A 461,373-nucleotide genomic window follows, 5' to 3' on the forward strand; every position below is an offset into this window, starting at 1 on the left:
CAAGCGATTGCCAGCGCACAAGCGAGCTTGCAAGCGACGCTTAGTCAGTCAGGGGCGGTACTCAAACATAGTTTTACTCACATGCCTTTGGTTGTGTATGACATAGATACCAAAGCCCTGAGCGCTTTAGAGAAATCATCTCAAGTTAAGAGTATTCAAATAGATCAAATTCGTCAGCCTTCGTTGGCACAAAGCACCGCTATAATCGGCACTGAAAACGCTTATGAAATAGGGGCAACTGGAGCGGGGAAGACAGTGGCTGTGCTAGATTCAGGTGTTGAATCTGATCACCCTTTTTTAAGCGCTAAAGTCGTGTCAGAAGCGTGCTTTTCTACTCATCGCAGTTCGGGCTTTTCTGATTCAATTTGCCCAAGCGGTAATAATGACGAAATTGCCCAAGGCGCAGCACAGGCTTGTGATTTCAGTGGTTGTTATCACGGGACTCACGTGGCTGGTATTGTTGCAGGCAGCAGCGAAAACCTGCATGGGGTGGCAAAAGACGCTGACATTATTGCTATTCAGGTGTTCTCGAAAATCTTAGACAACGATTATTGTAGCGGTAGCCCGCCTTGTTTAGGCGCTTATGACTCCGACGTTATTCAAGGACTAGAGCGCGTTTACGCCCTGCGCAATACTTATTCGATCCCTGCCGTGAACGTTAGCCTTGGCGCTGGTGGATATGTATCGCAAAGTGCATGTGACTCAGCCAATCGCAGTTATGCTAGCGCGGTCAGTAAGTTGAATGATGCGGGGATCGCTGTTGTTATCGCCTCAGGTAATAACGGTTACAGCAATAAAATCAGTGCGCCAGGTTGTGTGAGTAATGCTGTTAGCGTCGGTGCCACCACTGACAGTGATGGTATGGCTTGGTTTACCAATAAAGCTGACTTTCTTACTCTACTTGCACCAGGCACCAGTATTCAATCATCTGTTCCAGGGGGCAAATATTCTTCTGCTCAAGGGACCTCGATGGCAGCTCCCCATGTCGCGGGTGCCTTTGCAGCGCTGGCCTCTTTAGAAAATACACCAGATAAAACGCAAATTTTAAGTGCTTTATTGAACACAGCAAAAGCAGTCGACTCCGGTTCACTGACGTTTGGGCGTATCGCTATTGGGGCGGCGGCCGAAAACTTAATGCCAAAGCCTGAAATAGACCAGCAGCTCAGCATTCGAATCAGTGTGGATAACTCAGAAGAGCTATATTTTAATGGTGTGTTGTTAGGTGGGTCCAGCGATTGGAAAACCAGTAAGTTATATAACGTCAATGTGACTCAGGTGGATAACGTTTTAGCGGTCAAAGCAATGGACGTTGATGGCTTGGCCGCATTAATAGCCCAGTTAGATCTTGATGGACAACCATTTTACAGCGATGAAAATTGGAAAGTGTCTACCGAATTTGTTGAAGGATGGCAGCAAACTGATTTCGATGACAGTCAGTGGCAAGCGGCCAGTACCTATGGCTATTACGGTGTATGGCCATGGTATAAAAAAGTAAAGTGGTGGCCAAGCAGCAGCCAAGCACAGTGGCTCTGGTCAGATGCGCGTTATGACGACAACACTGTGTACTTTCGCTATCACATCGCGGCAAGCGAAGAACCCGCGCCTGAGCCAGTCGTTATCAACACCCAAGCGTTAGTTGAAGGTCAGGTGGGGGAAACCTATTCCGTGACATTAAGCGCCAGCGGTGGCAGCGAATCATTCTTATGGTCTGTGGTTAGTGGGGACTTACCCAGCGGGTTGTCGCTAGACGCGCAAAGTGGTGAGTTAGCAGGTACACCTGATGCGCCAGGCGAGTTTGTATTCACGGTTGAGGTAACTGATACCACCGGAGAACAAGCTCAGCTAGAACTGAGTTTGTCTATTGCTGGAGCGCCTATAACCTCTGAAATGGCGACGATTACTATTTCGGTCGATAATTTCGAGGATACCTATTTTAACGGAGTGTTCTTAGGCTCATCTACCAACTGGATGTACGCTAAAAGTTATACCGTAGAACTTGTTTCTGGTCGCAATGTACTGGCTGTTAAAGCACAAGATGTTGACGGCATTGCAGCGCTTATTGCCAAAATAGAGACTGAGCAAGGGGTTATTGTTAGTGACAGTGATTGGAAAATCTCTACTCAAACGTTTGATGATTGGAATACTCAGGCTTTTGATGACAGCAGTTGGGGCAATGCCAGAGCGTATGGCTCGTATGGGGTGAACCCTTGGCGCTCACGAGTAAGCCGCTTGAATGGCTCCGCTGGTGCCAAGTGGATTTGGTCAGCAGATAATGACCTAGATAATTTGGTGTATTTCAGACTGGTCATTGAGCGCCCGTAAATTAGCGCGCTTATGGGACTGCATTAACGGACTATATTAACAAGCTATTTTAAACAAGCTACATTAGTAAAGCGTATAAAGCCGAACTGAGTGAAAACGAGTTCGGCTTTTTCTTTGTTCAGGTGTAACAGCTCAGGTGTAACAGCTCAGGTTTGACTTGTTCACGCGTTCGAATCTTCACACCTTGCATCGTCGCACTTTCATAGATTTACACATTGCCTTCTTGTCATCGTTCCCATCTTCATTACTTCATCCCTTCAGACTTTTTGGCTTACTCACTGCCTCAGTCAGAAAAATGACACATGCAATTAAACGAGACTATTTTCCCGTCAATGAGAATTTAACTGTATGAATATAAAGGAAATTATAGCGTTGGCATAATCTCTGCTGAGTTGCGGTATCTGGTTCATTGTTAACTGCGCCGCTAGGCTAGCACTAGGTTTTTTTATGATAGGTTCTACCCATATACAACTTGCCCAAAATAGCCAACAACGCGTTGCGCACACCCCTAAGCCAAAAATCGGCTCAGCTCCTATATTGCAGCAATTGCTACCTCAATTATGCATAACAGATGTTCCCGTGCGATACCAAGCCATCACGGGTCTTGATTACTATATGCGTGAAGAGACTGAGCGCCTACTAGAGCGAATCGAAACTCACTGTGAGATGTTGCAAGATACAGGAATGACGCACGCTCCAGTGATAACGAATAAAGGTTCAGTGATAACGAAGAAAGATTCAGTGATAACAAATACCAATACCGAGCATCAGCTTCAGTTCACTCTTAAGTTTGTGGGTAATAAATGTCAACTTGACGGGCAATACCCAAACGATTTGCAGAACAAGCTTAACCAAGATGCATGGCTACTTGATGCATTTAGCTGGCTAATGCCAAACTATTTGGCATTAGTGCACTCATTAGAGTTGGTTAAATTTTCGTATCTTTATCAACGCAATCGTTCAAAAGCGGCGAACGCGTACGCGCACTTTAATGACGAAAACAACGGCTTGCACATAGAAGTGAAAGTCGATGCTGGCAAAGCTCAGTGGCACGTTTTATCTTCGCTGCATACGTTTCATCTGTAAGCGGCTGCAGCTCATAAATGTCTGAGGCTGCTGCTTATATAAGAAATACTAAAATTCAAATTCTAGTGAAGCGCGCAAGGTGTGGTCTTTGCTATCGCCATTCAAACCTGCGATAAAACCTAATTCCCATTTAATCTGCTTTTGCGCTTCGAAACGATGGATCCCCATAAATGAGGGGCCAAGTCCAACAAAATCCTCGGCAGTGTATAACTCAATCGCAGGCTGAATTTCAGGGATAAATCGATAGCGATACTGCAGCCTAAACTCTGAATGAAACGAGTTGTCTACTATATTGCCAAACTTATACACCATCAGGTAGTTACTGGTAACGCTTGAGCGGCCGAACTCCTTTTCTACCAATATACCTGTAGTAAATTCCCAGCTGTCTTCTTGATGTGCTTTTTCTATCTCGAATAAAGCCCCCCAGTCAGCGAAGTACTTACCTTGTTCGGTCAGCATCCATCTGGCTTCTAATTCGTATGCGACCAATCCGAAATCGTCTGTTTCGTCACGATCACCTACAAGGTAGGCTTGCAGCGTAAGGCGGTTGTCAATCGAATGACCGAATGACACACGCTGCACCAACGCGTTGCCCTCATCGTTTTGCCGAGACATGATTCGCCACTCAAATTCTTGCTCTAAGGGCAGCACATAAGGGTGATAAATCTTATCTACTACGTTGTTTGATTGGCGCTCTTGAGCTGCGGCTGTGCTTGAAATCAGCGTAGTGACAACGAAAATGAGTAAAGACAGACGGGAGATCATGTTTGGTTCTCCAAATTTGAAACCTTATGGCGCTTAAAAGTGAGTCGAATCGCCCGGATCGCAAAGGGAAGCAATAACGCAAAACACAAGGTGGATAAGTAGTAGCTGCTCGGCGCCGCCTCGTAACCGATTAGCACTTTCAATAAATGCCCATATTCGCTTTCATCAGAAATAAATGCGCTCATATTCCATAATGGGCCTGGGTCAGTTAACCAATCAATTTGCTGTAATAGCAACACCACGTTGGCCACTTGTCCGGCAATAAATAACGAAAATGTGAATTGCACTAAGTACCGTCTTTTTACACTGCCTAAGATGACGTCTAATAAGATAGCCACACTGATGCAAATACCTAGGCCTAGTGTTGTGCCAAGTACGATAGGTACTAATGCGTCTTTTTGAAGCCAAAACCCCACCACATAAATAGAAAACTCAGCACTTCTTGGCACAACAAATACCGCTACTACGGCACCTGCGAGCCAAAATACGCTGTTGCGATTATTAATGATTAACCAGGCTGACATTAAATAGGCACAGATAAGCGTCAAACTCTTTAGCAATTCATAGCCCGCTCCAAAAGACCATTGACTGATGAGGTGTTGATTCAACACCACTACAGCAGCCAATAAAATACCTGTTGCGAAACCGAGAGATAATTGTTTCCAAGGTGTTCCCACATAAACCCGCAACAAGCTTAATAAAACAAAAATGGGCAAGGCATCTCGTAGAAAAAGGATGACAGTATTAATGAGCATTTGCATACGCCTCTGGCGATATCACTATGACCTTGCCTACCGCGCTTGCAGGATGGAATTCCCCGAAAAATTGGTATTCCCCTTCTTCTAAAGGACCTATGTAAACATTGGCCTTGGCATTACCAAAAACGACTTTTTCACGGTTCAGCTCGAAGCTGTCTATTTCTTCTGGAGTGGGATCTTGATTAATAAACACTAACTTTACCTTTTGACCGGAGGGGACAATCACTTCGGATGGATAAAATAAATGATCCCGAATGGTGATGGTCATCTCAGGCAGGGCAAAAACAAAAGCTGAATGGATGGACAGTATGAGGGTTAAGCAATATCTATACTTTTGCACTGCTTACCTCTTCTCTTCGCGTTTTAGGCAGATGAACTTGCACCGACAAGCCACCTAACTCTGAACGCTGCAAATGCACAAAGCCATGATGCAAATCAACGATCTGTTTTACTATCGCTAAGCCTAACCCAATACCTGGCGCTTTTTGCGTCATATGTTTGCTAGAACGATAAAAGCGCTCCAGCACTTTTGTATATTCATCATCGTTAAGCCCACTGCCGGAATCGTCAACTTGTATCAAAACATCATGTTCATCTTGTTGCACGATGACCTGAATTACCCCTTCAACGGGGGCATACTTATGGGCATTACCAATCAGATTTTGCATCAGTGTCAGCAGGGCAAACTCGCTACTTAATATAATTTGGGTACTACCAATCAACTCAATGGTTTGATGTTTGTTGTCAATGCTGGTGTACATTTCTGAAATAACACTTTGTGCAATGTGATAAGCATCTACCTGTGTGCTGTTCGCTTCAAAATACTCAGGGTTGGTTCGACTTAGTAAGAGTATTTGGTTGATCGCATGGATCATGCGATCCGTATCTTGGTGGAGTTTGTCTATACGTTGAACATAGCTGTCGCTGGTGGCTTCTTTGCGCAAATTATGTAAATTAATTTTCAGCACACTCAAAGGTGTACGCAGCTCGTGAGCAGCATTAGACGCAAACTGCTGCTCTCGCTCAAAGGCTGCTTGCAGTCGGCTTAACAATGAATTGAGTGTATTGACCATGGGTACCAATTCAATTGCTGGCTCTTGCAAAACCAAAGGTGAAAAATTTCGAGGAGAGCGGCGCTGTAGAGCATCAGATAGGCTGCGCAATGGCCTAAGCCCTCTATTTACAGCGAAATAGATAATGATCGCCAGCAACGGGATCGTCATGATAATAGGCGCCATCGCGGAAATGATCATTTTGTCAGCCAGTTCAAAGCGGTTCTGCAACGGCTGAGCTACCATGACCCAGGTGTGCTTATCATCGAATATGTGTGAATAGACACGCCAGCGCTTGCCTGAAAAATTCTTATCGCTAAAGCCTGACTTAAACCTGCCAATGTTATGTTGTGGGGTATTTGTTGACCGTTTAATCAGGTGCTTTTCTTGCCACAATTGCACGGCAATTTGCTCACCTGCATCAAATGTTTCATTGCGCTGTATTGCGAATACACGCGTAAAGCTCTTGGCTAACGCCATTAACTCGGCATCAAATAGCTCAGAGGATTTATGCATGCTCGAACGATATCCTTGCAATGCGGCGCTGAAGCTAATTAATATCAATAAGGCGATGAGTAAGAGCGTGAGTTGGCGGCGAATGGAGCGCATGAAGATTAGGCGCTCACGCGGTTTGTCACGCTGTAACCTACGCCGCGAATGGTTTTAATGAAATCCTTAGGTAGCTTTTTACGCAAATTGTGAATGTGAACTTCTATTGCATTGCTCGATAGCTCATCACCCCACTCATACAGTTTTGTTTCAAGCTGGCTCTTAGATTGAATACGTCCGGCGTTTTCCATTAAAGCCTTAAGTAGCATGAATTCTCGGCGTGAGAGCTCTTTCTCATTGTTGTCTGCGGTGACTTGATGCGTCGCCAAATCAAGCACGACATTGCCTATGCTAATGAGTGAACTTGTAGCGGTACCTAATCGTCGTTCCATGACTCGCAAACGTGCCAGTAGCTCCTGCATATCAAACGGTTTAGCAAGGTAATCATCGGCACCAGAGTCTAGGCCAGTGATTTTATCTGTCATGCTGTCTCTGGCTGTGAGAATGAGCGTAGGTACGCTGTGTTTGTTGCGATGGGCTTGGCGTAGCACTTCAAGGCCATCCATGTCTGGTAAGCCTAAGTCTAGGATCATTAAGGTGAACTCCCCTGTAGCCAACGCTGATAACGCTTGAGCTGCTGTGCAGGCACCATTGACAGCGTAGCCTTCGCTGCGAAGAGATTGACTTAGGGCATCGCTCAAAGAGCGATCATCTTCCACCAGTAAAATTCGCATTGTCATCACCCTATAATCAAAGTCTCAGCATAACGCCGTTAGCTTAAGCCAACATTAAGCGTCAAAGCGCTGTTTTGAGTTAAGCGCTATTAAATCACAAAAAAGGACAATTTTAATACTGCTATCACAACGAGCATCCTTTAGAATATAGGCCACAAATCAAGATGTTAAGCCCACGTTTTCTAGGTAAATAATTTTATGCCTGATTCTCAAGAAGCAAAAAAACTTAGCAATCAAATCGAAGAGATTAACGAGGCCTTAAACGATGGCATGATAGTGCAAGTGCGCGAAGTACTGAGCACTATGCCGCCCTGTGATGTGGCGCTGCTGCTCGAGTCTAGCCGTAGTCGCACACGCTCAGAAATCTGGCAGTTAATCGAACCCGATCAATACAGTGACGTACTAGAGGATCTCTCCGAGGACGTACGAAACGGTATTATTCGCCAAATGGTGCCTGAAATTCTGGCTGATGCGCTAGAAGAGATGGACACAGATGATTTGGTGGAAACCCTATCTGGCCTGCCTGAAGCAGTGTCGCAAGATGCACTTAGCTCCATGGACGAGCAAGACAGACAACGGGCCGAACAGGCACTTTCCTACGGTGAAGACACAGCCGGTTTCATTATGAACACCGACACGATCACGTTGCGCCCTGAAGTCACCGTTGATGTGATTTTGCGATATTTACGTCTCAAAGGAAATATCCCCAAAGGCACAGATACCTTCTATGTGGTTGACCGCAACGACCAGCTTATTGGCAGTGTGCCAGTGACCGAACTACTGACTGCACGTCCTGCGGTCAAAGTTGAAAAGTTAATGACCCAAGACTCGGTGGCTGTGCCTGTGGATATGCACGAAAATGAGGTGGCCAGCCTGTTCGAGCGTTACGATTGGCTGTCAGCACCGGTTATCGATAAAGAAAACCGCCTAGTGGGGCGTATTACGATAGATGACGTAGTAGACATCATTCGTGAAGGCGCTGAACACTCCATGATGAGCATGGCAGGTCTTGATGATGAAGAAGATACCTTTGCACCCGTCATAAAAAGTACCAAGAAACGGTCTGTATGGTTGGGTGTGAATTTAGTCACGGCATTGATGGCGGCCGCAGTGAGCGATTTATTTGAAGCCACGCTAAGCCAATTGGCGGTATTAGCCATTTTAAATACCATAGTGCCCAGTATGGGCGGGGCAGCGGGTAACCAAACATTAACCTTGGTTATACGGGGCATGGCTTTGGGTCACGTGAGTGACAGTAACGCCCGCTGGTTGATTGGCAAAGAGCTGGCAATTGGATTTTTCAATGGCGTGATTTGGGCGATGCTTATTGCTTCCGTTATTGCGTTATGGAAGCAAGATGTGATGCTAGGTGGAGTCATCGCATTCGCTATGATGGTGAATATGATCGCGGCGGGGTTAGCGGGTGCCATGTTGCCGGTAATGATGAAGAAAATGAATATCGACCCTGCGCTTGCAGGTAGTGTGATCTTAACGACCATTACCGATGTGGTAGGAATTTTTGCCTTTTTAGGCACAGCGACTTGGTTACTTTTATAATTTATGTCTGTGTTATCCCTTGTTTCCTTAACGTTTATCACGCTTATCGCCTTCGCGGCCAATTCTGTGTTCTGCCGACTTGCGTTAGACGAGCAAAACATGGATCCCATGAGTTTCACAGGGTTGCGCATTGCATCTGCGGCCTTAGTACTTGGCTTGATCATGTTGGTAAAATCACCTAGTAGTTTCCGCAGCTTAACGGCGTTAAATGCCTATGGTAGTTGGCGACAAGCAGGGTATCTTTTCGCTTACGCTGCTGGTTTTTCTTATGCTTACGTGACGCTACCAACCGCGACTGGCGCCTTGATATTATTTGCTGCGGTGCAATTTACCATGTTGTTTGTGTCCAGATTATCGGGCAACCGCATGAATGCTATCGCCAGCGCAGGCGTAGTCATTTCATTGCTAGGGTTTGTGTATTTCGTTATGCCAGCGTTATCGTCACCGAGCTTGGTAGGGGCACTTGTCATGGCATTGGCTGGTATAGCATGGGGTCTGTATAGCTTAGCGGGGGCGAAATCGACCCATGCATTAAAGTCTACCGGGGCAAACTTTATGCGCTGTTTGCCATTTGGACTGATATTAATGGCGATCTTTATGCCAACAGCACGTTTAACGTTTGAAGGGGTGAGTTATGCGTTGGCATCGGGAGCACTTGCCTCAGGCATTGGTTATGCGATTTGGTATCAAGTATTGCCCAAATTAGATAGCAGTGTGGCGGCGGTGTGTCAGCTGTCAGTACCCATTATTGCGGCTTTTGGTGGAGTGTTGTTAGTCGCAGAGCCCATTACCTCACATTTATTGTTGTCATCGATGGCTATTTTAGGCGGCATGTTACTGGTGATACTGGGTAAAAAGAAACGCGTATAGTGCCCATCCATTTATCATATATGTTGGCTGTGTGGTAACCGAGGCACAGAGCTCAGACATTAACGAAAGGCACAAAAAAAGGTAGCGAGTGATACAAGATAACCGCTACCTTTTTCGTTTTAAGTGTAAGTGCGTTAAAAGCGTACTTCACCGGCACCGTCACTGGCGCAGCATACGTAAAACGTTTCTTTATAACCCGTTTCAGCTTCATAACGCTCACCAATTAACTGCTGGGCACCAGCGACCATTTCTCTTGGCATAAGAGCGACGATACAGCCACCGAAACCGCCACCGGTCATACGTACACCACCATGTTCGCCTAGATACTCTGCGAGAGTTGCTACGATAAAATCAATGGGCTTAACCGTGATTTCAAAATCATCACGCATAGATGCGTGTGATTCAGCCATCAAACGAGACAAGGTTTTTGCATCACCAGCACGCAAAGCATCTGCTGCTTGTAGTGTACGTTCGCTGTCAGATACCACATGGTGAGCCCGGCGATATACTACCTCTGGTAGCTTGTCTTTTTGCGCTTGCAAGTCCACTAGGCTGATGTCACGAAGTGCTTTGATACCCAAAATCCTGGCGGCTTCTTCGCACTGTTCGCGGCGGGTATTGTATTCGCTGTCAACTAAGCCGCGTTTTACATTCGAGTTGATAATAACCACATCAAGCTCTTTCGGCATGGAGATAAGTTGTGTTTCCAGTGAGCGGCAATCTAGCAATAGCGCGTTGTTTTGGGCACCGCATGCACTGACCATTTGATCCATAATGCCGCAATTACAACCGACAAATTGGTTTTCAGCTTCTTGACCATTAAGGGCAACATCAGCCGAGGTCAGGGGTAAATCAAATAACTGGCGAAATGTTTCACCGATGGCCACTTCAAGGGACGCAGAAGAGCTAAGACCCGCACCTTGTGGCACATTGCCCGTCACTACCATATCAACGCCTTTACATTGTAAGCCGCGCATCTGCAGGTGTTTGATCACGCCACGGATGTAATTGCTCCATAGCTGAGTAGGGTGGGGCTCTATGTTAGAGCTGAGTGAAAATTCATCGCGTTCGTTGTCATAATCTGCAGCGACAACACGCACTAGGTCATCTTCTCTAGGCGTTACAGCCACTAGCGTTTGGTAGTTGATAGCACAAGGTAATACAAAACCGTCGTTGTAGTCCGTGTGCTCACCAATCAAATTCACACGCCCTGGGGCTTGAAAGTGACGAGCGGGCGGTGTTTGAAACACCTCAAGATATATGGCGTTGAGGTCGTCGATGGCTTGTTGAGAAATAATTTTCATCCCATTAGGCTCCGTTTGATTCGTTGTAATGAACATCACTCAAGGCTTGTAGCTTTTGTGCCGCTTGCTCTGGGGTAAGGTCGCGTTGTGGCTCTGCCATCATTTCATAGCCCACCATAAATTTACGCACTGTTGCTGAGCGTAATAGCGGCGGGTAAAAATGTGCATGCAACTGCCAATGCTCAGTGACATCAGTGTTATGTGGTGCGCCGTGCCAACCCATCGAGTAAGGGAAAGAGCACTGAAATAAATTGTCGTAGCGGCTAGTGAGTTTTTTAAGGGCTACGGCTAAGTCTGCCTGTTGTGCGTCGTTCATTTCGTCGAAACGGGCACAACTGAATTTAGGCATTAGAAGTGTTTCGAAAGGCCAAGCAGCCCAATAAGGTACTACAGCAATCCAATGATCGGTTTCAACTACTGTACGCTCGCCACTGGCTGATTCTTTTTGCGCATAGTCGAGCAATAGCGAGCTGTTGTGCTTGTCGAAATAGGCACGTTGGTTAACATCAGCTTTACGTACCTCATTCGGTATAAAGTCATTCGCCCATACTTGACCATGGGGATGAGGGTTAGAACAACCCATGGCCGCGCCTTTGTTTTCAAACACTTGAACCCATGCGTAATCCTTGGATAACTCAGCCACCTGGTCACGCCACGTCTGTACGACTTTCTCAAGGGCAGGTAACGGAAGTTCGGGTAGCGACTTATTGTGCGCCGGTGAAAAACAAATAACACGACTGGTGCCGCGAGCGGCTTCTACCGTAAATAAATCGTCATTTTCTTGCTCTGACGCGGGCGTGTCTTTCATCAATGCCGCAAAGTCATTAGTGAAAACGAAGGTGTCTTTATATTCAGGATTCACTTCGCCATTGATGCGAGTATTACCGGCGCATAGATAACAACTGGGATCGTGTGCCGCGCTATCATTTTGTTGCGGTTTTTCCACTTGACCTTGCCAGGGGCGTTTAGCCCTATGAGGGGACACAAGTACCCAGTCATTAGTCAATGGATTACGACGGCGATGAGAGTGATCTACAGGATCGAATTTAGACATTTAGACACACCATGTTAATATTTGGTTAATTAGTACTATTATATTATTAATTGATTTTAAGGTCTAATCCGTGTCCTGTCATCCCCTAAATCCAAAATTTGTACTCAAGAGATACAAAAAAGCCTGCATAGCAGGCTTAATAAAATCATTATGTGGGGTAATCATCCCGCAGCATTGTCAAATGTAGTGTTGCTTGACTAAAAGTTCAGACCAGGATTTAGGCTACCGGGTAGGGTGACTTTTTCTAATTCAACAGATGCAACAGGGTATGCACAGTAGTCAGCGGCGTAATAGGCGCTGGCTCTATGGTTACCACTTTCACCGACTCCGCCAAATGGTGCTGCACCGCTAGCACCAGTAATAGGACGGTTCCAATTGACGATACCCGCGCGAATACGTTGGTAGAAGTGCTGATACAAATCTTCGCTGTCAGACAACAAACCAGCAGATAAGCCAAATTTGGTATTGTTACCCAGTGAAATGGCTCGGTCAAAATCATCGAAGCGAACCACTTTTAACAACGGGCCAAAGTGTTCGTCATCAGGCATCTGTTCAACCATAGCCGTCACGTCAATAATACCTGGGCTTACAAAGCCAGATTCAGGATCTAAATGAGTCAGTTCTACCAGCGAAGTTGCGCCTAAATCAAGTAACTGTTGTTGCGCCATCACCATAGCGTGGGCGGCATTTTTAGAAATCATTGCGCCCATAAAAGGTTGTTCGTCAGCGTCGTAATCACCGACTTTGATGTTTTTAGTCACCTCGATTAGGCGAGCAAGAATGGCATCACCTTGAGCATTGTTTTCTAAAAACAGTTTACGAGCACAGGTGCAGCGTTGCCCAGAGGTGACAAACGCAGACTGAATAATGTCGTGCACGGTGGCGTCAATATCGCTTACATCTTTGACGATTAGGGGGTTATTACCGCCCATTTCTAACGCTAAAATTTTGCCAGGGTGTCCAGCGTATTGCTCATGCAATATTTTACCAGTACGAGAGCTGCCGGTGAAAAATAGGCCGTCAAGGTCAGGGTGCGCCGCAAGGGCTTTACCTGTTTCTACTTCACCCTGCACTAAGTTAAGCACGCCTTTAGGTAAACCTGCTTCTTCCCATAACTGAACGGTTCTTTCAGCCACTAATGGGGTTAAGTCGCTAGGTTTGAATACGATACAGTTTCCCGCTAACAAAGCAGGCACAATATGACCGTTAGGTAAGTGACCAGGGAAGTTGTAAGGGCCAAAGACAGCTACGACGCCGTGGGGCTTGTGGCGAATGAACGCTTTACCTACAGGCATTGGATTTTCAACTAGACCAGTACGTTCTTGGTAGGCGCGTTCTGAAATGCCAATTTTACCCATCATGGCGCCGACTTCCGTGGCGGTTTCCCACAGTGGCTTGCCAGTTTCTTGGGCGATTGTTAAGGCCAGCATATCTTTGTTTTCAGCCAATAGTTCACCAAACCGTTTCACATAAGCGAGTCGCTGTTCAAACGTGCATGCAGCCCAAGCTACGGTTGCTTCTCGAGCGCTGCTGACCGCTTGATACACTTGCTCTGATGAGGCCGATTTAGCCTGCCAAATTTGACGCTTTTTAGCCGGATCGATCGATTCGATATCATGGCCTTGTCCTGCATGCCATTGGCCTGCAATAAAATGGGTTTGTTGTGTCATACATTACACCTTAAATGTTGTCGGAGCGAAGCGGATAAACTCGCCATCTTGAATACCAAGATGATCTGCTGCGGCCTGAGAGATTATGGCCTGCTCGTTTGCTTCATCAATATTGAGAGACGTGGCAATGGCGCGAAATTCTGTGATTTTCGTGTTGATCACAAAATACTCGGTCTCTGTTACTGTCGCTGTCTCATCAATTCTAACCGCCATTTTGCGACTTGCCTGGGCAGTACGAATATGGGTTAGGTTTGCTTCTACTGTGGGGCCTGCGTCAAAAATATCAACGTAACCTCGACAGCTAAAGCCTTCGCTTTCTAGTAGCCTAAGTGCGGGTTTTGTTTTGTCATGTACTTTGCCGATAACCGCTTGAGCTTCTTTACTGAGCAAGCTCACGTAAATAGGATACTTGGGCATTAATTCTGCAATAAACTGTTTCTGACCTATGCCAGTAAGGTAATCCGCGGTAGGGAAATCCATTGAGAAAAAGTGTTCTTCTAACCACTGCCAAAACGGTGACTTGCCATCTTCATCACTGATCCCGCGCATTTCCGCGATAACGGTTTCGGCGAAGCGCTCTTTATGTTCCATCATAAACAAAAAGCGCACTTTAGACAGGAATCGGCCGCAGTTACCTTTGCGCGCAGATTCACGTAAAAACAAGGTGCATATTTCCGACACACCAGTGTAATCGTTGCACAGGGTCAATATTTCAGCTGTGTTGTAGATGTCTAGCTCACGGGATGCATGTACCACTTTACTTAGGTGGTAGTGATAAAACGCATCGTCAAGTCCGACACTAGAGGCGATCCCGCTTGTACCGACTACCTGAGATGTGCTGGTGTCTTCCATTACAAACAAGTAACTCTCATTACCTGGCTGGCTGATGTGCGCTTGAAAAGCCGCTTCAGAATCCGTGATTTTGCTTTTTAACAAAGTTTCATTCACAGGCAAAGAGGTAAAGCCTATGCCTGATTCAACAGCAATGTCGTGTAGCACAGCGTAATCGCTGTGCTGTATCGGGCGAATGATGATCATGTTCGCATTCTCTGTGGTGGTTTAGGCGTTTACGACAGCGGCAACTGCACGCTCGAAACGGGCTAAACCTTCCTGAATATCAGCATCGGTCAGGATCAATGACGGCGCGAAACGCACCACGTTAGCGCCGGCGACTAAACACATAAGCTTCTCTTTTGCACTGGAAACAAGGAAGTCTCGTGCGCGACCTTGGTATTTCTCGTTTAGGGCACAGCCTAGCAATAGGCCTTGTCCACGCACTTCATCGAAAACATGATACTTGTCGTTAATAGCCTTTAGGCCTTCGCGGAACTGTTGTTCTTTTTGCTTCACACCGTTTAATACTTCAGGGGTATTGACAATATCCAGTACTTTTTCAGCTACGGCGCAGGCAAGAGGGTTACCGCCATACGTGCTACCGTGAGTACCCACTTTTAAATGGGCGGCAATAGCGGTAGTGGTAAGCATGGCCCCGATCGGAAAACCACCGCCAAGTGCTTTTGCTGAGGTGAGTATGTCTGGCGTGACGCCTAAGCCCATGTAAGCGTATAGCTCGCCGGTACGACCGACACCTGATTGCACTTCATCAAAGATAAGAAGTGCGTTGTGCTTGTCACATAAATCACGAACCCCTTGCACGAAAGACTGTGTTGGGCTGATGATACCGCCTTCGCCTTGTAAGGGCTCCATCATTACGGCGCAGGTGCGCTCAGACATAACGGCTTCAAGAGCGCTTAAATCGTTATAGTCAACGTGATCAATTGCACCAGGCTTAGGCCCGAAACCATCAGAATAGGCCGCTTGGCCGCCGACAGTCACTGTGAAGAATGTACGACCATGAAAACCTTGTTTGAAAGAGATGATTTGGTCTTTTTCAGGACCAAAGTTATCCAGCGCAAAGCGGCGTGCAAGTTTCAGAGCCGCTTCATTGGCTTCGGCGCCTGAATTGGCGAAATAGACTTTTTCAGCGAACGTTGCGTCAGTTAGCTTTTTCGCTAGGCGTAAAACAGGCTCATTGGTCAACACGTTGCTTAAGTGCCAAAGCTTTTCACCTTGCTCTTTTAGTACGTTGACCAATTCTGGATGACAATGGCCTAAAACGTTTACTGCGATGCCACCAGCGAAATCGATATATTCGTTACCTTCTTGATCCCATACGCGCGCGCCCAAACCGCGCACCGGAATAATGTCGGCAGGGTTATAGTTAGGTACCATTACTTCGTTAAATAATTCGCGGGTCACTTGCATGTAGGTTGTCTCCAAATTTAATAGCCTAGGGCATAAAATAGACAACCATTATTTCAGATTAAACACAGCTTGTCTGCATCGGCAACCTAGCTAAACCCTTATTTTTAAAGGGATTGAGTGAACTTGCAGGAATAGTGAATAAGTATTTAATCTAGGGATTAGGTAAAAAACCAAGAAGTGTCTTCACTTCGCGCCAGTTAGCTCGCGATGTTAGTTGTTGGAGTGGATAAAACGGCTTGAATGAATATTTACACTTTTTTTCAACGATTTATTCAGCAACTTCCGCTTCTAAGCCAATTGAACGCATATCAGTGGTTTTTAATACCTCTAATGAGCCCACTGGGAACTTGTATTGTCGTAGGTAATCTTTTGCTTCTTCGATAGTCACTAATTCGTGAAACTTTAATATTCGATACTTCGCGTACGCATTGCCTTGCAATAACACAGTGGTTAAAGGCAACGGCTCTTCATCGTTTTGTGTACTGGCAAGTTGTTCAAAAGCACCATGCAAAAATAAACGCTGAAAGTGTAGGCCTTGCATAATGCTCGCCGTGGTCTGGGGGACATATTTGTCCAGCATAGATAACAGTATATCCGCAGAAGGCTCAACTTTCGTAAGTGCACCATGGCGTTGGTGTTTAAGTGTGTTCTGTGTTTCTTTTAATGCTTCAAGCTGTACTTGGTCAAAAATGCGAAAATACAGCTTAACGACCGCGATCGTTCCTAGACTTTGTAGCATTCCTGCGGTGAATGCTTGGTTTTCACTGACTTTATGAAAACGAGCAAGGCGCTTACTAGACATTGCGGTAGCGATGCATTGCTCCCAAATTCTGCGTTTGATCTGAGGGTAGGGGTCAGTAATTTGCGGAAGGCAACGGCGTAAGGTTAAGAGCGGCACGATCATTTTTAAGTTTTCCAGACCGAAGAAGCTTAATGCGACCCGAAGTGTGTCCGCTGTGAGAATTTTCCCCTTGCTATCAGTACGTCGATATTTAGGTGAGCTAATCATCTTGAGTAAATCTTTATACAACCAAGGTATTTGCGCGGCTAATACTTCAAGGCGCGACACCGTGCATGCCTTCACGGACAATAAGTCTAAAATTTGCGGAATCACTGCATCGATGTTCAATACTTTGGCAATAAGGGTCTCTTGATCAGCCAAAGCTTCTGATAAACGAAGTTCAATATCTTTATGTAATTTTGCCGATACTCGCCCTAAATAATCCTCAGCAATTTCCTCATTAGCTTTTTTGTCTTCTCTTGCCTGCTTTTCAACCGCGAGCAATTCCCGGGTAGGAACTATCTTTTTTGACGAGGGCTTCGCGTTCTCATCGGCGCGTTGCTGCTTTGCGACTTTAAGATCGATAAACAGTTGCTTGAAACGAGTCTCAACGATGGGGGCTGATGTAGATGATGCAGTCATTTACTGTTCAACGGACCTTAGTTTAAGTGTATGGATATTGTGTTAAGTGTGGATTGTGCCTCACTTTTACGCCAGTTTTCTAGGCTTTAGTTAGTTTATCTGCGGATTCGGTTAGAAAGTTAGCCAAAATTTGCAAACCACTGGTGCTTAACAATGACTCTGGGTGAAATTGCACACCATAAATAGCCAGCGTGCGATGTTCGATAGCCATGATTTCGTACTGACCTGTAGATTCTTCTAGATCTTTTCCGCGGCGCCTTTTTCCGCCGTGTTCTTTTTCGTCGTGCCCTTTTTCGCCGAGCCCTTTTTCTTCATGCGCTGTTTCCTCGCACCATGCAGTCACTATAATCTCTTCTGGTAAAGACTCGTTGTCGACAAGCAATGAGTGGTAACGCGTGGCAATAAATGGAGTGTCAACGTCGTTAAACAAGGCGCTACCGTTATGAGTAATATAAGAGGTTTTGCCGTGCTTTATATTGTTCGCGCGCACAATTTTTGCGCCAAATACCTGAGCGATAGCTTGATGACCCAAGCACACACCCAACATAGGGATCACGCCAGAAAATTGCTTGATGGCATCAAGCGTGACACCTGATTCATTTGGGGTACAAGGGCCAGGTGATAACACGAGGTAGTCAGGTGCTAGTGCGGTTATGTCTTCACAGGTGAGCTCGTTGTTACGCACGACTTTAACGTCTTGTCCTAGCGTAACAAAGTACCGCGCAAGGTTGTGGGTAAAAGAGTCATAGTTATCAATGATCAACAACAAAAGAATTCAACGCTCATGTGGTGCAAGCCCTGTGATGACGGGTACACGTTTAAAATTTCGCGGATTGTAAAACATTTTATCGCGTTTTGCTGGCGCTTAATCATTTCTTACCCACTACGCGCCTGTAGTTTATTTTGTACGCTACCCTCTTTAATTAAAGACCTTTAAAGTTAATGTTGTTATTCGAGCATCTTTGCCACCTGCATAAAATTATTAGCTACAACTATTGAATAACATGATAATTGTCAGTTGGGATTAACGGATGAGCCAAGCTAGTAAGTCTATTTATTTGTCCCTTTATGCTAATTGTTAGACTTTTTTAGATCTTGTGAAATCCGCCTGTTCATACCAAAATTGAACCATAAGAAAACGCAAGATTATTCTAAATAGTGCTGGGATTACCTCGGCGGACATTTCCGAACTAGTCACAAACAAAGTGGGACGAATATGAAAATATTAGTAGCGGTAAAGCGAGTCATTGATTACAACGTCAAGGTGCGTGTTAAATCAGATAACACAGATGTAGATTTAACCAACGTCAAAATGGCCATGAACCCGTTTTGCGAAATTGCGGTTGAAGAGGCTGTTCGTCTTAAAGAAGCCGGTGTTGCCAGCGAAGTCGTTGTGGTGTCGATAGGAGCCAAAGCCTGCCAGGAGCAAATTCGTACTGCCCTTGCTCTAGGCGCTGATCGCGGTATTCAGATTGAACTAGATACATCAGCCGATGCGCTAAGCATCGCCAAATTATTAAAAGCAGTGGTTGATGAAGAGCAGCCGGGCCTAGTGATCCTAGGTAAGCAGTCTATTGATTCTGATAACAATCAAACCGGGCAAATGTTAGCTGCGTTAATTGACCAACCACAAGCGACTTTCGCCTCAGAAGTTAAAGTTGACGGTGATAAAGTTCAAGTCACACGTGAGATTGACGGCGGTTTACAAACTTTAGAGCTAGATATGCCTGCTATTATCACCACAGATCTACGTCTAAATGAACCTCGTTACGCTTCATTGCCAAATATAATGAAAGCCAAACGTAAGCCTTTGGAGGTGAAAACCCCAAGCGACTTAGGTGTTGAAGTGAGAAATAACATCACCCTAGAAAGCGTCAGCGCGCCAGCTCAGCGTCAAGCTGGGATCAAGGTTGAATCGGTGGCTGAATTGGTCGAAAAATTGAAAAACGAAGCTAAGGTACTTTAAGTAGTACGTAATAGGAGAAATAAATATGACAACTTTGGTCATTGCAGAACATGATAACCAAGAACTTAAGCCTGTTACCTTAAATACCTTAGCTGCCGCGCAGCAAATTGGTGGTGACATAGTACTGCTGGTTGCTGGTCATAACTGCCAAAGCGTAGTGGATGCAGCAACGGCAGTTTCAGGTATTGGTAAAGTGCTTCACGCTGATGATGCTGCCTATGAGCATCAGTTGGCTGAAAATATCGCGAAATTAGTAACAAGCCTTGCTAGCGGCTACAGCCACGTACTTGCTCCTGCCACTACCAGCGGTAAAAACTACTTGCCACGTGTCGCAGCCTTGCTTGATGTGAATCAGATTTCTGATGTAACAGGCGTAGTCTCTGCGCAGACATTTTTGCGTCCTATCTATGCAGGTAACGCTATTGCAACGGTCACCTCAAATGACAGTATCAAGCTACTTACCATACGTGGCACTGGCTTTGACGCTGTAAGTGCACAGGGTGGTTCTGCCACTGTTGATATTATCAGCGAGCAATTTGACCCCGGTCAGTCACGCTTTGTAAGTGAAGAGCTAGCGAAGTCTGACCGCCCAGAGCTAACCGCTGCCTCCATTGTTGTATCAGGTGGTCGTGGTATGGGTAACGGCGACAATTTCGAGATCCTATACAGCCTGGCCGACAAACTCGGTGCGGCGGTTGGAGCATCTCGTGCTGCGGTTGATGCTGGATTTGTACCGAATGACATGCAAGTTGGCCAAACGGGTAAAGTGGTCGCGCCTGACTTGTATATTGCTGTGGGGATTTCAGGTGCCATACAGCACTTAGCCGGTATGAAAGACTCTAAAGTGATTGTGGCCATCAACAAAGATGAAGATGCGCCTATTTTCCAAGTAGCAGATTATGGCTTGGTAGCCGATTTGTTCGATGTTATTCCTGAATTAACCAACCACGTATAAAAACGGAAGCGAGTTAAATTATGAGTGAATACACACACCCTTTAGCAGATGCTGAGTTTGTACTGAATGAACTGGTTGACTTCGATGGGCTTTGCGCTGATATGGGTCAAGAGGACATCAATGGCGAGTTGGCAAGCGTTATATTGGCTGAAGCCGGCAAACTAGGTAGCGGCGTATTAGCACCATTGAACAAGGTCGGTGATTTACAACATCCGAGTATGATCGATAAGGACGGCGGACTAGGTGTGCAAGAAACAGCTGGATTTGCACAAGCCTATCAAGAATACGTAGAGGGTGGTTGGGCATCGTTAACCGGTGCTGAGGAATTCGGCGGTCAGAACCTCCCGAATGTACTTGGTAGTGCTGTTAATGAGGTATGGCATACGTCTAATATGGCGTTCGCTCTATGTCCATTGTTAAGCCAAGGCGCGATTGAGTCGATTTCTCATCACGGCAGTGAGCATTTACAGCAGTCATATCTGCCTAAAATGTTAAGCGGTGAATGGCCAGGTACCATGAACCTTACTGAGCCTGATGCTGGTACTGACTTAGCTGCGGTGAAAACCAAGGCGGTGCCAAATGATGATCATTACTTGATCACTGGCCAAAAAATTTATATCACTTGGGGCGATCATCAAATGACCGATAATATCGTGCATTTAGTGTTAGCAAGACTGCCTGATGCACCAGCCGGTGTAAAAGGTATTTCACTGTTCATCGTGCCCAAATTTAATTTGGATGAAAATGGTGCCCCAGCTGAGCGCAACGATGCATATTGTGTTTCGTTAGAGCACAAAATGGGTATTCATGGCAGCCCAACGTGTGTCATGAGCTTTGGTGACAATGGTGGCGCGAAGGGCTACTTAGTGGGCGAAGCTCATAAAGGTCTGTCTTATATGTTCACCATGATGAATCACGCCCGTCAGGGGGTTGGTTTACAAGGTTTAGCCATATCAGAAGCGTCATATCAGCATGCTTTGGGGTACGCCAAAGAGCGTTTACAAGGCACGAATAAAGACGGCAGCCGCTTCACCATTATGAAGTTTCCTGATGTGCGTCGTATGTTGATGCAAATGAAGTCATCTACAGAGGCGATGCGCGCATTGTGCTTGGTGGCCGCAGCAGAAATTGATCGTGGCAATGGGGCTCGCAGTGAGTTGTTTACGCCAATAGTCAAAGGCTGGTGTACTGAGTTGTCTCAAGAATTGACCTACCTAGGTACGCAAATTCATGGTGGTATGGGCTTTATCGAAGAAACAGGCTCAGCGCAGTTCTATCGAGATGCCAGAATTTTAACTATCTATGAAGGCACTACAGGCGTACAAGCACTGGATTTAGTCGGGCGTAAAACCTTGGTTAATAAAGGTGAGGCTTTAGGCGCGCTTTTAGATGAAATAGCCACAGATTTAGCTCAGTTTGATGCCATGGGCGGGCAATTCACATTGGCAGCTCAGCAATGTAAAACGGCGCTTGAGTGCGGTGTAGCAGCTCGCCAGTGGTTGCTTGATATTGCAGCACAAGACAAAAATGCACCAGGCAGCGCCAGTGTCAACTTTATGATGTTGTTTGGTTATTTGTGTGGCGGCTGGTTAATGGCGAAAAGTGCGATGCAAGCCAAAGCGAAATTAGATGCAGGCGAGGGGAACAGCGAGTTCTTAAACGCTAAGTTGATTTCTGCACAGTTCTTCTGTGAGCACATGGTGGTGCGCACCCAAGCGTGTTTCGCATCGATTCAAGCGGGCAGCGAAAGCATCATGGCGTTGCCCGAGGATGCATTTTAAGCTTTTAATTCCTTGATTGTGTTTTCATCAGCCCCCATAGAGAACTTAGGGGGCTTTTTTATGCTCGAACGGAAATAATTGAGCCTATTCAACATATAAATATCCGCTTAGTATGAGAAACGATATACTTTAAAATCTAAATGCCCTGCCATATATCGAGAGCCCGTTACCTTCATGCGTCACAAACATCATTCTATTTCAGTTCATTTCGCTCAAGCTATTGTCAAAAGAGCCATTGATGTGGGCCTGAATGAAGCGCAGTTATTATCCGAGTCAGGCTTGAGTAAAGCCTTGTTGAGCAATAATGAGGTGCGTATCACCCCAGAGCAATTGAGCCGTTTGATGCAATCTGTTTGGCGAAGTGCAGATGACGAATATTTGTGTTTTGGTAGCCCGCCTTCTCGCCATGGGGTGTTCAATTTAATGGCAAAGCAAGTGAGCCATAGTGCAAGTTTGCGGCAGGTGTATCGACGGGGCACTCGTTTTTATAATTTAGTCGCGGGCGCAACTAAACTAAAATTTGAAGAGCGTGAAAAGTACGCTCGTTTTTATCTCGCCTTAGACAAACCTGAACTCGACCCTGAGCATGTGCTTACCGATTTTCTCTTGTTGTTGTGGCATCGATTTCCGAGCTGGCTGATTGGCCAGCGCATCCCCCTGCGTAAAATTGGCTTTATGCATGCAAAGCCAGCACATCACGAAGAATATCGCTTGATGTTCCCTTGTGAGGTGGTTTACCTGCAAGAGAGTAATTACTTTGAGTTTGAGCATGACATCCTTAGCGCGCCAGTGGTGCAAAGTCAGCAAAGCTTGAATGATTACCTTCAGCGCTGCCCGCTGGATTGGTTTAAACGTCAGTCTTACTTTCCGGTTTATACCCGCAAAGTATTAAATTATCTAGAAGCGGCTGAGGATATGTCAATTATCAGCATGGCAGATATCGCTGAGCAATTGCACACAACCATTCGCACCTTACGCCGTAAGCTATTAGAAGAAGGCACAAGTTTTCAAGAACTCAAAGACAGTGTGCGACGAGACGAAGCGATCCATTATCTTAGCCAGCCTGATATGCCTATATCGCAAGTCGGGCGCTTACTTGGCTTTACCGAGGCGGCAACCTTTGCGCGTGCGTTCAAAAGCTGGACGGGTGTCGCCCCCAGTGCTTATCGAAAATCAAAAGTACATTGAAACTCCCCTCTTACTGAAACTAACGAATGTCCTCTTTCGCCTAATATATGACTTAAACTGCCCTACGTTTTCGTTCAGGCTTGTAACATACTGGCTTGGTTCAAGTTAGTTTATTGGATTTCATGGAATTTCATTGGATCCCAGTAAATTTGAATGACAGATAGTGTGCAGGGCTGTTATCCCAACCTCTCAGTTCGGCGCGCTTGGCGTGCTAACCGATGCTTGATATACCTTGGGTACATTAAGCGTCGGTTATTTAAAACTAAAAAAGCAGCTCTGTGCTGCTTTTTTTGATGGATTGGAAATACACAGTAAGTTACAAATAGCGTAACTGTTAACTTGCTATCAGTCCTTTACTAGCGTTTAAGTGGGCTTGCTACGAATCCGATTGCTTCATAAACCTTGTCTATGGTTTGCTGGGCTCGTACTTGCGCTTTTTCAGCGCCTGCCGCCATGATACGGTTCAGCTCGGTTTGATCCTGACGTAACTCAGTAAATTTAGCTTGGATTGGCTCTAGCATGGCAACAATGGAATCGGCTACATCTGTTTTTAAATGGCCGTACATCTTATCTTCATATTCAGGCACTAAATCAGCAATCGGTTTGCCGGTTGCACAAGATAGCAAGCTGAGTAAATTCGACACACCAGGTTTTTCGCTAGTATTAAAGTAAATGCGCGCTTGCTCATCCGAGTCAGTAACTGCGCGTTTAATCTTTTTACTTATCTTTTTCGGATCTTCCAATAAGCCAACGAAGTTATTTTGATTATCATCGGATTTAGACATCTTTTTCAGCGGATCTTGTAGGCTCATGATACGCGCGCCTACTTCAGGGATATACGGATCAGGAATAGTAAATACATCACCATAGGCATTGTTAAAGCGTGTGGCAACGTCACGGGTTAGTTCTAAATGCTGCTTCTGATCTTCCCCTACTGGGACTTGTTTTGCTTGATATAGCAAGATATCCGCCGCCATTAAGGCTGGGTAAGTGTAAAGACCTGAATTAATGTTAGTAATATTCTTAGCGGATTTATCTTTAAACTGCGTCATGCGGTTTAATTCACCCATTTGGGTGTAGCAGTTCATTATCCAAGCTAGTTGCGCATGCTGCGGTACATGTGATTGCATGAATATGGTGCTCTTGCACGGGTCGATGCCACAAGCCACATACAAGGCCAGCCCATCAAGACAGGCATTGTGCAGTGCAGCGGGATCTTGTCGCACTGTGATAGCATGCATGTCGACTAACATATACAGACATTCGTTATCGTCTTGCATATCAACCCATTGACGAAGAGCGCCAACATAATTTCCTAGGGTAAGTTGTCCTGAAGGCTGGCAGCCGCTTAATACAATTGGTTTGCTCATAAAATATTTTCTACTGTTAGTGACTAATGGGAATTATGTTGGAGAAACGTTGGCTAATTCAGCGCGCATAGCATCGATAACTTGACGATAGTCTGGCTGATTAAAGATAGCAGAGCCCGCAACAAACATATCTGCACCTGCTTCGGCGATGGCGCGAATATTATCGACTTTTACGCCACCGTCAATTTCTATTCGGATATCACGGCCACAGGCCTGCACCATTTTCTTCACGATTTGCAGCTTATCAAGGGTTTCGGGGATAAATGCTTGCCCGCCAAACCCTGGATTTACCGACATCAACAAAATGTGATGCAGTTTGTGTAGCGTGTAGTCTAAGCAGTCTAATGACGTCGCAGGATTTAATACCAAGCCCGGCTTACAGCCTGAATCGGTTATCAGTTGAATACTGCGGTCTACGTGTCTTGATGCTTCGGGGTGGAAACTGATCATGCTTGCGCCAGCTTTGGCAAAACTGACAATCATCTCATCTACCGGCTCAACCATTAAATGCACATCAATATCGGCGGTGACACCATAGTCGCGCAATGCTTTACATATCATCGGGCCGATCGTTAGGTTCGGTACGTAATGATTATCCATTACGTCAAAATGGATGACATCAGCCCCCGCGGCTAAAACAGCGTCTACTTCTGCGCCCAAGCGGGCAAAATCAGCTGAAAGAATAGAAGGAGCAATTAAGAAAGGACGCATATAAGCCTCAATTTGCGCAAAAATGTAACTGTACCGAAAAACACGCTTTGACAAAAGTATCAACTTCGCCCCAAAAAGGGGCTTTCGCTTTTATGTGGTGCATCTCTGCACAGTCTTATCTCATGCCCACTTTTTCCTTAATTTTATATTTTCATTGAATTTCCTTAAAAATCAGATCCTTAGTTTTTTTTCGGGTGATTTTTTCCGTGTTTAATATTTAGGCATTGCTCTTGCGTAGTTGTAACAAGAATTAACGAAAAATCGAAGTTATCTCAACAAAAATTGAATTAACTAAAATTATATGGAGCACACACACACATGAAAGTATTAAAACTTACCGCATTAGCCGCAGCTGTTCTGGCCAGTTCTGCCGTTAGCCAAACCGCTTTAGCAGAAGTGACTGCTAATGCGAGTGTCACAAGTAACTACATTTGGCGTGGTTTGACCCAAACCACCAACGATGCTGCAGTACAAGGTGGTATTGACTACGCAAATGAAAATGGTTTTTATGTAGGTACTTGGGTGTCTAACGTCAACTATGGTGCAGATGATGTTTACTCTTATGAGCACGATATGTACTTCGGCTTCTCAGGTGAGTCAGGCGATATCACTTATGATGTGGGTTACCTATATTACAATTATGACAGCGAAGCAGAATTCGATTTTGCTGAAGTATATGGTTCAGTAGGCTATGGCGGCCTTAGTGCAACGCTTTCATTGTTGGCCCACACAGAAGCTGACGAAGGTGAAGGTCGCGATTACGGCTTTGCTGAAGCGTCATATATATCTGTAGACTACGGCATGCCAGTACTAAACGGCGCTGAGCTAGGATTTCACGTAGGTTACCATCAAGGTGACTTCGCAGAAGATTTCAACGGTGTACCAGATGGTTATGCAGACTGGGGGATTTCATTAGCAAAAGATGGTTTCAGTTTCGCCGTTACGGGTACCGATTTAGACGAAGTTGAAGTGCCAGGCGAAGACCCGTTTGATAACGATTCCATTAAATTCACCGTTGCTTACGGAATGGATTTCGAGCTTTAATTTCTAAATTGATTCTTCCAATTACTTCTGGTTAATAGGAAGAGAATATCTAAAAAAATCCGCTGGCTATATGACCAGCGGATTTTTTGTGTTTACAAGTTTTATCAACTTACCGTAACACTCTGGATAAAATTGTATCTTTTTAGCGATGAATAGCCTGACATTTGAGGTGAACTTTAATCTTGAGACGAAAGTATAATGTATAATGCAACAAAATATTTCGACAAGGAGAGATTATGAGTACTCATTTTAAACGACTAATCGGCTTCGGAGCTTTCGCTTTAGTAGCGATGTTGGCTGTTGGCAGAACGTCGATAAATAACGAGACATTGTTCTGCAGTTGTCCGCAATCAGTGGCATTTGATCATGGGCTCCCTATGAGTCACCCGATTAATCGATGCGCTAAGGAGCAGGCTGATGTGATCAGCTGGTCTAGCTGGGTAAGTGGTAACTCTACTTCGTATCAAATGCATTTTATTGATTTACTTGAGCTACTTTCGCGCTATGCTGAAGAAACGGATGAGATAAAGCCAAGAGCGTAATTAATATGGACAATGCAAATAACGGTTTGTGGGATGTGTTTAAAAGTGTTGCTGCCAGCGTGTTTGGTGTGCAAAGCAGCGCAAACCGAGAACGAGATTTTCAGCAAAAATCGTTTGTGCCTTACGTAGTCGTTGGGGTGATTTTTGTTGTTGCCTTAGTCATATCGTTGGTACTGGTCGTTTCAGTTGTTGTACCCAGCTAACACCAATTCTACTGCTAGCTCTTCTGTGCAAATTAACATCTAAGCCTTAACGTGAGGTTGGCTTAATATATAACGCCAATAACTCACTGACTTTTTTTCTGCCATTTCCTTTTTGACTAATAAACCGACTCACCTGCAGCTCTGAAAGCTGTGCAAGCGCGTAAAGGCGACGTGTATCGTCAGTATCGTGATTACTGATAAGCACCGGAATATCACGCTCAAAAGCGGTTTTAGCAGAAATTAACGCCAAATTACTCTGTTCAGCCATAGAAAAGCCACCTTTGGCATAACTGGCAAAGTTAGCTGTTTTGCTGATGGGGGCATAAGGCGGATCGCAGTAAACCACACTTCCTGCACGAGCTCGGCTAAATGTCTTCTCATAAGATTCGCATACAAACTGTGCCTTCTTGGATTTTTCGGCAAAGAAATACAGCTCCTCTTTAGGGAAGTATGGCGCCTTGTACTTACCAAAGGGGACATTAAATTTGCCAGATAAGTTATAGCGGCACAGGCCGTTGTATCCAAAGCGATTCAGGTACAAAAACAGTACCGCGCGTTCGTAAATATCTTCGCTGGCATTGAACAAAGCGCGCATAGCATAGTAAGCGTCGGAATCGTTGTTTTGCGCCGTGAATAGCCCTTGTGCATCTTCTATGTAACGTTCTGGCTGTTGTTGCAATATTTTGTAAAGGTTTATCAAATCGGGGTTGATATCGCTCAACAGGTAGCTGGAAAAGTCAGTGTTTAAAAACACCGAACCTGCACCGACAAATGGCTCGACTAATTTTTTTGCTTCTGGAAGGTGATGGTTTATCTGTTCGACTAGCCTGTATTTCCCGCCTGCCCATTTCAAGAAGGCTCTGTTTTTCTTATTCGTCATTAATGTGTCTTGTCAGGCCTTGATTTTGATGAAGATAATGCAAAGTAGAGATTGTAACGAGCCAATGGCAAAACAACAATTGGCATGTGGCTTTAATTGGCAGATTCAATTTCTTGATGCACTTTTTGTAACGCTTTAGGGAATGGCGTTGCCTCATGCAATCCTTTGGGCAGCGACGAAACACCAACTAATGCTGCGGCCAAAGACGGGTAATGTTTATTATACAAAAGTACATACCAATCATTGTTGTAGCGTTTGGTTTGGTACACCCATACGTATTGTTCAATTTTATTGTTGGTCAAATAAGTCTCAATGGCGCTGTGTACGCTAAAGCCGATCACCTGCAGCACGTACCCGTCTTTCGGCAGAGCCAATATAGTGGCTTCATCAAATGCATAGTCAGCTGTCGTTGATAATTCGCTTGGGGGTTGGGCTTTAGCGCTACCAGCTTGAGGCGTAATATCCGCAGCAAAGGGTTTTTGCAATGTGCCAGTTTGTACCATGCCATTCGTTGATTCTGACTCGGCTGCACGTTTGGTCTCTTTACGTGAGCTGCTAGCATCGTCTGCTGGCATTTCAGTCGATTTATTCTTGTTGGCATCAATGCGTTTACTTTCACTTTGCCAGTTTGATATGAGCGCGTCTGTTTTAACTTTCGGCGTAACCTCAGGTTTGGCGACCGCTCTTTCTTCAGGCGTAGCGCTTTGCACAGAAGTATTCAGATGAGCTGTTTGTGCTTCTCTTGCGGCAGATGAGTCCGATTCTTTATTTTTTTGACCCGTCGACGTGTCTTGAGGCGGTATCTCAATTACAGAGGTTGATGCGGTTTTATTTTGCTCTACGCCAGGCTTTATTGTGCTCAGTGAAGATATTGTATCTCCATCCTGATTATCAGCGTCACTTAACAGCTCTGGATACTGAGATAGCAAAATACTGGCAAATATCGCAACAAAGAGCAGTGCAATAACAGGAATAAACCACGGGCGCTGCATGATACTAGGGGATTCTACAGGGCTTGCTTGGTTTCGCTGCTCTATGCGCTGAGCAAACGTTTGTCGTTTATTCGCGATTAACTGCTCTAATTCACTACTCGATATGTTCGCCTCGTGATCCGCCGTTGCGCCGGTACTGGCACCCGCATCCACGACTATGACATTATTTTTATCGCCCAAGGCTTGGTAAGTTTGATTTATCCATTGGCGCTGGGCAAATACCAGCACATTGACTTGCCTGTCACTGCCTGCGTGTAGGGTTATAACAAGCTGCTGCAACTCTTCTAGCATACTGGCAGAGAGGTTTTCACCTTTGGATATGCATATCAGTAGTCCTTGTGTCGGGGCCGACTGAGCATGACCAATGTCAATACCAGGCGTGAGTATCTTGGCGAGGGGAGTGATGCCAGAATTGGGTGCTAATTTACTGGAAAGTTGTTGTGTCAGTTGTTGGCGAAAATCATTCAGCATCATACTTGGCTTAGCCGCAATGACAGCCACTTCGTCACTGTCATCTTGTTCAGCCAGTAGCGCATCAACACAGGTAGATACACTAAAATCGGGCTCAGATTTCACAAAAATGAGCCCCGAAGAATACTGAATTAAATGGCTAAGGCGTTTGTGCAATTCGCTTTGCAAAAGTGTTTACTCAAATGGTTTATTAAAATGTTAGTTCAATAAATTGTTTGTTCGAAGGTACGGGTCTAAAAAGTCATTCGTTTAATCGGTCGAGCGCTTAAATGAGACTCGTTTAGTACCTTGCTAATCTAACAATGAGCGCAACAGTGTTTCATCTAGCTCAGAGGTAACCACCGCATCGCCAATTGCTTTAGGTACGATGAAGTTGAGTTTGCCCGCTTGCACTTTTTTATCGTGTGCCATGTGCTGCATGAAGGTCTGATAACCCATCTTTGCTGGTGGCGCGATAGGTAGTGAAAATGCCTCTATTAAAGCAATAACACGCTGCACTTCTTCTTTGCTCATCCAGCCTTTCATTTGGCCTGCTTTCGCTGCGAGTACCATGCCTGCTGCGACGGCTTCGCCGTGTAACCAATTGCCGTAACCTTGCTCTGCTTCAATGGCGTGACCGAAAGTATGACCTAAATTGAGTAAGGCGCGAAGTCCTGACTCTCGCTCATCGATAGCGACAATTTCAGCTTTGATTTCACAACAGCGCGCAATAGCATATTGCAGGGCGTCAACGTCTTGCGCGATAAGTTGAGCAATGTTTTGCTCAAGCCATGCAAAAAATGCTTTGTCGTAGATGATACCGTACTTAATCACTTCCGCCATGCCGGCAGAGAACTCTTTTGCTGGTAAGGTTTGCAGGGTTTTGGTATCGATAAAAACGGCTTTGGGTTGATAAAATGCGCCAATCATATTTTTACCTAATGGATGATTAACCGCAGTTTTACCACCTACCGATGAATCAACTTGTGATAACAAGGTGGTAGGTATTTGAATAAAGGGCATACCACGCTGAAAACTCGCTGCGACAAATCCAGTTAAATCACCAATAACGCCGCCACCAAGAGCGATTAGCGTGGTGTCACGCGCTGCAGACATGCTAAGCAGCTGAGTGATCACATGCTCAAAGCTGGCCAGATTCTTGTGTTGTTCACCATCGGCAATGACAATTTTTTCAATCTTGATACTGGGTAAGCTGTCTATAACGGTTTGACTGTATAGCGGGTCAACTAGGTCGTTGGTTACCAATACCGCTTTATCTGTCTTGATGTAATCTGCCAGTTGGTTGCCTTGGGTGAGCAAACTCGGCTGGATAAAAATGGGGTAGCTACGCTCACCCAACTTCACTGTTAATGTTGTCATAAGCGCAGCCCTTTGGAGGTAATGTCTAGCTATTACTGATTGATTTTCTCAATGATCTGATTGGCTACCGCGCGGGCGCTTTGCTCATCAGTATCAACAATGTAATCAGCAGCATCTTCATACATTGGGTTGCGTTCTTCGGCGAGTCTACGCAATACGGTTTCTGGATCGTCCTTTTGCAGTAATGGACGACGTTTATCACGTTGCGTACGAGCGACTTGCTTGTCAATTGTGGTTTGTAAGTAAACCACAATGCCTCTCGCTGATAGGCGATTACGCACAGCTTTACTGACGACAGAGCCACCGCCAGTTGCCAAAACAATACCTTGTTTGTCGGTTAAATCATTGATGACGGTTTCTTCACGAGCGCGAAAGCCTTCTTCACCCTCTAAATCAAAGATCCAAGCGATATCAGCACCAGTGCGCTTTTCTATCTCTTGATCTGAATCATAAAATTCTAAATGAAGTTCGTCTGCGAGGTGTCTTCCAATCGTGCTTTTACCAGCACCCATCGGACCTATTAAAAAAATATTACGTTTTTCAGCCATTTTTGCTTAGTTCACAATTCTGTTATTTCGGGGGTAGAAATCTATATCGCGGCTACCCTTAAATGGATTAACCTGACCTCGTTGAAATTTCGAGGGCGGGATTATCTCAGCTTTACCCTGAAATTTGCAAGCTTTGTTAAGTCTAGGTGAAATTTAAATCGCTAGTAAGTGTGTTTTACGTGTACATGTGCGCTGGCTTTGTTGGCTTGCAAGTCATGTAACTCGCAGAATAGCTCATTCTAGAGCTAGGTCATCAAGCAATATTTTAGGCGTGACAAAAATCAGCAATTCACGCTTTTCATTGACGGTTTGGGTGTTTTTAAACAGATGTCCAAGGATTGGGATGTCCCCAAGTAGCGGAACTTGGCTTACATCATCAGTTGTCGTCTGCTGAAAAATGCCCCCAAGTACGATAGTTTCCCCGTTATTGACCAGTACTTGGGTGCTGATTTCTTGGGTATCAATCGCGACGGCTAAACCCGTTGAGGTATTGACTGTGTCTCCTCGAGTATCTTGGGTAACGACAAGATCCAAAATAATTCTATGATCCGGGGTGATATGTGGAGTGACTTTTAAACTCAGTACCGCTTTTTTGAACTCGACGGACGTAGCACCGCTAGACGTGGATTGTACGTAAGGTATTTCGGTCCCTTGCTCAATGTAGGCTTCACGTTGATTAGCCACCGTAATACGCGGACTGGCAATAACTTCACCCTTGTTTTCAGATTCAAGGGCGGATAATTCTAAATCCAATATGGTGCCATCCACTAAGCGGGCGACTTGAATGCCAATACTACCCGCTGGATTGGTAACGGGAAGATTAACATTTAGCCGATTATCAATAGACGGCACTACGCTGCTGCTAAGTGTGTCGGCGCCTTCGATAGAGCCAGATGTAGCCGTGTCACCAGAGTTATTACTAAAACCCCAGCGCACGCCAAGTTGTTCACCAGCGTTATCGCGCACTGTAACCATGCGTGATTCGATTAAAACTTGTTTAACGGGAATGTCTAGTGCGCGAATGAGCTTTCTCGCTTCATCAATTGAAGTTTGCGTGTCTCTGAGTAATACGGTGTTAGTACGTTCATCAACGGCAACACTGCCCCTTGGGCTTAAAATGCTGCTATCGGTATTCTTTAAAATACCGGCTACTTCTTTGGCTTTTGCATAGTTAATTTGTAAATTAGCCGAAATAAGGGGAGCGAGCTGAGCCACCTGTTGGCGGTTTTGCAATTGCTGGGTTTCTCTGGATGCGAGCTCTTCTGATGGGGCGATAAGTAATATGTTGCCTTCTAAGCGCTTATCTAAGCCGCGAATTTTCAGAATCATATCGAGTGCTTGATCCCAAGGTACGCCATTTAGACTGACAGTTACATTGCCGCGTACCGTATCCGTAGTAACCAGATTAAAGCCATTAACTTGAGCGATGATTTGCAACACATTACGCACTGGTACATCTTGGAAATCCAGTGAAATGGGCTCGCCGTTATACACAGAAGCACTTTGTTGTTGCTCAGTTGCTTGGGGCTTAATGATCAGCACTAATTGATTTTGATTCTTGCTGTGGGTGAACACCACATCTTCGAGTAAGTTGAATTCTAAAACGCTGGCCCCTTTTCTTGCGAGGGTGTCTATTTCTATAATCGGTGTGGAAAATTCCGCCACATTTAAGGTAAAGAACTGATCAGGCGCTAGTGTTGTGTCAGGTAGGGTGAGGGTCAATTTTCGCTTCGATGCGATTAATTGAGGAGCAATTCGCTGATTGTTAAAGCTCAAGGTCACCACGCCGTACCCTTCAGTTGAGCGGGTAAATTGTATGTCATTTAGCTGATTAGTGGTCAGTTCGTTAAGTGCAGCAACAGGGTCAACGAGCACCGCATCAGATTGTGCAAGACTAGGCAAATGCCATAAAGCGCAAAGTGCAATGGCGAATACGCACAGCAATTTTTTGGAATGTAAAAAGTGGCGACTAGCCATTGTTCTCTCCTGCATTGTCTTTCATCGACAAGGTTGCTTGTTTTTGCTGCCAGCAACCTGTTCCATCAGGCAACATTTCAGTGTAGGTGATTTTTCCGTCTTTAATTGCTGAGACCTTGCCATAAAAAAGTCCAAGATAATCACCTTTGGTCACACGGTATAATCGGCCTTCGTTGGTTTGAATTAAGGCCCAGACCTTATTGTTTTTATTGATGGTGCCAATAAAGGCCATAGCATCTATCCCGTAATGCTCTAGGGGTTGTTTAACGTGTGCCGTACTCGGTTGAGGGCAACTGGTTGTTGCTGCTGCCGTTTCAGCTTGCGGTACATTTTTCAATCGCTGGAATGGACTACGCATTTCATTTGCCGAATAGGCAAAGGCTGGTGATGTGGTAAATTCAGGGTAGGGCTCAATATTCACCGGTGTGTTGCTTTTAACATCCGCGATATAGGCGTTTAAATCTTGTTTTTGTTCTGAACAGGCTGCCAGTAAGAAGAGCATTGTAATCGCTATCAACGCTCTCATTTGTGTGCATCCGCTCGTGATTCAGTCAATTCAGCCCGATAGGTTTTGGCCGCTAACGTTAGCTTTAAATTGGATACCTCCTGACTCACTTCAAAATCATGCACGGTCACGATCCGTGGAAGAGCTGCAATATCAGAAACAAACTTGCCAAATGCATGATAGTTACCTGTCACTTCGATCTGGATGGGCAGTTCGGTGTAAAACTCCTTCGGGACTTCTTTTTGCCAATTGAGCAGTTTGAAAGTAAGGCCAGCAGAAGTGCCCACAAAGGTGATGTCGTCAAGTAATCCTGGCGTTTCGTTACTGGTGGGTAATGACTTAAGCATTGAAGAAAAGTCTTTTTCTAGGCGCTTAAGCTGCTCCTGATAAGCGGGTAAGTTTACTGCTATGTTGTATTTGCCTTGATAACTTGCTTTTAAATCGACCTCTTGTAATTGGACTTTTTCAAGCAGAGGAAGTTTGTCTTTTACCAAGGTGTAGTAACCCCCGATCAACGCAATGATAGCAACAAATAACGCAACAACGGTTTTCACCTCGAATGGCCAAGCGGCTATCTGATCAAAATCTAATTCGTTGAGTTCTTTGAGCTTCTTAACATCAAATTGCATTTATTTTGCTTCCCCTTGTGGTTGACTAAAATCAGGGGCGATATTGGGGCTAATGTTAAACTTGAGTTTAAATTCGCTTACGGCATCAGCTGCTGTGGTATCAGCCACAATGGAAGACAACTCACCGTCATTGAACACTGTTGAGTCAGACACATTACGCATGAAATTCGCCAGACGATTGTTTGAATCACTGACGCCGTCGATTTCTACGCGGTTGATAGTGCGAGAAAAGCGCGCAAAAGATACCCCCGAGGGCACCACACGTGCCAACTCATCGAGCACAATAGGCGCTGCATTGCGACTTACTTCTAGTTGTTCGATAAGTGTCATACGCTGCTCGATAGCGTCTTTACTTTGTCTTATGCGTTTAATTTCACCAATTTGCGCGTCGATTTTGACTAGCTCTGCGGTTAAAAACTGATTCCGATTTTCTTGAGTGGCAATAAGGTTATCGATGGTTTTACTGACTGCAAACATCAACAACACCATAGACACGCCGATAGCCACTAACATGGTTAGGTAGTTTTTCTTGTGTTGTTGACGCTGGGCTTCGCGCCAAGGCAGCAAGTTTATATGTGGCAAGGTGAAAAACTCCTGAATGCCAATCCGGTGGCAATGGCAAAGTTAGCTCCGTGAGCGGCGATAAGCTTGGCACTCTTTTCATCGCTTTGCATATCAGCTAAGGGATTAAAAACATTCACACTAATACCTAAGTCTTGGGCAAGCTCATCAGCTAAAGCGGGAAATGGGCCAATTGCCCCACAAATGAAAAGGTGCTTAGGAGAAGGCTGGTGGGATGCGCTCACATACATTTGAATTGCCCGGGTGATATGCTGCTGTAAGTTGGCATGGAAAAGTACGTAACATTCTTGCTGCCAATTTACCGGTAAAGAATGAGACACCAGCTTTTGATCGTACTCAACCCGAGTTAAATTAAAGTTCGAGCAGCTGTCTTGGGTAAGCGCATCAAAACCAAAGTTGTGCTCCTTGGTGTACAGAATGTTGTCATCTGTAACGGCGCAAAACTGCATTTGCGATGCTCCAATGTTAATACAGCATCGAACTTCATTTTTTACTTTGCTTTGCTCATCACTAGATATGATATCGCTATCGTTAGGGGGCGGTGTTTTAACGGGCGATGGTTGATGGGAAAAGTGCATCAATGCGTTGGCGAGAGCGTATACTTCAACATCTGAAATTTTGGGTTCAAAGCCCACTTCGTTTAATAGTGTAAGCCGAGAATCAAGCATGTCTTTATGAACGGCGCTGAGTAGCACTTCCACTTTCCCCGAGTAATTAACGCTGGGAGCGAGCCTTTCAAAATCTAAGTAAATCTCTTCAAGAGGGTACGGGATCAAGCTGTCGGCTTCTAGCTCAATTTGGCTTTCAAGTTCAACATCCGTTAAATCGTCGTCCATGTAAGCAAGTTTATTAATAACGGCTGGTCCAGATACGGCTATGACCACCTGTTTTACTTTCGTTTTTAGGCTGAGTTTTACTTTTTTCAATGCTTGGCTTAGTGCTTCGTAATCTTTAACTTCCCTTTCTGCAAAAGCATTGCCATTGATTGGCTCGCAAGCGATGGCTAGCACAGTGGTGCTTTGCTTGGTTTGCTCAAGCAGTACGGCCTTAACATAGCGGGTGCCGATGTCGAGTCCAATAAGGTGCTGCGCTTTTTTAGCCAATAATTTGTTAAACACGTAAGGTTCCGATGCAAATATACAAAGCGGGATGTTAGTATTATTGCTTAATTTTTAATTATTTATGGTTCTTATAACGGTACTTAGGTATAAAATATGAGTCATTTATTGCAACTTGTCTTGGTAATATTGTTTTCGTGAAGTTTTTAAAATCCGCATTTTTGATCCTTATCCTTGCTTTTGTCGTCGGTGTCGTCACGACTTTTGCCCTGTATTTTTACATGAAGCCAGACCTACCCAGTGTGGATATGCTCAAAGATGTGCGCTTGCAAACGCCGATGCGCGTTTACACCCAAGATGGGAAGTTGATTTCACAGTTCGGGGTGAAACGCCGTATTCCGCTTACCATTGAAGATGTGCCACAGGATTTAATTAATGCTGTTTTGGCCACAGAGGACAGCCGTTTTTATCAACATCCCGGGGTTGACCCTATCGGTATGGCGCGAGCTGTGGTCAACCTTATTTTGACTGGAGAGAAGGGACAGGGCGGTAGTACGTTAACCATGCAGTTGGCGCGAGGTTTCTTTTTAACGAGAGATAAAACATATATACGCAAAATTAAAGAAATCTTTATTGCTTGGCACATGGAGCAATTGCTCACCAAACAAGAAATTTTAGAACTGTATCTAAACAAAGTTGAACTAGGTCATCGTGCTTTTGGTTTTGGTGCAGCCGCCCAAGTTTACTACGGCAAAACGGTAAACCAGCTAACGCTTGCACAAATGGCAACCATTGCTGGGTTACCGCAAGCACCATCTGTCCTTAACCCTATCAGTCGTCCTGATCGCTCCAAAATTCGCCGTCGTGTGGTTCTGCTGCGTATGTTGGATGAGAAATACATTACTCAGGCTCAGTTCGATGAAGCGGTAAATGCACCGATTACGGCGAAAAAACATGGTGCCGAAATCGAATTCTCAGCACCTTATTTGGCTGATTTAATTTGGAATGAAATGGTCGAGCTGTATGGCAAAGAAGAAGCGGAAACCGGCGGTTATCAGGTTTACGCCACCGTACCTTCTGCCACTCAGTTAGCGGCGCAAAAAGCCGTTCAGCGAAACTTACATGACTATGATGAGCGCCATGGTTATCGCGGAGTTGAACAACAACTTTGGGTTCCCGCTGAGTTACCCGTCAAGCCTGAGGACACTGCTGGGTCACAGACCGCCCCCGCTATTTCTAGTGAACCATGGGATGAAGAGAAAATGCTGAGCTTCCTTGAGGAGTATCAAACATTTGAGTCTATGCAGCCAGCAATCGTAGCCAAAGTGAATGACAAAGACATAACCATTTTCACTCGCGCAGGTCGCTACAGTGTTATTGATTGGGATGGACTAGATTGGGCGCGCAAATACATAACAGACACTAGGCAGGGCAATGAGCCTGAAAAAGCCAGTGATATAGTCTCACAAGGTTCGCTGATTCTTATTCGCCAGCGAGAAGACGATAAACATTGGCAACTTACCCAGTATCCAGATGCCAGTAGCGCCTTTATTGCATTAAACCCTCACAACGGCGCTGCGCAGGCGGTGATTGGCGGCTACAGTTTTTACCAAAGTCAGTTTAATCGAGCGACACAAGCTAAGCGGCAAGTGGGCTCGAACATCAAGCCTTTCATTTATTCTTCGGCATTAGCCAATGGCTTTACCTTAGCTAGCATTATTAATGATGCCCCGATTAACCAATGGGAGCGCGGAACGGGCAATGCTTGGCGTCCAGAGAACTCGCCACCAGAATATGATGGGCCAATTCGATTGCGGGTTGCCTTAGGAAAATCAAAGAACGTGGTGTCAGTGCGCTTAGTGCGTGCTGTGGGGCTTGAAAAAGTACGCCAGCACTTGTCGCGGTTTGGTTTCGATTTATCAGAAATACCCAAAGATGAAACCGTGTCTTTAGGTTCGGGCTCACATACGCCGTTGGAAGTGGCGACAGCACTGTCCGTGATTGCCAATGGTGGCTTTTTAATTCAGCCGCATTTTGTTGAGCGCATTGAAGATGATTACGGAAAAGTGCTTTGGAAATCCAATCCAGTGCAAGCTTGTGACCCCTGTGGTGATGCTGATGAAGATGCAGCCGAACCTGAGCCTGAACAGATGATGGACATTGAAGCCATGCTTGCAGCTGAATTAGGCTCAGGGCAATTTGGGCAAAGCGAGGCGATGCCAGCACAAAGTAGTGACTCCGCTGATGCCCCTGCACCGAGCCGCTCGGCCCCAAGGGTGCTGGACGAAGACAACGCATTCTTAGTGGCAGAAATGATGCGTACAGCCGTAAAAACCAATGGTAATTGGAATAAGAAGACCTATTGGCAAGGTACGGGCTGGCGGGCAAGTAATTTGCTTCAAAGAGCGGATATAGCAGGAAAAACCGGTACCACTAATGATTCAAAAGATACTTGGTTTAGTGGCTTTACCAACGATTTAGTAGCGACAGTTTGGGTTGGTTTTGATGATATGAGTCGCAGTTTAGGACGCGCCTCACGCAACCAAAACTTAGTTAACAAAAACCCACAGAAATTTAATTTCATTGGCAACGCCATGATAGGTGGTGAAGATGGGGCTAAAGCGGCTGAGCCCGCTTGGATCCGCTTTATGCAACAAGCGTTAGATGGGGTGCCTGAAAAGAAACGTCCTATGCCGACGGATTTGGTGACCACACGAATTGACCTTGCTAGTGGTAAATTAACTCAGCGCACTGATCATACGTCAATGTTTGAGTATTTTATGCAAGGTACGGCCCCTACGAGCTATGTGAGTGACAGCGAATTTGTCGACCCAGCTGAAGAAAGCAGTGAACAAAGCAAACCACTTGAAGACATTTTTTAAGGCATCATAGTCTCCATCAGAAAACGCAGGTAGCTACGCAAAGTGGTTGCTAAGTGTTTTCGAAAGAAATGCTGCTAAGTGAGTCGGTGTGTATTGATATTACCGCTTGCACTTATCAGCATTTTTTTAATATTTCGCGTTTAAATTTTCTGCGAAGGCTTTGTCTTCGCGCCAAACAGGACACTTTTTATGAGTAGCTCAGCGCCTAAAAGTGCGTTATACATTCCTCATTCAGGCCCTTCTTTGCTTGAAACCCCCTTGCTCAATAAAGGCAGTGCGTTTACTGCCCAAGAACGCGTAGCGTTTAACCTTACAGGCTTGATCCCCCCACGTTATGAAAGTATCGAAGAGCAAGTCGAACGTGCGTATATGCAGTATTCAAGTTTCAACGAACCCATCAATAAGCATATTTATCTGCGTGCAATCCAAGATAATAACGAGACCCTGTATTATCGTCTTATCCAGCAGCATATTGATGAAATGATGCCGATCATTTACACCCCGACGGTAGGGGACGCGTGCGAGCAGTTTTCAGATATCTATCGTAGCTCTCGAGGATTGTTTATTTCCTATTCAGAGCGTCATCAAATGGATGACATTATTCGCAACGCCACCAAGCGTAAGGTAAAAGTCATAGTCGTGACGGACGGTGAGCGTATTCTTGGTCTGGGCGATCAAGGTATCGGCGGTATGGGCATTCCTATTGGAAAACTGTCTTTGTATACCGCCTGTGGTGGTATCAGTCCCGCTTATACGCTTCCTGTTATGCTGGATGTGGGAACTAATAACGAAAAATTATTAAACGACCCTATGTATATGGGCGCGCGTCATAAGCGTATTGGCCAAGCGGAGTACGATGAATTTGTTGATATGTTTATCAAGGCGGTCTTAAAGCGCTGGCCTGAAGTGATGCTTCAGTTCGAAGATTTCGCCCAGCCTAATGCGATGCCATTACTTGAGCGCTACCGCGATAAAGTCTGTTGTTTCAATGACGATATTCAGGGCACCGCAGCTGTCACGGTGGGGACTATTTTAGCGGCATGTAAAACCAAAAATGAAAAGCTTAGCGACCAACGCGTGGTGTTCGTTGGTGCAGGATCTGCGGGTTGCGGTATCGCTGAGCAAATCATCAAGCAAATGACGAGTGAGGGGATCACTGATGCGCAGGCCCGTAGTCAAGTCTTCATGATTGACCGGTTTGGTTTGGTCACAGACGATATGGAAGGCTTACGGGACTTCCAATTCCGACTTGCGCAGCCGTTGGCTAGTCAAGCAACATGGCAAAAAGTGGCGCAATATCCGTCATTGTTTGAAACCGTGAGCCAAGTCCAACCCAGTATTTTAATAGGGGTATCGGGGCAAGCGGGTTTATTCACCGAGCAAGTCATTCGGGAAATGAAACGCAACTGCGATTTGCCGATCATCTTTCCGTTAAGTAACCCTTCTCGTCAGGTAGAAGCCCGTCCTGAAAACGTTATTGAGTGGACTGACGGCGAAGTGATTATCGCTACCGGTAGCCCATTTAAGCCTGTGGAATATAAGGGGAAAACCTACCCTATCGCACAATGTAACAACAGTTATATATTCCCAGGAATCGGATTAGGCGTACTGGCAGCCAAGGCTAGTTTAATCAGTGACGAGATGCTGATGGCCACCAGTGCTGCGCTCGCCAATGCGTCACCTCTGGCGAATGGTACAGGGCAAGAATTGTTGCCACCACTGACAGGCATTGCGCAGCTAAGCAAGAAGATAGCCTTTGATGTAGGCAAAGTCGCTCAGAAACAAGGGTTAGCCCTAGAAGTGAGTGATGAAATACTCAGTGAGCGCATTGAAGGGAATTTTTGGCAGGCAGAATACCGCCCGTATAAACGCGTCAGTATCTAACGCGATTTATGGGTTGGGTGAAACGCCGCACATATTGCGCCGCATTGGTCGTATAAGGTGCGGCGTTTTTGTTTGTGCTCAATCGAGCCATGAACGCCATTGAATAATCCGTAGCAAACTAGATTGTAAGTCAGGCGTAACCTGCGTAGAATCCGCCTCCGGAGTTGGTCAGGCAATCGCCGCTTGTTAGATATTTCATTAGGGCTAGTCCCTAGAGTAATGTGCTAATAAGGGGAGGAAAGTCCGGGCTCCACAGGGCAGGGTGCCAGGTAACGCCTGGGCGGCGCAAGCCGACGACAAGTGCAGCAGAGAGGAAACCGCCTAAGCGCGCAAGCGCCGGTAAGGGTGAAAGGGTGCGGTAAGAGCGCACCGCACCACTGGTAACAGTGTGTGGCAAGGTAAACTCCACCCGGAGCAAGACCAAATAGGATCTCTTATGGCGTGGCCCACGTTGAGATCGGGTGTGTTGCTTGAGCCAGCGAGTGATTGCTGGCCTAGATGAATGGTTGCCCACGACAGAACCCGGCTTATCGACCAACTCCACCTAATTTCAATATTACTCCGCCTGATCATCAGGCGGTGTCTACTTTCATTTTTTAATAGCCTGCGTTGAATAATATAACTTTTTATTTCGCTATTTCTGTCTCTTATATTCAAAGTGCTGTCAGGTTGTAGACTTTAGTCTAGGTTTTCCGCATCGTAGCGCATTGCGCTAGCTAATCGCGATACAAAAGTTTACTTTTCTTATTAAGAGCCCACTGCATAGACGTCATTTATTGTAGGTTTTTATGGTAAAAAAAATAATCGATATGTTCAAAGGAAGAAGATTGGCCGCTCCATTAGTTAATTTGGAGCATAAGGATATGTTTCGTCTTGCAATGGAGCATTCAGCCATAGGTATGGCGTTAATATCACCAGACGGTACCTGGCTAAAAGTCAACAAAGCCATATGCGATATCCTTGGTTACAGCGAGAAAGAACTGCTTAAAATAGATTTCCAATCTATTACTCATCCTGAGGATCTACAAACTGACCTTACTTTTCTTAAGCAAATACTTGCCGGTGACATACAAACGTACAACATGGAAAAACGTTACTTCCATAAAAGTGGTCGATTGATTTGGGCTAAGTTGACGGTTTCTTTAGTAAGAGACAAAGCACAACACCCTCTGTACTTCATTTCACAAATTCAAGACATTACGTTGCAGAAAAAAGCCTCTGTAGATTTGTTGCAAGACAAGCAAGAAATGGAGGAGTTTGCCTATCGACTTACTCATGATTTACGGTCGCCATTGAGCTCTATGGGCTATCTTATGAAGATGATCACACAACAGATTAGTAACGGTGATTTACAGAGTGCCTTGAAGACAGTTCAAACCTCTCACGACGGGCTCTCTAAATTAAGTGATTTGGTCAGCGGTGTTTTGGATGTGAGCAAAGTTAAGCTGCAAGAGGAGAGCTCCCAACCTATTGATGTGTCAGTGATCGTGTGTGAAACACTGGCCGCTCTGAGTAATATGGAAAACTTCGAACGCTTAGACATTGAGACACGTTTTGAGTACATAGGAACAATCAACACTCAGCCTTATAAATTTACCCAAATAATTGACAACTTCATTTCCAATGCGATTAAGTACCAAGACACGGGTAAGGCCAATTCTTTTATTCGCGTCTTAACCTACAAGCTGAACCAAGAGTTCGTATTGGAGGTACAAGATAACGGTTTGGGTATTGATGAGGTGTATCGAAAAAAACTATTTCAAATGTTTGAACGCTTCCATCCTGCGGCTTCAGTGGGTACAGGGCTTGGTCTATACATGGTTAAAAAAAGTGCAGATTTAATTGGCGCTAAACTGGTTTATGCGGTTCCTGATAATGGTGAGGGGTCCATTTTTCGTGTGACGCTACCACTGGATAACATACCGGCTCTTACTTTACCTGATAGCGAGATAAAAACGTCGCAACAGTTTGTTCAATAATCTTTTTTAGCGGCAGGGAATTAGGTGTTTCAAAGCCAAACAAAACCGGATAAAACACAAATGACTTTAGCTGATAAACGAATTGTTTAGCCGCAAATTCTATATCTTCTATTTGCAGTTTATTGTTAGCTACCCCTTGGCGCAAGAAAGACTCAAGGTAACGCATACAACCAAATTGATTACTGGCGATATACTCGGCTAACGTCGGCTGTTGTAACATTTGCATAAAGGCTATTTTGGCTATACGTAAAAAGTGTTCGGAGTTAAGCAGTGACACTTCTTGTTGTGCGATTTTGGTCAGTTGAATATCAATCGCTACTTTGTTGCTAAAGCTCAACTCCTCATCTTGATTAAGGTGCTCAACCATTCGGCTAATAATCGCCTCAAATAGCGCATCTTTGGTCACAAAGTGGTTGTATACGGTACGCTTAGAAGCCTGAGCGGCTTTGGCGATTTGGTCCATAGTGGTGTGTTCTACACCATTTTCAAAGAACAATTGTTCAGCTGCATCTAAAATGTTTAAACGTTTCTTGTCTGATAATTTCACCCGAACTCCTCTTTTTATGTTTCTTTGCTAAAGGTTTAAAATCCGTTTCAAGGGCATGGTATCGCAACTAAAGTAGACTTGATAGTTTACTTTTTTGCTTCTTATGATAAATTACACTTCGCAGTTTACTTTTTGGAAGGTGAATGAAAACCTTTATTTTCAGCACAATCTCGATACTGATATGTAGCTTCATAGGAGCATGCGCGTTGAACAAAGAATTAGTTGCCACGATTGGTGATGAAGAGCCAAGTAGCCCTCATTACGATGGTGGAAAATTTAAAAATGCTGTGCACAGTGAGCCGCCAAGCTTGGGTAAAACACTAGGGATCTTTGCTCGCTACTTTACCGAGAAAAAGGTCGATGCAGTGCCCAATGAACATGTGCCGGTACAAGCTGTTACGCGTCAGCAATTAGATGCACTAAGTGATGATAAAGTTTACTTAGTTAAGTTGGGTCACTCGTCTATTTTGTTGAAAGTGTTTGGACAGTATTGGCTTATTGACCCAGTATTTTCTGAACGAGCATCGCCTTTTTCATTTATCGGGCCAAAGCGCTTTGAGCCGACGCCCATCAGTATCGAGGAATTACCACCAATCGATAAAGTATTCATATCACACAATCATTATGATCATTTAGACAAGGCTGCGATCAAATTACTCAATACCAAAACGACCTTGTTTTTGGTGCCGTTAGGCGTTCAAGGAGACTTGCAAAAGTGGGGCGTAAGCAATGACAAAATAAAACAGTTTGATTGGTGGCAAGAGTGGCAGACAGAGCATGCCTTAATCGCATTTACCCCTACACAACATTTTTCCGGTCGCGGGATTGGTGATGGAAATAAAACACTGTGGGGTTCTTGGGTGGTTAAATGCGATGGAAGAAGCTTTTACTTCAGTGGGGACTCAGGCTATTTTTCGGGCTTTAAAGACATAAGTGATAAATACGGACCGTTCGATGTAACCATGATTGAAACCGGCGCATATGACAAGGATTGGGCGGATATTCATATGACACCGGAAGAGTCTGTACAGGCACATATGGACTTAGCTGGTAAGGTAATGGTGCCTATCCATAACGGCACTTTTGATTTGGCGTTTCATCCTTGGTATGAGCCGCTAAACAGGGTTAAGCAAGCTGCTGCGTTGAATAAAGTCGCGTTGAGTACCCCTGAATTTGGCCAAGTCTTTACGCTTGACCAAGCGCCTATTCAAACCCTGTGGTGGAAGGAAGCACCTTAAATTGGTGATGGTAGCCTTAAGTCGACGAAATCGCACTGGGCCTTGGAATCAACCTTTAGGGGAATAACAAGCCTATCCGCGGGACATAAAAAAAGCCCGCCAGAACAAGTTTAAGTATTCTGGCGGGCTGATGCTATCTAGCGCTAATTACTCTCTTTCAATCACCGGCACTCGGCCCATTTCATCCAATTTCTGACCTTTCACTAGCATTGATAGTTTACGCATTAAAACGTAAAACACGGGTGTGAATATCAAGCCAAAGAATGTCACACCTAACATGCCACTGAATACCGCCACGCCTAATGCTTGACGCATCTCTGCTCCTGCTCCAGTGGCTGCTGCTAGGGGTAAAACGCCAAGAATAAAAGCGAACGAGGTCATTAAAATAGGACGTAATCGTAGTTTGGCGGCATCGCTAGCGGCCTCATATAAGCCAGCTCCTTCATGCTCACGGTGACGGGCAAATTCTACGATAAGAATGGCATTCTTACTGGCAAGACCAACGAGCACGATTAAGCCAACTTGCGTCAAGATATTGTTATCTAGCCCCATAAGGTGCACACCGATGATGGCGCTAAGTAAACACATGGGTACGATGAGAATAACAGATAAAGGTAGCGTCCAGCTCTCATAAAGCGCAACCAGTAGCAAGAACACGAAGACCACCGCGAAGCCAAAAGCCAATATACCGGTACTGCCTGACTGTTGTTCTTGATAGGCCAATTCAGTCCATTCGTAGGTTATTCCGTCGGGCAAAATCTCTGCCGCGAGTCGCTCCATAGTGGCGATCGCTTCCCCTGAACTAAAGCCTGGCGCAGTACTGCCGATTAAATCTGCCGCTGGGTATAAATTATATCTTGGCACTCGTGAAGGGCCTGAGCGATATTCAAACGTTGCCACTGAGCTCAGGGGAACCATTTCACCTGATGAATTACGTACACGAATTCGCCCTATGTCATCGGCTTCCATTCTGTAAGGCGCGTCAGCTTGAGCCGTTACCCGGAACGTTCTGCCTAGGTAGCTAAAATCATTGACGAAGGCACTGCCTAAGTAGATTTCTAGGGCGCTAAATACGTCTGATACGGATACACCCAATCGTTCAACTCGTTCACGATCAATATCTGCGTACAGTTGCGGTGTGCTGGTTTCAAAGAAGCTGAACACCGCAGTGGTAGCAGGTTCTTGATTTGCTGCACCAGCGAGCTGCCACATCGCTTGTTCGAGTGCTGGCAGGCCTCGGCCACTTCTGTCCTCAAGCATCATTTTAAAGCCACCGCCATTACCAATACCGCGCACTGGTGGTGGCGGAATAACGACCACATTGGCTGAGTCGATAGAGCTCATTTGTGCCCTTGCGTTGCCAAGGACGCTGTCAAATGTAGCGCCAATTTCAGCGCGCTCATCAAAGGATTTCATGATGGCAAAAATTGCCGCTGAGTTGGTGGCATTGGTAAACGTCGCACCGGAGAACCCAGCAAAAGCAACGGCATTCTCAACGCCTTCAATGCTAAGTAATTTGTCTACCGCTTCTTGCACAACGGCATCCGTGCGAGAAAGCGAAGCACCAGAGGGTAACTGGACGCCAACAATCAAATAACCTTGGTCTTGAGCAGGAATAAAGCCTTTGGGCACGATGCTAAACATGTAAACCGTAAAGCCCATAAGCAACACATATACAAACGACATAATTGAACCATGGCGGACAAGCTTGGCGACCATGCGTGCGTATTTATCTGAGGTTCTGTCCATACCACGGTTAAATTTGCCCGACAGGTAATGAAATACACCGCTTTTTTCTGATTCGTCTTTATGAGGCTTAAACAGCACTGCAGAGATAGCAGGACTGAGGATCAATGACACAGACACCGAGATGATAGTGGCTACGGCGATGGTGATACCAAACTGACTATAAAATTGTCCTGAAATACCGTCCACAAAGGCTGTGGGCAAGAATACCGCGACCAGTACTAGGCCAATCGCCAGTACCGCTCCGCCGACTTCTGTCATGGTCTGACGAGCAGCTTTTAAAGGACGCATACCATCGGCCATTAAACGTTCCATGTTCTCAACCACTACGATGGCATCATCAACAACAATTCCGATGGCTAACACCAGACCAAATAAGGTCAAGTTATTTAAAGAGAAGCCAAATGCACTTAGCACTGCGAACGTACCGACTAACGATATAGGAATAGCGATGATTGGAATGAGCGCTGCACGCCAATTCTGTAGGAACACCATAATGACTAAAACAACCAGGGCTATTGCTTCGTATATGGTGTGTTCAACGGCGGTAATTGACTCGCTGATAAAGTTAGTCGGGTTATAGGCTATTTCATAGGTTAAATCTGGTGGGAAATTTTTCCCGACCTCAACCATGGCAGCCTTAATAGCGTCCGCCGTCTCAATGGCATTCGAGCCTGGACGTTGGAATACCGGCATCGCGACGGCTTTTTTGTCTCCTAAATAACCGCGGGTGGTATAACTTTCTGCACCAAGCTCCACACGGCCCACATCGCGCAAGCGCACGATTTTTCCGTCTTGGTTTTTAATAATGACATTTTCAAATTCTTCAGGCTCAATCAGTTGCCCTTGGGTTTGAACGTTTAGCTCAAATGCAGTTTGTCCTGCATCCACAGGGGACTGATTTAAGGTGCCGCTTGCAACCTGAATATTTTGTCCTCGCAATGCGGTTACCACTTCTGCGGCCGTCATATCAAGAGACGCAATGATGTCTGGGTCAAGCCAAACGCGCATAGAGTATTGGCTGGCGCCAAAGGTTAAGATATCGCCGACTCCATCGATACGAGATAGCTGGTCACGAATTTGTAGCGCAGCATAGTTAGCAATGTAGGTTTGATCGTATGTACCATTGGGCGAGTACATGTTGACCACTAACATTAAATCCGGTGAGTTCTTTTTGGTGGTAATACCTAAACGGCTAACTGTTTCAGGTAATCTAGGTTCAGCGATGGCCACGCGGTTTTGAACCTGCACTTGTGCGTTATCTAAATCCGTTCCCAGTTTGAAAGTAACCGTGATGGTGACTCGCCCATCAGCCGTTGACTGAGACGACATATACAGCATATTTTCCACGCCGTTTATTTCTTGCTCCAATGGCGTTGCGACGGTTTTAGCCGCTATTTCAGCGCTTGCGCCGGGGTAGGACGCCACCACCTGAACAGTTGGCGGGGCTATTTGTGGGTACTGCTCAACAGGCAAACTGAAGTACGCAAGACTGCCTATGATTAAAACAATAATTGCCAAGACCGAAGCAAACTTCGGTCGGTCGATGAAGAAATGAGATATGTTCATTTTATGCGTCCTTTACAGCGAGTATTGGCTAGAAAGGTCAACATTTTCTGCCTGAACTGGCGTACCGGGACGGGCGCGCATCAAGTTATTCAAAATAATATGGTCATCTTGGGTTAAACCAGATTCAATGACGCGTAATTCCTTAGTGTGTAATTTACCCAAAGTAACGAATTTACGATCGACTTTACCTTCATCGTTCACCACAAAAACGAATTTACGGGATTGGTCTGTACCGATAACAGCATCAGGGATAAGGATTTTTTCAACATTCAATTCAGACAATAAACGAATACGACCAAACAAGCCCGGCACGATAAATCCACCCGGGTTATCTAATATAGCGCGGCCAACGATAGTGCCGGTGTTTTGGTCGATTTGGTTATCGACAAAGTCCATAACACCAGAGTGAACAAAATCTTCTTCATCTTGTAAGCGGACTTTGACAGGATTGGACGCACTACGTGAGCTTTCACGTTTGTTGGATTGGCTAAGGCGAATGTATTTTAGTAGGTCACGCTCGCCCGCATCGAAATAAAAATGGATAGGGTCAATAGATACAACATTTGTCAGTAAAGATGCACTCGTTGCGCTGCCATTAACGAGGTTGCCTTCGTTAATTAAATCACGTGAGACCACACCATCAATCGGTGATTTAACTTCTGTGAACTCCAAATCGAGCTTAGCCGTTTCAACATTGGCTAGCGCGATATCGTATTCGTTTTGACGACGGTCTACTTCTTCTTGAGACAACGAGTTCTTCTTACGCAAATCTTTGCCTCTAGCCAATTCTTTTTTTGCTAACGCAAACTGCGATTCTGCACTTTGTAAGGCGATTTTAAATGGGCGTTGGTCGATAACGAAAAGCACGTCCCCTTTCTTGACCATTTGACCATCTTTAAAGTTTACTTTGTCCAAATAGCCGCTAACCCGTGCGCGAATATCCACTTGCTGAGTCGCTTCGAAGCGACCCGTGTATTCATCCCACTGTGTGATGACTGCTTTTATCGGTGCACTGGTTTCAACCGGCAGAGCTTGCGCTGCGGATGGTTTTTGCTCAGATTGCTTTGAGCACGCGGTCACTATAGTCAAAAGAATAGTGGTCAGTAGAAAGGGCTTGAGTAAGCGCATTAAGTTAAATCCTCGTTTAGCGTGAGCAACACACGCCTGATGTATAGTGGTTTCGGTTTTCATAGTATGGTTGAATTGAGATAGGTTATTGTTAGATTCCACGCAAAATACGTATTTCGATGCAATTTATCGGTGAAACGCCTAAATCCAATGTTTTCACTTAGCTTGTACGAATAAGGACAGGATAAAGACTAATAAAATCTCAATACTTTTGCCTAAAGGCTAATTGACTTAGCATCCTGTAAAGCAGGTGCCGAAATGGGGACATTCAGTAAGCAATCAAGAGCAACAGGGTAGAATTGAGTGCTATAAACTCATCTTTTTAGTTATATCAATAAAGTAAACACTATTTCTTATGTTGTAGCCAAAAGTTCTGCTGCTTTTTAAAGTGAAAATAAGCGTACGCAGACCAATGATTAGGAAGTGTGTCTTTACATTTAGGTTGATCGAGTTTTTCAGCAATATTTTGAGCAAGGCCATTCAGGTGTTCTTCCGGTAACGCGTTGAATTGGTTATAAGCGTCCTCAAAATACAAATTTTGCTGCTGGGGAATAACAGTTTGTTTGCCAGCTGGGTACTCAGCGTTTAATGAATTAATTATACGGCAATGAGGGTTATTCGCTCTTGGCGGGTTAAGCATATTGACCAAAGCGTAAGCATAGTGTTTCTCAGCCGTATCATCTATCTTCTCGTGACAAAAAACGACGCCAAACCCCATGGGGAAATGACCCACAACCTGTTGCAAGCTTTGCGCACCCGTTAAGGTCAATGCGCCTTTTTGAGCGGAATGTAAAACGACCTTAGTGGCTTTAGGTAAGTCAGCAAAATTAAAGTTGGGCTTGGTGGAGAGTACAATGGACGTATAAATCTGCGCGGCTTTGAGCGCGCTGCCGAGGGCTTCTTTAGGTTTAATCGCTCCATTTAGCATGCTTAGTAGTAATCGAGCTCGATTAGCTTCACTTTTCTCAAACCGCTCTTGACGTTCTTTGAACTCTACAGAGTCATCATTTTCTTCGCTAAATTGTCCCTCGCCCAATCCATTATTTGCATAATCAATGGTTTGTTCATGGTTCATGATTAAAAGAGGCACACGTACTTCTTTTTCTAATACGCGATACGGGTCTTGCGAACCGTCTGAGCCTTTCAATAAACGCTGAATTTCAGGATGCTGCATACCAATGTCTTGCAATATGGACGCGCTAATTAACGGAATGGCGACATCTTTTTGGAACAAATTTAAATTTTGAGGTGCTTTTGCTGGTGTGGAGAATCGCGATGATTCATTGAAGCGACTGACAACATACGCGTTTTCAACCTGTTCATTCTTAAGCATTTGATCCAATAAGCGTAAGCTCAGCACGGCCTTATAAAAAGGTTTGCAACGCTGATGCGTTTGCGCCACAGCGTTACCTTCTGGCGGGCATATCAGGAGTAAGGTAGCTAGGACTTTGGCGCTTTTTTGCTGAGTTTCTTGCCAACTCGTGCCTTCACATAGTTGAATTATTTCAGTACATATTTGATTGAGAGTCTGAAGACGTGCATATCTTAAACGGGACTGTTTGCTTCTTTCGTCCTTGAGTGCTTTTTGGGCTTGAATATGAAGCTCACGAAATTGATTCTTCTGTATTTCGTTTTGAGCTGAGTCAATTGTTCTTTGCTTCTCTTCGATATCTTGAGTGAGCTGCATGATCGTTCGCGCTTGACTCGGGGCCGATTGGAAATAGATTTCAGCCTGTTCGAACAAAGATTCTTTTGCTTGGGTTGCATCATTAATTTTTGCCACCAACGCATTTACCGATTGAGTAAGAGCGCTATCGCTTGGTGTCGCCATAATCCTTGTCCTATGTATTAAATGTGCCGCATAGCTGTTATCAGTTTAGTCGAAAAAAAGGGTAGCAAGTTACTGTTTTTATTTTGATTTAACTACTCAAGACGCTTCGGTAGTAATATTACACCAAATCATAATCTCAGTAATGTGTTAACTTGAAATTTGATGACATGTGATATTGAATACCAGTGAGTTAACCGAAGGAGCCAGCCAGTTTGAATCGTATTAAAAAAGTGACTTTATTTATATTATTGGGTTTTGTGTTAACCGGCTGTAGTCATTCAGTGGGCAGTGAGCCTGACTTAGTGGGGGAAATCAGCGCAGAGCAATTGTTGGCCCAATACCCGGCCTTTCAAACCGAATATAAAGCGTATCAACCAAGCAAAGAGGAACTGGCTGCGGTAGCAGAACTGCAAAAAGATACCCTTGTGGTTTTATTTGGTACCTGGTGTCACGACAGTCAACGTGAAGTGCCGCGTTTGTTAAAGACCTTTGACCTAAGCGGGTTGGAGGTGCCTAAGCTTACGTTGGTCGCCGTTGACCGGAGAAAGTCAGACCCTGAAGGCTTGGCAGAGCAGTACGGGCTTAAATACACACCCACGTTTGTTCTACTGAACAATGGAAAAGAGTTAGGGCGGGTCATCGAAAGACCCAAAACCGGCTTAACTCAAGATCTTAAAGCGCTGGCAGCTGCGACGCAGTAGGAAGACATGATTAATTGGTCAATCAAAGAGGGCATGAAGCGTTTTCAATTGTGCTGCGATGCCGTGTAAAAATGGCGATGCGAAGTTGCTGATTTTCAACTCAGATCTTAGCTCTTCTGATTACCCAGTTTCGTTAAACCCATTCTTAATCAAATACGGTTAATCGAATAGGGTCAATCAAGTAGGGATAATCGAATAGGGTGGGAGAAACGAAAGCCGCAGGGTAGTTATCCCCCGAGGCCTTACACTTGATGAGCCATCGGTATTAGGGGCTCATGCCGTTAAGGCTTTATTTACCACTGGCGTTATATAAAACGGCTAGGTGGATAGATCGATTGCTAAGGTTATCTTGGTATCTAGCAGTTTTGATACGGGGCAGTTGGCTTTTGCTTCTTGTGCTATTTCTGAGAACTCGTCTTCGGATATCCCTGCTACTGTTGCGCTTAAGCTCAATGCTGACTGGCTAATTTTGTAGCCATTATCTGTCTTATCTAAACTGATTTTCGCTGTGGTTTTTAATTCACCGTCTTCGTAACCTGCATCTGCTAGGGCCAACGAAAGAGCCATAGTGAAGCAGCTTGCATGCGCAGCACCGATGAGTTCTTCCGGGCTACTGCCTTTGCCGTCTTCAAAACGTGTATTGAAGCCATATGGGTGATTTGATAATGCGCCAGTTTCTGTAGAAATACTGCCTTTGCCTTTCTTACCTAATGGCTTATAGGTTGCGCTGCCAGATTTAACAATACTCATATAATGTCTCCTGCACTGATTTTATTACTAAGATGTGGTGGTAACTTAACGGTCTCAAGTAGCCTAAATGCGATCTTCAAGCCGCTAACGGATTTGCTATCAACGATGCAAATGCTCTGCCGAGTTCTCAGAAAACATTAACTGCACGCGCAGCGCGGGTTATAGAGCAATGTATTGAGTGAAAAACAAATCTATGGGGGCGCTACGGGGTGAGGTTTACAAGGGGGTATGCAAGATTTACTGAATCGAGCTTGCATGAATTGGCTTTCGAAACTGCGTATTAACCGCAGCGTTATAGTCGTGCAAAAAGCACGCAATATTAACGATGGCTTATCTGGGCGGTTATTAGAACGACTTTCAACGCCTGAAATCGCCTTAGCGTTTGACGCACTCTTTAGCGACGAGCATAACCACCGAGGAACATATCAACTGCTGCGGTTACAAATTTTTCTTGCTCCTCAAGGGGTAAGTTGACCACTTCCCCCAACATGCATCGAATGTGATAGTTGCCTTTTAATGCGCCCATAAAGTGACTGGCAGCAATAAAGCAATCTGGAATATCCAATGTTTGTTTATCAACTTGGGTTTGCAGGTAATCCGCTAAGTTACGTATTGCGCGCTCAGTAGCAAGCGTTAAGAATATTTCACGCAGTTTGGGATTGCGTACCGCTTCGCCTATCAGCAGGCGGTGTATCGCGCCCACCTCCGGCGAAATCACCATACTGAAAAAACGCATGCCTATCACCTGCAATGCATCTTTTGGGGTTTTGTGTTGTAAATCACCATAGTCAATTTCGCCCAGTAGCTGGTCACTCTTACGCTCGATAACGGCATAAAATAACCCCTCTTTGTTGCCAAATAATCGGTAAAGGGTGGCTAGTGAGCCGCCAGCTAAAGCAACGATATCTTGCAGATTCGCTGATTCAAAACCAGATTGAACGAAAACACGCGTCGCGGCTTGAATAATTTTATCACGGCGAATAAGGCCACGTTCTCGTGGTGCATACTCAGTGGTGTTGCTAGCTAGTGGTGTCTTTGGGGGCATGGCTTAACTGCATTAATGAGACGAAATAACCATAACAAAAATTTATGTTATTTGCCTGTTATCAATTGAACGATTAGAAGTGTAGTGTAATATACATTACACTTAATGTAACGCACACAAATTTGGACTCCCAATGTGGTTAAGAAAAGGTTTTTTCCTCGTCGTTTTAGTGTTGGTCGTGGGGTGGATAGCAACTAAAGGCTACGAGTGGTACGAACATGGGCGATTTATTGAAGAAACCGATAACGCGTATATCAAATCAGACAATATCTCCATTCGAGCTGAAATATCCGGGCGTATCGAAACCTTAGCCGTGCAAGAAAATCAACATGTGCGCCAAGGGCAACTTCTGGTCAAAATTAACGCCAGTGATTACCAAGCAAAATTAGCACAGGCTAACGCTGAGCTTAGCGTTGCCGAAGCAGCCCTTGTTAATGCTCAGCAGCAAATTAGTCTGCAAGATAAAAAAATAGATGAAGCAAAAGCCAATATTGATGCGGCCAAAGCAGAAGTAAAGCGCGGCGAGCTTAATTTAGCTCGCTTCCAAGTTTTAGATAAACAGTCTTTCGACTCCAAGCAGCAACTGCAAAATACCGAAGCTGACGTGGCGGTTGCCAAAGCTAAGCAAGCCCAAGCTGAAGCGGCTTACGCTGCTGCACAACAGATGTTTGCTGTGCTCGATGCACAGAAGCAAAGTGCTGCAGCCAACATCAGTTCCGCTGAATCACAGATTGCTTATGCGCAAAGCCAGCTGGCTAAAACAGATATTCTGGCACCAAGCGATGGCATAGTCGGTAATTTAGGAGCTCGCACTGGGGGCTTGGTTCAACCGACCATGACACTCTTGTATTTGGTACCGCTTCCTCAAGTGTATGTTGTGGCAAATTACAAAGAAACGCAGATAGGCCACATGACAATCGGCCAGCCTGTAAAGCTCACAGTAGATGCTCAAGATGATGTGGAGTTTACCGGGGTGGTAGCGTCTATTTCACCAGCCACCGGCTCTGAATTTAGTTTACTGCCTAAAGATAATGCCACCGGAAATTTCAATAAAATCGTACAACGTGTGCCTGTTCGAATTCACGTCACAGGTCCAAGCGAGTATTTGCATTTATTGCGTCCTGGTTTATCTGTGGTACCGCATGTTGATACACAAGGTTTCAATCAACAAAGTGCCTATTTGCCCAACGAAGAAGTGCTGACCACGCAACGCGATAGGCATTAACTAAACTGGCAAGCACATGAATCATCTTTTACCGGTACTGCCAAAAATACTCGCTTGCCGCGTACATCAAATCGGTACGAAATATGACAAGTCGAGTGGCGTAAATGAGTGATGAAAAAGTAACCGAAATGCCATCGCTGCGTCAGAAGATTGGCTTTGTTGCTGTGATGCTCGGTATGTTTATGGCGATTTTAGATATTCAGATTGTCGCCAGCTCTTTGAATGAAATTCAAGCAGGGGTGTCTGCCACACCTGATGAAATTTCTTGGGTGCAAACGGCCTATCTCATCGCCGAAATAATTATGATCCCGCTGTCAGGCATGTTAACCCGTTGGTTATCAACGCATCTTACCTTCGTGATTTCCTGTGTGGCATTTACTATCGCCAGTGTCGGCTGCGCCCTTGCGCAAACTATTGACCAATTAATTATTATGCGCGCCATTCAAGGCTTTGTGGGCGGGGCGATGATCCCCATAGCCTATGCCATTAGCTTCAAGTTATTCCCGCTTAGGGTCATGGGAGCAGTGCAAGCGGTGATCGGCATGATAGCGACAACCGCTCCTTCAATTGGCCCTACTTTAGGCGGTTACATCACTCAGCACGCAAGCTGGCATTGGTTATTTTTAATGAATGTGGTGCCGGGAATATTGGCCAGCGCGGGTGTGTGGTTTTACTTACGTATCGATAAACCAGATTTTTCATTGTTCAAAAAAATCGATTTTTTAGGCCTTCTTTATTTGGCGTTATTCTTAGGCCCGCTTGAATACATACTCGAAGAAGGCCCTGGGGATGAGTGGTTCGATAGCACGCTGATCTTAATGCTCAGTGCGGTATGCGCAATGGGCGCGATAGGTTTTTTCTGGCGGGCTTTTCGCGTGACGCTGCCCATCGTTGACTTGCGCGTGTTTGGCGACCGTAACTTCGCATTAGGTGCTTCATTAGGCTTTATTATCGGAATTGCTCTGTACGGCATGGTGTATCTAATGCCGTTGTTTTTAGGCACGGTGCGGGGGTTTAACAGTTTTCAAATTGGCCAGCTGATGTTTGTGACAGGGGCGTCAATGTTCTTTAGTGCCCCCATAATTGGTCGGCTATCTGACAAAGTTGATGCGCGTTATATGTTAGCGGTTGGCTTAGTAATGGTGGGCACGGGCTCTGTGATGAATGCCAACCTTACGGATCAAGCAGATTTTAACCAGTTTATGTGGCCGCAAATGGTGCGCGGGGTGGGCCTATTGATGTGTTTATTAACGGCCTCGCGTATTGCCATGGGCACCTTGCCAAACAGTGAGATCAGTAACGCAGCGGGTCTATTCAACGTGTTGCGTAATTTAGGCGGTGCAGTGGGCCTAGCCTTTATGGATACTATACGTGATATTCGCGTGGACTATCATTGGGCGCAGCTTATTCCGGCTATCGATACCAACCGCGCTGTGGTACTCGAAGAGCTTACTAAAGCTCAGTTAGCTGTCGCTGGCGCGTCGAGCGATCCTGCCGCTGCAGCGATTAAGCAAATTGCGGATAGAGTCATGGTGCAAGCGCAAGTACTGGCCTTTAATGATCTATTTCTATGGATTGGCGCTATGTATGCCTGTGCCTTGCCGTTGATGTTTTTTATTCGTAAGGCCAAGAACGAAGATACTGGCTCAGCGCATTGATTAATTGATGAATGCGGCCTACGCAAGGCGGCCTACGCAAGGCGGCCTTCGCAAGGCGCCCTTCGTAGGGCGGTTTCGATAAAGCCACAACAGTGAAAGTTGTAGGCTGTTTATCGGTTCTACTTATCAAGAGCGTCACATTCCCGTGAGCGTGTTGTTGTAGCATTAAAGGGTGGTTATGAAATCTATTTTATCTGCGTTGATCCTCAGCGTATCGTTTATCTCTTTTCATGTAACAGCGGATGAAACCATACTGGCTGGTGGCTGTTTTTGGTGTATGGAATCCGATTTCGAAAAATTACAGGGGGTGAGCGATGTGGTTTCTGGTTTTACTGGCGGAACTGTGCGTAACCCAACGTATAACGGAAATCACAAAGGCCATTATGAAGCGGTGAAAATTACCTACGACGCTGAGGTTGTGAGTTATCAACAAATTTTAGACCATTATTGGGTGAACATTGACCCCTTTGATGCTCGCGGACAATTTTGTGATAAAGGCCATAGTTATTTAAGTGCTATTTTCGTGGCCAATGAGCAGGAACGCGCCATTGCCCAGAGTACCAAGCAAGCAGTTGAGGCTCAATTTCCTGAGCAAACAGTGGTAACCCCCATTCTCGACGCGAAGCGTTTTTACCCGATTAAAGGTAATGAAATCGGCCATCAAGACTTCTACAAAAAGAGTCCAGTACGCTACAAACTATATCGCTGGAATTGCGGCCGTGACCAACGCCTAGAGGAAATCTGGGGCGATAAAGCGAGCCATTAATTGCAATGAGGTGGCAATCAAAAAAGGCGTAACCCGAGTAGTCGGATTACGCCTTGTTTAATCATAGTGGCGCGACTTTGACGGTCATCGTGTTAAGACAATTTATTCTTAAAGTCTTCGTACTCAAATTTACGTACCAGCTCAAATTCGCCGTTTTTACGTAAAATACCAATAGATGGGTGTTCTACTCCATTGAAAAACGTCGTTTTGACCATGGTGTAGTGGATCATGTCTTCAAAAATAATCCGTTCGCCAATTTGTAGCTCGTGATCAAAACTATATAAATCAATCGCATCACCGGTTAAACATGAGTTACCGCCAAAACGATAGGTAAAGGCTTTTTCATTTGCCTTACCTGCACCGCGTACATCTGGGCGATAGGGCATTTCAAGTACGTCTGGCATGTGCGCTGTGGCTGACATATCGACGATCGCGATCTTGTCGCGGTTTTCAACGATATCAATGACTTCACACACCAAGGGACCCGTTTGCCACGCTACCGCTGAGCCAGGCTCAAGTATTACGTTCAGATGAGGGTGACGCGCTTTGAAGGCTTTTAGCGTGGCAATAAGGTGCTCCACGTCATAACCGTCTTTGGTCATCAAATGACCGCCACCAAAATTAATCCATTTAATTTGCTCAAAGTATTGGCCAAATTTTTCTTCCACCGCGAGTATAGTGCGCTCGGTGGCGAACGAGTCACACTCGCAAAGGTTATGGATGTGAAATCCTTCAAGACCGCTTAAATCAGCGCCTTTCAAGTCTTTAGCCAGAAGACCGAAACGGGAGCCAGGCGCACTTGGATCATACAATTCTGTATCGGCTTCTCTGTGCTCCGCGTTCAAGCGAATACCGGGAGACACGTTCGACTGTAAAATCTGTGCTTTATAGCGGTTCCACTGGCCAAAACTGTTAAATGAAATATGGTCGACCAAATCCACTAACTGATCGATATCAGCAGGTTTAAAAGCGGGTGAAAAAGCATGCACTTGCTTGCCTATTTCTTCTTTACCTAAACGAGCTTCCCATACTGCACTGGCGGTTGAGCCTTGCAGATACTGCTTTACCAAATCAAAAGTGGACCACATCGAAAAGCCTTTTAACGCCAAAATAATCTCGACGCCACTTTCTTGTTGTACTCGTTGCATTAACTGCAAATTGGCTTCGAGTTTGGCTTCTTCACACACATAGCAAGGTGAAGGGATATCAGGGTTTAACATTGGATCAGTCACGGGGGTCTCCGCTAAATAAGTAAAGGGCCAAATAAATGGCCCTAAAATGCTGATGATTGGTGCTATGACTTCTTTGCTGAATACGACTTACTTGCCAAATGGGCTTTCGTCACATTCCATTACGTGCCAAGGCAGGCCGTGCTGGTTTAGCATGTCCATGAACGGGTCTGGGTCAAACTGCTCCATGTTCCACACGCCGGGCTTCTTCCATTTACCGCTTAGCATCAAGGATGCACCGATCATGGCGGGTACGCCTGTGGTGTATGACACAGCTTGTGCCCCCACTTCTGCGAAACACGCTGCGTGATCACAGTTATTGTAAATAAAGATAGTTTTCTCTTTGCCATCCTTCATACCGGTAATGTAAGTACCGATACACGTCATGCCTGTGTAACCGTCAGCGAGTGAGCCCGGGTTCGGTAACACTGCTTTTAAGAACTCAAGGGGCACAATTTGCTGCCCTTGGAAGTCAATTGGCTCGATACTGGTCATGCCGATGCCTTCAAGCACTTTAAGGTGTGTAAGGTACGCGTCACCAAAGGTCATCCAGAAGCGAGCACGTTTTAGCGTAGGAAAGTGCTTAACGATAGACTCAAGTTCTTCATGAAACATTAGGTAAGACGCGCGCACACCAATGTTTTGATAGTCTAAATCTTCACGTACGCTCAGAGGATCCGTTTCTTTCCATTCACCATTTTCGAAGAAACGACCGCGCTGAGTGATTTCACGAATATTGATTTCTGGATTGAAGTTCGTTGCAAACGCTTGACCGTGATCGCCACCGTTACAATCAACGATATCTAAGTAGTGAATTTCATCAAAATAATGCTTAGCGGCATACGCCGTATAAACGTTAGTTACGCCCGGATCGAAGCCACTACCGAGTAACGCGGTTAAGCCTGCTTTTTCGAATTTTTCTTGATACGCCCACTGCCAAGAGTATTCAAATTTAGCCACATCTTTTGGCTCATAGTTTGCGGTATCTAGGTAATGAACGCCGGTTTCTAAACACGCGTCCATGATGGCTAAATCTTGATATGGCAACGCAAGGTTGATAACCAAGTCAGGCTTAACCTGATTAATCACTTTTACTACTTCGCTTGCGTGATCCGCGTCAACGGCAAATACACCTTTCACGCGGTCAATACCCACTTCTTGCTGTAAGGCTTCGCATTTAGAAACCGTACGACTAGCAAGATAAATTTCATCAAATAGCTCAGGTAAACGAGCACATTTTTTAATAGTGACAGCAGCCACGCCGCCAGCGCCGATAATCAGAACACGAGACATAGGGAGACCCTTATAAATAACAACATGCAATAAAACGCGAATGCTAACACCTAATCATGGGATGTAAACAAAGTGCCGTTAAAAAAAATGACTTGTCTTTATCTAAGCATATTAAGTCTGTTACAGTAAAATGTAAATGAGAATTAATCGTATTAACAGATTGTAGCGATTGATTTGTTTCATTGGCCTAAATTTTAGGCGGGGAATAATATTTGTTTATCAACTTTTTATGTTTACACCGACTAACTGAACGAATTACTGACGGGAACTTTTATGAAAACAATCACCTTTGCTATTACTCACTTTACCGTTGCGTTCAGCGTAGCGTATCTTCTTACGGGTAGTTTTATCGTAGGTGGGCTTATTGCGTTAGTAGAGCCTGCGGTAAACACGGTGGCATATATGATCCACGAGCGTATTTGGGAGAATAAACGGCTTCGCAGTCAGCGCAGTGGGAAGGTGGCAAAGAAGTCTTCTACACCAGTGACTATTTCACACTTCGGGCACACACACCAATTAGGCTAGTATTTGCTGGGCAATTAGACAGCTTAGCGCGATGGGAAGATCAAAAAAGCGCCTTACCCGGACAAGAATAAGACGCTTTCGTTTGAAGAGCTTTACATCGCTCGGTACTGCTATTTTTATTATAGTTATTATTGTTCCCTGTATTAGATGATCTGGACATCTAATACACTTAAGCCTTTGCAACACATAGGCCAACTTTTAAAGTTCTTATAATTCATGCAGTTACAGATTTTTCAATGGAAAGCCGCGATAAAAAGGTGCCATAACAGTGGTATACTTTAGTGCAATAAGCACCAAATTAGTGAGCAATTTCAAACGTTTACAATATATTAACAGGTCGCGGGTGTACTGAAGCTTTGCTTAATTTGACCGGTAAGCTCATTAAGTGCGATACGCACTTGGGCAACGCGAGATTCAATATCACCACTGACTTTCACGAATGGAATTGCGTGGTTGATTAAATATTGATTCAGAAACTGTTGGAACTCACTTCGGTTGGCGTCTCCAGAGCGCTCCCACGTATCATCATAGGGAATATCGTTATCACAAAGTACTACCAAGTCGTAACGTTGCCAGCTGTCTTCGGCGAGTTTGGTCAGTTCAGGCAGAGCAGTTGTGTGGTAGTGGCAGGCAAAGTGCCAGGTCGTAAACGCATTGGTGTCACAGAATAAATAGCCTTTGGCTTTTTGTTCGGCGTCATCTTCCCATTGGTTTTGCACTTGGGCGATATGCAATAATTGCTCAGGCGTAAGACGCCTATCGACCTGATGTTCGATCCAATACTCTCGGCCATATTCCGCTACAGAAATTGAATTGAATTGTTCAGCGAGAGTTTCACTGAGCGTTGATTTACCTGTAGAAGGCGCCCCTAAAAAAACAATTTTTTTGATCATGGAGATACTGTACTCGTCATATCACTTTGCTGTTTTCAGGGAAGCCCAAATTAACTCAGTGCTTTGTCTAAATGTGTGGAATGCTTTTCACTATTATGGCGACGGAATTCTTTTATCCAAGTGTATTGGCCAATACAGGCCATTATCAAGAAGCTGAAATACAAGGCGGACGTAGGATACAAGCCTTTTTGCCAATATAGTGAGATGGAAACAATATCGACAATGATCCACACCACCCAGTTAAACAGTTTGCGGTGAGTCAGCAACCACTGAGCAATTAAGCTCGCGCAGGTGGTAAAAGCGTCAACATAAGGGAAGCTGGCATCGGTATAACTAGACATAGCTAAGCCTAATATTGCAGCGCTTGCTAAGGCTAATCCACCAAACCCAGCATATTCTTTCGCACTGCCTTTGACCGGGGATATATGCCCTTGCTGATCTTGATGGTTGCTCCACATATACCAGCCATAAATCTGGAAGCCGATGTAAATAATGTGCAAACCCATATCGGAATACAGTTTTACATCGAAAAATATCCAGCTATAAATACTGACTTGAACAAAACCAAAAACAAAGCTCCAGCGACTGCGCTTTATCAACAGAAATACGCAAAGAAAACCGGCCAAGGTGGCTACCCATTCAATGATGGACGCTCCAGCAAAACCCTGTATCCATTCTAACCAGCTCATGGTGCTAATACCTGTATGTCACCCATAAATGAATTTCCCTTGCCGCCATTACCGCCAATAATATACAAGCTATTACCCATCGAGGTGATGCTAGTATATAGGGCGCTTTGATAATTGAATGGTGCTACTTGCCAGCGTGAGGTGTCACGTTTTAAAAAGTAGCTGTTGTTGGTTTCATCTTCATTGCTAAATACCCATAGTGCGTTGTTTAGCCACGTTGCACTGTGGGCGCTGACTGGATGTGGCAGGGCAGTTATGTTTTGCCATGTATTGCTCGCCACTGTGTATCGCTCGACATTGGCTAGGCTATCTGTGTTTTGTTCGCCCCCTACAACATAAATATCTTGGTTATCGGTTACCACGGCTGTAGATTTTGCGCTTGGCATATTGGCCATCTTTTGCCATTCTTGCTGCTGGATGTGATAGCGCCAAACAGACGCGCTTGGAGTGAGTTGATAACCGTTTTCTGCTTGGTAAGAAGAACCACCGAGTACGTACAGGTAACCGTCAAGATAAACGGCTTTATTGTCTCTCAAAGGTTCAGGGATATCCCCTAAGGTACGTGTTTCAAGGGTACGGGTGTCGAACACTTCAATGCGTTGCTCTACGCGTACCTTGTCTTCTTGATGACTCACGCCACCAAGCAAATATATCGAATGCCGCCCATCGAAAACTGCCGAAAAGTAGCCCCTTGGTAGCACGCGATTTTCAAGTACAGCGACTTCGCCGGTGGTAGGGTTGATAATTTCAACATCACTTAAATAGCCTTGCTTACCATACCCTGCAAACACATAAATATATCTGCCGTCTGTTGCAGAAGCATGGGCAAAACGCGGTGACTTCAAGTGTAACGTTGGGGCGGAGCTCTCTTTGTCGGGTGTATCAGAGTGTTCAATCATTAGCTCAGATTGCGAAGAGGTTCTAAGTACGGTCTGCATAGAGGGGTTAAGGTGACCACTGGCCTCAGCTCGTTCTACTTCTGTCTCTAGTTTGGTCTGTGCACTGGGTGATGCATCGGGGGAATGCTGAAAGACGCACCCGGTTATAAGAACAGGCAAACTTAATAACAATAAAAATCGAATGTTAAACAACATACTCGCCATATAGTGTGGTTGGACTGATTATGGGCGGGAATATACCATCTGAAAGTGAGAATGTATCCATTCGCCAGCAGATGATGTACGCAAGTATTAGCCTCTAGCGCCTTGTAGTCCACCTGTATGCAATAGCAAAATTTTGCTGCCGGGTGTAAACGCCTTTTTAGCCATAAGTTCTTTTACCGCCCAAAAAAGCTTGCCGCTATACACAGGCTCAATAGGAATGCTCAGTGTCTCATTGAACGACTGGCAAAATTGATGCAGTTCAGGTGTAGCCTTCGCGTAGCCATTAAAATGAAACTGGTGGTTAATGTGCCAATCAGCGATAGGTTCAGGTGTGTTAGCTTGCGATGGCAACATAGCCCTGGATGACAGTAACTCACTCACCAACTCTTCGAGATACCCCTCACCTTTGAGCACAGCGATTCCGATGATTTTGGTGTGTAATGGCATAGGTTGACTCATCACACCATGAATAAGTCCGGCTAATGTCCCCCCGCTGCCAACAGGCGTTAACAAGTAGTCATAACGTTGAGTGAGCTCACGAATAATGTCCGCCACGCCAGCGAGAGCGAACTCAGAAGAGCCGCCTTCTGGGATAAACATAGCATTAGGATATTGCTGAGCTAATGAGGCCAAGTAAGTTTCGTTATTGCGCAGTTGATATGTCTTACGATCAGCAAATTGCACGTCAGCTTGCCATGCCACTAAATCTTGTAGCATAGGTGTCGGATTATTATGAAAGTGACCACGTACTATCGCTGTTAGCTTTATATCTAGGCTATTGCAAGCATAACCCAGTGCATGTAGATGATTCGAATGCGCACCGCCGAAGCTGACGATGTGCCGAACCCCAGTGCCAACAGCTCGCTCAAGTGTGTAACGTAATTTACGCCATTTATTCCCTGATACTATGGGGTGAATTAGATCGTCGCGTTTTACCCATAATTGTACTTCATCAGCATGCTCCCAATCCGGGAATATCTGTTGCGCAGGGGAGGGGAGAGAAATATCCTGAAGAATAGGCGTTACGTTTAAGGTGTCGTTCACGAGGGGCCCACAGCTAATATAAATGCCACAGTGTAACCCTAATCGTCAGGACTGAATAATACAGCTCTGTTTCTACCTGTCGCTTTAGCGCGATATAACGCAGAGTCAGCCTGTTCAATTAATTCATTCGACTTTTGATGGGGGCTAGGAACAAGCGTCGCGATGCCAATACTCACCGTGATAGGTATTTCGCTATCTTGATAGACAAATTTATGCTGTTGAATCGACTGCATAATGGCATCAGCCATTTTTTTGCTCTGCTGTGGATTGCAACCAGACAGCAAAATAGCGAACTCTTCCCCCCCGTAGCGCACCGCAATATCAGTTGCACGGTTAATCGGTTTATTGATTGCATGAGCGAGGTGGACCAAGCAGGCGTCTCCGCCTAAATGGCCGTAGGTATCGTTGACTGATTTAAAATGATCTGCATCGATGATCAGCAAAGCGATTTCTATTTTATGCCGTGTTGCGTGGTGCCAGAGATTTTCGAAATACTGATTGAAATACCCGCGATTATAAATACTGGTTAAGGCATCTGTTTGACTAAGGGTCTCAAGCTCTCTTCGTTGGGCTTGAAGCTCAATTTCAATCTCAAAAGAGCGTTTGTATTCCTTGTTCGACCTTATGCCAATCCCAGAAATGTAGAGCAAAAACACCAGCATCATACCCGCTAAAGGAAGAAACCCGTCGGTTAAAAATCCGGTTATCATCACTGGCATCATCAACAACGACAAATTCACAAACGCAAACCTGAGTCTTGGACTAAGGGCAAAAAGCGCGCTGACGCTAATACCTGCGGTGGCTAGCATAGAGATGTGAATAATAGGAGTGAAGCGCTCATCAAAAATTGCCAACGTAAACACATAACCAAGTATGGCGGCTTGCAGTAGCGATAAAACGGCAAAAATCGCAAACCAAAGACGGGAAGAAAATTCGTATAAGGGTTGTGAGAAGAAGTAGTGAATGAGTCTTAGGGCACTGATAAAAAACATGCAACCTGATAGCACATAAGCCAGCTTGGTTTGAGCTTCTAAAAAATGTAACGGCCAAAAAATGACCGGTAGTATAAATGCGTAAACAATGACGCCCATCAGGGAGCGTCTCAGTAGATCGAAGTCAATACGTTTTTGAATACTTGAAGTGCGAATAACTACTCACCCTAGAATGTTGCCAATATTTAACGTGTTTTACGTTAGCATAAAACCAATCAGCCCGAGCGCGAACCCGAACACACCCCCCATAGGAGGAAACCAATGTTTATCGAGTTTCGCTTGTGGGGCAATATCCTGGAAAATCGAATATAAAATACCGCCTGATGCAAAAAGCATAATCGCAGACACATAATCAGGGTAGTCAGCCAGCCAAAAATAACCACTTAAACCCGCCGCGGGACCAAATAAAGCTAGCGCGCTAAAAATGACTAAAAGCCGATTGGCGCTGAATTTATCCCCTTCGCGCATTTCTCTAAACGCATTGAAACCCTCTGGCAAATTTTGTAGGGCGATAAGCACAGCAAGAAGAACCGCATTGCTTTTACCCGTGGCGAAGGCTGCTCCTAAGGCAATTGACTCAGGTATGAAATCGGCCAACATAGCCGCAAGCTGACTGGCAGGGGTATCAATCTTGACCAGTAAAATATCGATAGCCATAAAGCTCAAGCTGCCAGCAATAAAAAACACCAAGCTGGTGGTAAGGCTTAAGTTAGCAATCCCTTCTGGTACGAGCACCAAAGCCACAGCAGAAAGCAGCGCGCCACCGCCAAAGGCAATCACTAAATGACGAAATTCTTCTTCAAACCACTGGGATTGAAAATGTTCGATACGCGCTATCACAGCGCCAACAGGCATTGCTAAACCTGCGATTAACGTAAAAATAATGACTAACCAAACATTATCCATAGATTACCTTTAGTTGCGCATAAAATGATGAAACGTTATATCACGAAAATGCGCTTTCAGAATATGCGTTATTCTATAAAAATCAAAGTATTAAGATTACTACAAACGAGTGATTTTGGGTCACTAACGGACACACCAAACAGCGAAATCCACTTTTTCTGGGAATGTTTCCAGATCTAAACATGGCTAGGGAAATCGGTAAATTGCGTGATAAGGTCGTTTGGTCTGATATTTATTAATAAGCAATACATTATGACCATTATACTTCTGTGTTTACTCATAGCGGTTTTGATGCCAATTCTTGCCAAAGCTCCTTTGGCGATAGCGATGAATAAAGAGCAAGACGGCTACGACAACCGCTATCCACGTGATCAGCAAAAGCAACTCGCGGGGTTTGGAGCGAGGGCGGCAGCAGCGCACGCAAATTGCTTTGAAGCGCTGATTCTATTTGTACCGGGTGCGCTGGCTGTGGTTGCAACGCAATCTGCTGGTCATTTGGCCCAATACAGTGCGATTGTGTTCATTGCAGCTCGTTTCGGCTACTTATGTGCCTATTGGTTCAATGTGCATGTTTTGCGTAGCATTTTATGGGCAATTGGCTATATTGCGTCATTGTTTCTTATTTGGTTAGCCATTCCATAACTGGTTAGAGAATTAACGTGGATACGACAGATACCAACACCTTCATCATTGCTACTTCGCCCGTTACAGAGGCTACTTTACCCGTCGCCGACGCTGTAGCAACTAAAAACACTGTAGTACTAGAAACGACGGGTCAGTCATTAGTGCAGACGGCGCAACATTACCTAGAGGTAGCCCATCAGCATCTCTTTATGGCCGATACCTACATACAACTTGGCTTAATTGCTGGTATCTATTTATTAGCATATTGGTTTGGTAGTAAATTACGAAAGGCGTCTAAATTCGTCGATAACCAGCCTGATTCAAAAGACCACCCCATACGAAAAATTACCTATCGTATCGACAAAATGCTCTTTCCGCTGATTGCGATTATTCTTTTAAAGGTGGTCAGCGAGTTTAGTGCCAGCATTATAGGGGCTAACTGGATCTTAGATTTAGCCTTAACCATCGCCGTGCTGTTGTTTGTTAATTCAGTCATTAACGTGTGTGTGTCACACCCGATACTTGCCAACTTATTAAAGTGGATGATGCTGCCCTTATTGTTTCTGCATATGGTGGGATGGCTAGCGGGGATTATTGAGGTGCTGCAGGGCTTGAGCATTAACCTCGGAAATATTGAAATCTCAGCCTACGGACTGGCGCGAGTGTTAATTTTTGGCACGCTGTTGTTTTGGGTAGGCCGCGCTTCGAATAACGTGGGCCAAGACATTATACGTAAGCAAGAGTCCTTGGATATCCGCACCCGAGAAGTATTCGCTAAGCTGTTTGAAGTCGCTTTGGTGTGTGTTATTGCCTTGCTACTTCTGAATGTGATGGGCATCAACTTAACCGCACTAGCCGTGTTTGGTGGCGCAGTGGGCGTCGGTTTAGGCTTTGGTTTACAGTCTATCGCATCAAACTTCATCTCTGGCATTATCATACTCCTTGACCGCTCAGTGACCATTGGCGATTACATTGAAATGGAAGACGGACAAAAGGGCTTCGTAAGGCATTTCAAAATGCGCTATACCACCCTTGAAACCTATGATGGCAAAGACATCATGGTGCCTAATGAAAAGTTTATCTCTAGCACATTTGTTAACTGGTCTCACAAGAACCCCAAGCAGCGATACCGCGTGGACTTCTCGGTGGCTTATCAAACCGACATTCGAGCCATGGTCGAAATAATAAAAGAGGTAGTTGCTGAGCACCCGCAAGTGTTGAGCGGTGATGAATACCCCATTGAAGAGCGACCAGATTGCGAAATTGATAGCTTCGGGGATTCAGGTGTAAACGTGTTTGTAGAATTTTGGATGGAAGGCATTGATGACGGTAAAAATCGCGTCGGCGGTGATTTAATGCTGTCTATCTTTGAAACGCTACGTGAACACAACATCTCCATACCTTTCCCGCAGCGTGAAGTACGTGTTCTTAATACTGATTATACGGTAACTAATACCACCGAGAAGAATAACTAGAAGGTGCCCTACCGTTAATAAATAATGGCGGTAGAGCATGTTGTTAGGTGTAACCTGTTTAGTTCACGAAACGTTTCGCTTGGTTATAGGGGATAAAATCCGGTACATCCCCTTTTAACGATTGGGCCTGCATATGTTGCCAATATTCGGCTGTCATTATTTCTCCGTGCAAAGCCTTAAGTTCTTGCTTCAAGTGCTTCTTACCCACTATAAAGTGCTCAAACTGCTCCGGAAAAACATCTGTCGGGCCCACTGAAAGCGTGTCAATTGCGTAGGGGTCGTCAGATTTGGGTAAGGTTCTAAATTCACGCTCAGTCAAGTAGCAAATTTCGTCATAATCGTAAAATATGACGCGTCCGCCTCGGGTAATTCCAAAGTTTTTATGTAACATGTCGCCAGCAAATATATGCGCTGCGGCGATTTGTTTAATGCATAATCCCAAATCATTCAAGGCGCTGGTTATCAATGCAGGGTCGGGTTGTTGCTCTAAAAAGATGTTTAGTGGTGTCATTTTACGTTCTATGTACAAGTGCTTAATGATCACTTCTTCATCGGTAAGCTCAATGCTACTGGCGCAACAATCGAGTAATTCATCAACTAACGCTTGTTCGACTCTGTGGCGGGGTAGACGAAAATTCACGTATTCATGAGTGTCTGCCATGCGTCCCACTCGGTCAGTCATTTTGACAAGTTTATAGCAGTCTTTCACATGTTGACGGGTAATTTTTTTACTTTCAGGAAACTCATCTTTAATGATTTTAAACACCACGCCGTAGGACGGTAAGTGAAATACCGCCATAACCAACCCGCGTATCCCTGGGGCAATGGAAAATTGGTCATTCGACTCCTCTAGATGCGCTAAAAAGTTACGATAAAATACGGTTTTTCCGTGTTTATATAACCCAAGCGCTATGTATAGCTCGAACTTCTTTTTGTGAGGGAGTAGCTCATGGAGAAAGGCCACCACTTCTGCGGGGTGCTGGGTGTCAGCCATAAAATAGGCGCGGGCGAAACTAAACACCACACTGAGATCCTGACGCTCAGTGAGCAAGGCTTCCACCACAATTTTGTGTTTCTCAACTGAGGTTTCCGCTTCAGCAATAGACAGCGGGATCACGAAGGGCAGGGTTTCATCGGGCATGCAAATTCGCCCAATTAAGTAAGCGGATTTACTACGATAAAATACCGGTTTTAACATCTCCACCGTATGCACGCTGGCCAATTGTTCTCTATTTAAACGCGCACGCAACGCTCCATCTAGATGCTGTAAATCACGTTGCATGTCCTGAAAAGCAATATCGAAATGGTATTGACTAAAAATGTCTTCTAACATTCTGCGCACCGTGCCTGAAGTATCAAAACTGTGCACCACTAAATGGCGCTGCAACCCCGCTAAATAGCAACGTGTGGGCATAATAAACATCATCTCATCATTGATTTTTTGATGTTTGAAAATTCTGCCTAGCACCGAGTTGTAAAAGGTCTCGGCTAATTCATATTGAGGATGGTCGCTGAGTATTTTTTGATACCGTGTTTTTAGGTCAAACCAAAATTGGTTGTTTTCTTGATGGGGAAACACCTGCTGATATATTTCGCCCACTGCGTCAGCCAAAGTGCGCTCATAAATAGCAATGCGTTCTTTTACTGCCTTTTGCGTTTCTTGCCATAGGGCTTGTTCAAAACGTTGTTGGGCATCGCGTGTAATTCGTGAATGCCAGCGATAGCTTTTGTCAAAGCCGTGCAATATTAAATACGCTACTTTATTCAACACGGAAGAATGTGTGTTGTTCACCCAAAACCTACTTATGCTTTAACAATCAATGCGCTACCAATAGCAAAAAAGCCGCTAGGTTGCCATGCAAAATAGATAAAACGGCTACGACTTCACGTTTTGATGCTATTTGATTGGTGGATTTATTACCCGTTATTTAATCATTGGTTTACGCATCTTATTGTGAGAGGCTAAAGTATTACTGTGTAAAATAAAACCAAATACAGTGGGGCTAAGCTAAGCCGTGTAAAGCAAGTCTGTGTAGTAAAATCCAAGTTATTGGAAAGTCTGAAAAACGTCGCAACATCATTTGCAAGGGGGCACTTCCCATGTTGAAAAAGATCACCAGCGCATTACCACACCATTTATCGTTTCTTAAACGTATTATTCGTCTCACTCAAAACAATGAACAGTTCTGTGGTTTATCGATTTCAGGCTCTGCATCTACTAATAACTTGGACAAATACAGCGATCTGGATCTGGTATTGGCGGTGAAACCTCAACACTACGAAGCGCTAGTCAAACAGCGCGAAGCGTTAGCGGCGTCATATGGTGAATTGCTAGGGTGTTTTACCGGTGAGCATGTAGGTGAGCCTAAAGTACTGATTTGTTTGTATCAAGAGGGCGATGAACTACTGCATGTGGATTTGAAGTTCGTTCCATTGCCTGAAGTCGTGCAACGGGTGGACAATCCGATTGTACTGTGGGAAGAAGACAGTCAGTTAAGCGATATTTATCAAGGCTCACACGGGCACTACCCAATGCAAAGTCTGCAATGGTATGAAGATAGATTCTGGGTTTGGGTGCACTACGGTGCCGCCAGAATAGGGAGAGGGGAACTATTTGAAGCATTTGAGTTTGTCTCGTTTCTGCGCCAAACCGTGATAGCGCCTCTAGCGAAAAAAGCCCATGGGCTTGAACCTACCGGCGTTCGTCGTATTGAACAAAAATTGCCAGAATTGGCAAATGAGCTTAAAGGAATATTACCAAGCATGGATAAAGCGGAGCTCAAGTCCTGTTTATACGCCCTGGCTGATCTCTATGTTCATTATAGAGAGATGCTGAGCACAGATTTAGCATCTAAAGGTGTTGACTGCGAACAGGTGAACGTTAATCAAAAAGCACAGACTGCTTCGTTGGCTTATTTAGCGAATATATAACCCTCAATAGCAAGCAGTGCGCGCATTCCTTGAATATTGATGGGCGTACTGTTTTACACATCCATGCGTATTATTATCTACTCATCATATAAGCAAACGCCAATCAGGCATCTGTCCTTCTCATCCATTTTTCTGCGATTCTTAGGGTCTTCAAAAGAGCTATTCGTGCGGGCACACTGACATTTGAAATTTAGGTAGTTTCTTTCAAAAATTGAGTATATCTACTCTAGATTTTAGCGTTAATCCCCCTCTATATTTAGCAAACGGATTACGTTTTTTTTATGTTAAACGGGTTTGCAGCTAAAGCGCATTGACTCATCAAGAAACGTAATGCTAAGCCAAGCCAATCACGGAATGTGGCTAATATTAAGAGGACATCAAAATGAATAAAACCATGTTAATCGGCATTTTACTGTGCACTTTGGGTACGGTTACTTCGAATCAAAGTAACGCGAGTTTACTGGTTTCTGGGGATACTATAAATTTGTCCGGCACCACGGCTTTGCTGCAACCTGAATTGGCTGGTTCAGTTATTTATGATGAAATTTTGTATGACAGTGTTTCCCCTAGTGGAAGCGAATTTTTTGTTGTTGGTATTCAAGTGCAAAATCGTGTGGTGCGCTCAAGCCTTGATGGCAGCTTAATATTTGCCCCAAGGATTATCTCAAGTCTTAATAATACCTCTGGAAATTTTCTAATCGACAGGACGGTAATCAACGGCTTTTCTGACTATACACTGGATGTAGATTATCGAACCGATGGTGAAGGAGACCGAGGACCTAATACCGCTTCTCGTTCGCTTGACGCAGACCAGCTTACTTTTGATTTTTTGTTTCCGCTGGTGGTGTCTAATCTCAACCCAAACCCCCAACAAGACAGTTACTTCTTTTCAATAAACTCGAACGGTTCGGCGTATACCAACACAGGTACTATGAGTATTTTTGGGCGACATGTCGATTATCCAGATGAGGTTTTTGAATTAAACTACACAGGTATTGCAGTGCCTACTGAGGGCAGCGTGCAAGTGCCTGAACCCGCAATGGCCTCACTTCTATTATCGTGCTTCGCTTTCTTAGCCTTTAGAAATCAATCGAAAAAGTCTTAAGTGTGTTTAGCCTTGGTGCTATCAATTGTCGATGCTAGATAACCAAGGCTCATTTTGCACGCGAAGTATGGCTTCCATTCTATTGGCTACATTCAATTTGCTGAGAATAGATGAGACGTGATTCTCTACCGTTCGCTGGGAGCGAGACAACAAATCTGCAATTTCTTGATTACTTGACCCCGCGCTTAGATAACCTAACACTTGTTGTTCTTTCGCCGTCAACCCAGCGGGGTGTTGACGGGTCTGCTTATACGGACCGCGGCGAGCGGATGGTAAATCCTCGAGTACACCAAGTTGTTTTACTTTATCTCTTACTTTAAGCAACGTCGCTTTTGCTCCGATAGCTTCAAGCATTCGAAATGCTCGAGGCAGGGCATCTTTTGCCGAGTGTTGTTCGCAGTGCAACAAGCTGAGGGCTGCGTGATACGGCATTTCCATGTTCATCCATACTTCAGCCGCGTCTGCATATTTTTGCTGTAATTCAAGTTGATAAGGCAAGGGTAAGGGGAAGGCGGTGTTGGTTTGTATGCTAAAACCGAACCTGCTTATCCATAGCGCTAATTCAGCACTACGCCAGTGATCTAAGCAACTTGCATCGAGCTCTGTGAGCCATTGTAAATGCGTGAAAGCCACCTCTTTATTGTCATGTAGCCAAGCCGCCTCAATAGCACCGAATCTTGCGGGGATAATATATTGCAATTCGTCTGTGGCCATTGCGTTTTCTAGCGCTTGGGAGATTCGCTGATCGCAACCCGTAGCACCTAAACGCAGTTGTGAGCGTGCTAGCGCAATAAGTGCAGGTAGCTTCATGAGTAAGGTCAATTTATCTCGTCCGAGTACGCCTTGTGAAATCGTCTGGGCATCTTCTAACCGGCCTTGTTCTAAGCGTAATTGTGCTTGAATACCAATTAGGTAATAGGTCCAGGAATCGAGATCGTACGTGGTATCAAACGCGATGCCCGACGCAATGAGTTCTTCTGCCATAGCAAGTTTTTTATAACGAACGCAATAATCTGAAAAATTGGTGTACACCCGAGCTGCGTGTTCATGAAAGCCATGCTTTATCGCCAGTGCTAAGCTTTCATGTAACATCGCTTCACCGTCTTCATCTCCCCTAAATACCCTGGCAGATCCCACATTGTTTAGGGCATGAATACGAAGCTCTGGATCAGTAAATGTTTTTTCTAACTCGAGGGCGCGATTTCCCCAGACGATTGCCTCGTCCATACGATCGTTGAGCATATCCAGTTGGGCTCTAAAGGAGTAAGCCATAACGCGTTCGCTGCAAATGGGTACACTTTCTAACGTTTTAATCGATTCATTGGCGAAGTGCTCTGCTTCTGCTGCCTCACCTCTATACCAATGTAACCGAGATAAAAAACGTAAGTTTTCACCGACTTTTTGTTGTCGATTTAGTGCTCGCCATAATGTGATTGCGTGACGACGTGCTTCAATTACGCTGTCATCAATCTGCAAAGTGAGACCAGTTTCGTATGCCCAATCTTGGTAAAGCTGAGCGGCGAGTTCTGTGGGGGCGTCGTCCACGAAGCGCAGTGCAACGCGTAAATAGGCTGCAGCCTCACGGTGTGCACCATTTTTCGCTGCATTTTTACCGGCTATGGGGGCGTACTTGAGCACACGTTTAGCGTCCAAGGCGCTAGCTGAGTGATGTATCAATAAGGCTAACGTGTCATGAGTCTGAGATGCTTCTAACGCCAGTACTATTTTATTATGTAGCTGTTTTTGTTTGCTAATAGCAATAGAAGCGACGGTGCTTAGGCGAGCGAGCTCGTGGCGAAAACGGAAATTACCCACATCATCCACTGTTAGCAATTTTCGAGCGACACAAGCGATAGCGTGAGTTTCCCCCTCGATACCGCATAGTGCCAAGATGAGTGACAGCGGCACACTGTTGGGGATAAGACTAATGGTTTCGAGAAAGTGACGTATTGCTTGGGGCAATTGATTTAAACGAAAAACAATCGCTTCTTTCACTGACACAGGAATGTGATTCTTATCAGCACTATCAACCGCTAATAGCTCTGTAATGTAGAAGGGGTTGCCTGCGGTAATGTTAAGCAAGGTTGTGCTATCGTGATGACTGTCTTTCGCCAGTTGTGCAATGCCTGTTTGTGTTAAGGGCAGAATAGGAATGCGCGATGTGTGCGAAGAGGGAAGAACATCTAATACGGTTCTAAACGGATGTGTTTCGCCGACCTCATCATCTCGATAGCTAATAACCAATAAGCATTTTACAAAAGCGATTCGCCGAACCAGAAACTTAAATAAATCAAGTGTAGCGTGATCTGCCCAGTGAACATCTTCAAAAATCAGAATGACCGGCTCACTTGACGATTCAAGTGCCTGATAGAAAGCAGAATAAATACTGGTAGTAGAAGCCCCGTTTTCTAACAGTTCTAACAAGGATGTAGACAGTTCAGCGACTATGTCATGTACAGGACCGAACGGCCTTGGGGTGAGTAGGGGATCACATCCACTCCAATAAAATCTCGCTCTGGTTTGATAGCTACGGCGCATTTGTTCAAGAAATGTGGTTTTTCCTATTCCTGCTTCACCACTGATCAGTGCCACATGACCGGTACCGCTCGCGAGTTTTTTAACACACAAGCCAAATTGTGAAATAGCACTTTCTCGTTCAACCAGCATTGGCTATCAACTTAAACCTATTTCTCGAAGTGACGGTTACTTCTACCTTAATAGAGCACGGTTAGAAAATCTATTTTGCTTGAAGATGATTGCTTAGACCGTCGGGAGGTATAAGGCACGAATAGGGATGTAGTTGACAAAGTCATCCAACTGTATGAGAGTAGACTTTATCAACTAAATGCATTTTTCGATCAGCGGGTGATGATATGGCGATAATCCGCGTGATTATCAAAACGCAGACTAAAACAGGTTCGACTATTTAATGTCAGATTGGAAACAAAATTTACACAAAACCCGTTACGTAATGGACGTGTTGCTGCTGGTAAGCTTTATGATTGTTTCAGCTCCGCAGGCGACGGGTGTACCAGGACATGAGTGGTTGAGTGTGTTGTTTGTGGTGCCCTTTGCCGTGCATGTGTTGTTGCACTGGTACTGGATAAAACAAAGTGCAAAACGCTTTACTGAGCATATATCCGCCAAAGAACGCTTTAGTTTGGCGTGAAATTACCTACTGTACCTAATGATGTTGCTTGCTACTGTCAGTGGTTTTTTGGTCTCCGTGGCGCTGTTACCAACGCTTAATATTGAATTACACATTCAAGATTTTTGGTCGAAGATCCACCACGATTCAGCAACGTTGATCATGCCGATTATAGGTGTGCATCTGGCTCTACATTGGCGCTGGATAATGAATTTGACTAAGCGTATGTGCCTGAAGCGGGCGAAAGCATGAAGTACCTGCAATACCATTGGAGGTCGCGTACTTTTGTCGTTTTATTGATCTCTGTTGTGATCAGTGTGCTACTGATCTCTTTGGAGTTGACTGATTGGGCCGCACAGATAAACCAACAAGGGTATTCACATGGCGGAGAAGGTAATAAAATGCCGAACTTTTTGAGATACATTTTACCTTTTGTCAAAGAGTTGGTGTTGATTGGTGTGCCCATGTTGCTGACGTTATTGGTGCTCAAATTATCAAATATCACAAAGCGAAAGATGCAAAAATAGTGTTTGCTTAGCGAGCCAGGGTACATTTTACCCTTCCTGGTTCATCCTGAACAAGATGCTTGGCAAGCGCTGCTTTAGATATCAGTTTGTGCGCCAGCCATTTCTGTCAAAAACGTAAATGCTTGCTCTGGAGTCATATTATCGGGCGAAAACTCTGTTTGACCTAGTGCTTTTAACAATGCTGAAAACTTTGCTGAGCTGGCTGCATAGCCCATTTGCCATTGCGGGAATACGTGTTCGTTCACTTCGTTATAGCTGATAATGACGACATCGTCGTGCCGAGGATCATCAGCGATATCTAAATAAAGCTCATTGACTGTTTCTCTATCTCCCTCAAGGGCCTGAAGGAAATACTGCTGGTCGTAACAGAGCATGCCGCAAACGTCGATACTATTATTATTGTCTCTTGCCGTGCCCAAAATATCCTTTAAATCAGACAACGACATTTCTCTTGATGCACGACTGTAGTAGAGCAATCTGACTAATTTCATAAAGATTTCCTTCTTTTTCTTTAATAACAAAAATAGTGCAAAGTTGACGGCTTGCTGAATACGTTATTCAACTCTATGATTTTTATACTAGCAGATTTTTAATGGAAAGCTCCACGATGCAAATCCCGAGTATTTCACTGCCAATTTTCACCATTGGTAGTGCTGAGATTCAATTAACTGAATTGAGTGGATGGCGAGAACTTGTACATATAAATAATTTACGAGGAATGAAAAAACAGTTTCGGCATGACAAGCCTGCACTCATAGTGGCCTGTATCGCTAGCGCCGAAGATGAGCAATTGAGCGAACAAGTAACACAGTTTGTAAGACAAGGGTTAATGAATAATGATACCCGCATAATATTGCTTCATCAGCCAGAATACGATTTAGATCAGGTCAGCTGGTTGGGTACCATGCAAGTCAATGGTTGCTTACTGGCAGAGCAAAGTAAGCGAGCATTTAACCTTTCTATTCTTAATCGAGAAATTGATACCTTCATACATATTGAAAACAATCGTCGACAACACGATGCTGAAACAAACATGCTTATGTGCATAAGTCAGTTTTCACGAAGTTCGGAATCCGTAGCCGAATTGTTAAAAGTTTTCTCGTCGACGCTTTCCGCTTTATGTTACTCGTCATGTTGTTTACACATAAAAATACTTGAGCATGATAGGGGCAGCATCGAATACTGTGATATTGAAAACCCCGTTGTAATAGATGCTTTTAATCGTGCGCTACATTTACCCGTACTACCGGGTTTTTTGAATAAAACACTCGATGAAAAACAACCCCAGATCAATTTGATACCCGAAGAGATCGAACTAGCCGAAGTAGAAGAAAAACTCAGTGTCTCAATAGGCAGCTACCTAACATTTCCGATTGTTGCTTACAGTAAGGCACTTTATTTATTAATGTTTTTTGTTTCGGATGAGCAGATGGATAAAGTGTCCATGAAGCAAATTAACGTGATCAACAAAGCATCTGAACAATTGACCTTATTGTTAGAAAGACGGCAAGCAGAGCATAGTTTAAAGCGTCAGTATAAGCGTCTCAAGGAGACACTTGTTGATCTAAAAACGGCTAAACAAGCATTACAGCATAAGGAAAAGATGGCCAGTATTGGCCAAATGGCAGCGGGTATTGCGCATGAAATTAATAACCCTTTGGCCTATGTGATGACGAATTTTTCATGCATGGATGATTACCTAAAAAGTATTATGCAGCTGCAATCTCTGCAGTCAGAGTTTTTAGCATCGATCGACATAGGGCGAGATCATAAAATTACCGAGTTGAGAAATAATATCGCTAAATTCGAACAAGACGAAGGTATGGAATTTATCCTAGAGGATATCCGTAGTGTGATATCAGAATCCCATAGTGGACTTAAACGGGTGAAAGACATTATCACAGACCTAAAATCTTTCACTTATAGTCAGTCTAGTGAATTAGAAGTATGCGATTTAACCCAAGTTCTCGATGATACATTGAAAGTCTTGTCTTACGACTTAAACGGAAAAATCACAGTTGAAAAAGACCTAGTAGACCTTCCCAGTTTCATGGCTCACAATGGGTTGATGCAACAAGTCTTTACTAATTTGATTAAAAACGCAGCCCAAGCGCTGACGCAAGCACGGGTTCAAAACCCGAAGATCTGTATCAAAACGAAGCGCTGTGAAGACGTTATACAGATAAGCGTTAAAGATAATGGCCCCGGAATTCCTATCGAGGCGCAGGAGAAAATTTTTGAGCCGTTCTACACCACAAAATCGGTCGGAGAAGGCACAGGCTTGGGCTTATCTGTGACGTTTAATATCATCAAAAAATTAGCTGGCACTATCTCGATTAATAGCGAGCTGAATCAATTCACCGAATTTACGATGCTATTTCCCGTCGCCAAAGAATAAGTGTGTTTGAGCGCGTTATTTTATTATGCTAGCAAACTGTTGCTACCAGCAAATGCGCTGGATGGTGCGTCTTGCTGCTGTTGATTTTACCCTATCAACCTGATGCCACCACTGCTATGTTTACGCCTTATTTATCCGCTATCTTGTCTTCTACTAAGGTCCTTGATTCACCATCCTGAAGTTAATCACATCGGCGCAATATGAGGAGGCTTCAAGTGTAGAAAATTTACATTCTTTAGTGTAATTGTTTTTTCATTATTCCAACGAAGTGACGAGCGTGTGATGGGTAAATGCCCCACGCCCCATGTCTTTCCTGAACTTAATTTATACATGATGTAAATGGCCTTTCTTTTGCAGTTGCTCTTCGGCGGGCGTCTCATAACGCTCTGGGCGTGCTGACGCAACTTTCCCCAATTATGAAGGACTAGCGATGACTGAATCATTTAAATATGCAGGCAATAAAGGCAAAGGCGGTGAATTACACCAACCGGCCTCAGATACTCATCCCACTATGACTACAGCTCAAGGTTGCCCGGTGAGTGATGACCAAAATTCCCTTAAGGTCGGCACGCGTGGGCCGGGCTTGCTAGAGGATCAAGTATTACGAGAAAAGCTCTTTCACTTCGATCATGAGCGCATCCCTGAGCGAGTTGTACACGCCAGAGGTTATGGTGCCCATGGCTTTTTCGAAACATATGACGCACTCAATGACTTAACTTGCGCTGACATTTTTCAGCGCAAGGGCGAGAAGACACCCGTATTTGCGCGTTTTTCAACGGTAGCGGGCAACAAAGGATCGCCTGACTTGGCCCGTGACGTTCGCGGCTTTGCAGTCAAATTCTATACCCAAGAAGGCAATTGGGATTTAGTAGGTAATAATATTCCGGTGTTCTTTATTCAAGACGCTATGAAGTTTCCAGACCTTATTCATTCAGCCAAAGCCGAGCCAGACCGGGGTTTTCCTCAAGCGCAAACTGCTCATGACAACTTCTGGGATTTCATCAGCTTAACACCTGAATCTATGCACATGGCTATGTGGGCGATGTCGGACAGAGCCATACCTCGATCTTTACGCTTCATGGAAGGTTTCGGCGTGCATACGTTCAAATTCATTAACGCCAAAGGGGATGAGAAGTTTGTTAAGTTCCACTGGAAACCAAAAGGTGGTATGCAGTCGGTGGTATGGAACGAAGCGCTCAAATTAAATGGGGCTGATCCCGATTTTCATCGCCGAGACATGTGGCAAGCAATTGGACAAGGGGATTACCCAGAGTGGGAATTGGGCGTACAGGTTTTCGACCAAAAATTTGCGGACGAGTTCGAGTTTGATGTCCTTGATGCTACTAAGCTCATCCCCGAAGAACAGGTGCCGGTTAAAATGATTGGACGTATGGTGCTAGACCGCGTAGTAGATAATTTTTTTGCCGAAACTGAACAAGTCGCTTTCTGTACCCAAAATATCGTACCTGGTATGGATTTCACAGCAGATCCTCTGCTTCAAGGTCGTAACTTTTCCTACCTCGATACCCAAGTTAAACGTCTCGGCGGTCCTAACTTCACGCACATTCCTGTGAACGCGCCTAAGTGCCCTATGCGTCATTTCCAACAAGATGGCCACATGGCAATGACGAATCCTAAAGGTCGGGTCAATTATGAGCCAAATTCGTGGGATGGAGGAGAACACAACCCCAGAGCTTGCCCAGCCCACGGTTTCAAAAGTTCGTCTGAGCCAACAAGTGGTGACAAATTGCGTTATCGTTCAGAGACGTTTTCTGACCATTACAGCCAAGCTAGGCAATTCTATATGAGTCAAACCGAGGTTGAGAAAGAGCATATTCAAAGTGCCTTGATATTCGAATTGTCTAAAGTTGAGCACCTGCCCATTCGCGAACGAATGGTGTCACATTTACTCAACATCGACGAGACTCTGGCTCAAAAGGCCGCGGATGGCCTAGGTATTAAAACAATGCCTAAGCCTGCTGAGGCAGCGATGAAAACACGTCAAGACCTTCCTGTGTCTGATGCACTGAGTATATTGAAAAATTCACCCAAAACATTCAAAGGGCGCAAGCTAGGTATATTAATGAGCGATGGCGCTGATGCCGACATTTTTGCATCCATCACAACGGCGCTTGAGAAAGAAGGTGCCAATTATGAAGTGATTGCTCCGCAAGTCGGTGGGGTTACTTGTAGCAAGGGAAAACACATCGCAGCTCAACAAGTCATCGATGGCGGCCCTTCTGTGTTGTACGACGCCGTTTTGATTTTAGTGTCAAAAGAAGGAGCTGAACAACTAGCCACAATCCCAGAAGCGAAAGACTTCATTACAGACGCCTATGCCCATATGAAGTTCATAGGACATACCGCTGATGCTTCAGCATTGATTAAGGCGACAGGGTTAAATGACAAGCAAGATGATGGGTGGATAGACCTTCACAGCGTGTCAGCTTCCGAGTTTATTCAATCATTGCGAGACTTACGTTTTTGGCAGCGTTAAAAGAGCAACGTCTAGTCAAATCTTATAGATGACCTTTACTGGCGCGCCAGCAAAGGCATGAAAAAATCAAAAAAAAGGCCGGATAGTCCGGCCTTTTCTTTGCTTGTTATATGCGCCGATAATCCCACCGCATTGACACTGGCAAGCGACTTTTTAATTAAGTTTTCTACTCATCGAGGGCTGATTTTCGCTCTAAAAATGTACTGTTTAGACTATATATTAAGTAGTGGTGAAATAATTCGTTTACGAAGTAAATAGCTGATATTGCATCAGTTAGCAATCAATCCTGTTGTTTTGACTGTTTTAAATCACTAATCATAAAGGGATTGTACAAATATCTGCCGACGCAGACTCGAATTCTTCCCTCATTATATTGGTTCGTGTTGAACTTATTTTTGCGCTTTGCTGTAATTTCTTTAAAATCATACTGTAGAATAAAAATTAAACAGCTTTAAACGTAAAAAAATACCCGACTAGCAACACCTAAACTAGACCACACAAGGCCAATGAGAATGAAAATATCCAAGTTAAGCTGCGCGGTCGTTGCCGCACTTGCTACTACGCCCGTCTATGCTCAGCAAGAAGCCACAAAAACAGGCAAAGCGAGTATTGAGACTATTGAAGTAACTGCAACAAAACGCTCAGAGTCGATTCAAGACATTCCCGTGTCAGTGACCGCACTAAACGGTGAAGCATTAGAGAACCTTGGGGTTGATAATTTTCAAGAATACGTCGAGTTCTTGCCTAATGTGACCTTTCAGGGTACAGGCCCTGGACAAAACGAAATTTACATTCGTGGCGCAGCAACGACCCAAAGTAATATCTCTGTTTCATCTGTGCAGGCACTTCAGCCTTCTGTCGCGTTTTATCTGGACGAACAACCGGTTTCAATGCAGGGCCGTAATCTAGATATTTACGCTACCGATATGCAGCGCATTGAGGTACTACCTGGGCCACAAGGGACCTTGTTTGGTGCCAGCTCACAATCAGGCACCGTAAGATTGATCACCAAAAAACCTGATCACACTGGATTTGCTGCAGGGGTTGATACCAGCACCAGTTTCACTAAAGGTGGTGAAATGAGTAATTCTGTAGAAGGGTTTATAAACTTCGCAGTATCAGACGACCTTGCCTTTCGCGTAGCGGCCTACACTGATAACCAAGGCGGTTGGATTGATAACATCCGCAACGATCCAGCGAATGGCGGATACATCGGTAGCGCAGTGGTTATCGACAGAATCTCTGGCGGTGTGCTTAGCGACCCTGAAAATACTCCGGTTATTTCACCTGAAAACGATGCGTTAGTGGAAGATGACTTTAACGATGCGGTTTATTCAGGTGCGCGTTTTGGTCTGTCTTACATTATTAATGAAGATTGGGACTTATTGGTTCAACACACTCAGCAAACATTGAGCACTGAAGGCGTGTTTGCATACGATCCTAATTTAGAAGGGGAAACCTCAACTAACCGCTTTGTACCTGAAGACAATGATGACGAGTTTGGTTTGACTACTTGGACCTTAGAAGGGCGTTTAGACAAACTAGACATCGTTTACACTGGGGGATACTTAGACCGCTCAATCGACTCAACCATTGATTACACGGGTTATACCAACGGCGGTTTATTCTCTGCTTATTATGTGTGTAATTATGGTGGAGATGTTGCGCCAGAAGATGAGATTTGCTTAGACCCAACTAAGTATTACAAGGAAAAAACCGACAGCACGCGTATGACCCACGAGTTGCGCTTTAATACGCCAACAGACAATGTATGGCGTCTAACTGCTGGTGTATTCTACGATGAGCAAGACCTCAATTCAGTGGGTAAGTTTAATATCGCTAATACGGACAAGTTCGACGATTTAGCCCGAACTTTGGTAGGCTCTGAGGGGGTTAACTCAACGAGTCAACCCTTTGAGCCGAGCATCAGTTTCGTAAACGATATTCAGCATGCAATTGACCAAATTGCAGTGTTTGGCCAAATAGAATACGACCTGACTGACGACATTACCGCAACGTTTGGTGCTCGCTGGTATGAAATTCAAGATACGTATAAAGGCTCCACTACCACTGTTGATGTGAGTCGCCGTTTGCGTGCGTTCGGTACGCAGGATCCGGCTGAATTGGCGGCATCTGGTTTAGATGATGGTGTGATAGCCGCGATAGAAAGCGGTCAACTTGAAGTTGATTTACTCGATGGTGATGGCACATTGACCGTAGACGATGTGATTTTGAAAGCATCAGTTGACTGGAAGGTAAACGAAGATATCCTGGTATTCGCCACCTATTCTGAAGGCTTCCGTCCGCCTGTAACCAACCGCGTAGGTGGTGGTTTGGCGACTAATCAAACAGGGGCGTTTGAAGATTTCCGTATTCCAGTATATTCAACAACGGATGAGTTAGATAACTATGAGTTCGGTATCAAAGGTGACTTCCTAGACGGTATTTTACGTGTTAATGCTACGGCGTACTATTCTGAAATCAGTGACTTACAAACCTCACGTTATGACCCAACCAACATCAGCTTCTTGGTATTCACTGACAATGTTGGTGACGCTGAAATTCGCGGTATTGATGCTGACTTAACCTGGTTGGCCACTGACAACCTTGTTATCAACGCGGCGTTTAGTGTGTTAGACACTGAGTTGACGAGCATTAACGCTGCACTAGATGGAATAGCGCCACCTGTGGGCAGTAAACTACCGTATTCTGCTGATTTTTCCGGCAATATCCGTGCACAATACTTTTATGAGTTAGACAATGGCTTTACTGGATATATCAACGGCTCAATTAGCTACACAGGTGATCGCTTAGCGAGCATGTCGATGGACGCCTATGCTCTTGAAGATGCTGCACAGCTCGTTTATGGCGCAGGGACAGGCCTAAGCATTGAGCGTGAAGCCGCTGTGTACGAAGGAGTAACGTTTGCTGATTCAAACGGTGAGACCATTCAAGGTGGGCGTTACATCCAAGACAGCTACATACTTGCTAACCTTGCATTTGGTATTACTAACGATGAATGGAAAGCTGAGATCTTTATTGATAACCTAACGGATGAGAGTGCTATCTTGTATATTGATGCCCAGCAATACACGCCTAAAATAGTGTCTAACAGACCACGTACCGTAGGGTTAAGATTGTCTTACGACTTCTTCTGATCTTACTAATGTGCTTAAGCTTTTAAGCGCAATACGTATACGAAGGCAAGCCTACCTAGGCTTGCCTTTTTTATGTACGGGCAGGACATATTACCATTCAGTTTTTTGGAGTCGCTACATTGAGTACCAAGCATACATCCCAAGCCAAACCATCGTTTAACGAAGCGTGTAACGGGATAAAACAACTTATTCAACAGGCGAAATTTAGTCAGGCCATTGCGTTGTGTGATCAGCAATTAGCGAGTGATTTATCAAATGATAATAGAGTTGAAATACTGTATTTATTGGTCGTAGCTCAGCGGTTAAATGGTGATTTAAGTGAGGCACTCGAGTCAAATAAAATCTTGCTGGAGGCAAATGCTAAGCACGCACGAGCTTGGCAAGAAAACGGTTATTTGTATCTCGCATTGCGTGAGCCACAACAGGCCGCTCAGTCTTTCTACCAAGCTACGCAGTTAAACCCCGCACTACTGGCCAGCTGGCGCGCATTACTGCCGCTTTATCAACAGCAAGAAAATGCCAAAGCGGTGACAATCAGCCAAGCACAAATAGACTATTTATCCGGGCTGCCTAATGCGGTGCTAGGTGCTAAAGATTTAATGTACGAAGGGAATTTATACGCAGCTGACAAAGTTTGTCGTCAGTTCTTACAAGCTAACAAACACAACAGCGAGGCGATGTTATTGCTCGCAGAAATCGGTATTCAGCTTAAAGTATATGGCGAGGCTGAATTTATTTTAAGCAGTTGTTTAGCGCTTTACCCTGAACACAAAGCGGCCGGCATCGCGTACCTTCAGCTGTTAGCCAAAATGGCTAAATTTGCCGAAGCAAAAGCCTTGGCTGATAAGCTGCTGGCAGCCTCTGGCGATAACGTCGTCCTGTTAAGTGCTAAGGCCAGTGCTATGGTCGGTCTGGGGGAAGTGCAAGCAGCCATATCAATTTATCAAGAGTTGTTGCTAAGAAACCAAAACCAGCCGGGCATACAACTATTGTTGGGGCATGCGTTAAAAGCGTTAGGGGATTTGCCGGGGGCAATCAACGCTTACCAACAGGCATATCGATACAAAGCTGAATTTGGTGACGCTTATTGGAGTTTAGCCAACACCAAAACCTATCGCTTTAGTGATACTGAGCTTGCTGCAATGGAGCAACTAGTTGTTCAACAGAATATTGCGGTAGATGACAAAGTACATCTGCATTTCGCCTTAGGTAAGTCATTGGAAGACAGGGGCTCTTTCGATGCTGCATTTTCACATTATGCCAAGGGTAATCAGCTTAAACAGCAACAGATTAACTACAATCCTGATGTGTTCGAGCGCCAAGTAGCCAAGCAAATCGACACCTGCCAACCAGAACTATTTGCACGCTTAAAAGAAGCTGGCGAGCAAAGTCCTGATCCTATTTTCATTGTTGGTTTACCCAGAGCGGGCTCGACGTTACTCGAACAGATACTCGCATCGCACTCTCAAGTTGATGGCACTATGGAGCTGCACGATGTTCTTGGGCTGGCATCAAAATTACAGGGTCAAAAAAATCAATATCCTCAGATGTTGGCCGATTTGGATGACAGCTATTTTGCTCGTTTTGGGCAGAAGTATTTGCAAGACACACAAGTCTACAGAGCCGGCGCGCCGTTTTTTATCGATAAAATGCCGAACAACTTTTTGCACATAGGCCTAATCAAATTAATCTTGCCTAACGCCAAAATAATCGACGCAAGACGCGATCCTATGGCGTGCTGTTTTAGCGGTTTCAAGCAGTTATTTGGTGACGGGCAGGAGTTCTCGTACGGGCTAGAAGAGATAGGTCGTTATTACCGCGCTTATGAACAACTTATGACCCATTGGGACACAGTGTTGCCAGGCTTCGTATTAACAGTGCAGCACGAAACATTGATTGATGACTTGCATGGACAAGTGGAGCGGATTTTGGATTTTTGCGGATTACCGTTCGAGCAACGGTGTATCGATTTTCATAAGACTGAGCGGGCGATAAAAACCCCCAGTTCAGAACAAGTCAGGCAGCCTATATACCGCTCAGGCATGGAACAATGGAAGCACTTCGATGCTCATTTAGGGCCGTTGAAAAAGGTTTTAAACCATGACATGTAGCACGGAACAACAAAGTGTGAAACCAGCGTTGAAGATCCCAAGGGGTACGTACAAAGGCAAATTTGAAGAGTTGATTGAAAAAAGCATCTGACAGCATCTCTTTCGCTGTAATGACACCGCAGTGGCGAGGAAATTTGCTCTGCGTTCTCACTATTTTAAAGGGAACAACCATTACTACATAGCGATGCCTTAATCAAAAACCGCTGGACGCATTCTGAGGCGGGCACTTAATTAATGCGGATTGGTATTGATTTGTGACAAGGGAACATAAGGTAGTACGTAGGGTCGTGCCAATGTAACTTGTTAAGCACTGAGCGAATGCTGGAACCACCTGTTTTCGCAATGTGGATGTATAAGAATCTGTAGCGCTGGTTTAGCAGCACGTTTTCACTCATTTCAAGGTCGCTCTAGCAAAACAGCCAGAAAGAAAATCACTGAATTGGCACTAACAAACGGCTAAGCGAAATCGAATAGCGTGACATGATAAGGCTGAACATCTCCACGTTTGTGTAAAGAAATCTCAGCGTTTACTTTGAATGAGCCGAGATAGTGCTGACAAAGAAAAGTCAGTGTCGATGAAAGGCTAAGCATTGTTGACTAACAAGCGATAGCCTGTAGGAGGGCATTTTATATTTACGTCGCTTGAGCCTAGACGATACCGCCATTTGCTCTGAGTACTTGGCCATTTATCCATGCGCCGTCTGGGCTAACTAGAAATGCCACCGCACGGGCAATATCCTCCGGTGTGCCTAATCTTTCTAACGGGCTCATTTTAGCCAAGCGGTCGATCAGTTCTTGCGATTTTCCATCCAAAAATAAGTCTGTCGCTGTGGGGCCTGGTGCTATCGCATTCACCGTGATGTCCTTGCCGCGCAGCTCTTTGCTCAAAATTGCACTCATGGTTTCTACTGCTGATTTTGTCGCTGCGTAGATACCGTACTGTTCCAATTTTAAACCGACAACACTGGTAGATAGGTTCACAATTCTGCCCCCATTTGGCATTCGGTTAGCCGCCTGCTTTAGGGTATTAAATGTGCCTTTTAAATTGACTGCGATTTGCTGATCAAAATCCGTCTCTTCACTTTGTGCCACGGGCGCATTTTTCATGATCCCTGCGTTATTGATTAGTACATTCACAGAGCCCAGCTCGCTTTCTATTTTGTCGAACATTTGGCTAACACCATCGCTATTCGCTACATCACAACAAACCGCTAACGCCGCGTATCCCGCATCTTTTAGTTCCTTCACCAAGTCGTCTGCGGGCGCCGGGTTTTTGGAGTAATTGACTGCGACAGCAAAGCCATCGGTCGATAGTCTACGTACTATTGCGGCCCCGATCCCTTTAGAACCACCTGTGACTAACGCGACTTGAGGTACAGACATCATTATCTCCTGAGTTTGAAAACGAGCGATTGAATCAGCTTACAAGGTTTGGTTTCGAATAGGGGCGATAGAAAATTAATCTTACAATTGCGCTAGCCCAATAAGCACTAACACCTGCTCTGGTGAGCTGACATTCTGCGCCGCTTGGGTTAATTAGGTTAATTGGGTTAATTGGGTAAAGGGGCTTTATTACCTCAGCGAACTAGCGCTGCATTGATGCTCCGTTTGCACTGTGTTTTGTCGTTATGATCACCACTCTGCGTATTTCAATTTCCTCAGCAACGGCCATAAAAACTGTATTTGGGAGCGGCTAGTCTGAAATACTCGGCAAGCATACGTGCCTAACTATTTTTGCAACCTGCTAACATTTGCCTTATTATTGTTAACAATTAACCAATTGGGTTGTTTGACAGTCGATGCGTAGCTTTCTATTTTTTGTTTTAGGGGTTTTTACATCCGTTGATGTATTTGCCTCACCGCAAACGCTATTTTGGGGGCACGTCTACGAGGTTAGCGAGCCTTTGCACAAACAGGCTGTGTGGGCCGCTGAGCAAATTAAACTGCGCACTAAAGGGCGCTACGACATTCAGGTCTTCCCGGTGTCTATGCTGGGTAAGGAAGCGGCGCTTAATGAAAGCCTACGTTTAGGCAGTGTCGACATTATTTATACTGGAACCAGTTTTGTCGCTCAACTATTTCCCCCTTTTGCCCTAACCGATTTACCTTATATCTATGCTAGCTATGAACATTGGCAACGCTTTAACGAAAGTGATTTGTTTGATGAGCTGGCCAAGGGCTATGCAGACATCACGCAGGGCAATCAAATTCTGGCCAATAACTATTACGGCGCAAGGCACGTGACGTCTCACTCGGCCGTTCTTGGCCTAACTGACAGCAAAAACTTGAAAATACGCGTGCCCAACGCGGCTATTTTTAAAATGTTCCCTACGGCCATAGGCGCCAACCCAACACCAATTGCATTTTCTGAGGTGTATATGGCATTGCAACAGGGTGTGGTTGATGCACAGGAGAACCCCCTACCAACGATAAAGGCCAAAAAGCTGTACGAAGTGCAGCCACATATTAGTCTCACTGGGCATATGTTGGGCTCAAATTTAAGCATTATTAGTCAACGTAGATGGGCAATGCTAAGCGCAGAAGATAAAGATATTTTTAGTACGGTATTAAGACAAGCCGCTGCCCGTGTATCTGATGAAACCCGCACCATCGAACTTGAGTTGGTGGCATGGTTTGAGACCCAAGGGATACAGGTTCATCAAATTGATACGCATGCCTTTCGCCAAGCTACCTTGGCCCTTCATGAGCCCTATTTGCCTATCGTAGGGCGAGAAAATTATCAACGTTTGTTGCAGCTAAATAGTGAAGGTAAATGAGTATGTCCTTATCAGAAGTCGATATAAACCAGAGTGAACAGCCAGTTGTTGATTTGCCGATCCGTTTAGAGGAGGTAATTAGCTTAGTCATATTTTGGGGACTCGCCATTTTATTGTTTGCACAATTTTTCAGTCGTTACGCTCTCGATGCTTCCCTAGGATGGTCGGAAGAATTGGCCCGTTACTTACTTATTTTGCTGGCGTTTTCAGGGGCGAGTATTGCCACCAAAAACGATGCGCATATTGGCGTCACTCTGTTGCATAGATACTTGCCCGTCAAAATGCTTAGTGTGCTGCAACTGTGCATCGCTTCGCTCAATTTAGCTGTGGTGCTGCTGTTAATGGTATATGCCAGCCAAATTGGCTTTGCCTTGTCGCTTTACACACTGGCTTCGCTGCCAATATCAATGAGTTGGTTTTATGCCCTCATCACGCTGTTTTTACTCTTAATGGCTGGTAGAAGTGTTTTAGTGATAAAGCACCGTTGGTGCTCAATGCGTCAGGCACATATGACTGAGGTGGCGTAAGTATGGTGATCGCGGTGTTATTGATTTCTTTGCTGCTGTTAATTGCTAGCGGCACACCTGTGGCGTTTGCTTTATTGCTCGCATCAATGTTGGCGATTGTGGTGGATGGCAGCGTACCAAGTCTTGTTGTGCTGCACAGTATGCTAGGAGGCATGAATAGCTTCCCGCTGCTGTCGATCCCTTTTTTCGTCTTCGCTGGTGCTTTGATGAATAGTGCAGGAATAACCCAACGTATTTTCGATTTTACCAATGCGCTGGTGGGCTGGTTACGCGGTGGTTTAGGCCATGTGAACGTGGGGGCATCTATATTCTTTGCCGGTATGTCTGGTGCTGCGGTCGCTGACGCGGGGGGGTTAGGTGCCATTGAAGTCAAAGCGATGCGAGACCAAGGTTATGACGCTGGGTTCGCTGTGGGGTTAACGGCGGCATCTTCTACAATAGGACCGATTATTCCCCCTAGTTTGCCTTTGATTATTTATGCGGTCATGTCTTCGTCTTCAATCGGAAAGCTATTTGCCGCAGGGGTAATTCCTGGGTTGGTGATGGCATTAAGTTTAATGTTGATGGTGGCTTGGTATGCCAAAAAACGTCAATACCCAAAAGACCATGGCTTTTCAGTGGTGCGCTGCGCAAGCACCTTTAAACGGGCGTTTCTTTCCCTGATGACCCCAGTATTGATTATTGGTGGCATTTTATTTGGACTCTTTACTGCGACTGAAGCGGCTATTGCCGCCAGCGCATATGCTCTGTGTTTGGGGGGGCTGGTGTATAGAACTCTGAACCTCAAAACCTTATTGAGAGTCAGCATAGAAACCATAGAAACGACCAGTATTATCATGCTGATCATTGGGGCTGCGGCTGCTTTTTCATGGGTGTTAACCACACAGCATATCACCACTGATTTCACCCAGTGGATGTTGGCGTTTACCGATAATAAAGTCACGATATTATTATTGATGACGCTCATTTTGTTCATCGTCGGATGCTTTATGGAGACAATTGCTGCCATCACCATTTTGACGCCAGTGCTGCTGCCCATTGCTGTCAGTTTAGGGGTTGATCCCTTGCATTTCGGGGTGATGATGGTGCTCAATCTAATGATCGGGTTACTGACGCCTCCTGTAGGCATGGTGTTGTATGTGCTATCTCGGGTCACCGACGTTCCTTTTGAAACATGCGCCCGAGCAACCTTGCCCTTTTTGGTACCCTTACTCATCGTATTGATGCTGGTCACCTTTATACCGGGACTGACAACGTGGCTTCCTTCGGTGTTATACCCATAGCGGCAACCTTACCAAAATGGCACGCTTTCAAACTCTAAGAAACTAACGTTATACTGTTTTTCCGTTTTTACGATGCATTGCCGTTATGAACAACAGCCTGAGTATCCGTGCTTACACCAAGCAACTTCAAAGCCATGTACACCACAACCACCATCAGCTGGTGCTGCCCGTGCAAGGCAGCATAGTGATTGATATGCTTAGCTACACAGGCAAAGTGACCGTGGGGGAATGTGTGGTTGTGCCTAGTGGCACAGAACATGGTTTCAAAGCGGATGAAGCTGCACGTTTTATGGTGGCCGACTTAGCCACATTACCCGCCCACTTACTTGAAAGTGGACTGGCTGTATTTTCTATTTCCCCGCCTTTGATAAGTTTTTTATTGTTTGTTGAAAAGCAATTACAGCATCAGATCGATAGCGGTATTGAGCATTCTATTCTCGATGTTTTTAGTATGTTGCTGAGTCAGCAACGGGCAATGCATACCCTTGATAAACAAATGCGTATAGTACAAGGCTGGATCAATGAACATCTTGAACAGCCTATGAGCATTGATACGCTATCCGCGCTGGCTTGCTTAAGCCCAACGCAATTCAAAAAGCGCTTTAAAGCCAGCTTTTCCATGAGTGCTCAGCAGTACATTACTGGGCTTCGAATGGAAAAGGCCAAAGCCTTGTTAGCGCATACTGACTTGCCAGTGCAGCTTGTGGCTGAAAAAGTGGGCTATGGCGACCTTTCGGCCTTTAGTCGGCGTTTCTCTGTGTACACTGGGTTATCGCCTCGGGCATTTGCACAAACCTAATAATCACGTCTTTTTAAACAAGCCTTGCGTCTTTTTGGCAAAGTAATCAGTTTGCCAATTGTTTATGCTTCTCTCACGATTTGCTCAAAACGGAATAGGAAAATGTTGGCGATGCGCGGAGGCTTTACTCAATATCAATACGGAGTAATGGCTATTTTATTTGCTTCTGTGCTCTGGGGCACAACAGGCGTGGCAGCAAGCTTCGCACCCAGTATCAGCCCATTAGGGATAGGGGCTTTTGCGATGGGTGTGGGGGGAATGATGCTAGCTGTATTAGCCCGTCGTAAACTAAAAGCTAATTTAGCCAACCTGTTGCAACAAAAAACACTACTGCTCTTGAGTGCATTGGCTTTGGCGATTTATCCATTGGCATTTTATAGTTCCATGCGCATGGCGGGTGTGGCGGTAGGTACGGTTGTTTCCATTGCTAGTGCGCCTTTATTTGCTGCCTTGTTGGAGTGTCTTTTTAGCAAAGCGTTTCATCTAACGAAGCGCTGGTTGATCAGTGTTCTGATTGGCTTGATTGGGATCGCGTTACTTGCTTATGGCGAACCGCACGCGACTGAAATAGCGTTTAATGGGGTGTCAGAAGAGCAAGTAGCCCAGCAGCGACAAGTATGGGGGATTGCATTAGGATTATTAGCCGGCCTAACGTATGCGTTTTACTCTTGGGCCGCGCGCACCATGATCGACAAGGGCGTGCATTCACAAGCTGCCATGGGAAGCATTTTTGGGTTAGGCGCTATGGTGTTGTTACCGTCGTTATTCTTCACTGGGGATAACTTGTTTAGCTCTCCAGGTAATACCCTTGTATCACTGTATATGGCGTTGATCCCCATGACGTTAGGCTATATCGCCTTTGGGTATGGCTTGCGCCATATCAAAGCGAGTAGCGCCTCGTTGCTCACCTTAATGGAGCCAGTGGTAGCAGCAATACTGGCCGTACTGATTGTCGGTGAAGTGATTTCACCGCTGGGCTGGTTTGGTATGTTGTTGATCATGCTGTGCTTATTCATTCAAGCCACCGAGAAACAACCAGTCGCTACTGTCGCTATGAAGAGCAGTGCTACAGCTTGAGTCTGACGCGCTTACATCTAGTTCTGAATGGACTTTCTAGAATTAAATTTGAAATTTCATATATATGAAATTTCAAATGTGATGCGATGCTGTTCACTGAAAATCACAGTGTCTTAACTGCAGTGAAAATATAACCAAAACGCCCATCATCCTATGTAACCAATTTTCAGAAGCAGGAAAACCATCCCTATGGTGGTTATATGTCACAGCATCACATAAGGCTCGTCACGCCATATCAGGTAATCTTTTGAAGAGCATTTAATATGCACTTACCAGCAAGAGAATATCGAATACCTAGACGAAGGCTGGACACGCCTACCGTTATTGGGCGTGTTCGCCGCGGTAAATTTGACCGCCCGAAGCCAATTGCGCACCAGTGAATAGTCCGCCAAGGCGCCCCGGTTGTTAGATGAGAGTGTCGCAGACGAAGCCATTTTACAAGCTATGCTAGTTCCCTCCGTATTGTTTAATCGCCACATAGGCTGCAGCGAAAAGCGCGTTAAGTCGCGCAGACCTAGGGAAGCCGTCCCCGATTTACTAGAGAAGTGGTGCCAGAGGGCTTATCAAAAAGAAGGCGCTGAACTGGCCATTAATGACGTGAGTGAGCGGGTAAAATGATAACGGCATGAACGGTTGCTTTGCGTGAAAGTATAAAGCACGCCTAGTGCGTGCTTCGTACGACCGTTATTGCCTATTATCTGCTAACGCACAGACTTATTCATTGGGTGTCTGAGCAGTGCGGTTTGTCGCTGTTTTTTCACTGGTTGTCGCGACACCTAAATGTGCCTTCAAGAAGGTGTCCATCTCGGCAAATAACCGATGGCGATTGCGCTGGATAGATAGATAATGATCGCCATTTTTCAGCTCAACGTAGTTAACATCTTTGTTCAAATCTTCGAGCTCTTCAAACATCTCTCGGCTTTGGTATACATCAACGACTCGGTCATCCTCACCGTGTAGTAATAGCATAGGAATTTTGATGTGCTGGGCGTTATGATAAGGCGAACGAGCTTCTAGGTCGTCTTCATCTTCGCCGATTTGTTTCTTCACGAACTTCTTGTTCAAAAAATAACGGCTCTTGCTGACTAAGCGTTCTAAGTCCATCACACCAGCAAAGCTAATCGCACACTGAAATAGATCTGGGCTTTTTACCGCAGCCATTGCAGCCGCGTAGCCTCCATAACTGGCACCAACGATACAAATACGGGCTGGATCAGCAATTTTTTCTTCTATCAGCCATTTCGTGGCGTCAGTGATGTCATCTTGCATCGTCAGGCCCCAGCCTCGCATTTGGCTATCAGCAAATTGTTTGCCATAGCCAGAAGAACCGCGAAAGTTCGGGCGAAATACGGCGTAACCACGATTGGTGAAAAAAGAAGTCCAATAATCAAAGCCGTCATACTGACGGACACCAGGGCCACCATGAGGGTGAAGTATTGTTGCAAATGGTCCGCTGGCTTCATTGGGCAAGGTCAGATAGCCTTCAATTTCGGTGTTATCCCGTGCGGTATAAGTGACTAACTTATGGTTAGACGGAGTGACATCTTGTAAACCGGGATATTGTTCGAAGAGCATGACTAGCGACTTTTGAAGCCGATTTCCTAAAAAATAGGCACCGGGAATGAAGTCACTTTCTGTGTAAAGTAGGTAAGTTTCTTCGTTGGCACTAAAATCAATTAGATAATTACTGGTATCGGGTAGGGCGTAATCTAATGCCGATTGAAAGCGCTGATAGCTCTCATCCCAGTAAATTCTGCCGGTCGGGCTATTCGCATGGCGGATGCCAATGACATCGTTGAGCTTCGTAGAGTAGATAAGAGAGCCGTCCACATCATAGTCAGGATCCTCGAACACCAACGTTGATACTTGCGTAAAAAGGTTTATTTTATACAAGGCCTTTTTGTCACCTTTATAAGCGCTATAGAACAATATATTAGGATCATTAGCGAAGCCTAGCGGATTAATGCTCACTTCTTCGAGGGCGTTGTGTTCGAACATCATTTCCCAGTTATCCTCGCCAGGCAAGCGGTAACGAATTGACGCATCACCAGATTTATAGCTAAGCGATTCACCTAAGCGCACGTTACCTTGACGGTCTGCCATCCAGCTACGCACTTGCATTTTGCCCTTTTCAATCCGCACCCTTTTGCGCGTGTTAATATTTAATTTGTAGACCGATGGCACGTTGGCCACATCAAGATCAAGGGCGATCAATATATGCTCAGGGTCATCTGGTAAAAAGGACACTACCGTGTCTTGAAACTGCGATCTACGCTCTCTTGAACGGCCAGATTTCGGTCTAAATAAGTTACGCTGTACTACTTCTTCACCGTCCACATCGATAGCGAGCAAACGGGTTTCGGTAAATTTGACCGATCTTTCTCTACTGGCGAAACGCAAGCTCACTATTAAGGTTTTTTCATTGGCCCAGGTAAACCAATTTACTTTGACGTCTTCATTGTCTGATTTGACCAACATTTTTACTTTATTGGTTTTCAAGTCTAAAACCGACAGGACCGATAATTCAGGGTTGATATAATTTTTGATAAAAGCGACACGCTCGCCATTGGGGGATATATCGGGCTTTACGACTAACGGTAGCCGACTGTACTGGGTTGAGGGTAACTCAATACCGTGAGCCGGTAAGATGAGCAACACGCTCAATAATGCCAAAACGGCAATTTGAATAGACATAACACTCCTTATCATTTTACTGCTCCTTCAATAAGTACTCCATTGCCGATACTAACACTGTCTTTAAGATATTGTAGTCAAATGGATACTGCGACTATGGGGTATTTAATTTGGCTGTACTTACAGCGCCTGAGTCAGCCTGATATTTGTGTTCTATTTGAGGCATCCAAGAAACGATAGTTTGGAATTTAATATTCCTAATTTTAGATTGGTCATAGTAAATAGCTTCATATGATAAATACCTATAATAATCATTTATTTAACTTGTCGGACTTCTTTACACTGCAAAATTGAATGTCATTTAAGTTGTTGATTAGTGATAACTTATTTTATTGGCTGGTTTATTGCTTAAGGCCGACGCGTCAAATTATCCCGATGCACTTAAAAAGTACTTATAATTCATATGGAAGCAGTAATGAAATTGATATCTTTAAATAAAATATTCCTAGTTCTTGGTCTCACTTTATCTAGCGTTCATGCTAATGCCTCACTGATCGATGATGTGGATAACCTGAACGGTATTTATTTTACCGAAACGTTTGAGCCGAGTTCTGAGGTAAATTCTGAGGCAAGCACCGCGCTAAACTCTGAGCGAAGTAATACTGTGCAACGTCTTGACTCGCCAACTTTAGGGATAATTTGTGATGATACTATTCTTTCCCCAATACCTTGCGGTGGCGGTGATGATGGTGACATCGAACCTGATTATGCAGGTAAAGGGGTTGGAACATACACAGTGACCAATAATCTAGAGAACAGTACATTAGTGGGTTTTGGTATAACCAATGTGGACACCGTCGCATGGATTGATGAAGAACTTGATGCTTGGGTTGGAAATCAATACGTGAGCTACAATGCGATGACGATCGATGCCTCTAATTGGCAAACACAAAAATTATACGGTTATGAAGATGAAGTGAATACCGCTCAAGATTTGTACGGTGATATTGATGACTTCTTTGAGGACGGAGAAAATACGTTGAATTGGTATAGCTACTTTGATGGTGCATTAGAATATGGTCAAAGCTGGGGAGGATTCAAATTCTACGGCGATGGACCTCGCTCATCTTTGTATGGGATATTAGACGTTGAAGGCTCAGCTACCGTTTTTGCCAATGGCATTACACCAACTAACGTAACCACAACTCCTGACGCAACCAACGTACCTGCTCCAGGCTCGTTAGCTTTGCTAGCGCTAGGTTTATTCGGCATCGCGTTACGTCGTCGTAAATAGTCATAATTCTGTGATTAACATTTGCGGATTGCTATTTTGCGGCATCTGCAAAACATAAGAAACCGCTAGCGTCACCATGCGCTAGCGGTTTCTATATATGCGCTAGCGGCTTTTATAGAGAAGCATACTAACTGGCCTTTTTCTTCTTACGCCACTTCTTTTTGTACGCAGGTTTGGTTGAGGCAAGGCCTGCAAACTGACTGGTATCGATGCGCTGACTGGCGTTAATTAACTCACCAATGGTGTGCGTAAGAGGTTGCATAAAATCTTGATAACGCATTTTACATTGGGAAATTTTATCCAAATTGGCCTCCCATATAGCGGTCATATCGGGTTGGGTTGATTCGCTGGGCAGGGCATATATCAGCGCCTTGCCCGTGGGTGTGGCGTGTATTTCCTTGCCACTTTTTTGCATAAACTGTCGTTTAAACAATAAATCAATAATCGAGGCTCTGGTTGCCTCTGTGCCTAAACCGTCTGTGTCTTTAAGAATTTTCTTGATGCTAGCGTCTTGCACATAGCGGGCGATGCCTGTCATGGCGGCAAGTAAGGTCGCTTCGGTGAAGTGTTTAGGGGGCGAGGTTTGCTTTTCCACTAGCTGAGAGTCAGCACAATCGAGCGCTTGGCCTTTCACCAAGGTTGGTAATGCAGGTTCGTTTTTTGTTTGGCCGTTCTCTGATGTCGCTACGCCGTTTTGCTTGGTTAATACCAACCAGCCCATATCTGTGGTGGCTTTTGCTTTGGCTACAAAGGTCCCCCCAGCGATCGTCACCACGGCTACTTGTTCTTGATACTTATGGGGGCCATAAAACTGCATGATGTACTGGGTAGCAATCAATTGATAAATTTTCGCCTCATCGCCACTTAAGTTTGATATGGCCTTGTTGCGAGAGGTGGGAATAATCGCATGGTGAGCATCTACTTTGCTATCGTTCCATGCTTTTGATTTCAATTTACTATTCGCATTATCCACGGCACTTTGCTGCTCTGGGACATTGGCTTTAATGGCGCTTAATACTTTTGGCGCTTCGCTGAAATGCTCCATGGGTAAATAACGCGAATCAGAGCGAGGGTAGGTAATTAACTGGTGACGCTCGTACAACGACTGGCACACATTCAATACTGCCTTAGGTGACAAGTTAAAGCGTTTCGACGCATCAATTTGCAGTGCTGACAGGTTGTAGGGCAGGGGAGGCGGACTTTGTTTATCCTTCACCGTATAAGATTCAACGACGCCAGGTTGGCCCCGCGTTTTATTGACCACGGTTTCTGCGAGTTTCTTAACAATCACGCGGCCTTCTTGATCCTGATAAGGCTCGCAAGCTGCACTTGGCTGCCATTTAGCGGTGAACGTTTGGGATGGTTGCTCGGTTTGAGTGGCGAGTGTCGCCATGACTTCATAGAAGGGTTTCGACTCAAACTGGGCTATTTCTGCATCCCGCCTGACCACTAAACCCAGTACTGGGGTTTGTACTCTGCCGACCGACAGCACACCTGAGTAGCCGCCGCGCTGGCCGAGCAGAGTGTAAGCACGGGTTAAGTTAAGCCCATATAACCAATCCGCTCTTGAGCGTGCAAGGGCAGAAATAGACAAGCCAGTAAATTCACGATTGGGGCGAATATTAGTTAAGGATTTTTTAACTGCGTTTAGGTTTAAATCATTGATCAGTAAACGCCCAGCGTTATCGATAATATCGCGCTTAACTTTGCAGTAGGTGATGACTTCGTCCACTAAAAGCTGACCTTCACGGTCTGGATCCCCCGCGTTGACCACCTGAGATGCTGTTTTCAATAAACGTTTTATGACCGATAACTGTTTGCTGGTGCCTTTTTTGGGTACCAATATCCAATCTTGCGGCACGATAGGCAGGTGCTGCAAAGCCCATTTTGCATAAGCAGGGTCGTATTTATCAGGCTCAGCTTGTTCCAGCAAATGACCTATACACCAAGTGACGCAATCGCCATTTCCTAGCGTGATATAGCCATCATGCTTTTGTTGCTGACCGCTGAAGCCTTGCGCAATTGCACGGCCTAAACTGGGCTTTTCCGCTATATATAGGATCATAGAGATGGCGCTTAAGGTAATGTGACTGTATGTAAAGACAGTAGTGTAGCAATTAATTTTACTTGGGTGTAGCCAGAGCGATTTGTTTCTGAATGTTACCTTGCTTTTGCAATGTTGGAATATCCCCTTTGGGGACAGAGTACGAGAGAGGGAAACCGTATTCATAAATATCAAAAAAGTAGTGGTTTTTTGTTTTCTACTTTGTATAATTAATGTTAACAATAAACAATTTTCAAAGTGATCCCAGATGAAAAGTAGCAATGATAACTGTACGCAACCAGAAATTATGTCGCGCCGGGCGGCACTTAAATTCGTAGGAGCAGGGGTGGGAGCCGGAGTGCTTGCAGCAAGTGCAGGCTGCGCTCGCTCGTTGCAGAATCAAAAAGCGGATACCACACTAGCAAAATCAGCGGTAAATGCTGACGCTGAGCGCGTTACTCAAATGCAGGATAACTGGCAGCAAACCCATGATCGTGTTTGGCTTGGGGGCGAGTTTTGGGCTAACCCGATGGAAGATTGGCAAGTAAAAGAAGGTCATGCTCATTGCATTAATCCTGGTGGCAATCGCAGTGTTCATTCGCTAACGCATCAGTTAAAAAATCAACAAGGTGACTTTGAAATACGAGTACGGTTACAAAATCTAGCGCCAAATGAAAACGACGGTGGTGGCGGTGTGCGTCTAGGCGCGCGCAGTGAGCTGAATGAATACCGCAGTAATTGTTTTGTGCGCGAAGGATATGATGTTGGGGTGATTAAAAACACCTTAATTGTTGGCAGCGAGCGAATACCTCTGAAAATTGATATTGCTGATAAACCAGTGGATTTAATCATTTCGGGTAAGCCGCAAGTCGGCGCGATGTTACTCGATGTGGAGGTACATCTAGCAGAAGATCAACGTTTGCTTGTGGCGCATTCATTGCTGGCATCAGCAGATGAAGTGCTCGGCAACGTAGCCCTTGTGAGTAATTTTGCGTTGCCAGCAACTGATTTTCAAACTGATGCCAAAGAGCATAATGGTAGCCGCTACCGTTTTAGTGACTGGCGTATGGCGGGAAGCGCATTCGAATACTTACCAGAGCAGCGCTTCGGCCCCATTTTGTGGACTATGTATACCTTGAGCGATTCACAAAGCGAAAAGGGATTTGTGCTCAAACTCAGTGCATTACTTGGGCCCCTAGGGGCAAAAGACAATCAGAGCGTAGAGCTTCAAGTTAAGCGCCGTGGTCAGTGGAATTCATTAGGGCATAGCCAGATTGATCCAGCTGCATCATTAGCGACCTTCACCCATGAAAACTGGGACGAGAGCCAAAGCACAGAGTTTCGGGTGATATACAATCAATTACGCAAAGATGGCTCACACACACCAGACATATACTCAGGGACCATTCAAGCAAATCCCAAAGACAGGCCTTTGCGTATGGCATCTTTGACCTGCCAGAACGACTACGCATTTCCGTATGCTCCTGTGGCTGAAAACCTACAAAAGCTTAACCCAGACTTAGTGTTTTTCTCCGGTGATCAGCTATACGAACATCACGGTGGTTTTGGTTATGTTAGGGCGCCAGCGCAGCGCGCAACACTGAATTATTTACGCATGTACTATCAATTTGGTTGGTCATTTAAAGAGGTGATGCGCGACCGTCCGACGGTATGTTTACCGGATGATCACGATGTACTACAAGGTAACTTATGGGGAGAGGGCGGTGCACCCATGCAACACATTGAACGTGACCCGTCTGCGAGCATTCTAGGGGGGTACATTCAACCTATTTCTATGATTAACGTTGTGCACAAAACCAATACGTCACACCATCCTCAAGGATTTGATACAACGCCCAATCCAAGTGGTATTAGTAGCTACTATGGCAGCTTGATCTACGGTGATGTGGGATTTGCTATATTAGCTGACCGCCAATGGAAGAGTGCGCCTGAGGGAATTGGCGTTGTAGTGGGGGCAACGGGTCAAGATGAGGCGCCAGGTTATGTAAACCCCGATTTTGATGGTCCGGACTTAGCCTTGTTAGGTCAACGTCAAGAGGCATATTTAAAGCAATGGGGACAAGATTGGCGCGGTCATAAACTTAAAGCGGTGCTTAGCCAAACGGTATTTGCAGGCATTGCAACCCATCAACCACGGCCTGACCGATATTTGAAGTACGATTTTGATAGCAGTGGTTGGCCAGCAACGGCAAGAAACAATGCCATCGATATTATGCGCGAGTCTGCAGCGCTGCATATATGTGGCGATACGCATTTAGGTACGCTGTCGCAATATGGTGTGCATAAACAGCGCGACAGTAATTGGGCATTTTGTAGCCCAGCGATTGCTGCAGGTTGGCCGCGCTGGTGGAAGCCCGATGCGGTAGGTTTCGATGTTATAAATCGCCCTGAGCATGGTTTAGCTAATACCGGCGAATATCTGGATGCCTTTGGCAATAAGATGTACGTTTACGCCGTCGCGAACCCGTTAGTGGGGAAATCGGTTAACCGGTATGTGCAAGCGCACGAAAAAGGCAGTGGCTTTGGTATGATCACGTTTGATATCGAAAAACAAACATATACCTTAGAAGCCTATAAATTCTTGATTGATGTAGCTGACAATAAAGTGTCAAACCAATATGACGGTTGGCCGGTAACGATTCACAAAGATGAAAACCGTGGAATGAATCAGCTGCGCTAAGCAAAATTGTCGTCGTGTCTTTTGAAAAGGCACGACTCTTTTGCGTCTTCAATCGTTAACTTTTATTCACCTTTGCTATTTTTTGTTAGAACTTTTTGTACATAAATACATCATTTACCAACTTTATTTATTTACAAAATGTTTACTTTATTGCTCATCCTGGTGCTATTCAACTCTGAATTACCACAGCCATCTTCATGAAAAATATAGTTATTTTCTTTGCTTGCGATCGATCTTTCGTGGCATTGGGATGTGCGTCGTTTAATAATTATCCGATATTTAACTGTACTCACGTCATTAACAAAGAGTTGACAAGTGTTACTCGTTTTTGGGAATATGCCCTCCATTGGGGCATATGCCCAAATAAGATATCTTGTACTTGTTATTGCCTGAGTGCGTTCGAGGCTTTTATTCGAATTTTATGACGCCTAGGCCTGAGTACTTATTAACGCTCTACTCGCTATTTGAGTTTCGCGTGGCATAAATTGACAGCAGGTTGGATAAACAATATGACGTCTCAAACGCATAACAGCAGTATCGGGAATATTAGCGAAGAACAGCTACCTATTCCCAAGCATAAATTAAAGGGTTGGACCCATTTTTTAGGTCTGTACGCTGGTGAGCATGTTGCCGCGACGGAATTCGTCTTCGGCGCAACGTTTGTGGCACTTGGCGCCACCATGACCGACATCTTACTAGGCTTGTTAATTGGTAATATTCTAGCGGTACTAAGCTGGACCTTCATTACTACGCCCATCGCGGTTGAAACTCGATTAAGCCTATACACTTACCTGCAAAAAATTGCCGGTGACTCAATGACTAAGCTCTACAATTGGGCGAATGTTATTATTTTTACTGTTATATCCGCTGCCATGATTACGGTCTCGGCGACGGCAGTGCGCTTCGCCTTTGATATTCCAGCTCAGCTCAATTGGTATCCCACCAATGCTTGGTTTGTGGCTATCGTCTTAGCGGTGGGGATTATCGTGGTGCTGGTGGCTATGTATGGCTTTACCGCAGTATCCAATTTCTCTGGCATTTGTGCGCCATGGTTGCTTGTCATGTTTGTGAGTGGCCCATTGATTTTGATGCCCGCTTTGGCAGACTCTGTTATTGGCCAAACCGGACTCAGTAGTTGGTCTGATTTCATGCACATAGGCAGTATCTCCGTTTGGACGGGCCTAGACGCCAACGGTGAGCCTGGTATTGGTTTGTTAGAAGTCATTGGCTTTTCTTGGGCCGCCAACACAATCACCCACTTCGGCTTGATTGATATGGCTATTTTACGCTACGCCCGTAAGCGCTCGTACGGTGTGTGCACCTCGGCCGGCATGTTATTTGGTCACTATATCGCGTGGATTTCTGCCGGTATCATGGGTGCAGGCACAGCGGTTATCGTGCAAAAATCGATTGTGGAATTAGACCCAGGTGACGTGGCATACCAAGCACTAGGTTTATCCGGTTTGGTGATTGTTATTGTTGCGGGGTGGACCACAGCGAACGCGAACCTGTATCGTGCTGGCTTAGCTGCTCAAGCCATTTTCAAAAACCATTCACGTACTAAAACGACCTTAACCGTAGGTCTGGTCACTGTATGTGTGGCATGTTTCCCTTTCGTGTTTACCAAGCTCTTGCCTTTATTAACCTATGCCGGTTTATTGGTGGTGCCAGTAGGTGCCATCGTATTTGCTGAGCACTTTATCTTCCCGCGTATCGGTTATACGCGTTACTGGGTGGCATATCGTCAGCTTACCCATAGCAGACCAGCTGTTGTGGCTTGGGGCTTAGGTTTAGCGTTTGGTTTTGGCTTAAATGCGTTGGATGTTTTGTCTTTTTACTACCTGTTTATACCAACGTGGTTCTTCACCATCTTTGTATATACCGTGATGGCAAAACGTCATGGTGCGGCTGAAGCGTACCCAGAAGAGCAAGCACAAATGGAAGCATTTAACCAACGTGTTGAGCTTCATCAAGAAGAGCAGGCTCGAAACGAACCTGACCCTGTAATACATATATCAAAATTAACCCAGTCGCTACGTGTGATATCGATTGCCAGCTTAATTGTTACGTTTGCGTTGGCGTGTAACACCATGTTTTTCAGTGCCGACATTTCTGGCTACGAAGTGAACAGAGACATGTTTTTCAATGTCGGTTTTGCTTGCACACTTATTTACTTTTTCACCGCTTATTGGGCCATGCAGCGTAAAAAAATAGCTGTCGGCGCCAACGTTTAGGACATCATTATGACTATCGAAAACAGTATTGTATTAAATCAAGCAAATTTACCGTCATTGCCTAAGAGTGTTACCGTTCCAAATTACGACCGTAGCAAAGTGACATCAGGCATCGTGCATATTGGTGTTGGGGGCTTTCATCGTTCCCATGAAGCGTTCTATACAGATGAATATATGCAGCAAAGCGGTGATTTATCTTGGGGAATTTGCGGCGTTGGGTTGCGCGAAGGCGACCGTAAAATGCAGGCAATTCTTAAAGATCAAGATTATCTATACACCTTGATAGTAAGGCACCCAAATGGCCAAGTTGAAAATCGTGTGATTGGTTGTTTGACGGACTTTTTACTTAGCTGCGATGCACCGCAAAAAGTGGTGGATAAGATGGCCAGCGACGAAACCAAAATCGTGTCTTTGACCATCACCGAAGGGGGATACAACTTCAATCCCGTGACAGACGAGTTTGATTTCACCCACCCTGATGTGGTGCATGACTTAGCGAATCCTGGCTCGCCTCGATTAGTCTTTGGTTATCTAGCGGCGGCGCTAAAAGCACGCAAAGACGCAGGTAAAAAACCATTTACAGTGCAATCTTGTGACAACATTCAGCACAACGGTAATATGACTCGCAAGATGCTTTTGGCTTACGTAGGGCAGTTTGACCAAGACTTGGCTGAATGGATTTCACAAAATGTGCATTTTCCAAATGCAATGGTTGACCGCATTACACCGGCTACCACCCCTGCTGATATGGCTTACTTGGCCGACGAAGTTGGCGTGAAAGACAACTGGCCTGTAGTGTGTGAACCTTTTATTCAGTGGATTATTGAAGATAAATTCAGCGATGCCCGCCCATTGTGGGAACAAGTCGGTGCGCAGTTTGTAACGGATGTAACCCCATATGAGAAAATGAAGATACGTCTTTTAAATGCGGGCCATTCAGTGCTAGGTATTCTTGGCTCGATTGAAGAGCAGGAAACGATTGATGGTGCAGTGCAAGAGCCTCTTTTTGCGCGCTATTTACGGTTATTTATGGACTCTGAAGTCACGCCTATTCTTGACCCAGTGGATGGCATTGATTTAACCGAATACAAGGATGTGTTGTTTGAACGTTTTGCTAACCCGAACATCAAGGATAACTTGTCGCGTATTTGCTTAGAAAGCTCGTCAAAAGTGTCTACCTTTTTGTTACCGACATTACTGCAAAATCTTGCGAGCGGCGGCGAAATTAAGTGCGCAACACTGGTGATTGCCGCTTGGTGTTACTACAGCGATAAACAGGTGAACAAAAACGGTAAAGCGCTGGATATTAACGACGTAATGTCAGCTGATTTGCATAAAGCAGCACAGCAAACCGCCAATGATCCCTTAGCGTTTTTGCAGCTTGATAGTATTTTCGCTGAAGTGAAACAACAGCCTAGATTTGTAACTGAATACCAGAAGCAAATTGAAGCACTTTACGCACATGGCGACATAAAGAGCCAGATGCAAGACGTTGTGGCCCAAGCCCAGTAAAGCGTAAGTATATCTCTCGATTTTCGTTGCTTCACGAAGAAGCCCGTAAGGCTTTAAAAGCGCAAATCAGCATTGACGCGCGGATGAGAGCACAGTGAACCACTGAGCTCTCATCCGTATTTTTTATGGGCCTACTATATATTACCCGGTGAAGATGCGCTGTGCATGGGTTGTCAGCCCTGAGGTAACACTGCCAAAATGATCACCAATCACAATGTCTAACTCAGGAAAGACCGAGTTTATCCATTGCTGCACCACAGGAGACATCGCCGTACCACCGGTGACGTAAAGCACGTCTGGCGTAGCCCCCGCTTGGGTAATGGCCTCTTTCATTAAGCGCTCAAACTTACTTAGCTCATCGGAAATAGCATCACTTAGCTGTGCGCGGCTAACAGGTATGTCCAAGCCAGCTTCAATATAATGCAGGGGCAACTGAATCTCTTGCTGATCAGATAGCAGGATTTTTGCTTTTTCTGCACTGCGACTAACACGTAAACCATATTTACCATCACGCAGGGCTTTCAAACGATTCAATTTTGGGTTGGGGCTGATGCGGCAATACTCTTCAATGTCTTTGCCTGTTAGGCGCCCGTTAAACTCTTGCTGAGCCGCTACATCGTTAACGCTCACCGCCTGTTTAAACAAATGGTTGGGCACGGGTAAGCCATTATTCAGTACCGTATTTTTACCAAATTCCGGCATCAGGGCCATCAGCGCCAGTTTATTGTCTAAATCGATACCCCCGATGCGTTTACCTGTGTGACTCAAAATACAATCTTGTCTGTCGATTAAGTGCACGTAACTTGGGCCGACCTTGATCATAGAGCAGTCCGTGGTACCCCCACCTAAATCTAGGATCAGCACCAGCTTGTCTTCGTTTAATTGGCGCTCATAATCATATGCGGCGGCCACAGGCTCCATCAAAAATTGCACGTCTTTAAAGCCAACTTTTGCCGCTGCGCTATCAATAATGCTCAGGGCTTGTTTGTTGCCGTCCTTACCGAGTAGCCCGTGAAAGTTGACCGGGCGACCAATCATGATTTGGCTGAACTCTTGCTGCTTAATGCATTCTGCTTCTTGCTTAATGAAGGCCAACATTTTTTCGACTATGGTGGTGAACACGGCTCTTTGCGTAGCGTTGATGTCTGCCCCTAAAAATGACTTGGGGGATTTAATATAAAAGCCACTTTCAGGATGAGAGACATGGGTTAGCTCAGCCTCCTCCCCGAAAATAACGTCACCATTGGCTGCAAGTGCTTGCACTATGCTTTGTGCTCGCTGATCGTTAGCTGTGTTTAAGCGATGTGCTTTACGCAGCTGTTTGCGTGCAATATTCACCATTTGCTCATGATTGAGTGAAGTAGATATTTGTGGATCTTCTTTCAAAGCAGAGATCTGCTTAGCAATCATATCCGTAGTCAAATCGGCAGGTGTGCTATTGCTGTGTTCAATAAACAGCGATGAAGGTAAACGAGATTTTCCATCTTCAAGGGGAATAAGTACTGGAGTATTGTTTTCGATAACGGCGATAGAACAGTTTGACGTGCCAAAGTCGAGGCCTGCGGACATTCAGGAGATCCTTTAGGAACTGAGATAATGTCCGACATTTTAATATAAAGCGTCGCCATAAATTGTTATTTAAATGTTGTTAGTAACGTGAGTGAGCAACGAATGAACAGTGAAGCGATATAAAGTCTCGGTAAATTTCATTGCAATAAGTGTATCGGATTGTTATCAATAGCCCAATTAATAAACCCAAAATGAACAGTAGAGTGTAAATATGGATATGAAAAAAATAGTGTTAGTCGGGGCCGTTTTTTTAGCGGTTGTTTATTTTGGTGGCTCAATGTTGGCGACGCAAAAAGCGGAAGAGGCCATGCAAGCGGTAGTCAATGAAACTCGCGGATTTGGGGCTCAGATGAGTTACGATGACTTATCAGCCTCTGTATTTGGCAGCGTCACAATCGACGACCTGGTGATTGATACGCGTATCGGTAAGGTGTTTATCGATGAATTGTATATTGAAGAGTTTGAGCAAGAACAGAATATGCTGTCTGAAATAGCAATGGAGGCAGACGATATTCGAGTGACTGGGTTTCCCATTAACAACTCCCCTAGGGATTTATTTGAAGCATTCATCTATTTGCTCCAGCAAGAGGGCAATGAAATGGATCTCGCGCTGGCGCTAGAAATTGATATTGATGATGATGAAGCTGAGCTCGAGGCACTCAGTATTGATGGCGACAATATTGGGGAGTTGTATGCCTCTATGAAGCTGCGTGGCCTTAAAAAGCTGCAAGATCTACAAAACCAAAGCCCGTTGTTGATGGGCACGGTACTGTTACAGGAATTGGTGGTGCATGAAGCGTCTTTGTCTTTAGAAGATGATGGTATTTTAGACGCGTTACTCAATAGCGAAGCTAAGCAAAAAGGCGTCAGTGCTGAGTCTTTGCGCGAGTCTGCTATCGAGCGCGGCAAAAAAGCCAAAGACAGAGCAACGGATAAAACTGAGAAGCAACTAGCCGAAGCCGGTATTGCGTTATTAAAGGGGGATGGCATTACCCTCACGCTGAATGAGGATACCCCTGTTAAGCTGGAGCAATTGTTTCTAACGGGCAAGCAGGGCATGCAGCGAGAGTTGCACAAGGCGAAGTTTGATTTAGATATCGATTAACGCCCAGTTTAGCCAACAAGCACACCTAATGGTGGGCATGTTGGCTTTTAATCTGCTCAGCGTTCGATTCGTCAGGCTGTGAGGTAGATTTTATGGGCTGTGAGGTAAAATAGTGCAAGACTATGTTTTGCTTAGATAAATCGAGAAAAACCGAACTGACGATATTGTGATCCCCAGACATCCAGTTCTCATGCTTATGACTATTCAAAGATACCGCAACTTGGTTAACGCCCTCTTTTAGCCAAGATTGCGGTATGTGCACATCTTTACCGTACAGCCTTTGGCGTTTAATCCCGTTTACGAAAACATGGGCATGGCCTTGTAGCACGCCGTCGACTTTATCCTCAGCAGTTATCGTTGCTAAATCAGGGGCGTTCAGTAGGTAATTGTCCACTTCCAGATGAATATTCACCCCGTCAATGGGATCGCGAAATGCGCTCAGCTGGATTTTCGGAACGGGCGTGGTTCTGCCAATATCCCGCGCTTTATGCTCATGTATTTCGGTTGATGCTAAGGCCATATTGCCAGTCACGTTAAAAAGCGTCACGGCCACAATGAAGAGCGTGATTATCACAAAATCTTTGTGACGAACAATATCAAGAAGCTTGCGAGGTAAAAGATGCTGACGTATTGGCATATTAAGCTCCTGGGGGCGGGCCCATCGTCGCCCCTGTGCTGCATGATGCAACTGCGTTGTCTTGTAATTGGCCAGCAAAGCGGGTGCCAATAATGTACGGGAACGCCGGTACGTAGGAGCCGTTTTCCTGAATAATGGTGATGTGATAATGGTAACCGCGAACGCTATCGGTATGACCGTTGTATTGATCCAAGTAGACGCCACCTTGCTCGGTTAACGCGCTGTTCCAATAGTAATCTTCGTAATAGTAGCCGTTATCTGCGACCAATTCGTTACCCGATAATGTCGTTACCACATCGTCAAATTCTGGGCCTTGAGTCGCGACTTCGGTACCTAAGGAGGCATCGTACTGATCGATCAAAGTACAGCTACGAGCGTTGTCAGAGCAACCCGTTGCTGAGCTTGACGTATAATCCCGTACTTCCCATGCGCTCACGGCTAACTGACCATCTTCTTGCCAAGGGCCATATATGGGATAACCGTCGGCTGCGTAACCATAAATAGGTGAATGTTGGTCGCCGGTATCACCGACCAAGTCGGCTAAACAGCGGGTATAAAAGTGGTGATGATAGTCGCCATTTGCCGAGTGCCCACCACAAATATCCACGTCATATTGTTCAGCAACAGGGGCAAGGTTTAGCCATGAGCCATCGCTGTTGTAACTCATTCCATCTCCCCAGTTATACACAGATGAGCCATTAACGAATAAGCCGACTTTGCCTAAACCGTTTTCACATTCTTGTGTCGTGGCTTGGGGATTTTTTGGAAAATACACTTCTCGCTCATCTTCAATAGGGCAAGCAGGGCCTGGGGGCCAATAACCGTAACCGGCATTGCTATCGCAATTTTGTCCTGTGCTGACGTAACCTACGTCTTCACCGAACTCAACCACATCACCCACAGATGCGGTCGTTTGCCCAGTGACTAAATCTGAACTGGCTTTTGGGCGGTTATTGATGCTGTCTATAATCTCTTGGGTCATGGTGACATCGTATTTTGGGATCCCTTGGCTTGTAACAAGGGTATAATCCGTGTCATCAATGGTTTCATCACTTACCGATTGCACATTTACGAGCACGCCAATACCTGTGACTGAGTCCAAAATTCGGCTGGAAACCTCGTTAGTGGTATTGATGATCCACACATTGTCATTTTCATCGCCAGAGTCGTCTTCACTATCATCATTAACAGCACTGACAGTAACAGACACTGTATCGGTGACCGCATCATTGACACCATCATCTACAGATACTTGAAATTGCAGTGTTTCTTCATTGGCTACAGCTGGTGCGGAAAAACGGGTGCTAGGCGAGTTAGCATCGCTAAGGGTGACGTCGGTTCCAGATAGTTGAGCCCAATTAATGTCATAATTTGTGTCATCGTCTGAAATGTTGGCATTCAGGGTAACTGAGTCGCCCGCTACCACAGTTTGAGCCTCTCCCGCCTCTACTACAGGCGACGTATTCACTGTTTCATCCGTTGCGCTATCTTCGCTATTTGATGACTCAGCGCCACAGCCGTTGAGTAACGCGCATAGAAACAATGCGCTAGACCATGTGTTGATTGAGGTGAATCGTTTTTTAGCCATTGCTAGACCTTTGAGGGCAGAAATTCAGGCGATTAATATATCGACATAGTGTGGAGTTAGCGTGCAGAAACTGTGCAGTTCGCGGGGATTTATTGGAGGGGCAAGTGTTAAGACAATGCAGGAAGTAACGTTGACTCCCTGCATGCCCATATGGAGGTAGGCTTATTACTCAGCTAAATCGTGATGAGTTTTGTATAAACCGGTATTTTTAAATGTGCGCTGGGGGGGTAACTCCTTAGCGACGCTTAACGTTTTATTTCCTTGATTGTCTTTACGTAAAGTGAATTCATCGTAAATCTGCCCATTAGAGGTGAAAGACTGGTAAATGAGATTATCCTGGGTTTTCTTGATGATTTGGTAGGTTGGGGTGTTCTCGCCAATGCGCTCTAGTGTGACATCGTAGTCATCGTATTCATCCCAGCGCGTCGATTTAATCGGGTAGGTCTTAGGTCCTGCTACAGAGGTGACAAATACGGTTTTAACTTGCTTCGTTGAGGAAGGTGTGGCCATTTTATGAATGTCGCTTTGAATGCCGATGCTGCCCCGCGCGTAGGCGTGATCGTGGCCTTGCAGCACCAAATCAACCTTGTGCTTTAACATAATGGGCAAAAATGCTGCGCGTATTTCGGGTTCATCTTGCCCTGGGGTATTCAACGGTATACCGCATGACGAGAAGATAGGGTGGTGCATCGTCACGATGCGCCATTTCGCTGTGCTAGTTTGTAGCGCTTGGTCTAACCAATGCGCTTGAGCTTGCAATAAATTGATGTCACCACGGGCTTCGGAGTCAAGTACAAAAACATCCATCTCTGGGTAATGGGTAACGTAGGCTGTTTCTTGCAGTGCGCTAGGTAAAGAAGGGGTCAAGGGCAGGGTAAACTGGCTTTGCCACAATGTGGATAGTGCCCAGCTTTTTTGCGCGTTTTCTTGTACTTGCCAATCATATTCATGGTTACCGGCCACGAGCACCGCTGGTAATGAACGATGAATGAATTGCCCTGCGTTCAGCCAGTTTGACCATTGTTGATCGCTTGCTCCTTCATTGACTAAATCCCCCGCATAAATAGCAAATTTAGCATTCGGTGCATGTTGCCAAGCACGGCGCAGTACTAATGGCCAATGTGAATAAATACCATTTTGGGCGTCACCGAAGTACAAGAAGGAAAAGTCTTGATGGGTATCAACAGGGGCGGTTTTAATTTGTTGCCACGGGGACCACATACCCGTTGCGCCCGCAACACGGTAGTTGTAATACGTATCGGCGTGTAAATCTTTGAAGGTTAGTGAATGGTAATGAACATTGGGCTGACCATCATTGGCTGGATAGTGAAAGTGACCAGAGTCGCCGATTCCATTGGCCAGTGCAGCGCTGTGCGTTTTCGCTACAAACTGAGCCGCGTTTGTATCATAGCGTGCATCAGGTTGTGCTTGAACAATTTCTCCGTAGGCTCTGTTGACTGAATTATCGGTACGCCATGTCACCGAAAAGCTGTCTTCTGGGGAGACCGTTGGAGTAGCAATGATACGATCCGGCCATTGGGTGGCAACTGGGTGTGGGGTTAACGCTTTAACTGAAACCGCTTCGCCATTGGCGACACTCACGTACAGCAAAAGCGGTAGGAGCAGAGCCAGGCTTAAAGGCTGCGAGAAAAGACGGACTGTCATAAGTAAACCTTTTTCCAAACAAATTAACGGTAAAAACACGCCACTGAAAAACGGTGGCGTGTTTGAAGGGATATACTCATGGCGAGCGTTCGTACTCGCCATGATAGTGAGATAAACAATGTGAATGAATAATGTGAGGCTAAAAGGCGTAGCTAACACCACCGCCGTATGTGGCCGGTGCGCCGACTAAACGCGCCCCACCGTTTAACTCAAGAAAATACACTTCATCTGTGATGTTGCGACCGTAAGCGTAAACATTTAACCCGTTTGCAAACGTTACATCTAGGCGTACACCGAGCAAATCATACGAGGGAGCTGTATTGCCATCGCCAGCGTTTAAGCGGTTCGACTCTTCACCGTGGTAACTGTAATTCAAACGGGCGTTGAGTTGGGTATTGTTAGCCAGTGATGTTTGGTAATTTAGTACCGCCGTTTGACTCCATTCAGGAGAGCCAGGCAGTGGGTCGCCGATGGTACTGACCACATCGTTCACCCGATTAGAGCTAAACTCAGTGATTTCCGTATCCAGATAAGTACCGGCAGTATTGAAGGTGATTTTGTGATCATTGGCTTCATATAACGTGACTGCTATTGAGGCTTCTGCACCGCGCACGGTGGCTTCGCCCACGTTAGTTCTACCATTGGTGTCGTTTGATAGCCGCGCCGTTGCTTGCAGCTCTTCAAAATCATACGAGAACAGGTCAAAGGTGAAGTTGATATTGTCTGTTACATACCGTGCCCCTGCTTCATACGCGAGTACTTCTTCTGATTCGAAGGGCTGGGTCTCTTCTTCAGAGAATATCGATGTGCCGTCGAAACCGCCACCACGATAGGCTGTGCTCACGGAGGCGAAAACGTTGAGATTATCGTTGATAAAATATTGAATAGCCAGTTTGCCTGAGACATTGCTGTCGTCAAACTCGCGATCCCATGAGAAGTTGGCGTCTGTTTTAAAGGTTTCTTCGAAAACTGATAATCCCCATGGATCGGCATCAATATTTTCACCGCGGAATTTCGCATTGTCTTTGGTGTAGCGCAGGCCACCGCTTATCACTAAGTCGTTTGAAATGTTCCAGTCGATGTTTCCGAAGGTCGCAAAGCTGTTACGGCGCTGATTGTAGGGCGAGCTGTATTGAGATAGCACCGCGTAGCTGGTCCAGTTACTGGTGAAATCAACAGAGTCATTCATAAAGAAGGCCCCTGCTATCCAGTCAAATTCGCCGCCGGTTGCGTCACTCAAGCGAATTTCTAATGATGTTTGGTCAAGATCATCGTCGAAGTTGTATTGGTAGCGAGGAAATGACGTGCCGTCTCCGTTACCACTGACATTGCGCTCACTGCTTTGCAATGCAAATAATATGTCGAGGTTTAAGCCTGATTGTAATTGGCGGCTAACGTCTCCTGAAAATCCGCTCACATCGATTTCATGAGAATAATATTCGCTGGTGTAAAAATCGTAAGGGTCGTTACCTTCCCCTGCGTTAAGTGAAGGGTTGTCATCTTCAAATGCAACACGGTCATACTGGCGGGTGTCACCTCGGTCTTGGCTGGTAAAGTAATGCAGCGTAAGAGACGTCACATCATCAAAGTCGTAAACGGCTGTGCCACGAAAGGCGAATAAATCTGCATCGCCAAATCCGTCGCGCTCACCTGGGTCAGCCACTGGGGGCACAATACCTTGGGTGCCTTGGGGTACAAAGCCTGCGAAGTTGCCTGCACCTTTACCGTCCATAAAGCCTCCACCTTGCTCCATAAGAACCGCAACGCGAACGCCTAACTTGTCAGAGACCTTGCCGCCAACCGCTGCTGTGCCTGACACAAAGTCGTACGAGCCGTATTCGATATCGGCGTAGCCGTTTAACTCCTCACCTGGGGCACGAGTGATAGCATTAATTGCCCCGGCCGTAGTATTGCGCCCGTAGAGGGTGCCTTGGGGTCCTTTGAGTACTTCGATGCGCTCTAAATCAAAAAGAGGCATGCTCAAATAAGCGTTGGAGGTTTGATAAATTCCATCAACGTGTAAGGCTACGGACGGGTTACCGTTAGGCTTATAGTCATCAGCGCCGCCTATACCACGTATGGTGATAAAGCTGTTTTCAGGGCCACCAAAAGCAGAGTTAATGGAAATGCCTGAGAGGCTATCAATTAAGTCTGTGAAGTCAGTTACGCCTTGGGCTTTTAACTCGTCTGCGCCCAACACTGAAATGGCCACAGGAGTATCTTGTAAGCTGCTATCGCGCTTTAACGCAGTCACAACAACTTCGTCCATCGGGGCTTGATAGCTTGCGGCACGTTTATTTTGAGATTTATTTTTTAGTGACGCTTTTTTGATAACAATCGCGCCGCTGGGCTGTTCGTATGCTTGTAAGCCGCTGCCATCTAACAATTTTTCTACCGCATTGAGAACGCTAAGTTCACCTGAGGTGGCAATAGCCTGTTTGCCGCTGACAAGGCGACTTGGAGCAATAATAACCGTGCCGGTTTGTTGCGATAACAAGTTCAATGCTTGCCCAAGTGGTTGCACTGAAATATTAACTTGGGTTTGCTGAGCTAACACGTAGGCGGGTGTCAAAGCTGCGAGGGCAGTACCAAACAAAGCGAATTTAATTGAACGTGTAAGTGTATTCATGATGTTACTTCCAGTTAGTTAATATAGGTTTCGCTAGAAGAGTCATCAGCGCGATATTTTTTTCAGCATAAGTGCTTGTTTCATAAAAACTTCACACAGCGGGTCGTTATTTATCCGACAGGAGAGGTAAAGGTGTACCAGCAAGGTTTGGCTCTTGCTGGCGTTGCACATTATTCTTCGGTTAATACGCTCCGAGTGGCTTCATGGGTGAGTGTTATGGGGTAGGCCGAGGCTAATCCCTCTAACATGGGCTCGATTTGCTCGAAGGTAAATGATGCCGTGATAGGCAGTTCGTTAATGCTGTTATCTAAAATAACCACTGGTTTTTTCACGTAGCGATTAATATCCATGATGACATTTTTGAGGGGAACGTTATCGTAAATCAGCCGCTGCTCTAACCAAGCAAATTCAGTCTCAGGCTGAAAAACAGTAATAGGTGAGATAAACCTCCCTTGGATATCAGTATGCAGTTGTTCGTTTGGTCTTAGCTGTAATACTTGCTCCCTTTGCCCTGCTGTTTCTGGTAGGTCAGCGACATCAACTAAACCCCGTTGAACTGAAATTTTCAAACTATTGTTTGGGCTGTATTTTACCTCAAACGCGGTACCACGCACCCGTACTTGAGTTTGCTGAGCCGTAACGGAAAATACGCGACTAGGGTCATGAGTCACATCAAAGTAGGCGCTTCCTTTACGTAAGGTTATACGCCTTTCAGTCTCATTGAACGCGACTAAAATACTTGAATTGCCAGCAAGCGTCACATCGCTGCCATCACTTAAGGTGATTTGGCGATTTTGCCCCACAGGCGAGGTGAACGCGGTTTGCGGTTGAGGAATTTCAAGATGAGCGGTTGTGTTAAATACACCATTGAACGCAAGTAAAGCCACACTGGCGGCCATTGCGCATAACGCCAAAAAGGATTTTGCGAATACACGTTTGGGCTTTACTAGATGCGCTGTGTTCGTTTGTTGATCTGCATGTTGCTGTATCCATTCTACCGCAGAATCTGTCATGCCTATGGTTTGCCATATTTTTTGACTGTGGTTAAAAGCTTGTTTGTTATCGTCACTGCTATTGAGCCACACAACAAACTCTTCGCGTTTGTCTGCGCTGGTATGTCCGCAATATAAGTACGTTAACCATTCTCTGGCTCTGGCTTGAGGCGAGGATGAGCCGGAAGCCTGCTCGTATTCACTGCTTTCATTCACTTCATGATTCGCGCTGCGCTCATTGCTTTTTTTAACACTTGGTCGATTGCTATTGTTTAGCCCGGTGTCGCTAGAATTGTTCTTTGTATGTGTCATGACCTTGGCTCTGTTGAGATATTGCGGGGCGACATATGTGATGAGAAAGCTTGGTCGTTGGCGTTATTCTCCTGCTCATCAATGCGCTCTAAAATTGCCATTACCGCGTTTAGTTGGCGGCAGATATCTGCAACACTCCAGCCGGTATCTAAGGATATTTCAGAATACGTTTGGCCTTTGATCCGGGCGCGCATCAAAATGTCGCGTTGCTTCTCAGTTAGCTGTTCTGTGCCTTTTTGTATTGCAGCAACACGTTGCTCACCCTGCAAAATAGTTTCGGGGCAAACGTCATCACACTGATCTTCTGGGAGTTGAGTATGCTGTGCAATGAGCTCACGAGTTTTACACAAACGTCCTATCGATTTGAGGGTAATATTCATCGCTATTTTAATGATATAGGCTTTGGGGTCTTCTATTTGTTCAAAATCACGTAGTTGGGCAATACGGCTAAACGCTTCTTGGGCCACGTCTTCTGGCTCTGGTGGACCTGAGCCGTAACATTTGTGCAGTATGCGGCACACATCGCGCCAATGATCTCTGAACAGCTTATCGATTGCGTTAGGCGCTTGTATCTTCTTTGGTTTAGACGCAGGGGACGTTATTTCTAAAGCTTGGGGTTTTACATGGGAGTTTAGAAAAAACAGTGAAGCCTTTTGTAGCGTTTTGCTCATTGTGTTTACTCTTACACGCTAAAAACGGATGGATAGTAATCGCGGAGTAAAACAGAAACATGACAGCTGGTGGCTTTGGGCTAATATTCATAAAAACTTCATATTTTTCATGACGGACTTCACAGGCTGTGCATTTGCTTTTCTGCATAGGCTCGTTGCACAAAGTGTTCAAGGGTGAAAGAAAAATAAACAAATGGATATAAAAAAAGCCGGCAAGCCGGCTTTGATGTAAAGTGTATTCATTATTTCTTGAGGCGCTTTCCAACACCAAGACCTAATAGCCCTAAACTGAAGATAGCAAGGCTGGTTGGCGCGGGCACGTCTCGCTTGTCTAATCCAACAACGATGTTGTCAAACTCACCTGCAACACCAGAAGAGATAACTCGAAGTCTGTTAAAAGCTTCGTTTGCATCAAAGGCTATGTTGACATAGACATTTGATGAATCCGCGACTTGGTTACCAGCGGTGCCGTTTAGTTCGGCCAAAAGCTCAGCGCCAGTTATTTTGCCCACGAGTGCATCGTCAGAGTAAAACTCAAAAGAGTTATAGGTGTCTACCGAGCCCCAATAAAAGCCTAAATAATTAACGCGAGAATCAGCAAGTGACGACACGGTTGTTCCTATACTGTCTAGAAAGCTTGTGTAATCGATATCTACAAAACTATCCACACCCACGGTGGAAGGCGTTGTGTAAGCATAACAAGTGTTATCGCCAGCAGGTGCCGCGGCAACATTCCTAGTTGACCCCTTACGAACGTTAAGCACGGACGAACCACTGGCTGTAACGGCTAATGGTGAGTTGATGGCACATCCGTTTGATGAGCCAGCAACGTTGTAGCTTTCATCTTGGGTCAAGGGCAGCGCATCGATAGCGGTGACTTTGTCAAACGTTTCTACAAAGTAGCCGTCGGACAAAGAATTGATCGTGTTGTCAGCGTTGATTTTTAGACTCGTCTTGCCCGAGCCGTCAGTGGCGGCTTGGCCCCCGAAGGAAATAACCGCCGCATGCGCAGACTGGCTAACTGCCAAAGCGATTAAGGTCGTTTTAAATAATTTTATACTGTTTTTAGTCATTGAATTTTTCATGTGTAACTCCGTTATGCAGCTACAGTTACTGCTACTAAAGTATTAGCATAAGCCGTGCCAGAACAAATTATTGAGCATTATCATGGTATTGCATTCTGACCGGTAAATATCTATACCGAAAGCGTAAAAATAGGTGACTAATGTGTACGAAATTTACACGCTTAGTGTAAAGTTTTCTAAGGGGGAAATCGCAACTAAGAACACGTTAAATAAGGGATTGAAGCTTTGCGTAAAGCAAAAACTTGTCAGCCCATTATTAACAACTTAATAGGACTGAATAGAGGACTTTTTAACTGTTGGCGTTTGTCTTTAATGCGGCTTATTTTCAGGCATAAAAAAAGTCGGCGAACCGACTTTTTTTATGAATTGTTAATATTACTTCTGCAGTTTTTTACGCAATACGAAGCCGATTAGACCTAGACCTAAGAAAGCCAAACCAGCAGGTGCAGGTACATTACGATTAGATAAACCAACCACGATGTTGTCGAACTCACCGGCTACGCCAGATGAAACAACACGTAAGCGGGTGAAAGCTTCAGCAACGCTGAAGTTTATGTTCACGTAAACATTGGACTTATCAGATAATCTGTCACCTTCAACACCACCAACAAGATCTAATATTTCTTGACCAGCAATGCTTTTCACTAATTGGTCAGTATCAGAGTAAAACTCAAAGGTGTTATAGGTATCGATTGATCCCCAATAAAAGCCTAGGTAGTCAATGCTTGAACCAGCTAAAGACGCATCTATTGTACCGATGTTGGCTAAGAAATTGGTGTAATCGATGTCTACGTAACTATCAGTTCCAACCGTTTCAGGTGTGGTATAAGCATAACAAGTCGTGTCACCAGCAGGTGCAGCTGCTACATTTCTCACTGAACCTGTACGTACATTTAACACGTTAGTGGAGCTAGGTTGAACAAGTAATGGTGAGTTGATTGCACAACCAGTAGAACTGCCTGCCACATTATAAGTTGTGTCATTTGCAGTCGGTAGCCCTGGAATTGCGGTGGCGCTATCGAACGTTTCTACAAAGAAACCGTCGCTGATGGCATTGATAGTATTGTTCGAGTTAACATTGGCGCTTGTCTTACCAGAACCGTCTGTGGCCGCTTGACCACCTAAGGTAATAGTAGCGGCGCTAATGTTTTGCGATGCAGTTAGCGCTAGTAAAGCGGCTGCTGATATGAATTTAGCTTTCTTAAATAAACGTGTCATAGGTTACTCCTGTACGACGACCTAACTGCAACTGTGATATGTATTGTCGATAAAGCACAAACTGAGCCACTTCTTATTAATCCTTTTAATCCAACATCTTAGACTTTTGGCTAATTGACGCTCAACAGTCAGTGTAAAAAAAGTAGACAGGCTTTAATTTGTAGCGTTTCTAACTAGGTACGCTTCGAAACTCGGCATATTATAACGGTGGTTGATTTTTAATCAATGCTGTTGTGTGCAAATATTTTCTTTGTCAGGCGTCAGGGCTAACGAGGTTTTTATTGCTCAAATGCAAAGGGTAAAATTTCATTCATGGAAAGCGTTTTAATTTCACCTTCGCTGGTGGCCATATGAACTAAAGTGTCTTTGCTGGCGAACTCAAAAATACGCTGGCGACACCCGCCACACGGTGAGCAAAAGTGTTCATTTGGGCTGGCAATTAAAATTTCACGGACTTGCCTCGCACCACCTGCCACCATCGCTGCTAAGGCGTTTCCTTCGGCACACTGACCTAGCGGAAATGACACGTTTTCTACGTTGCAGCCAGTATACGTTTGACCGTCTTCTGCCACTAGGGCAGAGCCCACTCTGTAATCAGAATAAGGAGCGTGTGCTTTGGCTTGTACATCCAAAGCGGCATTAAAGAGGCTTTGTAAATCAGTTTGTTGCTTATTCAAAATGGTATCGCTTTTTTTCTCAATAGCCGGCTAGTGTGCATTATTTTTACAACTTGATACAGTAGATTGCAATTTTCGCCTTCTCGTTGTCTTTACATTTATGGGTAAATACGCCACCCTGCCTGTTTACTAAGCTTCATTTCCTGGCCGATTCCGCATTTTTATCGCCATCACATTTTAGACCGAGCGTTGCCTACTCTTATGCTAATTACAATGCAAAATAAATTTTTCTCACTGGTATTCTTAGGATTGATATTAAGTGGTTGTGCTAGTAGCAATCAAGCTCAGCAAAGCCAAGCACAGATGAGTAACTTATTACTCGCTGAACCTGCGCCCATGAGCGTGCGTTCGCAAATGGCGATTGCTAGATATAACCAAATTCTTGAGAAAGCACCGTTAGAAGATCAAGAAAGGGCAGAGTTACTCCATCAACGCGGCATGTTGTATGACAGCGTTGGACTTGCTGGTTTAGCCCAATACGATTTTGATCATGCAATACGTCTTAAACCAGATATGGCGGAGGCGTATAATTCTTTGGGGGTACATTACACCCAGCAAATGAATTTTATACAAGCCTATGAAGCGTTTGATGCCACATTAGACATTAATCCTGATTATGAATTTGCATTTTTGAATCGTGGGATTGCGCTTTATTACGGTGGCCGTGCCGATTTAGCCGTGAATGATTTTAGTGAATTCTACCGAAATGATGAATCCGATCCTTATCGTGCACTTTGGTCCTTTATTGCCCATAGCGAACTTGACCAAGCAGATGCATTAATTACGTTAAGCAATAATCGTGAAAACTTAGACGAAGACAACTGGGCGACACATTTAGTCGACCTATATCTAGGACGTATAGATGAACAGGCATTATTAAACGCCCTAATTCAAGGGGTAAAAAGTCAGCAAGAGTTGACGGATCGCCTTTGTGAAGCGTATTTCTATCTGGGAAAATATAACTCAGCTTTGGGTAACCGCGGTGTGGCGTCGAATTACTTCAAGTTAGCTCTGAGCACCAACGTATTTGAATATGTTGAACACAGATATGCGCGACTTGAGCTTGATATGCTGCGCGATAAAGCCGTTGCTGAAAGTGAAGGGCCACAATAGCAGCTTGCGCTTAAGAGACGACAAGTGCTAAAGGTAGGCCTGTCGCTTTGTTGTGTGGTTTGGCTGTTTGCCGGGCGCAGTGATTCAACTTACTACTTAGCCTTTCTAAATGCGCAAGCGGCCGTACAATCGAATCCATTCCATTTTTTGTATAAAGCTCATCAATATGGCGACCCGACAGCGTTATCTAGAATAAGCCAAGTAGCCATCGAATCTGACAATGGATATTGGTTACACTTCTCAAAATTAGCTGGCTCACCCCAAATTCAGGAGTATTTTTCTCACTTACAAGCAAGTAGAAAACGCAGTCGCGCTTCTGAAAAGGCATTTATCTACGTCGCATCACAAGGTGATGTAGATGCTCAGGTAGCGCTTTATCATCATTTTATCGTCAAGAATCAACGGCAAAAAGCGCAATACTGGTTGGCAAAAGCTGCGCAGCAAGATGCGGGCAGTGCGGTGTACTATGCTGAATGGTTATCCCTGCTTGGCGAAGAAGAAAACGCTGTTGCTGCGTTGAGACAAGCTAAGAAAATTGGTAGTCGTCGTGCAACCGCGTTACTTAATATGATACGTTTTGAGAACAATTTCGCCTCCTCTGGGCGTAATTCGTCGCAAGAATGTGCCCAGCAGCTGCAAATGGTGGCTGGCACACTTCATTCCGTTTTACAGGGAGAGCGTTTTAAAACTCGTTTTGAAAAAGACACTCGATTAAAAGAGCTGCCTATCTGTATTAATCAACCTATTTGGCTTACATCACACGAACTCACTTGCTCAGCTAACTGGCGGGGTGCTCAGCGCTTAGGATGCGATATTACCGCATTAAGTGTTCCTCTTATTAAGCAGAGTTTTACCCATATAGTGGTGCTTGCGGATAAGGGCAAAGCGAATGTACACAATGGGATTATGTTTTTAGATAGCAAAGATGATTACAACGTTTTTGTACATGAACTCGCGCATTTTGCTGGTTTTGTAGATGAATATCCCTTGTCATCAGGATTAGCGAACAGCATTTGTAATTCGAATGATGCACCAAATCTAATCGTGAGCAAGGCGGCGAAAAAACCGAATATAAAGCAATGGCAAACTTTAGGGATGACTGCTCCCACGACAATGAGTGAATCTCGCACTTGTGATAATCACCCAGCGCAAGGCTACAAACCAAGTAGAAAAATGACGTTTATGGAATTTTACGACATCGCTTATATCCCACCTTATTATCTAAAAGTGTGGGCCGAACGTTTATTGGAAAAGCCCTTATTAACGCCTGCTTACATTAATTTATATCAAGGCTATGAGGCTAAAGGTGAGTCTGCGCGTGGCAAGTATTGGCGCGATCGTTACCAGCAGTACTTGCAAGCAGATTAAGACGGTGCGATTGAATATAACGGGAAGTGTGATTTTTGCTCACACTATCGGTATACTACGCGGATTAATTATGATGTTTGTGGTAACCAAATAAGCACTATGAATCAGGCACTTTCTATCGGTACGGTGGATTATCCGTTCCCGGCAAAACCAGCGCGATTAACTTCTGCTCAGCAACAAGATTACATCGACAAAATTAAACAATTGCTCATCGAGAAGAATGCCACGTTAGTTGCGCATTACTATACTGATCATGAAATCCAAGCGCTAGCTGAAGAAACGGGAGGGTGCATTTCTGACTCCTTAGAAATGGCGCGCTTTGGCCGTGATTGCGATGCGCAAACACTTGTTGTTGCAGGTGTTCGTTTTATGGGTGAAACAGCAAAGATACTCAGCCCAGACAAAACCGTAATTATGCCAACCCTTGATGCCACTTGTTCACTGGATATCGGCTGCCCAGAAGCCGAGTTTTCGGCGTTTTGTGATGCACATCCTGAGCATACCGTTGTGGTGTATGCCAATACATCTGCTGCGGTAAAAGCGCGTGCAGATTGGGTGGTAACATCAAGCATAGCCCTTGAAATCGTTGAGCATTTGGACGCCCAAGGTAAAAAGATTATTTGGGCGCCTGATCGTCACTTAGGGTCATACATAGCTAAAGAAACCGGTGCTGACATGTTAATGTGGCAGGGCGAATGTATCGTGCACGACGAGTTCTCAGCCAAAGCCCTGCGCGACATGAAGCACCTATACCCGGACGCTGCTGTGCTTGTACATCCAGAGTCACCCGCCAGTGTAGTGGAGTTAGCCGACGCTGTAGGGTCTACGACCCAGCTTATTAATGCTTCTCGCACGTTGCCCAATGACACCTTTATCGTCGCCACTGACCGAGGCATCTTTTATAAGATGCAACAGTTAGAGCCGAACAAAACCTTTTTAGAAGCACCCACTGCAGGCAATGGTGCAACGTGCAAAAGCTGTGCGCACTGCCCGTGGATGGCAATGAATGGATTAGAAGCGATATACAAAGCGCTGACCGAGACGACAGGTCACGAAATATTTGTAGACGATGAACTACGTAAAAAGGCCTTAGTACCGCTTGATCGAATGCTTGATTTTTCCGCTGAGCTGAAAATGAAGGTCACAGGCAACGCCTAGTTCGTTTCTCGTTAGTAATCCTGATTGAAAGCCAGCGAATGCTGGCTTTTTCATTTTTCGTCCACATAAACAGTATAGTGTTATGTTTTAATTCGACTATTTAGGAGCAATCATGCCAGATTTAAGCCGTTACAAAGGGATCGTTTTTGATATGGACGGTACGTTAATCGACTCAATGGGCTCCCACGCGGTTGCATGGCAACAAACCTGTGAACATTTTGGTTATCCATACGATGCTCAATATATTCATGACTTAGGGGGGGTCCCCACGCGTCAAATAGCGCAGTTACTGAATAAAAAGCACGGCATGGATCACAACTTAGATGAAGTTGCCGAGGTTAAGCGCCAAGCTTGGCTAGCGCTAGATGAAAACCTAACCGTGATCCAAGATACGTTTGACGTAATGCAGCGTTACAAAGGCATCCTGAAAATGGGCGTTGGCACTGGCTCAGAGCGGGAAAACGCCATTCGAATGTTGACCGAAACCGGCCTGCTTGAAAGGGTTGAAACGGTCGTCACGGCGTCAGATGTCACTCATGGTAAACCCCATGGTGAAACATTCTTAACCGTCGCTAAAAACATGGGCCTGAATGCTGACGAGTGTGTCGTGTTTGAAGACACTGAAATTGGCCGCCAAGCCGCACAACATGCAGGAATGGATTGCATCATGGTCATCAATGGCAAGATAGAGCTGCCTGTTGCTTAAACACTAGTTAACCCGGTTTATGACGCTTATTTAGTATTAATCGTTTAGATAATGAGCGTCTTAACCGCCTAATCAAACTAAACACTTGCGCAGGCCAAAGGTTTTCCCTAACATACGCGCCTGCTGAAAAGCTTGTTAGACTTTACTAGTAAGAGGCAATGCGCTGTTATTGCAGGTTGGCAAGCACAGTCTGAAAAGTTTTGGAGAGGTGGGTGAAGCCGGCCTCTTTAGGTGCATAGCACCGCCCGACTGAACGGACTGGGTGCTGATCATCATGGACGTGTTAACTTCGATAATTTTTCGAAGAGTAAATTAAAGTTTTGGAGAGGTGGCTGAGTGGCTGAAGGCGCACGCCTGGAAAGTGTGTTTAGGGTTAAACCTAACGAGGGTTCGAATCCCTCTCTCTCCGCCATATACCATCAAGGCCTTGCATAACGCAGGGCCTTGTTGTTTCTAGGGTTTAGCGGATTGACCTTGCGTGCCAACTGGTACAAAAGGTTGGTACAAATGAGTATAATGAGTTCTCCTTTCAAACATCCAAAATCCGGCATTTATTAGCTCAGAAAAGGCGTACCAAAACGTCTAGTCCCTATCATTGGGAAAGCTGTATTTAAGCAATCACTTAATACTAAAGATTTAACTGAAGCCAAAAGTCTAATCATCCCCTTACTTGCAGATGCTGATAGCCAAATACGACTAGCAGACCTGCAACTCAAAGGTGATAACTGCAACGAGCTAAGTCTAAGAGACTGTCAGATCATAGCTAACCGTTGGTATGTTCATACAAGAGACAAGATTGAAGCTTTAGATAACTATGAAGACTTCCTTGTGTACCACAATAAGGAAAATGAAAACCTTCATTGGAACCCTAATGGTAGAGACTTTAGAGATGGGGATATCTATCCCAACTGTTTCGTTTGATCTGAAATGCTAATGTTCAAAAGTCTTGAAATCCAATAAGCCCCTATTTTAAAGGCGCCTTGTAATGGCAGGCATTGCCATGTCTGTTCTAACGCTAATAATTGCTTCAGGGGTCATTCGCAATACTATTAAGTGACTCAATACAAATAACTCTAATAGGCCTTTAAGCGTATTAACGATGAAAGGTGGTTTTTATATTGAACCAACAGTAGTTAAGGAAACCTAGGAAAATCCACAAATAAAACTTTTTATTTACAAGCTGTAGGGACATCGTTATCCTTTTTTTTAGGTCGCTAGCAACTTTCCGAATGAAAGTTAATTAAAAGTCCAATTTAAACGCGTTTCAATAGCTTTTATTGATCCGATGAGGGAAGACATGTTACTCCGACATTTTTACTTTGACGACTACCTAGTTTTTACTTGCTAAGTGAGTGGCTATTGGTTGAAAGCGAATGAAGAACGCTTTCTGAACCGTCGGTAGTTGAGGATCCAAAGAGTGTAAATTAAGGATAGAGTATGATTTCAGACAATAGAAAGCTTCCATGTATTGCCGTTTTGTATATTGCCAGTTCAATTTTATCATTTTGTTATGCCGATCAAGTTGTTGAAGCGCAAGATGTAAAAAAACCAAACATTGTTATGTTGTTCGTTGATGATATGGGGTGGATGGCAACCGAAAGTAGAACGCCAAAATACGAAACACCTAATATCACTCAACTAGCGGCTAAAGGTATGGAGTTCGATAGCATGCATATTGCAACGCCGACTTGCAGCCCTAGTCGTGCGACGCTCCTCACTGGATTGCATCCAGCTAGGCTAAAGATGGTGAGGCATATTCCGCAAAAGCCTCAATATGGTTTTGATAAATATGGACGTACTAAGCAAAAAACACATTTGTGGGAAAAAGATCCGGCTAAAATGCCAAGTACCAACTGGCTTGACACAAAATATATCACCTATGCAGAGGCATTAAAGCAGGCTGGTTATTATAGCGCATTTGTTGGTAAGTGGCATTTAGGCCACGAAGGATATCACCCTATTGATCAAGGTTTTGATCAGCAAATTGGTACTTCCAACTTCGGTCACCCATCAAGTTATTATCCTCCTTATTTCAAATTTTCTAGTACGCTAGCAGACGGAAAAGATGAGTATTTGACTGATAGACTTACTCGCGAAGCAGTCGATTTCATTGGTGATTATGATAAAGAACAACCATTCATGTTGTCGCTCTGGTATTACGGAATACATTCCCCTGTTGTTGGTCGTAAAGATTTAGTCGCTCATTTCAAGTTAAAAGGCATGTCTGAAGAGGATGCTCAATATGCTTCAATGATCAGTGCTATCGATGAATCAGTTGGCAAGGTACGTCAAGCACTTAGTGCTAAGGGATTAGAAAAAGAAACCATCATCATGTTGCTGTCGGATCAAGGTGGCTTATTTGATAACTCCCCACTTCGTGGGACAAAACGTATTGATACCCTTTATGAAGGGGGAGCGAGAGTCCCCTTTATCGTTAGTTGGCCGGGTGTCATTAAAGAAGGAGTTGTGAATAACAGTATTGTTCAATCGACGGATCTTTTCCCCACCATCGTTGAATTCGCAGGCTTAGAGCCTGGCAACTTTGAAGATTTGGACGGTGTATCACTTGTGAGTACCATTAAAAATAACACTGAATTAACGCGTGGGGATGCCATCTATGGATATCGTGCGTATCAGGATTTATATGCGTCAGTGCGTGAAAAAGAGTGGAAATTGATCGTCTATCGTAGTGGGACGCTCAAACTTTATAACATTCCCGATGATGTTAGTGAGGCTACGGATTTAGCTGACAAGCACCCTGAAAAAGTTGCTCGTTTAAAACAGAAACTTCAACTGTGGGAACAAGAGATGGGAGTAGAGCAGTATTCTGGCGTCAAGTAATCTGTTCTAGTACAACTGATAATATGCTCTGAGTTGAAGATTGCCAGGACATGGCAGCGAGCATTAATGTGTTTTGCTGCTTTTGCATGGAAGCATAATCACTACTGTAAGCCACAGTATCAGCACATCGTCTATTCTCATTTCAAGCTAGGAAAATATAAAAAACTAGCTCCTCTACGATTACACACTCTATGTTTCTACCTTCCATTTAGCGACTGGGCGAGCCTACATTAGGCTATGTTCGCTAAAATGTTATTTGTCGCGGGTTGATATCAGAGGACGTATTCCTCTCGTTCTTGTTAATCGGTATAGATGTAAAGCAAGTGTGAGTCTGAGGTGTTTATTTTGTTGTTTTAGTGCTTATTTAAAATATTTTAGTTAGTATTAGGGATAACGTAGTCCCTGTTTTGAAATTAATGGCACCATGTGCGCTATCAATTTACTAAACAACGAATGTAAATTTAATCACTTTTACGGTAGGCAGGTAATATGAAGAAGACGATGGCATTGATTGTAGGTTGTCTGGTAATAGCGTTCACGGCGAATGCTCAAGCAACCACTGAGATACGATTATCCCCCTCTGCGAGCGATATGACCCCTGTTCTATTAAAAGCGCTTAACGCCACAGACGATAAAAATATTAAGATTGTGTTCGAGAAAGGCGAGTATCGATTTCTGCCGGACTTTGCCACTGAGCGTTTTAGTACAATTACCAATCATGGTAATGGCTTAAAGAAAGTCGTATTTCCCTTAGATGACTTTAAATCTGTAGAAATTGACGGCAACGGTTCCGACTTCATATTTCATGGTCGGGTAGCGCCTTTTCAGATTTATCATAGCCAGAATGTCACGATAAAAAACGTGTCTATTGACTGGGATATTCCTTTTACATTTTTAGCTAAAATTGTAGCTGTAAATGAAAAAGAGGCTTGGCGTGATGTGAAGCCAATCAACGGCAGTCATCAGTGGGCGATTAAAAATGGACAAATAACCTTTCCTAACGTAGATGGTTTCTCGTTTTCTGAACTGGGTAGTTCATTGGCTTGGGAGCCAGATACTAAGCGTGTTTATCCTGGTATCAAGGATGCAAAGAGTCGACCTAATAAGGTAGAGAAATTAGATAATGGCTTGCTACGTATACATGAGAAATTAAAAGCCTTTCCACCCGTTGGCAGTCTAGTTAGTTCGAAAGGGGATCGCGACCTACACAGGTATGCACCTGCGTTTCATGTGAAAAACTCAAAAAATGTTGAATTAAACAATGTAGTGGTTCATCACGCATTAGGAATGGGATTTTTATTTGAGCGCACTGAAAATATAACCTTACATAAAGCGGGTGTGTATTTGAGCGATGGCAGTGACCGCGTGATATCGACTATTGCCGATGCTACACATTTTGCCAATTGTAAAGGTCATGTGTTGATAGAAGATAGCCGTTTTGAAAATATGCTTGATGATGGCACCAATCTTCGTGGTACTTACGTCATTGTTGACAAAGTTATTAGCGATAAAACGGTTAGATTTAAGTTTGGACACAGGGAGCAATTAGGTTACGAATTTGCTGATAGGGGAGATGAGGTGTGGTTTATTCAACAACCAAATACCGACCGTCAGCAAGTCAATACTGTTACTAACGTAAATGTTATTAACCAAACTTACTCTGAGCTCACTTTCTCGAATGTGTTACCCAAGGATTTGAAGCCAGGGGATATGATAGAAAACAAAACATGGTATCCGACTTTCACCATGCGAGGCACCAGTATTAAAAATCATCGGGCGAGAAATGTCGTTATAAAAACGCCATTGAAAACGGTGATCGAAGATAACTACTTTTCTTCCATGATGGCATCAATCCTATTTCGTGGTGAAACGTTTGTGTGGTTTGAAGCCGGGGCTGTCGGTGATGTGTTAATTCGTAATAACCATTTTGAATACAATTCTTACTTTGGTGGTGAACAAGCAGTGCTATATGTTACCCCTAAATTGGGTAAAAGCTTTAATCAAAAGCAACTCTATGATCGAAACATACGTTTTGTGGATAACAAAATAGACACTCATGGGGGACGAATTGTTTGGGCTGACAGGGTTGATGGGTTGCTGATCGAAAACAACATTATTGATAAAAATATCGATAAAGAGCAGTTGTATCCAAATGCGCCAGTTTTCGAATTTATGCATAGCCGGAACGTTACGCTCAAGAATAATCGCTATCAGGGCGACTATAAAACAGCTGTTAAAGTAGACTCAATGTCAGCTAAAACATTGCAAAACGACAAATCGATAAAATAAGGTTATTTTGTGAATAGTCAATTTAATACATTTAAGAAATCACTCACTAACACCTTGGCTTTGTTCGCTGGATTCTTGCTTTTAGGTGTTAACATGGCATACAGCAGCCCTAAAACTTCTAATCAAAAACGTCCGAATTTTGTGTGGATTGTCTCTGAGGATAACTCTGCTGAATTCCTAAAACTGTATAACCCTGATAACCCTGATAATCCTGATGGCTTTGGCGTCAGTATGCCCAATGTTGAAAAATTAGCGGCCAAGGGACTTATCTTCAATAGCGCTTTTTCAAATGCCCCCGTGTGTTCTACGGCCAGAACGACTCTAGCGACCGGTGCTTATGGGCCTCGTATTGGCACAGAATTTCATCGACCCTATAAACTTGCTACGCTGCCCGATGACGTAAAATCTATTGGCCAGCTGATGCAAGAGGCGGGTTATTACACCTCTAATAATGCTAAAAACGATTTTAATTTTACCGAAAAAACTAAAACAACCGTGTGGAACGATACCAGTAAAACTTCTTCTTGGAACGGTCGTAAAGCCGATCAGCCGTTTTTTCATATGCAGACCTGGAAAGATACCCATGAGCATACGCTGCATTTTCCTATTGAGGACCTAACAACTCACACGAATGACCACAGCATCAAAAATATGGATAGATTTCCAATTTATCCTGACACGGCTTTATTTAGGTACACCTTAGAGCGATATTTAGATAACCACGTTATCATCGATAATAAACTCGGCCAGCTGGTTAATAAGTTAGCGGACGAGGGCCTATTAGAAGATACGTTTATCTTTTATTTTGGGGACCATGGAGGTGTCATGCCGGCGAGTAAAGGCTATCTATTTGAAAGGGGCTTACATGTGCCTTTAGTGGTTCGTATTCCTGAACATTTCAAATATTTACTCGCTGACGACATGCAAGATGCACAAAACACAAGACTTGACGGTTTTGTAAACTTTATCGACTTTGCGCCTACATTATTAAAATTGGCCGGTATTAAACCATCCCCCCAACATGACGGACGTGCTTTTCTAGGAAATGACGTCAGTAAAAAATCATTGGCAACCCGAGATTATAGCTTTTCATATGCTGATCGTTTTGATGAAAAATACGATCTACTTCGCGCGATTAGAAAAGGAAACTTCAAATACATTCGTAGTTACCAGCCTTATTATCCTGATGGCATGTTCGCCGAGTATCGATATAGGCAAGCCGCTTATCGTGAATGGAAAGAGTTGTATCGCAACGGTAAGCTAGCAAATACTCAATCGGCATTTTTCCGCGCTAAATCGCCAGAACGTCTTTATGATATCGCATCAGACCCAGATGAATTACACAACTTAGCCGATGACCCTCAGTATCACGACGAGCTTGTTAAACTGCGGGCAATGCTAAATAAGCAACTTAAATCCATGCCTGACTTAAGTTTTTATCCTGAAGCTTATTTACTCGAGAATGCGACGAATAACCCAGTTGCTTTTGGACAACAACACAAGGGTGAAATTACAGAATTGATTGATATTGCTAATCTACAGTTGCAGTCGTTTGATGTGGTCGAAAAGCAGCTTGCAGCATTGTTGAAATCGACAAACCCGTGGAAACGCTATTGGGCCTTAATCGTGCTGAGTTCATTTGGTCACGAAGCGGATGTATTTATTCAATCTGCCAGTAAGTTGCTAGAATATGACGATAATCTCTTGGTTAGAGGCAGAGCGGCAGAGTTTCTAGGAATTGTGGGCAAAATTGACCCCGTTGTCACGCTGGGTAAAATGTTTGCAGAGGCGCCAAGTGATATTGCGTTACTAGAGTTGCTAAATATAGCGACTTATTTTCATGAGTCGGGAGGATGGATTTTCCCTGAAACACTCATGCCAGAAAGACGTAAAACATTGTCTGTTAGAGCGCTTGGCTACCGCATGATGGACACTTGGTTAACCGCTAGATGGAAGTACATTAGTACTGAAAATTAGTATTTTTAAGCATTTGATTCGGTTACATTTTTGATTAATGTAAACCGCCTCTTGCTGAAGAAAGTTTCGCATCATGTTACTTCTAAAATACGTTCACAAAAACAATTAAGGTCGTTTCGCCCTGAAATGCCCAAGTGATAGTCAGGTTAATCTGCCTTGATGCTCTCGACCTTGTTTGTTCGATTGAATGTCGTGGCATAGCTAATTTGACCATCGGCAACTGGCTATTTAGATTATAAACATGGAGTGACTTATTAAATCAGATTTTAGCTTTATCTCTCGGTTTATAATCACCTTTCCTTATCCGTTTGTGTAGCGTGTGCTTAAGTCTATATCTGGCGTTGGCGCTAGCAAACTCAGCCTGTCGGATGATGAATTAGCCGTGGATAAAACGTTAATAATTGCATTACACTGGTTGCTTACTTTGCAGACTGTTAATTAAATCCGTGAGCAATCAATCTATTACCAACGTTAGAGCATCAAAAATGTCGACTGCCGAATCTGCAGAGCCTGGCACTGTAAAAAATAAAACATTGCTTGCACTGGGTTTTGGACATGTCTCCATGTTCTATAGCAATCAAGGCTTTTTGCTTTTTGCTATTCCGTTTTATCAGATGACACTGGGCCTTGACCCATTTTTGCTGAGTTTATGTTCGGTGATCCCTATGGTTATTGCGACGACATTAAAACCTTGGATAGGACATTTATCGGACGGATTTAACTCAAGATTTGGTCGACGAAAGCCCTTTTTGTTTTGTGCAGCAATTGCGAGTGGCTGCCTGTATGGTGTGCTCTGGAGTGTGCCGTTAGAGTGGAGTGATAATCACAAATTCTTGTATCTAGGTGGCTTTTCGTTACTCTTTCATATTGCAGGCTCTTTTTATAGTATCCCCCTGAAATGCATGGCCTTCGAGGCGAGTGATAGTAGTTATCAGAGAACGCGTATTTTTGCGGTTACTAATATATTTAGCCGAGTCTGTGGTATGACTTATCAGTGGGCTTTTCCGCTGACGCAACTGGCGATATTTGGTTCAATCTTTGCTGGTGTTAAAATCGTTGGCTGGGCAATTGGATTATTGCTGATTGTGACGATGGGCGTAATACCCGTTTTTTTCCTCAAGGAAAAACCGGTGACCCAAGTCGTAACAGAAGTAAGCCTTGTCACCAAGATTAAAACGGTTTCGCGTAATCCTGATTTCCTCTATTTGATGCTGCTTGTTACGCTTATCGTCTTGGGAATAGGTTGCTCAGTGTCGATGGACTACTACTTGTTGGTGTATTTCGTTAGCGAAGGAGACATAGCCCAAGGAGCGGTTTTGAAGGGCGCGCTATCGAGCGCGTATGCGTTTCTCGGTATCTTATATATACCGGTAGTATTATATATGACGCGTAAAATGGGAAAGCTAAATGCACTGAAACTCATTTTTTTAATAGCTGCCATGAGTGGCTTAGTGAAGTGGTTTTTATTTGTTCCATCGATTGGCTGGTGGATTGTTTTAGACGCAGTGTTTTCGAACTTCGTTTGGACGGGTAATGCGCTAATAATCCCTTCATTAATTGCAGATCTTTGCGCAAAACATGAAAAGCAGTGTCACTACGATATCAAAGGAATTTTTATCTCTATGCACTCTTGGGTGAATTACATCAGCAAAGCGATGGCGCTACTCGCTTTGGGTATCATTTTGAATGCCATCGATTTTGACGCCAATCTAGGCTCTATGCAAAGCGACGATACGCTTTCCATGATGAGGATAACATTAAGTTTTGGTACCGCGTTTATTGCGTTATTGATTCTTTTCTTGTTATTTAACAGCAGGCTACACAAACTTTAATGTTTGAGGTGCTTGTAACAAATATGCATGCAATAAAACGCTAACGTGCAGTATTTTAACAGTTTATTTTTGGTGTGGTGATATACTATATCATTGGTTAACTTAGATAAAAAATACTAGCAAAATAGTCGCAAAGATATGAAATATGAACATTGGGTACACAGATAAAATGGTGACGATTAAAGACGTAGCTAAGGTTGCTGGGGTTTCACCTTCAACCGTTTCTAGGGTTGTACGCGGAGCGGGAAAAGTAGGTAAAAAGTGCCGAGCTCATGTGCAGAGTGTTATTGTTGAAATGGGCTACTATCCTAACATCAACGCCCGTGCGCTTGTTAGCCAGAAGGCCGAAATGGTCGGTATTGTGACACCAAATTTTGCTAGTCCATTTTTTGGAAGTATTGCATCAGGCGTAGCTGCTGCTGCAAAAGCTGCTAATTATAAAGTCATGATGAGCAACTCATTGGGTGACGTTGATACTGAAATTGAAGCAATAAATTCGCTTAGAGAGCACGGTTGCTCAAACATAATTTTGCATAGCAAATTATCCTCTGAAGAAACGTTAGAAAATCTAGCTGCAAATATCGATGGTTTGGTCATCATCAATCGTCAGGTCGACTCTCTCGCGGAGCGATGTGTTTGGTTAGATAATGTTGCAGGTGGCAGAATGTCCGCAGAGCACCTATTGAAAAAAGGTCATACTAAATTTGCTGTCATCGCATGTGATAGAGATAACCAGGATGCTGAGGATAGGTTGTTCGGCATTCAAAAAGCAATGGCTCGCGCAAATATAAATATACCGGCTGAAAATATTATGACGGTGCGCCCCAGTTTAGCGAACGGATATAAAGCCGCTGAAGCGTTAGTGAAAGCAGGAGTCGAATTCACCGCGCTTATTGCCTACAACGATGTAATGGCAATCGGCGCAAGTAATGCATTGCAGGATTTAGGCTACAAAATACCTGAAGATGTATCCATTATTGGGTTTGACGACTCTCTTCTCGCTCAAATATGTCGACCTAACTTAACGACCATGCTCTATCCTGTTCATGATATGGCATTTTATGCTACTGAGCTGTCAGTACAGCTGACCACCCAAAAAGAGGCCGTAGGCAACAGAACACACCTTTTCATGCCAACACTCGTAGAACGAGATTCAGTTTTGGATATGGTCAACGTATAAAATGTATATAGGCAATGCTAGTCAGGGTTAGATGAATCAATCCATCCGTTCTAGGCTAAAAAAATGATTTAGCCTAGGGCCGAGAGTGATCACGTTAAGGTGTTACTGAACTTATTCACCTGTCTTTGGTTTCAGATTGATGTCAATGAATCTAAATAAACCAGCGGCTACCGTGAACCTAGCATTTGACTGTTCTATGGTTATTTTCTCGCCAGTGAGTACGTCTACCACCGAGTCTATCTGTAACTTGTCATTGAAATGAAGCGTAACGGATCTGTCTGATGGATTAATATAGCCGCTATCGATAAGGGTTAATCTCAGTTTTTCCGGGCTCATTTGTGCCGTTACGCTAGCCACTGCCCCTGTTACCCTTATCGGTAATGCGTTTGCGGCCTGCTTAATTGCTTGCTCTATGACGGTGTAATACTGGTCGGCTGCAAAAACGTGTTTGCCATCTTTTGAGTAGTAATTTCGTCCATCGGTATAAAACTCTTGCAAAATATCTGCATACAAAGGATTAAGACTATCTTTCAATGGGGGGCGATTTGCTTCTTTGTCCGCGTAAGGCCCTTCTTGTGGCGGAGTCATTAAGACTAGGCCATCGCTGTATGGCGGTAAAAAGTTCAATCTTCTGTCTTTCACCCCCGCAGCATAACGGGAAAAATCGTAATTGGTAACGGGTGCCCCCGGCCAGGTTCCATTAAGTCGACTAAATACAGATTTGTTTTCTTCCTCTACTTTGGCATCGAACATATTGAGCCATTTAACATTGTTTCCTTCATCTGTGTAATGGCCGTCAGGAGGTAACATACTGAGGTGCACTGGGGAAAAGCTGACAATATCACTTATATTGGGCACATAAATGATGCCCTTAGCAATCATTTCCCATAGTACTTCCATGTACTGTGAGTCATAAGCAAAGTTATTAATATAGGTAGCTCCACTCGCGAGATGGTAAACAAATTGGCGAAGAGCATGGTTGGGCACCATTTGGTGCGAGCGTTGACGCAAACGGTCAAAACTGGTGTTGTCTCGTGAAAAACGCGTACCCCATGCATTAACAGAGCCTGATGCCCATAAGCCCATGCGCGCTGACAAACTCAGTTCCATCGATTTGTCTGTTGTTTCTTCCATTGCGGGAACAAATACATCAGCAAACTCTCCTGACAGTAAGCGGGACCAGCCAGCACGATATACTTGAGACTGCCAAAAAGTATGTTTGTTTCTGAGGAAAATTATTCCATTTTTTTGCTGGGTATACTCTGCGAGAGGATAGAAAAAGTCGTCCAGCATTTCGACGAAATCGCGATTGTAATGTGCAATTTCAGGGAAGATCATCACTGTTTTTGCGCCGTTGGCTAAATCTAAAGTCTTCTTGTGAGTATCTAAACTTCGAAAGTGAGGATCGTTGCCATGCCCCCCCCAAAAAGACACGCCATCCCGGTCTTCATATAGCTTTTTGGCTTTTGCTAAGATCTCTTTCTGAGATAAATTGTACTTTTGTCTTTTGTCCTTTTTGAGTCTATAGGCTGTATTTTTTATGATGCTGCGATCATAGTTTTCGGAACCTAAGTTTCCGTAGTTTAAGAATACGGGGCTCCGATAATGTTCGCGAATATGTTCGATGACATCAGGGGAAGCCTTGCGGTTGTCAGACATAAGGTAAACAGGCTTATTCTGATAATGTGGTAAGTATGCTTTGACCTGTTCTTTTAGTGTTTGTACGTTTTGATTAACCGTTTGCATTTTACCACTAGGTTCAAGCGCTTCAAACGCCTCACTCCAGTGTTTATTGTCTAAATCGATAACATGGATTTCACTACCGCCAGATTGCACGCTGGCCAGAATGATTTTATTGGTATTTTCTATTCGCCACATGTCATTGAATGAGTAGTGGCTGGTAAATATTGTCACGTCATGGATTGTGCTATCCACAGGAAATATCGCAAGCCTGTTGCCATACAAAAGAAAGAAACTTTTTTTACCTTGATAGTCAACAACTTCAGGTTGTGCCACACGATAACCAAACTCTTTAAGCTTTTTACTGATTTTTTCGAGGGTGAAAATGTACTGTTTCTGGTTGCTAGGTTGAAAAATGGTTAAACCATTTTGCTTTATTTTTGTACTGCCCATCAATATGTCGTCGTTCCCGTCACTATCTATGTCGACTACTTTTAAATCACCTATCGGTGTGTTCGTAGCACTAATGTTTTGGCCGTAGCTTGGTTTTTCGGCGAGATAATCGAATAAATATAGACTGCCAGAGGTTTGCATCGAATTGATGGCGGTTTGAACAACAAGCGATTGAGTTCCATCGCTGCTGTTAATAGGCCGTAGGAAGTTGATTGCGTGTCTTTTAGGCTTCGGCTCTCGGGCGCCCTCTTCGTCAAATGAGCTGGTGTGTTTATATTTAGGTTTGCTGATGGAATAATCTGCCGATTTAACTTCAGAAATCAGATGTCCTTTCACATCGATATAATAAAAGCTGTTGTCGTAGCCCCCAGCAACCACCACAGGAGCCTTTCCATCCGTAATGACAGTTACTGCGTTCATAGGCGCTTCAGTAGGGGCGAAACGCCACATTATATGCCCTTGATGATCGAGTGCATAAACTGCACCGTCGGCATTTGCAGCGAAATATTCGCTTGCGCCGTCATTATTAATATCTTGCGCCCAAATATCATGATTCATGAAGCCTGAAAGTGTATTTTTCCATTTGATCTCACCACTTTGCGTTACGACGAGCAGGGTACCTTCATAGGTAGAAGCGAATACTAGTGGCTCTTTTTCATTTACCACAGAGCGTACGTTAGTGATTGTGTAGCCAGTATCAAAGCTCACTATTGCTTGGTCTAACGCTAAGCTCGACATTGTGTACAGGCCCAATAAGAAAATAAAAAATCGGTTAAAAATCAATCTGTAGGTGTTGCTTTTAATCATCATAATGTGCCGTTAAAAATTTAGTAAAACGTTATCCCTTATTTTGTTTTTTTTCAAGTTTTCCGCTGCAATATTAATCGACTTTGCATTTCTTTACGTTTAATTATATGTAAATTTTTTACTTATATTTACTCATTTTAATTTAATTAACTAACTGATTTTTAGTCTTTTAATTATATTTCTTTCTTATTGTGAAGTTCATAATACATATTGTTAAATGAAATTTTCATTGGGGATATCGTAGCCATTTTGATTGATTTTAAATGCACGTAATGTTAAAACGCAACATATTATTTACATGGCAGGTAAGCGAGTCCATGTCTATGCCAAGTTACAGCAATAAAATTATGCGCTTGGATTTATTTAGAAGAGAAAAAACGGTATGAAAAAGAGTCTGAGTTCCATTGCCAATACTGCCTTTATAACGGCATATTTCTGTTGCTTTTTGTCGTCCTGTCTCATCGTATTTGAAGCAAATGCAGAAACCTTGCTACTTGATAACGAGCTAAATGCAGCTACCTTTGGTGTGAAACCTGGGCGCCATGACAATACTGCCAAAGTTGCAGCGCTTCTAACGTATATAAAAGAGCACAATATTACGAAAGTTACTTTCGCCACTGGTGAATATCACTTTTATCCTGGGCTCGCGACTGAAGACTATGCGTTTATTAGTAACAATGATCAGGGACTTAAACGTATTGCAATCTATTTGAAGAATATCAGCAACCTGACTATTGATGGCCAAGGCTCTGCATTTACGATGCACGGTGGTATCAACCCATTCATTCTTCAAGACGCCAATAATATATCAATTAAAAATCTCAGTATTGACTTCAACAGAGCATTTCACAGTGAAGGAATTATACTCGCTGTGGGAAATGGCTTTATGGACATACATATTCCTGACGCCTTCCCATACAGTATTAATAGTGCTGGTATTTTAGAGTTTAAGGGGCTAAGAGAATATCCGTCAGACTATCCCATAAATGAGAAGTTGGAGCGTCGAAAAGATGCCCTTCATGCTTATGATTATCGCTTTAAGCGACTACTAGAGTACGATGTAAATACACGAGCAACCGCCTATATGGCGTCTGATATACAAACCGGATCTTGGTTACGGGCACAGCAGCTTGAGGGCAAAAATAACATACGTATTTACCACTCCGAGCTGCAAGGAACGGTGGGTAACATTATGACCTTTTCAGCAAAATACCGAAAATATCCTGCCATTGTTATCTCTGATAGCGATGATATTTTATTGGATAATGTGACGATATTTCATGCAGGTGGAATGGGTGTTTTAGGCCAGCGGTGTCGCAACGTTACTATTCAAAATAGTAAGGTAACCCCGTCGAAAGGACGAATAATCAGTGCAACAGCGGATGCAACGCATTTTAATAATTGCCAAGGGAATATTAAACTCATTAACAACTTGTTTGAAAATCAGCAAGATGATGCAACGAATATCCACGGCATTTATGCCATGTTTCTTGAACTCAAATCTCCTAATACCGCGCTTATCAAAATACAGCACCCGCAACAATGGGGATTCGATTTCATTGATGCCGGAGATACCATGGAGTTGGTGCAAAGCAAGAGTTTGATCACCTATGGAACCAATACCGTCACTAAGGTCAAAAAACTCAATACAGAAATTTATGAAGTGACCTTTGGTGATCCAATTGACCCTAAAATGATGGTGGGCGACTCAATCGCAGAAGTAAGAGACTACGCCAATGTATTAATCAAAGGCAACATCATAAGACGCAACCGAGCTAGGGGGATGTTGTTAAATAGTCGCGGAAAAACCGTGGTTGAGGACAATTATTTTCATGTACCTGGTGCCGCAATATTGTTTGAGGGCGATGCAATAAATTGGTTCGAACAGGGGGGGGTAAGGGATGTCACTATTCGAGGTAACACATTTGATAATAGTCATTTTAGTGTTTGGGGAAAGGCTATAATCGCAGTTGCCGCAGGAATTGATAAAGAATTCCAGGAGGTGTCACGTTACAACAAAAATATCGTGATAGAGGACAATATATTCCATGTTTACGACAAAGGATTACTGTTAGATTTGTTTTCTGTCAGTCATGTCACGTTTAAGAATAATAAGATAAATAAATCAGACTTCTTCCCTGCTAGGACATTAAAAACGCCTGAGTTTTTTAGAACGCGATTCAGTGAAGATGTCGTTATCGAAGATAATCAGTTTTTTGGCTTTGATTAGGGCTGATGACCCTTGGTGTACGAACATTAAATTGTATGGGAGCACGTTAATCAGATGATGTCGCCCCATATCAACACGTGTTAATCGTCTTCTGATCAGGGCACTTCAAGCCAGTGTGTTTGTACTGATTGCTAACCAATGCAATTAAGCGTTACTAGAACACTTTGAACCGTTAAATTTCCACGATAGTTATATTCCGCTGTAAACAAAATTTAGTTGCTAAATTATTGAGCCGTTCTATTTCCCCCTAAAGAGACATCCAGGGCACTATGTGTGCGCTGGACGTCTCTGCTATAAAAACGAATATTAACCCCTGCGTGCAGATGCCTTGGGCTTAATGTAGTGCAACAGAACAAGGCCAACACGCAAGGGACTACATACTTGCAATGATGTTATACAGCTTAACCGTGTAGCATTAAAGACTCGTTCTATTGCGTTGCATATCAAGTCTATTTTTGTTGGCTGGCTTAGTTGATATCTGTCTATATTGTGAGCAATTACGCAGTGCTACCTGAGCGATTAAATTTGCATGTACGACTAAATGTATCTGCGGTACTCAGGGAATAATTCAATTTCTAGGCGGCAATAAGCTAAGTGCAATCATGTTGTAGAGCCATCATATTCGATTAGTAATGTTGTTGTTAGAGAACGCGTATTTTGTACCTAAAGTGAAAATTTGCTGACATAAAAAAGCGAAGTGAAAGAAGGTTATCCTCTTTCACTTCGCTCAATACCGAACCACACAAAAAGCAGAGTGGTACATTTTAGTAGCACGGTATTACAGGACCTGTTTTATTCAGTTTCAATTGTTATTGTAAAATCATTAAATAAATATTAATGGGGCCGATACGGGCGCCCAGGAAAATTACAGATTGCCTGGGCACGTCTTAATCATTGATGATTTAGAATGTACCGCGAATACCAAACCTGAATTGGCGGCCGGTTTTATATTCAGATAAGAGTCGGCTAGTGGTCACGGTGTCAATCATGGCATTTCCTTCATCTAAGCGTTCACCATTGATTTCAAAAGCAGTACTGGTTAAGAAACTACGATTCGTAACATCAGTAAGGTTTAGGGCTTGAAAGGTAAACTGGATGTTTTCATTGAAAGAGTAACTAGAACTAAAATCTAATCGAGTAGTCGCCTCTAACCAAGAGGCTCCAAAGCCTGACGCGGTATTCCGATTGATTAGTTGTACCGAGGTATAACGCGCAGCGAGGCGCATCATGATGTCATCCTTTTCCCAAAAGATCGTGGCGTTCGCAGAATGTCTCGGGGTGTAGGGTTGAGGAAGCGGACTAACCACAATACCTGTAGTGGAAGATATCTCTTCATCTGATTTTGAGTCTGCAAACGTGTAATTGAGACTCGCACCTAAACCGGACAACATACCAGGTAAGAAGTCATAACTTTGCGTATAGTTAAACTCAAGGCCTTGCGTTACAGCCCCCTTACCATTTCTTTTTACATCTAATATCAGTGTGTGACAATTGAATGTTAGAGCACTAGGTAAGCCAACATGCACCACTCTATCAGGCATACACTGCATACCCCCTTCAGGTGTGTTGCCCACGGTCTGGGTCCACATAGGTAAGCCTGTAAATTCATCTTTGGCCTGCTCACCAGTCGATGGATCAATAACAGGTTCTGGAACAATAAGCACGTCGTCCAGACTTTCCACCCCATCGAGGTCATAATTAGTTCTTAAGTCAGCCCATAGATAAGTCTCAGCAATGCTTTCGGTAAAGTTGGTCATATCTTTACGGAACAGAGCGACAGACAATAAGCCCGTAGGATTAAAGTACCACTCCAAAGATACATCTAAGTTCTTCGACTCGAGAGGCTTCAACCCAACATTATTAATATTCCCTGAACCAAAAGCATTGAATTGACTTTCTACTATACGTCCGCTGGGGCGAGTGTCGTCAAAATTAGGACGAGCCATCGTTTTAGATATAGCGAATCTACCAATAAGGTCATCGTCAAACTTGAAATTTAAATTTAAGCTGGGCAACCATAAACTATTACTTGCTGAATCATGATTTAGGACACTTCGTTGGGCGGCGACAGAGCCTAGTTCTTGTCCATTAACGATATTGTTAATTCCTGTTGAGCGATCAGCCCAAGCCTTTATCGCACTGCTCCCAAAAGGGAAGCGACCGTTTCTACCGTTCGGGTTAGAACCGTTGGCCAAGATGGCCACAACCTGACCTTGCTCATCGTATTGCACTTGTAAAATTTGATTTTCTGGTGTTTGCAGTTCTGGCGGCACTTGGCCATCAACTAAGTCGGATCTGTGATAGTTATAAATCAATAAGGGGTCATGGCACGTGCCGGAAGCGGGCAAGTTGGTGGGGGTTTGATTTTGATCACCATTGGGGTAGGCGGGGGCATTATCAGAATTATTAAAGCCACATTCAGGCAAATCAGTATTGGCTAATTGTCGGTTATAGACTAAATCGTAAACATCATAAAAGTTGCTATTTCCTAGGTATCTAAATTCGCTGTAAGCTTCGGCATCTGTTTTTGTTTTAACGTAACGCATGCCTAGGTTACCTGTGATAAAGCCGTCGAAATATTCAAAATTTACCTTGGTGTAAAATGCATTGACTTCTTGTTCAATTTTTCTTGAACCAGATGGGTCTTGACGAGAGCGAATATCTTTCCCTTCGCTGCCATTGCTGGGGTTGACTATTTCTAGTGCTTTGAACGGATCGATATCACCCCAACCTGAGAGAAATGGTGCTCTGTCACTAATGATACTTTCCATAAAATCATCAACTGGGAAACTTTTCGTGGTCAACACATCTGCTAATGTAACGCTTGATAATCCATTAACGCTAAATGAATCGCCATTCTCATCGAGAATAACTTGACCATCAGTAATGATGTTACGCAGTGAAGAAACATCTTTTACTCGATTGGTGTATTTTCCACCAAACTCTACGCGAGTAACGCCCAAGTAGTCTACTTCCCAGTCAAAATCTAAGAATGCAGATTTGTTGGTATCCGAATTTGACTCTATGTCTTGGTTAATATTTTGAACCGTAAATAGATCTGTGTCTAATGGATTGGAGAGACTCGGTGCTAATATATCATTGGGATCTATTGCTCCTGGCGGGCCGATTGCGAACCCTGTTCCCACAACCAAATGGCAAGAGCCAGAAGAGCAGTCAAGGCCTGAAGGTTCCAAGCTTGGTACGTTTGGAGAATTGGATACTAGTGGTACACTGTTAGTGTTGGCTGCTGGTGTCAGTAGTATCGTCGCATTAGGTTTAGCATCGCTGGTTGTTCTCGAGTAACCCAAGGTAAAGTCAGCGCTAAAGTTGTCGGTAATGATTTGTTTAATATTCAATGAAGCGATGTTGTTTTCGACTTCTTGACCATCGATTTGTCTAAAAAGACGAGCTCTGGAACGACGCATTAAGCGCTTTTCCAATGTGTTTGTTTGTTGATTTACAATCCACCAATCTTCCTGGGGATCAGTATCTAAATTTGGATCGGTTAGACCTAACTGCAGGTTATATCGCTGATTATCGATGTCTATATCTTGTTTTGAATAATTTAAGTCCAGCTGTAATTCCGTGCCGTCGAACGGAATATATTGAATCCCCGCGGTGGCAGTCAACCTATCTCTTTGGTTCGTAGACAGACTATATTCTCCGCTGCCCGGTGTAATAAACTGGACGTCTTCGGTTATTATTTCACCGGTGACTGAGTCTCTCGCACGCCCTGCTGGAGCAGTATAAACTTGAGAATCCCAATCAAGCGAAAGCTCATCGACTCTTGTACTCTGAGTTTCATCAGAGATAGTGAAAATAACACCTAAAGTATCATCAACATACTTGTCAGCGAAGCTCGCAGACAGCTTTCTATTGAAGTCGCCAGAATAGTCGTTGTAGCGACCTTGTACTTCAATTGTTTTTCTCGGTTTCTTTAAATTCAGAGGCCGAACTGTTCGCAAGACGATATTTGCCCCAAGAGAACCTTCGTCTTGGTCTGCTGCAGATGTTTTTTGTACATCAATTGACGACAAAATATCTGATGAAAAAGAGCTTAAATCAACACTTTGATCGGAAGTGGCGTTAGCACCATCACCGCTTAAACCACTTGTCACAGCCACACCGTTTATTGAAATTTGGTTCAATGCGGAGCCTGCGCCACGGACAGAAATTTTGGTGCCTTCCCCATCTGTTTCTTGAACAGTCACCCCGGTAACTCTAGAGAGAGCATCTGCAATGTTTTGATCAGTAGACTTGCCAACATCCTCAGCGTGTATCGAATCAACAACTCCGTTTGAGAAACGTTTGGAATTTATTGATTTCGTTAAGCTGGAGCGAAACCCGCCCACCTCTATTACTTCAATATCTTCGTCAGTTGAATCGCCGTTACTTTTCTGTGCGGGCTGACTGTTTTGCTGTTGATCATCTTGGGCAATGGCTGCTCTTGGGTATGCGACCGCTAAGGATAGCGAGGCAATAACGGCAGCTGAGATGACATTTAATTTCAAATTGTGTGTCATTGGGCTTCTCCGGCTCTTATGCATAACTATGTGGTTAGCACACATAGAGAGTAACTTTTCATGCATGTTAACTAAAATTTGTTTAATTGGGACCGCGTTGTCCTAAATAATGCTAGTTTATTTCTTTAGATAAAGCCAATACTTTTTGTTTACAATCATTTTACATAAGAGGGGTTAAAGGTTTTAAATTTATTTTTTGGTATAAATTATTGATTTTTAACGTTAATTATAATTTTATTTTATTTTTAAGGTGAACTCACAGACAAAATAATCAATATTATTTATAAATTATATCTGTGGCATCGTTTGCCTAATTGTTTTGGTGGGTGTAATCTTAGCAGCAATATTTTCGGGTTGATAACAAAAAGTAAGGCTCGTACTTACAGCTATTCTTTCTTAGGTGATATGAAATGATTCCTGCTTTAAAACTAATAAGTAGTAAAACGAAGACAAGCTTGATTGTCGGCTTGTGTATAGTTTTTTACTCGGTAAATGGACTTGCTCACAGTGGTATAGGAACCAAAAAATTATTTAATGAGGATTGGCACTTTTACAAAGGCGACAAAGTGGGTGCTGAGCAGGTAACAAATAATGATCAGTCGTGGGAGCCTGTCACACTGCCTCACGATTGGGCGATAAGTGGTCCATTTGACAAAAAATACAATGCGCGAAATGGTGGGTTACCCATTTTTGGGACTGCCTGGTATCGAAAGCATTTTGTACTGAACAATGATGCAAAGAATAAGCGTGTTTCAGTCACGTTTGATGGTGCAATGGATAACTCTACTGTGTATGTAAATGGGCATGAAGTGGGTAAAAGACCGTTTGGATACGTCGCGTTTAACTATGACATTACTGAATTTCTTAAGCCGCCAGGTGACGAAAATACTATCGCGGTTAAATTGTCCCCAGAAAATTTTTCCGCAAGATGGTATTCGGGGGCAGGCCTGTATCGAAATACGTGGATAGAAATCAATGATCCTCTGCATATCAAGCCGTGGGGCACTTTTGTCACCACACCTGTTGTCACTCAAGAGTTGGCTAAAGTTGAACTAAAAACAACCTTAGTTAACGTTAGCGACAATGCTAATACTGCCAAAGTGATCCATTACATTAAGGATGCCAAGGGAAATCTAGTTGCTCAATCCTCTGGCGAATATCGTATGGATGCACAATCAACTATTACGCCGAGTAGCCAGTTTGACATTGTTAATCCTATTTTATGGGACATCGACAATCCTCATCTTTATTCCATTAAAAGTGAGGTTTGGAAAAATAACCGGCTTGTCGACGAATACTCTACGCCGCTGGGAGTTCGTTCAATTGAATTTAAAGTGGATGATGGTTTTTGGTTAAATGGCAGGCGTGTACAAATCAAAGGGGTATGTTTACACCATGATAATGGTCCTTTAGGCGCGGTCGCTAATCGCAGAGCAATTCAACGAAAATTGGAGATTATGCAAGAGATGGGCGCCAATGCGGTGCGTACATCACATAATCCACCATCACCTGAATTGGTCGAGCTAGCCAACGAAATGGGGATTTTGCTGCAAGTTGAAGCATTTGACATGTGGAAGATTGAAAAGCCCACGATTATCAACGGCTACAATAAGTACTTCGATCAGTGGCATGAGCAAGATTTACGCGACATGGTGATCCAAAACCGCAATAACCCATCGATCATAATGTGGAGTACCGGTAATGAAATCATGGAGCAAAAAGAGAAAGATGGTTGGAAAGTAACGAAACAGCTTACCGATATCGTAAAAAATGAAGATAAAACGCGCCCAGTAACTGCTGGGCTAAGCATGTACCCCGATGCACTGGATAATGGCCTAGCCGATGAGCTTGATATTGTGGGTTTGAACTACAAAGCCTACAAGTATGGTGAAGTCACCAAAAGAAATAGTGATTGGTTGATTTTAGGGACTGAAACATCTTCAGTTGTTAGTACCCGAGGTATTTACCACTTTCCGTTAGAAAAATACCGCAAACATGAATCAAATTATGTGACTAGCTACGATCTAGTAACGCCACCTTGGGCTTACATACCCGATCTTGAATTCGAGAATTTAAAAAATAATCCAAATGTGATGGGGGAGTTTGTTTGGACTGGATTTGATTATTTGGGCGAACCGACACCTTATGGGGGGCGGGATCATGGAAACAAAGCCTATTGGAATCAAGATTGGCCTGCGAGAAGTTCGTCGTTTGGTGCTGTAGATTTAGTTGGTTTTCCCAAGGATAGATTCTATTTGTATCAAAGTGAGTGGACTGCAACGCCTATGGTGCATGTACTACCTCATTGGAATTGGGAAAATAAGGTTGGTGACGTTGTTCCTATTTTTGTTTATACCAATGCCCAAGAGGTCGAATTGTTTATTAATGGTGAATCTAAAGGCCGTAAGGTGAAAGGTATCGACACCGTTACTTTACCGGTAGATCTTCGAGAAGATAAAGAGACTAAATCGTTCGAATCTAAATACCGCTTGCGCTGGGATGAAGCATATCAACCCGGTGAGCTAAAAGTCGTGGCTTATAATGCCGGAAAAGTGGTGGCGACTAAAATCATTAAAACAGCATTCGCACCTTACAGTATCGAATTGACGCCTGATCGTACTGATATTAAAGCAGACGGTGTCGACTTGTCTTATGTCACTGTCATCGTAAAAGATAAAAATGGTAATCCAGTACCAAATGCAGATAACAAAATACAATTTTTTGTTGATGGGCCGGCAACCATTGCGGGTGTTGGAAATGGTGACTCTTCCACTGTGGAGCCATTCAAGGCTAGCTATAGACGGCTTTTCAGCGGTAAAGCGATGCTAATTATTCAAAGTAAAACCGGTGAACCAGGAAACATCAAAATTAGAGCTTATTCAGATCAGTTGCGTGATGGAACTACCGAAGTGATTAGTCAGTAATGCTGCGGTGAGCATCGCGATGTTCTGAGACGTGCCAAGTAAAGGAATTTTTTTACTTGGCGTTGGCTCCCAACGAAAGACACAGTTCTTTAGCTGTTCAATCGATTAAATCTAAGAAATACGGAAAAACTCATCATGAATCTCTCGACTATTGATATCAGCATTTTTGTTATCTATGCCGTGGCGTTGCTGGCGCTGGCGCTTTACATTTCTCGCAATGAAAATAAGCACGAACGTAATACAGAAGATTATTTTCTTGCAGGTAAATCATTGCCTTGGTGGGCAATTGGTGCATCATTAATTGCCTCAAACATATCGGCAGAACAAATCATTGGTATGTCAGGTTCGGGATATGTCTTGGGTTTAGCTATTGCGTCCTACGAATGGATGGCGGCGATTACTCTTATTATTGTCGGTAAATATTTTCTGCCCATTTTTTTGAAAAACAATATTTACACCATGCCCCAGTACCTAGAGCAACGATTTGATAAGCGCGTTAAAACGATTATGGCGGTCTTCTGGTTAGCAGTTTATGTGTTTGTAAATTTGACCGCAGTGTTGTGGTTAGGCGGATTAGCCATCAATACTATTTCAGGTGTTGATCTAGCAACGGGCATGATTTTTCTGGGGTTATTTTCACTTGCCTACTCGTCATATGGTGGCCTTAAAGCCGTCGCCTACACGGATATTATTCAGGTTGTTTTGTTGATCTTTGGTGGCCTAATGTTGACTTACATAAGCCTAGATTTAGTTTCACAAGGCAATGGCATGTTCGCTGGGTTCGCAGTGCTCACTGAGGATTTGCCTGGTAGGTTTGACATGATTTTCAGCTCTGATAACCCCCATTATGCTGACTTACCCGGTATTTCTGTGCTTGTTGGGGGAATGTGGGTCATGAATATAAGTTACTGGGGATTCAATCAGTATATTATTCAGCGAGCCCTTGCCGCTAAGGATTTAAAAGAAGCCCAAAAAGGTATTGCATTTGCTGCTTATCTTAAGATTTTAGTGCCGTTTTTCGTCGTGTTGCCAGGCATTGCCGCCGTTGTTCTTTTCCCTGACTTAAACCGTGCGGATGAAGCTTATCCTAGCTTGATGACATTGATGCCTGTAGGGCTAAAAGGGCTAATATTCGCCGCACTCATAGCCGCTATCGTTTCGTCTTTGGCTTCTATGTGTAATAGCGTATCGACGATTTTTACGATGGATATTTATTCACATATCAAAAAGAATAGGAGCCAAACTCATTATGTAAAGGTGGGCCGGATCGTAAGTGTATTAGCGCTTATTATCGCTATGATCAGTGCCAAACCTTTACTCGGAAATTTTGACCAAGCATTCCAATATATTCAAGAATTCACCGGCTTTTTCACACCAGGAATAGTGGTTATTTTTCTACTGGGTATGTTTTGGAAGCAAATGAATTCTGTCGGGGCTATTTCGGCTGCCCTTAGCTCTGCCGCACTCTCGTTTTTATTTCGTGCGGCCTTCCCCGAATTGCCATTCATGGACAGAGTGGGGGTCGTATTTTTATGCTGCATGGCAATCGCAGTGGTGTGTTCGCTGGTGACAAAAACACAAAACAGTGAACATGAATCTCAGACCGTCTCGCTAGGCGATGTCAATTTTGAAACGACGGTTTCATATAATATTTTAGCGGCGGGAATCATCGCAATTTTAACGGCATTCTATAGTGCTTGGGGGTAAACAATGAAGGAAATTAGATCGTTCATTAATAAACGCGTCATCTCTAAACTGAGTCTAGTTATCATGATTTCAGGTAGTTTATTAAGTGGCTGTAGTAGTAGTGAACAGGTGGCAATTGATAACAGCCAGAGTGAGGTCAAAAGCCCTCCAAATATTCTGTGGATCTATATGGAAGACCAGAATCCCTGGAATAACGCTTGGGGAGATGACACTGTCGATACCCCGAATATTCAAAAGTTAGCAGATTCAGGTGTGATGTTCACCCAAGTCTATCAGCCAGCGCCAGTGTGCTCAGCAAGTCGCTCTGCCTTAGTCACAGGCCAGTACCAGACAACTTTAAACTTGCAAGATCATCGCTCGTTTCGCTCTGGGTATAATAAGCAGTTTTTACCTGAAGGTTATAAAACGGTACCTGAACTGTTTGTTGAAGCCGGTTATCAGACCTTTAATATTGGCAAGGATGATTATAACTTTAGTTATGACCGTTCGCGCTTATACAATGCTCATGATGGTATTGCTGGCTTTCAAGGTGCACAAGATGGCAGTGATTTTAATTGGGCGAGTAAGTTAAAAAACAAACCTTTCTTTGGCCAGTTGCAATTGAAAGGTGGCAAACATACGCATTTTGAGGGAAAAAATATCCCAGAAGTTGATCCAAATGAAATGACCTTGCCGCCTTATTATGTGGACGCGCCAGCAACGCGAAAAGAGTGGGCTAAACTTTATAAAACCCAGGTTGTGTCGGATATCGAATTAGCTGAGATTATTGACACGCTCAAAGCCAACAACTTGTTAGAAAACACCGCCATTTTCTGGTTCTCTGACCATGGAATGGGCATGTTGAGACATAAGCAAGATTTGTATGACGGGGGCTTGAATGTACCGCTTATCGTCAATTGGCCTGCAGGTGAGCAACGTCTAAACCAACATGGCAAGGTCAGAACAGATCTCGTCAGTGGATTAGACATTCCTGCAACCAGTCTTGCATTGGCAGGTATTGACGTGCCAGATAGTTACGATGGTCAAGATTTGTTTGCAGCTAAACTTACGCCACGTAAATATGTTATTTCAGCCAAAGATCGTATGGATTTTAGTTTCGATAGAGGCCGCACAGTGCGCTCAGAAAACTTTCGTTATATACGTAATTTCCACCCTGAAATTCCTCGTTCGCAGCCTCAATTTAGAGATAAGAAACCTTTCAGCATAGAGTTCAAACAAGCATTTGAAGCGGGCACATTGACGCCGGTGCAAGCTGAGTATTTTTCAGCCACAAAACCGACTGAAGAATTGTACGATATTGCGAACGATCCGCATCAAATTAGCAACTTAGTCGGTAATCCTGACTACTCTAAAGTGCTCAAGGAGCATCGCCAAGTATTGTTAGATTGGATAGCAGAAACAGACGACAAAGGGGCGTACCCTGAGTCAGACCGAGCGATTAAAGAGACTATCGATCTTTGGGGGAAAAAGTGTGTCAGCTGGCAGTGTGAAAGTTTCAGAAAACGCCACCCTGATGCAGAGGGTGTGAAAGGAGATGATTATTACGACAAAATGCCTTGGCCTGACTATATGCCAAAGCCTAACAAACCCTATTACGACAAAATCGAACAGCTTTATCGTAAAAGTTTTCAATAGTATGCGCTGAATTTCACCTTACAGGATCTGTAAGGTGAAAAAGTATCAATGTACGATCCTGCAATGAATCAACGTATCGTAAATTCTTTCTTATGCTCACTCCGTTTCCCCTCGCCAAGGCGTAACTTCGCTACCTCGCAAGATTATTTTATATTATTAAAGGTAGGGCGCATTCACTAATGCCAATCGGTGCTCACTCATCTATTAGGCAACCATGGGTACATGTCATCATTGAGTTGTTATTTTTCTCTGGGTATTAATCGCAGAATGATACGCTGGTCTTGAGTATTGCGCTGTCTATGCAGCAAGCGTTCGAGTTCAATGCGTTAGGGCACTTTCTAAGCCTGGCAAACAATGACATGTTAGAAGCTATTTTTCGGGCAACATATAACAAACCATAGCTATTTATTTGATGTATCTAATTAGGGGTTGGTGAGCGAATCTAATGTCTCGGCAAACGCTATGCCTAGGCGAGTTTGTCCTAGAGTGTTGTAGTGAACGTTATCTGAGTGTTTGGGATAGTCATGCCACGATCTATCCGTCGATGTGCTAATAAGGGCCGTGTTGGGAAGCATATTAGTCACGTCGGCCATCGCCGCCCTGACCATATCTGGCCCGCTGGGGTAGCGTCCATAAGTTGAATTAATTTGTCCAATAACGAAAGGCATCGTACTCACTTCCAGTTCACTTCGGTATCCGTCAATGAGTCTGAGTAAGTTAGCTTTGTAGCTATGTGCAGCCACTTCTGTTGCCGCATCGTTTTCACCTTGCATCCAAAGCATTCCTGTTATGTTGTAAAGCCTTGCGTCTTGCTCTAAACGCGCCAAATTACTTCGCACATTGGTAAGATGAAGGGGGGAAAGCTGCAAGTTTTGCTTAACGCTTCCACGCTCTACGCGCTTAGCCTTTTCGGCTGTCCATTGAGGATTCCATGCACCGTAGAGCGACGTTCCACCTTGTACCGTCTTGATCAACAGATACTCTCGATCCGGATATTTTTCGGCAAGGGTTAATCCTACGAATAACTCGGGGCCAAATTTTCTGCCAATGCCATATTTATCCTGATGAAACTTAGATACTTCAAATGACAAAGGTTGTGGCTTTCTACCATCCAAACTGACGTTAACGCGTGACGATACCTTTTGTATGCGCTCGATGACGGATGACGCAAGCTCTTCATAGTTTCCTGCGCCGCCCATATTAGATTGACCCGCGAGTAACACGACTTGAACGGGATGTCCTGCGGCTTGAGGTGCCCCCGCAGTTTCAAGTGAAAAGGTCACTACTAGCAACAGCCCTAGTATTTTCGTCATTCTGTGAGACATCTTTTTTCCTATTAGTGGTTCCGAGTTGCTTTGAATAATAAAGCCTATTTCTTTTCATAGATGGGAAGGTCTCGGGACTATTGTCTGAATATTTCGTTACACAGCATACTCTGATATATGCTGTGTAACGATGCTGGCGAGGGGGTTATTTACCTAGTTTCGTTAAGAATTTATCCCACCAGATTAGATAATCGTCGGGACTAATATCAGGCGCTAGTCCTCTCTCTAGCATGGTTTTTTTATAATGTCTGGCGAAAAAATCATCCCAATATTGGATTTCTTTAGGGTCTTCATCGACCATGCCCATGTCCCCAGTTTGTGCTTGCCACAAACTAAGTTGATTTCTAAGTCGGATGAGTTGCGTTTTATATGCCGGATCAGTTGCTAAATTATTGACTTCATCTGGATCGTTCACCGTATCGTAAAGCTCTTCTGGAGGGCGAGAATCCGCCATAAATAAGGCCTGTTGCGGGGTCAGTTTGCCTTGGGCATTTAGCTTATTCATCAGAGCCATTACTGGATACTGTAGATTTTTATAAGCATTAAAGTCTGTGTAAGGCTTTTCAGGATAGAAATTCTTTATATATTTGAATTGGTTATCGCGCACAGCTCTTACCCGATCATCTGTCTCATCGCATCTATCTTTATGAGCATATACATAGTCTCTGGTTTCTTTGTGTGGCCCAAACATCACTTTTCCTTCGATATATTGGGGCACCTTTATTCCCGCCAGGTCCATACTGGTAGGCATTATATCGATGATGCTCACTAACGTATCGTTGCTCTGATTTGCTGGTATTCCTTTACCCCACACGATAAGTGGTACGCGTAAACCACCATCATATAACCATTGTTTATCGCGCAGCATAGCTCTTCCATGATCGCCAAAAATGAATACTATGCTGTTATCAAGAACACCGGCTTCTTCTAGTTCATCAAATAACAGACCTACTTTTTTATCGACCGTTTGCACAGTTTCCAAATAAAGTGCCCAATCACGCCGTGTTATCTCGTGATCAGGGTAGTAGCTTGGTAATTTAACGTCTTTTGGATTGATGGGATCATCTGGGTCGGCTATAAATGTACGATGAGTCTCACTATAATTAATTTGGGCAAAAAAAGGTTTATCAGCATATTTCTCTTGGTAGGTTTTCCAGGCTGGTTTATCTAAAATTTTAGTGTCAATGGGAGCGTGAGTATAAGCTCCTCCCGAATATTTTATCTCACCGTCTTGGGCATCAAATGCATTCACTGTAGGTGTGAAATTAAAATCTGTTTTTTGCTTTGGTCCCATTAACAAGCTCACATAACCTGCGTCACGCATATATTCGGATACCATTCTCACATCTTTTGACAAAGTGTAGTCATCGCTTAAGTGACTTCTATGGTGCTGTGCGCCAATACTAGTGGCATGCATACCCGTAAAAATCGCTGAGCGTGCGGTAGAGCAAACAGCGGCGGTGGCGAAGGCGTTGCTATAGCGAACGCCCTCACTGGCTATTGTATCTAGGTTGGGGGTTTTTACTGCAGGGGTGCCGTTGTAGGCTAAATCTAATGAAATATCTTCTAGTACCACCCAGATGATATTCGGTTGCTTAGCCGACGGATGAGTCGACTTCATCTTAGAGGCTCCTTCGGTTGCCGAAGCAGTATTTGAGATCAGTAAAGATAATAGAATAAGAACGTATTTAGTAGATTTCACGTGTTGCTGCTCCTGATTCTAAGCGGGTCTGGCGTGCTTCTATGCTTTGCATTATTAGCTCCATTTCGTTCACCTTTTGCGGCAGTTTCTTGGCAAGGTTCGTGTCTTCATGAATATCAGATACTAAGTTAAATAATTGAGGCGTGTTCATTGTACCGGGATCAATATTCTTCTTTTTTACGACGAAGCTGGCATTTTTATCTGTCGCTCGTATGTATTTATAACTTCCGCTGCGCAGTGAAAGGGTATGAGGGGTTTCTTCTATTAGCGTCTTTCTCGCGGGTAAGTTCGGATTAAAAAGTGCGGGCAAATAGTTTTCGCTATCAATGGCTTCTTTTTCATCAAGCGGTAAACCGAGTAGGTCGGCGATAGAAGCATAAATATCGATTTGGCTTATTAGTGAATCACTTACTCCCGCGTTGACCTTAGAGGGATAATGTACGATGAACGGAACGCGAGTTCCGGCTTCATATGCACTGTATTTACCACCTTTAAAAGGACCATTGGCTTTATGTTCACCGATTAATGTTAAAGCGTCATCGTCGTAGCCATCTGTCAGTACTGCACCGTTATCAGAGGTGAATATAATAAGGGTATTGTTTAATAGGTTATTGGCCTTTAATTGTTCAACAACTTGGCCAGTAATCCAATCCATTTGCACAATGGCATCACCCCGCACGCCCATAGTCGTCGCGCCTTTAAATCTATCATTCGGTAAGCGAGGAACATGAATGTCATGAAATGAAAAGAATAAGAAAAAGGGGGTGTTTTTGTTATCCGAAATAAAAGTATTGGCTTTTTCAGTGGTCACTGTAGAAAAGTCTTCATCTACCCATTCAGCTGACTTTCCGCCGGCCATCCAACCTATTCGACTCACACCATTAATAATACTTTGACTATGCTGACTATCTGCTTGCTGACGTAATAAGTCAGGGCGCTCATAGCCGGTCGGCCTGTTACCGATTTTTTTGTTGTAATCAACATAAAGAGGATCATTCTTATCTAGGTTCACGACGTTATGATTTTCCAGATATATCGAAGGTACGCGGTCACCTGTTGCAGGGATTAAAAAGCTGTAGTCAAAGCCAATTTCTAACGGACCGGGTTTAACGTCCTCGTTCCAATTCACAGGGGCCGTATCGGCGCCTAAACCAAGATGCCACTTACCCACTACGCCCGTTGTATAGCCTGCTTTTTTTAATAACTTGGGCAAAGTCGGCTGTTCGGGCGAAATGACCATAGCGGCGTCGCCTTTTAATATTCGTATGTTTTTTCTAAAGGCATGCTCACCTGTTAACAACGAGTATCTAGAAGGTGTGCAAGTCGCTGCTGAACTATGGGCATCTGTAAACTTGATCCCATTCGCGGCTAACTTGTCGACATGTGCAGTGGTAACACTTTCTGCCCCATAGGCGCTTAAGTCTCCATAGCCTAGATCATCAACATAAAATATGATGATGTTTGGTTTGGTTACTCGCTCACTGGGCTTCGGGGTATCTGCAAGTGCGTTTGAGCAAACGCTTAGCACTGCAATGCAAGATAGGATAAAAAATAATTTTTTCATTTCGATAATTCAATCCAGTTAATTCACCAGTTTTGTTGGTGACCAAGGCGAAATATATTTATTCATTCACATTACCATTACTTTTGTTATTGGTAAATCGTTGTCCTTATTTGTTGTTGCATTTATTTACATCATGTTTTTTAAATAAATAACTTAATATGCTGATTTTATTGTTTTTTTATTTGAGTTTTAGAACGATTAATAATGGTTTGTTAATAATGTTGGTGTTTAAACTAGCGGTATTGTATTTTTTATGTGATATTTAGGGGTATCGTTGTCCTTCACCTGTAAACCAGACTCGTCCGCAATTCGTTAAAGAGGAATTATGAACATAAAACAAATTTTATTGGTTAGTGGCGCATTAATTGCGTCTGTAATGGGGTTATCAAGTTGTTCAAATCCTGATAGAGAAATATCGACTCACACTCAGATGAATGATGTGATGAGTGAAAAGCGCCCAAATGTCGTTATTTTCTATGTAGATGACCTAGGGTATGGCGATATAAGCAGTTATGGTATGACTGCCATAGAAACACCTAATGTGGACGCCTTAGCTGCTGAGGGCATAAAGTTTACGGATGCTCATAGTACTGCTGCCACATGCACGCCCTCAAGATATTCAATGTTGACGGGGCAGTATGCTTTTAGAAACAATGCGGCTATTTTACCCGGTGATGCCCCCCTTATTATTGACCATACTAAGCCGACGCTGCCTAAAATGTTTCAGCGAGCCGGTTATACTACAGGCGTGGTAGGTAAGTGGCACCTAGGACTTGGCGATGGTTTTGTTGATTGGAACAAAGATGTTAAGCCGGGGCCAATTGAATTAGGGTTTGATTACAGCTTTTTGATGCCTGCTACGGGCGACCGGGTACCTACCGTATTTCTAGAAAATCATAACGTCGTTAACTTAGATCCCAACGACCCCATAACAGTCAGCTATGAAAAAAGAATCGGACATAGGCCTGTTGGAACGGAATCACCTGAGACTCTAAAGCAAACCGCTGATCTGCAACATAGTGCAACCGTTGTGAACGGTATCAGCCGTATCGGTTGGATGGCCGGAGGTAAATCGGCCGAGTGGGTTGATGAAGATATTCCGCTGGTTTTTACTGATAAAGCTATTTCGTTTATTCAGGAAAATAAAGATCAGCCCTTTATGTTGTACTTTCCGTTTCATGATATCCATGTTCCTCGAGTGCCAAACAAAATGTTTGCCGGTAAATCCGGTATGGGACCAAGAGGCGACGCGATTTTACAAATGGATTGGATGACAGGGCGTATTGTTGACGAACTTAAAAAACAGGGTTTGTACGATAACACCTTGATAGTATTCTCAAGTGATAATGGCCCAGTAATGGATGACGGCTACAATGACCAAGCCGAAGAGTTGCGGGGCGATCATGATCCTGCTGGCGGATTTAAAGGTGGCAAATACAGTGCTTATGAAGCGGGCACACGTGTACCTATGATTGTGACTTATCCAAACGGTTTAATTCAAAATGGTGAAAGCGATGCGTTGCTCAGTCATATTGATTTATATGCCTCATTTGCTGAGTTAATTGGCGCAAAGTTAGAAAAAGACGGAGCATCTGACAGTGTTAACGTACTACCGGCGCTACTGGACAGCCGTGCAAGTGCGCGAGAGGAAATGCTCGAGGAGTCCTTTACCTTGGCACTTAGAAACGGAGACTGGAAATACATAGAGCCGTTTAATGGCCAAACACCGGATTGGCTGGCGAATAAAACCGCGATAGCGAATGGTCTGCAAACGTCAGCTCAACTGTTTGATTTGTCAAAAGACAAATTTGAACAAAATAATGTAGCTAAGCAGCATCCAGAATTGGTCGCTAAATTTCAAGCTCGTTTGAATGCAATCAAAAAAGAATAGAAGACTTGGGCGTACTCGTCTTTGAAAAATCAGCATTTGGAGCCACTCCAATGACTTCGCCAGAAGTCCTTCGTCCGGTCCAAGTGCTGAAATACGTATTGATTACAAAGTAAAATTTTCTGTTATTGCTGATGTATAGACAGATGGAAGTCTACAATATAAAAGAAGGTTACATGAGCGCTTCTTAAAGCAATATTTCCCTGTAATATCAGCTCTTTAATTTCCCTGAAGTAGAGCCGTTAGGTATAAAGCTATTTGCAGTGATGCTTTAAAGAGCGTTTAGGTTCTAGCGAAACAAGATCAGTAATTTTGACAAGGATATAAGCAGTTGAACGTCGCGAAGCGGTATGTAGTAGATGCGGTATATGTGAAGAAAATTACATTTTACACTTTATTGTTTTCTTTTATATGGGCTGCACTTTTTAGCCTCTGCAGTGCTGAGGGTACAAATAGCGGTTCGGTACCTTACGATACTTCTTACACAGCACCGTCCACAGCACCGTCAAAAACGCCTTCTAAAGCATCTTTTAGTGCGTTTAATAAAGCGACCTCTAAAACCGCTTCGAAAATTGAAGGGCCACATTACGTCGGAGCCAAAGCTTGTCAAAGTTGCCATCAAAGTGAATATGAACAGTGGCAACAGTCCGACCATTTCAAAGCCATGCAAGAGGCGACCAAAGACAGTGTGTTAGGGGACTTCGCGGATACTGATGTCGAGTTTCATAATATAAAAACACGCTTTTTTGTCGAAAACGGCCATTACAAAATCACCACCACCAACAAACAAAATAAAGTTGAAACCTTTGATGTACCGTACACGTTTGGCTTTTATCCTTTGCAGCAATACTTAATCGATGTTGGTGAGGGGAAACTGCAGGCGTTTAACGTTGCTTGGGACAGCCGCAGCGAAGAAGATGGCGGTCAGCGCTGGTTTCATTTACAGCCGATTGAAAAAATCACTCCGCAGCACCCATTTTTTTGGCAGCGCCATTTTCAAAACTGGAATAGCCGCTGCGCCGATTGCCATACCACCGATTTAAAACGTAATTTTGAGCCGAAAACCAATGCGTTTAACACTCAATTTAGTGAAGTGAACGTGGCCTGCGAGAGCTGCCACGGTCCAGCACAGCAGCACATTGAACTGGCAAGAAGCGATGCTTTAACGAAAGATCAATCGGGGTTTACTCAGGTACTGCCAGCGCTAAAGAATTTTGCTTTTGGTGAAGGTAACTCTATCGCTCATGCTGATGGAAAACCAAATAACAGTGAGGTAAACGTTTGTGCTCGTTGCCATTCATTACGCACTCCTTTAAGTCATCCATTTTCTGATGCAGACGCCAAGCAGCCTCAGCAAAGTTTTGTGGATGACAACCGACTCGAGTGGATCCGCGCGCCGTTTTATCATGCTAATGGCAGCATCAATGAAGAGGTTTTTGTGGCAGGCTCGTTTATGCAAAGCAAAATGCAACATGCCGGCGTAACGTGTTCAAATTGCCATAACGCACATACGGGGAAAGTGAAAATACAAGGCAATGGCCTGTGCTTACAATGCCATCAGGCTGACACTTTTAATAGCCCAGAGCATCATCACCATACTCCGCAAACAGACGGTGCGATGTGCGTGAACTGCCACATGCCCGAAAAAACCTATATGGGTGTGGATGATAGAAGGGATCATAGTTTTTTATTGCCTGATCTGAGCTTTAACAACGAATCAAGTGAGCCACAAACCTGTTTAGCCTGTCATGACAAAGACGACAAGCATTGGCGAGAAGCCAGTCAAAAAGTATGGGGCAGCAATACCAAGCACAACGCGTGGCAAACTGCCCGTCAACATGTGCAAAATGTTGCTCCTCAAGGGTTAGACGAAGCCATAGCGTTTATTCAAAACCCTGATAACAGCCGCTTACGCCAAGCGTCTTTATTGGCTGACTTGAGTCAATATCGCTCCCAGCAAGGGGTAGATATTGCCCTCGAAAATCTTGAAAGTGAAAATACCTTAATGCGCCGGGCAGCCGTTGAGTCCCTAGAAATTCTTAGCCCACAGGCACGTTGGCAGGTATTGAGCGCAAAATTGAATGAGCCGAGTAAGTCGGTACGCTTCGAAATGGCCCGGTTATTAGTGGATAGCGTGGGTCAGTTGTCACGTGTTGATAAAGCGAAACTGATGCCACTGCTAAATGGATACCGTGACATGCTTGAGCTGAACGCTGATTCGCCTATTACCCAATTGGCCATCGGTCATTTGCATACCAGTCTGGGGGATTTGGCGTCGGCGGAGCAAGCTTATCAAACCGCTTACAAAATCGAACCCAGTTATATACCGGTGTTAATTCAAATCTCTGAGTTTTACCGCCAGCAGGGCCAAGACGAAAAAGGCGCAGGGTATTTAACCCAGGCACTAAACGTTGAGCCGAACAATGCCCAAGCCAATCACGCGTTAGGCTTGTTTAAAATTCGCCAGAAACAATATGGGCAAGCGCTGGCGAACTTGAAAATATCAGCACACAGCGATGAAGCATTGCCGTCTTTTGCTTATATTTATGCTGTTGCCCTCGACCACCAAAGCCACACTAATGTAGCTATCAGTGAATTGGAAAAGGCTCATCAGCGCTGGCCAACTGATACTGACGTGCTAAGTGCGCTCATCAGCTATTTGAACAAGACAGGCCAAACGGATAAAGCGCAGCAATACGAATCTAAATTGCGTGCGTTGCAGCAATAGTGGTCAATGTTGAGAGCAGTTGAAGAGCGTGATTTATTATCTTTTAGTATATCTGTTAGCAATGTTTCTGACTTCTTTTCGCTTTGCGAGGACAACGTAAAATCCTCGCTCAAGACAATGGATTGGTCATGAAGGAGAAAATGTTAGTCGAACTAATGCTAAAGCAAATTCGTTTTCTTCACATAGCGCTAAGGATGCGCAAAGCAAGAAGATCGTCTCATCTTTGATAGGGGGTATGAATTTATTGGACTACTGCGGGTCGCTCATTGGAAAATATTTAGTGTGTAATTAAAAGCTAACCCGTAAAGATTAATATGAGATTGAAGATTAATTATCAACTTTACTCTGTCACATTTATATTATTCGAACTCAAAAGCACGAGTTCTGTGGCCTCTAGCAGTATGGCGGGGATTCCCTCTCACCGCCATTTACTAACAAGCCCTTGCATGACGCGGACCTTATTGTTTTTTTGGGGGTAGCGGATTGACCTTGATGATATCTGCATCAGTAAGGTCTACCGGAAAATACGCAACGACCATACGATTAGCTACAAGGGCAAATTCTACTTTATTGGCTCTCCGCTTAAACGCCCTGTCGCAAACCAAACAATTGAAATCCGAGCTGGTGAAAATAAGCCATTCGGTACTTACTTCGTCGGACGTAAGCTATCGATAACTGAAGTCAGAGAGCCTGAAAATGCCCATAGAAGATACGAAGATGCAAAAGAAGCATTCCTTCTTAGTTGCGTCTCCCGCGATACCATTTATCGCCATCACAAAATAATTAAACAGGGCGGGATCCATTCGCTAAAACGTAAGGCAACGTCAGATTTAAGGCATGGGAATGGTGTCGATATTGATATTGAAAGAACAGTTATCGGATACTCAATACAGTATCCGCGCATTCATCTAATACCCGCTACGATGCAAATTTCTCATTTGCGGGACAATGTAGGGCGTCCAATATTCGCTTAACATCCACCCAATAGAAAACTCAGTCAGGTATTTCATCCTAAGCACATTAGTGGGCCTCGTTATCCATCGGCCACACAATTGGAAATTGAGACGTAAGAATTTTGACCGCCCCCCCACAAGGTTAGGTGTGCAGCTAGTGAGTATACACACACACGAAACGAGCCCTATGTCAGGGCTGGCGCCCTAACTGGCAAGGCTGACAGTAGCTAGGTTAATTCGCAGAAGCCAGCTCTTGTTTAATCGCGCGCTCAATCATTCTGCGTGCTCGTACTCCACCTGCATCTATATCTAATTTAAGAAGTGTCCTATCGGGGTGACGTAATAGATTTTCTTGTTGTCGCTCTAATACGTTTAAATCCTCGGCAAAGATGGCGCCTTGTCCACTGCGGATTGAATCCGTAAGCTCGCTATCTTGGGGTTTAAAGTCTCTTGCCATCCCCCAAAAATACCAAATGGAATGATCAGATTCGGGGGTGATGAAATCAACCACTATGCTGCTCGCTTTGCATTCTTTAGGCGCTAGGTAACCCCCCTTACCTGCGTGAGCAACCCCCACTTCTATCATAATATGGCTGGGTAAGTTGAAGCGACAGATTTGCCAACGGTCGACAGGAATATCATCGGCTAAATCATTGGCGCGCAAGGCCGATGCCCAAAAAGGCGGTGCCATTACATTTTCCATAAACCGGCTGGTGACAATACTTTCACCATCAACTTTCGTGGTAACGGGCGCTTCATCAATTTCTTTTTGCCCTATGCTGCTGGCGTGTACATAGGTTTCATGGGTTAGGTCCATCAGGTTATCGATCATCAAGCGATAATCACATTTGATATGATATAGCCCACCGCCATAACCCCAGTTTGGATTGTTTGGCCATTCTAGCTTTGGCAGTAAGGATTCATCGGCTAAACTTTTATCGCCCGGCCAAATCCAGATATACCCATAGCGCTCAACGACTGCATAACGTTGTATACAGGGAAAAGCCTGAACACGTTGATTTGGCATTGCCTTGGTAGCACCATCGTCACCCATGCGTAAGCCGTGATAACCACACACTAATTGACCATTTTCGACTTTTCCTAAGGACAAAGGAGCCCCCCTATGAGGGCAAAAATCCTCTAGAGCAACCACCGTTCCATGAGTATTTCGGAAAAACACTAAGGCGATGCCGCATATTTTACGAGCGAAGGGGGCCGTCGTAATTTCATCTGGTGTACAAGCAACGTACCAAGTATTTAATGGATATTTTTGCACAGACATAAATTTAACCTTTTGTTAACGTTGGATCCATTCTATGCAATTTTAGCGGGCTAAACAATTCAAAATAGCAGTTATTGGATCCAATTTAGTTTTATTATGAGGTAATATGTAGAGTGAAAGCGACTTGTGGGGTGCGTATGCGGCTGATTATAATCTCAATCCCCATGACGATAACAAGATGCCTGTTTGAATTGGATCCAATAAAGGATGATTACGTTTATACTGGGAAAGGTTTTTTAGTGACCCAATACAGGAGAGACAAATGACGCGAGAGGGGCAAGGGATAGTCAGCATTTTGCGAGATAAAATTGTATCAGGCGAATTTCCTGTAGGTGAACGTCTGGCCGAAATTCCTACCGCTGAATTGCTGGGTATTTCTAGGACGCCGGTGCGCATCGCATTTCGTGCTTTAGAACAAGAGGGGTTGCTGACCAAATTACCTCGTCGGGGCTATATGGTCAGGAAAATCACGCAGCATGAAATTTTAGGCTCTATTGAAGTTAGGGGCGTGCTAGAAGGGTTAGCGGCTAGGCAAGCAGCGGAAAAGGGCCTAGATGATCCCACCATCGAGCAGATGAAACATTGCTTAGTCGAAGGGGATGACTTGTTTAGTAAGGGCTATATAAGCCAGTTGGATATTGAGACGTATCAGCGTTTAAACAAACGCTTCCATGATTTAATTTTGCAGGCTAGCGGGAATCCTGCCATTCACGCTGCTTTGAAATTAAATGAAAATTTGCCTTTTGCATCCGCCACAGCGCTGGTGTTTAACCCTGCACAACTTGACCGAGAATTTCGTCGTTTCAATTATGCCCATATGCAACACCATGGGGTATTTGACGCCTTAATTAAACGCCAGGGCGCACGCTCTGAAGCTATTATGCGCGAACACGCTAACGTGGCTTTAAGTTATGGTGATCTGTGGGATGAACAGGGTAAATATAAGTTGCTTGATTAGATCCCATAGCAAATTTTAACGCTTCATCGCGATAATAGACGTACTTTATAAGTCGGGGTTACGGCTTATATAAGTGCATTTCAACGACAGGCGCTATTAAGAACGGTCGTTTACAGCGTCAGCGCCATCCTTTATCAAACCAGCTAACCACTGTAACCCCGGATCCAAGTTGCGCACTTTGTGCCATTGCATACCCTCAACAATTTCAGGAAAGGGTTCCCATGTCGGGTGAAGCTTGATTGGATACAGTTTTGCGAAGTGCAGAGCATATCGGCGGTGCATAGTGGCAAGGCGTTTGGTGCCCACTACGGCTTGGCATAATGCGCCGAAATCAGGTAATTGAACTTCTACGCGACGCTTCCAGCCTGCTTGGTTTATATGATTGTCTGCGATTGATGGTCTGCGCTCGAGGCCGAAGCTTGCTACTGCATGCCCACAAGCAAAGAAAGTGTCAGCATCAATGGTATCAAAATTCGCTCCTTGCCAGCTAATGATCACCTCTTCGTCTCGCCAAAGTTCGGTAAATGCGTGTCCGGGCAGGGCAAACCTATCCACGGTTAACAACAAATCGATTTCTGCTCGTTCAAAGCGCTCATTGACTTGCTCATTGGGAGGCACTATTTCAAAGGTAACTGAAGGAGCTAACGATGCTGCTTTGGCAACCACATTAGCCAACAAAATGGTATAGGCGTAATCAGAAACGGATACTACAAAATGACGTGTCGTGGTCAGAGGATTAAAACTACCTGCGCGCGTTATCTCACCTCTTATTTGCAGTAATGCCCGATGCACTGGTTCGGCTAGTGCCTCTGCCTTTGGAGTCAGAAACATACGTCGGCCGCTTTGCACGAGAAGCTCGTCATTGAAGTATTCGCGCAATCTCTTGAGGGCACCGGTAACCGCAGGCTGGCTAAGATGAATGCGACGCGCTGCAGCGGAAACGTGTCGCTCTTCAATTAATGCCTCTAGGGCCACCAGCAGGTTTAGGTCTAATCCATCGAATCTCATTTTTGTAACCTATCAGCGTTACTTATTGCTTGCAAGGTTAATTCTGATTGGACGTTTATAGGTCATAGATAGAGAGTAGCGTGATGAGTCGCCATTTTGATAGAAGGTTAGGTGTATGAGTACTGATTGCTGTACAGAGAAAAATGTAATCACGGTGAATAAAAAAGGCACACATTTGGTTGTAGACATTCATTGTCATTTGAATGTAGCGGCAGCTGATAAAATTGTGCAGGCTAAGTATCCGGGCCCACCGCCAGGGATCCATGAATTTTCAAGTCCCCAATCGAATGAGGTGAACAAAGCGCAGTTTTGTACAATCGGTCCGACGCTTAACAATATAAATTTACGTATTGAGGATATGGACAGACTAGGAGTGGACGTGCAAGTGATATCGCCCAATCCTGGCCAGTATTTCTATTACACCGATGCTGAGACAGGTCTGGCAGCAGCCCAGGCCGTTAACAATGGTATTGCTGATGCCGTAAACAGTCATCCTGAACGGTTTGTCGGTATGGGGACGTTACCTATGCAAGATATCCCCTTGGCAATTGCAGAGATGAAACGTTGTGCATTAGAACTTAACCTTCGTGGTATTGAGATCAGTACCAATGTTAATGGTAAAGATTTACATCACGACGAATTGCAGCCTTTTTTTGCTGCCGCTGAACAACTTGGTATTTTACTTTTCATTCACCCTCTTGGTTTTACCCATGCTCACCGAATGAAGGAATACTATTTTAATAACCTCATCGGCAATCCGTTGGAATCAACACTTGCCGTGGGGCATTTGATCTTCGGTGGCGTGCTGGACCGCTACCCAAGTTTGAAAATTTGTGTCGCCCATGGTGGTGGTTATATTCCAGGTTACTGGGGGCGCATGGATCATGGCTGGCGAGCTCGCGCTGATTGCAGTGAACATTGTCAACATCTCCCTTCAAGTTATTTACGCAGACTATGGTTTGATACTTTGGTGTTCGACAAAGAACAGTTGGACTCCTTAGTGCGCACGCACGGTTCAGATCGTCTCTGTCTGGGCAGCGACTATCCGTTTGATATGGCTGAGCCTGATCCTGTGGGGTTTCACAGTGAGCTATCTGAAACAGATAAAGCCAAAATTCTCGGCATCAACGCAGCAGAACTACTTGGGCTGACGATTAAAAGTAGTTAGCTGACCTATAAGTAAGAAGAATATTTTCACTCAACCTATAAGTATCACGAATAGCTGGGCGTGTATTTTATCATTGGACGGTAATAGGTTCAGTGCCTATATTCACCCAAAGATTGAGTACATCGCTTTTTCTCATATCGAAATGCGTGCTGAGGTTGAAAAGCTCAATAAATAAATTAATAACAAGTGGAGTAACCCCATGAGGCTAAAAAGCCCCCATCATGTCAAATTTCAAGTGCTGGATTTAGACCAGACAGAAACATTTGCCAAAGACTTCGGTTTATTAACCGTAGAGCGCACTGACCAAAAACTAATTATGCGAACCGGCGGTGGTGATGCCTTTTCATATATCGCTGAAAAAGCAGATACAGCCAGTTTTATTGGGCTTGCTTTCGAAGTTGAAGCCCTTAGCGACCTAGAAGCAGCAGTAACAGAACACGGTGCAAGTGCTATTCGCGAACTAACCACGCCAGGCGGTGGTCAAGCGGTAACCCTGACAGATCCGAATGGTTTTAAAATTGATCTGGTGTATGGAATTGAGCGGGTTTCCCCTGAAACGCCTTACGACCAATTAGTGATGAATGCCCCAGGGCAATATGTTCGTAACGAACGTTTTGAGCCTAAACGACCTATGGCGCCGGCGAAATTATTCCGGTTGGGTCATGTAGGGTTATTTGTACCAAGCTTTGCTCAAAGTTTACCTTGGTATAAAGATGTTCTAGGTCTTATCCCAAGCGATGTATACCACATCCCGGGGCAGCCTCAGGTACAAATTGTTGGTTTCTGTCGCTTGGACAGAGGCGAGGAACTGGTTGATCACCATGTCATTGCATTAATGCAAAGTCAAACAGGTGAAACGGCGTGTCACCATATTAGTTTCGAAGCTCAAGATTTCGAAGCTCAATTTATGACCCATCGCTATTTAGAATCGAAAGAATATGAATTGGTGTGGGGCGTAGGACGTCATCCCCATGGTAGCCACATTTTTGATGTGTGGCGTGACCCAGATCGTAATCGATTTGAAACCTTTTCAGACACCGATCGGTTAAAAGCCAGTGATGGTTCACGCGTACACAACATTGCAGAAGTGGAAATGGATGTGTGGAGTTCTGAGCCACCTGATCGTTATTTTGCATGATCTCAGTGTTCTGCCAACAAACAAAATAAGAGGAATAAATTTATGAGTGCAAATGACTTTATGGCGCAGATGGTAAAACCAGCTGTTGAGCCAGAAAATATAAATTCAGTGACTGGTTTAGTTGAAGGTACATTTGGCATAGGCACCTATCAGGTAGCAGGCGAAGCCGCTTTTCCAGGCTTGGTTTTACCTAATGGCGATGTGCTCGATTTATCTGATCGTTATGCAGATACCCACGCCATTTTTAATGATTGGGACAACGCCTTGATTTGGCTAAAAGAAGTTGCAGCAAAGCAGGAGCGTCCCGCAAAATCCTTAGACAGCTTGAATATCCTGCCTGTTTTAGCGCACCCAAATATGATTTGCGCAGCGTCAAACTATCGTCAACATGTCGCTGAGATGATGACTTTTAACAAATTCAATCAAGATAAGCGTTTACCCGGTGAAGATGACGAGGCGTTCTTCAAGCGTAATTACGAAGAAGTGGATCGCCGCGGACGCGAAGGTATGCCCTACTTTTTTACAGGTTTGCATTCCGCGTTGTGCGGACCAAACGATGATGTTCCTTTACCTTTGATTGGTCAGCAGCCGGACTGGGAATTAGAACTAGGTGTCATAGTGGGTAAAAGCGAGCGTTATGTTCGTCCCGAAGATGCAGATGATCTTATTGCCGCTTACGTAATGGTGAATGATATAGGCACGGTGGATGAGTTCAAACGCGCTGATATCAAGTTCAACTTTGATTGGGTTAGTAAGTTTCAGCCTAACTTCAAGCCATTTGGCCCATTTGCTGTACCAAAAGAATTTGTCGATCGTAATAAGATGCAGATTAAACTAAACGTCAATGGCGAGAAACGTCAAGATTGGCCCGCAGAAGATATGATTTTCTCCCCTGAGAAAGTGCTTTCTCATGCATCGGAGCGCCTTAAGTTAATGCCTGGCGATTTAATGATTATGGGCTCCCCTCCTGGTAACGCTGCAACGCTGGGCGGTTTGTGGCTTAAAGAAGGTGACGTTATGGAAAGCTCTATTACTTATCTTGGGCGTCAACGCAACAACATTGTTAAAGAAGAAACCAACGGACGAACCCCTACCTATGGTCCGTTCAAAACCCAGTGGTAAGGTAAATATTAAATAAAGCGGGTCGTACAAGCCCGCCTTATTTGATGCAGTAAACGCAAATCGAAGCTAGCTCTTTAGTGACCTGAGGCTAATCATTCACAAGGGTAAGCGACTTAACGATTACTTGGAAATTCAGCGTAGTGAAACGTGTTTTATTTTTCAGGTATGACACAAAAATCTTTAATAAAGGTGACTCTCATGAACAAAACAAGTAATCGCGGTGTTGTATACAAAGGCCCAGGCCAGGTGGCTATAGAAAGTATTGCTTTTCCTGAGTTGGCGATTGGTAATCGAAAATGTCAGCACGGCGTGATCCTAGAAGTAGTAACAACCAATATTTGTGGTTCTGATCAGCATATGGTTCGCGGGCGAACCACAGCACCGTCAGGGTTAGTGTTAGGCCATGAAATTACCGGTCGAGTCATCGAGGTGGGTCGAGATGTAGAGTTTATTAAGCCAGGTGATTTGGTTTCAGTGCCATTCAATATTGCCTGTGGTCGCTGTCGCAATTGTAAAGAGGGAAGAACGGGCATTTGCTTAAACGTAAATCCTGCTCGACCTGGCGCCGCTTATGGCTACGTTGATATGGGAGGCTGGGTCGGAGGGCAAACTGAATATGTTATGGTGCCCTATGCTGATTTCAATTTGCTCAAGTTTCCCGATCCTGAACAAGCCATAGAAAAAATCCAAGACTTAACCTTGTTATCTGACATTTTCCCAACTGGATTTCATGGATGCGTAACGGCTGGGGTGGGTCCTGGGTCGACAGTTTACATTGCAGGAGCAGGACCTGTTGGCCTTGCTGCTGCCGCATCTGCTCAGTTGTTAGGCGCGGCATGTGTCATAGTGGGCGATATGATTGAGGAGCGCCTCGCACAAGCTCGTAGCTTTGGCTGCGAGACGATCGATCTGACCCAAGAGGGTGATATGGGGGATAGGATTGAAGCTATCATCGGTGAGCGTGAAGTTGACGCGTTCGTGGATTGTGTCGGCTTTGAAGCACACGCTTGTGGCCACAATCACCATCAAGAATCACCAGCAACTGTGCTAAATTCAGCGATGAAAATGACGCGGGCAGGAGGCCAAATTGGTATTCCTGGTCTGTATGTTACAGAAGACCCTGGTGCGGTAGATGATGCTGCGAAGCAGGGAGCGCTAAGTATGCGTTTTGGTTTGGGATGGGCGAAGTCTCATTCGTTTCATACCGGCCAATGCCCAGTGATGAAATATCATCGGGCACTGATGCAATCGATTCTATTCGATAAAGTAAAAATTGCTAAAGCGGTAAATGTGAAAATGATCTCGTTAGATGATGCCCCCAAAGGATATGCCGATTTTGATGGTGGTGCTGCGATGAAGTTCGTCATCGACCCACACGGTAACGCAGCTTAATAAATGTAACCTTAGACATGAACTCGCCTGCCTTGCGCTTGGCAGGCGAGTACTACTTACTATTGTTCGTTATTTGTCTTAATGAAATTACAACGAAGCTAGATTTTTTGCTGTTGTTTTTTGAACTGACTAGGGGACAGACCAAAGCGTTGAATAAATGCTTGCCTAAATGCTCGCTCGGAATGGTATCCAATCATCTCTGTGATTTTACCAATGGAGTGATTCCCTTCTAATAAGTACTGGGCGGCTTTGTGCATTCGACAGTTAATAAAATAATCTATCGGGGATTGGCCAACCAGTGTTTTGAAAATCCGCGCGAAACTTGTGCGAGACATCCCCACCTCTTTCGCCATGGTTGAGACCATAAGTTGTTCTGCGGTTCTGGTATGCATCATTGCTAGTGCTCGGCCAATTCTTGGGTCCGATAATCCACGCATCCAGCTCTCGTGAGGTAAATCCGCCGAGTTTAAATAAGAGCGGACAAACTCACCAAATATCAGGTTAGTAAAATTCATCGCAGTTGCGCTGAATCCCGGCGTATTATGTGACAGCTCTCGTTGACAAAAACCGAATGCGGCTGATAACCAAGTATCCAACTGACTGCCTTTTGAAACAAAAATGTAAGGGGGAAGTAACTTCAACAAAGAGTGATGCGCAGGTTCATCCACCGTGAATGCCAGCGAGAGTAATGAACTGCCATCCTCAGTCTCATCGACACTCAAATATATTGGTTTGTCTCGTGTCTCACCAAATTTGGGTAAGCCATTGGCGGCCCATAATGTCTCAAAACTCTTTTCTTCGCTCGCAAGTGAAGCACCAAAACGATGTGCCCTACCACCTAATATCAAAACGGCGTCACCAACGTGCAATTGCCGTGGCGGACAACAGTCTACTTCGATCCAACATTCGCCTTCGGTACTGGTAAATATAAAAGCAAAATTGGTTGGCATGGCCGTTAAATGTAAATGAGTCGAACCGCCTACTTTGAATATGCCGATAGAGTGTGAGAACACATTTAAGGAACAAAGTACGTCACCAAGTAAATCCATAGTGGGAGTATTTAGCCGATAATTAGGTTTTTAAAGTATATATTCATCCAATGTCGAGGGCTAGACTACAGAGAAGATAATGTATTTTAGGAATATCTAAATTATGTACCCCTTCAAATATAAAACATCAATTGTACGGAATCGTTGGTATATGGCGGCGTTTTCTAACGAGATATCACGTGAGCCGATGGAGCGCACGATACACAGTAAACCTGTTCTAATGTATCGAAAAGAAGATGGATCGCCGGTGGCAATGTATGGGCTGTGTCCACATCGGTATTTTTCGCTCGTTAAGGGGCGAGTTGAGGGCGACAATATTGTCTGCGGGTATCATGGTTTTACCTTTGCCGATAATGGCGATTGTATTGATATTCCTTCCCAGGACACCGTTCCGCGTAATTTCTGCCAACCCGTTTATCCCTTAGAGGAGCGCGGACCTATTTGCTGGATATGGATGGGTGACCTAGATAGGTGTGACACTGATTTAATTCCTCCCTATCATGATTTTGGTTTAGACAACCCAGATACCTATTACAGTTCTGAAAATTATTTTCATGTGAAAGGTCGCTCTCAGCTATTAGTCGATAATTTAATGGATCTTACCCACCTGCCTTATATTCATCAGCAATTGGGCAAAGGCGGAGATACATTGAAAAAAATCCCGATGGAGACCCAGGAGCGTTCCCTAAGTTATAGGGTGCTCAGAAACGGAAAAATGCCATGGAATCCTTTTTTGGAAATAGTCTACGGAAAAGACGCCAAGTTCGCAGGGTTAGCCGACTTTGTGCATTTAAGTGATTTTTATGGCCCAGAATTGGTCAAAACTAGCTTACCCACCATTACCAAGATCCCGGGTAAAGAGGATATACCCAAGGAGTTGGGGCATATGGCTATATTGCACGGACTGACACCTGAGACTGAAACGAGTACGCACTATTTTGGTTTCTCTACGCGAAATTTCCGACAAGGTGATACGGCGCTAGATAAATTTCAGTTTGAGTCTGAAATGCAAGTTAGACAACAAGATGTTGACGCGATTGAAGACATGGAAAAACGCATCGACGCAGCCGCTTTGTTTCAGCGAGAACTGATAGTAGGCGCTGATAAGGCGGCCATTCAGGCGCGAAGAAAAGTTGATGGCATGTTAGCCGCGGAAAATCTTGAGCCATAACAAGAACGAATCTGCGTATGACACGGCTAGGTTGTTAGTTAACGATTTGACTGAATATAAGTGGTCTAACGGGGATAATGCGGCATCTTAGCCAGCACTCAACCCAACTCAAGTTGTTGGGTTGAGTATCCAGCTCTATTCTATTTGTGACGATGGTTTATGTTTATCGGGTTATTCAAACTTGCCGGCACATTCAATAATTTTTTCCCGTAACCATCTGTGCATAGGGTCATTATCCAAAGTAGGGTGCCACATTAAGCTTTCTTTCAAGTTAGGTGGGGAGAAGGGTAACTTGACCGTTTTCACTGCTTCGCGTTGTATGTGCATATCTACAAAGTGTCGAGGTAATATGGCAATTCGATTGGTATTTAATAACGCATAAACCATGGTTGAAAAATCACTGGTGATCACTGCGATCTTGCGGTTTGTTTCCAAGGTATTTATTAACCATTGCTCAATACTTAATAAGCTAACGCGAGCAAAGCCGACCGAAACATGACCCATAGCATTAAATTGCTCGAAGGTGAGTTCGTCACCGACTTCTGTATTGTTTATATCCGCAATACAGACTAATTCATCACTTATCAGCGAAGCACTTGAGTAATTGCTTAAAATGATAGCTTCTGGCGCGACCATCATATCAGCGCCGCCCTTGGATAATATATTCATTTCGTGGGCAAAAGGTGTCAAAAATTCAAAGGTCACCTTAGGGGCTAGCTTAGCGACTTCTGCCACTACATGGCTCAGTAGTACTTGAATAACATAATCAGAAGCGATGATCTTAAAATGACGCTCACTGTGCTCTGGGTTATTGGCTTTCTTGCCAATGATCGAACCACGTACCGTGGCGAGCACCCCTGCTACCGGCCCCTGTAACTCCAGCGCAAAGGGGGTAGGCTGCATTTTTTTACCAATTTGTACTAATAAATCATCTTCAAAAAATGCCCGCAACCTCGACAATATGCCACTGGTAGCAGATTGTGAAAGATGGAGTCGCTCAGCACTGCGTGTAATATTTTGCTCTTCAATCAAAATGTCTAGTGCGACAAGCAAGTTCAGGTCGAGTTGTTCAAATCTCATACTATCTCTCTCTAAAATACCCAGTAATCACGAACGTCTAGGGGGACAGGTTGAATCTCATCAGGTATCTATTTTTCTGATGGTAGTCATCTAAACATTCAACTTTTTGGATTGCAAATAAAATATTAACATTGCTCACTCATTAAATTGATTGTTTTTTAACAAGTTGAACTGGGCATAAGTATGAAATTAGCATCGCTAAGAACAGAGCACCCCGATGGCAAGCTAGTCATTGTGTCGAATGACCAAAAATATTGTGTAGAGGCTGAAAATATTGCACCGACGATGCAGTTTGCACTGGAAAATTGGTCGGCTTGCAGTGAAGCCCTGACGGTTAAATACCAACGTCTCAATGACGGACTCGAAAAGCAACGTTTTGAGTTTTCTACTATGGATACTTGCGCCCCTTTACCTCGTTCTTGGCAATGGCTAGATGGTTCGCTTTTTCTCAACCACGGCCATTTGATGCAACAAGCTTTTCATTTAGACCCTATCGCTGACGCTGATAAATATCCTTTAGTTTATCAGGGTGCAGGTGACAGTTTTCTCGGGTCTGTGGATGACATTGTGGTTGCCGATTTTAAACATGGAATCGATTTCGAGGGGGAGTTTGGGGTGATCGTGGATGCTATCCCTATGGGTAGCTCTGCTGCCTATGCTCTGACTAAAATTCGCTTAGTCGTGTTACTGAATGACATTAGTTACCGGGCCCTCGGTCCAAGAGAAATGAAAACGGGCTTTGGCTTTGTGCAAGCTAAAGGCAGCACTGCATTTGCTCCTCTGGCCCTAACGCCTGAAGAATTGGGTGAGCATTGGCAAAATGGGCGAGTGTGCTTGCCCTTACAAGTTAAAAGAAATGGCCAAATATTCGGTGAACCCCAAGGCCAAGAAATGCACTTTGGTTTTCATGAATTGATTGCTCATGTGGCACAAACCCGTCCGATTAATGCGGGCACAGTTTTTGGCTCAGGTACAGTATCAAATGCTGACCCATCTAAAGGACAAGCCTGCATTTCTGAACTTCGCGCAAAAGAAATGATCCAGCACGGCGCGCCACAAACGCCTTTTATGCAACAAGATGAAGTGGTTGAGTTTAATGTCTTTGATACTAACGGTAACAGTCTATTTGGTGCTATCGAACAGCGCGTTACAGCCAGTAATAAAAGTGAGAACCAATAATGTTTAATCCAAGAAATTTTACCATTGTCGACTTGTCCGTCACCCTAGACAATAACCCTTATACTGATCCTCCGCCTCTATTACCCAAAATTGAATATACCGATCATCAAGAGGGTTGGCCCGAAATGGGCGCCATGTTTCCTGGGTTGACGAAAGAACAGATGCCGGGTGATGAAGCATGGGCGGCAGAGCGTTTGGATATTACAACTCATAGCGGCACGCACATGGATGCGCCTTGGCATTACGCATCAACAACTGATGGCGGCAAACCAGCCTATGGCATTGATGAGCTGCCTCTTGAATGGTGTTTTCAACCCGGTGTAAAGCTCGATTTTCGACATTTACCAGATGGATACCTGATTACCGCTGATGACGTAGAGGCAGAGCTTAAGCGCATTAAACACGAGCTTCAGCCTTTAGATATTGTGGTCGTGAATACTCGAGCAGGCTCAGTATTTGGTCAACCAGACTATCTTGATGCAGGCGTTGGCATGGGGCGTGAAGCGACTATGTATCTACTAGAACGAGGTGTCAAAGTTGTTGGTACCGATGCGTGGAGTTGGGATGCACCTTTCAAATATACCCGAGAGCGATTCATTGAATCAGGGGATCCATCAATCATTTGGGAAGGGCATAAAGCCGGTCGAGATATAGGCTACGGTCAAATGGAAAAGCTGAGTAATTTAGAGGTTTTACCGAGCACCGGTTTCTTAGTCAATTGTTTCCCGTACAAAATTAAAGGTGCTTCAGCAGGCTTTGTTAGAGCTGTTGCACTAATTGAAAAATAATCAACTTTATAAATCTTGGTTTTGTTTTAAGCCGCAGAATCTAATAAGGAAAAAACATGTTTAAGTACTTTCCAACAAACTACGTATGGAATTTATCAGTCAATTTAGCCATAGAAATGGGCGCACGTATCGGTGAGATCGAAGAAATGTGTGGTCCGTTACAAGACGCTGCAAAATCACCAGATAAAGAAGGCGTGCAAGCCTTTAGAGACACCTGGGCCAAGATGGCCGATAAACTTTGCGGCTTAGCAGAAGAAGATTTAGAAAAAGGACGCACCTTATCAGCAGGCTATAAATATAATCGTGCAGCAACCTACCTTATTACCTGTGAGCGTATTCAAGCTCATGGAGCCCCTGGCAGAACAGAGCTTTATAAACGTTCACTTGAGCTTTTCCAAAAGTCCATTGAGCTTGGTAAAGAAAATTGTGTGCGTGTAGAAATCCCTTATGAAGGAAAACACCTGTCAGCACTCTATGTGAAAGCAGAGGGAGTAGAAGGCCCAGCGCCCCTCCTTATTCAAGTTAACGGTCTTGATTCATCTAAAGAAATGAAATATCGCGTGGGGTTACCCGCATGGTTAGCTGAGCGCGGCGTGTCATCATTAATTTTGGATCAGCCCGGCACAGGTGAAGCGTTAAAATTACAAGGTTTTCATGCTCGTTATGATACTGAACATTGGGCCAGCCCAGTGGTCGATTGGCTAGAACAACAAGAAGACGTGGATAGCAAACGAATTGGTATGGAAGGGGTGTCTTTGGGCGGTTATTACTGTCCTCGTGCGGTTGCCAACGAACCTAGACTTGCCCTAGGTTGTATTTGGGGCGCTAACCATGACTGGCGTGATGTGCAAAAGCGTCGTCTAGAGAAAGAAGGTGACTTCCCTGTTCCCCATTATTGGGCACATGTTCAATGGGTGTGGGGCGCCAAAGATATGGATGACTTCATGAATATTGCTGAAAACGTGCATCTTGATGGTCAGATTGAAAAAATCAAAGTGCCTTTTTTAGTTACTCATGGCTTGAAGGATTCGCAAATCCCCCTTAAATGGGCCGAGCGCACCTACGAACAATTAGTTAATAGCCCTAAACGCGAACTTAAAATATTTACCGAACGTGAAGGTGGCGTGCAGCATTCAAGTTTTGATAACAGTTCGAATGCGGGGTCTTACATCGCTGATTGGGTGGCTGAAACCTTTAACGAATTAAAAGAAAAGTAGGAGTCCTATTATGAATATTATCGGACCAGACAAACTTATTTTTGCTGTCGACGATGTCACCGCGTGTAAGCAGTTCGCCCTCGATTATGGACTAACACAGCAAGATGATGTCAACTTTGTCGCCCTTGATGGCACAGGCATTGAAATTCACAGCAAAGATAACGCTTCACTTCCCGAAGCCCTCAGTACGGGCTCTATGCTGCGTAAAACGCTTTATGGTGTTGCCGATCAAGAAACAGTTGATGCAATTAAGGCCGAGTTGTCAAAGGATAGAGAAGTCAAAGTTTTAGATGATGGCAGCATCGAGGCGATGGATGACATGGGATTTGTATTAGGGTTTCAAGTGACCATCCGCCAAGCGCTCGACTTGCCAGCTGAAACCATTAATGCACCGGGTGCACCGCCTCAACGAGGAGTGAATAAAATTGGTGTCAGTAAAGAGTTTGTGGCCAAACCTCGCAGCTTGTCTCATGTGGTTTATTTTGTGCCTGATGCCGTTAAAGCTGAAGCCTTTTTCGCTGAACGCCTTGGCTTTGTGACCACCGACCGATTTAAACATATGGGGCCATTTATGCGTCCTGCAGGTACGCACGATCATCACACATTGTTTTTCCTCAATACTCCGCCCCACATGCAAGGTGTAGAGCATTTTACCTTCCACATGAGTGGCCCAACTGAAGTCGCTCAGGCTGGCAATGCCTTAATTGAAAAAGGTTATCAGAGTTTCTGGGGACCCGGTCGTCATATCTTTGGATCCAATTGGTTCTGGTATTTCAAGAGTCCCTTTGGCTGCAATATTGAATATGACGCCGATATGGACTTACATGACGAGCAATGGGTTGCTCGCGAGGCGATGCCTGGCGCAGATAACTCACAAGTATTTTTATTGCACTATGAAGAGAAATGGGCGCCAGGCGGACCACCTCCGCCTCAAGCGTCTTAATGTGAATGGGTAAAATCTGTATAGGTAAGACAAGTGACATTGCGCAGGGGCAAGCCAAAGGGTTTGACCCAATGCGCCGTGGTAAAGATAGCATGTTTGTTGTGCGCAAAGGTGAACAACTTTTTGCTTATGTCGATATCTGCCCTCACTACGGCACGACCTCATTACCGTGGAAACGTCATAAGTACCTTGATAGTGCAGCCGGTTACCTAGTTTGCGCCGCCCATGGAGCTTTGTTTGATATTGAGACAGGGCTGTGTGTGCAAGGTCCCTGTTTAGGGCAAAAGCTTGATGAAATTCCACTAGAAGTATCTTGTCAAAAAGACATTTTATTAAGCCTAACAACCATTGAGGAGTTCAAGTTATGAACCCAAGCGTAAAAAAAGTCCTTATCATCGGTGGCGGATTTTCAGGTATGTCAGCAGCCATTGAATTAAGAAAATACGGTATAGAAATTGATTTAGTCGAAATAGATCCCAATTGGCGAGCCGATGGTGCGGGTATCAGTATCGGTGGAGCCACCTTACGGGCTTTTAAAACGTTGGGTATTTTAGAGGAATTCTTAAAAGTGGGCAGTGCCCATAGCGGACTAGATATACATGCACCCCATGGTTTGCATTTGGCGCATATCCCAACACCCGTGATGGGTGATCCCGATGTTCCCAACTCAGGTGCTATTATGCGACCTGCTTTGGCCAAAATATTAGCAGAGAAAACCCGGCAGTCGGGCGCCAATGTAAGACTGGGGTGCACCTTCACCGAGATGTCACAAACCGAAAATGGGGTCGATGTTACTTTTACCGATGGCACGTCAAACCGTTACGACTTGGTCATAGGCGCAGATGGTATGTTTTCAAAAGTGCGCAGTACCTATTTTCCGGAAGCTGAAGCACCTAAATATGTAGGACAAGGAATTTGGCGTGCGGTACTTCCCCGCCTTCCTGAAGTGAAAAACACTATGATGTGGGTAGGGCCACATTTAAAAGTAGGGGTAAATCCTATGTCTAAGGATGAAATGTACCTATTTTTGACCGAAGACAAAAAAGAACGGCAACATGTTGAGCCCGCCGATTTTTTAGAGAAGCTAAAAGCCTTAATGGCGACCTTTCCCGCTCCTATTATCCAGCAACTTAAAGATATGATGAACGAAGATTCATTGATTGATTTTCGTGCGATAGGCAAATTATTAGTACCTGCCCCTTGGTATAAAAATCGTATCGTTTTAATTGGCGATACGGTGCATGCGACTACGCCTCATTTAGCTTCAGGGGCATGTATTGGCATAGAAAGCGCTATTGTATTAGCTCAAGAGCTATCCAAAGAGGTGACGGTAGATAAAGCGCTCGCTACCTTTCAAGAGCGACGTTGGGAGCGCTGTCGTATGGTGGTAGAAAACTCTGCTCGTCTCGCACAAATTGAGATCGATGGAGGCGATAAGCAAGAGCATACTGAAATTATGCGCGACTCTATGATGGCCTTGGCGCAGCCGATTTAAGGCGGCTATATTAATGCCAAAAAGGACAGGTGCCTTTTTGGCTAATTTTATGTCATTTACATTATTATTTTCTACAATGGTTCAAAGGCATTAACTTGTTTTAGGTTTTTATTCAGCTTAAGTAATACCTTAATGAGTACCTCTAAATCTTCCTCCGATATACCACTCAAGAGCAATTTCTCTCTCTCTAAAGCCACCCTAAGTATTTTGTCATGAAGGATTTCTCCTAGTCGAGTGAGTCGCACAAATGATGAACGCCCATCTTGTTTATCTTTTATAAAACTAACATGTTTCGATGCTTGCAGTTGTTTGAGGGCGCGGCTAACCGCCGCCTTATCTAAACCAATGACTTGGCATATTCGGTTGGCTGAAATATCAGATTCCACTTTTAACATGGCCAACACACGCCACTCAATTACACCAATATCAAAATATTTTCGGTAGCAGCTTGAGGCACCTGCTGAAAGTTTATTAGATAAAGAGGTGACTAAAGCGGGCACGTATTTTTCTAGATCTAATTGATTTTTGAGTGTCTCGACTTCATTAGACTGCATTTTTTACCCTGTCATTGGTTGAGCCTAAAAGCTTACTTGCATGTACTACAACTGCAAACACTTTCATGCTGTATTGCTAAAACTTAGCATCTTTAAAACCAAGCGAACGTTAGTTTGGCATATAAGGTCAACAAATTATTAACAAGCTAGTTGATGTGTCAACTAGTTTGGCGCAATATACGCCTAAGGCCTTATGCTTAGTTGGAGTAAAAAGTGATGTTTGACGTGCAAATCCGCAGTAAAACCCTAGAAACCCCCAATATTGTTAGTTTTGAGTTAGCCCCTAAAAACGGTGATTGCTTACCTGAGTTTGAAACAGGTAGTCATATTGATATGAAATTTGGTGACAATTTTACTCGCCAATATTCGTTAATCAATCATCCTAAATCTCATGAGTTTTACAAAATTGCGGTTTTAAAAGATCCTAATTCAAGAGGTGGTTCAGTCGCGTTGCACTATAACGTTGGTATAGGAGATACAGTAAGTATTTCTGAGCCACGTAATTTATTTCCATTAGATTTAACCAGTAAACGGGTATTACTGTTTGCGGGTGGGATAGGGATCACGCCTATTATGTCAATGGCGATAGAATTAGATAGGCTCGGAATAGACTTCGAACTTCATTATCACAGCAAGTCACAGGCTAATACTGCGTTTTATCAGCAATTGCTAAGTTGCTCCTTTGCTGCAAAGGTTTTCTTCCATTTCTCCAACAAGAGCAAAAAAGACGCGACACAAATTATCGGTGCTTTTACATCGGGAACAAATCTATATACCTGTGGCCCTTCGGGCTATATGGATTATATCTTTGATTGTGCAAGAGCCAATTCATGGCATGAAAGCAATCTTCATAAAGAGAATTTTAAAGCTGACCCCTTAGCCACAGATGGCACAGATAAGCCATTTAAACTCATTTTAACTCGCTCAGGTTTAGAGATTCAGGTTGAATCTGATCAAACGTCGCTTGAAGCCATTGAAGATGCCGGAGTTGAAATCGATATGTCGTGTGAAATGGGAGTGTGTGGTACCTGTGTTACGGCTGTAACATGCGGTATTCCTGATCACAGAGATACGTTCTTAAACGCCCAAGAAAAGGCGCAAAACAACCAATTTACTCCTTGCTGCTCTAGAGCATTAAGTGACTCACTCACCCTAGACTTATAAATTAAGACACGTTTTAGGAGAACCTTATGACGACTTGCACCGATACACTAGCAGCAACAAAGACTAATTCGCCTTTTCCTTTAGATAGGTGGTATCTCGCGGCATTAAGTAAAGAGTTAACAGACAAACCAATTGCCCGCACTTTGTTAAACCATCCTATTGTTCTATATCGTACTTTGGATGGTCAAGTAAACGCTCTTCAGGATCGTTGTTGTCATCGTCAATTGCCTTTGTCGATGGGGACAATTGAAGAGGGCGGACTTCGCTGCGGATATCATGGACTTTTGTTTGATGGTCAAGGGAAATGTCTTGAAGTGCCAGGTCAACAAAAGGTACCAAGAAAGGCTAAAGTAGAGCCTTATTTGGTAATAGAACAAGATGATCTTGTTTGGATGTGGTTTGGTTCAGAGCAGGGTTCTACCCCAGATAAGGCGCCACCTAGCTACGCTTATCATGCACATCCAGATTATGTGTATGACGGTGGAATGTTTCATTATGAAGCACCTTATCAATTAATCCACGATAACTTACTTGATTTAAGTCATTTAGGGTATGTCCACCTTAAAACCATAGGAGGAGATGCTAAAACACATATGAACGCTGAAATGTTGGTTGAAACCGAAGGTGAAACCGTCACCGTTAAACGTTATATGCCAAATTCAACACCACCTCCTACTTATATTGCTGCTTATCCGTTTAAGGGAAAAATTGACCGCTGGCAAGAAATCGAGTTTTGTCCGTCACATTTAAGAATATGGACCGGTGGTATAGATGCGAATAGCGAACAAGTAACTGCTCCAAACCGTGGAGGTTTTCATATGCGAGGTTTGCATTGTATTACCCCAGAAACAGACGAAACAAGCCACTACTTTTGGACAATAGCAACTAATCCTAAAACTGATATTGAAAACATCAAACAAAAAGTGGTGGAGCAAACGCGATTTACCTTTAATGAAGATAAAGTTGTCATCGAAGCTCAACATAAGTCTATGCAACATTTTAAAGGCCAGCCGATGATTGATATCCATGTTGATACGGGCGCAAATCATGCTAGAAAAATTATAAAAAGCTTATGCGAAACTTCATCTTAAGCAATTGGATACGTAAAAATAACCACGACCTACTTCGCACATTTTAGCGGATAGCCTAGATGTGCGAAGCCACTTTGAGACTTAAGCCAAGACTATCTAAGCTTTCTATATAAAAATGGCTGATAATAAGTTATGTAAGCATGTGCATAAGTGCAGGTTTGCAAACACAAGCATCTAGTCACTTTTTCAATCTTAGGTATTGAAAGTATAAGCTTTAAACTGCTCCCATAAGGTTTGTGCAACGGGGCCTAATAACTGTTTTTTATTTTTGATGATGTAGTAGTCAAATGTCACAGTGTTTTCGACGTCTCTTAATAATAGTTCTAGTAGTGTGCCACTTTCGAGGCTTTTTTGTATTTGGTGATAGGGTAACTTACCCCAACCCATGCCGCTTTCAATCAGCATTTTTTTAGTAGCGAAGTCATTGACGTACCAACATCTTTGCCCATCTTGCACGCCCCAGTTTTTATTAAGTGAACCTTTGCCTGAATCTTGCACCACAATTTGATATTCATTGATTAATTCAGTGCTAGTGCTTAGCTCGGGATGACGGGCGATTAATTGCGGCGATGCCACATTGGCTAATCGTCCTGTGTTTAAAGCATGCATCTCAACTTGACTATTTTGCAGAAACTCTGGATTAATCGGCGATAAACAAAAGGTGGCTTTTTGTTGACGTAAAGCCTCTAAGGCGCCCGTCAAATACTCTTGTTTTAGTACGATTTGGGTATCAGGAAATTGATTTTGGGCCTTGGCGAGTAAGGGAATAATACCTTTTAAGTCGTAGGATGCCTCAGTTGCCAAAGTAATGCTGGTTTCGTTGCCTGAGTTAATATGCCGTGCCATATCACGTAAAGCATTAGCCTCATCTAATACCCGCAAGGCATGCTGATATAACACTTGGCCTTCAGCGGTTAATATCAACCGATAACCCGAACGGTTAAACAAGGTAACGTTCAAGATACTTTCTAATTGTTTTATGCCTTGGCTTATGGCGGGCTGGGTTTTATAAAGGCTCTCACTGGCTTGGCGCAAGGAGCCTAACTCAGCTACAGATTTAAACATAGTCAGTTGATCAAGCTTCATAGTAACCCTAAAGATATAAATTAAAAATTTACTAATTGTTAAAATAGATTCAATATTTTTTATTATGTTACTCCAATAAACTCTATGCAACTTAATAACACCCAGTTGTAAATCTTATTCGGAGTCAATCATGAACAAAACAAAGAAAATAGTATTGTGGATCAGTTTAGGTTTGGCGAGTGCGGCGTTTGCCGCTGCAGGCTTAGCAAAACTAGCGGGCGTAGAGCAAATGCATATGTCCTTTGCGGCCATGGGCTTACCAGCTTGGTTTGGTTATTTTATTGGCGCTGCTGAATTAGCGGGTGCTGTAGGTTTATGGTTACGCCGAACTAGTATATATGCCAGTGCAGGTTTATTTAGCATTATGCTTGGCGCTATGTATTTTCATGTGGTTTATGACACAGCTTCTAATGCCGTTCCAGCCTTGGTATTAGCGCTAATACTTATTAATATTTTTGTTAAACGCAGAGGTCAATCTCATGTCAGTGCGGACTAATTCTATGGGTAAAGACTTAATGCCAGTTATTTACATTCCTCATGGTGGCGGACCTATGCCACTGTTGGGGGATCCTGGACATAAAGAACTAATTTACTTTTTAAAAGAACTGCCCAAGACACTGCCTAAGCCAACAGCCATAGTAATGATAAGTGCGCATTGGGAAAGCGAGATAGCCTCGATATCCTCAGGTTCTCAACCCCATATGATTTATGACTATGGTGGATTTCCTGCAGAAAGTTATGAGTACCAGTATCCTGCTGCCGGTAATCCCGATCTTGCAGAAAAAATAGCGACACTTGTAAGCCAGCAAGGTATTGAATGCCGATTAGATCCTTTGCGTGGATTTGATCATGGGACCTTTGTGCCATTAATGTTGATGTATGCAAAGGCAGATATGCCCGTGGTTCAAGTGTCATTGTTACAGTCATTTGATCCCGCCCAGCATATCGCCTTGGGGCAAGCTCTTGCTCCGTTGCGAGAGCAGGGGGTGTTAATCATAGGTTCTGGTATGTCTTTTCATTACTCCCAAGGAAGTGAGAAGGACAATCAACAATTTGACGACTGGCTTAGTCATACTTTGGTAAACAGCACCTCGCAAGAAGTTACACAGCAACTGATAAATTGGGAGGCCGCACCGGCTGCGCGAAATAACCACCGACGTGAAGAACATTTACTGCCATTACATGTGTGTTGGGGAGCAGTAAGTAGACAACACCGCTTAGCTGAAAAAGTATTTTCAGGATTGTTATTTAACCGAAGAATTTCCGGTTTTTTGTGGCATTAGTTGACTCACCCATCATTTTAATTACGTTATTTTAGGAAATAAGTCATGTGAACTGCAGCAATAATTAAAGTTGCAATTTTAGGTGCGAGTGGGCTTATCACTCAAGAAACTAACAATATTGCAATATTGGGGTCAGAGCCTGAGGAAAAATAAAATTGTAGGTTTAAATAGTTTGACTAAAGCCACTTATAAAACCACAGACTATGCGTCACACCTTTAAATTAGTCCTGTTCTGGTAAAACTACGCTGTGATACTTCAGCAGCTAAACTTGTACTTAATCATGGCTAAATGTCCGTTAGCGTATAGGTAAATAGCGAGAATAAGAGTAGTGCTTCGGTTTGACCCTTTGTTGATTTTTTTCACAGAAAATCCATGTCCACTAACCCCTATAATTACAATTCCTCAGATGAGCTCAAACCAACCTGTTCACGTCGTCACTAGTGTACTAATAGGGTCGGCTTAATGTTTAGGTGTTTACTTAACCTTGATGTAAAAGACAAAAAATCTAGACGTCGTGCGTAATGGGGGGACCACTCTTTCGCAACAAAGTTCTATCTCGTTCAATAACTAGTGGCGTCACACTGCGTTATCTATTACTTATCACACTAAGTTTCCGTTATTTCAAAATAGCTAATTAAACGCTCTAGTAGTTTGCGTATGGCCAGTGACTGGTGTTTTCGGGATCGATAGATGGCGTAAATACCAAGGGTGGCGGGTTCGTAATTGGGTAATATGTGAACCAGTTTTTTATCATTGATCAATGCTTGAACTGCATGTTTGGGCTGCAAGGAGATACCACGACCTTTAAGTACGGATTGCAGCAATAACATGGATTCATTTGCGCTGTAGTTACCACTGACTGCCGCAACCACAGCTTGCTCGTCTTTGGTAAAATGCCACAAGCTCTTACCAAAATTCGAGTAAATTAAGCAGTTATGTTTAACCAAGTCATCGGGGTATACGGGATAACCATGCTGCTTTAAATAACCTTCGGTCGCGCACAGCACTGAACGACAGCGCCCAAGAGGACGGGCAATAATATTGGGGTCTAATTCATTGGTAATACGTAGCGCTAGGTCAATTCTATTTTCAACTAAGTTGGTAAGCTGATTACTAATATGCACATCAATATGCACTTTGGGGTAGTCATCTAAAAAACCGTCGATAAAGCTTGGTAATAAGTCGGCCGCCACAAATTGCGAGCACGCGATACGAATTCTACCTTGTGGCTGTGCCACTTGGTCTTGCTCTAATGGTGTAGATAATTCTTTAGCAACATCCAATATAGAACGACAATTAACATAGGCTTTTTCACCCGCTGCGGTAAGGGTGAGTTTACGTGTTGAGCGGTGTAATAACTGCGCGGCAGCCCAGCTTTCCATTTCACTTAAGTACCTTGTGACCATGGAGCGTGACATATCCAGTGATTGTGCGGCCCCAACCATACTGCCTTGTTCAACAATGCTGACAAACACTTGTGCTGCGGTGATCCTGTCCATTTCATCTTCTATATGTTCGATATATGCAACTAACTATTGCCTGTCACGGGGTTTATTGCAACATATTTGCAATTTAGACTTAACTCATGAACTCACAGTTACCACAGGAAATGACATTGAAAACCTTACATTACATTATGGATCCCCAGTGCGGCTGGTGTTACGCCGCGGCACCGCTGATTGATGCACTCACTGAGTTAACTGCTGTAGACATTAAGCCACATGGCGGCGGATTATTTTCGGGTGCCAATAAACGGCAATTATCAGCGGATTTTCATCAGCAAATAATCACCATGGACAAAAAGATCACTGGCTTAACAGGGCAAGTGTTTAGTCCAACTTATTACTCTCAGGTATTAGAGGACAAACAACGTGTTGTGGATTCTGATACTCCGATTGCGGCGCTATTAGCGGCTCAATCTCTAGGTGTTGATCCTGTGTTGATGTTGCACCAGATGCAAATAACACAATTTGTCGAAGGCCGTTCCCAGTCAGATATTTCGAACCTTACAGCCATCGTCAGCGAGCTGGCTGTCGACTCCGCCGCCTTCTTAAATGCCTTCACGCTATTTAATGGAGCAAAAACGGCCCAGCACATCAACAATTCGCGAAATATGCTGCATTTAGTCGGTGGTAACGGATTTCCAACTCTGGCGTTTGAACATGCTGATGGTGCCTTTACCAAACTGGATCACAGTAGTTTTTACGGCCAGCCTAAGCAGTGGATAGCTTATGTAGCGCGTGTATTGAAGACAATAGATTGAGATTTTTAGCCATTAACAAGCCTATTTAACATCACAAAATGGAGAATTATATGACCAGTAAATTAGACAACAAAACACAAGCTCAACTGTTTACCGAAGCACGCACATTTAACGCTTTTTTAGATAAGCCCGTATCTGATGACTTAATTAAAGAACTTTATGAGTTAATGAAGTGGGGACCAACATCCATGAACTGCCAACCAGGTTATTACGTGGTGGTAAAAAGTGCCGACGCAAAAGCAAAGTTAAACAAAGCCTTAGCACCGGGTAATCAGCAAAAAAGTATGGCGGCGCCTGCCAGCGTGATCATTGCTTCTGACTCGCAGTTTTATAATAACTTGCCGGTGCAATTTCCTGCTAATCCGACAGCCAAAGACATGTTTGCCAGCAATGAAACATTGCGTGATACCACCGCGTTTAGAAACTCAAGTTTGCAAGGCGCTTACTTCATCATGGCAGCTCGCAGCCTTGGTTTAGATTGCGGCCCAATGAGCGGTTTCAACAACAAGGTCGTGGATGAAACCTTCTTCCCTGACGGTCGCTACAAGTCTAACTTCATCATTAATATCGGCTACGGCGATGCGTCGAAAAACTATCCTAGAGGCCCACGTCTAGCATTTGCAGACGTCGTCAATATTCTTTAAATATTAATACTAAACAGCCATTGGCAAGATGCCCAATGGCGTGTTTTGCTCAAGCAAAAACACTAAGCCCCTTATTTAACCACTATTTATTCACTCGCTACATTAGCGACAGTTTAGGAACTACCATGACATTTTTATCCAAATTAGTTCAGGCAGGTACAATGTTCTCCATGCTCGCCTTATCCGCCAGCGCTACCAGTGCAACACTAGAAACCTCTGTGTTTAATCCACAAGAAAAAAGCCTATTTCCAGTAAGCTCGGTATTAATCACTGGGCCAACAGAAGCCATCTTAGTTGACGCACAATTTCAGCGTAATGACGCCCAATCGGTTGTTGAGTTGATTAAAAAATCAGGCAAAAAACTCATTACTATTTACATTAGTCATGGCGATCCTGATTATTATTTTGGGCTAGATGTGATCACTGCAGCGTATCCTCATGCCAATGTAGTCTCATCCGCTAAAACCCAAGAATATATTATTGCGTCAATGGTACCTAAAAAAACCTACTGGGGACCAATTCTAAAAGAAAATGCACCGCAAGAGTTGGTTGTGCCTGAAGTACTTAAAGGCGACACCCTTATGGTTGATGGTGAGAAGGTTAAAATTGTCGGGCTTGATGGCCATGATCCAAAACATACCTTTGTGTGGCTCCCTTCTAGCAAAACGATGCTGGGTGGCGTAGTGGTATTTGGCAATATGCATGTATTTTTAGCTGACACACAAACGCCTGAATCACGTCATCTTTGGTATAAAACCCTCGATGTTATCGAACAGCTGCATCCTACAACTGTGATCCCAGGGCATATAGTGGGCAACAAACCCTTAACGATTCAAGCGGTTAATTTTACCCGTCAGTACATCCAAAACTTTGAAGCGGCGGCCAAAGCCTCAAGCAATTCAAGTGAATTGATTGCCACAATGAAAGCAAGCTACCCAAATATTGGCGGCGACAGCATTTTAGCATTAAGTGCCAAAGTCATCATGGGCGAGATGAAGTGGGGGCAGTAGCCACACTTACGTTTTAGTTGAGACGTTTCAAACGGCAACAGTGCGAAACGTCTCTGCGATATCTCAATTCAGGAGTTAAGCCATGAGACAAGTAATAAGTACTTTAATAGTGCTGATAATGCTTCAAGCATGTACAAGCCAAGCAACGACTTCAAACAGTCAAAAACCTTCATATAGGGAGACTCAAACCATGACTAATCTTGATATTGTAAAAAGTACTTATGAGGGCAAAACCTCAGAAGAAAACGGTAAAAATCTCCAGCGTTACATGACAAGTGAAACACTGTGGACCGAAGCGGCAGGCTTTCCTTATGCCGGAACCTACCAGGGCTTTGAGCAGATTGAAAAACATGTTTTTGCTCGTTTAGGCAGTGAATGGATTGGTTACAATTTTGCTGTTGAAGACTATGTTGCTGCTGGCGACAAGGTTTTTGCCTACGGCACCTACAGCGGCACTTATAAAACCAGTGGCAAACATTTCAAGGCCAGAGTCGCACACCTTTGGCAACTTAAAGATGGCAAGATAGTCAGTTTTGAACAATTTGTTGATAGCAAAGCCGTGAACGATGCCATGTAAAAAGAACTGCGGGGTCAAAGTGAATATCCGTAACAACGCTATATTCGATTTCCTGAGATTGGATTGAATTAAGTGTAGGACGGGGATTCGCACTAAGCTAAATCAGGCTGTGGTTTTTGTGGCAATTTCGGGCAATAAAACGTGATCTGGCCCTTTAATATAAATTTTGTTCAACCAAGTGTTCGCTGCCTATTAGTTCCAACGATTTAAGGTATTCAAATTACAGATTAGTCAGATAAGCCCATTTTACTTATGCTAAGTGCTAGCGTTTTATAATTGTGTATTTACCTGGAATGAGTCGTTAATGAATGAACTGAGAGCCGTTCGATGCGCTGTGATTGAGTATAATGCGTAAGGCGAATTGGTATTTAAACGTGATGAAAGTTGCGAGCCCGAGCATTGGAAAATTGTTATTAAATGCTTGGTTACTGTGACGTTCGGAGTTAGCAAGCCGGAATAACCTAGCTACGTAGTACTAACTTGCCCAAAAAATATACTCTGGTTTGTTATTCAAGCGGCGAATCTCAGCTTTTTGTGGCGGAAATGTTTTAGCTTTGCTTTTGCAATTATTTAAAAATCAAATGAAACTCGTTTTACAAAGACTTAGTGCTGTCATTAAAGGTATTTGTTAGCCATGAATACCGGCATGAGCACATAAGTTAACGTATGATTTGTTAGTCTTCAGTTTACAAACTTAAGGATTTACTTTTTTGTTTAAACTCCCCATCACAACTATTGCACTTATTATTGTTTGCTGTGGATCTTTTATAGGTCCTATGGGCATGGCTGCAGTAAATATCGCTATTCCAGATCTTGCCCAAGATTTACATGCCAGTGCAAAAATGGTGGGTTGGATGCCTACTTTATATCTACTTAGTAGCGTTATGTTTATGTTGCCTTGTGGCAAAATTGCCGACAACTATGGTAGAAAACGTGTTTACGCATTTGGCTTAGGCTTAAATGCTGTAGCGTCGTTTATGTGCGCGGTGGCAAGCTCCATCGAATGGGTGCTGTTTTGGCGATTTGTGCAAGGCGCAGCCGGGGCAATGATATTTGGCGTGGGTGTGGCCATTCTTACCTCGGTTACCTCCAATAGAAAACGGGGTGTCGCCTTAGGGATCTCTGCAGCTTGTGTATACATTGGCATGAGTATAGCGCCAGCGATAGGAGGCTGGTTAACCGAAATTTGGGGATGGCGTGCGGTATTTTATTCGCAAGTACCCTTAGTTCTGTGTTTGTTGCTAGCAATTAAGCTGTTTTTACATGGCGAATGGAAAAGTGAGCAAAAAACACGATTTGACTGGTGGGGCACGGCTCTTTTCTCACTTTTTGCTGTGTGTTTGGTATTTGGCTTGAGTTACCTACCTGATTTAATCGGTATACTCTTGTTAGCACTATCGATTTTTTGTTTAGGCCTATTTATTGTCCATCAGAGTAAGAGTCGTAGGCCATTGATCCGGGTACAAATGTTTCTGGAAAGTCGTGTTTTTAGTATGTCTTTATCCACTTCATTCTTAATGTATGCTAGTAATTTTTCATTAGCCTTTCTGTTAAGTCTGTATTTGCAATATATCAAAGGCTTTAACCCTGCACATGCTGGGCAAATTATACTGTTGCAAGCCGTGTCAATGGCAATCATGGCACCCTTAGCAGGTAAGTTTTCGGACAGAATACAACCTCGTTTAATCGCCACTATGGGATGCGTGATTGTGGCTTTTGGCTTTTTAATCTTGTCGCAATTGTCAGTAGACTCAAGCACGGCCTACATTAGCGGCTCTTTATTAATATTAGGGATTGGTTTTGGTTTGTTTTCGACACCCAACAATAACGCGATTATGGGATCTGTACCTAAAAATGAATTAGGTGTGGCATCTTCTTCAATGAACCTATCTCGCACTATTGGTAATTTATTTGGTATGAGTATGGTGAATTTGATGGTGCATTATTGTCTAGGCGATCAAACTTTTTCGGTGCAAAACAACCAAGCTCTGATGAGCACTATTTCTCTCGCTTTTTACATGTCTTTGGGCTTTGTCATTGCAGCCACTTGTATTTCTGGATTGCGTGGTAGGGCGTGACCATATTGCAACAATATTGTGAATATATTTAGGTGCTGGCTGCTATTTCACTGCACAAGTACTGCCCCTCACAATTAAATCGGTGGGCAAAAAGTAAGGGCGTAATACTGTTTCTGGATCAAATTTACCTTCTATTAAATTACACAATAATTTCATCGAACTAGAGCCAAGTTCTTTGGCGGGCTGACGAATAGTGGTTAAGGGCGGATCGCAATATTTAGCAAACTCTATATCGTCAAAACCCACTACGGAAATATCTTCAGGTACTCTCAATCCTTCGGCTTTTAAGCCTTGGATAATACCAATGGCCATTTTGTCATTCATGCAAAAAATAGCCGTTGGGCGGGGCTGCATATCGGCATATTCTTTGGCGGCATTAAGACCACTTGTCACTGAGAAGTCCCCATTAATTACCAGTTTGTTTGATAGTGGTAAGCCAGCCTTTTGTAAAGCGTTTTGATAACCCAATTTACGGTGATGAGTGGCATGGATAAAATCTAAACCGGTTAAGCAGCCAATATGACGATGACCTAAGGATACTAAGTAGTCAACTAGCTTTTCGGCAGCTTTAACATCGTCAACTGTAACCACTGGTGAGGGATTATTTTCAACATAATCACAAAGGGTCACAATATTATCGATGCGTGTTCCATGTTTTTTGTTTAAACGCTTTCGTACTTTAAAATCTATGATGCCTTCAACAAGCCGTGTTTCTAACATGCTGTAGTATTTATTTTCATCGTCTGGCGCTTCAAGAGGGTCTACTAACAACACGGTATAGCCTTTTATGCGCGCAATTTCTTGAATACCTTGAATAACATCCAGCAAAAAAGGGTTAGCTAGAGGTGCCATTACCAAGATGGAATACGAGCGTGATTGGGTAAAGTTACGAGCTAATAAGTTAGGTTTGTAATTAAGTTGTTCGATGGCTTTGATGACTTTGTCCGTGTTCTTTTTAGATACTTTTTCGGGCGCGCTAAAATACCGCGATACTGTTGCTACCGACACGCCCGCTAGTGACGCCACCTCTTTTATATTGGCCATAATTTACATCATTTCAATAATTCTACCGCAGCATTATACCCATTACCGAGGCTTAATGTAAATTTGTAATCAATTACATATTTACAGCATCAGCTCTCCCAATATGTTGTATCTAAATTTAGCATAGTTGAACATCAGTTACATTTTTAAGTGTTTCTAACTTATATAAGTTTTTGTTAATTAACGGTAATTTGCATTTTAGTGAAGATTTTTATTATTCATTTATTGTTAATTCAGTGTAATCGATGTGATTTTTAAGTGTTAATAAATTTGAAATAAAAAATGTAATCAATTACATTTTTTTCTCTTTGCTGCTTTAGAACAGACGAGAAAATGCAACACTACTCGGATTTGAAGTCACTGTACGATGATGACTTGGGTAATCGATAAAAATGATTGTCAGCTGTTGATTGGTTCGAAGTGAAAACTTCAGGGTTGAGCCAATGGAACAACTGATTATTTTGTGAAAGAATAACTATTGGAAAGGTTTATGAATCACCCTAAAAAAACACTTTTAAGCACCCTTATCGCAAGCGCTTGTGCCTCTTTTATGGCTGCTACTCCATCGGCTTACGCGCAAGAACCACAATCTGAAACACCTAAAAATTTAGAAGTGATTGTCGTTTCATCAACTCGTACAGGTACCGATTTAGCAAGTACGTCTGCAGCGGTTACGGCCTTGTCTGCCAAAGCCTTAGCTGATTCAGGCATTACAGATCCAACCAATTTACAAGACCAAGCGCCGAATATTTCAATAGATCGGGCAGGCTCAAGTGGTTTACAAATTACTATTCGTGGTGTGTCGAGTACGGACAACACTGAAAAAGGTGATCCTTCCGCAGCGTTTTTACAAGACGGCGTTTACATCGCCAGACCTCAAGCACAAGAAGTGTCGTTTTTTGATTTAGACCAAGTCGAAATACTACGAGGTCCACAAGGCACCTTGTATGGTCGAAACGCCACAGCCGGTTTGATTAACGTCATCTCTGCTAAACCTACAATTGATGAAATGTACGGCTCTTTTGATGCCACCCTTGGTGATTATGGCCGCCGCCAAGCGACCGCCATGTTAAATGCGCCTATTTCCGATAAAGCTGCTATTCGCGCAGCAATCAATGTAGACAGACGAGATACCTATTTAAATAAACACCCCGAATCTACCTATGATATTGATCCCGGTAAAGATAATATGTCAGCCCGTCTTAGCGGCTTCTTTGAACTAAGTGATGATGTATCGCTACTCGTTAGAGGTGATTACTCTTCGATTGAGGGCAGTGCGCGCAGTGATGTTAAACTTTCAAACTTTTACGATGTGCTCAATACCTTTCCGCCAGAAAGTGGCAAGGGCGTAAATCCAACTTATATCGCAGACCAAAAAAGTTCTGATGAGTTACGAACTGTGGGTTGGCAGGATACGATGCAACGTACCAACGATAATTCAACATGGGGCGCCATGGCTGAGTTAAATTGGACAATCAATAGCCAGCTTACTATGACCTATCTTGGCTCATACCGTGAGTTTACGCGCAGAGAGGATAACGTAACAGGCTACTTAGGCAGTGTAGTATTGCCTTTTGGTATCATCGATATCAGTAATCCACAATTGTTTCATGGTGACTACGAGCAAAGTTCAAATGAACTTCGTTTTACCTATGTGACTGATTCCATGAACTTGCAAGGTGGTATTTATTCGTTTTCAGAAGAATCAGCGGTTAAGTTTTTAATTTATCAAGGTGAAGAAGGCCAAGACGGGTATATATTTGGTTTTCCTCAAGACCCAACCAAATCGGATTCTGTTGCCATATTTGGCCAAGGCAGCTTTGATTTAAGTGACAAACTTAGTTTAACTGCGGGCGCTCGCTACACCCAAGACGAGAAGTCTCGAGTCGGTGCAGTAGTCAATCACGTGACGCTTGAAGAAGAGTTGAATTTTACCTATGACCCAGTGACCAATCCGATTCCAGATTCGTTAAACAATGCCGAAGTTGATTACAATGAGCTCACCTGGAAATTGGGCCTAGACTACGATATTAATGACGATATTTTATTATACGGCTTGATATCTACTGGCTACAAAGCGGGTGGTTTTAACGATGGTTGTATTGAAGGTATGCAAGATTGTAATAGTCCCTTACCCGAGGAAGCGGTTTATTATGATCCAGAAACCTTAACCGCCTACGAGCTGGGTCTAAAATTAGACTTGGATAATGGCTTACGAACCTTTATTAACGTGTTTCACTATGATTACCAAGACTTACAGTTAAGCAATGTGTCTGAAATCTGTGGTGGGTCTTGTCAAGTCACTAGTAACGCCGGTAAAGCAGAGGTGGACGGCATTGAACTGGAGTCGCGTTATTACATTACCGCCTACGACAAACTTAATGTGGCCTTAACGTGGCTGAATGCCGAATATACCGATTACCAGCTTAACGACACGGTTAATCTAAAGGGCGAAAAATTAAACCGCTCACCGGAATATACCGCCATCGTCAGTTATCAACATATTTTTGAGCTGGGAAATGGCGCGGACATCGAGTTTGATATTTCAAGTCGCTGGAGTGATGAATATTCTATTTTATCTACCAGTTCTGTTTCGCAATTTGTGCAACCCTCATTCCATAAAACCGATGTGGCGTTAACCTACCGTGCGCCAGAGCGTGATTGGTATGTACAAGCCTATGTGAAAAACATTGAAGATGAACTAACCATCTCAAACGCTTCTTTTGGCCCCGCTTTTCCGGGCTTAGTTGACGGTACTCTTACCTTCTCTGACCCGCGCACTGCAGGGGTTCGTTTCGGCTTAGAGTTCTAAGTAAAGTATTTAAAAATTGCTCGCCTATGTCAGGCGAGCTTTTTGCGTTAATGATGAATCAATCGTCGTAACATAAGATAGTGTCTATAAAATTTATTCAGGGTGAGTAACTCAATATGATAAGAAAAATAAAAGCCAATAAACCCAAATCAATTGCTTTTCGAGCAATATGGCTCTCGTTGTTTGTGGCAAGTTCCATGTCCGTGTTACCTGCCTCGGCGACTACCACACCGAAGTTAGGACAGGCCTCATTAGATGAAGTGATTCAAGCCTTGAGTTTGGAAGAAAAAGTCAAACTGGTTCGCGGTACCGGCATGAACATGGGCGACAGCGGCCCAACAGTTGGTCAAACTAAAGATAAGGTGCCAGGAGCAGCAGGTACCACTTACGCTATTCCGCGTTTAGGCATTCCCTCTATTGTATTGGCTGATGGCCCAGCGGGATTGCGTATTGCACCTACTCGTGATGATGACAAAGATAATACCTATTATGCTACCGCGTTTCCTATCGCTAATTTATTAAGTTCAAGCTGGGACCTGTCTCTTGTTGAACAAGTGGGGCAGGCTATTGGTGCAGAATCAAAAGAGTATGGGGTAGATGTCCTGCTAGCCCCTGCGCTGAATATTCATCGCTTTGCTTTAGGCGGTCGAAACTTTGAGTATTATTCAGAAGATCCTTTACTCAGCGGTAAAATGGCGGCTGCCATGGTGCGCGGCGTACAGTCACAAGGGGTGGGCACATCGCTTAAGCATTTTGTAGCCAATAACCATGAGTGGAACCGCAACACTATTGACGTACAACTTGATGAGCGTGCACTGCGTGAAATTTATTTACGGGGTTTTGAAATCGCGGTCAAAGAAAGTCAACCGTGGACAGTCATGTCCTCGTACAACAAAGTAAATGGTGAATACACCTCTGAGAGCGCCTATTTACTGACTAAGGTCTTGCGTGGCCAATGGGGGTTTAATGGCGTGGTCATGACTGACTGGTTTGGCGGCAAAGATGCAGCCGAGCAAATGGCAGCGGGCAACGACTTGCTCATGCCGGGCATGGACTATCAAGAAGGGATGATCATCGGTGCCATTAAAAGCGGTAGATTGGATGAAGCAAAACTTGATCGCAATGTAAAAAACATCCTGCAACTGGTGCAGGCTAGCCCCGCATTTAGCCATTATGCCTACAGTAACAAGCCTGATTTAACCAAACACGGCCAACTGTCTAAAACGGTTGCTGAAGAAGGCATGGTGCTATTAAAAAATAATGCTCAAACCTTGCCATTACGCGATAAACAGTCATTGGCCTTGTTTGGTAACCATTCGTTTGATGTGCTCATCGGTGGTACTGGCAGTGGTGATGTTAATGAAGCTTATGTGGTTACGTTAGAAGACGGCTTAAAAGAAGCGGGAATTGAGTTTGAAACCGGACTCGCTTCGGCCTACAAAGCCCATATAAAAACAGAAGACGCTAAACGTCCTGTGTCGAATAACCCTCTCGCAGCCTTTATGCCAAAACCAGCCTTAGTGGAATTCGGCTTAAAAAAGGAATTGTTGCACGCATCGGCACAAAAATATTCTGCAGCCCTTGTGACCATTGGTCGTAGTTCAGGTGAGTTTGTTGATCGCCAGCAAAGTGATTTTTATTTAACCGAGCAAGAGCGCGCCATGCTCGACATGGTGTCCGGTGCATTTCGTCAACAGGGCAAGCCTGTGGTGGTAATTTTGAATGTAGGTGGCGTAATTGAAATGGCCAGTTGGCAAGACAAAGCCGATGCCATTTTATTGGCCTACCAACCCGGTCAAGAAGCGGGCAATGCCATTGTTGATCTGTTACTGGGCCACACCAATCCATCAGGAAAATTGCCGGATACTTGGCCACTCGATTTACCTGATTATCCCGCCGCGAAAGAGTTTCCCGGTACCGTGCTTGACCCTAAGGCAAAGCCAGAAGGCATGATGCAAACCGTGCCAGCTAAGGTGACTTATGACGATGGCATCATGCTTGGTTATCGCTATTTCAATACCCAAAACGTTGAGGTGGCTTATCCCTTTGGTTTTGGTTTGTCGTATACCGACTTTACGTATTCTGCCATTTCTTTAAGTAGTCAGGTATTTAGCGATAAAATTGTGGCTCAAATCACGGTTAAAAATAGCGGTAAGGTGGCAGGTAAAGAAGTGGTGCAAGTCTACGTTTCAGCGCCACAAACTAACTTAGTCAAACCTGAAAGTGAACTTCGCTCTTTTGCTAAAACCACACTGTTACAACCAGGTGAGTCCGAAGTACTTACCTTTGAACTCAGTGCACGAGATCTGAGCTCATTCGATCAAGAGCATAATATGTGGCTGGCACAAAGCGGTGAATACGAGCTTAAAGCCGGTACGTCTTCACGGGAGATTCTGCAAAGCGCCCGCTTTAGCCTACCAAAAGACCTCGCTATCAAACCGTAATGCGCTTGGTTTTAAGCAGTATTAATAAAACAACATGCAGATTGGTTGCTACACCGATCTGCATTTATCATTCTACAGATAGGCCATTAGTCACTAATGGCGCTTGTCTAGGAGAACCACTATGCAACAAATTCGTTCGACTCGTTTCATCATCTTACTTTGCTTGAGCCTCGGCTTATTAGCCTGTGAGGCTAAAGAAGCCAGCGTTGACCCACTACTTGTGAACACTGAAGCCGGTTTAGTAAAAGGTACATTACTGCAAGGGGCTACTCAGTCAGTAAGAGGCTATTTAGGTATTCCATACGCCCAAGCGCCGGTGGGCGAGCTACGTTGGCAGCCTCCGCAAAAGGTTAAGCCGTGGCAAGGCATCAAAGATACGCGCCATTTCAGTAATGACTGCATGCAAATTCCTTTTCCAGGTGATGCGGCGCCACTGGGTGAACCGGTCAGTGAAGACTGTTTGTATTTAAATGTATGGACGCCAAACACCAGTGACCAAGACAAATTGCCCGTTATGGTATGGCTGCACGGTGGTGGTTTTGTTAATGGCGGGGCATCACCCTCTGTGTATAACGGACAAGCTTTTGCAGAATCTGGTGTGGTCTTTGTCAGTTTGAATTATCGCCTTGGACGATTTGGTTTTTTTGCCCATCCTGCACTTAGTGCAGAAAACCCTGATGGACCCACAGGTAATTATGGTTTTATGGATCAAATTGCCGCTCTTGAATGGGTGAAAAATAATATCGCTAATTTTGGTGGTGACGCCAACAACGTGACTTTGTTTGGTGAATCGGCAGGTGGACGTTCGGTTAATGTGATGATGCTGTCGCCACAGGCGAAAGGATTGTTTCATAAAGCCATTGTGCAGTCTGGCGGCGGTCGCAGTGAGTCGAATGGTTCAGTGGTGTATTTGGACAAAGAGGGTAAAGGGGCTAAACCTTCTGCCGAGCAAATTGGTGTAGCCTTTGCCACGAGTGTCGGAATAGACAGTGAAAGCCAACAAGCCATGGCTGAGCTGCGTGCTTTACCAGTGGAAAAAGTCTTAAGTGGTTTAAATATGGCCTCGATGAATGTGCCCACTTATAGCGGGCCGATGGTCGACGGTAAGGTGGTGCTTGAAGATGACGAAAGTGGTTTTACAGCCGGTCATCAAATGAAAATTCCCTACTTTGTTGGCAGTAACGACTTCGAATGGGGGTTTTTGAAAGACTACAATCCGAATGGCGCACAGATGATTGCTAAAGGCGCGTTGGCGCAAGCCTCTGATCCAAATGAATTTTTAGCGGCGTACCAGCCCTTTGTTCCTGAGCAAAACGGACAAGTTAATATGGCCTTTTTAGGTTCTATGATTTTTGGGGATCGCAGATTTGTGGAGCCTGCGCGCTTTTTAGCACGCCAAACCAGTAAAGTGGGTCAAGCCACGTGGTTTTATCGCTTCACCTACGTACCTACCAGTTTAGAAGGTAAGGTCGACGGCGCGTATCACGCCAGTGAAATACCCTTTGTTTTTGCCACGGGTGAGGCGCGTTACTCTGATTCTTTTAGTCAGTCTGACAAACAGGTTTCCGAAGACATGCACAAGGCTTGGGTGAATTTTGCGAAGGTGGGTAATCCGTCAATAGAAGGACAAGAAGCATGGCTTAAATTTAACCCTAACAATGAAAAAGTGATTGAGTTTAATGCGATGGGCGCTGTTGTAAAAGTCGACCCTCTCGCTATCCGTTTGGAGCAAATAACATCATTAGCCGAGTAAAGAATAATACCTGGCCGTCGTGGCGGTCAGGTGTTTCTTATTAGCCGAACTTTATGACTAACCAAGCTTTAAAAGCGGGAAATAATTTGAATTTTTCCCATCCCATTTAAAATTTTGGACAGCTGCAGTAGATGATCCCAGCAGAGGAGGCTTTGTGCATTGCATAACCCTTGAATCATCTGAAAGCTGTCATTACTTTTGTACGGTTTAGGCTAATCCGACCACAAAAATAGAGGAAACTAAATTAAAGTAGCTGAGTAAACCCGCTTTACTTTCGTTGCAGATAAGGAAGTGATTGAGGCGCAGTTTAAAAATATGCAGTGATTTAATGAGCAGAAAATGATTGATATTCATATGGATACAGGCGCTAATCATGTCAGAAGGATCATTAAAAGGTTATGTGGGGGCTTAAGCAATTTAATTGTTTGTTTAGGTCAGTGTGACTATATAAAGGAACTTGTTCGCCTCAATTTGCTGCATGTGTTTAATAGGCATTTTGAGGCGCAGGTGTATGTGAATATGCCATAGTGCAGCCTAATCAAAATTGCTTGGGTATAAGTGTTTTTAGCTTCACTTTTAGTTCTTTCCAGCTAGTACTTAGTTTTTTAGCATCGTTTATTTCATTCGCGTCTTTAATTGCTTCAAATAAATAAGGGCTAAAGAACTGGGCTGAAAGACCTGCCTTCCATATAAAATTAATTTTTTCACGCATGTACTCGGTCTCTAGTTTAGCAACATCTTTCATAATTAAACTCTCCTTATGTTATATTGTAATTTAATTACAACATATAGTATGAGTTTTTCTAGTGATTTCAACCTGCTATGCTTCTATTGAAATTGTTAAAAGTCTAACAATTATGGGCTTTTGGGCTTGTTCTGTTGCTGGTTTGTTACAGGTTTTTGGTTTCAACTTGTGTCTGTTGTTTTGTAATTTAATTACAGCTTGTCTGTTAAGGTCTCACAGGGACTGACTCTAATGTCATACATTTTAAAAAAAACATCGATTTAATTAACAAAGTTTATTTTAGAATTTCAAAAAATAGTTGTTAGAATTTTAATTTTTTTGATATCAAGCGCAAAATGTCTCCTTTTTGCGCTGATACCGCGGTAATTTTGGTAACCAATAAGCTTTGTGTTGGGACAAAGCTGTGTTGAAAAAGTCGGTCTTAGTCTTTTAGTTAATGACTTATCAAACCTTCTGCGCCCTTCTTTTTTAGCACGGCAATAATAACGCCGAGAAGCGATAGTGCGGCAATTAGCATTAAGACATTACTAAGGTCTCCCATTTGACTTTGTAAAGCAGTGACTACTATTGGAGCCGCAAATTGACCTAAAAAGAAACAGCCTATCCAAAGGCCTGTGCCACAGCCACGTACATTTTCAGGTAACTCTTTAAGTACCCATGTCAACACAGTGGGTAATAACATGCCAAACGCTAAACAAGCGACGATCACTAAAATACTGGATAGGGCCAAGGCACCTGATAGCGCTGATCCACAAAAACCAATGGCAGCCAATAATAGGCCAATGCTAATTAATGTGGGGCCAGAAGCACCTTTAAATCTCCTAAATACTAAAGAGCCTTAGGCAACGCCAATATTGGCACCCGCACCTATGCCACCAATGATCGCGGGGGGCACTGTACTGGTTAAGGCTAAAATCTCACCAAGCTTAACGATTACAGTATAAAAGATAATGCCTACAAATAGGGTAGTGAGTAACAATGGTACAATGCGTAACCAAGGCATGCTCGGCGCTAAGGTATCGACATGGTGTCTATGGCGTTGTGGTTCAAATAGGATAACCCACACAAATAGTGCAATGGGTAAGGCGATCAAATATAGTAAGAAAGGGCCTCGCGAACCTAAAAATTCACCTAGCAGTCCACCAATCGCTATTAATACAATGGCACTTAAACTGACACTAGCAATTTGAATGGCTACCCAGCGTTCACGGGCCTTTCCTTTAAAATAATCTGCGATGAGAGCTGTTGCCACGGTCATAATGGCCGCTTCGGCAATGCCAAGCACTACGCGAGCGGCGATAATGTGCATTAGGTCGGTTAAGAAGTAGGGGAGAAGTCCAATAAAAGCATAGATCAACAGCGCATAGAATAGCACCGATTTTCGTCCCGCTTTATCTGAAATCCAACCCGCTAACGGCGAAAATAACGCAACACAAAGGGCAGGGATAGTCATCGCGATAGGTACAAGAAATTCATAACCCTTCACACTCGCAAATTCTTGCAATAATAGTGGTAATACTGGCACCAGTGAGATGATAGCCATGGCAGGCATGACTGCCGCTAGTATTAGAATGATGCCATGTTTTGTTCGTGCAGTTTGGCCAGCGCTAGGAGCTGTAGTGTCCGGGTGTTGTTATTCAATTATTTATATTTAATAGGTATCAATGCCACTAAATAGCTAAGTCAAACACTATAATTAACTTGTATGTGAGAAATGGATTAAGCTGATCCAATGTATCTAGGAACGCTATTGTTACCGACTTACAAATACGCCTTTGTAAGCACTGCAAAACTAATCCATCAGTCAGTTAATTTTGATTAATTACCTCAAATCGGATAATACGATAATCAACTATTATAGGAAGCAGTAGCGCTCCTGACTTAAATGTATGTCTTAGCTAATAATCACTGTATCTCACAACTGCCATCACTTGCTTGTCCATGCCTAAGATAATGCGCTTTCGAGAGACGACTTGGGCTATTGCCTCTTTTTACTTCTTCAGTTTGCGAACACCATTGATGCCGAAATTTTCTCCAATATCTTCTAAGTCATAGTAGAGCTTACGACAGCCATACACATTGCCTGATTGAGCAAAATGCCACTTCGACTAAGGGATAGTGGTATCGCCTACATAGATAGTTAATATCAAAATATTCGATTTTATCAATTCCTACATTTGCCCTATGTTAATCATATGAAACAAAAGCGTTAAATAAATACCATGTTTGCTATTAAATTTTAACATCAGGCTGTTTTATAGCATCGAACACTACATATACGAGTTTGGCACAGCAATAATTATTGGGGACGTCACATGAAACTAAAAAAACTATCGTTATATTTTCCGCTTCTGGCATTTTCAGCACTATCACTTCAAGCTGCAGCTCAAGAGACTGCAAACCAAGAAGTAGAGGCTGACAAAAGCGCTGCCATTGAAACAATTATGGTCACGGCTCAACGCAAATCTGAGTCGTTACAGGACGCGGCTGTACCAATGTTAGCGGTTAATCAGGATTCACTGACTCGTCAAGGTCTTGATTCTGGACAAGACCTAGGCAGGCTTTCTCCTTCATTAGGGATAAGTCCTGGTGGTGGCCCACTGACAAGTATTTTTGTACGTGGGGTAGGGGCGTTGACAGTCAACCCTTTAACAGATGCCGCCGTTGCGCAGAACGTCGACGGGGTTTATCTAGGGCGTTCTAGTGGTGCTGCGGGACAAGCGCTTTTCGATTTGGAACGGGTTGAGATTCTAAAAGGGCCTCAAGGTACCCTATATGGACGTAACGCGACGGGCGGTGTTGTTAATTACATCCCTGTAAAGCCTCAGTTACGTGAAACCTCAGGTTACGCTCAAGTTGAAGCAGGCAATTATTCAAGATTAGGTTTCCAAGGCGCTTACAATGCACCGATTGGCGATGATGCAGCGCTCAGATTATCAATTAACTCGTTACAACGCGATGGTTACTCTGACGATGGCACTAACGATGCCGATACGTTTGCTGTTCGAGCTCAAGTTTACTATGAACCTTCTGATGATTTTAACATTCGTTTTGCCGCAGATTATTCTGAAAATTCAGGGATAGGCCAAGGCGGTGACCTGATAGGTACGTTTAGCAATGACTCTGGCAGTCTAACTGATTTTACTCCTTCAGGGATTGCTCTTTATTCTGGCCCTACCTCAGATGAAGCTAACGACATTCGAACGGGTGTGCTGCACACACCATCGTTTGCACCATACAAACCGTTAAATATTGACGACTTAGGTCAGGATCTTTCATTTTCAGGCTTAATGGTTGAATTAAATTACACGACTGAATTAGGTACATTAAGTGTGATCCCCGCGTACAGAAAATCGGACCAAGAGTACACATATATTGGTCCTGGCTTTGCACCCGCTAAAACGAGTGAGGAAAACGAGCAAACGAGTATAGAGACCCGCTTTACAACTGATTTCGAAGGTCCCTTTAATGGTATTTTAGGCGCATTCTATTTTGACGAAGAAATTCAAACCAGTGGTGTGTTCGCGCAGAACTATGCCTCGCCCATCCAAAACTATGAAAATGGTGGCGACTCATGGGCTATATTTGGTCAGGGAACATATGACATATCGGAAACGTTTCGTATAAATCTAGGTTTGCGTTACACGGAAGATAAAAAGTACGTTGAGGGTATTAGTGATACGTTTGTTACCTTCTGTGGTGGTGCGCCGTCTAGCGGTAACTTCCTAACACCGCCAGCAAGTTTTGGTAACGGGTGTGCCTCTGGTGCTATGCCAGCTCACCCTATCATTTCTGATCGGGATGAGTTCATAGCGTACTTTGTCAATGAAGGATTAATTGCACCAGACTCAGTTGCGACAATACCCGGCATGGGGCCTCCTCCATCATATAACTTAACAATTCCAGGAGGTATCACTCCTCAAATAGGCACAATGGTAAATGTGGGTGAGGGATTCATAGAGGCAGACTTAGATTACAGCGAAACAACATACCGAATTGGCCTTGAGTACGACGTGGCCGAAGACAATTTATTGTACGCAACTTTTGAAACGGGTTATCGCGCAGGTGGTGTAGATTTATCTGCTGTATCGCCTACCTATGACCCAGAGTATATTGATGCATTTACCGTAGGTTCGAAAAATCGGTTTCTAGACAACACCCTTCAACTTAACTTAGAAGCGTTTCACTGGAAGTATGATGGGCAGCAAGTTACTTATTTCACTACATTAGATAGCGCATCGTCGTTTCCGATTGCTAATGGTGACTCAACCATACAAGGTTTAGATGTAGATATGATTTGGGCTGTTGGCCAAAACACGACGATAAGTGGCAATGCGCAATTCCTAGATTCGACCTACGATTCGCTGACGTTGGTATCGGACCCTGGACAAGGTCGGTTTGGATGTGCATCAACAGGTGTAACAGGTGCAATCGAAAACTACGATTGTTCTGGAGAAAGCTTATTGTATTCTCCTGATTTCGGTGCCGGAATGGCAATAAACCATCATATTGAGTTTGACGAATATAATTTGTCCTTGACTGCACAGGCGTCTCACCGTTCTGAGCAAGAAACTAATTTCTTGTTTGTCGATGCGACAAAAGCAAAGTCTTATACAACGCTAGACCTAGATGCCACGCTTATGTCTACCTCAGGCGATATTAACTGGGCTATATCTGTGTTTGTTCGCAATGTGACCGATGAGATATTTGTGGCTAACTCTAATGTCAACAACCGAGGGCTAACGTACGCTATTCACAATCCACCTCGTACCTTTGGAATTCGTTTAAAAGCTGACTTTTATTAGGACAGAGGCACAAGCGAGTTGAAGTAGATGGCTATGTGCTTATTGTTAAAATGCACGCCCGTTACCGTGGCAAGCGAGAACTTATATTTGACTATGTTCCAGCGGATGTGCCGATAATGACGTCACTATTGGCACACCTCTTACCTAAATGTTTTAACGAAGGTGACTGGACAGTAAATACTTTTGTTCGCAACATATCGGTTGAAGCCATTGCTTCTTCGTACCTATTTGGTTCAGGTAATGCATCGGGTTCAGCCTATGAAGCTCCTCCTACTGTTGGAGTAACTGTTAGTTAGGAATTTTAAGCGCTAGAATTGGTCTTTACATTTTATACTTGTTAGTAATAAGCCCCGATAATCGGGGCTTATTTATATACTAAATATGTGTTTGAAGGGAGGCTGCATTGCCTATTTTCCTGATTCAACCATTCTTACTTTTCTAATAATACTGTTATCAAACTTGGTTAGGGTTTGAGCTCAGTCTTAGGGAGTCCTTGATGTAGATAAGGTGAAGCTTCTATCAGGATAAATATAATTCGGCAAGTCTGTGTTTGACTGGGGTTGCGCCAAAGATGAATGGTGCCTTGCTGAATAATAATATCACCACGGGCTAACAATTTTGTTGCTCCGCAATCCAGTTCTAACTCAATTTGTCCATCCATGATGATGCCATAATCAATGCTGTTAGTACGGTGCATAGGGGACGCTTGGCCAGGCAAGATATCGCAGACTCTGATAACCGAGCCTCCGTTTAATGTAGTGCCCGCATCACGGTGCATACCGTCAATTTTATCATTTAAATCGGCAGGGACATTAGCGGTGGTCCATAAGGTAAGCATAGCCGCGTCGCCAGATGGAATAAGAGTTACATCATGCTGTTCATCATCACAAAAAATAGCATGGCCTTTGTCATCATGACCTGTGACAACTCTACGTGTTTTCTTATCCATATTATTTATCCTCGTTCATTTTGCATAAGCTTAAGTCTACGAAGTGTCACCTTCAAAGTAAGCTCTTTTAAATTGATGTTAAGTATCCATAAATCAGAGCTATTTGGGTCTCTGTTGTTGTTCCAATTTTGTTATATTGCAAAGCAGCAGTGAATATTTCAAAGCGTATAGGCTTAAGGTAATAACTGATGTTTACGGTGATCAAGATAAGATGAAAAGGGCAATGATAACAGGCGCGGGGGGCTTTATTGGTGCTCAGCTAGTAGAGCGTTTATTAGTCTCAACTAATTGGCATTTAACTCTAGTCGATACTCACCTAAGTGAAGATTGGCTTAGCCACAATTCACGAGTGACCAAAATTGTTACTGATCTATCCCAGCTAGAAAATTTACAACAGGCTGTGATCCAACCTTGTGATTATCTGTTTCATTTAGCAGCCTTACCTGGAGGAAGTGCAGAGCAAAATCCGTGTTTATCGCGACAAATCAATATAGACGCCAGCCTGAATTTATTTGAGTTAGTTGCCCGCCAAGGTAACTTCCCGCGCGTTATCTATAGCAGTACCATTGCGGTGCTCGGCGCTCCAATAGAACCTGTAGATGACAATACACCCATTTTACCTGCCATGACTTACGGTGCGCATAAAGCCATGGTTGAGCTGGCGCTTGCGGATTTACATAGGCGAAAACGCCTTGACGCGGTCAGCATCAGGTTACCAGGTATTGTTGCGCGACCCCAGACAACCAATGGCTTAAAATCGGCTTTTATGAGTAACGCTTTTCACTTGCTGTCACAGGGAAAAAACTTTGTATCACCGGTTTCCAAGCAGGGCACTATGTGGTTAATGTCGGTGCAACAAGCTGTGCGAAATTTACTCTGGGCGGCACAGCTTAATAGTGAAAATATGCCTAAAAGTCGAGTGGTGACCTCGCCTGCGTTACGAGTGTCGATGAGTGCACTGTTAGCTGAAATTGTCGCACAATCTCAGCAAAGCCATAAACAGATTAGCTGGCAAGCGGATCGGCAACTTGAAGTCTTGTTTGCGCAACAACCCCCTTTGAAAACGCCTGCTGGTGAAAAAGCCGGGTTTAAGCATGATGGGCAACTTAGTGTTCTGGTCGAAAGAGCCTTACTCAACAGCACTTGATTTTAGAATAAGGCAGGACGAGTGCATTAAATTGTTTTTGCTACATCAATAATCAACTGTCTTAACCAGTTTAATCCTACATCATTTTCACGATTTCGATGATATTGCATACTTTGCGTTAAGGGGGGAATTTCAATCGGGGGCTGTAACACTCTGATGGGTAATGATTGGCTAACTATTTGTGCCAGCCTACTGTGTACGGTTGCGATGCGTTGCGTACCGATAATAAGGGGCGGCGGCGCTAGCAGATTAGACGTCATAATTTCTACTCTTCGACTAATACCATAATGACTCATAAACCAACTATCAAAGGCTGGGGCGTTATTTTTACCGTAGCTGACGACAACATGGCCAGCAGATTGATAATCCTCAAACGTTATTTTTTCTCCAATCGATGTGTTTTCTTGCCAACAAATGCATTTGTAACCTTCTTGATATATCTCATCGAAGGGATGTCCGTCTTGCGTGAACTGTTTTGGAATAATCATTAAGTCAATATCCCCTTTATCAAGCAAATCGGTTTCACCAATGGTCGATAAATTCAAGCGAATATTGGGAGCGTCCTGGGCCAGCCGACTAATCACACTGGGCATTAATACCATAGTCGTTAATTCTGACGCAGCGATTCTATAACACCGTTCATCACTGGCAGGGTCAAATTTAGGTCTACTTATTATGGTATTTTCCATTTCTACTAGAATTCGCCGAACGGGTTTAGCTAGCGTTTCAGTAAGCGATGTGGGGATGAGTTCTCTGCCGACTTGCACAAATAATTCATCATCAAAATATTGTCTTAAGCGTGAAACCGCTGAACTCATTCCCGATTGACTAAGATGTATTCGCTCACCGGCTCGTGTGACATTGCGCTCCGCTATGAGTGCATCTAGCGCAACGAGTAAGTTCAAATCTAGGCCTTTAAATCGCATAAACAGTAACCATCAGTTTCAAAGCTGTAATTTTACTAAGTAATCTATTTTAAAGGTATCAAATGTTCAACGAGTTTACAGCTTTTCATTATCGGTAGTCACATCTAGCCCAGGCTATATCCATACTCCACTGGTGAGACGGTACTCTCTTGATCCGATTAAAAGCGCCATTCTATTAACCATCGATTATATCAATGCCAACTAGCGATGTTAAGCGTTGGTCGCGATGTAACGGCGCTGATATATTGTGTAAACAATTTTTTAACAATTGAGTGCGATAAGCGCGCTAGACAATTTTTGAGGAAGATAAGTTATGTATCCATTTAAATATAAAAGCTCAATCGTGCGCAACCGTTGGTATATGGCGGCATTTTCAACCGAAATAACCCGTGAGCCAATGGAACGCACCATGCTAAACAAGCCTGTGGTTATGTATCGTAAAGAAGATGGTACGCCCGTTGCCATGTATGGTTTATGCCCCCACCGTTATTTACCTCTGGTGCAAGGTCGCGTTGAAGGCGATGCTATTGTGTGTGGTTACCACGGGTTCAAATTTGCCGATACTGGCGAGTGCATTCAAATTCCTTCGCAACCAAAAGTCACAGGTAGAATCTGCCAGCCAGTGTATAAAATTATAGAAAAAGGCCCAATTTGTTGGATTTGGATGGGCGATGAAGATAAATGTGATATCGATCTAATTCCACCCTACGAAGATTTTGGTTTGGACCAGCCAGGCTGGGATTTCCACTCGGCTAATTATTTCCATCTTGAAGGCCGCTCTCAGTTATTGGTCGATAACTTAATGGACCTTACCCACCTTCCTTATGTGCATCACCATATCGCAGGGAAAGATTCGATGGCAGATATACCCATCGTCACTGAAGAGCGTGAAAGAAGTTATCGCATAACACGAAATGGCAAAGCCCCTTGGAATGATTATTTCAAGATGGTCTTTGGCCCAGAAGCTGAATTCGAGGGTGTATGTGACTTTATAATCAAGAGCGATTTTTTCGGTCCTGAATTCATGTCCACAAGTCTACCCATTATCACGGCAGTGCCTGGCAAAAGTGAGGTTCCCAAAGAGTTGGGTTCGTTGATGATACTTCATGGTGCTACCCCTGAAACCGACACAACAACTCACTATTTTGGGTTTTCTACGCGTAATTTCAGGTTAGGTGATGAAAGCTTAAATCAATTCCAACTTGCCGCTGATCAGAAAATCCGCGCCCAAGACCAGGTAGCGATCAATGCTGTAGAAAAGAGGCTCGATTTTGCGGTCACTCAACAACGAGAACTGTTAGTTGGAGCAGACAAGCCTGCGGTACAGGTTAGAAGAAGAATTGAAGCCATGCTGGCGGAAGAAAATGTGCCTTTAGCTGACGCATAAGAAGAAATAGGTGCCCGCTGCACTCACGCTTTGCGTCAGTGCAGCCCATCGCGTTCGCTGTTTTGCAGGTACGCCGATTAATGGGCGCAGCTTAAAACGGTTAGCGCCTATTAAAGAACACGTGGATCAAGCCTCGAGGGGAAGATTGAAGCATGTTTTATCAATATGAGAAATACTGCCTAGCCATTTTACGGGTTGTAACAGCACTGCTTTATATACAACACGGTGCGCAGAAATTGTTTCACTTCCCAGAGGGAGGGCATCATCAAGGGCCCTTGGAGTTATTCAGTTTAGCGGGCTTCGCTGGCATTTTAGAGTTCTTTGGTGGCCTTTGCTTGTTAATGGGGCTGGGTACTCGCAGTGTGGCTTTCTTATTGAGCGGACAGATGGCTGTGGCTTACTTTCTTTTTTACGCATCAAAAGACTTTTTTCCTGTGGTCAATGGTGGAGAGCTAGCCGTGATGTACTGTTTCGTCTTTTTCTATTTCATCTTCTCAGGTCCTGGTGCCTGGTCTGTGGATGCAGTCCTAGAGGCAAGGTTAAACCGCTCGACGGTTAACTGATCCTTATTTAGCTATTTTTAAGCTAAAAATATATCGAGAAATATTATGTTTGACGTTGTTATTAAGAATAAAACACTGGAAACCCCCCATATTTGTAGTTTTGAATTAGCGCGCAAAGACGGCGGAGAATTGCCGGCTTTTTCAGCGGGTAGTCATGTAGATGTGCAGCTACCTAATAGCTTGACTCGGCAATATTCTTTGATAAGCCATGCACAATCTCAAGCGTTCTATAAAATTGCTGTTTTAAAGGATGCTAACTCAAGGGGCGGCTCGCTGGCACTGCATGATACGCTCAACGTTGGGGATGAAATCGCTATATCGGAACCGCGTAATTTATTTCCTATCAATGCGAAAAGTGACAAAGTCCTTCTTTTTGCGGGGGGGATAGGGATCACGCCTATATTGTCAATGGCAATAGAACTTGATGGTATCGGCGTTGATTTTGAGCTGCATTATCGCGCTAAATCGAAAGAGCAGGCTGCGTTTTATCAACTGCTGTTAAATTGCCCATTCGCATCTAAGGTGTCTTACTATTTCTCTGATCAGCCAGAAAATAACAATACTAGGCTTAACCAAGCCTTAAGTCATTTTACTGAAAATACCCATTTATATACCTGTGGACCAGTGGGGTATATGGAGCACATATTTGATGTGGCAAGAGCGAATTCGTGGAAAGAAGAAAATCTGCATAAAGAGAACTTCAAAGCGGAGCCTAAGATTGCCGAATCAGGTGATAAGCCATTTAAACTTATTCTAAAACGTTCAGGGTTGGAAATCGATGTCGCTGTCGAGCAAACGGCCTTAGAGGCTATAGAAGACGCTGGCGTAACGGTTGATATGTCCTGCGAGATGGGAATATGCGGTGCGTGTCTAACACCTGTTATTGACGGAGTACCGGATCACCGAGACGAGTTTTTATCTGCTGATGAAAAATCCAAGAACAATCAATTTACCCCATGTTGCTCAAGGTCGTTAACTGACACGCTAATAATAGATTTGTAATACCAATAATAACTACTTTGAAATAGTTGCCTTACCAGAACATTTTGTATGCTGAATATATGTGGACTTACCGGGAGTAATGAATGAGTTATCAAAGACATTATGGAATAACTATTAATGCAGTATGGTTGAGTACTTTTCTTTTACTAACAGGATGTTCCTCAGAGGCGGTTAACGTAAGTAGTAAGCCAGTTATAGAAAATAAAGTGCTGGAATCGCCATCAGACACACGTCCTAATATCGTCATTATTGTTGCCGATGACTTGGGATTAACCGATTTAGGCGTGTTTGGTAGCGAAATAGCAACCCCGAATATCGACTCATTAGCAAATGCAGGTGTAAGGCTAACTAATTTTCATACCGCTGCAACCTGTTCGCCTACCCGAGCAATGTTACTTTCCGGCACGGATAATCACTTGGCGGGTCTAGGGGCCATGGATGAAGTTATGCAAGCGTTCGCGCCTTATCTTTTAGATAAGCCAGGTTACCAAGGGTATTTAAACGATAGCGTTGCAACCTTACCTGAAGTTTTGGCGGAAGCTGATTACCAACGTTTTATGGTCGGCAAATGGCACTTAGGTAAAAAAGACGGACAAATGCCTGCCGCTCGTGGTTTTCAACGTTCTTTCGCACTAATGGAAGGTGGAGCGGGGCACTTCGATGATATGTCTATTATGCCATTCGCCAAAAAAGCAACTTATGTAGAAGATGATAAGCCAGCGACGTTACCTGACCATTTTTATTCATCGCCGTTTTTCACCAGTAAGATGAAGCAATATCTACATGAGCGGGATAAAACTAAGCCTTTCATGTCCTATATGGCATATACCGCTCCCCACTGGCCTTTGCAAGCCCCAGAGTCTTCAATAGCGAAATACAAAGGTAAGTATGATGAAGGCTATGAAGCGCTTTTAGCGAGTCGCTTAGAAAAACAAAAAGCACTCGGTTTAATTGCAAAGTCTAGCCAAATTCCCCCCTTACCAAGGAATATAAAGCCTTGGGCAAGTTTGACCGTTGAAGAAAAGAAAATTTCAGCTAAGCAAATGGAAATCTATGCGGCTATGGTATCTGACTTAGATACCGCCATTGGTGATTTGGTCACCTACTTAAAAGATGAGGGGGTATACGATAATACTGTCATTTTCTTTATGTCAGATAATGGTACTGAAGCCAATACACCTAACTCACCAGCCTACAAAAGCTTCTTGAGTAAATTTGTTGCCGCATGTTGCGACAATAGTTACGAAAACATGGGCAAGGCTAACTCCTATGTTATGTACGGTCCGCAATGGGCACGTGCCGGTAGCAGTGTTAAACGGCTAAACAAAGGCTCAGTGGCACAAGGTGGCATTCATACCCCAGCATTTGTTCATTTCCCTAAAATGGTTAAACCAAAGCAGTATGACGGCATCGTCAGTGTTATGGATGTCATGCCAACCATATTAGAATTAGCTAACGCAAAACATCCTTATTCCACCGCGAGTGAAACAAACAAATTCACGCCAATGCGCGGGGCATCGATGATGAACATGCTGACCGGAAAAAGCGTCAGTCTACACGGCGATGATTATGTCTTAGGCGCAGAGCTTCATGGGAATAAAGCTGTGCGTAAAGGGGATTGGAAGTTACTTTCTATTTCGCGACCTGCGGGCAATGGGCAGTGGGGATTGTATAATCTAGCTGATGATCCTGCGGAATTAATTGATGTATCAACACAACACCCTGAAAAGGTTGCAGAACTTAAGCTCGCTTGGCAACAGTATGCTGAAGAAGTGGGTGTACAAGAGATGCGACCACGCAAAAAACATTAAGTGGGTTATTGACCGATTTTCAGTTGGCACAGAGGCAACTCTCGCGCATACAGAAATAGAATTGAGATGGGTCGATACATCGTAGCATCTTAGAATTTGCTTTGGACTCTAGCGCAAATGCCAAAAGCAAAGGCAAAGGTGCTCATGAAGAGTTCGAGCCAATTTTAAGGTCTACAAACCACTGTTTAGCATCGAGGATGACAAGGGAGGTTTGACGGCTTCGCCTTAATGGAATGCCCGTAATATGAACGCAGCCAAGCAAGTCTTACGTCAATGCTAAACTGTTGTGGTGCCATCAATGATAATCAGTTCAACTAAAAACAGTAACCCCACATCTATGCCTGGCTAATTTATCGAACAAACTCAGGGCATCTGGGCTAATTTTTTGGACCAATTACACTCTTAAAAGGAATAGTCGTTATTTGACTGTGAGGTAGAACCCTACGCGTTTCTAAAGAGACTACCGACTTGCCAGAGTGATTTGATTCTCAATAAATATTTTCCGGTATTAATTGAAACTCTTCCCAAGTGCGGTTCTTCATGTTGTTCGATGCAACAACCAGCCGCAGCAAGTCTAAGCCATGGATTGATTTGGACTCCAATCTTAGGATTCAGCATCTTCATTTTTAGCAATTTTATGCTCATCTTCACTGACCCCGAGTTTCCAGTAACTGGAGGTATAAAAATGACTTTTAGGTAGTTCAAAAGTGCTTCTCAAATACTTACGAATCGCTTTCATAGTGCTGAATTCACAGGCAACCCATACTGATAAACTACCTTCAAGTTCAGGTAGTGATTTGATGCGATCCAGTAAAGGCAGAACTTCTGTATCGGTACTGGGTTTACTGACAACCCATATTAATTGCACATTGTCAGGATGCGCCAATTCTTGGATATCTGCTTCATCTACTACTTCTAGCACCGCATAGCCTTTCGCATCTTTTGGCAAAATAGCAAGGTTGACGCTGATTGCCGGTAAAGCGGTCATGTCGCCGCTAATGATTATCCAGTCCGCGTCCTGGTTAAGCAGTTTTTTAGGACCCGGCCCGCCAACTATAATCTTATCGCCGGCTTTGGCGTTGATTGCCCATGAAGAGGCTGGGCCTTTCGCCTCATGAAAGGCAAAATCAATGTCAATTGAGTCTTCTGATTGGCTACGCACTGTGTAGGTTCTCATCATAGGACGACCGCCATCGGCCCTTGGAAAAATTAACTTCACGTAAGCGCTGTCCTGATCCGCAGGAAAGTCCCTCATCTCCTCGCCGCCTAAGGTAATACGTAACATATTAGGTGTGATATAACGGCTGTTGATCACAACTAACTTTCTTGGTGCAGGCCTAGTAGCCATCTTATTTCCTTTTAAAAACAGTAAACTAACGAATAATCTTTTTGGGTGTAAACAGCAAACCTTCGTTTTCCAAAATCTTAATCGCTTCATCATCACGGGCAATTGCCCTTTTTACAGAGGGGCGTTGTTCCATTCTTTGCGCATGAGCGCAGTAATGAGCAAACTTTTCAACAGGATAACCAGCCCCTTGAACACGCCAAAAACACCAATAAAGATAGGCATCCATAGCTGAACATTGATCTTGATACCACCATTGCTGATCAGCTAACTGGTTATCAATTAAGTGAAAAAACTCATCCATGGCATTAAAAGCAATGTCTTGCACTGTTTTTGCTTTGTCGTCGCCTGCAAAAAATCCTGGCATTCTTATACGCGTGACTAAAGGGTGCAGTGTTGCAGAACAAAAACACAGATCCGCAATCTGTTTTGCAAAGTCTAGGGCATTGTCAGTTGCAGGTAACAGTTGACCATGTAGTTGATTTAAATAGGTAATAATGGCGACATTTTCAGTGAGTGTTTGGCCGCTGTAGATAAGCGCAGGGACTTTTCCTTTAGGGTTTTTCAGTTTAAATTCAGGAGATTTATGCTCACCTTTCATAAAACGCACAACTCGCGTTTCAAATTCAAGCGCTAGTTCTTCTAATACAATGGCAGTCACGCGAGAGCAACTTCCTGGCGACGTATAAAGAACAATATTACTCACTTTGACGCTCCTAGAGGACTAATGCTTACTAAAGAAAAACGTTTATTTTTACCTGAACACGAGCATAGCGAATTGAGCCGGTTAACACTATTCGGCTATTTTCATAGTACCTATCAGGGATGCCAATACGTCATATCAAAAAAGCACCTTTCACGTGCTCTATGCCTTCAAACGCAGAGCACGCTAAAACCTAGGCGTAGCACCTGATGCTGGTCGTCAAGCCGTTTTACTTATGTTCAAACTTCGGTTCATATGCATTAACGGATTTAACATTGTTATTTAGTTTGAGCAGCACGTTAATCAGCACATCTAATTCTTCCTGAGAAATACCACTTAATAGTAATTTTTCCCTTTCAAGGGCGATTTCTAATACCTTGTCATGCAAGGTTTCACCCTTGTGAGTTAATATTACGAGGGAGGAACGCGCATCTTGAGGAGCTTTGACAAACACGGCTTACATTCGATAAAGACAAAGGGGTCATCGAGGCACAATATCGGACCATGAAATATTTCAAAGGCCAGCCTATGATTGATATCCATGTTGATACAGGGGCAAATCACGCAAGGCGAATAATAAAGCAATTATGTGAAGGGTGAATACGCTTTGTTTGGCCGTTTTTCTACTAAATGTATAACATCTCGGCATGCTGATTTGATGTGACTATAGTTCTATTTCAGACCTACATTTAATATAGTGAGGTAAAGATATGGATAAAACCATCGGTATCTTTACCTTTGATAGTCATTGGAGCATCCATGAACCAAGTTCTTATTAACATAGTATGTGTCTTTCTTGTTCTCATCTTATTTTGTGCAAACGTCTGTGCAGGTTCATCTATGAATTCTAATAACACCATCACTGCAACGACCAAACTAGGAAAGGTAACGGGTAAGCTTGTTAACGATGTGGCTATTTTCTATGGCGTGCCTTATGCAAAAAATCCTTTTAGCCCTGAGCGACGTTTTCAGGCGCCAGAAGCGATAAACCCCTGGGTGAAAAAGTTGGATGCGACTGTCATTACACCTCCTGTTCCGCAGCCAGGGCGGGGGGCGGACGTAGAATTGGTTGGCCGGGCAGGGGATCTTACCGTCAATGTATGGACGCCGGGCGCTGCTGTGCACGCAGATACGAAAATGCCCGTTATGGTTTGGCTACCGGGAGGGGCGTTTATTCGCGAAGATGCAGCAGAGGAGGTTTACGATGGGCGTCGTTTTGCCGAACATGGCGTGGTGGTGGTGACCGTTAATTATCGGGTTGGTGTAGACGGTTTCATGCATTTCGACGATGCACCTGATAACAGAGGGATCCTAGATCAAATTCTAGCGTTGCGCTGGGTGAAAGAACATATTCAGGATTTTGGAGGTGACCCTAAGAACGTTACCTTGTTCGGCCAATCAGCTGGTGCGGGTAGCGTAGCCATTTTGCTGGGCAGTAAAAAAGCCAGTGGCCTATATCAAAAAGCGATTGTGCAAAGCCCACCTATGCAAGCAATCACAAAAACACAAGCCGCGCGAGTAACCAGTGAGTTTGCGAAGCAACAAAATGTACAAGCCACAATGACAGATATTGCTGACATACCTTTTTCGCAGCTTGTCGAAGGTGTTATCGGCATGGGGAATTCGATTACAGATCACAAGCAATGGGGCATGCTATCTTGGGGTGGCACGGCCTTTTTACCGGTTATTGATGGTGATGTTATTGAAATATCGCCAATGGCTGATTTACTAAATAACGGCGATCCTTCTATACCCGTTATTGTGGGAAGTACTGACCAAGAATCAAGGTTGTACTTAGTGCCAGGCGGTGCAATTGATCGAATTGAAGAAACTGAATTATCTTTATTTTTGGAAGACTTAAAGCTCGGAAGCGATGCGTTCGATGTTTACCGTAAAACTGACGAAATTTCGGTTGGTGATGTATACGCTCAGGCACAGTCCGATTATACGTTTCGTATGCCCGCTTTGCATATCGCTGAGCAGTTAGTCGCCATGGGGAATCCCGTATGGAAATATAATTTCGCATGGTCGTCGCCTGCTTATGACGGACGCTTGGGGGCAGCGCATTTTGTCGATGTTCCCTTTACCTTTAACACCCTTGATAGTGAACAAGCTATAAGTTTTGTCGATGCTCAACCGCCTAAATCTTTGGCTAATTACATGCAGGCTCAATGGTTGCGTTTTGCCAAAACGGGCAGTACTGAATGGCCCGCTTACAATCGGGTCGATCGCGCAGTAATGGAATTCAATAACAAGCACCAGGTAATACATGACCCAAACAAGGGCGCAAGGCAGTTATGGCAGAACTATTCGTTCTGATGAGGCAAAGCCCTCATTAACACATTAATGAAAGGACTACAGGTTGCTCGCAAATTTAAAGAGTACTTTTTCATTAAACTTCGCTGCAACCAAATCGAGGCAGCACAATCACTATCTTGTTTGTGGCTTCAGGGTCGCACTATTTGCCGGTAGTGCCAGCACTAAAGCCTAGTGATTAACTAAACTTTTGGCGCCCTTCAGTTTCATAAAGGCAATGAATACCCCAATTAACGATAAAACAGCATAAATCAATAACACGTTTTCTAAGCCGCCAATTTGATTTTGTAATGCTGTTGCTATGATAGGGGCTGTAAATTGGCCAAAAAAGAATGCACCTGTCCAAAGACCTGTTCCACGACCAATGACACTTTTCGGAAGTACACTAAGTATCCAATTAAGCATAGTTGGTAACAGCATACCAAAACCTAAACAAGCAACAATAAGGGCTGCGGTGGTAAATATAAGCGTCGAAGATAGTGCCGCACCGCAATATCCTATGGCTGACAAGGCCAAACCAATACTCATTAATTTAGGACCTGACGCGCCTTTAAATTTACCAAATGCCATTGAGCCCAGCGCAACACCTATATTACCCACTGCACCTATACCACCAATAGCCGCCGGCGATACCTCACTTACTAAGCCTAAAATAACGCCAATTTTGACTATTATGGTGTAGAAGATGACACCCACAAAAAGCGTTGTTAATAGTAAGGGGGTAACCCGTTTCCAAGGTACCTTGGGCCTGCTCTTGTTAGCTTGCTCTTGTGCTTGACCTCTTTGCGGTTCAAATAAGATAACGTAGGCAGCTAAGGCGATAGGGATAGCGACTAAATACAGCAAGAAGGGTCCTCGAGATCCAAAAAATTCACCTAAAAGCCCACCCATAGCAATTAAAACGATGGCACTTAAACTCACACTAGCGATCTGAATAGATATCCATTTTTGTCTGAGTTTACCGGTAAAGTAATCTGCAATTAACGCTGTCGCTACCGTCATGATAGCCGCCTCAGCAACACCTAATAATATCCTTACTAAAATAATGTGACGCAGATCAGTTAAAAAATATGGGACTACGCCAACCACCCCGTAAGCCAAAAGTGCAGATATCAAAACTGGTTTACGACCTAATTTATCAGATATCCAGCCGGCCAAGGGTGAAAAAAGCGCGACGCACAATGCCGGAACGGTCAGTGCGATGGGCACTAAAAATGCCGAGCCTTGCTCATGGGCAAATTCTTTCATTAATAAAGGCAAAACAGGGATCAAAGAAGCAATTGCCATCGGGGGCATTATGGCTGCCAAGATTAAAATAATGGCATGTTTAGTAGAGGCTTGATTGCTTATTTTATCTATCAATACGGTATCAACGAGACTGTTTGGCATATTTTATTTCCACTATATTTTTGCTTGGTAGAGGATGTCGTTAACTAATCGGCGCTACTTCATCTAATACATATTGAGAAAAAGACGGTAACGATAGTGTTCTACCAAACTTCAAAGTTATGAGTCATTGTTAAAATAATGTAAGGGAATGCAGTGGGATGCCAGTGGAATAAACTGATTTTAACTATCTCTAAATCTGATACATCCATAATGATACAGCTATGTATATGTTAGTAGTTGGTGAACGTCGACAATCAACCTAATCTGCCTATGCTTTGTAAACCCTGATCAAAATACAACAAGCTCATCACTAATATCGCTAACAAGTATCAATAAAATCAATTATATGGATACCGAGGCAAGCCGTATAGTAGGTCAAATGTTACAAGGGTGTGACTTATATGTTTCATCCTTGTTCGGTTTGGTTCTGCTGTCAGTAGAGAGTTTACTGTCAGTTTTTTATTGTTTTTAAAATGAAAGTAAAAAGGATACGCAAATGAGTTTGACAAGAATTATTGGCGGCATGTTGCTCACGATAAGTTGTATCAGTTGTGCAATAGCTGATAGCGCCAGTGATGTAAAAGATGAATGGATTACCCTGGGCACAATGGGAGGTCCTATACCCCATGCGACACATTCACAACCGTCGAACGCTTTATTTGTTAACGGCCATACTTATATTGTCGACGCGGGCGATGGCACAGTGGGCCAGCTAACCAAAGCGGGCTTGAAAACAACCGATGTTGACGCAGTCTTTATCAGTCACTTACATTTTGACCATACCGGCGGGTTACCTGCATTATTAAGTCTTCGCTGGCAAGTGAATGCTGGGAATGAATTGACTGTTTATGGCCCCCCTGGGATCAAAGAAACAGTGGACGGGATCTTTGCGTTTATGAAATACGGCGCGGCAGGCCATTATGGTGTACCAGGCCAAATACCAGAACCTGCAAATCGTAAGGTCAACGTGGTTGAGTTGACAGACGGTGATAAGGTCAGCCTGGAGGACTTTACCTTAACAGCAGTGCGAAATACTCACTTTAGCTGGCCAGAAGGCAGCGATGAGTGGAAGAAGTACCAGGCATTATCGTTTAAGTTTGAACTGGAAGATTACACCGTCGTTTACACAGGAGATACAGGACCAAGCAAAGCGGTTGAATTACTTGCTAAAAATGCTGATATGCTTGTCAGCGAAATGATGGATGTTGAACATACAGTTAATCTGGTAAAACGTGCGCATCCCCACATGCCTGCCCAGGCTTCTAAGCATCTTAGTCAGCATTTGTCTACTCACCACCTCACCTCAGGTGAAGTTGGTCAGCTTGCCGCAAACGCGAACGTTAAAAAAGTTGTTATTACCCATATGGCACCTGGGCTGACCGCGCCAGCTGAATATAAAAAATATAGCAATGAATTAGCGGCATTTTATCAAGGCGACATTACTCTTGCTAACGACCTAGACAGATTCTTACTGCAAAGATAGCAACAGGATTAGCATACTTTATGTCTATAAAATGGCATGTTTAGATGTTCACATTTAGGGTTATGCCTGCAATCCTAAATGTGGAAAAAAATCAGCATGTCATTTTTGTATTTTTAGTTCCCGTCCTTCCTAACCCCCACTATTTAGTATTTCAATTTATTCGACAGAGCCGTCGTTATGTAGCGGTCAACTCATTCCGGCCTGTAAAATAGGTTGGCTCTCCGCTTTTGCAGGAGCTAGCCCGTTATTAACTGTATGGCCGTTGCCAGTTGTCCTAACGCGTAAACAACTTTTGAGTTATGAATTTAAAACCAAATGAGAAAATTGCCCCATTGTTTTAAGCTTGTTGATTCAGTTATTTTAGGGAACTTTGTTATTTTGGGGGGGGTATTTGATTGCGAGCGGCAGCCGGTCGTGGAATATTGAACCGCAGCGAGCGCTTGGCTGGCCAAGCGACGTTTGCCCTGAAGGCGTTAAGCTGAAGTATTTATCACCAGAGTCTATGCCTATTTGTACATAGGTTATTTAGGGACGATAAATGGCGTATCTGCAGCCAAACACGCTCACCCACTGCTGGGGTTGTGTTAAATGTGACTGATGGACCAACGCCAACCACTATCAGCCCACGGCGAGCGTGGTGGCCGGTGATTTTGATAATGAGGGCTGGGCGGGTGCAGATGTTATCGATCTCGATAAAGATGGCGACCTTGATCTAGTGACCGCCAATGAACGTGGCACATGGCGGCTCTTTGAAAATCACACATCCGCTCGATCTGATCATCATTTCTTGGGTGTTGTGGTAGGTGGCTCCCCGTCAGGTAAAGAGGCGCTACAAGCCTGCGGTAGACAATGGCAGTAGCAAGTAGGTGCTTCATCTTCTTCCTACGCAGACTCCTACAACAACCAGCTGATATTTGGTTTAGGAAACTGTACACAAGTAGAGAGCGTCAGAGTGATCGCTACGGTCACTGATTAACATCCCGTGCCCTGAGTAACAGCACTTAGCACCCGTGAGTCTCTAATCCTTTCTAGTTAATTAATATCCTCAGCTAGCTCGCCAGTCAGTATTCCTACGCTTTTTACTTGTACTGAAATTACTTTTATAGCGCAAAATAAACATATGATGTTTACAATGATTTAATGTTGTTATACATTTCAGTAACAAAATGTTCCAGTTCGTACATTCACTTTAATGAGGTTCATTTTTACTTAAGCGACGTGAGGCGCATCAAATGACCAATTCAAATATTGGCGCTATATGTATTGAGCTTGTCGCTCATGAATAACACTTATTCACAAAAAAGAGTGAGGAATGGGAATACATGAACACATATTCAGCGTGTAAAAAGCTCGTAAAACCACTGTTTTTGATTGGTGGATTGCTGCTCAGCAGCGGTGCCTCTGCCGGCCTAATTAATGGGGGCTTTACTGACGGGCTAAACGGCTGGTCAGGAGATGTTAACTATTACAGCGTCAATGCCGATGAAGAAGTGGCAGCCTATGACATTAACTTAAACGACTATTCGGATAACTATTTCACTGGCTTAAACAGCGTCACACTCAACACTTTTGCCGATTCAAGCGCAGAATATTGGGGTATTTATTTGTTTCAAACATTTATGGTTGCTGATAACTCGTCATTTATTTCATTGGCATTTGACTCAATAGCGGACAGCGCTTATGTCACTCTTGTTGATGACAATGGCGACCTTCTACATGACTTTATGCTTGACGGTTTAAGTGCCGATATCAGTGCGCTAGCAGGCGCTTCAGTTGCTTTGGAATTTGGTATTGAAGACTTTAACTACGATTACGATGACTACTTAACCGTGTCCAATATTTCTATTAGCCAACGTGCTAACGCGGTATCTGCACCCAGCACCTTTGCTCTTTTCCTGCTGGGATTGCTCGCGATCAGGCAAACGTCTGCTGCTCGTAAGTCTGCATTCTAACGACTCACCTCTACAGATTAATTTATTGGTGATGTCATCACTATGACTTCGCCGACCAGCTTTTGACTTTTTGGAGAACAACAATGTTTGATCCTAATCATAATTGGGTTTCTTTACGCGCGCTAAAAGGTGCCCAGTGGGCAGTGACACGCTTAATTTTCATCACCTTGGTTTGTCAGTTATCTTTCAATGGTTATGCACAAGAAGAAGGCGAGTGGGTGACGGTGGAGTCAGCCAGCGTTGAGCAAAGTGAGCGCTACACCAAACGCCGTGTGGGCTATTACACTTACAACAATATTGTCATTTCAGATGCCACAGCACTTTCTGACAAATTGCGCATAGTGGTGACCGATAGCAGCCACGCTGTACTCGATGCAGATGGTATTACCGATAATGGACTCTCTTATTTTGATATTGTTTCACTGGACGAACAGACGCAAATTTACTTCGGGATAAAGCGAGGAGAGCTTAATTACAACGCGGTGGTTCAAGAGTTCGCATCGGCCGATAGCCCAGAGAAAAACTTATTATCAGTCGCCAATATGGCGCCAAGCGCCCACTGGGATAACGCAGCGCTGGCTAACGTTGTACAAGGTGACAACCATGAGGAAGCCGTGGCGACCCTTGAAGGTGCAGCTAATAGTAACGTGTACATCATCTTTGATATCGAACAAAGCAATAATTTAGTCTTTAACTTCAGCCAAGACGATACAGAACAAAATCGTGTTACAAGCTGGGAAGCAGCCCATAAAACAGACAGTGGTTGGGTTGTGCTGAAAAGCTGGGGCGATGCTAACGTAGGTCTAAATACCTTTACCGCCAACCCTAATGTGTCAGCCAATAAGATTCGCTTTAGATTTAGAGGCCCAGATGGAGCGAATTTAGGCATTAACCAACTTTCGCTGATAAGCAAAAAAGATGACTCGGCACCGATACCCGACCCAGAAGACGAATCGATTCTTGATACAGACTTAAGCGCTTATACCGGCTATACGGACGAAAACGGCGTTACTACGGTGAATGTCGGCTTTTTCGAGAATAAGGTTTTTGACGACGCGCCTACTGAATTGTTCGCTGAAGCCGTGTTTGCTGACACGGTAAATGATACTGCGCGATTAAAAACGGCGCTCAATCAAGCAAAAAGAGAAACCGGTGGCGGTGTCGTTATACTTCGCGCAAATGCGAATGGCCAAAATCGTTTTAGTTTATCTCATATTGCGGTGCCGTCTAATGTACGTATCGAAGTGGAGCCTAGCCTTGTACTTGAAATGCGCGGCATAAAGGAAGACCTTTACCCCACAAGCAAAAATGATCACAAAAATAAGAATAAACCCAATCGTCAGTTTTTGTTCTCGTTCGGCCGGAGTAACGGCCCAGGCAATTTATTAGCCGAGCGGGTCGAAAATGTAGAAGTTCGCTCGACTATACCTGGTCAGAAGTTCACCATAGATGCCACCACCAACATGCCGCATAACTATGGTTACATGAACGGTGGTAATGGTAATGGCGTGGTAAACCTAACCCGCGCCATCCCTGTTGGTTTGTTTTACGTGAAGAACTTCGCGATTTCAGATATCAATATTGAAGATAATCACACGGAATCGGTTGCTGTGCAGATGTTCGCTGACGCTGATTACAAGGACGGTGCATTTGCTTATCGCTTTGGCCCTACACCGCTATTTTTGGAAGAGCGCTATGTAAAAAATCCGGCAGGAAGCCCGAATCTCAATAAGCCGATGAACCCCGTAAATATCCCGTTAGCCACCAACGATAATGGCGACTTCATTGATGAGAGTGGTGATATTGTGCCTGATATGTTTGCCATTCAACGTAACCCCACTTACGGTCGCACACCAGTTAAAGGGTCAATCAAAAATATTAAGGCAAGCCATGCCCATACTGGTTACGGCGTAGTGCAAGTATATGGCGGAGATTGGATAGAAATCGATAACATTGAAGCCTTCAACGGTATCGGCGTTCGCTTAGAAGCGGGTAATGGTACAGACAACGATAACTTCAATCGTTCGGGGCCTTACTTTTCGTCTATGAACAAAATCAATATCACTAATGTGAAGGTCACCAATGGTTTCACTGGTGTGTGGTTAAAACCCCATTCAAAAATCATGAAAGACATCAGTGTAGAAAATATCGAAGCGATAGACAGCGGTACGGCCTTATTAGTCGGTAAAGGGTCGTTCAATTGTAAAACCCGTTGTCGCGACCTAACCCGAGGTCGTATTAATAACTTAGTGATTAAAGGGGATATCACCCTAAGACAAACCGTATTTGATGCCCCTGTTGCAGAGGTGGGCAATAACATTACGTACTTGATAACCGATGCCAACAGACGTTATTTAGCTAACCTCAACGATAAAAACATCGATCAACTGACCCGAAATGATTTACAGCAGAAGAAGATCATCGGCCAGCAAACACCTGAGCAGTTAGCCGCATTGACCCCAGAAAGCTTTGATAATCCGTCAGGTACGCGTTGGTATAAAATATTTCCAACGGCACCTGTTCTCGCCTTATCCATGTTATCTGCAACAGAAGTAGGCAATGAATCCGCTAAATTTGGCTTCTACCCTGTGGATTTCTCTAAAGCGAATATCGTTTCTGATGGTTTACCTGAAGATACCTTGATTTTGTATCGCGGTGATATGCGTAACCCCAACGGCAGTACTGCTACAGATTTCATCAATAAGTAACGTGTTGTTCAGTATTGGCTAGCCTCGTTAAGCGAACTAGTTACTGCTGAACGCTCTAGCTAGAAGCGAAAGAGTAGGTGTTAGCGTCAAGAGAGGAGGGCTTGTAAGTCAGCTTATACCTTCACGTTTAATATTTAGTCTTTCTCATATTTGTTAGCTAAGCCCTAAAAATTATTTCCATTAACACCATAAAAGAAGGTAAATATGATCAAGCAAGTTTATGTCATTAGGGCGCTCGCTTTCAGCGCTTTTTTTGCGCTTCATTCTCAGGCGAGTGCTGAAATGCTTTTGCCATTGTCCGACCCAGATAATAAGGGTAATTGGTCATTAAATACCGCTGTGAGTGACGAGTTTAATAACAGCACACTCGATGAAGACCGCTGGTTTATTGTCGGTAAGTTTAAAGACGGTAAGCCGCAATATGTTCACCCTGACAAACCCGATAAATGGGTATGGAAGGGCAGGGCACCGTCGCAATTTTCCGGGCGAAATCACCGCTTGGAAGACGGAAAGCTAATGCTAGAAGCCCGCTGGGAGCCAGATTTCCCCTTTTCCGATGAAATCAGAAAGCCGGTGTTTGGCGAGCCGATGAAACATGAAAATATTACCGTTCCTTGCCTAATTAACCGCCGTTCATTTACGTACGGCTACATTGAAATCAAAAGTAAATCTGCTGATGCTGAAGTGACTAGCGCTTTTTGGTCAATGGGACCTAAGTTGGAATTTGATTTTTTTGAGTCTTTTGGTGACAGCCGAGAAGATCCCAAAAAAGACCACCTGGACAGTGAATTATGGTGGTCTATCCGAGATTGGGAAAAGCCCGTTGGAGGTAAGCCGAGTTACACCGAACACAAAGATCTTGGCTTTAGAATGGCCGATGACTTTCATGTATACGGCGTGGAATGGAATGAAAATGGGGTTAAGTACTATGTCGACGGCGAGTTGCTGTCAACGGTCAGTGCAGAGCAGGTCACCGCGTGGGCTAAGGAGAACCGCGAAGGACTCCCTGAAGACTACAATGGCTACGTGGCGACAAAGCCGATAAACCTGTGGCTAGACATGGAAACCTTCCCGTGGCACGGCTACCCCAACAGTAAAGAGGATTTGGAAAAGAATAGCCCTGAGCATTTGAAAAATGATGGCGTCGTGGACTTCGAGGTGGAATACATCCGCGTGTGGCAAAAGCCAGAACAACTTGGGCAGTAGCCTATATCAATAAAGGGAATTTATGCTTATAACATTCGAACGTCGCCATCTTCAGCGTTTAAGTTATCTATTATTCATAACGTTGATTGTCTGTGAGGGTGTGCTGAATTCCTGCGCCGCACAAGTTGTAACAAAGCCTAACGTACTGCTGATTTTAGTGGATGACTTAGGCTACTCAGATATAAAAGCGTACAACGAAAATAGTTTTTACGACACGCCCAACATCGATAAGCTTGCTAGTCAGAGTGTTATGTTCACCAACGGATATGCGGCTAACCCAGTGTGTAGCCCCTCAAGATTCGCGCTGCTGACAGGCAAACACCCAACCCGAGGCAAAGCGACTGATTGGTTTCCAGCTAATGATAAACCCGCACGGGCAGGGCGCTTTCTTCCCGCTGAGTTTAATGACGCTTTACCATTGTCTGAAATCACCTTGGCTGAGGCGTTCAAACAAAATGGTTACAACACTGCTTTCTTAGGTAAGTGGCATTTAGGGAAAACCGAAGATCTGTGGCCTGAGAACCAAGGCTTTGATGTCAATATTGCAGGTACTAAAAATGGTCACCCTGCAGCTGGGTACTTTTCACCCTATAAAAATGCACGATTAACGGATGGTCCCAAAGACGAGTATTTGACACAGCGCTTAACCAATGAAGCTATATCCTTGGTGGATAAATACAGCAAACAAACCGCTCCGTTTTTTATGATGCTGTCTTTTTATACGGTACATACGCCTTTAGCTGCGCCGAACAAAGACGTACAAGAGTATCAAGCAAAAATACGCCAATACGCCCATAACGACGAGTTTCAAAGGGAAGAGCAGGCTTGGCCAACTGCGGAGAAACGGGAGGTGAGGGTGAAGCAAAATCACCCCACGTATGCCGCTATGGTCAAACAAATGGATACCCAAGTAGGCAGACTATTAGCCAAATTAAAGCAAGCGGGGATGGATGAAAGCACGCTTGTTGTGTTTACCTCGGACAATGGCGGGCTATCAAGTGCCGAAGGCTCACCGACTTCAAATTTGCCTTTGCGTGGCGGCAAAGGTTGGTTATACGAAGGGGGAATTAGAGTGCCGTTATTGGTTAAATTACCCCAGAAGAAACACAAGCACCTACAGATCAATGAGCCCGTGACCTCAACTGATTTGTACCCTACCTTACTCAGTGCCGGGCAACTCGATTTGCTGCCTGGGCAACACTTGGATGGAGTAGATTTAAATCAGTACTTTTCGCCCAGCGCAGAGCGCGACGCGCTAATGCGAAGGCCTTTGTATTTTCACTACCCTCATTACTCGAATCAGGGGGGATTCCCTGGCGCAGCAATCCGTCAGGGTAACTGGAAGTTAATTGAGCTCTTCGAAGACGGTAAGGTGCATTTGTATAACCTTGCCAATGACATAGGCGAACAAATAGACCTAGCAAACCAAGCGCCCGAACGAGTCGCTTCGTTGCGCAAAAAGCTGCATGAGTGGTATCAACAAACTAATGCGCGCTTCTTAAAAGCGAAGGGTAACAAAACGCCTTGGCAACCAGCTTTTAAGGCTGAGTTATACCGTTAATACTGCTTTTCATGACACTGTTGCTAGCAATAATTAAAACGGTAGCGTTCGCATAGGGAAAAGTTAGTGACTTATCAGTGAATATCACAGCAAGCACAATTCAGATGTTAAGACCTTATATGAAAAACTCACACCTTGAAGGCGCGAAGCGTTAACACCTCAACGACCATGCATTGTGAATTCCAACTAGTACAAGAGTACATATCGGAGCGCAGATTTTCAGATAATCGAGAAATATCTACCACCTCTCTATTATAAAGACACCCAAGTTAAAATTAGTTATTTTCATTCCTAAACTAAGCTTGATAGGTCTTCTATTTGATCAAGTTGATGGTTATGCCTCAGTCGCGAAAAAGCCAAATCAGTTTAATCGATACACCTATTTTATTCACAACATCCATGTCGTTCACTTCTTCGAAGCCAGCTAAAGCTGTTCAAATTTTATTCCCGATAAATTTGTCATTGTATTTCCCGCTGTGTACGGCATACGTTGACCTAAACCCTATACGCGCAAAAATGGCAGAAACACCCGAAACGGCAAGTCACACCAGTATTAAAAAGCGGATCGACGCGGCTAAAAATCAACAGTCGCAGCCTAGCGCCTTGATGCCCTTTGTAGGCAGCTATCGTGAAGAAATGCCCAAAGGTTTCGCGTATTCACTTAATGATTATTGCGAGCTTATAGATACCACAAGCCGCTGCATTCGTGATGATAAGACAGGGTATATGGATCATAAGCAAAGTCTTATTTTAGAAAGACTCGGGTTAGGCACGGCGCAGTGGCTAACCCTATCCACTGAGTTCGAAAAGCATTTTTGCTACGCCGCAGGTGCGGAGCAAATGATGAGCATGTTCAAGCGTCATATCCACCATCAGAGACTGCGAGGGATGGGTAAAGCCAAAGAGTTGTTAAAACAAGCATAAAACTGTTTCCCGCGACAAGCTGAAAAGAGTAGATCAGTTCGCCCTACCCAAGCATGGTTTAAACCTCTGCCCGTAATTTACAAAATTCTGTTTAATCCCTTTGAGTTGCACTCATTTCGACTAAAAACATTTTTCCATAGCATATGAGCGAGCAGTGCCAATCGACCGTGAATCAATTAAAAGTATTTTAAGGGGGCTGTATTTAACATGGCTGTCCATATAAAGTTGCTGTCCATATAAAGTTAAACTAAGTGGTGCGCTTAGAAGTTGAATTTGAGATTATTTATTGGCGTTGGTCTAAGCAAAGTGCAATTGGGGATGGGTGATGAAGCAAGGTTTTGAGTTGGACTTAGATTTAGGTAAGCGACACATTGTAATACAGCGTCGATACGAAGCATTAGGTGCTTTTAATGATTTACTGATCGCTGTCTGGTTTTTGATTGGCAGCTTTTTCTTTCTAAGTGAATCTCTTGTTGAAGATGGCACCTGGTTATTTATAGCAGGCAGTGCTCAACTACTTATTAAACCCTTTATTAAATTGGCAAGTTTAATACATGTTGCCAGGGTCGCTCCTAAATCAACCTAGTGAGAAAAGTGAAAGATAACATTTTCTCTTTTTGAGGAGGCTGCTGGCATAGGGTAGCTGTGGCTTTGTTTGTCTTTCAAGAGCCGGTATTTACTTTATTTAATGCCGAAGACTCGGTCCACACCAGCACTACAATGCTTTAATTTTGATATTCTTAAACTCAATAGGATGCCCTTCACTTTGCAAAGCAATGTATCCAGAGTGTAGTGGCGCGCTCGGTGTCCATATTGCAGGGTCATACCCTTTTACAAACTTACCTCCCATCGTCGGGCGGGTATATTGCAATACGATGTCACCGTTAATGATGTGGGTCACATTGCCATTATTGACTATTAGTTCTGCGCTAACCCATTCATCCACCGGAATCGTTGGTGATGATGACATCAAGCAGTGATCGGTGTAAACAGCGCCTCGGTATTCGATGTCCGTGCCTGGGGAGCACATATTGCCTGTTGGCCGTGCTTTACCATCATCTAGGCCAGCTAAAAACTGCATTTCCACCGAGATGGGCCAGTCTTGTTCTTTCAGTATCGTATCAGGCGCTTGGCTGTAATACATAAGACCACTGTTTCGCTCAGCATAATGAGGGGCATCAGATAGGAAGTCACCGTAGAAGTGATAGTCCAGCTTTAGGTGAAAGTTGCTGAAGGGTTGATTGAAGTATAGATGGCCAAACTGTTTGTCAAAGGTATCGTATTGATCATAACTGACACGTAATAAACCATTTTCAACACGAAAGGTATCGGCCACATTATCACCCACTTCATGATGATGAATTTTTACTGTCCAGCCGTCCAAATTCTCCCCATTGAATAGGGTATGCCAACCACTTTTTACGGGGCGTTGATGAGTGCAGGAAGACAGTATTCCGAGTAAGGTACCGATGAGTATGAGCTTCACGAGTGTCATATATTTACCTCAGTGTTGAACTAATCTGTGGGATAAATCAGTCATTTTTTTCCTGCGCCGTATGGTGGGCAAGTGCACTATACGCCTTATCGCTTTGCATACGTTGCGCGTATTTATCCTTCTCAGTCTAAACGAAACCACCACCTTTGTTAAAGGTAGTGGTTTTGTCACACTGGGGGTTGAAATAGCGGTTATTGAGGGGTGACTTTTAAGAGCAATACGCCTTCTGACTCAAGTTCGAAATGGCTATTTATTGGATTGCTGGTCATCATGTTGGTGAGGATCGCAGGCTTTCCATTTGCCAGTGATAATTCTAGCTTGGCGACATTACGCCCAACATTCAGAATATTCACTAGGTAGCTACCGTCAGACTGTTTGACTGTGCGCCATGTGGTCGTTTTGAACGGCTCGCCGTTATCTTCTTTTAGCAAAATATCAGGCATGCTGTCGGCAACTTCTGCTAGAGCCACTTGCTTGATTTTTGCAATATCAGCTTCTGCCTCAAGTGCGATTAGTTTCCCTTTACTTGCTTTCAGTGACTGTTTGCGGATTTGGCCGTATTCGTTAAATTGCAAGCTTTTAGCATCGAGAATGACGGTACCGCCTTGCTCTAAATAAGACTGTAATGCAGCAAATTCAGCGTCACTCACATTTGGGTTGTTGTAAACAATGACCGTATCCCAAGCGCTATTGTCTTGTTTTTCAATAATATTTTTGGTGACAAAGCCCAACGGTAAGCCTTCAAAAAACAGCTCTTCATAGAGCTTGTACCCTTTGGTCATGTAGTCATCAGTGTTGATGGCTGTTGTTTCAGAGTAAAACAAACGTAGCGGACGAGGTTGTTCCCGCAGTTCGATGATCTCTTCTGAAAAACTATTCAAGTCAAACATCACCTGAGTCACCTCATTGGTGACTTGAGGTTGCATGTTATTAGACCCAGCATAGGCTCCAGCCAAACCTGGATCGAAAAAGTCTAGCTCGCCTTCCAATCGGTCTTCAGGGGAGCCGTCGGGATCCCGTGCCCAAAACCAACCGGTGTTGGCATCCATTCCTAGTAATGTGGCCAACCAATAGACACTGCGAACATAGCTTGGGCGAGTGTCTAAATCTCGCCACTGGCCGGACGATAAGAAATGTGATTCAGAGTTAACATTAATTTTATTTGGTGCCACTGACTCCATAAAGTCGTGGAACATAGCAACGTACCCCCAGTAATAAGCGTACTTTTCCATCCATTTTGAAGATTTACCTGGCCTAATATTCTTGCTGCCAAATGATTTAGCATCATGGCCTACCATGGTGGTTAATTCCGCTAATGCTTCGGTATCTATGCCACCTGAGCGAACATTATCCATAAACATACGCGGCATTATTTTAATATGCGTGTCGGCATCTGGATTAACTGAATGTAACTGATTTTGCATAAATGCAAACCAGTTAGTACTTCTATCCATGTTGTAACGTGACCAGTCAAACCAAATTGGCTGGCCTTGCAAAGCAGGATCTATCGGTATGTCGATAGTCACATCATCGAAACTCGCAAAGTCGGCTCGCCAATTGGCATTAAGCTGAGCTAAGTCGCCTTCGTACTTATCGTTTAGCCAAGTGCGGAAATTGTTGAGTGTGTAGGAGGAAATTGAAGTCATCTCGTTGAAGCGAGCGGTCCAAAAGTCTTTTTCTGCAAACCAATGAGGTTCATTAGCCAGCACAAAGCCCAGCTCTGTTACTTTTTTGCCTTTTGTTAGCTCACCTGTTCTACGGATGATTTTACCCCACAAATCACGTGCTAAAGGGTTGTCTATGTCGAATCCGGTAAAGAGTGAACGACCCTTACGTACTTCAGGTTCTTGCTTTTCAACCCACTCTGGGATCCCCATGATCCAGTAATATAGGAAGCCAATATTCGTATCAGGAATATCGGTGAGTTCCTTCATCAGTTCTTCGTCAAAGGTCCCGTCTTCCTTCAATAAAAAGGAGTTAATGGCGCGGTCATGATCTACTGGATAGAGGTTTTCACCACCGTGGTATAGTGCACCTAAATGGTCGTTATAAACATCTGTATTAGTAAGAGGTTGGCCAACCGATTTAGAAAAGTAATCGTAAGGGAAGATAGGTTTCCCATTACTCACAAACATATTGTCGCCAGCTTGGGTACCCTGCCAATCAACCTTATTTACTGGTCGGCGTTTTATGTCACCGCGTAGTACTTGTGCGAGCACCGATATGCCTTTATCTAAAATTTCGTTTACTTTTTGGCGTTCGAAGTCAGGTAAAGAAGCTGCTAATTCAACTTTATCGGCAGCGTAATAACGTTCGTACCCAAAAGCGGCTTCAATTGCTTTAGGGTTCGCTTCATCCCAATTCGCGAATTTGATAAACTGCTCAGAAAACCACACTAGCGTTTCTTCTCGGGTGACGTCTATTTTCTTGCTTCGTGCTTCGTCCATCATACCTTTGAGCTTGTCCAATTTTGCTTTAGCTTGTTGCTCAAGTGGGCTGACAGATTCAACTTTTTCGGTCGCTATTTCCAATACCTGTTTAGGTTCGGTTGATTGGCTGCAACCTAAACTAAGTATGAGTGCTGAAGCAATACTTGCCCCTAAAAGATGATGTTTCATTTGTTCTCCTACTGTGCGGCCAGATGTATCAGCCGCACATGTTAATTTGTGTTTATTTTTTGCGATGCAGTTTGCTAAATCGAAGGCTTAGGTTGCTTTTTATTGCACTGGCATGACTGCGTATTCGTCAAGTAGGATTTTCTCGCCTTCTGGTAGGCCATACACTTCCCAAAATTGGAACACATCGGTGGAGACATTCCACTGGGGTGGCACGGACCATTCTCTATCGCCAGTTGCTTCATTGATAAACTCGACCAATTGCCATTCGGTGGTTTTTTGTAATGTTGCAGATAAAATACCAGCGGTAGGTCTTCTAAAATCAAAGCCCGGGCCACTTGGGCCGCCGTCATATGTCCATGCTAACAATACATGTTTAAGGGTGATGTCTTGTGTTGGTAGCTCAGGCAGTTTTACCCAGACTGAATATTTGTAGGTCTGGCCGATAGAGCTTCCGCCCAAGCCATAGGTTGCACTATGCCAATTCCGTTGTTTATTGAACACTTGCTGAAGGACTTTTGTTGCGTCATCGGCGCCAGCAGTAATTTCCAACGCTTTGCCCGAAAGACTGACGTCAGAAGCAGTAACAGTGCCGCCTTTCCAAGGAGCGCCTGCACCGTCGAGATTAAAATCAGTGTTGAATCCAGCAGGGTGAACTGATACGCCGGTTTCGCACATCAGGTTTCTGACCACAGTCGCGGTAATACCTTGATTCGCCACATCTGCGAATTCAGTTGCACCAGTATCGCCAGACGCTAAAGAAACGGATGCATCGAACGTATAGCCAACAGTTGAAGCGTCACCCACTGAGTACATACCAACCCCACTTTCGCCATAGTTAACAGATGTTGCAGGGAAGTCTACGTCGTTGCTTGATGCCCACGCGTAGGCATAATCACCGCTTAAGGCGTCTCCAAACGCTGGGGTAGGGGTAACGTTAAATCCTGCGGTTACGCAGGCTGGTACCTCTTTCATTTCACTTGGCAGCCCATTGCTGTCCATGTCTCTGTTGGAAATTGCTAAGGTGAATTCAGAAAAGACTTCTAGGTCTACTGTAATTGACTTATCAGGCGCACTGACGCTGGTCACTGTTACCGTGGTTTGGCCAGCCTCAATGGTAGTGATATTGCCGTTGTCATCTATGCTCGCGATGGACGGGTCGGCTATCGAATAAGTTAGGCCCTGATCGCATGCTTTTTCAGGAAGCACAGTGGCAAAAAGAGTGGCTTCTTGGCCCATCAATACGCGAATTGGCTCAGCCGTCACACTTTCAACAGCGTCGAACACTGCATTCATGGTCAATATTAAAGTGCGTCTGGGCAATACTTCCCCGGGGGCTAAATCAAAGCCGTTATCCACTGCAAAATCGATTGTATAAGTCACTTGGGGCGGGGTATCTAAGAAGCCGTCAGGTGTTGGATTGTCATCCTCATCCCGCGGGCCTCCAATGATATCAGTGGTGTCACAGGTGCTGAGACGGTCAGCAAATTTGTCAGTATCAATGATGAGCTTGCCGTCTTGTTCAGAAAAAGGTGACACGGTCTGATTTGCTAAACCATTACCTCTTATTTGTGGCGTGACAAAGTTTTGATCAACGGTGAAGTTAAAGTCTGAAACATTGATATTGCCGGCCAGTGGCTTGCCATCAGCCATGGCCCCAGCCAGTAAATCAACTTCTTGGGTACCGGTTTCTTCTTCAAAAGACGCGCTAAGCGTCGCCGTATCAAAGGTCACAATCTCAGACGCTGAAAAATCAGGGTCGTACCCTTCGTCAGTACCACCGCCACAGCCGGCTAAAAGCGTGGCAAGAACGGCTGCTGTTACTTTGTTTACTAGTAAGTGTTTTTTCATCTTACTTCTCCGAAATTCTGTTATGTAGGTCGAGCACGTGATGTGAGCGAAGTATGCAAGCACAACGGGCTCAACCTGTTCTTAAAGTGTTATTGAATAAGGCGTATCAGAAAGTGCCGCGTAAACCGATACGGAATTGACGCCCAGTTTTGAATAGAGCAACGGTTCTGTTTGTCGTTATGCCGCTGTCATCAAAAACATTGCCTTCGTCCAACACCACTTCTTGAGAATTCAAATTGGTCGCATCGACCGTACCTGAGGCGGTGTAAAAATTACGCCTGGTTTCGTCGGTCAAGTTCAACGCATTGAAGGTCACAGTAAAATTTTTGTTGATGGCGTAGCTGCCGCTGAAATCAAGACGAGAGCTCGCTTCTTGCCATATTGCCCCACCATTGTTCCTTGAAACCGCTTGCACATCGGTATAGCGATTGGCCAAGCGCAGTTGGATGCCGTCCTTTTCCCAGTAAATGGTCATGTTGGCAGAATGTTTCGGCGTAAACGGCTGTGGTAGTGGGCGCAAGAAACGACCTGTTGAGCCAATTTCTTGTGCTTCTGATTCTGAGTCTTGGTAGGTGTAATTAACGCTTATCCCGAGAGCAGATAATACCCCTGGTAACATGGTGTAGTTTTGAGTGTAACCTAACTCAATGCCTTTAATCGTGGCGCCGTCACCATTCGTTACAGTGGCAACATTGACCACATCGCACTCAATCGTCCACTTATCGAAAAAGCCAGCGGCGTAGCGCAATGGATGACAATTATCTTCGTCACCAGGGGTACGATTGGGATCAAAATCGAGTAGTAGGTCAGCACTTTCTAAATCGATCTGATCGCGTACATCTTTATAATGGAACGGCGTGATAATGGTTTCTTCAAAATCTTGCATATCTTTGTAAAACAGTGCCGCGGATAACAAGCCTGATTCATTAAAATACCACTCGTAAGAGAAGTCGAGGTTAGTCGAGGTTAGGTTTTTTAACTGGGTATTGCCTGCGCGTCCGTTACCGGTTCCAAATTGTTGCTCGCGAATACTGTTACCCGGATTTAACGAATCGAAGCTTGGCCGAGTCATGGTTTTTGTTGCTGCAAAACGTAAGATTGTCTCTTCGTTCAACGCATAGTTAAGGGACAAGCTAGGCAGCCAAGCCTCGTTAGTACCTGAGTCCGACACCGGTGCTTCCCGTTGTTGCACTTCTTGCCCAGTGCCATTAGGCCCAGTAAAGGCGGTGCTTCTGTCTAGGAATGGCCAAATCAAACCGTTTGAATTAAATCTTGCCCATTCAGATGCGCTAGTGGGAACAAGGTTGCCGTTTTGGTCGTAAATTTGTGCTGGCAGTTCATTACTGGTAACGATATTTCCTGAACCATCTACGAATAGTATACGGTTAACATCCGGGCCAACTTGGCCATCTGCGCCAGGGATAAGGAACTGCCCTGTGGCTGTATCGTAAGGAATGGTGGCTTGGTTGTTAAAGTTGTAGCCATGTGTCACTGCAAACGCCCAACAGTTTCTCAACTGGTCGTCATTCTCTGGTGTAAAACGTGTATCGTTGTTGCTGATGACGGCTTCAGGACAAGCGGGATTACTCATATTAGCCAGCCCGCGCGTAACGATTAGATCGTATGGGTCCAGCATTTGCGGGGCGCGAATATAATTGATACTACCAAGACCTGACGCGTCCGATTCGTCACGAACGTAGCGCACGCCAATATTACCTGTAAGCTTACCATCGAAAAACTCGAAGTTAGTTTTAACGTAGGCTGCCATCGTTTCGGTTGCAATTTCTCGGCTACCGGCACGTGAACGGTTAACCCCAAGTTCACCAGCATTTTTACCGCCGACAAGTTCTAAGGCTTTTTCTGCATCCAACAATGGCCATCCACCAAACAACGCGTTGCTGCGATTCGCCTGCAAGTCTTCGCCAAAGTTATCATAAGGGAATGCTTCGCCACTGATGATGTCGGCAACACGAATGGTCGCCAGGCCTCTGACTTCAAATGGTGCGGATGGGTCATCAACATCGATGAGATCTTCGCCATTGGTGATACGGGTGTTCTCAATATTCACATCCCGTGAGCGGTCAGCCCATTTGGCACCAAATTCAACGGATCTCACATGTTCGTAATCCAGCACCCAATCAAAGTTTAAGAATACGGACTTGTTGGTGTCAGTCAGCTTGTTTTTACGAAATAACAACTGACCTAAATGATTGTGTTCTAAATCGAAAGGGTTAAAGCGACTAGTTACCGACGTCACAGAGCCGTCGAAGGCATCAAATTGCGCCAGTGTTGATCCACTAAAATAATCACAGTCTGCTGTCGAGCCCGTTGAGCAGTCGTAACCTACAAGCTCAAGTATGTCGTCCGGCTGGGCTTCTACAGCATTTCTTCCGGCGGTTCCCCATTGAGCTGTTCCGATTGAAAGGAATCTATTTTCTTCATCATCATCAGGCGTTTCATCAACGGTCTGAGAATATCCGGCCACTATGTTCATAGTGAGGTTATCCGTAAGATGACGAGTGAAATCCAATGTGCTGACCTTTGTTTCGATTTCACGCAGACCTGTTGTGCGGTTTGTGGTACCGCCAATCGAGCGACTCGTTGAACGTTCTAGGGTATTGGTGCGAAGATCAACCACATTGAGTGCGGTATTATCATCATCTGGGTGGATCAACACTAACGGAGAAATATTCATATTTACGCTATGGTTATCTTGTAGAATATCTTGTTTGGTGTATGTCACATCCCATTGAATATCTGTTTTTTCGTCAGGGCGGTACTGCACCCCCGTTGACAGTGAAAAACGTTCTCGCTTATCCGTATTAAGACCAAAATTGACTGAGTCTCTTGCCAATACGAAAAGGTCGCCTTCAACCAGCTGTTGCGTTGTTGGGTCATAATCAACCAAGCTCTCAATAGGGTTGACTAACGCTTGTCCATTATCATCTCGTAATACGTTTCCTTGATCGTCGCGTTGATAACCCAATACGCGAATAGGCTGACCTGTAGCTAAATCGGTTGCGGTACGCCCACCGTCATTTAAGTCATTTATTGGAATTGCACCAGTTTCAAAGTCCGTTGAAATTCTGTCCTGCCGCGTGTTTTGAACGTCTCTGGAGGCAGTAATGATAAATCCCAATTTTTCATCGAAGTACTTGTCAGCGAAGCTACCGTTAATTCTGAAATCGTTGTCGTCAGCGAACTCGTTATAGCGCCCTTCAATAGTGAATGAACGTCTAGGCTTTTTCAGGTTTAATGGTCTGACGGTTCGAAGTACGATGTTTGCACCAAGGGAGCCCTCATCTTGATCGGCGGCCGCAGTTTTTACCACGTCAATTGAGGACAAAATATCTGATGAGAAAGAACTTAAATCAACACTGTTGTTATTGGTTGCATTGTTGTTGGAACCGTCATTACTAATGCCGCCAGTTAACGCCACACCGTTGATAGAAATCTGGTTTAGTGATGGGCCAGCACCGCGTACTGAAATACGTGTTCCTTCGCCAGCCTCTTCTTGTACTGTGACACCCGTCACGCGGGATAACGCGTCCGCAATGTTTTGGTCGGTAGATTTACCCACATCTTCTGCGTGAATTGAGTCACTGACAGTGTCAGAGAATCGCTTAGCATTCATTGATTTCATCAAACTGCTACGAAAACCCGTCACATCAATGACTTCTATATCTTCTTCTGAAGCGAGTTTTGACTGGACAGGCTCTGCTGGTGGTTGCTCGGACTCTTGAGCGACAGCATGTGTGCTCAGAAAAGTTGTCATAACCGCCAGTGATAAAGCGTTTAATCTAAAATGTGTTCTCATGATATTTCCCGCGTTCTTTTTAAATATTTACATGCGTGTTTAAAAGGAAAGTGTGTGCGTTGCCTTCTAAATTGAACATTTCATCTGCGCAATCATGTGTCGTGTACTTGCGTCATTAGGTGCAGTGTTCATTCGTTAACGCATGCTACTTTCAGCGCGTTTTGTAACTCAAACATATGGAGTGATGTTTCAATGACTGAGCCTCTGCCATCCACGCCAACTTCAAACTATTTGATACAAGCAGTTACAAATCTCATACAAATATAAACATATGATGTTTGCATCCGCAATATGTTTTTTAACTTTTACGTAACATTAGTTCAAACGTTCGGGGTTTATCAATCCCTAAGTTCTCTATGGTGAGCACTAAAATAAGAACTTATATCAATGGGATAAGGAATGAATAGGTCGAAGTTATTCGTTTTTAGCGAAGGGATGAATCATCTAGTTAGCTAGCAACATTCCATGCTAAAAATTTCTTTGTACTAGCATTAGGAGCTTAAAAAGTGGGAACAATCACGACATAACACGTCCTTGTTGAATAGGAGTGTCCTGCAACTGTAATGCTTGAATCACTGCTCAGGGAAATAAAACCTAGCAGCAAGCGCCAGCATAAGACGTTTAAGCATTCTGCTACAACTTGATTAGAAAATGCTGTGGGGAATTTGGCGAAGCGTTTGGATGAAAATGTAAATAAGAAGTAGCTTGAGTTGAGTCAATTCATTTGCTCTACCACTGTTTCAACAATTTACAAATGCGCAACAAAAGATATTGCAAGTGCAAACATCATATGTTTAGATTACTAAGAAGACTTAGACGCGGTAGATGTTCTTCGGCTAGGTTAATGAGATGAGTCGCAGTCATTAAAGGCTATCTTCTGAGATTTTGCGCGACATTAGATGCATATAAGGCATTTAGATGATCTGCTAGGACGACATATTAAGGCGAAAGATAATGAACCCAGATTCTTACACTAGGTTACCGATTATCGCTCAAGTGCAGCATCACCGCTTGCCAGGCTCAGTGACAAATGACAGAGCCGATTTTTCAGCGACAGCAACACGCTTCTTCCCAGAGTAACGACAGAACACTGACCTTGTTCATCCATTACTTAGCAATCAAGCGCATTAGGTAGAAGGTTAGTTATTAGCAATTTCAGAGTAAGGAAAACATAATGAAGTTAACGTTTTTTATCGCGGGCATGGCAACTGCCTTGTTTTGTCACAGTAGCTTAGCTGCCAATGAATCAGAGCAAGAAACTGTGCAAACCAAGCAACCAAACGTATTGGTTCTTATGTTTGACGACATGCGTTTTGATACATTCTCGTATCGTGGCGGGCCAGTTCCTACCCCTAACATTGATGCTCTTGCCAACGATGGCACCCGCTTTGATAATGCCATGACAACCACTGGCTTGTGTTCACCTTCACGTGCTGCGTTGTTTACAGGGCGTTGGGGACATAAAACCGGCCTAGATGACAACGTAGGTTTATACCATTCTCATGTGGATGAACTAAGTGAAGAAGAAGGAGGCGTGATACGCCGTGCTGCAGACACCGGATACCACGTAGGATATGTGGGCAAGTGGCACCTTGGCCCCCAAGGCCCAGCGCTACGAGGTGCTGATTTTATGTGGGGCAAAGAACATTCTCAGGCCCGTCATTCTCGCCCCTACGTGCCTTATGAAAAACAAGCCAAAATGGCGCAATACAATCGCGGCGAGCGGGACGAAAATGGCGAGAAGCACGAATATTACCAAACCTTGCCTGGTACATACGAAACAAGCCATACCGCTGAAAACGTGCATATGGGGCAAAAAATGCTACGTGAAGCGGCCAAAATGGATGAACCATTCTTTGGCGTCATCAGCTTCGAACAGCCGCATCCTCCTTATCGAGTACCTGAGCCATACGCCAGTATGTTCGATCCGAAAACAGTTAAATTACCCGCTAATCACGCTGTGAAACGTCAGTTTAAGCCGATGGCCCAAGATGAAGATTGGTGGCCTTGGCATGATGTGGGCCATATGACGGATATGGATTGGCGCAAGTCACGCACCTTTTATTACGGTGCCATCGCCATGATCGACCACGCGGTTGGGGATATCATCAAAACGGCCAAAGACGTGGGCATGTACGATGACTTAACGATTATCGTGCTAGGCGATCAGGGAAGCATGTTGGGAGAGCATAATCTGTACGATAAAGGCCCTTATGCTTACGACGAATTGATGCGCATGCCTTTAATCATTCGCGCGCCAAATGTAGAGCCTAGAATTGTTAACAAGCAAGTTTCAATGCTCGACATTGCGCCGACAATTAGCGAAATGATGTCACTGGAGCCTGACGGAGACGTGGACGGCAGAAGTTTGGTTAATCTGATGGAGCAAGGCGACATTGCTGATAAAGGCAGAGTCGATCAAGCGTTATATGCTTACGAATGGTACAACGGTGGCTGGTTTGGCATTCGCGCTTTGCGTACCCCAGAGATGAAATTCGTTTGGAACCCAGGTGATAACCGTGACGAACTGTACGATCTGAAAAATGATCCCATCGAAGTCAACAACCTCATCAAAGACAAAAAATACACTAAGCAGCTACGCCATATGGTGCAACTGATGGAAGACGAGCTCGTGCGTATCAAAGACCCATCAATAGAGAAGTTCCGCTATCAAGTCGCGGGCTATCGAAGCAAAGAGGGCACAAGCCAAGCCTATAACGTTGACTAATTTTGATTGAATGAGCCCAGCCCATTTCAAGAACAGGTTGGGCCGTATAGATAAGTTTTGTGTAAGGACAACAGAATGACCTTTAATAAAAAAGTGAGCTCACTGCTTTGGGGTACTCTCATTGCTATATCAGTTGGCAATGCAAGCGCCGCTGATGCTGGGCAAAGTAAAGCAGATGAATCAAACGAAAAACCCAATATTCTTTTCGTGTTAGCGGATGATTTAGGCTACAACGATGTGGGGTTTAACGGCTCTACCGACATTAAAACCCCGAATCTGGACGGACTGGCCAAAAACGGTATGACCTTTGATGCCGCATATGTTGCTCATCCTTTTTGTGGACCAAGCCGCGCCGCTATTATGACCGGACGTTACCCGCATAAAATAGGTGCCCAATTTAATTTGCCCGAAGACAATTCCAATGTTGGGGTGTCAGCTGATGAACCTTTCATTGCACAAACTATGAAAAGTGCCGGCTATTTCACTGGCGCCATGGGGAAGTGGCATTTGGGTGAAGCCCCTGAATATCACCCTAACAAACACGGGTTTGATGAATTTTATGGCTTTTTAGGCGGCGGGCATAACTACTTTCCTGAGCAATTTGAAGAGGCTTACAATAAACGTGTTGCCCAAGGCATGACCAATATAAACATGTACCTCACGCCCCTTGAGCACAACGGCAAAGAAGTGAGAGAAACCGAGTACATTACTGACGGTTTAAGCCGCGAAGCAGTCAACTTCGTGGATAAAGCAGCAGCTAAGAAAAAGCCGTTCTTCTTGTACCTTGCCTATAACGCCCCTCATGTGCCACTGCAAGCCAAAGAAGAAGACATGGCTATGTTCAGCCAAATCAAAGACAAAAAGCGCCGCACCTATGCAGGTATGGTGTATGCGGTAGACAGAGGCGTGGGCCGAATTGTCGAGCAGCTTAAAAAGAACGGGCAATTCGACAATACGGTTATCGTTTTTACGAGTGATAACGGGGGCAAGTTAGGTCAAGGCGCTAACAATTACCCGCTCAAAGAAGGTAAGGGCAGTGTACAAGAAGGTGGCTTTAGAACACCTATGTTGGTGCACTGGCCAAAACATATGAAAGCGGGCAGCCGTTTTTATCACCCTGTTCTGGCGTTAGACTTATACCCAACATTTGCAGGGCTAGGCGGTGCAGTATTACCAGAGGATAAAAAGCTCGATGGCAAAGACATCTGGGCCGATATTCAAGCGAATACCGCGCCTCACAAAGATGAGTTTATTTACGTTCTTCGTCATCGCAATGGATACAGCGACGCCGCAGCCAGACGTAACCAATTCAAAGCGGTCAAAAATCATAACGATGACTGGAAGTTGTACAACATTGCCCAAGACATATCAGAAGATAATGACATTAGCGCCCAGCACCCTGACATCTTGCGTGACATGGTGTCGTCTATGGAATCTTGGTCATGGAACAACCAACAACCTAAGTGGTTTCATCAGTCCGCTGAAGGTGCCCAGTGGCGTTTAAAAGCCATGCCACGTTTCGACCAAACGTTTCAGGTTGGAGACAACACACGCAACAATAGTAAAAAAGGGCATTAATCCTTAATCAATTAGGCAGTGCTTGAATGCAGCTCAAGCACCGCCTAAATCTCCCTTTGCCCTTTTGGTCATACTGCGGCGATCCTCCGCAGTGCGGCATTCTCAAAGACAAGCTTCTTGCAGGATAAATACGAGGTCTAACATCAAATGAAAACTAATTTTTCAGGCTACGCTATTGCCACTTTAAGCATTTTGGTTAGCGCAATAGTAGGTTGTCAAACTGCCACACAGACACCTTCAGAATTAACGCCGAACAAATCAAATTCAAACATTGCCGTAACAAGCCTAAAGCACGCCGGTCAACAGTCGCATTTTGTGAGCGCTGATAATGCTATTTCCCTTGAGGATATGAATAGGCGCAAATGGGATAACCCGGTTATCGCTGATTTAGACCAAGATGGCTATGACGATTTACTGCTGACCGACCATGGTTACAGCATCAAGTTATATTGGAACAATAAAGGCGTGTTCGGCAAAGGATATGATCTTATCGTGGGCGATATGCATGGAATTGGCGTAGGGGACTTCGATAAAGATGGTGTCATGGATGTGCTTATTTCCCGAGGTGGCGGCTCAGGGGCTAATGCTCGAAACGCTAAGTTATTTCATATAAGCCGAGATCGTACCATCACTGAAGGTGAGCAGTTTTCACCACCATTACGCAACATGCGTGGCCGCACCAGCAAGTTTTTTGATGCAGACAATGATGGCGATCTTGATTTGGCGCTACTAGGGTTTCCCTCTATGTATGCTGGCCCAAAAGGTGAAAACTACCTATATCGCAATGATGGCGACGGTAAAATGATTCAAGTGGGAAATTTACCTCGCACCCACCGGGACGGGCAAAAAATGCTGATCACCGACTTTAATCAAGATCAGCTTAATGACATTTTGCTATACGGCAATGGTGCGATTAAGGCACTGCAAGGAAACGGCAAATTTGGTTTTAAAGATGTGACGCAGAGTGTTCTTGGCAGAGACATTACTGATGTAACCGGCATAGCGCAGATTGATTTTGACAATGACGGAGATTTTGACTTGTACCTCACCCGAGGTAGAGGCCTGAACGCAGGGGATACCTTTTACGACCCACAAACATCGACACTGGCGTTTTATACTAAACGGGGGAAATTTCAATTAGATGATTTACTTATTGGTGAAGTACTTGAAATAGAAAATCTGCAAACATCTTATCCAGATCAAGACGTTTTTATCGGTGAAAGTGGTTACCCTTATCAATTCCCCGGGGAATTTCATGGGGGACAGAACATTCGTCTTGTGAGCAGCTTGGCGCTGGGCTGGCCAGACAAACCGACCAAGAAAGGCATTTATATTGGGTACATAGGCAATGATACATGGCGTATTGCTGGCACAACGAACCCGCCAACTACCGGCGTTATCAAAAACGTTAAACATTACACATCTAAGGATCTTGCTAATGGTCCTAACGATATACTCCTTGAAAACCAAAACGGCCATTTTGTTGATATAACCGATAAAGCAAATCTGCTAGATAACGTCAACAATACCGGGGTGGCCGTTGGTGATTTCGACAACAACGGTTTTGCGGATTTATTCGTGGTAACACGAGGCAATATGGCCAAGACTAATCAACAAAAAGTGCTTCTTAACCAAGGTGACGGCACATTTAAAGCTGACTCGAATCATGGTGTTACTTCACTAGAACTAGGTGCAACAGGCTCTGGCGCCGATGTGATTGATTTTGATTTAGACGGCCACCTTGATTTGGTTTACGCCAACGAAAGAGGGCGCTGGCATATGTTCAAAAACAAGGGCGCTAGCACTGACAGAGCTACACATTATCTAAAAATAAGCCTAGGTGATTCACCGCAAGGCGGTGCTTCGTCACGTGATGCTTTAGTGACTATGAATGCTTGCGGCATTACTCAAACCCAACGTTTTGCCGACAGCGCAGCGCCATACACCCAGTCACTGCCTTCTACATTGCACTTTGGTCTAGGCCAATGCACAAGCGTTGATAAGGTGACTGTGCGTTGGAGTAATGGCGAAGTATTCACTCAGCAGCATGTAACAAGTGACACAGTTCACACCATTGGTAAGCGCTAAACGTTAGAGCCGTGCGTTTATCGCCAGTATTACTAGCGATTGTGGCCTTATAGGTTAAGTGGTTTACCACTGACGAGCATGTGTTTTGGTCAATGTTAATTCCAGCTTGAAACTCAAAATGCTGCAGGCACAGAACCATGCTTGTAACGTAAAAAGGTACCTAATATGCGTAAATATTTAATAATGTTACTGATCTTGGCTGGTTGTTCGCCTGTGCTTGCTGATGTACCAAAGAACACTGCCGTAGCTGCTAGCAAAGCTGCACCAACTAAAAAGCCAAATGTATTATTTATCTCGATTGATGACTTGCGCCCTGAGCTGGGCAGTTACGGTTCTGATATTGCCATAACACCCAATTTAGATGCTTTGGCGAAGCGCGGCGTACAGTTTAATCAAGCTCATGCACAGCAAGCGATATGTGGGCCATCTCGCGCCAGCATATTAACAGGCGTTCGACCTGATTCACTTGATGTACATCATAATTATCAATTGTTCAGACATAAACTTGAGGACGTGGTTACCCTGCCTCAGCATTTTGCTAACAATGGTTATGACGCATTTTACGTGGGTAAAATCTTCCATCACACCGACAAAGACGAAGCACTGTCTTGGAACGTTGACCCTGCTTATCACAAGCTACCTCCTGGGTTAGCAAAACCCAAACGTTATGCATTAAAAGCCAACCAAAAAATTCAGCAAGATAACCGTAAGGCTATGTTCGCCAAGTACGGTGAACAAGCTAAATTTGGCTTAGGTAGTGGGCCAGCATATGAATCTGCAGACGTGCCAGATACGGCCTACCACGACGGTTATAACACCGAGCTTGCCATTGCTACGATGAAAGAGCAGTTGAATAATCGTGATAAGCCTTTGTTTATCGGATTTGGGATGATGAAGCCGCACTTGCCATGGATCGCGCCGCAAAAATATTGGGACCTTTATAACCCAGATGACATTACTCTAGCTGAGAACGACACAGCGCCTATTGATGGCGCAGCAATGGGTTTGCACGCATCTTTTGAACTTCGCACTTTTTCCAATATTCCCAAAAAAGGGCCTATAGCACCGACTCTAGCGCGCACACTTAAGCATGCTTATTTAGCCAACATCAGTTATGTGGACGCGCAGATTGGGAAAATGCTTGCAGCACTTGAAGAGCAAGGGATCTTAGATAATACCATCGTGATCGTGTGGAGTGACCATGGCTGGCACTTAGGCGAAATGGGTATCTGGGGCAAAGCCACGAACTACGATATAGCCACCCGAGTTCCGCTTATTATTGCCACGCCAGATATGAAAAAAGACATTCAAGGGCAAAAAACAGATGCTCTGGTCGAACTGGTCGATATTTATCCGACGTTGTCAGCACTTGCAGGCTTGAATAACTTACCCCAATGGGAAGGGCAAAGCATGGTGCCGCTTTTGACCAATCCAGCTCACTCTTGGAAACCGGCTGTGTTTAGTCAATTTCCTTCGCCAGCATTGAGAGAATGGGGGGCTTATCCGCTGCGTTCTGGTATGCGGGAAACTTACTTCGGGCCGCTTATTAAACGAGTTGAACAGCGCATCAAAGACCAACAAAAAGACAAATGGGATCGAGAACTATTTGAACAACACTTGATGGGCAATGCTATACGTACCGAGCGATATCGGCTAGTGGCTTGGCAAGATACCCGTTTAGCTAAGAATAGCCGTCCTTTGTATTTAGAGTTGTACGATCATCAACATGATCCTAACGAAAGCATCAATGTTGCCAAACAGCACCCAAAACAAGTGGCCAAACTACTCAAACAACTCTATGCGGGTTGGCAAACCAGTAAAGGGTCATTAAGAGAACCCTCAATCGCAGGACAAACACGATGAAAAGACGAGCATTTTTTAAAATGGGCTCGGCCAGCTTAGTGGCCGCTGGATTAGCACCTTTGAGCAGTCAGGCAAAGCCCTTGCCTTTTGGAATAAGCGACCGCCACGCAGACGATTGGTATCAGTTAGGAACCGGTAAGAAGCATCAGCAGCCGCAGCGCCGATCGGAGCTGAACGTCGACGTTGCGGTTATTGGTGGTGGGGCGGCAGGTATTTGCGCCGCAGTTGCCGCAGCTCGAAAGGGAGCAAAAACGGTTTTAGTCCAAGACCGCCCCGTCTTAGGGGGCAATGCATCCAGTGAAATGCGTGTGCACCTTAACGGCGTCAATCGCCTTAAAACTGGATTGGCCGAGCGAGAAACGGGTATTATCGAAGAAATGTTACTGCACAACCGTTTTGAAAATGCACAGGAATCGTTTCCCGTTTGGGACCACGTGCTCTACGACTTTGTCGTACGAGAGCCGAATATCGAGTTGATGCTAAATACGCAGGCCATCGAAGCAATAATGGATGGTGACAAAGTCGCTGCGGCACGCTGCTGGCAGTTAACCACAGAAAAAGAAATTATCATTCAGGCGCCGCTTTTTATCGATTGCTCGGGGGATGGGCTGCTCGCAGCAAGCGCGGGTGCTGAATATCGCACCGGTCGAGAAGGGAAGGCCGAATTTAATGAAACCTTTGCCCCTGATGAGCCTGACGGTTGGCAAATGGGCGCGACCTTATTGATGTCAGCCAAAGATATGGGCCGACCTATGCCTTACAAACCCCCGTCTTACGCACTGAAATACGATGCGGAAAATGCCCATGAAAGACGCAAGTTTAATGCCTATCACGAAGGTATATGGTGGGTAGAAGTCGGAAGTGACGAGGATATTATTGGCGATCAGGAAATCAACCGCCACAAACTCATGGGGTATTTGCATGGTGTCTGGGATTACATAAAAAATTCAGGAAAGTTTCCAGAATCTGAGAACCTCGCCTTAGACTGGGTGGGCTCCTTACCATCAAGACGCGAGTCACGACGTTTTATCGGCGATTATATTCATTCTGAGCGAGACTTAACGGGCTATAAACACTTTGCTGACGCCGTGGCATTTGGGGGCTGGGGGATCGATGAGCACAACCCTGGAGGAATTGAAAACACAGCATTAGCACCGACTACCTTTCATGCCCACTTTGATGAGGTGTATCAAATACCGTTTCGCAGTTTGTATTCAAAGAATATCCCTAACCTGCTATTTGCAGGTCGAAATGTCAGTCAAACTCACATTGCGTTGGCATCATCACGCATCATGGCTACCTGCGCGCTAATGGGCCAAGCCGTGGGGACCGCTGCTTACCTGTGTCTACAAAAGGGAATAACGCCGAGGCAGCTAGCTCAACAGCATATCAACACATTGCAAGAAGCCTTATTGCGCGATGATATGTTCATTCCTAAACGTCCAGCGAGCGACCCGCTGGATTTAGCCAGAAAAGCTAACGCTATATTTGCCTCGTCAACACGCTCCGGTGACGCAAAACTATTGGTCGACGGGATGTCTCGAGATATAGATAGCACAGTACATCACTGGCAATCAGAGTCGCTGCCTGCCTTTGTGCAGTTTGAGTGGGAAGAGCCGGTGAGTATTTCCTCAGTAGAAATTAAATGCGATACCAATGTGAAGCGCAATATCATGATGCGCAAAGATTCAAAGAACGACGAACTGTTCTTCAATGGTGTGCCACCAGAAATGATGAAATCACTTGCAATTGAAGCGCGTATTAAAGGCCAATGGCAAACATTGTCTAGTGTAAATGATAATCGCAGCCGATTGATCCGCAGTCAATTTTCACAGCGTGATGTAACTGCTTTGCGTATCAGTTTGAGTGAAACTTACGGTAAATCGACCGCTAAGTTATTTGAGGTGAGAGCGTACTCCTAATGCTAGGGGCGCTAGGTACAACACGATTAGGTTTTTCTGGGTTGTGTTGCAGGCTGTTGTTGCTTGCGCTGAGTGTTTTGCTTTGGGCGTGCTCTGGGCCAGACAAGGCAGATACCATCTCACATCACATCACGTTTTCGCATAAGGCCAGCAAATCGCCTCTACCTGAAACGGGGGTGTTATATCAACAAGTGGTTGAATCAAAAGGTGATGAATCAGTGCACTGGCAATTCTACCTGGATGTGCGTTCGGTCTTTTGTGGTGATGATGTATGCCGAGTGGATCCTGTGCGTCTCTTTTGGAATGAACAGGGCTTTTTTAGTCACTTCACGCTCAAAGAAGGCGTGACATTAGAAAAAGGCGATGGCCTGGATTTCGCACCACAAGACTACCCTAAATTACAACAGATTTTAGCCAATAGGCACTCTGGACTCAGTGAGTTACACAAGGACGAATTGGTACGCAAGCAATCAGGGGGCAATGGGGCGGATGCAATGACAGGTGCTACTGTGATTATCCGCAAGTCTGATTATATTGAAGGGGCGATATGGACATGCTACACCTTGTGGCACTATGCCAATGGGCCTATTGGTAAACTGATACGGGACATTGTTGGCGATGCAATGGGCACCTCGAAACTAAAAGCGCTATTGCGCAGTAACAATGCTGTAGCTGAGCAGCAAGAGCGCAGGATGAGGCGAAGCGAGGCTATCCGCTCTCGCGAGTTTGCGCTAGAGCAGTTAACGCGATTATCGGTAGCCGATGCTGATACCCGGCACTTAGTGGTTACACTGTTAAAGCGACAGACCCCAGCTTTGATTGGACCAGCCCTTAAATACTTAGAAACCCTCCCCTACAAGGATTATTACAATGCGATGGCTGAGCTTCTAGGCTTAGCCAACATTAATCAATTACAAGCCAAGGATAGATTTGCGCCCAACGACAAGCTCGCGCGAGCAGTACTGGCATCAGTGACCGAATTCTCGGTCAAGCACGAAGGCACGCTCGAACAAAAATGGGCTGACCGTTTAGTGGAAAGTGCATCACAGTGGCAAGTTTACGAGAATGTGAACATGGTATTTGAACTGGTAAAGCGGCAAGGCTTACTCAGTGAAAATGTGAAGCAACATTACAGCGATATGCTAAAACACCCAAACTTTTTAATCGCTAGGGGCGCTTTTTGGCAGCTTTCAAGGCTATCGCTTAGTGACGCACTCAAGCAAAAAGTAGAGTCATTTTATGTTTTGAATGCACCTAAGTTGTGACGGGCTAATTTCGTATTGTAACAGCTTGTCGATTAAGGCTCGTGGCGAAGGGCTCGTGTAAATGTACCTGCCAATATAAACAAAATGTGCAATAGAAATACCACGCTCGGTGTAAATGGGGTGTATTAATTAAATAAAACGAGCAATTCCGATACTGCGGGCTATCAGTTCAAGTGTGACAGATAAGTCTCGCCGCTATTGATGCTTCGACAGCATCAAACAAGTGCAAGGTAGCTTACAGGCTTCGTGAGAGACGTGATTAGGCGAGAAGGGTTACTGCAATCTAGCTTCCAATATTTCACTGGTTTTGTTCAACCGTGATGAACGTCAGCACCTTACTAAACGCTAAATATTATAAATACAGAATTCACTTGAAATATAAACATCATATGTTTATATTTAATTTATGAATGAAATGACTTTTTATGATTTAAAGCAAGCCGGAACGATATCTCATAGCATGTCTGTGCAGGTTGCTCGTGAGCTTGGTAGACGTATTGTTGCTGGTAAATTTGAACCGGGCACTTTGATTGACGATGAAAACGCATTATCAGAGCGCTATCAGGTCAGTAGAGTAGTGGTTCGGGATGCGGTGAAAATACTGGTCAGCAAAGGCTTACTTGAAGTAAGGCGAGGCATAGGTACCAAGGTTAATTCTCGAAACCGCTGGTTAATGCTAGATGATGATGTTTTAGCATGGCACCTATCAGCGCCGCCAGCACCAGGCTTTTTAAAACAACTGATGGAAATTCGATTAGCATTTGAGCCCAAGGCTGCACGATGGGCGGCAGAGCGTGCGACGGATACCGACATAGCCAATATCGAAGCGGCATATCAAGACATGGTTAAATACGAGTATCAACAAGCTGATGAGCTGTCAGTCACTAAGTTCATCAAAGCCGATGCAATGTTTCACCGCGCCATATTGCTCGCGGCGCACAATGAATTTTTGCAAGACATTGAAGGTGTCATTTATTCGGCTTTATTGGTCAGTATTCGCGTCACCAATAAAGATCCCATCGAGAACGGCACATCGCTGCCTTTTCACTTTGAAGTTTTCCAAGCCATTGCTAACCGAGATGGCACTAAGGCTGAACAATTAACCGACCGATTACTGCGTGATGCCAGCGAGCGGTTGCAACACACGGTTGACGAAAGCGTCGACTAAACACTAGCGCGAATGGCGCTTTTAAGATGACTTACCTTATTGGGGTTTACATTATGAAATCAGTTTTTCATCGCGTTGTAGCAGCGCTTTCTATCAGTGTGGCGTGCACTTCGTTAAGTTACGCCAAGCAACCGAATATCGTTTTTCTGTTTTCCGATGATGCAGGGTATGCCGACTTTGGTTTTCAAGGCAGCAAAACAATGAAAACACCCAATTTGGATCAGCTTGCTAGCGAAGGCGTTAGATTTACCCAAGGCTATGTGTCGGACTCTACTTGCGGCCCATCTCGGGCGGGCATCATGACAGGACGCTACCAACAAAAATTCGGTTACGAAGAAATAAACGTGCCGGGTTATATGAGTGAGCACTCTGCTATAAAAGGGGCAGAGATGGGGATCCCGTTAGATGAAGTCACCATGGGGGATTATATGAAATCTCTTGGATATCGCACGGCGTTCTACGGTAAATGGCACTTAGGTGGTACGGATGAATTGCACCCTATGCACCGTGGGTTCGACGAATTTTATGGCTTTCGCGGCGGCGATCGCAGCTACTGGGCCTATGAAGTCAATGCCCCTGAGCGAAAATCTGCCGTATTTACTGACAAAAAACTTGAACACGGTATTGATCAATTTCAAGAGCACGAAGGGTATTTGACCGATGTGTTAGCCGAGAAAGCCAATCAATTTATTGAAAAAGCGCCTGATAAACCGTTCTTTATTTTCTTATCATTTAACGCTGTTCACACACCAATGGAAGCCACGCCAGAAGATTTAGCGAAATTTCCTCAGTTAAAAGGCAAGCGCAAGGAAGTTGCAGCCATGACCCTCGCACTTGATAGAGCCAGCGGAGCGGTGCTAAACAAACTCAAAGAGCTGGGTTTAGAAGATGACACTCTTGTGGTGTTCAGCAATGACAATGGCGGCCCTACGGATAAAAACGCCTCATCTAACTACCCATTAGCAGGGACTAAATCAAACTTTTTGGAAGGGGGAATACGCGTCCCTTTTCTGGTTAAATGGCCTGCTAAGTTAGCTGCTGGAAAGGTATACGATAAACCCGTCAGTACGCTCGACTTATTACCCACATTCTTTAAAGCGGGTGGCGGTGAAGAGGTGATGTCTGAATTGGATGGCGTGGATTTGATGCCTTATATAACAGGCCAAAATAACAAGGCACCTCACGAGAGTATGTACTGGAAAAAAGAAACTCGCGCAGCTATTCGCCAAGGAGATTGGAAGTTATTGCGCTTCCCAGACCGTCCTGCAGAATTGTATAACCTTGCTAATGACATTGGTGAACAACATAACTTAGCCGCCCAAGAGCCTGAGCGTGTTAAGCAAATGTACAAAGATTTCTTCAGTTGGGAAATGACGCTAGAGCGCCCATTATGGTTGCTTAAGCGCCAGTTTGAGGAATACGATTTAAATCGCATGGACAAGTACCGCGTACCAAAACGCTTAGAATAAAAACACAATAATGGCCGGCGCAATGCTGACTTTACAACAGTCAGCATTTTTCTTGTAAGGAGCTTAGGCACCACGCTAATACAATGAAAAGATGCCCAGCGTGTTACTTTTTACTCCGACTATTATTGTTAGGCCCTTAGCTCTTAGTCCTCAAAGCCTGGACCCATCAGCCCACCCGTTCCCGCTGTTTTTCTTTCTTCGCCCCACCCGAGTGCACGCCATCATTTATGTGCATGTTGCCTTTTTATATTTATTATTTGCTAGATACCCACAATTCAGCCATTACACTGCAAATTTAGTTAACAATTTCGTTACGAATACATATTGTTAATTTAAACATCATATGTTTAAATGTGTTCATACTCTTTAATCCATTTCGTTATTCGCATTAAAGGACGGACATGACTCTTTCTAAAAAAATGTACATCAATGGCACCTTGCATAGCGGTCATGCATCGGTCTCTATTATCAACCCCGCTAACGATGAAGTCGTCGGCGAGGTCAGCGTTGCTGATGGTGCTCTTGCGCTAACGGCACTAGAAGCAGCAGATGCCGCTTACGACAGTTGGTCAAGCACGTCTATTAGCGAGCGCGTTGAATGGATGATGAAGTTAAAGGCTGCGCTAAAAGAAAACGAAACTCACCTACGGGAGTGTATTCACCTTGAAATGGGTAAGAGCTGGGTGAGTACCCAAGGCGATTTTGAAATGCTGTTAGACAGCCTGGACTTTTTCGCTAGCGACATTCAAAAGCAGGCGGCTGAAACTTTAGAAGACAAAGAAGGCACTCATTCCCATGTGCTCGTGCGAGAGTCGGTTGGTGTGGTCGCGGCCTTTTTAGCGTGGAATTTCCCCCTGTTGAATTTAGCCTATAAGTTAGGCCCAGCGCTCGCTTCTGGTTGCCCCATCGTGGTTAAACCGTCTCTAAAAACACCCCTTTCCGCCCTCGCGGTTGGGGAAATTTGCCAACAAATAGGCTTGCCTGCAGGTGTGGTGAACATCGTTTGTGGGCCTGATCAAGAAATTGGTGATGCGATTTCAACTTCGCCCATTCCGGCCTTACTCACCCTTATTGGCTCTACCGAAACAGGTAAGCATGTGATGCAGCAAGGGGCAACGTCAATAAAACGTTATTCCATGGAGTTAGGGGGTAACGCACCCGTTCTTATTTTTGACGATGCAGATCTAGATTTAGCCGCTGACATTGTGTGTGGATTGAAGTTTGAAAACGCAGGTCAAATTTGTGTCGCACCGAATCGAGTTTTTGTGCACCGCGATGTAGCTGACACCTTTTATCAAAAGGTATTAGCACGCACCCAAGCGGTTAAGGTTGGCTTCAACCGTAATGACGCTATCGATATGGGCCCGGTGATTGATCAGCAAGCATGGCAACGCATTGATGGCTTAGTCAACGATGCGGTGGCAAAAGGGGCTGAAGTGCTTATCGGCTCGGGCCGCCCTGAGCATTTACCTAAGGGCGCGTTTTATGCCCCTACCGTACTTAAAGATGTGACGCGAGATGCCAAAATCTACCGCGAAGAAGTCTTTGGACCTGTGATCAGTATATTGAGCTTTGATGACGAGGCGCAAGTGGTCAAAGACGCCAACGACACGGACGCAGGTTTATCATCCTTTATATTTACTGCAGACGAAGAGCGCGCACAGCGCATTGCCAAGCGTTTACGCTTTGGTGAGGTGCATGTTAATGGCGTTAAGTATGCCATTCACTTACCTCATTGCGGTGTTAAACAATCCGGCGTGGGCGTTGACTGCTCACATCTTTCACTAGAAGAATATTTCACCGTTAAGCGCATCTCTACTGCGTTAGGCAAAGGACAAGCATAATGAAAATTACTCAAGTTATTAGCCACGTTTTACAGTACGACTTAGACGAAGAGTTGGGGTATTCCCAGCAATATTATTTTAAGCGCACGACGCACCTAGTCGAGATCCGCACGGATATTGGCGTGACAGGTTGGGGGGAGTGTTTTGGCGGCGGCAATATTGCGCTAGCCAATAAAACCATTGTCGAGAAAGTGATTCAGCCGATGATATTGGGCATGAATCCTTTGGATCGCGAAGTGATCTGGCACAAAGCCTATAACTTGATGCGAGACCACGGCCAAAAAGGCATGCCTATTCAGTCCTTGTCAGGCATTGATATCGCGTTGTGGGACATCGCGGGTAAAATTCATAATGTTCCTGTTTATCAATTGCTTGGTGGTGCTTTTAGAGAGAAAATTGGCGTTTACGGTTATGGCATGATGTTACAGCGTGTACCGGATTTAGAGCACAGATTTGAGCTTGAAAGCGCCGCTATTTTAGACAAAGGTTTCAAAGCCATGAAAATGAAGATTGGCCTTGGGGTGGAAAAAGACGTGCGCCTAGTAGAAGCCGTGCGTAAATCCATTGGGCCAGATGTGCCATTAATGGTCGATGCCAATCATGCTTACACAACACGTGAAGCAATACCTCTAGGGCGCGAATTGGAGCGTCTAGGCGTCGCTTGGTTTGAAGAGCCTGTTGCGCCAGAAGATTTGCAAGGCTACCGCGATCTATGCGAGGCCCTTGATGTAAACATTGCCGGTGGTGAAGGGGAGTTCACTGTGTGGGGATTCCGAGATTTAATTAAGAATCGCTGCGTAGACATACTCCAACCAGAAGTGTGTGGCCTAGGCGGGATTACCCATTACCAGAAGGTACTGGCGATGGCTCAAGCCCATTTTGTGCCTGTTGTGAACCATGTTTGGGGGTCAGCTGTTGCGGTTGCCACTAATATGCATCTGTTGGCAGCATTGCCGGACTTCCCAGGAGCGGCACACCCAGTCCAACCTATGCTCGAATATGACACTACCCCTAATCGCTTCCGTGAGGAATTATTGGTCGACTCATTAGAGATAAACGAACAAGTGAAACGCAATGATGGTTTTGTTGCATTGCCTAAAGGCCCAGGTCTTGGGATTGAGCCAAACCTCGACTTCATTAAAAAATATTCAGTAGGGTATTAACCCCGATGATTGACTTTGATCGAGCAGTCTTGATTTGCGTAGATTGGGGCAGCTCTAACTTACGCGCTTATCTTATTGATGGCATGGGTGAGGTATTAGCACGCCTGCAAAGCGATAAAGGAGTGTTGAATTTTAGTGCGGGGCAATACGGCCCTGAGTTGAGCACGTTATTACAGCCGTGGCTGAAAGAGAAAGCGGTACCTGTTATGTTGGCGGGGATGGTTGGCAGTGCCCAAGGCTGGCAAGACGCGGGTTATGTTGCTTGTCCAACCATGCTGGCTGACTTAGCTGCGAATTTACGCCCGGTCTCAAAGCCTTTAGTCAACCCGGATTCAAGGGATGAACAGTTTCAGTCCTATATTGTGCCTGGGGTAAAAGGTTTATCAAACTTCGGCCAAATCGATGTGATGCGCGGTGAAGAGGTGCAAATATTTGGTGCACTACTCGCTACTTATCCAGATGCGACTCAAGCAACCGAGCACGCTTCTCCGCTTGTGTGTTTGCCGGGTACTCACTCTAAATGGGCGCAGGTTTCGATGATGCCTAACGAGTCTGACGCCCTCAGCGCGACTAACATCACGCATTCTCGCATTACCCAGTTCAGTACTTACATGACGGGGGAATTGTTCGCGCTACTCAACACTCATAGTATTTTGGGCAAAATGTATCAGCATGCTGACAGTGCTGATAATAGAAATAGCGCCGATATGTTTGACTCTGAAGCTTTTGATGAGGGGGTAAAAACCGCCCGCGCACCAGGCTCGTTATTGCACAAATTATTCAGCGCTCGCAGCAAGGTACTTAATAAAAAGTTGCAAGCTTCTGGTGTGCACAGTTATTTGTCTGGAATGCTGATAGCCACCGAAGTGTTTGACATGCTCAGTGTGTATCAACCCAATGATATCAATACTGCCGAAAATACTAATTCAGGGGGGCCTCATACTCAGATTATCCTTGTGGGAGCGCCCGCACTGAGCACACTCTATCAGCGAGTAATTGCCAGCACATCCCTCAATGTACGCTGCGTTGATGCTGAAACTGCATCTTGCTTGGGCATGCTCAATATTGCCAAAGTCGCCGGTAAATTGTAGGCGGCGTCACTGCCGGGCACAAACTTATGCACTCGGCGGGCTAACAAAAATTTCAAAGGAAGCACAATGAGTTCAATGACATTACAAGCCGCCATGAATGCACTGCCACTGGTTGCTATTTTACGTGGGATCACTCCAGATGAAGTCATCCCAGTGGCCAGAGCATTGAAAGCTGAAGGGTTTAACATTATTGAGGTACCGCTCAATTCACCTCAACCCTTAGAAAGCATTAAGCGCTTAGTCGAGGTCTTTGGTGATGAGTTGATTATCGGTGCAGGCACGGTTTTAAGCTGCGCGCAGGTTGACCAAGTTCAGGCTGTGGGTGGTCGCGTTATTATTTCACCCAATGTTAACGCCGATGTTATACGCCATGCAAAAGCCAAAGGTCTGTATTCAGTGCCTGGTTTTTACACGGTATCAGAAGCGTTTAGCGCCATTGAGGCGGGGGCCGATGGAATAAAGCTCTTCCCGGCTGATACGCTAGGGGCTGCAGGCCTTAAAGGCATGATGGCCGTGTTACCCAAAGACGTACCTGTGTTACCTGTAGGCGGTGTATCAAATGAAACCATGAGTGGTTTTATTGACGTTGGCGCGGGTGGTTTTGGTTTGGGCTCAGGCTTATATAAAGCCGGCATGACTGTGGAGCAAGTCACTGAAAATGCTCAAGGGTATGTACGTGCATGTCGCGCGGCGCAGGCCAAAACGAAGGGCAATTAAGGGATAAACTTCAACGTCTCTTACATTTCATAATAAAAATATCAGGTGAGTCAACGCACCGCGCTTATAGCCACTGTGCAGCTGTGATCGTATACGCATCGACTGACCACTAACCAAGTTGGAATTTAACATGCGCAACAGTGAAGTCGACAGGAATGTCACTAAGTTCGCGATCATCGCTGCTTTTGGCGGCTTTGTATTCGGTTTAGATGCTGCCAATATTTCGGGTGCGCTGCGTTTTGTAAACTCGCAATTCGAACTCAGCAGCATGCAAACGGGCACCGTGGTAGGCGTGGCTATTTTAGGCGTTATTTTAGCGCTTTTGTTCACCGGGTCTTTTTGCGACAGATTTGGTCGTCGTAAGGTCTTGCTTGCCATTGCTCTTACGTATTCTTTGTCTACTTTGCTCTCTGCATTTGCCACGAGTTACACCATGCTCGTGGTGGGGCGCTTCATTGGCGGTGTGGCGTTTGCCTCGATTACCGTGTCGGCCATGTATATTGGTGAAATTGCACCAGCGGACAAACGGGGCAAGTTTGTCTCTATCAACCAGCTATTGATCACACTAGGTAGCTTGATGGCCTTCTTGGCTAACTATTGCCTTGTTTTATCTATGGACTCTATCGCGTGGATAGACAACGAAAACGTATGGCGCTTGATGCTCGGTTTTGAACTGGTACCAAACATCATCTGGTTTCTGCTGCTATTAACTGTGCCTCGCTCGCCTCGTTGGTTGGTCGCTAAAGGTCACTTGGAAGAAGCCCGCGAAGCGTTTGCAAAAATAGCCCCTAAAGAGCAAATAGAAAGCTTAATTGTTGCCGTGCAAGATAGCCTGAACAAAGAGTCGAAAAACACACCGATTACTCAGTTAAAAACACTTTTCAGTAAGCGCTTTACACTCGTACTATGTGTGGCGTTTGGGTATGCCATTGTGCAGGGTGCAAGTGGCATGAATGCTGTGTTGTTTTATGCGCCTACGGTATTCGAGCAAATTGGCATGTCGGTGGAAGACACCTTTATGCAAACCGTTATTCTCGGTTTGGTAGCGGTTATTTTTACCTTAGTCGCCATTCGTTTTGTAGAAAAATGGGGGCGCCGGAATTTGACCCTCATCGGATTACTGTTCATCAGTATTGCTCATACTTCTATCTGGTACGGATTTAAGTCCGCCCATTATGAGTTGAGCCAAGAGGCAGTCGTAAAAATTCAGCAAAGCGACATTGACGTGACACTTCTGCAACCGCTAGTAGGTAAAACCTACGCCACGGACGTCGATCTTAAGCGGGAGTTAACCGGCATTTATAGTAAAAAGGACTTACCCTTGGTCAGTGGTGCGATTATTAACTCGACCATTAGCATCAATGCGTTCTTTGTTCTGTTTGGACTTTTTGCATTCTTAGCGGCATTTAATATGTCGATAGGTCCTGTTATGTGGGTGATATTTTCTGAAATCTTCCCGAACAACGTGCGCAGCGTGGCCTTACCTGTTGCAGCGTTCGTGCAGAGTATTTCAAGCTACGTAATACAGCAGTTTTTCCCTTGGCAGCTTGAGAATTTAGGTGCGGCGAATACCTTCTTAAACTACGGCATTATCGCGTTTATTGGCATGTTGGTTATGGCAAAAATACTGCCGGAAACTAAGGGCAAAAGCATTGAAGACATCGAACGTGATTTAGTCAAGGTGTGAGTGTGATGACAAATGAACAGTCTCAGTCCATAAGAGCGTATGGTTAACAATTGACTTCGCAATAATTTACCCAGGCTGATGGGTAATGTGCTTTGTATCATGATGTAAGCGTGATACATTTATGGCATCACTTAACATATTATGTTTAGACAATTATCATGAGCGAACTCGTATATTACGATCTTAAGCGCACTGCGACCATGACACCGAGTATGCCGGTTCAAGTGGCACGTGAATTAGGCAGACGCATTGTTGCTGGCACTTATGAGCCAGGCACACTTATCGATGAAGAAAACACCTTAGCGAATCGCTACCAGGTCAGCCGAGTGGTTATTCGCGATGCAGTCAAAATATTAGTCGGCAAGGGCTTACTCGATGTACGCCGAGGGATTGGTACCCGCGTGCGCGCTCGGGATCAATGGTCCATGCTGGATGATGATGTGCTTGCATGGCACTTATCTGCACCACCTAACCCTTCTTTCTTAAAGCAGTTGATGGAAATCCGCTTAGCGTTTGAGCCTAAAGCCTCTCGCTGGGCAGCTGAGCGTGCAACAGATGAAGACATAGCTGAAATCGAAGCCGCTTGTGTCGCTATGGAGCAAGAAGAAGGCACGGTGGAGAACTTCATTATCGCTGATGCTGAGTTTCACCGCGCGGTTTTGAGAGCCGCCCACAATGAGTTTTTAAAAGCGATGGAGGGCGTCATTTACTCTGCTTTGTTAGTTAGTATTCGCTTAACCAACAAAGACCCAAGAGCAAATAAAACCTCAGTGCCATTTCACCGTGAAGTGTGTAACGCCATTGCCAGCCGCAATGCGAACTTGGCAGAAGAGCTAACCGCAAACCTGCTTAAAGATGCAGATCACCGTTTGCTTGATAAAGTCGCTAAGTACAAATAGCCTCGCAGCTAACATGACTCAGTAAGTAAGCGACAAATAATGAAACACCAGCTTAGGCTGGTGTTTTTGTTTATAAGAGGTTTATCGGCTGATTTTTACCCCAAAGATACACCACTATTTGATGAACCGAACTGGTCGTCACGGGGCAGCCCCTAAAGGCTTAAAAGAGCAAATAACATCCGTTCTAGCTTGATGATTTCAAAGCTTGGCATTTGGGGATTTGAGGAGCACTTTTCCAGCGATTAAAATTCTCATTATGATGCACTTGTTAGCAATTAATTTGATTCAAATAGCCCCGAGAGGGTTTTTAAAGCGTCATTCTCTTCTCTTTCCACAATTAGATTGTGACCAGAAATACCTGCAAATGAATAGAACCTTTTTGCAACTGCATCTTTGGGCGGAGTATCTGATGTAGTGGTATATTCAAAATAGCTGACCTGATTTGGTTGAAGTGAAACATCAAATTCCATCAAGTTGTGGGTCAGAAATGCATCAGGCTTTAAAACCACTTTATAATTACCTGGTTCAAGGTTGAGTCGAATAAAGCCTTTACCGCTTAAACACCCACGTTCAATATCATTTAAAAGCACCTTTAAACATACCGTTACACCATCATTACTATATGGCTTGTACAAATAGACCAGCGAAGCATTGTTCGCTATATCTGTATGTTTAATGAATTTAGAACCTTTCGCAATTGACCCGGCACATGCGGCTAAAATCAAACTTAAAACGATTACTAAAACGCTATTCATACTCGATGTTTACCTTTAATTTCTAACGCCTATTACCTAGCATGTCGTATATGCAATTTCTCAATTTGATTGTTGCTTTCGTCATTTTAAGTTCCTACCTTCTGATTTTATTCAGTATTTTTTAGTATCGTGCGAGTAAAACCACTCTGAGTCGCAAAAACAAAAACAAAAGCAAAAGCAAAACGAGGCCAGGGGCTGCGATAACCTGCATCGGTAATAATCAATGGGCAACACCCAGATGGCAGGATACTCGCTAACTCACGTAATAGGGTGTTGTGACTGATAGGAGAGTTGTATTCACCAAAAAAGAATACGCACTCATAAAGCGCAATAGAGCGATCTTGGACACTGACCGAAGAGCGTAACCTTAAATGCCTAAGTTGTTCCCGCACTTCAGACCAATCTACAAAGACAACAGGCATGGGGTTGGCGCCGCAAAGCACACGAGCGTGCCAACGGGAGATATCGAGCCGTTCGTTATGTAGGTTGCTATTATCAAGCAGTCTGTGGATGCGTTCTTTATTGTGATTTGGGGCCACAGAGCCTGAGATATTTCGTCCCTGCTAGATGGTCAACGAGAGTTGTTGACCATCTAGCAGGGATAGGGTGGCAAACATCAAACAGGAACGGTGTCTGGCATGTAGATTAGGGCATTGCTTTTTGAGCAAATCGTGTAAGATAGAAATATCACCATGCACGTCTATATTATTGTTTCTGCTCAAAATTATGAGGAGATTCATTAGGATGCGGCGTTATGTGTTTATCAATCTGGGGGTTTTATTTTGTTAATTGGTAAAGTTGCTGAAATTACAGGCGCTACTCGTAAAGCAATTCGTTACTATGAATCCATAGAATTAATACCCTCTCCAATAAGAAGTGGGACTTATCGTACTTATAGCGAACATGATGTAATGGTCATAAGCATGATTCGAAGAGCTCAATTCCTAGGGTTTAGTCTCAATGAATTGAAAGAGATTGTATCTAAAAAAATCACTGAAAAAAAACTTCCTATTCCACTTGTTTCTGCTCATATAGATGGAAAAGTAATCGAGTTGGAAAAAGAATCTGAAGCCTTACAATCTAAGATTAGAGAATTAAAAAAATTTAAAATCGATTTAATGACAAAGTTTTCTTGACCTTGCCCTTAGGGGCAAGGGTTATATTTTATTTCTAAATTTATTACAGAGATAATTATAATGAAAAACTTAACTTTCAAGAACAAAACGGTACTAATCACTGGAGCATCTTCTGGTATTGGTAAAGAGTTCGCCCATCAACTTGCCAGCCAGAATGCAAACTTAATCATTACAGCCAGAACAAACAGTGTTCTTGTTGAGGTAGCGAAAGAATTACAGTCTAAAAATTCGAGTATTTGGGTAAAAACAATAGATGTTGATCTTAGTGAACCTGGTGGTGCCCAATTGCTATTTTCAAAAATTGACGACATGGATTTACCAGTAAATTTTTTAATAAATAATGCCGGCTTTGGAAAGTTTTGTGAATTTTCAGACGAAACCTTTTCAAACTATCATAAAATGATGATGCTCAATATGCATGCCCTTGTCGAGCTTACTCACTTATTTCTCCCGCATATGAAAAAGCAAAACAGTGGTGGTATTATTAATGTTGGCTCTACAGGATCTTTTCAACCATTACCTTACCAAGCAGTCTATGGCGCCTGTAAGGCTTTCGTATTGAACTTTTCAGAAGCTTTATCAGGTGAATTGTTAGATACAAACATTCGAGTTATGGCCTTATGCCCTGGTGTAACCGAATCTAACTTTATGAAAAGAGCAAATGCAGATACATCAAAAATGAAGTTTTCATCAACAGAAAAAGTTGTAAACAATGCATTAAGTGCATATGGGAAAAACCGTGTATACGTAGTATCTGGATGCGTTAATTATTTAACATCATTAGTACCTCGTTTTGTTTCACGAAAAACAGCAGTAATAACTGTTGCCAACATGTTCAAAGATAGTGTCTTAAATAATATCGCCCAGCGAAAAAACGCATAACAAGAGACTATAGCGTTAATAGCTAATTTATATTCTTCAGTATTAAGACACCCATGATAAAAATGGTCAATTTTCAGCAGTATAAAGACACCCATGATAAAAATGGTCAATTTTCAGCAGTATAAAGACACCCATAATGAAAATGGTCAATTTTCAGGGCTGAACTAGACTTGGTTTGTGTCTCATTTTTATCAGGTCGATGGACTATGCCTCAACCTCGAAAAAGCCAAATTAGTTTAATCGATACGCCTTATTACCATTGTGTTTCCCGCTGCGTACGCCAGTCATTCTTGTGCGGAGTCGATACGCATTCTGGTCAGAGTTACGAGCATCGCCGAGGCTGGGTTGAAGAGCGTTTATTGTCTTTATCTACGGTATTCGCCATAGACATTTGTGCCTATGCGGTCATGAATAATCACACGCATGTGGTGCTATGTGTGGATAAAACAATGGCTGCTCATTGGGCTAACGATGAAGTGTTGAGGCGCTATCATAAGCTACACAGAGGCACTTTGCTGACTCAGAAGTTTATGAACGGCGATACACTGAGCCAAGGAGAGCTAATCACCTTTGATGAGACCGTTGATACCTATCGGCAACGTTTGTATGACATAAGCTGGTTTATGCGTGATTTGAATGAGTATATTGCTCGTGAAGCTAATAAAGAAGATGGCTGCACTGGCCGCTTCTGGGAGGGGCGTTTTAAATCTCAAGCACTGTTAGATGAGAGTGCCCTTCTGGCGTGCATGGCCTATGTAGATTTAAACCCCATTCGGGCAAAAATGGCAAAAACACCCGAAACGTCAAAGCACACCAGTATCAAAAAACGTGCGCAGGCGATTAAAAATAAACGAGAGCAACCGAGTGCTTTACTGCCGTTTGTAGGTAATCCTCGTGAAGAAATGCCTCGAGGTATGGCTTACTCACTCAAAGATTATTGTGAATTGGTCGACACGACAGGCCGATGCATTCGTGATGATAAGGCCGGTCATATTGATAACACTCACAGTCCTATTCTACAAAGATTAGGCTTAGATGCTGCTCAATGGCTAACCTTAACCACGGAGTTCGAAAAACACTTCTGCTACGCAGCCGGTGCGGAGCAAATGATGAATGCATTCAAGCGCCATACCCACCATCAACGGCTGCGAGGAATGACTAAAGCGAAAGAGTTATTAAGGCGCGCATAAACCAATTTCAAACATTACATATCATGCTTACCCTGTAGCCTACTCCCTTGCCTAAAAATTGACCTTGCGCGCCGCTTACTTACTCAACACTCAATATTCCAGGAAAATTCTCAATCACCAAACCCAAAAGTACTTTGACGCTCATTGAGGGGGATTTTTTCGTTCTAAGCAGGGGAGTTTTTTGCACGACTCTAAAGATGGGTGTCTATATAATTCTTTTGCACGACTCTAAAGATGGGTGTCTATATAATTCTTGGTAGTTCGATTGAGCGATGGCTCCTCAGTTGAGAGACCGATAACAAGAAAGAACACCACAAAGGACTCCAAGCAAAACACTCGAATAGTCTACTGGGTCTCAACCCGCATTATGCAAGCAAGAGTTAGCTTATTATGAATACAAAAACAAATCAAAACGTTAACGTCGGTGTCGATACGGGCAAGTTTCAATTGGATATTTATATCCGCCCACTCGAAATATATTTCACCGTAAATAATGATGAGAAAGGCATTAAAGAAGCCGTTAAAACAATCAAGAAATATTCACCAGCTCGCATCGTTATAGAGGCAACTGGTCGCCTTGAAATGCCTTTTATCATGGCATGTGCAAGCGCTAATTTACCCTTTGTTGTCGCCAATCCCATTCACATTAAACGCTTTGCTGGGGCGTCAGGTCAACGGGCCAAAACTGATAAGCTCGACGCGCAATTAATTGCGCATTATGGTGAAGCTATTAAACCTAGCCTATCACAGCTAAAGCCAGATACCATGCAGGCTATGAGTGATTTAGTCGCAAGAAGAAATCAACTGCTGGTCATGCAAACGATGGAAAAGAACCGCCTTCAAATTCTGCCGAAAGACCTCGCCATGACCATCAAACCTATATTGACGGTTTTCAAAAATCAGATTGAAAAAATAGAAAGTAAAATCGTTAAACTCATAGAGTCATGTCCAGACTATCAAGCTAAAAACTATATCTTGCAGAGTATGAAAGGCATTGGAAAAATAGCCTCGGCGTCAATAATTAGTAACTTGCCTGAGCTGGGGTACATGACCAACAAACAAGCCTCTGCACTAGTCGGTGTAGCCCCCATGAATCGAGAAAGCGGACGCTATAAAGGCCTACGTAAAATCCAAGGCGGGAGGCATCAAGTCCGCACCGTTTTATACATGGCCATGATGTCAGCAATTCAAAGTAATCCGGTATTTAAAGCAACATATCAACGATTAGTCACTGCCGGAAAGCCTAAAAAAGTGGCTATTATTGCCTGTATCAGAAAGATGGTTGTTATCTTAAACTCGATGCTGCGAGAAGGTGTAATGTGGGAAGCGCCAAAGGCTATAAATTAACTATTGACGCCATAGTCTCTTGTTAGAAATTAAACTCTCAGTTTTTTCACTTAACCACAATAAATAAAACCATAACAGCCTGCAAGCAGTACAATTATTAAAGAAAAACACCACTCTCCATCGTTGTACATTATCCCATGGACTAAGCCAAATAATAAAACTAATTACAAACCTACAACATTGATTTGTGCACCAAGCATATCAAAACGAGTGGAAATAATTGCAAATGAGAAGGTATATAAAAGAAGACCTTTAAACATAAGTTCTTCTTCTACTCCTAGAATTAATGCTTGATATAATAGTTTCTCAATATCATAGTCTGGACCATTACCAAAAAAAGAAAGGATTAGCTGGAAGAATATAAATAAAGTAGAAGCGAAAAAAGCAGGCTAACAGGGGCAAGTTTTTTGCTTTAGAGTAAACTCTGCATAAACAGCTTTAAAATAAAGATTAAAGCGTATCAATAAAACTATTGTCGATAGAAAAATTCAATCTATTTCCTCATCCAAAATCCAATTCAAACTAGGAGTTTTTTTATTAATATAAATAATTTTATTAATATAAATGATTTTACCAGCTGTTAAAAGGACAACAAATAAGTCAAAGATTGCGCTAAGTAGAGCTTCCCAATTTGAACTTATGGTGACTATTTTCGTTTTAGGTTGAATTAAAAGGAGAAAAAATAATTCCAAGATGGACAGAGACAGCTAAAGAAACTCTAACATTGACACCCACCTGTAATAATCTCTTACGCTAAGCTTTGCGCCCCAGCGAACGAAGTGAGTGCCAACAGCGTACTGTTATACGCCGCTATCACGACGATGCCTTTTAATTAACCCCACGCACTTTTGACACAACCCTCGCTAATGTGCTCATTCCTCTCTTCATTTTTGTGCCGACACGCTAAGCAAATCAGCACTTCAGTCTGTTACACATCTCGGCAAGTAGACAACAAAATAACACTTAGTCTATATAGTAAATTTCTCAAATAATTTAAACATCATATGTTTGCAATTATGATACAACCACGTTAATGTATTATTGTACAGTCAGTATGCTATCCCGTATTGATAGCTGATGAACAATTTGAATGACGTGTGGCACCCAAGAATTAGGTTGAGTTAAACCTGACCTGCAAGGGCGCGAAAGCATCTGAATGAATAGGAAACGTATTGTGAATACAAAATATGCCCACAACAAAGCGATTAACGCCAATAGTAAAAGCCCGTTTGTAAAGTTTCGAAGCATCAATATTGGTGACTGCCAGTGGACAGAGGGATTCTGGGCTGACAAATTCAAGCAAGCCGAGACCATCATGGTGCCACATATGGGGGAATTGCTTAAAGGGGATGTTGGTCACGCTTACAATAATTTCAAAATTGCTGCGAAAATGCAGGACGGCGAAGCAAAAGGCATGTTGTGGCACGACGGTGACTTCTACAAGTGGATGGAAGCCTGCATTTATGTGTACGGAATCAATAAAGACACCGCATTATTAACGGAATTAGATGAGATCATCCGTGTGCTCGCAAGCGCCATGTGTAGCGATGGCTATTTGCATACCCATAATCAAATACTCGGCAAGCCTCGCTGGAAAGCGGTATGTGATCATGAGCTTTACAACAGTGGTCACCTTATTCTAGGGGGGGTTATTCACCACCGCGTTACCGGTCAAACCAATTGGCTCGATTTATCTATTAAGCATGCTGATTACCTTTATGGTGTATTTACCTCTAAAGACGAAGAACTCGCTCGTTTCGGATTTAATCCTTCGCAAATCATGGCCTTGGTTGAGCTTTACCGTGAAACGGGAGTGCACAAGTACCTTGAGTTAGCGGATATTTTTGTGACAATGCGCGGCTCTGTTCCGATGGAATTACATGACTCGGTGCCTTATTGGTTTACGGGCGATCAGTGCCAAATGAAAACCCCTTTAAGGGAAGAAACAGAAGCGGTTGGCCATGCTGTTACCGGCATGTACTTGTACTCTGGTGCGGCAGACGTATATGCAGAAACAGGTGAAACCGCCTTAATTGACTCGCTGCAAAGCATTTGGTCAAGTGCCAACGAGCGCAAAATGTATGTTACGGGTGCGTTAGGTCAATGCCATCACGGTGCGTATGACGATCAAAATATGATCCACGAAGGGTTTATTGATGATTACCTTATGCCTAATTCGACCGCCTACAACGAAACCTGCGCGAATATATCGAACGCTATGTTCAACTGGCGCATGCTTGGTATAACCGGTGATGCTAAGCATGCGGATAACGTTGAGTTAGTGCTGCACAATAGTGCGATGGTGGGGATCAGTGCTGACGGTGAAAAGTACTTTTACGCCAATCCATTGCGTATGAACTTCGGCCAGCGTGACTATTCTGACCACTGTGATTGCACTGAATCTCCAGATAGAGAAGCTTATATCGAATGTTTCTGCTGCCCGCCAAACCTTGTTAGAACCATAGCGCAAGTATCTGCATGGGCTTACAGCCTTACGGATAATGGCGTAGCGGTTAACCTATTCGGCAGCAATAATTTAAACACAAAACTGCTTGATGGCAGTGACTTGTCATTAAGCCAAGTCACTAATTTCCCTTGGGATGGCGCAATCTGCATAGATGTAAAGGCGTGTAAGACCGAATCGTTTGACATCGCAGTGCGTATTCCTGGTTGGGCAAAAGACGCAACCGTTACCGTAAACGGCGAAGCGATAAACGGCGTTAAAAACGGTGAATACCTGACGTTGTCTCGCCAATGGCGCGAAGGCGACAAAATTGCTATTGAGCTACCCATGAACACCACGTTTGTTGAAGGGCACCCCCGTATAGAAGAAATACGTAATCAAGTTGCGGTCAAACGTGGACCACTTGTCTATTGTATTGAGACACCGGACTTGCCAGAGAATACCGGGATCTTGGATGCTTATATCGCTTCTGACGCACAGTTTGACGCTCAGTTCGACCAAAGCTTTTTGGGCGGCATGACGACTATCAAAACCCAATTGTTGGTGCGTCAAGACAATACACAAAATATGTATGATGAAGTACAAAAACCTACCTGGGGATCACATCAGGCGCAATTCATACCTTACTACGCGTGGAGTAACAGGGGCACAGCAGAGATGACCGTGTTCGTTCCAGTTGTGTGGAAATAGCCTCTAGAGATTTAACCCTTTTTCGGTGATGTGCACCGTTAGGCTAATCGAAGCGGCACTCACGTTTTGATTGGCCTTTTCTATATTTGGCTTATTCTCAGGCCCGTTTGGCAAGCAGATAAAGCCTGATTTTTCTTTGCACAGTGATTCTCACCTTTATTTAATATTTTAATTTGCGCTTAACTTTGCGCTTAACTTTGCACTTTAACTTGCTCTGAGCTGGGCCTGAGTCATTTACTCAAAAGGCATCACGATTCGACGCTTAGCTAGCAACTACCGGAGACACATTTGATGACGTTCAAGATCTCAGCCCAAGCCTTTTTACTGCTTGGCTCTTCATTAATAGTGATGGGATGTGAGTTGCCATCTCGCTCTTCTACCAACGAAGCTGCGAGCCAACTACTGGCGCAACAATCTAACCAAGCTCATACTTTGTTCTCTGAAAACCAAGATGTATTGCCAGCCCCTAAGCGAGCAAGTAGAAAGTGGGACGGCCCCATAGTCGGTGATTTAGACGGTGACGGCTGGCAAGATCTTTTGCTGACGGAACACGCCGATAAAATCCTTATTTTTTGGAACGAGAAAGGTAAATTTAGCCAACCTGATACGCTACAAACTGGGGATATGCACGGCACGGGTATCGCTGATTTTGACAACGACGGCCTACTTGAGGTCATTATTGCCCAAGGCGGCGGCAATGGCAGTAACCCAAGAAAGCCTAAACATATTGAGATAACAAAAGCGCGCCAGCTAACTGAAAACAGAGTGTTAAGCCACTTTGAAAAAGGGCGAGGGCGGGCGGTGAAAACGCTGGATGCAAATCAAGATGGCAGCGTCGACCTCTTCCTGACCGGCTTTGCGACCCCTGAACAAGCGAAAGCTGGTGCAAATCACCTGTATTCAAATGACGGCACCGGCGCATTTACCTTTGAGGGGAATTTACCCTACTCACAACGGTTAAGTTATAAAACCATAGTGACGAACATTAACGATGATGATGACCCCGATGTCATTATTTTTGGTGGTGGGAAAATGGTAGCTGCCCTTGGCGGGCCGGATTTTGAATTCATCGATGCGACTAAAGCCGTGCTAGGTGATGCTTACAAGACGACTGAAGTTAGTGCCATTGCTCAGCTTGATTACGACAACGATGGGGATCTTGATTTAGCGATTAGTCGCGCTAAGCACCAATTTAGTCATCAACTTTTTTATGATAAAGCGCAGCAACGCTATGCCTTCTTTTCCCGGTTTCAGCCACTGTATATTGAAGAGCTATCCATTAATGGCAACTTTCATCTCGTTAATTTGCAAATGGCTTATCCTGATTTTGATATTTACCTCGGCCAAAATAAAAGCAAGCTTAATATTGCTGGGCGAAAGGACATCAAAAGCTATGAATCGGATTTAAGTGGCAGTCGGGCGCTGAATATTGAACCCCAGCAAGCGCTTGGCTGGCCAAGCGATATTTGCCCTGAAGGCGTTAAGATGAAGTATTTATCACCAGAGTCTAAGCCTGGATTGTATATCGGCTATTTAGGTGACGATAAATGGCGTATCTGCAGCCAAACACGCTCACCCACTGCTGGGGTTGTGTTAAATGTGACTGATGGACCAACGCCAACCACTATCGAGCGACTGCCGGTTAAATTATTAGAAAACCAAAATGGGCATTACGTTGAAGTGACTGCCGTTAAAGGCATTGATATCCAACAGCCCACGGCGAGCGTGGTGGCCGCTGATTTTGATAATGACGGATGGACGGACTTACTGTTTATGCGATACGGCAACATGGCGAAGCCTCACAAGCCGATTATGTATCTGAACGATAAAGGAAATGGCTTCGTTGAGCATAAGGATCACGGCATTGTTATTAACGACTTAGGGGCAACGGGAGCAGGCGCAGACGTTATCGATTTCGATAAAGACGGCGATCTTGATCTCGTTACCGCCAATGAACGTGGCACATGGCGGCTCTTTGAAAATCACACTTCCGCTCACTCTAGCCATCATTTTCTCGGTGTTGTGGTAGGTGGCTCTCCGTCAAGTAAAGCGACGCAACTGGCGGCTAAAGCGACGCTACAAGCCTGCGGTAGACAATGGCAGCAACAAGTAGGTGCATCATCTTCTGCCTACGCAGACTCCTACAACAATCAGCTGTTGTTTGGTTTAGGAAACTGTACAAAAGTGGAGAGCGTCGAAGTGCAGTGGAGCGATGGTGAAACAAAAGTCTATATACCCAATATGATTGATGGGTATTTCGACACCACAGCAGCGCGGAAATAGCGTTGCATGTACTACTGTGCAAGCAAACTGCAGAGTACGAATAAACACGACCCTTATCCCGATGCTTAGTGAGCCGTTACAGTCCCCCTATAACATCGGAGCGGATTTAAGGCGTGTAATGGTTTAATGTGCCAGAACATCATAAAGCCACTACCGCCTGAGTTTAGGAGTATTAAACCATTTTATGCTCAACATCCCTTATTTAATTTCTAAGCAAAAATGTCTGCACGCTCAGGAGGATGTCAATTAGGGAAGATGTTGTCCTCCCGTTACACCCATGATTTCAGCGGTGACATAACTAGACTCTTGTGAAGCTAAATACACATAAACAGGCGCTAACTCAGCTGGTTGTCCAGGCCTACCAATGGGAACGTTTTCACCAAATTTCGGTAATTTTTTTGCTGGTTGTCCGCCACTTTGCTGCAGCGGTGTCCAAATGGGACCGGGAGCAACGCCATTAACTCGAATGCCTTTATCAATCAGCATTTTTGCTAAGCCCTTAGTGAAACTGGTGATTGCCCCTTTAGTGGATGCATAGTCCAGTAGACCAGCTGAAGGCTGATAACTCTGAATTGACGTACTGTTGATAATACTGGCGCCCGGCGGCATATGTTTTACCGCAGCTTTGGTTATCCAAAACATACCAAACACATTAGTCGCGTAAGTTTGGCAGAATTGCTCAGTCGTTAAATCTTCTAAGTCGGCGACGAACTGTTGTTTCCCCGCATTGTTTACCAATATATCGATTGAGCCGAGGCATTCTGCACTCTGAGTGACTAAGCTTTTGCAAAACTCTTCGTCAGATATGTCCCCAGGGATCCCGAAAGCGTTAATGCCACTTGCTTTTAAAACCTGTAACGTATCTTTTGCATCTTCTTCTTCACTTGGCAGATAGTTAATAACGACATCAGCTCCCTCTCTTGCAAAGGCAATGGCAACAGCTCTGCCAATACCAGAGTCCCCTCCGGTTATTAATGCTTTTCGACCTTTCAACCTGTTACTTCCAAGATAAGTATCTTCACCATGATCCGCTTTCGGCTTTAATATTTCATCTAAGCCGGGGTCCGGTTGTTCGCTGTCTTTTTCAGTATCGCTCATGTGATACTGGCTTCTGGGATCCTGCATCGTAAATTGATTTTTTTTCATTTTCGAAAACTCCTTCACACAATGTATCTTTTATGAATGGATGGGATCTAATTGAACGTGATTAACGGCTTGATAATCGCTCTAGGTTATGGTCTTGCCATTTATCTCTGCGGTGGCTGGGGATTGGTTTATGTAATGAGCGGGTAGTACGGTTGAGCTTGCGAAATGTGCCGTCTATGTGATTTTCAATGGCATCAATATCAACGTGCAAATTATATCTATCTTGGAATGTTTTCACTTTGTATCCCCTCTAACAGTTTAAGAACTACGACTATTCACTTGTTTGGTATCTCACATGAAATTCAGCAATAGATGTGCCAAATACCTCGATTAGTAGTGAAAGGACTTTGCGATGAGTGATTTAGCTATTCATTAGTACTGTTGCTAAATATAGAGCATGAGGATGTGGAAGGGTTTTTGTCATTAATGCATAAGCATGAGGAAAAAATTACACGTCAATGCCGTATTTAAGCTAAAAATAATAGCTACTGATAAGAGAGGTTGAGCGGTTTATGGTATGCGTCATATACGTCAAGTGGCGCTTGTATCGGCGGCATTGAAAACATTATTGTTGGAATTGTAGAACTGCAGCGAAACAGGTGATGAGAGCCACGGATGCTCCGCTGCATAGATTATCGTGAAATTAGTGGTGGGATTTACCTTTGAAAATGGACGTAATTAATAACCCGCCTAATACCGCTAGCCCAGTGGCCTTGATAGGGTTGGCTTTGACAAAGGTTTTTACCCCAGTTAGCGTACTCATCGCTTTGTGACGTTGGTTGGAAACCGCTTTGTATAACTTGCGCTTCTCCTCTTCACTTATGGCATCTGCAAACGTTTCCGAAATACTATTTTTATCGTATTGATTACTCATAAAGTCCTCCTAGATATTATTGAATTTGCCGTATCTACAACGCAATCTGTATGCCACTTAGATGTAATGGACGATTATGTATCGTTGTGGAATGCGTTTTGTATACCGCCTACTGTGATGACAAGAGCAATTCAGTGAACAGCACTAAGCTTGTTGTGGATTCGTTTTTACGTTGAGGGCGAAGATAAAGGTGAACACATTATTGTGCGCGAAGCAGAACGCTTGAGGTGAATGTAATGGCAATTATTGTTGAAGACTCGATACAAGAACCTAAAGGCAATCCCTTAGGAGAAATTAATGCTCAATTTCATCGACTTTATCAAGTTGAGAAAGCAAAAGCGGTTGCAAGCATTAATGATGGGGAGGTCATGCTAATTTGTCGTATTGATAGCAGGCTTATCGTTAAAGCGGGAAGTAAAGTAAAAGAATATGTCATAAACGATGAGCGCTATCAAAGCCTGAAAGCGATGAGTCATGGGACATTAGCGGTGTACTATAAACTGTGTCATTCAGTAGATAAGGCTACTCTTTGTCAGGTGAATAGGTGGGTGTCACAAATTCGCCAACAGGCTCCGCTGAGCCTAGGTAAAGAAGTCGCCGATGTAACCAGGAAACTGCTAGAACGAATCGAACATTCAGATGTGCTACCTCACAGTGCAATGAGCCTGTACCAACAAGAGCTAGAGTCAATATATGCCAAATTGATGACCGAAGCCGTTAATGATGAGATAGATAACCTTGTGAGTAACCTTGAAAGGGTCTGCAGTGAGGGCGATTACCCCAGCTCTAACATCTTTATGATCGTCTTCGGCGGACACCAACCTAGATATAAGGCATTAGCGCTACAGGTTTTCAAAAAGTGGTTTGCTGGCAATCAACAGCACATCTCAAACTGTGAGCATCACGTTCGTTATTGCGAAGCAGGTGACTCATTAGATGACGCTGTCGACTTGGTCGCGACTGCAATAGTCGATAGAGAATTAGCAAGATCAACTATGGGTTACTCAGAAGCTCTTAATAGAGATGTGTTAAGTGCCGTAGCGGAAAAAGCCATAGAAGAATATTGGCTTAACAAGTCGTTGCGATAGTAAACAGGTAGTGCACTGATTGTTGGCTTACACTTACACTTCTACTTCTACTTCTACTTTCACTTCACCGTTCGAACACCTTGTAGTATGACATCAGAGCAGCTGTCGCCATGGATGACAGAAATGTCGCCAGTGGTTTCCAGCACGACAGCGCGAACTTGTGAGAGGTGCAAAACATTTGCTTCTCGAAGCTTCGCAATGAGATCATTTTCTGCAACACGAGTCGCTTTTAAGGCGGCATGTAAAATGACTCCGTCTTTCATGAGTAAAGCGGGCTGATTTTGCATCACAGACTCGAACGTTGATGATTTTTTACGAATAGTAGCGGTGGTAAATTGGACGATGAAGAGCATTGCCATAGAGAGTATTGTCTGCACGAAACTGGTCCAGTCGGTTGACTGGCTCGCTCCTGCCAGCAAAGAGCCAATGGCGACTGTCATAACAAAATCAAAGTTGGTCATCTTAGAAAACGACCTCAAACCATTTACTCGCACAAGTAAAACGACCCAGAACATAGCTATTCCCGTTAACACTATTGCTCGCAGGAAAAGGTCGGCTAGTGGATCGTTAACAAACATGTCTATCTCCTTAATTACGCTGTGTATATGTCATGCAACATTGGCTATCAAGAAACGGGTTGTAAAATGCTAACTACTATCCTGTTCTTTATAACCTTGAAGGCGTTTTACGTAAAGTTGGTTGGTAATAACGATGAGTAAAACGGTCAATGGGGCAGCTAATAACACACCCGCCATACCCACCATACTGGCTAGTAACACTTGGACCAACAGAACTAAAGCGGGGGGTAAGCTTGCAATCTCAGCTTGAAGTATTGGTGTGAGAACGTAACTTTCTACAGTTTGTACTCCAACATACAAAATAGAAACGTAAAGCAATGTATCAATTCCAGTAAGAATACTTACTAAACCTGCGGGGATAAATGCTAACAGAGGACCAAGGTTAGGGATGAAAGATAAAAGAGCAGCAATAATCCCCAGTATTAACGCTAAATCGATCCCCAATGCCCACAGGCCAACAGTTGTAAACAGGCCGACCATGACCATTGATGCTAATTTAGCGAGTAGCCAACCTGCTAAAGCAGTCTCGCAACGCTTTAAAAGATCTTGCGCTTTATTCTTATGCTGTAAAGGAACCAAACTAAGGCCGCCGTTAACATACCAATTGGGGTTTATAGATAAAAATATTGCCAAAATAATAGCGAATATGAAGTTTCCGAAGCCATTTATGGTTGATGATAATAAGCTAGAGACAGCATTCATTACTGTACTCATCTTTGGATCATAGTTGGTGATTTTGTCTAGATTATCGTTAAACTTTCCGATTGAGCTGAATTCTGTGAATTGGCCTCGAACGAACTCTAGCGCTTCTGGCATTCTATCGACCAATTCATTCGCTTGCGTTGATATCTTGGGGGCAGCGTAAGTCATTAAAAGGCCTAACAGCAATACAGGAGCGAGCATAGAAATTGGAAGCCATACTTTCGCCGTGATGTTTGTCTTTTTCGCGAGCCAACGAGCAGATCCAGAAAACATTACGGCAATCAAGATCCCTCCGAAAGCAACAAGGAATATTTTGCTGTTTCCTATTATCAACCACGTAAAAAGCAATACGGCTACTGTTATAACAGCCTGCACGAGTGCGCGCTTTGCGACCAACTTTACATTCATTTAATCTCCCAATGCATAAAATTTGTTGTTCTTGTTTTAGGTCACATTGCGACGAGGTGACGCTTGAAAGTGATTTTATTAGCGCATTTAAGTTGCCAATATTAAGCCTAAGCAGCAAAGAGCAAGCCACATTGATAAGTGAATGACAGTCAGAACCAGCACGTGGTGGCTAATTGGTCCGCTCACTTCAATAGATAGCGCTAAAAATACAGTTCGTTATAGCAGTTCGTTATAAATGCACGAAAAACTCAAAAGAACTTAAGTTCGGCGCCATAAGTTTGGTATTGAAGCCGCACTGCGCACGAGCGGAAGACCCCAGTAGCACTGTTACTTAATCAAAGCACATGAAAGGTGCGAGTCAGTTAGCTAAATTCCAAAAGGCAGATAGGCTGGGTCATCATACAAACGTTGACCGCGTTGTAACCTACCAGCGTAACGTCATGGTAAAGCGCCTGATATGCCCCAAAGGCACTGTATGGAATATGTGAGCACCATAAAAACCAATGGTTTTGAGCACTTTTTTACACGGTGAAGCACACGGGGCAGGTAATTTATTCCCATTACTGAAAGCCTTAATTTTTAACAGAAAATTCGCTTTGTCTTTATATTACGCCCACTTCAGCCTGATATTTTGTTGCCTACATTAAATGGCTCGAAGGTTGCTGTAGCTAGGTGTAAGTCAAGAGCAATAACGCTCTCAATCAAAGGAGATAATTATGAGTGATATCATTACAGGACTATTCAAAAATCCCGCCGAAGCAAGTGCAGCCATAACCATGCTTGAACACAAAGGCTTCAGCGACGCGAATATTTCGCTAGTGGCTAACGATTCAATTACCAAAGACAGTTTCGCCCTGACTGACCATTCTAAATTACCAGAGGGAGTTGCCATAGGTGCTTCATCAGGTGGTGTCTTGGCGGCGATTGTCGGGGGGCTTGCTGCTGTTGGAGTGGTTGCGACCGGCGGTGTAGGGGTACTTGCGAGTGGTCCATTAGTGGCAGCTCTAGCGGCAGGCGGAGCGGGAGCGGCTGCAGGCGGGATCATTGGTGGTGCGATAGGCCTAGCAATCCCTGAGCATGAAGTGAAATTTTACGAAGACGCGATTGAAGAGGGCTCTGTGCTAGTCGGAGTGCATTATGACAACAGTGATCAAAAAGATGTAATTAAAGAAACATTTAAACACTTTGACGACGTGAAAGTTGCTAGTGCGTAACAGTACGACGTGACAATGCACGAAGTGAAAGTACACGACGTGGTGAGCCTAGCTCACCACATCACACTATTTCTAACCGCATCCCAGTTCTACAAATTTTTAAGCCATAAGTGCTCTGCACGATTATAGATTTATAGATAACTTAACCTCTTTATGATCTTCCCCTGACTAAGTATCTCTAACAAATCCTTCCTTATCCCTTTGAAACGTGCAGCGTAGTACAAAGTTGAAAGCTTCAAAACTTAAAGCCTCAGGTTCGCAGAATATGTGCTTTATGACAGCCAGTATCCTTGTAATTTAATCGAAAAGTTAAATAGGTTGAGGAAGCGTTGGTCTACCTCAATGTTGGCTCTAATTTTTTAGCTTATCATCTGCTCTTAATTACAATTATCAATTTGAGATAAATGGATCGGCAAAGATTAAATGAAAAATTTACATGTGAAGGGGGTATTCTTTTCTACTTGCTTGGCGGTATTAACGCCCAGTCTCAAATTTTAATTCTTCAATTACTGTGCTGCCTTGTGCCACAGCGAAATTCATCCACTTCAATAAATATGGCATATCAATTGAATTGCAATTCTCATACTTCTTAAGACAGCAGCAAGATCACAAGCATTATTTAATTTTTCAATGAATAACTCCTAATTTCATTGTTATTTCTTACTTAAGTCAGAGGGGGAATTAATTTATGAATTCTCAAGGAGAACGACCTTCATCGATAGAAAACTTCATTAAGCAGGATGGTTTTCCCTGTGTCGGAGCAAAGATAGCATTAAATAAAGATCAAATCGTCACACGTGATTTTGGTGATATTTTCTCAAATCAAAATAATCAAAATATACTTGATGAGCTATATCAATTTATAACTATTTATAATTCGAGTAAGCCTTTATATTTTAGCTTTGTGGCCACTTTTAAAAACTCGACATTAACGAGTGAGAAAGAGTTTGAAGACGCCTTGTGGAGTAAGCTCCAAAATTTGTATAACCGAGACTCAATGACCCACACGTGGGATAGAAGAGTAAGTGATAACCCGGATGATAGTGAATTTAGCTTTAGTCTCGGCGGAGAAGCATTTTTCATCATAGGTCTCTCACCATTTGCAGAGCGAAGAGCGAGAAGATTCGAACACCCCGCTATCGTTTTTAACCTACATAGCCAATTTCAGATATTGAAGGAAACAGACAAGTTCACGGCATTAAGAGACAGAATCAGAACAAATGAAGAAGTTTTTTCTGGCTCACCTAACCCAAATTTATACGACCATGGTGAACTTTCTGAAGCCCGGCAATACAGCGGTAGGGCGGTCAGCAATTCATGGAGATGTCCATTTTCAACGAGGAAAAAAGATGAGTAACGAAATAAAACCTAGAAGCGGCACAGCATTTAAATTGAAGAAAGGGGAACGGTTGAAAGTTACCGATCCTTTAGGGGAGCAAGTAGCCGATATATATTGCTTTAATGAACATAATTTTAAGGAGTTTTTGTCTTCTGGTCGTTCGTTAGATTATAACGAATCGCTGACATTTAAGGTGGGCAGTAAACTTTACTCCAATCAAAGCAACGTTATGCTGAAAATTGTTGAAGACATGGTTGAAGATCACGACTTTCTATTAACGCCTTGCAGTGTTGATACATTCAAGCATTTTTACCCAAATGAAAAGCCTGTTCCTGGGTGTCATGGAAATTTAGTGAATGCATTTTCTGAATTCGGTATACCTGAGCATTTAATCGGAACGACCTTCAACACATTCATGAATGTTGAGGTGGGTGAGGACGGTAGCTTTAAAGTTCTTCCACCAAAAAGTAAAGCCGGTGATTACACTATATTTGAAGCCTCTATGGACCTAATAGTAGGTTTAACGGCGTGCTCAGCTGGTGAATCGAATAACTTTAAATACAAGCCAATTAATTATGAAATTTTAAAGTGAACTTAGTGGTGTACTCGCTGATAACGCGTGAACACCCCGACTATTAGATGTAAGGAGACGGTCTTTATGAGTGAACCTACTCTCGTGATTTTAATGTATTTTGTCATTCCGGTTTGGCTTCTAGCAGGAGTTGTAGACTGGTTTTGTCATCGACGCAGCAATATTGCAAAAACAAGCGGTGCAAAAGAGTCTTTCATTCATTTACTCATGTTTGCTGAGGTCGGGATCCCACTCATGCTCGTCCTATTGTTTGAGGTTAATGCGCTGATCATTGGTATCAGTATCTTGCTCTTCATTCTTCACGAATTAACCGCACTTTGGGATGTCTCCTATGCAGTCAGTAAAAGGCGCGTGGGTCCTATTGAACAGCATGTGCACAGCTTTTTAGAAATGATTCCTCTTCTAGCGTTAGTGCTAATTATTGCACGTCATTGGCCTCATTTTACGTCACTGTTTTCGGCTAATGGTTTTCCTCCTGATCTTTCACTTACTTTAAAGGAAGCCCCCCTGCCCACGACCTATCTAATAACAGTATTATTTATCGCGGTAGCGCTGGAGCTCATACCCTATTTAGAGGAGCTTATCCGTGGACTCAAAGCGAGGAAAGCCGCAACTCAGTCAGAGCAGTGTTAACAGCAAGTCTAATCAACCAAATATAGGAACGTTAATGATGAATAAAAATGATGAAGTAAAAGATAAAAAAGACCTTGTACTCGAAGATTCCGAAGCTGAGGCGGCAAGTCCGATTGCAGAGTCTATCGCGGGAGAAGAAGACCCTGGCGCAGCGCTAGAGGAGTTTATTAAAATGGATAAAATTGATGAGGGTCAAGAAACTAAGCAGGATTAACTATTACGCTAAACATATTAAAAAAGGGTGAGTTATTCTAATCAGGTTAAGCACTTTGTTTAAAAATTTTGGCTACAGTAAACGCTTTTGGCAAGTTATTGTGACGTATTCAATTTTAAATAAGACTAAACCAGTAAGGTGTTATTGACGAAATGAAAACCCATGAGTTAGCAGAAATTTTACTTCAATATGACAACGTGGATATTGTTACTAATGTTGGCTATACATCAATGATGGCGGAAGACGTTCTTTTAACGGAGTCAATGCTCAAATTACAATGTCTACTTGATAATGATAACAAGCCTGAGGGAGTATCCGGTGAACACTGGTTACTTATTGGAGGTCTATCTGCATGAAAGTTTTAACGGTATTAATTTAATTTCGTATGCCGGTTTAAAATAAACGCTTGGACCATTCTGACAAATTGCAAAGATGGCTTTCGCGTAAATTTATATTCAAATGATCCCTCCATTAAAAGTCGCCGTTGATACATGTTTCGTTTCAGCTGTATTCGAATAGAATCTCATCACTGGCAGGTATTGAGTCACTCTACATATAAAAATAACTTGAGACCATTGGGGCAGTGAATTAGCTAATAATTTCCAAGGTTATTTAGCACGTTTACTCTGACATATTTACATTATATAAACTCGAAAACATGAATTCTATGGCCTGTAGCGCGGTGAAAGGGATTCACTCGCTTTTGCTAAATAATGACTGGAGCCCTACGTTTTCATGGGGCTTGTTGTTGCATGGGGTTTTAGACTGCCTGATTTTGACTTTTGACTTTTGACTTTTGACTTTGGCGATGCTGTCAGAACTCTCCCTGTTCCCAGCCCCCTTAGCTGAATTCACAGTGGGGTGCCTGTAATATTGAATATCCACCACAATTGATAATTCCAACCTATGAGTTTTTCTCATGTATTAATGAAATAAAATCATTTTTATTCATCTAACCTTCCACGTATAAAACACACTCTGCTGCTAACGCTTGAGGCGTTTGATGTTATTAGCATTTTTTACATTTGGGTTTTAGCGACAAGTTTGCTTGAGCGCCAAGTGCACCTATCAGCAGTTACACGATAGATTTTATTTCAATAAACGGATTGTCAGGTCACGATGAATAACCATTTTACATTTTCCATTAAGCGTATTTGTTTCGATGAAAATTACCATCCGTCGGACAATACCCGTATTACCACTAATTTCGCTAACTTGGCCAGAGGGAAGCGTCGCCAACAGAATTTGCGCAATGCTTTACAGATGATCAATAACCGTTTTAATGCCTTAGCATTTTGGGATAACCAAAAAGGCGATCGTTACTCGGCTGAGCTTGAGATTATTTCGGTAGATATAGACGTTGAAGGAAAAGGCGAAACATTCCCCACCATTGAGATCTTAAAAAGCAATATTATTGATCACGTCACCAACCAGCGTATTGAAGGTATTGTGGGTAATAACTTTTCCTCTTATGTGCGTGATTATGACTTTAGCGTTATTTTGTCACAGCACAATAAAGGCAAAGCGTCGTTTAGTATTCCCGATGATTTTGGCGATTTGCACGGCAAGCTGTTTAAGCATTTCGTAGACTCAGACGTGTACCAGAAAAACTTTAGTAAACCGCCTGTTATTTGCCTGAGCGTGTCAGAAAACAAAACCTATCAGCGCACTGAAAATCAACATCCTGTATTAGGCTATGAATATAAGCCGAACGGTTCGTCGTTAACAGAACAGTACTTCGCAAAGATGGGCTTAACGGTTCGCTACTTTATGCCTGCGAACAGTGTTGCGCCTTTGGCGTTCTACTTTTCGGGGGATTTACTCAATGATTACACCAATCTTGAGTTAATCAGCACTATCAGCACCATGGAAACCTTTCAGAAGATTTACCGCCCTGAGATTTATAACGCTAACGCGGTAGCGGGTAAGCATTACCAACCGAATCTACGCCATCAAGATCATTCGCTGACCCAAATTGAATACGATCGAGAAGAGCGTAACCAGTTAGCGGTTGAACAAGGCAAGTTTGTTGAAGAGCACTTCATCAAACCCTATAAGCCTATTCTTGAGCAGTGGTCTGCAAACAGCGCCTTTTAATGCATTGGCTGACAATTTAACTAATAGCAATTGAATAGTAGAAACAGAATAAACCAGCTTTGCGAATATAAAAGCTGAATGATAAAGACCCGATTAGAGAGAGAGCATGAAAACACTTTTACCTATTACCATCGCCGGTAGCCTGCCTAAACCGTCTTGGCTCGCTCAACCTGAAACACTTTGGTCACCTTGGAAGTTACAAGACGATGAACTTGTTCAGGGGAAGCAGGACGCGCTACGTTTGTCATTGTTAAATCAGCAGCAAGCGGGCATTAATATCATCAGTGATGGGGAGCAATCGCGGCAACATTTTGTGACCACCTTTATCGAGCACCTCAGTGGTGTAGATTTCGAGAACCGTAAGACGGTTAAAATACGTAACCGCTACGACGCCAGCGTACCCATGGTAGTGGGCCCCGTGACTCGGCAAAAACCGGTATTTGTAGAAGATGCCAAATTCTTACGCTCGCAAACTAAGCAACCGATAAAATGGGCGCTGCCCGGGCCTATGACCATGGTCGATACCCTTTATGATAACCATTATAAAAGTCGCGAAAAGCTCGCGTGGAAATTCGCTGAGATACTCAATCAAGAAGCGAAAGAACTTGAAGCCGCAGGTGTGGACATTATCCAATTTGACGAGCCAGCGTTTAATGTCTTTTTTGATGAGGTTAATGATTGGGGTATAGCCGCGTTAGAGCGCGCAGTAGAAGGGCTTAAATGCCAAACTGCAGTCCATATTTGTTATGGCTACGGCATTAAAGCCAATACCGATTGGAAAAAGACCTTAGGGACACAGTGGCGACAGTACGAAGAGATTTTCCCTAAGCTGCAATCATCCAATATCGATATTATCTCATTGGAGTGCCAAAACTCCCGAGTGCCCATGGAATTAATCGGGCTACTTCGTGGCAAAAAAGTCATGGTAGGGGCCATTGATGTGGCAACCAATACCATAGAAACTCCAGAAGAGGTGGCCGATACCCTTCGAAACGCACTGCAGTATGTTGATGCCGAAAATCTTTATCCGTGCACCAACTGCGGCATGGTGCCTTTATCCCAAGAGGTAACAAGCGCTAAGCTGAATGCGTTAAGCGCCGGCACTGAGATTATTCGCAAAGAACTCTCGGCTTAATTAAAGCGCTTTATCCAAACGAGCAGGCGCAGCTATGTGCCTGCTTTATTTTTTGTGATGACTCCAATTGCTTAACGCTCTAATAGGTTGCTTAAGGCGGCTAAACGTCCGGTCACTTCGCCAAACTCCATCATTGTTTCATCGAATATTTGCCTAATCGATTTTGTTTCTTTTATCCGCCCTGCAACTTGGCCTGTTAGTGCTATTCCTGCTTCTAAGTCACCGCCGAAATATACGGCTTGGGTATCTTGAAATTCGCTGAAAATATTTGCTGAGCCTTCATTCAGAATACGCGTTGAACGTTCTGTGCGCAGGGCACGAAGGGCAGGGCCAGGACCAGTTCGATTAAGAAACACAGTGTCAGTTGAATCGGCATCTATGATGGCGTTTTTCCAGTTCTGGTGCACCGGGCTCTCTGTTGCGCTTAAAATACGCGTTCCCATAAGCACCCCTTCTGCACCTAATGCCATGGCGGCGGCCATACTGCGCCCGTCCATAATACCCCCCGCTGCAACAATAGGTACGTTTACCGCTTCACATACTTGCGGAATAAGCACCATACTTGATACGTCATCCGCATTTTTGAAACCGCCGCCTTCGCCGCCTTCAACGATAAGCCCATCGACGCCTGCCTCAACCGCTTTTAATGCGCCTTTAAGGTGTGGCACAACATGAAATACGGTGAGGCCAGCCTCTTTTAGCTGGGTGGTGTATTTTGTTGGGTCACCCGCAGAGGTGGTTACAAACCTAATGCCTTGATCGATAATGAAATCCAAAATCTTAGGATCTCGAACAAACGCCTGAGCGATATTTACACCAAACGGCTTGTCGGTTAGGTCACGCATCTTTAAAATTTCTTCGCGAATGGCATCAAGCTCTCCAGAGCTGGTTTCGATTATGCCCATGCCGCCAGCGTTCGATACCGCAGATGAAAGCTGTGAGCGTGCAATCCACCCCATTGCTGCTTGTATGATGGGTTTTTCAATACCGAGCATATCTGTGATGCGTGTTTTGACTCTGAAGTCTGTCATGGCTGTCCCCTGAAATTCGTTGCTAAAAAAGCGTGAGTACTCGTTTTTATAGATTTACCGGGCACAATGGTACTTTTTTTCATGAATAGAGCGCCTAATCATTGACTTATCGCTTATCGAGTGACGTGATTAATTAGACCGTCTGGTCCGATAGAAAACATAGAGTACAAACGTAAATAAACTATCTCAGTGTCAGAGCTTCGATTTAACCCCGCCATTATCATTCATTTAAAGATTCTGTTTATACGCGCTTGCTGTTTATCCCGGCCGCTTAACTCCTTATATTTCGCAGCCTATGATATAGGAAAATATTTAAGCAAATGACTGACCTGATTTCGATCGATTGAGGAGGGTGACTATGACGACGGCAAGGGTTAATTATCACGTTAGACGTGATGTGCCTCAGGCTTTCCAATTTGATGTTGATGGTATTGTTGGCAATATTATTTCACCCGAGCTAACGCCAGCCAATGTAATGGTTCGTGATGTGCGCAGCCAAGCGAACGCGGTCAATTTTTCACAAGATGGCATTGTGTTTGTTGAGGCGAATACTCAGGTGAAGGATTTTGAACAGGGTGATAGTTGGAAAGACCTTTACGAGCCAGAGCTGAGCAGCTTACTTAAGCATACTATTGGTGCAAAAGAGGTGGTGATTTTTGATCATACAGTGCGCGTTGATGACCCAAACGCTACCCGCAGACCCGCGCGTAATGTGCATAATGATTACAGCGAGGCGGGCGTTAATAGACGTTTGGTTGACATAGTGGGGGCAGGGCGCGCCAAAGAATTTCAACAAGGGCATTATGGCTTTGTGAATGTGTGGCGCTCCGTTGCGCAACCGATAATGTCATCGCCACTGGGCTTTATTCGCCCAAGCTCTATGCAGTTAGATGACTGAATGAACATCGAGTTGATTTACCCTGACCGCACTGGGCAAATATTAGGGGTGGCCGAAAACCCTGAGCATGAGTGGTTTTATCAATCACACATGAGACCCGATGAAGCGATTATATTCAATATATATGATAACCAAGGGCGGCCACATTTAGCGCACAGCGCACTGGATATGAAAGAGGACCGGAACGTGAATGTCCCCCGTAAGAGCATTGAAACACGCACCTTAATTAAATATTGATTATTGCTCTTTAATGCCCTCTCATACGTCTTGACGTCGTTAAGTTGCTCAGTACAAAAGAATAGATCCCCCATCAAAGTGCACAGATTAACGCCCCGGCATTGGTGAGTTATTAAAGGGCATACAAATTTACCAGAATCCTTTGTTTTTGTAGCCTCTCCCTTTTTAGCTCTTCACCTTTCAGTTTTTCGTTTTTTACCTCTGGCTCTTCAACTTAGCTTCATATTTGTTTCATCGTAAAGTGAGATCCTTTACTAACCTTAGTCATGAACATATCTGAGGTATCACTACAGAGTTGGTATTACGCAGTCTTCTCTTCATTCATTTTTGGAAGGAGTTTTGCTGATGAGCGCTTACGATCCCGCTTTTCTTGATGGCTTTCTTTTACCCTTGCCAAGCTTTGCCCCGCACCTTGATGAAAACATCGTGCGAGATGATGATTTAACTGAGCATTGTGTGGCTGATTATGTGCACTATTCATTGGTCATGAACGGAGCGCCAGAAAGGCGCTCCGCTGTTTACGTGGCACTTAACGTTGATCAGAATAAACACAAGCAAACCAGTCGCAGTAATCGCTGGCGCGTTGACAGCCGTATTGGCAGTGATTTTCAGTTAGATAATGCCTATTATCGCAATAACGACTGGGATCGCGGCCATATGGCAAGGCGCACCACTGCCGCGTGGGGTGATAACGCAATTGATGCCCAGCGCGCGTCTAACGAAACGTTTTACTACACAAATGCGTGCCTGCAGCATGCCAATCTAAATCAAGATGAATGGTTAGGACTTGAAGACTGGGTGTACGGTTTAGACTTAGATAAAGACGGTAAGATCAGCTCGTTCTCTGGCCCTTTTTATGCAGATTATGATCGTAGTGTGCACCCAAGTGGCCATGCGTTGGCATTAGTGCCTGCGGGCTTTTTCAAAATCGTGTGCTTTGTCAATCAGGCGAATGAATTGGAGGTGCGCGCGTTTGTCATGTTTCAAGACGAAAAAGCCTTAGCGGACAAATCTGGGCGCAAAAAATACAATAACCAAACTTATCAAACCACAGTCACTTACATTGAAGAGCTGACAGGATTGCAATTCGAGCCAGAGGTTTACCACGCTAACCCTATGACCCATTGCGATTCGAGCACTCATACCCGCGGGCCGAACAGTGTTAATGGTGAGCCAATTTTAACGCCTGAGCTGATTGAAGTGGCCAAGCCAAGTGATATTCAAAACACGTCAGGGCCTAGGCAAACGGTAAAAGACGACGTGGTGGATATATTTATCAGTGCTGCCATGGTTAACCCTAAAGACAGCGACAAGGGCAATGAGTGGATAGGGCTGATTAATCTTGGCGCGGATGCGATTGACCTAACAGGCTGGAGCCTGTCTGACAATCAAGACAACGCTGTTGCGGTAGGGCAAGTCACGTTAAAGCCGGGTGAGTCAACAGTGGTAAAACAGCTCGGTAAAATTCGACTAGCGAATACAGGTGACGTGATCAAGCTGCATGATGACCAGAAAAACAGAATTGACTGGGTAAACTACACCGAAAAAATGGTCAAACCCGGCGTACCTGTACTGTTTTTATCCCCCAGAGATACCCTCGAATTAGATGTGTGAAGCCAAGGCGTAACTAGTGCGTTTGGCGCCATACACTAGGTCTCGATTTTTAAAGCGTGTAGATTTTGTTTATATCATTGCGTTTCTTTTGACTTTAAGCGCTTTAACTACATCAGTCGATACAGATTTTAGCCAGTATTGTCAGTTGAACATGTTGAAACCGCCTCGCTATAGTCTTCCGTATAAAAAATTATACCTACATTGATTGCTAGCGACGTAATGTGTCGCAAATTTGTTCTACTATCCTTTGCAGATCAAAGGGAGGAACGAAGTGCCAGCGGCTAAGAAAGATTCATTACTACGTATACTGACAATGATGCGCCTGATCCCTGTCTACCCTAAATGGACATCGGCTAAATCATTATTTATCAAACTGATGGATGAAGGTTTTGTTGTATCGAAGCGAACAGTTGAGCGGGACTTAAATACGTTTTCAACACTCATTGGGTTAGTGTCAGGTGAGTCACCAGAGGGTTACAAATGGTCTTATTCACAGCATTCCGACTTTAATTACTTACCAGCACTATCTCCGGAAGAGGCGATATCTCTGAAGTTAGTTCAGAAACATCTTTGCCAGCATCTTCCTCTGCACCTTTTTAATGCCCTAACTTCTTTGTTTCACAAATCAGATAAGACCCTTGAATCTAATCAAATCTATAAAACATGGCTGGATAAAGTAGCTATTGTGCCTCCGGGTATTGCTGTCAGACCACATGAGGTGGCTTCTGATATTACAGATACGCTCTATCGCGGCTTACTTGAAAACAAAAAAGTTAGTTTTCAGTATAAAAACAGTAAGCGCACCTCGGTGGTAAAATTGTTAGGACTTATCGTTCGAGACAATAAATTAGTGTTTGCTTGTCAATATGAGGGGTATGAAGACACGCGAATGATCTTGGCCCACAGAGTGCGAAGTGCAACGCTATTGAACGAGCACTACGACAACCAATTTGATCTGCCTAAGTATGTTGAGTCCGGGGAAGTAGGTGGTGGGCTATCGGTGGGAGTAATAAAACTCAAGCTAGAGGTTAAAGGCTATGTACTTCGGCTGTTGAAAGAGTCAATTATCGGTGAAAACCAACAGATAACCGAGCTAGACACAATTTGGAGCAAGGTAACGGTTGAAGTAACTCACACTAGAGAGCTCGAGCATTGGTTACAAGGTTATATTCAGGATATAAAAATTGTCGGCCCTGAAGTAGTTAAGTGTAGTGTTTATAAAACACTAAAAGAAGCGATTTTCTATTAACATAGAAGTATTAATAGTTACCATTTAATTACTCCGTAAACTAATAAATTAGGATTGAAATATATGAAATTTTGTTTAGGTGAAGAGGTCAGAAAAATATCAAATAAGGCGATAAATCAGACTGGGAAAAGTCTTTGGGAGCTTCCAGAGTACTATTTAACCGTGAAACTAGCTGAAGCTATTAAAAGAAATAAGCTAGCTTTTGATTTAGAAAAAAGCACTTCTAAATTGGAATCGGAGCTTGGGATAAAATTACCAAATGATTCGAGGGCTGGGCGTATAGATCTCGTTATACAAAGTCCTATCAATAAATCTATATTGACTTTAGTTGAAATAAAAGTAAGGCTCGGATTTAGATCTGTAATTAAAGATGTGGTTCGGTTAGCTGATTTTGCAGTGTTAGCTAAGAAAAAGTCACTAAAAGATAGTTATCTTATTGTCGTAACGAGAGCAACTGAGAGTACCATAAAAAAACGATGGAAACTTTTTCAAAAAGAGTTAGATAGTAGATTTGAAGAACATAGTGTAAAAATAAAACCTCATGTAGTAATCCCTATAGCTGAATATAAGAATTCTGAAAAGGCAAGTTATCGTGATGAACATGTCGTAGTCTGGCGTATTAGAAGTTTATAACGCGAATTCAACCCCGAAAGACGCTGTACTTAATTTAGTGTGCCTGCTTATCGCAACATACTCTAATCAGAATTAAGGATAGGCAGATGTAAATGAACAAAAAACAACTAGAAGCTTTCGCTAAATTAAGCAGCTCGGCGGAGCTTATAACAGATTCGAAATTTTAGTTTAAGATCTGGTCGGTAGCCCTACGACTTATCTAATTCTCACAGTCAAGTCTCATCAAATTCAACAATGCTACAAACAGTTTCGATTAGTATTGATATATTCGACAGTATTTTTTCACGCAATATATTAAATTCTTGCAGTGAAATTTCAGTAATTTTTTTCGCATGAATAGCACTTTTTTCGATCTCTCGCATAGTAAACAAGTTCTCGATTTCATCCTCGATATTAAGTTCATCGCCCAATGTTAAAAAGTTTTCATATAGCTCTTCTCTATCTAATTCATTTTCTTTCCAAGCCTCATTTGAGCTAATGCATTCCTCAATCTGACTTTCAAAAAAGTAAAATATTTCCTCTAATATGTCATCCCACTGATTTAACAAATCATCTAATCTAGCTGATTCAAGGCATTCTCCCCTAAGCCACTGATGTAGATGTTTTATTTTCTGTTGAGTGGTTGATGTTTGCTTTCGTAAAGAACTTAATGGTGATGGCATAGCGATTTGCTCTTGAAAATTGTAAGTTTTTATAAACAGTAACAGTAAATATAAAAGATTTAGTCAAAATTAAATTGAATCAATTTTTCCAATGCTTGCTCTCTTGATATGTAATCAGAATCTGGCACTGGAATTTCTCGAATCGCGTGTATTATTTTTTTCAATATTATTTTGTTACTTGAAAAGCGCAGTCCAAGGTAATAGAGAAGAAACAAACGCACTTTTATCAAGTTATGCGGTTGGTTGGCTAACTTTAAATGTAATATTGCATGAGTAGCAAGATAGCGTTGCCAAGCCATCATATGCGAGCAAAAGCTAGGAGCATCGAAAATAGCTAATATCGGTTTGACCAGCATCACTGAATGAGGTTTAAATTGCATTAGCAATTCAGTGGCAAAGTATAACGCTAGTGGAAATTGCTCGAATGCGGGGTGAGAGGGTATGACATCTTCATTAGTGCCAACTAGTAGAAAAATTTTTGCCGTGGTTTCTTGTTGAATTTTGGGTGCTTGAGTTTCATTTCTGAAGTATTTTTTATCCATATGAGTTTTAAAATGATTCGAAATTTCTTTTATATATCGTTCGCACTCGTGTAAGAGTTGCTGTAAGCCGCCATTTTTAGGGGAAATCTGAGAGTTGAAATTAAATTTACTTAGAAAATGACGTAGTACTGGAAAAGCCCATAGTAAGTCGTCTTCGGCTAAGCGATTTAACGCGATACTATGTTGGGTTAAAAGGTTCTGCCCACAGTTCATCTCTTCTTTGGAAAGAGGGGTGTTTATGCTTTTTTTGTAAAGTAACCAAGGAAGCAATTCACAGTCACTTTTGTATTCAAGGAGATAAGGTAAACCTAAATCTTGGTAAAAAGTAAACTCTGGCAACATATGAGCATTGAAAGCTGAAGTGTCTCGTAGATTTTCATCTAAGCTCCCTATTTCGAAGGTTCCTGATTCCCAAGTTTCACACGCAGATGTTTCAATACAATAACCACACATATTAAGTTCCTTTCAATTTACAATGGAGCTATCTTATTACCTCCCTACGACAAAACGTGTCGCGTTCAATATCCTATGATCCGGCTGAGACATTAATATTTTATCGGTTGGTGTTACCGAATTGATACGAAACCGGGTTGGTTCGCGCATAATGCGTGCTAAAAAGCCCTTAAATCTATGACTTTAGCCATTTCGGCATAAATCTTTCATTCTTCTTGTAGTTTCATTTCCGGATGTTAATTCTATTTGTTAAAGTGGCGTCCAGTTTTTGTACTTGTTAGCTATTTTTCGCTGTCTTTTAGTTATTTTACTGAGTAACTAGGGAATTCACAGATTGCGACAGGTGCGTTGGTTCTTATTCGTAGGTTAAGGTTGCCCAATGGCAAAAGTGTGTTTTCAGATGAAAGGCACTGCGTTTACAGCAGTGGTGATGGATCTTCAGGCGTATTCCGCGGACTTATTTCGTGCGCAGCTAAAGCAAAAAATTGATACCGCTCCACAGTTTTTCAATGCGTCTCCTTTGGTGCTCAACTTAGCTTCATTCGAAGGTCAGCTTGAAGATGAGCAACTTGAACATATTGTTGCCGTGTGCCGTGAGGAAGGATTACAACCGATCGCATGTAGAGGCGCTACGCCCGAATTGCGCTACACCGTAATGGGGTTGGGGCTTGCGTCACTGCCAGCAGCCAAGACCAGAAGTACTGAGATCCCAGCTGAACCTGTGCAAGCGAAAGTGAAGCAGGTTGAGCCAGAACAAACCGTTGCCGAGCCGGCTCCGGTCGTTCGCCCAAGTAAGGTGATCACTAAACCGGTGCGCTCTGGTCAGCAGGTGTACGCAGAAGGTTGCGATTTAATCGTGATGGCGGCAGTCAGTGAAGGGGCTGAAGTATTGGCCGATGGACATATACACGTTTATGGCCCTTTACGAGGCCGCGCATTGGCTGGTGTGAAGGGTGATACAAATGCACGGGTTTTTTGTCGACAGATGGAAGCTGAGCTGGTTTCGATTGCTGGCTACTTTGTGATGAATGAAAAATTACGTGAGCTGTGCTGGAAAGAACCGGCACATGCATTTTTAGAGGGTGAATCCATACAGGTTGCAGTGATTTAACGGGCATTTCGTGTGAGCTAAGCGAGAACAAAGCGAGAAACACGTGTCGTCGATAAACTCAATCAGTGGGTTGGCTAAAACAGTTAGTGAGGGAATGTAGTGGCTAAAATTATAGTGGTAACGTCCGGTAAAGGTGGCGTAGGGAAAACAACAACCAGCGCAGCGATAGCAACAGGCTTAGCGATGCGTGGCTTTAAAACCGTGGTAATCGATTTTGATGTGGGCTTGCGAAACCTAGACTTGATCATGGGTTGTGAGCGCCGTGTGGTGTATGACTTTGTAAACGTCATCAAAAAAGAAGCCACATTGAATCAAGCGCTGATCAAAGACAAACGCACCCCAGGTTTGTTTATTTTGCCAGCGTCGCAAACGCGGGACAAAGACGCTCTGTCGATGGAAGGTGTGCAAACCGTGTTAGAGAACCTAGCCAAAGACTTTGAGTACATCATATGTGACTCACCAGCAGGGATTGAGCAGGGCGCGCAAATGGCCTTGTACTTCGCGGATGAAGCGATTGTGGTAACGAACCCTGAAGTATCATCGGTGCGAGATTCAGATCGCATTATCGGTATTTTGCAAAGCAAATCACTTAAAGCAGAGCAGGGCGGAACGGTCAAAGAGCACTTGCTGCTTACCCGATATAACCCAGAACGTGTTGCCTCAGCAGAAATGCTCAGTGTAGCGGATGTTGAAGATATTCTGGCCGTACCTTTGCTTGGCGTTATTCCTGAGTCTGAAGCGGTATTAAAAGCATCTAACCAAGGTGCACCGGTTATTTTAGATCAAGAATCAGAAGCGGGTCAGGCTTATCTCGATGCTGTGTCACGGTTGCTTGGCGAAGACGTCAAACACCGTTTCCTTGAAGTACAGAAAAAAGGATTCTTGAAGCGATTACTAGGAGGTAAATAGTGAGCATTTTCAATTACTTTTTAAAGAAAGAGAAAAAGAGTTCAGCATCACTGGCCAAAGAGCGTTTACAAATTATTGTGGCGCACGAGCGCAGTAAGCGTCAACAGCCCGACTACTTACCCTTGATGCAAAAAGAGATCATGGACGTTATTCGTAAATACGTGAACATAGACGAAGAGCAAGTGACTGTTCAGCTAGACAACAATGAAGATTGTTCTGTCTTGGAGTTGAACATTACCTTGCCAGAGTAATTGTTCAAGACCGCTTCAGATATCGCGCGTGATCGTAAGAGATACTTATGGTCACGCTCTTTTGATTCTTCCTGCAGCTTTGATGTTTTTTGCGCCTGTTTCACTTCTTGCTAGCTACCACTTTGCTTTCTAGATCACCTACCCAAGGGCAACTTCCTATAAGTTGATGATGGCAAGCATGTCATCGTCGTCTTCATCCATCCCGACTTCGGTAAAGCCAAAGCTTTGGTAAAACGACTTTGCCACAGGATTGTCAGGGTTATAGCAAATCTCTATTTCTTGTAAACCCGTTGTTTGCTTTATTTCATGTAGCGCAAGCTCCATAGCAACTCGGCCAATACCGTTTTTTTGATACTGCTCGTCTACCATAAAGCGCCAAATAGATATTTTACGAGGACTTTCAGCGACCCACATAAAAAAGCCCACGGGCGTGCTACCTTGGTATATGCCTCGACAGGTATAGCCTGTATGGTATTTTGATTCCAGCAGTGACCAGCTATTATCAGCCACATATTCTTGTTGCCCTTCGCTTACCGCTAGATCACTTACCTCTTCAAAATTAGCTTTAGTTACTGGCCTTAGGTTTATATTCACTTCATTCCTTTGCTCTTAAGTCTTATACATAGAAACGTTATTGTGCGGTCGAATAGGCCATTTTTAATTTAAAAGGACGTATGTTTTACGACTGTTTCAATTCCCGCCACTCCAATGGGTTAAGCAGGTAACACTGCTTGAACTGTTCATACAGTTTCGGGTGGTGGCGTTGCAGTTGATGCGGCTTTTCAAAGAAGGTTTCTGTCACAACAGCGAAAAATTCGGCCGGGGAGGTTGCGCCATAACTGTCAATCACATCGTTATCGCCATTGGCCAATTTTTGTTGTTGCACGGCGAATTCAGCGCCTAACACCTGTGACCATTTTTGGTATTGTTCGGCTGTAGGTAATAATGGCAAGCCGTCCATGGCGGCATTTTCTTCATCTAATTTGTGGGCGAATTCATGCATCACTACGTTGTGCCCATCACGGCTATCAAGGGCGCCTTGTAGCACGTGCTCCCAAGCGAGAACAATTGGCCCGCGATGCCAAGACTCACCCGCGCGAGTGCTGGTGGAGGTGACCTGCAATAGGCCATCATGTTGGGTGCTGCTAGCCACATAAGTGTCGGGGTAAACCAAAATCGTCCGAAAACCTGGGTAGTAATCACCCGGGCGATTGAGCAATAAGGTGCATGCTTGTGCAGCGATTAATACGCGCACCGTATCGGTGACGTCGAATTCACCTCGGCCAATGATGTCTTTTTCATCTAAAAAAACTTGCATGTGGCCAACGAGCTTACGCTGCAGTTCGTTAGGCAGGCGTGAATACAATGGGTATTGGTTTTTTAAAATCTGCAGATATTCAGGTGCTAACGGTTTAGCATTTAATACAGCGCGCCGCGCTTCTTTGCGTTTTAGCTTGCGCTTGTCGAAATAAAACCAGCCCAGCATGATCACTATCGGCAGGCTGAGTAAACAATAAATGAGTGTTTGGCGCATAAAGGCTCTTTGGGTGTTTCTACATAAGTGGTTAGCTTATCAAGTAATGTTTTACTGGACTTGAGAAGTTGTCATTTACTGCAAAAAACTGCCTTGAGTCGGATTTTAGAGTCATTAGGTTTTCTTGTATTTCTGATGTTATTCGGTTTTTCTAGGCTAATTAAAATAATTAGTCGAAGTTTACCTAAAACAATAGCGGAAAAACCCCAGTGATTGCTCCTTAATATTGGACCTTAATAAAAAATATAACTTGTGAGGATTTTATGAGATTTCGTAACCTAATTTTTGGCCTGCTAGTGACGCTAGGATCAACGTCAGTGGCGCAGTCGCAAAGCTTTGCAGAATATAACGATGACTTCCCTGAAACGGTTAAAGCTATGTACCACATCCCAGTCGCTATGCGAGATGGAATTGAACTCGCAACCGATGTTTATCTTCCAAAAGAAACGGGAAATTTCCCAACACTTTTGATACGAGATATATATACCAATGGCTCTGCAGCTGGGAGGCAAAAGTACGCTAAATTTGCCACCTCTAACGGTTATGCGCTTGTCTTTCAGTCTGTTCGTGGTAGGTATGATTCGGATGGAAAATGGTATCCCTACTTTCAGGAAATAAATGATGGTGACGACACTCTTAGTTGGATCGCAAAGCAAACCTGGTCTGACGGTAAAGTTGGCATGTTTGGGTCCTCGTACTTAGCTTCGGTCCAATGGCTTGCTGCCGTGAATCGCAACCCCGCATTAGTGGCAATAGCACCAGCCGTAAGCCCTGGGAATTACTATCGCGATGTAGCATATCCCGGGGGGGCATTTTCGTTACTCTCACGTGCTAGTTGGGGAATAGGGCTAGTTGGTAGCAAAACAAATATGTCGTTTCCGATCGATTGGGTAAGTGAAATTAAGCATCTGCCACTTAATACTTTGGCTGAAAGTATCGGTTTCAACGTTAAGCATTTTCAGGATTGGATTGATCATCCATCTGATGATGCGTATTGGAAACCATTGAATTTAGAAGCGCGAGCTAATGAAATGGCAGTACCCGCGATGAATATTGGCGGGTGGTACGACGTTTTCTTGCGAAGCACTATTGGTAGCTATAAAACAATGACTGAAGAGGCTGCAACTGAAACCGCGAGAAATGGACAACGTCTTATCATTGGACCTTGGCCTCATGGATGGAACCAGAAAACGAAAATTGGTGACATGCAGCTAGGTGATAATTCCCTTATAGATGCACCAGATATGTTGCTTGAATGGTTCAACTATTGGATGAAAAGCGACGCTAAGCCAAATAGTTTAAATGAGAGCGACGCGCCAGTTAGAATTTATGTTATGGGAGAAAACGTGTGGCGGGATGAACAGGAATGGCCTTTAGCGAGAACTACGTATCGTCCATTCTATATGCATGCTGACAATTCACTTTCTGAAGAGGCCTCAGCTGCTAAGTCAGCCAGTATGAAATATGACTATGATCCAGCTGACCCTGTGCCGACGTTAGGCGGAAATATTATGTCAGCAAAATTACGCGGACCTTTTGACCAAAAGCCACTAGATGGGCGGAAAGATATCCTGAGATTTGTAACCGAACCCGTTACGCAAGCAACAGAAATTACAGGCCCGATTAGTGCTGAAATATATGCTTCAAGCAGTGCTCCTGATACTGACTTTATGGCAAAGTTAATTGTTGTTAAACCTGATGGCAGCGCTCTTAATCTTGTCGATGGCGTTATTCGTGCTCGTTACAGAGAAGGTTTTGATAAGCCTCAGTTGATCGAGCCAGGTAAGGTATACAAGTACAATATTGATATGTGGGCAACCAGTTATAAGTTATCTCCTGGTGACCGTATAAGAATTGATATTACTAGCAGTAATTTTCCAAGATTGGCTAGAAACTTAAATACAGGAGCCGGTTTTGCCAAGAGTTCTGAAATGAAAATTGCTAATCAAACAATCCATATGAGTAAAAAGTATCCGTCAAAAATAGTGCTTCCAATCATTCCTACAGAAAGTGTGAAATAAAGTAGGTCTGTGATGTGTGAGTGGGCCAAAGAACCACTCGCACTCCTTTGTATTGCTAGTGAGTGTCCAGATAAATTTCAATAGATATAGCCCATTCTTGAAGTCGTAGACGTCAATAGTCATCGCAGTAAGTTTTATACAATGAACACATCGAAAAGATGTTGCCGACACTCCGGGGATTCTAAAACTGTTTAGCTGTGTAGTTATATGAGGGACTGGTGCTTAAACACGAGATATAAATAATATATGTCTCAGGGTATGCTTGCCGCTTTAGCGATATATAACATTGTCAAAAAAGTTATTAGGCAAGTGAATTGAAGCAATATTACCTCAATATGTAGACCGCAAATGTATAACTCCTTATGAATAAATGAGCGGGCTGAGTCTGATGAAAAAGCAGCAAACTTCATAATACAGTTATGAAGTTTGCACTTAGAGGTTATTTAGAATTAGAAGTAGCAGGCCTATGCACCATTAACGCTTTATTGGCTAGAGTTCTGATATCTTTGACCTCTACACTTAGTTTTTCATTTCCCATAAAATTCACTTCAACCGTAATGGGTTGTAAGCTTGGCAAGGTAAAATATACCGGTCTAGCGCTTTGCGCGTTGTATCCGCCCCCTGTTGATACAATTCTGGAGCCTAGTATTTTACCTTTTGCATCAAAGAACTTAACGATAGCGCCTTGTTGGGTATAGTTACCTTGATTATCCAATACAAGAACTGAAATGCTTTTAGCTCTTGTTGCTGCATCCATTTCGTTTCTAAAAACAAAATGTCCGCCGACAGCCCCGTAACCATCAGTGACTGAAAGATCTAAGTCGCCGTCGTTGTCAAAATCAACCCATTCCACTCCATGATCGCCAGCTGAAGTTAATTCTGGATACCTATTATCTACTTCAAATTTTGTACCTGTATTACGATAAAGTTTGCCGTAGGGCTCTGATTTTCCATTGATTTTGTGATACCCAACCGCGATTAAATCGAGGTATCCATCGTTATCATAATCACCCCAAGCGGCGGCAACTGTATGATCTGGATCGACAACGCCCATCGATTTTCCTACCTCAGAAAAACTACCATCGCCGTTATTTTTATACAGTAGGTTATCTCCATAGGTGGTGACATACAGGTCTATATAACCGTCGTTATTGTAGTCGCCTAAAGCACAACCTACGCCGCCTTCCGAATAAAGACGTTGCGTTTCATCCATGCCAAGGTCAGGCGCTATATCAACAAACTTATCAATATCGTTTCTACCAACCGTATCGCTGTCACCTGACTGATTGGCTAAGAAAAAGTCCAGATCACCATCATTATCAATATCAAACCAACAAGCCCCGACAGTTCTTCTGGAATCATATACGCCTGATGCATACCCTAGCGGTTTGAATACGCCATTTTCGTTTTGCAAAAGTTGGTTTGCCCCAGTACGGTTGGCTGCATAGAGGTCAGAGTCTCCGTCATTATCGTAATCAATCCAGTTTGACTGGCGGCTAATACGGCCTGGGATAGCTAGTCCGATGGACTCAGCGACTTCCACAAACGCTTTTCCATTATCATTTCTAAAAACATAGCTCCGACTTGGTATTGGCATCTCATTTGAGCCTCCTAATATATCCAAGTCCCCATCGTTATCGTAATCCCCCCATGACACACCACGTATTTGATCACCTTTAATCGGGAGCCCTAATACTTTGCCGACACTTACAAAAATACCGTCATCATTGCGATAAAGTCGAACTTCTCCGCCCTTTATAGAGACTAATAAATCGAGATCCCCGTCTTTGTCGTAATCGCCCCAGGCATTAGAAACTGAGCCTGGAGTATTAAAGGTCTCAGTTTGAATTGACGTAAACTTTGTCGGTGATGCTATAGCACTAACACATACGAGAGAGCATACCGCAGCAATTGTATGCATCTTAAAATATCTAGTTTTTGACATTAAATTTCCCCTATCGACCATCTAACTTGTTTGTCAATTTTCGCTCGGTTATTACTGAGGTAAGGCCCCCGTGAAAATAGACCAAATTTATGGAACAGTGGTTGTGAATTATAAAACACAGTTGAATGCGGAGGAGGTGAGACAATCCCAACTCCTCCTTAGAAAACAACTAATTACCAAGCATATGATGTTCGCGCATACCAGCTACCACCTGTAAAACCGTAGGGCGAGTATGTATCGTAGAAATTAGTTCCTAAGGAGTTTTCAGTACGTTCTTCTGGATATGTATTAAAAATGTTGTTTGCACCAGCAAAAAGCTCTACACCACTTTCCATCTGATAACCCACTTCCATATTGACAATCCATTTCGCCTCGTTCGTTGTATCTAATGCTTCGCTGCTGCGTACCACCGTCCACTCACCAAAGCGTGTCGCACGCAGATTTAGAACCCAGCCGTCCTGACGATAATTAGCAGATAAACTGGCTTTAGAATCAGGGACAGCATCGGTATAAGTGCCTAAGCGCGTGCGATCGAACTGCTCTATCTGTGAACCGTCTGCGAGGACTAAACCAGACAATTCTTCGGGGTTATCGTCAATGCTGACGACATCGACCTTGTTGTAATTATAAGCTCCGCTAAGGGTAAGCTCACCAACGTCAATTTCAGGGGTCCATGTGGCGACTAAATCAACGCCTTTACTGCGTGTATCTATTGCATTGGTAAAGTAGTTGACAGCACCTAATGAGGCATCAAAGCCAGCGCTATCAAGCAGCGCTGATATCTCATCACCTATTGTACCGCCTGATGATGCTAATCGAGTATCACCTCTATTAAATTGAGAAGATTGAGCAATGCGATCATCGACATCAATTTGATAAACATCTATCGTAAATGACATATTTTTTGCCGGCGTATAGCTAATGCCAGCGCTAAAATTGACAGATGTTTCTGGAGTTAAAGGAGCTGCGCCAAGCGCCGAAGCTGCAAGGTCTGTTGGCGGTAAAGTCTGGCGTAATACGATGGTTTCGGCTATACCGTCATTATCTAAATCAGTGAACTGTCCACGGCTTCCGCGAAACCCCAATTGTTGGATACTCGGCGCTCTAAATCCCGTACTAACTGATGATCTTAATGCGACTGAATCATTAATTTCGTAACGAGCATTTAATTTACCTAACACTTCTTCGCCTGCTGAGTCATTAAAGTCTTCGTAGCGAAGTGCTCCAGCAATAAACAGTTTATCCGTTGCATCCCAGGCTAAATCTATATAGGCGTTAATATTATTACGTGATACATCGTTTTCTGCCTCTGGTTCAAAACCTGGAAAGCCTTGGGCGCCGGGCGCTAAGCCATTGTTACCATCAGCGTAACTAAGAAGCTCACCTTTAATAATCTCAAAAGATTCTTTTCGGAATTGCATACCAAAAGATACTTGCAAATCACTGTTATCAAGAGAAACTGCGCGTGTAGCATCAAGTTGCGCAATCATTTCGTCCGCATTCATTTCACCTAGGAAAAAAGATGTAGGGCTTGCAGCGCCAAGACTTGCGTTTAAGCCATTGGTGTTATACCAACTACTTTCATTGCTGCCATAACTTACAGAAAAATCCCAGTCAAAATCGAAATGGGTCCCTTTTATACCGGTAATGATTTCGACGTCATCCTCTTGAATTTGCTCTTCAGGGCGAAATCCTCGAGGGAATATCTCTTCGATATTACGAGAATCATATGCGCTGCGATAAGTAAATGTAAGGTCAGAACTTCGGTTAGCGTATGTAGCAACGGTATAGAGTGCTACTTCTCCTATATTAGTCCCCGCATTTAAACCGAACGCGCTGGTTTGCTGTGGAAAGTTTCCAAAATTTTTGGTGACTTGACGGTCTACACTTGCTTCTCTAGGGTCCCAACTTCCATCATCAAGGGGTAAAAATAAGTTTTTTCCTCCATCTTCAGGTAATGCTAAAGTGCGAGCTCGATTAGATAGCTTAGTTTCTTTGTAGTCATACGATAAGTTAATGAAGCCATCGTCGCCAAATTCGAAACCATTGTTAAGGGCGACACTGAAAAACTCACCGTCACCGCGGTCGAAATTTTCTCCAGTACTAACGGTTGCTTTTCCACCCTCAGAGTCATCTTTTAGGATGATGTTGACAACCCCTGCTATTGCGTCAGAACCATATTGGGCTGATGCACCATCTCTCAGCACTTCAATGCGCTCAATGGCAGAAGAGGGGATCATGTTTAAATCTACGCCTGCTGAGCCGCTAAATAAACCGGTACTGGTGTTTATTAAAGCCGTTTTATGACGCCTTTTGCCATTTACCAACACGAGAGTCTGGTCGGGGTTTAAGCCGCGCAAGCCTGCAGAAGCAATAAAGGTTCCGGTGCCACCGCCAGAGCGTTGTGGAAGATTTAGGGACGGAACAAGAAATCGTAGAGACTCGAATAATCCTGTTTGTCCTTGTTGCTCGAGTTGTTCACTGGAGAACACGTCAATAGGAGTTGGACTTTCAATAACCGTTCTAGGGTTACCTCGTACCCCAGTTACAACGATGTTTTCTAAGTCGGTTGTTTTATTATCGCTGCTTGAGGGGAGGTCACCTTCTTGAGCTACTGCCGACGAAGCGGCCATGATTGATGCGATAAGACCATAAGTGCCAGTTTTTACTTTACCCTTTACGTTTTTATTTTTCATATTCTCTGCTCTTTGTTAGTCCTAGGAAGCACTCGGGTCATCAACATTTGCTCACAATATGAATTGTGAAATTCGAGTAAAGGTCATTGTTAGGCCTGTCTCGATTAACAAAGCAATAAAACCGGCTTCAACTGAAAAGTGACCTCTCAGTGTGTTTTATGTTTTTGAGGTCACAAGTGCTTGAGGAAAAATCAAAGCTAAGCCAGTTGCTGTGCAACACTCTTAACTTATCTCCGGCAGATTTTTCGGGTATGTTAAAATACATAGTTTCAGAGGCTCACTTAGTCGAAATTTTGGCTGTTAAACTAAAACCGACAGGCTTCTGAGCAATGTAAGTACAACAAAGTTAAATACCTTTCGAATCAACGTTTTTCCAGTTTAAGGCTGATATGTACAGACAGTCGCTGCGAATGTTCGCATTAAGCTACCCATTCAATTCAACCTATCTATACAGAGCAATGAAAAATAAAAAACCTCTACTTTTTTGTAAAATTAGCCGTAACCAATCATTTATTGGTAGTATAAATTATCGGTATTGATGGGGCCGAACGTCAGTGAAGAAGGCAATGTGCGCAGATACTCGTTTATTCAACTCGACTGAATCGAGGTAATTAAACTTAATGAAATCTATGTTTGTTTTATATTGAGGAATGCAGAAGCGTTTGAATATTAAACGCTGGACTGGTTGTTACAGTTTCGGTTAAAGCTCACGCCATAATAGGCTGCGCAACATACTTTACTATATTCATTTTTTGTTTTTGGGAACTGCGATAAGTAACTTTGTCAATGTGGGAGAGAGCAGCTATTGGACATTTCGGTCCAATAGCTGAGCCAAGCTACTTTTAGTTTAGAGGGGAAGGTTGTAACGCTTCCAACCTAGAGGCGCGATAGTTGGTTAGCATCGTGATTACGATAATGGCTATACCCAAAATATTGATATAAAGGTTAGGGGCCAACATCGTTAACCCCGCTATCAATAATAAGCCCCTGGCAGCTATTGGTAACATTGTCGCTAACCTTCCTTCAATGGCTCCTGCAAAAGAAATGATCAAACCAATCGTTAGAATAATCGCCATTACAAAATCAATATTTTGACCCTCCATCCAGATCAACCCAGAAAATGCCATCATGATCGGTATAATAAAAAAACCTTGGGCGAGTTTAAAAGCTTGGACTGCAGACTTCATTGGTGATGTGTTGGCAATACCTGCCGCGGCAAAAGCAGCTAAAGCAATAGGTGGGGTGACGTTCGAGGTTTGCGACAACCAAAATACAACCATGTGCGCAGCCAGCAAGCCTACTCCTAACTCCGTTAAGCTTGGAACAGCCATGATGGACAACACAATATAAGCAGCAGTTACAGGTAAGCCCATGCCCAGAATAATGGCCGCGATAGCGATAAGCCCTAGTACCGACCACAAATACCCGCCTGAAAGCGCCATTAAAAACTGTGTAAATTGTAAACCTATGCCTGTTTGACCAACTACACCCACCACAATGCCCGCGGTTCCACATGCTACTGAAATAGGAAGCGCAAGTAATGCCCCTTCTTTCATACCAGCAAAAAATACCGCGATGCTAATTCGGCTATGTTTTCTGCACATTGCCGCAACTAATATCGCTACACAACCAGAAATACCTACCAATATGGGCGAATAACTCATTAACAGTAGGGTGGTTATTAAAATCAATGGTACTAGAAAGTGCCATCCATCTTTTAGCACAACGGAAATTTTTTCAGTTACCTTCATACCTTGTAAACCTAACTTACACGCCATCAAGTGCACATATAGCAAGGTGCAGGTAAAATATAATATGGCTGGTGCAATAGAGACTAATAATATCTCACTGTAAGGAATCCCGGTAAATTGTGCCATCACAAAAGCACCAGCGCCCATTACAGGCGGCATGATCTGCCCACCTGTTGATGCAGCGGCTTCAATACCGGCAGCTTGCTCTGGTTTATAACCAAGCTTTTTCATCATAGGGATTGTTAATGCGCCAGTTGTCACGGTATTGGCTATAGCGGATCCGGAGATTGAACCTAGCGCTGCAGATGCAATAACGCTGGCTTTAGCTGGTCCGCCTCTGTACTTTCCGGCAATTGAAAAAGAGGCGTCTATAAAGAACTTACCAGCACCGGTAACCTGCAAAAACGCCCCAAATAACACAAAAATAAATACGACACCTGCTGCAATAGCAAGTGGAGCACCGTAGATACCATTGGTTGAAAATACATGGAATCGGACAATTTCTTCCACTGAAAACCCTCTACTGGCGACGGTTGCAGGCAATGCGTCGCCAAAAATTGCATAGAGTAAAAATAGTGCCGCAATTAATACCATTACCACACCAACTGTGCGGCGTGTTGCTTCGAGCAGTAACACGATAATAATTAAACCGGACAATTGATCCAGCGTCGTTAACCCATCGAGTAGAAAAGAAATATCATCGTAATCAAAGGAAACAATGTGATATGAAGCCCACGCAGTGGCAATGATAAAAACTATGTCAATACAACGAGCAGATAGATAGAGAAATGGGGACTGTAGAGGTTTAATTAGGGGGGTAGTTAAGAATACTAGGATTAAGACCCAACTTAAATGTATAGGTCTAAAAACAGGCGCGGATAACTCTGAGGTTATACCCTGCCAAATTTGAAAAATAGATAATGCTATTGCTGCCAATGCAGCAATTAACACAACTTTATTTGTAACCCAATTACTGAAGCTTGTTTGATCAGTCATGCGACTCTCCGAAGGTAGTCTTGATTGCTACCAACTCACTCATTATTGTATTTCGAATTTAGGCTGTTACTTGATTGCTGCGGTTTGAATGCTTATTTACTGCAATCAAGATTTATTATTCGCGTCAATTACCACTCATCAGCGTGATTGTTTAGTTGCCTGCAACTTACATTTGTTCTTTTAAATATTTTAACGAACCTGGGTGTAAGTCGATTCCGTCTAGCCTGTTCATATTTTCAAGCGTCGTATATTTTGTGACGCTAATAACCTGATTGATTTTTTTCATGTTCTCAAAAGCAACTTTTGTCATTTGATAAGCAAGGTCGGTATCAAGAGCTTTGTTTACGATAAGAATATTCCATACCGCTGGTGCCCTAAATGCGGTAACACCTTTGTAGCTTTCTTCTGCTACCTCAATTGCTTGATATGAAGCATTGTTATCAGAGACAGCTTTAAGCTCTTCTGGTGTAAACGATAGAATTCGAATCTTATGAGTGAACGCCAATTCAGTGATTGCCCCAACACCTATGCTGCCTACGATTACACCTGCATCAATTTGACCGGCAGAAATAGCATTAGTGGTTGCAGTGTAATTTAGAGATTGGGCATCAATATCATTGTCTCTTATGCCTAAAGCTAAAAGAATATTAGTTGCACTCACGCGTGTACCAGAGCCTGGTGCACCTAATGAAATACGTTTACCTTTTAAATCTTGAATTGTGTGTATATCTGAGTCCGCTGATACAACGAATTGAACTACATTTGGATATAAAGCAAATAAAACGGATACATCCATTTTTCGAGGGAAAGGCTTAACGCCTTCATGTGCTTGTAAAGCCACATTACCCATGGCTATCCCTGCGAGTTGTTTTTTTGTAGCAACTTTGATGGTATTTTCTACGGAAGCGGCCGTCACTTCAGCTCGCATATCAAAGTCTTCAATATTTTCGCTCCAGACCTTGGCTAGCATACCCCCAAGTGGATAATAGGTACCGCTCTGGCTACCAGTACCAATAGTATAAGTTTCCGCTATGGTGTTAAGTGAAAACAAACACGTTAACCCTAGGATCCCATTCTTTAAAATCTTACTCATTGTTTTAACCCCATGCGCAGGAAAAGAAGCCCGCAGTATTAAATATTTTGCGTTGAATCAACGTAAAAGTTGCTGAAATGCTGTTTAGCAAAGTGCTAAACAATGTTGATAAGCTCGCCTTGAAAAATTTATTTTTCATCATTATTAAACATTCCTATTATCATTGGCTTACGAGCAATCATTTTGATTACCACACATAAGAAGTACGTATGTACCAGCTTCCTCCAGTGAAACCATATGGTGAATAGGTATCATAGAAGTTAGTCCCTAAAGAATTAGCTGAGCGTTCCTTTGGATAAACATTGAGGATGTTGTTAGCACCAGCAAAGAACGCGAGTCCGTTTTCTAATTGATAACCGGCTTCTAGGTTAACTATCCATTTTGCTTGGTTTTTTGTATCGAGGTTCTCAGTAATACCTTTGACTGTCCATTGGCCGAAGCGAGTGGCGCGAAAATTTATTAGCCATTTATCTAATCCGTAGTTGGCAGAAATACTAACTTTAGAATCAGGTACTGCATCGGTATAAGTACCTAAACGTTCACGATCGAACTGTGCTATTTGCGAGCCATCAGCTAATACCAAACCTGATAACTCCTGAGGATTGTCGAGCGAATTAACAACATCAACTTTGTTGTAATTGTATGCACCGCTGAGGATTAGATGACCCATCACCATTTTAGGCGACCAAGTAGCAACGATATCGACACCACGACTTCGTGTATCAATGGCATTTGTAAAATAGTTTAGAGCGCCTAATGATGCGTCAAAACCTGCTTCATCAAGAAGAGCTGAAATTTCATTACCTATAGTACCGCCAGATAAAGCCAAACGTTTATCACCGCGATTAAATTGAGAAGATTGAGCGATACGGTCATCTACATCAATTTGATAAAAATCCATGGTAAACGATATAGTCTCTCGCGGGGTGTAGCTAATGCCTGCGCTAACGTTAACCGATGTCTCAGGTGCTAAGGGGGTTGCTCCTAAAGCCTTTGCAGCAGGATTAGTTGCAGGTAAAGTCTGACGTAGCACAATAATTTCAGCGAAACCGTCGTTGTCTAAATCGGTGAATTGCCCACGACTACCCCGGAAGCCTATTTGCTGAATACTTGGTGCTCTAAAACCAGTATTCACCGAAGACCGAAACGCGACACTGTCACTGAGCTCATACCGCAGGTTAACTTTCCATAAAATTTCATCTCCAGCAGAGTCACTAAATTTTTCGTAACGTAGTGCGCTTGCCAAAAAGAGCGTTTCAGAAACATCCCATGCTAAATCTAAGTAACCGTTTATATTATTACGAGAAACGTTACTTTCGGCTTCAGGAGAAAAGCCAGGATAACCTTGTGCACCGGGCTCTAGACCATTATTCCCGTCTGCGTAACTTAAGTACTCCCCTTTAAGTATTTCGAAACCTTCTCGTCGATATTGCAGACCAAATGAGAATTGCAGATCGCTATTTTCTATTACGAGAGAGCGGGTGGTATCCAGTTGAATTATCATTTCGTCTGAGTTCATGTTACCCAGAAAAAATGATGTTGGGCTATTTAAGCCTAAACTGGCATTCAGACCGTTGGTATTATTCCAAGTAGTATCATCAAAACCGTAGCTCATTGAAAAATCCCAATCGAACTGAGCCTTGGTACTTGTAATACCAGCGACTAGTTCGAAGTCATTTTCTTTTATTTGCTCTTCTGGACGAAAACCTAAAGGGAAAATATCGATAATATTACGTATGTCGCCAGGAAGTCGGTAAGTAAATGTTAGATCTGATTTTCGATGAGCGTAAGACGCGAAACCATAAAGCTGCATGTCTTGAAGGCTCGCTTTAGCATTAACACCAAAAATATTTGTCGCTTGCGGGAAGTTACCAAAATTTTTGGTCACCATACGATCAAGGCCGCTTTCTCTAGGATCAAAGCTTCCGTCTTCTAAAAGGGCAAATAAGTTTCGTCCTCCATCTTCTGGCAAAGCCAGCGTGTGGGCACGATTAGATAATTTACTTTCTTTATAATCGTAGGATAAGTTGATAAAACCACTTTCACCTAGAGTAAAGCCATTGTTTATACCTAGACTGATATTTTCTCCATCACTGCGATCGAAGTTCTCTCCGGAGCTAAAAACAGCTCTACCCTTTTTAGGTTTATCCTTCAAAATAACATTAATTACCCCAGCGATAGCATCGGAGCCATATTGAGCTGATGCACCATCCCGCAGCACTTCAATACGCTTTATTGCGGAGGTAGGGAGCATATTCAAGTCGACTCCAGCTGAACCACTGAATAAGCCAGTGCTGGTATTGATTAATGCGGTCTTGTGGCGCCTCTTGCCATTAACTAATACAAGTGTTTGATCTGGATTTAAGCCTCTTAAGCCTGCTGAAGCTATAATCGTTCCCGTGCCTCCTCCTGAACGTTGCGGTAAATTTAGTGATGGAACAAGAAAGCGCAACGCCTCAAAGAGTCCTCCTTGACCTTGCTGTTCAAGTTGTTCAGCAGTGAAAACATCAATGGGTATAGGGCTTTTGACAACTGTTCTAGGGGTTCCCCGTACTCCTGTCACCACTATATTTTCTATAGAGGATGAAGGTGAATAGAGCCCCGCTTGGGCATTCTTATTCGAAGTACTAGACTTTGTTTTTTTCGTTAATGTTGCTTTTTTCATGTTATCTACTTTGCGCGAGCTGTTGAGACTTCTCGGAGCATCAGCGCTCGATTCAACAAAAATTGTAGAGTTAGCGTAAATGGTCCCTTTGAGGCCCGTCCCAGCTAGTAACGCGAGAAGACCAGCTTCAACTGAAAAATGACCCCGCAGTTCATTTGTAGTCACTGAGGTCACAAGTGCTTGAGGAAAAATTAAAGCTAAGTTAGTCGCTTGAGCAAAACTTCTTAACCCATCTCCGGCAGATTTTTCAGGAATGTCAAAATACACAGTCGTTATTTTTTGTTCTGTCAAATCTTCCGTCGCTAGAGCGAAAGCTGATTTGTATACGAGCAATGTAAATGCAACAAAGTTTAGTATCTTTCGAATCAATGTTTTTCCAAATTCAGGTTGAACAGCACCATTTTCCAACGAAGCATTCACAGCGAATCGTTGGCTGTAGCTCAACCTACTTATACAGAGTAATGAAAAAGAAAAATCCTCTACTTTTTTTGAAATAACTAGAAATAGCGTGATTGAGAATATGTTTAGCTGTTCGGATTTGTTATGTAGTAATAACCACCACTCATTTTTTTAACGTGCAAACCAAGATTCAATTCCAATGTAGTGAAAACTGTTTCAAGATTATCGATAGGGTAAAATCCTCCCACTTTCATCGCTTGTATTGATTTGTCTGCAATAACAATATTTAGGTTGGTGTAACGCGATAATTCAGCTACCACATCCGATAGTGGTTCATCATCGAAAGACAGAAAGCCTTTCCTCCAATAGAGTTTTTTCGCAATGGATTCATCGCTTACTTGTTCAACAGACTCGACTTCAATGTCATCAAATACCACGTTATTACCCGCACTAACAATGACTTGGTTTTTGTCTTTATGAGCAAAGTTGTCTGCGTGATGAGTTGCATCAATATTTTCATTCGCTCTAACTCTTACCGTTCCATGAGATACTAAAACATTGACCAAATTGCCCTTAAGACGCACTGAAAAGTTGGTACCTAATGCGCGAACATCCCCTGTTCCTGCTTTTACGGTGAAAGGCCTGCTTTTATCACGAGCTACGCCGAAATTAGCTTCTCCCTGAAAAAGAGTAATATTTCGTTGCTTGCGAGTGTAATTCACTTCAACAATACTATTGGTGTTTAATAAAAGCTCTGAACCATCGGTGAGAATTATATTTTTTTGCTCCCCAATTTTTGTAAAGTACTGGCCATTCTTTGAGGAGTTCTCTAGCGAGCCCTGCAAATAAAAAATAATTGGCATCGCCAACACCAATGCTGCAAAGGCCGCTGTTTTATATGAAAGTTGAGCAAGTCTGTGGCCAAAAAGAGAATGTTTTTTGTGTTTCTCAGTTGATTGCTCTTGAAGTGATGAGCGCTCACCTATTTCTGACATTTTGTCCCATAACTGCGCAAGTCGCTTTAGCTGTTTTTCATGTTCGGGGCTTATTGCGAGCCATGCATTTAATTCAGTTTTATCTGAGGCTGTAAGTTCATCTTGCTCCATACGGGCAATCCATTCACTTGCTTCGCGCTTCACTCTTTCTTTATCATTCGGAAATTTAACTACCTGAGTCATTCCTATTTACTCTTTCTTTGATTCATATTTCGTTCGATATCACTTTGCTTAGTGAATCCTATTTCCTGCTGTCTAGTAATGTAATCATCACAGCGCTCTAACCCTTTAGCGATATGCTTCTCTGCAGTGCTAACCGCAATGCTCAATTTTAGCGCAATATCCTTTACCCTAACTCCTTCTATCAACCTTAATCGCGTTACTTCTTGGCACTGTTTTGGTAGCGAATTTAATGCGGCTAGCAATAATGCTTTTTCTTGTTGCTCCGATAAATGGGCAAAAGCATCTTGTTCTTTGCTAATGAGCAATGACTCACTAGAATCCTCTATGTATTCAGTAATTCGGGTAGAAATTTTACTATTTTCACGGATCGCTAAGTTTTTTGTGGTTTTGTATAAATACAACTTAGGGAATTTTATTTGATTTTTTCTATCTGCGACAAAAGTCTTTACGAAGGCCTCTTGTAGGATATCTTCTAACTCGTATTCTTTTTTAACGTATCGTCGCACCACGTTAGCTAAGGACGACTTGCACTCTGAAAAAACCGAAAGGATAGATTTTTTATTTATTAAGTCTTCTTGCATTTCTAATCCTCGCTGTTTTACACGGTTGAAATCAACCAACACAAAAGTTACTCCCAAAATATGTAAATATTGAGAGGGAAATGTCCTGTAAAAATGCGACAAAACGTCACAAAAAATTAGTGAAATTACGTGGTAGAGATCGAAATTTTTGTCCTGACTCTAGGCAATTCAAAAATTTGGCTTCGAACTGAAATATATATAACTAAAAAAGTAGCAAGAAACAAAAAACACTCTTGTTGAAGCGTTTTGTCGCTACTTTTTTTAGTAAATACTAAACACTTTTGATTTGCAATAAACTAAATAGAGATTATTTTATCGCAGCAAATTAGCAGAATAAGCCCTGTTTCTTTTCGTTATTTGCTGCGCTAGATACTAATTTAGTTGGTAATTGCGCGTTAAAGGCCCGTTTAAGATTATTTCTTTGCTCGCTCTGCAAAGGTCTTGATATTGATTTCGGCGACCTTTTCCCATGCTTCATTAGGGACGAGCACAGACATGGCGTAGTGGGCGATTTTCCATTGGCCGTTGTCATTTACCAGCACACCGGTTCCGCGAAAGCGGCCCCACTTTTCAGACACGGTAATCTCGTCAAACCAGGCGATGTTTTGCTCTGCAGAGAAGTTGATGTTGCGCTCCACGGATTTGTACGTCCAACCGGTGCCACCTGCGAAGCGTTCAGCCACGTATTTGTCTAATGTTTCTGGACGCGACCAGCGCTCCCAATCATCCGTGCCCATAAATACGCCGGTATCGGTAAATGAGCCTAGGTATTTGCTTAGGTCTGCTTGGCTGGCGGCTTCATGCAAGCCATCGAGTACGTTATTGACGGCTTGGGTTGCCTCGGGGGCGTTCTTAGTGTCGGCCAATACACTGAACGAGCAGCATAGTAGCGCGGCGAGCAAGAATGGTATGGCGCCTTTTCGTAGCGGGTTAAACATTATAAGTCACTCCATTTGAATGTGGTTGTGTTTGGCTGTGGTCTTTATTTATTCTTTTTATTCACACAACGAATTTGTTCTGTTGTGGGTTCACGCTTCAGTTATTCACTAATAATACTCACAAAGATGACCCTATGCACTTGTGCCGCATAGGGTTATCTCGCGCTTAATGATTGACGTAATACGTCTTAAAAACCACCTCTAAAGGTCATGCCTATGGTACGCGGTGTAACACGTATGCTGGCAGGTGGATCAAACGGTGGGCGACCAATGGCTCTGACTACACCATCGTCATCAAACATGTTGTTGGCAAACAAGGATATCTCGTAACCAGAGAAGCGAATACCCACGCGCATATTTGCCACTGTGTAGGCGTCCATCTTGCGATAGTTCGAGTTTTGCTCACTGAATTCGGTTGAGCGATCATCCGTGTATTGCACATTGACCCAACCGAAACCTTCAAGATCTTCGTTTAATTCAGTGGAGTATTCCGCTGATGTCGTGAAAGAGAACTCAGGTACGAAAGGGGCTGGGTCGCCTTTTTGCGCATCTAGATTGGGTACATCTGCATCCAACGTGGTGTCGATGTAAGCGCCGCCAGCCGATAGCACCAAGCCATCAAGAGGTTTCACTGTGACTTCTAGTTCAAGGCCTTTACTGGTGGCATCCCCAACATTTTCTTTGAAACCAAAACCACATTCAAAGCTGCGGCTGGTTTGCATGTCGCTCCAGTCGATGTGGAAGTATGTGGCGTTGTAGCTCACGGTGCCTTGGGTGTCACTGCCTTTTACACCGACTTCGTAGTTCCAGATTTCATCCGGGTCGAAGAAGCGTGTATCGCCACCATCACGTTCAACCTGTGCCAGCTCATCGGCACACACTGATTCAGGAATAGCGCCGTTAATTCCCCCGTAACGGAAGCCTTTTGCGGCTTGCGCGTAGACTAAATTATCGCGATTTAAATGATACGACACATTAAGCTTAGGGTTGTAGCCATCGACTTTGCCTTTAGGGCGTGTATCACTGTTGGCTTCGCCATTGAATAAGCCTGACTGATAAAATTCAATCTCTTGTTCCCAGTTAAAGTAACGTAAGCCTGCGGTGATGGATAAGTCACCAATGTCATAATAGAGTTCGCCGAAAAAGGCGTAGGTTTTCACGGTTAAATCATCAAAGCCATAAAATAAGTGATCCTCGGGGGCACCAAAGGCGGAAGAGGGCACCCCTAGAATTGCATCAGCCCCAGGAACAGGGAAGGTATTTTCATAAAACACGTCTTTTTTATCAGCGTATGCACCTACCGTCCATTGTAAATCGCTGTCGGTGGTTGAGGCTAAGCGCAACTCTTGCACGAAGACTTCTGAGTCCGTTAAGTCGACCAATTCATGAGGTGTTATGCCCGGTGGTAGGGCTGATTCAAATAACAGATCCAGTGAACGAGGGTTAACGATAGAACGGTCAAAGTAGGATGTAGAACTCGTTAACTCAGCCCAATCTAGATCGTATGTTAGGGTCAGGTTACCTATGTCCATGGTATCGTCGTAACCATCGAAGGAGGGATAATCGCGCACAAATAGGGGCGTGGAGTCGATATCTACAGGACGCCCATCATCTGAATAGTCGTGGTGTAAGTAGCTAAGCTCAATGCTTAATTCGTTAGTAGGAATATATAAAGCCGCTATTTTGGCTCCTTTGGATAATCCATCATTAAGGTTTTTTTCACCGGTTAAGCTGTTATCAATATAGCCGCCATTATCGAGGTAATACCCACTGACGCGTACGGCCAATTCGTTTTCGATAATGGGTACGTTGACTAACGCTTTAACGGATTTATTGTTGCTACCATGCTCTATTTTTGATGCGCTAAGTTCGTACTTGCCTTCAAATTTGGATAGGTCCGGATCATTAGACACTAAGCGTACGGTGCCTGTCATTGAGCCTGCGCCAAACAGTGTACCCTGTGGCCCACGTAATACTTCGACCCGTTTTAAATCAAACAAAGCCAATTCTGGGTTCATGCCGCCCATTGAAATGGGAATTTCATCTAGGTAAATGCCCACGGTTTCTTGGTTTTGGGTGTCGTTGTCGTTACCCCCGCCGTTTGCTACGCCACGAATAGATAAGCGCGTCCGGCCTGGGCCGTTCTCGTACGCTGTGAGGCTGGGCACTACACCAAGCAAATCAGTGAAGTCAGCGGCGCCTAAATTTTCAATCAAACCTTCACCCACTACGTTGATACTAATGGGCACGTCGTTCATTGACTCTGAGCGCTTACGTGATGTGACTATGACACGCTCGTAGGGTTCAGCCTCTTTTTGTGCTTGAGCACTGTTTTCTTGTGCGTGCAGACTGGTTCCACTTAAGGCCGCGCTCACCATCAGTGCTAGGGCTGAATGGCGTAATATTCTGGTGCTATAGGAGTGACCGGCAGATGAACTGACAGGTGTACAGGTGAAATTTATTGTGTGTGTGCTTTGCATAGTGTGTCCCTTTCAATGAATTGTTTTTAGCGATGCCTATCGCTTTATCGCGTTCTTGTTAATTTCCCAAATGACGGACCTGCATATGCTCGAGGGTTTATCCCTTCTTATTGCTTTGTAGGAATGTCGCGATTGAATTAACAGCTCAGTTTCGACCTGTTTTGCACGCCGCGCAATCACTTCTAGTACTGGTTAGACCTTGTTCAGGCTAATAAATACGGGGTTTTCGCCAATTATATTGCCCGAATTTATTATTTGTTACAATTTGCATTTTTGGTGCGTTTTTATTCTTTGTGGTGCAGGGGCTGGGTATTTGGCTGACCGTAGTACGTCAGTACCATCTCTTGTTTGAGGTTTATTTACTCGTCAGATCTGTGTTCAATCGCAGTAAAAACGTGTGTTTTCGTGCCTCGGTTGATTTTTTACAAGCACTTTTAATCCGATTGGTACATTTATTGTGATGGGTTGGTTAATCCTCGCAGAAGGTATTTATCGAAACGCTATTCCACGAAATGGTATTTGAAAGTAGCTAACACCAATGTAAATAGACCAGGAACCACGCACATGAAAACAGCCAACCAATATTTTCGTCCTACTTTACTTAGCGTGTCGCTTGCCGCGTTATTCACCGTTAACCCTATATTAGCCCAAGAGGCTGATGACAATGCAATGGAAGATGCGCCTGAAAAAATTCAGGTGATGGGCCGCCGAATATCTGAAACCGAAGTGGCGATAGGAACGGGCGAGGTAACTAACACGCTGGCCGTGACCCGTGAAGCATTGCTGTCAGCCCCTGGGGGAATTTCAGGCTTAAAAATGCTTGAGAGTCTACCGGGTTTTAACGTGCAAACAGATGGGGCTCTGGGTTTATATGAATTTGGTAACTCGGTCAATGTGCGAGCGTTTAACTTAAGCCAAATGGGCTTCGTATTAAATGGCGTGCCGATGGGGCGTTCAGACGCATTTGGTGGTAGTCCGATTTTCAGATACGTGGACAACGAGAACTTAGCCTCTGTAGTTGCTTCACCCGGTGCAGGAGATGTGTCAGCGCCTAGTTATTCCACACTTGGCCCTATCGCGTCTTACTACTCGGTTGACCCATCAGATGAGATGGGCGGTATGATGTCACTAACCGTGGGAGATGACGATTTACAGCGCTCGTTCATTAAATTAGAAACGGGTGATCTCAATGGTTTTAAAGCGTTTGTGAGCCGCTCAAAAACCGACAGTGATTTATGGCGCGGCCCTGGCACCATTGACCGAGAACATATTGAGGCCAAAGCGGTTTACGCGTTTAGTGCTGATACCAAACTGTCATTTAATTATGTTTCAAACGATTTTTTCGACTATGACTCACCCTCTGGCACCGAAGCCACGTTTGATAACGACTATTACTACAGCTACCTAGAATCGATCCCCGAAGGTTGTATCGGGGCGATGCCACAAGTATATGATTTCAATCAAGATGGCTCGATAAATGATAGCGACTTCACCCCTGTATTCACTGGTAGCAATTGTACAAGTTACTATGAAGACAGAGTGAATGTACGAGACGATCAACTCTACTCTTTGCAACTTGAAACCTACTTAACCGACAATCTGCAGTTTGCCGGTACCTATTACTTTGAAGACAAGGATGGGTACGGCGTATCACCTGATTCCTATACAAATACTCTGGGTATTTATGAACGCCAAGCCGCAGCAGGGCTTGATGTAGTGCACCCACGCGGGGTGCAATATGGTCTTTCTTCGGTGGGCGGTGATCGTAAAGGCTTTGTGGCTGACTTTACCTTAGAGCTTGAAAACAATGTGATTGAGTTTGGTGGTTGGCAAGAAAAAGACACCTACAATCGAACCCAACAACGCTTGAACAAAACCGGCGGTAGCGTCGATGGGGATGTGATTTGGGATGAAGTCGCCTATTACAGACGTGATTATACTGCAGTACGAGAAACCACCCAGTTTTACCTAAAAGACACCATAAGCTTACTCGATGATGCGTTGAAGCTAGAGCTGGGTATTAAGTCTTTAAGTGTGGATTACACCCTAGATGGCTATCGAGATTATGCGGATTATGAAATTAACAGCGAAGCTGGCTATGGTCCGCAATCTGTCGGTGGAGAGTTCAGTAAACACTTTTTACCTTCTATCGGCGCTGTGTACAGTGTAAATGACACGGATCAAGTCTTTGCGTCTTACTCTAAAAACTATGCGCTCCCCAGCGGCACCGACGATATTTACGATAACGCCTTGAGTTTTGAGCCTGAAACACCTGAGGGGGAAGAAGCAGATAACTTTGAAGTGGGTTACCGAACCAATCAAGAAACGTTTAATGCCGCATTGGCACTTTTCTACACGCGATTCGATAACCGCCTGTTTGCCAGCAACGTTTTTAACCCCGCGACTCAGCAACCAGAAAGTTTCTACATCAACGGCGGCGCATCAGAAGCCTATGGTTTTGAGTTAAGTGGTGTGTATCAACCCGAGGCATTTAACAAGCAGCTGTATTTGAACGCTAACATATCTTACAAAGATGCTACCTTGGCTGATGGTTTTGGCAGTAATCCCGAAGGAAGTCGCTTAGCGGACAGCCCAGAATGGTTGATGACCGCTGGGATCACGTATGAGCCAACAGAGTGGTTAGTGGCGAATATGTCAGCAAAGTATACGGGTAGCCGATTTACCGATTACGCTGAAACCTATTCGATGGACAGTTACACTATTGTCAGCGCGTACGTGGATCTAGGCGGCGTCAATCCGTTTGGTATGCCGGAAAACGTGAGTCTTCGCTTCAATGTGGACAACTTATTTGACGAAGAAGTGTTGTCCTTTGCGTTTGTCGGCTCGGCCTTTTATCGCCCGCTTAATCCACGTAATTTTCAAGCCTCTTTAACCGTGGCGTTTTAATCAATATGAGTAAACATATGTATAAATTTAATAAAAAGGTGCTTTCCATTACTCTTGGTTTATTGTGCTGTCAGGCAGCAAATGCCGCTGTATCAATAGAAGATGCAACGGCTATTCAGCGCAGCTTAATCACTTTGGATACCCACCTGGATACACCGGCAAATCTGGTTGTGCCTGGCTTTAATATTCTTGAACGGCATTCCTATGGGCATGATTATTCTCAAGTGGATGTGCCGCGTATGAAAGAAGGCGCATTGGATGGCGGCTTTTGGGCTGTGTATTCTCCCCAAGGTGAGCTGACCAAAGGGGGCTATGAGCAAAGTCGTGATACCGCCTTACTGCGTGCTTTGGCGATTCGTTCTATGGTGTCGGCAAACCCACAAGTGTTTGAATTTGCCACTGAATCTGCTGATGCCGCAAAAATAAAGAAGAACAGCAAGCATATTGTGTACATGAGCATGGAAAATACCTACCCGCTAGGGACGGATATTAGCTTGCTTGAAACATTCTATAAGTTTGGTTTGCGTATGGCAGGCCCAGTGCATTTCAAAAACAATCAGTTTGGTGATAGCTCCACCGATCCCGGTGGCACACAGTGGGATGGGTTATCGCCTTTAGGCGAAGAGCTGGTAGCAGAGGCTAATCGTTTAGGGATTGTGCTTGATGGCTCCCATGCTCATGATGAAACGGTAAAAGACATGATCCGCTTGTCAAAGACACCGATTATTTTGTCGCACACTGGCAGTAAAGCGATTTACGATCATCCGCGTAACGTTGACGATGCTTTACTTAAACAGCTAGCTGAGTCCGGCGGTGTTATTCAGATGAATGCGTACAGTGAGTATCTTGAAAAATTGCCTGACGATCCACAGCGTAAAGAAGCCTATAAAGGGCTGATGAAGTTGGTTAAAGAGGGAAATGAGCGCAGTGTTTTACTCGAGAAACGACGAGAAATCGATCATGAGCATCCCGCTGTTAAAGCATCGTTTGAAGTGTATATGGAACACTTTCTTCATGCATTAAACGTTGTTGGGCCTAAGCATGTTGGTATTGGCGCAGACTGGGATGGCGGCGGTGGTGTTGATGACATGATGGATGTGGTTAATCTACCTAAGATCACAAAACGTCTACTTGATGAAGGCTATAGTAAGAGCGACTTAGCAGATATTTGGGGCGGCAATGCCCTTAGAGTGTTACAACAAGCTCATGATTATGCTGAAAGTGTAAAAAATGATAGCAAATAGCACGTGCTAGGGTAACTCAGTAATACGCTCGCCCACTTTAGCTAAGCTTTTGGGCGAGCCGTTTGCGATGTGTTGACGCTGTAAAGGTAACAACTAAAAGTACACCGCGTATGACACGTTAAGAAAGTCCACGCCTGGGTTATGATCGTTCAACCCGCCATTCGAATAGTGCATGTAGCGTAATGCCACTGAGTGATTCATGTTCTCACCAAAATCGGTCACTAAGCCCAAGCGGTCTTCAAACTGATAGTGAGAGCCAATATCTTTACCTGCAAACCGGGTGTCTTCTACTAACGAAACACCGATACCGAACTCCCATCTTAGGGGATATTTGTTGGCGATGGTCGCGAACTGCTTAGAAATGACCGGTGATATCGCCACAGCGTAGTTTGTTTCATGGCGGTTCTGCTCCCCCACTTCCCAGAAGTTCATACTGACTTCCCAGTAAATGTCTAAATTTCCCAACCATTTAATTTGTGTTAACTGTGTTGCATAAGGGCGATAGGCTAATCGTATGCCTTGAATGTCATCTGAGCCTAAAAGGTAATCAACCGCGATACCTTGCTTTGCGGCGTGAGCAGAAGGGGTAACAAAGTAGCTGCCGAGTAAGGCGATAATAATAAGAAGTGTACGCATGTGTGTGTCTCTAGCTAAGTTAATGTGTGACTACTAGATAGGGACGAAAAATCAAAAAAATTAGTTTTATTTCTGCAATAAATCGACTTTACCGTTCGGTAATGTCGAATTATTATTGTTTTTAATAGCCTATTTAAAGAATGTATACATTAATTCAGTATTTTGATTATATTTATTTACTTGTTAAACAGACCATTAACCTAGTGTCTAACTGCATAGGGTAAATATTCATGGGTTGGTTCATGATTGAAATAAAATAATGGGTCTTGCGAAATTACCTATTGAAAATGGTTTTAAATGAAACGAAGCACAATATCGGGAGAAACGCGTGAAGCAGCTCAGTAGTAGCGAGCAAGAAAAGGTCGGGCTTGAACATCAGGCGGCTAAAATTTTTATGCGGTGTTATGAACGTGAAAGCGGCCATGAAATCAGGCATCTTCGGCATAATAAGCCTAGAAAACCTGATGTGTCATGTAAGTTAGACGGTAAACGCTTAGATCTCGAAATTGCGCATTTATACGGAACTGAGCTAGAAGCAAAACAGATTTTAGGACGTCACCTTGATGACAAAACATGCGCCGAGCTTAGGCAGCTAACAGCACATACCGAGCCTGAGGCGCGTTTGGTTAAAGCGTTGAACAGAATATTGCTTAATAAGTCAGGCAAGTATTACCGCTCTGAACGTGTTTGGCTGGTTATCCGTAATGCGCACCCGGCTTGGGATCGTGAGCAAATTGAAGCGTTGCAGCATGAAATTGATGTGCCCCCAGCACACCCCTTTGAACAAATATGGATGGTGGGGGACTGGGAAGGAAAAAGCGGTATCGTCAAGTTATACCCTTAACGCAAGCGCAAGCACTCACCGTTAAAACTGCTTATTGCTGTTAGCCATTGCGCTAGCACTTGGTTTACGCTTTGATGCAAACGTGTTTTATTCAACACGCTGGTTATCTATCACTCTTATTAGTTAACACACTACAACGAATGGCATGTGCTTCGTACTTATTCTTGAGCAATAGCATAGCCAAGTTCACACCAGCGCTGGGTTCCCCCTGCGAGTGAGTAGATATGGGTGAACCCCATACGCGTCAGCGATTGTGCCGCCAGCGCGGAACGCCCTCCCGTGCGACAATATAGCAGTATATTGCGTTGGGCTAACCAGTCTAACGGCTCGATTTCGCCATGACCAATAGCCACCCCACTTAGCTTAGCCTCAAGTAGCCCACGAGGAATAATATGCGCACCCGGCAGCACACCCAACTGACATTCTTCATCCTCGCGCACATCAATCAGTACGGGATAAACGCTGGGATCTTTGGCGTATTCTTCGCACGTCACTTCTTTGATGGTTTGTCGCACTTGTTGGATATATTGGGAATAATCTAATACACGGTTTTGCATCATTGATACCTCAGTAAAGTAAGTTGATTAACAGCCAAATGGCAACAAGTACGATCAAAGTGGAAAATCCTCGTTTGAGTATTCGCTGGTCCAAATGAGATGAAATGCTTTGCCCAGCCAGCACACAAATAGAGCCGATACTGGCCATGGTGATAATGATGATGCCGTTTAGCTCAACACCGTGCCCACCTGCCGCGATGGTGGTAAAAGCGGTAAATGCGTTGATCACGATAAGCACTAAACTATTTGCGACTGCTTTTTGCATGTTTACACCGGTAAAAAACACCAAAGCGGGAACAATTAAAAAACCACCGCCCACACCGACCACACCTGTTATCAACCCCACAGAGGCTGCGGCGATGAGTAGATTGCGCTTGCTCGGTGGGGGCGCAGAAATAGACGTAGCCATTGAAGCGGTATGGGAAGATGAAGAATTGTCTGAGGCAGCGCGGACAGTCCCAGCAAACATTTTATAAGCAGCAATGCACATAATGGCCACCAACAACAGGGTTTGACTACCTTGAGGGAGCCATATGCCTAGACGCGCGCCCACTGCAGCAAAAGGCAAGCTAACAATGCCGAAGCTAACAAGGATCGATAAATCTAACTGTCGATTTCGATAGGCTTTGATACCGCCTACTGCTGAGATAAGGCCCACTATTAGCATCGAGCTGGTAATAGCGCTTTTTTCATCTAGCCCCAAAAATAAGGTCAGGGCAGGCACAGTTAAAATGGAGCCTCCCGCACCTAACAGCCCTAAACTTAGCCCGATTAACCCTGCGCTTAATAGCAACATCAGAAACATAAACTTGTACAAACTTTGATTAATATTGTATATTTACAATATACGATATTGTTGTGCAAATTAGCAAGAGGTAATTTATGACAGTTCAAGTAAATGGTTTTTATCATGATGCAACGGGCACAGTCAGTTATATAGTGTCAGACAGTGAACGCAAGCACGCAGTGATCATCGACAGCGTTTTAGACTTTGATCTCTTTTCAGGGGAAGTGTCCTCTACTTTTGCTGATAAGCAATTGGCATTTCTGCACGAAAATCAGCTAACGTTGGACTGGATATTAGACACCCATGCCCATGCAGATCACTTAAGTGCTGCCCATTATTTACACTCAAAAACAGGCGTTAAAACGTGTATAGGGGAAGGGATTAAGGCGGTGGAAGCACGCTTTGCTAAGACATTCAATTTTGCACCTGAGGAAGGTCATCGCTTTGACGCGTTCGACAAATTATTACAAGACGGTGAGTCATTGCAGTTTGGCTCAGCCACGCTGGTGTGCATGAGTACGCCAGGTCACACAAGTGACAGCCTTAGTTACATTATTGATGACAATGTCTTCGTCGGCGACACGCTATTTATGCCTGACGGTGGCACGGCAAGATGTGATTTCCCTGGGGGTGATGCAGGGTTGTTATGGGACAGCATAAACCGCCTTCATCACTTACCGGCACATTACAAAATTTGGGTATGTCATGATTACCAGCCCGACAACAGAGAGCTACAATATCAAACGACAGTGGCGCAAAGCCAAGCGGCGAATATTCATGTGAATAATCAAATAGATAAGGCGCAGTACGTGGCGCTTCGCAACAAACGAGATGCTACGCTGGCGGTGCCGAAACTGCTGTATCCCTCCCTGCAAGTCAACTTGCAAGCAGGGAAGTTACCTCAAAAGCAGAGTAACGGGCTGCGTTATATGTCTATTCCGCTGACGGATAAAACACAGTAGCCTAAAAGAATTAGCTAAAAATTTTCGGGGACTTTTCGACTTTTTTAGCGATATCTTCCAAACGTTTTTGATTGTTAGGGGCCATTTGGCGACGGGAAAGTTCAGATAAAAACTGCCGTGTATTAATCGTTTTATAAGCCCCTTGTTCAGCTTCAACTAAGCTTTGAAGCAGATTTAAACTAAAGGCCACCTCTCGAGGAAAGAGTAAATAAGCTTGGTAAAAATCCCGTGTGGCTTTTTGATAGTCCTGCTTTATGTAATGTTCTAAGCCTGTTTTGTTTAACTTCATTGCTTCAGGCCGGCGTTCGCCAATGCTCTCTTCACGTTTCACCACCTGCATGTTGGCAACGGTAGTCTCATTGCCATCGTCTAGTTGAGAAAGGCGCATCTTGCACAAGGCTAATATTTCTGAGGCTTTTTCATCGTTACCTACGCCTTTCCACGCGGAAATAGCATCTGTCATCTGCAGGACGTCGCTATCGGTCATGTCATCCATGCCCTCACGATTGAGAAGCTCTGAGGCTTTCTCTATATTTCCCGCCATGACAGCTGCTGCCGCATACAAAAAATCTTTTTTAATGATTAATTTTTGATCCAAGTTTTTACGTCCAGCCGAGCCAATCAAAAATTTTGCGACTTGCAGGGTTTTCTCTCGCTCATTGGCTTTTTTACCCTCAGCTTCTTGCAAATAACATCGGGCTAAATCTAGAGATAGCTCATCGTAACGTTCTCGGATGCCACGATTCGACTCTCGCTTTTTCTCAAGTAATTGAATCGCTTCGTCATTGCGCTCTTGGGCTTGATATATATAAGCTTTGAGGCGAGCAGCAGAGACCGACATCTCACCTTCGCGAATTGCGTTGATGTGATCTTCTGCTTGAGCATATTGGTTGGCGTCGATACAAATTCGCGCTAGCCACTCCCGGGCTTTATCACTGGTGAGCTGAGTCCCCGTGAGTGCCAAAAGCATGTCTTCACTTTGCTTTATTTGACCATCTAAATACAGGCTCTGAATCAGTCCCCACTTGGCCCAAATGATTTTGTTTGAGCCGCGAAGTACATCGTTATACACGCTTGCGGCTTCTTTGAAGCGCTTTACTTTTATTAGTAAACGCGCCTGCAGCTTAACCATTTGACTGCGCATGCGAGGACGGCTGTTGCGCTCAAGCATGTAATTTAACTTATCTAACGCGTGAGCGAATTCGTCTTCGTCCATGAGTTTGAAAACGGGCATTAAATAGTGGTGAAAATTCAAACATGCGGAAATGTTTTTTTCGATACTGCGAATGGTATACGGTTTGATGACAAGTGCGTCAGGGTGCACATCGACGATTTGACCCACTATCATAGGTAAGCGATCTGAGGTGATAAAAATAATACTGGTAGAGCTTTTTAATAATCCCAGCTCTTGTAATTCTTGTACCACTTCTACGCCATTTTTGTTTTGGCCTAAATGATAATCCATCATTAACAAATCGATGCGACGCAGGCGTGCGTGGGCTTTTAGCTCCCGACCGTTGCTAAAACAGCCGATTTCGCTAAAGCCCATTTCCATTAAATGATTGCGCAGGTTGATACGAGCCATGCCATTGTCTTCAACAATAGCGACTTTGATATCACTTAGTGACATGAAGGGCCTTTCGGGTTTTAAAATCTTTTTTCATCATAATCAGTAGCATAGCAAGGAAAAAGAATACGTGTAGTTATTTGCTTAAGGGAAACATTAGAGGCCTAGTTTGCTGAAATACCATAGCTATGTATACAGAAGTTGTCAGTTAATAGAATAAATTATTGAACTGACGTTAACGTAAAGGTAAATTGTTTGGTAATCTTGATAACACTTTGTTAACAGTTTTGGTTTGCCGTTAAAATCAAAGCGCTTTAAATAGGGCTACTTATGCAACACGTTCCTTTACTTATCAACGGTGAGTTTATTTCATCCCAATCGCAGCAATTTATCGACGTTACCAATCCTGCGAATAATTCTGTCATCGCCAAGGCGCCCATTGCCACTGACGCTGAACTAGAAGCCGCGGTGGCCAGTGCCAAAGAAGCCTTTTTAACGTGGCGAGAAGTACCTGTGCCTGAGCGTGCTCGCGTGATGATGCGCTACCAGCAATTGTTAAAAGAGCATCATGATGAAATTGCCACGTTACTGAGCAGTGAAACCGGCAAGACCTTTGATGATGCAAAAGGTGACGTGTGGCGGGGGATTGAAGTCGTTGAGCAAGCCATGAACGCGCCCTCAATGATGATGGGGGAGACCGCGGAAAATGTGGCTCGTGGTATAGACACCTACAGCTATATTCAACCGCTGGGTGTGTGCCTAGGGATCACGCCATTTAACTTCCCTGCGATGATCCCGTTGTGGATGTTCCCGATGGCTGTTGCTTGTGGCAATACATTTATACTTAAACCGTCAGAGCAAGACCCGCTTACGCCCACACGCTTGGCTGAATTGTTTATTGAAGCTGGCGCGCCCAAAGGGGTATTAAATGTTGTTCACGGTGGTAAAGATCAAGTCAATAAATTGCTTAACCATGATGATGTGCGCGCAGTGTCATTCGTGGGCTCAGTCCCTGTAGGCCAACATGTATATAAAACAGCAACCGATAATATGAAACGGGCACAGTGTTTTGCGGGTGCTAAAAATCATTCTGTGATCATGCCTGATGCCAACGTAAAGCAAGTACTAAACAACCTAGTCGGGGCTTCAGTTGGCGCTGCCGGTCAGCGTTGTATGGCGATTTCTGTGGCTGTATTTGTTGGCGCATCAAGTCAGTGGATTGACGAACTCGCCCAGATGATTGGGCAAGTCAAACCAGGCTTATGGGATGACAAAGATGCGGCTTACGGCCCACTTATTAGCCCGCAAGCAAAAGCCCGCGTGTTATCACTTATTCAGCAAGGTAAGGATGAAGGTGCGAAATGTTTATTGGATGGTAGCGATTTCACATTACCTGGCTACGAAGAGGGTAATTGGGTTGGGCCCACTGTTTTTAGCGATGTGACTACGGACATGGAAATATATAAACAGGAAATTTTTGGCCCTGTTTTATGTTGCATGGTAGTGGATACACTCGAAGAAGCGATCGCGCTGGTTAATCGCAATCCCTTTGGTAACGGCACATCAATTTTCACCGCTAGCGGCGCTGCAGCGCGCAAATACCAGCACGAAATAGAAGTTGGCCAAGTGGGTATCAACGTACCTATTCCTGTTCCTTTACCGTTTTTCTCGTTTACCGGTTGGAAGAATTCTTTCTATGGGGACTTACACGCCTACGGTAAGCAGGCAGTACGTTTTTACACTGAGACCAAAACTGTGACAGCCCGTTGGTTTGAGAACGATATTCCCAGTGGACCAAACATGACTATCGAATTAAAGTAAAGGAGCCCATTATGAACTTTGATTTAAGCGAAGATCAGCAAGCGTTTGCGGATACAGCTCGTCAATTTGCAGAGCAAGCCCTAGCCCCTAATGCAGCTAAGTGGGACAAAGAGCATCATTTCCCGAAAGACGTTATTCAACAAGCAGGGGAGTTAGGTTTTTGCGGCCTATACACCAGTGAAGAAGACGGTGGTTTGGGGTTAAGTCGTTTGGACTCATCAATCATTTTCGAACAGTTATCCATGGGGTGCACTGCCACCACGGCCATGATGACTATTCACAATATGGCGACCTGGATGATCGCAAAATGGGGCAAACCAGCATTAAAAGCCAAGTGGTGCCCCGATTTGGTCACAGGTAAATTACTGGCGTCATATTGCTTAACAGAGCCAGGTTCTGGCTCAGATGCCGCAGCACTTCGAACCAGTGCCAAGTTGGACGGCGATGATTATGTGCTTAACGGCTCGAAAATGTTTATCTCAGGCGCGGGGGAAACAGATGTGTTAGTCGTGATGGCTCGCACCGGCGGGGAGGGTCCTAAAGGTATATCTGCGTTTTTAGTCCCAGCCGATGCACAAGGTATCACTTATGGTAAAGCGGAAGAAAAAATGGGCTGGAATGCGCAGCCCACGCGCTTAATTACGTTTGATAATGTGCGCGTCAGTCACATCAATTTGCTTGGGGATGAAGGCCAAGGCTTTAGCTTTGCTATGCAAGGTTTAGATGGTGGCCGAGTCAACATTGCGACATGCTCCATTGGTACTGCTCAGCAGGCTCTGAATACCGCTACCGCTTACATGAAAGAGCGTACGCAATTCGGTAAGCCACTCGCTGCCTTTCAAGCATTGCAATTTAAGCTCGCTGATATGGCGACCGAATTGGTCGCGGCCCGTCAGATGGTGCGCCTAGCTGCGTTTAAATTGGACAACAAAGACCCTGAGCGCAGTGCTTATTGTGCCATGGCAAAACGTTTTGCCACCGATATTGGCTTTGAAGTGTGTAATCAAGCCCTGCAAATTCATGGTGGCTACGGCTACATTCAAGAATACCCATTAGAGCGTCATGTACGTGATGTGCGGGTACATCAAATTCTGGAAGGAACTAATGAGATTATGCGCATGATTGTGGGTCGACGACTTTTGGCGGACGATGCCGGGTGCATACTGTAGAGCGAGTATAAACATCCTGAGCTATCGGGATTTTTTGCATATCAGAGTCTGTACTTTAAGGCTTGCATTTGCATCTTACAAAAGGAGTAGACTGTGTCTGACAGCGTTATATTTCAAGAGCTTACTACCAACAGCGGCATGAAAATAGGGCATGCTACGCTTAATCGGCCTAGCGCCCACAATGCGCTAAACATGGACATGATTCAGCTACTGATGCCGCAACTGCTAGCGTGGCAACAAGACGAAAATATCTGCATGGTGCTTTTAGATGGCAGCGGCGAGAAAGCGTTGTGTGCCGGTGGTGACGTAGTGGCCATGCACAACGCCATGGCAAGCCAGCCTAAAAGTATGCCTGAATCTTTGCAGGCCTTTTTCACCCAAGAATATCAACTTGATTACTTGATCCATACCTACACTAAACCGTTCGCTGTATGGGGAGCGGGGATCGTGATGGGGGGCGGTATGGGTTTGATGAATGGTGGCAGTCATCGCATTGTGACCGATACGTCGCGCCTTGCCATGCCCGAAATCAGCATTGGGCTATACCCAGATGTGGGCGGCAGTTGGTTCTTAAATAATATGCCACCAGGCTGCGGCCTATTTTTAGGCATGACAGGTGCCAGTATGAATGCCACTGATGCCTTGTACGTCAATATGGCTGACTACTTTATGCCAAATGATTTAAAACCCCAATGGCTTGAGAGTTTGAAGCACGTGCCGTGGGGCAATAATAGCGCAGCCAACAGCGATCAGTTAAGTGTGTTATGTGCCAAACAGCATCACCAACATCAGGCATTGCTGCCAGAAGCAAAGGTACAGCCTTTACAAAGCACACTTGATGAACTTGCTATGAAAACCAGCGCCGCTGACGTGGCAGATCAGATCATGGGGCTTGATGCACAAGGCGATAAGTGGCTAAGTAAAGCACAAAAGACCTTGCAAACGGGCTCGCCTATTAGCGCCAGTTTAGTTTTCAAGCAGCTTCAACATGGGCAAAGCCTGACCTTAGCCCAATGTTTCGAAATGGAATTAACCATGTCATGCCGCTGTGGTGAGTTTGGGGAATTCCAAGAAGGGGTTAGGGCATTACTGGTGGATAAAGACCATCAGCCAAAGTGGCGTTACACAAGCATTGACCAGGTGCCGAATGAGACCATGGTGTGGTTTTTTGATAGTCCATGGCAAGCAAATGCGCACCCTCTTCAAGATTTAGCCAAGGAGTAATCATGTCATTATCAAATTACAGTATCGCCTTTATTGGTTTGGGTAATATGGGCGGGCCTATGGCGAGCAATTTACTTAAAGCTCACGCCAAGGTCTGTGTTTTTGACTTAGTACCCCAAGCGGTTGCGGAATTAGAAAGCCAAGGTGCACGAGCAGCGCAGAGCGCCGAGGATGCCGTGAAAGGTGCAGATATCGTTATTTCCATGCTGCCCACGGGTAAACACGTGCAAAGTTTATATTTAGGAGACAGCGAGCGCGGCACTGCAGGTTTGATTGGCGTGCTTGGGCAAAATACGTTAGTGATTGACTCCAGTACTATTGACGCAGCAACCTCTATTTTGGTTGCCAAAACGCTGGCTGAAAGGGGGATCGTGTTTGCTGATGCGCCTGTGTCCGGTGGAACAGCGGGTGCTGCTGCGGGCACGCTCACCTTTATTGTGGGCGGTGAGAAAACCGCTTATGAGAAGGCTTTACCTGTACTGAGTGCTATGGGTAAGAACATTTTTCATGCAGGACAAAATGGCGCAGGGCAAATTGCAAAAATCTGCAATAACATGTTGTTGTCGGTATTGATGGTGGGCACGTCAGAAGCCTTACAAATGGCCATTGATAACGGTTTAGATCCAAAAGTCATGTCGGATATTATGCTACAAAGCTCAGGGCGAAACTGGACACTAGAGCTATATAACCCATGTCCAGATGTGATGCCAAACGTACCGTCATCAAATGATTATAAAGGTGGTTTTATGGTGGATTTGATGCGTAAAGATTTAGGCCTAGCGTTGGACACTGCCCTTAAAAGTCATTCCAGCACGCCCATGGGCGCGATGGCGCAAAACCTATACAACATGCACAGCATGCAGGGCAGCGGGCAACGTGATTTCTCAAGTATTTTCGAGTTATTTTCAGCACCCAATAAATAGCATGTGGAGATCCACTGGTAAGCTAGATTCAAATTGATCAACATTAGGATAGTAGAATTATGCAATTAGAAGGTTCAGTTATTGCCATTACCGGCGCTGCTCAAGGGTTAGGTCGTGCGATGGCACAAGAAGTCGCGCAACAAGGTGCTAGTGTCGCCCTGATTGATATGCAAGAGGCCGCGTTGCAGCAGGCAGCCAAGGAGCTGCGAAGCCTTGGCGTTAAAGTTGAATATTACGTGGTTAACGTTACAAATGAGGCCGAAGTAGAAGTCGCGTTTGCTGACATCGGCATGGACTTTGGTCAGCTAAATGGTTTGATTAACAGCGCCGGTATCATGCGCGATGGCATGCTGCTTAAGGTGAAAGAGGGCAAGGTTGTCAGCAAGATGTCCAAAGAACAGTTTCAATCAGTACTCGATGTTAACGTAACAGGCACCTTTTTGTGCGGGCGTGAAGCGGCGAAGCAAATGATTGAGAGCAAAAGCGATGGGGTGATCATTAACGTTTCGTCAGTGTCTCGTGCCGGTAACATGGGACAAACCAACTATTCAGCGTCGAAAGCGGCGGTGGCTACCATGACAGTCTCATGGGCGAAGGAGCTAGCGCGCTTTGGTATTCGTACAGGGTGTATCGCACCTGGTTTAGTTGAAACCGCCATGGCGGCACAGATGCGCCCTGAGATGCGCCAAGCATTTTTAAATACCGTCCCGATGCGCCGCTTAGCGGAAGTAGAGGAACTTGCGCATACGGCGAGGTACATTTTTGAAAACGATTACTTCACTGGGCGCACCATTGAGCTAGATGGCGGTACTCGCGTGTAACCACGGGTTATTCTACCTGCAACAAACACGTATCTAAGCATATTAGGTACGTGTCTTTACACTTTGTATTGATTTATATGTGCTTGGTGACTATTTTAGGTTGAATCCTGCGTTTGCCTATTTTTCAATCCCTATCATTATGATTTATATAAATAAATCACACTCCCTTATTTTAAGCTTATAATTTGTCAGTTTTCTTTACTATTTAACTGTAGGTAAGTTTTGTTTCCTTTTTTGTTATTTAAAATCAACGGGTTATATTTCACTGTTTTGGTTTGATTCTTGCTCAAGCGTTTTCCTAGGAAATATTATTTTTTGACGTTAATACGAAATTTATAGGAAATAAGAAATGTTCGTAAGTAAAAAGTTGTCTTTATCATTCTGTGCGGTGTCACTAGCACTTAGCTCGTCAGTTGTTCACGGTATCGAAATCACATCCACGGACGATGCCTCTGTTCTTTCAGATACATTAATCATTCCTAATAGCGGCGTCACTGTTACCAGTGCGGTATTAAGCGGTGGCATGAACGATGTTGATTTCAGTACCCAAGCGGGAACATACACTAATCACTCTGGTACTTACGGGTTGCCTAGTGCTGGCGGTGTGGTGTTTAGTACCGGTAATGTTAATGACTATGAAGATGGGCCAAATAATAACTCAGGCGGTGAAGGCAATGGCGAGCTCCCTGGCAACGACGATGGTCCTGGAGACGGCGAGGGCGGCGGGGATTGCAAAGGTGGTTGCGTAGAAAAGCAAAGTTTTTCTCAATTTTCAGCTAGCTCAGGACCGTCTTTTTCAACTCAAAGTGAAGGGCAAACATCGACTGTAGAACCAAGCAGCACTGATTTAGGCCCAGAAAGTGGCACCAATACACAAGATCAAGATGTACCTGATGCTCTCGATTTTGGACAGACCAATTCTGCCACTGATGAGCAAAATGCGCTTTTAACCCAGATAACAGGACAGGCTGAACATTTCGACCCCATCGAACTTAGCATTACCTTCGATGTAGACGACAGTGTTTCAGTAATCTCATTTGTCGGTGCCTTTGGCTCTGAAGAGTTCCCTGACTGGGTTAATTCTGAATTTGTCGATGGCTTTGGCATGTTCCTCAATGGTGTAAATTTAGCCCGTGCTGAAGTGACAGATGGTTCAACCGATGGTGCGCCGGCGCTGATCAATATTAATCACCCTGATTTTGCCCCAGTCGAAGGAACAGAGTTAAACGGCATGCTAGCGCCTAATGGTATTCCGATTTTGCAGTTTGATATCCCTGTTGAACCAGGCAGTACAGGCAACACCTTTACTCTTCTATTGGCGGATGCGTCGGATGCGGCACTAGATACCACTATATTTCTAAGCAGCTTTGGTAACTTTGACTCAGAGGGAGGGGAATCTGAATTCACCCCTATTATGCCTGATGAAACTAGCGATAATGGAGACTTCGTATTCACATTACCTGAAGTCGATGCAGGGGAAACGATCTGGTTCGATCCTGATGTTGCCACTGGTTATACCTATACAGCAACAGACGGTGGCATGTTTGCTAGCGTAACCGCCCCGACCTTGCTCAGCGTGAATGACAGTGATGGGTATTTACTCAGTTATTTAGTCAATGGAGTTGAACAAGTGGTGGCGTTAACCAGTGGTCAAACGTTTGAATTTGACATGCCAGTGCCTGAATTCACGATCTCTAGTATTAACGTTGAACTCGCCTTAGATCCGACTGATCCGTTAGCGTTCGTTACCGGTGTGGCATTTAGTGAAGGCGGTCAGTTTGGTGTGGTGCAATCACCTATCACACAATTTGTTGATGACAGTGTCGCGGTTTCAGCACCGGGTACATTGGCAATCTTTGCCTTATCACTGATTGGTTTATGTGGTTTGCGTCGAAAGAGGTTTTAATTACTTTTTAAGAGATTAATACCAACTTCATTAAATAATTTGCCATTTAGTAAAAATTTATCGAAATTGGTATAAAGTCACCCAGTTCGATGTATTGAACTGGGTTTTTTGGTTTTATAGGGTAAGTAGTAAAGCATGAACAGTTTTAAAGCGATTGCACTGGCAATGTTACTAAGCACACACGTTGGCGTTGCTAGTGCAGCAGATGAAGACGGCAAATTTGCGGTTAAAGGTGCAGGAAAGCGCTTATGTAGTAACTTTTTATTAGCGTCAGCGCAAAAGAGCACTGATTATTATTTGTATGGCGGATGGCTTGAGGGTTATATCAGTGCCTATAACCGATTTCAGCCCCAGAACTATGATGCAACGCCGTGGCAAACAACAGAGCTACTGCTAGCGCTGTTGCAACAAGATTGTGAAAACGCTAAAGACACGCACTTTTTAACCGTTACCAATGGCTTGCTTAAAGCATTGTTTCCTATTCGTTTGTCTGCTGAATCTGCACTGGTCGCGATAGATGTGAATGACGCTAAAAGCTATTTTTACGTAGAAATTCTCAAACGCGCGAAACAAAGATTAATCAAAATGGACTATTTAAACGCGTTGGGAAGCGATGATTTCGATCAGGAGACATTAGATGCCTTTAAGCACTTTCAAAGTGATCGTGGTTTGGCCCAAACCGGCGTGCCAGATCAGAATACTCTGATGAATTTGTTTTTGAAAAAGTCTGGTTAATCAGACCAGTTTTACTGGATTGAGCAAGCGCACTCTTATGTCGTCCTGCTCAATCATAGTAAACACCCTAGGGCGAATTTCATCCTTCCACCACTGGTTATAGGTTTTCTTATATAAGGCCTGACGAGCTTGTTCGTCGTCAAACTCTCTTAACCACACAAACCATTCATCACCGTTTTCATCTTTATAAATATAAGTTTGCAGGACGCGCATACCTTGAGATATTTGATAAGGCAGCAATTCTGCGTTCATCCATGCCAGCCAAGCTTGTTTCATATTCGGCTTTATTTTGTATTCACGTAACTCTACGATAGCCATTTCACTTAACCTGCTTTTTTTAGTGGCTCACCAAAACGAAAAATCTGCCCTTCGCCGGGCTGCATTTTATGCCAATCTTCGTTTCCCGTGAGTGGCTCGGTGGCAATAACGGTCACAATGTCATTCGGTGTGGTTTCTTTAGCGAAGTCGATATCTACATCAATATCTGATAAGTGTGCCTTGCCAAAAGGAGCGCGGCGGGTGATCCATTGCAATTTCGTCGAGCAAAATGCAAGTAAGTACTCACCATCTGTGATTAGCATATTAAATACGCCGAGCTTATTCAGTTTTTTGGCTTCACGCTGCAGAAAATTGAATGCGGATATGCGTTTACTTGGGCGCTTAGGGAAGCGATTATCTAATGCACTCATCAAATAGCAAAAAGCCCGCTCGCTATCGGTGGTACCTACTGGGGTAAACCTGTCGATAGGTAAATCAGCGTAACCACTTAACTGCCCATTGTGGGCGTAGGTCCAGTTTCTGCCCCATAGCTCTCGGCTAAACGGATGCGTGTTTTCCATGCCGATACGGCCACGATTGGCCTGGCGCACGTGGGCAATAACGGCCGTGCTTTTAATCGGATAGTCAGAAACTAAGCGTGCTATTTCAGATTCGTAACTAGGCAGGCGATCCTTAAAAATACACACCCCTTTTTGTTCGTAGAATGCCACGCCCCAACCGTCTCTGTGGGGGCCGACGCGGCCGCCTCTTTCCCGAAGACCCTTGAAACTAAAGCAAATGTCAGTTGGAACATTCGCAGACATGCCTAATAACTCACACATATTTCATCCTGTGTTTTGCTGATAAACAGATTATAACCCGATTGACGCGCAAACAGGACCTACTGAATAAAGCGCCTCGTGCAGAAATAACAAACGATGTGGCGGTTCCCTTCTAAAAATTGCGCTTATAGGAAGTGAGACTTAACAAACAGGAGTGTGATATGTGCTCAAGAGCGTTTCACCAGCCAATAGCGTTTTGCATTAAAGCCTTGTTTTTTTCGGCTTGGCTGATTAGTTGGCCAGCGATAGCGATTCAGGCCGGCCCTGAGAATATTGTACGTGATGCCTCACTGAATAAATCAGACCCTAAGTCTGATGCAACAGCATTACTTTACTCATCTGCAAATGCAATGGACAACCAATTAACGTCAATTTCATTACCTGCCAAAGCGCGCCCCAGACAAGCCATAAGCAGCAAACAGTCTGCTAAGCGACTATTGAGCGATAAACAACATGAAGTGATGCGCTTGGCGCTGATGGATGTGCCCAAAATAGCTTTCGTTAGTTGTCTTTTTCTAAGCTTCGCATGTCTGTTTCGTCGGCTAGCTCGACGTACTGCGCGTCAACTACAGTGCTCTGTTGGACAGAGGTTTCGCGCTGTAAAAAGCGCAAAACTAAGTGGCTAGATAACACCGTTTACAGTGCACTTAATAAATTAATTTATCGAAAATGGAAATAAATTGGCGGATTTGTAGTGGGAATTTCGCTGATAAGAAAAGCGACAAGATAAAGAGAGCAGAAGCCCTGCTTCTATCTTGATGAGAATGGAAGATGTGACGTCTTGGGATCCGCTGTTAATGACTGGTTAAGCCATTGTAGCTGGGTCGCAAAGTTCTTCAATTGGCAGCTAGCTTGGGCAGTGAACAGTTTGTCGCGTGTTTCCCAGCTAAAACAAGGACAGCAATCATGACCATGAAAATAGCCAGAAAAACCTATAAAGAACGTTATTTTACCTTCGTTATCCATAACCCAAAATGGATCCTACTGATCGCCACGCTGCTGATTGTCGCCATGGGAGTTGGGCTTAAACATGTTCACAAAGACCCCTCTGTGGATGCGTTTGTTCCTAACGATCATCCTGCTGCGCTTGCCAGAGATAGAGCAAGTGAACTGTTTGGCATTGAAGATCCCATCGTACTGGGCATTGTGGCTAACGATAACCAATCTGCCTTTAGCGCCGATATTATTCAAGCGTTAGGCTTGATCCAACAGGACGTACGCGGGCTAGATAATGTTAAAAAAAATGCTCTGATCAGTATTTTGACCGAGAATGCTATCTATGGGGATGAGTGGGATTTGCTCGTAGAGCCAATTCTACCGACGGGGGAGGTGACACATAACAAAGCGGTGATAGCGTTAGAGAGGTTGCGCAGCATGCCTATGATGGACGGCCTGCTTGCATCCAAAAACGGTGACACACTGACCTTAATCATACCGGTTCAAGACGCCAACCACGCGACGCAAACCTACCAACAGGTGCTGGCAATTGGCCAAACGCACCGGCCTGAGAATGCAGAGGTGCACGTGACCGGTGTGGCATCAATGAATGGGCGTTTGGCGCAGATGGTCAATCAAGATACGCGCATATTCATTCCTATGGCGATTATCACTGCACTGTTGGTGATTTTTATTGCTTTGCGTGAATGGCGTGGATTACCCGGCCCATTATTAGTTATTGCTGGTTCGGCGGCGATGACGGTGGGCTTGATGGGGTGGTTGGATGCCAGATATTACTTAATCACCACGGCGTTGCCTGTGATCATTATGGCGATATCAATAGCTGATAGTTTGCATGTATCTACTATCTTCATGGAAAAATGCCGTGTTGAGCCAAGTAAAAGCAAGGCCGACTTGTTATTGGCCACGCTCAGTCAAACTTTCTTGCCCGTTACTCTGACTACGGTAACGACCGTTGCCGGGTTTGTGGGTCTGGCTATAGGCTCGTCAATGCAGCCCATTGCCGAATTTGGCTGGTTTGCAGCATCCGGGGTGATCGCCGCTTGGATCTTGAGTTTAAGTGCCTTGCCTGCGGTTATTTTACTGATTGGGCTGGGCAGCAAAAAACAGCCACAATATGTACAAGACAGCCCAGTGGATGCGTTGGTTTATCGCCTAACGCAAAACGCGTTTAATCACCCTTGGACAACCTCTTCCAGCTTAATACTGGTACTGTGCGTCTTTATTTATTTTGCCACGCAAGCGCGATTCGATTATGAGCGCCAACGTTATTTTCAAGCGGATGAAGAGGTCCGTTTGGCTGACGTGACCTTAAATACCCATTTGCAAGGGCTCAATTTTTTAGATGTGGTGGTGTCAGGTAAACAAGCTGGCGATTTAATGACACCAGATGCGATGCATGCCATAGCGATATTGCAGCAACGTATTAATAAGCTACCACTCGTGGTTAAAAGCACCTCCATCAGCGATTACATGGGGTTAATGCATCGGGCATTGACTAACGCACCTGTTGGTGAGTTACCTAGCGCTGAGCATGCGCCGGCACAGTACATGTTTTTATATGAGGCGGCAGGAGATCCAGGTGATTTCAAAGAGGAAATTGACTTTACCTATCAGCACGCCCTTATTCGCGCACAACTAACGACAGATCGATTTAGTCAGGTGAGTCCTGTGGTGTCTGAATTTGAGAGAATTGCTGAAATTTGGTCTCAGGAATATGATCTAGAGGCCAACGTGAGCGGACGAGTGGCGGTTAATTCAGGGTGGATGAAGCTACTCGGAGCTTCTCATTTTGCCGGACTCGGTTTGGCTATTGCCTTTGTTTTTTGTGCTTCGTTTCTCGCCTTTCGCTCATTTTGGGCCGCATTATTGAGCTTGGTTCCGATACTTACAGGGGTTCTGTTTACCTATGCAATGATGGGGCTTTTAAAGATAGATATAGCCCCTGCTACCTCCATGACGGCGGCCATTTCAACTGGCTTGGGGGGCGACTTTGCTATTCATCTTATCTCTGGTGTTCGCCAGTCACTACAAAAAGGCTCGAGCCCTCGTGCCGCTTTTAGCGGACATTATGTGGTCATTGCCAGAGCGTGCGTATTTTCAGCTGTGGCCCTGGCGTTTGCGTTGGGGGTTATCTGCTTAAGTTCAGCACCGCCATTGCAGTGGTTTGGTGCACTCGTGGCGTCTGCGTCTATTGGTAGCTTAGCAGGGGCAATTATTGTTATTCCGGCGTGTTACGCCCTGTGTGCACCCACGCCATTTGTTATCGATGTAAGAGGGAGTGTGTAATGAAACTCTTTAACGCAAAAAAATTGCCAACCGTGAGCCCAAAAGAAGACCGTATGAGCCGTATTTTCATGTGTCTTTGGGGATGCTGTTTACTCGTTATGCATGCGGTTTCAGCACAGGCCGATACCCAGTTGAGCGCCTTAGAATTAGCGAATAATGTGGTCGCCAGAGCGGCGAATGACGGTCGCGCGGGGAATATGCACTTTACCTTGCATAATGATGCTGGGGGGGTACGAAAACGCTCAGCGTTATTTGTTCATTCTATTGATCAAGGCGATACCAAAATAGGAATATATTTTACCGCACCAGCGGCGCTGCAAAACACCGGTTTTTTAAGTTATGACAAGGTATCGGGCAGTGATGAAAATTGGCTGTATTTACCAGCGACAGATCGCGTGCGTAAGTTACCCGCGTCAAGCAAAGGTAACTATTTTATGGGAACGGACCTGACCTACGGAGATATTAAAGATAACTTCAAATTTACCCTAACAGATTGGGACTTCACTGTGGGCGAGAAGCAGGTGATTGAGCAAAAGGAGTATTACGTCTTAAAAGGGACAACGAAAACGACCGCCAAAAAAGTAGAACTCGGGTACAGCAGTTTTATAGCGCTAATCGACCCTGAGACCTATTTCCCCTTGAAAATTGATTACACAGATACCGACGGATTGCCCCTAAAAACCATATCGGTAAAACGATTAGAGCGCATAGCCGATGCATGGGTGGCAACCAACTTCACTGTGATGAATGCGCAACTCGCGCATAGAACGGACGTTGTGCTAAGTGATGTGAAACACATTCCAGACTTACCTGAAAGTATTTTGAGCGCTGATGAGCTCAGTTACGGCGTGCCCAATATCGCAGGGTTGTAGATGGCTGGATATGGTGGCAGCGAAACGCTGTTAAAGAATGAAGGGAATAACATGAACAGTCATTCGTTTGTTTATAAGCGTCAGATCCCGCGAAAAGGATTGATTAATGCAGCCGTATGCTTGTTGCTCGCAGTTGCTGGGATGTTTGCTCTTCAAGTCAAAGCAGAAGTGACGTTGCAGTCAAGCCAGGTTTCTTTGGAATATCGCGGGGCGATTAATTTAAGAGACAGTGAGTTGGATCTGTCTAGAGTGAGTTTATCGTCCAAGCATAAGTTGAAGTTGAGCCCGCAATGGAGCGCTCAGATAGACACCCTGTCTCAAGTCGCTTTTGAAGAAACTGGTCTGGGAAGCACAGACAATTACGCTTCGTTTAATCGCCCCATTGTCGATAATTCAGAGACGCGTGTGGAGCTAACTCGGGCATTTTTAATGTGGCGTAAACGTGCCACCAGTTTCGTTATCGGCAAGCAAGTTACGCCTTGGGGCGTACTGGATGGCGTGCAAGTGACGGATCGATTCGATCCCGTGCGCCGTCGTGACTTTGTTTTCACTGATACTCGCCCAGAACGGATCGCACGGTGGGGTGTACGTTGGCGTAGTAAATTTGATGGCCGGCGAGTAGATACCTCTTTTGCATTCGATGGAACGAGCACGCAACAGGCAAAAGTTGGTGATACCTTTTTTTTAACCTCTACCCGCTTTACTGGTGGATTATCAATTGCTGATTTAGGTCTTTTGGGTCAAGAAAGCCATAGCCGTTTAGAGCAAGTCTTGATGATAAACACATCAAAACGAGAACATATAATCGCTCATAGTACCCTAGGAGTGAAAGTCGGCCATGCACTGGGCGAGGGGGATATGTCATTTATGTTATATCGAGGCCCTGATACCGACCCTGTCCTTAGGCTCGCCACGGCAATTACTGCAAATGCACCGATAAACGTCAGCTTCGATTACTTGCGCCGCACTGTGATGGGCGCCACCTATGATATTACTCAAGATACGCTAGTGTGGCGAATGGAGCTGGCTTACATTCCTGACCAGCCGTTAAATGTGCTTGCTGAAGTGCCATTAGGGCAAGCTCGCAGCAAGCGGCTGCTGATAGGGGGGGGACTTGACTGGAGCGCTCCTAACAACTGGTTTGTAAATGCCCAGTTAGTCGTGGACTATCTGGACAAAAAGCAATTTGAATTGCTGCGTCCAAGTACGGATACCTTGGTCACATTGCGCGCCCAGCGCAGTTTTTACAACGCTAGGCTGCTATTTAAAATGGAACTTATGGGGAGTGTTAACCAAGGTGATGGCGCACTAAGACCGAGTATTTCTTATGATTACAGTGACAACTTGAAACTACAAACCGGAATTGATTGGGCGTTTGGAGATCCCAATGGTCAGTTCGGGCAATTCAAAGACGCTTCACGGTGGTGGGCATCGGTTAAGTATACCTTTTAAATGCGGATAATTAGGGAGATCGCGGGTCTAGTGCGATAAGCTGGGCACGTATGTTTGAAGCTTGTTTTACGTTTCCCGAGTCTTCGTATTCGTTGAGTAAGGAGGCCAACACCCATGGCAGGTCAGTCGCTACCATGGATGGATGGGCTTGATTCAATCTCAATGCACCGCGCAAGTGTTCAATGCTGTCGGCATTTTGCTCTAGCTTTATATACGCCTTGGCCAACCCTAAGTGGGCATTATATGCTTCGACGTATTTGACCTGCTGGTGATCAATTTCAAATTGTTTATTTTGCATTTGCTCCTTTTCGATACTGCGTTGGCGACTGTTCAAAATTTGTTGATAATGCGTGATAGCTTTTTGGTATTGTTGCTCAGCGACGAGTGCATCGGCCAATATCTGGGTGCCAAACAGTACCTTCAGGTTATCTTCTGCCCATACGGCTTTGGCTTTAACTAAGGTTTGCTGGGCTAAGGGTAATGCTAAAGCGGCGCGATCTGTTTTTATATATAGCTGTGCTAAGGCAAAGCGCGTCGAATAGTTGAGGGCGTGATGGCTACCGGTACGGTGCGTTAAAGCCAGTAGAATATCATTGAACAGAGCCTCCGCTTGAGCGAATTCGCCTAACCCGAGCTGAATACGGCCCATACTCAGCTTGGCGTCTAGGGTGTCTTGGTGTTGCTCACCTAGTACATGTAGCGCGCGCTCTAAGCGTTTTTTTGTAGGAATGAACCCCGCTTCAAACTGCCCCAAGCGCTCCAGTACATACCCAACACCAGCCAAATTATACAAAGCCAATCCATGGTTCTCGTTCCATTCTTTTAAGCATGCTTCTAACCCTTGGGTAAAATATTCTTCGGCTTTTTGATAGTCACCCAACGCATAGTAGTCAGCCCCAAGACTGGTGATGGCAAGGATAGTGACAATGTTGGACGGGCCTAAAGCGCGTAAGCTTTTGTCGTAAATTTCATTGTGCAGCTTAATTGCCAGAAATGAATTGCCTGTATCATTGTAAAGGCCGGCAAGATTAGACATGACGCCCAATGTTTTTTCATCATTTTCACCAAAGATACGCTTGGCGACATCTATTGATTCTTCCAAAATTGGCCGCTGCAAATTAAATTTATCAGCGCGATTATAAGAATTAGCTAAGGCCCTGAGCACTCGATAGAATCCTGCGTCATCCCCTTGATGCTTTCTGTGCAGTGCTAAGGCTTTTTCTAAGTGCTCAATTGCTGGTTGGATGACGCCCAATCGATAGTATATATCGCCAATGGTGCGCCGTACCGCAGCCTGTACCATAGGTTGTGCTAAAAGTGTGTGGTCGTCACTCTCATTAAGTTCTTCACTGGCTTTATCTAATATTTCCCTCACTGTGATAACTTCACCTTGGGCTTTATCAGGCTGAATAGAAAAAAACATGTTGTGCAAAAAGTCAGTGATAGCAACTGCTTTACCGCGCTCTTGCTCAGCGGTGTCACGCTCTTGAGCAATGCGTTGAGACTGGATGAAAATAGCGCTGCTTGTTGTGGTCATCGTAATCAAGAATAAAGCAGCCAGTGCGCTAGAAAGTCGATTGCGCCGCAGAAATTTTCTACTACGAACAAGCCAAGTGTTTCGGTGCGCCATGACGGGAAAATGGTTCAGGTAACAATCAAGGTCATTAGAAAACTGAGTAACGTTTTTATAGCGCAAGGATGCTCTGTTGTGCAGCGCTTTTAAAGTGATAGCGTCTAAATCTCCAGCGACGCCCTTTGCCTTTATCATGGTGTGCTGAGTATTGCTGGCACTTCCCTGCGGAGATTTATCATGTAGCAGCAATTTGCTTGGGGGTTCTGGCGTAAATTTTAGAATGGCGTCATGTAAACTGCCGGGTGCGTTCTCATAGGGGAGCTGTTGGGTCAGTAGCTTGTATAGGATCACACCCAGAGAATAAATGTCTGTGCTGGTGGACAGGGGATCGCCGCAAATTTGCTCTGGGCTTGAATAATGAAGGCTAAGCATGCGATCAGCATTGGCATCAACTGGATGTTGTTCGCTGGGCTGTTGTGGGTCGAGTAATCTAGAAATACCGAAATCGAGTAATTTAGGCTCCCCCTGTGAGGTAATGAGTATGTTTGATGGCTTTAAGTCACAATGCACCACCAAGTGCTGATGAGCATACTGCACTGCGTCGCAGACTTTTTGAAACAGTCTAAGGCGTTGATTAAGGCTCAGGTTATTTTCTTGGCAGTACTGGTCGATAGGTGTGCCTTCTATGAATTCCATTACCAGATAGGGCTGATTTGTAAGCGTGGTTCCGCCATCTAGCAAGCGCGCAATGTTTGGGTGTTCTAAGTTGGCTAAGATTTGTCGCTCGGTTTTAAAGCGTAATGCACGGTCAGCATTGGCAAGTGCATTTCGATTAATTTTTATTGCCACACGTTGGGTGTAGTGTTCATCAGCTCTTTCGGCCAGGTAGATATCGCCCATTCCTCCTTGTCCAATCATTTCAACTAAGCGATAACGGTCTACCAGATCACCGATCTTCTGTGGCGTCTGGTTAACAACGCAATGGGCTGCGTAATCTACGATGGCGTCAATTTCAGAGCTTTTCTCATGATGGGCTAATAAGGATATGATCTCTTGATAGAGGGATGAGGCATTTTTGCATTGCTGCTGAACGTACGCGCTGCGTTGCTCTGCGGGCAGAGAAATTGCGTGATGAAAGATGTCTTGTACTGTTTGCCATTCATTGTGGTTCATTTGCCTTAATCCTTTACGCAAAATGTATTAACGGCATGGTTCATACATATCAAGCGGTTAAAAAATAGTCTATTCCTGTGCTAGAATTATGCAACTCTATTCCATTATTCAATGTGTAAAGATATGAACAACGATCGCGATATCACGCAGCTACTTCGAGACTGGCAATCAGGAAGCGAACAGGCATTTACGGATTTAAGTCAGTTGGTTTACGCTGAATTGCACCGCAGAGCACAAAAGCACATGTCTTACGAACGCGCTGGGCATACATTGCAAGCTACAGCGTTAGTGAATGAAGTCTTTATCGATTTACTACACGCCCAATTAGACTTCGCCGATCGCGCCCATTTCTATCGACTAGCCAGTAATATGATGCGCCGTATTTTGGTTGATCACGCTCGGGCACACAGTAGTCAAAAACGTGGGGCAGGGGTGAGGCATGTCACTCTCGTTGATTATAAATATGCAGAGCAACCCGTTAGCCATGATGTTGTTGAATTAGACGCGGCGTTATCGGCTTTAGCAAAATTTGATAAACGAAAAGCTGAAATCTTAGAGTTGCAGTTTTTCGCTGGCTCAACAGTGAGTGACATCGCACAGTTTTATGCGGTGTCGCCGAGGACCATAGAGCGCGATGGGCAGTTCGGTAAGGCTTGGTTACATCGAGAGCTCAGCATCGCTGGGTAAACGCTACGCATTAAAAATCCGCTCAAGGCGGATTTTTTATTTGGCTTTCGGGGCGTTATCGCTCGGCCTCCTAGCGGCCAAACGATTAGTGTGCGTTTACACTGGCGATGACGTTTCGCTCTTCACTGTATTTACCGTTGGTTAGAAAGTTATTCATTTTTTCTGCTTTCTCGCCGTATTGCTCGACAAATGCCACCATATTTTGACCATTACAGGTCATTTTCTCAGTCACATAACGTTTGGTGACCTTGCTGGATTTCATGGCCTTATTCATTTTGATAACGCTACCTGTCGTCGCTGCAATACATAACTTAGTGCCAGCTTCGTTATCAGTAGGGACCAATTCTTGGTTTGCATGTGCAGCACCTAAAACAGCAAAAGAAAGTAGAGAAGCGGCAATCGTTTTAGTCAATGTTTTCATGGTGTATTTCCTTTAGTTAATCAGTATTCTAATAAGAGTTTGCAATGTGTCGTCTTGTTAATTTAGTGATTGCAACCCGAGTGCCAATTTTAAAATGCAATAAAAACAATGGGTTATGAGATTCCTCGATTTTTTGGTTGTGAAATATAAACGTTTGTTTTGTTAAATGACTAAAAAATGGTTTTTTTGACCATTACAGTTGCTGAGTCAGAGTACGCTTTTGTAGTAAGCGTGAAAAAAGGTTGATTTAGGTCAGTAAAACGCTGGCCAGTTGCGCTTACACTTTTAATCTTGATGCGGTTTTGCTATATTTCCGGCGCTTTTTTAAGCATCCCATTAACTGCTCTGGATTTACGGTCCAAATCGCAAGGAACTACAATGCAAAATCAAACATCTGCGCCGGTTGTCGTGTGCGCTTTATACAAATTCGTGACCCTCGAAAACTTTGAGGAAATGCGCCAACCCCTGTTAACGTTTATGCAAGATAACGGTATTAAAGGAACGTTGTTGTTAGCGGAAGAGGGGATCAATGGCACCGTTTCTGGTTCTCGCGAGGGTATCAATGCGTTATTGAACTACCTGAATGAAGACCCGCGCATTGCGCCTATTTCTCATAAAGAATCGTTGGACGAAACCCAGCCTTTTCATCGCACCAAAGTAAAGTTAAAGAAAGAAATCGTCACCATGGGCGTGGAAGGCATAGACCCTCTTCGTACTGTGGGTACCTATGTGAAGCCGAAAGATTGGAATGCGTTAATCTCAGACCCTGATGTCACCGTTATCGATACGCGCAACGATTATGAAATCGAAATCGGTACCTTTAAAAATGCCATTAATCCTAATACCGAGTCTTTTCGTGAGTTTCCGCAATACGTTAAAGACAATTTAGAGCCGTCTAAGAATAAGAAGGTCGCTATGTTCTGCACGGGTGGTATTCGTTGTGAAAAATCAACCGCGTACTTGAAAGAGCAAGGTTTTAACGAGGTTTACCACTTAGAAGGCGGCATTCTTAAGTACTTGGAAGAAGTCCCGAAAGACGACACCTTATGGGAAGGGGATTGTTTTGTCTTCGATAATCGGGTTGCGGTCAATCATGACTTACAAAAAAGTGAATACGACCAGTGTTATGCCTGTCGTTTGCCCATTACCGAAGAAGATAAGGCAAGCCCACTTTTTGAAGCTGGAGCCAGCTGCCCTAAATGTCATGGTACGCATAGCGAAGAGCAACTTAAACGCTTTCGTGAGCGTGAGAAACAGGTGAACCTTGCGCGCGAACGCAACGAAGCGCATGTGGGCGAAGACGCCACTAAGGCCATAAAATTACGCCGCCAGCAAAAAGCTGCACAAAGGCGAGCTCAACGCACCGCTGCTGGAAAAAGCAACGGTTAGGCACCTTGCTTCATGCGCTTTTACTTGTCGGCGTAGACATTGGGTTATATGAAAGGGTACACTCACCCTAACTTAATTAATGTGGTTTAAACATGGCAAATCAAGAGACATTAGCGCCAGAAAAGGTCGCTGAAATTCGTAAAGAATTTGATTATTTTGATACAGATAAAAATGGCGAAATAGGCCTAACTGAATTCATTGAATTGTTAACTATCATATCGCCAAAAACCAAGGCGAGTCATGTCGAAGAAGGTTTTGGTTTGATTGACAAGAACAATGATGGCTCAATCGACTTCGAAGAGTTTTTGGAGTGGTGGCAGCAATCTTGGTGGGAATACTAAACCCATTTTTTTGTCAGATTAACGAACAATCCAATTACCAAAAAGCCCAAGCATTGCTTGGGCTTTTGATTTTCTAACTGTAGATTTTTACAGTTGCTTAAACGTCAGACCAGCATTATCCACTAACCGCGTAATGAGCTTGTCACCCATGGCTGAGGCAGGTGTTAAAATGCCCCCTGGGGTATCACCGGCATCTTTAATAAGACAAAGTGCAGCTTCGGTAATCATGCGTGACGTAGAGCCGTAACCAGGGTCAAGGGTTGCGCCAACACTGACCGTTAGGTTTTGACCATCTTGATCATTACCCACAAACAAAACTTCATAAAAGCCATTTTCGCGCTCTTCTTTGCTTGGGCCTTCGCCGGGTTTAGGGCCGCCGTCTTTCATCATGCCTTTATCGCTCGCAACGGCTTTAGCAATGCTTTCGCCTTTCTCACCTGGACCTGTCATCAACATTTCGTCATAAACAAAATCGCTGCCGTATTGGTGGCTAAGCAACATGTTGCTGCGATGCACGTTACGGGTGTTGATGGCAGCCATGATAAAAGGAGTGACCCAGGTGTTGAGTGACTCTTCAAAATAAGGTTTATCTCCTGCAGGTTGTTCGGTACCTGCAAACCCTGGAGTCAAAGAAAAGGGATTTAGCAATAACTGGAATTGTTTAGGATCTTGCTTGGCAGCCGCTAGCGTTGCTTTCAAACTTGCTGCTGTACCACCAGAGAAAGTCCCCTGCATCTTCTTTACGCGACCTTTGACTCGGTTAAACGTATGGCCGAACTTTTCTTTGGCTAATTGCTGCAAGTGATACACGCCCAAATCGAACGGGATGGAATCAAAGCCACATGAGAAGACGATGCGTGCACCGCTTTCTTTGGCTGCAGCTTCGTTCGCATCAATCATGTGGCGCATCCATACTGGTTCACCGCACAAATCAACGTAATCAACACCCGATTGGGCACACATGGCGACTAGCTCAGAGCCATAAAGCTGATAAGGACCAACGGTGGTCAATATTAAGCGTGTGTTATCAAGCATCGCTTGCATAGAGGATGCATCTTCTGCGTCCGCCACTACCAAAGGGATATCTTTTGGTGCGCCTATTTCATCTCGTACTTGAGCGAGCTTATCAGCGCTACGACCCGCCATCGCCCATTTAAAGCTGTTGTCATCTTTATATTGCTTAGCCAAGTATTCTGCTACAAGTCGGCCGGTGAAGCCTGAAGCGCCATAAACGACGATATCGAATTCTTTATTTGTGCTCATCTTATTCATCTCTTTTCAGTGTAGATGGGCTAATAGTAAAACCAGATGCTGGTGGCTTCACTTTATTTGATTGATGCCTAACTATAGCGAAGACGAATTCACCCAAAAAGTGAGGATCATGGGTTGGCAAGCGTGTAAAGGGAGAGTGCACAAGAAGGCTTTGAGAATAACTCGCTATCAACAAACACGCTGATAGCGAGTGGATACACTTGCTAATTTAGAACTTATAAGTTGCTTGCACGTACATGAAGCGACCTTGCGAGTTATGGGTGCCCACTACATGCCCCATATAATCGTGGTAGCTAAAGGGAGGCTCTTCATTGAACAGGTTAGTTGCCCCAAGGGTTAATATTGTATTGTTTATGCCGCTGAAATTAACGGTTGTGTCTACTGTGATCATAGAATCAATATCAGGCAATATTGTGCCGTCGGATTGCACTCGCACCGAGGCATCTTGTTCAAATTCGCCGATGTAGTTAACCGCAACATTCGCGCTCCAGTCGTCTTTTACCCAAGACCCTGCAGTTGTCCAGCGCACTTCGGGTTGTTCGAACTGTCCTTCTTGGGTATCAATGCGACCTCCAGTGCGAATATCTTCATAGTTCAATACATAATTTAAAATGTAGTTAATCTTAAAGTCACCTAACGAAGTTTCAGTTTTATAGCCTAAATCAAGGTCAAGACCTGAGGTTTTGATGTTCCCTAAATTTTCGAACTGGTCGAAGATACGTACTACTTCCCCTGGGTCGCCTGGAATATTAGATGGCAATCGTTCCACCACCTCTGGATTACTCCCTTGGGTGGTAAACTTAAATTGGGTGTCTTTATTGATCACATTTTCAATGTCATAATTGTAATAATCTAACGAAAAATCAATGCTTTGGGTGATTTCATAAATAACACCAAAGTTATAGCTTTCTGACTCCTCAGGGCCAAGGTCGGGGTTGCCAGTTAACACCGCAGTGTACTCTTGTGGCTCACAGGCCTTGTTAACATTGCCCACTGCATCACAACGAACATTATCGACTAAGTTAGGTGACTCATCCGTGCTGCCCAGCCCAATTTGATGTAAAGACGGCGCACGGAAGGCGGTGCCATAAGAGCCTCGAATAGACAATTCATCCATCGGTGTCCAGATAAAAGCCACTTTGGGATCAGTCGTTGTGCCAAAATCGCTATAATCTTCGTGGCGCACGGCTAACTGAACATTGAAGGTTTCTGTGACAGGGATCGCAAGTTCAGCGAATACAGCCGTGTTGTCCCGTTCGCCGTTGGCCTGGGTTGCTTCAGTGCCAAACACTTCGCCTCGTATGAACTGATCATCTGGATTATCACTGATCTCTTGCTCTCGATACTCAGCGCCAACTGCCAACATCAATTCGCCGGCTGACATATTCATGATCGGACCTGACACTTGCGCATCAAACGATTTACTGGTGGACTTACCATAGCGAGTCGTTTGGGTTTCAATGTAATCGAGTGCTTCTTGGGAATTGCTTGAAGGCTCAAAGGGGTTCCACAAACCACTGTCTATGGCTTCTTGGGTGCGTCGAGAGTTAGGAAAGCCATTGACACCTCTCTCAATTGAGTCACTTTTAATATAACTGTAAGCGACTTCCCAATCCCAGTCACCGAACCCACCTTCAAGACCCATTACCGTGCGATAATAATCAGAATCCACTCGTTTTTCTCGGTTGCCTATTTCAACTGTGCGTCGGCGCATAGTTAAATCTTGTTGATAGAAAGGATGTGTAGGGTCGTCAGCAAAGGGGTGATTAATATTGTCCCCTGACATAAACAATTCATTGAAGCTTGGGCTACCAGCACCACGGATCGTGGTTTTTGAGTTTTGTCCGTTTAAGTCAATAAATGCGCGTACATCGTCATTGATCTCAAACTTACCCATGTACATAAAGCTAACGCGCTCTGATGCCGGTATAGACGAACTAAACGGTGCATAATCATAACGACATAAATCCCCCACTATTTGGTCAGCTGGACATACGTCATTTCCGAAAGTGTCAGGTAAGCGCACTGTGGAATCCGAGGCAAGGGCAATGGTCCCAGGGTAGCCAGCTGAGCTTCTGAAATCAGTCGCGTAGGGATCATTTGGCCTAAGAGCGGACTGATTAGATGAGCTTGCGTAATCACGATCCGCATAGAGTATTTCTTCTCTATCGAAATAATCTAATACAAAGGTGTGGCTAGATTTGTCAGAGCTAGTACCAAACAGCAAACTTGCGTTTGATTCTGCACCTCCTCCATCAGCGGTATCACCATATTTTCCCGACAATTCTAAACCGTCGAAATCGTCTTTCATGATGATATTGATAACGCCAGCGATGGCGTCAGAGCCATAGGTAGCTGAGGCTCCGTCTTTTAAAATGTCTACTCGCTTGATGGCTGATAAGGGAATGTTGTTGATATCCACGAACGCGGTATCGATCGAGTTGGCAAAAGGCGATACAGAGACTCGTCGACCGTTAACCAATATCAGGGTTGAATCGGCTCCGAGTCCACGCAGAGAAACACTAGAGCCGCCATTGCCTGTGCCGTCACTACTGTTGCCTTGGGTTGAAAACGTGCCTTGCCCAGCAATGGGTAACTTAGTAAACAAGCCAATTAAATCAGTAACCCCTGTGTTGGCAATTTCCTCAGCGGACAAGGACGTGACAGGAGAGGGGCCTTCTAAGTCGCCTCGGCGAATGTGCGAGCCTGTTACTTCTACTCTTTCAATGCTGGTATCGGAATTGCTTTGAGCATGAACCTGCAAACTGGATGCGATAGCAACGGCTACCACCGTGAGTTTTAAGTGATTAAATTTCATGTATGTTCCTGGATTAATTATATTTTTTTTAGCGTTTTAAATAAGAAGTAAGAACACTTCTTTCTTGGCGGGTATGTGGCATTAATTACCCTAGTGACAATTCCTATCCTAAGCGACATGATATTGATTTTGCAACAATTTTAGGTAAAAAAAACCACCTCATACAAGGTGAGTGTGATTCATAATGGACGGCACTGGTGTTAATCAACTCGCTAAGGAGATTTGAAATGTTGCAGGTTCAGCAGGCGTTCTTACACGTCAGCTTATCAATAAACTATGGGTCTAAAAGGTTACTTATGGAGAAGAAATTCATGCCTGGGATAGCGCTTTATGTGGGCAATGTGTTGATGCAGGGGATTGGTGATATTTGACTAAATTAAAGAGCATAAAAAAGCCGGGATAAATATTATTCGTCCCGGCTTCAAATTTAGTTTGCTGATATAGCTGCTAGAGCCGTTTAGCTAACCGCTACAATCTTACACGCATTGGTGCCGCCTACGGTTTCCATGGTATCGCCATAAGTCATGATAAAGAGATCGCCTGTTTCAAGCATGCCTTTTTCTTTCATGATAGCAACCACGTCTATGGTTAACTCGCCCGGGCTACTGCCACGAGAGTCAAAGAATACCGGCTTAACGCCACGGTAAAGCGCCATAATATTTAACGTTGACTCATGACGTGACAAAGCGTAAATCGGCAATGAAGTCGTGATACGAGACATCAAACGCGGTGTGCTACCACTCTCTGTTAAAGCAACAATGGCTTTCACTGTGCTTAAATGGTTTGCAGCGTACACGGCACTCAGTGCTAATGTTTCGCTCACAGAGCCAAAGCTTTCGTCCATGCGGTGCTTAGAAATCTTAACACTTGGGTGGGTTTCTGCACCCACACAAACACGGGCCATTGCTGCCACTGTCTCTACTGGAAAATCACCGGCAGCGGTTTCAGCCGATAACATCACGGCATCTGTACCATCTAATACTGCGTTAGCCACATCCATGACTTCAGCACGTGTAGGCATTGGGCTGGTGATCATTGATTCCATCATTTGAGTGGCTGTGATAACCACTTTGTTTAGCTGACGAGAACGGGCAATCAATTTCTTCTGCACACCCACTAGCTCAGCATCACCAATTTCTACACCTAAGTCGCCACGAGCAACCATGACCGCATCTGATGCTTCAATAATGTCGTCGATGGCTTCGTCAGTGGCAACCGCTTCAGCACGTTCCACTTTGGCGCAAATCATTGCGTGACAACCCGCTTTTTCCGCTAGCTGGCGTGCATAACGTAAATCATCGCCTGAGCGCGGGAAAGATACGGCTAAGTAATCAACGCCGATAATTGCGGCTGTCTTAATGTCTTCTTTGTCTTTCTCAGTTAATGCTTCCGCTGAAAGGCCACCACCTAGACGGTTGATCCCTTTGTTGTTCGACAACTTACCTGCAACCGTGACTTGCGTATGAACTTTATTACCTTGTACTTCCATTACTTTAAGCTGAATACGGCCGTCATCTAACAAAAGAATGTCGCCGGTGTTCACGTCTTTAGGCAGTGCCTTGTAATCGATACCAACAGCTGCTTGGTCGCCTTCATCACGACCCATATCGGCATCAAGAATGAATTTGTCACCTAAAGCAAGAATGATCGAACCTTCTTTAAATTTAGCCACACGGATTTTAGGACCTTGTAAATCACCCAAAATAGCGATGTATTTGCCAAGTTTCTTTGCTACCTGACGTACTTTATCCGCACGGTCAATGTGGTCTTGTGCCGTGCCATGAGAGAAGTTCATGCGAACAACGTTTGCTCCGGCTTGAACTATGCCCTCAATTTGTTCAACTGTGTCTGTTGCTGGGCCCAATGTAGCTAAAATTTTGGTTCGTCTTAACATAGGTAATTTGCTCTGGTTGTGGCGCATACTGTTTCAGGAATGCAGGTAATAAATATTGTGTACGGGTATAACAATTTTGTGTCAGCAGATTAACGATAGACCAGATAATATACTCAGTCGCATATCATCGAATTTGACATTAATCTTACGGCTATCAGTGTGTGATTATAGCAAGTGAATCTGACAGATTAATTACTGTTTCGTAATTTAATTACGAAAATATTAGATTAATAAGTCATTATTGTGAAATTTTTTAACAAAAAAAGCTATTAAAGCGCGTTAAATGGGCTGAGGTCAGACCAATCAGGGTTATTAAGGCGCCTTTCTTTGTAAAATTTACCTACTGTTCATTCCGCTTATCGTAACGAGAGCCTCGCAAGGTATCTTTAACTCGTTTCAAGTTTTCGCGGAATTTAGTACCTCTTCGTAAAGTAAAGCCTGTCGCTAATATATCGATTAACGTTAGCTGGGCAATACGTGATGCCATAGGCATATACATGTCTGTATCTTCAGGCACTTCTAATGACAAAACTAAATTACACTCTTTCGCCAAGGGACTATTTTGCGAGGTAATGCCTACCACGGTAGCATCATTACTGCGGGCAATTTGTGCGACTTCCACTAAGCTTTTTGTGCGACCAGTGTGAGATATAAGCACAACGACATCGTCTTCAGATGAGTTCATACAACTCATACGCTGCATCAAAATATCTTCAAAATAGACAACCGGAACATTGAAACGAAAGAACTTGTTTAGGGCATCATGAGCGACCGACGCTGAGGCGCCAAGGCCAAAGAAGGAAATTTTTTGCGCCTGTGTCAACAAATCTACCACTCTGTTGATCGTATTGATATCAACCGATTGGCGGGCAACCTCGAGTGAGGCCATAGTCGATTCGAAAATCTTTTTGGTGTATTCCTCAGGGCCATCATCTTCTTCAACGTGTCGGTTAACGTAAGGGGTGCCATTCGCGAGGCTTTGGGCTAGGTGTAATTTAAAATCAGGATACCCCTTGGTATCCAAGCGTCTGCAAAAACGATTAACAGTGGGCTCGCTGACATCAGACATCTTAGCCAAGGTGGCGATGCTGCTATGGATAGCGACTTGAGGGTTGGCCAAAATGACTTCGGCGACCTTACGTTCTGACTTGCTGAACGCTAATTTATGCTGAGTTATTTTTTCAAGAATATTCATATGCCCACAGAATTTTTAACTAAAATCATGAAGTAGGCACAAGAATAGCATTGTCGACAGCAAACTTGGTAACCTTCTTGTAACTTTTTGACAAAAATCGGTGAAATACTCGGTTTTTAAGGCAGTGGAGGCACAGAAAGCGTCGCCTTTTCTTAACAAACGTTGTAAAATTACAACATTTGTTGTTAACTGTGGGCAAAGATAAGTCATGATTGAAGTGTTATTATTAGCCCAATTCCAATCACGCAGTTTTATTAATTAGCAGGTTAAACACAATGACGTTAGATAATTCATCCGCCCCGTGCGACTTTGTTCTATTTGGTACTAAAGGTGACTTAGCTCGCCGCAAATTACTTCCGTCGCTTTACCAGTTAGAGAAAGCAGAACTCATGCACGCTGAAACATCGATTTTAGGGGTAGCCCGAGACGACATCAGCTTGCAAGACTACGTAGCACTTGTAAAAGAAAATATTGAACAGTTTAGTGGCGAGACCCTTTGTGATGAAACATGGGAGCGTTTCTCCGCTAAATTAGATTATGTGTGCGTTGATATGAAAAACGCAGAAAGTTACAGCGTTTTCGGTGAGCATGTTGATGCCTCACGCACCATGGTCTGCTACTTCGCTACGCCTCCTTCTATCTTCGGTGATATTTGCCGTGGCCTCAAAGCGGCAAACGTTATCGATAAAAGCATGCGCGTTGTTCTTGAAAAGCCGATTGGCCACGATTTAGCGTCCTCTAAGGTGATTAACGATCAGGTCGCTGAGTTCTTCGATGAGTCACAAATTTACCGTATCGATCACTACCTAGGTAAAGAAACGGTTTTAAACCTGATTGCGCTGCGTTTTGCGAACTCTATCTTCGCGACCAATTGGGATCACAACAGTATCGATCATGTACAGATCAGTGTGGCTGAATCGGTGGGGATTGAAGGGCGTTGGGGATATTTCGACACCGCTGGACAAATGCGCGACATGGTCCAAAACCACTTGTTGCAAATTTTGACATTGATTGCCATGGAACCGCCAACAACCTTGGATGCTGACAGTATTCGCGGTGAAAAATTAAAAGTCTTAAAAGCGTTACGTCCCATCAACTCAACCAATATCAATCAGAAAAGTGTTCGTGGACAATATATTGGTGGTTTTGTGAAGGGCAAAGAAGTGCCTGGTTATCTGGACGAACCGGATGCAAACCCACGTAGTGAAACAGAAACTTTTGTAGCGCTAAATGTGGACATTGATAACTGGCGTTGGGCTGGTGTGCCGTTCTATTTACGCACGGGTAAACGCCTGCCGAACAAAACCAGTGAAGTGGTTATTTATTTTAAACGCCAGCCTCATAACTTATTTGAAGACAGTTTCGCACAGTTGCCACCGAACAAGCTCACCATTCGTTTGCAGCCGGATGAAGGCGTTGAGGTCACAGTCATGAACAAAGTTCCTGGTTTGACAGGGACTAGCGGTATGGATTTGCAGAAATCACGTTTGAACTTGAGTTTCTCTGAGGCGTTCCAAGATGATCGTATCGCTGATGCCTACGAAAAATTACTGCTTGAAGTGATGCTGGGTAATCAAGCCTTGTTCGTTAGCCGTGATGAAGTGGAATTTGCTTGGAAGTGGGTTGACGGCATTATCGATGCTTGGAAACACACCAATGAGCCGCCTGAGCCTTATCAAGCCGGCACGTGGGGACCAGTGGCCTCAATCGCTCTACTCGCCCGTGAAAACCGAGCATGGTACGAAAGCCGAATAGGAAAGAAATAATATGTCACTAACTGAAAATAACTTTCAATCAACTGATGAACTTAATTCTACATTCGCACAGCGTATCGTCGATATTTTGAAAGATGGCATCAGTGAGAACGGCCGAGCGAGCTTGGTTGTTTCTGGTGGACGAACACCTAAAGCGTTGTTTAACTCATTATCAAAAGTGGAACTCGACTGGAGCAAAGTAGACATCAGCTTAGCCGATGAGCGCTGGGTAGAAACAGACGATGACGCCAGCAATGAAAAAATGGTGCGTCGAGAGTTACTGCAAAACAACGCAGCAGCTGCCAATTTTGTTGGCCTTAAAACCGAGCACGAGGATGCTAAAGATGCGGTTGAAACCTGCACTGCAAATCTTGCCAAATTACATACTCCTTTCGATGTATTGATCCTGGGCATGGGGGAAGACGGGCATACTGCTTCTTTGTTCCCATGTTCAGATCAGATCCACCAAGGTTTAGACCAGGGCGCGCGTCGTACGTACATTGCTGTACAACCTACGACCGCACCGAACCAACGCATGTCGTTGACCTTACCCGCACTGTTAAACAGTAAAAATGTATTTTTGCATTTAACAGGGGACAGTAAAAAACAGGTACTGGACAAAGCGATAAAAGGTGGCGATGAGCACGAAATGCCCATTCGCGCGGTGATAAATAACGCCGATGTCGAATTAATGTGGGCTCCCTAGGAGAAAAATATGAATTCTATTATTCAAGAAGTCACCCAACGCATCATTGAGCGCAGCCAAGGCTCGCGCAAGGCGTATTTAGACAAAATTGAAAAAGCCCGTTTACAGGGGCCACATCGTGGGACTTTGTCGTGTGGTAACTTGGCGCACGGTTTTGCAGCATGTGGTGCTGAAGACAAGGCCGACTTGCGTAGCATGACAAAGTCGAACATTGCGATTATTTCATCGTACAACGACATGTTATCTGCACATCAGCCTTACCACGATTATCCAGAAATTCTTAAGAAGGCCATTCAGCAAGTGGGCAGCGTGGCGCAATTTGCCGGTGGCGTACCTGCAATGTGTGATGGCGTTACCCAAGGTAACGCTGGTATGGATTTAAGCCTAATGAGCCGAGACGTGATTGCCATGTCAACGGCGGTGGCATTGTCGCATAACATGTTTGACGGCACATTGATGCTCGGCATATGTGACAAAATCGTGCCCGGATTATTGATCGGTGGATTAAGCTTCGGTCATCTACCGACCATTTTTGTCCCTGCTGGCCCTATGCCATCAGGTATTCCAAATAAAGAGAAAGCCCGAGTGCGTCAAATGTACGCTGAGGGCAAAGTGGGCCGTGAAGAATTGCTTGAGGCTGAGTCTCAGTCTTATCACTCTGCGGGCACTTGTACTTTTTACGGTACGGCTAACAGTAATCAATTGGTGGTTGAGACCATGGGCTTGCATTTACCTGGCTCATCGTTCGTTAACCCAGGCACGCCATTGCGTGAAGCCTTAACCGATGCAGCTGCACGTCAAGTGACGCGCATCACTGACCTAGGTGAAGATTACCGCCCAATCGGTCACATTGTTGATGCGAAAGCTATCGTCAATGGTTTAGTTGCGTTACTAGCCACTGGCGGCTCAACTAACCACACTATGCACTTGGTTGCCGTTGCTAAAGCTGCTGGCTATACCATTAACTGGGATGACTTCTCTGATATTTCAGATGCTGTTCCTTTGCTTACCCGCATTTATCCCAATGGCTCTGCTGATATTAACCACTTCACTGCTGCTGGCGGTATGGCATTATTGTTCAGAGAATTATTGAATGCAGGCTTGCTACACAACGACGTGAAAACTATCTGTGGCGATGGCCTTGAGCGTTATACCCAAGAGCCAATGCTTGAAAATGGTGAACTGGTTTGGCGAGATGGTCCAACTGAGTCATTCGATAAAGAAGTGGTTGCCAGTGTTGAAAAGCCATTTAAGCCAGACGGCGGACTATCGGTATTAACCGGTAACCTAGGTCGTGCGGTAATGAAAACGTCAGCTCTGCGTGAGCCTCATTGCAAAATCAAAGCCCCTGCAGTTGTATTTGAAGATCAATTCGAACTAGCAGCGGCGTTTAAAGCCGGTGATTTAGACAAAGATTGCATCGTGGTTGTGCGCTTCCAAGGGCCGTCAGCTATTGGTATGCCAGAGCTTCACAGTCTTACGCCTCCTCTTGGTGTACTGCAAGACAAAGGTTATAAAGTTGCTCTAGTGACTGACGGTCGTATGTCAGGTGCCTCGGGCAAAGTGCCAGCCGCAATTCACTTAACACCTGAAGCGGTAAAAGGTGGCTTAATCGCTAAGGTAAACAGCGGCGATATCATCGAATTGGATACAGAAACTGGCCACATGACATTGCACGTAGATGAAGCTGAATTGTCCGCTCGAGAAGCGAAAGTGACTGACGTTGCCTCTCATCAGGTGGGTATGGGCCGCGAAATGTTTGCCGGTATGCGCTCAACGTTAACGGGTGCCGAGCAAGGTGCTTGTTCTCTTTTCGTCGGACAGGATGATTAATCGTGACAACTAATTTTGTTGCGGATATTGGTGGCACTAATATTCGTTTGGCGCAGGTCGTTAACGGACAAATCGCTGACATTCGCAAATACTTGTGTGCTGATTTTGCCACTTTGAATGACGCAATAAAACAGTATTTTTCAGAGTTTCCCGCAACCCAATTCGCTGCTGGTTGTTTGGCCATTGCCTGTCCTGTTGAAGGTGACCACGTCAAAATGACCAATCACTACTGGGCTTTTTCTATTAAAGAAGTGCAGGGTGATTTGGGCTTAAGTTGGTTGGGCGTGATCAATGATTTCACCTCAGTGGCCCATTCATTGCCTTTGCTAGGCGAGGACCAAAAAGTGCAAATTGGGCAAGGGGCAGCGATACCCGGTGCCAATATAGCCGTTTTTGGACCTGGTACTGGCCTAGGTGTGGAACACCTAACTTGTACCGATGGCAAATGGAAAGCGCTTGATGGGGAAGGTGGACACGTTGATTTTTCAGCTGTCGATGAAAATGACATTGCGATTCTGCGCTTTTTGACCAAAAAGCTAGGCCACGCCTCAGCAGAAGAAGTGATGTCAGGACGAGGGATTGTTCATATTTATGAGGGGTTGGCTGCGGCCAGAAATGTGCCGTCAGAGTATAGCGACGCAGCAGATATAACCTCTAGAGCAATTGATAACAGTTGTTCACTGTGCCGTGAAACACTAGAACAGTTCTGTCGCATTATGGGAAGTTTCGCTGGCAACTTAGCCCTTAACTTATGTACACGCGGTGGTGTTTATATCGGTGGCGGGATCGCCTCTCGATTTGTTGAGTTTATTCAACAAAGTGAATTTCGCGCACGCTTTGAAGCAAAAGGCCGGTTTCGTCATTACGTAGCTGGCATACCTACATACATTATTACCGAGCCCGATCATGGTTTGATTGGTGCCATGGCATACCTACAACAGCATTATAAAGGTTAACTACAATGACAAAAAATTGGAAAGTTTCGTCTCAAGATGTATTCAGTCAAGGACCAGTGGTTCCTGTATTGGTGATCAAAGATGTAAAGCATGCGGTCCCTCTTGCTAAAGCATTAATTGCTGGCGGTATTCGTGTATTGGAAGTGACATTGCGCACAGAAGCAGCACTGGACGTAATTAAAGCTATCGCGACTGAAGTGCCAGATGCCATCATAGGTGCAGGTACGGTAACGAATGCTAAGCAATTAGCTGAAGTTGAAGCGGCGGGTGCTATGTTCGCAATAAGCCCTGGCATGACATCTGACTTATTGGATGCAGGTAATAAAGGCGGTATCGCGCTCATTCCTGGTATCTCTTCTATTTCTGAATTAATGCGCGGAATTGACTTCGGTTATACCCACTTTAAATTCTTCCCAGCTGAAGCCTCCGGTGGCGTTAAAGCCATTAAAGCGATCGGTGGGCCATTCCCTGACATCGCGTTTTGCCCAACAGGTGGCATAAGCCCAACTAATTACCTTGAGTATTTATCATTGCCTAACGTGCGTTGTGCAGGCGGCTCTTGGTTAGCACCTGACGATGCTGTTGAAGCGGGTGATTGGGATCGTATTACTGAGCTGGCTAAACAAGCCGTTGCTGGCGCAGCCGGTATTTAATTCATCGTTAAGATGATTAAGAAGGCCACGAAAGTGGCCTTTTTTGTGTCTGCCGGTTTGCCCCTGAGGATTATTTATCAAATGCTGGGCGGCTGTCTTTCATCAATATATCGAGCTCTCGCTGAGCCTTTACTGGATCATCCAAGTCGTTATCTTCCAGCATTTCACATTCGTCGTTGATCATTTGTTTTACGGTGACCGGGTAATACCGACAGTCATCAGGGCGATCGAAATAGATATCGCAAGTATAAATATCTTTGCTGTTCTCAATGGTTTTGTCTGCTGGCACGACGCGTAAGAAGGGGCAATGGTTCAGCAACTTGCCCGTGTCTGGGCTGGCCCAAATCAAGCCTTTTTTAACGTACTGAGCGATATCCGGTCGAAACAGCTCCCACATATCGATTTCGCTGTCGGTGACAGACAAGCCGCCATCACCGTATTGGGTGCAACACTTTCCGCACTGGGTACACTCTTTCATGCTCGCTTAACCGCTATTTGATGATGGATGGGGGAAACAAACAATCTTAGCAAGCTTTATGAGACTTATGCTGTTAATGGAGACAGTGCAGCGGACTCGAATTTAATTCCCTGCCAACCTGTATTCATAAAATTTCTGATATTACCGTGATCGTTGGCGTCAGGGTGCTGCAATACATCGTTGCGGTAAAAGGTACCAAATAAGTGCAATGTTTCAGTTTCCGTTAATTGATTGAGTTGCGCAAAGTAAAAAATCTTGCATGAACCTTCATTGCTGCCTTTTTCATTGACCACGTCACCATTGGTGAATGCGGTTGCTGTGTATCGGTAGTGTTGTTGTATCGTATTAATCACTTGGCTGAACTCAACACTTTGTGGTTGGGTACGCACTTGGGTGATCAGATCTTGAATGGTCATATTAGTCCTAAATAAAATGAGAAATAGAAAAGCAGCTTCGAAGTAAGCTGCTTGTGTGGATGCATGTTTTGCGTGGATTACAGCGTTAACACAAAGACTTTTGAGTTACGCTGAAAATTGTATAGTTGTTTCTTTTTAGCGGGTAAATCATCGAGTGTGGCTCGTACGAAGCCTTGTTCCTGAAACCAGTGAGAGGTCACTGTAGTCAAGCAAAATATCGAGGTTAACCCCTGTAACTTTGCTTGTTCACAGATGGCGCTTAAAAGGCGCTCACCACGATTCCCACCACGGTAATCAGTATGCGTTGCTACGCACGCTAGCTCGCCGCATTGCTCCTCTAAATAAGGGTACAGCGCCGCACAGGCTATGGTCATGCCGTCACGTTCAATGATGGTGAATTGTTCGATTTCACGCTCTAATATTTCACGGGAGCGCTTCACCAGAATACCTTTCTCTTCCAGCGGGTTGATGAGGTTTAGAATACCGCCCACATCTTCAATGGTCGCCGTACGTATCTGCTCGTAATAGCTTTGCGAAATAAGCGAGCCTGCGCCATCTCGAGTGAAAAGCTCTTGCAATAGCGCGCCGTCTTGGCCGTAACTAACACAATGGCAACGGCTAACGCCTGACTCCAGACTGTCGATAATCGTTTGAATGCTGTGCTTTTCTTGCTGTAAATGTGCTTGCTCTAGCATAGGGTACAAAGAGTTGAGCTGAATATTGCGCAACAAACGCCCTGTTTCATCTACAAGGCCATCTTTTTCCGTAAAGATAATCAGCTTGTCAGCATTCAACGCTTTAACTGCGTTAGTCGCTACATCTTCGTGGCTCAAGTTAAATACTTCACCCGTGGGGGAGTAGCCCATAGGTGGCAGTAGTACAATTGAGCCATCGTCAAGATGGTCATTTATGCCAGTTACATCAACCCGACGTACCAAACCAGTATGCTCGAAGTCCACGCCGTTACGCACGCCGATAGGCATAGCCACCACTAAATTACCGGAGCACACACGAATTTGCGCGCCGTGCATAGGTGAATTAGCCAAGCCCATGGTGAGCAAGGCTTCAATTTGTGAGCGCACAGAGCCCGCAGCATCTTTCACGCACTCAAGGGTTTGCTTATCGGTGATCCGCACGTCTTCTGAAAAACGCGGTTCTACTTTACGCCAGACGGCACGTTGATCAATTTGCGGTCGCGCGCCGTGTACCAGTATCAAGCGTACACCTAAGCTGTTAAGCAAGGCGATATCCTGAATAATGTTGGCAAAGTTTGCATCTTCAACTGCTTCACCACCAAACATCAATACGAAGGTTTTACCCCTGTGCGCATTGATGTAAGGCGCCGAATTGCGAAATAGCTTTACGCTGTCGTTGTGTGAAAGTACCACGTGTTTTCCTTACACTTACATCGCTATTTTTTGAACGATGCTTTAGCATTAGCCAGCGCTTCGAGTACAGGCTTAATGCCCGTTCCACCCAAGATGTCGCGCTTGTTGACCAAATATTCAAGTTGTAGAACAGGGTAGACATCCTCTTCTATAACGTCTGAATACACTTTAAGTTCAGCGATGGAGAGCTCTTCAATAGCCTTTTTCTTTTCGAGGGCGTCCAGCACGACTCGACCAGAAATATCGTGGGCGGTTCTAAATGGAATCCCCTTATCGACAAGGTAATCAGCAAGCTCAGTCGCATTAGCATAACCCTCACGGGCGGCTTTCGCGCAGCGCTCGCTATCAAGTTTGATGCTATCAACCACTTCACAAGCGATGCGCAAACAGATATGCCATTGATTCGTCGCGTCGAACAAGCCTTCTTTGTCTTCTTGCATATCTTTGTTATACGCAAGGGGCAGACCTTTCATGGTCACAAGCAAGGCTTGTAAGCTACCGAACACTCGCCCACATTTACCGCGCATCAGCTCTAATGCATCAGGGTTTTTCTTCTGAGGCATCAAGGATGAACCAGAAGTAACCGCGTCACCTAACTGTATAAAACCTGCCTCGCCTGAGTTGTAGAAGATTAAATCTTCCGCCATGCGCGACAAGTGCATCATGCTGGTACTGGCGACAAAAAGAAGCTCTAGCACGTAATCACGATCAGATACCGCATCAAGGCTGTTGATGCACGGGCTGTCAAAACCAAGCTCTTCGGCAATCGCTTGACGGTCGATAGGGTAGGTTGTGCCAGCAAGTGCACCGCTACCTAAAGGACACTGATTCAAACGGGCTTTTAAGTCATGCAGACGACTCAAATCGCGTTTTAGCATTTCAACATAGGCCAAGCACCAGTGCGGGTAGCGCACCGGTTGAGCACGCTGCAAGTGGGTGTAGCCAGGTAAAATAACGTCTTGATTGACATCAGCGTTACCCACTAATGACGCAATAACCGCTTCAACATCCTCAACCAGTAAATCAACGTGTTCACGGGTCCATAAACGAAAATCCGTGGCAACTTGGTCGTTACGGCTGCGGCCAGTGTGTAATTTGCGCGCCACATCGCCGAGTTGCTCGATTAAGGTTGCTTCTACAAAGCTGTGAATATCTTCTTCACTGCTGGCGTCAAAATCGAGCTCACCGGCATCCGCTTTTACCAACAAGGCTTTAAGGGCTTCTTCAAGCTGTTGGTGCTCGTCTTGGTTCAGTACCCCCGCTTTTGCAATGGCACGTGCCCATGCTATTGAGCCGCGAATATCTTGGCTCGCCAACACTCTGTCGAATGGCAGTGAATCGTTAACAGTGCGAAACATCGCACTGCTGCCATCTTGAAAACGTCCGCCCCACAAGCTCATTATTCGATACCTGTGTTTTTGAACGGAATGCCTTCTTTGTTTAGCGCGCTGATGCGGCTAGACAAGCTATAAAGACGGATGAAGCCTTCTGCATGGCTTTGGTCGTATACGTCATCCGCACCAAAGGTAGCGAAATCTTCAGAGTACAAGCTGTTTGGTGAACGGCGCTGCGTTACCGTTGCTTGGCCTTTATACAATTTAACGACTATGTCGCCCGTTACTTTGTCAGCAAAGCTTGCTGCACCGGCAAGCAGTGCATCGTTTAGGGGGGTGAACCAACGGCCGTCATACATGACATGTGAGAACTCTAAACCGATTTGCTCACGGTATTTAAGCGCAGCTTTGTCTAACACTAGGCTTTCAAGGGCTTTGTAAGCCGCAAGCATGACTGTTCCGCCTGGGGTTTCATAACAACCACGTGACTTCATGCCCACTAGACGGTTTTCTACGATATCGATACGACCCACGCCGTGTGCACCAGCAAGCTCGTTCAATTTAACCAAGCATTGGTAAGGGCTAAGGGCTTCACCGTTTACTTTTACCATGCGGCCATGTTCGAAACTGACTTCAACACGCTCAGGTGTATTCGGCGCATCTTCAGGAGAAACGGTCATGGTCCATACTTCTTTGGTTGGCTCGCACCAAGGATCTTCAAGCTCACCGCCTTCGTGTGAGATATGCCATGCGTTTGCATCACGGCTGTAAATTTTGGTGGCTGACGCTGTGGTTTTAATGTCACGCTCGGCCAAATAAGCCAATAAATCTTCACGTGATACCATGTCCCACTCACGCCAAGGAGCAATAACGGTTAGCTCAGGTGCGAGTGCAGCAAAGGTGCCTTCGAAACGTACTTGGTCATTACCTTTACCTGTACAACCGTGGCAAAGTGCATCTGCGCCTACTTTACGTGCGATTTCAACTTGTGCTTTGGCGATAATAGGGCGCGCCATTGATGTACCAAGTAAGTACTGACCTTCATATACTGCGCCTGTAGTAATAGTGGGGTAGATGTAGTCAGATACAAATTCGTCTTTTAAGTCCACGATATAGCATTCGCTGGCGCCGGTTTTGATGGCTTTTTCACGTAGACCTTCTAGTTCCTCGTCTCCTTGACCTACATCAGCTGCGAACGCGATAACTTCACAGTCATAGTTCTCCTTCAACCAAGGAATGATGGCTGATGTATCCAAACCACCTGAATAGGCTAATACTACTTTTTTGATGTTTTTCTTGCTCATTGTCTGTACCTAAAAATTAAAAGTGTTAAATGGGGTTAAGCTGCGCCGCCAAGAAGGTGCACTAAAATGGCATTCTGGGCGTGCATTCTGTTTTCTGCTTGCTGCATCAAAATAGATTGCTCTGAATCAATCAAGGTGCCGCTAATTTCTAAGTCGCGATGGGCAGGTTGGCAGTGCATAACGTATTGAGCACCGGTTGACTGCATCATCGCTTCATCGATTTTGTATTTGCCAAACGCTTGTTTGATGGTCTCAAGTGGGGTGTCATCGCCCATCGAAATCCATGTGTCAGTATAAAGTGCATGAGCACCGTTAGCCGCTTCTACGTCGTGACTGATAACTAATTTGCCACCATTTTGCTCGGCTTTTTGCTGAGCAAGCGTGACAATAGCAGGGTCAACTTCATAGCCAGGAGGGGTAATGACAACCACCTCGCAACCTAACGTTACGCCCACAATCATCAAAGAGTGAGTGACGTTATTACCATCACCGATATACGCTAGTTTAACTTTGCTCAAATCGCCAAGACGTTCGGTTAAGGTTAAGTAGTCGGCCATGGCTTGGCACGGGTGGTACATATCACACAGTGCGTTGATAACAGGTACTTTGGCTGAACTGGCTAATTCTTCTAAGGTTGAGTGCGCAAAAACCCGTGCAACAATAGCGTCAGCCCAACAGGCAAGGTTGTTACCCATGTCTTTCACGTCTTCACGGCCTGCTAATTTATTTGACTGGCTGTCTAAATAAACAAGGTGCCCGCCTAGTTTGTTGATACCTATATCAAAGCTCACTCGGGTGCGCAGTGACGGTTTCTCAAATAAGGCAACAATTGATTTACCTGCCAAGGCTTGGCGGTAGTCAGCTGGATTATTCTTAATGGTGACGGCCAGTTGCAAGAGTGCATTGAGGTCTTTAGCAGACCAATCAGTGAACGACAGTAGATCCTTTTTCATGGAGGTACCTTAAATATTTGGGATTATGGTAGTGCCAACGGGTTCACCCGCCAGCAATCCTAAGAGTTGCTCTGGTGTTTGCCAACTGGCAATCGTGATGGGGCGCTGCAAGCTTGTTGCTGCATCGAGTGCGGCATCCACTTTTACTTGCATCCCATCTATGATCACGCCTGATTCGACTAATTCGGCAATGCCTTTAGCCGTAAGTTGGTTTATCAGGTTTTTATTGTGATCGAGCACACCAGGCACATTCGATAGCAACAACAAGTCAGCATTTAACAGCTGAGCAATAACCGTTGCCGCTTGATCGGCATTTACATTGAGTAAATTGCCTTTTTCATCGGCACCTATGGAGCTGATAATCGGCAGGATATTCGCCTCGAGCAATAAATTCAACATAGTCGGTGAATTTGCTTTCGCTACGCCCACTGCACCAAGGGCAGGATCGAGCACAGAGCAGCTTGTCATAGCGCCATCAGCCAAGCATAACCCGACTGGTGTGGTGTTAGCGCGAATGGCAAAAGCACAAAGTTGCTTATTGGCAGTCCCCGCCAAAGCGCCCGTAATATAAGGCATATGCTCAGGCGGCGTGACGCGTAAACCATTCACTTTAGTACTGGTAAATTGCAGAGCTTGCAACAACTGCTCAACCATAGGGCCGCCGCCATGCACGAGTACGACTGGGCGACTTTGCTGAAGTTGCTTAATAACCGTCAGCAATTGTAACGCTTCGGCGGTGGCTTGCATGAAAGCGCCACCGACCTTTATGACTAACGGGTTCATGCTGACACCTCGTGCACTAAGCCAAGTTGTGATGCGAACCCAAAGCGAAGGTTGGCACATTGTACCGCTTGAGAGGCCGCGCCTTTCAGTAGGTTATCGATGGCACTGGTCACAACCAAGTAACCTTTTTGGGTATCAAGCTTCCAGAATAAATCGCAGTGGGGTGTGCCTACAACATCATCCAACTTGGGCCAAGTATCGCGAATACGCACGATGGGGTGGTTCTGATAGGCATGACTGAATGCGTTTGCAACGGCACCTGCGTCTACATCAGCGTTTACTTTGACGGTAATGGTTGCCAAAATTCCCCGTTTGAAATTACCCAGATGAGGAGTGAATATGACTTCACGACCTAAGTAGGCGCTGATCTCAGGTTGATGACGATGACCTAGTACACCATAAGCTTGCAGGCTAACTTCGCAGAAACTACTGCCCATGACCGCTTTACGACCAGCACCAGACACACCAGACACAGCATTAATAATAGGTAAATGACCATCAGCGATTAAGCCCGCTTCGTGTAAGGGCTTTAATGCACTCAGCGACGCTGTTGGGTAGCAACCTGGTACGGCAATAATATCAGCGCTTTTAATATCCTCTGCAAACCAATCGGCGAGACCGTAGACGGCTTGCTTTAAGCTGGCCGCTTGCTTATGAGTAAAACCATAGTAGTCCGCAAAAACCTGTTGGTCTTTGAGTCTAAACGCCCCTGATAAGTCAAACACTTTGGCTTTGCCCGATGATAATACTGGCATCCAATCATGACTTGCCTCATGGGGGGTCGCTAGAAAAATCACGTCCATTTCGTTTGCAAGCGAATGCAAAACGTCGTCGGTTAACGGGATCAGTGGCAAATTGATTTGCCCGAATAGATAACCGTGTACGTCTCCGAGCTTTTTATCAGCATCTTGGCTTTTGGCTGATACATATATGGCGTTTAGTTCAAAGCGTGGGTGGCGATGAATTAAAGAGGCTAATTCGGCACCGGTATATCCACTGGCGCCGACAATACAAGTTTTGATCATAAAACGTATATCTCTAATAGTCGTGTGACTTAATGTTACTAAATGAAGGTGACAAAAATAAAAAATCACCCAAGACCTTTAGCAAATACTAAAGGTCTGGGTGAGCTAAACGCTACAGACCTCGACTTATCGTCGATACAACATGCTGGCGAAGCTAGGCAGGGAATCGAATTGTGACGTTATTGAAATCATATGCGAAATTAAACCGAATTAAGATATTATGTCTAAATAATCTAGACCAAATATGTATTTGCAAAGTGGCTAAATCATGTTGGCGATAAGCATGCCATGTGTTATATATTTATGCAAATAAAATGAATAATTATTTAAAGGGAGGCTTATGCCGTCTTTGTCTTTTTTAGAACGTTATGCACATATCATCAATACTCCCTCTATTAGCGCCTTTAGTGCAGATTTAGACCAATCAAACCGCGCCATTATCGATCTGCTAGCAGGCTGGTTTAAAGACTACAATTTCCACATAAGTATTCAACAAGTGCCCAATGCGCGAAATAAGTACAACATGCTAGCTAAAATTGGCAGTGGTGAGGGGGGGCTACTACTATCCGGCCATTCGGATACTGTGCCCTTTGACGACAATAAATGGCAATTTGACCCTTTTAAAGCACAAGAAAACGATGGCAAGTTATACGGTTTAGGCACCTGTGACATGAAAGGTTTTTTTGCGTTCATCTTAGAAGCGATTCAAGACATTCCTCTAAAAGATTTAAAGAAGCCTTTGTATATTTTGGCTACTGCAGATGAAGAAACGTCCATGGCGGGAGCGCGGTTTTTTGTGGAGCAACAATTGATTAAGCCAGACATGGCGATCATCGGTGAGCCCACAGAGCTTAAGCCGATCTTTAAGCACAAAGGGCATATGGGGCATAGCCTGAATATTCAAGGTAAAGCAGGGCATTCAAGCGATCCAGCAAAAGGGGTCAATGCGATTGAGATCATGTACCAAGCCATAGGGAAACTTATCGCTCTAAAACAACAGTTGTCTGAAAATCATAGAGATGATGCCTTCAGCGTGCCAGAGGTGACTATGAATCTCGGGCATGTTCACGGGGGCGATGGGGAAAACCGTATTTGCGGACACTGCCAATTAAATTTTGATTTGCGCGCTATTCCCTCACTAAGTGACGAAGAAGCCATTGCCATGATTGACGAAGCACTTGCCCCGCTGATGCAAAAATATCCACAGCGCATAACTCGTGAGGCGATGTACGAAACAGCGCCAGCTTTTGGTTGTCGAAATGAGCAGGGTATTCTTGAATTGGCCAAAAAACTAACGGGCTTTGATCCTGTCAGTGCTAATTACGCCACCGAAGCGCCATTTATCAATCAATTAGGCTGCGACACCATTGTATTAGGCCCTGGCAGTATTGATCAGGCCCATCAACCAGATGAGTTCATCTCGTTGCATTATGTTGACCCAACCGTCACATTACTGCGTAACTTCATCAAGCAGGTCTGCTTTTAATGGCCGAGTTGATTCAGGACATGGCACAACGAGTTAATTCAGCAACGTCAGTAAGCCTTTTCGTAAAATCACTGGGGGCAGCGGTAATGATTTTATCGGCAAGTGCAATTGGGGTACAAAATGCTAACGCTGAATCCAAGATAAAGGGACGCTACCCAGCAATGCCTGAACCAGTTACCAACAATGCGGTGGTCAAAGTCGATACTGAAAATGGTCATTTTTTGTTATCTTTCATGGGGCTAGGAGCAGGTAAAACGCATGAAGATGTTCACAACAAGGTGTGGGCTCTAGAGCTTGCAGGTGAATCATTTACGCCAAGCAAAGCTTGGCAACAAAAATCACCCGTGCCGTCGAGTTTACCCCAGTCTGGTCGCTTAGCCAGTATTGCCGTTGGTGTAGGCGATATGGCACTTTTGTTTGGTGGTTACACCGTTGATGCTGCGCATAATGAAGTGTCAAGCCCAGACAACTTTCGCTATGACGTTGTTACGGATACCTACTACCCCATAGCTCAGACGCCAGTGCCCGTGGACGATGCAGTCGCACTCGTTTTTCAGCAACGTTACGTATATCTGATTAGCGGTTGGCATAATGACGGTAACGTCAATTTAGTCCAAATTTACGATGTGAAAACAGATTCATGGCATCAAGGTTCGCCTTTTTTAGGTAATCCCGTTTTCGGTCATGCAGGTGCGATTGTGGGGGAAAATATTATGCTTTGTGATGGCGTTAAGGTGGATGCTCAACCAGATAAACGGCGTACGTTTTCCGCAGAACCAGCTTGCTACCACGGAACGATTGACAAGAGTGATATCAAAAAAATTGATTGGCGCACAGTAGCGCACCCTACATCGAGTGCACGTTATCGTATGGCTGCAACCGGTAATGTTGCCAGTAATTCAGCCATCTTCGTGGGCGGTTCAGATAACCCATACAATTATAACGGCACGGGTTACGATGGTGAACCATCAAGTCCGAGCAATGAGGTGTGGCGCTACGACTTTACTCAGTCGAGTTGGAATGTCTCCCACACGGACTCGCCTACGATGGATCACCGGGGCTTATTGGCCGTGGGCATAGGGGAAAATAAGCATTTTGTCACGCTAGGTGGAATGATAGAGCAGCAAAAAGTATCAAACGCTGTACATCGCATCGATTTATAGGGCGCTACAGCGCTACTGTGATTTCACAAAACGATTTTTAAAAAAGATTTATTGAGGAAGGTATGCAAAAGACGTTAGCGCTGGTCGCGCATGATCATAAAAAGCCAGAGCTTATCCGCTGGTCACTAGAGCATAAAGCAGAGCTAGAAAAACATAACTTAGTGGCGACAGGCACGACAGGGGGCTTACTACAAGAAGCGTTAAACTTGCCCGTTACGCGATATAAGAGCGGCCCTCTGGGCGGCGACCAACAAATAGGGGCATTGATCGCCGAAGGTAAGTTAGACGCTTTGATTTTCTTTTGGGATCCCCTAAACCCAGCCCCCCATGACCCAGATGTAAAAGCGCTGTTGCGTTTGTGCTCAGTATGGAATTTGCCGGTCGCGTGCAACACTTCTACAGCGGATATGTTGATCACCTCGCCGCTATTCATCGAGGGATTATACGAGCGGGCAGTGCCAGAGTTTTAAGGTATAGCAAAATGTAGAGTGACTCAGGGAGAGTCGCTTTGTCACAGTCTTTAATCGCAAGGATAAAAGTCGCGTCAAAGTCGTTTTATAAGATGCGGTGCATAAGCGGAAAAAAACCTAGCAAGCACACTTATTACAAAAAGTTGAACGTTAGCTATCGGCTTTTCCAAATGAATTACGCTTTTTACTCTCACGTTTATGCCGACTTTCCATCATTCTATGGAGTGTTATCTGTTGTTCGCTGGTAAGTGCATTCCAAAACGTGTGCTGATTTTTAGCCCTAGTAAGAGCATGTTCATAGCGCCGTACTTCGGTTTCGGCTTGCAAGGCTGTCCAGCTAGTTTCGCTCAGACTTTCACTGGTCACTATCGCAATAACTTGTGCCTTAAATGTCTCCCTAGCAAATTTGTTTGCTTCTTTATCCGCTTTTTCAGCAGCGCGTTGTGCTTTAAATAGAGCTTGTTGCTCTTCGGTTAGGTTAAGTGTTTCGAAGTGCGCTGTTTGGCGTTGTGCCTCAGACATCTTGGGTATGCTGTTACCCCGTGTTTTGCTCTGCTGCAACTTGGCGGCATGTCCTTTTTCTTGCTGCTTAGCATGTAACTCGACTAAGAACGCTTCTTTCTGGCCATCGTCTAAAATCTGCCAAATTTGCTGCTGAGTTTTAATATCCAGCCACATTAGCTGATTTTGTAAGTGTTGGTCAGCTTGAATAGCGCTGCTTATTTCACTTTGAATCCATACATCACTTTGTATTAAATTACGTAAGCTCTCACGCATAGATCTTTGGTCTGGCTGATAGGTATCTTTTGTCGCACGGTTTTGTTTTAACAGTAATTGAACGTCTTGACGTTGGGCGCCGGTTAAATCTAACTTTTTTAAAATTGGGCGTAAGGATATCGGGCCATTATGCGGCGACGGTTTTGCAATAGCGACATGCTGAGTCAACAGGAGTGCCAAAGCAACGGCGATGGGGGTAAATAATGATTTTAACGTTCGCACTGAATATGCCTTACTATAGTGAAATACAAAAAAAGGTTAGCACCACCAGCGCAAAGAAACGCAAAGCCAGTGTAAAGATTAAGTAAATAGACAATCGAGTAGCGACAATTTCGGTATTATTTTGTGGGTTTTCGCGCGTCTATTGTTAGGCCGCTGGAGTTTGAAGGAAAGTGTTCATGCTAGAAAAGTCTTTGTTGCTGATCGATGACGATCAAGCACTCACCGAGTTGTTACAGGAATACCTAAGCGCACAAGGATACACGATTCATGTGGCAAGTGATGGGGAGGCCGGCCTGTTAGCTGCGAAATCAGGGCAGCACTATGATTTAATCATTTTGGATGTAATGCTTCCTAAAGTAGACGGGTTCGAAGTATTAAAACGTTTACGTAGTACACATGTTACCCCTGTGTTGATGTTAACTGCCAAAGGCGATGATTTTGATCGAATATTAGGCTTGGAACTCGGTGCCGATGACTATTTGGCAAAACCTTTCAACCACAGAGAGTTATCGGCCAGAGTGAAAGCTATTGTGCGCCGTGTAGATATTCAAGCCGGCTTGCAAAGCGACAAGCAAAAACAAAACACAATCGAAATTGGTGATGTGGAGTTAAATATTGCAGCGCAAACTGTCGCATGTAACGCCCAGCAAGTGGAGTTGACCGGCACCGAATTTGCGGTGCTGAAACTGTTGATGAGCTGTAGCCCGGATCTCGTGCCTAAACAGGCAATAAGTGAGCAGGTATTAGGTCGAAAGCTAGCCGCTTTTGATCGCAGTATTGATATGCACGTGAGCAATTTACGTAAGAAATTAAGTCATTTTAGTGACCATGACAAAATCAAAACCCATCGAGGGGTAGGATACGTCTATTTGGGTGAAATATGAGGCGTCTTCTATATTTAAACCCATTTCGAAGTTTGTATGGTCGTATTTTTTTGTGGTTCTGGGGCACAACTATCGTCATGATCGTCGGTGCTTACTGGATAATGCAAAATATTGCTCCACCAGTTGAATATTTACCCATGGATGATAAGCAGCATTTCATGCTGGAAAACTCGGTTAGAGCTTTGCAGCGGCAAGTTTCCCGTAGCCCAGATGGTGAGCCGTTAGAGAATATTCTTGAACGCACCAGTCAGCGCGGTAAGTTGATGATGATTTTGCTCAATCCAAAAACCAAGTCGTTCACACTCAAGGGGCCGTTACCACGCTTACCCAATGAAAAGCCCTTTCTCGATTTAATTGGCTCTGCAAATCCATTGCGCATTGCAACACCTATCGGCGATATGTTTGGCCCAATGGCGACCGATATTGCTGGCACCGAATATTTGTTATTTGTAGGACGAATACGGCCCATGGGTTTCGCTAGCGATATGCGCCACCGCCCACCCTTATTGCTTATCTGCCTGGTATTGTTAATAAGTGCGGTATTGTGCTCATTAATTGCTTGGTCACTTGTAAAACCATTAAAACAATTGCAAGTGGCCACTAAGCGCATGGCTAGCGGTGCACTTAGCAGTCGAGTTGGATCTGCCAGCTATAGAGGCGATGAAATCGGGCGCTTAGGGCGAGATTTTAATTATATGGCAGAGCAGGTGGAGACTTTGCTTAATGGGCAAAAGCGTCTATTGGCAGACATATCTCACGAATTACGCTCTCCATTAACGCGGATGCAACTCGCCATTGGCATCGCTCAGCAACAAGAGCCGTCGAGCAACACAAAAAGTAACGAGCAAGCATTAGCTAGAATTGAAAAAGAAGCGCATCAGATGGAGCATATGGTCGCTCAAGTGTTGATGCTGTCGCGATTAGATAATAACGCTCGGGATTCGAAAAAGCAGCCGGTGAGTTTTGATACACTTTTAACAGGCCTATTAGCTGACTGCGAGTTCGAAGCCCAATCACAAGGCAAAACGTTAACGGTAGATATTGATTCTGATGCGAAAATAAATGCTGACGAAGATTTGTTAACGAGCGGCATTGAAAATGTTCTGCGCAACGCCGTGAAATACGCAAATCAGCAGGTGTCTTTCACCCTGAAAATTGACGGCCCTGACGTTAACTTAGTTGTTTGTGATGACGGCAAAGGCATACCAGATTCAGATTTAGAGCATATCTTTCAGCCCTTTTATCGTGTTTCAAGCGCAAGAGAGCGAGATAGTGGTGGAATAGGATTAGGCTTAGCAATTGCCAGTCGCGCCATTGCTGCACATGAGGGCACAATTGAAGCCCGCAACCGAGTTAAGGGTGGCTTGAGCGTGCATATTCGATTGCCGATAATGGCTTAGCGCCTTGACCAATTACTTTTTCAGCTCGAATTTGGTGAGCCCGATTGTTTTTTTGCACGGTCTACCTTTGTGTTCTGCACTATTAACCTCTGGTAAGCTAATACCATAGAGTGATAAATAGAGTAATAGCCGTTGAGTGAATACCAAATAAGTTCAGAAAAGCAACTGGAACGGACGTATCAAGAAAAAATAAAACCCTTAATGCGTTCTCTGACCAAAGGCGATTTTATGGGGCATTCAGGTGTAAACATTAGTTATGCCTATTTGTGTCATCCGCACGCGATTGGTGCCGTGGCTATCTCTACAGGGCGAATTGAGTCTTGGGTTAAATATCAAGAAGTCATGTTCGACTTATATCAAAATGGATATTCGGTGTTCATTCATGATCACCGTGGTCAAGGCTTATCAGGGCGCATGACCCGCAACCCCCATATGGGTTTTGTGAACGATTTTACCGATTACGTTGCTGACTTTAAGCTGTTTTACCAGAAAATCATTGAGCCTAACACGCAGCATAGGCCTCAGTTATTGTGCCACTCTATGGGGTGTGCAATTGGGGCTTTGTATGTTTTAGCGCATCCGCAAGATTTCGCTCAACTGATTGTGTGTGCCCCCATGTTTGGCATTCGCCCCGCGTTACCTAATTGGCTGGCGAGTATTTTAATAGGCGCAAACTTGCTTATTAGTCGCGGTTTAGGTCATGACGCGAGTTATTTTCTTGGCCAAAAAAATTATCAGGAAACCGAGTTCGCGCTTAATGAGCTCACCCACAGCGAAATACGTTATCGCCTCTTCAGAGACGAGTATAATTTGCAACCAGAAGTGCAATTAGGGGGGGTGACCGGGCATTGGTTGCGAGCTGCTCTAAAAGCGATGGATGCCATTGAAGCTCAAGCGAGTCAAATATCGATCCCCGTTTGGGCCATTCAAGCAGAGGCGGATACAGTGGTGGACAACAAAAGGCAAAGTCGTGTACTAGCCAAATTGCCCTATTGCGAAGTACAACAAATTTTTGGTGCTCGGCACGAAATGCTGCTTGAAGAAGACCAATATCGTCGCCCCTGTTTAGAAGCTATTCTAGCGTTTCTGCGACTGGCAAATGACAGATAAACCTTACTGCAGTAAGCGCAATTTGTTAGAATTGCGCTTAATCTGACTTTATCGTGATCAACTAAATGCTAGACATTGTTTTATATCAGCCTGAAATTCCGCCGAATACTGGCAACATTATTCGTTTATGCGCAAACACTGGATTTGCCCTACATTTAATTGAGCCTTTAGGGTTTGAATGGGACGATAAACGCGTTCGTCGCGCAGGCCTTGATTACCATGAATTTGCCAATGTGGTAAGGCATGCGTCACTACAGGCCTATATGGAATCACGCCATCCCAAGCGCATTTTTGCTTGCACCACTAAAGGCACTACTTTTTTTGCCAAAGCTGAATATCAATTGGGTGATGCCTTGTTGTTTGGGCCCGAAACGCGAGGATTACCCGATGACGTTATTCAAAGCTTGCCGCCTGAACAACGAGTACGCATTCCTATGTTACCTGACAGTCGCAGCATGAATTTATCGAATGCGGTATCTGTTTTTGTTTATGAAGCGTGGCGCCAATTGGATTTCAGCGGCGCGGTTTAGCTGCGAGCTAGCAAAACGTATAAATATTTAGCCTATTGGGTAAGCGTTTCGTTTACCCAATAGGCTTTTTACAATGCACCGTGCTCAGGTGTTAAATAAATTCGAATGCGTCGCCGTACAAGTTCTTTAAGATTAACCCTTGCTGATGAAAGTCTTCTCTTGCCACTCCTGCCATTTCAAAGCGACCAGCTATGTAAACCCGATAAGGCTCTAGGCTGACAAAATCTTCGAGTACTGCTTTATGCACCCAACCGGTTTTGCCTGACCATTGATGACCCGGATGTTCCACCACGGGAACAAAGGTAAAGTGCTCGTGTTTTTTATTCAGAGCGACAAGTTCATCGTATGCGTACATATCAGCGGTTGAGCGCGTTCCCCAATATAGGAAAATTGGATCTTTGTGGCCTTTGACCTGGCTTGAAGATTCGAGCATTTTTTGCAAGATAGCTTGGGTATAGGAAAACCCTGTTCCCCCTGCGAGTAAAATGGTCGGCATGCTATCTTCCAGTTGAACGTAGGCATTTCCTAAACCGCCATTAACGGTAATTTCACCCTCAGTTCGCATTTTTTCAAGAACTTCACCTGCATAACTATTGCCTGGCTCCGCGCCAATATGCAATTGAATTTTACCGTCTTCTCGCGGTGCTGTAGCGATACTGAATGGACGCTGATCGCCTTCATCCATGACGACTTTCAAATACTGACCAGCTTGATGTGTAAAAGGCTGCTGTGGGATCAGGGTGACTAAACTGACGACTGGGTTGAGAGCAACAATGGAATCAACCTTACAAGGGGTGTGATGCATAATAATGTTCTGCGCTATATCAAATTGCGCTGCTGTTGGCGCAAATAATTAAAATGTGAGAGAAGGTGCTTTAACAGCGACATATTGGCGCTTATGCGTCCTTCCGAAAATGTGCAGAATAACGAGTGGTTCAAACTGCTTAGGTGTACTTCGATTAATGTCTCAATATAAGTGAAGAGCATTAAAAGTAATATCTATTTTGTCAGAGTATAAACTGCTCAGTGCTAAGTTACGAGATGGATCGTTAGACCTTGTTATTTTTAGCTATTTCTCTTTTACCAATTTCCAGATAATGAAAACTCTTTGTTGTTTTTGGCTTGATTTTATTAACGTCTAGTGGTTTATTGAGCTTGCATGATGTGCAAATTTAACGGGTTAGCTCGACATACTTTTTGTCGCGCATCGAGTGGGTCTTTATCTTCAAACTCTGTGCGCAAACGTCGTTGGTGAAAGTAAGCTGAGCAAACCGGAATGTATTGTCTTTACTACACAATAATCATCGAGGAATGCTTATGTCACTTACAAACGAAATGGTTAGCGAGTTTAATTTGTTATTAAAATTCCCTACCACAAGCCTGATGCAGGGCTTAAAAATACACCATGACGCAGAGCCCGCTGTGATCGATGCCGCCAAGCGCCTGTTTGAAAAAGGAATAGTGACCTTGCCAGATGGTGGTTACTTGACAGACCTTGGTCATGATTTAATTGAACACGCCCAGGTCGTTCAGTCAGCTTTAGCGAGTTAATTCATATTTATCTGTTCTAGTCTGAGTAATTACGGATCATATTCGGCAGTTAGGGGTTTACAAAATCCAGATGCTGCCGATAAAAATGATATACGCCACAGCAGATAGATTCCATATGAAAGTGTCACTCCCTAAATTGTCTCATGCTGGCCTACTGGCTGGACTGCTTATTTTAACTACCTCTGGTATGTCTACTAGCCGCGCTGCAGACGAAATCAAAGCGGTGCAGCTCTATTCCCAAGATGAGTTGCTTCGGCTCATTCACCGTAATGAGCATTTAAGCCAAGTTGTGCTAGATGATTGTCAATTGGTGCAAGACATTGAGGCCAGAGCGCAAACCTTAAAAATACCTGCCTATCAGTTTTTATGGGGTGACATGCTTGCTTGGGGCGTATGCGTAACTGCTGAGCCTGAGCGTGGTATTAGTTTTATGCGTCAAGCTGCCGACCAAGGTTTACCAGAAGGGCTAGAGCAGCTGGGCCGTTATTATGCTCAAGGCAAGTTGGTGCAGCAAGATAAAGAGCGCGCGGTGGTGTTTTTACGCGAAGCATCAATGTTGGGTAACCAAAAAGCGCAAATAGAGTTAGTGGAATTGTTCATAGATGGTTATGGCAGCCCTTACGATTATGAAGATGCTTACCATTGGTTGTATAACGCCGTGACGAACGATAAGAAAACCCATCAAAAAATTGCGTCTTGCTTGTCTGATCTAGAAAAACTGATGCATCCTAAAGCGGTACGTAAAGCGAAACGTCCTTTGGATTCATAACTTATTTCCCCATTAAATCGGTCGTTTTATCTATGTAGAACAACTTGCGCCTTGTCGTTGTCAATTAAGCGTTTTTAATTGCGCCAGCTTCGTTATACTAGGCGCAACATTTACCTAACTTGGAAACGCCATCACCTCTATGAGCGACGATCCCTTTTACCAGCGCGAGAAAGAAAAATACGAAAATCCAGTAGCGAGCCGTGAGTATTTACTTGAATTACTCACCAAAGCCAAAAAACCGTTGTCCTTTCTTGAATTTTGTCACCTATTAAATGCAGAAGATGAAGATAGCCGAATTGGCATTCAACGTCGCTTGCGTGCAATGGAGCGCGAAGGGCAAATCGAATTCAATCGTGATAAAAAATACGCCAAGCTTAAGTTAGAAGAGCTAATTCAAGGGCGTGTGATTGGCCACCGTGACGGTTTTGGATTTTTAAAGCGTGATGACGGCGAAAAAGACCTGTTTATTCACAACGCACAAATGGCGACGGTGCTGCACGGCGACATAGTGCTGGTCAAAGAAAGCGGCACCGATAATCGAGGCCGCCGAGAAGCACGCATAGCTAAAATTATCGAGCCGCGCAGCGAACCCATTGTTGGTCGTTACTTTTTTGAAAATGGTGCCGGTATCGTTATTCCCGATGACAGCCGTATTAATCATGAAATCAGTATTCCTGCTGAGTATGTTAACGGTGCCCGCCAGGGCTTCATCGTTGTTGTAGAGATTGTTCAACGCCCAAGACGTCGCGTGAACGCAATTGGTAAAGTATTAGAAGTGCTAGGTGAGCATATGGCACCGGGCATGGAAATCGACATGGCACTGCGCACTTTCGATATTCCTCACGCTTGGCCTAAAGGTGTTACCAAGCAAATTGCCGACCTCAATGAGCAAGTACCTGAAGAAGCGAAAGAAAATAGAATCGATTTACGTCAATTACCATTAGTCACGATAGATGGTGAAGACGCACGTGATTTCGATGACGCTGTATTTTGTGAACCGCTAGATGACGGTGGTTGGCAGTTGTGGGTGGCGATTGCTGATGTAAGTTATTATGTCAGACCAGGTACGGCGCTTGATAGCGAAGCGCAAAACCGTGGTAACTCGGTTTATTTCCCAGAGCAGGTTATTCCCATGCTGCCTGAAGTACTCTCTAACGGATTGTGTTCATTGAACCCCCAAGTAGACCGATTATGTATGGTCTGTGAAATGACCATCAGCGCAAACGGAGAGCTCGCAGAACACCAATTCTATGAAGCTGTTATGAACTCAAAAGCGCGCCTTACTTACACAAAAGTATGGGATATATTGAAAGATGACGGCCAGGCTCATCCTGAACTGAAAAATCGCTACGCAGAGCAGGTCCCACATCTTAAAAATTTACACGACATGTACCGCACGTTGAAACGCAGACGTAGTCAGCGAGGGGCTATTGAATTTGAAACTCAAGAAAGTAAGTTCGTGTTCAATGCGCAGCGTAAAATAGACACCATTGTGCCTGTCACGCGTAATGATGCTCACAAACTGATAGAAGAGTGTATGATTTTGGCCAACGTAGCTGCGGCCAAAACCTTAAGCAAGCAAAAAGCTGAAGCCTTGTACCGTATACATGATGAGCCGGACTCGGATCGATTAAGTGCGTTTTTGTCTTATTTGGCAGAGGTTGGAATTACCCATCACATCAGCAAAGATGCTTCGCCACAAGAATTTACTGAGGTGATCAGCAAAATTCAGGGCAGGGCCGATCAAGAGCTAATTCAAACCATGTTGCTGCGTTCTATGAAGCAAGCAGTGTACAGCCATGAAAACATTGGCCACTTTGGTTTAGCATTAGAAGCTTACGCGCATTTCACATCACCCATTCGTCGCTACCCCGATTTAGTTGTGCATCGTGCTTTAAAAGCCACGATAGATAAAAAGCAACAGCGCAAAAGTAAGACTGGCGGTAAAGCGTATACAGCAGAAGAGGTGGATGCATTAGGCGAGCAGTGTTCTATGACAGAGCGACGCGCCGACGATGCAACACGCGATGTATCCGATTGGCTCAAATGTGAATTTATGCTGGACCATGTTGGAGATACATTTGATGGCGTTATTGCATCGGTAACCAGTTTTGGCTTTTTCGTGCGTTTATCCGAGTTCCATATTGATGGGCTAGTGCATATTTCTGCATTAGATAATGACTTTTATCAGTTTGATGAAACGAAGCAGCACTTAGTCGGAGAAAATTCGGGCATAGTTTACCGACTTGGCGATCCGCTTGAAGTGAAGGTGGCAGGGGTGAATTTGGATGAACGAAAAATAGACTTTGTATTAGCCAAAGCGCCACCAAAACCAAGAGGTGGAAAACGCGGAACAAAGAAATCGTCTTCCGCTAAAAAAGGTTCAGCAAAAAATACTTCAGGCAAAGAAAGCCCTGTATCCAAAGCCGGGGCCAAAGCGGCAAATGAGAACGACAAAGCTGGTGGCGCTAAAAAGAAACCACGCACTCGTCGTTCGAGTGGTAAAGGGGGGGCAGCCGATAAACCAGCGGCTAAGTCACGTCGCTCTTCGTCCAGTAAAAGGAACAAATAGATATGGCTCAACATGAGTGGTTGTATGGTATTCATGCATTAGAAGCAGTGATAGAGCGTGAGCCAGAGCGTTTGATTGAGTTGTTTGTCCTTAAAGGTCGTGACGACAAACCGATTAATTCAATCATCAATCATGCGCGTAAGTTTGGTATTGCGGTGCAATTTTGCCAGCGCAAAACCTTAGACGATAAAGTCAATGGTGAACAGCACCAAGGTGTTGTAGCAAAAGCGAAGCCCGGTAAACAGTTTAACGAAAATGATTTAGACGAAATCATTAAAAAAAGCGCCACGCCTTTTTTGTTAATACTCGATGGTGTAACTGACCCTCATAATTTAGGTGCGTGTTTGCGTACCGCCGATGCAGCAGGTATTGACGCTATTGTGGTGCCCAAAGACAACTCGGTAGCGTTAACGCCAGTGGTGAGGAAAGTCGCTTGCGGTGCAGCTGATTTGATCCCCCTTATACAGGTGACTAACCTGGCACGTACTTTACGAGAGATTAAAGATGCAGGCGTATGGGTGGTGGGTACTGCAGGTGAAGCAACCCAGAGTATATACGATTGTAAGATGCAAGGACCGATAGCGCTGGTGATGGGCGCCGAAGGCAAAGGAATGCGCAGGCTGACCCGAGAACATTGCGACGAGCTAATAAAGCTGCCCATGGCAGGTTCGGTTTCTAGCTTGAATGTATCGGTGGCGACCGGTATTTGCTTGTATGAAATTGTACGTCAGCGCACTAGCTAGTCGTAACGTTTGGCACTGATAATTTTGGGTTTTGTCACACCTTTTTTATGCTTTGTAGTTTCTATATAAGAGTATGGGGCGCTGTTCATACCATAGGGGGTGAGCCCTATACATTAAACGCAGCTATAACTACTGCCACAATCAGATATGACAGTAGCTACAGTAACAGGCGTGACACTACCGGTTATTGGTAGGTGTTCTTCAATAACCTTTTCGCTTCTGAGCGCTCTAAACAAGATCGCAATGGCGCGGTAATGAAATCATCATGCCGGGCCCTTTTTTCTTGCCCTTCCCACACAATCGAGCCTTGAGTTATTTCCGTTCGGCAGGTCACCGTTTCATCTTGTCGTTGATACAAAATACGAACCAATTGCGAACGCTTAACCAAAGGTTCAAATGGATAACCCGTTTTTGTGTATAGTTTTTCTAATCCTTGGCCTGCAAAAACGGCCGAGCTCACGCTGAGAAATAGCAGGGTAATGCTAAACGCTAGGCAAGATTTCATGGTGTTTTTCATCGTTAATTCCTCATGGTTTGGAGGTTTAACGATAGGCAGATACTCTTCTACTGACAAACGATTAAAACTAAACTACAGTTAAGAAAAACTTAACTGAATTCCATTTTATATGAATAAACTCCCGCCCCTCAATGCGCTTCGTTATTTTTTAGCGGCTGCAGAATCATTGAGTTTTAAAGCAGCAGCGGAACAAATGTTTGTTACTCAAGCTGCTATCAGCCAGCACATTAAAACGCTAGAAGTCTTCTTCGGTTGTCAGCTGTTTTTAAGAGGACACCGGCATGTGTCTTTAACAAAGGCGGGGGAAAGACTGTTACCTGATATCGCCACGGGGTTCAGCTTTCTAGATAAAGGCGTAGGCAACTTGGTGATGGATCCAAGACCCAATATCTTAAACTTAACCGTGATTGAGTCGTTATCTTCTCGATGGCTTGTACCGCGTTTGTATTTGTTCCAGCAAGAATATCCCCACATAAATGTGAGGATCCAGCCAACAAACAGTTTATTAGATTTTGACCAAAATGAATTAGATTTGGCGATACGATTTGGCATCGGCGATTATCCCCAGTTAAAAAGCAGAAAGTTGGCTCAGGATACTATTCACCTAGTTTGTCATCCTGGGTTAGCTAAACAGATTGACACTGCTCAGTCTGTTTCCCGTCATCCCACTTTAACCGAGAAAAGCAGCGATATTGTGCCCGCCTGGAAATCTTTCTATCAACAGCATCGGATAAACCCAGACGTGGGGCGCAATGCTCTACATGTAGATGATTCCAGTGTCACTATTATTGAAGCGGCGCTAGCGGGGCAGGGCATAGCAATGGTGCGTAATAGCCTGATATTCGAACAGTTAGAAAAAGGGCAATTGGTGAAACTGTTCAATTTTAGTTTCAAGTGTCATTACGCATATTATTTGGTGGCGCCTGAAGCGCATTTTAAGCGCGAAAAGATTCAGTGTTTTTCGAATTGGCTGGAGAGAATGTTTAGCGAAATCCCTCAATGAGGCTAAAAAAACACCTTTTTGCTGAAAAGATAAGCTGAATTGATTCTGTTTATCGAAGTGAATACGCAAAATAAATGCTTAAGTCTTATAGTTGTTTGACCTGTGGGGTTTCAATCGTTATAACGTTGTTATCAAAATGTAGATTTATGTACTGGAGACAACATGTCGTTAAAGACGCCCTTAGAAATGATGTACCACTGGGAAGATACAACGCCGCAGAAGGTATATTTGAAGCAACCGATTAACGGTGCTGTTATTAGTTATACATGGGCACAGACGGCAGACAAAGTGCGCCGCGCGGCAGCTGGATTAATTGCGCTGAACTTACCAGTGGGTAGCCACATTGCCGTATTATCTAAGAACTGTGCTGAATGGTTCATTGCTGACTTGGCGATTATGTTGGCCGGCCATATATCCGTACCAATTTATTCAACAGCCGGCGAGAAAACGATTCAATATGTATTAAATCACGCAGCATGTCCTGTTATTTTCGTGGGCAAGTTAGATGATACTGCTGAGCAAGTAGAAGCGATCCCTGAGGGCGTTACTAAGCTAGCATTTCCTTATCCTGGTATTGAAGCCGATAAGGATTGGGATTCATTGATGGCAAATGAGCCCTATTTAGAGCGCCCAGTACCCGATATGAGCAGCACTATGACGATTATCTATACGTCGGGCAGCACGGGTAACCCTAAAGGTGTAGTGCATACCTATAATTCGATTAGTTGGGCTGCGAGTAATTCAAGAAATGAATTAAGCGTTGGCGATGAAGACCGTATATTGAGTTACTTGCCATTGGCGCATATCACCGAGCGCGTTTTGGTGGAAATGGCTAGTTTCTACGCAAACACTCAAATTGGTTTTATAGAGTCGCTTGATACATTCAATCGCGATATTTGCCACCTAAGGCCTACGTTATTTATTTCTGTTCCGCGTCTTTGGACTCGTTTTCAAATGGGGGTTTTAGCAAACATGCCCCAAAAGAAACTCGATTTTCTGCTGAAAATACCGTTTGTCGGCAATATAGTCGCGAGTAAGATTAGAACTAAACTTGGCTTAGATAAGGCTCGTATGTGCGCCAGTGGATCCGCTCCTATTTCGCCAGCCACCCTTAAATGGTTTTTGAAAGTAGGCGTTAAAATATCTGAAGGATGGGGAATGACAGAAAACAGTGCTTACGGTACCTGTTGTGTTCCATTTAGAGAGGACAAAATTGGTAGTATTGGCCGCGCTTATGAAGGTGTCGATATTAGAATTGGCGAAGAGGGCGAGATACAAGTTAAAGGGCCTTGTAATATGCAGGAATATTATCTGGAGCCTGAGAAAACCACTGATACCTTTACCGAAGACGGATACTTGCGCACAGGTGATAAGGGCGCAATCGATAGTGATGGCTATATTAAAATTACCGGGCGCTTAAAAGAGATATTTAAAACAGCCAAGGGTAAGTATATCGCGCCAGTACCGATTGAAGCTCTCATTATGGGCAACTCTTCTGTAGAGCAAGTCTGTGTCACCGGCTCGCAATTAAAACAGCCTATTGCGTTAGTCGTATTATCAGAAGATGCCACCAAACAAGACAAAGACAAAGTAGAAAAGAGCCTGTTAGCAACCTTGGAATCGGTTAACGCTGGTTTAGAAAGTCACGCAGTACTCGACCGTTTAGTGATCATGAAAGATGATTGGACTGTAGAGAACGGCCTACTAACACCTACGCTAAAGATAAAGCGCCATTTACTGGAAGAAAAATACGATGGACTAATTAACGCTCCCGAGAGAGAAAAGTTAATTTATCAAAAATAGTTCACGCCCGCTTTAACCGCCCCTTTATGTGTAAAGTCATTTATAGAATGTGAGTAACACGTAGAGGGGCTCTCCTAAATACCTTATCACCACCATACTAATCTGTTCCTTTGTTGTCCTTGATAGGGGCGGATGATGCGCTTAAGAGATGATGAATATCAACTATTCGTTGCAAGGTAAAATTTCGAACATTATCTGTTAATAGAGCAATTCCAATTATACGAAACCTCTGGCTTTGCATCGGATGAAGTGTAGCAGTCGACTAATTCTACGCTGTACAGTAGCGAAGTAGAATGGCCATTTAGTTAAGCTACGTTGATAACATCGTTAGACTCGAGAGAGTTTTGTAAGAGGTATCTATACGTTAGTGGCTAACAACTTTTTTACGCGTATTAAAATTAGCTAAGCCACTGTTTTAAATATGTTTTATGAGTTCTTCGCTGATGAGAGGGAATTATCTATTGATTAGTCACTTTTTTTTGCAAATTCGACTATCGCCACTGGTTATTTTCTGTTAGTATTTCGCGCCCTTTTAATAGGGGTATGTATAAAAAGTCAGCAATAACGCTGGTTTTTTAGGAAACAAAACGACTCGTGAGAGTCTTAATTAACAGCGGAGCACTAACATGATCCAAATGCAAACTAACCTGGATGTAGCCGATAACTCGGGTGCTCGCAGGGTTCAGTGTATTAAGGTTCTTGGTGGCTCGCATCGCCGTTATGCACATATTGGCGACATCATTAAAGTTACCGTTAAAGAAGCAATTCCTCGCGGTAAAGTAAAAAAAGGTGATGTGCTAACTGCAGTGGTGGTGCGTACTAGAAAAGGCGTTCGTCGTTCTGATGGATCTTCGATCCGTTTCGATAACAACGCAGCTGTTTTGCTTAACGCAAACAAGCAACCAATTGGTACGCGTATCTTTGGCCCGGTCACTCGTGAGCTTCGTGTTAATAACATGAAAATCGTCTCACTGGCCCCTGAGGTACTATAAGGAGTCACGATAATGGCTAGAAAAATTCGTCGTGATGATGAAATCATCGTTTTGGCAGGTAAAGACAAAGGAAAACTAGGCAAAGTGCTTAAAGTTCTTCCAGCGGCTGACCGCTTAATCGTTGAAGGTGTGAACTTGGTGAAGAAGCATCAGAAACCTAACCCTCAATTGGGTGTTACTGGTGGCGTTATTGAGAAAGAAGCATCAATTCACGTGTCAAATGTAGCGATTGTTAACCCTAAAACGGGTAAAGCAGATCGCATAGGTTTCCGTTTTGAAGACGACAAAAAAGTTCGTTTCTTCAAATCTGACGGTGAACTGGTTTAATAATTGGAGAGTACGATGGCGAAACTGCATGATTTCTATAAAGAAACAGTAGTAGCGGAACTTGCGAAGCAGTTCAACTACAAAAGCGTCATGCAAGTCCCTCGGATTGAGAAAATCACTCTAAACATGGGTTTAGGTGAAGCGGTAGCAGACAAGAAGGTGTTGGAAAACGCAACTGCTGACATGCAAGCAATTGCTGGTCAGAAACCTGTTGTCACTGTTGCTCGCAAATCTGTAGCGGGTTTTAAAATCCGTGAAGGTTATCCGATTGGCTGTAAAGTAACCCTACGTGGTGAGCGTATGTGGGAATTCTTTGAACGTTTAGTATCAATAGCAATTCCTCGTATCCGTGACTTCCGTGGCTTGAATCCTAAGTCGTTTGACGGCCGTGGAAACTATAGCATGGGTGTTCGTGAGCAAATTATCTTCCCAGAAATCGATTTCGATAAGGTAGATAAAATTCGCGGTATGGATATTACTATCACGACTAGCGCTGAAACCGATGCGGAAGCACATGCACTTCTTAGTGCGTTTAGTTTCCCATTTAAAAAGTAAGGGTAGGGTTATGGCAAAAGAATCAATGAAAGCGCGCGAAGTTAAACGCGCCAAGCTAGTTGCAAAGTTCGCTACTAAACGAGCTGAACTTAAAGCAACTATCAGCAACGTCAACTCTTCTGACGAAGAACGTTGGGACGCTGTTCTTAAGCTACAACAACTTCCACGTGATTCAGCTCGTACGCGTCAACAAAATCGTTGTCGTATTACTGGCCGTCCACATGGTTTCCTACGCAAGTTTGGTCTTAGCCGTATTAAGTTGCGTGAAGCAGCTATGCGCGGCGAAGTACCTGGCCTTAAAAAAGCCAGCTGGTAAGGAGTAGCTAATATGAGTATGCAAGATCCTATCGCGGACATGTTTACACGTGTTCGTAACGGTCAGATGGCTAGCAAAGTTTCTGTATCAATGCCTTCATCTAAGCTACGTGTTGCAATTGCAGCCGTACTTAAAGAAGAAGGTTATGTTTCAGACTTCGCAGTTTCTGGTGACGTTAAACCTGTTTTAGAAGTGACGCTTAAGTACTTCGAAGGCAAGAAAGTAATTGAAAGCATTGAGCGCGTAAGTCGCCCTGGTCTTCGCATCTATAAGAAAAAAGATGAGTTGCCAAAAGTATTGGGTGGTTTAGGTGTTGCTATCGTTTCTACCTCTAAAGGTGTGATGACTGACCGTGCCGCGCGTAAAGCGGGTATGGGTGGTGAGATCATCGGCTACGTAGCGTAAGGGGATAAAAATGTCACGTATAGCAAAAGCTCCTGTAGACGTTTTATCTGGCGTAGAAGTTACTATCGCTGGGCAAGAAGTCACAGTAAAAGGTAAAAACGGTACATTAAGCCGTGTATTCAACGATGCAGTTGAAGTTGTTCAAGAAGAGAACCAACTAAAAGCCTCACCTCGTGAAGGTGTTGCTAACGGTTGGGCTCAAGCTGGTACAGCTCGCTCTTTGTTAGATGCAATGGTAGTTGGTGTATCTCAAGGTTTTGAGAAAAAACTTCAGTTAAATGGTGTTGGTTATCGTGCGGCAGCGCAGGGTAAAAAACTAAATCTAACGCTTGGTTTCTCACACCCTGTAGCATACGAAATGCCTGAAGGTATTTCGGTTGAAACTCCTAGTCAAACTGAAATCGTCGTTAAAGGCGCCGATAAGCAGTTGGTAGGTCAGGTTGCAGCTAACATCCGTGGATACCGTCCGCCAGAGCCTTATAAAGGTAAAGGTGTTCGTTACGCTGATGAAGTTGTGCGTCGTAAAGAAGCTAAGAAAAAGTAGGTAGGTGATACGATGGATAAGAAATCAGCTCGCTTGCGTCGCGCTACACGTGCACGCAAAAAAATTAGTGAACTGGCCGCGCATCGCTTGGTTATTAACCGCACACCACGCCATATATATGCCCAGTTAATCGCTCCTTGCGGTTCACAGGTTTTGGCGGCGGCTTCTACTGTTGAAGCAGATCTTCGCACTACCGTTAAGTCAACGGGTAATGCAGAAGCTGCTGTAGCAGTTGGTAAAGCGATTGCAGAACGAGCTATCGAGAAAGGCATTAAGACTGTCGCTTTCGATCGCAGCGGTTTTAAGTATCACGGTCGAGTTAAGGCATTGGCTGATGCTGCTCGTGAAGCAGGTCTTCAGTTCTAGGAGTTAATTATGGCTAAAGTAGAAGTTCAACAACAGGGTGACCTGTTAGAAAAACTAATTGCTGTAAACCGTGTATCTAAAGTAGTTAAAGGTGGTCGTATCTTTAGCTTTACTGCTTTGACAGTAGTAGGTGACGGGAATGGTCGTGTTGGTTTTGGTTACGGTAAAGCACGTGAAGTGCCTGCTGCAATTCAAAAAGCTATGGAAAAAGCGCGCCGCAATCTTGTGGACGTGGATCTAAATGGCAACACGCTACAGCATCCAATTAAAGGTCGTCATTCAGGCTCAAAAGTCTACATGCAACCTGCATCAGAAGGTACTGGTATTATTGCCGGTGGTGCAATGCGTGCGGTACTTGAAGTCGCTGGCGTTCAAAACGTACTTTCAAAATGTTACGGATCTACCAATCCAATTAACGTTGTGCGTGCAACTATCAATGCGTTGACAGAAATGACTTCGCCTGATCAAGTTGCTGCTAAACGTGGATTGTCTGTAACGCAGATTTTGGGGTAATTGAACATGGCTAAGATGATAAAAGTTAAGCAAACCAAAAGCGCTATCGGTCGCCTTCCAAAGCATAAGGCAACTCTTACGGGTCTAGGTTTACGTCGCATCGGTCATGTTCGTGAACTCGAAGATACCCCTTCTGTTCGTGGCATGATCAACCGTGTATTTTACATGGTTGAAGTAGTGGAGGAGTAACAGATGCATTTAAATACTCTTGCTCCTGCACCAGGAGCAAAAAAATCTAGTAAGCGCGTTGGACGCGGTATGGGTTCAGGTCTTGGAAAAACTGGTGGCCGTGGTCACAAAGGTCAAAAGTCTCGCTCTGGCGGTTCTGTAAAGCCTGGTTTTGAAGGCGGACAAATGCCAATTCAGCGTCGTCTACCTAAGTTCGGTTTCACATCACGTAAATCTTTGGTTTCTGACCAAGTGACGTTGAGTGAAATTGCAAAGGTAGAGGGTGAAGTGGTTTCACTTGAAACTTTAAAAGCAGCAGGTCTTGTTAAGAAAGAAATGCTGTTTGTTAAAGTGCTTAAGAGCGGTGAAATTTCACGAGCTGTTACTATCAATGGTTTGAAGGTTACAAAAGGCGCGCGCGAAGCAATCGAAGCGGCCGGCGGTAAGGTAGAGGAATAAGCTAGATGGCTAAACCAGGATCAAATTCAAGCGCAAAAGGCGGCTTGAGTGAGCTTAAGTCAAGATTGTTGTTCGTACTTGGTGCGATAATTGTGTTTAGGCTTGGCTCATATGTGCCTATTCCTGGTATCGATGCCGCGGTGTTGGCTGAATTATTCGACCAGCAAAAGGGTACCATTGTAGAAATGTTTAACATGTTCTCTGGTGGTGCTCTTGAGCGTGCCTCGGTTCTTGCCCTGGGTATAATGCCATACATTACAGCTTCCATTATCATTCAGTTGCTTACTGTTATGCATCCACCGATGATGGAACTTAAAAAAGAAGGCGAAGCAGGACGTCGTAAAATTAGTCAATACACACGTTATTTCACGTTAGTGTTGGCTACATTCCAAGCAATTGGGATAGCGACAAATCTACCTAATCTGATTTCAGGTTTGGTGATTAATCCGGGGTTCGGTTTTTACTTCACAGCTGTTGTGAGTTTGGTCACCGGTACCATGTTTTTAATGTGGTTAGGTGAGCAAATTACAGAGAGAGGTATCGGTAACGGTATTTCTATATTGATTTTCGCGGGTATCGTGTCAGGTTTGCCAACGGCCATAGGTCAAACGGCAGAGCAAGCACGACAAGGTGATTTGAACTTACTGTTCTTGTTACTTATTGGCGTAATAATAATTGCTATCACGTATTTTGTTGTGTTCGTAGAGCGTGGCCAACGTCGTATCGTCGTTAACTATGCAAAGCGTCAGCAGGGCCGTAAGGTCTTTGCAGCACAAAGCACGCATTTACCGTTAAAAGTAAATATGGCAGGAGTTATTCCTCCGATTTTCGCGTCAAGCATCATTCTGTTCCCTGGAACCATTGCAAATTGGTTTGGTCAGAATGAGTCATTCTCTTGGTTACAAGAAGTGGCATTGATGTTGTCTCCTGGACAGCCTCTGTATGTGATGTTTTACGCTGCTGCGATCATCTTCTTTTGTTTCTTCTATACTGCGTTGGTTTTTAACCCTCGCGAAACAGCGGACAATTTGAAGAAGTCTGGTGCGTTCGTTCCTGGGATTCGTCCTGGTGAGCAGACCTCACGATACGTTGATAAGGTAATGACTCGCTTAACCCTAGCTGGCGCGCTTTATATAACCTTTATTTGTTTGGTGCCTGAATTCATGTTGATAGCTTGGAATGTACCGTTTTACTTCGGTGGGACCTCTCTACTTATTATGGTAGTGGTTATCATGGATTTCATGGCGCAAGTGCAGACACATTTGATGTCTCATCAATATGAGTCTGTTCTTAAGAAAGCTAACCTTAAGGGCTACGGCCGTTAAGTTAGCGATTTACGGAGTGATGAAATGAAAGTTCGTGCATCCGTCAAGCGGATTTGCCGTAACTGTAAAGTCATTAAGCGCAACGGTGTTGTGCGTGTGATTTGCAGTTCTGACCCTAAGCATAAGCAAAGGCAAGGTTAATCGTATGGTTTGCGGAATTGCTAAATACGATAGTATCCGCAAACCTTAATTTGCAATTTTGTCATCGGGTAAGTATCCTATCGGGCTTTTTAGGCTGATGACATAAACTATGAGGAGTACTGTTAATGGCCCGTATCGCTGGCATTAACATCCCTGAGCACAAGCACACTGTAATCGCGCTAACCGCGATCTTCGGTGTAGGCTCTACACGTGCACAAAGCATTTGTGAAGCTGCTGGTGTTGCAGAGACAACCAAGATCAAAGATCTTGATGAAGCACAAATTGATAAATTGCGTGACGAAGTTGCGAAATTCACTGTCGAAGGTGACCTTCGTCGTGAAGTATCAATGAGTATTAAACGTTTGATGGACCTAGGTTGCTTCCGTGGTATTCGCCACCGTCGTAGTCTTCCTCTACGTGGTCAGCGCACTAAAACTAATGCGCGTACCCGTAAAGGTCCTCGCAAAGCAATTAAAAAGTAAGCGGGGATTAAGATGGCTAAAGCTCCTACTAAAAGCACGCGTAAGCGCGCAAAACGTCAAGTTGCTGACGGTATGGCTCATATCCATGCCTCTTTCAACAACACAATAGTGACAATTACAGATCGTCAAGGCAACGCTTTGTCTTGGGCTACATCTGGTGGTTCTGGTTTCCGTGGTTCACGTAAATCTACCCCTTTTGCTGCTCAGGTAGCTGCTGAACGTGCTGGTACAGCCGCTCAGGATTACGGTTTGAAAAATCTAGAAGTATTCGTTAAAGGTCCAGGTCCAGGTCGTGAATCTGCTATCCGTGCTTTGAATGCTGCTGGTTATAAAATCACTAATATTACCGATGTGACGCCTATTCCTCACAACGGTTGTCGTCCACCGAAAAAACGTCGCGTTTAATCGACGGACTGTTGGAGAAAGATAATGGCAAGATATTTGGGTCCAAAACTCAAACTTAGCCGCCGCGAAGGAACAGACTTGTTCCTAAAAAGTGGCGTTCGAGCAATCGAATCAAAATGTAAAATTGATAACGCACCTGGTCAACACGGCGCACGTCGTGGACGTTTGTCTGACTACGGTGTTCAATTACGTGAAAAGCAAAAAGTTCGTCGTATGTACGGTGTTCTTGAAAAGCAATTCCGTAACTACTATAAAGAAGCGGCACGCTTAAAAGGCAATACAGGTGAAAACTTGTTGCAACTTTTAGAGCAACGTTTAGACAATGTTGTTTACCGCATTGGTTTTGCTAGCACTCGTTCTGAAGCGCGTCAACTAGTTAGCCACAAAGCAATTTTGGTTAACGGTCAAGTTGTTAACGTTCCTTCTTTTAATGTTTCTGCTGATGATGTTGTATCTGTACGTGAAAAAGCTAAAAAACAAGCTCGTATTGTTTCTGCTTTAGAGCTTGCTGAGCAACGTGAGAAACCAACTTGGATTGAAGTGGACAGCAAAAAGATGGAAGGCACATTTAAACGTGTTCCTGAAAGAACTGATTTGTCTGCTGAAATAAACGAACAGTTGATTGTCGAACTTTACTCTAAGTAAAGCTTAAAGAAGAGAGGTAACAATGTCGGGTTCTGTAACTGAATTCTTAAAACCAAGGTTAGTTGAAATTGATAACGTTTCGCCTACACGTGCAAAGGTCACTTTAGAGCCTTTGGAGCGTGGTTTTGGTCATACATTGGGTAATGCGTTACGTCGTATTCTTTTGTCATCTATGCCAGGTTGTGCAGTGACTGAAGTTGAGATCGACGGTGTATTACACGAGTACAGCACCAAAGAAGGCGTTCAAGAAGACGTTATCGAAATATTGCTTAACCTTAAAGGTTTGGCGGTACGTCTTGAAGGCAAAACCGAAGCAACACTAACATTAGTGAAGTCCGGTGCGGGCCCAGTATTAGCTGGAGACATCCAGCATGATGGTGATGTTGAAATCGTAAACCCAAGTCACGTTCTTTGTACTTTAACTGGCGAAGCTGAACTCAGCATGCGCATTAAAGTAGAAATGGGTCGTGGGTACGTTCCAGCGTCAACTCGTCGCTCTTCTGAAGAAGATGATCGCCCAATTGGTCGTTTATTGGTTGATGCTTCATTTAGTCCAGTATCACGTATTTCGTACAACGTTGAGTCTGCGCGTGTTGAACAACGCACTGATTTAGACAAGTTAATTATCGATATGGAAACCAATGGCACTATCGATCCCGAAGAAGCGATTCGTCGCTCAGCAACTATATTAGCTGAGCAATTAGACGCATTCGTTGAACTTCGTGATATGTCAGAGCCTGTTGAGAAAGAAGAGAAGCCGGAATTTGATCCGATTCTTCTTCGCCCAGTTGATGATTTAGAACTTACAGTACGTTCAGCTAACTGCCTTAAAGCAGAAGCGATACAATATATTGGTGATCTAGTACAACGCACCGAAGTTGAGTTGTTAAAAACCCCTAACTTAGGTAAAAAATCTCTTACTGAGATCAAAGATGTACTAGCTTCTCGTGGACTTTCACTAGGCATGCGCTTAGAGAACTGGCCACCAGAAAGCATCGCAGAAAAAGATTAATCAGATTTAAAACTGATTTTTAAAGAAGGATAGGACTATGCGCCATCGTAAGAGTGGTCGTCAGTTGAATCGTAATAGTAGTCACCGTCAAGCGATGTTTCGCAATATGGCTGGCTCATTGGTGAAGAGTGAGTTGATTAAAACAACTCTTCCTAAAGCGAAAGAACTACGTCGCGTAATTGAACCTCTTATCACACTTGCTAAGCAAGACAGTGTTGCAAATCGCCGTTTAGCGTTTGCACGTACTGGTGATAAAGAAGTTGTAGGTAAGTTATTTAATGAACTTGGCCCTCGCTATGAAGAGCGTCCTGGTGGATATATTCGCATTTTAAAATGCGGTTTCCGTACCGGCGATAATGCTCCAATGGCATATGTAGAATTAGTAGACCGCCCAGAAGTGGAAGAAGTCGTAGAGACTGAAGACGCAGCTGCGGAATAAAAATTCCTACAATAAAAAAACCGGATTTTAATCCGGTTTTTTTATGTCTGAAATTCATAGAATAACTAAACATTGCTTTGTAGCTACTGAGTAGGAGCGTACCGTTTTTTAAGGCCTATGCTGGAGAACAAAGTGTGCAGTCCATTATATCTCCCTATTGGTTTTCATTACTTATCTTTCACCGCTAACTATCCTAAGGCAAATGCTCTATGAGTCGCCTTACGCATATTACTAATCATATATTAGCAGCAGCAGCAACAGCAACAGACTGTGACAGAACAGCTATTTCAGCGGGACAATGCACAGAGGACTTTTGGGTAGTGCATAAGACGGATATGTAGGCTAAGGGCAAGGTGATAACAGTTATAAAAAACCGGATAATAATCCGGTTTGATAATATTAAAATCTTTGAAAATTAGATAGCTATTGTTCAGTAACAATTTTTAGTGCGGCTGTGATTTCTTCATCAGTAGCGCCACCTTCCTTTGCATACTTATATATGCTGTCTTCATCAAGTCCGAAATTTTGTGCCGTCTCAATAATTCTTCTAACATTATCTCTTTGTGGCCCAGACTCGCGAACAGCTGTACTAACGACACTTTCAGCATCGTTAGGAAAGATAGCAAGCAATGCTTCAACCACATACTCGCCGACGAGCGGAACTGCATCAATCGCAGAAGTTAGTATATCAACGATTTTGTTAGGGTGCTGTTGCGCTAACGACTGAACAATAAAGTCAGCGGAATCAGGTTCTGTAATGACTGCGACTCTCACAATCTCGTTCAGTTCATCGGGGGTTGAATTAGCTGCAGCTGTTACAACAAAGTCAACATAACTTGGTTCAGCATTAATTGCGGTTTTAACAATCGCAGTACAACTAGCGATTTCCTTTTCTAAAGCAATCTTGACGATATCTTCTGTCAACATAGGCTGAGCGGATATTGCGGCGTGTATAATTTCTTGATACTTATCTGGATACATATCTAATGCCGTGCTCACCACACTGGATGTTTCTTGTGGGTAATTACTAGCAATACTTTTGACGGCACGACCTATCGACATATTTTGAGCGACTTGACGTTTTACGAATGAACTAGTTGCATGGTTACCATTCGAAACCTCAGCTTCTTGAGCACCGACACTGTATACGGACGAAATTAAGCTCGCAATGAACGCTACTTTTATTATTTTTTTCATTTTTCAGATATCCAATAACTAAAACCGACTTCGACGTTATGACATCCGTGCCACTTAAGAGTCTAAACTTAACAACAAATTTACTAAATAGACAGTAAAGCGCGAGTTTTGTTCAAAAAACATTCTCTACAGGCTTTATTTAGCATTTATTGAAATAAACACTTGCGATCAAAAAAGGGATCTCTATAATGCGCCTCTCGCTTCGGGACAGCCGCTAAAACAGCTGCACCGACACTGGTTTTCACCAGGTGATTTAAGCCTTTTATAAAGACTTTAATCAGCGTGATGTAAGGCAGTTTAGTTTGGTTTTTCAGTTTGTGATTTACGTCAAAAATTGATTTGAAATTAAATAAAAATAACGCCTTGACATCGAAACTTGAGAGCGTATTATACGCCTCCCGCTTAAGAGGGTCCACGGACAGCATCTTAAGCCGCTTCCAAGGAAGCACGCTACTTCGGTAGCACTGTTCTTTAACAATTAATAACAAGACAATCTGTGTGGGCACTCACTTGATGAGTGTCTACCAAAAAAATTCATGTTCGATAAATATTTAATTGAAGAGTTTGATCATGGCTCAGATTGAACGCTGGCGGCAGGCCTAACACATGCAAGTCGAACGGTAACATTTCTAGCTTGCTAGGAGATGACGAGTGGCGGACGGGTGAGTAATACTTAGGAATATGCCTTTGTGTGGGGGATAACTATTGGAAACGATAGCTAATACCGCATAACGTCTTCGGACCAAAGGGGGCTCCGGCTCCCGCGCAAAGAGTAGCCTAAGCGAGATTAGCTTGTTGGTGAGGTAAAGGCTCACCAAGGCGACGATCTCTAGCTGTTCTGAGAGGAAGATCAGCCACACTGGAACTGAGACACGGTCCAGACTCCTACGGGAGGCAGCAGTGGGGAATATTGCACAATGGGGGAAACCCTGATGCAGCCATGCCGCGTGTGTGAAGAAGGCCTTCGGGTTGTAAAGCACTTTCAGTTGTGAGGAAAGGTTAACGGTTAATACCCGTTAGCTGTGACGTTAGCAACAGAAGAAGGACCGGCTAACTCCGTGCCAGCAGCCGCGGTAATACGGAGGGTCCGAGCGTTAATCGGAATTACTGGGCGTAAAGCGCACGCAGGCGGTTTGTTAAGCTAGATGTGAAAGCCCTGGGCTCAACCTGGGAATTGCATTTAGAACTGGCAGGCTAGAGTTTTGGAGAGGGGAGTGGAATTCCAGGTGTAGCGGTGAAATGCGTAGATATCTGGAGGAACATCAGTGGCGAAGGCGACTCCCTGGTCAGTAACTGACGCTCATGTGCGAAAGTGTGGGTAGCGAACAGGATTAGATACCCTGGTAGTCCACACCGTAAACGCTGTCTACTAGCTGTTTGTGGATTTAATCCGTGAGTAGCGAAGCTAACGCGATAAGTAGACCGCCTGGGGAGTACGGCCGCAAGGTTAAAACTCAAATGAATTGACGGGGGCCCGCACAAGCGGTGGAGCATGTGGTTTAATTCGATGCAACGCGAAGAACCTTACCTACTCTTGACATACTAGAAACTTTTCAGAGATGAATTGGTGCCTTCGGGAATCTAGATACAGGTGCTGCATGGCTGTCGTCAGCTCGTGTCGTGAGATGTTGGGTTAAGTCCCGCAACGAGCGCAACCCCTGTCCTTAGTTGCCAGCCTTAAGTTGGGCACTCTAAGGAGACTGCCGGTGACAAACCGGAGGAAGGTGGGGACGACGTCAAGTCATCATGGCCCTTACGAGTAGGGCTACACACGTGCTACAATGGCGAGTACAGAGGGAAGCAAACTTGCGAGAGTAAGCGGATCCCTTAAAGCTCGTCGTAGTCCGGATTGGAGTCTGCAACTCGACTCCATGAAGTCGGAATCGCTAGTAATCGCAAATCAGAATGTTGCGGTGAATACGTTCCCGGGCCTTGTACACACCGCCCGTCACACCATGGGAGTGGGTTGCAAAAGAAGTAGCTAGTTTAACCTTCGGGAGGACGGTTACCACTTTGTGATTCATGACTGGGGTGAAGTCGTAACAAGGTAACCCTAGGGGAACCTGGGGTTGGATCACCTCCTTACTATTAGGTCGGCCTCATCAGGCTGAGTGTTCACACAGATTGTTTTGTTGTTAGTAAAGAAGAGCAAAAAAGAAGTGCTTGGGATATTCAAGCAACTTGTCGCAATGTTCGAAAGAAGATTGCGAAGTGGATTTGTTATTGAGGCAACGCCGCGAAGAATTTGTCGCCGGGAGTTAACGTCTGTTAATGACCAAGCAAATTCTGCAGCAAGGCAGTATCAATGACAAAGACCGAGCAAGAGGCTTGTAGCTCAGCTGGTTAGAGCGCACCCCTGATAAGGGTGAGGTCGGCAGTTCAAGTCTGCCCAAGCCTACCATTTCGCATTTATGCGGTGTTGGACACCTCGTCGTTTAGCAGGCTAAACGTCCTTGGTATCCGCCTAGCCTAAATACGAACTGGCCAAAAAATAAAATCCTCAATGATTTTTGAGGGGCTATAGCTCAGCTGGGAGAGCGCCTGCCTTGCACGCAGGAGGTCAGCAGTTCGATCCTGCTTAGCTCCACCACTTTCTAAGAAAGTGATTTTTGCTCAAAAAGATTAAGTAGCCTTAATCAATACGCATTACATTAAATGTTTATTGATTAAGGTTTTTTAAACCTTAATTGTGCGTACTTCGGTATCACAATGTTCTTTAACAATATGGAAAGCTGATAAAAGTAATCAAAACTAAGAGAACGCTTTAAGAGCTTACTCTATCTGATTTGAAAATGAATACTTGTCACGCATACACAGTAGATATACTGATAACTTCGGTTATGAGTAATGTCTATACGTCAAATATTGAAGGTTATTTGGGGTTGTATGGTTAAGTGACTAAGCGTATACGGTGGATGCCTAGGCAGTTAGAGGCGATGAAGGACGTGTAAGTCTGCGAAAAGTTGTGGGGAGCCGACAAAATGCTTTGATCCACAAATGTCCGAATGGGGAAACCCACCGCTTCGGCGGTATCATACAGTGAATACATAGCTGTATGAGGCAAACGAGGGGAACTGAAACATCTAAGTACCCTTAGGAAAAGAAATCAACCGAGATTCCCCTAGTAGCGGCGAGCGAACGGGGATTAGCCCTTAAGCTAATTACAAGCGAGTGGAAGGTGTTGGAAAGCACAGCGATACAAGGTGATAGCCCTGTACACGAACGCGAATTTTAAGTGAAATCGAGTAGGTCGGGACACGTGTTATCTTGACTGAACATGGGGGGACCATCCTCCAAGGCTAAATACTCCTAACTGACCGATAGTGAACTAGTACCGTGAGGGAAAGGCGAAAAGAACCCCTGTGAGGGGAGTGAAATAGAACCTGAAACCGTATACGTACAAGCAGTGGGAGCAGACTTGTTCTGTGACTGCGTACCTTTTGTATAATGGGTCAGCGACTTATATTTTGTAGCAAGGTTAACCGAATAGGGGAGCCGTAGCGAAAGCGAGTGTTAACTGCGCGTTTTAGTTGCAAGGTATAGACCCGAAACCCGGTGATCTAGCCATGGGCAGGTTGAAGGTTGAGTAACATCAACTGGAGGACCGAACCGACTAACGTTGAAAAGTTAGCGGATGACTTGTGGCTGGGGGTGAAAGGCCAATCAAACCGGGAGATAGCTGGTTCTCCCCGAAAGCTATTTAGGTAGCGCCTCGGACGAATACCACTGGGGGTAGAGCACTGTTAAGGCTAGGGGGTCATCCCGACTTACCAACCCTTTGCAAACTCCGAATACCAGTGAGTACTATCCGGGAGACACACGGCGGGTGCTAACGTCCGTCGTGAAGAGGGAAACAACCCAGACCGCCAGCTAAGGTCCCAAAATTATTGCTAAGTGGGAAACGATGTGGGAAGGCTAAGACAGCTAGGAGGTTGGCTTAGAAGCAGCCACCCTTTAAAGAAAGCGTAATAGCTCACTAGTCGAGTCGGCCTGCGCGGAAGATGTAACGGGGCTAAGCAATATACCGAAGCTGCGGACGCAAAGTTTACTTTGCGTGGTAGGGGAGCGTTGTGTAAGTGGCTGAAGGTGAACTGAGAGGTTTGCTGGACATATCACAAGTGCGAATGCTGACATGAGTAACGATAATGCGGGTGAAAAACCCGCACGCCGGAAGACCAAGGTTTCCTGTCCCATGCTAATCAGGGCAGGGTAAGTCGGCCCCTAAGGCGAGGCAGAAATGCGTAGTCGATGGGAAACGGATTAATATTTCCGTACTTGGTATATCAGTGATGGGGGGACGGAGAAGGTTATGCAAGCATAGCGTTGGTTGTCTATGTGAAAGTGTGTAGGGTTGAATCTTAGGTAAATCCGGGATTCTACATGCCTGAGACACGAGACGAGATTCTACGGAATTGAAGTTGCAAATACCCTGCTTCCAGGAAAAGCCTCTAAACTTATGATATATCGAACCGTACCCCAAACCGACACAGGTGGTCAGGTAGAGAATACTAAGGCGCTTGAGAGAACTCGGGTGAAGGAACTCGGCAAAATCGTACCGTAACTTCGGGAGAAGGTACGCCCCTGTTTGTGATTGAACTTGCTTCATGAGCGAATGGGGGCCGCAGTGAAAAGGTGGCTGGGACTGTTTATTAAAAACACAGCACTGTGCTAAATCGAAAGATGACGTATACGGTGTGACACCTGCCCGGTGCCGGAAGGTTAATTGATGGGGTTAGCGCAAGCGAAGCTCTTGATCGAAGCCCCGGTAAACGGCGGCCGTAACTATAACGGTCCTAAGGTAGCGAAATTCCTTGTCGGGTAAGTTCCGACCTGCACGAATGGTGTAACCATGGCCACGCTGTCTCCACCCGAGACTCAGTGAAATTGAAATCGCAGTGAAGATGCTGTGTACCCGCACCTAGACGGAAAGACCCCGTGAACCTTTACTATAGCTTGGCACTGAACATTGACCCTACATGTGTAGGATAGGTGGGAGACTTCGAAGCGTGAACGCCAGTTTGCGTGGAGTCAACCTTGAAATACCACCCTTGTACGTTTGATGTTCTAACGTTGTTCCCTTATCGGGAATGCGGACAGTGCCTGGTGGGTAGTTTGACTGGGGCGGTCTCCTCCCAAAGAGTAACGGAGGAGCACGAAGGTTGGCTAATCCTGGTCGGACATCAGGAGGTTAGTGCAATGGCATAAGCCAGCTTAACTGCGAGACAGACACGTCGAGCAGGTACGAAAGTAGGTCATAGTGATCCGGTGGTTCTGTATGGAAGGGCCATCGCTCAACGGATAAAAGGTACTCCGGGGATAACAGGCTGATACCGCCCAAGAGTTCATATCGACGGCGGTGTTTGGCACCTCGATGTCGGCTCATCACATCCTGGGGCTGAAGTCGGTCCCAAGGGTATGGCTGTTCGCCATTTAAAGTGGTACGCGAGCTGGGTTTAGAACGTCGTGAGACAGTTCGGTCCCTATCTGGTGTGGGCGTTGGATGATTGAGGGGAGCTGCTCCTAGTACGAGAGGACCGGAGTGGACGAACCGCTGGTGTTCGGGTTGTTTTGCCAAAAGCATTGCCCGGTAGCTACGTTCGGAATCGATAACCGCTGAAAGCATCTAAGCGGGAAGCGAGCCCCAAGATGAGTCATCCCTGGCAGTTTAACTGTCCTAAAGGGTTGTTGAAGACTACGACGTTGATAGGCAGGATGTGGAAGCGTTGCAAGGCGTTAAGCTAACCTGTACTAATTGCCCGTGAGGCTTAACCATACAACGCCCAAATGACTTTGGATGTTGTTTGTATGACAAGTATTTAATCAAGAGTAAGACTAAAGAGATTTAGCGATGATTACAGCCAGACCTGCAAGGGAACGGCATCAGCTTTTACATATTGATTTATTAAGCTACGGCTTGATAGATAACAGTTTATGTCTGGCGGCCATAGCGATGCGGCCCCACCTGATCCCATCTCGAACTCAGAAGTGAAACGCATTAGCGGCGATGGTAGTATGGGGTTTCCCCATGCGAGAGTAGCACACTGCCAGACTCCCATTTAGAATGAAGCCACCTATATCGGGTGGCTTTTTTCGTTTCTGCGCGATAGAAAAATCAACTGTAGTCGAAATCGCATTTTAAGGCTTGTTAACGAAGTAGACGCCTAGGTGTCATACTTCCCTGTAGCTCAGTCCAGCCCGACATCCATGTCGGTCGTTCAAACGGCTGGAGCGGTGCTCCAAAGAGCCCCGTTTTCACCCATCAAGGGCATTCGACTCTAGTGCTTTGCATGAAAGCTGAAGAACAACCCATCCCTGGTGTTGCGCACCAGCCACGCCTTCCTTGGCGTGTCGTGCGGCTGGACGTTGCTGTGCAACTAAAGATACCAGCCTTACCCAGACTCCCATTTAGAATGAAGCCACCTATATCGGGTGGCTTTTTTCGTTTCTGCGACACAGAAAATACCAAAGACAATCGATATTGGCGGAAGACACTGCCAGACTCCCAATAAAGAAATGACTATCCTCAATCGCGCGGCGACCGAGGTAGCCCTTTTTTGCATGTGCAGGATAAAGTAATGCAAGGTTGATACGGCATCAACGGATAGCCCTTTCCCTTAAGCGCTGTCGCGCAATGCCACCCACACATAAAGAAACCAAATTCCTCGAGTGTCATGCGGGGCATCCCATGCAATAGTTAAGCACATACTAAGCTACTCGTTGCCACCCATCCATGGGGCTACCTCCAGTGCAGCATCCATGCTGCCCGTTCAAGCGGCAGGAACTACGCTCCTAAAAGCCCCGCTTTTACCCCCATGCGTGGCATCCGATGCGACGGTTGCGATAAGCGTGAGCTGCAACAACCTGTTGCGAGACAACGCGGTTGGCGGAAGACACCGCCAGACGCCCATTTAGAATGAAGCCACCTTAATCGGGTGGCTTTTTTCGTTTCTGCGACACAGAAAATACCAAAGGCAACCGAGACACATCACCAAGGTGACTTCATCCTAAGCGCTCTCGCGCAAACGATAATCGAGCAATGATAAATCCTGTATTAATGCGGATTGGTATAAGTCTTTTAAATTTTCGTTGTGTGGCTAATTATTTAATGGAGTTGGTGTATGGCAAGGGGGGATTTAGCGTTTCTAAAAAAGGGCCTTCCAGTTCATTTAGATTGTCAAAGTAATCAATAAAGTCTTTCAATGTTTTGCCTAATTATCAGTTGCCTCAAAAGCGCATACAATTGCGTCCATACTTTTAGATATCCTTACAAACAAGGCGGTTAATAATGTCTCACCAAATTATCAAAGATTTAAGCACGCGTTATACAGTGAAAAAATACGATACGTCTAAGCGGATTTCGGATAAAGATATCGCCGTTATTAAAGAAGCGATCCGCTTATCCGCTTCATCGATTAATTCGCAACCTTGGAAATTTATCCTAGTTGAAAGTGATGAAGGGAAGCAACGCTTACATGATACGTTTGCAAATAAACATCAGTTTAACCAGCACCATGCGAAAGAAGCATCACATACTCTTCTACTAGCATACGACCCGCACTTTACTAAAGAAAAGTTTGTTAAGCGTGTTGATGCAGAGGTGAGTTCAGGTCACTTGCCCGCGGACATGCGAGATTCCTTTATGGGTGCATACGCTTTTGCTGAAATGAATACGGACGAGAGTGGATACAATGGCAGTTGGACCAAAGCGCAAGTGTATCTAGCACTTGGCAATATTATGCACACACTTGCACGATTAGGTATCGCATCTACACCGATGGAAGGAGTTGATAAAGAGTTGATTGGTGAGAAATTCAGTGACGAGCTTGATGGTCACATTTGTGAAGTAGCCTTGGCTATGGGCTATCAAAATACCGATGACGATTGGAACTATGGCTTGCCTAAAGCTCGCCTAGCCATCGAGGAAATCATTGCGGTTGTATAGGACATTGAGTTAATTGTTCTGTCCAAGAGTAACCAGCCAAGATTTAATCTCTGGTTACTCTTGGACGTTCTTAAGGGAATTTCGCATTTACTACTTCGAATAACAGCCTTGCTGCTAGTTTAGTTGTTCGCTGGTCGATATCGTAAGTGGGATTCATTTCTGCTACATCCGTTAAAGCCCACTGATAACCAAGTTTGTTCTGATTTACGGCAAGCCATCTCAGGGTTTGCAACACAAAGGGTATCTCGATACCCAATGTGCTTGGCGCGCTCACCCCCGGCGCATTAGCGCTTGAGAATGCATCAAGACATACCGTGACATACAGTAAGTCAATTTCGCTCAACATCGGCGTAAGCATCGATATCGCTTTATCTACGGAGCAATCTTCGTCAAGTAAAAATCGTGTGCCCGTCATTGCTGCACTATCAAATAATGCTAATGTGTTGGCGGTCTTGGCTATTCCTAAACACGCGTAGTGAAATGTTAGAGAATGCTCGGTACAGTACTGGTGAATTTGTCTAAATGGGGTTCCAGAACTAGCATGCGGTGCTGGTAAACGTAGATCAAAGTGCGCGTCGAAGTTAATAATGCCGATACGTTTTGAATTATCCTTTGCCACATCAGAGTTGTTGAATGCATGCTGTAAACCTAGGTAACTTCCCCAAGCTATCTCATGACCGCCGCCTAAACCAATAACAAAACAGTTTTGCTTAAGCGCTTTTGATACCTCAGTTGCATAATTTTGCTGACAGGAATCTAGGCATTCATTGGCGACTACATTGCCTTTATCGAGCAAACTGACATTGTGCTGATACGGTAAGTTGGCTAGGGCGGAACGAATGGCATTTGGGCCCGTTTTTGCACCAACTCTACCTTTGTTTTCTTTCACGCCCAGATCGCACGCGAGGCCAATTAAACAACAGTGCGGGTTAGTTGTAGAGCCCGCTTCTTGGTTTACAACCTGATGCCACCTTAACCCACGCGCCTTATCTTCATTATCAGTGCGCCCCTGCCATATAAATGTATTGTTCATATCAGCGCTCTTTACCATTAACCCAAACACGAGTCGGACGAATTTGGTTAATGCCGTAGCTTAGTTCATTAGGATGTTGTATGTCCCATAAACACATATCTGCATCAAAACCTGATGAAATTTGTCCCTTCTGAGCTAGACCTAGAGCCTGCGCCGCATTTCGTGTGACAGCCGATAACGCTTCTGCGGGTGTCATACCAAATAATATGCAACCCATATTCATGATCGTTAGTAATGATGCTACAGGCGAGCTGCCGGGATTGAGGTCGCTCGCCAAGGCTATTGGTACATGATGTCGGCGAAGTGCTGTTAAAGGGGGGAGTTGGGTCTCGCGTAGGTGATAAAACGCACCAGGTAACAGTACAGCTACGGTATTAGATTTGGCGATTGCGGGTACATCGTCAGGTGACAGGTATTCGATATGGTCAACGGACAATGCGTTAAATTTGGCAGCTAACCTCGCACCTTTCAGATCAGATAATTGCTCTACATGGGCTTTTATATTCAAACCATAATGCTTAGCCGAACGGAATACTTTTTCACATTGCACTGGGCTAAACGCGATTGACTCACAGAACACATCAACACTGGTCGCAATCCCTTGCTTAATGACTTCTGGCATGACGTGTTCACAAACAAAGTCCACATAAGCATCTGGGTCTTCGTGAAATTCAAACGGTACGCTATGTGCTCCGAGATAGGTCGGCTGAATATTGACCAGTAGATATGATTCGATATCTTTGGCCACCTGCAACATACGAAGCTCTGTTGCTAAATCAAGACCATAACCAGACTTGATTTCAATCGTGGTTACTCCTTCTTCAACTAAGCGTGCAGCGCGGCCAATGGCAGAATTGAATAGGCTCTCATAAGAAGCTAAACGTGTGGCATTAACGGTACTTTGAATACCCCCGCCTTGTTGCGCTATTTGCGCGTAACTCATGCCCTGCTGGCGCATCTCAAACTCTAGTGCGCGGTTACCTGCAAACACTAAATGAGTGTGACAATCAATCAAACCGGGTAGTAACCATTTCCTTTGTGCGTCAAACGTTTTAATTTTGCTACTTAGTCGTCTTTTTGCCGGCTCAATCGCGCCTATAAGGCCGTTTTTAATGAAAATACAGGCATTTTCTCTTATGCCGTATGGATCATTTTCTGCCTGCGTAGTGGAGCGCATCGTCGCTATATTGACATTATTAATACAGAAATCTGCATTCTGATTCATTTACTACCTCGCACCATTTTAGAATTAAGCTTACTTGTACATACTTGTATATACAAGTTTATTGGGGTAAGTTAGCCAAACTAACAGGAGCTATTAATGCAACCAAGATACGTTTTAATTAAGTCGGCCATAATAGATAAAATCGAGTCTGGGAAAATGAAGCCCGGAGACAAGGTTGGCTCAGAAAATCAGTTAGCAGAAACATTTCAGGTCAGCCGCATGACCGCAAGGCGCGCGTTAACTGAACTAGTCGATGAAGGCGTACTGGCGCGCAGCCAAGGGGTGGGTACATTTGTAAGCGATCATCGCCCCATGAGCGCATTGCTGGAAATTCGAAGTATAGACGATGAAATTATGCGTCGGGGCCATGACTACAGCAATGAGGTACTCAGTCAAAAATGCGTTAAAGCCAATAATCAGCAAGCCGCTTGGTTTGACATTATGGTCGGTACAGACCTGTTTCATACTCGAGTCGTGCACTTAGAGAATGCCCAGCCAGTACAACTTGAAGATCGCCTAGTTAACCCTAAATGGGCTCCGCAATACCTAGAACAGGACTTCAGCCAGACGACGGCTAACCATTATCTAAATAGCGTCGCGCCGTTGACTCAAGCGGATCATGCTATTGAAGCGATATTACCTACTAACAGTGTGGCTCAAGTTTTAGCAATCGATAATAACCAGCCCTGTTTGCAAGTGAGTCGTCGTACATTTTCAGCCAAAGGGATCGTGAGTTACGCCTTGTTATTCCACCCAGGAAATCGTTACCGCATCGGAGGACATCTCGATTTCTCCCGTTCTATTAGGAGTGAGAATGCAACGTCTCGATAGAAATCGCACCATCCGAGCAGCAAGAGGGAGCACTTTGACAGCTAAGAGTTGGCAGACAGAAGCGGCCCTACGAATGTTAATGAATAACCTTGATGCCGAAGTGGCGGAACATCCTCATGCGCTTGTTGTGTACGGCGGCATCGGACGAGCCGCGAGGGATTGGTCTTGCTATGACAAAATCGTTGAAGTGCTAACCCGTATGAACAATGACGAAACGCTATTAGTGCAAAGTGGAAAGCCTGTGGGCGTTTTCACAACCCATGAGAATGCGCCTAGGGTACTGATAGCGAACTCAAATCTCGTTCCTCACTGGGCTAACTGGGAGCACTTCAACGAGCTCGATAAAAAAGGCTTGATGATGTATGGGCAAATGACGGCTGGCTCTTGGATCTATATTGGCTCTCAGGGCATAGTACAAGGCACATACGAAACCTTCGTCAGCGTGGCCAAAGCACACTTTGAGGGCAACTCACAGGGACGATGGATATTAACCGCTGGACTCGGGGGAATGGGGGGCGCTCAACCACTGGCCGCTACCATGGCCGGGTTCTCAATGTTGGCGGTAGAGGTGGATGAAAGTCGGATCGATTTTCGGATTAAAACAGGTTATTTAGATGAAAAAGCAGCTTCGCTAAGCCAAGCGATAGCGCGAATTGATGCGGCAAGAGCCGCTAATAAACCAATATCTATCGGCTTGGTCGGTAATGCCGCGGACGTCTTTCCCGACATATTCGCCAAGGGCATTACCCCCGACGTGGTTACGGATCAAACGAGTGCCCACGACCCTTTGAACGGATATTTACCTAAGGGGTGGACGTTGGCCCAAGCAGCCCAAACGCGCGCCGTTAATGAAGCGAGCGTGGTGAAAGCAGCGAAGCAATCTATGGCAATACATGTTGAAGCCATGCTTGGTTTGCAAGCTAAAGGCGCTGCAACACTAGACTATGGTAATAATATTCGTCAGATGGCGCTGGACGAAGGAGTACTAAACGCCTTTGATTTTCCAGGCTTTGTGCCTGCTTACATTCGCCCTTTATTCTGCCAAGGCATAGGGCCATTTCGCTGGGTGGCCTTATCAGGTGACCCACAAGACATCTATAAAACTGATGCTAAGGTAAAAGAGCTTATTCCCGACAACGAACATTTGCATCATTGGCTAGATATGGCCAGCCAGCGTATTCAATTTCAAGGTTTACCAGCGCGTATTTGTTGGGTTGGCTTGGGGGAAAGGCAAAAATTGGGATTGGCTTTTAATGAAATGGTGCGCACCGGCGAATTGACCGCTCCTATTGTTATTGGGCGAGATCATTTGGATTCAGGCTCAGTGGCATCACCGAACCGCGAGACTGAAGGTATGCTTGATGGTTCTGATGCTGTTTCTGATTGGCCTTTACTAAACGCCATGTTGAATACGGCTTCGGGCGCGACATGGGTGAGCTTGCATCACGGTGGTGGTGTTGGGATGGGGTTCAGTCAGCACTCGGGCATGGTGATTGTCTGTGACGGTAGCGAAGAAGCTGATAAGCGCATAGCTCGCGTTTTACATAATGACCCGGCCACCGGCGTTATGCGCCACGCTGACGCAGGCTACGAAATCGCTAAGCAGTGCGCTAAACGTCATAAGCTCGATTTACCCATGCAGAGCGATCGAGTGACTAGCATAAACCCACAGGGGGAGGTGTAATAATGGAGCAGAAGTATCTTCTTCAACCTGGGAAGTTAACCATAGAAACGATGCGTCAAGTACACAGGCGTCATGTGCCAATCACGCTCGCCCCCGATAGTTTTGAGCGCATTCATAGCGCAAAACAAACCGTACGAGATGTCATAACCCAAGGTCGCACCGTATATGGTATCAATACCGGTTTTGGGCTTCTGGCGAATACTAAGATTGGGGTGGATGAACTCGAATTATTGCAGCGAAGTATCGTGCTGTCGCATGCGGCTGGTATTGGCACACTTATGTCTGCATCGACCGTTAGACTCCTTATGCTATTGAAGATCAATTCACTAGCAAGAGGCTACTCAGGTATTCGATTAATCGTTATAGAAGCATTGATCGCTTTATACAATCATCAAGTGTATCCGGCAATACCCGAAAAAGGTTCAGTAGGCGCGTCTGGTGATTTGGCACCCCTTGCCCATATGAGCGCGGTTCTTTTAGGGGAAGGTGAGGTCATATATCAAGGAAATCGGATTTCCGCCGAAAAAGGGCTGATGATCGCTGGCTTGCAGCCTATTTCATTAGCGCCTAAGGAAGGCTTAGCACTGTTAAATGGTACGCAGGCATCAACGGCGTTTGCCTTGCAAGGGCTGTTTTATGCTGAAAATGCCTTAACGAGTTCCATCGCTATTGGCGCGTTATCTGTTGATGCAGCGCTTGGCTCTCGTGTGCCTTTCAACGAGCGTATTCATATTGTCCGGGGGCATCAAGCACAAATAGACGTGGCAACAGGATTTAGAACTTTGCTACAGGAATCTGAGATAGGCAAATCCCATGGAGGGTGCGAGAAGGTACAAGATCCATACTCTTTAAGGTGCCAGCCACAAGTGATGGGAGCATGCCTGCAGCAAATGCGTTTCGCCAAACAGATTCTTGTCACCGAAGCAAATGGCGTGTCGGATAACCCAATCGTCTTTTCAGAGTCGGACGACATTCTTTCTGGCGGTAATTTTCATGCCGAAACCGTGGCCATGGCCGCTGATATGCTCGCCATTGCCCTCGCAGAAATTGGCGCGCTTTCAGAGCGACGCATGGCGTTACTCATTGACTCTAGCTTAAGCGGTTTGCCGCCTTTTTTGGTGGACAATGGCGGGGTGAATTCTGGTTTTATGATTGCACAAGTAACAAGCGCCGCGCTAGCCAGCGAGAATAAAAGCTACGCTCATCCTGCGTCGATCGATTCCTTGCCCACCTCTGCCAATCAGGAAGATCACGTCTCCATGGCGACGTTTGCGGGACGAAGGCTACGAGATATCTTTGATAACGTCGCGGGCATTTTGGCTATTGAATGGTTGGCGGCTTCTCAAGGTATCGATTTTCGATTTCCCTTAAAAACCAGTGCGCAGTTGCAAAGTGTGCACGCTTTGATGCGCAGCAAGGTCACTTTCTACGATAAAGACAGGTACTTTTCTCCGGACATTGAGCAAGCCAAATTATTAATTACTCGCCATTCTCTAAGCGACTTGGTGCAGCAAGATATTCAGCTTCTTTGAAAGTGTGTACCTGAAAAAGATTACAATTTGTTAAGAATCACTCAGTGCAATTGCTTTAATCTAGCGGCTTGTTTAACCACTTAAATGATTTAATACATGAAGCCTAAATTAAAACACACTGTGCTTGTCGCAGGATTATGCTGCTCGGCAGTGAATATTACGCATGCGACGGAAGTGCAAATTCGAACTGTACTCGGTGATGTAAACATCAATCTGTTCGATAACACAACCCCGCAAACAGTAGATAACTTCCTGAGCTACGTAAATTCTGGGGCTTATGCTAATAACGTAGTACACCGTTCAGAGCCCGGGTTCGTTATTCAAGCGGGTGGTTTTCAATACAATAACGCACTACCACTCGATGGCGTACCAACGGGGAGTTCGGTTGCAAATGAGCCTGAGCTTTCGAACGTGCGCGGCACTATTGCTATGGCCAAATTGAGCGGCAATGCGAACAGTGCAACATCTCAGTGGTTTATTAATCTTAACAACAACAGCGCAAACCTCGATGTGCAAAATGGCGGTTTCACCGTTTTTGGTCAAGTCCTAGGCGACGGTATGGATATTATCGATGCTATCGCCGCCCTTAACCGATTTGATTTAGGGGGCGCGGCAAGCGCAGCGCCTTTGCGCGATTATACTCAAGCAGATTTGTCAGCAGGGGCAGAGGTAACAGACCAACACTTGGTCATTATCAGTGATGTAGTGGTGACTGACTCAGCCAGTGTGACACACTCAGAATTGAATCCTGTGGCCAACACATTAATCAATCAAGACACCAGCGGCGGAGGAAGTTCAGGTAGCTCTGGCGGCAGTCTTGGATTTTTAAGTTTGATAGGCCTAGCAGCACTGCGTTTTGTGCGCAGGTTATCTGCGTAATAACACTTTGTGAAAGCAAAAAAAAACGGCTCATGTGAGCCGCTTTTATTAGATAGGTAAGACTGATTAGTCTTTTGAACGACCTGCGCGCTTACGATCGTTTTCCGTTAATAACTTCTTACGGATACGAATGCTCTTAGGTGTCACTTCAACTAGCTCGTCGTTATCAATGAATTCCAACGCTTGCTCAAGTGAAAGCACGACTGGTGGAACCAAAGATTGTGCTTCATCTGTACCAGATGCACGAACGTTGGTTAACTGCTTGCCTTTAAGGGCGTTAACTGTAAGGTCGTTATCACGGCTGTGGATACCAATAACCATGCCTTCGTAAACTTCAACACCGTGACCGATAAATAAACGGCCGCGCTCTTGTAGGTTAAACAATGCGTTGGTTAGTGCTTTACCTGTTGCGTTAGCAATCAATACACCGTTTTTACGCTGACCAATGTTACCACCTTTGTGCGGACCATAATGGTCAAACGTGTGATACATCAAGCCAGAACCTGAAGTCATGGTCATGAAATCAGTTTGGAAACCAATCAAGCCACGGCTAGGAATGATGAAGTCCATACGAATACGGCCTTTACCATCTGGAGACATGTTAGTTAGCTCACCTTTACGTAAGCCAATTTGCTCCATGATTGAACCTTGATGGTCTTCTTGAACATCGATAGTTACAGTTTCAAACGGTTCTTCTAATTTACCGTCAACCTCACGCAAAATTACTTCTGGGCGTGATACAGCAAGCTCGTAACCTTCACGACGCATGTTTTCAATCAAGATACCCAAGTGTAATTCACCACGACCAGATACACGGAATTTGTCCGGATCAGGTGTCTCGTCAACACGTAGTGCAACGTTGTGAATTAGCTCATCTTGTAAACGTTCAAGGATGTTACGCGAAGTGACGTATTTACCTTCTTTACCACAAAATGGTGAGGTGTTTACTTGGAATGTCATGGTTACTGTTGGTTCATCAACTGATAACGGCGGTAAGGCTTCAACTGTGTTCTGATCACAAATGGTGTCAGAAATTTTAAGCTCACCTAAACCGGTAACCGCAATAATGTCACCAGCGTTAGCAACATCGACTTCCATTCTGTCTAAGCCCATGTAGCCTAAAACTTGGCCCATTTTGCCGTTACGTTTCTTACCATCAGCACCGATAACCGTTACTGCTTGGTTGGTTTTAATTGAACCACGTGTAACACGGCCAACACCGATTACACCAACATATGAGTTGTAATCAAGCTGAGAAATTTGCATTTGGAATGGACCATCGATGTCTGCATCAGGTGCATTTACATGCTTAACGATAGTTTCGAACAATGGTGTCATATCTTCGCTTGGCTTATCGGCATCGTTTGAAGCCCAACCGTTAAGTGCAGAAGCGTAAACGACTTGAAAATCAAGCTGATCGTCAGTGGCACCTAAATTGTCAAACAAATCAAAAACTTGATCAATAACCCAATCAGGACGCGCGCCAGGCTTATCGATTTTGTTAATAACAACAATCGGCTTCAAGCCTTGAGCAAACGCTTTTTGGGTTACAAAGCGCGTTTGTGGCATAGGGCCTTCTTGTGCATCAACTAACAACAATACGGAGTCGGCCATTGACATAACACGCTCTACTTCACCACCGAAATCGGCGTGTCCAGGGGTGTCTACAATGTTAATGCGGTAGTCATTCCAACGGATCGCAGTGTTCTTAGCAAGTATGGTAATACCGCGTTCTTTCTCGATATCGTTAGAATCCATAACCCGTTCTTCAGCAGCGCCTCTGCTCTCAAGCGTACCGGACTGTTGTAAAAGTTTGTCGACTAAGGTGGTTTTACCGTGGTCAACGTGGGCAATAATTGCTATGTTCCTCAAGTTGTCAGTCGAGGTTTGCGATGCGCTCATGATATTTTCTCTAGTATGGGTGGATTTACCCACCATTAACGGAATTTATAGGGCGCGGATTGTACAGTTATAATGTGCATTTTGCGAACACCATTTAGTTTTTATGCGGATTTAACTTTTTAGATTTGTATTTGCACTATTAAGTGTCACCTACTTTGGCATAGAGAAGGGATAAACCCCCTTATGCACGGTAATGGTGCGTTTTTGCTCTCGATTGGTGCATTGGTGCTGGGCGCAACAAGCCGTGTCCACTTGAAAAGCCCAAATAACCGCGATTTCGCCTTTATTATGATTGGCATGATTATCGCTTCGAAAATTGCTAAGTTAACCAATACCAACGTTATTTATACATTACCGTTTATTCTGGAGGACGAAATGTCAGTAGAAAAGGCTTTACAGTTTATTAAAGAAAACGAAGCTAAATTTGTAGATTTGCGCTTTACGGACACTAAAGGTAAAGAGCAGCATATCTCTATTCCATCTCATCAAGTTAATGAAGACTTCTTTGAAGAAGGTAAAATGTTCGATGGTTCGTCAATTGCGGGTTGGAAAGGCATAAACGAATCTGACATGGTATTGATGCCAGATACAGATACATTGGTCGTTGATCCATTTGCTGAAGAAACACAAGTGAACATTCGTTGTGACATTCTTGAGCCAAATACTATGCAAGGCTACGACCGTGACCCACGCTCTGTGGCAAATCGCGCAGAAGAGTACCTTAAATCTACAGGTATCGGTGACACGGTATTATTCGGCCCTGAGCCAGAATTCTTTTTGTTTGATGATGTTCGCTTCCACACTGATATGGCGGGTTCTTTCTTCAAAATCGATTCTTCAGAAGCTAAGTGGAATTCAGGCGCTGAGTTTGAAGACGGCAACATGGCCCACCGTCCAGGTGTGAAAGGCGGTTATTTTCCAGTTCCTCCTGTTGATTCATCGCATGACACTCGCGCAGCAATGTGTATGGTTATGGAAGAGATGGGCTTGACGGTAGAAGCACATCACCATGAGGTTGCTACTGCTGGTCAGAACGAAATCGCTTGTCTTTTCAATACGCTTGTTAAGAAAGCCGATGAGATCCAAATTTACAAGTACGTAGTGCATAATGTTGCCCATGCTTACGGTCAAACTGCCACGTTTATGCCTAAGCCTCTTGTTGGCGATAATGGCTCTGGTATGCATTGTCACCAATCTATCTCTAAAGATGGTAAAAACATCTTCGCTGGCGACAAATACGCAGGTATGTCTGAAGAAGCCTTGTTCTATATAGGCGGTATTATCAAACATGCTCGTGCTATTAACGCATTCGCTAACGCATCAACTAACTCGTATAAGCGTCTCGTACCTGGATTTGAAGCACCTGTAATGCTTGCGTACTCTGCACGTAACCGCTCTGCTTCAATTCGTATTCCTCACGTGAACAGCGAAAAAGCACGTCGTATCGAAGTTCGTTTCCCTGATCCAACTGCTAACCCTTACTTGGCATTCTCTGCCATGTTGATGGCTGGCCTTGACGGAATTAAGAACAAAATTCATCCTGGCGATGCAATGGATAAAGATTTATACGATCTACCTCCAGAAGAAGCTGCTGAAATCCCAACTGTTGCCACTTCTCTAGAAGAAGCGCTTGCAGCACTTGACGGTGATCGTGAATTCTTAACCGCTGGCGGCGTTATGAGCGATGATATGATTGACGCTTACATTGCACTTAAATTGCAAGAAGTTGAACTATTGAATACCTCTGTTCATCCAGTTGAATTCGATATGTATTACAGCGTGTAATATATTTCATTGAGGTAGCGCAGCTGCCACTGTGAATGATTCAAAGCCTGCTTTATGCAGGCTTTTTTGTATCTATAGAGTGGGTTTTATACGTATAGTTGCTCAAGTATGCCTAATGGATGATGCTCAATAGGGAGATTGGTATAAACTTTATGGTGTTTTTAAGACTGTGCTTTCAGATAATAACGGTAGGTCATCAGTGTTTCACATAAAGACAATTATCGCGGCGTTTATACTTTGTACTTGGTCTTTAGCAGTTATACCAAGTGATAGGATATATAAAATTACGACAGACGATGGCCGGATTATTTATACCGACGCTCCTACCGAGCAGGGTGAGCATGTTCCTATGTCATCTGGCTCAGTCATGACATTGAAAAGCGTTTCTGCCTCATCTATCACCACACCACCAATCGTTCGCAAACAAACCAAGGAAATACATCTCAGTGTTATTTCTCCTAAGCCAGAGCAAACTATCAGAGATAATAACGGAAAGGTAACGATTCGCACCGCCCTGGAGCCACAGGTGCAAGGGATGTATACATTGCACTTAAATGATCAAGTAATCTCCCAAAATAAGGGATTATTCAATCTTAATGGTTTAAATCGAGGAGCTTATACATTTCATGTAGAGCTTGCCCACAGGTCGGGCAAGATACTTGCATCCACTCCTAAGCAGACCTTTTATTTGCACCAAGCCTCAGTGCTGAATCGCCCTAATTAGGAACATTCACTTGACCAATCGGACATGATGCGCTGAAATTTATTTTTAAGCACCAAAATGGTGCGTAGCAACTTGTTGTGATTATGCCGTTCAAAATGAAAACCGACACCTTGCTGGATAACTTATCGACTGCGGTTATCCTGTTGAATGAAAAACTTGCCATCGTAGAAGCAAATCACGCTGCTCAGGCAATGTTTGAGCGCAGTTTAAATCTGTTGATAGATTGCCCTATTAAGCAACTTATTGCTGACTCAAGTCTAGATTTCATTCGTTTTACTCAAGACATGCAACACGGGGAAGGTTATTCCGACGGTGATGTACAAATCAGCTTTGCCGATGGTCGCCACACTCACGCCGATGTAACCGTCACCTGTTTACATACAGCAGAAGGAGTAACGCTACTATTAGAAGTTCGTTTAATTGAGCAGCAAAAGAAGATCAGCCAAGAAACACAGCAGTGGGCGCAGCAACAGGCCGCTCGTGAGTTAATCCGTGGGCTCGCCCACGAGATAAAAAACCCTCTAGGGGGCATTCGCGGTGCTGCGCAATTACTTGAAAAAGAGCTACCGTCGGCAGACTTGAAAGAGTTCACTACCATGATTATTGAGCAGTCTGATCGCTTACGTAATTTGGTGGATCGTTTGCTTGGCCCCAATTCCCGGCCTAATTTTCAAAGTCACAATATCCATCGTGTATTGGAAAAAGTCATCACTTTGGTTCAACTGGATCTTAGTCACGATATTGTGATTGATCGTGACTACGACCCAAGTATTCCCGAGAGCATTATTGACCAAGACATGGTGCAGCAGGCCGTGCTTAATATTATGCGTAATAGCGTTCAGGCCTTGATGCAAAGTGAGCAAAGTGAGGGGAAAATTAACGTGGTCACACGAATTGAACGCCAAGTCACAATCCACGGTGAACGACACCCATTGGCGATGAAAATCAGCTTGGTTGATAACGGCCCAGGGATACCTAGCGAGCTAAAAGACACTTTGTTTTATCCCATGGTTACCGGCAAAAAAGAAGGCACGGGGCTAGGGTTGTCGATCGCACAAACTTTGATAGACCACCACAAAGGCAAGATTGACGTAGAAAGTTGGTCAGGCCATACGGAATTTACTTTATATATTCCTATTAACAGGAAGGAACTTAATTCATGAGCACAGAACCAGTTTGGATAGTTGATGACGATAGTTCTATTCGTTGGGTGTTACAAAAAGCGCTGCAAGCTGCGAGCATTCCATGTTTCAGCTTTGAGAATCCTGAAGATTTATTGTTACAGTTGCAGACGGATCAACCACCAGAGGTGATTGTGTCGGATATTCGTATGCCGCAAATGGATGGTATGGCATTGCTTGAAGAAGTGCACAAGCGATATCCGAACATTCCCGTCATCATTATGACTGCGCATTCTGATTTAGACAGCGCGGTAAACGCTTATCAAAGCGGCGCGTTTGAATATTTGCCAAAACCTTTCGATATTGATGAAGCGGTAGGCCTAGTGCGCAGAGCACTCACTCACGTGCGAGAACAAGCAAAAAGTAATCAACGTCCGATTTTAGCGACCGCGACCGAAATCATCGGTGAAGCTCCTGCTATGCAAGAAGTCTTCAGAGCAGTAGGGCGCTTATCTCGCTCGAGTATCAGTGTGTTGATTAATGGTCAATCGGGCACAGGTAAAGAGCTTGTTGCACAAGCCTTGCATCGCCATAGTCCTAGAGCAAAGCAAACATTTATCGCCTTAAATATGGCGGCTATACCGGCCGATTTAATTGAGTCTGAATTGTTCGGCCATGAAAAAGGCGCATTTACTGGAGCACAGAATGCCCGGCAAGGACGATTCGAGCAAGCCGATGGTGGTACCTTGTTTCTCGATGAAATAGGTGACATGCCACTTGATGTGCAAACTCGATTGTTGCGTGTGTTAGCGGATGGGCAATTTTATCGCGTGGGCGGTCATAACCCTGTCAGCGTTGATGTAAGGATCATTGCGGCCACTCACCAAAACCTCGAGCAGCGCGTAGCGGATGGCAAATTTAGAGAAGACTTATTTCATCGCTTAAATGTTATTCGTATTCATATACCGCGCTTAACTGAGCGACGAGAGGATGTACCTTTACTCGCTGCGCACTTCTTACAAAAAGCAGGAGCGGAGCTAGGGGTAGAAGTCAAAAGTCTGAGTAAAGAAACTAAAAAGATCTTGATGCAGTTGCCGTGGCCAGGAAACGTACGTCAGCTTGAGAACGTATGTCGATGGTTAACAGTGATGGCAAGTGGGCAAGAAGTCTTGCCCCATGATTTGCCGCCAGAGATCCATGAGCTCCCCTTAAGCAAAGACAGTCAGGAAGCGTCAGGTGATTGGCAAACCTTGCTTGCAACTTGGGCTGATGAACAGCTACAGTCAGGTCGTAATAATATCTTAGATGAAGCGATGCTGGTATTTGAAAGGGTGTTACTCGAGCGGGCCTTGTTCCATACTCATGGCCATAAACAAGATGCGGCGAAACGACTGGGGTGGGGGCGTAACACGCTAACGCGTAAGCTAAAAGAGCTTAATATGTAGTAAGCCTAGACTCAGTGCCGATACATATTGGCACTGAATCGATTTTCTTGGTTGATAATAGAAGGCTTATTTAGTCAGCAAAACGGCCATCGCGCGGTTAAACATACCTAGCCATTTAGGGCAAAACTGACCATCCTTAACGCGATTCATCTCAATCACTGCACGCTTTTTGGGGTGAACAGCTTGCGTGGTATGTGCCCGTGAGTGGGTAATGGCGTTAAAGGTATCTAAAATGCCTAGAAGTTTTGCTCCGTCGCAGATATCCACTTCTTTCAAGCCTAGAGGATAACCGCTGCCATCCATCCGTTCATGGTGTTGCATTACGATTTTCCGCGCTTCATTCCAATGATCTAAGTGTTCTAACAGACGTGCACTTTTATAAACATGAGAGCGCATTAAGTTAAATTCAGTCTCCGTCATTCGCCCGTTTTTGTGTAATATCTCGATTGGCATAAACGCCATTCCAAAGTCGTGCATGTAACAGGCTACGGCTAACTGGTCCTCATCGATTGGCATGCCGGCGACTTTATTCACATATGCTGCTAGTTTAGCGATCCGATCGCCACGACCAAGCCAATAAGAAGAGCGCTTTTCGATAGGTTTCATAAGTTCACGGAAGAACAAAATATCACCGCGTTTAAGATCGCTTAGGTGCTTCGGAATGCCAGTCGTCGCAAGATTAGATGAAGGAGGTCGATGGTTATCTGCATTTTCTCCTTTGATGAAAGCGCGAACATCCAAACTGGGATCTAACAGCAGCACGGCCTCTGACAAGATCTTCTCATGCTCGGCACTGTTACTCGGTTCTATTTTTGTGATCTGTAGGATCAGTAAGTTGAATAGGCTAGCATCGTATTGGGCACTGCCGTTTTGAATACAGCTCTCGACAAAAATTTTGACTCTGTCCATGCTGAGTAACACCAAGTCACTCATGTTGCTGGTGTATTCAATTTGGCCTTTTCTGAGGAAATCTAATAGATCTTCAACGTGCTGCAGTAAAGGGATCATAGGCGTGAAGTTAACCAGACCTAAATCGCCCTTTATCGTATGAATAGAGCGAAACAGAGCGCGCTGAAGTTCTTTGTCGGTGGGTTTTATTTCCAGTTCAATTAGGGTCTGCTCACTCGCTTCGTAAAGCTCATTAATTTCTTCGAGTAAGTCTGTGAGGATGTCTTCATCCAAATCTTCATGAGTAAACTGTTGCATGTATACTGACGCCCTAACCCTGGTATGTTTACGATACGATTTTTAATTGTATCGGCCGCTCAATTATAATAATGAGATTTTTAACCTAAAATCAACGTTATACCACTAAAGTTAAGCACTGATCAGACATCCTAACCACAAAATATAGGTATAATCAGCGGCCGTTTTTGATCATAGGAATACACGTGCTAGCTTTGCTTCGGATTATCAGTATTTTCTTTTACTTTCTTTTTATCAATTTGTTGCTGGTGATAATTTGTATTCTTCGCCCTTTTCACCGAGATAATGTGCATGTAGCGGGCAAGTTGTATAGTTCAACGTGCAAATTATTAGGGCTCAAGTTGGAGGTTAGAATCGCCCCTGAAGCGTTAAACGGTGGCCCTTTTATACTTATCGCCAATCATCAGAATAGTTATGATATTTTTACTATTTGCGCGGCTGCATTGAAGGGAACAGTGACAGTAGGTAAAAAAAGCCTGAAGTGGATCCCGTTATTTGGCCAAGTATATTGGTTGTCAGGCAATATTATGATTGATCGTAAAAACTCTGGGCGAGCTATGGATACGTTGAAGGGGACAGTGAAAAAGATGCATAAACGCAAACTTTCTGTGTGGTTCTTCCCCGAAGGAACACGTAGTTATGGCCGGGGACTACTGCCTTTTAAAACAGGTGCGTTTCGTATTGCCCAGCTCGCTAAACGCCCAGTGGTCATAGTTGCGGCGAGTAATCTGCATAATAAAATTAAACTGAACAGATGGGACAATGGCACTGTAATCATTGATGTAGGTAAACCGCAAGAACTCGACAGTAGCCGCTCTACTAAAGAATGGACGGCATATTTTCATACTGCCATGGCGCAAAAAATAGCAGAATTAGACAGTGAAGTTGCCGCTGGCAACCGCTAAACTAGCGACCTAAATTGAACACAGGACAACTCATGAGTACAGAAGAACAAGCAGAATGGTTTGAATTTAACCAAGAAACAGTCGAAGCATTAATTGAAGATGGCAGCGATAGTACCAAGCCACACACTATTGAATATCACTTTGCGGGAGACGATTTTGATGTGCTAGAGAAAGCGGCTGTTGACGCATTCAAAGCGGGTTTTGAAGTGGGCGATGCAGAAGAGTTGATGCTTGACGACGGAGGCACTATTTTTTGTTTTGATGCGGTTGTTGAACGCTTGCTAGACGTAGACTTAATCAATGCTGATACCGTTAAGTTGTTAGCTATTGCGCAAAAACAAAACGTACAATTTGATGGCTGGGGCACCTACTTTATCGAGTCATAGTGTTACCTAGTGCCAATGGCGGCTATTATTTTGACGTCGCTTAACTGGCAGTAAGTTTATCTTCAGTGTTTGTTCATGGTGAAAAAACGACACTCCTTACATAAATTATAGGGAGTGCGTCATGAAAATATCAGTTGTTCACAGTGTCATATTCAGTGCCATTTTTTGCTTTTATGCTCAAGCAGATGATGTTGATTGGTCAGCAAAGTCTAGTGAGTCGCAAGCAGGGAAGGTGTTGAATACTGCAAAAAAAACCTCTTCTTCATCTAACCTCGATCAAGGTCAAGCGCTTAAAACAGCGGCCAAGGTAACTCCTCAATCGCAGGCTGCCAAAACGCTAGCTTCAAGGCCAGCACAAAGCGATATTAATCAAGAATTTTGGATATATGATGCATACGTTTCATTGCACACTGACAGCGATTATGACGGGTATTATCATCACTTCAGTGTAGGTTTTGATGTGGACTCTATTTACGCCCGTAGTGAAGTCTACGCAAGGCTTTATCTTGGGGTGAACGAGGTATTTCGAGAGTATCACACCACTGGAGACTTCTATATTGAGGGTGATATTACCGAAGACCAAATCACCGTTGAAACAGAGCTTCTTAGCGGCTTTTACCCAGATGACTATGAAATGCTAATTGAAATTTACGATGCTTACACAAATGAACTTGTCGCGGTGTCAGATGGATACAGTGATGCAGACCTCTATTTACTGAGTATCGAAAGCCAAGACAAAGAAGTGATATATGTGGAGCCTGATGTCGTGGTTATTGAAGCAAGCGGCGGCAGTGCTGGGTGGTTGATTGCATTGCTGTTGCCTATAGCGCTTTTTAGAATAACTAGGCAGTCACACTAAGCTGTCTTTACGCTGAGGTATACAGATTGTTAGTGTCAAATTAACCCCACACTGAATTCCACCGGTAAAAGAGCACGCCACAAATGGCGTGCTCTTTTGTTTTCAAGTTACGCCATTTTTAGTCAGCTTTGCGCAGCCCTTTACCGTCAGCATGCATCTTCTTGGTTTGGATCTCACCTATCTTACAACCTCATTTCTTTTGTAAATATAGTATTTTTGATGCAACTAACCCCTTGAACGGTAAAGAAAGTTAGCGCCTAAAAAATAATTGCTGACTATTTGGTCAGGTGTGCTGGAATATTGAACAACCCTATGACAATATCGATTCAGGTGCTGCACGACATTAGGTATTTTGTCGTCATCTAGATGTCATAGAAATATAAGAACATTGCCGCCCTAAAAAATTATAAGAAGCCGGATAACTGGCGATAATATTCTCAGGAGAAACTATGAAATTAAAATACCCAGCACTGCTGGCGCTACTAAGCGCGTCCGCAGCGCAAGCAGGGGAGCTTGTAATATCTGGTGTTTTTGATGGCCCACTTCCCGGTGGACTGCCAAAAGGCATTGAATTATTTGTTACCCAAGATATTGCCGATTTAAGTACATGCGGTGTAGGTTCGGCTAATAACGGCGGCGGCACTGATAATCAAGAATTCACTTTTCCCGCTAGAGCAGCAACTGCAGGTACCTACATTTACCTAGCGTCGGAATCACCTCAATTCGCTGCTTTTTTCGGTTTTGAACCGACTTACACTAATAGTGCCGCCAACATCAATGGCGATGATGCCATAGAGTTGTTCTGTGACGGTGCCGTGGTAGATGTGTTCGGTGATATTAACGTAGATGGCAATGGTGAACCTTGGGAATATCTAGACGGTTGGGCATATCGTAATGTCGATACTGGGCCTGATGCTAGTTCGTTTGTATTAGGTAACTGGACGTTTAGTGGTCCCAATGCATTTGACGGGGAAACTAACAATACAACAGCAGCCGCTCCATTTCCGTTAAAGGCATTCGCTGAAGAGGTCGGTGGTGGCGATACAGGCGGTGGCTCAACAGACCCGAGCGCTCCATGTTTTAACTGCCCAGCGCTAGATCCTATTGCTGATTTAAGTACGTTTGATAGTGAAAGTTATTATGCAGCTGTCAGCGCAGAAATAAACGCCAACTCGCCTACAGCAACGATTAAAAGTGCTATTACCAGCGCTATTACGCAAGGGCAAAAGAATTTAACGTATTCAGAAGTGTGGAGCGCATTAACCCACACAGATGAAGATCCAAATAACCCCGATAACGTGATCCTATGGTACAAAGGTACATCAATCGCGAAAAGCAGTAATGGCAGCGGTTCACAAAGCAGTGATCCTGACAACTGGAATCGTGAACATAGCTGGGCAAAAAGCCATGGGTTTCCAAATGAATCCCAAGAAGCTTACACCGATATTCATCATTTACGGCCCACCGATATTTCGGTTAATTCATCGCGTGGCAATTTAGATTTCGATAACAGCGATATTGCTTTATCTGAAGCCCCCAGCAATCGTGTTGATGATGATTCGTTTGAACCACGTGATGCCGTGAAAGGCGATGTTGCGCGCATGATGTTCTATATGGACACGCGTTACGAAGATTTTGGTGACTCGACACCCGATCTTGTTTTGGTAGACCGCTTAACCTCAACCGGTGCTCCAGAGTTGGGGCGTTTGTGTCGCTTAGTGGAGTGGCATAATGCTGATCCGGTAGATGCAACGGAACAAACACGTAACGACACGATTTACGAGTACCAAGGTAACCGTAATCCGTTTATTGACCACCCTGAGTGGGTTGATATTTTATATCAAACACCAGCATGTGGTACCGACGGCGGTGATACTGGTGGTGAAGACGATGGCGACACGGGTGGAGACACGGGTGGCGACCATGGCGGCTCGGCCTCTGCAGGCGATATTGTCATCTCAGGTGTGATTGATGGACCTCTTTCTGGTGGCACACCTAAAGCGATTGAGTTCTTTGTGCGTAATGATATTGCTGATTTAAGCACGTGTGGTTTTGGCTCTGCTAATAACGGCGGAGGCTCTGACGGCCAAGAATATACTTTCTCTGGCTCTGCAGCTGCAGGTGATTTTATTTATATCGCCTCTGAAGGCAGTAATTTCGATGCTTATTTTGGATTTTCTCCAACGGATACGGCTGGCGCTGCAGGAATAAACGGTGATGATGCGATTGAATTGTTCTGTGACGGAGACGTCGTTGACGTATTCGGTGATATCAATACAGACGGCACCGGTGAACCATGGGACCATGTGGATGGTTGGGCATATCGCGTTGCTAGTACAGGTCCTGACGGCTCTACCTTTACGCTTAGCAATTGGGTGTTCAGTGGGGCTAATGCATTAGATGGCGAAGCAACGAATGCCACTGCGGCTAGTAAATTTCCAATCGGTTCATACACCAGTAAAGAAGTCCTTCTAATATCTGGTGTATTTGACGGCCCTCTATCGGGCGGAACGCCCAAAGCGATTGAATTCTATGCGGTAACCGACATACAAGATTTAAGCGTATTTGGTTTTGGCTCTGCAAATAACGGTGGTGGAACAGACGGTCAAGAATTTGCGTTTTCTGGCTCTGTCTCTGCCGGTGAATATTTCTATGTCGCTATGGAAACATCAGGTTTTAATGCTTACTTTGGGTTTGATCCAACATTCATCTCAGGTGCAGCGGGTATTAACGGTGATGACGCCATTGAATTGTTCCACGAGGGTGAAGTGGTTGACGTGTTCGGAGATATTAATGTCGACGGCACTGGCCAGCCTTGGGATTACTTAGATGGTTGGGCTTACCGTGTGGCCGATTCAGGCCCAGATGGCACAACCTTTGTGTTGGCTAACTGGACATTCAGCGGCACCAATGTACTTGATGGTTCGAGCAGTAATGCGACTGTGTCAACCCCTTTCCCCCTTGGCAGCTTTGCTGGCAGCGGAAATAACGGCGGCGGCGACAATGGCGGTGGTGAAACACCTCTATTAGGTATGTGTGCAGACCCAGCAACCTTAATTAGCGCAATTCAAGGTTCTACGGATATTTCCCCAGCTGTTGGCGAAACTCATATCATTGAAGGTATTGTTACCGCGAGTTTCCCAAATCTTAGTGGTTACTTTGTACAAGAAGAAGATAGCGACCAAGATGCAGACAGTGCCACATCAGAAGGTGTATTTGTTTACAGTCCATCGTTAGCATTACCCGAAGCCGGAAAAGTGGTGCGCGTTTTAGGTGACGTAGCGGAAGCATTTAACAAAACGCAAATTGTTGTGTCTGAGATTAACCCTGACTGCGGAACTGGTTCAGTTACAGCCACTGCATTGACATTACCGTTTGATTCTGTTGATTCGATGGAAGCGCTAGAGGGCATGTTAGTAGCCAGTTCTGGTGAGCTGACAGTGACTGACACTTACAGTCTTGGGCGATACGGTGAAGTCTTATTGTCCAATGGGCGTTTGTTTATACCTACCAACCTGTATACAGCTGGTAGTCCTGAAGCGATTGCGTTAGCGGCTCAGAATGAGCTCAATCAGATTACGTTAGATGATGGTGTAAATGGCCAAAATCCAGACGTTGTTGTTTATCCTGCTGGTGGTTTGTCTGCCAGTAATCCGCTTCGTGGCGGTGACACGGTCACTGCGTTAACAGGCGTAATGGATTTTAGCTTCAGTCTTTATCGGATTATTCCGGTTGAACAGCCGACTATTGTGGCAAGCAATCCAAGAACTGACGCGCCTGATCTTGAATTAGGTAACCTTAAAGTGGCAAGCTTGAACGTATTGAATTACTTCAACACGTTAGATGTTAGCCCGAACGTGTGTGGCCCTTCTAATCTAGAATGTCGTGGTGCTGATAGCGAGATAGAGCTTGAGCGTCAACGCGCTAAAACCCTAGCTGCTTTACTTGCTATGGACGCAGATATCGTAGGCTTGATGGAAGTCGAGAATAACGGATTTGGGGCAAACAGCGCCGTTGGAGATCTAGTTTCTGGTTTAAACGATGTATTAGGTGCTAACACCTATGCAACAGTTGATGCGGGTAGCGCTATCGGCACTGATGCGATCACGGTTGCGTTAATATACAAACCCGCGGTGGTTTCAGTCGTTGGACAACCGGCCATATTAGACAGCAGTAATTCTATTTCTGATGACGATGGTCCTTTATTCTTAGACACCAAGAACCGCCCAGCGTTAAATCAAAAGTTTGCTTTAGTTGCAAACAATGAAGAGCTGGTTGTCAGCGTAAATCATTTCAAATCTAAAGGATCAAGTTGTGGCGCTGGCGATGACGATACAACGACAGGGCAAGGTAACTGTAACCTGACTCGTACGAGAGCCGCTGAAGCATTAACGACGTTCTTGTCACAGCAGTTCTCTGACAGCCCTACGTTGATTATTGGTGATTTAAACTCTTATGCGATGGAAGAGCCTATCCTTAAAATTTTGCAGCAGGGTTACACTGATCTTGCCAATAAATTTGGTGGCGATGAAGCATACTCTTACTCATTTGGTGGTGAATTTGGTTACCTAGACCATGCGCTAGCTAGCGCAACATTAGTTGACCAAATTGTTGATACCACTGAATGGCACATCAACGCTGATGAACCCATAGTCTTCGATTATAACGTTGAGTTTAAGTCTGATCAGCAGCTGATTGATTACTATGCGCCTGACGCGTATCGCATGTCAGATCACGACCCTGTGGTGATTTCGCTACTACTAGAATCAGAGGTACAAGTAGTAGAGGGTGACTACGACGGCGATGGTGATGTGGATATGATGGATATTCGAGCACTGACTAGAGCAATTCAACTTCGTGAAACTATAGACAACAGCTTCGATTTTAACGAAGATGGGCAAGTAAGTTATACAGATGTAAGATTATTGCAACGTATGTGTACTCGCACACGTTGCGCTATTTAATGAGTTGTACCGTTAACAAACAGTAGGAAAAATAAAAATGAAAAAAGTACTTTTATTAGTTTGTACAATGTTTTTTGGCACCGCTAACGCCAATATGATCAATATCGAACTGGACAATGTAAACCCATCAGTGGGGGATACGGTGTCTGTGAATATCAACTTGACTGGTGTTACCGAAGATTTTTCGGCCATCTTCACTGGCCTGAATTATGACAGCAACCTTTTTGCATATGTAGATGGTAGTGCCAGCTCTGACTTCCCACCTTTTGATCCGTTTACAGCAAGTGGGCTAGATGTTGACACTACGGGTCCAGGGCTTGTTTCTATTAACCTTTACGAAGACTTCTTCGCTCCGGTAGTTTATGGCGCTGGCGATTATCTAGTAGCGAGCTTCGATTTGCTGGCTATTGGTGCAGGTCAATCTTCATTCTCTCTAGTTGCTTCATCTCTGTTCGCTCCGTTCCCCGGTGATGAAACGGCTTTGGATGTTAGTGCATTTGCAACTAGCATAGCCGTACCCGCACCGGGTGCAATGGCCTTTATGGGCTTAGCGGTTCTAGGTTTGTTTGGTGTTCGCCGTAAAGCGTAAGTGTTATCTGAAAATTAGAACCATCCACTGATAGTGAAGGGTTTTGATGCACATTAACTAATATTGAAAGGCGGTTAATCTTAGACTAACCGCCTTTTTTATTACCCACTATTGTGATATCTATTCAAGAAATATAGCCTGACACTTCATTCCAGAACTCACTCTATCACCACTGGCAACGAGATATTCTTGGGCTGCAAACATGGCAATACAATTGACTTGTTTTAAATTCAGTCATATTCGAATTACGCGGTTGCAATTGCGTTATATGTAAGTTAAAAATAAGCTAACACCCCCTTCGGGTAAACTACTGTTGTAGCCGAGATATGCAAAATATTAAGGCATTTTATTTATCCGTCATTTCGAAGTAAAACATCTAATAACAAGGTTATAAATTAACCCATCAGGGAAACGGAGATAAGATGAAAAATACACTGTCCATTGCTGTATCCGCTGCATTGATGTCAATGTCAGCGCACTCTGCCGGAGAGTTAGCAGACGGAGTATCGAAGTTTGATATTTCGCCATCTGAACTTAAAGGTGCAAGTCCAGCATCAGTCAATAAAAACAAAAATCAAAAACCTATCGTAAACAGTATTGCCCAACGATTCGTCTTTGAGAAAGGCATAGAAAATAAACCCTACGTTTATATCGTTAGATTAACTGACAAACCCGTAGCCACCTATGATGGTGGAATTAAAGACCTTAAAGCCACCAACCCGAAAGCGACAAAATCGAGTACTGCAAGAATGCAGGCACCTCAGAAGGCGCCCAAAATCGATGTTGAGTCTCCGGAAGTTAAAGCGTATGTATCTTACCTTAAAGAGGCACAAGCCTCGTTTATTACACGCGCTTCAAGGGAAACAAGAGACTTACGTGTCGTTGATACCTTTAAGTACAGCGTAAACGGTGTTGCCGTGCGTGTTACGCCTGACGAAGCAGAGGCACTATCTAAATTACCCGGTGTAGAACGAGTAGAGCGTGAAGCAACCTATAAAATGGACACGGACACCGGGCCGGTAAAGATCGGAGCACCGGACCTGTGGGACGGAACAGTAACGAATAGCGGTGTCGGCGCGCTGGGTGAAGGTATCGTTATTGCTACGGTCGATTCCGGTGTGAATACCGATAGTCGCTCGTTTGCCGATGTAGGCGATGACGGATACGATCATACTAACCCTCGTGGGGCCGGTGTATATGTTGGCGATTGTGCTGAAAACTTCCCAGAAATGTGTAATGACAAACTGATTGGCGTGCGCAGCTACACTCGGATCACGGATGATTATGGGGATACCAATGTTTTCCCACCGAATTTACCACGTAATGGTGAAGATTATAGCGGTCATGGCTCGCACACCGCTGGTACATTTGCTGGCAACATATTGCTAGATGTGCCTGTTCTTACGCCTGGTGAAGGCGAAGAAAGTGACGGTATTCCAGGTGAGTTTGAATTTGGTCAAATATCGGGTGTTGCGCCCCACGCTAACATCATTGCCTATCAAATTTGTTACCCCGGGCGCGCTGATGCAGGGGATACCTATGGAGATTGCCCTGGTGCGGCGATTTTAGCGGGTATTGATGATGCAATTGAAGATGGCGTCGATATCATTAACTATTCTATCAGTGGTGGTGGGTTCCCTTGGAGCAGTGACGTGGATATGGCGTTTTTGTCAGCTAGAAACGCGGGTATTTTTGTGGCTACTTCAGCAGGTAACTCAGGCCCAGATGCGGAAACGACATCAAAGCATGCCCCTTGGTATACTGCCGTTGCTGCCTCTACTCACGGTCGTGAAATAGATTATGCCAAAGAGATAGGCGAGTTTACTGGCGGTGATACTGAGTTAGGTACGCTAACCGGTAACAGTAACTCTGGTGGGATCACAGCTTCCATCGTTTATGCTGGTGATTACAGCAATGCTAACGATCCCGATGGCGATCCCGCGCAGTGCTTACAACCATTTCCTGATGGTACCTTCAGCGGAGAAATAGTGCTCTGTGATAGAGGTGCAATTGCACGAGTCGCAAAAGCACAGAATGTCGCCGCTGGTGGTGCAGATGGATTTGTTTTAGGTAACGTACTTGGCGGTGGCAGCACAGTCGATAATGACGCTTATGTCATTCCTGGCATTCACATTAATGCTGAAAAAGCGGACATGTTACGTAGTTGGTTAGCAAGTGGCGATGGTCACATGGCTACCATTACCGCTTCTGCAGGTGAGTTAATTCTAAGTGAAGGAGATGATATTGCTGATTTCTCCTCTAGAGGGCCTAATCCTTCCATTAGCACCATTACGCCACAAGTAGCAGCGCCTGGTGTTAGTATTTATGCCGCTTCAGCGGATCAAATGTTTGGTCATGATGGACATGTAGCTGATCCTAGCGATTTTGCGTTCTTAAGTGGTACGTCAATGGCAAGCCCGCATGTAGCAGGCGCAGCCGCATTGTTAATGGAAGCAAATCCTAGTTGGTCTCCTGATAATGTGCGTTCAGCATTAATGATGACTGCAACCACCAATATGCGCAAAGAAGATGGCGTTACTCCTGCTGATTGGTTTGATATGGGCTCTGGTCGTATTCAGGTTAATTTAGCTAATCAAACCGGACTTATCATGGATGAGTCTGGGGCTAATTACCTAGCTGCAAATCCAAATGATGGTGGCGATCCACGCACCCTTAACATTCCTAGTATGGCGGATGATAACTGTGTTGGAGCATGTCGCTGGACAAGAACGTTTACCGCTACGAAAGACGGTTCATGGACTGTATCAGGAGTAGGCATATCTGATGGTGTGAGTGTCACAGTTAGTCCTGAATCGTTTGATATCTTAGCCGGTCAAAGTCAGCAAATTACGGTTACTGCTTCAGCCAGCCAGAGCGGTCAAGACTTCTTGTTTGGTCAAGTGAATCTTACCTCTGATAGCTCGCCTGATTTGCATTTGCCTGTGGCTGTAATTGCTACGACGAGTAATATTCCAGACACCATGAATATTTCAGCTGACAGAGACGCAGATACGCGTGTCCTTTCAGATATATTAGCGGTGGAAATCAATGACTTTACGGCGCGTTCTTATGGGCTGACTAAAGCGACAAATACCGTCGCGAGCATTCCAGAAGATAGCAATAACAGTAGTGCTCTAGATGATTTGAACGACGGTGTTCACATTATTCCTATGATGGTTCCCGAAGACGCTAAATACTTGGTCGCTGAGATAACGGCTTCTGAATCACCTGATTTGGATTTGTTTTTGGTGCGCGACTTCAATGAGAACGGCATTCCAGATGCAAGTGAGATTATTGGGTCAAGTGCAACGGCAACTGCTTTAGAGAAAGTAGAAGTCACTGAACCAGAGCAAGGTATGTATTGGGTTGTCATTCAGAATTGGAGCGCTTCAGCCTCTGATGCGAGTGATGAATTTATGATTGCTACAGCAATAATTGACGCAGAAGTCGGTGACAACTTAACTGTAGAAGCTCCTTCTTCTATCCCTGCTATTACTCCGTTTGACATTCGCGTTGGCTGGGATATCGACGCTGTCAAAGGTGATAAATACTATGGTGCGTTTGATGTGGGTTCTAGTGCTGAATCTGCAGGTAATTTTGGTCTTGTTATTGTGGAGTTAGATAGGATCGCTGATGACGTACAAGTCTTAGGGGGCTCAGATGACGTTCTGATGGCTGGTGATGTTATTGACTACGCTATACAAGTAGGACCTAACTTTACAAACGATGATCGTCTATACGATATTTCATTAGCCTTGCCAGCAGGTGTAGAGTTAGTTGAAGGTTCTTTGCTTGATGGCACCGTTGCTGATGACGGTTCCCTAACTTGGAATGTGGTTCAAGAATCCATTAAAGGACAAACGGCGTCTTATACTGCTTCAACTAATGCAAACAATCCATTGTGTGCAAACCCTAACTTTGGCCAAGGGTCTGGTTATATTGATTTAGCCGGATTTGGTCTTGGATTCTCGGATGCTGATGGTGATACCACAACGGCAAACTTTAGTGTGCCAGCGTCATTCCTTGGTCAATTGTACGACTCAATCGGTGTGACAGATGATGGGTTTATCACGTTTACGGGAGATGCTGGTGCCACTCCATGGGTGAACCAACTCATGCCTGATGAGACACCGGCTAATGGTCTCGTTGCTCCACTATGGCGTGACATGATACTCGATGTCGCGAATGGGTCGGGGATCACAGTGGCGACGGCAGGCTCGGCTGTCACTATAGTCGAATGGGATGATATGCGTCCTTTCTCAGGCGATGCAGATGTTCTTGATTTCCAAGTTGTCTTTATGAATGAAGCTGAGGGTGACCAACCTAATATCATATTCACTTATGATAATGTGTCTCATGCTACAGCTGATACCTTAGGAACATCGATTGGTTTTGAATCAGTAGATGGGCTGACAGGTTTGACAACTCACTACGTGGGAGGTGGTGAGCCTATTGGTGACATTGGAAGTGATATTGCGTCCGGTTCACAACTTTGCTTCACGTTACAAGATCCTGATAACACTCAACTTCTAACATTTAGCTTAGTTGTTACTGAAGAGAATGCTGGTGGTCCAATCGAGCTGTTTGCAACCTCTTCTTTACCAGCTAATGTTGGTACCAAAGCGGAAAATAGTGAGATTAATGCGAATGCCGTTGTTGCAGTGAAAGGAGATTGGGACGGTGATGGCGACGTAGATATGATGGATATACGTGCTTTAACAAGAGCGATTCAGCTTCGTCAGGATATCGATATGAGTTTCGATTTTAATGACGATGGTCAAGTCACTTATACAGACGTTAGATTACTCCAACGTATGTGTACCCGTTCAGCTTGTGCAGTGAATTAATTAGCAGATATTGAGTTAATTAACGGTTCCAAAATGGAGCTGTAAAATCACACCAAAGGCGCTCATTAAGAGCGCCTTTTTTTTGTGCCCGCAAATGTGTAGCGTTAGCGGAGTGTGCTAGTCATGTTATCTCATGTGGTAGAAGACAGAATGTTCGATAAAAGGGCATGTTTTGCGTATTTTTGGTGCGTTATCACAAACTCTAATGCGGTGAAATACCATACTTTTCAGTTCAATAACTTGCGTAGTAAAAAAGTGTAAGAAAGCGTAAATGTTACTAAGTAAGTGCAGTAATTTAACGTACTATCGAGCCAAATTACGGCTTTAGTCGTAGAAAGCATACACTCAAAATTTAACGTATAAAAAGGTTTCTCCATGTCCAAAGGAATTTCATTTTCACCCATTCTAATCGCGCTGATTTTGGCGAGTGGTTTGCTTATTTATTTGTATTTGCCCACTGAAGTAGAGGAGCAGCGGCAGAAGCCGAGTGCGACTCCTGTGACTGCTTATACTATGGTGAAAGAAAAGTTTCCTGTGACGGTGGAAGCGCTAGGTACCGCGAATGCGAACGAATCTGTTATGTTGACGGCGCAAAAGTCAGACATTGTGCAAAGTATAGAATTTGACGATGGGGATTTGGTTAAGAAAGGCCAGCTACTGATTAAGTTGAGCGACCGTGAAGAACGAGCACGATTAAATGAACTCGACATTAATTTACAAGAAGCGAAACGCCAGTTAAAGCGTATCGACAATTTAGCACAAAAAAGTGTTGCTTCTGCCCAGTTATTAGATGAACAAGAAGCCAACGTAAAAGCCCTCAAAGCACAATTAGAAGTCGCTAAGGCACAATTAGAAGAACTAGAGTTGCGTGCTCCATTTGGCGGCTTGCTAGGCGTACGTCAAGTCAGTTTAGGGGCCTTGGTGATGCCTGGGGATTTAATTGCAACATTAGATGATTTACATGTTATCAAAATGGACTTCACTATCGCTGAGTCGCATTTACCCAGCGTACGTAAAGGTCAGCAGGTGTCGGCTACATCGGTGGCATACCCAGGAGAAACATTTGAAGGTGAGATCTCCAGTATTGCGTCCCGTGTGGACCCTGTCACTCGCGCTATTCAAATTCGCGCTATTATCGATAACAAAGAGTTAAAACTTCGCCCAGGCATGTTATTGCAAATTCATCTTGAAAAAGAAATTCTCGAGACGCTGACAATACCGGAAGGCGCTCTAGTCCCCATTGAAGATAAGCAATTCGTGTTTGTTATTGAAGACAACAAAGTGACTCGTAAGGAAGTGAAAGTCGGCTTGCGAAAACCGGGTATTGCACAGATAACGTCTGGTTTGAAGGAAGGCGAGCAGGTTGTGATTCAAGGTGCACTTCGTCTGCGCGAAGGCTCGGATGTTAATGTGCTATCTATGCACACATCTCAAGGGTAAGTCTAATGTTGTTATCTGATATCTCCATCAAACGCCCAGTATTCGCTTCGGTCGTCAATTTACTTTTAGTGGTATTCGGGATTGTCGCTGTGACGTTTCTGTCATTGCGGGAATACCCAGATGTTGACCCTCCCATTGTATCAATTAACACAACCTATACCGGCGCATCAGCAGCCATCATCGAAAGCCGGATCACCCAATTATTAGAAGACCGTATCAGTGGTATAGAAGGGATTAAAAATATTGAGTCGACCAGCAGAAATGGACGATCCTCAATCGATGTAGAATTTAACCTTTCCAGAGACATTGACGCCGCTTCAAATGATGTGCGTGAGCGGGTAAGCCGGGCGCTGAATAACTTGCCTGATCAAGCAGATCCTCCTGAGGTATCAAAATCAACCTCAGATGATGACGTCATCGTTTGGTATAACCTGCGCAGTGACAACATGAGTGTTATGGAGCTGACCGATTACGCCGACCGTTACTTGGTAGACCGATTATCTGTAGCCGAGGGGGTGGCAAACGTGCGGTTAGGAGGCGGTCGCAGTTATGCCATGAAAGTTTGGCTTAATCGTAATGCTATGGCGGCTAGAGGTATTACCGTTGCGGACATAGAGCAGGTTATTCAGGCTGAAAATGTGGAGCTCCCCGCGGGAGAAGTGCAGTCAGATCAACGAGATTTTGATGTGCGTGTTGCGCGTAGTTATCTAAGCCCGGATGATTTCTCAAAACTTCCTGTTAAAGCTGGCGCTGACGGATATCTTATCCGTTTAGGGGAAGTGGCTACGGTTGAGCTAGGCGCAGAAGACGACGAAACAGAGTTTCGAGGTAATGGCGTGAACATGATTGGCTTAGGTATTACTAAGCAATCGAAAGCCAATACATTAGAGGTAGCAAGAGCGGCAAAAGAAGCGATAGATGAAATTCAGCAGACCTTGCCGGATAATATTTTTATTGTACCTAGTTATGACTCCTCAGTGTTTATTGAAGCCTCAATAAACGAAGTATATGAAACACTAGCCATTGCGATGTTGATGGTGGTGTTAGTCATTTATATTTTCCTTGGCAATATCCGTGCGACGATCATCCCTGCGGTGACCGTACCTGTGTCGTTAGTCGCTGCGTTTACTGTGATGTACGCCTTGGGCTTTTCTATCAACTTATTAACGCTTCTCGCATTAGTGTTAGCTATCGGGTTGGTGGTGGATGACGCCATTGTGGTACTTGAAAATATCTCACGTCGTATAGAGTTAGGTGAGCCGCCGTTATTAGCTGCCTATCGTGGAGCGCGTGAGGTCGGGTTTGCTGTTATAGCAACAACATTAGTGTTGATTGCGGTGTTTGTACCCTTAGTGTTTTTACAAGGAAATATAGGTCGGTTATTTACCGAGTTCGCTTTGGCAATAGCTGCAGCAGTGGCATTTTCAAGTGTCACTGCATTAACGCTGATACCTATGTTGAGCTCTAAACTATTAACAAAAACCAAAAGTTCTAAAGGGTTAAATGCGTGGATGAACAGGTCGTTCACCAAGTTTGAAGGCAGTTACTTTAAGGTGCTTGGCAAAACCATCCATCAACCTATTCTGATGGCGTTGCTTATTCTGGTGAGTGTTGTTGGTTTATTACGATTAGTGGAAATATTACCTAGTGAATTTGTACCAAAAGAAGACAGAGGAAATTTCTTTATACAGATCCAAGCAGCAGAGGGCGCAAGCTTTAAAGAAAACAGTAGAAGCATGAAAAAGGTAGAAGAGATCATTCTGCCGTATTTAGACAGCGGAGAAGCAACACGGGTACTCGTTCGATTACCGGGCTTTGGCAGCAGTGCAGGCATTGCCATTGTAGGCACCCCAATAGGGGATGAGAAAAAACGCTCAACGTTTGATTTGATGGATGAAATCAGTCAAAAGTTATCCGTTATCCCTGATGTGCGAGCGTTTGCAATCATGCGCTCAAGTTTGGGCGGGCGAGGCGTCGGGCGTCCAGTACAGTTTGTTCTTCAGGGGAATACCTATGAAGAGCTGGTTGAGTGGCGGGATAAGCTTCTGTCAATTGCCCGACAAAACCCTAACTTGCTGCGGTTGGACTCAGATTACAAAGAAACCTTGCCGCAACTCTTGATTAACATCGATACCGAGCGTGCAGCAGATTTAGGGGTATCGGTGAGCGACATTGGCACCACGTTAGAAACGATGTTAGGCCAGCGACGTGTGTCGACTTTCCTAGATCGTGGCCAAGAATACGATGTGATTTTAGAAGGTCGCCGTGAGGACTATCGCAGCCCACAGAGTATTGATAACCTGTACGTGCGCTCATTTAGGACAGGCGAACTGATCCCAATGGATAACCTACTGAAAGTGGAAGAGCGAGCCACCTCTTCGCGCTTGAATCGCTACAATCGGATGCGCAGTATCACCATCAGTGCAAACTTGGCTGACGGTTACACGGTGGGCGAAGCACTGACTTACCTAAATAATATTGTTGATACCGAATTACCAGAAGGTGTGTCGGTAGATTACAAGGGAGAGTCTCAACTCTATCAGGAGTCGGGTAATTCCATTATTTTCATCTTCCTAATGGCATTGGTCATCGTGTATCTGATCCTTGCGGCTCAGTTTGAAAGTTGGGTGCATCCGTTAGTTATCATGCTCACTGTGCCATTGGCGTTAGTAGGGGCCTTTATCGGGCTATATTTTGCGGGAATGACGCTGAATATATACAGCCAAATTGGCTTAGTGATGTTGATTGGACTTGCGGCCAAAAACGGCATTCTGATTGTAGAATTTGCCAATCAACTACGTGATGCTGGTGCTGAGTTTGAATCAGCCCTTAAACGCGCTGCCATGCTGCGCCTTAGACCTATCGTGATGACCAGTTTCACTACTATCTTTAGCTCATTGCCACTGGTGTTTGCAAGTGGTGCAGGCTCCGAAAGCAGAACCGTTATCGGCATGGTGATATTCGCTGGGGTGCTTGTATCAACGCTACTGACCTTGTTTGTGGTTCCCACTGCCTACTATTGGTTGGCACGTAACACTGGCTCGCCGCTGGCTATCACTCATAAGCTAGAAAAACTCGAAGATGAAATTCCTTACGTTAAGGGTGATGATTTTTAACGCATTGCTCAAATTCAGCTAAAAAACTGAGCATATCTAAAGCGGCTAAGTGTTTTAACTTATGCCGCTTTTTTGTGTCCGGCGCGATCTGTGTACCCTGCGATGTGGCTCAATCCTGCTTATGATTTGTAATGGAGTCGTTGATGAACGTTAAAGCTGTATGTCTTGATACTTACCATATTGCTGACGACAAAAAATAGGCGAAAAAAAACCGGATATTGAATCCGGTTTTTTGTACTTGCTAATACAAGACATAAGCGCATTGCTTATGCGTGATCATTATTCGTCTAAGAAGCTGCGTAGCTGCTCAGAGCGACTTGGATGACGTAGTTTACGCAGTGCCTTCGCTTCGATTTGACGGATACGCTCACGAGTAACGTCAAACTGCTTGCCGACTTCTTCAAGCGTGTGGTCCGTGTTCATATCGATACCAAAACGCATTCTCAATACTTTTGCTTCACGGGCGGTTAGGCCTGCCAACACTTCTTGAGTGGCGTTCTTCAGGCTACCGCCAGTAGCAGAGTCAAGAGGCTGCACAATGGTGCTATCTTCAATGAAATCACCTAGATGTGAATCTTCATCATCGCCAATAGGGGTTTCCATTGAAATGGGCTCTTTAGCAATTTTCAACACCTTACGGATTTTGTCTTCAGGCATTAACATGCGCTCTGACAATTCTTCTGGTGTTGGTTCGCGGCCCATCTCTTGTAACATTTGACGAGAAATACGGTTCAGTTTATTGATTGTTTCAATCATGTGCACAGGAATACGAATAGTCCGTGCCTGATCTGCAATCGAACGTGTGATTGCTTGGCGGATCCACCACGTAGCATAAGTCGAGAACTTGTAACCACGACGGTATTCGAATTTATCAACAGCTTTCATCAAACCGATATTACCTTCTTGAATCAGATCCAAGAATTGTAAACCACGGTTGGTGTACTTCTTCGCAATTGAGATAACCAACCGTAGGTTAGCTTCCACCATTTCTTTCTTCGCACGGCGCGCTTTCGCTTCACCAATTGACATACGACGGTTAATGTCTTTTATGTCGGCAATGATCAAGCCGGTTTCGTCTTCAACGGCATTCATTTTACCGATGCTACGCTCTAGTTCTTCTTGATGTACTTTAAGCTCTTCAACATAAGGCGCGTCAGAAGCAAGAATTTCGAATAACCAATCAGTACTGGTTTCGTTTCCAGAGAACGCTTTGATGAAGTCTTTCTTAGGCATTTTTGCCGCAGCAACACAGTGTTTCATCACGATGCGTTCTTGCACACGGATACGATCCATCATGCTGCGCATGTTTTTAACCATACGGTCAAACTGCTTGGGCACTAAGCGGAACTCTTTGAAAATCTCGCTTAATTCATCAATTTCTTTGCGTGACTTCGCGTGAGAACGGCCTTCAGATGCAATTACATCGCGCGTTTTTTCGTATTGAACACGTAATTCAGAGAACTTCTCACGGGCCTCTTCTGGATCTGGGCCTGTATCTTCTTCTTCTTCGTCTTCATCATCGCTATCGTCGCCATCATCATCTTCGTCTTCCAACTCTTCTTCAGATAACTCAGAACCAATGTGGGTAGCGGTAGGGGCAATATTGTCTGCTTCGTTAGGATCAACGAAACCAACAATGATGTCACTTAAGCGAATTTCTTCCGCTTCGAACATGTCCCACTGATCAAGCAAGTAGGTGATTGCCTCAGGGTATTCTGCAACAGAACATTGAACCTGATTGATACCTTCTTCGATGCGCTTGGCGATAACAATTTCGCCTTCACGAGTTAACAGCTCAACCGTACCCATCTCACGCATGTACATACGCACAGGGTCTGTTGTTCTACCAATCTCGCTTTCTACCGTAGCTAGGGCTTGGGCGGCGGCTTCCGCGACTTCTTCATCTGTCGTGGTTTCTTGCATCAATAGTTCATCGGAATCAGGAGCGTTTTCAAACACTTTGATCCCCATGTCGTTGATCATGCGGATAATGTCTTCGATTTGATCCGAGTCAACTATGTCTTGAGGCAGGTGATCATTTACTTCGGCAAAGGTCAAGTAGCCTTGTTCTTTACCTTTTGCAATGAGGAGTTTTATCTGCGACTGCTTGCTTTGCACCATATACCTTACACTTCTCGATTTGGGTTAAAATTGCACCCTGAGGACCAATTAATGGGCTCAAAATGCTAAATACTTTGCTTGGGCTCGAGGCTGTAGCGAATTAGCCAGTATAGCAGACTCGACTACCCTTGGGCTAGATGTTGGGTCATTTTTGTTCTTTTACAAGTAGGTTCAGCTCTTGTTTTTCATCTACACTGAGATTTCCTAAGCGCGCTTTTGACATGAGCTCGTCCATCCTACTTTTAAAATGCCAATCCAGTAACTTGGCAAAACTATCTTTAAATACCAATGCTTGGTTTTCTTCAGCGTATTCCCAGCTGAGCAATTTAGCGAGATTCTTACTCTGAGGATGATCCCTAAAATGCTCTAATACTTGGGCGGTATTGGCAGAGGGTTTGCCTAAACAGAACTGAAACAGTTCGTTTAAAAAGTCCAGGCCTGGCACTTGCATATCGCCCAGTGCTGCAGGATTAGCATGTTGACACTCGATAGCAATCCCTGGCTGGTCAAGTAATAAGCGGATCATCATCCTTACAGGGGAAATCTTGGCTTTATTTAAAGCGGTAAAGTCCAGTTTTGCGCCTGCTTTATGCTGATTCGCTTTGGCTACGTCTTGCTCTAGGCGGTGACGATTTCTATCACCCATGTGCGTACTGAGCTCAGAGGTTAAAATAGCCCGTTGATTATCCCCTAATATTTGCTCGATTAGCGGCATGGCTTCTGCTTTTAACGCCGCTTTACCTTCTGCACTACCTATATGGTGACGCTGTAGTAAATTATCAAAGAAAAATTTAGACAGAGGTACAGAGTCGCTCACCAGTTTTTGCTCGAATGCTTCTTTGCCAATTTGGCGCACCAAAGTATCTGGGTCTTCCCCATCGGGTAAAAACAGGAATTTCATTTCAACGCCGTCTTTTAGATATGCCAAGGCATTTTCTAATGCACGCCAAGCTGCTTCTCGCCCAGCTCGATCGCCGTCATAGCAACAAACTACCTCGCTGGTAGTGCGAAATAGCATTTGTATGTGTTCAGGGGTAGTGGCGGTGCCTAACGATGCGACCGCGTACTTAATATCAAATTGGGCGAGGGCCACCACATCCATATAACCTTCAACAATCATGACTCGCGGCAAGTTGCGATGTGCTTGTTTCGCTTGATAGAAACCATAAAGTTCGTTGCCTTTATGGAATATGCGCGTCTCAGGAGAGTTAAGGTATTTAGGCGTACCATCACCTAACACTCGACCACCAAAACCAACTATGCGGCCACGCTTATCGCGAATAGGGAACATGATACGTTCGCGAAAGAAATCAAATCTGCGGCGATTATCATTCTCAGTAATCAACTTTAAATCAAGCAGTTGCTGCTGGGCCTCTGGCGTACGGCCGAAGGTACTGAGCACCGCATCCCACTCGGTTGGGGCATACCCTATACCAAAGGCCTTAACGACTTCACCACTTAGGCCACGCTTTTTTAAATAGTCGATAGCCTTGTCTTTATCGCTATGCACTTTAAGTTGCTGAGAAAAATAACGGGATATGGTTTCCATAAGCTCGTAATCATCTGCCTTTTGCTGTTTTTGTTCAGCAGTAGGAGCGGGGGTTGAGCTTTTTTCTCTAGGTACATCAACACTGTGATACTGCGCTAGTTCTTCAATGGCTTCTGGGAATTCAAGTCGGTCATATTCCATCAAAAAAGAAATAACATTGCCATGGGCACCGCAACCGAAGCAGTGATAAAACTGTTTATCTTGGCTTACCGTAAATGAGGGGCTTTTTTCATTATGAAAAGGGCAGCATGCTTGATAGTTTCTACCTGCTTTTTTGAGCTTAACGCGATTATCTACCACCTCAACAATATCGGTGCGAGCGATTAAATCATCAATAAATTCACGAGGTATACGGCCGTTCATGTCAACTTCTCAATTTATTCGGGCAAAGCATGAGGGATGCAAAAAAGCACTATACTTGGTCTGCATAAACAAACAAGCCGCAAATAAATGCGGCTTGATTTCAATAGATATTTGGGTGCCTTAATATTGATTAAGGCGAACTCAAGAGGTCTAGCTAAGCTAGCTTGGCTTTTATTTGACCGCTTAATTTTCCCATGTCAGCTCGACCTTGAACCTTAGGTTTCAACCAAGCCATTACTTTACCCATATCTTGCATTCCGCTTGCCTGTGTTTCAACCATTGCTTGGTCAATCAAGGTGCTGACTTCTTCTTCGCTCAGAGGCTGAGGCAAAAAAGTGTGCAAAATATCAATTTCAGTAAGTTCTACATCAACTAAATCTTGACGATTGGCTTGTTCGAACTGACTCGCAGCGTCTTTTCTCTGTTTTACCATCTTAGTAAGCAGAGCAATGACATCGCTGTCGTTGAGCTCAATACGCTCATCGATTTCACGTTGCTTAACCGCTGCTAACGCCATACGAATAGTACCTAGACGAACTTTGTCTTTGGCACGCATTGCGTCTTTTTGGGCATTTTTTAAATCATCTAACAAGGACATGAAATTGACTCGAAGAAATACTTAAAATGAACCTAAGATAAAACTGCAAAGGGTGTTTAATACGTTAAACACCCTAGGAGAGAATTAGTACAATCTGATGCGACGTGCGTTTTCGCGAGACAACTTCTTCAAAAGACGTTTTTTAGCAGCTGCTTTCTTACGCTTACGTTCCCAAGTAGGCTTTTCAAAAAATTCGCGACGACGAACTTCAGAAAGAACACCTGCTTTTTCACATGAACGTTTAAAACGACGCAACGCTACGTCAAATGGTTCGTTTTCTCTAACTTTAACGATTGGCATTAAAATCTCACCTCAAAAATAAATACTTTGTCTGCCAGCGCAAAAAATAACCGGCTCGGTTAAAAATGGTGCGGAATTTTAATCATATACGCTAACAATGTAAAGACCCGATATAGGAAATATTAGATTAGTCGCGGATTATTCACTCTAATATGGTGAAATCATCATGAGAAAGGTAGAATGCGCGGCCTAACATTACACGGAACACCACATCTACTATGCGCGTTATTGGTATTGAAACATCTTGCGATGAAACAGGCATTGCTGTTTACGATGAACATCAAGGTTTATTATCTCATCAACTCTATAGCCAAGTAAAGTTGCATGCCGATTATGGCGGTGTGGTACCTGAGTTGGCTTCTCGTGATCACGTGCGCAAAATTGTACCTTTAATAAAGCAAGCATTGCTTGATGCCAATTGCACAAAGGATGATATTGACGGTATCGCCTTTACCAAAGGACCTGGCTTAGTAGGCGCCTTGTTAGTTGGCTCATCTGTCGCTCGCAGCTTAGCGTTTGCTTGGGATGTGCCTGCAGTTGGGGTGCATCACATGGAAGGCCACTTACTGGCCCCTATGTTAGATGAACCCGCACCGGAGTTTCCGTTTGTGGCGTTGTTAGTCTCCGGTGGTCACTCGATGATGGTTCGCGTTGATGGTATCGGGCAATACGAAATTTTAGGTGAATCGGTGGATGATGCCGCAGGTGAGGCGTTTGATAAAACGGCTAAGCTTCTAGGGTTAGATTACCCCGGTGGGCCTTTGTTAGCTAAAATGGCTGAGCAAGGTGAAGCAGGGCATTACAAGTTTCCTCGCCCTATGACCGACCGTCCAGGACTGGATTTTAGCTTTAGCGGTTTAAAAACGTTCGCAGCCAATACCATTCGTAGTTCAGATCAATCAGCGCAGACCAAAGCCAATATCGCTTATGCGTTTCAAGAAGCAGTCGTAGACACCCTCGCGATTAAGTGTAAGCGAGCACTTAAACAAACAGGGCTAAAACGTTTGGTTATTGCAGGCGGAGTAAGTGCTAATAAACAGTTGCGCATTGAATTTGAAACCATGATGAAAAAGCTACATGGCACCGTGTATTACCCACGCTTAGAATTTTGCACCGATAACGGCGCTATGATTGCTTATGCAGGGCTCAAAAGATTGAAAGCTGGCGAAACTGAAGGCTTAGCCACCAAGGCTCAACCTCGCTGGTCTCTTGATGAGTTGCCAGCCATTTAACGTTAAGGGCCAGTGCTTTATACAAACTGCTAATTACTGGATACATTCTTAGCCTTGTGGAGTTATTCTTTCGTTCGCCCTTTATCCCATATCTTACTTTCCTGGCCACTCATCAAACGAATGATGTTTTGTCTGTGGCGCACAATTATCAGTATGCATAACATGGTGACTGGTGCTGTGTAAGCCGGTTTGACAAACCATGTGATAAAAGGCGCCACGCTGACTGAAATAATCGCGGCCAAAGACGAATACCCGGTGATAAAGACTATCACGAGCCAGCAGGCCAATAGTAAACTGACTAACTCCCAGCCCAATGGCAGCATCGCGCCAATTGCAGTGGCGACGCCTTTTCCTCCATTGAAATTAAAATACAAAGGATAGATGTGCCCTAAGCAAGCAGCGATGCCGACTAGCCCTAGAGTGATTGGAGGCATGCCTAGCAGATACCCCACGTATACTGGAAGGGTTCCTTTTAGCACATCGAAAATAAAGACTAAGGCTGCCGGTAGCCGACCGCCAATGCGTAAAACATTTGTCGCTCCTGGATTGTTAGAGCCCGTTTTACGCGGATCGGGCAGCATAAACACGCGACAGATCAAAACTGCGCTGGATATTGAGCCCAACAAATAAGCGCTACAAAAGAGTAAAATGCTAAGTGACGTCATGTACTTATGTTCTGTAAACGAGGTACAATTCACCAAGATTACCTTAAAATTTAACCAATAACAGCGCGGATCTTTCATGGATAAAATTTACATTGAAGGCTTAGAGGTACAATCTCTAATAGGCGTGTACGATTGGGAGCGGGATGCGACGCAGCGATTGCTGGTCGATATAGTGTTATTTAGTGATTTACAAAAGCCTGCCTGTAGCGATGATGTTGACGATACGCTGAATTACGCGGAGGTAGCACAAGCTGTGACAGACGTGGCTGCAAAGAGTCAATTTGCGTTAATTGAAGCGCTAGCTCAAGCCATGATCAACCAAGTCTTCAGCCAATTTCCTGTGCAAAAAATGACCTTGAAATTGAGCAAACCTGACATTTTACCTACAGCTCAAAATGTCGCGGTCGAGTTTACTCGTGAGCGCAAAGACACATGAGTGCACAAGCACCTCAGCATACTATTTTCATCAGTGTTGGCAGTAACATTAATCGAGAGCAGCATATCAGTGCTGGTCTTGATGCTATGTATGCAGCGTTTGGTGAACTCACTTTATCATCGGTTTACGAAAGCAAATCCGTTGGATTCGACGGGAATAACTTTTACAACTTAGTGGTACAGGCCGACACTCACTTACCCATCATTGAAGTGGTAGAGCGCTTAAAGAAAATAGAAACCGAAAACCTGCGCACCCGCGAAAGCAAAAAATTTGCTCCGCGAACGTTAGATCTTGATTTACTGACATACGATGATGTCATTATTCAAACACCGATGGAACTTCCACGCCCTGAGATCCTCTACAATGCGTTTGTGTTGCAGCCTTTAGCGGAAATTGCACCTGAAGTAGAGCATCCGCTAGCGAATAAAAGCTACCTTTCCTTATGGCAGCAATACGATAAATCCCAACAACAGTTATGGCCTATCAAATTTACATGGAGCGCTAATCGCCAATGACTCTCACCGAAATTATTATCCTTGCTATTATCCAAGGCATTACCGAGTTTTTACCAATTTCGAGCTCTGCTCATCTTATTTTACCGTCCGTGCTGTTAGGGTGGGAAAACCAAGGCTTAGCGTTTGATGTTGCCGTTCATGTGGGCAGTTTATTAGCCGTCATGATCTATTTTAGAGGCGATATCGGCCGTATGTTGGTGGCCTGGTTTGGTTCTGGTTTCAGTAAAAACCAAACTGATGACAGTAGACTAGCGTGGTGGGTGATTATTGCTACGATACCTGCGCTTATCTTTGGTTTTGCAGGTAAAGCGTTTATTGAAGAGTACGCCCGTTCTGCATTGGTGATTGCCTGTACCACAATCGGTTTTGGCTTATTGCTTTGGTATGCCGATAAAAAAGCGGCCTTGAATAAACACATTTATGACATGACATGGAAAAGTGCCCTTATCGTAGGTATGGCACAAGCGCTTGCTTTGATACCCGGTACTTCACGCTCCGGTATTACGATGACCGCTGGCCTAATGCTAGGGCTTGATAGAGAAAGCGCAGCGCGTTTTTCGTTCTTGCTGTCAATACCGGTGATCCTTGGGGCTGGCCTTCTAGCCACATTAGACTTAGTCAGCGCCCCTGATGCAGTAGATTGGAACGCCTTAATAGTGGGAGCGGTTTTATCTTTTGTCAGTGCTTACGCGTGTATTTACCTGTTTTTAGCGTGGATTTCGCGTATTGGTATGCTGCCGTTTGTTATCTACCGCATGTTGCTTGGCGTTATTCTGCTGTTGTTTGTTTTCGCGTAATCATCACGAAAAAGGAGTATTAGTATGAGTGAAACAATTTTTACTAAAATCATTAATAAAGAAATCCCCGCTGAGATCTTATATGAAGATGAAATGTCTTTGGCGTTTAGGGATATCAACCCCCAAGCACCGATGCACTTTTTAGTGATACCGAAGAAGGCCATTGCAACCATCAATGACATTGAAAAAGAAGATCGTGAAGTGGTCGGGCATTTGTCTTGGGTTGCTTCTCATATATTGAAAGAGCACGGTTTGGCTGAGCAAGGCTTTCGTACAGTGATGAATTGCAATGAATATGGCGGGCAAACTGTCTATCACATTCATTTACATGTGCTGGCAGGTAAGCCTCTTGGCTGGCCGCCTTATAGCGATAAATTAAAAATCGAGTGATAGCATCGATAAAACGAAAGTGACAAAAAGATAATTAAAGGCGAAGCGAAATGCTTCGCTTGTTTTATGCACCCAGTGTTCGTCCCCTGTTACACCCTAAATCGTTATACCTTTGTCAGAATGGCGATGTCATCTGTTAATTTGGCACACGGCTTTTTGATGAACTGCAGCACTTTGTGTTCAGGTATGGGTTTAGAAAAGTAAAACCCTTGGGAAAAATGCACGCCTAATTTTTGCAACGCAAGGGCTTGTTCTTTCGTTTCCACACCCTCAGCAACAACCAAATAATCAAATGCATGGGCAATATTGATAACAGCCTGAACAATTGCTAGCCCACTAGAATCTAATCGGTTGACAAATGAACGGTCTATTTTAACGGTATTAACCGCCAAGTCTTGCATGACTGATAAAGAAGAGTACTCGGTGCCAAAGTCGTCAATTGAGACCTTAATTCCGCGACTTTGCAATATCTTAATGCGCGATATCATGATGTCTTTGTCAAACGAAAAGACAGATTCCGTTATTTCTAAATGCAGCAAATTAGCCGCAAGACCACTAGCAAGCAGGGCTTCTTCGACAACGGTGATGAAATCATCAGATTGCAATTGACTGACCGACACATTAACACTTACGGCAATCGGTTTAGGCCAAGATGCGGCGACAAAGCAGGCTTTATTTAACACCCATGTGCCTATTTTACGGATAAACCCATGTTGCTCAGCAATCGGAATAAACTCAACGGGTGAAATATGCTCATCTTCTTTTTGCCAGCGTAGCAATGCTTCAAACGCACATATTTCGCTGTTATCCGAGGCCATTATGGGTTGAAAGGACACGCTAAGCTCTTTGTTTTCTATGGCGCGCGCTAATCCATCTTTTAAAAATTGCTCCCGGGTTAATTTGCTGCCTAATTCTTTTGAAAATACCCCAGAGGTCGATATAGCGCGTTTCTTCTGATAATACATTGCCATGTCAGCAAGTTGAATGAGCTTTAACTCGTCGCTTGCATGTTGCGGGTAGAGGGATATTCCAATGGTCGCGCCTAATGAGAGTTGCGCATTATCGTAGGTATAAGCCTCTGAGATATAATCTATCAATGCTTTTGACTGAGCCACCGCTGATGCTTGCTGAGTGTTGGGTAACGCAATTAAAAATTCATCACCGCCCCAACGACACAATAGTTGATGATCTTTGCAATGCTCCTTCAAACGTAACGCTGTTTGAGTCAGTATCTGATCACCTGCATCGTGGCCTATGGTGTCATTAATTTTTTTAAAACCGTCTAAATCAATAAACAGAAGTGCCATTGGCTGATGCTGTTCTACACACTCCTGAAGGCTTAATTTCAGGTGATTGAGAAAAGCAGTGCGATTGAATAAACCAGTAAGAGGGTCGAGATTAGAAAGCTCGTAGATTTTACGCGTACGTTTTTCTACTTGCGTTTCCATGTGCTGTACTAACGAGGCATTTTCATTTTTTAATCGAATTGCTTGGGTAGTAAAGTCAGCAGCCTTTTTAGCGCTGATACTCATCACCAATCCGAAGGATAATCCCAATACTCCCAACACTTGACGGTAATCATCATCGGAAAGGAGCAGGGCGATCGAAAATGGTACCAACAATATGACTGAATAGGCCATTGCCGTTTTTTTATGAGCCGCTAAGACACTGGCAGCACCGCCTGCCATGGCGGCCACAATAATGATGGTACTGGCTAATTCGACGGTGTCGGCAGTAGCGTAGACGCCCAAACAATAAATACACCACATTGCAGCTGTCGCAAATGTGCCGGTGACAAATCTAAGCGTTGCGCGGTGGCCATCGTATTTTTGCCCTTTTTGTTTGGTACGCCACCAAATTGAATCAAGCAATCGAACACAAATGACAGCAAGCATCACCCACCACCAAGTGTGTTTAAATGTCACTAAGTTGGTATTGTCAAAAGCGAAAACCAGCATGGTCGCAGCGAACAGCGAAACAAGAATGCCGCCTATGCTGTTTTGGTACAGCAGCTCGGCGGCATCTTGTTCTGTGCTTTTTGAAAGAGATTGATTGCTAGTGATAAAGTTTCGTCCATCCGGCTCGGATAAAGATAAATTTAGCACAGCAAGAGTAGATCTATAGTATAAATATCAAGCTATTAAGTTATGGCATTTTCAACTTAAGTATATTTTTGCCCTGCTCAAAGGTGATATCCACCGGAATATTTGCATCTGTTAGGCGTTTTAAATCTGTTGCTAACGTTTCCTTAATCAGCCCTTTGTCAGCCACCAACTGGCTAACACCTGCATAATCTCCATCACCTTGTAAGGTCAAAATTAACCGCGATAATGCATCTATGGCTTTACTCATCTTGGCCATGTTGACCTGGTATAACCCTTCATCATTTCGACTAAAAGCGCCATATTCTTGGAAAAAGTTAAAGCGGATCATATTTGCTTTGCCGTGGGCAGAGCTAGCACCGAAGCGAACTGAGCGAAAGATTCCCGCCATAAAGGTTGTGTAGTAATCTTCAATTTCTCCCTCAGTGATAACGCCCTTGTCCAATAATTGACTAACCATGTACAAGCCGAGGATATCCGCCTTACCTTCCTCTAACGCTGAGGCGTGCTCTTTTAATGCTTGGCGCACCGTTCCGTTGCCATTAATTGTATTTTTAATCCCTAACCCATGAGCCACTTCATGAAACATGGTATTGGCGAAGAACGCATCAAAGGTAATATGCTTTCTTTGCTCTGGGACCATTAACTCATTGGCAATCGGCAACAAGATATTTTCAAACTTTGCACGCATCGCATTTTTTAACTGTAAACGTCGTGTGCCTTTTTCTAATTGCACTTGCTCATCATTCGGTAAGTTAATAGCAATTGTTTTACTGCCCGCATTTGAGTGTCCTGCGTAATAAATGACATCGTAAGCGTTGAGATCAGCATTGGCGCCAGGCATCTCTTTTTTATAGGCTTCGCCTACGGGCAAATTAGTTTGTAATTCAGGTAAGTAAGCCGCGTATTTACTAAGGCGTTCGCTCCAACTTAAATCTTTGAGTAGCACGTAGGCTTCAAACGCTGCTCGATAACCAAATAACTGGTCTTCGTAAGTTTCAATCGGCCCAATCACTAATTCAATTGGATTGCTTTTCATGTCCATCCAAGCGAAATCAGATTTCTGATATTCGTTACTAAGTAAAGCGTCTGCGCGCAAGCGTAAGTAATTGGCAAAAGCAGGATCGTCAGCTAATTCAGCAGCCTCATTTAACAGACTCGCTGCTTGTTGTAATGGTTCGGCAAAATATTCAGCGTAAGGAACCGTTTTTAATGAGCCTTCTTGGTCACGAACAACCATGGAATACAAACCTGTTTTGTCTGCAAATTCACTTTTTTCAAACTCAGTTTTGCTCATGTCTTCAGGGTAAAACTGGGCACCTAGCGGTTTCTCACTGGTCTGGCTTAAAAACGCCTTGTCACCATTTAATCTATCCCAAGGACCATAATTAATGTCGGCAAAGCGACGGCCGCTCTCATCGGCAATGCGGCTCAAGAACTGCTCTTTATTATCGCCATAAGCTTGTTGCCAAAATAAATCGTCCATTATCTTACTTGCGTCAATAAGCAGGCCTAGCATTTGCTTTTGATTCGCCGATAGGGAGGAGAGGTCGGCCGTTAACGGCACTGATTGGTATATGTTTAATCGGTCTTTACTATTAGCAAGCACTGTGAGGCCGGATAATGAATCGCTTACTGCTTGAGCCGCTACCGGAGCCTTATTTGACGAAGGTGCACAAGCGGTTGTAAAAACGGCGAAACATACTGCGCTGACAATGGACTTTTTCCACATAACAAAACCTTAAAATTGCAAAATAAAAGAACCTTTTAACATGCCATCTGCTTCGAGTAAATTAGCTCAATTTTGAGATGCTGCTAAAGACTGATCGTTAAATGATTATTCTATGTTAGGATTATTTGAACGTTGCGAATGAGAAAATACTGGCTGAAGACGTTTAGCTTAGTCAATTATATCAAACGCTTGGATGCAGATTGGTGCTAGGTTGCTATAGTAAGTGAACTGGCTAAATAATGAGTGACACACAATAGGTTGGAAAATGTCTACAGAAAATGCGTTATTAACCATCTTGGTCGAAAAAATAAACAACGATACATTAGTGCTACCAACGCTTCCCGCAATTGCTTTGAAAGTTAGAAAGGCTGCGGACGATCCGAATATTAACCTAAATGCCATAGCTGATGTCATTGGCCAAGATCCGTCACTCTCCGCGCGGATGATCAAAATATCCAACAGTTCTTACATGGGTAGAAGTGTCAAAGTAACGTCTACCTCACAAGCTGTTACACGTATCGGTTTACGTCAGATAAAGAATATTGCGACTGCGCTAGCCATGGAGCAACTGTTTGTCTCTAAAAACGATATCGTAAAAAACTACTTGGATAATGTGTGGCAACAAAACCTGAAAGTGGTTGCGGCCGCGATGTCAGTTATGCAACTGCACGTTAAAGAAACCAAAAATCGCACCCTTAATCTAGACACCATGACCCTTGCTGCCTTAGTCCACAATATTGGTGTACTACCGATTTTGACCGAAGCCGAACGTCACCCGGAAGTGTTTGCCAATCCTACCTTTTTAAATGTGGCGATCGATAAATTAGCTGGGCGAATTGGTGCAAGCATCATGCGTGAATGGGGCTTCGAGCAAGAATTTGTTAATGTTGCTGAAAACTGGCGCGATATGTCAGTCCAGACGGATATGATTTCCTATCTTGATTTCACTCGTTTAGGCGCTGTTATGGCAGGCTTATATGACTCACAGAAAGACGCTCTGCTTAATTTAGCGGTGCAAAAGGGGATATTGGCAGACTTGACAGTCTTACAATCAGATGAGTATCAAGAGCTTTACGATAGCGCCATTGCTGTATTTGCTTAAGGCGTTAATGCCCAAGTACATGTATTAGCGAAAAGCCAGCATCATGCTGGCTTTCTTATAACTGATCAGCGGGATTATTCTTGATCTTGCTGCAGATTAAATATCTCAACTAAGCGCTTTGAAAAGCGCACTATTTCAGCAGACATCAAGGCGAAATCGGCATCCATTTTAGCTAATTTATCTTCTTTAGGAATGTCGTCATTTTGCTCTGTCATGACATCGGTGAATTTAAGGCGTTTAACTGCCATGTCTTCTTGTAACAATGCGCTAAAGGTCTCATCCCATTCGATAGCTATTTTTTGAACGGTTTTGCCAGCACTCAAGTGATTCGCAATTTCTTCACTGCCAAGATCTTGGTTTTTACAGCGCACGATCGCACCGTCTTCTTCCATAGAGCGAAGTTCCGCTTCTTCCAAAATCACCACATCATTAGGCACAGAGTCGTCCGTTAACCAATGCGTTAATTCTTCCTGTACGCTTTGTTTTGCTAGGGGCACAACCGGCAATGAGCCAATTGCTTTACGCAACATGGCCAAGAAAGTCTCAGCTTTGCCATCTGCACTGGCGTCAACTACGACTAAGTTGTCTTGAGTAGAGATAAAGCCGTGACTAAAGCTATTTTTAGTAAAGGCTTGTGGAAGTAAGCGCTGAATGATCTCTTCTTTCATTTCCTGCTGCGCTTTTTTACCTACATTTGAGCCTGTTTCAGCTTCCATTAGTGCCACTTTGTCTGCTAACTCGGCGTTCACGACTGCCGCTGGCAGGATCCGCTCTTGCTTCTTCAACGTTAACCAAAACTTGCCGCCCGCACTGTGTACTAACATATCGCCTTGGCCAACTGGCGATGTCCAACCCATAGTTGCTAGCTCTTGCGAACCACAAGGGCGAAAGGGGAATTCAGCGAGTTTGTCTTGTATGTCTTCTTCTGTTAAGTCGAGAGTTTGCGTCAAATGATAGAGTTTTAGGTTTTTGAACCACATAAAAGTAATGTCCGTTGATAAGGGGATGAAAACAATTGGGGATAAATAAAAAACGGTCGCTAGCCTAGCAGTCTTTACGCAAAACTGCCAAATCTAGCGTTAAGAATGTAGCGGGATAGTCAGTACGTATCGTAAACCCTTACCTGGCTCACTGAATACTTCAATATCACCTTTTAACGTTTGGGTAACCAGATTATACATGATGTGTGTTCCTAAACCGCTGCCGCCTTTCTCGCGCCGAGTAGTGTAGAAAGCTTCAAAGTGCTTAGCTAATGAGTCTTTCGGCAAACCTCTGCCATTGTCGCGATAATCAATGGTTATCGTTTCAGGTTGCTTGGTTATTGCAATGTCGATAGTGCCTTTACTCATATCTTCAAAGCCATGAATGACAGAGTTCATCACCATGTTGGTAAAAATTTGCGCCAACATACCCGGAGCACAAACAATAACAACGTCGTCAGGGCAACTTATATTGATGATGTGTTGGGTTTTCTTCAAGCTTGGGGCTAATGATTGAATAATTTCATTGAGATATTCTTTTAAGTCGATTTCTCTTTCAGCTTCGCTTGCCTGATCAACAGCCACTTGTTTAAAGCTCGATATCAAGTTTGATGCGCGATTTAAATTGTTTGTAAGCAAGGTAATGGTTTGTTGAGCATCAGACAAAAACGTGTTCATTGTGCTGCCAGTCAGGGTTTTTTCTTGGTAGGCTTTCTCCAACGTATTTAATCTCTCTTGCAAGAAGCTGGTGGCCGTTACGCCGACGCCCAACGGGGTATTTACATCATGGGCTATACCGGCAACCAATCCTCCTAGTGATGCCATTCGCTCTGATTCGACTAACTGATCTTTAGCCAGTTGAAGGGTATCCATGGACGACGCTAACTCACTGTTTCTTTTGCGTAGCTCGTCTTCAATAAATTGACGATTTTCGTTTTCTTGGCGAAGCTCTCGTTGGTTCACTATCAGTTCGTCTTTTTGCTGCTCCAAATCGAGCATGATCTTGCTCAATGTCGCAGTCTTTTTAGCCACTTCTTGCTCTAGCGATATATTATGGTCATCCAGCATTCGGTTGGCTTCTCGCAACTCGGCTTGTGTCCCATTTAGGCGCTTTTGAAAGTCCACCATGCCGTCAACCAAGCTGTTATAGGCTTGCTCTAAAACCGTGAACTCATTTTTTTCAGGCACATTTAAATGTAATTTTGAAGATTCTAAGTCATTGATATCAAAGTCTGAAATTTGCTGGCGCAACTCATTTAAGGGATTCGTCAGCATGGTGCGAAAAGCGCTCATAAACAAAAACACTAGAAACGCGGTTTTGATAATCGCATTACCAATAAGAAAGAATATACCCACTTCAATACGGCTAAAAATTATTTGCGCGCTGGAGTACAAGGTGACATCACCGACCAATGATGTACGCCCTGAAAACTCGAAAATTAAAGGAAAACTATAGCCAAAGGTGCTGCCCGTATGATCTTTTACCACACCTTTTGTGATAGGGGATTCAGGTTGCTCTGAGGTCAGCCCTAAGTTAGCAATATACTGACCGTTTTCGTCACGGATTTGTACACCTTCTACTATAGGTAATTCCATTAACCCTGTGGCAATCGATTTAGCCTGCGCCATGTTTAGTTCCCACATGGCTCTAGTCAAACTGGTACTAAAGGTGTTTTTTAATGTTTGTAGCTCACCTTCTATATGACTCTTAGCATTTACGTACTCGGTAACTATTTGTCCCACGGTGACTATAAGGGTCAATATAAAGTACACCGATAGCACACGTGTCAAAAGTTTCTTTGATAATGTGCTTTTTTCGTTAGTCATATGCCAATCCATGAGATAGATGAAAATTAAGAATATGCCCTATGGATTAAATTAACAAGTCACAGTAACGAACTGCAATCTCCTTGTAATAAAATACAAGTAACTGAAAATATTTGCTTTATTTCCATAATATGACAAAAACTTAGGGTTACTTAAGTGTTTTAGGCAAGGTTATTACGCTGTTTATGGTAACTTTAATAAAAATGTCACAGACCTAACGAATAATTGCGGACTTTGTCATGAACAGGAAAATGAAAATGGCCAAACGAGTATTACTGGTTGAAGATGAAGCGCCGATCAGGGAAATGTTAAAATTTGTCTTAGAGCAATCTGGCTATGAAACGATTGAGGCAGAAGATTTTGATGTCGCCTTGGAAAAGGTCGTTGAGCCATACCCGGACCTTATTTTGTTGGACTGGATGTTGCCAGGTGGCAGCGGTGTACAACTCGCGAAGCGTTTAAAGCAACATGAATTTACCCGTGATATTCCCATTATAATGGTAACGGCCCGGGGCGAAGAAGAAGACAAAGTACGCGGGCTTGATTCAGGTGCTGATGATTACGTGACAAAACCTTTCTCTCCCAAGGAATTGGTTGCCCGAATAAAAGCGGTTATTCGTCGCGTTACGCCTACATCTAGTGATGAACTTATTGAATTCAATGGTTTAAAACTCGATCCTGTTTCGCACCGTGCGACCGCCAATGATGAGCCACTTGATATGGGCCCGACTGAATTCAAATTACTGCATTTCTTTATGTCGCACTCCGAGCGGGTTTATAGCCGTGAGCAATTACTGGATAACGTTTGGGGTACAAATGTATACGTGGAAGACCGTACTGTAGATGTACACATTCGTCGCTTGCGCAAAGCGATATCACGCTTTGGGCATGACAGCATGATTCAAACCGTTCGCGGCTCAGGCTACCGCTTTTCAGTAAAAGTGTAATCTAGCCCGTCTATACTGAAACTTCCGTATTCGTCGGCTGCACAGGAGAACAGTTGCTGCCATGTATTACCCTTTCTCATGGCTTAGAAGCCTAGGCCGTTTAGCGGCCTACTTTTTGGTGGTTATCTTACTTGGCTGGTATTTCTCAGAGCCAAGCTTAGCAGTCGCTATTGGTGCGTTACTGCTCTTGGCGAGCCATTACTGGAATATTTATCGACTAAACCATTGGTTGTGGCAGAGTAAAAAAATTACGCCTCCCAGAGTCAATGGCGTGTGGGAGCATATATACGACGGTATCTACACACTGCAGAGGCGAAACCGCGCTAAACGCAAAGAACTAGGGTTATTAGTTAAACGCTTCCGTGAAGGGTCCGAAGCGCTGCCTGATGCCGCCGTCGTGGTGGATGCAAACGCAGCGATTATTTGGTGTAACCGATTAGCTAGAATTGAGTTAGGGCTACGCTGGCCGGACGATGCAGGTCGTCGAATTTACAATTTGGTGCGCCATCCACAATTTGTCGAATTTTATCACAACAAAGATTATGAAAAGCCGATAGAAGTGCCGTCTCCGGTAAACGATCAGCGTATTCTTGAATATCGCATTATGCCTTACGGCGATGAACATTTACTGCTTTTGATTAGGGACGTTACCAAGCTCACCCAAATAGAGAAAATGCGCAAAGATTTTGTCGCTAATGTGTCTCACGAGCTACGAACGCCTTTAACGGTGATCAATGGTTATTTAGAGACTCTGCCAGGGGCGACTAATATCCCTGAGGCCTTTTTGGCAAAAGCGTTTGAAGAAATGCGCTCTCAGTCCACGCGCATGCAGTGCTTGATCGAGGAGCTATTAGTGTTATCTCGAATCGAAGCCAGCAGTGAGCGCTCTACGGAAAACATTGTCGATGTGCCGCAAATTCTCAATACGATCAAGATTGAAGCCGATACCCTCAATGGGGCAAAGCAACATACGATCACAATGGACGTTGACCAAGGTCTGAAAGTCTATGGTGTCGAAACTGAATTACGCAGTGCGTTTTCCAATTTATTATTTAATGCCATTCACTACACCCAAGAAGGCGGCAAAATTCACGTGCAATGGTCGTTAGTGGATGGCCAAGCAACGTATTTGGTCACCGACAACGGTTATGGGATTGAGGCCAAACACTTAGGTCGCCTGACTGAGCGATTCTATCGAGTCGATAAGGCGCGCTCGCGTAAAACAGGTGGCTCGGGGTTAGGTTTATCTATTGTTAAACATGTGCTCAATCATCATAACTCTCGCTTGCGTATAAAAAGCAAAGTCGGAGAGGGCAGTGAGTTCTCATTTGCGTTTTCTCACGAGTTATCGGTGAAACAGTCTACGTCCTAGACACTGCGCTTTTTAGGCGAAAAGCGTATATTGCCCATGACTCTCTCTAGATGTTTGAAATTAAACATATTTTATAAATTTCCGCGTTATTCCTTTCGTCGCAGCACTTCGTTCGTGACACTTTTATTAAACTTTTCTGACAGTTTTTATATGTAACAAAAATGTCACCGAGCTTCGGTAATCTTCGTGCAAATTTTAAAACACATTAAAAAATCACTCGTTTATCGGAGAACACCATGGAACTTAAGAATTTTTTCAACGCGTCTGCAGTAGCGACTGCTCTAATACTTGCTGGTTGTGGCGGAGATATAAAAGTGACTCCGACAGTCATCGATAATAGCGTTGATAATAGCGTAACCAACCCGACTACAGGTGGTGGCGATAGCACAACTAACGTTTGTGCCTCTTACGAGAATGATAGCGGCGAGACGGTTCAAGGTACGTATGATGGCCAAGATTGTTCTTACTCAACCACGTTCGTTAGCGCAAGTAACCCTCTTACAACAAACGTGACGCTTGATGATTTGAGCAATGATGGTGTGCATTATTTCCTAGGCTCATTGGTGGTTGGTGAAGGTTGTAATACCGACGGCGGAACGTGCACTATCGAAACTGACGGCCCCACCCTGACTGTAGAAGCAGGTGCAACAGTTGCTTTTAACCAGTCTACTTCTTTCTTATTAGTGAATCGTGGTGCGAATATTGAAGCTGAAGGAACCCTAGCTGACCCAATCACATTTACTTCAGTGAATGCGTTTACACGTCTTGATTCAGTCGGTAATGGTGCTCAGTACGGTGATTGGGGCGGCATGATGATCGACGGTTTCGGTATTACTGACCAATGTACCGATGCTCAGCGTGGTGCAAATACCTGTAGCGCAGAGAGCGAAGGCGTAACCAGTTACTACGGTGGTAGCGACAACGCTGACGATAGCGGTACGCTTAAATTCGTTAAAATTCATTATGCAGGTGGTTTACCAGCAGGCCAAGAAGCCGGAAACGATTTGAACTCGCTCAGCTTGTTTGCTGTTGGTTCAGGGACTGAAATTGACTATATCGATATATACCAAGGCTTCGATGACGGTATTGAATTATTCGGTGGTGCAGTTGACCTTAAACACATCGTTATTACCGATACTCAAGATGACAGCTTAGACATTGATGCAGGTTGGCAGGGGCGTGCGCAGTACGTTCTTATCAAGCAAGGTACAGTGGTTAATGCAAATGGCGTGACCGTGAACATGGGTAACGGCGGTTTCGAGTCTGATGGGGTTAAAGGAACGTCTTCAGCTGAAGCGCCTGCGTCAGCGCCTGTGATTGCTAATGTAACCGTATTGACCACTGATGGTTTGTCTATTCGTGATGACGATGAGTCAATCGCCATGAAGTTAGACGATATGATTTCAGCTACTTGGTACAACACATTATTGGTTAAGCCAGTTGCTACGCAAACTTGGTGTATTAATTACAGTGGTGACGCCGCTGAAGTTATTGTTAACGGCTCAGCGTCTATCCATAACTCAGTAGCAGCCTGTGCTCAATTAACTAATGCTGGCAACGAAACCGTTACCTTTGGTAGTGATTCAACTACGGTTCAAGAATGGTTCGAAGCGAATGACAGTGAAGTCGTTGGTGGCAATGCTGACGTACTTGCTGCAAATGGCTTTGCAACGTTAACGACTAGCACAGATATCACTATTTCAGCATTTGATGCCTCGACACTAGATGCATTTTTTGAGTCAACTGACTACATAGGTGCGGTATCTGACACTGACACTTCTTCTGATTGGTACAACTGGGCAAACGATGCGTTTACCAACGCAGCTGCCGACGAGTAACCAATTTGCATAAGATAAATAGGCGCCTAGGAGCGCCTATTTTTCGATTTATAGCTAGGAGTTTAAGGTGAGCAATCAATACAAACTTAAAAAAGTCGCCTACTCGGTAGGACTCGGGCTTTTGGTGAGTGCAGTAAGCGCAGTCGCGCAAGAAAGCCAGGTAATGGAAGAAGTTGTGGCAACGGGTTCTCGACTACAGGGAACCGCTGCTGCCGTTATCGAAGAGCGTAAAAATCAAGCCTTCGTTGCGGATATACTAGGCTCTGAGCAAATTTCACGTACTGGCGACAGCGATGCTGCGTCGGCTCTGCGCCGGGTAACAGGCCTCACGCTGGTCGATGGCAAATTTATCTATGTGCGTGGTCTTGGTCAGCGATATTCAAGTGCACGTTTGAACGGTGCCAGCATTCCCAGCCCTGATTTAACCCGAAACGTCATACCGCTAGATATCTTTCCTGCTAACGTGATTGAAAGTCTATCTGTACAAAAAGCTTATTCGCCCAATATGCCAGCAGCATTCGGTGGCGGTAACGTTGATATTCGAACAAAAGCCATCCCGACAGAATTTGTATCGGGCATTCAAGTCGGTATTGAGGCCAACAGTAATAACTCCGATGGGTATACCTATGATCGGAACGAGCAGGGGATCCCGCAAACACTAACAGATGCCATCCCTTATTATCGTGGTGACTTTAGCCTAGCGAATATTATCAACAAAGATAATTTGGTCACAGGTGACACATCTGCAGCGGATCAAGCTCGAGTGTTAAATAGAACGTTGGCGAAATCACTGCCTCGCGACTTAGCACTGAAAGATGAGTCGTTAGACCCTAACTATTCTGCTCAAGCGTTCATTGGCAATAGTTTTGATGAAGATTTTTTCGATGGAAAAATTGGATTCCTAGCATCGGTTGCATACGACAATAAATGGACATATTCCGACCGCACCAGTGCGGTGACAAGTGCAACCCCTATCGATAATTGTTCTAGCCAGTTGGTGACAGCAGAAGACGTACAAAACTCCTGTTTTGATACCGTTGCGTCATCAGAAATGACGACTGAAGAAGAGCGTTTGAACGGCTTAGTCAGCGTGGGTTACAAATTAGACACCCATAGCCTGACCTACACCAAGATTTACATCGAAGATAATGAAGATGAATCGCAAATCTCTATTTCACAGAATCCGAGTCAAAACATTACTATCGCCGCTGATAATGAAGCAGACCGCACTCATAGTTTTAATTTCGAAGAGCGCACGTTAGATGTTGACCAATTCCGCGGTCAGCATACGTTCTTAGATTACATGGGCGTTGGCGTTGATTGGCAGTACACCGAATCAAGCGCTGAAACAAACAACCCATTGAATGTGGCCTATGAATTCACTGACACCTACGACAACGGCGCTTACACTGGCTCGTTCATTGATGGTGCCCAAGGTCGAGCTAACTATCAGTTCGTTGACATGGAAGACAACATGAAATCTTGGGGAGGAAACGTCACGCTTCCTCTTACCTTCAAGAATTTGGAAGTGGAATTGAAAGGCGGTTGGGACTTCGTAGACAGAGCGCGTTTGTATACCACGTCTAGCTTTTTCCTCGATAACACCAATTCATCAATCGTTGTGAATGACAATGAGTCAGATATCTTGTCGTTAAGCAGCTATTTGACCGACGAATTCATTGATACCAATATGTTGATTAACTTCAATGAGCCTATCGCACCAGAAGCGGATGACTATTTAGCGGCGCAAAAAATTGATGCCGGTTATGCGGCTTTCGATGTGTTCTATAAAGGTATTTGGCGCATAAGTGGTGGTTTGCGCTATGAATCATTCAAACAGGTGTCGTTATCGTCTTCGAGCTTAATTTTTACCAAAGAAGATTCAGATAACTACTACAGCGAAGAAGATATTCTTAACGGTACCGTTAACGATGATGATTTTTATCCAGCCTTGAGTTTGACCTACGTGGGTGGCGAAGATTACCAATTGCGCTTCGGATACGGAGAAACGGTAGTACGCCCTGATTTAAGAGAGGTTGTTCCAGTAGGTTACAACGACCCGTTAACGGATATCCGTACTACGGGCAGCACCACGTTGAGCTCAACCACGCTGAAAAACTTTGATTTGCGTTACGAGTTGTACTTTGATGACGGCGATAACTTAGCCATTTCAGGTTTCTACAAAGACATTGCTAACCCAATTGAAACCGTGTTGAATGTAGGTGATTCAAGTTACACCGCTAGTTTTACGAACGGTGAGACCGCGGAAGTATACGGTGTCGAAGCTGAATGGTTATATGATTTGAGTTTTGTATCAGATGGCTTTTTTACCTCTGGTAATATTACCTTGAGTGATTCAGAAGTGCAGATTGACGCTGCTTCAGCAGGTAACTTAACCAATACAGAAAAACGTATGACAGGTCATTCTCAATATGTTGTGAACATGCAACTTAGCTATGACTCTGCGAACGGCAACCACAGTGGCTCTTTGGTGTATAACGCCTTTGGTGAGCGTATTCTCGCATCGGGTATTAATGGTCGTGACGACTCATTTGAGCAACCCTTTCATTCGTTAGATGCGACGTATTCTTACTACCCAGATTTTAACACTACCGTTAAATTAACGGTTAAAAATCTATTGGGTGAAGACCAAGAAGTGACACAAAGTGGTCTTTCAGTTAGAACTCGCTCTATCGGCACAACGGTTAAGTTGAGCTATAAGTACGATTTCTAATCATATTTAGTTTTCAAAATAGCCGCATTAGCGGCTATTTTTTTGCCTGTGACTTCACTGAATTAGCTCGTATTGTTTTACGGCGGTGTCGGTTTGCAAACCAAAATGTCCTAATGCGTAATTGAACGTAGCGTTTTCATTCACGATACGACTACTATGCACACCGCCGACAGTGCAGCCACCGGTTGAGCATACAATTTGGTCAATATAGCTCTTAATCGAATATACTTTTGAAGCCAGCGGCACATTATAAATGCTGTCTAAAAATGGGCTGCCTACGGATAATCCCGCTGAGCCACAAGTAGAGCTCCACACATTAAACGGGTAATAACCGCAGCTTTTAAGGCCTAAAAATGCCCCGGCAATCCCCACAAAGGTATCTACCTGGTTGGCAATGGCAAGTTTATCAATTTGCTGAGCGGCTAATGTTGCTCCCATTGAATGACCGATCACATCAATCTTGCCTGTACAGGATGAGGCTAGAGCACTTTGTATTGCTTGGCGCACGGGCGTTTCTTCACTGCCGCTATGGTTGTTGCAAGCGGCGCAGTTCTTCGAACCCCAATCCGGTTTATAGATTTCGCTACTACTGTAGCCATTAGCTAGCAGATGATCATAGGTGTTATCCCAACTGGCAGGTGTGGCCGTATTGCCATGGACTAATACCACTGCGTCTTTACATGCAAATGCATTGAACGGCAGAGCCAAGCACGTTAACAGCGCCAATATTCGTATTCTGTAACACTCTTTTATTATATTCATGGTGTCCTCTTTAGTTGTTGTTTTCTAAGTGACAGCAATGAATATAGGGCGCGCGCATTGAAACAGACATAGTACTTTAGCACTGCGGCAATAAGCTGAAAGCGTTGCTTCGATGGCCGGTTAAAAGTAAAATAATAATTATTCTCATTTGTTTTGGGGATGCCGTATAGATGTCGCTATACGCATTCACACACTTAAACGTTAAGGTTTTAGTTTTGTACTCTTCTGCTATTTGTTTTAAACGCTTTTTGGTTTCATTCGTTCATCTTATGCAAAGTCGTCGTCAACTCTTTGCTGAGCTGGCGTTCAGTTTCTGCATCATGCTGAGCCTTACTCAATCGGCGCCGAGTTTAGCTCAATCAGCTTCTCAACTAGATGCGGTTAAAGAGAGTCGTCAGATTTTACAAATGGCGGAATACATAGGTGTTGATTACTCAGAAGCCGTGGTCGATGGTGAAGTATCAAGCGAAGACGAATTTGCTGAAATGCAACAATTCGCCAAGCTAATTTTGCACAAGGCGGAGGCATTACAAACTGCCGCGCTAAGTGACTTTGATTTACAGAAAACGTCGGTCATCGCCAATGCCCAAGCATTGCAGCAGGCTATTTTAGCTAAGTCAGCAATGGGGAAAATTCAAAGCCTGACATTACAAATTCGCCAAGAGTTATTAGCCATGTCGCCCGCGCTAAAATTGCCAGCGCAACTGTTGCCTCAAGCAGAAATAGATAAACTCTTTGTTGATAACTGCTCTGCATGCCATGGCCCAGCCGGTCAAGGCGACGGTCCACTAGCGAAGTCGTTTAGCCCTCAGCCAACAGACTTTACTGAAAAAGAGCGCGCACAAAACCGTTCTTTGTTGGGGCTTTACGACGCTATCAGCGCAGGGCTGGACGATACCGCAATGCGCGCGTTTACCGAGCTCAACGATCAGCAGCGTTGGTCTTTAGCGTTTTATGCTGGCAGTTTGGCATTTAAAGGTGCGGCGGGAAATGATTTAGATGTTAAACCGACGCTGCCCCTGCAAAGTTGGATAAACAATAATCCAGTACAAATTGCAGCGCAAAATGATGCGATTAGCCAGATGCAAGTTGAGCAGTGGCGCGCCTCGCCAGAGATATTTTTTGGACAAGCCAATACGCCTATCGCCACAGCAAAAAACAACCTGATCGCCGCTGTCGATGCTTACAACGAAGGCAATTTTGCGCAAGCACAAACACTCGCCGTCAGTGCCTATTTAGATGGTTTTGAACTGATCGAAAATAACCTCGACGCCAGAGATAGTGGTTTACGAAAATCGGTAGAAAAGCAGTTGTTGAATTTCCGTAATGTGCTGAGCTCACCCAATAATGAGCAACAGGTAAGCGCTGAATCACAACAAATATTGCAGCAGCTTGAACAAGCCGATAGCACACTGAACTCAGCGACGTTATCGAACAACGCCATGTTTTCGGCTTCGTTGATCATTTTACTGCGTGAAGGGTTAGAAGCACTGCTTATCGTGTTAGCGCTCATCACCGTACTGATAAAAACCCAGCGCCAAGACGCCATTCGCTACGTACATTTTGGCTGGGCATCAGCACTTATTGCTGGTGGCGTCACTTGGTGGGCGGCTGAAAACCTGATCACGATCAGTGGCGCATCGAGAGAACTCATGGAAGGCGGCGCGGCCTTATTAGCCGCCGGCATTTTGTTTTACGTCGGTTATTGGATGCATAGCAAAACCCAAGCATCAGTATGGCAGAAGTACATCAATGACAACGTCGAACGTCATTTAAGCACCGGCACCTTATGGGGCTTAACTGGGTTAGCGTTTATTTCAGTTTATCGAGAGGTCTTCGAAACGATTTTGTTTTATCAGTCACTGTTAACTCAATCGGTAGGGGATGGCAGCCAAGTAAGCTTTGTGTGGTACGGACTCGTCGCTGCGGTTGCCATACTCGCACTGATCACCTGGCTGATGCTTAAGTACACCGTCAAGTTACCTATCGCCCGCTTTTTCTCTATGAGCGCTTACTTTATGTTGATATTGGCCTTTATTTTGGCGGGCAAGGGCATTTCTGCACTGCAAGAAGCTGCGATCATTGGCATCAATGCATTTCCACTAGATGTTTCGATAAGCTGGTTGGGTATTTCTGCCACATGGCAGGGCGTACTAGTGCAAGGTGTCATACTTGCGTTGTTCATCGTCATGATGACGCGCAAAGATACAGCGTCAGCATAAGGGCCAATATCGAGCGCATAAAAAAGGCAGATGATTATCTGCCTTTTTTGAGAACGAGCCTAAGTATTTAGACCACCGTTTATTGTCGCTTGCTTAGTAGAAGCTCACCTTCGCTTCGATACCAAAGATGCGCGGCTGATTCACAATACCCGTTAGGTTATTGAAATCCACCGCACCTTTTACGTTCTCTTCATCGGTAATGTTGCGACCGAATAAGGCTACGGTATAGTTATGCTCGAAGTTTTCATAACCGATGCGCAAACCGCCTTCTACGTTGCCGTCTGTTTGAAACTCAACAGATTCGTACAAGAACAGGTTCGTGTCCCCTTGGTACGCCCAATCCGTAAACGCAAAGAATTCACCATCATTACCCAAAGGTACCGCATAACGTGCTGTGAACGTGAAGATCGTCTCTGGCGCTTGCGGGAAAGGGTTTCCGTCAATAACAGCGTTAAAGCCATTCGGGCGAGGGTCAAGTACGGTACAGTTACCTGTTGAGCCAAATGCTTCATTTGTGCCACAAGGCAGTAACGTTAATGAATCATCTTTAATTTCTGTTTTGTTGTAGCTATAACCTGCGGTAAGGGTTAAGTAATCGTTCGCTACGTATTGTGCGTCGATTTCAAAACCGTAACCCACACCTTTATCTGCGTTTACTAATGCTACGTTATTTGCACCACCACCGATTGCAGAGAACTGCATATCGTCGATTTGGTAATAGAAAGTGGCAGCGTTTAAGCGCAAGGTGTTTTCCAACAAGTCAGACTTAAAACCAAACTCGATTGAGTTAATGGTTTCTGCGTCAGCCACTGAAGGTGCTCCTTCAAAAGCCACATCACGTCCTTGAATCGACTGAGCTCTAAAGCCATTAGCAAAACGAGCAAACACCGAGGTGTCATCGCTTACTTTGTAGTTAGCGCTTAGCTCCCAGCTAATTTGACCATCATCCACATCAATGTCGTCGTAGTCTTGTACACTGGCATCACCAGTGATTAATGCGAAGCCGTCGACGTTTTGCTCACCAACACGAAGTGATTTTTTGTCGTGGGTATAACGCACACCACCGGTCACATTCAAACGCTCGTTCAATTCGTAAGTTGTTTGCCCAAAAACAGCCCAAGTGGTGTTTTCATGGAATACTGTGGTCGCGCCAAAGTAGCCATCGATGCTCGTCACGTTGAAAGACGAGTCATAGTAAAACGCACCGGTTTGCCAGCTAAGGGCATCGTCAGTTTCACTGGCCAAGCGAATTTCTTGCGTAAATTGCTCTAAGTCGTCTAAGTTATCTTGGGTGACAGCACTAAAGCCTATGGCGCCAGGAAACGTTAACACGTCTTCAAAACCAGAGTTAAAATTGGCAGAAGTAAGGCCGTCAGGTACTAGCGTGGTTAAATCATTGGTATACACACCGCCGTCAATGTCACCAAGGCTTGAGCCTTCTGCTTCTTCATAGGCAGTAATTGACGTAAACGACATTTCATCTAAGCCAAACTCTAACTTTAAAGATGCGCCATAGTTTTCGTATTCTTGCGGGTTATTGTCTGTGCCATTACCGTCGATGTCGCCATCGTAATAGACAGTGTCGCGATCGAAATTCTGATTTAAATCGTTACTGCCTTTAGTAAATACGTTAGCGCGAAAGACCGATGCGGTGCCATCTAACTCACGGCCGTGCACGTTTAACAACGCTGAAAAGTCTTCGCTTGGGGTAAATAACAACTGACCGCGCCATGCTTTTTCGTCAAAGCCGCCAATCGCGTCTTTCTCGCCAGTAAAGCCATTGTCTATCCAGTCATCCCGGTCTTGGGATAACACAGAGAAACGTCCTGATAAATCTTCAGCAAGTCCGCCGCCAACAGCTGCTTCAAAATTGACTGTCCCTAAATTACCCACACCTAACTTGGCGTAAGCATCGAAATCTTCTGTGGGTTTAACTGAGTCAAACTTGACTATACCAGCAGTGGTGTTGCGCCCAAACAAGGTACCTTGTGGGCCACGAATAACCTCAACTTGCTCAACATCAAACAATGGGAAGCTTTTCAGAATAACGTTCTCTTTGACCACGTCATCCATCACGATGGAAACCGGCTGAGAGGCTGCTAAGTCAAAATCTGTGTTACCTAAACCGCGGATATAAAAACGCGGCGCTACACGGCCATTGGATGATTCGGCGTATAAGCCAGGAACGCGCACTGCTAGGGCGATAATATCGTCACCACCTGAAAATATGCTTTCAAATCGCTCTCCGTCTAAGGTAGCAATTGAGATTGGCACTTCTTGAATACTTTGCGTACGTTTTTGCGCTGTAACCGTGATCTTTTCTAACCCTTTATCTTTTGCTGCAGGTACTTCCTGTGCATGAAGAGTTTGGCTAAATAGAGCACCTTGGATACAGACGGCTAATGCTGCTTTGTGAAAATTGGTCATTGTGTCACCGCTAGTAAATGTGTGGTTATAGTCAGTATGTCACTCTGCGATTGTGTCATCGCGTTACTCCCATCGCCCATGTTGCTAATTAGCTTCGTTAATTGCTTTAACATCACACGTTCATTTATGAAGCGTTGTCCGGATATAAAAACAAGAACAAATAAGTAGGCTGAGCGAAGGGGGCGTATTGTGCCTAAATGTCCTTTTAAAGTCTCGTTAATTGTAGCAGTTAAGGGATCACTTAAATGTCACATTTGGCTGACAATCAAAACGATAACACACGGCTTTGAGGCTGAGTGAGCGCAAAAAAGAGCCACGTACGCTGAGTATTCAGCGCTTTGCACGCACACATAAACCGCGCCATAAAAGGCTGTCATAATACTGAAATATTACTGTCACCTATACGTCATATAGCTGTCATAAAAATGCCACGACTAGCCCCTATCCTTGCGCAAATTCTGAATGAAATAGACTGATCCGAGAGGAGCACACTGTTTCACCATTTCCTTCAAATAGGGTTTGAGTAATGAAGTCTACCACTATGTTATCAGCCAGCTTACTCAGTGTAAGTTTGCTTTTATCTGCATCTGGCAATGCCCAGGAAGATGCATACCTGAAGCCAGCTGTTGAAAAAGCGACGAAGATCAACAACTCAGCAGCGAGTTCACAGCAGAAAATCAACAAGCTCAATGATCAGATTGATAATAAGTTGCAGCAATTCAAAGCCATTAATAAAGAGACTGAAGGCCTAGAGGTATACAACACTCAGTTGCGCAAGCAAATTGAGAACCAAGCACAGGAAATGGCCGACTTAAACGCTGCAATCGATGATGTGAGTGTTATTGAGCGTCAAATTACGCCGTTGATGATGCGCATGATTGATGGTCTCGAGCAGTTCATTGCTCTTGATGTGCCTTTTTTAGCCCAAGAGCGAGCAACACGTATTGCCGGCTTGAAAAGTATGATGGACAAAGCTGATGTGGCGCCCTCTGAGAAATTTCGCCGCGTGATGGAAGCCTACCAAGTGGAAATGGATTACGGACGCACATTAGAAGCATACGCCGGTTTACAAAATATTGATGGGCAAGAGCGTAACGTTGATTTTCTGCGCGTTGGCCGTACCGCTTTAATATATCAAACGCGTGACGCAAGCATGCAAGGTATGTGGAATGCGCAAACTCGTCAGTGGGATGCCTTACCGTCTAGTTACCGCACCCAAGTTACTAAAGGCCTGCGTATGGCTAAAAAACAAATGGCACCAGACCTACTGATGTTGCCTGTTGCGATCACAGATTAAGAGCACGATGAAGATGAATCAATTAATTAAAAATATCGCACTTACCTTGCTTGTTACATTAACAGCAACTTCAGCAATGGCGGCCGATCCGTTACCGAAAAAAGAGTCAGCACTGGATTTAGATGCGCTGCTTAAGCAATTAGAGCAAGGTCAGTTTCAGCAGACTCAACAGAACAACCAACGTGAGAAAGAGTTTGTTGCCAAGCGTGCTGAGCAAGATCAAATGCTTCGCGATGCAGGCAAAAACCGTGACAACGCGTTACGCACATCTGAAACGTTAGAAACGCAATTCGAAGAAAACGAATTTAAATTAGGTGACTTAAACGACGCATTAACTAAGCGTTTAGGTTCACTTAAAGAGTTGTTCGGTGTACTTCAACAAGTCGCTGGTGACACTAAGAGCAAGTTCTTTAATTCTGTTATCTCCGCTCAAATCCCTAACCGTGCAGAGTTTCTAGATGAAATGGCACAGTCCATGGGCTCAAGCTCAAAGCTTGCCTCTATAGAAGAAATTGAGCGTGTTTGGTTTGAAATGCAACGTGAAATGACCGAATCAGGAAAAGTCACGCGCTTCAACGCCGACGTAGTTGAAGCCGGCGGCGCTAAAGTCAGTAAAGAAGTGGTGCGCGTGGGGACGTTTGCCTTGGTTGCTGATGGCAAATATCTTGATTATGAAGGTTCAACTAACTCACTTGGCGAGTTAATTCGTCAGCCAGCTGGTCGTTACACCGCAAGTGCAGAAGCGCTTCAGGCGTCAAATGGCGAGCTAGTTGAGTTTGGTCTAGACCCAACCGGCGGGTCAATTCTTAAATTATTGGTTCAGGCACCAAGCTTAAAAGAGCGTGTTGAACAAGGTGGTTTAGTCGGGTACATCATCCTTATCGTTGGCGCAATTGGTTTATTGTTAGCCCTTGAGCGTTTAATCACTTTGACTGTGATTAAAACCAAAGTAAACAAGCAGCTCAAATCTGACAAGTTTACCTCTAACAACCCACTTGGTCGCGTGATGCAAGTGCGTGACAAATATCCACAAGCGGATACTGAGTCGCTTGAGCTACACCTGACAGAAGCTATCTTGGGTGAAATACCTAAGTTGTCTCGGAACCTTACGATCATCAAAATCATCTCTGTGGTAGCGCCTCTTATGGGTCTACTTGGTACGGTGACGGGTATGATTAACACCTTCCAAGCAATTACTTTGTTCGGAACGGGTGACCCTAAATTGATGGCGGGTGGTATCTCCACCGCATTGGTGACAACCGTACTTGGTTTGGTTGTGGCTATCCCAATGACCTTGCTCTATGCGATGCTCAACACACGGTCTAAAGACGTAGTCTTTATTCTGCAAGAACAAGCGTCAGGTGTGATTGCCGAGCGTGCTGAGCGCATGGAAACAAAGTCAGCTCCAAGCGCCTAAGGTAATTAGCTATGTTGGAATTTTTCGAAGCAATACGTGATTTTACGGAAACAGGTGGCCAAGTTCTCTTGGTCATCGGGTTTTTAATATTCGTCATGTGGTTGCTGATCCTTGAACGAGCGTTGTACGTGTTCATCTGGCATAAAGCCTATAAGAAAGAAACCATTGCCACCTGGAAAGCACGTAAAGATAGACGCTCATGGAACGCAGAACAAATACGTCAAGCGATGATTTCTCGCGTTAGCCTGCGCTTGGGCGCGGGCATTCCGATTATTCAGGCTTTAGTTGCCTTGTGCCCTCTATTGGGCTTAATGGGAACGGTAACCGGCATGATAGAAGTGTTTGATGTTATGGCTATTTCTGGTTCAGGTAGTGCGCGCTCGATGGCCTCTGGTGTATCAAAAGCGACCATTCCTACCATGGCCGGTATGGTCGGTGCGTTATCCGGGGTTTTTGCCTCAACTTGGTTAGCCCGCACCACAAAATCAGAACGTACGCATTTAGAAGACGCATTGACAATAGAGCGCAAGTAGCCTGCCTACTGCGCCTTAAAAGAGACAGTTATGAAACAACATTTTCAAAATTTGATGGACGAAGAAGAAGCAGCAATCGACATGACGCCGATGCTCGATGTGGTATTTATCATGTTGATTTTCTTTATCGTCACCGCGTCTTTTGTTAAAGAATCGGGTATTGATGTGAATCGTCCTGAAGCGGCAACAGCGGTCAAAAAAGACCGCGCCAATATTCTGATAGCCATCAGTGACAAAGGCGAAATATGGATCAACAAACGTAAAATTGATGTGCGTGCAGTTCAAGCGAATATTGAGCGTCTGCATGCGGAAAACCCACAAGGTACTGTGGTGATCCAAGCGGATAAAAAATCGACTACCGAAACCTTAATTAAGGTCATGGATGCCTCTCGTGCCGCCGGTATTACCGATGTTTCGATTGCAGCGCAAGAGCCCTAGATCATGCTTAGATATCTCATAGCGATAGCATTGTCAGCCATTGTGACGCTGAGCCTGTTTTTCGTGATGCAATCACTGATCAAAAGTGGTGGTAGCGCATTAACTGAGCCTGCAAAGGGCAGTGTGCTGGATTTCGTGCGGGTGAAAAAAGAAGAATCCGCCCAGAAGAAAGATCGTAAACCCAAGAAGCCGCCTAAGCCGGAAGCGCCACCTCCAGCGATGGAGCAACCGCAGATGGATTCGCCTACGCCGAATGCCGAGGGCAATGGAATGGACTTTGGAGCCGACGTTAACGAAGGTTTATCGTTAGATGGCGGCTTAGCACTTGAATCGGGTGACGGGGAATATCTGCCGATTGTGAAAGTGGCACCGGTTTATCCTCGACGTGCGTTATCTCGTGGTATCGAAGGCTACGTTATTGTTGAATTTACAGTGTCGAAGCAGGGTTCGGTGAAAAATCCGTTTGTGGTAGATGCCCAGCCAGCTGATCTGTTTAATCAAGCGGCAATTGATGCAGCGCTTAAATTTAAATACAAACCTCGGGTAGTCAACGGTGAACCTGCTGAAGTGGCTGGTGTGCAAAACCGTATTTCTTTCCAGATTGATGGTTAATTGGGGGCTTGATGAAATTAAACAATAAAAAAAGCAGTAACCTCTCACGCCAGGTTCTAGGTTTGGCATTATGTGCAGTGATTGGTCTGGGCATTAATGTCACGCCGGTGGCAATGAAAAATGCCCAGGCACAAGAAGACAGTCAACGTGAAACCCGAAGAACGCCAGCCCTTAGAGTGAAAGTGTACGACCAACTTTCCCGAGCGCAAAAATTGGCAGATGAAGGTAAAACTGACGAAGCCCTCGAAGC

Annotated in this window: 361 protein-coding genes, 3 tRNA genes, 3 rRNA genes, 1 other RNA gene and 3 pseudogenes (2 of these 371 running past the window's edge); 231 read left to right on the forward strand and 140 right to left on the reverse strand. The window is 44.3% G+C overall.

The features are described from left to right. On the forward strand, positions 1-2,322 hold the 3' portion of the coding sequence (locus tag AC0VYA_RS03270; protein ID WP_475490020.1) for a S8 family serine peptidase. It extends 315 nt beyond the left edge of the window; 2,322 of the gene's 2,637 nt are visible here — the last part of the coding sequence; its start codon lies off the left edge, out of view; its stop codon occupies positions 2,320-2,322. Between the two features lie 447 nt (positions 2,323-2,769). Beyond that, positions 2,770-3,408: a hypothetical protein gene (locus tag AC0VYA_RS03275; protein ID WP_475490021.1), complete on the forward strand. Its 639-nt coding sequence runs from the start codon at positions 2,770-2,772 to the stop codon at positions 3,406-3,408. Between the two features lie 48 nt (positions 3,409-3,456). Here the strand turns inward: AC0VYA_RS03275 and AC0VYA_RS03280 are convergent, their stop codons facing one another. The 5 genes from AC0VYA_RS03280 to AC0VYA_RS03300 all read right to left on the reverse strand — a co-directional run bounded on the left by AC0VYA_RS03280 (position 3,457) and on the right by AC0VYA_RS03300 (position 7,266). Continuing rightward, complete coding sequence (locus tag AC0VYA_RS03280; RefSeq protein WP_475490022.1) at positions 3,457-4,173, reverse strand: hypothetical protein; 717 nt, start codon at positions 4,171-4,173, stop codon at positions 3,457-3,459. Beyond that, positions 4,170-4,928: a high-affinity iron transporter gene (locus tag AC0VYA_RS03285; RefSeq protein ID WP_475490023.1), complete on the reverse strand. Its 759-nt coding sequence runs from the start codon at positions 4,926-4,928 to the stop codon at positions 4,170-4,172. Before AC0VYA_RS03285 ends, AC0VYA_RS03280 begins: the two co-directional genes overlap by 4 nt. After that, positions 4,918-5,199 (reverse strand): cupredoxin domain-containing protein, encoded by a 282-nt coding sequence (locus tag AC0VYA_RS03290; RefSeq protein ID WP_475491026.1) that lies wholly within the window; start codon positions 5,197-5,199, stop codon positions 4,918-4,920. Before AC0VYA_RS03290 ends, AC0VYA_RS03285 begins: the two co-directional genes overlap by 11 nt. Positions 5,200-5,257: 58 nt before the next feature. After that, on the reverse strand, positions 5,258-6,499 hold the full coding sequence (locus AC0VYA_RS03295; protein ID WP_475490024.1) for an ATP-binding protein: 1,242 nt from the start codon (positions 6,497-6,499) through the stop codon (positions 5,258-5,260). Between the two features lie 98 nt (positions 6,500-6,597). Next, positions 6,598-7,266: a response regulator gene (locus AC0VYA_RS03300; protein ID WP_475490025.1), complete on the reverse strand. Its 669-nt coding sequence runs from the start codon at positions 7,264-7,266 to the stop codon at positions 6,598-6,600. Between the two features lie 198 nt (positions 7,267-7,464). Here AC0VYA_RS03300 and mgtE point away from each other — a divergent pair, with 198 nt between their 5' ends. After that, a complete protein-coding gene (gene mgtE / locus AC0VYA_RS03305; protein WP_473478122.1) occupies positions 7,465-8,823 on the forward strand; it encodes a magnesium transporter in 1,359 nt (452 codons plus the stop codon). 3 nt (positions 8,824-8,826) lie between these two features. Beyond that, a complete protein-coding gene (locus AC0VYA_RS03310; RefSeq protein WP_475490026.1) occupies positions 8,827-9,693 on the forward strand; it encodes a DMT family transporter in 867 nt (288 codons plus the stop codon). Between the two features lie 134 nt (positions 9,694-9,827). On the opposite strand, the gene galK is transcribed toward AC0VYA_RS03310, so the two are convergent. The 7 genes from galK to AC0VYA_RS03345 form a co-directional block, all read right to left on the reverse strand. Further along, positions 9,828-10,997 carry a galactokinase gene (gene galK, locus AC0VYA_RS03315; protein ID WP_475490027.1) on the reverse strand — a complete coding sequence of 390 codons (1,170 nt, stop codon included), beginning with the start codon at positions 10,995-10,997 and terminating at the stop codon, positions 9,828-9,830. A gap of 4 nt (positions 10,998-11,001) precedes the next feature. Then, on the reverse strand, positions 11,002-12,051 hold the full coding sequence (locus tag AC0VYA_RS03320) for a UDP-glucose--hexose-1-phosphate uridylyltransferase (RefSeq protein WP_475490028.1): 1,050 nt from the start codon (positions 12,049-12,051) through the stop codon (positions 11,002-11,004). Between the two features lie 197 nt (positions 12,052-12,248). Next, the gene (gene astD / locus AC0VYA_RS03325) at positions 12,249-13,721 is read right to left on the reverse strand and encodes a succinylglutamate-semialdehyde dehydrogenase (protein WP_475490029.1); all 1,473 of its coding nucleotides are present in this window, start codon (positions 13,719-13,721) and stop codon (positions 12,249-12,251) included. A 3-nt stretch (positions 13,722-13,724) separates the two neighbouring features. Beyond that, complete coding sequence (gene astA, locus AC0VYA_RS03330; RefSeq protein ID WP_475490030.1) at positions 13,725-14,759, reverse strand: arginine N-succinyltransferase; 1,035 nt, start codon at positions 14,757-14,759, stop codon at positions 13,725-13,727. 21 nt (positions 14,760-14,780) lie between these two features. Next, positions 14,781-15,986, reverse strand: coding sequence for an aspartate aminotransferase family protein (locus AC0VYA_RS03335; RefSeq protein ID WP_475490031.1), 1,206 nt, complete (start codon positions 15,984-15,986; stop codon positions 14,781-14,783). 268 nt (positions 15,987-16,254) lie between these two features. Beyond that, positions 16,255-17,409, reverse strand: a complete 1,155-nt coding sequence (locus tag AC0VYA_RS03340; protein ID WP_475490032.1) for an HDOD domain-containing protein — start codon at positions 17,407-17,409, stop codon at positions 16,255-16,257. 79 nt (positions 17,410-17,488) lie between these two features. Then, a complete protein-coding gene (locus AC0VYA_RS03345) occupies positions 17,489-18,178 on the reverse strand; it encodes an anthranilate synthase component II (protein WP_475490033.1) in 690 nt (229 codons plus the stop codon). Between the two features lie 447 nt (positions 18,179-18,625). Here AC0VYA_RS03345 and AC0VYA_RS03350 point away from each other — a divergent pair, with 447 nt between their 5' ends. The 4 genes from AC0VYA_RS03350 to AC0VYA_RS03365 all read left to right on the forward strand — a co-directional run bounded on the left by AC0VYA_RS03350 (position 18,626) and on the right by AC0VYA_RS03365 (position 23,299). After that, the gene (locus AC0VYA_RS03350; protein WP_475490034.1) at positions 18,626-19,375 is read left to right on the forward strand and encodes an electron transfer flavoprotein subunit beta/FixA family protein; all 750 of its coding nucleotides are present in this window, start codon (positions 18,626-18,628) and stop codon (positions 19,373-19,375) included. 25 nt (positions 19,376-19,400) lie between these two features. Further along, positions 19,401-20,330 carry an electron transfer flavoprotein subunit alpha/FixB family protein gene (locus AC0VYA_RS03355; protein ID WP_475490035.1) on the forward strand — a complete coding sequence of 310 codons (930 nt, stop codon included), beginning with the start codon at positions 19,401-19,403 and terminating at the stop codon, positions 20,328-20,330. A gap of 20 nt (positions 20,331-20,350) precedes the next feature. Next, positions 20,351-22,111, forward strand: a complete 1,761-nt coding sequence (locus AC0VYA_RS03360) for an acyl-CoA dehydrogenase (protein WP_475490036.1) — start codon at positions 20,351-20,353, stop codon at positions 22,109-22,111. A gap of 174 nt (positions 22,112-22,285) precedes the next feature. Further along, the gene (locus tag AC0VYA_RS03365; protein ID WP_475490037.1) at positions 22,286-23,299 is read left to right on the forward strand and encodes an AraC family transcriptional regulator; all 1,014 of its coding nucleotides are present in this window, start codon (positions 22,286-22,288) and stop codon (positions 23,297-23,299) included. Between the two features lie 356 nt (positions 23,300-23,655). On the opposite strand, the gene trpS is transcribed toward AC0VYA_RS03365, so the two are convergent. Together trpS and rpe are read right to left on the reverse strand one after the other, a co-directional pair. Next, positions 23,656-24,669: a tryptophan--tRNA ligase gene (gene trpS, locus AC0VYA_RS03370; protein ID WP_475490038.1), complete on the reverse strand. Its 1,014-nt coding sequence runs from the start codon at positions 24,667-24,669 to the stop codon at positions 23,656-23,658. A gap of 33 nt (positions 24,670-24,702) precedes the next feature. Then, positions 24,703-25,380: a ribulose-phosphate 3-epimerase gene (gene rpe / locus AC0VYA_RS03375; protein WP_006990752.1), complete on the reverse strand. Its 678-nt coding sequence runs from the start codon at positions 25,378-25,380 to the stop codon at positions 24,703-24,705. Between the two features lie 318 nt (positions 25,381-25,698). On the opposite strand from rpe, the gene AC0VYA_RS03380 reads away from it, so the two are divergent. The 3 genes from AC0VYA_RS03380 to AC0VYA_RS03390 all read left to right on the forward strand — a co-directional run bounded on the left by AC0VYA_RS03380 (position 25,699) and on the right by AC0VYA_RS03390 (position 27,169). Beyond that, positions 25,699-26,424 (forward strand): TorF family putative porin, encoded by a 726-nt coding sequence (locus AC0VYA_RS03380; RefSeq protein ID WP_011573552.1) that lies wholly within the window; start codon positions 25,699-25,701, stop codon positions 26,422-26,424. Between the two features lie 236 nt (positions 26,425-26,660). Continuing rightward, positions 26,661-26,966, forward strand: coding sequence for a hypothetical protein (locus AC0VYA_RS03385; protein WP_006990750.1), 306 nt, complete (start codon positions 26,661-26,663; stop codon positions 26,964-26,966). A gap of 5 nt (positions 26,967-26,971) precedes the next feature. Further along, complete coding sequence (locus AC0VYA_RS03390) at positions 26,972-27,169, forward strand: DUF2970 domain-containing protein (RefSeq protein WP_011573553.1); 198 nt, start codon at positions 26,972-26,974, stop codon at positions 27,167-27,169. Positions 27,170-27,215: 46 nt separating this feature from the next. On the opposite strand, the gene AC0VYA_RS03395 is transcribed toward AC0VYA_RS03390, so the two are convergent. The 9 genes from AC0VYA_RS03395 to pilM all read right to left on the reverse strand — a co-directional run bounded on the left by AC0VYA_RS03395 (position 27,216) and on the right by pilM (position 36,230). Next, a complete protein-coding gene (locus tag AC0VYA_RS03395; RefSeq protein ID WP_011573554.1) occupies positions 27,216-28,049 on the reverse strand; it encodes a Dam family site-specific DNA-(adenine-N6)-methyltransferase in 834 nt (277 codons plus the stop codon). Between the two features lie 92 nt (positions 28,050-28,141). Next, complete coding sequence (locus AC0VYA_RS03400; RefSeq protein ID WP_475490039.1) at positions 28,142-29,680, reverse strand: SPOR domain-containing protein; 1,539 nt, start codon at positions 29,678-29,680, stop codon at positions 28,142-28,144. Positions 29,681-29,803: 123 nt separating this feature from the next. After that, on the reverse strand, positions 29,804-30,871 hold the full coding sequence (gene aroB, locus AC0VYA_RS03405) for a 3-dehydroquinate synthase (protein ID WP_475490040.1): 1,068 nt from the start codon (positions 30,869-30,871) through the stop codon (positions 29,804-29,806). 32 nt (positions 30,872-30,903) lie between these two features. Next, on the reverse strand, positions 30,904-31,419 hold the full coding sequence (gene aroK / locus AC0VYA_RS03410) for a shikimate kinase AroK (RefSeq protein ID WP_006990745.1): 516 nt from the start codon (positions 31,417-31,419) through the stop codon (positions 30,904-30,906). 234 nt (positions 31,420-31,653) lie between these two features. Then, positions 31,654-33,396, reverse strand: coding sequence for a type IV pilus secretin PilQ (locus tag AC0VYA_RS03415; RefSeq protein ID WP_475490041.1), 1,743 nt, complete (start codon positions 33,394-33,396; stop codon positions 31,654-31,656). Next, positions 33,389-33,922 carry a pilus assembly protein PilP gene (locus AC0VYA_RS03420; protein WP_475490042.1) on the reverse strand — a complete coding sequence of 178 codons (534 nt, stop codon included), beginning with the start codon at positions 33,920-33,922 and terminating at the stop codon, positions 33,389-33,391. The genes AC0VYA_RS03415 and AC0VYA_RS03420 overlap by 8 nt, the downstream gene beginning before the upstream one ends. Further along, the gene (locus AC0VYA_RS03425) at positions 33,919-34,530 is read right to left on the reverse strand and encodes a type 4a pilus biogenesis protein PilO (protein WP_473478169.1); all 612 of its coding nucleotides are present in this window, start codon (positions 34,528-34,530) and stop codon (positions 33,919-33,921) included. The genes AC0VYA_RS03420 and AC0VYA_RS03425 overlap by 4 nt, the downstream gene beginning before the upstream one ends. Continuing rightward, entirely contained in the window at positions 34,531-35,112 is a 582-nt protein-coding gene (locus AC0VYA_RS03430) for a PilN domain-containing protein (protein ID WP_475490043.1), read from the reverse strand. After that, entirely contained in the window at positions 35,100-36,230 is a 1,131-nt protein-coding gene (pilM, locus tag AC0VYA_RS03435) for a type IV pilus biogenesis protein PilM (RefSeq protein WP_011573561.1), read from the reverse strand. The genes AC0VYA_RS03430 and pilM overlap by 13 nt, the downstream gene beginning before the upstream one ends. Positions 36,231-36,367: 137 nt before the next feature. Between pilM and AC0VYA_RS03440 the strand changes: the two genes are divergently transcribed. The 4 genes from AC0VYA_RS03440 to AC0VYA_RS03455 all read left to right on the forward strand — a co-directional run bounded on the left by AC0VYA_RS03440 (position 36,368) and on the right by AC0VYA_RS03455 (position 42,915). Beyond that, positions 36,368-39,052: a penicillin-binding protein 1A gene (locus AC0VYA_RS03440; protein ID WP_475490044.1), complete on the forward strand. Its 2,685-nt coding sequence runs from the start codon at positions 36,368-36,370 to the stop codon at positions 39,050-39,052. A 189-nt stretch (positions 39,053-39,241) separates the two neighbouring features. Continuing rightward, positions 39,242-40,936, forward strand: a complete 1,695-nt coding sequence (locus AC0VYA_RS03445) for an NAD-dependent malic enzyme (protein ID WP_475490045.1) — start codon at positions 39,242-39,244, stop codon at positions 40,934-40,936. A 160-nt stretch (positions 40,937-41,096) separates the two neighbouring features. Next, an RNA gene (gene rnpB / locus AC0VYA_RS03450) (RNase P RNA component class A) lies at positions 41,097-41,482 on the forward strand. Between the two features lie 281 nt (positions 41,483-41,763). Further along, the gene (locus AC0VYA_RS03455; RefSeq protein ID WP_232283284.1) at positions 41,764-42,915 is read left to right on the forward strand and encodes a sensor histidine kinase; all 1,152 of its coding nucleotides are present in this window, start codon (positions 41,764-41,766) and stop codon (positions 42,913-42,915) included. Here AC0VYA_RS03455 and AC0VYA_RS03460 read toward each other — a convergent pair. Continuing rightward, positions 42,866-43,462, reverse strand: a complete 597-nt coding sequence (locus AC0VYA_RS03460) for a TetR/AcrR family transcriptional regulator (protein ID WP_475490046.1) — start codon at positions 43,460-43,462, stop codon at positions 42,866-42,868. The two genes, AC0VYA_RS03455 and AC0VYA_RS03460, sit on opposite strands and share 50 nt — an antisense overlap. A gap of 206 nt (positions 43,463-43,668) precedes the next feature. Between AC0VYA_RS03460 and AC0VYA_RS03465 the strand changes: the two genes are divergently transcribed. Then, the gene (locus AC0VYA_RS03465; RefSeq protein ID WP_475490047.1) at positions 43,669-44,700 is read left to right on the forward strand and encodes an MBL fold metallo-hydrolase; all 1,032 of its coding nucleotides are present in this window, start codon (positions 43,669-43,671) and stop codon (positions 44,698-44,700) included. A gap of 147 nt (positions 44,701-44,847) precedes the next feature. Here AC0VYA_RS03465 and AC0VYA_RS03470 read toward each other — a convergent pair whose 3' ends face one another. From AC0VYA_RS03470 to AC0VYA_RS03480, 3 genes are all read right to left on the reverse strand, one after another. Further along, positions 44,848-48,015 carry a multidrug efflux RND transporter permease subunit gene (locus tag AC0VYA_RS03470; protein WP_473478189.1) on the reverse strand — a complete coding sequence of 1,056 codons (3,168 nt, stop codon included), beginning with the start codon at positions 48,013-48,015 and terminating at the stop codon, positions 44,848-44,850. A 12-nt stretch (positions 48,016-48,027) separates the two neighbouring features. Then, positions 48,028-49,143, reverse strand: a complete 1,116-nt coding sequence (locus tag AC0VYA_RS03475; RefSeq protein ID WP_473478192.1) for an efflux RND transporter periplasmic adaptor subunit — start codon at positions 49,141-49,143, stop codon at positions 48,028-48,030. A gap of 346 nt (positions 49,144-49,489) precedes the next feature. Next, complete coding sequence (locus AC0VYA_RS03480; RefSeq protein WP_475490048.1) at positions 49,490-50,974, reverse strand: hypothetical protein; 1,485 nt, start codon at positions 50,972-50,974, stop codon at positions 49,490-49,492. Positions 50,975-51,186: 212 nt separating this feature from the next. Here AC0VYA_RS03480 and AC0VYA_RS03485 point away from each other — a divergent pair, with 212 nt between their 5' ends. After that, positions 51,187-51,675, forward strand: coding sequence for a thioredoxin family protein (locus AC0VYA_RS03485; protein WP_475490049.1), 489 nt, complete (start codon positions 51,187-51,189; stop codon positions 51,673-51,675). A gap of 318 nt (positions 51,676-51,993) precedes the next feature. Here AC0VYA_RS03485 and AC0VYA_RS03490 read toward each other — a convergent pair whose 3' ends face one another. Then, on the reverse strand, positions 51,994-52,425 hold the full coding sequence (locus AC0VYA_RS03490) for an OsmC family protein (protein ID WP_475490050.1): 432 nt from the start codon (positions 52,423-52,425) through the stop codon (positions 51,994-51,996). A 394-nt stretch (positions 52,426-52,819) separates the two neighbouring features. Further along, positions 52,820-53,470, reverse strand: coding sequence for a TetR/AcrR family transcriptional regulator C-terminal domain-containing protein (locus AC0VYA_RS03495; protein ID WP_473478205.1), 651 nt, complete (start codon positions 53,468-53,470; stop codon positions 52,820-52,822). Between the two features lie 133 nt (positions 53,471-53,603). Between AC0VYA_RS03495 and AC0VYA_RS03500 the strand changes: the two genes are divergently transcribed. The 3 genes from AC0VYA_RS03500 (at position 53,604) to msrA (ending at position 57,119) form a co-directional block, all read left to right on the forward strand. Then, positions 53,604-54,695 carry an HlyD family secretion protein gene (locus AC0VYA_RS03500; protein WP_011573633.1) on the forward strand — a complete coding sequence of 364 codons (1,092 nt, stop codon included), beginning with the start codon at positions 53,604-53,606 and terminating at the stop codon, positions 54,693-54,695. Between the two features lie 104 nt (positions 54,696-54,799). Next, entirely contained in the window at positions 54,800-56,353 is a 1,554-nt protein-coding gene (locus AC0VYA_RS03505; protein WP_475490051.1) for a DHA2 family efflux MFS transporter permease subunit, read from the forward strand. Positions 56,354-56,531: 178 nt separating this feature from the next. Next, positions 56,532-57,119 carry a peptide-methionine (S)-S-oxide reductase MsrA gene (gene msrA, locus AC0VYA_RS03510; RefSeq protein WP_475490052.1) on the forward strand — a complete coding sequence of 196 codons (588 nt, stop codon included), beginning with the start codon at positions 56,532-56,534 and terminating at the stop codon, positions 57,117-57,119. Between the two features lie 92 nt (positions 57,120-57,211). Here the strand turns inward: msrA and nspC are convergent, their stop codons facing one another. Both nspC and AC0VYA_RS03520 read right to left on the reverse strand, forming a co-directional pair. Continuing rightward, a complete protein-coding gene (gene nspC / locus AC0VYA_RS03515; RefSeq protein WP_475490053.1) occupies positions 57,212-58,351 on the reverse strand; it encodes a carboxynorspermidine decarboxylase in 1,140 nt (379 codons plus the stop codon). Between the two features lie 87 nt (positions 58,352-58,438). Further along, positions 58,439-59,641 (reverse strand): saccharopine dehydrogenase family protein, encoded by a 1,203-nt coding sequence (locus AC0VYA_RS03520; protein ID WP_475490054.1) that lies wholly within the window; start codon positions 59,639-59,641, stop codon positions 58,439-58,441. A gap of 273 nt (positions 59,642-59,914) precedes the next feature. Between AC0VYA_RS03520 and AC0VYA_RS03525 the strand changes: the two genes are divergently transcribed. Then, a complete protein-coding gene (locus tag AC0VYA_RS03525) occupies positions 59,915-60,166 on the forward strand; it encodes a DUF2061 domain-containing protein (protein ID WP_475490055.1) in 252 nt (83 codons plus the stop codon). Between the two features lie 329 nt (positions 60,167-60,495). Here AC0VYA_RS03525 and AC0VYA_RS03530 read toward each other — a convergent pair whose 3' ends face one another. The 6 genes from AC0VYA_RS03530 to AC0VYA_RS03555 form a co-directional block, all read right to left on the reverse strand. After that, positions 60,496-61,059 (reverse strand): AAA family ATPase, encoded by a 564-nt coding sequence (locus tag AC0VYA_RS03530; protein WP_475490056.1) that lies wholly within the window; start codon positions 61,057-61,059, stop codon positions 60,496-60,498. 50 nt (positions 61,060-61,109) lie between these two features. After that, the gene (gene pnuC / locus AC0VYA_RS03535; protein ID WP_475490057.1) at positions 61,110-61,748 is read right to left on the reverse strand and encodes a nicotinamide riboside transporter PnuC; all 639 of its coding nucleotides are present in this window, start codon (positions 61,746-61,748) and stop codon (positions 61,110-61,112) included. Further along, entirely contained in the window at positions 61,745-62,842 is a 1,098-nt protein-coding gene (locus AC0VYA_RS03540) for a Kelch repeat-containing protein (protein ID WP_475490058.1), read from the reverse strand. Before AC0VYA_RS03540 ends, pnuC begins: the two co-directional genes overlap by 4 nt. 96 nt (positions 62,843-62,938) lie before the next feature. Further along, the gene (locus AC0VYA_RS03545) at positions 62,939-63,895 is read right to left on the reverse strand and encodes a 1-aminocyclopropane-1-carboxylate deaminase/D-cysteine desulfhydrase (RefSeq protein WP_475490059.1); all 957 of its coding nucleotides are present in this window, start codon (positions 63,893-63,895) and stop codon (positions 62,939-62,941) included. A gap of 38 nt (positions 63,896-63,933) precedes the next feature. Further along, positions 63,934-64,986, reverse strand: a complete 1,053-nt coding sequence (locus tag AC0VYA_RS03550) for a GGDEF domain-containing protein (RefSeq protein ID WP_475490060.1) — start codon at positions 64,984-64,986, stop codon at positions 63,934-63,936. Between the two features lie 96 nt (positions 64,987-65,082). Continuing rightward, on the reverse strand, positions 65,083-65,793 hold the full coding sequence (locus AC0VYA_RS03555; RefSeq protein WP_475490061.1) for a ZIP family metal transporter: 711 nt from the start codon (positions 65,791-65,793) through the stop codon (positions 65,083-65,085). Between the two features lie 252 nt (positions 65,794-66,045). Here AC0VYA_RS03555 and AC0VYA_RS03560 point away from each other — a divergent pair, with 252 nt between their 5' ends. Beyond that, a complete protein-coding gene (locus AC0VYA_RS03560; protein ID WP_473478235.1) occupies positions 66,046-66,435 on the forward strand; it encodes an MAPEG family protein in 390 nt (129 codons plus the stop codon). Between the two features lie 143 nt (positions 66,436-66,578). Continuing rightward, positions 66,579-67,892, forward strand: coding sequence for a mechanosensitive ion channel family protein (locus tag AC0VYA_RS03565; protein ID WP_157043439.1), 1,314 nt, complete (start codon positions 66,579-66,581; stop codon positions 67,890-67,892). 58 nt (positions 67,893-67,950) lie between these two features. On the opposite strand, the gene aceK is transcribed toward AC0VYA_RS03565, so the two are convergent. Then, complete coding sequence (gene aceK / locus AC0VYA_RS03570; protein WP_475490062.1) at positions 67,951-69,684, reverse strand: bifunctional isocitrate dehydrogenase kinase/phosphatase; 1,734 nt, start codon at positions 69,682-69,684, stop codon at positions 67,951-67,953. Positions 69,685-69,992: 308 nt separating this feature from the next. Between aceK and AC0VYA_RS03575 the strand changes: the two genes are divergently transcribed. Then, positions 69,993-70,823 (forward strand): aminoglycoside 6-adenylyltransferase, encoded by an 831-nt coding sequence (locus tag AC0VYA_RS03575; protein WP_475490063.1) that lies wholly within the window; start codon positions 69,993-69,995, stop codon positions 70,821-70,823. A 382-nt stretch (positions 70,824-71,205) separates the two neighbouring features. Next, positions 71,206-71,928: a hypothetical protein gene (locus AC0VYA_RS03580; RefSeq protein ID WP_475490064.1), complete on the forward strand. Its 723-nt coding sequence runs from the start codon at positions 71,206-71,208 to the stop codon at positions 71,926-71,928. A gap of 21 nt (positions 71,929-71,949) precedes the next feature. Here the strand turns inward: AC0VYA_RS03580 and AC0VYA_RS03585 are convergent, their stop codons facing one another. Next, positions 71,950-74,595 (reverse strand): AAA family ATPase, encoded by a 2,646-nt coding sequence (locus AC0VYA_RS03585; protein ID WP_475490065.1) that lies wholly within the window; start codon positions 74,593-74,595, stop codon positions 71,950-71,952. Between the two features lie 262 nt (positions 74,596-74,857). On the opposite strand from AC0VYA_RS03585, the gene AC0VYA_RS03590 reads away from it, so the two are divergent. The 3 genes from AC0VYA_RS03590 to AC0VYA_RS03600 are packed head-to-tail and all read left to right on the forward strand — an operon-like array spanning position 74,858 to position 75,603. Continuing rightward, positions 74,858-75,097 (forward strand): hypothetical protein, encoded by a 240-nt coding sequence (locus AC0VYA_RS03590; RefSeq protein ID WP_475490066.1) that lies wholly within the window; start codon positions 74,858-74,860, stop codon positions 75,095-75,097. A 21-nt stretch (positions 75,098-75,118) separates the two neighbouring features. Further along, positions 75,119-75,328: a DUF4405 domain-containing protein gene (locus tag AC0VYA_RS03595; RefSeq protein ID WP_475491027.1), complete on the forward strand. Its 210-nt coding sequence runs from the start codon at positions 75,119-75,121 to the stop codon at positions 75,326-75,328. After that, complete coding sequence (locus tag AC0VYA_RS03600) at positions 75,325-75,603, forward strand: hypothetical protein (RefSeq protein ID WP_475490067.1); 279 nt, start codon at positions 75,325-75,327, stop codon at positions 75,601-75,603. Before AC0VYA_RS03595 ends, AC0VYA_RS03600 begins: the two co-directional genes overlap by 4 nt. Positions 75,604-75,677: 74 nt before the next feature. Here AC0VYA_RS03600 and AC0VYA_RS03605 read toward each other — a convergent pair whose 3' ends face one another. Continuing rightward, positions 75,678-76,094, reverse strand: a complete 417-nt coding sequence (locus tag AC0VYA_RS03605) for a BLUF domain-containing protein (RefSeq protein WP_011573653.1) — start codon at positions 76,092-76,094, stop codon at positions 75,678-75,680. A gap of 101 nt (positions 76,095-76,195) precedes the next feature. On the opposite strand from AC0VYA_RS03605, the gene AC0VYA_RS03610 reads away from it, so the two are divergent. From AC0VYA_RS03610 to AC0VYA_RS03625, 4 genes are all read left to right on the forward strand, one after another. Next, positions 76,196-78,001 carry a sensor histidine kinase gene (locus tag AC0VYA_RS03610; protein ID WP_475490068.1) on the forward strand — a complete coding sequence of 602 codons (1,806 nt, stop codon included), beginning with the start codon at positions 76,196-76,198 and terminating at the stop codon, positions 77,999-78,001. 430 nt (positions 78,002-78,431) lie between these two features. After that, a complete protein-coding gene (locus AC0VYA_RS03615; RefSeq protein WP_475490069.1) occupies positions 78,432-80,498 on the forward strand; it encodes a catalase in 2,067 nt (688 codons plus the stop codon). Between the two features lie 512 nt (positions 80,499-81,010). Then, positions 81,011-83,656, forward strand: coding sequence for a TonB-dependent receptor domain-containing protein (locus AC0VYA_RS03620; RefSeq protein ID WP_473478254.1), 2,646 nt, complete (start codon positions 81,011-81,013; stop codon positions 83,654-83,656). A gap of 119 nt (positions 83,657-83,775) precedes the next feature. Beyond that, the gene (locus AC0VYA_RS03625; protein WP_475490070.1) at positions 83,776-85,767 is read left to right on the forward strand and encodes a tetratricopeptide repeat-containing sulfotransferase family protein; all 1,992 of its coding nucleotides are present in this window, start codon (positions 83,776-83,778) and stop codon (positions 85,765-85,767) included. 648 nt (positions 85,768-86,415) lie between these two features. Here AC0VYA_RS03625 and AC0VYA_RS03630 read toward each other — a convergent pair. Beyond that, on the reverse strand, positions 86,416-87,153 hold the full coding sequence (locus AC0VYA_RS03630) for an SDR family oxidoreductase (RefSeq protein ID WP_475490071.1): 738 nt from the start codon (positions 87,151-87,153) through the stop codon (positions 86,416-86,418). A 413-nt stretch (positions 87,154-87,566) separates the two neighbouring features. Between AC0VYA_RS03630 and AC0VYA_RS03635 the strand changes: the two genes are divergently transcribed. From AC0VYA_RS03635 to AC0VYA_RS03660, 6 genes are all read left to right on the forward strand, one after another. Then, a complete protein-coding gene (locus AC0VYA_RS03635; protein WP_475490072.1) occupies positions 87,567-88,544 on the forward strand; it encodes a sialic acid TRAP transporter substrate-binding protein SiaP in 978 nt (325 codons plus the stop codon). A 2-nt stretch (positions 88,545-88,546) separates the two neighbouring features. Beyond that, positions 88,547-89,071, forward strand: a complete 525-nt coding sequence (locus tag AC0VYA_RS03640) for a TRAP transporter small permease (RefSeq protein WP_475490073.1) — start codon at positions 88,547-88,549, stop codon at positions 89,069-89,071. 2 nt (positions 89,072-89,073) lie between these two features. Continuing rightward, positions 89,074-90,354 carry a TRAP transporter large permease gene (locus AC0VYA_RS03645; protein WP_475490074.1) on the forward strand — a complete coding sequence of 427 codons (1,281 nt, stop codon included), beginning with the start codon at positions 89,074-89,076 and terminating at the stop codon, positions 90,352-90,354. An 85-nt stretch (positions 90,355-90,439) separates the two neighbouring features. Next, positions 90,440-91,153: an AraC family transcriptional regulator gene (locus AC0VYA_RS03650; RefSeq protein WP_475490075.1), complete on the forward strand. Its 714-nt coding sequence runs from the start codon at positions 90,440-90,442 to the stop codon at positions 91,151-91,153. Positions 91,154-91,255: 102 nt separating this feature from the next. Continuing rightward, the gene (locus AC0VYA_RS03655; protein ID WP_475490076.1) at positions 91,256-92,230 is read left to right on the forward strand and encodes a DMT family transporter; all 975 of its coding nucleotides are present in this window, start codon (positions 91,256-91,258) and stop codon (positions 92,228-92,230) included. A gap of 402 nt (positions 92,231-92,632) precedes the next feature. Then, on the forward strand, positions 92,633-92,848 hold the full coding sequence (locus AC0VYA_RS03660) for a thioredoxin domain-containing protein (protein WP_475490077.1): 216 nt from the start codon (positions 92,633-92,635) through the stop codon (positions 92,846-92,848). Positions 92,849-92,944: 96 nt separating this feature from the next. On the opposite strand, the gene AC0VYA_RS03665 is transcribed toward AC0VYA_RS03660, so the two are convergent. After that, positions 92,945-94,924: an alpha/beta hydrolase family protein gene (locus tag AC0VYA_RS03665; protein ID WP_475490078.1), complete on the reverse strand. Its 1,980-nt coding sequence runs from the start codon at positions 94,922-94,924 to the stop codon at positions 92,945-92,947. A gap of 415 nt (positions 94,925-95,339) precedes the next feature. On the opposite strand from AC0VYA_RS03665, the gene AC0VYA_RS03670 reads away from it, so the two are divergent. Continuing rightward, positions 95,340-96,158 carry a PEP-CTERM sorting domain-containing protein gene (locus AC0VYA_RS03670; RefSeq protein WP_475490079.1) on the forward strand — a complete coding sequence of 273 codons (819 nt, stop codon included), beginning with the start codon at positions 95,340-95,342 and terminating at the stop codon, positions 96,156-96,158. A gap of 127 nt (positions 96,159-96,285) precedes the next feature. Here AC0VYA_RS03670 and AC0VYA_RS03675 read toward each other — a convergent pair whose 3' ends face one another. Continuing rightward, the gene (locus tag AC0VYA_RS03675; RefSeq protein WP_475490080.1) at positions 96,286-98,223 is read right to left on the reverse strand and encodes a DNA topoisomerase III; all 1,938 of its coding nucleotides are present in this window, start codon (positions 98,221-98,223) and stop codon (positions 96,286-96,288) included. A gap of 247 nt (positions 98,224-98,470) precedes the next feature. Here AC0VYA_RS03675 and AC0VYA_RS03680 point away from each other — a divergent pair, with 247 nt between their 5' ends. The 3 genes from AC0VYA_RS03680 to AC0VYA_RS03690 all read left to right on the forward strand — a co-directional run bounded on the left by AC0VYA_RS03680 (position 98,471) and on the right by AC0VYA_RS03690 (position 104,649). After that, positions 98,471-100,903, forward strand: coding sequence for an alkaline phosphatase D family protein (locus tag AC0VYA_RS03680; protein WP_475490081.1), 2,433 nt, complete (start codon positions 98,471-98,473; stop codon positions 100,901-100,903). A 509-nt stretch (positions 100,904-101,412) separates the two neighbouring features. After that, entirely contained in the window at positions 101,413-103,137 is a 1,725-nt protein-coding gene (locus AC0VYA_RS03685; RefSeq protein WP_011573667.1) for a purine-cytosine permease family protein, read from the forward strand. Between the two features lie 9 nt (positions 103,138-103,146). After that, on the forward strand, positions 103,147-104,649 hold the full coding sequence (locus AC0VYA_RS03690) for a mannitol dehydrogenase family protein (RefSeq protein WP_475490082.1): 1,503 nt from the start codon (positions 103,147-103,149) through the stop codon (positions 104,647-104,649). A 141-nt stretch (positions 104,650-104,790) separates the two neighbouring features. On the opposite strand, the gene yegD is transcribed toward AC0VYA_RS03690, so the two are convergent. Further along, the gene (gene yegD / locus AC0VYA_RS03695) at positions 104,791-106,218 is read right to left on the reverse strand and encodes a molecular chaperone (RefSeq protein ID WP_475490083.1); all 1,428 of its coding nucleotides are present in this window, start codon (positions 106,216-106,218) and stop codon (positions 104,791-104,793) included. Positions 106,219-106,429: 211 nt separating this feature from the next. Between yegD and AC0VYA_RS03700 the strand changes: the two genes are divergently transcribed. Further along, positions 106,430-107,323, forward strand: coding sequence for a hypothetical protein (locus AC0VYA_RS03700; RefSeq protein ID WP_475490084.1), 894 nt, complete (start codon positions 106,430-106,432; stop codon positions 107,321-107,323). 25 nt (positions 107,324-107,348) lie between these two features. On the opposite strand, the gene AC0VYA_RS03705 is transcribed toward AC0VYA_RS03700, so the two are convergent. From AC0VYA_RS03705 to AC0VYA_RS03745, 9 genes are all read right to left on the reverse strand, one after another. Then, entirely contained in the window at positions 107,349-107,960 is a 612-nt protein-coding gene (locus AC0VYA_RS03705) for a hypothetical protein (protein ID WP_475490085.1), read from the reverse strand. A gap of 1 nt (position 107,961) precedes the next feature. Beyond that, positions 107,962-109,548: a YHYH protein gene (locus AC0VYA_RS03710; protein WP_475490086.1), complete on the reverse strand. Its 1,587-nt coding sequence runs from the start codon at positions 109,546-109,548 to the stop codon at positions 107,962-107,964. Between the two features lie 165 nt (positions 109,549-109,713). After that, positions 109,714-111,213, reverse strand: a complete 1,500-nt coding sequence (locus AC0VYA_RS03715) for a purple acid phosphatase family protein (protein ID WP_475490087.1) — start codon at positions 111,211-111,213, stop codon at positions 109,714-109,716. A 139-nt stretch (positions 111,214-111,352) separates the two neighbouring features. Continuing rightward, on the reverse strand, positions 111,353-113,842 hold the full coding sequence (locus tag AC0VYA_RS03720) for a TonB-dependent receptor (RefSeq protein WP_475490088.1): 2,490 nt from the start codon (positions 113,840-113,842) through the stop codon (positions 111,353-111,355). Positions 113,843-114,012: 170 nt separating this feature from the next. Next, positions 114,013-115,146: a FecR family protein gene (locus AC0VYA_RS03725; protein ID WP_475490089.1), complete on the reverse strand. Its 1,134-nt coding sequence runs from the start codon at positions 115,144-115,146 to the stop codon at positions 114,013-114,015. Beyond that, entirely contained in the window at positions 115,143-115,817 is a 675-nt protein-coding gene (locus AC0VYA_RS03730) for an RNA polymerase sigma factor (protein ID WP_475490090.1), read from the reverse strand. The genes AC0VYA_RS03725 and AC0VYA_RS03730 overlap by 4 nt, the downstream gene beginning before the upstream one ends. A 242-nt stretch (positions 115,818-116,059) precedes the next feature. Then, positions 116,060-116,902 carry an Npun_F0296 family exosortase-dependent surface protein gene (locus tag AC0VYA_RS03735; RefSeq protein ID WP_475490091.1) on the reverse strand — a complete coding sequence of 281 codons (843 nt, stop codon included), beginning with the start codon at positions 116,900-116,902 and terminating at the stop codon, positions 116,060-116,062. Positions 116,903-117,277: 375 nt separating this feature from the next. Beyond that, positions 117,278-118,120: a PEP-CTERM sorting domain-containing protein gene (locus AC0VYA_RS03740; RefSeq protein WP_011573678.1), complete on the reverse strand. Its 843-nt coding sequence runs from the start codon at positions 118,118-118,120 to the stop codon at positions 117,278-117,280. Positions 118,121-118,398: 278 nt separating this feature from the next. Further along, the gene (locus AC0VYA_RS03745) at positions 118,399-118,797 is read right to left on the reverse strand and encodes a cytidine deaminase (RefSeq protein WP_473478299.1); all 399 of its coding nucleotides are present in this window, start codon (positions 118,795-118,797) and stop codon (positions 118,399-118,401) included. A 213-nt stretch (positions 118,798-119,010) separates the two neighbouring features. Here AC0VYA_RS03745 and nlpI point away from each other — a divergent pair, with 213 nt between their 5' ends. From nlpI to AC0VYA_RS03800, 11 genes are all read left to right on the forward strand, one after another. After that, positions 119,011-119,910 carry a lipoprotein NlpI gene (gene nlpI / locus AC0VYA_RS03750; protein ID WP_041713301.1) on the forward strand — a complete coding sequence of 300 codons (900 nt, stop codon included), beginning with the start codon at positions 119,011-119,013 and terminating at the stop codon, positions 119,908-119,910. Between the two features lie 24 nt (positions 119,911-119,934). Further along, the gene (locus AC0VYA_RS03755) at positions 119,935-121,278 is read left to right on the forward strand and encodes a sel1 repeat family protein (protein ID WP_475490092.1); all 1,344 of its coding nucleotides are present in this window, start codon (positions 119,935-119,937) and stop codon (positions 121,276-121,278) included. Between the two features lie 99 nt (positions 121,279-121,377). Further along, positions 121,378-122,436, forward strand: a complete 1,059-nt coding sequence (gene nadA / locus AC0VYA_RS03760) for a quinolinate synthase NadA (RefSeq protein ID WP_473478306.1) — start codon at positions 121,378-121,380, stop codon at positions 122,434-122,436. A 112-nt stretch (positions 122,437-122,548) separates the two neighbouring features. Beyond that, a complete protein-coding gene (locus AC0VYA_RS03765) occupies positions 122,549-123,142 on the forward strand; it encodes a beta-phosphoglucomutase family hydrolase (protein ID WP_473478308.1) in 594 nt (197 codons plus the stop codon). Positions 123,143-123,464: 322 nt separating this feature from the next. Continuing rightward, positions 123,465-123,554: transfer RNA gene (locus tag AC0VYA_RS03770), tRNA-Ser, on the forward strand. A 182-nt stretch (positions 123,555-123,736) separates the two neighbouring features. Beyond that, positions 123,737-124,063 (forward strand): hypothetical protein, encoded by a 327-nt coding sequence (locus AC0VYA_RS03775; RefSeq protein ID WP_475491028.1) that lies wholly within the window; start codon positions 123,737-123,739, stop codon positions 124,061-124,063. Positions 124,064-124,579: 516 nt separating this feature from the next. Continuing rightward, positions 124,580-125,983 carry a sulfatase-like hydrolase/transferase gene (locus AC0VYA_RS03780; protein ID WP_473478429.1) on the forward strand — a complete coding sequence of 468 codons (1,404 nt, stop codon included), beginning with the start codon at positions 124,580-124,582 and terminating at the stop codon, positions 125,981-125,983. 489 nt (positions 125,984-126,472) lie between these two features. Beyond that, positions 126,473-128,272, forward strand: a complete 1,800-nt coding sequence (locus tag AC0VYA_RS03785) for an alpha-1,3-galactosidase-related protein (RefSeq protein WP_473478432.1) — start codon at positions 126,473-126,475, stop codon at positions 128,270-128,272. Between the two features lie 9 nt (positions 128,273-128,281). Then, entirely contained in the window at positions 128,282-130,249 is a 1,968-nt protein-coding gene (locus AC0VYA_RS03790; protein ID WP_475490093.1) for a sulfatase-like hydrolase/transferase, read from the forward strand. Between the two features lie 485 nt (positions 130,250-130,734). Beyond that, positions 130,735-132,081, forward strand: coding sequence for an MFS transporter (locus tag AC0VYA_RS03795; protein WP_475490094.1), 1,347 nt, complete (start codon positions 130,735-130,737; stop codon positions 132,079-132,081). Positions 132,082-132,226: 145 nt separating this feature from the next. Then, positions 132,227-133,261 (forward strand): LacI family DNA-binding transcriptional regulator, encoded by a 1,035-nt coding sequence (locus AC0VYA_RS03800; protein ID WP_475490095.1) that lies wholly within the window; start codon positions 132,227-132,229, stop codon positions 133,259-133,261. A 111-nt stretch (positions 133,262-133,372) separates the two neighbouring features. Here AC0VYA_RS03800 and AC0VYA_RS03805 read toward each other — a convergent pair whose 3' ends face one another. Then, positions 133,373-136,132, reverse strand: coding sequence for a hypothetical protein (locus AC0VYA_RS03805; protein ID WP_475490096.1), 2,760 nt, complete (start codon positions 136,130-136,132; stop codon positions 133,373-133,375). A gap of 451 nt (positions 136,133-136,583) precedes the next feature. Between AC0VYA_RS03805 and AC0VYA_RS03810 the strand changes: the two genes are divergently transcribed. Then, on the forward strand, positions 136,584-138,431 hold the full coding sequence (locus AC0VYA_RS03810; RefSeq protein WP_475490097.1) for an alpha-1,3-galactosidase-related protein: 1,848 nt from the start codon (positions 136,584-136,586) through the stop codon (positions 138,429-138,431). 902 nt (positions 138,432-139,333) lie between these two features. On the opposite strand, the gene AC0VYA_RS03815 is transcribed toward AC0VYA_RS03810, so the two are convergent. After that, complete coding sequence (locus tag AC0VYA_RS03815) at positions 139,334-142,954, reverse strand: TonB-dependent receptor (protein WP_475490098.1); 3,621 nt, start codon at positions 142,952-142,954, stop codon at positions 139,334-139,336. Between the two features lie 410 nt (positions 142,955-143,364). On the opposite strand from AC0VYA_RS03815, the gene AC0VYA_RS03820 reads away from it, so the two are divergent. From AC0VYA_RS03820 to AC0VYA_RS03830, 3 genes are all read left to right on the forward strand, one after another. Then, complete coding sequence (locus AC0VYA_RS03820) at positions 143,365-145,878, forward strand: glycoside hydrolase family 2 TIM barrel-domain containing protein (protein WP_475490099.1); 2,514 nt, start codon at positions 143,365-143,367, stop codon at positions 145,876-145,878. A 135-nt stretch (positions 145,879-146,013) separates the two neighbouring features. Then, complete coding sequence (locus AC0VYA_RS03825) at positions 146,014-147,585, forward strand: sodium:solute symporter family transporter (protein ID WP_473478448.1); 1,572 nt, start codon at positions 146,014-146,016, stop codon at positions 147,583-147,585. Between the two features lie 3 nt (positions 147,586-147,588). Next, positions 147,589-149,220 carry a sulfatase family protein gene (locus AC0VYA_RS03830; RefSeq protein ID WP_475490100.1) on the forward strand — a complete coding sequence of 544 codons (1,632 nt, stop codon included), beginning with the start codon at positions 147,589-147,591 and terminating at the stop codon, positions 149,218-149,220. Between the two features lie 422 nt (positions 149,221-149,642). On the opposite strand, the gene AC0VYA_RS03835 is transcribed toward AC0VYA_RS03830, so the two are convergent. From AC0VYA_RS03835 to AC0VYA_RS03845, 3 genes are all read right to left on the reverse strand, one after another. After that, complete coding sequence (locus AC0VYA_RS03835) at positions 149,643-150,545, reverse strand: sialate O-acetylesterase (protein ID WP_475490101.1); 903 nt, start codon at positions 150,543-150,545, stop codon at positions 149,643-149,645. Between the two features lie 145 nt (positions 150,546-150,690). After that, positions 150,691-152,166, reverse strand: a complete 1,476-nt coding sequence (locus AC0VYA_RS03840) for a sulfatase family protein (RefSeq protein WP_475490102.1) — start codon at positions 152,164-152,166, stop codon at positions 150,691-150,693. 67 nt (positions 152,167-152,233) lie between these two features. Further along, the gene (locus AC0VYA_RS03845; protein WP_475490103.1) at positions 152,234-153,811 is read right to left on the reverse strand and encodes a sulfatase family protein; all 1,578 of its coding nucleotides are present in this window, start codon (positions 153,809-153,811) and stop codon (positions 152,234-152,236) included. Positions 153,812-154,136: 325 nt separating this feature from the next. Here AC0VYA_RS03845 and AC0VYA_RS03850 point away from each other — a divergent pair, with 325 nt between their 5' ends. Together AC0VYA_RS03850 and AC0VYA_RS03855 are read left to right on the forward strand one after the other, a co-directional pair. After that, positions 154,137-155,702: a sulfatase family protein gene (locus AC0VYA_RS03850; protein ID WP_475490104.1), complete on the forward strand. Its 1,566-nt coding sequence runs from the start codon at positions 154,137-154,139 to the stop codon at positions 155,700-155,702. A 568-nt stretch (positions 155,703-156,270) separates the two neighbouring features. Beyond that, entirely contained in the window at positions 156,271-158,427 is a 2,157-nt protein-coding gene (locus tag AC0VYA_RS03855; protein ID WP_475491029.1) for a multiheme c-type cytochrome, read from the forward strand. A gap of 1,185 nt (positions 158,428-159,612) precedes the next feature. Here AC0VYA_RS03855 and AC0VYA_RS03860 read toward each other — a convergent pair. Continuing rightward, positions 159,613-160,662, reverse strand: coding sequence for a Rieske 2Fe-2S domain-containing protein (locus AC0VYA_RS03860; protein WP_475490105.1), 1,050 nt, complete (start codon positions 160,660-160,662; stop codon positions 159,613-159,615). Between the two features lie 262 nt (positions 160,663-160,924). Between AC0VYA_RS03860 and AC0VYA_RS03865 the strand changes: the two genes are divergently transcribed. Continuing rightward, entirely contained in the window at positions 160,925-161,620 is a 696-nt protein-coding gene (locus AC0VYA_RS03865) for a GntR family transcriptional regulator (RefSeq protein ID WP_475490106.1), read from the forward strand. A 96-nt stretch (positions 161,621-161,716) separates the two neighbouring features. Here AC0VYA_RS03865 and AC0VYA_RS03870 read toward each other — a convergent pair whose 3' ends face one another. Then, complete coding sequence (locus tag AC0VYA_RS03870) at positions 161,717-162,628, reverse strand: LysR family transcriptional regulator (RefSeq protein ID WP_475490107.1); 912 nt, start codon at positions 162,626-162,628, stop codon at positions 161,717-161,719. 115 nt (positions 162,629-162,743) lie between these two features. Here AC0VYA_RS03870 and AC0VYA_RS03875 point away from each other — a divergent pair, with 115 nt between their 5' ends. The 4 genes from AC0VYA_RS03875 to fdhA all read left to right on the forward strand — a co-directional run bounded on the left by AC0VYA_RS03875 (position 162,744) and on the right by fdhA (position 167,448). Then, the gene (locus AC0VYA_RS03875; protein WP_475490108.1) at positions 162,744-163,796 is read left to right on the forward strand and encodes an amidohydrolase family protein; all 1,053 of its coding nucleotides are present in this window, start codon (positions 162,744-162,746) and stop codon (positions 163,794-163,796) included. A 199-nt stretch (positions 163,797-163,995) separates the two neighbouring features. Further along, positions 163,996-164,934: a VOC family protein gene (locus AC0VYA_RS03880; RefSeq protein ID WP_475490109.1), complete on the forward strand. Its 939-nt coding sequence runs from the start codon at positions 163,996-163,998 to the stop codon at positions 164,932-164,934. A 42-nt stretch (positions 164,935-164,976) separates the two neighbouring features. Continuing rightward, on the forward strand, positions 164,977-166,056 hold the full coding sequence (locus AC0VYA_RS03885; RefSeq protein ID WP_011573738.1) for a fumarylacetoacetate hydrolase family protein: 1,080 nt from the start codon (positions 164,977-164,979) through the stop codon (positions 166,054-166,056). 198 nt (positions 166,057-166,254) lie between these two features. Further along, the gene (gene fdhA, locus AC0VYA_RS03890) at positions 166,255-167,448 is read left to right on the forward strand and encodes a formaldehyde dehydrogenase, glutathione-independent (protein ID WP_011573739.1); all 1,194 of its coding nucleotides are present in this window, start codon (positions 166,255-166,257) and stop codon (positions 167,446-167,448) included. A gap of 98 nt (positions 167,449-167,546) precedes the next feature. Here the strand turns inward: fdhA and AC0VYA_RS03895 are convergent, their stop codons facing one another. Further along, complete coding sequence (locus tag AC0VYA_RS03895) at positions 167,547-168,497, reverse strand: cupin domain-containing protein (protein ID WP_475490110.1); 951 nt, start codon at positions 168,495-168,497, stop codon at positions 167,547-167,549. Positions 168,498-168,648: 151 nt separating this feature from the next. Here AC0VYA_RS03895 and AC0VYA_RS03900 point away from each other — a divergent pair, with 151 nt between their 5' ends. After that, a complete protein-coding gene (locus tag AC0VYA_RS03900) occupies positions 168,649-169,668 on the forward strand; it encodes a Rieske 2Fe-2S domain-containing protein (protein ID WP_475490111.1) in 1,020 nt (339 codons plus the stop codon). A gap of 171 nt (positions 169,669-169,839) precedes the next feature. Here the strand turns inward: AC0VYA_RS03900 and AC0VYA_RS03905 are convergent, their stop codons facing one another. Continuing rightward, positions 169,840-170,748, reverse strand: a complete 909-nt coding sequence (locus tag AC0VYA_RS03905) for a LysR family transcriptional regulator (RefSeq protein ID WP_011573742.1) — start codon at positions 170,746-170,748, stop codon at positions 169,840-169,842. A 183-nt stretch (positions 170,749-170,931) separates the two neighbouring features. Here AC0VYA_RS03905 and AC0VYA_RS03910 point away from each other — a divergent pair, with 183 nt between their 5' ends. The 6 genes from AC0VYA_RS03910 to AC0VYA_RS03935 are packed head-to-tail and all read left to right on the forward strand — an operon-like array spanning position 170,932 to position 176,370. Next, a complete protein-coding gene (locus AC0VYA_RS03910; protein ID WP_475490112.1) occupies positions 170,932-171,927 on the forward strand; it encodes a fumarylacetoacetate hydrolase family protein in 996 nt (331 codons plus the stop codon). Beyond that, positions 171,927-172,715 carry a cyclase family protein gene (locus AC0VYA_RS03915; protein ID WP_475490113.1) on the forward strand — a complete coding sequence of 263 codons (789 nt, stop codon included), beginning with the start codon at positions 171,927-171,929 and terminating at the stop codon, positions 172,713-172,715. The genes AC0VYA_RS03910 and AC0VYA_RS03915 overlap by 1 nt, the downstream gene beginning before the upstream one ends. Positions 172,716-172,771: 56 nt before the next feature. Then, positions 172,772-173,932 (forward strand): alpha/beta hydrolase family protein, encoded by a 1,161-nt coding sequence (locus AC0VYA_RS03920; RefSeq protein ID WP_475490114.1) that lies wholly within the window; start codon positions 172,772-172,774, stop codon positions 173,930-173,932. Positions 173,933-173,942: 10 nt separating this feature from the next. Next, positions 173,943-174,875 (forward strand): VOC family protein, encoded by a 933-nt coding sequence (locus tag AC0VYA_RS03925; RefSeq protein ID WP_475490115.1) that lies wholly within the window; start codon positions 173,943-173,945, stop codon positions 174,873-174,875. Between the two features lie 5 nt (positions 174,876-174,880). After that, positions 174,881-175,243 carry a Rieske (2Fe-2S) protein gene (locus AC0VYA_RS03930; RefSeq protein WP_011573747.1) on the forward strand — a complete coding sequence of 121 codons (363 nt, stop codon included), beginning with the start codon at positions 174,881-174,883 and terminating at the stop codon, positions 175,241-175,243. Then, positions 175,240-176,370 carry an FAD-dependent oxidoreductase gene (locus tag AC0VYA_RS03935; protein ID WP_475490116.1) on the forward strand — a complete coding sequence of 377 codons (1,131 nt, stop codon included), beginning with the start codon at positions 175,240-175,242 and terminating at the stop codon, positions 176,368-176,370. The genes AC0VYA_RS03930 and AC0VYA_RS03935 overlap by 4 nt, the downstream gene beginning before the upstream one ends. A 71-nt stretch (positions 176,371-176,441) precedes the next feature. Here the strand turns inward: AC0VYA_RS03935 and AC0VYA_RS03940 are convergent, their stop codons facing one another. Further along, entirely contained in the window at positions 176,442-176,924 is a 483-nt protein-coding gene (locus tag AC0VYA_RS03940; protein ID WP_475490117.1) for a MarR family winged helix-turn-helix transcriptional regulator, read from the reverse strand. Between the two features lie 216 nt (positions 176,925-177,140). Between AC0VYA_RS03940 and AC0VYA_RS03945 the strand changes: the two genes are divergently transcribed. Together AC0VYA_RS03945 and AC0VYA_RS03950 are read left to right on the forward strand one after the other, a co-directional pair. Continuing rightward, on the forward strand, positions 177,141-178,088 hold the full coding sequence (locus AC0VYA_RS03945) for a PDR/VanB family oxidoreductase (protein WP_475490118.1): 948 nt from the start codon (positions 177,141-177,143) through the stop codon (positions 178,086-178,088). A gap of 26 nt (positions 178,089-178,114) precedes the next feature. Continuing rightward, entirely contained in the window at positions 178,115-179,179 is a 1,065-nt protein-coding gene (locus AC0VYA_RS03950; RefSeq protein WP_475490119.1) for a Rieske 2Fe-2S domain-containing protein, read from the forward strand. Between the two features lie 192 nt (positions 179,180-179,371). On the opposite strand, the gene AC0VYA_RS03955 is transcribed toward AC0VYA_RS03950, so the two are convergent. Beyond that, complete coding sequence (locus AC0VYA_RS03955; RefSeq protein WP_475490120.1) at positions 179,372-180,265, reverse strand: LysR family transcriptional regulator; 894 nt, start codon at positions 180,263-180,265, stop codon at positions 179,372-179,374. Positions 180,266-180,395: 130 nt separating this feature from the next. On the opposite strand from AC0VYA_RS03955, the gene AC0VYA_RS03960 reads away from it, so the two are divergent. Both AC0VYA_RS03960 and AC0VYA_RS03965 read left to right on the forward strand, forming a co-directional pair. Beyond that, entirely contained in the window at positions 180,396-180,761 is a 366-nt protein-coding gene (locus tag AC0VYA_RS03960) for a DoxX family protein (protein WP_475490121.1), read from the forward strand. Continuing rightward, entirely contained in the window at positions 180,745-181,548 is an 804-nt protein-coding gene (locus AC0VYA_RS03965; protein WP_475490122.1) for a DODA-type extradiol aromatic ring-opening family dioxygenase, read from the forward strand. Before AC0VYA_RS03960 ends, AC0VYA_RS03965 begins: the two co-directional genes overlap by 17 nt. A gap of 606 nt (positions 181,549-182,154) precedes the next feature. On the opposite strand, the gene AC0VYA_RS03970 is transcribed toward AC0VYA_RS03965, so the two are convergent. Beyond that, entirely contained in the window at positions 182,155-183,048 is an 894-nt protein-coding gene (locus tag AC0VYA_RS03970) for a LysR family transcriptional regulator (RefSeq protein ID WP_475490123.1), read from the reverse strand. A gap of 116 nt (positions 183,049-183,164) precedes the next feature. On the opposite strand from AC0VYA_RS03970, the gene AC0VYA_RS03975 reads away from it, so the two are divergent. From AC0VYA_RS03975 to AC0VYA_RS03995, 5 genes are all read left to right on the forward strand, one after another. Continuing rightward, positions 183,165-183,812, forward strand: coding sequence for a DsbA family protein (locus tag AC0VYA_RS03975; protein ID WP_475490124.1), 648 nt, complete (start codon positions 183,165-183,167; stop codon positions 183,810-183,812). Positions 183,813-183,862: 50 nt separating this feature from the next. After that, on the forward strand, positions 183,863-184,456 hold the full coding sequence (locus AC0VYA_RS03980) for a malonic semialdehyde reductase (RefSeq protein WP_475490125.1): 594 nt from the start codon (positions 183,863-183,865) through the stop codon (positions 184,454-184,456). A 125-nt stretch (positions 184,457-184,581) separates the two neighbouring features. Further along, the gene (locus tag AC0VYA_RS03985) at positions 184,582-185,466 is read left to right on the forward strand and encodes an MBL fold metallo-hydrolase (RefSeq protein WP_475490126.1); all 885 of its coding nucleotides are present in this window, start codon (positions 184,582-184,584) and stop codon (positions 185,464-185,466) included. A 190-nt stretch (positions 185,467-185,656) separates the two neighbouring features. After that, positions 185,657-186,043 carry a nuclear transport factor 2 family protein gene (locus AC0VYA_RS03990; protein WP_475490127.1) on the forward strand — a complete coding sequence of 129 codons (387 nt, stop codon included), beginning with the start codon at positions 185,657-185,659 and terminating at the stop codon, positions 186,041-186,043. A gap of 782 nt (positions 186,044-186,825) precedes the next feature. Next, positions 186,826-188,121, forward strand: a complete 1,296-nt coding sequence (locus tag AC0VYA_RS03995) for an MFS transporter (protein ID WP_475490128.1) — start codon at positions 186,826-186,828, stop codon at positions 188,119-188,121. Between the two features lie 42 nt (positions 188,122-188,163). Here AC0VYA_RS03995 and AC0VYA_RS04000 read toward each other — a convergent pair whose 3' ends face one another. Further along, positions 188,164-189,165, reverse strand: coding sequence for a LacI family DNA-binding transcriptional regulator (locus AC0VYA_RS04000; RefSeq protein ID WP_475490129.1), 1,002 nt, complete (start codon positions 189,163-189,165; stop codon positions 188,164-188,166). A gap of 490 nt (positions 189,166-189,655) precedes the next feature. On the opposite strand from AC0VYA_RS04000, the gene AC0VYA_RS04005 reads away from it, so the two are divergent. From AC0VYA_RS04005 to AC0VYA_RS04015, 3 genes are all read left to right on the forward strand, one after another. Next, positions 189,656-191,977, forward strand: coding sequence for a TonB-dependent receptor (locus tag AC0VYA_RS04005; RefSeq protein ID WP_475490130.1), 2,322 nt, complete (start codon positions 189,656-189,658; stop codon positions 191,975-191,977). Positions 191,978-192,093: 116 nt separating this feature from the next. Then, positions 192,094-194,421 carry a glycoside hydrolase family 3 C-terminal domain-containing protein gene (locus AC0VYA_RS04010; protein WP_475490131.1) on the forward strand — a complete coding sequence of 776 codons (2,328 nt, stop codon included), beginning with the start codon at positions 192,094-192,096 and terminating at the stop codon, positions 194,419-194,421. A gap of 121 nt (positions 194,422-194,542) precedes the next feature. Continuing rightward, the gene (locus tag AC0VYA_RS04015) at positions 194,543-196,174 is read left to right on the forward strand and encodes a carboxylesterase/lipase family protein (RefSeq protein WP_475490132.1); all 1,632 of its coding nucleotides are present in this window, start codon (positions 194,543-194,545) and stop codon (positions 196,172-196,174) included. A 538-nt stretch (positions 196,175-196,712) separates the two neighbouring features. Here the strand turns inward: AC0VYA_RS04015 and AC0VYA_RS04020 are convergent. The 3 genes from AC0VYA_RS04020 to AC0VYA_RS04030 form a co-directional block, all read right to left on the reverse strand. Next, the gene (locus AC0VYA_RS04020; protein WP_475490133.1) at positions 196,713-196,919 is read right to left on the reverse strand and encodes a hypothetical protein; all 207 of its coding nucleotides are present in this window, start codon (positions 196,917-196,919) and stop codon (positions 196,713-196,715) included. Positions 196,920-197,352: 433 nt separating this feature from the next. Next, positions 197,353-197,691, reverse strand: coding sequence for a hypothetical protein (locus AC0VYA_RS04025; RefSeq protein WP_475490134.1), 339 nt, complete (start codon positions 197,689-197,691; stop codon positions 197,353-197,355). A gap of 66 nt (positions 197,692-197,757) precedes the next feature. After that, positions 197,758-198,471 (reverse strand): MFS transporter, encoded by a 714-nt coding sequence (locus AC0VYA_RS04030; RefSeq protein WP_475490135.1) that lies wholly within the window; start codon positions 198,469-198,471, stop codon positions 197,758-197,760. A gap of 763 nt (positions 198,472-199,234) precedes the next feature. Between AC0VYA_RS04030 and AC0VYA_RS04035 the strand changes: the two genes are divergently transcribed. Continuing rightward, complete coding sequence (locus tag AC0VYA_RS04035) at positions 199,235-201,724, forward strand: TonB-dependent receptor (RefSeq protein ID WP_475490136.1); 2,490 nt, start codon at positions 199,235-199,237, stop codon at positions 201,722-201,724. A 463-nt stretch (positions 201,725-202,187) separates the two neighbouring features. Here AC0VYA_RS04035 and AC0VYA_RS04040 read toward each other — a convergent pair whose 3' ends face one another. Then, the gene (locus tag AC0VYA_RS04040) at positions 202,188-202,673 is read right to left on the reverse strand and encodes a cupin domain-containing protein (protein ID WP_475490137.1); all 486 of its coding nucleotides are present in this window, start codon (positions 202,671-202,673) and stop codon (positions 202,188-202,190) included. 223 nt (positions 202,674-202,896) lie between these two features. Between AC0VYA_RS04040 and AC0VYA_RS04045 the strand changes: the two genes are divergently transcribed. Then, entirely contained in the window at positions 202,897-203,820 is a 924-nt protein-coding gene (locus AC0VYA_RS04045) for an NAD-dependent epimerase/dehydratase family protein (protein WP_475490138.1), read from the forward strand. Positions 203,821-203,846: 26 nt separating this feature from the next. Here AC0VYA_RS04045 and AC0VYA_RS04050 read toward each other — a convergent pair whose 3' ends face one another. Further along, positions 203,847-204,746, reverse strand: coding sequence for a LysR substrate-binding domain-containing protein (locus AC0VYA_RS04050; RefSeq protein ID WP_475490139.1), 900 nt, complete (start codon positions 204,744-204,746; stop codon positions 203,847-203,849). Between the two features lie 313 nt (positions 204,747-205,059). Between AC0VYA_RS04050 and AC0VYA_RS04055 the strand changes: the two genes are divergently transcribed. The 4 genes from AC0VYA_RS04055 (at position 205,060) to AC0VYA_RS04070 (ending at position 209,509) form a co-directional block, all read left to right on the forward strand. Then, complete coding sequence (locus tag AC0VYA_RS04055; RefSeq protein ID WP_475490140.1) at positions 205,060-206,133, forward strand: Rieske 2Fe-2S domain-containing protein; 1,074 nt, start codon at positions 205,060-205,062, stop codon at positions 206,131-206,133. A gap of 152 nt (positions 206,134-206,285) precedes the next feature. After that, a complete protein-coding gene (locus AC0VYA_RS04060; protein ID WP_475490141.1) occupies positions 206,286-206,696 on the forward strand; it encodes a DoxX family protein in 411 nt (136 codons plus the stop codon). A gap of 45 nt (positions 206,697-206,741) precedes the next feature. Continuing rightward, entirely contained in the window at positions 206,742-207,698 is a 957-nt protein-coding gene (locus AC0VYA_RS04065; RefSeq protein ID WP_011573757.1) for a PDR/VanB family oxidoreductase, read from the forward strand. Positions 207,699-207,781: 83 nt separating this feature from the next. After that, on the forward strand, positions 207,782-209,509 hold the full coding sequence (locus tag AC0VYA_RS04070) for an arylsulfatase (protein ID WP_475490142.1): 1,728 nt from the start codon (positions 207,782-207,784) through the stop codon (positions 209,507-209,509). 604 nt (positions 209,510-210,113) lie between these two features. Here AC0VYA_RS04070 and AC0VYA_RS04075 read toward each other — a convergent pair. The 3 genes from AC0VYA_RS04075 to AC0VYA_RS04085 form a co-directional block, all read right to left on the reverse strand. Continuing rightward, entirely contained in the window at positions 210,114-210,857 is a 744-nt protein-coding gene (locus AC0VYA_RS04075; protein ID WP_475490143.1) for a siderophore-interacting protein, read from the reverse strand. A gap of 25 nt (positions 210,858-210,882) precedes the next feature. Continuing rightward, positions 210,883-211,560: a glutathione S-transferase family protein gene (locus tag AC0VYA_RS04080; protein WP_475490144.1), complete on the reverse strand. Its 678-nt coding sequence runs from the start codon at positions 211,558-211,560 to the stop codon at positions 210,883-210,885. Between the two features lie 226 nt (positions 211,561-211,786). Next, a complete protein-coding gene (locus AC0VYA_RS04085) occupies positions 211,787-212,011 on the reverse strand; it encodes a MarR family winged helix-turn-helix transcriptional regulator (RefSeq protein ID WP_475490145.1) in 225 nt (74 codons plus the stop codon). 50 nt (positions 212,012-212,061) lie between these two features. On the opposite strand from AC0VYA_RS04085, the gene AC0VYA_RS04090 reads away from it, so the two are divergent. Together AC0VYA_RS04090 and AC0VYA_RS04095 are read left to right on the forward strand one after the other, a co-directional pair. Beyond that, the gene (locus tag AC0VYA_RS04090; protein WP_475490146.1) at positions 212,062-212,157 is read left to right on the forward strand and encodes a hypothetical protein; all 96 of its coding nucleotides are present in this window, start codon (positions 212,062-212,064) and stop codon (positions 212,155-212,157) included. A gap of 240 nt (positions 212,158-212,397) precedes the next feature. Then, positions 212,398-213,876: a carboxylesterase/lipase family protein gene (locus AC0VYA_RS04095; protein WP_475490147.1), complete on the forward strand. Its 1,479-nt coding sequence runs from the start codon at positions 212,398-212,400 to the stop codon at positions 213,874-213,876. Between the two features lie 168 nt (positions 213,877-214,044). On the opposite strand, the gene AC0VYA_RS04100 is transcribed toward AC0VYA_RS04095, so the two are convergent. Then, positions 214,045-215,235 carry an MFS transporter gene (locus tag AC0VYA_RS04100; RefSeq protein ID WP_475490148.1) on the reverse strand — a complete coding sequence of 397 codons (1,191 nt, stop codon included), beginning with the start codon at positions 215,233-215,235 and terminating at the stop codon, positions 214,045-214,047. 523 nt (positions 215,236-215,758) lie between these two features. Between AC0VYA_RS04100 and AC0VYA_RS04105 the strand changes: the two genes are divergently transcribed. From AC0VYA_RS04105 to AC0VYA_RS04140, 8 genes and pseudogenes are all read left to right on the forward strand, one after another. Further along, the gene (locus AC0VYA_RS04105; protein ID WP_475490149.1) at positions 215,759-216,745 is read left to right on the forward strand and encodes an MBL fold metallo-hydrolase; all 987 of its coding nucleotides are present in this window, start codon (positions 215,759-215,761) and stop codon (positions 216,743-216,745) included. 637 nt (positions 216,746-217,382) lie between these two features. Continuing rightward, complete coding sequence (locus tag AC0VYA_RS04110; RefSeq protein WP_475490150.1) at positions 217,383-217,604, forward strand: hypothetical protein; 222 nt, start codon at positions 217,383-217,385, stop codon at positions 217,602-217,604. Between the two features lie 463 nt (positions 217,605-218,067). After that, positions 218,068-218,697 (forward strand): hypothetical protein, encoded by a 630-nt coding sequence (locus AC0VYA_RS04115; RefSeq protein WP_475490151.1) that lies wholly within the window; start codon positions 218,068-218,070, stop codon positions 218,695-218,697. Between the two features lie 83 nt (positions 218,698-218,780). Next, on the forward strand, positions 218,781-221,405 hold the full coding sequence (locus tag AC0VYA_RS04120) for a hypothetical protein (RefSeq protein ID WP_475490152.1): 2,625 nt from the start codon (positions 218,781-218,783) through the stop codon (positions 221,403-221,405). A gap of 204 nt (positions 221,406-221,609) precedes the next feature. Continuing rightward, the gene (locus AC0VYA_RS04125) at positions 221,610-222,611 is read left to right on the forward strand and encodes a family 16 glycosylhydrolase (RefSeq protein ID WP_475490153.1); all 1,002 of its coding nucleotides are present in this window, start codon (positions 221,610-221,612) and stop codon (positions 222,609-222,611) included. Between the two features lie 22 nt (positions 222,612-222,633). Further along, positions 222,634-224,172, forward strand: a complete 1,539-nt coding sequence (locus AC0VYA_RS04130; RefSeq protein WP_475490154.1) for a sulfatase — start codon at positions 222,634-222,636, stop codon at positions 224,170-224,172. Positions 224,173-224,649: 477 nt separating this feature from the next. Next, a pseudogene (locus tag AC0VYA_RS04135) lies at positions 224,650-225,096 on the forward strand (hypothetical protein); the annotation flags it as partial. Positions 225,097-225,421: 325 nt separating this feature from the next. Then, the gene (locus AC0VYA_RS04140; RefSeq protein WP_041713324.1) at positions 225,422-225,682 is read left to right on the forward strand and encodes a YrhK family protein; all 261 of its coding nucleotides are present in this window, start codon (positions 225,422-225,424) and stop codon (positions 225,680-225,682) included. Positions 225,683-225,811: 129 nt separating this feature from the next. Here the strand turns inward: AC0VYA_RS04140 and AC0VYA_RS04145 are convergent, their stop codons facing one another. From AC0VYA_RS04145 to AC0VYA_RS04160, 4 genes are all read right to left on the reverse strand, one after another. Beyond that, positions 225,812-226,591: a 3-keto-disaccharide hydrolase gene (locus AC0VYA_RS04145; RefSeq protein WP_475490155.1), complete on the reverse strand. Its 780-nt coding sequence runs from the start codon at positions 226,589-226,591 to the stop codon at positions 225,812-225,814. 191 nt (positions 226,592-226,782) lie between these two features. Then, on the reverse strand, positions 226,783-229,209 hold the full coding sequence (locus tag AC0VYA_RS04150; RefSeq protein ID WP_475490156.1) for a glycoside hydrolase family 42: 2,427 nt from the start codon (positions 229,207-229,209) through the stop codon (positions 226,783-226,785). Between the two features lie 99 nt (positions 229,210-229,308). Further along, positions 229,309-231,057 carry an Ig-like domain-containing protein gene (locus AC0VYA_RS04155; RefSeq protein WP_475490157.1) on the reverse strand — a complete coding sequence of 583 codons (1,749 nt, stop codon included), beginning with the start codon at positions 231,055-231,057 and terminating at the stop codon, positions 229,309-229,311. Positions 231,058-231,163: 106 nt separating this feature from the next. Beyond that, positions 231,164-234,874 (reverse strand): TonB-dependent receptor, encoded by a 3,711-nt coding sequence (locus tag AC0VYA_RS04160; RefSeq protein WP_475490158.1) that lies wholly within the window; start codon positions 234,872-234,874, stop codon positions 231,164-231,166. A gap of 954 nt (positions 234,875-235,828) precedes the next feature. Between AC0VYA_RS04160 and AC0VYA_RS04165 the strand changes: the two genes are divergently transcribed. From AC0VYA_RS04165 to AC0VYA_RS04235, 15 genes are all read left to right on the forward strand, one after another. Continuing rightward, positions 235,829-235,954 carry a hypothetical protein gene (locus AC0VYA_RS04165; protein ID WP_475490159.1) on the forward strand — a complete coding sequence of 42 codons (126 nt, stop codon included), beginning with the start codon at positions 235,829-235,831 and terminating at the stop codon, positions 235,952-235,954. Positions 235,955-236,048: 94 nt separating this feature from the next. Further along, entirely contained in the window at positions 236,049-237,602 is a 1,554-nt protein-coding gene (locus AC0VYA_RS04170; RefSeq protein ID WP_475490160.1) for a sulfatase-like hydrolase/transferase, read from the forward strand. Positions 237,603-237,677: 75 nt separating this feature from the next. After that, positions 237,678-239,180 (forward strand): sulfatase-like hydrolase/transferase, encoded by a 1,503-nt coding sequence (locus AC0VYA_RS04175; protein ID WP_475490161.1) that lies wholly within the window; start codon positions 237,678-237,680, stop codon positions 239,178-239,180. A 147-nt stretch (positions 239,181-239,327) separates the two neighbouring features. Then, complete coding sequence (locus tag AC0VYA_RS04180) at positions 239,328-241,268, forward strand: CRTAC1 family protein (RefSeq protein WP_475490162.1); 1,941 nt, start codon at positions 239,328-239,330, stop codon at positions 241,266-241,268. 165 nt (positions 241,269-241,433) lie between these two features. Beyond that, on the forward strand, positions 241,434-243,131 hold the full coding sequence (locus AC0VYA_RS04185) for a sulfatase (protein ID WP_475490163.1): 1,698 nt from the start codon (positions 241,434-241,436) through the stop codon (positions 243,129-243,131). Continuing rightward, positions 243,128-245,053: an FAD-dependent oxidoreductase gene (locus AC0VYA_RS04190; protein ID WP_475490164.1), complete on the forward strand. Its 1,926-nt coding sequence runs from the start codon at positions 243,128-243,130 to the stop codon at positions 245,051-245,053. The genes AC0VYA_RS04185 and AC0VYA_RS04190 overlap by 4 nt, the downstream gene beginning before the upstream one ends. Beyond that, entirely contained in the window at positions 245,053-246,318 is a 1,266-nt protein-coding gene (locus AC0VYA_RS04195; protein ID WP_475490165.1) for a hypothetical protein, read from the forward strand. Before AC0VYA_RS04190 ends, AC0VYA_RS04195 begins: the two co-directional genes overlap by 1 nt. Positions 246,319-246,724: 406 nt before the next feature. Then, a complete protein-coding gene (locus AC0VYA_RS04200) occupies positions 246,725-247,486 on the forward strand; it encodes a FadR/GntR family transcriptional regulator (RefSeq protein ID WP_475490166.1) in 762 nt (253 codons plus the stop codon). 53 nt (positions 247,487-247,539) lie between these two features. Next, the gene (locus AC0VYA_RS04205) at positions 247,540-248,955 is read left to right on the forward strand and encodes a sulfatase (protein WP_475490167.1); all 1,416 of its coding nucleotides are present in this window, start codon (positions 247,540-247,542) and stop codon (positions 248,953-248,955) included. Positions 248,956-249,356: 401 nt separating this feature from the next. Next, positions 249,357-250,799: an NAD-dependent succinate-semialdehyde dehydrogenase gene (locus tag AC0VYA_RS04210; protein ID WP_475490168.1), complete on the forward strand. Its 1,443-nt coding sequence runs from the start codon at positions 249,357-249,359 to the stop codon at positions 250,797-250,799. Then, entirely contained in the window at positions 250,799-251,962 is a 1,164-nt protein-coding gene (locus tag AC0VYA_RS04215) for a mandelate racemase/muconate lactonizing enzyme family protein (protein ID WP_011573783.1), read from the forward strand. The genes AC0VYA_RS04210 and AC0VYA_RS04215 overlap by 1 nt, the downstream gene beginning before the upstream one ends. A 5-nt stretch (positions 251,963-251,967) precedes the next feature. Next, positions 251,968-253,053, forward strand: a complete 1,086-nt coding sequence (locus AC0VYA_RS04220) for a 2-dehydro-3-deoxygalactonokinase (RefSeq protein ID WP_475490169.1) — start codon at positions 251,968-251,970, stop codon at positions 253,051-253,053. Positions 253,054-253,119: 66 nt separating this feature from the next. After that, complete coding sequence (locus tag AC0VYA_RS04225) at positions 253,120-253,770, forward strand: 2-dehydro-3-deoxy-6-phosphogalactonate aldolase (protein WP_475490170.1); 651 nt, start codon at positions 253,120-253,122, stop codon at positions 253,768-253,770. Positions 253,771-253,900: 130 nt separating this feature from the next. After that, positions 253,901-255,457, forward strand: a complete 1,557-nt coding sequence (locus tag AC0VYA_RS04230) for an MFS transporter (RefSeq protein ID WP_475490171.1) — start codon at positions 253,901-253,903, stop codon at positions 255,455-255,457. Positions 255,458-255,615: 158 nt separating this feature from the next. Further along, positions 255,616-256,356: a FadR/GntR family transcriptional regulator gene (locus tag AC0VYA_RS04235; RefSeq protein ID WP_011573787.1), complete on the forward strand. Its 741-nt coding sequence runs from the start codon at positions 255,616-255,618 to the stop codon at positions 256,354-256,356. Positions 256,357-256,631: 275 nt separating this feature from the next. On the opposite strand, the gene AC0VYA_RS04240 is transcribed toward AC0VYA_RS04235, so the two are convergent. Together AC0VYA_RS04240 and AC0VYA_RS04245 are read right to left on the reverse strand one after the other, a co-directional pair. Beyond that, complete coding sequence (locus AC0VYA_RS04240; protein WP_475490172.1) at positions 256,632-257,111, reverse strand: DUF2846 domain-containing protein; 480 nt, start codon at positions 257,109-257,111, stop codon at positions 256,632-256,634. A gap of 182 nt (positions 257,112-257,293) precedes the next feature. Then, positions 257,294-257,851: pseudogene (locus AC0VYA_RS04245) on the reverse strand (transposase family protein); the annotation flags it as partial. Positions 257,852-257,893: 42 nt separating this feature from the next. Here AC0VYA_RS04245 and AC0VYA_RS04250 point away from each other — a divergent pair. From AC0VYA_RS04250 to AC0VYA_RS04275, 6 genes are all read left to right on the forward strand, one after another. Further along, complete coding sequence (locus AC0VYA_RS04250) at positions 257,894-258,247, forward strand: MerR family transcriptional regulator (RefSeq protein WP_011573791.1); 354 nt, start codon at positions 257,894-257,896, stop codon at positions 258,245-258,247. Positions 258,248-258,307: 60 nt separating this feature from the next. After that, complete coding sequence (locus tag AC0VYA_RS04255; RefSeq protein ID WP_475490173.1) at positions 258,308-259,129, forward strand: SDR family NAD(P)-dependent oxidoreductase; 822 nt, start codon at positions 258,308-258,310, stop codon at positions 259,127-259,129. Between the two features lie 206 nt (positions 259,130-259,335). Next, positions 259,336-260,319, forward strand: a complete 984-nt coding sequence (locus tag AC0VYA_RS04260; RefSeq protein ID WP_475490174.1) for a transposase — start codon at positions 259,336-259,338, stop codon at positions 260,317-260,319. 390 nt (positions 260,320-260,709) lie between these two features. Then, positions 260,710-261,666 (forward strand): IS110 family RNA-guided transposase, encoded by a 957-nt coding sequence (locus AC0VYA_RS04265; RefSeq protein WP_475490175.1) that lies wholly within the window; start codon positions 260,710-260,712, stop codon positions 261,664-261,666. A gap of 1,174 nt (positions 261,667-262,840) precedes the next feature. Further along, the gene (locus tag AC0VYA_RS04270) at positions 262,841-264,820 is read left to right on the forward strand and encodes a glycoside hydrolase family 127 protein (RefSeq protein ID WP_475490176.1); all 1,980 of its coding nucleotides are present in this window, start codon (positions 262,841-262,843) and stop codon (positions 264,818-264,820) included. Positions 264,821-265,111: 291 nt separating this feature from the next. After that, positions 265,112-267,103 carry a CRTAC1 family protein gene (locus AC0VYA_RS04275; protein WP_475490177.1) on the forward strand — a complete coding sequence of 664 codons (1,992 nt, stop codon included), beginning with the start codon at positions 265,112-265,114 and terminating at the stop codon, positions 267,101-267,103. Between the two features lie 246 nt (positions 267,104-267,349). On the opposite strand, the gene AC0VYA_RS04280 is transcribed toward AC0VYA_RS04275, so the two are convergent. The 3 genes from AC0VYA_RS04280 to AC0VYA_RS04290 all read right to left on the reverse strand — a co-directional run bounded on the left by AC0VYA_RS04280 (position 267,350) and on the right by AC0VYA_RS04290 (position 269,123). Beyond that, positions 267,350-268,249: an SDR family oxidoreductase gene (locus tag AC0VYA_RS04280; protein WP_473478566.1), complete on the reverse strand. Its 900-nt coding sequence runs from the start codon at positions 268,247-268,249 to the stop codon at positions 267,350-267,352. A gap of 61 nt (positions 268,250-268,310) precedes the next feature. Beyond that, entirely contained in the window at positions 268,311-268,487 is a 177-nt protein-coding gene (locus tag AC0VYA_RS04285; protein ID WP_198136257.1) for a hypothetical protein, read from the reverse strand. Positions 268,488-268,892: 405 nt separating this feature from the next. Beyond that, positions 268,893-269,123 (reverse strand): hypothetical protein, encoded by a 231-nt coding sequence (locus AC0VYA_RS04290; protein ID WP_041713328.1) that lies wholly within the window; start codon positions 269,121-269,123, stop codon positions 268,893-268,895. Between the two features lie 236 nt (positions 269,124-269,359). Between AC0VYA_RS04290 and AC0VYA_RS04295 the strand changes: the two genes are divergently transcribed. Then, positions 269,360-270,211, forward strand: a complete 852-nt coding sequence (locus AC0VYA_RS04295) for a hypothetical protein (protein WP_475490178.1) — start codon at positions 269,360-269,362, stop codon at positions 270,209-270,211. 59 nt (positions 270,212-270,270) lie between these two features. On the opposite strand, the gene AC0VYA_RS04300 is transcribed toward AC0VYA_RS04295, so the two are convergent. Next, entirely contained in the window at positions 270,271-270,789 is a 519-nt protein-coding gene (locus AC0VYA_RS04300) for a DUF421 domain-containing protein (protein ID WP_475490179.1), read from the reverse strand. 69 nt (positions 270,790-270,858) lie between these two features. Further along, positions 270,859-271,899: an AI-2E family transporter gene (locus AC0VYA_RS04305; protein ID WP_475490180.1), complete on the reverse strand. Its 1,041-nt coding sequence runs from the start codon at positions 271,897-271,899 to the stop codon at positions 270,859-270,861. 716 nt (positions 271,900-272,615) lie between these two features. On the opposite strand from AC0VYA_RS04305, the gene AC0VYA_RS04310 reads away from it, so the two are divergent. From AC0VYA_RS04310 to AC0VYA_RS04345, 8 genes are all read left to right on the forward strand, one after another. Continuing rightward, complete coding sequence (locus AC0VYA_RS04310) at positions 272,616-273,113, forward strand: hypothetical protein (protein ID WP_011573802.1); 498 nt, start codon at positions 272,616-272,618, stop codon at positions 273,111-273,113. 688 nt (positions 273,114-273,801) lie between these two features. Continuing rightward, the gene (gene gntA / locus AC0VYA_RS04315; protein ID WP_475490181.1) at positions 273,802-274,470 is read left to right on the forward strand and encodes a guanitoxin biosynthesis heme-dependent pre-guanitoxin N-hydroxylase GntA; all 669 of its coding nucleotides are present in this window, start codon (positions 273,802-273,804) and stop codon (positions 274,468-274,470) included. After that, complete coding sequence (locus AC0VYA_RS04320) at positions 274,463-275,044, forward strand: DUF1989 domain-containing protein (RefSeq protein ID WP_475490182.1); 582 nt, start codon at positions 274,463-274,465, stop codon at positions 275,042-275,044. The genes gntA and AC0VYA_RS04320 overlap by 8 nt, the downstream gene beginning before the upstream one ends. Positions 275,045-275,110: 66 nt before the next feature. Next, positions 275,111-275,677 (forward strand): diguanylate cyclase, encoded by a 567-nt coding sequence (locus AC0VYA_RS04325; RefSeq protein WP_475490183.1) that lies wholly within the window; start codon positions 275,111-275,113, stop codon positions 275,675-275,677. Positions 275,678-275,711: 34 nt separating this feature from the next. Next, positions 275,712-275,891, forward strand: a complete 180-nt coding sequence (locus tag AC0VYA_RS04330) for a hypothetical protein (RefSeq protein WP_041713330.1) — start codon at positions 275,712-275,714, stop codon at positions 275,889-275,891. A 152-nt stretch (positions 275,892-276,043) separates the two neighbouring features. Next, complete coding sequence (locus AC0VYA_RS04335) at positions 276,044-276,247, forward strand: hypothetical protein (RefSeq protein WP_041713332.1); 204 nt, start codon at positions 276,044-276,046, stop codon at positions 276,245-276,247. A 763-nt stretch (positions 276,248-277,010) separates the two neighbouring features. Then, a complete protein-coding gene (locus AC0VYA_RS04340; protein WP_011573806.1) occupies positions 277,011-277,988 on the forward strand; it encodes a DUF1852 domain-containing protein in 978 nt (325 codons plus the stop codon). Between the two features lie 106 nt (positions 277,989-278,094). Then, on the forward strand, positions 278,095-279,123 hold the full coding sequence (locus AC0VYA_RS04345; RefSeq protein ID WP_475490184.1) for a methionine synthase: 1,029 nt from the start codon (positions 278,095-278,097) through the stop codon (positions 279,121-279,123). 71 nt (positions 279,124-279,194) lie between these two features. Here the strand turns inward: AC0VYA_RS04345 and AC0VYA_RS04350 are convergent, their stop codons facing one another. Next, complete coding sequence (locus AC0VYA_RS04350; RefSeq protein ID WP_011573808.1) at positions 279,195-280,154, reverse strand: NAD(P)H-dependent flavin oxidoreductase; 960 nt, start codon at positions 280,152-280,154, stop codon at positions 279,195-279,197. Between the two features lie 358 nt (positions 280,155-280,512). On the opposite strand from AC0VYA_RS04350, the pseudogene AC0VYA_RS04355 reads away from it, so the two are divergent. From AC0VYA_RS04355 to AC0VYA_RS04370, 4 genes and pseudogenes are all read left to right on the forward strand, one after another. Continuing rightward, positions 280,513-281,289: pseudogene (locus tag AC0VYA_RS04355) on the forward strand (CmcJ/NvfI family oxidoreductase). Between the two features lie 345 nt (positions 281,290-281,634). Beyond that, complete coding sequence (locus AC0VYA_RS04360; RefSeq protein ID WP_475490185.1) at positions 281,635-282,903, forward strand: DNA/RNA non-specific endonuclease; 1,269 nt, start codon at positions 281,635-281,637, stop codon at positions 282,901-282,903. Between the two features lie 271 nt (positions 282,904-283,174). Continuing rightward, entirely contained in the window at positions 283,175-284,152 is a 978-nt protein-coding gene (locus AC0VYA_RS04365; RefSeq protein WP_475490186.1) for a helix-turn-helix transcriptional regulator, read from the forward strand. Between the two features lie 63 nt (positions 284,153-284,215). Further along, positions 284,216-284,785 (forward strand): hypothetical protein, encoded by a 570-nt coding sequence (locus tag AC0VYA_RS04370; protein ID WP_475490187.1) that lies wholly within the window; start codon positions 284,216-284,218, stop codon positions 284,783-284,785. A 212-nt stretch (positions 284,786-284,997) separates the two neighbouring features. On the opposite strand, the gene AC0VYA_RS04375 is transcribed toward AC0VYA_RS04370, so the two are convergent. Beyond that, complete coding sequence (locus tag AC0VYA_RS04375; RefSeq protein ID WP_475490188.1) at positions 284,998-285,447, reverse strand: hypothetical protein; 450 nt, start codon at positions 285,445-285,447, stop codon at positions 284,998-285,000. 59 nt (positions 285,448-285,506) lie between these two features. Further along, on the reverse strand, positions 285,507-286,442 hold the full coding sequence (locus AC0VYA_RS04380; RefSeq protein WP_475490189.1) for a hypothetical protein: 936 nt from the start codon (positions 286,440-286,442) through the stop codon (positions 285,507-285,509). A gap of 379 nt (positions 286,443-286,821) precedes the next feature. On the opposite strand from AC0VYA_RS04380, the gene minC reads away from it, so the two are divergent. The 3 genes from minC (at position 286,822) to minE (ending at position 288,713) form a co-directional block, all read left to right on the forward strand. Next, positions 286,822-287,553: a septum site-determining protein MinC gene (minC, locus tag AC0VYA_RS04385; protein ID WP_011573811.1), complete on the forward strand. Its 732-nt coding sequence runs from the start codon at positions 286,822-286,824 to the stop codon at positions 287,551-287,553. Between the two features lie 99 nt (positions 287,554-287,652). Next, the gene (gene minD / locus AC0VYA_RS04390; protein ID WP_006990634.1) at positions 287,653-288,462 is read left to right on the forward strand and encodes a septum site-determining protein MinD; all 810 of its coding nucleotides are present in this window, start codon (positions 287,653-287,655) and stop codon (positions 288,460-288,462) included. Further along, positions 288,462-288,713: a cell division topological specificity factor MinE gene (minE, locus tag AC0VYA_RS04395; protein WP_475490190.1), complete on the forward strand. Its 252-nt coding sequence runs from the start codon at positions 288,462-288,464 to the stop codon at positions 288,711-288,713. The genes minD and minE overlap by 1 nt, the downstream gene beginning before the upstream one ends. A 156-nt stretch (positions 288,714-288,869) precedes the next feature. Here minE and AC0VYA_RS04400 read toward each other — a convergent pair whose 3' ends face one another. Further along, positions 288,870-289,307: a GNAT family N-acetyltransferase gene (locus AC0VYA_RS04400; protein ID WP_475490191.1), complete on the reverse strand. Its 438-nt coding sequence runs from the start codon at positions 289,305-289,307 to the stop codon at positions 288,870-288,872. A gap of 85 nt (positions 289,308-289,392) precedes the next feature. Further along, entirely contained in the window at positions 289,393-290,247 is an 855-nt protein-coding gene (locus AC0VYA_RS04405; RefSeq protein ID WP_475490192.1) for a M90 family metallopeptidase, read from the reverse strand. Positions 290,248-290,510: 263 nt separating this feature from the next. Here AC0VYA_RS04405 and AC0VYA_RS04410 point away from each other — a divergent pair, with 263 nt between their 5' ends. Beyond that, a complete protein-coding gene (locus AC0VYA_RS04410; protein ID WP_475490193.1) occupies positions 290,511-292,268 on the forward strand; it encodes a CocE/NonD family hydrolase in 1,758 nt (585 codons plus the stop codon). A gap of 439 nt (positions 292,269-292,707) precedes the next feature. Here AC0VYA_RS04410 and AC0VYA_RS04415 read toward each other — a convergent pair whose 3' ends face one another. From AC0VYA_RS04415 to AC0VYA_RS04455, 9 genes are all read right to left on the reverse strand, one after another. Beyond that, positions 292,708-294,189, reverse strand: coding sequence for an FG-GAP repeat domain-containing protein (locus tag AC0VYA_RS04415; protein ID WP_475490194.1), 1,482 nt, complete (start codon positions 294,187-294,189; stop codon positions 292,708-292,710). A gap of 197 nt (positions 294,190-294,386) precedes the next feature. Then, the gene (locus AC0VYA_RS04420) at positions 294,387-296,909 is read right to left on the reverse strand and encodes a TonB-dependent receptor plug domain-containing protein (protein WP_475490195.1); all 2,523 of its coding nucleotides are present in this window, start codon (positions 296,907-296,909) and stop codon (positions 294,387-294,389) included. A gap of 842 nt (positions 296,910-297,751) precedes the next feature. After that, positions 297,752-299,656, reverse strand: a complete 1,905-nt coding sequence (locus tag AC0VYA_RS04425) for a TRAP transporter permease (RefSeq protein WP_011573819.1) — start codon at positions 299,654-299,656, stop codon at positions 297,752-297,754. Between the two features lie 166 nt (positions 299,657-299,822). Continuing rightward, on the reverse strand, positions 299,823-300,749 hold the full coding sequence (locus AC0VYA_RS04430) for a TAXI family TRAP transporter solute-binding subunit (protein WP_011573820.1): 927 nt from the start codon (positions 300,747-300,749) through the stop codon (positions 299,823-299,825). Positions 300,750-300,936: 187 nt separating this feature from the next. After that, positions 300,937-303,822, reverse strand: a complete 2,886-nt coding sequence (locus tag AC0VYA_RS04435) for a TonB-dependent receptor plug domain-containing protein (protein ID WP_475490196.1) — start codon at positions 303,820-303,822, stop codon at positions 300,937-300,939. A 116-nt stretch (positions 303,823-303,938) separates the two neighbouring features. Then, positions 303,939-304,991 carry a FecR family protein gene (locus AC0VYA_RS04440; RefSeq protein ID WP_475490197.1) on the reverse strand — a complete coding sequence of 351 codons (1,053 nt, stop codon included), beginning with the start codon at positions 304,989-304,991 and terminating at the stop codon, positions 303,939-303,941. 2 nt (positions 304,992-304,993) lie between these two features. Beyond that, entirely contained in the window at positions 304,994-305,572 is a 579-nt protein-coding gene (locus AC0VYA_RS04445; RefSeq protein ID WP_041713336.1) for an RNA polymerase sigma factor, read from the reverse strand. A gap of 413 nt (positions 305,573-305,985) precedes the next feature. Further along, the gene (locus tag AC0VYA_RS04450; RefSeq protein ID WP_475490198.1) at positions 305,986-306,510 is read right to left on the reverse strand and encodes a nuclear transport factor 2 family protein; all 525 of its coding nucleotides are present in this window, start codon (positions 306,508-306,510) and stop codon (positions 305,986-305,988) included. Positions 306,511-306,698: 188 nt separating this feature from the next. After that, a complete protein-coding gene (locus AC0VYA_RS04455; protein ID WP_475490199.1) occupies positions 306,699-308,990 on the reverse strand; it encodes a TonB-dependent receptor in 2,292 nt (763 codons plus the stop codon). A 564-nt stretch (positions 308,991-309,554) separates the two neighbouring features. Here AC0VYA_RS04455 and AC0VYA_RS04460 point away from each other — a divergent pair. Together AC0VYA_RS04460 and AC0VYA_RS04465 are read left to right on the forward strand one after the other, a co-directional pair. Continuing rightward, positions 309,555-311,897, forward strand: coding sequence for a TonB-dependent receptor (locus AC0VYA_RS04460; RefSeq protein WP_475490200.1), 2,343 nt, complete (start codon positions 309,555-309,557; stop codon positions 311,895-311,897). Between the two features lie 17 nt (positions 311,898-311,914). Beyond that, complete coding sequence (locus AC0VYA_RS04465; protein WP_475490201.1) at positions 311,915-313,141, forward strand: dipeptidase; 1,227 nt, start codon at positions 311,915-311,917, stop codon at positions 313,139-313,141. 93 nt (positions 313,142-313,234) lie between these two features. On the opposite strand, the gene AC0VYA_RS04470 is transcribed toward AC0VYA_RS04465, so the two are convergent. Beyond that, the gene (locus AC0VYA_RS04470; protein ID WP_011573828.1) at positions 313,235-313,777 is read right to left on the reverse strand and encodes an acyloxyacyl hydrolase; all 543 of its coding nucleotides are present in this window, start codon (positions 313,775-313,777) and stop codon (positions 313,235-313,237) included. Between the two features lie 328 nt (positions 313,778-314,105). Here AC0VYA_RS04470 and AC0VYA_RS04475 point away from each other — a divergent pair, with 328 nt between their 5' ends. After that, positions 314,106-314,621, forward strand: coding sequence for a hypothetical protein (locus tag AC0VYA_RS04475; RefSeq protein ID WP_475490202.1), 516 nt, complete (start codon positions 314,106-314,108; stop codon positions 314,619-314,621). 158 nt (positions 314,622-314,779) lie between these two features. Here the strand turns inward: AC0VYA_RS04475 and AC0VYA_RS04480 are convergent, their stop codons facing one another. Next, entirely contained in the window at positions 314,780-315,181 is a 402-nt protein-coding gene (locus AC0VYA_RS04480; protein ID WP_011573830.1) for a rhodanese-like domain-containing protein, read from the reverse strand. A gap of 7 nt (positions 315,182-315,188) precedes the next feature. Beyond that, positions 315,189-315,974, reverse strand: a complete 786-nt coding sequence (locus AC0VYA_RS04485) for a sulfite exporter TauE/SafE family protein (protein ID WP_475490203.1) — start codon at positions 315,972-315,974, stop codon at positions 315,189-315,191. Positions 315,975-316,060: 86 nt separating this feature from the next. On the opposite strand from AC0VYA_RS04485, the gene AC0VYA_RS04490 reads away from it, so the two are divergent. Next, positions 316,061-316,927 (forward strand): MBL fold metallo-hydrolase, encoded by an 867-nt coding sequence (locus AC0VYA_RS04490; protein WP_475490204.1) that lies wholly within the window; start codon positions 316,061-316,063, stop codon positions 316,925-316,927. 10 nt (positions 316,928-316,937) lie between these two features. On the opposite strand, the gene AC0VYA_RS04495 is transcribed toward AC0VYA_RS04490, so the two are convergent. Further along, positions 316,938-318,557, reverse strand: coding sequence for a response regulator (locus tag AC0VYA_RS04495; RefSeq protein ID WP_475490205.1), 1,620 nt, complete (start codon positions 318,555-318,557; stop codon positions 316,938-316,940). A gap of 267 nt (positions 318,558-318,824) precedes the next feature. Here AC0VYA_RS04495 and AC0VYA_RS04500 point away from each other — a divergent pair, with 267 nt between their 5' ends. The 7 genes from AC0VYA_RS04500 (at position 318,825) to AC0VYA_RS04530 (ending at position 327,093) form a co-directional block, all read left to right on the forward strand. Beyond that, positions 318,825-320,315: a CoA-acylating methylmalonate-semialdehyde dehydrogenase gene (locus AC0VYA_RS04500; RefSeq protein WP_011573834.1), complete on the forward strand. Its 1,491-nt coding sequence runs from the start codon at positions 318,825-318,827 to the stop codon at positions 320,313-320,315. Between the two features lie 11 nt (positions 320,316-320,326). Then, on the forward strand, positions 320,327-321,484 hold the full coding sequence (locus tag AC0VYA_RS04505; RefSeq protein WP_475490206.1) for an acyl-CoA dehydrogenase family protein: 1,158 nt from the start codon (positions 320,327-320,329) through the stop codon (positions 321,482-321,484). A 93-nt stretch (positions 321,485-321,577) separates the two neighbouring features. Next, on the forward strand, positions 321,578-322,708 hold the full coding sequence (locus AC0VYA_RS04510) for an enoyl-CoA hydratase/isomerase family protein (RefSeq protein ID WP_475490207.1): 1,131 nt from the start codon (positions 321,578-321,580) through the stop codon (positions 322,706-322,708). Between the two features lie 2 nt (positions 322,709-322,710). Continuing rightward, the gene (mmsB, locus tag AC0VYA_RS04515) at positions 322,711-323,631 is read left to right on the forward strand and encodes a 3-hydroxyisobutyrate dehydrogenase (protein ID WP_475490208.1); all 921 of its coding nucleotides are present in this window, start codon (positions 322,711-322,713) and stop codon (positions 323,629-323,631) included. A gap of 59 nt (positions 323,632-323,690) precedes the next feature. Continuing rightward, entirely contained in the window at positions 323,691-324,452 is a 762-nt protein-coding gene (locus tag AC0VYA_RS04520) for an SDR family oxidoreductase (RefSeq protein WP_011573838.1), read from the forward strand. A gap of 349 nt (positions 324,453-324,801) precedes the next feature. Next, positions 324,802-326,358: a choice-of-anchor L domain-containing protein gene (locus tag AC0VYA_RS04525; protein ID WP_475490209.1), complete on the forward strand. Its 1,557-nt coding sequence runs from the start codon at positions 324,802-324,804 to the stop codon at positions 326,356-326,358. A 135-nt stretch (positions 326,359-326,493) separates the two neighbouring features. Beyond that, entirely contained in the window at positions 326,494-327,093 is a 600-nt protein-coding gene (locus AC0VYA_RS04530; RefSeq protein ID WP_475490210.1) for a peptidoglycan-binding domain-containing protein, read from the forward strand. Here AC0VYA_RS04530 and AC0VYA_RS04535 read toward each other — a convergent pair whose 3' ends face one another. Then, a complete protein-coding gene (locus tag AC0VYA_RS04535) occupies positions 327,094-327,411 on the reverse strand; it encodes a hypothetical protein (RefSeq protein WP_473478644.1) in 318 nt (105 codons plus the stop codon). It abuts the gene before it with no gap. Between the two features lie 5 nt (positions 327,412-327,416). Next, positions 327,417-328,193: a class II glutamine amidotransferase gene (locus tag AC0VYA_RS04540; RefSeq protein ID WP_475490211.1), complete on the reverse strand. Its 777-nt coding sequence runs from the start codon at positions 328,191-328,193 to the stop codon at positions 327,417-327,419. Between the two features lie 161 nt (positions 328,194-328,354). On the opposite strand from AC0VYA_RS04540, the gene AC0VYA_RS04545 reads away from it, so the two are divergent. The 4 genes from AC0VYA_RS04545 to AC0VYA_RS04560 all read left to right on the forward strand — a co-directional run bounded on the left by AC0VYA_RS04545 (position 328,355) and on the right by AC0VYA_RS04560 (position 333,763). Beyond that, the gene (locus tag AC0VYA_RS04545; protein WP_475490212.1) at positions 328,355-328,819 is read left to right on the forward strand and encodes a hypothetical protein; all 465 of its coding nucleotides are present in this window, start codon (positions 328,355-328,357) and stop codon (positions 328,817-328,819) included. A 280-nt stretch (positions 328,820-329,099) separates the two neighbouring features. Then, positions 329,100-331,439 (forward strand): efflux RND transporter permease subunit, encoded by a 2,340-nt coding sequence (locus AC0VYA_RS04550; RefSeq protein WP_475490213.1) that lies wholly within the window; start codon positions 329,100-329,102, stop codon positions 331,437-331,439. Further along, positions 331,439-332,311 carry an outer membrane lipoprotein-sorting protein gene (locus tag AC0VYA_RS04555; RefSeq protein WP_475490214.1) on the forward strand — a complete coding sequence of 291 codons (873 nt, stop codon included), beginning with the start codon at positions 331,439-331,441 and terminating at the stop codon, positions 332,309-332,311. Before AC0VYA_RS04550 ends, AC0VYA_RS04555 begins: the two co-directional genes overlap by 1 nt. After that, positions 332,312-333,763: a DUF1302 domain-containing protein gene (locus AC0VYA_RS04560; RefSeq protein WP_475490215.1), complete on the forward strand. Its 1,452-nt coding sequence runs from the start codon at positions 332,312-332,314 to the stop codon at positions 333,761-333,763. Between the two features lie 10 nt (positions 333,764-333,773). Here AC0VYA_RS04560 and AC0VYA_RS04565 read toward each other — a convergent pair whose 3' ends face one another. Further along, the gene (locus AC0VYA_RS04565) at positions 333,774-336,509 is read right to left on the reverse strand and encodes a protein kinase domain-containing protein (protein ID WP_475490216.1); all 2,736 of its coding nucleotides are present in this window, start codon (positions 336,507-336,509) and stop codon (positions 333,774-333,776) included. A gap of 123 nt (positions 336,510-336,632) precedes the next feature. Here AC0VYA_RS04565 and AC0VYA_RS04570 point away from each other — a divergent pair, with 123 nt between their 5' ends. Beyond that, the gene (locus AC0VYA_RS04570) at positions 336,633-337,196 is read left to right on the forward strand and encodes an ECF-type sigma factor (protein WP_475490217.1); all 564 of its coding nucleotides are present in this window, start codon (positions 336,633-336,635) and stop codon (positions 337,194-337,196) included. Between the two features lie 85 nt (positions 337,197-337,281). On the opposite strand, the gene AC0VYA_RS04575 is transcribed toward AC0VYA_RS04570, so the two are convergent. Then, a complete protein-coding gene (locus AC0VYA_RS04575; protein WP_011573849.1) occupies positions 337,282-337,617 on the reverse strand; it encodes a DUF3718 domain-containing protein in 336 nt (111 codons plus the stop codon). A gap of 378 nt (positions 337,618-337,995) precedes the next feature. Between AC0VYA_RS04575 and trhO the strand changes: the two genes are divergently transcribed. Beyond that, positions 337,996-339,006, forward strand: a complete 1,011-nt coding sequence (trhO, locus tag AC0VYA_RS04580) for an oxygen-dependent tRNA uridine(34) hydroxylase TrhO (RefSeq protein WP_475490218.1) — start codon at positions 337,996-337,998, stop codon at positions 339,004-339,006. A gap of 92 nt (positions 339,007-339,098) precedes the next feature. Next, the gene (locus AC0VYA_RS04585) at positions 339,099-339,347 is read left to right on the forward strand and encodes an EF-hand domain-containing protein (protein ID WP_475490219.1); all 249 of its coding nucleotides are present in this window, start codon (positions 339,099-339,101) and stop codon (positions 339,345-339,347) included. 87 nt (positions 339,348-339,434) lie between these two features. Here the strand turns inward: AC0VYA_RS04585 and AC0VYA_RS04590 are convergent, their stop codons facing one another. Both AC0VYA_RS04590 and AC0VYA_RS04595 read right to left on the reverse strand, forming a co-directional pair. Next, on the reverse strand, positions 339,435-340,610 hold the full coding sequence (locus tag AC0VYA_RS04590) for a saccharopine dehydrogenase family protein (RefSeq protein ID WP_041713360.1): 1,176 nt from the start codon (positions 340,608-340,610) through the stop codon (positions 339,435-339,437). Between the two features lie 217 nt (positions 340,611-340,827). Then, the gene (locus tag AC0VYA_RS04595) at positions 340,828-343,437 is read right to left on the reverse strand and encodes a TonB-dependent receptor plug domain-containing protein (protein ID WP_475490220.1); all 2,610 of its coding nucleotides are present in this window, start codon (positions 343,435-343,437) and stop codon (positions 340,828-340,830) included. A gap of 227 nt (positions 343,438-343,664) precedes the next feature. On the opposite strand from AC0VYA_RS04595, the gene AC0VYA_RS04600 reads away from it, so the two are divergent. After that, entirely contained in the window at positions 343,665-343,808 is a 144-nt protein-coding gene (locus AC0VYA_RS04600) for a hypothetical protein (RefSeq protein ID WP_475490221.1), read from the forward strand. 86 nt (positions 343,809-343,894) lie between these two features. Here the strand turns inward: AC0VYA_RS04600 and pyk are convergent, their stop codons facing one another. Together pyk and AC0VYA_RS04610 are read right to left on the reverse strand one after the other, a co-directional pair. Continuing rightward, positions 343,895-345,331 carry a pyruvate kinase gene (pyk, locus tag AC0VYA_RS04605; RefSeq protein ID WP_475490222.1) on the reverse strand — a complete coding sequence of 479 codons (1,437 nt, stop codon included), beginning with the start codon at positions 345,329-345,331 and terminating at the stop codon, positions 343,895-343,897. 340 nt (positions 345,332-345,671) lie between these two features. Then, the gene (locus AC0VYA_RS04610) at positions 345,672-346,526 is read right to left on the reverse strand and encodes a MurR/RpiR family transcriptional regulator (protein ID WP_006990603.1); all 855 of its coding nucleotides are present in this window, start codon (positions 346,524-346,526) and stop codon (positions 345,672-345,674) included. Between the two features lie 275 nt (positions 346,527-346,801). Here AC0VYA_RS04610 and zwf point away from each other — a divergent pair, with 275 nt between their 5' ends. Genes zwf through AC0VYA_RS04635 form a run of 5 tightly spaced genes read left to right on the forward strand, consistent with a single transcriptional unit; the run spans position 346,802 to position 352,428 of the window. Continuing rightward, positions 346,802-348,292, forward strand: coding sequence for a glucose-6-phosphate dehydrogenase (zwf, locus tag AC0VYA_RS04615; protein WP_011573854.1), 1,491 nt, complete (start codon positions 346,802-346,804; stop codon positions 348,290-348,292). 1 nt (position 348,293) lies between these two features. Beyond that, complete coding sequence (gene pgl / locus AC0VYA_RS04620; RefSeq protein ID WP_475490223.1) at positions 348,294-348,986, forward strand: 6-phosphogluconolactonase; 693 nt, start codon at positions 348,294-348,296, stop codon at positions 348,984-348,986. 9 nt (positions 348,987-348,995) lie between these two features. Next, positions 348,996-350,819, forward strand: a complete 1,824-nt coding sequence (gene edd, locus AC0VYA_RS04625) for a phosphogluconate dehydratase (protein WP_011573856.1) — start codon at positions 348,996-348,998, stop codon at positions 350,817-350,819. 2 nt (positions 350,820-350,821) lie between these two features. Next, complete coding sequence (locus AC0VYA_RS04630; protein WP_011573857.1) at positions 350,822-351,775, forward strand: glucokinase; 954 nt, start codon at positions 350,822-350,824, stop codon at positions 351,773-351,775. A gap of 5 nt (positions 351,776-351,780) precedes the next feature. Further along, the gene (locus tag AC0VYA_RS04635) at positions 351,781-352,428 is read left to right on the forward strand and encodes a bifunctional 4-hydroxy-2-oxoglutarate aldolase/2-dehydro-3-deoxy-phosphogluconate aldolase (RefSeq protein WP_006990598.1); all 648 of its coding nucleotides are present in this window, start codon (positions 351,781-351,783) and stop codon (positions 352,426-352,428) included. 70 nt (positions 352,429-352,498) lie between these two features. On the opposite strand, the gene AC0VYA_RS04640 is transcribed toward AC0VYA_RS04635, so the two are convergent. The 8 genes from AC0VYA_RS04640 to argC form a co-directional block, all read right to left on the reverse strand. Then, the gene (locus tag AC0VYA_RS04640; RefSeq protein ID WP_011573858.1) at positions 352,499-352,906 is read right to left on the reverse strand and encodes a YkgJ family cysteine cluster protein; all 408 of its coding nucleotides are present in this window, start codon (positions 352,904-352,906) and stop codon (positions 352,499-352,501) included. Positions 352,907-352,971: 65 nt separating this feature from the next. After that, entirely contained in the window at positions 352,972-353,322 is a 351-nt protein-coding gene (locus tag AC0VYA_RS04645; protein WP_475490224.1) for a HopJ type III effector protein, read from the reverse strand. Between the two features lie 77 nt (positions 353,323-353,399). Continuing rightward, positions 353,400-354,710 (reverse strand): amino-acid N-acetyltransferase, encoded by a 1,311-nt coding sequence (argA, locus tag AC0VYA_RS04650; protein ID WP_011573860.1) that lies wholly within the window; start codon positions 354,708-354,710, stop codon positions 353,400-353,402. A gap of 23 nt (positions 354,711-354,733) precedes the next feature. Then, positions 354,734-356,110 carry an argininosuccinate lyase gene (gene argH / locus AC0VYA_RS04655; protein WP_475490225.1) on the reverse strand — a complete coding sequence of 459 codons (1,377 nt, stop codon included), beginning with the start codon at positions 356,108-356,110 and terminating at the stop codon, positions 354,734-354,736. Beyond that, a complete protein-coding gene (locus AC0VYA_RS04660) occupies positions 356,110-357,348 on the reverse strand; it encodes an argininosuccinate synthase (protein WP_011573862.1) in 1,239 nt (412 codons plus the stop codon). The genes argH and AC0VYA_RS04660 overlap by 1 nt, the downstream gene beginning before the upstream one ends. A gap of 35 nt (positions 357,349-357,383) precedes the next feature. Continuing rightward, a complete protein-coding gene (locus AC0VYA_RS04665; RefSeq protein ID WP_191866758.1) occupies positions 357,384-358,301 on the reverse strand; it encodes an ornithine carbamoyltransferase in 918 nt (305 codons plus the stop codon). A 9-nt stretch (positions 358,302-358,310) separates the two neighbouring features. After that, positions 358,311-359,084, reverse strand: a complete 774-nt coding sequence (argB, locus tag AC0VYA_RS04670) for an acetylglutamate kinase (RefSeq protein ID WP_011573864.1) — start codon at positions 359,082-359,084, stop codon at positions 358,311-358,313. Then, on the reverse strand, positions 359,081-360,109 hold the full coding sequence (gene argC, locus AC0VYA_RS04675) for an N-acetyl-gamma-glutamyl-phosphate reductase (RefSeq protein ID WP_475490226.1): 1,029 nt from the start codon (positions 360,107-360,109) through the stop codon (positions 359,081-359,083). The genes argB and argC overlap by 4 nt, the downstream gene beginning before the upstream one ends. A 340-nt stretch (positions 360,110-360,449) precedes the next feature. On the opposite strand from argC, the gene argE reads away from it, so the two are divergent. From argE to AC0VYA_RS04690, 3 genes are all read left to right on the forward strand, one after another. Beyond that, complete coding sequence (argE, locus tag AC0VYA_RS04680) at positions 360,450-361,595, forward strand: acetylornithine deacetylase (RefSeq protein ID WP_475490227.1); 1,146 nt, start codon at positions 360,450-360,452, stop codon at positions 361,593-361,595. An 86-nt stretch (positions 361,596-361,681) separates the two neighbouring features. After that, positions 361,682-362,758, forward strand: coding sequence for a Kelch repeat-containing protein (locus AC0VYA_RS04685; protein WP_475491030.1), 1,077 nt, complete (start codon positions 361,682-361,684; stop codon positions 362,756-362,758). A 62-nt stretch (positions 362,759-362,820) separates the two neighbouring features. Next, the gene (locus AC0VYA_RS04690; RefSeq protein WP_011573868.1) at positions 362,821-363,228 is read left to right on the forward strand and encodes a methylglyoxal synthase; all 408 of its coding nucleotides are present in this window, start codon (positions 362,821-362,823) and stop codon (positions 363,226-363,228) included. Positions 363,229-363,378: 150 nt separating this feature from the next. Here the strand turns inward: AC0VYA_RS04690 and AC0VYA_RS04695 are convergent, their stop codons facing one another. After that, the gene (locus AC0VYA_RS04695; protein ID WP_475490228.1) at positions 363,379-364,227 is read right to left on the reverse strand and encodes a Spy/CpxP family protein refolding chaperone; all 849 of its coding nucleotides are present in this window, start codon (positions 364,225-364,227) and stop codon (positions 363,379-363,381) included. A gap of 176 nt (positions 364,228-364,403) precedes the next feature. Between AC0VYA_RS04695 and AC0VYA_RS04700 the strand changes: the two genes are divergently transcribed. The 4 genes from AC0VYA_RS04700 to trmL all read left to right on the forward strand — a co-directional run bounded on the left by AC0VYA_RS04700 (position 364,404) and on the right by trmL (position 368,151). Beyond that, on the forward strand, positions 364,404-365,111 hold the full coding sequence (locus tag AC0VYA_RS04700; protein WP_011573870.1) for a response regulator transcription factor: 708 nt from the start codon (positions 364,404-364,406) through the stop codon (positions 365,109-365,111). Then, positions 365,108-366,511: an ATP-binding protein gene (locus AC0VYA_RS04705; RefSeq protein WP_475490229.1), complete on the forward strand. Its 1,404-nt coding sequence runs from the start codon at positions 365,108-365,110 to the stop codon at positions 366,509-366,511. The genes AC0VYA_RS04700 and AC0VYA_RS04705 overlap by 4 nt, the downstream gene beginning before the upstream one ends. A 201-nt stretch (positions 366,512-366,712) precedes the next feature. Then, positions 366,713-367,621 carry an alpha/beta fold hydrolase gene (locus tag AC0VYA_RS04710; RefSeq protein WP_475490230.1) on the forward strand — a complete coding sequence of 303 codons (909 nt, stop codon included), beginning with the start codon at positions 366,713-366,715 and terminating at the stop codon, positions 367,619-367,621. 65 nt (positions 367,622-367,686) lie between these two features. Further along, entirely contained in the window at positions 367,687-368,151 is a 465-nt protein-coding gene (trmL, locus tag AC0VYA_RS04715; RefSeq protein WP_475490231.1) for a tRNA (uridine(34)/cytosine(34)/5-carboxymethylaminomethyluridine(34)-2'-O)-methyltransferase TrmL, read from the forward strand. Positions 368,152-368,242: 91 nt separating this feature from the next. Here the strand turns inward: trmL and fre are convergent, their stop codons facing one another. Continuing rightward, on the reverse strand, positions 368,243-368,956 hold the full coding sequence (gene fre / locus AC0VYA_RS04720; RefSeq protein WP_475490232.1) for an NAD(P)H-flavin reductase: 714 nt from the start codon (positions 368,954-368,956) through the stop codon (positions 368,243-368,245). Between the two features lie 512 nt (positions 368,957-369,468). On the opposite strand from fre, the gene AC0VYA_RS04725 reads away from it, so the two are divergent. From AC0VYA_RS04725 to rlmB, 4 genes are all read left to right on the forward strand, one after another. Continuing rightward, positions 369,469-369,702, forward strand: coding sequence for a TIGR02647 family protein (locus tag AC0VYA_RS04725; protein ID WP_011573875.1), 234 nt, complete (start codon positions 369,469-369,471; stop codon positions 369,700-369,702). A 115-nt stretch (positions 369,703-369,817) separates the two neighbouring features. Continuing rightward, positions 369,818-370,471, forward strand: a complete 654-nt coding sequence (locus tag AC0VYA_RS04730; RefSeq protein WP_041713372.1) for a tetratricopeptide repeat protein — start codon at positions 369,818-369,820, stop codon at positions 370,469-370,471. A 139-nt stretch (positions 370,472-370,610) separates the two neighbouring features. After that, positions 370,611-373,043 (forward strand): ribonuclease R, encoded by a 2,433-nt coding sequence (gene rnr, locus AC0VYA_RS04735; RefSeq protein ID WP_475490233.1) that lies wholly within the window; start codon positions 370,611-370,613, stop codon positions 373,041-373,043. Between the two features lie 2 nt (positions 373,044-373,045). After that, positions 373,046-373,786, forward strand: coding sequence for a 23S rRNA (guanosine(2251)-2'-O)-methyltransferase RlmB (rlmB, locus tag AC0VYA_RS04740; protein ID WP_011573878.1), 741 nt, complete (start codon positions 373,046-373,048; stop codon positions 373,784-373,786). 184 nt (positions 373,787-373,970) lie between these two features. Here the strand turns inward: rlmB and AC0VYA_RS04745 are convergent, their stop codons facing one another. After that, the gene (locus AC0VYA_RS04745; RefSeq protein ID WP_475490234.1) at positions 373,971-374,303 is read right to left on the reverse strand and encodes a hypothetical protein; all 333 of its coding nucleotides are present in this window, start codon (positions 374,301-374,303) and stop codon (positions 373,971-373,973) included. A 109-nt stretch (positions 374,304-374,412) separates the two neighbouring features. Here AC0VYA_RS04745 and AC0VYA_RS04750 point away from each other — a divergent pair, with 109 nt between their 5' ends. The 19 genes from AC0VYA_RS04750 to rplQ all read left to right on the forward strand — a co-directional run bounded on the left by AC0VYA_RS04750 (position 374,413) and on the right by rplQ (position 386,203). Continuing rightward, positions 374,413-375,306, forward strand: a complete 894-nt coding sequence (locus AC0VYA_RS04750) for a LysR substrate-binding domain-containing protein (protein WP_475490235.1) — start codon at positions 374,413-374,415, stop codon at positions 375,304-375,306. Positions 375,307-375,468: 162 nt separating this feature from the next. After that, positions 375,469-377,109 carry an AMP-binding protein gene (locus AC0VYA_RS04755; RefSeq protein WP_475490236.1) on the forward strand — a complete coding sequence of 547 codons (1,641 nt, stop codon included), beginning with the start codon at positions 375,469-375,471 and terminating at the stop codon, positions 377,107-377,109. A gap of 626 nt (positions 377,110-377,735) precedes the next feature. Continuing rightward, positions 377,736-378,101 (forward strand): 50S ribosomal protein L14, encoded by a 366-nt coding sequence (gene rplN, locus AC0VYA_RS04760; protein ID WP_006990572.1) that lies wholly within the window; start codon positions 377,736-377,738, stop codon positions 378,099-378,101. Positions 378,102-378,113: 12 nt separating this feature from the next. Further along, the gene (gene rplX, locus AC0VYA_RS04765; RefSeq protein WP_006990571.1) at positions 378,114-378,428 is read left to right on the forward strand and encodes a 50S ribosomal protein L24; all 315 of its coding nucleotides are present in this window, start codon (positions 378,114-378,116) and stop codon (positions 378,426-378,428) included. Positions 378,429-378,443: 15 nt separating this feature from the next. Beyond that, entirely contained in the window at positions 378,444-378,983 is a 540-nt protein-coding gene (gene rplE, locus AC0VYA_RS04770; RefSeq protein ID WP_006990570.1) for a 50S ribosomal protein L5, read from the forward strand. Positions 378,984-378,993: 10 nt separating this feature from the next. Beyond that, positions 378,994-379,299, forward strand: a complete 306-nt coding sequence (gene rpsN / locus AC0VYA_RS04775) for a 30S ribosomal protein S14 (RefSeq protein WP_006990569.1) — start codon at positions 378,994-378,996, stop codon at positions 379,297-379,299. Between the two features lie 12 nt (positions 379,300-379,311). Beyond that, the gene (rpsH, locus tag AC0VYA_RS04780) at positions 379,312-379,704 is read left to right on the forward strand and encodes a 30S ribosomal protein S8 (RefSeq protein WP_006990568.1); all 393 of its coding nucleotides are present in this window, start codon (positions 379,312-379,314) and stop codon (positions 379,702-379,704) included. A gap of 10 nt (positions 379,705-379,714) precedes the next feature. Continuing rightward, positions 379,715-380,248, forward strand: coding sequence for a 50S ribosomal protein L6 (rplF, locus tag AC0VYA_RS04785; protein WP_475490237.1), 534 nt, complete (start codon positions 379,715-379,717; stop codon positions 380,246-380,248). A gap of 12 nt (positions 380,249-380,260) precedes the next feature. Then, entirely contained in the window at positions 380,261-380,614 is a 354-nt protein-coding gene (rplR, locus tag AC0VYA_RS04790; protein WP_006990566.1) for a 50S ribosomal protein L18, read from the forward strand. Between the two features lie 9 nt (positions 380,615-380,623). Then, the gene (rpsE, locus tag AC0VYA_RS04795; protein WP_006990565.1) at positions 380,624-381,127 is read left to right on the forward strand and encodes a 30S ribosomal protein S5; all 504 of its coding nucleotides are present in this window, start codon (positions 380,624-380,626) and stop codon (positions 381,125-381,127) included. Between the two features lie 6 nt (positions 381,128-381,133). Continuing rightward, positions 381,134-381,316, forward strand: a complete 183-nt coding sequence (gene rpmD / locus AC0VYA_RS04800; RefSeq protein ID WP_006990564.1) for a 50S ribosomal protein L30 — start codon at positions 381,134-381,136, stop codon at positions 381,314-381,316. Between the two features lie 3 nt (positions 381,317-381,319). Beyond that, positions 381,320-381,754: a 50S ribosomal protein L15 gene (rplO, locus tag AC0VYA_RS04805; RefSeq protein WP_006990563.1), complete on the forward strand. Its 435-nt coding sequence runs from the start codon at positions 381,320-381,322 to the stop codon at positions 381,752-381,754. A 5-nt stretch (positions 381,755-381,759) separates the two neighbouring features. Continuing rightward, a complete protein-coding gene (gene secY / locus AC0VYA_RS04810; RefSeq protein ID WP_006990562.1) occupies positions 381,760-383,079 on the forward strand; it encodes a preprotein translocase subunit SecY in 1,320 nt (439 codons plus the stop codon). 24 nt (positions 383,080-383,103) lie between these two features. Further along, a complete protein-coding gene (gene rpmJ, locus AC0VYA_RS04815) occupies positions 383,104-383,220 on the forward strand; it encodes a 50S ribosomal protein L36 (protein ID WP_007104309.1) in 117 nt (38 codons plus the stop codon). Between the two features lie 125 nt (positions 383,221-383,345). Continuing rightward, positions 383,346-383,702, forward strand: coding sequence for a 30S ribosomal protein S13 (gene rpsM, locus AC0VYA_RS04820; protein ID WP_006990561.1), 357 nt, complete (start codon positions 383,346-383,348; stop codon positions 383,700-383,702). Between the two features lie 12 nt (positions 383,703-383,714). Next, positions 383,715-384,107 (forward strand): 30S ribosomal protein S11, encoded by a 393-nt coding sequence (gene rpsK, locus AC0VYA_RS04825; RefSeq protein WP_006990560.1) that lies wholly within the window; start codon positions 383,715-383,717, stop codon positions 384,105-384,107. Between the two features lie 24 nt (positions 384,108-384,131). After that, positions 384,132-384,752, forward strand: a complete 621-nt coding sequence (gene rpsD, locus AC0VYA_RS04830; protein WP_006990559.1) for a 30S ribosomal protein S4 — start codon at positions 384,132-384,134, stop codon at positions 384,750-384,752. A 22-nt stretch (positions 384,753-384,774) separates the two neighbouring features. Next, positions 384,775-385,764, forward strand: a complete 990-nt coding sequence (locus tag AC0VYA_RS04835) for a DNA-directed RNA polymerase subunit alpha (protein ID WP_006990558.1) — start codon at positions 384,775-384,777, stop codon at positions 385,762-385,764. A gap of 37 nt (positions 385,765-385,801) precedes the next feature. After that, a complete protein-coding gene (gene rplQ, locus AC0VYA_RS04840) occupies positions 385,802-386,203 on the forward strand; it encodes a 50S ribosomal protein L17 (protein ID WP_006990557.1) in 402 nt (133 codons plus the stop codon). A gap of 423 nt (positions 386,204-386,626) precedes the next feature. Here rplQ and AC0VYA_RS04845 read toward each other — a convergent pair whose 3' ends face one another. Both AC0VYA_RS04845 and AC0VYA_RS04850 read right to left on the reverse strand, forming a co-directional pair. Next, complete coding sequence (locus AC0VYA_RS04845) at positions 386,627-387,400, reverse strand: hypothetical protein (RefSeq protein WP_475490238.1); 774 nt, start codon at positions 387,398-387,400, stop codon at positions 386,627-386,629. Between the two features lie 146 nt (positions 387,401-387,546). Then, positions 387,547-387,816, reverse strand: a complete 270-nt coding sequence (locus AC0VYA_RS04850; protein WP_475490239.1) for a hypothetical protein — start codon at positions 387,814-387,816, stop codon at positions 387,547-387,549. A gap of 136 nt (positions 387,817-387,952) precedes the next feature. Between AC0VYA_RS04850 and AC0VYA_RS04855 the strand changes: the two genes are divergently transcribed. From AC0VYA_RS04855 to AC0VYA_RS04880, 6 genes are all read left to right on the forward strand, one after another. Then, positions 387,953-389,485: ribosomal RNA gene (locus AC0VYA_RS04855) — 16S ribosomal RNA — on the forward strand. Positions 389,486-389,724: 239 nt separating this feature from the next. Then, positions 389,725-389,801, forward strand: a tRNA-Ile gene (locus AC0VYA_RS04860). Between the two features lie 113 nt (positions 389,802-389,914). Beyond that, positions 389,915-389,990 (forward strand) — tRNA-Ala (locus AC0VYA_RS04865). Positions 389,991-390,288: 298 nt separating this feature from the next. Next, positions 390,289-393,173 (forward strand): 23S ribosomal RNA (locus tag AC0VYA_RS04870). A 161-nt stretch (positions 393,174-393,334) separates the two neighbouring features. Then, positions 393,335-393,450 (forward strand): 5S ribosomal RNA (gene rrf / locus AC0VYA_RS04875). The 16S, 23S and 5S rRNA genes sit together here with 2 tRNA genes alongside, the layout of an rRNA operon. Before the next feature lie 1,235 nt (positions 393,451-394,685). Further along, positions 394,686-395,342 carry a nitroreductase family protein gene (locus AC0VYA_RS04880; RefSeq protein WP_475490240.1) on the forward strand — a complete coding sequence of 219 codons (657 nt, stop codon included), beginning with the start codon at positions 394,686-394,688 and terminating at the stop codon, positions 395,340-395,342. 70 nt (positions 395,343-395,412) lie between these two features. On the opposite strand, the gene hutG is transcribed toward AC0VYA_RS04880, so the two are convergent. After that, positions 395,413-396,375 (reverse strand): formimidoylglutamase, encoded by a 963-nt coding sequence (hutG, locus tag AC0VYA_RS04885; RefSeq protein WP_475490241.1) that lies wholly within the window; start codon positions 396,373-396,375, stop codon positions 395,413-395,415. A gap of 1 nt (position 396,376) precedes the next feature. Next, the gene (gene hutI, locus AC0VYA_RS04890; RefSeq protein ID WP_475490242.1) at positions 396,377-397,600 is read right to left on the reverse strand and encodes an imidazolonepropionase; all 1,224 of its coding nucleotides are present in this window, start codon (positions 397,598-397,600) and stop codon (positions 396,377-396,379) included. Positions 397,601-397,696: 96 nt separating this feature from the next. Here hutI and hutC point away from each other — a divergent pair, with 96 nt between their 5' ends. The 4 genes from hutC (at position 397,697) to AC0VYA_RS04910 (ending at position 402,526) form a co-directional block, all read left to right on the forward strand. Beyond that, positions 397,697-398,431 carry a histidine utilization repressor gene (gene hutC, locus AC0VYA_RS04895; RefSeq protein WP_011573887.1) on the forward strand — a complete coding sequence of 245 codons (735 nt, stop codon included), beginning with the start codon at positions 397,697-397,699 and terminating at the stop codon, positions 398,429-398,431. Continuing rightward, positions 398,415-400,115, forward strand: a complete 1,701-nt coding sequence (gene hutU / locus AC0VYA_RS04900) for a urocanate hydratase (protein ID WP_475490243.1) — start codon at positions 398,415-398,417, stop codon at positions 400,113-400,115. Before hutC ends, hutU begins: the two co-directional genes overlap by 17 nt. 2 nt (positions 400,116-400,117) lie before the next feature. Then, positions 400,118-401,647 carry a histidine ammonia-lyase gene (hutH, locus tag AC0VYA_RS04905; protein WP_475490244.1) on the forward strand — a complete coding sequence of 510 codons (1,530 nt, stop codon included), beginning with the start codon at positions 400,118-400,120 and terminating at the stop codon, positions 401,645-401,647. A gap of 96 nt (positions 401,648-401,743) precedes the next feature. After that, positions 401,744-402,526: a peptidylprolyl isomerase gene (locus AC0VYA_RS04910; protein ID WP_475490245.1), complete on the forward strand. Its 783-nt coding sequence runs from the start codon at positions 401,744-401,746 to the stop codon at positions 402,524-402,526. A 66-nt stretch (positions 402,527-402,592) separates the two neighbouring features. Here AC0VYA_RS04910 and typA read toward each other — a convergent pair whose 3' ends face one another. Continuing rightward, complete coding sequence (gene typA, locus AC0VYA_RS04915; RefSeq protein ID WP_041713387.1) at positions 402,593-404,428, reverse strand: translational GTPase TypA; 1,836 nt, start codon at positions 404,426-404,428, stop codon at positions 402,593-402,595. Between the two features lie 375 nt (positions 404,429-404,803). Between typA and glnA the strand changes: the two genes are divergently transcribed. From glnA to glnG, 4 genes are all read left to right on the forward strand, one after another. Then, positions 404,804-406,213: a glutamate--ammonia ligase gene (glnA, locus tag AC0VYA_RS04920; protein WP_011573892.1), complete on the forward strand. Its 1,410-nt coding sequence runs from the start codon at positions 404,804-404,806 to the stop codon at positions 406,211-406,213. A 199-nt stretch (positions 406,214-406,412) separates the two neighbouring features. Continuing rightward, positions 406,413-406,937: a DUF4124 domain-containing protein gene (locus AC0VYA_RS04925; protein ID WP_475490246.1), complete on the forward strand. Its 525-nt coding sequence runs from the start codon at positions 406,413-406,415 to the stop codon at positions 406,935-406,937. Between the two features lie 83 nt (positions 406,938-407,020). Next, entirely contained in the window at positions 407,021-408,100 is a 1,080-nt protein-coding gene (gene glnL / locus AC0VYA_RS04930; protein ID WP_011573894.1) for a nitrogen regulation protein NR(II), read from the forward strand. Next, positions 408,097-409,503, forward strand: coding sequence for a nitrogen regulation protein NR(I) (gene glnG / locus AC0VYA_RS04935; protein ID WP_011573895.1), 1,407 nt, complete (start codon positions 408,097-408,099; stop codon positions 409,501-409,503). The genes glnL and glnG overlap by 4 nt, the downstream gene beginning before the upstream one ends. A gap of 66 nt (positions 409,504-409,569) precedes the next feature. On the opposite strand, the gene AC0VYA_RS04940 is transcribed toward glnG, so the two are convergent. Next, complete coding sequence (locus AC0VYA_RS04940) at positions 409,570-410,709, reverse strand: HD-GYP domain-containing protein (protein ID WP_475490247.1); 1,140 nt, start codon at positions 410,707-410,709, stop codon at positions 409,570-409,572. A 185-nt stretch (positions 410,710-410,894) separates the two neighbouring features. Between AC0VYA_RS04940 and AC0VYA_RS04945 the strand changes: the two genes are divergently transcribed. The 8 genes from AC0VYA_RS04945 to AC0VYA_RS04980 all read left to right on the forward strand — a co-directional run bounded on the left by AC0VYA_RS04945 (position 410,895) and on the right by AC0VYA_RS04980 (position 427,815). Continuing rightward, complete coding sequence (locus AC0VYA_RS04945; RefSeq protein WP_011573897.1) at positions 410,895-411,614, forward strand: 1-acylglycerol-3-phosphate O-acyltransferase; 720 nt, start codon at positions 410,895-410,897, stop codon at positions 411,612-411,614. A 32-nt stretch (positions 411,615-411,646) separates the two neighbouring features. Beyond that, entirely contained in the window at positions 411,647-412,000 is a 354-nt protein-coding gene (rraB, locus tag AC0VYA_RS04950) for a ribonuclease E inhibitor RraB (RefSeq protein WP_011573898.1), read from the forward strand. 121 nt (positions 412,001-412,121) lie between these two features. Next, positions 412,122-412,859 (forward strand): choice-of-anchor H family protein, encoded by a 738-nt coding sequence (locus AC0VYA_RS04955; protein WP_475490248.1) that lies wholly within the window; start codon positions 412,122-412,124, stop codon positions 412,857-412,859. 449 nt (positions 412,860-413,308) lie between these two features. Beyond that, a complete protein-coding gene (locus tag AC0VYA_RS04960) occupies positions 413,309-417,823 on the forward strand; it encodes an ExeM/NucH family extracellular endonuclease (protein ID WP_475490249.1) in 4,515 nt (1,504 codons plus the stop codon). Between the two features lie 37 nt (positions 417,824-417,860). Continuing rightward, positions 417,861-418,412, forward strand: coding sequence for a cohesin domain-containing protein (locus AC0VYA_RS04965; protein WP_475490250.1), 552 nt, complete (start codon positions 417,861-417,863; stop codon positions 418,410-418,412). Positions 418,413-418,834: 422 nt separating this feature from the next. Beyond that, on the forward strand, positions 418,835-423,259 hold the full coding sequence (locus AC0VYA_RS04970) for a S8 family serine peptidase (RefSeq protein ID WP_475490251.1): 4,425 nt from the start codon (positions 418,835-418,837) through the stop codon (positions 423,257-423,259). Between the two features lie 375 nt (positions 423,260-423,634). Beyond that, positions 423,635-424,699, forward strand: coding sequence for an efflux RND transporter periplasmic adaptor subunit (locus AC0VYA_RS04975; RefSeq protein WP_011573903.1), 1,065 nt, complete (start codon positions 423,635-423,637; stop codon positions 424,697-424,699). A gap of 5 nt (positions 424,700-424,704) precedes the next feature. After that, positions 424,705-427,815, forward strand: a complete 3,111-nt coding sequence (locus tag AC0VYA_RS04980) for an efflux RND transporter permease subunit (protein WP_473478750.1) — start codon at positions 424,705-424,707, stop codon at positions 427,813-427,815. 279 nt (positions 427,816-428,094) lie between these two features. On the opposite strand, the gene rpoD is transcribed toward AC0VYA_RS04980, so the two are convergent. From rpoD to rpsU, 4 genes are all read right to left on the reverse strand, one after another. Beyond that, entirely contained in the window at positions 428,095-429,936 is a 1,842-nt protein-coding gene (gene rpoD, locus AC0VYA_RS04985) for an RNA polymerase sigma factor RpoD (RefSeq protein WP_011573905.1), read from the reverse strand. Between the two features lie 145 nt (positions 429,937-430,081). Beyond that, positions 430,082-431,848 (reverse strand): DNA primase, encoded by a 1,767-nt coding sequence (gene dnaG, locus AC0VYA_RS04990; RefSeq protein ID WP_475490252.1) that lies wholly within the window; start codon positions 431,846-431,848, stop codon positions 430,082-430,084. Between the two features lie 154 nt (positions 431,849-432,002). Continuing rightward, positions 432,003-432,446: a GatB/YqeY domain-containing protein gene (locus AC0VYA_RS04995; protein WP_011573907.1), complete on the reverse strand. Its 444-nt coding sequence runs from the start codon at positions 432,444-432,446 to the stop codon at positions 432,003-432,005. 84 nt (positions 432,447-432,530) lie between these two features. Then, positions 432,531-432,746, reverse strand: coding sequence for a 30S ribosomal protein S21 (gene rpsU / locus AC0VYA_RS05000; protein WP_006991319.1), 216 nt, complete (start codon positions 432,744-432,746; stop codon positions 432,531-432,533). Between the two features lie 218 nt (positions 432,747-432,964). Between rpsU and tsaD the strand changes: the two genes are divergently transcribed. After that, entirely contained in the window at positions 432,965-433,978 is a 1,014-nt protein-coding gene (tsaD, locus tag AC0VYA_RS05005) for a tRNA (adenosine(37)-N6)-threonylcarbamoyltransferase complex transferase subunit TsaD (RefSeq protein ID WP_011573908.1), read from the forward strand. Positions 433,979-434,040: 62 nt separating this feature from the next. On the opposite strand, the gene plsY is transcribed toward tsaD, so the two are convergent. Next, positions 434,041-434,643, reverse strand: coding sequence for a glycerol-3-phosphate 1-O-acyltransferase PlsY (gene plsY / locus AC0VYA_RS05010; RefSeq protein ID WP_011573909.1), 603 nt, complete (start codon positions 434,641-434,643; stop codon positions 434,041-434,043). Between the two features lie 76 nt (positions 434,644-434,719). On the opposite strand from plsY, the gene folB reads away from it, so the two are divergent. The 4 genes from folB to AC0VYA_RS05030 are packed head-to-tail and all read left to right on the forward strand — an operon-like array spanning position 434,720 to position 436,781. Continuing rightward, a complete protein-coding gene (folB, locus tag AC0VYA_RS05015; RefSeq protein WP_475490253.1) occupies positions 434,720-435,079 on the forward strand; it encodes a dihydroneopterin aldolase in 360 nt (119 codons plus the stop codon). Next, entirely contained in the window at positions 435,076-435,594 is a 519-nt protein-coding gene (gene folK, locus AC0VYA_RS05020; protein ID WP_011573911.1) for a 2-amino-4-hydroxy-6-hydroxymethyldihydropteridine diphosphokinase, read from the forward strand. The genes folB and folK overlap by 4 nt, the downstream gene beginning before the upstream one ends. Beyond that, positions 435,591-436,391, forward strand: a complete 801-nt coding sequence (locus AC0VYA_RS05025; protein WP_011573912.1) for an undecaprenyl-diphosphate phosphatase — start codon at positions 435,591-435,593, stop codon at positions 436,389-436,391. The genes folK and AC0VYA_RS05025 overlap by 4 nt, the downstream gene beginning before the upstream one ends. Positions 436,392-436,415: 24 nt before the next feature. Next, entirely contained in the window at positions 436,416-436,781 is a 366-nt protein-coding gene (locus tag AC0VYA_RS05030; RefSeq protein ID WP_011573913.1) for a histidine triad nucleotide-binding protein, read from the forward strand. 104 nt (positions 436,782-436,885) lie between these two features. On the opposite strand, the gene AC0VYA_RS05035 is transcribed toward AC0VYA_RS05030, so the two are convergent. Beyond that, positions 436,886-438,886, reverse strand: coding sequence for a putative bifunctional diguanylate cyclase/phosphodiesterase (locus AC0VYA_RS05035; protein WP_475490254.1), 2,001 nt, complete (start codon positions 438,884-438,886; stop codon positions 436,886-436,888). 40 nt (positions 438,887-438,926) lie between these two features. Continuing rightward, positions 438,927-440,615, reverse strand: coding sequence for a dipeptidyl-peptidase 3 family protein (locus AC0VYA_RS05040; RefSeq protein WP_475490255.1), 1,689 nt, complete (start codon positions 440,613-440,615; stop codon positions 438,927-438,929). 265 nt (positions 440,616-440,880) lie between these two features. Here AC0VYA_RS05040 and AC0VYA_RS05045 point away from each other — a divergent pair, with 265 nt between their 5' ends. Continuing rightward, positions 440,881-441,717, forward strand: a complete 837-nt coding sequence (locus tag AC0VYA_RS05045) for an HDOD domain-containing protein (protein ID WP_475490256.1) — start codon at positions 440,881-440,883, stop codon at positions 441,715-441,717. Positions 441,718-441,791: 74 nt separating this feature from the next. On the opposite strand, the gene rdgC is transcribed toward AC0VYA_RS05045, so the two are convergent. Together rdgC and AC0VYA_RS05055 are read right to left on the reverse strand one after the other, a co-directional pair. After that, the gene (rdgC, locus tag AC0VYA_RS05050) at positions 441,792-442,697 is read right to left on the reverse strand and encodes a recombination-associated protein RdgC (protein ID WP_006991309.1); all 906 of its coding nucleotides are present in this window, start codon (positions 442,695-442,697) and stop codon (positions 441,792-441,794) included. Between the two features lie 99 nt (positions 442,698-442,796). Further along, positions 442,797-444,524 (reverse strand): sensor histidine kinase, encoded by a 1,728-nt coding sequence (locus AC0VYA_RS05055; RefSeq protein WP_475490257.1) that lies wholly within the window; start codon positions 444,522-444,524, stop codon positions 442,797-442,799. Between the two features lie 257 nt (positions 444,525-444,781). On the opposite strand from AC0VYA_RS05055, the gene phoB reads away from it, so the two are divergent. From phoB to AC0VYA_RS05075, 4 genes are all read left to right on the forward strand, one after another. Beyond that, positions 444,782-445,471, forward strand: a complete 690-nt coding sequence (gene phoB, locus AC0VYA_RS05060; protein ID WP_006991307.1) for a phosphate regulon transcriptional regulator PhoB — start codon at positions 444,782-444,784, stop codon at positions 445,469-445,471. A gap of 61 nt (positions 445,472-445,532) precedes the next feature. Further along, positions 445,533-446,843, forward strand: a complete 1,311-nt coding sequence (gene phoR / locus AC0VYA_RS05065; RefSeq protein ID WP_011573918.1) for a phosphate regulon sensor histidine kinase PhoR — start codon at positions 445,533-445,535, stop codon at positions 446,841-446,843. A gap of 236 nt (positions 446,844-447,079) precedes the next feature. Then, on the forward strand, positions 447,080-448,681 hold the full coding sequence (locus AC0VYA_RS05070; protein ID WP_475490258.1) for a hypothetical protein: 1,602 nt from the start codon (positions 447,080-447,082) through the stop codon (positions 448,679-448,681). Between the two features lie 67 nt (positions 448,682-448,748). Continuing rightward, positions 448,749-451,415 carry a TonB-dependent receptor domain-containing protein gene (locus AC0VYA_RS05075; RefSeq protein ID WP_473478771.1) on the forward strand — a complete coding sequence of 889 codons (2,667 nt, stop codon included), beginning with the start codon at positions 448,749-448,751 and terminating at the stop codon, positions 451,413-451,415. A gap of 54 nt (positions 451,416-451,469) precedes the next feature. On the opposite strand, the gene AC0VYA_RS05080 is transcribed toward AC0VYA_RS05075, so the two are convergent. Then, positions 451,470-452,177: an alpha/beta fold hydrolase gene (locus AC0VYA_RS05080; RefSeq protein ID WP_475490259.1), complete on the reverse strand. Its 708-nt coding sequence runs from the start codon at positions 452,175-452,177 to the stop codon at positions 451,470-451,472. Positions 452,178-452,497: 320 nt separating this feature from the next. On the opposite strand from AC0VYA_RS05080, the gene AC0VYA_RS05085 reads away from it, so the two are divergent. After that, a complete protein-coding gene (locus AC0VYA_RS05085) occupies positions 452,498-454,399 on the forward strand; it encodes a cytochrome c/FTR1 family iron permease (RefSeq protein ID WP_475491031.1) in 1,902 nt (633 codons plus the stop codon). A gap of 93 nt (positions 454,400-454,492) precedes the next feature. Here AC0VYA_RS05085 and AC0VYA_RS05090 read toward each other — a convergent pair whose 3' ends face one another. Next, entirely contained in the window at positions 454,493-456,826 is a 2,334-nt protein-coding gene (locus AC0VYA_RS05090; protein WP_475490260.1) for a TonB-dependent receptor, read from the reverse strand. A 526-nt stretch (positions 456,827-457,352) separates the two neighbouring features. Here AC0VYA_RS05090 and AC0VYA_RS05095 point away from each other — a divergent pair. The 6 genes in view from AC0VYA_RS05095 to AC0VYA_RS05120 are tightly spaced (at most 30 nt apart) and all read left to right on the forward strand, a layout consistent with a single transcriptional unit that may run on beyond the window. Beyond that, positions 457,353-458,123, forward strand: coding sequence for a DUF3450 domain-containing protein (locus AC0VYA_RS05095; RefSeq protein WP_011573924.1), 771 nt, complete (start codon positions 457,353-457,355; stop codon positions 458,121-458,123). Between the two features lie 13 nt (positions 458,124-458,136). Beyond that, positions 458,137-459,540 (forward strand): MotA/TolQ/ExbB proton channel family protein, encoded by a 1,404-nt coding sequence (locus AC0VYA_RS05100; RefSeq protein WP_473478778.1) that lies wholly within the window; start codon positions 458,137-458,139, stop codon positions 459,538-459,540. Positions 459,541-459,551: 11 nt separating this feature from the next. After that, entirely contained in the window at positions 459,552-460,073 is a 522-nt protein-coding gene (locus tag AC0VYA_RS05105) for a MotA/TolQ/ExbB proton channel family protein (protein ID WP_006991296.1), read from the forward strand. A gap of 30 nt (positions 460,074-460,103) precedes the next feature. Continuing rightward, positions 460,104-460,511 (forward strand): ExbD/TolR family protein, encoded by a 408-nt coding sequence (locus tag AC0VYA_RS05110; RefSeq protein WP_006991295.1) that lies wholly within the window; start codon positions 460,104-460,106, stop codon positions 460,509-460,511. A 3-nt stretch (positions 460,512-460,514) separates the two neighbouring features. Further along, positions 460,515-461,123: an energy transducer TonB gene (locus AC0VYA_RS05115; protein ID WP_006991294.1), complete on the forward strand. Its 609-nt coding sequence runs from the start codon at positions 460,515-460,517 to the stop codon at positions 461,121-461,123. Between the two features lie 11 nt (positions 461,124-461,134). Beyond that, positions 461,135-461,373: the start of a tetratricopeptide repeat protein gene (locus AC0VYA_RS05120; RefSeq protein WP_475490261.1), read on the forward strand. 1,105 nt of this gene lie beyond the right edge of the window; only the first 239 of its 1,344 coding nucleotides appear in the window; it begins with the start codon at positions 461,135-461,137; its stop codon lies beyond the right edge, outside the window.

The sequence above is a fragment of the Paraglaciecola sp. QJM3NY_14 genome (assembly GCF_056173245.1).

Bases quoted from the DNA above. Each gene is read 5' to 3' on its own strand.
- rraB (WP_011573898.1), top strand. From the start codon at position 411,647: ATGAGTACAGAAGAACAAGCAGAATGGTTTGAATTTAACCAAGAAACA.
- AC0VYA_RS04280 (WP_473478566.1), bottom strand. From the start codon at position 268,249: ATGAAAAAAAATCAATTTACGATGCAGGATCCCAGAAGCCAGTATCAC.
- AC0VYA_RS04165 (WP_475490159.1), top strand. From the start codon at position 235,829: ATGAACCCAGATTCTTACACTAGGTTACCGATTATCGCTCAAGTGCAG.
- AC0VYA_RS04730 (WP_041713372.1), top strand. From the start codon at position 369,818: ATGAAAGTGTCACTCCCTAAATTGTCTCATGCTGGCCTACTGGCTGGA.
- AC0VYA_RS03815 (WP_475490098.1), bottom strand. From the start codon at position 142,954: ATGACACACAATTTGAAATTAAATGTCATCTCAGCTGCCGTTATTGCC.
- AC0VYA_RS04600 (WP_475490221.1), top strand. From the start codon at position 343,665: ATGTTGCAGGTTCAGCAGGCGTTCTTACACGTCAGCTTATCAATAAAC.
- AC0VYA_RS03860 (WP_475490105.1), bottom strand. From the start codon at position 160,662: ATGTCTGTGCAAAAATATCCATTAAATACTTGGTACGTTGCTTGTACA.
- AC0VYA_RS04640 (WP_011573858.1), bottom strand. From the start codon at position 352,906: ATGAAAGAGTGTACCCAGTGCGGAAAGTGTTGCACCCAATACGGTGAT.
- gntA (WP_475490181.1), top strand. From the start codon at position 273,802: ATGAATTCTCAAGGAGAACGACCTTCATCGATAGAAAACTTCATTAAG.
- AC0VYA_RS05090 (WP_475490260.1), bottom strand. From the start codon at position 456,826: ATGACCAATTTTCACAAAGCAGCATTAGCCGTCTGTATCCAAGGTGCT.
- typA (WP_041713387.1), bottom strand. From the start codon at position 404,428: ATGAGCGCATCGCAAACCTCGACTGACAACTTGAGGAACATAGCAATT.
- rpsM (WP_006990561.1), top strand. From the start codon at position 383,346: ATGGCCCGTATCGCTGGCATTAACATCCCTGAGCACAAGCACACTGTA.
- AC0VYA_RS04320 (WP_475490182.1), top strand. From the start codon at position 274,463: ATGAGTAACGAAATAAAACCTAGAAGCGGCACAGCATTTAAATTGAAG.
- AC0VYA_RS04055 (WP_475490140.1), top strand. From the start codon at position 205,060: ATGTATCCATTTAAATATAAAAGCTCAATCGTGCGCAACCGTTGGTAT.
- rplE (WP_006990570.1), top strand. From the start codon at position 378,444: ATGGCGAAACTGCATGATTTCTATAAAGAAACAGTAGTAGCGGAACTT.
- AC0VYA_RS03700 (WP_475490084.1), top strand. From the start codon at position 106,430: ATGGATATGAAAAAAATAGTGTTAGTCGGGGCCGTTTTTTTAGCGGTT.
- AC0VYA_RS03505 (WP_475490051.1), top strand. From the start codon at position 54,800: ATGAGTGATGAAAAAGTAACCGAAATGCCATCGCTGCGTCAGAAGATT.
- AC0VYA_RS03850 (WP_475490104.1), top strand. From the start codon at position 154,137: ATGAACATAAAACAAATTTTATTGGTTAGTGGCGCATTAATTGCGTCT.
- AC0VYA_RS05080 (WP_475490259.1), bottom strand. From the start codon at position 452,177: ATGAATATAATAAAAGAGTGTTACAGAATACGAATATTGGCGCTGTTA.
- argH (WP_475490225.1), bottom strand. From the start codon at position 356,110: ATGAGCTTGTGGGGCGGACGTTTTCAAGATGGCAGCAGTGCGATGTTT.
- AC0VYA_RS04610 (WP_006990603.1), bottom strand. From the start codon at position 346,526: ATGAATATTCTTGAAAAAATAACTCAGCATAAATTAGCGTTCAGCAAG.
- hutG (WP_475490241.1), bottom strand. From the start codon at position 396,375: ATGAACAATACATTTATATGGCAGGGGCGCACTGATAATGAAGATAAG.
- AC0VYA_RS05030 (WP_011573913.1), top strand. From the start codon at position 436,416: ATGAGTGAAACAATTTTTACTAAAATCATTAATAAAGAAATCCCCGCT.
- AC0VYA_RS04195 (WP_475490165.1), top strand. From the start codon at position 245,053: ATGCTAGGGGCGCTAGGTACAACACGATTAGGTTTTTCTGGGTTGTGT.
- AC0VYA_RS03640 (WP_475490073.1), top strand. From the start codon at position 88,547: ATGTCCTTATCAGAAGTCGATATAAACCAGAGTGAACAGCCAGTTGTT.
- AC0VYA_RS04685 (WP_475491030.1), top strand. From the start codon at position 361,682: ATGATTTTATCGGCAAGTGCAATTGGGGTACAAAATGCTAACGCTGAA.
- AC0VYA_RS04845 (WP_475490238.1), bottom strand. From the start codon at position 387,400: ATGAAAAAAATAATAAAAGTAGCGTTCATTGCGAGCTTAATTTCGTCC.
- AC0VYA_RS04590 (WP_041713360.1), bottom strand. From the start codon at position 340,610: ATGAGCACAAATAAAGAATTCGATATCGTCGTTTATGGCGCTTCAGGC.
- AC0VYA_RS03805 (WP_475490096.1), bottom strand. From the start codon at position 136,132: ATGTCGAGCTTAGCGTTAGACCAAGCAATAGTGAGCTTTGATACTGGC.
- AC0VYA_RS04725 (WP_011573875.1), top strand. From the start codon at position 369,469: ATGTCACTTACAAACGAAATGGTTAGCGAGTTTAATTTGTTATTAAAA.
- trmL (WP_475490231.1), top strand. From the start codon at position 367,687: ATGCTAGACATTGTTTTATATCAGCCTGAAATTCCGCCGAATACTGGC.
- AC0VYA_RS03675 (WP_475490080.1), bottom strand. From the start codon at position 98,223: ATGATCCTATATATAGCGGAAAAGCCCAGTTTAGGCCGTGCAATTGCG.
- AC0VYA_RS04415 (WP_475490194.1), bottom strand. From the start codon at position 294,189: ATGCATACAATTGCTGCGGTATGCTCTCTCGTATGTGTTAGTGCTATA.
- AC0VYA_RS04530 (WP_475490210.1), top strand. From the start codon at position 326,494: ATGAACAGTTTTAAAGCGATTGCACTGGCAATGTTACTAAGCACACAC.
- AC0VYA_RS04485 (WP_475490203.1), bottom strand. From the start codon at position 315,974: ATGTTGCTATTAAGCGCAGGGTTAATCGGGCTAAGTTTAGGGCTGTTA.
- AC0VYA_RS04120 (WP_475490152.1), top strand. From the start codon at position 218,781: ATGTTTGATCCTAATCATAATTGGGTTTCTTTACGCGCGCTAAAAGGT.
- AC0VYA_RS04090 (WP_475490146.1), top strand. From the start codon at position 212,062: ATGAAATATTTCAAAGGCCAGCCTATGATTGATATCCATGTTGATACA.
- AC0VYA_RS04305 (WP_475490180.1), bottom strand. From the start codon at position 271,899: ATGAATGTAAAGTTGGTCGCAAAGCGCGCACTCGTGCAGGCTGTTATA.
- rpoD (WP_011573905.1), bottom strand. From the start codon at position 429,936: ATGGTGCAAAGCAAGCAGTCGCAGATAAAACTCCTCATTGCAAAAGGT.
- AC0VYA_RS04490 (WP_475490204.1), top strand. From the start codon at position 316,061: ATGACAGTTCAAGTAAATGGTTTTTATCATGATGCAACGGGCACAGTC.
- AC0VYA_RS04370 (WP_475490187.1), top strand. From the start codon at position 284,216: ATGAAATTTTGTTTAGGTGAAGAGGTCAGAAAAATATCAAATAAGGCG.
- AC0VYA_RS04130 (WP_475490154.1), top strand. From the start codon at position 222,634: ATGCTTATAACATTCGAACGTCGCCATCTTCAGCGTTTAAGTTATCTA.
- AC0VYA_RS03835 (WP_475490101.1), bottom strand. From the start codon at position 150,545: ATGTCTCACAGAATGACGAAAATACTAGGGCTGTTGCTAGTAGTGACC.
- AC0VYA_RS03575 (WP_475490063.1), top strand. From the start codon at position 69,993: ATGTTGAAAAAGATCACCAGCGCATTACCACACCATTTATCGTTTCTT.
- AC0VYA_RS03290 (WP_475491026.1), bottom strand. From the start codon at position 5,199: ATGACCATCACCATTCGGGATCATTTATTTTATCCATCCGAAGTGATT.
- AC0VYA_RS03870 (WP_475490107.1), bottom strand. From the start codon at position 162,628: ATGAGATTCGATGGATTAGACCTAAACCTGCTGGTGGCCCTAGAGGCA.
- AC0VYA_RS03615 (WP_475490069.1), top strand. From the start codon at position 78,432: ATGACTGAATCATTTAAATATGCAGGCAATAAAGGCAAAGGCGGTGAA.
- AC0VYA_RS04045 (WP_475490138.1), top strand. From the start codon at position 202,897: ATGATAACAGGCGCGGGGGGCTTTATTGGTGCTCAGCTAGTAGAGCGT.
- AC0VYA_RS03795 (WP_475490094.1), top strand. From the start codon at position 130,735: ATGTCGACTGCCGAATCTGCAGAGCCTGGCACTGTAAAAAATAAAACA.
- AC0VYA_RS05040 (WP_475490255.1), bottom strand. From the start codon at position 440,615: ATGTGGAAAAAGTCCATTGTCAGCGCAGTATGTTTCGCCGTTTTTACA.
- AC0VYA_RS04020 (WP_475490133.1), bottom strand. From the start codon at position 196,919: ATGAAAGATGTTGCTAAACTAGAGACCGAGTACATGCGTGAAAAAATT.
- AC0VYA_RS04225 (WP_475490170.1), top strand. From the start codon at position 253,120: ATGAGTTCAATGACATTACAAGCCGCCATGAATGCACTGCCACTGGTT.
- AC0VYA_RS03780 (WP_473478429.1), top strand. From the start codon at position 124,580: ATGATTTCAGACAATAGAAAGCTTCCATGTATTGCCGTTTTGTATATT.
- AC0VYA_RS03785 (WP_473478432.1), top strand. From the start codon at position 126,473: ATGAAGAAGACGATGGCATTGATTGTAGGTTGTCTGGTAATAGCGTTC.
- fre (WP_475490232.1), bottom strand. From the start codon at position 368,956: ATGCATCACACCCCTTGTAAGGTTGATTCCATTGTTGCTCTCAACCCA.
- AC0VYA_RS03295 (WP_475490024.1), bottom strand. From the start codon at position 6,499: ATGCATAAATCCTCTGAGCTATTTGATGCCGAGTTAATGGCGTTAGCC.
- AC0VYA_RS04480 (WP_011573830.1), bottom strand. From the start codon at position 315,181: ATGATGCAAAACCGTGTATTAGATTATTCCCAATATATCCAACAAGTG.
- AC0VYA_RS04335 (WP_041713332.1), top strand. From the start codon at position 276,044: ATGAAAACCCATGAGTTAGCAGAAATTTTACTTCAATATGACAACGTG.
- AC0VYA_RS03560 (WP_473478235.1), top strand. From the start codon at position 66,046: ATGACCATTATACTTCTGTGTTTACTCATAGCGGTTTTGATGCCAATT.
- AC0VYA_RS04425 (WP_011573819.1), bottom strand. From the start codon at position 299,656: ATGACTGATCAAACAAGCTTCAGTAATTGGGTTACAAATAAAGTTGTG.
- AC0VYA_RS03415 (WP_475490041.1), bottom strand. From the start codon at position 33,396: ATGGCTAGTCGCCACTTTTTACATTCCAAAAAATTGCTGTGCGTATTC.
- AC0VYA_RS04455 (WP_475490199.1), bottom strand. From the start codon at position 308,990: ATGCAAAGCACACACACAATAAATTTCACCTGTACACCTGTCAGTTCA.
- AC0VYA_RS03480 (WP_475490048.1), bottom strand. From the start codon at position 50,974: ATGGCGACACCAAGCGATAGCGCTCTTACTCAATCGGTAAATGCGTTG.
- AC0VYA_RS03355 (WP_475490035.1), top strand. From the start codon at position 19,401: ATGACAACTTTGGTCATTGCAGAACATGATAACCAAGAACTTAAGCCT.
- AC0VYA_RS03985 (WP_475490126.1), top strand. From the start codon at position 184,582: ATGACATTTTTATCCAAATTAGTTCAGGCAGGTACAATGTTCTCCATG.
- AC0VYA_RS05115 (WP_006991294.1), top strand. From the start codon at position 460,515: ATGCTTAGATATCTCATAGCGATAGCATTGTCAGCCATTGTGACGCTG.
- secY (WP_006990562.1), top strand. From the start codon at position 381,760: ATGGCTAAACCAGGATCAAATTCAAGCGCAAAAGGCGGCTTGAGTGAG.
- AC0VYA_RS03845 (WP_475490103.1), bottom strand. From the start codon at position 153,811: ATGAAAAAATTATTTTTTATCCTATCTTGCATTGCAGTGCTAAGCGTT.
- AC0VYA_RS04005 (WP_475490130.1), top strand. From the start codon at position 189,656: ATGAATCACCCTAAAAAAACACTTTTAAGCACCCTTATCGCAAGCGCT.
- AC0VYA_RS04430 (WP_011573820.1), bottom strand. From the start codon at position 300,749: ATGAGTAAGATTTTAAAGAATGGGATCCTAGGGTTAACGTGTTTGTTT.
- AC0VYA_RS03420 (WP_475490042.1), bottom strand. From the start codon at position 33,922: ATGAGAGCGTTGATAGCGATTACAATGCTCTTCTTACTGGCAGCCTGT.
- AC0VYA_RS03680 (WP_475490081.1), top strand. From the start codon at position 98,471: ATGAAAAGTAGCAATGATAACTGTACGCAACCAGAAATTATGTCGCGC.
- AC0VYA_RS03630 (WP_475490071.1), bottom strand. From the start codon at position 87,153: ATGATGTCTGTACCTCAAGTCGCGTTAGTCACAGGTGGTTCTAAAGGG.
- AC0VYA_RS03550 (WP_475490060.1), bottom strand. From the start codon at position 64,986: ATGGGCGTCATTGTTTACGCATTTATACTACCGGTCATTTTTTGGCCG.
- AC0VYA_RS03310 (WP_475490026.1), top strand. From the start codon at position 8,827: ATGTCTGTGTTATCCCTTGTTTCCTTAACGTTTATCACGCTTATCGCC.
- AC0VYA_RS03385 (WP_006990750.1), top strand. From the start codon at position 26,661: ATGAGTACTCATTTTAAACGACTAATCGGCTTCGGAGCTTTCGCTTTA.
- AC0VYA_RS04405 (WP_475490192.1), bottom strand. From the start codon at position 290,247: ATGCGCCAAACACTCATTTATTGTTTACTCAGCCTGCCGATAGTGATC.
- glnA (WP_011573892.1), top strand. From the start codon at position 404,804: ATGTCAGTAGAAAAGGCTTTACAGTTTATTAAAGAAAACGAAGCTAAA.
- rplX (WP_006990571.1), top strand. From the start codon at position 378,114: ATGGCTAGAAAAATTCGTCGTGATGATGAAATCATCGTTTTGGCAGGT.
- AC0VYA_RS04340 (WP_011573806.1), top strand. From the start codon at position 277,011: ATGAATAACCATTTTACATTTTCCATTAAGCGTATTTGTTTCGATGAA.
- AC0VYA_RS04065 (WP_011573757.1), top strand. From the start codon at position 206,742: ATGTTTGACGTTGTTATTAAGAATAAAACACTGGAAACCCCCCATATT.
- AC0VYA_RS03590 (WP_475490066.1), top strand. From the start codon at position 74,858: ATGTCAGATTGGAAACAAAATTTACACAAAACCCGTTACGTAATGGAC.
- AC0VYA_RS03670 (WP_475490079.1), top strand. From the start codon at position 95,340: ATGAAATTGATATCTTTAAATAAAATATTCCTAGTTCTTGGTCTCACT.
- AC0VYA_RS04060 (WP_475490141.1), top strand. From the start codon at position 206,286: ATGTTTTATCAATATGAGAAATACTGCCTAGCCATTTTACGGGTTGTA.
- AC0VYA_RS03335 (WP_475490031.1), bottom strand. From the start codon at position 15,986: ATGCAAGTGACCCGCGAATTATTTAACGAAGTAATGGTACCTAACTAT.
- AC0VYA_RS03990 (WP_475490127.1), top strand. From the start codon at position 185,657: ATGACTAATCTTGATATTGTAAAAAGTACTTATGAGGGCAAAACCTCA.
- AC0VYA_RS03995 (WP_475490128.1), top strand. From the start codon at position 186,826: ATGGCTGCAGTAAATATCGCTATTCCAGATCTTGCCCAAGATTTACAT.
- mgtE (WP_473478122.1), top strand. From the start codon at position 7,465: ATGCCTGATTCTCAAGAAGCAAAAAAACTTAGCAATCAAATCGAAGAG.
- AC0VYA_RS04260 (WP_475490174.1), top strand. From the start codon at position 259,336: ATGCCTCAACCTCGAAAAAGCCAAATTAGTTTAATCGATACGCCTTAT.
- AC0VYA_RS03740 (WP_011573678.1), bottom strand. From the start codon at position 118,120: ATGACACGTTTATTTAAGAAAGCTAAATTCATATCAGCAGCCGCTTTA.
- AC0VYA_RS04105 (WP_475490149.1), top strand. From the start codon at position 215,759: ATGAGTTTGACAAGAATTATTGGCGGCATGTTGCTCACGATAAGTTGT.
- AC0VYA_RS04040 (WP_475490137.1), bottom strand. From the start codon at position 202,673: ATGGATAAGAAAACACGTAGAGTTGTCACAGGTCATGATGACAAAGGC.
- AC0VYA_RS03275 (WP_475490021.1), top strand. From the start codon at position 2,770: ATGATAGGTTCTACCCATATACAACTTGCCCAAAATAGCCAACAACGC.
- AC0VYA_RS03825 (WP_473478448.1), top strand. From the start codon at position 146,014: ATGAATCTCTCGACTATTGATATCAGCATTTTTGTTATCTATGCCGTG.
- AC0VYA_RS03980 (WP_475490125.1), top strand. From the start codon at position 183,863: ATGACCAGTAAATTAGACAACAAAACACAAGCTCAACTGTTTACCGAA.
- AC0VYA_RS04995 (WP_011573907.1), bottom strand. From the start codon at position 432,446: ATGTCCTTGTTAGATGATTTAAAAAATGCCCAAAAAGACGCAATGCGT.
- AC0VYA_RS04555 (WP_475490214.1), top strand. From the start codon at position 331,439: ATGAAACTCTTTAACGCAAAAAAATTGCCAACCGTGAGCCCAAAAGAA.
- AC0VYA_RS05085 (WP_475491031.1), top strand. From the start codon at position 452,498: ATGCTGAGCCTTACTCAATCGGCGCCGAGTTTAGCTCAATCAGCTTCT.
- AC0VYA_RS04170 (WP_475490160.1), top strand. From the start codon at position 236,049: ATGAAGTTAACGTTTTTTATCGCGGGCATGGCAACTGCCTTGTTTTGT.
- AC0VYA_RS03340 (WP_475490032.1), bottom strand. From the start codon at position 17,409: ATGACTGCATCATCTACATCAGCCCCCATCGTTGAGACTCGTTTCAAG.
- AC0VYA_RS03705 (WP_475490085.1), bottom strand. From the start codon at position 107,960: ATGCCAATACGTCAGCATCTTTTACCTCGCAAGCTTCTTGATATTGTT.
- AC0VYA_RS04665 (WP_191866758.1), bottom strand. From the start codon at position 358,301: ATGAAAAAGGATCTACTGTCGTTCACTGATTGGTCTGCTAAAGACCTC.
- AC0VYA_RS03960 (WP_475490121.1), top strand. From the start codon at position 180,396: ATGAACAAAACAAAGAAAATAGTATTGTGGATCAGTTTAGGTTTGGCG.
- AC0VYA_RS04000 (WP_475490129.1), bottom strand. From the start codon at position 189,165: ATGGCCAATATAAAAGAGGTGGCGTCACTAGCGGGCGTGTCGGTAGCA.
- AC0VYA_RS03720 (WP_475490088.1), bottom strand. From the start codon at position 113,842: ATGAATACACTTACACGTTCAATTAAATTCGCTTTGTTTGGTACTGCC.
- AC0VYA_RS03690 (WP_475490082.1), top strand. From the start codon at position 103,147: ATGACTATCGAAAACAGTATTGTATTAAATCAAGCAAATTTACCGTCA.
- AC0VYA_RS04460 (WP_475490200.1), top strand. From the start codon at position 309,555: ATGAAAACAGCCAACCAATATTTTCGTCCTACTTTACTTAGCGTGTCG.
- AC0VYA_RS04635 (WP_006990598.1), top strand. From the start codon at position 351,781: ATGACAAAAAATTGGAAAGTTTCGTCTCAAGATGTATTCAGTCAAGGA.
- AC0VYA_RS04570 (WP_475490217.1), top strand. From the start codon at position 336,633: ATGAACAACGATCGCGATATCACGCAGCTACTTCGAGACTGGCAATCA.
- AC0VYA_RS04705 (WP_475490229.1), top strand. From the start codon at position 365,108: ATGAGGCGTCTTCTATATTTAAACCCATTTCGAAGTTTGTATGGTCGT.
- AC0VYA_RS04755 (WP_475490236.1), top strand. From the start codon at position 375,469: ATGTCGTTAAAGACGCCCTTAGAAATGATGTACCACTGGGAAGATACA.
- nlpI (WP_041713301.1), top strand. From the start codon at position 119,011: ATGCAAAATAAATTTTTCTCACTGGTATTCTTAGGATTGATATTAAGT.
- trhO (WP_475490218.1), top strand. From the start codon at position 337,996: ATGCAAAATCAAACATCTGCGCCGGTTGTCGTGTGCGCTTTATACAAA.
- AC0VYA_RS03800 (WP_475490095.1), top strand. From the start codon at position 132,227: ATGAACATTGGGTACACAGATAAAATGGTGACGATTAAAGACGTAGCT.
- AC0VYA_RS03390 (WP_011573553.1), top strand. From the start codon at position 26,972: ATGGACAATGCAAATAACGGTTTGTGGGATGTGTTTAAAAGTGTTGCT.
- AC0VYA_RS03600 (WP_475490067.1), top strand. From the start codon at position 75,325: ATGAAGTACCTGCAATACCATTGGAGGTCGCGTACTTTTGTCGTTTTA.
- AC0VYA_RS04345 (WP_475490184.1), top strand. From the start codon at position 278,095: ATGAAAACACTTTTACCTATTACCATCGCCGGTAGCCTGCCTAAACCG.
- AC0VYA_RS04050 (WP_475490139.1), bottom strand. From the start codon at position 204,746: ATGCGATTTAAAGGCCTAGATTTGAACTTACTCGTTGCGCTAGATGCA.
- edd (WP_011573856.1), top strand. From the start codon at position 348,996: ATGAATTCTATTATTCAAGAAGTCACCCAACGCATCATTGAGCGCAGC.
- AC0VYA_RS03725 (WP_475490089.1), bottom strand. From the start codon at position 115,146: ATGACACATACAAAGAACAATTCTAGCGACACCGGGCTAAACAATAGC.
- AC0VYA_RS03810 (WP_475490097.1), top strand. From the start codon at position 136,584: ATGAAAAAGAGTCTGAGTTCCATTGCCAATACTGCCTTTATAACGGCA.
- rpsN (WP_006990569.1), top strand. From the start codon at position 378,994: ATGGCAAAAGAATCAATGAAAGCGCGCGAAGTTAAACGCGCCAAGCTA.
- aroK (WP_006990745.1), bottom strand. From the start codon at position 31,419: ATGGCTGAAAAACGTAATATTTTTTTAATAGGTCCGATGGGTGCTGGT.
- AC0VYA_RS04750 (WP_475490235.1), top strand. From the start codon at position 374,413: ATGAATAAACTCCCGCCCCTCAATGCGCTTCGTTATTTTTTAGCGGCT.
- AC0VYA_RS03905 (WP_011573742.1), bottom strand. From the start codon at position 170,748: ATGAGATTTGAACAACTCGACCTGAACTTGCTTGTCGCACTAGACATT.
- AC0VYA_RS04235 (WP_011573787.1), top strand. From the start codon at position 255,616: ATGAGCGAACTCGTATATTACGATCTTAAGCGCACTGCGACCATGACA.
- AC0VYA_RS04215 (WP_011573783.1), top strand. From the start codon at position 250,799: ATGAAAATTACTCAAGTTATTAGCCACGTTTTACAGTACGACTTAGAC.
- AC0VYA_RS03595 (WP_475491027.1), top strand. From the start codon at position 75,119: ATGTTGCTTGCTACTGTCAGTGGTTTTTTGGTCTCCGTGGCGCTGTTA.
- rpsH (WP_006990568.1), top strand. From the start codon at position 379,312: ATGAGTATGCAAGATCCTATCGCGGACATGTTTACACGTGTTCGTAAC.
- pyk (WP_475490222.1), bottom strand. From the start codon at position 345,331: ATGTTAAGACGAACCAAAATTTTAGCTACATTGGGCCCAGCAACAGAC.
- AC0VYA_RS04955 (WP_475490248.1), top strand. From the start codon at position 412,122: ATGAAAATATCAGTTGTTCACAGTGTCATATTCAGTGCCATTTTTTGC.
- AC0VYA_RS04550 (WP_475490213.1), top strand. From the start codon at position 329,100: ATGACCATGAAAATAGCCAGAAAAACCTATAAAGAACGTTATTTTACC.
- AC0VYA_RS04965 (WP_475490250.1), top strand. From the start codon at position 417,861: ATGAAAAAAGTACTTTTATTAGTTTGTACAATGTTTTTTGGCACCGCT.
- AC0VYA_RS04410 (WP_475490193.1), top strand. From the start codon at position 290,511: ATGAGATTTCGTAACCTAATTTTTGGCCTGCTAGTGACGCTAGGATCA.
- argE (WP_475490227.1), top strand. From the start codon at position 360,450: ATGCCGTCTTTGTCTTTTTTAGAACGTTATGCACATATCATCAATACT.
- AC0VYA_RS03475 (WP_473478192.1), bottom strand. From the start codon at position 49,143: ATGCGCTTACTCAAGCCCTTTCTACTGACCACTATTCTTTTGACTATA.
- AC0VYA_RS03820 (WP_475490099.1), top strand. From the start codon at position 143,365: ATGATTCCTGCTTTAAAACTAATAAGTAGTAAAACGAAGACAAGCTTG.
- AC0VYA_RS03280 (WP_475490022.1), bottom strand. From the start codon at position 4,173: ATGATCTCCCGTCTGTCTTTACTCATTTTCGTTGTCACTACGCTGATT.
- AC0VYA_RS04275 (WP_475490177.1), top strand. From the start codon at position 265,112: ATGACGTTCAAGATCTCAGCCCAAGCCTTTTTACTGCTTGGCTCTTCA.
- rplR (WP_006990566.1), top strand. From the start codon at position 380,261: ATGGATAAGAAATCAGCTCGCTTGCGTCGCGCTACACGTGCACGCAAA.
- pgl (WP_475490223.1), top strand. From the start codon at position 348,294: ATGTCACTAACTGAAAATAACTTTCAATCAACTGATGAACTTAATTCT.
- glnL (WP_011573894.1), top strand. From the start codon at position 407,021: ATGCCGTTCAAAATGAAAACCGACACCTTGCTGGATAACTTATCGACT.
- AC0VYA_RS03830 (WP_475490100.1), top strand. From the start codon at position 147,589: ATGAAGGAAATTAGATCGTTCATTAATAAACGCGTCATCTCTAAACTG.
- rplO (WP_006990563.1), top strand. From the start codon at position 381,320: ATGCATTTAAATACTCTTGCTCCTGCACCAGGAGCAAAAAAATCTAGT.
- AC0VYA_RS04910 (WP_475490245.1), top strand. From the start codon at position 401,744: ATGAAGCCTAAATTAAAACACACTGTGCTTGTCGCAGGATTATGCTGC.
- zwf (WP_011573854.1), top strand. From the start codon at position 346,802: ATGACGTTAGATAATTCATCCGCCCCGTGCGACTTTGTTCTATTTGGT.
- AC0VYA_RS03945 (WP_475490118.1), top strand. From the start codon at position 177,141: ATGTTTGACGTGCAAATCCGCAGTAAAACCCTAGAAACCCCCAATATT.
- tsaD (WP_011573908.1), top strand. From the start codon at position 432,965: ATGCGCGTTATTGGTATTGAAACATCTTGCGATGAAACAGGCATTGCT.
- AC0VYA_RS03730 (WP_475490090.1), bottom strand. From the start codon at position 115,817: ATGAGCAAAACGCTACAAAAGGCTTCACTGTTTTTTCTAAACTCCCAT.
- AC0VYA_RS04440 (WP_475490197.1), bottom strand. From the start codon at position 304,991: ATGACTCAGGTAGTTAAATTTCCGAATGATAAAGAAAGAGTGAAGCGC.
- AC0VYA_RS04230 (WP_475490171.1), top strand. From the start codon at position 253,901: ATGCGCAACAGTGAAGTCGACAGGAATGTCACTAAGTTCGCGATCATC.
- galK (WP_475490027.1), bottom strand. From the start codon at position 10,997: ATGAAAATTATTTCTCAACAAGCCATCGACGACCTCAACGCCATATAT.
- rnr (WP_475490233.1), top strand. From the start codon at position 370,611: ATGAGCGACGATCCCTTTTACCAGCGCGAGAAAGAAAAATACGAAAAT.
- AC0VYA_RS04160 (WP_475490158.1), bottom strand. From the start codon at position 234,874: ATGAGAACACATTTTAGATTAAACGCTTTATCACTGGCGGTTATGACA.
- AC0VYA_RS04540 (WP_475490211.1), bottom strand. From the start codon at position 328,193: ATGTGTGAGTTATTAGGCATGTCTGCGAATGTTCCAACTGACATTTGC.
- AC0VYA_RS04310 (WP_011573802.1), top strand. From the start codon at position 272,616: ATGAGTGATATCATTACAGGACTATTCAAAAATCCCGCCGAAGCAAGT.
- AC0VYA_RS04535 (WP_473478644.1), bottom strand. From the start codon at position 327,411: ATGGCTATCGTAGAGTTACGTGAATACAAAATAAAGCCGAATATGAAA.
- AC0VYA_RS03875 (WP_475490108.1), top strand. From the start codon at position 162,744: ATGAGTACTGATTGCTGTACAGAGAAAAATGTAATCACGGTGAATAAA.
- AC0VYA_RS03380 (WP_011573552.1), top strand. From the start codon at position 25,699: ATGAAAGTATTAAAACTTACCGCATTAGCCGCAGCTGTTCTGGCCAGT.
- AC0VYA_RS05070 (WP_475490258.1), top strand. From the start codon at position 447,080: ATGGAACTTAAGAATTTTTTCAACGCGTCTGCAGTAGCGACTGCTCTA.
- AC0VYA_RS04330 (WP_041713330.1), top strand. From the start codon at position 275,712: ATGATGAATAAAAATGATGAAGTAAAAGATAAAAAAGACCTTGTACTC.
- AC0VYA_RS03540 (WP_475490058.1), bottom strand. From the start codon at position 62,842: ATGTTGTTTAACATTCGATTTTTATTGTTATTAAGTTTGCCTGTTCTT.
- plsY (WP_011573909.1), bottom strand. From the start codon at position 434,643: ATGACGTCACTTAGCATTTTACTCTTTTGTAGCGCTTATTTGTTGGGC.
- AC0VYA_RS04560 (WP_475490215.1), top strand. From the start codon at position 332,312: ATGGCTGGATATGGTGGCAGCGAAACGCTGTTAAAGAATGAAGGGAAT.
- AC0VYA_RS03645 (WP_475490074.1), top strand. From the start codon at position 89,074: ATGGTGATCGCGGTGTTATTGATTTCTTTGCTGCTGTTAATTGCTAGC.
- AC0VYA_RS04745 (WP_475490234.1), bottom strand. From the start codon at position 374,303: ATGAAAAACACCATGAAATCTTGCCTAGCGTTTAGCATTACCCTGCTA.
- AC0VYA_RS04700 (WP_011573870.1), top strand. From the start codon at position 364,404: ATGCTAGAAAAGTCTTTGTTGCTGATCGATGACGATCAAGCACTCACC.
- minC (WP_011573811.1), top strand. From the start codon at position 286,822: ATGGCAAAAGTGTGTTTTCAGATGAAAGGCACTGCGTTTACAGCAGTG.
- AC0VYA_RS03530 (WP_475490056.1), bottom strand. From the start codon at position 61,059: ATGATCAAAAAAATTGTTTTTTTAGGGGCGCCTTCTACAGGTAAATCA.
- AC0VYA_RS04030 (WP_475490135.1), bottom strand. From the start codon at position 198,471: ATGCCTGCCATGGCTATCATCTCACTGGTGCCAGTATTACCACTATTA.
- AC0VYA_RS04970 (WP_475490251.1), top strand. From the start codon at position 418,835: ATGAAAAATACACTGTCCATTGCTGTATCCGCTGCATTGATGTCAATG.
- phoB (WP_006991307.1), top strand. From the start codon at position 444,782: ATGGCCAAACGAGTATTACTGGTTGAAGATGAAGCGCCGATCAGGGAA.
- AC0VYA_RS03940 (WP_475490117.1), bottom strand. From the start codon at position 176,924: ATGCAGTCTAATGAAGTCGAGACACTCAAAAATCAATTAGATCTAGAA.
- pnuC (WP_475490057.1), bottom strand. From the start codon at position 61,748: ATGAGCTGGTTAGAATGGATACAGGGTTTTGCTGGAGCGTCCATCATT.
- AC0VYA_RS05105 (WP_006991296.1), top strand. From the start codon at position 459,552: ATGTTGGAATTTTTCGAAGCAATACGTGATTTTACGGAAACAGGTGGC.
- hutI (WP_475490242.1), bottom strand. From the start codon at position 397,600: ATGAATCAGAATGCAGATTTCTGTATTAATAATGTCAATATAGCGACG.
- yegD (WP_475490083.1), bottom strand. From the start codon at position 106,218: ATGTCCGCAGGCCTCGACTTTGGCACGTCAAACTGTTCTATCGCCGTT.
- AC0VYA_RS03910 (WP_475490112.1), top strand. From the start codon at position 170,932: ATGAAATTAGCATCGCTAAGAACAGAGCACCCCGATGGCAAGCTAGTC.
- AC0VYA_RS03715 (WP_475490087.1), bottom strand. From the start codon at position 111,213: ATGACAGTCCGTCTTTTCTCGCAGCCTTTAAGCCTGGCTCTGCTCCTA.
- AC0VYA_RS04240 (WP_475490172.1), bottom strand. From the start codon at position 257,111: ATGAATAGCGTTTTAGTAATCGTTTTAAGTTTGATTTTAGCCGCATGT.
- folK (WP_011573911.1), top strand. From the start codon at position 435,076: ATGAGTGCACAAGCACCTCAGCATACTATTTTCATCAGTGTTGGCAGT.
- AC0VYA_RS03490 (WP_475490050.1), bottom strand. From the start codon at position 52,425: ATGAGTATTGTTAAATCTGGCAGCGCAACCTATAAGCCATTAGGTAAG.
- AC0VYA_RS03915 (WP_475490113.1), top strand. From the start codon at position 171,927: ATGTTTAATCCAAGAAATTTTACCATTGTCGACTTGTCCGTCACCCTA.
- AC0VYA_RS03320 (WP_475490028.1), bottom strand. From the start codon at position 12,051: ATGTCTAAATTCGATCCTGTAGATCACTCTCATCGCCGTCGTAATCCA.
- AC0VYA_RS04565 (WP_475490216.1), bottom strand. From the start codon at position 336,509: ATGAACCACAATGAATGGCAAACAGTACAAGACATCTTTCATCACGCA.
- AC0VYA_RS03525 (WP_475490055.1), top strand. From the start codon at position 59,915: ATGAAAACAATCACCTTTGCTATTACTCACTTTACCGTTGCGTTCAGC.
- AC0VYA_RS03900 (WP_475490111.1), top strand. From the start codon at position 168,649: ATGGCGGCGTTTTCTAACGAGATATCACGTGAGCCGATGGAGCGCACG.
- AC0VYA_RS03425 (WP_473478169.1), bottom strand. From the start codon at position 34,530: ATGCAATTTGATGTTAAGAAGCTCAAAGAACTCAACGAATTAGATTTT.
- AC0VYA_RS04360 (WP_475490185.1), top strand. From the start codon at position 281,635: ATGAGCGCTTACGATCCCGCTTTTCTTGATGGCTTTCTTTTACCCTTG.
- AC0VYA_RS04205 (WP_475490167.1), top strand. From the start codon at position 247,540: ATGAAATCAGTTTTTCATCGCGTTGTAGCAGCGCTTTCTATCAGTGTG.
- AC0VYA_RS04265 (WP_475490175.1), top strand. From the start codon at position 260,710: ATGAATACAAAAACAAATCAAAACGTTAACGTCGGTGTCGATACGGGC.
- AC0VYA_RS04545 (WP_475490212.1), top strand. From the start codon at position 328,355: ATGTGCTCAAGAGCGTTTCACCAGCCAATAGCGTTTTGCATTAAAGCC.
- AC0VYA_RS04220 (WP_475490169.1), top strand. From the start codon at position 251,968: ATGATTGACTTTGATCGAGCAGTCTTGATTTGCGTAGATTGGGGCAGC.
- AC0VYA_RS03610 (WP_475490068.1), top strand. From the start codon at position 76,196: ATGGAAAGCTCCACGATGCAAATCCCGAGTATTTCACTGCCAATTTTC.
- hutH (WP_475490244.1), top strand. From the start codon at position 400,118: ATGGAGCAGAAGTATCTTCTTCAACCTGGGAAGTTAACCATAGAAACG.
- dnaG (WP_475490252.1), bottom strand. From the start codon at position 431,848: ATGAACGGCCGTATACCTCGTGAATTTATTGATGATTTAATCGCTCGC.
- argC (WP_475490226.1), bottom strand. From the start codon at position 360,109: ATGATCAAAACTTGTATTGTCGGCGCCAGTGGATATACCGGTGCCGAA.
- AC0VYA_RS04375 (WP_475490188.1), bottom strand. From the start codon at position 285,447: ATGCCATCACCATTAAGTTCTTTACGAAAGCAAACATCAACCACTCAA.
- AC0VYA_RS04300 (WP_475490179.1), bottom strand. From the start codon at position 270,789: ATGTTTGTTAACGATCCACTAGCCGACCTTTTCCTGCGAGCAATAGTG.
- hutU (WP_475490243.1), top strand. From the start codon at position 398,415: ATGCAACGTCTCGATAGAAATCGCACCATCCGAGCAGCAAGAGGGAGC.
- AC0VYA_RS04980 (WP_473478750.1), top strand. From the start codon at position 424,705: ATGTTGTTATCTGATATCTCCATCAAACGCCCAGTATTCGCTTCGGTC.
- AC0VYA_RS04295 (WP_475490178.1), top strand. From the start codon at position 269,360: ATGGCAATTATTGTTGAAGACTCGATACAAGAACCTAAAGGCAATCCC.
- AC0VYA_RS04420 (WP_475490195.1), bottom strand. From the start codon at position 296,909: ATGAAAAATAAAAACGTAAAGGGTAAAGTAAAAACTGGCACTTATGGT.
- AC0VYA_RS04075 (WP_475490143.1), bottom strand. From the start codon at position 210,857: ATGGCTACTAGGCCTGCACCAAGAAAGTTAGTTGTGATCAACAGCCGT.
- AC0VYA_RS03895 (WP_475490110.1), bottom strand. From the start codon at position 168,497: ATGGATTTACTTGGTGACGTACTTTGTTCCTTAAATGTGTTCTCACAC.
- AC0VYA_RS03365 (WP_475490037.1), top strand. From the start codon at position 22,286: ATGCGTCACAAACATCATTCTATTTCAGTTCATTTCGCTCAAGCTATT.
- AC0VYA_RS04185 (WP_475490163.1), top strand. From the start codon at position 241,434: ATGCGTAAATATTTAATAATGTTACTGATCTTGGCTGGTTGTTCGCCT.
- AC0VYA_RS04960 (WP_475490249.1), top strand. From the start codon at position 413,309: ATGAAATTAAAATACCCAGCACTGCTGGCGCTACTAAGCGCGTCCGCA.
- AC0VYA_RS03955 (WP_475490120.1), bottom strand. From the start codon at position 180,265: ATGAAGCTTGATCAACTGACTATGTTTAAATCTGTAGCTGAGTTAGGC.
- AC0VYA_RS05095 (WP_011573924.1), top strand. From the start codon at position 457,353: ATGAAGTCTACCACTATGTTATCAGCCAGCTTACTCAGTGTAAGTTTG.
- AC0VYA_RS03765 (WP_473478308.1), top strand. From the start codon at position 122,549: ATGCCAGATTTAAGCCGTTACAAAGGGATCGTTTTTGATATGGACGGT.
- AC0VYA_RS04380 (WP_475490189.1), bottom strand. From the start codon at position 286,442: ATGTGTGGTTATTGTATTGAAACATCTGCGTGTGAAACTTGGGAATCA.
- AC0VYA_RS03520 (WP_475490054.1), bottom strand. From the start codon at position 59,641: ATGTCTCGTGTTCTGATTATCGGCGCTGGCGGCGTGGCTGCTGTCACT.
- AC0VYA_RS04070 (WP_475490142.1), top strand. From the start codon at position 207,782: ATGAGTTATCAAAGACATTATGGAATAACTATTAATGCAGTATGGTTG.
- AC0VYA_RS04095 (WP_475490147.1), top strand. From the start codon at position 212,398: ATGAATTCTAATAACACCATCACTGCAACGACCAAACTAGGAAAGGTA.
- astD (WP_475490029.1), bottom strand. From the start codon at position 13,721: ATGACACAACAAACCCATTTTATTGCAGGCCAATGGCATGCAGGACAA.
- AC0VYA_RS05055 (WP_475490257.1), bottom strand. From the start codon at position 444,524: ATGACTAACGAAAAAAGCACATTATCAAAGAAACTTTTGACACGTGTG.
- rpsU (WP_006991319.1), bottom strand. From the start codon at position 432,746: ATGCCAATCGTTAAAGTTAGAGAAAACGAACCATTTGACGTAGCGTTG.
- AC0VYA_RS05025 (WP_011573912.1), top strand. From the start codon at position 435,591: ATGACTCTCACCGAAATTATTATCCTTGCTATTATCCAAGGCATTACC.
- AC0VYA_RS04880 (WP_475490240.1), top strand. From the start codon at position 394,686: ATGTCTCACCAAATTATCAAAGATTTAAGCACGCGTTATACAGTGAAA.
- AC0VYA_RS04140 (WP_041713324.1), top strand. From the start codon at position 225,422: ATGAAGCAAGGTTTTGAGTTGGACTTAGATTTAGGTAAGCGACACATT.
- rpsK (WP_006990560.1), top strand. From the start codon at position 383,715: ATGGCTAAAGCTCCTACTAAAAGCACGCGTAAGCGCGCAAAACGTCAA.
- fdhA (WP_011573739.1), top strand. From the start codon at position 166,255: ATGAACAAAACAAGTAATCGCGGTGTTGTATACAAAGGCCCAGGCCAG.
- AC0VYA_RS03685 (WP_011573667.1), top strand. From the start codon at position 101,413: ATGACGTCTCAAACGCATAACAGCAGTATCGGGAATATTAGCGAAGAA.
- AC0VYA_RS04180 (WP_475490162.1), top strand. From the start codon at position 239,328: ATGAAAACTAATTTTTCAGGCTACGCTATTGCCACTTTAAGCATTTTG.
- AC0VYA_RS05045 (WP_475490256.1), top strand. From the start codon at position 440,881: ATGTCTACAGAAAATGCGTTATTAACCATCTTGGTCGAAAAAATAAAC.
- AC0VYA_RS03580 (WP_475490064.1), top strand. From the start codon at position 71,206: ATGAATAAAACCATGTTAATCGGCATTTTACTGTGCACTTTGGGTACG.
- trpS (WP_475490038.1), bottom strand. From the start codon at position 24,669: ATGAGCAAACCAATTGTATTAAGCGGCTGCCAGCCTTCAGGACAACTT.
- AC0VYA_RS04150 (WP_475490156.1), bottom strand. From the start codon at position 229,209: ATGAAACATCATCTTTTAGGGGCAAGTATTGCTTCAGCACTCATACTT.
- AC0VYA_RS03925 (WP_475490115.1), top strand. From the start codon at position 173,943: ATGAATATTATCGGACCAGACAAACTTATTTTTGCTGTCGACGATGTC.
- AC0VYA_RS04975 (WP_011573903.1), top strand. From the start codon at position 423,635: ATGTCCAAAGGAATTTCATTTTCACCCATTCTAATCGCGCTGATTTTG.
- AC0VYA_RS03605 (WP_011573653.1), bottom strand. From the start codon at position 76,094: ATGAAATTAGTCAGATTGCTCTACTACAGTCGTGCATCAAGAGAAATG.
- AC0VYA_RS04585 (WP_475490219.1), top strand. From the start codon at position 339,099: ATGGCAAATCAAGAGACATTAGCGCCAGAAAAGGTCGCTGAAATTCGT.
- rpsE (WP_006990565.1), top strand. From the start codon at position 380,624: ATGGCTAAAGTAGAAGTTCAACAACAGGGTGACCTGTTAGAAAAACTA.
- AC0VYA_RS04010 (WP_475490131.1), top strand. From the start codon at position 192,094: ATGATAAGAAAAATAAAAGCCAATAAACCCAAATCAATTGCTTTTCGA.
- AC0VYA_RS04505 (WP_475490206.1), top strand. From the start codon at position 320,327: ATGAACTTTGATTTAAGCGAAGATCAGCAAGCGTTTGCGGATACAGCT.
- AC0VYA_RS03350 (WP_475490034.1), top strand. From the start codon at position 18,626: ATGAAAATATTAGTAGCGGTAAAGCGAGTCATTGATTACAACGTCAAG.
- AC0VYA_RS03445 (WP_475490045.1), top strand. From the start codon at position 39,242: ATGAGTAGCTCAGCGCCTAAAAGTGCGTTATACATTCCTCATTCAGGC.
- AC0VYA_RS03935 (WP_475490116.1), top strand. From the start codon at position 175,240: ATGAACCCAAGCGTAAAAAAAGTCCTTATCATCGGTGGCGGATTTTCA.
- AC0VYA_RS03930 (WP_011573747.1), top strand. From the start codon at position 174,881: ATGGGTAAAATCTGTATAGGTAAGACAAGTGACATTGCGCAGGGGCAA.
- AC0VYA_RS03395 (WP_011573554.1), bottom strand. From the start codon at position 28,049: ATGACGAATAAGAAAAACAGAGCCTTCTTGAAATGGGCAGGCGGGAAA.
- AC0VYA_RS03920 (WP_475490114.1), top strand. From the start codon at position 172,772: ATGTTTAAGTACTTTCCAACAAACTACGTATGGAATTTATCAGTCAAT.
- AC0VYA_RS03500 (WP_011573633.1), top strand. From the start codon at position 53,604: ATGTGGTTAAGAAAAGGTTTTTTCCTCGTCGTTTTAGTGTTGGTCGTG.
- AC0VYA_RS03555 (WP_475490061.1), bottom strand. From the start codon at position 65,793: ATGGATAATGTTTGGTTAGTCATTATTTTTACGTTAATCGCAGGTTTA.
- phoR (WP_011573918.1), top strand. From the start codon at position 445,533: ATGTATTACCCTTTCTCATGGCTTAGAAGCCTAGGCCGTTTAGCGGCC.
- AC0VYA_RS04500 (WP_011573834.1), top strand. From the start codon at position 318,825: ATGCAACACGTTCCTTTACTTATCAACGGTGAGTTTATTTCATCCCAA.
- rplQ (WP_006990557.1), top strand. From the start codon at position 385,802: ATGCGCCATCGTAAGAGTGGTCGTCAGTTGAATCGTAATAGTAGTCAC.
- AC0VYA_RS04690 (WP_011573868.1), top strand. From the start codon at position 362,821: ATGCAAAAGACGTTAGCGCTGGTCGCGCATGATCATAAAAAGCCAGAG.
- AC0VYA_RS04210 (WP_475490168.1), top strand. From the start codon at position 249,357: ATGACTCTTTCTAAAAAAATGTACATCAATGGCACCTTGCATAGCGGT.
- argB (WP_011573864.1), bottom strand. From the start codon at position 359,084: ATGAACCCGTTAGTCATAAAGGTCGGTGGCGCTTTCATGCAAGCCACC.
- AC0VYA_RS04190 (WP_475490164.1), top strand. From the start codon at position 243,128: ATGAAAAGACGAGCATTTTTTAAAATGGGCTCGGCCAGCTTAGTGGCC.
- AC0VYA_RS05100 (WP_473478778.1), top strand. From the start codon at position 458,137: ATGAATCAATTAATTAAAAATATCGCACTTACCTTGCTTGTTACATTA.
- AC0VYA_RS04940 (WP_475490247.1), bottom strand. From the start codon at position 410,709: ATGCAACAGTTTACTCATGAAGATTTGGATGAAGACATCCTCACAGAC.
- AC0VYA_RS03360 (WP_475490036.1), top strand. From the start codon at position 20,351: ATGAGTGAATACACACACCCTTTAGCAGATGCTGAGTTTGTACTGAAT.
- mmsB (WP_475490208.1), top strand. From the start codon at position 322,711: ATGTCATTATCAAATTACAGTATCGCCTTTATTGGTTTGGGTAATATG.
- AC0VYA_RS04710 (WP_475490230.1), top strand. From the start codon at position 366,713: ATGCGTTCTCTGACCAAAGGCGATTTTATGGGGCATTCAGGTGTAAAC.
- AC0VYA_RS03710 (WP_475490086.1), bottom strand. From the start codon at position 109,548: ATGGCTAAAAAACGATTCACCTCAATCAACACATGGTCTAGCGCATTG.
- AC0VYA_RS05110 (WP_006991295.1), top strand. From the start codon at position 460,104: ATGAAACAACATTTTCAAAATTTGATGGACGAAGAAGAAGCAGCAATC.
- rplF (WP_475490237.1), top strand. From the start codon at position 379,715: ATGTCACGTATAGCAAAAGCTCCTGTAGACGTTTTATCTGGCGTAGAA.
- AC0VYA_RS04290 (WP_041713328.1), bottom strand. From the start codon at position 269,123: ATGAGTAATCAATACGATAAAAATAGTATTTCGGAAACGTTTGCAGAT.
- rpe (WP_006990752.1), bottom strand. From the start codon at position 25,380: ATGCGTCCTTTCTTAATTGCTCCTTCTATTCTTTCAGCTGATTTTGCC.
- AC0VYA_RS04115 (WP_475490151.1), top strand. From the start codon at position 218,068: ATGAACACATATTCAGCGTGTAAAAAGCTCGTAAAACCACTGTTTTTG.
- AC0VYA_RS04145 (WP_475490155.1), bottom strand. From the start codon at position 226,591: ATGACACTCGTGAAGCTCATACTCATCGGTACCTTACTCGGAATACTG.
- AC0VYA_RS03650 (WP_475490075.1), top strand. From the start codon at position 90,440: ATGAACAACAGCCTGAGTATCCGTGCTTACACCAAGCAACTTCAAAGC.
- AC0VYA_RS03635 (WP_475490072.1), top strand. From the start codon at position 87,567: ATGCGTAGCTTTCTATTTTTTGTTTTAGGGGTTTTTACATCCGTTGAT.
- AC0VYA_RS04175 (WP_475490161.1), top strand. From the start codon at position 237,678: ATGACCTTTAATAAAAAAGTGAGCTCACTGCTTTGGGGTACTCTCATT.
- AC0VYA_RS03840 (WP_475490102.1), bottom strand. From the start codon at position 152,166: ATGAAGTCGACTCATCCGTCGGCTAAGCAACCGAATATCATCTGGGTG.
- AC0VYA_RS04445 (WP_041713336.1), bottom strand. From the start codon at position 305,572: ATGCAAGAAGACTTAATAAATAAAAAATCTATCCTTTCGGTTTTTTCA.
- rpsD (WP_006990559.1), top strand. From the start codon at position 384,132: ATGGCAAGATATTTGGGTCCAAAACTCAAACTTAGCCGCCGCGAAGGA.
- AC0VYA_RS03880 (WP_475490109.1), top strand. From the start codon at position 163,996: ATGAGGCTAAAAAGCCCCCATCATGTCAAATTTCAAGTGCTGGATTTA.
- AC0VYA_RS03865 (WP_475490106.1), top strand. From the start codon at position 160,925: ATGACGCGAGAGGGGCAAGGGATAGTCAGCATTTTGCGAGATAAAATT.
- AC0VYA_RS03300 (WP_475490025.1), bottom strand. From the start codon at position 7,266: ATGCGAATTTTACTGGTGGAAGATGATCGCTCTTTGAGCGATGCCCTA.
- folB (WP_475490253.1), top strand. From the start codon at position 434,720: ATGGATAAAATTTACATTGAAGGCTTAGAGGTACAATCTCTAATAGGC.
- AC0VYA_RS04200 (WP_475490166.1), top strand. From the start codon at position 246,725: ATGAATGAAATGACTTTTTATGATTTAAAGCAAGCCGGAACGATATCT.
- AC0VYA_RS04495 (WP_475490205.1), bottom strand. From the start codon at position 318,557: ATGTCACTAAGTGATATCAAAGTCGCTATTGTTGAAGACAATGGCATG.
- AC0VYA_RS04835 (WP_006990558.1), top strand. From the start codon at position 384,775: ATGTCGGGTTCTGTAACTGAATTCTTAAAACCAAGGTTAGTTGAAATT.
- AC0VYA_RS04595 (WP_475490220.1), bottom strand. From the start codon at position 343,437: ATGAAATTTAATCACTTAAAACTCACGGTGGTAGCCGTTGCTATCGCA.
- AC0VYA_RS04015 (WP_475490132.1), top strand. From the start codon at position 194,543: ATGCAACAAATTCGTTCGACTCGTTTCATCATCTTACTTTGCTTGAGC.
- AC0VYA_RS03665 (WP_475490078.1), bottom strand. From the start codon at position 94,924: ATGTCTATTCAAATTGCCGTTTTGGCATTATTGAGCGTGTTGCTCATC.
- hutC (WP_011573887.1), top strand. From the start codon at position 397,697: ATGCAACCAAGATACGTTTTAATTAAGTCGGCCATAATAGATAAAATC.
- glnG (WP_011573895.1), top strand. From the start codon at position 408,097: ATGAGCACAGAACCAGTTTGGATAGTTGATGACGATAGTTCTATTCGT.
- rpmD (WP_006990564.1), top strand. From the start codon at position 381,134: ATGGCTAAGATGATAAAAGTTAAGCAAACCAAAAGCGCTATCGGTCGC.
- AC0VYA_RS04255 (WP_475490173.1), top strand. From the start codon at position 258,308: ATGAAAAACTTAACTTTCAAGAACAAAACGGTACTAATCACTGGAGCA.
- AC0VYA_RS04520 (WP_011573838.1), top strand. From the start codon at position 323,691: ATGCAATTAGAAGGTTCAGTTATTGCCATTACCGGCGCTGCTCAAGGG.
- AC0VYA_RS04035 (WP_475490136.1), top strand. From the start codon at position 199,235: ATGAAACTAAAAAAACTATCGTTATATTTTCCGCTTCTGGCATTTTCA.
- AC0VYA_RS04470 (WP_011573828.1), bottom strand. From the start codon at position 313,777: ATGCGTACACTTCTTATTATTATCGCCTTACTCGGCAGCTACTTTGTT.
- rlmB (WP_011573878.1), top strand. From the start codon at position 373,046: ATGGCTCAACATGAGTGGTTGTATGGTATTCATGCATTAGAAGCAGTG.
- AC0VYA_RS03950 (WP_475490119.1), top strand. From the start codon at position 178,115: ATGACGACTTGCACCGATACACTAGCAGCAACAAAGACTAATTCGCCT.
- AC0VYA_RS03285 (WP_475490023.1), bottom strand. From the start codon at position 4,928: ATGCTCATTAATACTGTCATCCTTTTTCTACGAGATGCCTTGCCCATT.
- AC0VYA_RS03655 (WP_475490076.1), top strand. From the start codon at position 91,256: ATGTTGGCGATGCGCGGAGGCTTTACTCAATATCAATACGGAGTAATG.
- AC0VYA_RS03495 (WP_473478205.1), bottom strand. From the start codon at position 53,470: ATGCCCCCAAAGACACCACTAGCTAGCAACACCACTGAGTATGCACCA.
- AC0VYA_RS03965 (WP_475490122.1), top strand. From the start codon at position 180,745: ATGTCAGTGCGGACTAATTCTATGGGTAAAGACTTAATGCCAGTTATT.
- astA (WP_475490030.1), bottom strand. From the start codon at position 14,759: ATGATCATCATTCGCCCGATACAGCACAGCGATTACGCTGTGCTACAC.
- msrA (WP_475490052.1), top strand. From the start codon at position 56,532: ATGAAATCTATTTTATCTGCGTTGATCCTCAGCGTATCGTTTATCTCT.
- rdgC (WP_006991309.1), bottom strand. From the start codon at position 442,697: ATGTGGTTCAAAAACCTAAAACTCTATCATTTGACGCAAACTCTCGAC.
- AC0VYA_RS04325 (WP_475490183.1), top strand. From the start codon at position 275,111: ATGAGTGAACCTACTCTCGTGATTTTAATGTATTTTGTCATTCCGGTT.
- AC0VYA_RS03585 (WP_475490065.1), bottom strand. From the start codon at position 74,595: ATGCTGGTTGAACGAGAAAGTGCTATTTCACAATTTGGCTTGTGTGTT.
- AC0VYA_RS04525 (WP_475490209.1), top strand. From the start codon at position 324,802: ATGTTCGTAAGTAAAAAGTTGTCTTTATCATTCTGTGCGGTGTCACTA.
- AC0VYA_RS04465 (WP_475490201.1), top strand. From the start codon at position 311,915: ATGTATAAATTTAATAAAAAGGTGCTTTCCATTACTCTTGGTTTATTG.
- nadA (WP_473478306.1), top strand. From the start codon at position 121,378: ATGAATCAGGCACTTTCTATCGGTACGGTGGATTATCCGTTCCCGGCA.
- AC0VYA_RS04660 (WP_011573862.1), bottom strand. From the start codon at position 357,348: ATGAGCAAGAAAAACATCAAAAAAGTAGTATTAGCCTATTCAGGTGGT.
- AC0VYA_RS03470 (WP_473478189.1), bottom strand. From the start codon at position 48,015: ATGAACATATCTCATTTCTTCATCGACCGACCGAAGTTTGCTTCGGTC.
- AC0VYA_RS04450 (WP_475490198.1), bottom strand. From the start codon at position 306,510: ATGTTTAACCCGCTACGAAAAGGCGCCATACCATTCTTGCTCGCCGCG.
- AC0VYA_RS03885 (WP_011573738.1), top strand. From the start codon at position 164,977: ATGAGTGCAAATGACTTTATGGCGCAGATGGTAAAACCAGCTGTTGAG.
- rpmJ (WP_007104309.1), top strand. From the start codon at position 383,104: ATGAAAGTTCGTGCATCCGTCAAGCGGATTTGCCGTAACTGTAAAGTC.
- AC0VYA_RS04155 (WP_475490157.1), bottom strand. From the start codon at position 231,057: ATGAAAAAACACTTACTAGTAAACAAAGTAACAGCAGCCGTTCTTGCC.
- rplN (WP_006990572.1), top strand. From the start codon at position 377,736: ATGATCCAAATGCAAACTAACCTGGATGTAGCCGATAACTCGGGTGCT.
- AC0VYA_RS03620 (WP_473478254.1), top strand. From the start codon at position 81,011: ATGAAAATATCCAAGTTAAGCTGCGCGGTCGTTGCCGCACTTGCTACT.
- AC0VYA_RS04645 (WP_475490224.1), bottom strand. From the start codon at position 353,322: ATGACCATTCAAGATCTGATCACCCAAGTGCGTACCCAACCACAAAGT.
- AC0VYA_RS04125 (WP_475490153.1), top strand. From the start codon at position 221,610: ATGATCAAGCAAGTTTATGTCATTAGGGCGCTCGCTTTCAGCGCTTTT.
- AC0VYA_RS04575 (WP_011573849.1), bottom strand. From the start codon at position 337,617: ATGAAAACATTGACTAAAACGATTGCCGCTTCTCTACTTTCTTTTGCT.
- AC0VYA_RS04350 (WP_011573808.1), bottom strand. From the start codon at position 280,154: ATGACAGACTTCAGAGTCAAAACACGCATCACAGATATGCTCGGTATT.
- AC0VYA_RS03735 (WP_475490091.1), bottom strand. From the start codon at position 116,902: ATGAAAAATTCAATGACTAAAAACAGTATAAAATTATTTAAAACGACC.
- aroB (WP_475490040.1), bottom strand. From the start codon at position 30,871: ATGACAACATTAACAGTGAAGTTGGGTGAGCGTAGCTACCCCATTTTT.
- AC0VYA_RS03970 (WP_475490123.1), bottom strand. From the start codon at position 183,048: ATGGACAGGATCACCGCAGCACAAGTGTTTGTCAGCATTGTTGAACAA.